The sequence below is a fragment of the Arthrobacter sp. U41 genome (assembly GCF_001750145.1).
In the GTDB taxonomy this organism is placed as follows: domain Bacteria; phylum Actinomycetota; class Actinomycetes; order Actinomycetales; family Micrococcaceae; genus Arthrobacter.
In genome coordinates, this window is sequence record NZ_CP015732.1 from 3,306,986 (window position 1) to 3,765,022 (window position 458,037).

A 458,037-nucleotide genomic window follows, 5' to 3' on the forward strand; every position below is an offset into this window, starting at 1 on the left:
AGTCAGCTTCTGCCGCAGGCCTCCGCATCCCGGAAGACCTCTCCGTGGTGGGAATGGACAACCTCGAACTCATCGCAGATGCGCTGTGGCCAGGGCTGACCACCGTTGCCCTTCCGCACTACGAGATGGGGTGCTGGGCCGTTACCCGGCTCCTGGACGACATCGAAAAGCCGGGCGCGCCGCCGGGGCAGAAAAAACTCATCTGCCCCGTCATCGAACGGGGCTCGGTGGCACCGCCACCCTGACGCAGAACACCAACCTACGCAAAACACCACGTCACAACCCCGGATTCCGAAAGATAAGGGACGCAGCCGTTACAGCGGCTGCGCCCCCAAGGACCCGGGCCAATCATCCACACCCAAAATCAGCAGAAAGATTGAGAATCATGAACAAACGATTCACACAGATCCTGGCCACCAGCATAGCTGCGGCGGCCCTCGTCGGCAGCCTGGGCGCCTGCAGCAAGGGCAGTTCCTCGTCCACAACCGAAGGCCCCAAAGAGATCACCATGTGGACGCACGCCGCCGGAAACCCGGCGGAACTGGCGGCGACCCAGTCGATCGTGGACTCCTATAACAAGAGCAGCGGTGCGAAGGCGCAGATCAAGGTGCAGGCTTTCCCGCAGGAGTCCTACAACGATTCCGTCGTTGGGGCCGCGTCAGCCGGGAAACTTCCCTGCATCGTGGATATTGACGGGCCCAACGTTCCCAACTGGGCGTGGGCCAAGTACCTGGCCCCACTCAAGCTCTCCGCGGACCTTTCCAAGAACCTTCCCAGCACGGTGGCCAAGTGGCAGGGCGAGACCTATGCGGTTGGATACGGCGACGTCGCTTTGTCCATGTTTGCCCGCAAATCTGATCTCGCTGCGGCGGGCGTCCGCGTCGCCACCATTGAGAAGCCATGGACAAAGGACGAGTTCCAGGACGCGCTGACCAAGCTCAAGGCTCTGGGCAAGTGGGATTACCCGCTGGACATGGGTACTGCCGGAACGGGTGAGTGGCTGCCCTATGCGTACTCGCCGTTCCTGCAGTCCTTCGGCGGGGACCTGATCAACCGCAAGGATTACCAGTCGGCTGACGGAGCCCTGAATGGTGACAAGGCTGTCGAATGGGCCAAGTGGTTCCGCGGTCTGGCGGACCAGGGCTTCATGGCGACGAAGAGCGGGAAAGATTCTACCCAGGACTTCCTGAACAACAAGAGCGGCCTTCTCTACACCGGTTCCTGGGCAGGGGACAAGGCCCGGGCCGCCCTGGGAGATGAGCTGGTGGTCATGCCCACGGTGGACCTGGGCAACGGTCCCAAGATCGGCGGAGCTTCCTGGCAGTGGGGCGTCACCAGCGGCTGCAACAATACGGATGCCGCGATGGACTACCTGTCCTATTCCCTGAAGCCGGAAAACGTGGCTGCCGTCATCAAGGCAACGGGAGGCATCCCCGCCACCGATGAAGCCGCGGCCCTGATTCCCGCGTTTGCCGAGGGCGGTGCCAACCGGATCTTCATGGAGTTCTCCCGCGAGTACGCGGTGTTGCGGCCTGAAACCCCGGCTTACCCGTTCATCGCCACCGAATACGGCAAGGCTGTCCAGGACATCCTGGCCGGCGCTGACCCCAAGCCGGCCCTGGATAAGGCGGTCAAGGCGATTGACGCCAACATCAAGTCCAACGGCGGCTACAAGAACTAGCCGGCGGCAGCCGAACGGAACGGCGACGGCGGTGCTCAACCGCCGCCGTCGTCGGACCTCTCGGCCCCGACTGTCAACGGAGAATCCCATGACAACCACCCATCTTCCCCCTACTCCTGGCCGCCGCGTGGCGGCCCCGGCCCCGGCCGCACCGCCCAGCAAACCCCATCGCAGGCCGCGCTACCTGCGCGAGCAGTTCAGCGGGTGGGCAATGATCGCCCCGGCTGCGGTCCTCCTGCTCGCCTTCGTGTTCCTCCCGGCGATCCTGGGCTTCGGCCTGGCATTCACCAACGCCCGCCTTGTGTCGCCGCGGCCTGTTGAGTTTGTCGGTACGGACAATTTCGTCCGGCTCTTCACGGATCCCACGTTCTGGCGGGCACTGCTGAACGTCAGCTACTTCGCGGTTGTGGTGGTGCCCGTCCAGTCCGGCCTTGCCCTGGCGATGGCGCTGCTGATCAACAAGAAGTTCCGCGGGGTGAACTTCTTCCGCACCCTGTACTTCCTTCCCGTGGTGACGTCCATGGTGGTGGTGTCCCTGCTGTGGCTGTTCATGTACCGCAAGGACGGGCTAATCAATGAGTTCCTGTCCGCGGCCAGCTTCGGCCTGATCGACGGCCCGGACTGGCTCAACGATCCCGCCACATCCATGCCGGCCATCATCATCCTGTCGATCTGGCAGGCCGCCGGCTTCCACATGATCATCTGGCTCGCCGGCCTGCAAAGCATCTCCGGGGAACTGTACGAGGCGGCCCAGCTGGACGGGGCCAGCCGCTGGCACCAGTTCCGCTACGTGACCTGGCCGGGCCTCAAGCACACCCGCACCCTGATCCTGGTGACCATCACCATCCAGGCGCTCGGGCTCTTCGACCAGGTCAGCGTCATGACCCAGGGCGGGCCGCTCGATTCCACCACCACCATCATTTTCGAGGCGGTGCGCTCCGGCTTCAAGCAGCAGGAAACATCCTACGCCTCGGCCATCTCGCTCGTATTCTTCGTCCTGGTGCTGCTGATCTCCGCAGTGCAGCGCTACCTGACCCGAGAGAAGGACTGACATGAAAGAGACACTCAAGTCCAAGAGTCTCAGCAGTGCAGGGACCATGGCGGTACGGATCCTGTTTGCCGTCGTCGCCGCCTTCCCCCTCGTGTTCATGGTGGTGTCCTCGCTGAAGCCGGACCAGCAGATCTTCGGGGACATGTCCTCGGTGGCAGCGTTCCTGCCGATCGGCAATATCTCGTTCGACAACTACGGTGCCGTGTTTGACCGTGTGCCGGCCGCCCGCTTCCTGATCAACTCCATCGGGATCTCTGCTGTGACGGTGGTGTTGGGGATCTTCATCAACAGCCTCTGCGCCTTCGCCTTGTCCCGGATGGAGGTTCGCGGCAAGCGCATAGTGTTCACCGCGATTCTGGCCACGCTGATCGTGCCCTTCCAGACGCTGGCGCTGCCGCTGGTGTGGTGGGTGAACCAGTTGCCGTACTTTGAGCTCAACGGGTTCAGTCTCGAGATCTCGAAGGGCTGGCTGGACACCTACCAGGTTCAGATCATCCCCTTCATCGCTAATGCGTTCTCCATCTACCTGTACCACCAGTACTTTGAGTCGATCCCGAAGGAGCTGGATGAGGCCGCGAGGATTGACGGCGCCGGCTGGTTCAAGATCTACCGCCTGGTGGTGATGCCCCTGGCAGGCCCAGCGACAGCCACGGTGGCGATCCTGACGTTCCTGCCCGCCTGGAACTCCTACCTGTGGCCGCTCATGGTGGTCCAGTCCGAGGAGCTCCGACCGGTCATGATCGGCATCCAGTACTTCTTCCAGCTCAACGTCTCCTGGGGCGAAGTCATGGCTTATGCCTCCCTCATCACCGTCCCGGTGGTGGTGCTGTTCATCGCATTCCAGCGCTCCTTCATCAACAGCATCGCCTCCAGCGGCGTCAAGGGCTGACCCGGCTTGCCCCTAATGCGAAAGACAAATACTCCCATGAACACAACCGCCGACCTCGACTGCCGGTACCGGCCCAAGTGGCACTACTCCGCGCAGCGCAACTGGCTCAACGACCCCAACGGGCTGGTCTACTCCAACGGCGTCTATCACCTCTTCTACCAGCACAACCCGGACGGCGACACGTGGGGGAACATGTCCTGGGGCCACGCCACCTCGGCGGACCTGCACCACTGGGCCGAGCATCCTGTTGCCATCCCGTGCGACGAGCAGGAGAGCATTTATTCCGGCTCGGCTGTTGTGGATGTCCATAACACGAGCGGTTTCGGCACCCCCGACAACCCGCCCCTCGTGGCGATCTATACGAGCGCCTACACCTCCGGCTCGCCCCTGGCCGGCCTCCAGGCCCAGTCCCTCGCCTACAGCACGGACGACGGCACTACGTGGATGAAGTACAGCGGGAATCCCGTGCTTGACAGGACCTCTGCTGACTTCCGGGATCCGAAAGTCTTTTGGTACGACGGCGACGCCGGCAGTTACTGGGTCATGGTCGCCGTCGAAGCAGCCCGACGCGAAGTCGTGCTCTACAGCTCACCGGACCTGCTGTCCTGGGAATACCTCAGCACCTTCGGCCCGGCGAACGCCACCGGAGGTGTGTGGGAGTGTCCGGACCTGTTTGAACTGCCGGTGGACGGTGACGCCTCCAACACCCGGTGGGTGTTGGTGGTGAACCTTAGCCCGGGCGGCATCGCCGGCGGCTCCGGCGGCCAGTACTTCATCGGAACGTTCGACGGCGTGACGTTCCATTCTGAAACCACCGTCACGGAAAGCGTTCAGGCTGATGACACCCGGATGGCCGACTACAGCTGGCTCGACTGGGGCCGGGACTACTACGCCGCCGTATCCTTCAACAACATCCCGGACGGACGCCGGCTCATGATCGGCTGGATGAACAACTGGCAGTACGCCGCTGCAACACCCTCCGACGGCTGGCGCAGCGCGATGTCCCTTGCCCGGGAAGTGAAGCTGGTTTCCCGCAGCGGACGTCCCGTGCTGGTACAGGAGGCAATTGACCCTTTCGAAGGCCATGGGACGGAGAATTTGACCCTGGGCCGGCAACGGCTGAACCCCGGCCTGACATGGCTTCCCGACGACGTATCCGGGGAAATACTGAGGATCGACGCCGAGTTCGAGCCCGGGCCTGCCGGAAGGGTCGGCATCGTGCTCCGGGGCGACCCGCAGCGGAAGGCTGGATCGGATGTCTCTTCCGCAGGCGCGGAGCGCACAGTCCTGGCCTATGACTCCGCGACGGGGGAACTCAGCCTGGACCGCACCGAATCCGGCAACGTCGGATTCCACAAGACATTTCCGTCAGTAGAGCGGGTTGCGGTGCCGTTGGAAGATGGCCGGATACGGCTTCGGATGTTTCTGGACCGCTGTTCAGTCGAGGTCTTCGCCCAGGACGGCACGGCGACCATCACCGATCAAATCTTTCCGGCGGACACCAGTACCGCCCTCGCCCTCCTTGCAGAAGGCGAAGGGGCCACCCTGGTGAGCTTCACCGTCGTGCACTAACGGCAGCACCAGCTAAGCCCGCTCGACGCTGTGGATTGGGCGCATTCCGAAGCCACCCGACCATCGCAGCCGTCTCCGCGACAGTCGCCCGATCCCATGGAGTGTCCAGCATCCACAGAACACGGAACCACGTCAGGCAGGCATAGCAGTACGAGCGGATCATGCGTGGGCTGTGATCTGCAGAGGCAAGATACTTCATCCAAGAGCCCACCTCATCGACCACTTGCCCGCCGGGATCAAGAAGCACATATGGCTCTTCTGTGCCTGGACCAGTATCGACCCAACCTGACCAGCTCCAGCGTCCCGTCGGACAGACCTTGCTGGACCCCGCTTCTAAACTCTTGCTCGGACATTCGGCACCGCCTTCGGCATCGGAATTAGTGATCGTCCTGCATCCCTATGCCTACTCCCACGAGTTCAACCAACGAGGGCGCCGCGCGGCAGAAAGTGCAGATAACTCACCAGATCCTCTTGCTCTCATATAGCTGGGCCGCGCACTGGATGTTCCCTGTCAAGGGGACGGTGTATCCGGCTCTACACGCCGGATACACCGTTATTTCCACAGTCCCGCCTTGACTACTGGGTTGCGTCCGCACACCACAGCGAGGTCCGTGGCTCCTACAGTAATCGGTGGCGCGACTTCCCTACGCGTCAGGGTTGGATGAGGCCAGTGGCTCATAGCAACTTCGCTTAATCTGTAGGGCGAGAATCAGGAACATCACCAATGTCTATCTCCACGATTTCCCCGGTGCGGGAAGATGGGTCCATGAGCAATTCTGGCCCCCGCGCCGGCGGCCCGACCCCTCGCAGGTCCTTCACCCCGGCACAAAAACTGGCCCATCTGGACGCCTACCAGCGGGCCTGCGACGACGGCACCGGCGGCGGGGCATACCTGCGCGCTGAGGGCCTGTATTCCTCCCAAATCACCGAGTGGCGCAAGCTCCGCGACGCCGGCATCCTGGAGGGCAAAAAGCCCGGGGATAAGATCGGCAAACCCACTGCTGAACAGTCAGAAATCGGGCGTCTACGCCGGCAGCTGGAGGTGAGCGAACGCAAGCTGGCACGGACTGAAGCTGCGTTATCGATCATGGAAAAAGCACGACTGCTTTTGGAGGATATCTCCGAAAGCGCGGAGCAGCAGCCCTGGTACAAGAAACCCTGATGGGCGCCTACACCGCCCTCACCGGCGCGGACATCCCAACCAGGGAGGCGGCCGTGATTGCCGGGGTCCCCAGGGCCACAGCGACCCGCAAACGCCGAACCCCGGCGGAAGACCCGCTGCCTGCCCCGGCACCGGCAAATAGGCTCTCAGTGGCAGAGCGCGCCCACATCCTGGCGACCGTGAACTCAACGGATTTCATCGACCTGCCACCGGTGCAGATCTATGCCCGGCTCCTGGATGAAGGCACCTATTTATGCTCAATCTCCACGTTCTACCGCGTCCTGGAGGAGAACCGGCAGGTCAAGGAACGCCGCCGACAGGCACGCCACCCGGCCCGGGCCGTCCCGGAGCTGGTCGCGACCGGCCCCGGGCAAGTTTTTACCTGTTATGCCGACGTTGTGATTATGCCGATGTTGGTCTGCGATCCCAGGTTCCAGGCGGTGGACGGGGTGAAAAGGTCGGCATAATCACGCTGTGGTGATCGGCTTGTCTTCTCAACTATTGGGCAGACAAGGAGCACACGATGACAGCGACAACACGAGCGGACCGGGTCCAGATCCACGGTCCGCTGCAGAAACACGCCGAGGGATTCAAGGCCGAACTATTGCGGCTGGGATTCACCCCGGCATCGATTGTGAATCAGTTCCATCTGCTGGCACATCTGAGCCGGTGGCTCGAGGCGGGAAGCATGCGCCTTGGCGATCTGACGGTGGTGCAGGTCGATGCATTCCTCGCCGAACGCAAAGCGACACATACCGCGTTGTTCACCCGCAAGGCGCTGCGCCCGTTGCTGGGCTGGCTGGCTGAGTCAGGGATGATCACCGCGGAGGCAGCGTCTCCACCCCGGCCGCCGGAGGATCCGGCGGTGCTGGTCCGGTTCGAGCGCTACCTTCTGACGGAGCGTCGTATCGGGGCGCGCACCACGTCAGCTTATGTGGTGCGGGTCCGGCGGTTCCTGAAGACACATTGTCCGTCCGAGGGGTTCGCCGGGTTGAGCGGTGCCGACGTCACGCGCGCGTTGCTGGAGGAGGGAGTGGGGCGGGCACCTGCGTCGGTGAAAAAGTTCGGCTATGCGCTGCGGGCCTTTCTGCGGTTCTGTTTCATCACCGGCGAGCTCGACCGTGATCTGACCGGAGCGACGCTGGTGATTCGGGAACCGTTGCCCTCCCTTCTTCCGCTGGGCGCCAGCGCGGAACAGATCGACACCCTCCTGCAGGGCTGTGACCGGACCACAGCTGCGGGGCGGCGCGAATATGCGGTAATCCTCCTGCTAGCCCGGCTCGGCCTCCGCGCCGGGGAAGTGGCCGGAATGCAGCTGGAAGACATTCACTGGCGCCACGGCGAGGTCCTCATCCGCGGCAAGGGCGCCAAACTCGAGTGCCTTCCGCTGCCAGCCGAGGTCGGCGCCGCGGTGGTGGACTATCTGATGCATGCCCGTCCGGCCGATGCGGACTTGCGGGAAGTGTTCTGCACCATCCGTGCTCCGCGACGACGGCTAAGCTCTCCGGGGGTTTGGGCGATCGTGACCCGTGCCTGCACCCGCGCGGATTTGGAGACATTCGGGCCCCACCAGCTGCGCCACAGTTTGGCCGAGGCGATGGTTGCCGCCGAAGTGCCGTTGGCCGCGATCGGGCAAGTACTCCGCCACGAGGATCCCGCGACGACGGCGAACTACGCCCGGGTGGACGTGATCCGGTTACGAGAGCTGGCCCGGCCCTGGCCGGCCGGGGGTGAACTGTCATGACCTGGAACGAGAAAGTCACCGATTATCTGCGCCTGCGCCGCCAGCTCGGCGCCCGCCTTACCTGGCCTGAACACCTGCTGCACCAGTTCGCCACACACCTCACGGCCGCGGGCATCGAGGTTATCACCGTCACCGAGGCAATCACTTGGTGCAGTCTCCCGCCGGCCGGGGTGACGGCCGCGCCGAGGACCCGGGCGTCGAGTCGGATGACCGCCGTCCGTGGGTTCGCCGACTACATGCACGCCCTGAACCCGATCCACGAGGTTCCGCCCCGCGGGATCTTCGCCGGCCCCGTGCATCGTCAGGGTCCCTACATATATTGTTCCGCTGAAATCACGGCGGTGATCCGCGCAGCCGCCACCCTGGAGGGCAGGAGTCGGGCGCAGACTTACCCGGTGTTGTTCGCGCTGCTGGCGGCCACAGGACTACGGGTCGGGGAGGCCCTCGCACTGGACAGGGACAGCGCCGATTTGGATGCCGGAGTGCTGCTGATCAGTCGGGGAAAGGGGCGCGACCCACGGCTGGTTCCGCTCCACCCGACCGCCACTGCCGCACTCGAACGCTATGCTCACTGGCGCGATGACCAGCACCACGGTCGCAGGCCAGCGTTCTTCACCGACGCAGACGGCGAACGGTTGAAATACGCAACTGTTCGCGATAACTGGGTGCACGCTTCTACTGCCGCAGGACTACGCACTGCGGCGCGGCAGCCACGGATGCACGACCTGCGGCATACGTTCGCGGTGAACACGCTGCTGGGCTGGTATCGCGACGGGGCCGATGTTGCCGCGAAGATGCCCGCCCTGTCGATCTATCTGGGCCATTCCGATCCGGCGAATACCTACTGGTATCTGAGCGCCGTTCCCGAACTGCTCGCTCACGCTGCCGCCCGCCTTGATGCCGCGAACACCCGGGAACAGGCAGAATCATGAGCAGTCTCGCCCCGCTGCTGCAAGCGTTCTTCACCGACCGGCTGGTCACCCAGCGCCAGGCCAGCGGCAACACAATCGCGGCCTACCGCGATACGTTCACGTTGCTTCTCGGCTACGTCTGCGATCTGAAAGACAAGACGCCCTCACTGGTGGAAATCAGCGATCTTGATGCCGACACCATCACCGGGTTCCTCCACTATCTGGAGGAAGTTCGGGGCAACAGCCTCCGCACCCGCAACGCCCGCCTAGCCGCGATTCACTCCTTGTTCGGTTACGCCGCATTGCGCCACCACGAGCATGCCGAAGTGATCCAACGCGTCCTGGCGATCCCGACCGCGAGAATGCACCGCAACATCGTCACCTGGCTTGACCCCAGCGAAGCCGATGCACTGCTGCGCGCCTGCGACCAAGACACCCGCACCGGCCGCCGCGACCATGCAATGTTCACCCTGGCGATCCAGACCGGACTGCGCATCAGCGAGATCATCGGGCTCACCATCGCAGACGTCCACACCGGTGTCGGCGCGCACGTCCACTGCCTCGGCAAGGGCCGCAAAGAACGCCGCACACCGCTGCTGCCAGCCACCGTCACCGTCATGAATGAATGGATCGTCGAACACAGTGGCCCCGCCGATGCCGCGCTGTTCACCACCAGCACTGGCCGACGTCTCAGCCGTGACGCGATCGAGCACCGCATCCACCACACCATCACCACGGCTGCAACGTCCTGCCCCTCGCTGGTCGGAAAACACGTGACCATGCATACGCTGCGCCACACCGCCGCGATGCGGCTGCTGCACGCCGGCGTCGATACCACCGTCATCGCTCTCTGGCTCGGCCACGAACAGATCTTCACGACAAACATCTACCTCCACGCCGACATGACCGTGAAGGAGGAAGCGATCGCGAAAGTCACCCCACCCGGCATCGCGGCTACGGTGCGCTACCAGCCCCCCGACACCGTCCTGGCCTTCCTCGCGATGCTGTGATTATGCCGACCTTTTCACCCCGTCCACCGCCTGGAACCTGGGATCGCAGACCAACATCGGCATAATCACAACGTCGGCATAACACGTCTTATGCCGACGTCGGCATAAGAGCTGGGATATTACCAAGCTCGCCGGCCCGGTCAAGGGCAAATACTACGATTGCTACGTCATGATCGACATCTATTCGCGCTACATTGTGGGCGCCTACGTCCATGCCCACGAGTCCGGGGAACTGGCGGTGGAAATGATGAAGGAAATCTTCGGTATCCACGGCATCCCGCAGATCGTCCACGCCGACCGTGGCACCTCCATGACGTCCAAAACAGTCGCCGCGCTGCTCTCGGACCTGGAGGTCACCCGGTCCCATTCCCGGCCCCGGGTCAGCAACGATAATCCGTACAGTGAGGCCTGGTTCAAATCGCTGAAGTTCGCCCCCATATTCCCCGAACGCTTCGGGTCCCTGCCTGACGCGAGGGCCTTCATAAGCTCCTTCGTCGACGGGTATAACCACACCCATTGCCACACCGGCATCGGCCTCAATACACCGGCAGACGTGCACTACGGACTGGCCGCGGGCAAAGCCCTTGAACGGGCCAAAACCCTTGCCGCCGCACGGGCAAAAACACCCGAACGATTCACCACCAACAACGACCCCAAGATCATGGCCATCCCCAACACCGCCTGGATCAACAAACCAGCCGAGAAGACCGACACAAAAGCAGCAGCCTAACTCCCACTGGCCTCATTCACCTTGACAAATTCCGCTTGGGGGCCTATGCGGGAGCAGGAGTCGGCGCGGTTGAGGGGCACCCTGGCTGGATTGACTGTCTTCGGGGCCTTCGAGGGAGGGACGTTGGGCGCTATCCGAGGTGCCTTCTCAGGACTCGGGATCACGGGGCCGAGGGGCGACGGCGGGGGACCAGTGGAGCGAGCGGGGTTGGACGGTGACCAGAGAGAACGGACACTGTCCAGTCGTACACAAAAGACGACCAAGGGGCGGCCCTCCAGGGAGGGGTCAAGGCGCGTTCTGCGCTGGCGTAGAAGCAGTTCACATCGACAAGGGCGATGCTGACCCGGCCGGTCCGGGCCCTAGACATGGTGCAGGCGGCGGGTGGCGACGCCCCAGACGACCAGGTCCGACAGGGCAGGGACCCTGATATCCGGGTAGCGGGGGTTGTCCGCCTGAAGCACGCCGCCTGAAGCAGTGAGGCGCAGCCGCTTGACTGGAGCTCGCCGTCGAGGACAGCGACGACGACGCAGCCGTCGCGGGGCTCGAGGGCCCGGTTGACGATCAGCTCGTCGCTGTCGCTGATCCCGGCGCCCTCCATGGAATCGCCGGACACCCTGACGACGTAGGTGCTGGTGATGTCCTTGATCATTCTCTGTAGATGTAACTGTTAGCCCGGAATGGCGGTTAAGTCGCAGCTTGAAATGGTGATTTTGCCGTTCCGTATGGGGAACCCTGAACGGGACAGTGCAGACGCACGTGGGATCCGGTGGTGCATCACATCTGAGAGGTGCCGTATTCTGCCGGTGCTGCTGGCTAGGCTCCCGTGCTTGTCAGTACCGCGCCCCAGAGAACCAGGAGCAAACCAAGCAAAGCTATGGCGAGGGAGATTCTGCGCCTCGTGTCAAAAGGTTCCCCCCTTCCGCGCGGCTTCCTCGCCCCATACGCGGCAGCGCTGACTCCGACGACAACACGTATGATCACCAGTATCAGGTTCATGGTTTGTAGCATTCCACAGACGTCGACGGCTTCTGTCCGAAATACTCGTCCTGTACGCCCCGATGCGGGTCACCGACTCGGACCCGTTCTACGTGCACATCGCCTGAAAGGACAAGGCTTGTGATCCAATCAGGGGCCTCCAACATCAACGCATGGAGCCACCTTGTCGACCTGGTCGTGGAACCGCCTCAACCTAAAGATCCCATCGAGGCGCTCAAAGCGGCACAAAGCGGCAAGACACCACCAACGCTCAGAGTGCCTTTGGTCTTCACCGGAATCTACGGCGGACCCATCCACCTGACGATCGAGGTCCTTGATCGCGAGCCGGAAACGGTCACCCCCGGATGGGAGGACTGAGCTGCTGCGGTGATTTCGGACAGCGGAATTAGTGGATTCTTCTACGCTGCCAAGGCTGGCTGTTGATAACCATAGTGGACTTCGTTGGGCCGCCGGTAACCCAGCGCGGAGTGACGGCGCCGGCTGTTGTAAAACCCCTCGATGTAGCGAATGACGTCGCTCCGGGCTTGTGATTTGGTCGCGTAAACGGTCCGGTAGACACGCTCGTTTTTCAGGGCGGAGAAGAACGATTCGGCCATGCTGTTATCCCAGCACACGCCGGTGCGTCCCATCGAGGAGCGCATACCGAGGCCGGCCACCAGGGCCCTGAAATCCGTCGAGGTATAGACGCTGCCCCGGTCGGAGTGCCAGATCGCGGACGGCTCGATCCGGGTTGTCGCGGCGGCGTTCCTAAGCGCATCGGTCACGAGCTCGGTGCGCATGTGATCGGCGATGGACCAGCCGACGACTTTCTTTGAGTAGCAGTCGATGACGGTGGCGAGATAGACGAACCCTTGCCAGGTGTGGATGTAGGTGATGTCGCCGACGAACTTCACTCCGGGGCGGTCGGCGGTGAAGTCCCGGTTGACGAGGTCGGGCATGCCCGCGGCTGCCTCAGCGTCAGCCTCGGTGGTGATGCGGAACGGGCGTGGCTGACAGGCCACCAGGCCCTGGTGGCGCATGATCTGCCGCACCAGCTCGGGCGAGCACTCGGTCTGTTCCGCGGCGAGATCGGCGTGGATCCGCCGGTACCCGTAGGTGCCCTCGGACTCCTCGAAGAAGTGCTGGATCCGTGCCGTCAGGGCCTGCCGGCGCCCCGAGGTGGCAGATTGCGGACGGGTGGCCCAGTGATAGAAACCGGAGGTTGAGACGGCCAGCCAGCGGCACATTTTCACCACCGAGTTTAGATTGGCGGGCTCAGCTTTTTGGGAATCGATGAATTCATACTTGCTCACTACCGCTGCTCCCGCGCGAAGTAAGCGCTGGCTTTTTTCAGGAAGGCAGTCTCCGCCCGCAGCTCTTGAACTTCACGCTCGAGCTCCTTCAGCCGGGCCCGTTCCGAGACCGTCAGATCCACCTCTGTCCCGCCGTTGGCCTCGCGGTACTTGACCAGCCAGTTGCGGAGCGTCTCGGGGCCGACACCGTACGCCGTGGCCACGTCCTTGATCGGCTTGGACGTGGTGATCACCTCGCGGCACAGCTCGTCCTTGAACTCCTGGGTAAATCGCTTACGTGATGCGGTCATGCTGATCTCTACTTTCGGTAGACCCCCATTTTAAGAGGGCCCACTGTCCGAGATCTCCGCGGCAGCCCAGACGTTGCGGACGTGTCCCTGGTCATCCCGGAAGGCAAGGTGTACTTCAACCAGCCCACTGGCGCGGACACGCACGAGGTCGGGTTCATGTCAGCGGCGGAGGCGGGCAGTTATCGGGCCCGGCTTCACGCCGTAGGCAGGGACCTGGATTACGACATCGTCGTGGAAGAGTCAAAGGAAAGGCACCTGGTGCAGTTCTGGAAGGCCCCGCCCGCGAACACGATCGTACTGGCAAACGCTTCGTCTGTGGGGAAATCTCTGCCGCGGTTTGTCGCTATGTGGCAAAGCAACCTCTGACCGGTCCAGGGACACGCAAAAAGGACCCGCAGAGAATTCCCGGGGTCCTTTTGTGCGCCGGGAGAGGCTGCTAGCGACACACGCTGAACTCCGCCTATCCGGCCCTCAACTTTTCTTGAGTTCCTCGGCGAGCATCGCGATGATGCCGCTGGGACCTCGGTCTCGCCAAGCAGGATGCTCGAACAAAGCGTAACGAAGGATCTTTTGACCTGTCTCAGTAGCAGGTCCGTTAGAGGAACCCTCTACGGCCACGATTTTGCTGGCATAACCGTTGTCATGGCCCACAACCCCGCCAAGATGAACCCCACAACCACCAGTACTATGATCCAGCCGAAGGTCCGCCAAGAGTTGTTGTCGGTGCCGTCCGTCACGTTGCCCCAATTCAGATACTTCTCTGACGCTGCTTGGTGCCTAAGCGTAGAACGTCCTGGCGATTCTCGAAGATTATTGTTGTGCAGCCACCACGCGTCCCGTTAGAGGGGCCAGCAGGAAACGGCATTTACTGCCGGCCGGTGGGGAACCTTTAGCGGACACCGCGCGGAGATTGCAGATAACTTTTGTCGAGGGTGGCGGTCGGGTATGCCTTACGACGTTCCGTATTGGGTGTGGATTACCCGCCGAGTGGGGCAATACCCCCGAATTCCACTTTGACCGGGCACCCAGCTGCCTGCGAGTACTTCCGCTCCAGGCCGGCGACGTCCGATGCGGCCCTGACTGATTCATCCAGCGTGAGGGTCAGGTGCGACCCATCAGGCGATACCGAAGTGATGTTCACAGCAGGGTCTGAGGCCAACAGCTCGCTGGCGAAATCGCTAAGTTGCTCAGGGGAACAGTCGGCGGGCTGGACTGAAATGTCGACGCTCGGAAACCGGGCCAGTAGGTCCCGCAGCTTCGCGCCCACCGGGCCGTGCCAATGAACGATAATTCGGTTCCCGTTGATCACTTCGACTGAGGCGAATTCAGCATCCCCTGCCAGCTCCCGACTCGGCGTGCTGGCAGCATGAGCGATCGCTCCGTCAGCCGGCGCAGCTTCAGGACTGACCAGTGAGCCAGTGGGCGGTTGGCTTGGCGCCGACTCATGCGTGGGCGGCTGGGGAGTTTCGCCGCCCCGACCCGCAGGCCCCGTTCCGGCGCAAGACGTAGCGAAAAGAGGAAGACTGAGCACGACGACCGTTAGGCGCCTGATCAACTTTGAACTTTCACTTGGCGTGGCCACACCTCATGCTGTTGATCGGTGCGGAAAAGGGCTACCCCGCCGCCGCGGCTGGAGCCATTTGGGGATCCTTTACCGGACCCTTTACCGGACGTTGTAAAAATGACGATCGGAAAGATCCATTATTCGACCGCTTCAAGGTGGGCCATTCATCAGCAGACTGTTTTCAGGGAGCTGTATCTGACACTGAGGTTTCTACGGCAGTCCAGGAGATGGGAGTACCCGCTGGCATCACGCCGTAATCCTTCGTGAGGACTTCGCGTTCCCCGATCAGCTGGCCCGTCTTGGGATCGATGATTATCTCTTGGCGCATAAGAGTGCCTTCTGTCCGCCCGATGGCTACGCCTGTTCGACCGTCGAGGTTCGCTTGCCCTTCCATAATTGTCACCCCGGGAATCATGGCCGCGGCTTTGTACAGTGCGGCGCGCAGATCCGCAGGGACGAGTCCCGTTCGCAGGAGATCAGCGATGAAGACCAACGCTTCTCCGTCCACTGATTGCCCTGCACCCAGGGTTCGTATGTAGATGTGGTTCAGGAGCCGATAAGGGTCTCGGGGGAAGGCAGACATATCCGTGGTGAGCGTGCCGCCTTGCTGGCCATAGAACTCTCCCTTTGGCGCCCGCAGCGTCTCCGGATGGGCTTGAATGCCCTGCTCCTGGACGTAATTTCGTGCCTTGTCGTCGAAGAACGTTGTAGGCACGCGCCCCGAACGCAGCCACACCCACTCCGAAGTCCGGTCAGCCGGGATATACATATCCATCTTTTCTGTATCCAGCCACTGGTATTTGGAACCGTCCTCGGGCCAGTCTTCCGTCGACCAAACGTTGGTGCTTCTGATCCTCAGATACTGGCCTGGATTCACGACGGGATCGGTGCTGGTAATTGCCGTTTCCGCCGCCGTATTGAGAACGTCAGCGGCTTCAGCGGTGGCACCTCCTCGCCAGCCGGCCAGCCCTACGATGTCGCCGGCAACAAGCCCAGCGAGAACGGCTGCTGCAGCTACCGAAGTAACCCACTTCCGCCTCCGCCGTTGCCGCTTAACGGACAGCGAGACGACGGTCGATGAGTGCGCCGGGCTGCCAGTCGCGAAGTATTCGTCTGAAGAGTTTGTCTCTGTGGTCCGGGGGGCTCTGAGGGAACGCTCCCTGCTCATGGCCAGTTCCTGCTCCGTGATGTGTACGGCTGGATCCGAAGCAGCCAGATGGTGCCGTATCCGCTCGTCTAAGGTTTTCTGGTTCATTGTTCTGCCCCCTCTGTTTGTAATAGGTGGGCCAGTGCTTTACGGGCTCGGTGCAGGCGCATCCGGATAGCCGTGGCGCTGGTGTTCAGTAAGTCGGATATCTCCCTGGAGCTGAAGCCGTCCCAGTACTTCAGGAGCAGAACTTCACGGTCTTCCGGGCTCAATCGATGCAGGGCTTCTCGAAGGGGATACTCCTGCGAACAGGCTTCTGCGTCGCCGTGTTGCTCAGGCGGCCGTAGTTCGCCTATGAGCTTCGCGGCGCGGATTGACGACCGGTCATGGTTGCGGAGAACGTTACGAGCAACGCCGAAAAGAACCATCACGGACAAGGATTCGCTGTCAGTCGATTTCTCCCAAGCAATCCGAAATACCTCTGCGCACAGGTCTTCGGCAGTAGCCGCATTCTCAGCTCGTCGGCGGAGATAGCGGTAGATCCGGTCGTGGGCGGCCGCATGCGCAATCAAGAAACGCTTTTCCCGTTCCAAATCCGCTCTATCCTCCCGGACTGTTTGAAAGCTCATACCCGTTAATGTCCGGCAACGTCGAAAGTGTAACGAGCATCTTTGAATAATTCTTGCCAAGCCGTCACCGACTGGTCGCTCCTTCGGCGCCGCAGCTCTCATGCCGCTGTCCGTTAGTCGGTCGTTCAGCGGCGCAAGCGCCACCCAAAATTTCCACACTATGATCGCCGTGCTTCCGGGGTTGGCCGATTCCCGTATGACCGGCCCACGAAAATGCCCGGTGACGGGGGGCTAGTCCGAAAATGAGGTGACGTTGCTGTGGTCGGGGCGTGTGGGGGCCGGGGGCGAGGACGGCCGGATGGGTGATGAAAATTGGGTGTCAGGCTGCAGTGGTGAGGGTGACGGTGTAGCCGAGGGCTTCGAGTTGGCGGACGTGGTTGCGTTTGGTGGTGTCGGGGTTGGTGCGGCGGCTGAAGTGATCGGCGCCGAGGTCACGGAACCGGGCCTCCGGATCCTGCAGCAGGTGCCAGACGATGACAAGAATGGAACGTCCGACGGCGACAATGGCTCGGGTCTTGCCCCTCCTTCGGGCGAGCCTTCGATAGCGTTCGCCCAGGAAGGTATCCGTCCTGCCGGCCACGACCGCGGCCTCGCCCAGGACCCGGGCGAGATAGCGGTTGCCGTGCCCGGTGGAACCGTTGCCCTTGCTCTTCCCGGCCGAGATGCTGATGCCCGGGGAGAACTTTGCCCAGGAACACAGGTGCCCCGCGGTCGGGAACCGCGACATGTCGACCCCGATTTCGGACAGAATGATGGCGGCGGCAACGGGGGCGACGCCCGGGATCTCATCCAGGCGTTCTGCCGCCCCCGCGAAAGGGGCCAGTTCCGCCTCGATCTGTTCATCAACCGCGGCGATGTCGGCGTCAATACCGTCGATCCTGGCCAGCAGGAACGCGTGGTGGTCATCAAAAAGGCCGGTGAACGCCTCTTCAAGTTCGGTGATCTTCGTCCGCATCCTCGAACGCGCCAGCTGCGCGAGGACGCTCGGGTCCCGTTCGCCGGCGATGAGCGCCGCCATCACCTTCCGGCCGGACACCCCGAAAATGTCCGAGGCGACAACGGAGAGTTTGATGCACGCGTCCTCGAGGAGTTTCTCTACCCTGTTCTTCTCCGCCGTTCGTATCCTAAACGGTACATTCAACCCCGGTGCAAAGGACATCGTTAACGAAGGCGGAACCAGCCCAAGCTTTCCAAAACACAGGAGGCACACCTGGTCTCCGTTCACTGGGTGGGGACGCATGCGACGGTGGAACTTGCCTAGCCCCTTAGCGTGAATTTCCGTACCGTTCCTCCTCAGACCCCAAGTCGTCTGCGCGATGACACGGGTGGTCCCGGGGCGGGCCATTTGAGGAACCCCATAGGGAAATATTGAGAATTGTTCTCGGGTGAAGGCGACGTCCGGTGCCTGCCTCGTGCGCATCTTGTCGCTGCAGTAAAAAAGACAGATGTCTTAGACGTAAAACGCATACTCCAAGCGGGAAGGCACGCCCAGAGCTAATGGGAACACATGTTCGATACTTCCAGTGTAGCCCGGCCTCTGACATTGGGTGGACGTTGCCCAATTGCGCCGTAGGCGGTGGACCGCATTCCGCACCCAGCGAGCCCTTGACCCGCAGCAACTTTCCGGCGCTTAATGCAGGAAAGTTGCGTCAGAGAGGGGCCGCGGCATGGGACTCATCCACATCGACCTGTTCACCACGCTCGACGGCGTCGCGCAGGCACCCGGCGGGCCGGACGAGGACCCTGACGACGTTTTCGCGTTTGGCGGCTGGCAGGCGCCTCTTTTGGACGAGGTGGTCGGCGAGCAGGTCGACTCCGGGATGGCGGGGATGGATGCACTACTGCTTGGGCGGCGGACGTACGATATTTTCGCCGCGTACTGGCCGCACGCGGACGGGGGCATCGCGCGGCTGTTCAACCGCCTCCCCAAATACGTGGCCTCGCGCCAGACGCCCGTCCTCGAGTGGGCCGGCTCCACACTGCTCGGCCCTGATGTCGTCGCCGCCATGCGCGAACTGCGCGACCGGCACGCGAACATCCACGTCATCGGCAGTCTCAACTTCGTGCAGACCCTGTTCGCCGAGCGGCTCTTCGATCGGCTCACGCTCTGGGTGTATCCGATCCTCCTCGGCAGTGGAAAGAAGGTCTTTGCCGACGGGGTGGTTCCGACGAACCTCAGACTCATCGAGCCGGTCGTCGCCTCACCGAAGGGTGCGGTGCTGCAGCGCTACGCCCTCGCCGAGGGCACGCCTGGCGTCGGCGATATGTCGGCCGGCAACCAGGAAGGCTAGGGCATGTCCGGGCCGGTGGTACCGATGGCCGTACCGGGCCACGCACGACCACCCGGGCCACGCACGACCACCTGGGGCACTCCGCGGGCACCGATACGCCCGCCGAGTGATGTCCGGTGAGCCGGCGTCAGCTTTTCAGTGGACTACCCGATAGCGCACGTGGGTGACGAGTGTCATGTCTCAGTACCTCGTGGACAGTTGATGTCTCAGTACCTCGTGGACGTTTCCTGTCTCAGCACTTCGTGGACGTTTGGTTGGCCATGAAGCCTCGGGGCTTGTTGTTCCCGACGTAGTTTGTGCCTATGGGCGGGGCGCGGGTGGGTGATGATTTCCGTTCCGCGCCCGTCGAAGAACATGATCGTGGCCTCGTCGTAGAGGACATGGACGGTCGCGCCGACGTGGTCTTTACCCATGCCGAAATGCATGCCGATGACGGCAACGGAACCGTTTTTCCCGACCCGTCGCTGGACGCTGCGCCTGGTGGCGGGCACGGTGATTTCAGGGTTGGGCGGCTCGGGTGGCGTGGCTTTGGCCGTTGCATACCAGGCCTCCTGCGGGGTGGTGCCTGGTGGCAGTGATTGATGCTCACGTTCGGTGTTGTAGTACCGGTCAAACTCGTCGACATAGGCCTGGAGTTCTGCCATCGTGTGTGCCGGCGGTTGTTGATTCAGATACCTGTGCAGCGTCTGGTGGAAGCGTTCGTTCTTGCCCTGGGTGGTGGGTTTGTAGGGTTTGCCGGTGATCGGCTCCACTCCGTGGGACTTCAGATATTCCACCAACGCGCCGGTCCTTCCGCGTCTGGTCGGGTTCAGCGCGGCACCGTTGTCCGAAAGAAACTTCTGCGGGACGCCGTGGCGGGCGATGGCTGCCGATACGACGCGGATGGCGGCTTCGCTGGTCTCGCCGGTGGCTACCAACGATGCCAGTGCCAGTCGCGAATGATCGTCAATGAGTTGGAAGATCGCGACTTTCGTGTTGCCGGCCAACAGCCACTCGGTCGAGTCGATCTGCCAGCACCCGTTCGGCTCGGGATATACAAACCGCTGATAGGCGCTCCGGGGCTTCTTCCTCGGCTCCGGGACGACGACCCCGGCCCGGGTGAAGATCCGGGCCAGGGTCGCCCGTGACGGTGGTTCCAGACCTTGCCGACGCAGTTTTGCGGCAACGCTCAGTGGTCCGTAGTCGTGGCCCATCCTCTTCAAGGTTTCCCGCGTGTCCAGGACCAACTCGACCATCCGCGGGGTGACTTGGGCCGGGCTGGTCCGGGGTTTCGTGGAGCGCATCTCCATGGCCTTCATCGGGCCCTGAGCGGACGCAGCGGCCTTGATCTTGTAGAACCAGGCCCGGGAGACTTTGTGCTTGCGGCAGAACGCCGTCACTGAACCCCGAGGGGCATCCTCAGGCCACGACGCTACGAGATGACGGACCTTCATATCCAGATTGCGTTCGCTCATGAGATGAGCAAAACGCCATCGAGTGTCCACGATGTCCTGAGACACACTGTCCACGATGACTTGAGACAGAAGTGTCCATTAAGTCATGAGACTCCACACACGTGGGTGACGAGGCGGGTACCGCTGACTTCCGTCGGCTCAAGCTTGAGGTTCCCGACGCCGTCCAGCAGCCGCTCGCCCGACCCCAGGAGAACGGGCGCGGTGTGGAGCCGCAGCTCGTCGATCAGCCCCGCTGAAAGGTACTGGCGGACCGTCTGCGCTCCTCCGGCAATGGCGACGTCCTTGCTGCCCGCGGCCTTCCGTGCCTGGGCCAGCGCCGATTCGATCCCGTCGGTCACGAAACTGAACGTGGTGCCGCCCTGCATCTCCAGCGGCCCGCGTGGATGATGGGTGAGTACGAACACGGGCGCGTGATAAGGAGGTTCCTCACCCCACCATCCCCGCCAATCCTCATCCCACGGCCCGGGCCCGGGCCCGGCGAACATGTTCCGTCCCATGATGTAGGCGCCGGCCGCGAGGATGCCTTCGAGCGCGGCTGCGTTGGACTCGGGTTCTTCGAACATCCACCGGCCCAGGAGCTCACCGCCCTCGCCCAGGGGGTTCGCGGGGGTTTGGTTCGGACCGGCGGCGAATCCGTCGAGGGAGATGGTCAGGTCGCACGTGACTCGGCTCATGCGCCCATCATGCCACCACCCGCCGGTCCGAGTCAGGCCTCAAAAGCGTCTTCCGGACGGCCGGCACCCGCGGCACTGAAGTTAGCTTCATCACGTAGTGCGTTTTCGTCAGATACCGGGTTGCGAAGGGCCGCATACTTGACCTGACCCCGGCGGACTTTCCCCACCGCCAGGCACGAGGAGGGTCCATGAAAACTCTGAACATCCTGAAAAGTATTGTCACGAACGAGTACTTTCCCGCGGCGGCGGTGCTGGCCGGGGTGATGCTGTTCTGGGGCCTCGGGCTCTTCGGCGGGCTGTCCCTGCTCAGCAACCACCAGACGCTGCTGACCACGCTGAGTTGGTTGCTGTTCGTCTACGCCGCTGCCGTGCTCACGCCCCTCGCGGGACTGCTTGCGGTGGTGGACCTGTCCCGCCGCTGGCTGCGCAACCGGTCCTCGGACGCCGCAGGGTCCGCCGGCGCCGCGTAGGGACGCCGGCCGGCGCTATTCGAACCGGGACGGGTCGCCCATTCCGCGCCGGACGATTTCCGCGACGCCGCTGGAGTAGTCGACCACGGTGGTCGGCTCCGCGCCGCAGTCGCCGGAGTCGATCACGGCGTCCACCACGTGTTCGAGCCGTTCCTTGATTTCCCAGCCCTGCGTCAGCGGCTCCTCCTCGTCCGGCAGCAACAGCGTGCTGGAGAGCAGCGGCTCGCCCAGTTCGGCCAGCAAGGCCTGAACCACCGCGTTGTCCGGGATTCGCACGCCTACGGTCTTCTTCTTGGGGTGCAGCAGCCGCTTCGGGACTTCCTTGGTCGCCGGCAGGATGAAGGTGTAACTGCCCGGCGTGACTGCCTTGATGCTGCGGAACACATCGTTGTCGATCTGCACAAACTGGCCCAGCTGGGCAAAGTCCTTGCAGACCAAGGTGAAGTGGTGCTTGGAATCGAGCTGGCGGATGGTTCTGATCCGGTCCAGCGCCTCCTTGTTTCCCAGCTGGGCGCCGAGCGCATAGCAGGAGTCGGTGGGGTAGGCGATCAGCCCGCCGGAGCGGAGGATGTCCACGGCCTGGCTGATGGAGCGCGCCTGCGGGTTTTCGGGGTGAACATCGAAGTATCTCGCCATGGGATGAGCTTACGCCCGACGGCGGGCCCGGCACGCACCGTGCAGCCCGCCAGACGGCCCAGGTCCCGCGGCCAGCCAGGCGAATTCCGCTTCCACCGCCGTTGGGCGAAAGGACACAGCTCACACGGCCAAGTGCGCCCGGAAACGGCCCGGGGGACGCCAATCCGGCCTGCTTTGGGGTTCCCCGCAACGCGGAAGAGCTAAAGTTGCGTTGGCCCCCGGGCATTTGTCACGGCGTCCGTAATGATCGCCGCCAAACTGGCGTCCCGGAAATGGCGGAGTCTCCCGCGCGCCGATAGAGCGCAGCGACGGGAGTTCCGCCCGCAAACAACCGGCGTAAAGCGTATGTCTCTTGCCGTCCACCCGGAATTGATATGCAACAGATGAAAGAGAGCTTATTTGTGGTGGATTTCATTTCCGGCCGGCTAAACCAGATCCTGTTCGCCGGCTGGCAGCATTTCAGTCTCGTGGCCCAGTGCCTGATCCTCGCCACCGTCCTGGCGGTGGCGATCGCCGTCCTGGTCTACCGGAATAAGCGGATGGTCTCTGCTGCGAACTCACTCTCCGCCGTCGGATTGACCATCCCTTCCTTCGCCCTTATCGGGCTTCTTGTTGCGCCCTTTGGATTCGGCGTGGTCCCGGCCGTGATGGTGGTGGCTTTCTACGCCACCCTTCCCATCCTCCGCAACGCCGTCGTCGGCCTGTCCGGCATCAGCCCGGCCGTCGTCGAGGCCGCCCGCGGGATCGGCATGAGCCGGTTCCACACGCTGCTGCGAGTGGAGCTGCCCATGGCATGGCCGGTCATCCTCGCCGGGGTGCGGGTGTCCGCCCAGATGGTGATGGGAGTGGCAGCCATCACCGCCTATGCCCTGGGTCCCGGCCTGGGCGGCTTCATCTTTTCCGGCCTCTCCCGGCTGGGAGGCGCCAATTCGTTCGAGTCGGTGGTGACCGGCGTCGTCGGCGTCGTCATTCTGGCCGTCATCCTTGATCTCCTTCTGGTCGGCCTCGGCCGGCTGGCAACTCCGCGAGGTATCCGTGTCTGAATCTGTCCCAACATCCACTCTCGAACAGCTGCGGCACGCCGAAGGAATCACAGGGGCCAGCATCCTGCTGGACAAGGTCACCAAGCGCTACCCGGGCCAGGCCAGGCCCGCGGTGGACGGCCTGACCCTGGAAATTCCGGCGGGGAAAATGGTGATGTTCGTTGGCCCGTCCGGCTGCGGGAAAACCACCACGCTGAAAATGATCAACCGGCTCATCGAGCCCACCGACGGACGGATCATTCTTAACGGTGAGGACGTCACGAAAAAGAACGGCGACGAGCTCCGGCGGAAAATCGGCTACGTCATCCAGGCCGGGGGCCTTTTCCCCCATATGACGGTGGCGACAAACATCGCCATCGTGCCGAAGATGCTGGGCTGGGACAAGGAGCGGATTGCCGCCCGCGTCGACGAGCTGCTGGAGCTGGTGTCGCTCGATCCGGGGGTCTACCGCAACCGTTTTCCCAAGGAGCTCTCGGGAGGCCAGCAGCAGCGCGTCGGAGTGGCCCGCGCGCTCGCCGCCGACCCGCCCGTGCTCCTGATGGACGAACCGTTCGGCGCGGTGGACCCGATCACCCGGCAGCTGCTGCAGGACGAATTGCTGCAGATCCAGGCCGACCTGCAAAAAACGATTGTCTGCGTGACGCATGACGTCGACGAGGCGGTCAAACTCGGTGACTGGATCGCAATCTTTGACGAGGGCGCCCGGCTGGTCCAGTACGACACGCCGGAACGGATCCTCGGGGACCCGGCCAACGAGTTTGTCGAGAACTTCATCGGCTCGGGCGCGGGGCTCAAACAGCTGACGCTGACCCGGGTCGGGGACGCGCCGCTTGCCGAAGCGGTCACGGGCAGGCCCGGTGAGGCCGCAGCTGACGTCCTTGAGCGCATCACGACGGCCGGCCACGGCCACGCCGTCATCGTCGATGCCCGCCAGCGGCCCCTGCAATGGCTTTCGCGCCGCCAGCTCGGGCGCCTGCAGACGATCAGCCCGGTCCCGGATCCGAAGCTGCCCGTGGTGGGCAGCCGGGCGACGCTCAACGATGCGCTGGACACCATGCTCGTGTCCAGCGCCGGTGCGGCCCTGGTGACAGGCCGGCGGGACGCCTTCGAGGGCGTAATCGACGTCCAGACCGTTATGGCGGCCATCACCAAGGCCCACGAGGCGGCCGCGCTGGATTCGCTGGATGCCCCGGTGGGAACAAACACCGCACCATCCGCGAAGCGGGACCCGCAGAACCGGTGGCCGCCGGCGAAGGACGGGCAGGACAATGAGGCATCCGGGGCAGCGCCCGCCGACCCCGGGCGGGCACGACGCCGGGCAGCCCGGGGCGGAGATGCCGGCCGCGCCGGATGCCGGGGCGCCCGACGCCGAGTCAGCCCGGGGTGCCGACGCCGATGCCGGCACCGCCCAGCGCTCCTGGCGCGCGCTGGGCTATCAGCTCCTGGGCATCACCGCCGTCCTCTCCCTCCTCGTTGGATGGCTGCTCCTCGCGGACCTGTCGCCCGCGGAACTGACGACCCTGGCTCCCGCCGCCCTGTGGGCCCACACCCTGGAACATCTCCAGCTGACGCTGCTGTCGGCTGCGATCGTGCTGGTCGTGGCCGTTCCCCTGGGAATTGCCCTGACCCGCCGGAAGCTGCGCTTCCTGAGCGGTCCGGTGCTGGTCCTGGCGAATATCGGCCAGGCTGCGCCTTCCATCGGGCTCGTGGTGCTCCTGGCCTTCTGGCTGGGCTTCGGTTTCTGGGCCGCCGTCATTTCCCTCGTCCTGTACGGAGTCCTGCCGGTGCTGCGGAACACCATGGTGGGGCTCCAGCACGTGGACCAGCGGCTGGTGGAAGCCGGCCGCGGAATGGGCATGACGGCTGCCTCGGTCCTGTTCAAAGTGGAGTTGCCGATGGCCGTCCCGATCATGCTCGCCGGTATCCGGACGGCGTTGGTGCTGCTGGTGGGGACCGCCGCGCTGGCAACCTTCATCAATGGAGGTGGCCTGGGGATTCTGATCACCACCGGCGTCCAGCTCAATCTGCCCGCCGTCCTGGTGGTCGGATCCTTGCTGGTTGCCGTGCTGGCGCTGTTTATCGACTGGGTGGGTCGGGTCGTCGAACACGTGGCCCGTCCGAAGGGACTGTAGATGCTGACTTTTGAATCGAACCAACCGGCAGGCGCCGGACGGACGAAGGGGCAGGAAACCACCCCCAAGGGGTCAAACACGCCGCTGCGCGCCCGCTCCGGTGCGCTGGGCATGGTGCTGGCTGCCGTGGCCCTCCTGACCGGCTGCGGCCTGGCGCCGGCCGCTTCCTACGTTCCCGACGCCGGGCCGGGCACCATCCAGCCCGTTGCGGGTGCGGCGGGAGCGGAGGTGACCGTCACCGGACGGAACAACACCGAGGGGCTGATCCTGGGCAAGATGGCGGTACTCGCCGCCAGGACCGCCGGCTTTACGGTCTCGGACCTGACAAACGTTCCCGGCAGCCAGCCCACCCGCTCCCTCATGCTCGCCGGAAAAGCGGACATCATCTGGGAGTACACGGGCACCGCCTGGCTGTCCTTCATGGGGCACCCGTCAGGCATCCCGGAGCAGGACGCACAGTGGCAGGCCGTGCATGACGAAGACCTGGGCAACGGCCTGACCTGGGGCGCCAAGGCTCCGCTGAACAACACCTACGCGCTCGCCGTGACAAACGAAACCGCCGCCGAGTACGGGCTGAGCACCTTGTCCGACCTCGCCAAGCTGCCGGTTGACCAGCGGACGTTCTGCGTTGAGCCGGAGTTCAACTCCCGGCCCGACGGCTTCGGACCGATGCTCAAGCACTACGGCCTGGACCGGGGCTCCGAGTCCGGAGTGCCGGAGCGCAACATCGGCCTGTACGACGTCGGAGCCGTCTACAGCGCCACGGACAACGGCGTGTGTACCCTCGGCGAGGTTTTTGCCACTGACGGCCGGATCGACGCGCTGGGTCTGACAGTGCTCACCGATGACAAAAAGTTCTTCCCCGCCTACAACGTGGCGCCGGTGTTCTACTCCGAGACCCTGGCTGCGCACCCGGAGCTTGAAGGAATCCTCGCGCAGATTTCCCCGCTGTGGACGGATACAACGATGCGGGGCCTCAACCTCAAGGTCGACGTCGACGGCCAGGAGCCGGCGGATGTCGCCTTCGAGTGGATGCAGGAACAGGGCTTCCTCACCGGGGCTCCCTAGGCAGGATCAGACAGCCTCCAGCCCGGCATCGCTATAGGCCTCCCGGGCCGGGGCGGCTGTCAGGAACGCAAGCAGCGGGGGCGTCGGAGGTGTTCCGGGCCGAGACGGCGACGGCGGCGGGACCCGCGCCTGGCAGATGTCCCGGTCAGCGTCCTGAGCCACCGCAACGGGTTCAAGAACCAGTCCTACTTCAGCCAGCTCTTCAAGGAGCACACGGGCCAGGCCCCTGCGGAGTACCGGGCCGCGGCGCTGTCCGGTGTCACCCCGCGAGACCCGCGAACATAACAGCCATCGAGGCCGCGGCCACCAGTTGCAGGAACGCCTCGCCGCAGCCAGTGTGACTGCTGCTGCCGCTGCCGCTGCCGCTGCCAGCGAAAGTGCGGCTCCATTGGCCGCCATCGGCGCGGAGCCGCCGGAACAGGAGTGCGCCCCACACCGCTCCTGCTGCACCGAAGGCAACCGCCAAAACGAGGGCGGGCTGGTGGCTCCAGCCCGGAAGCGAGTCCGGCAGGGGCACGGGGAGTGACAGCCCGGCCGCGGCCCCGCCGTGGTGTCCCGCGCTGCCCGGAAGCTCCGCGGTTCCGGGCTCCGCCAGCGTGCCGTGGGCGCCCCGGACGTCCATGGCCGCCAGCATGTAGGCCATCGCGGCCATGGTCAGCGCCTCGTACAGCAGACACCCGGGGCCGGCTCGCCGCGGAAGGCGACTGCGCCCCGGTCCCGGCCCCGCCGGGGCCACGGGACGCCGGGAGACGGCCCGGAGGATGAACCACCAGGCGGCCAGGCCGAAGAAAAGGATCTGGGGAAGCACGGCCCAGCTGAATCCCGGGGTGAGCATCAGCACCATGGCCGCCATCATGGCGGCGTGGAGTCCAAACCCGACCCGGGTGGCCGGCGGCGACTTGCGGCCGGCGCGGAACGCCGCGTAGAGTGCCGCTGCCAGCAGCGGTGCCGTCAGCCCCCAGCGCAGGAGATCGTTCGCGATCAACGGTGCCCGGTCAATGCTGCTCGTCGTGGTGGATGCGTTCCCCGAGCTGCCGGAGTGGTTCCCCGCTTCCGTTCCACTGCTCGGCGATGAACTCCGCGGCGATGGACACGGCCGTCTCCTCGGGGGTCCGGGCGCCCAGGTCGAGGCCCACCGGACTGTGCAGCCGAGCCAGCGCGTCCTCGCCCAGGCCCGCCTCCCGTAGCCTGGCAACCCTGTCGGCGTGCGTCCGGCGCGAACCCATGGCACCGATGAAGGCTATCGGCGGGGCCCGCAAGGCAACGTCCAGCAGCGGAATATCGAACTTCGGATCGTGCGTGAGCACGCACATGACGGTGCGTTCGTCCACCAGGCCCTCGTCCAGCTGTTCGGCGAGGTAGCGGTGCGGCCAGGCGTTGACCACCTCCGCCGCATCGGGAAAGCGTGCCGGGGTCGCAAAAACAGCCCGGGCATCACATACCGTGACGCGGTAGCCCAGGAAGGTTCCCAGCCGGGCCAGGGCCGAGGCGAAGTCGATGGCGCCGAACACCAGCATCCGCGGCGGCGGGGCGTAGCTGGCGAAGAAGACCCGCATCCCGGCGTCCAGCCGTTCCCCGTCAGGGCCGTAGCTCAGGATGCCGGAGCGGCCGGCGGCCAGCAGGCCCTGTGTGTCATCGCCCACGGCGTGGTTGGCCCGCTCGGATCCGAGGTCGCCCTCGAAGCCGTCCGGCCGCACCACCAGGTGACGGCCCAGCCAGGCGGGGTCCGGGTGTTCGATGACCGTGGCGACCCCGACGCGCCGTTCCCCGGCGATGTCCTGCATAACGGCGTCGAGTTCGGCGAAGCTGTTCCGGGACACCGGCTCGACGAAGATATCGATGATCCCGCCGCAGGTCAGTCCGACCGCGAACGCATCGTCGTCGCTGATGCCATAGCGCACCAGAACGGGAGTGCCGTCCTGCCTGACCTGCGTGGCGAGCTCGTACACGGCGCCCTCGACGCAGCCGCCGGAGACCGAGCCGACTGCTTCCCCTTCGGCGGTGACCAGCATCGACGCGCCCGGAAGCCGCGGGGCCGACTTGAAGGTGCTCACTACGGTGGCCAGGCCGGCGGTGTCACCTTTCCGCCAGCCCGGCATCATGGCCGCCAGGACATCACGCACGGTCGAGCTTCAGCCTGCCGATCGCCCGGATCATCCGGAAAGCGGACAGACGGCCCGCCCAGTAGGAGACGCACGCCACGACGGCCACGAGCGCCAGGACCTTCCCGGGGCTGGACAGCTGGTCCGCCGCGATCCCCTTCGCCAGGCTGAGGGCGTCCAGGCTGCCTGCAGGTGCAGGTGCAGGTGCAGGTCCGGATGCCGGGGCGGACGCAGGGACAGGCGCCCGGGCGGCCCCGGCCGTTGCGGGCACGGCGCTCGGCGGCAAACCAGGAAGTTCAGACGACGGTGCCGGTGCCGTCGCAGCGGCGACCTTCGCCGCAGCGGCTTCCGCCTCCGCTTCCGCGTCGAGCCCTGCCGCCACCCCGGTTGCCGAGGTCCCGGCGGCCCCCGGCGCGGTGATCATGGCCTGAAGATTGCTGGCGAACAGTGCCATCATCTGTTCGGTGACACTGCCGATCACCCCCTTGCCCATCGCGGCGGCCTTGCCGGACAGCGACAGATCGGCATTGACGGTGCCGCGGGTTGTGCCGCCGGCCTCTTCGGTCAGGAGCAGCGTCACCGTGGCCTCGGCGGTTCCCTGGCCGCGGGTTTCCTGGGCTTTGCCGCCCAGCACGGCCCGGTGTTCCTCGGCGTTGCGCTCCACAACGTTCAGCAGGCCCTTGTACTGCATGTTGACCGGGCCAAGCTTCACCGTCATCCCCACCTGGTAGGCGTCGTCCGAGAGCTTGTTCAGGATCTTGGCGCCGGGGACACAGCCGGCCACGCGTTCGAAATCCATGATGGTGTCCCAGACCGTGTCGATCGGTGCGACGACCGAAAAAGTGCTGTCTATCTGCATTAGCTGTTCCCTCTTCCCTTGAGTGATGGCCGGCCGTCGCCGCGGATTGCGGCTGCCACGTCCGCCAAAGCCGTGTAGCTGTGTCCACTGACGAAGTCATCGCAATACGGCAGGGCCGCCGCCATCCCGCCGACCAGCGGCCGGTAATCCGGAGCGCTCTTGCGCGGATTAACCCAGATGATCCGGTGCGCCAGGCGGCGCAGCCGCGCCATCTGGACCGCCACCTGTTCCGGGTCCTCCTGCGCCCAGCCGTCCGAGAAGATCACCACCACCGCGCCGCGGGCCAGGCCGCGGCGGCCGTGTTCGTCGACGAAGCGCCGGATGCTGTCTGCGATCCGGGTGCCGCCCGCCCAGTCCGGGGCCGCCACGGCCGCGCGGGCCAGGGCCTCGTCAGGATCGCGGAGCGCCAGCTGCCGGGTCAGGCGCGTCAGCCGGGTGGAAAACACGAAGGCCTCGGCCCCGGCAGTTGCCACGGCTCCCTGCAGCAGCGCCACGAAGATCCGCGCATACGGTTCCATCGACCCGGAGACATCGCACAGCATCACCAGCTTGCGGCGCTGCTCGCGGCGCCGTGCATACAGCAGCCGGGTGGTGTCGGTGCCCGAGCGCCGGGCCGCGCGGACCGTGGCGCGGACGTCCAGCCGGGCGCTGCTGTGGGCCGACTTGCGCGTCCGGCGGCCCAGGCGCCGCGGGGTGGCCAGCAGCAGCCGGGCCGCCAGCCGCCTGATCTCCTGGACTTCCTCCCCGGAGAGCAGGTCGAAGGACATCTGGTGCAGCCGCTCCTCGGGGGAGGCCATGGCCAGCACCGCCTCCCGCTCCGGGGCGTTGCGGTCCCCGCTGTCCGGACCGGCCGAGGCAATCGCCGGCGCCGTCCGTGGTTGCGCCGGCGTCTGTCCCGGGGCGCGGTCCTCGGCCGGGGAGGGCCGGGTGCGTGCCTCCTCGGCACCGCCCGGCGGTGGCGCGGCCGGGGCCACGGGACTCCGGGGCTGTGCGGCGGGGTTGAAGCCGCCGCGGAACACGGCGTCGAACACGGCGTCGAAGACCGTCAGTTGCACCCTTGTGGACACCAGCACCACCCGGGACGCCCAGTACAGCGTGTCGACATCGCGGGGCGGGACCAGGCGGAGGGCTTCGGCCAGCCGGACTGCCCGGTCCGGCGAGCAGGACAGCCCGGCCCGGCGCAGCGCGGTGACGAAGGCCGCAGCCAGGCTGGCAGCCTCCACCGTGGGGAGCGCGGCCGTGGCCTGCGTGGTCGGGGTCATCAGCAGGTTCACCCGCCCGTGCCGGCCACGAGCCAGTCGGCCCCGCGGGCGGCGACGAGTTCCAGGTCATCGCGGTTCTTGACGACCGAGCCGAGGGTCTGATCCGCCGTCGTGGCGTCTATGTGGTCGATGCCCAGCACGGCGAGCGCGGAGACCCAGTCAATGGCCTCGGAGATCCCCGGCGGTTTGGCGAGGTCCAGGGTGCGCAGCTTCGTGATCACCGCGGCGGCCTGCAAAGCCAGCGGGCCGCTGCTGGCGGGCACCCGCCGGCGCACGATTTCCGCGATCCGTTCCGGGCCGGGGTAGTCGATCCAGTGGTAGAGGCAGCGCCGGGTCAGGGCGTCGTGCAGGTCCCGCGTCCGGTTGGAGGTGAGGATGACGATCGGCGGGTGGGTGGCCCGGATCGTGCCCAGTTCCGGGATGGTGACTGCGGCCTCGGCGAGCAGTTCGAAGGTGAAGGCCTCGAACTCGGCGTCGGCGCGGTCGATTTCGTCCAGCAGCAGGACTGCGGGGCGCGGTCCGGGATGTTCGATTGCCTGCAGCAGCGGACGGCGCAGCAGGTACTCGGGGCCGAAGAGGTCGGTTTCGGTGACGGAGGCGTCCCGGACCTCCGCCAGCCGGATCCCGAGCAGCTGCCGCTGGTGGTTCCACTCGTAGAGGGCTTCGCCGGCGTCGATTCCCTCGTAGCACTGCAGACGGTACAGCGGCGTGTCCAGCAGCTCGGCCAGGGCCTTCGCCGCCTCGGTCTTGCCGACGCCCGCCTCGCCCTCCAGCAGGATCGGCTGCGGCAGCCGGACGGCCAGGAACAGGGCCGTGGCCAGCCCGACGTCGGCCAGGTAGTCGTTGCTGTCCAGCGCCGAGACCAGCGAGGCGACGTCGGGAATCCGCCGCTGGACATCCTCCTCCGCCCCGGAGCGTGCCGCCGTGCTCACAACGCGCCCTCCAGCCCGGCCAGGACCCGGCGGTAGTCCTCTTCCGTGTCGACGTCGGGCGGCACAGTCCCCGGAACGGGGAGGGCGGCGACGTCGTCCCCGCGCTGCTCCAGCAGCTTCCAGACTGCCTTGTCGCCGTGCAGGGCGGCCAGTGCGGGGAACATCCGCCGGGCGAACGCGAGGGGATGGCCGAGGCCGTCCTCGTAGCGGCAGACGGCGATGCCGGGGACGCCCCGGCCGCTGCCGGGCCCGCCGGTGAACAGGAGCTCCAGCAAGGCCCGCACGCTTTCGGCCCGGACACCCGGCTGGTCACCGAGCAGCAGGACCACGGCGTCCGTGTCCGGGTGGAGGGCCGCGAGGCCGGCGGCGATCGAGGAGGAACAGCCCTCCCCGAAGTCCGGATTGAGCACGACCCTGCAGCCGGTGGTGTCAACCGTTCGCTGCACCTCCCCGGCTGAACCTCCCAGGGCCAGCACCGTCTGGTCGAAGCCGCAGTCCCGGGCAGTGGCCAGCACCGCGTCGAGGAGGACGCCGTGGCCGTAGGGGAGCAGCTGCTTGGGCCGGCCCAGCCGCCGGGACGCCCCGGCCGCCAGGATCAGCCCCGCCGTCCGGTGTTTGGCGGGCGGACGTTCAGAGAGTGAGGGCATAGCGCTCCGGATCTTTGCGGAAGGCCGCACGGCAGCCGGGCGAGCAGAAGTACACGGTGACGCCGTTGTGCTCGAGCTGCAGGGAGGACTGCACGGCGGCGACGGTCATGCCGCAGACAGGGTCGACCGCCGTCGCCGGAGCTTCCGGCGCCGGGACAACGGCCTGCCCCTGGGCCTGTGCCGGCGCGGCGTGCCGGGACTTCGACCGCTCCTGGATGAGCTGGGCCAGGATCGAGAGCGCGATCTCGCCGGGGGTGCGGGCGCCCAGCTGCAGCCCGGCCGGGGTGAAGACGCGGGAGCGCTGCGCCTGGTCCACGTCGAGGGAATCCAGCACCGCGGCGCCCCGGGTTCCGCTGGCCACGAGCGCGACATACGGCACGCCGGCGCGCAGTGCGGCCTCGAGCGCGACCTCCTCCGCCTTGCCGTGCGAGGCCACGATCAGCGCCGCGTCGCCGGCCTGCGGCGCCGCCGATTCCCCGTCGGTGAGTTCCACGGCCAGGCCGACGCCGGCGCCGAGGGTCGCCAGGGCCTGGGCCACGGGCGTGGTTCCCACCACAAGAACCCGGGGCGCCGGGAGGCGCGGCTGGAGGAAGATCTCGATGGCCCCGCCGCTCAGGCACGGGTTGGACACCTCGACCGCGCCGTCCCCTGCGCTGCGGGACGGTTCGCCGGGGAGCACCCGCAGCAGCAGGGGTTCCTGCGAGGCCAGGACCTGCAGGCTGTACTCCCGCACCGAGGACTCGACGCAGTTCCCGCCCACGAAGCCCTGGATCTCGCCGCTCGGCAGGATCAGGGCGGTGTCCCCGGCGTGGGCGCTGGTGGGATGCTGGGCGCGGACCACCGTGGCGTGCACGAACGGCTCACGGCGGGAGGCGAGGTCATTCGCCCGGGCCGCAAGGGACTCTCCAATCGGTGTCATGTCAGATCGGCGGCCTTGCCCGGCCCTGCATGGCCGCCCAGACCCGGGCCGGTGTGCAGGGCATGTCCATGTGGACCACCCCGTAGGGGGCCAGCGCGTCGACGACGGCGTTCACGATCGCCGGCGGTGAACCGACGGTGGCGGACTCGCCGATGCCTTTCGCCCCGATGGGGTGGTGCGGGGACGGGGTGACGGTGAAGCCGGTTTCCCAGTCCGGCACTTCCATCGCGGTCGGGATCAGGTAGTCCATAAAGGACCCGCCCAGGCAGTTGCCGTCGGCGTCGAACTCGATGATCTCCATCAGGGCCATCCCGACGCCGTCGGTCAGCCCGCCGTGCACCTGGCCCTCGATGATCATCGGGTTGATCCGGGTGCCGCAGTCGTCCACCGCGATGAAGCGGCGCACCTTCACGTGCCCGGTGCCCGGGTCGATGTCCACCACACAGATGTAGGCGCCGAACGGGAACGTCAGGTTCGGCGGGTCGTAGGTGACCTCGGCATCGAGGTTGCCGTCGACCCCCTCGGGCAGCGTCATGGTGCCGTGGGCCGCCATGGCGATTTCGGCGATGGTCTTCCCGGCGCTGGGATCGCCCTTGACGAACCAGCGGCCCTTCTCCCATTCAAGGTCCTCGGGCCGCGTCTCCAGCATGGCCGCGGCGATCAGCTTCGCCTTCTCCCGCACCTTGCGGGCAACGAGGGCGACGGCGCCGCCGCTCACCGGCGTCGAGCGGCTCCCGTAGGTGCCAAGGCCGAACGGTGTCTGGTCGGTGTCGCCGTGGACGACGTCGATATCCTCGGGCGGGATGCCGAGCTCCTCGGCGACGATCTGCGCGAAGGTGGTCTCGTGGCCCTGGCCCTGGCTTTGCACCGAGAGCCGGACGACGGCCTTGCCCGTGGGATGGACCCGCAGTTCGGCGCCGTCGGCCATGCCGAGGCCGACAATGTCGAAGTGCTTGCGTGGGCCGGCGCCCACGGTCTCGGTGAAGAACGAGATGCCGATCCCCATGAGTTCACCGCGCGCCCGCTTCTCCTGCTGCTCGCGGCGCAGCTCGTCGTAGCCGGCCAGCTGCATGGACAGCCGCATCGCGGGCTCGTAGTTGCCGGAGTCGTACACCCAGCCAGTCTTGTTGGCGTACGGGAACTGTTCGGGTTTGATGAAGTTCTTCAACCGCAGTTCCGCCGGATCCATCTCCAGCTTGCGGGCCAGGATGTCCACCATCCGCTCGACCAGGTAGACGGCCTCCGTGACGCGGAACGAGCAGGCGTAGGCGACGCCGCCGGGTGCCTTGTTCGTGTAGACGCCTGTGACGCTGCAGTACGCGGCTTTTAGGTCATAGCTTCCGGTGAAGATAGAGAAAAAGCCTGCCGGGTTCTTGGTGGGCTGCGCGGTGGCGTTGAACGCGCCGTGGTCTGCGAGGACGTTGGTGCGCACCGCGAGGATCTTGCCGTCCTTGGTCGCCGCGATCTCGCCCTGCATGATGTAGTCGCGGGCGAAGGAGGTGGACATCAGGTTCTCCGAGCGGTCCTCCACCCATTTCACCGGCTTGCCGGTGACGATGGACCCGACCACCGCGAGGATGTAGCCCGGGTAGATGCCCACCTTGTTGCCGAAGCCGCCGCCGATGTCCGGGGACACCACCCGGATCTTGTGCTCGGGGATCCCCGCAACGATCGCGAACAGGGTCCGGTGCGCGTGCGGTGCCTGGGTGGTTTCGTACAGGGTGAGCTTGCCGTCGACGGCGTCGAAGTCGGCGATCGCCCCGCAGGTCTCCATCGGCGCCGGGTGCACCCGCGGGTAGACCATCTCCTGGGAGACGACAACGTCGGCGCTCGCGAAGACAGCCTCGGTTTCGGCCTTGTCGCCCATTTCCCAGTCGAAGATGTGGTTGTCCGTCTTGCCCTCGATCTCGTCGCGGATCACCGGGGCATCGACGTCGAGGGCCTTCCGGGCGTCGATGACCGGGGGCAGGACTTCGTATTCGACGTCGATCAGCTCCAGTGCGTCACGGGCGGCGTAGCGGTCCTCCGCCACGACGAACGCAACCTCCTGGCCCTGGAAGCGGACCTTGTCCGTCACCAGAACGGCCTGCACGTCCGCGGAGAGGGTGGGGGCCCACGCCAGCTTGAGGCCAATCAGGTCCTTGCCGGTGATGACGGCGAGGACCTTGGGGTGGGCCAGGGCGTTGGTGGTGTCGATGGAGACCAGCCGGGCGTGGGCTACGGGGGCGCGCAGGATCGCGCCGTGCAGCATGCCGGGCAGGACAATGTCGTCCAGGTAGTTGCCTTTGCCGCGGACAAAGCGCGGATCTTCCTTCCGCTGGATCCGGCCGTAGCCGATCGGGCGGTCCTCGTCGCCGGCCGCCGGATTGGTGGGCCGTTCGTGGATGACGGTCATGCCTTCACCTCTGCCTCTTGGGTCTCGGCTGCAATGTCCTCAACCACGGTGTCCGTGCCGTCGAGGACCTCGTCGGCCGTTGCGTCGCTGTCCCCGCCCGCCGGGTGGTCAGCCGCCCACTGCACCGAGCGGACGATCGTGGCGTAGCCGGTGCACCGGCAGATCTGGCCCGAAATGGCCTGCCGGATCTCGGTGGTGTCCGGGTGCGGGTTCTTGTCGAGCAGGGCGCGGGCGGTCAGCATCATCCCGGGAGTGCAGAAACCGCACTGCAGCCCGTGTTCCTCCATGAACCCCTGCTGGACCGGGTCTAGGGTCGCCCCGGTGGCGAGTCCCTCGACCGTCCGGATGTCATGTCCGGCTGCCATCGCCGCCAGAACGGTGCAGGACTTCACCGGCTGGCCGTCCATCAGGACCACGCAGGTCCCGCAGTTGCTGGTGTCGCATCCCCAGTGCGTACCGGTCAGGCCGAGGACCTCCCGGATGTAGTGGACCAGGAGCACACGGGGCTCAATGTCGGACGTGACTTCGTTGCCGTTGACGGTCATGCTGATCTGCATCCGCTTCAGCCTTCCTGGGTCCGGGCGGCGCGGGCACTGGCCTGTCGCAGCACCCGCCGGGTGAGTTCGTCGGCAAGGTGCCGTTTGTAGTCAATCGGGCCGCGCTGGTCGGCCACGGGGTCGCAGGCTGCCGCGGCGAGCCGTCCGGCCTCCACGAAAAGTTCCTCCCGGGGCTGCTGGCCGCGGAGCAGTTCTGCGGTCCCCGGGACGGTGTGGTCGAGCCCGAGGGCGGTGAGTCCAAGGGCGGCGTCGGCGATGGTGCCGTCCTCCGCGAGGGTCACGGATGCGCCGGCGGCGCCGACCGCCCAGTCACCCACCCGGCGCTCGACCTTCTCGTAGGCGCTGCCGGAACGGGGGCGGATCGGGAAGCGCAGCTCACACAGCAGCTCGTCCTGGCCCACCGCCGTCTCATACGGTCCGCGGTGGAAGTCGGCCATCGCCAGGATGCGCTCACCGGCCGGTCCCCGGATCACGGCGTCCGCGCCCAGCACATCGCAGACCGTGGACAGGTCCTCGGCCGGGTCGGCCTGGCAGAGTGATCCGCCGATGGTTCCGCGGTTCCGGACGACCGGGTCGGCGATTACTGCTTCGGCGTCGCGGACGATCGGGAAGAGCGCCGCGATCTCGTCCGATTCCAGGAGTGTCGTGTGCCGTGTCAGCGCCCCGATCCGCAGTTTGTCGCCGTCGCGCAGGATGAAGTCGAGTTCGTAGAGGTCGTTGATATCGATCAGCCACTCGGGCCGGGACAGCCGGAGCTTCATCATCGGCAGGAGGCTGTGGCCCCCGGCGATAACCCGTGACTCCGGGCCGTGGCGCGAGAGGAGTTCCAGGGCGTTGTCCACGGACGTGGCCCGCACATAGTCGAAAGGAGCCGGAATCTGCATAGTCCCCACCTCACCCAGGGCGCTGGCAACGTGGCGCAGCACCGATTTCAGGCCAGTCTTGCCCCGCCTGGTACGGAGTGTCAATATCGTCATAAGCGAAAGGTTATGACGCCGTGTCGATGACATTGAGCCAGCTCCGCACGTTCGCCCTCGTCGCCCGACTGGGCTCACTGCACGCTGCCGCGGAGACCCTGGGTGTCAGCGAGCCCGCGGTTTCCTCCGCCCTGGCCGCGCTCCGGCAGGACCTCGGGGACCCGCTCTTCGTGCGCGCCGCGGGAGGCATTGCGCTGACCCCGGGCGGCAGGGCGCTGGCGGACTATGCCCAGGACATCGTCGGGCTGGCGGACCAGGCCCGCTGGGAGGTCTCCAACGCCAAGAACGACGCCGGCCGGCTGAGGATCGTTTCCACCGCGCCCTTTGCCGAACACGCGGCCGGCCGGCTGCTGGACCTGTTCACCAAGCGTGTCCCCGGCGCTGCGGTGGATGTCGTGGTCGAGTCCGCCGAGGACCTTGCCTCCCTGCTGCAGGAGCGGGCGTACGACATCGCCCTGGGTGCCCGGCCGACGGCGCCGGCGGGTACCGCTGTCATTGGGCTGGGCCTGGAATGCCTTCCGTTCCTGCGCTACCAGCGGGCCCTGGTTGCGGGGGCCGGGCATCCGCTGGCGGGGCTGCACGGACCGGTGTCCGTGGCCCGCCTGCTGGACCGGCCGTGGTTTGCCGGACCGGCAGGGATCCAGGAGAACTCGGAGGAGGGCCGCTGGCTGGCGTCAACCGGGGTGGCGCCGGAGATCATCCGGCTCAGCAGTGAGACGGAAGCCCTGGCGGCGGTGCGGGCGGGGGAGGGCATCATGCTGGCGCTCGGCCACATTGTCCGGGACGAACTCCAGAGCGGGGTCCTCGTCCGGCTGCCCGTCGTGGGGACACCGGTCAGCGGACTGTGGTGGGCGAGCACCCTGGACCACCACCGGACCACCACGATGGCGCAGATGCTGCAGCGCTTCGCCGGCACCGCCGACGCGACCGCCGCGATGGTTGCCCCCGGCGGCTCCCGGGGACTGGAACGCCGCGGATCGAAGTTCCACGTCGCGTTGTGGAGCTGAGACAGGTCCCCCATTGAGATTTCCTGCGCCGGTTTGCCTGTGTCGCATTGCGGAACTCGGGTCCCGGTGCTAACCCTTGTGGGGAACACGATCCACTGACGCACCCTACGAAGAGGAATAACAATGACTTTGACCCCGGATGAAGACAGCTCGCTGCGGCACTGGAGCGCCCGCCTGATCCAGGCATTGCAGATCCTTGATCTGGAGGTGGACCACGAGAAGATCGTCCAGGTCGCGGACGAATCGCTGAAAGCCGTCGGGCCGCACGCGGATGCGATCAGCGCCTTCATCGTCGGGTACGCCGCAGGAACCGCGTCGACCGACGGCCGAAAGAGCACGCAGGAGGCCGTCCACGCTGCGTCCAACAAGGTCCTCGAGCTCTGCGAGGACGGCGAGTCCGGCGGCCCCGACGAAAAGGGCTGGGCCAAGCGGGCCCAGTAGCCGCAGCGCCGATCCACTCAACCCTCCGCGGGACATGCCCTGCCCTCGCGCGGAGGGGTGGACATGGTGGCATTATGTCCAGTGCCTGGGCCCAGGGCGGGACATGTCCGGTGGAGCGCCTAACGGGCCCCGCGGGACATGCCCTCCCGTCGCGCGCAGGGGTGGACATGGTGGCATTATGTCCAGTGCCTGAGCCTAGGGCGGGGCATGTCCCGAAGGGGTCCGCGGGGCGCAGGCCTACTGCGTCCGGGCCGCGCCGGACGCCACGTGTCCCGAACCGTCCGGGGTCTGGTCCTCGCTGGGTTCGAGCCTCACGATCACGGCCTTGGACACGGGGGTGTTGCTGCCCTCGGCCGTGTGGTTCAGCGGCACCAGCACGTTCGCTTCGGGGTAGTAGGCCGCCGCGCAGCCGCGTGCGGTCGGGTAGGAGACCACCCGGAACTTGCGGACCATACGCTCCACGCCGTCCTGGTACTCACCCCGGATATCCACGAACATGCCGTCGGCCAGGCCCAGCTCCGCGATGTCCTCCGGGTTCACGAACACAACGTGGCGGCCCTTCTTGATGCCCCGGTAACGGTCGTTGTGCCCGTAGATAGTGGTGTTGAACTGGTCATGTGAGCGCATGCTCTGCAGGATCAGCGTGCCTTCCGGCTTCTCCACGTGCTCCAGGTCGTTGACGGTCAGCACGGCCTTGCCCGTCGGTGTCGGGAAGGTGCGGGAATCCCGCGGCCCGTTCGCCAGGATAAAGCCGCCCTCGTGCCGGATCCGCTCGTTGTAGTTCTCGCAGCCGCCCACGACCTTCGAGATGTGGTCCCGGATCAGGTCGTAGTTCTTCTCGAAACCGTCCCAGTCGGCCCTGATTTTGTCCCCGACCAGCGCCTTGCCCAGCCGGCTGACGATCGCCGGCTCGGAGAGCAGATGGTGCGAGACCGGTTCAACCTTGCCCCATGACGGGTGGACGGCGCAGACGGTGTCTTCCACCGACACGAACTGCGGGCCGGACTCCTGGATGTCGATTTCGCTCCGGCCCATCGTGGGCAGGATCAGGGCTTCGGCGCCGGTCACGGTGTGGGACCGGTTGAGTTTCGTGGAGATCTGCACCGATAGTTCGGTGTTCTGCATCGCCGCTTCGGTCGCGTTGGTATCCGAGATGGCGCCGACGAAGTTGCCGCCGAGCGCCACAAAGGCCCTGATCCCGCCGTCGCGCATCTTGTTGATGGTCTCCACCGCGTCCACACCGTGTTCGCGGGGAGGATCAAAGCCGAATTCCTCGCCGAGAGAGTCCATGAAGGACTGCGGCATCTGCTCCCAGATGCCCATGGTCCGGTCGCCCTGGACGTTGCTGTGGCCCCGGATGGGGGAGGCGCCGGCGCCGGGCTTGCCGATGTTGCCGCGCAGCAGGAGCAGGTTGATGATCTCCTTGATGGTGGCCACGCCCTTCTTCTGCTGCGTGATGCCCATGGCCCAGGTGATGATGACTTTTTCGGCCTTGAGGTAGCGGGCCGCGAGTTCGTCGATTTCCTCGGTGCGCAGGCCGGTCGCTGTCAGAACCGCGTCCTCGTCCAGGAGGCTGAGGTGCTCCCGGAGCTCCTCCAGCCCCTCGCAGTGCTCGGCGAGGAACGCGTGGTCCAGCACGGTGCCCGGGTTGCGGGTCTCGGCGTCGAGCACGCGCTTGGAGATCGCCTGCAGCAGCGCCATGTCGCCGCCGATGCGGATATGCAGGAACTGGTCCGCGATCTCCGTGCCGCGGCCGACGATGCCCTTGACCTTCTGCGGGTTCTTGTACCGGCGCAGGCCGGTCTCCGGCAGGGGATTGACGGCGACGATCTCACCGCCGTTTTCCTTGCACGCTTCCAGCTCGGTCAGCATGCGCGGGTGGTTGGTGCCCGGGTTCTGGCCCATGACGATGATCAGGTCCGCTTTGGCAAAATCATCAAAGCTGACGGTGGCCTTGCCGATGCCGATGGTCTGGCCCATCGCCCAGCCCGAGGATTCGTGGCACATGTTGGAGCAGTCCGGCAGGTTGTTGGTGCCGTAGCCGCGGACCATCAGCTGGTAGAGGAAGGCGGCCTCATTGGAGGTGCGGCCGCTGGTGTAGAAAGCGGCCTCGTCGGGCGAGTCCAGACTCTTGAGCTTGTCCGCGATGATCCTGATCGCTTCGGGCCAGGTGACGGGCTTGTAGTGGTCCTCGCCGGCCGGCTTGTGGACCGGTTCGGTGAGCCGGCCCTGCATCCCCAGCCAGTATTCGGAGTGGGTCCGCAGTTCGCTGACGGAATGCTCCGCCCAGAAGGCGCGGTCGATCACCACCGGCGTCGCCTCCCACGTGACGGCTTTAGCGCCGTTTTCACAGAACTCGAAAGTCTTGCGGTGGTTTGGATCCGGCCATGCGCAGCTCGGGCAGTCGAAGCCATCCTTCTGGTTCATCGCCAGAACGGTCTTGCGCGTTCGGTTCAAGCCCATGTGTTCGATCGCGGGCTTCATGGAGTGCAGCACACCGGGGATTCCGGCGGCCCAGTCCTTCGGACCGCCTCCGACCTCGAGGTTTTTTTCGTCGTTTTCCTCGACCTGGGGATTCTTGCGGGTCACGTGAACTTCCCTTCTGCAACCACCGCCTGTTCAGGCTGGCGCGTCTCTACTACCAAGCACCCTACCTTTTGGCCTGTATCAGGCCTATCAGTTGGCCCGGAGCGCCGCAAGGGATTTGCCGTCGACGGCGGCGCCCGCGTTCCGTAGCATGTGCGGTACGCGGGGCGGCGGGACCAGAGGAGCAGAGATGAAACTGATGACAGTGGTGTGGACGGCGGGCGCGACCGCCGCAACCGCAGCGGCCGGCGGAATAGCGACGGATCCGGACAGCAGCTGGTACCGGCGGCTGCGCAAACCGGACTGGCAGCCGCCCGCCATCGCCTTTCCCGTGGTCTGGACGGCACTCTATGCCGACCTCGCCGTGAGTCCCGCCGTCGCTGTGGACAGCCAGGATGCCGGGGAAACGCCCGGCCGCGAAACCCGGCGGCAGGAGATTTCCGCGTACAAAATTGCCCTGGCCGCCAACCTCGTCCTCAACGCGAAGTGGAGTTGGCTTTTTTGGCGCGCCCGCCGGCCGTGGCTGGCCGCGGCGGAGTGCGCGGTGCTGGCGGTGAGCAGCGCCGACCTGGTGCGGCGCACGTACCGCCTGAACCGCACTGCCGGAGTGTCCCTTGCCCCCTACGCCCTGTGGTGCGGGTTCGCCACCGTCCTGTCGACGGCCATCGCGCGGCTCAATCCCGGAGCGGGAAGGCGGTAGCCCGCCGGCTCAGCGCCCCGCCACGAGGGTGTCGCGGATCTCGCGGCGCAGGACCTTGCCGATGAGGGAGCGGGGGAGCGAATCGAGCACGACCACCCGGCGCGGCACCTTGTAGGCGGTCAGGTGCTCCCGGGCAAAGGCCAGGAGCGCGTCCGGATCGATAGTGGTGCCCGGGATCGGCACGACGGCGGCGACCACGTCTTCGCCCCCGCCCGGGCGGGGCAGCCCGACCACCGAGACTTCCGTGATGCCCGGGAACGTGGCGAGGACGTCCTCCACCTCGCTGGGCGAGACGTTGAAGCCGCCGGTAATAATCAGTTCCTTGATCCGGTCCCGGATCGTGACGAAGTAGTCATTGTCCACCGAAACGATGTCTCCGGTGCGGAACCAGCCGCCCTCGAGCAGGGCCTCCTCGGTCTCCTCCGGCCGGTTCCAGTAGCCCGAGAACACCTGCGGGCCGCGGATCAGGAGTTCCCCCTCCTCGCCGGGGCCACGGTCCAGCGCCACGTTTTTGGGGTCCACCACCCGGATGTCGGTGAGCGGGAAAGGAACTCCCACGGTTCCCGGCTTGCGGGTGGGGCCAAAGGGGTTTCCGATCGCGATCGGGGAGGTTTCGGTCAGCCCGTAGCCCTCAATCAGGTAGCCGCCGGTCGCTTTCTCCCAGGTGTCCACCGTCGCCGTCGGCAGGTTCATGGCACCGGAGATGGAGAAGCGGATGCTTTCCAGCCCGACGCCGCGTTCCGCCGCCGCGGCGGCGATCCGGTCGTAGATCGGCGGCACGGCCGGCAGGAAGGTCGCCGGTGACTTCTTCAGCGCCTTCAGCACCAGGTCGACGTCGAACTTAGGGAAGAGGACCAGTTTCGCGCCGATGCTCAAGGCGAAGGTCATGCACAGCGTCAGCCCGTAGGCGTGGAACATCGGCAGCACCGCGTACACCGTTTCCCGGCCGTCCTTGAGCCCCGGCACCCAGGCCCGGCCCTGCGCGGCGTTCGCCCCCAGGTTGGCGTGGCTGAGCATGGCGGCCTTGGGCAATCCCGTGGTGCCGGACGTGTACTGAAGGACGGCGAGATCCTGGGCCGAAGGGCGCGGATGTTTCTTCTTCAACTCTCCGGCATCCAGGAGTTCGCGCCACGGCAGCACGGGCCGCAGGGCGGGCGCCGGCCGGCTCTTCGGCTGCGACTTGCCCACCGTCAGGGCAGCGCGTGCCGTCCGGGCCGCGGCAACCGGAAGCCGCAGCGCCAGCCGCTGCAGCAGCGGCATCGCGGGGATCAGTTCCACCGAGACAATACTGCGGAGCCCGACGTCGGCCGGTAGCTGGCGGACCCGCTGCACCGATTTGTCCCAGACGATCGCGACGGCGGCCCCGTGGTCCTCGAACTGGTGGCGCAGCTCCCGGTCCGTGTAAAGGGGATTGTGCTCGACCACGACGGCGCCCAGGCGCAGCACGGCGTGGAAGGCAATGATGTGCTGGGGGCAGTTCGGCATCACCAGGGCGACCCTGTCGCCGGCCTTGACGCCCAGTTTCGCCAGGCCGGCGGCCGCCCGGCTGATCAGGGTGCCGAGCTCACGGTAGCTCGTGCGGGCACCGAAGAATTCCAGGGCGGTCTTCGAGCCGTAGCGGCGCACGGAGCTGTCCATGAGGTCCACGAGCGAACCCTCAGGGAGCACCAGGTCCGCCGGAACACCCGGACCGTAAAACCGGGTCCACGGGCGGTCGCGCCAGGGCTGCGCCTGCTGTGCCGTGCCCGGGGGCGCCGTCCGCAGGAATTTCTTCTTCATCATCAGTCCTTGCCACTGGATTCCGTCGGGTGTCCGCGGGCCAAAAAGCCTGCCGGGAAAATCCTACCGGTGCCGGGGGACCGGCCCGCGCGGACGCGGAGCGTTGTGACCTTTGGCCCTAGGGGCGGGTGCGGCGCGGGCGGAAGCTGGGGATACATCGCCTCACCGGGTCAGCCCTGCCCCTTCGCGTCGATGCAGGTCATGCCATGCGGGAACGGGAGCACCATGAAGCACCAGCAGCCCACCCTCCGTTTCCTCGGAGCAACCGACACCGTCACCGGCTCCAGGTATTTGCTCGAGGCCGGCGGCAAACGGGTGCTGGTCGACTGCGGGCTGTTCCAGGGCTACAAACGCAGCCGTGAACGCAACCGCGTGCCTTTCCCGGTGCGGCCGTCCTCGATCGACGCCGTGGTCCTGACCCACGCGCACCTGGACCACACCGGCTACGTTCCCGCCCTGGTGCGGGACGGCTTCACCGGTCCGGTCATCGCCACCGACGGCACCACGGACCTGTGCAAGCTGATCCTGCCCGACAGCGGCTACCTGCAGGAGGAGGAGGCCCGCTACGCCACCCACCGGCGATCATCCAGTCACAGTCCGGCGCTGCCGCTCTACACCGCGGCGGAGGCGGTCAAGTCCCTCAACAGCTTCAAAATCCACGGTTTCGACGATCCCCTGGACCTTGGCGGGGGGATGGAAATGACGTTCCTGCCCGCCGGCCACATCCTGGGCGCCGCCCAGGTCCATGTGCGGATCGGCTCCCGTTCGGTGCACTTCACCGGGGACCTGGGCCGGACGGACGATCCGCTGATGTACCCGCCCCGTCCGCTGGTGGCGTCCGACATCCTGGTCACGGAATCGACCTACGGGAACCGGATCCACTCCACCGTGGATCCCGAAAAGCAACTGGCGGATATCGTCAACCGGGTCGCGAAGCGCGGCGGCGTCGTGCTCTTCGCCGCGTTCGCCGTCGGCCGGGCCGAAACCCTGATGCTGTACCTGTCCCGCCTGCGCAGCAAGAACCTGATCCCGGACATCCCGGTGTACCTCAACAGCCCGATGGCCATAGATGCATCCGACATGTACCAGCGGCACCCCGAGGAACACCGGCTCAAGGAGCAGGAGTACCTGAACATGTACAAAGTGGCAAAACTCACCCGATCCGTTGACGAATCCAAGCTGCTGAATCTCCGCGGCGGTCCGATGATCATCATCTCCGCCAGCGGAATGCTCACCGGCGGAAGGATCCTGCACCACCTGGCCGCCTACGGGCCGGATCCGAAGAACGCCGTGATACTCAGCGGCTACCAGGCCGGCGGCACCCGGGGCGCCACCCTGGCGGCCGGCGATCGCGAGCTCCGGATCTACGGCGAAGACGTCAAGGTCCGGGCCGAGGTGATCCAGATGGAAAGCCTGTCGGCGCATGCGGACGCCGACGGAATCATCGCCTGGATGAGAACCGCGCAACGGGAACCCCGGATGACCTACATCACGCACGGCGAACCCGACGCGTCGGATGCCCTGCGCATCAGGATCAAGCGTGAGCTCGGCTGGCGCGCGCGGGTTCCCGAACATCTTGAACAGATCTCTATTGAGGAGCCCCGATGACTTCCGGTGTCGCCAAATCCTCCGTCCTGGCCGAAATCCACTCACTGGCCCGGCCGCTGAAGACTGACCGGGACCTCAACGGGCTGGTCCGCCGCGCGGCGGACTGCCGCTTCGTCGCGATCGGCGAAGCCTCCCACGGCACCCACGAGTTCTACACCTGGCGGGACACCCTCAGCAGGCGCCTGATCGAAGAGGAAGGCTACAACTGGATCGGGGTGGAGGGCGACTGGCCCGATTGCTGGCGGATCAACCGCTGGGTGCGGGGCGAAGCCGGGCAGGACCAGGGCGTCCACGCGCTGCTCGGCGGTTTTGAACGCTGGCCCACGTGGATGTGGGCGAACGAGGAAATTGCCGCGTTCCTGGACTGGCTCCGCGGCTGGAATCTCAGCCGGCCGATCAGCCAGCGGGTCGGTTTCTATGGGCTGGACGTGTACTCGCTGTGGGATTCGCTCCGGGAGATCATCGGCTGGCTCGAGGACAACGTTCCAGACGCCGTCCCGGCCGCCATGCGCGCCTGGCAGTGCTTCCTGCCGCACCACGAGGACCCGCACAAGTACGCCTGGAGCACGCGGCTGGTCCCGCAGTCCTGCGAGGCTGACGTCATTGCACTCCTCACCGAGGTCAGGAACCGGGTGTCCAGCCCGGGAGACCACGGCGAGGGCGCCTTCGACGCGGTGCAGAACGCCGAGGTGGCAGCGAACGCCGAGCACTACTACCGCATCATGGTCCGTGGCGACCGCCAGTCCTGGAACATCCGGGACCACCACATGGCCGACACCATCGACCGGCTCAGCAAGCACCTGGGCCCCGGATCCAAAGGCCTCATCTGGGAGCACAACACCCATGTGGGGGACGCCCGGGCGACCGACATGGCCCAGGACGGACTCGTCAACGTGGGCCAGCTCCTGCGCGAAAGGCATGCCGCGGACGGTGTGATGCTGGTGGGTCTCGCCTCCCACCGCGGCGAGGTGATCGCCGCGGACGCCTGGGGGAACCCGGAGCGGATCCTGCCGGTTCCGCCGGCGCGCCCGGGAAGCCACGAGGACTTCCTGCACGAGGCCCTGGGGGTGCCGTCGGTGCTGGAGTTCGGCGAGGACAGGTCCGGTCCGTGGCTATCCACCTGGCTTGGCCACCGGGCGATCGGTGTCGTCTACCACCCGGAGCGCGAGCTCGGCAACTACGTCCCGACCCGGATGGGCGAGCGCTACGACGCGCTGATCTGGTTCGAGCACACGGCAGCGCTGCGCCCGGTCCATCATGAAGGACCGCCCCGGGAGCCGGAATTCGAGACCGAACCGACCGGCTTCTAGTCCGCTGTCCCCGCAGGGACGCCGGCCGGCCGCACGTGCAGCAGGCGGGCCATCACCAGGCCGCTGATCAGGGCGGCGGTGGCAGCCATGAGGATCCCGGCGCCCGTCCCGATGCCGAGCGCCACCGCCGGGGGCTGGCCGGCTTCCCAGAGCGGCGGTGCCACTGCGAAAAAGACCGCAAGTCCGCCGCACCAGGCGGCGGCGCTGCCGGGGATCCACCAGCCGCTGCGGGGGATGTGCCGCCGCAGTTCCGGCCATTGTGCGAGGCCCAGCGAACAGAGCAGGAGCAGCGCGGCGGCTACGCCGGCCAGGAACTGGACGGCGGCCGGCCACGCAAGCCACACCTCGGCGTACTGTCCGGCGGACATCCCGATCAGCCAGGCGACGGGCGCCGCCACGGCCGTCCGGACCGTCCAGCCCGGAACCGAGAGGCCCGGCAGGCGGCGTTTCAGCACCCGTGCCTGCGCGAAACCCAGGACAGCGCCCTCCACCACTCCCGCGGCGCCCAGTGACACCAGCGACAGCTCGGGATGGGGCAGCGCCACGGCCACCCCGACGGCGGCCGGAGCAAGGAATCCGATACTTTCCGCCAGCGTCACCAACAGCCACCAGCGCAGCAGGAAGCCGGTGCGGTGGATTCCGGGCGCCTGCTGTTCAGGCACGGGACCGCGCGACGCCGGCAGGCGGGGTGGTTCCGGCAGCCGGCAGCCCTGGACCGGCGGCGAGGATCCGCACCGCGCTGAGAGTCACGAATTCGTTCGGCCCGGTCCTGCCCCAGTCCGTCACGTCGCTCTGGCTCTTGGCCCCCGGCGGGTACCACCAGGCACCCTCGACCGGCCAGCGTCCGTCCGGCAGCATCTTGCCCCGCAGCAGCCCGGCGGCTTCACCGGCCCGGGGATCTGCGGTCAGCCCCATCCGGGACAGGAGCAGCAGGGCCGGAAGGATGCCGTAGTGCCAGAACTCCGGATACCGGAGCTTGAGCCAGCGAGGGTCGATCGGACGCCCCGTCGAGGAGGATTTGAAGAGCCGGTGTGCCAGCAGGAGCTCTGCCGCCCGTTCCGCGGCGGCCCGGGCCGCGGGATCGCCGCCGGCCATCCAGTACGCGTGGAGTCCCTTGGCCGCGGGCAGCGTCTCATGGAAGGAGGACCGGCGGCCGCTCGCCTCGACGTCGCAGTTCCAGCCGCCGTCGGGCCACTGCCAGCGGACCAAGTCACGGGCCAGTTGGGACACCCGGGGATCTGCTGCCATCCCCAGCCGGCTGCAAACGTACAGGGCGTTGCCTTCCTGCGATGCGCAGCGGCGGGTGAGTCCGCCGATGCTGCGGATCTGGCTCCGGTGCTGGTCGCTGTGCAGCCATTCGAGCACCGTATCGGCGGCTCCCGGCAGGGACGGGGCGTCCGCTGCCGTCACGCCGAGGTCAACGAGCGAGACGAGCCGCCAGTGCGCACCGGTCCATTTCCGGTACGGGTGAACACCGAAGCTGCCGTCGGCCTGTTGGCCGGACAGCAGCGAGGAGACGATCCTCCCGTTAGCAACGGAGCCTTCGGACCAGGGAATGCCGAGGAATTCCAGCTGCGCCGCGCGGCGCACGGCAGGTTCCTCGGACGCCGCCAGCCATGCAATGGCGGGCAGCAACGCGTCCTGCTCCATGGCTCGACGCTACGCGCGGGGGCACAGGGCAGTGAGGGGCTTAAGGCCCTAACCGGTACCAGCCCCGGCGCGCACACTGAAGAGTCAGCGGACTCGTGGCGCTGCCGCCCGGTTCATGCGATGCAGAAATGACCGCGCCATGGAAAAGAGCAGGATTCAGAATGAATAAACCAATTGTCGTCGGTATCAACGGATCAGACGGAAGCGAGGCCGCACTGGCCTGGGCGACTGAACGGGCGGCGCGGGACAAGCTTCCGGTAACCGTCATTCACGCCGTGGACGACCGCTGGATGTCTCCGGATTTCGAGTACCACGATCTCATCAGGCAGTCGGCCATGGAACTGCTCCAGAAGGCACAGGCCAGCGCCGCCGAGCAGGCCCCCGGCGTGAAGGTGGATATCCAGCTCCGTCACGGCAGCATCGGTTCGGTTCTGCGGGAGGTGTCCAAGGAAGCATCCATGGTGGTTGTCGGCGAGCATGACAAGCACTGGTTGGACGGCGGTCCGATGACGGACCGGGCCCTGCAGGTCGTCTCCGCCGCGGAAATTGCCGCAGCCGTGATTCCGGTCAAGCGCGGGTCCGGGAACAGCGGCGTCGTGGTCGGTGTGGACGGCTCGGAAGAGTCCCTGCAGGCCGTTAATATTGCCGCTGCGGAAGCAGACCGGGGCGGCGACGAGTTGACCGTGGTGCTCGCCTTCCGCCGGCCGGCCCGCTGGATCGAAAACCAGTTGCCGAAAAGCGGGCTGGCGGAATCGATCCTCGAGGAGGACCGGATTGTCCTGGCTGAGTCGGTGGCCGGGCTGGCTGACAAATACCCGGACCTCGTCGTCCACAAGCGGCTGGAGACCGACACCGACCCTGCCAAGGCTCTGGTCGAAGCCGCCAAGGACGCCCGGCTCCTCGTAATCGGCAGCCGCGGCCGTGGCGGGTTCTCCAGGATGGTCCTCGGCTCCACGGCCCACGCCGTCCTGCTGCACCTGCCCTGCCCGACCATCGTCACCCGGCTGCACAAGGTCAAGCACGAGGACTGAGCGCCGGAACAGCAGACATGAGGAAAGCCCCCTCGATTGAGGGGGCTCTCCTTGTCATTGGTGGATCTGGCGCTGCGGCTCAGATCCATTTCGGTGCGGTCGGAACCGCCGCGGGCGAAGCTGCGGCGTCGACGGCGGTCACGCCGTCCTTGCCGCGGCCGGCCGCCCATTCGACAATGCCCGCCAGCGGGCCGGAGACGACCGTTGCTGACTCGGCCGCGGTGTCCCCGACTGTCAGGTCGCGGTCAGTCACCCTGACCACGAGACCCGCGTCGGTGCCCCGGGTCTTCCAGGCGCCGGTGATGTCCTTGAGCAGCCGGTCCAGCACGGGAACCGGGATGTCCTGGAAGCGGGCGCCATTGTCGAGGTCGACGGCGTGCATCCAGACTTCGCGGCTGCGCATCCAGACGGTTTCGGTTGCCGGGACCTCGCGGCCTTGGACGGTCCGCACTTTGTGGTGCCAGGCGTCCTCGGGCAGGTCCCGCCATTCGACGTTCAGGTGCACGGCGGAGTGGTCGAAGAGGTGCCGCAGTGCGATCGGGCTCAGCGTGGCGCCGAAGTTGATCTCGTGGTCACGGACGTCGGTGGAGGCGTACATCGGGGTTTCCACCCCGGTGGCCGCCCACTCGATGAGCCGGGCGATGGCCCGGGCGTTGTAGCCGATGTGTGCCGTGATGTGGCGGCGGGTCCAGCCCGGCAGCAGCGTATCTCCGTCGAGCTCCGCGTCGGAGAGTTCGTTGAGCTTGCGGGCGAAGAACGCCGTGCCCCGGCGCGCCTGCAGCAGTGCCGCTAGCAGCTCCGGGTCCGTCGTCTGGTCGTGGCGGGCAACCATCAGGCTTCCTTGATGACGCGGTTCTTCAGTTCTCCGAGGCCCTCGATGGTGGTGACCAGGAGCTGGCCTTCCTGCAGGTAGCGCTTCGGATCCTGGGCATGGCCGACGCCGCCGGGGGTGCCGGTGGCGATGACGTCGCCGGGGTTCAGCGTGATGATGGTGGAGATGTAGGAGACCAGGAACTCCGGGGTGAAGACGACGTCGTTGGTGGGCGTCTGCTGCTGGATTTCGCCGTCGACCGCGGTGGTCATCAGGCCGCCGCTGAACTCGTCCTTGGTGACCAGGGCGGGGCCGAACGGGGTGGACTTCTCCCAGGTCTTGCCCTGCAGCCACTGGATGGTGCGGAACTGGTAGTCGCGCATGGACACGTCGTTCAGGACGGCGTAGCCGGCAATGTGGTCCGCGGCGTCTGCTTCGGAAATCCGGCGGCCCTTCTTGCCGATCACGACGGCGAGCTCGGATTCCCAGTCGACCGTGGACGATTCCTGCGGGAGGGCCAGGTCATCGTTCGGGCCGATCAGGGATTCCTGGTACTTGGCGAACAGGGTCGGGAACTCGGGGACTTCCCGGCCCATTTCCTTGATGTGGTTGCGGTAGTTGTGGCCCACGCAGATGATCTTGCCCGGGGAGGGGACAACGGCGTCGAGGTCCGCGCCCTCGAGGGGGTGCTTGGCGCCGTTGGCGGCCTTTGCGGTGGCTTCCCAGTCCGGGGAGCGCAGCAGCTCTCCGACGTCGGCGAAGCCGTCGATCTCGGTCAGGGTGTCGCCGTCCTGGCGGACAGCCTTGGTACCGGCCTCTGTGCGGAGGGTGAGGAGTCTCATTTGTTGTTGCGTCCTTCGATGTAGGTGCGGTTGAAGTTCAGCCGTTCGAAAATGGGGGCGTCGCTGAAGCGGAAGAGATCAAACGAAGTTTGAGAGCCGGTCTCCGCCTGCAGCGACCAGGCTGCCCAGGACGGGACGACGAACAGGTCGCCCTTCTCCAGGGTCCGGGTTTCGCCGTTGAGGACCACGGAGCCGGTCCCTTCGAAGACCTGCCAGACGCTGGAGCCGACCTCATGGACGGTCCCGGTGGAGGCGCCGGCGCGGAGGCGGTGGAATTCGGCCCGGATGGTCGGCATCACGTCCCCGCCGGTGGTGGGGTTGGTGTAGCGGACCGCGGCGTGGCCCTGGGACACGGTGGCCGGGTGGCCCTCGTCCTCGAGCAGCAGCTGCTCGCGCAGGGCCCGGTCCGTGTACTCCCAGCGGTAGGCGGCGATCGGGGAGCTCGTGGTGTCGTCCAGGCCGGAGAGCGGGCGCAGCCCCGGGTGGGCCCAGAGCCGCTCGGAGCGGGAGATGTCCGGGGTGGCCTCGTCGGTGACGCGCTCGGTGCCGAACTCAAAGAAGCCGGCGTCGGCGTAGTGCACGAACGGGATGTCCAGGCCGTCGATCCAGGCCATCGGCTCATCGGTGTCGTTGTGGTGGCCGTGGAAGTTCCAGCCCGGAGTCAGCAGGAAATCGCCGCGGGACATCCGGACCGGGTCCCCGTTCACGACCGTCCAGACGCCCTCGCCCTCGACGACGAAGCGGAACGCGTTCTGCGAGTGGCGGTGCTCCGGCGCGGTCTCGCGGGCGCCGAGGTACTGGATCGCTGCCCACAGCGTCGGAGTGGCGTACGGGGTCCCGGCCAGGCCCGGGTTGGCCAGGGCGATGGCGCGGCGTTCCCCGCCCCGGCCCACCGGGACCAGGTCCCCGGCGCGGGCGGCCAGCGGGTACAGGTCGCTCCACCGCCAGACGTGGGGCACCGCCTTGGGGGTCGGGACCATCGGCATCAGGTCCGCGATCTCGGTCCAGAGCGGGATCAGGTTCTCCCGGTCAAAATCGCGGTACAGCTCTTTCAGCTGGGCAGCCTCTTCGGGCGTCGGCTCCGGAGCAGTGTGCGCTGCGGCAACTGACTCATGAGTCGTGTTCTCGGCGCTGATGGACACGTGGGCCTCCTCGGTAGGGCAGAACAGTTTTTTGGCGTAGCCCAACTCTACGGATCCGCCCATGTGACCCCCAACATATTCTGCTGGTCAGAATTATGCGGCCCCAGCTTGCGGGCTGCTAGTCCGGCTCGGCCGGATTGGCCGCGATGTCGATCTCCAGCTGCCGGCAGCTGTCCCGCAGCAGGGGGACAAGCCCGGCGTCGAAGACCCTGCGGAAGCGGGTCGCCGGGGTGGCGACGCTGAGCGCCCCGACGACGTGCCCGTGCCGGTTGTGCAGGGCGATCCCCAGGGCGCTCACACCGTCCTCCGTTCCTTCGAAGTTGGCCGCGAAGCCGTTGCTGCGGACGGACTCCAGCTCGCGCAGGAACGCCGGGTATTCACCGTCCGGGATGGTGTCGCCCCCGATTTCGGCGTTGTGGCTGCGGAAGAGCTGGGCAATCATCTGGGGCTCGAGTTCGGCCAGCATGGCCTTGCCCCCCGAGGTTTTGTTGGCCGGCATGACCGTTCCCTGCCGGTCACCCACCCGCAACACATTGTTTCCTTCCACCGTGGCGAGGAAACGGACTTTTGTGCCTACCCGCACCATAAGGTTCACTGTTTCGTTGAGTTGCGCGGAGAGCAGCTCCATGTGGGGCTGGGCAAGGGAGCGGAGCAGCCGGGTCCAGCTCAGCCCGGCCGGCCCGACACCCATTGCCGGGCCCGGCAGATAGCGGCGGGTTTCATCCTGGACGGCGAATCCCCGGTAGACGAGCATTGCCAACAGGCGGTGGGCTGTGGACGGGGCAACCCCCAGCTCGGCGGCAGCGTCCTTGAGCCGCAGCGCCCCGCCGTCGCGCAGCAGCTGGAGGAGCTGCAGGGCGTTGTCCACGGCCTCAACGGAGTAGCTCGGGCGTTTCTGCACTGGCTTCCGCGGCTTGGTGGACCCTGGCTTGTAGGTTGGTTCGTTCTGCACATCAGAATTGTATTGTGGTTCATCTGCCATGGCGACGACGCTAGTGGGATGAATCACACACTTTCCGCTGCAACGCCGCAACGGTCCTCGCCGGGGGGCCCCGCTCCCACTACTGCTGACGGGCCCGCATCACGGTTCTCCAAAGGTTCGGCAGCTGCCGTCCTCGTCTGCTGGCTCCTGGTGGTTTTCGATGGTTACGACCTCATCGTCTACGGCACCGTCCAGTCCTCCCTGATCACCGAAACCGGGTGGGGCCTGACGAAGGCAACCGCCGGAACCATCGGTTCCATGGCCTTCCTTGGCATGATGATCGGAGCCATCTTCGCCGGCCGCATGGCCGACTCCTGGGGGCGCCGCCGCACCATCCTCGGCTGCGCCATCATCTTCTCGATCTTCACCATCCTCTGCGCCTTCGCCCCCAACGCCGCTGTTTTTGGCGCCCTGCGGCTCCTCGCCGGCATCGGGCTCGGCGGCCTGGTACCTTCCGCCAACGCCCTCGTTGCTGAACTGGTCCCCACCAAATGGCGGTCCACCGTCGCCACCCTGATGATGTCCGGCGTCCCGATCGGCGGATCCATCGCCGCCCTCGTGGGCATCCAGCTGATCCCCGCTTTCGGCTGGCAGTCGATGTTCCTCGTGGCCGTGCTCGCCCTGGTGATTGTGGTCCCGCTGGGACTGAAATACATCCCCGAGACCCTGGCGCCGGTCAGCGCAGCCGAGAAGGCCGCCCGCAAGGCCGGCGTCAAGGGCAGCCTGAACAGGGAGCCCTCCGGCTTTTCCTCCCTGCTCCGCGCCCCGTACCTGGGGGTCAGCGTGCTGTTCGCCCTGGCGACGATCGGTACCCTGTTCGCCTGGTACGGGCTGGGCACCTGGCTGCCTAACCTCATGCAGCTGGCCGGCTACAATCTGGGTTCCGCCCTGACCTTCGCCCTCGCCCTGAACCTGGGCGCGGTGGCAGGCTCGGTCATTACGGCCTGGGCCGGCACGCGGTTTGGGCCGGTGCCGACCGCCGTCGCCGCCGCCGCCGTCGCCGCCGGAGCGCTGGTGGTCCTCGTGACCGGACCGTCGGTCACCGTCGTCTACCTCATGCTGGTCCTCGCCGGCGTCGGAACCCACGGCACCCAGTGCCTCATCATCGCCGCCGTCGCGAGCCACTATCCCGGACACCTCCGGGGGACCGCACTGGGCTGGGCACTGGGGACGGGCCGCATTGGCGCCGTCGCCGCACCCCAGGTGGGTGGCCTCCTGCTGGCCGCGGGTCTGGGCGTCAATTCCAATTTCCTCGCCTTCGCCGGTGCAGCCGCCATCGCCGCGGTCCTGCTGGCCGCCGTCGGCATCAAAATCAAGTCAAAACTCGCAATCTCACCATCACCAACAGGAGCAATTAATGTCTGAGCACGCCACGTCCACTGATGTCCTCGTCATCGGAGGGGGAATGGCCGGACTGGCCGGAGCCCTCGCGCTGCGTGAAAACGGCGCCAACGTCACCCTCGTGGAGCGGGCACCGGAATTCGGTGAGGTCGGTGCGGGGCTGCAGATGGCCCCCAACGCCTCCCGCGTCCTGGCCCGCTGGGGCCTGCTGGAAAAGGCGCTGGAGATCGGTGTCCAGCCGAAGCACCTGGTCTTCCGCGACGCCGTCACCGGCGAGGAGCTCACCCGCCAGACGCTCGGCGGGGAATTCGAGCAACGCTACGGCGCGCCGTATGTCGTGATCCACCGCAGCGACCTGCACCGGGTCCTCCTCGAAGGCTGCGAGGCGGCCGGCGTCAAGCTCGTCAACGACGTCATGGTCGAGAGTGTCGAAACCGTGAACGGCCGCGGCGTGGCCCACACCGCAGCCGGTGTGGACTACGAGGCCGACGTCGTGATCGGCGCCGACGGACTCCGGTCCACCCTGCGTCCGCTCGTGACCAACGACGAGCCGGTCCCCTCGGCCTACGTCGCCTACCGCGGCACCGTGCCAATCACCGAAAACACCCCCAAGGCCGACCTTGAGGACGTCATCGTCTACCTCGGCCCGGACTGCCACCTCGTGCAGTACCCGCTGCGCAAGGGCGAGCTGCTGAATACCGTTGCCGTCTTCAAGTCCGCCTCCTTCGAACGCGGCGAAGAGCAGTACGGCGGCGTCGACGAGCTCGAGGCTGCCTACAAGGACTGCGTCCCGGCCGTCCAGGAAGCGCTCAAGAACCTGGCCACCGGAATCCGCTGGCCGATGTACGACCGCGACCCGATCGAGAACTGGGTCGCCGGCCGGATGATGTTGATGGGCGACGCCGCGCACCCGATGCTCCAGTACCTTGCCCAGGGCGCCTGCCAGGCCCTCGAGGACGCCGCCGTGCTCCAGGACGTCAGCAACGGGACCGTCTTCACCGCGGACGGCATCCACCCGGAAGCCTGGGACGGTGCCATCCGGGAGTTCAACGACCTCCGCGCAGGCCGGACCGCCCGGGTCCAGCGCACCGCGCGCGTCTGGGGCGAATCGTGGCACGTCTCCGGACTGGCCCGGACGCTGCGCAACCTGCTCTTCAAGAGCCGGAAGGACAACGACTTCCAGTACAACGACTGGCTGTACGGCCAGAGCGGCGACGGCGTCCCCTCACCGGAGCGCTCGGCAGGACACGCGAAGCTTCCCGCCTGACAAACCCCCGCGCCCACCGGCATTTTGAACGCCGGGCACCGAACCGGTGCCCGGCGTTTGCCGTCTCCTGCGTTTGTTTTGCCTTGTTGCCTTTCGCCCGTGCGCTTTAAGCCGTCAAGCTATTTGCTGAACGCCGCACGTCCTCCCGGTGAACACCGGATGAATGTTGCCGGCAACGGGGAAATGAGACCGCTGACCGTCGACTCTGAAGATTGGGCAACAGGTGGAAATCACCATCATGGTGGCGCTAGTCATATCGCTGGCGCTTTTTTGACTTCACCAACGGATGTCATGACACCGCCAACGCGATGGCCACCCCCATCGCCACCGGTGCAATCAAACCCAAAACGGCAGTCGCCCTCGCGGCGGTGCTGAACCTGGTGGGGGCTTTCCTTTCCACGGAAGTGGCCAAGACGGTGTCCGGCGGCATCATCAAAGAGGGGTCGGACGGCATCCAGATCACCCCCGAGATCATATTCGCGGGCCTGATGGGGGCCATCCTCTGGAACATGATCACCTGGCTCAAGGGCCTGCCGTCAAGTTCCTCGCACGCGCTCTTCGGCGGCCTGATCGGCGCTGCCATCGCGGGCATCGGAATCCACTCGATTAACTTCGAGAGCCTGATGCAGAAAGTCATCCTCCCCGCGATCTTTGCGCCGATCATCGCCGGCGTTGTGGCGTACCTGTGCACGAAGCTGGCTTACGCGCTGACCTCCCGCCACGACCCGGAGTCCGGCAGCAAGCTCACGCAGAAGCGCGGGGGCTTCCGCACCGGCCAGATCTTCACCTCCAGCCTTGTGGCCCTCGCGCACGGCACCAACGACGCGCAGAAGACCATGGGCATCATCACCCTCGTGCTGATAGCCGCCGGCACCCAGCAGCCCGGCTCCGGACCGCAGTTCTGGGTCATTGCCTCCTGCGCTTTCGCCATCGCGATCGGCACCTACTCCGGTGGCTGGAGGATCATCCGGACCATGGGATCCGGACTCACAGACGTCAAGCCCGCCCAGGGTTTCGCGGCCAGAAGCAGCACGGCCTCAGCCATTCTTGCCTCCTCGCACCTGGGGTTCGCGCTGTCCACCACCCAGGTGGCCTCCGGCTCCGTCATCGGATCGGGCATGGGCCGCCGGGGCACCACCGTCCGGTGGGGAACGGCCGGAAAGATTGCGCTCGGCTGGCTCTTTACCCTCCCGGCCGCCGGGGTCATGGGGGCCCTGACCGCCCTGCTGGTGCAGACCGGCGTCGCCGGCGTGGTTATCGCCGCCGTGGCCGGCATCGCTGCCGTGTTCTACATGTTCCTGCACTCGAAGAAGTCGCATGTCGGGCACCATAACGCCGTCGAAGTCGAGGAAGCCGGCCAGGCCGTGCGGTTCCGCCAGAAGAAGAAAGCGGTTGCTGTCAGCCGCGCCAAGGACGAGCAGAAGGACGGGCTGTCATGAAGTGGCTGGAACTGGTTCAAGTGGCGGGCGCGACGCTCGTCGCGGCGGTGACCGTGGTGGTGCTGTATTCCCTGGGCGTCCGTCTGACCGCGATTGCCGGTGACGTCAGTGAAAGGAAGCCCGCCTGGGTGCGGCCGCTCGCCATTGTGTGCTTCTGCCTGTGCGGCCTCGCCGTGCTGTTCGGGCTGTACCTGATCATTCCCTACTTCAGCAAGTAACCGGCCCGCTGCACGAAGGATGGGCACCCGCGGCCGGAATGGCTAGGCTGGGGACATGTCTGGTTTCCAGTATTTCGTGGCGTCCTCGCTGGACGGATTCATCGCCACCGCCGATGACGACCTGGACTGGTTGCTCCAGTTCGACGGCTTCGCCGGGGGCAAGGAAAGCTACGACGCTTTTATGTCGGACGTTGGCTGCATCGTGATGGGGGGAGAGACCTACGCCTGGCTGAGGAAGCATGAGCCGGGCAGCTGGCCGTACCCGGATACACCGTGCTGGGTGTTCACCCACCACGAATTCTCGGCTCCCAACGGCGCGGACGTGACCTTTGTCCGCGGACCCGTTGCCGAATTTGTCGAGGACCTTAAGGCCGCAGCGGGCGGCCGCAACGTCTGGATTGTCGGCGGAGGCGTCCTCGCCGCCCAGTTCGCCGACGTCTCCGTGCTGGACGAGATCATCATCTCGATCATTCCCGTGGTGCTCGGAAGCGGCAAGGCGGTCCTGCCCCTCTCGGGCCCGACGGCGCCGCTGGAGTTGGTCTCCTCGCACACCATGGGCCGGGGGATCGTGGAGCTGCACTACCGCTTCGGGAGGAGCCCGGCCTAGTGCCTGCCCGGCCTGGTGCCTGCCCGGCGTCGGGGCTACCCCGCGATGTCGCGGATCAGGTTGGTGATCCGGGCCGTGGAGAGCCGGTGGCCGCTCTCGTCCGTCATGACGATCTCGTGCGTGGTCAGCGTGCGCCCGAGGTGGATTGCCGTGCACGTCCCTGTCACGGTGCCCGTCGTAACGGCCCGGTGATGCGTCGCGCTGACGTCGATTCCCAGCGCCTGCCGCTTCGGCCCGGCATGCATTCCGGCGGCAAAGGAACCGAGGGTCTCGGCCAGGACCACATGGGCGCCGCCGTGCAGAATTCCGGCCACCTGGGTGTTGCCTTCCACCGGCATGGTGCCCACCGTGCGCTCGGGACTCATCTCCAGGAAATGGATCCCCATCTTCACCACCAGGGCACCCACGCCGTATTGCCCCAGCCAGTCGTACAGTTCCTCGGGAATCCCGGCAGCCGCCAGCTCGGCCGCGTAGGGCCCCGGCGTGAAATTGTCCATCATGGGAACTAGGCTGGCATCTGTGAGCGAAACTACCAAACCGGCCCTTGCCCCCTCTGCAGCAGACATCCTCCCGGCAACTGAGACTGCATCAGTGATCACGGCCAAGCCCGCCCGGAAAGCGAGCCGGGCCGCGGAGTCGGTTTCCGCCACTGAGGCCCCCGTGATTCCCATCACGGACCAACCGCGACTCCTCGTCCTGGATGGACACTCCATGGCCTTCCGGGCGTTCTTCGCCCTGCCCGCGGACAAGTTCTCCACCGCCACGGGGCAGCACACCAACGCGATCCACGGGTTTACCTCCATGCTCATCAACCTGATCAAGGCGCAGAAGCCCACGCACATTGCCGTTGCCTTCGACGTCTCGGACGAGACCACCCACCGCAAGGTGGAGTACAGCGAGTACAAGGGCGGACGCAACGAGACGCCCCGGGAGATGAGCGGCCAGATCGACCTCATCGACAAGGTCATGGGCGCGTGGGGAATCAAGACCATCAAGATGCCCGGCTATGAAGCTGATGACATCCTGGCGACTCTCGCCGCCATGGGTGAAAAGGCAGGCTTCGAGGTACTGCTCGTCTCGGGCGACCGCGATGCGTTCCAGCTGATTACGGACAACGTTTTTGTGCTGTACCCCAGGAAGGGCGTCAGCGACATTCCCCGGATGGATGCCGAGGCCATCCAGGAAAAGTACTTTGTCAGCCCCGCCCAGTATTCGGACCTCGCCGCCCTGGTGGGGGAGACCGCGGACAACCTCCCTGGCGTTCCCGGCGTCGGGCCCAAAACGGCCGCCAAATGGATCAACCTGTACGGCGGGCTCGAGGGGGTTCTGGAACACCTCGACGCGATCGGCGGCAAGGTGGGGGACGCCCTCCGGGAAAATGTGGAGCTCGTCAAGCGCAACAGGCGGCTGAACCGGCTTCATCCGGACCTTGACCTCCCGGTAACGCTGGACGAGCTCGCCGACCCGCGGCCGGACCAGGCCGCCCTCGAGGAGCTGTTCGACGCCCTCGAATTCAAGACCATCCGCACCCGGCTCTTTGCCCTCTACGGCGCCGACCTTCCTGAAGCGGAGCGGGTAAGCCTCGAAACCCCGGACTTCGTGATCCCCTCGGACGCTGCCGAGCTGGCTGCCTTCTTCGAGGCGGGGGCCGGCAAGCGTTCAGCAGTCGCCGTCGACCTCGTGCCCGGCCGGATTGGTGAGGATGCGACCGCCCTGGCCGTTGTCCATGACGGGGCGGCCGCTTACATCGACCTCGCCGGCCAGGACGCCGTTGCCGAGAACGTCCTGGCCGGGTGGCTCAGGGACGCCGGCGCGCCCAAAATCCTGCATGGCTACAAGGCGGCACTCAAAGCGCTCACCAACCGGGGCCTGGGCCTGGAAGGCGTGGTGGATGACACCTCAATATCCGGGTACCTCATCCAGCCTGACCGCCGCAGCTACGAACTCGCCGAGCTTGCCCAGCACCACCTCAACATCAGCGTCTCAACCGAGGCCGCCAAGGCAGGGCAGCTTGAACTGGCGTTCGACGGCGACGACGCCGCCGCAGCCGGCGCGCTTGTCCAGGTGGCCGCCGTCGTCCAGGCCCTGAGCCGGTACTTCGAATCGGAGCTCAAGGAACGCAAAGCCCAGGACCTGCTGACCACGCTCGAGCTGCCGGTCAGCCGGGTTCTTGCCGACATGGAACTCGCGGGAATCGCCATCGACATGCCGCGCATGGACGAGCAGCTTGCGGATCTCGCAAAGGTGATCGACAACGCCCAGAGCCTTGCCTTCGAAGCCATCGGCCATGACGTGAACCTGGGTTCACCGAAGCAGCTGCAGACGGTGCTGTTCGAGGAACTGGGGCTGCCGAAGACCAAGAAGATCAAGTCCGGCTACACCACGGACGCCGCGTCGCTCAAGAACCTGCTGGAAAAGACCGGGCACGAATTCCTGGTCCAGCTCATGGCGCACCGCGAGTCGTCGAAGCTGCGGCAGATGCTGGAGTCGCTGAAGAAGTCCGTCACCGACGACGGCCGGATCCACACCACCTACGCCCAGAACGTGGCCGCCACGGGCCGGATTTCCTCCAACAACCCCAACCTGCAGAACATCCCCATCCGCAGCGAGGAAGGCCGGCGCGTGCGGAGCATTTTCGTGGTGAGCGAAGGCTACGACTGCCTGCTCTCGGCGGATTACTCGCAGATCGAAATGCGGATCATGGCGCACCTCTCGGGGGATCCCGGGCTGATCCAGGCCTACAAGGACGGCGAAGACCTGCACCGTTTCGTGGGCTCCAACATCTTCCATGTGCCCACGGACCAGGTGACCAGCGCGATGCGGTCCAAGGTCAAGGCGATGTCCTATGGCCTGGCCTACGGCCTGACCTCCTTCGGTCTCTCCAAGCAGCTCGAGATTTCGGTCGACGAGGCGCGGACCCTGATGAAGGAATACTTCGACCGGTTCGGCGCTGTCCGCGACTACCTCCGCGGCGTGGTGGACCAGGCCAGGATCGACGGCTACACCGCCACCATCGAGGGGCGCCGCCGTTACCTGCCGGACCTCACCAGCACCGACCGCCAGCTGCGCGAGAACGCGGAGCGCATTGCGCTGAACTCGCCGATCCAGGGATCGGCGGCGGATATCATCAAACGCGCCATGCTGGGCGTCTCCGGCGCCCTCGCGGAACAGGGCCTGAAATCGCGCATGCTGCTGCAGGTCCATGATGAACTGGTCCTCGAAGTGGCGCACGGCGAGCGTGAGGCCGTGCAGCAGCTGGTGACGGAACAGATGGGCTCGGCAGCCAGGCTGACCGTTCCGCTCGACGTCCAGATCGGCATCGGCTCCAGCTGGTACGAGGCCGGTCACTGACGCCGTTTCGTTCGAGCATTCGGCAGGATTCCTAGGGGGAGAACGACGTGGCAGAGCAGTATGAAATCCGGCGGTTCCGCGCGGCCGAAAAATCCGATCCGGAGTACGCGCTGGGGGAAGCCTGGCTGCGCGGCGTCGGCGTCGGCTTTTACGACGAGCGGCACAAGGAAGAGTTCGTCGACAAGGTCATGGCCATGTACCGGGTCGACAACCGCGAGATGACGGGGGTCTACCAGACCGGGGCCGTGGCCGACCGCTCCCTGGCGGCAGAGATCCCGGTCGCGACCTTCGCGACCCTGCGCAAGCACCTCAACACCGGCTACGGGCGGCAGCTCGAAGCCCAGCTGATCACCGCCGTGACCGTCCGCGGAACGCACCGCCGCCGGGGGATCCTGCGCCGGATGATGACCGAGGACCTCGCCGCGTCCAAAGCCGACGGTCTGGCCATCGCGGCTCTGACAGCCTCGGAGGCTTCCATCTACGGCCGGTTCGGCTTCGGCGTCGCAACCTTCGAGCGCGGCATCACGGTGGACACCGGACCGCGGTTCCGGGTGCGGCACACACCGGCCGGTTCGGTGGAAATTGCCGACCGGAAAGTGCTGCTGGATTTGGCTCCGCGCGTGTTCGAACGCGTCCACCGCGTCACCCCGGGTTCGATCGTGCGGCAGGACGCGTACCGGCAGCGCAGCTCGGGAACCCTCGGCCAGGACGGCACGGAGGACGACTCGATCAGGTGCGCCCTGCACTACGACGCCGCCGGGGCCGTGGACGGCTATGTCGCCTACAAATTCTCCGGATGGGACACCAAGCCGCACACCATGGAAGTCATTGACCTGGTGGCGGCAACGGATTCCGGCTACCTGGAGCTGTGGCAGTTCCTTGGCAGCCTCGACATGATCCAGCGGGTCACCTGGGCCGAAGCGCCCGTGGACGACCCGCTGACGTGGGCCCTCGAAGACCCGCGCTGCATCCAGTCCTCCGAGAACCGCGACATGCTGTGGCTCCGGATTCTCAACACCGTCGCGGCGCTGCGCGCCAGGCAGTACTCATCCGAGGGCAGCCTGGTCCTGCGCGTCACCGATGCGCTGGGCCTTGCCGGCGGCACATTCACCCTGACCGTCAGGGGCGGCGTGGCGACCGTTGGGGCTGCCCCGGACGGCGACGCACCGGAGCTTTCCCTGGACGTGGCGGAACTCGGATCCATCTATCTTGGCGCTGTCTGCCCGGTCACGCTGGCAGCCGCCGGGCGGATTGCCGAGCACTCGCCGGGGGCCGCGTTGAGAGCGAGACTCATGTTCGCCGTCGAACGCGCACCGCACTGCCTGACGCATTTCTAGCCGGGTCCCAGCCGGGCCGTTGCGCTTTGACCCGCGTTCCCGTATACGACTAGACTAAACGGGCGTGTACTACGTGCGCGCATCTACAATCCACAAATCAGGATGACCCGGCGATGTGCCGTGTTCTGTGCCCGTGTCGCCGACGCGGGCGCAGCGGTTTGCCTGACCGACTAACTATCCACAACGGAGCCCCTACTACATGACCATCACCTCCACCGAGAAGCCCGGTACACCCGTAGTCGCAATTAACGACATCGGTACCGCTGAGGACTTCCTCGCAGCAGTCGACGCCACCATCAAGTACTTCAACGACGGAGACCTCGTCGAAGGTACCGTCGTGAAGGTCGACCGCGACGAAGTTCTGCTCGACATCGGTTACAAGACCGAAGGTGTCATTCCCTCCCGCGAGCTGTCCATCAAGCACGACGTTGATCCCGGAGACGTCGTCTCCGTTGGCGATCTCGTCGAAGCCCTGGTGCTCACCAAGGAAGACAAAGAAGGCCGCCTGATCCTCTCCAAGAAGCGCGCTCAGTACGAGCGTGCCTGGGGCGACATCGAGAAGGTCAAGGAAGAAGACGGTGTCGTCACCGGTACCGTCATCGAGGTTGTCAAGGGTGGTCTTATCCTCGACATCGGTCTGCGCGGCTTCCTGCCCGCATCCCTCGTCGAGATGCGCCGTGTGCGCGACCTCGCTCCGTACATCGGTCAGAAGATCGAAGCCAAAATCATCGAGCTGGACAAGAACCGCAACAACGTTGTGCTGTCCCGCCGTGCATGGCTCGAGCAGACCCAGTCCGAGGTCCGCTCCACGTTCCTCAACAAGCTGGAAAAGGGCCAGGTCCGTCCCGGCGTCGTTTCCTCCATCGTCAACTTCGGTGCCTTCGTGGACCTGGGCGGCGTAGACGGCCTGGTTCACGTTTCCGAGCTGTCCTGGAAGCACATCGACCACCCGTCCGAGGTTGTCGAAGTTGGCCAGGAAGTCACCGTCGAGGTTCTCGAGGTCGACCTGGACCGCGAGCGTGTGTCACTGTCGCTCAAGGCTACGCAGGAAGATCCGTGGCAGACCTTCGCCCGCACGCACGCCCTCGGGCAGGTTGTGCCGGGTAAGGTCACCAAGCTGGTTCCGTTCGGCGCGTTCGTTCGTGTTGAAGACGGCATCGAAGGCCTGGTCCACATCTCCGAGCTCGCCGTGCGCCACGTTGAGCTGGCCGAGCAGGTTGTCTCCGTTGGTGACGAGCTGTTCGTCAAGGTCATCGACATCGACCTCGAGCGCCGCCGCATCTCGCTGTCCCTCAAGCAGGCCAACGAGGGCGTCGACGCCGAGTCCACCGAATTCGATCCGGCTCTCTACGGCATGGCCGCTGAGTACGACGAAGAGGGCAACTACAAGTACCCGGAGGGCTTCGATCCGGAGTCCAACGAGTGGCTTGAAGGCTACGAGACGCAGCGCGCCGCCTGGGAGCAGCAGTACGCTGACGCCCAGACCCGCTGGGAAGCCCACAAGAAGCAGGTTGTCCAGCACGCTGCCGACGACGCTGCAGCTGCAACGTCCGGCGAGAGCGACTCCGGCACGACCAGCTACTCCTCCGAGCCGGCTGCAGCCGAGACCAACGCCGGTGGCGGCACGCTCGCTTCGGACGAGGCTCTTGCAGCACTGCGCGAGAAGCTGACCGGCAACTAATTGCCCATGTACCCAGGGACTCCGCTCCCTGGGGCCAGGCAGTTGGTAGCTTGAAGTAGCACCGTAAAGGTGGCCGTCCCTGCGGGGGCGGCCACCTTTCGTTTGAGCTTTTGATCCCTGGTCACCGGTGCGTCAGCGGAGGACTGGGCATGCTCCAGCGTCCGGGTCCGGTACGCCCGGGCGGCCCAGTGGGACATGCCCAGTCCTAGGTTCGGCCCGGGGACATATGGGCACTATGTCCAGCCCTGAGCACGAAGTCGGGGCATGCCCGGAGCCCGGGACTCCGAGCATGTTTGCCCGCCCTGTCAGCGAAGCCCAGAACGATGACCGGATGAAATCAGCCCGTGCCGTTGGCCCGCCTGTGGAGCAATCTCAGCCCCGGATCTCTAGCTGGCCGGTTTCAGTGCAGTCCGCCATGCGCCTACCGCTTTGGCCGTGCTGAAGGTCCAGGCGGCAGTGCCGCTGGCGCCCGCGGTTGCCTGGACCCGGTCCGCCTGTTCGGCGATCTGGCCGCCGGCCGCCTCCCAGCGCTCCGTCCATCCGGTGGGCGGGGTCGCTGCCGGGTTGGAGCTGTCAAACCCGAGCCCGCCGATCAGCATGGCACCGTTGGTGGCGGTCGTGACACTGCCGACGGCGATGCTGCTGGCGCGGTACGTCGTGTCGACCGCTGTGGCCAGGGAGCTGTCCAGCGGTGTTGTGTTGTTGACCCCTGCGTACGCGGTCATGCCGCCGCCCCACTTCACGGCGGTGCTCAGCGTCCAGGTGTATGTTGCCGGGTCAGATGGGCCGACAACCCGGTAGTACGCGAATACGCGCGCCCCGGCCGAGGACGAGCTGTTGATGCTCAACCCGTTGACGATCGCTATCCAGCCCGCCGGGACAGCCACCGTCGGATTCCAGTCCGCCGTGAACGACGCGATCAGGACGTCACCGGCCGTTCTGCCCGCGGGCGCGGCCAGTGCCACCGTAGTGGTCGCCGTGGCAGTACTGGTTGTTGTCGAGCCGCGCACGGTGATGCCCGGTGATGTGCCGGCCGGGTTCACCGTGATGGTCCGGGTGCTGGACGTGGAGCCGCCGGTATTGGTGGCGGTCAGCCGCGCCGTGTAGGTCCCCGCAATGGAGTAAGTGTGGGCCGGATTTTGGGTCGTGGCCGTGCCACCGTCACCGAAATCCCACGCCCACGAGGTCGGTGACCCGGTGGACGTGTCGGTGAAGTTCACGGTCAGCGGAACCGTGCCGGACGTGGGGGTGGCGGTGAACGAGGTCACGGGGGCGCCCGGCACCGCCGGGTTCACCGTGATGGTCCGGGTGCTGGACGTGGAGCCGCCGGCGTTGGTGGCGGTCAGCCGCGCCGTGTAGGTCCCCGCAATGGAGTAAGTGTGGGCCGGATTTTGGGTCGTGGCCGTGCCACTGTCACCGAAATCCCACGCCCACGCTGTCGGCGGGCCGGTCGAAGTGTCGGTGAAATTCACCGTCAGGGGAACGGTGCCGGAAGTGGGGGTGGCGGTGAAAGAGGCCGCGGGAGGTGGGTTCGTCCCGGCCGGCGCGATGCTGAACGCGTCCGTGAAGCCTCCGTCCGTAGCCACGAACGCGGCATTCAGTGACGTCGAAGTGAACCGCAGGTCCAGGAGGCCATGGCTGGGGTTGGCGTTCAATCCGGAGTAGGCCGCAAAATAGGGCGCTTCCGCGTCCGCGGCATTGACGTTGCGCAGCTCCATACCGCCGGTGCCCACAGTGGAAATGACTGAGCCCGCCCCTTTGTCGAGGGTGTTGTCCGAGTCCCGAACGCAGGACGGGTTGTAGGCGGCGGGCTGCAGTCCAATACACCCGGCAGCCGTGGCCAACTGCTTGCTCCGCTGGTATTGGTGCTCGTGGCCGTTGAGGATCAGGTCCACTTTCTTACTGAGGAGCAGATTCGTAATGGGGGTTCCGGCTTCGCAGCCATAAATACCCATCGAGATGCAGGGCGTGTGCATGCCCGCGACCACCCACGGGATGGAGGCCGCGCGGGCACCGTCGATTGCGGCTGCCGTCCAGTTGTACCGGGCACTGCCCGCGGAATAGTCCCAGACACCATCGGAGAACGGCAGCCCGGGCGAGATGAAGACGAAGCGAACCAGCGGGTTCACTTCCGGAACGTCAACGTAATACTGCCTGCCATAAGACCCGATCGCCCCCGGCAACTGATTGGGCAGGCAGGCTGAAAAATCGTTGATGTTGCCGTTCAGCCCGTTGCTTTCATGGTTGCCGGCAACCAACTCGAAAGGAAAGCCGGAGCCGGTGCGCGACGTCACAAAATCGCACCATGCCTGTTCCGCCCCGGTGGCCCCGTACGAGAGATCACCGAGCGCCAGGTGCAGGTCGGGCGCAATGGCGCCAACCCTCGTCAGAACCCCAGCCGCCGCAGCATTTCCCGAGTAGTCGCTGGCCGCCGTGACACGCAACTGGCCCGGCACTGCGGGGATGGCCGCGGTTGCGACCGCACCGACGGCGGCGTCCGCGCGCAGCGCGCTGGGACCGGCAATCGCGGGGCTGAGCGCCACCGCCCCTCCCAAAACCAGGGCGGCACTGGCAAAGGTCACAGTCAGGAATCTTCCAACGTTCATGGCATGCTCCCACAACCCGAAGTTCCGGATCGCTGATCCGGGGCCAAAGCCCGGGACGGGCAGAGCCACCTGCTGTCCACGGGCAACGGACTGAGTCGGGGGGGAGACCTCACATGGCGTCAGCCACATGCTAAAATCCGCCCCTTGTGGATACCTTGAGTTTCGCTTTGGCTTTCAAATGGGTGGTGGCTGGACTGGTGCCTGTCTGGGAGGATGGCTGCCAGTCCTGCTGAACGTGGCCCGGACCCACCAGCGTGGCAGCCGCCAAGGCGGGCTCCCGGATGCAGTTCGCCATCGACACCGACGCCGCCGACGTCGACCTGGAGAACCCCGGCGTCGAGCTCCTCAGCTGTCAGTAGGACCGGCAGTTCGGGATGCGAACGGAGTTTTTACGCGACTGCGGCGGCCACACCTGGGATATTACAGCGGGGTCGAGTAGCCAGAATGGGGCATGCCCAGGCTGGGGCCGGGCGGATGAGCACAATGGGATTATGTCCAGCGGCCGCCGCCAAGGTGGGGCATGTCCAGTGGCGGCCCCGGGGCCAGCTGGGGACATGTCCCGTGGGAGCGGTCAGCGCAGCGGGATCCGGGCCCTGACCGGAACCGTGGCGTCGCCGGAGGCTTCGGCCTCCTCGAGCTCGGCCCCGGACGAGCGCAGGAGGACCAGCGCCGCGGCATTCCCGGCCGTCGTGGTGGCCTCCAGCACCGCGGCGCCGGAGGCACCCGCCCGGGCGATCACGAGCCGAAGGGCTTCCCGCGCGATTCCGTGGCCGCGGAAACTGCGGCCCAGCCAGATTCCCGTTTCCAGGGTGTCCGCCCCGATGCGCTTGAGCCGGATGGATCCCGCCAGTTCCCCGTCGGCGCTGATCGCCCAGCTTTTCTGCTGCGCGGGCCCGTCGAGCCCCGCCGCGGCGTGGTGGTATTCGCGGAACCAGCTGATCCGTTCCGAGTTCCAGCCGCCGGCGCTGCCCAGGGGCGGCGTCACCTCGTCCGCGTCGGCGTCCTGGATGGCCACGGTCAGGAGCTGATCCAGTACCGCATCGGAGACGTCGAGTAGCCGGACGGCGGCGGGGACAGACTCAGCCGAGGGGGACATCGATCCACTCCGTTTCTCCCGGCAGCAATTCCGCGGTTCCAGCTGACAGTGCGGCAAGCCGTTCACCCGCCCGGGCCAGGCCCGCCCGGTCATCGGGCAGGGGGAGCCTCAGTACAGTAGTCTGCGCCCCGTAACTGGTTTCGCCCATCACATATCCCGCGGCGCGCAGCTCGTTCTCGAGCCGTCCTGCCGCCGTATGGGGGACCGCCACCGTGCAGATCCGCAGCCGGCGGCGTTGCACCAGCGGGGCCCGGTTCAGGGCGGCGGACACGGACTCGGAGTAAGCCCGGACGAGGCCGCCGGCGCCGAGCAGGATTCCGCCAAAGTAGCGGACCACGACGGCGGTGACATCGCTGAGGTCCGTCACGCCGGGAGCGGTCTCGCGTTTCAGCAGCGCGTCCAGCATCGGGTTGCCCGCGGTGCCGGACGGCTCGCCGTCGTCGTTGGAGCGCTGCACGTCGCGGTCCGGGCCGAGGACAAAGGCGGAGCAGTGGTGCCGTGCATCCTGGAATTCCCTGCGCAGCCCGGCCACGACGGCCCGGGCGCCCTCCTCATCCTCGGTGCGGTGCAGCACGGTAATGAAGCGGGAGCGTTTCACTTCGATCTCGTGGCGGAACTGCGGGCCTGCCGCCAGCGTGGTGTAGACGGTGGCCCTGCTCTCCGGGAAAACCGCATCATCAGCCACCGGATCAGTTTAGTCTGGTGGGGTGCTGAAAATCGGGTTGACGGGCGGCATCGCCTCAGGGAAGTCAGTGGCTGCCTCGCGCCTGCGCGAACTTGGCGCGGTGGTGATCGACGCCGATGCCCTGGCCCGCGAGGTTGTGGAACCCGGAACGCCCGGACTTGCCAGGGTGGTCGAGGCTTTCAGCAACGCCGTCCTGACTCCCGACGGCGGACTGGACCGGCCCAAGCTTGGCGGCCTCGTCTTCGGCAACCCGGAACGCCTCGCGGTGCTCAACGGCATCATCCATCCGCTCGTGCGGGAGCGTGCCGCTGCGCTGGCCGCCGCCGCCGCGAAGGGCGCCGTGGTGGTCCAGGACATCCCGCTGCTGGTCGAGACCGGACAGGGCGCCAACTTCCATCTCGTGGTGGTGGTGGACGCCCCCGACGGCGTCCGGGTGCAGCGCATGGTGCAGCACCGGCACCTGAGCGCCCCGGACGCCCGGGCCCGGATGGCCGCCCAGGCCAGCAGGGAGGCCCGGCTGGCGGCGGCCGATGTCGTCCTGGACAACTCGGGTTCAAAGGCAGAACTTCAGGACGCGGTGGACCGGCTCTGGAAGTTCCGGCTGGCACCGTTCGCGGAGAACCTGGCCAGGCACCGCCTCGCGCCGCGTACCGGCGGGCCGGTGCTCACCCCCGCCAACCCGGAGTGGCCCGCGCAGGCCGGCCGGCTCATCGCGCGCCTGCGGGCCGCCGCCCCGCAGGAGATTCTGACCCTGGATCATGTCGGTTCCACCGCCGTCCCCGGACTCCCCGCGAAGGACATCCTGGACCTCCAGCTCGGCGTCGAGGACATGGCCGCCGCGGAGCGGATCGCGCCGCTGCTCGCCGACGCCGGTTTCCCGGGCTGGCCCGGCATCACCTCCGACAACCCCAAGCCCTCCCACCCGGATCCGGCGGCCTGGCCGAAGCGGCTGCACGGCAATGCGGACCCCGGGCGGGCGGTCAACCTCCACCTCCGTGCCGTGGGGTCCCCGGGCTGGCGTTTTGCGCTGTGCTTCCGCGACTGGCTGCGGGACGACGCGGCCGCCCGGGCCGACTACCTCGCCGAGAAACGGCGCGTCGCAAAATTGCACGGTGTGGACAAATCCACCGCCGGCTACGCCGCCGACAAGGAAGGCTGGTTCGCTGACTACGCGTCGCCGCGGATGGCAGCGTGGGCACAACGCACCGGGTGGCAGCCGCCGTCGTACACCGCCGCAGGGCTGGAAGCGGCACCGCGGACGGCACCGCGGACGGCGCCGCCGCCGGGTCCGGCCCGGACCGGCCCCGGTACCGCCCAAAGCTGAATCAGGGCATCCTGTCGGAGCGCGGCGGTAGATTAGATGTATGAGTCTTGCCCAGCAGATCAACCGTGTCGTGGCGCCCTTCGAGGTCATCAGCGAGTTCAAGCCGGCGGGCGACCAGCCGGCCGCGATCGCTGAACTGACCGAACGCATCAAGAACGGCGAGAAGGATGTGGTGCTGCTCGGTGCCACCGGTACCGGCAAGAGCGCGACGACGGCGTGGCTGATCGAACAGGTCCAGCGCCCCACCCTGGTGATGGTGCAGAACAAGACCCTCGCCGCGCAGCTGGTCAACGAGTTCCGCGAGCTTCTCCCGAACAACGCTGTCGAGTACTTCGTCTCCTACTATGACTACTACCAGCCCGAAGCGTACGTGGCGCAGACGGACACCTTCATCGAGAAGGACTCCTCCGTCAATGAGGAAGTCGAACGGCTCCGTCACTCCGCCACCAACGCCCTGCTGACCCGCCGGGACGTCATCGTGGTCGCCACCGTGTCCTGCATCTACGGCCTGGGCACGCCGGAAGAGTACATCGCCGGCATGGTGACGCTCCGGAGGGGCGCCCAGATGAACCGCGATGACCTGCTCAGGAAATTCGTTTCCATGCAATACACCCGCAACGACATGGACTTCCACCGCGGCACGTTCCGGGTCCGCGGCGACACCGTGGAAATCATCCCGATGTACGAGGAGCTGGCGATCCGGATCGAGTTCTTCGGCGACGAGATCGAGAACATCTACACCCTGCACCCGTTCACCGGGGAGATCATCCGGGAGGAGACCGAGATGTATGTCTTCCCGGCCTCGCACTACGTGGCCGGCCCGGAGCGCATGGGCCGGGCGATCAAGCGGATCGAGGACGAGCTGGCCGAGCGGCTCCAGGTCCTGGAGAGCCAGAACAAGCTCGTGGAGGCGCAGCGCCTGAGGATGCGCACCACCTACGATCTGGAAATGATGCAGCAGATGGGCTTCTGCAACGGCATCGAGAACTACTCCGGGCACATCGACGGCCGCGCCCGCGGAACCGCGCCGCACTGCCTCATCGACTACTTCCCCGACGACTTCCTCCTCGTGATCGACGAGTCCCACGTCACCGTGCCGCAGATCGGCGCCATGTACGAGGGCGACATGTCCCGCAAGCGGAACCTCGTGGACCATGGCTTCCGGCTGCCCTCGGCGATGGACAACCGGCCGCTGAAGTGGGACGAGTTCCAGGAGCGCGTTGGCCAGACGGTGTATCTCTCCGCAACCCCGGGCAAATACGAGCTCGGCAAGGCGGACGGCTACGTCCAGCAGATCATCAGGCCCACCGGGCTCATTGACCCCGAGATCGTTGTCAAGCCGACCAAGGGCCAGATCGATGATCTTCTGGGCGAGATCAGGACCCGCACGGCAAAGAACGAGCGTGTGCTGGTCACCACCCTGACGAAGCGGATGGCCGAGGACCTCACAGATTACCTGCTGGGCCACGGCGTGAAGGTCGAATACCTGCACTCGGACGTGGACACGCTCCGCCGGGTGGAGTTGCTCCGTGAGCTCCGGATGGGCGTCTTCGACGTGCTGGTCGGCATCAACCTGCTCCGTGAAGGCCTGGACCTGCCCGAGGTATCGCTGGTGAGCATCCTGGATGCGGACAAGGAAGGGTTCCTGCGCTCGTCCACCTCGCTGATCCAGACCATCGGCCGTGCCGCCCGTAACGTCTCCGGGCAGGTGCACATGTATGCGGACCGGATCACCGATTCGATGGCCCACGCCATCGATGAGACCAACCGACGCCGTGCGATCCAGGTGGCGTACAACACCGAAAAGGGAATCGACCCGCAGCCGCTGCGGAAGAAGATCGCCGACATCACGGACCAGATCGCCAAGGAGGACGCCGACACCCGCGAGCTCCTTGCCAAGGCGGGCAAGGCCCGCGGCAAGGGCAAGGGCGCGACGAAGGTACGGGCCGACGGCCTGGCGGCGGCACCCGCCGAGGACCTCGTGGGCCTGATCGAGCAACTCACCGAACAGATGCATTCCGCCGCCGGGGAGCTGCAGTTTGAGCTCGCCGCGCGGCTCCGTGACGAGGTGGGGGAGCTGAAGAAGGAGCTGCGCCAGATGCAGGCTGCCGGGCACGCCTAGGGTATTGTTGGTCCGACGTAGGGGAGTATCCTAAGCGCTACGATCGTCAACACGCACGGCACAGATGCCCTGCCGGGCGTAGCGGGCAGCCATGCAGTACCAGGTACCCAGTACCGGACATTCAGGCCAGTCGGAGAGACTTACACCGCACCGTCACACCCTGCGAAAGGTATCTTCGTGCCCGAACTTCCCGTCTGGTTCGAGATCGGCTCCTTCGTCGCTCTCGGCATCATCCTGGCCATTGACCTGTTGCTGGTCCTCAAACGTCCGCACGAGCCTTCCATGAAGGAAGCCGGCCTGTGGGTGTCCTTTTACATTGCCCTCGCACTCGTCTTCGCCGGAGCCATGTTCGCCTTCACCGGCCCGGAGTACGGCGGGCAGTTCATCGCCGGCTGGGTGACGGAATACAGCCTCAGCATTGACAACCTGTTCGTCTTCATCATCATCATGGCGCGCTTCTCGGTACCCCGTAAGTACCAGCAGGAGGTGCTCATGGTCGGCATCATCATCGCGCTGATACTCCGCGGCATCTTCATCCTGCTCGGCGCCATCGTGATCGAACAGTTCAGCTGGGTCTTCTACATCTTCGGTGTCTTCCTGCTGTGGACCGCCTGGAAGCAGGCCCAGGATGACGGTGAGGACGAGGAGGACAAGGAAAACCCGCTCATCGCCCGGATCCGCAAGGTCCTGCCGATGTCGGAGAAGTTCGACGGCGGCAAGCTCCGCACGGTCGTCGACGGCAAGAAGGTTTTCACCCCCATGCTGATCGTCTTCGTGACCATCGGACTGACCGACCTGCTCTTCGCGGTGGACTCCATCCCCGCCATCTTCGGCCTGACCCAGAGCGCCTTCATCGTTTTCACCGCCAACATCTTCGCCCTGATGGGCCTGCGGCAGCTGTACTTCCTGCTCGGCGGCCTGATGACGCGACTGATCTACCTCAAGCACGCACTCTCGGTGATCCTCGCGTTCATCGGCGTGAAGCTGGTGCTGCATGCCATGCACGTCAACGAACTGCCCTTCATCAACGGCGGCGAGCACATCGAGTGGGCCCCCGAGATCCCGACGTACGTTTCCCTCGGGGTCATCATCGGCACCATCATCATCGCGGTCATCGCCAGCCTGGTCAGCTCCAAGGCCACGCAGTCGAAGATCGACGCCCGGCTGGAAGAGGATGCCCGCAAGAGCCTGACCGACGCGGAGTAATCCCTACGGTTCGGCTAGGCTCGGACCGTGAAAATCTTTGACACTGCAGTAAACGGTACGGCGCTGGACCCGCAACGGGTCCAGCGCCGTACCGTTTGGGTGTTAAGCACCGCCCAGCTCCTCAGCGGGGTGGGCAGTGGCGCCAGCCTGTCCGTCGGGTCCCTGCTGGCGGTCCAGCTCTCCGGCTCCAACGCCTGGGCCGGCTCAGTCACCACCACCATGACCCTCGGTGCCGCGGCGGCCGCCCTGCCCCTCGCCGGACTGGCCGGCCGGCGCGGCCGGCGTGCGTCCCTCGTCACGGGTCTGCTCGCCGCCATGGCCGGGGCCCTGCTGGTGATTGTCTCCACGGTAACGGGAAGCTTCCCGGTGCTGCTGCTGGCCGCGGCGCTGCTGGGACTCGGCACGGCCGCCAATCTGCAGGCCCGGTTCGCCGCTGTCGACCTCGCCGATCCGGAACACCGCGGCCGTTCCCTGGCGATCGTGGTGTGGGCCGTGACCATCGGCGCCGTCGCCGGTCCCAACCTGATCCGTCCCGGGGCCCTCGTGGGGGAGGCCCTCGGCCTGCCGGCACTGGCGGGACCATTTGTGTTCTCCACGGCCGGGCTGGCGCTGGCAGCGGTGCTGCTGATCATCGGCCTGCGTCCGGATCCGCTGCTGTTGGCTGCCCGGCTCCGTGCCGCCGGGCAGCCGTCCCCCGCCACCGGAACCACCCCCGGCACCGCCGGCGTCCGACGCCGCCAGGGGCTGCGTCACGGCCTGCGCGCCGTCCGGGCCTCGCCCCGGGCCGGGCTGGCCCTCCTCGCCGTGATTGCGGCGCACGGGTGCATGGCCGCGGTGATGTCGATGACGCCCCTGCACCTGCAGCTGCTGACCGAGGGTCCACTGGCAGGCCTGCCGGCCGGCCCCGCCCACACCGCCAGCACGGACGTGCTGGTCCTGATCGGATTCACCATTTCGCTGCACATCGCCGGGATGTATGCGCTCTCGCCGGTTATGGGCTGGCTGACTGACAAGGCGGGCCGGCTCCCGGTCATCCTGCTGGGCCACGGCCTGATCCTGCTCGCCGTCCTGGTGGCAGGTTTCGGCCAGGCCCAGCCGGTCCTCGTGACGGCCGGCCTGGTGCTGCTCGGGCTGGGCTGGTCCGCGGCCACCATCGCCGGTTCCACCCTGCTCGCCGAAAGCGTCGGCGCCGACGACCGCGTCCTCGTCCAGGGTGTCTCGGACACCATGATGGGGGTCGCCGGCGCGGTCGGGGCAGGGTTCTCCGGACTGGTGATGAGCGGCGTCGGCTATCAGGGCCTCAACCTGGCGGCCGCCGCCGTCGCCGCGGCGGTGTTCGCCGTCGCCTTCCACGCTGCAGCGCGTGCCCGCAACGTGGACGGCGCGGCCTAGATGATGCTGGTTCGTCAGGCGGTCGAGCGGTCCCTGGTCACGGGGCTTCGCATGCCGATGTAGGCTGTCACGACGCCGGCGAGGAAGACGGCGACCGCGAGGTAAATCAGGCCCAGGTGCCCGAGTGTCGCCAGACCCCACGGGTAGTGGGCGGGAAGTGCCACTGCGAGTCCGACAACGGGCACGATGACCGCAGTGACAAAGGCCCAGCGTTCACCTTTTCGCACTCCAAACCAGGACAGGCTTGCGACGGCCAGCCCTGTCGCGGCGATGAAGCCGCTGACGGCGATGTGCAGATGGCTGATGTAGTGGTAGAGCTGCGGGCTGAATTCTTCGATCTCCGCCTTCCCCTTGTCTACTTGCTCGGGGCCGATACCCAGTTCCAGGAACGAGTCCGTGAAGTTGAGCATGAAGAAGATTGCGGCGTAGCCCACGAAGGCCAGACCGGCCAACGTCATGAGTGCGGCCCCTGTTCGGACACGGGACTGCTGCCCCTTGGGGGCGTGGATGGTGGCCATTGCCACCACCCCCTTTCATAGTGCGTAGATAAGTTGAACTTGACCCTTGGCGACATTCTTGTCAAGGGTTTTCCGCATGAAAGGTCAGCCCTCGAGGTGAGCCCCGTGGGCGGTCCCGGTTTCGGGTGTAACAGCTCGCGGCGTGCGCTTTCCGCGCTCCCTGCGATGGACGATTACGTCCTTCCGGGCGACCATCCGGCTCAAGGAACCAGGAGACACGCCCTAGCCGCGGATCGGACCGCGTCCGCTCAGTCCCGGACGGAGCGGGTCAGGCCCAGCAGCCGGGCGAAGATACCCTCGCCGTCGTCCGCGATGCCGTCGTGGTGGAAGTCCGCCGACTCCCAGACCTGCAGTCCGCGGACGGCCGCGGCGGTTTCGAGCGAGAGATCGCGGTCGACATAGATGTCGCCGGTGTACACCGCAGCGGCCACCGGCACGGTGTTATCCGCGAGCCGTTCGGCATCGTAGAGCGCCGGCCAGTCGTCCTTTTCGGCGAGGAGCCGGGCCACGTTCCACAGCGGCCGGAGTGCGGGATCCTGCTCGAAGTACCAGGGGTAGACCATTTCGCCGGTGAGCAGCGGCTCGGGGGCCTCGGGGGAGAACTCCGGGAAATCCTGCAGCACCCGCCAGGCGGCCCAGTCCGTGGACTCGCCCTGGCCGTAGATGGATTCGTGCATCAGCGCATACAGCGGGTTCCCGGACCGGGACACGAGCCCGCGGACCTGGTCAAGGAAGGCGTCCGACAGGCGGTCGCCGCCGGGGGTGCCGATGAAGGCATCCTCCAGCAGGTGGTGCAGGGCATCCAGCCTGGTGTTGCCGCCCAGAAAGGAACCCACCATCTGGAAACGTTCCACGGTGAGCCGTTCGCCGTCGGGCAGGAATTCCTCCGTGTCCCGAAGGTGCCGCGCGATCCGCGTGACCGCTTCCCGGTCCTCGGGATACCGTGTGAAGTATTCGGCGTTGCGCGCCGCCACCCGGCGGAAAGTGGACCGGTAGACGCGGTCCGCGGGCCCCGCGAGCGGCCCGAGCCCCCCGGTGATCAGGGCTTCACGCAGGCCTTCGGGAGCGAAGGAGAGATAGCTGAGGGCACAGAACCCGCCGTAGCTCTGGCCGTAGATTGTCCACGGCCCGGACCCGAGGGCCTGCCGGATGGCCTCGGCGTCGGCGACAATCGAATCCGCCCGGAAGTGCGCGAGGTACTCCGCCTGGTCAGCGTCGTTCCCGCGCAACGGCAGCGACTTGCGGTCGATCGGGGACGACAGCCCGGTGCCTCGCTGGTCGAGCATGAGGATGCGGAAGTCCCTGGCGGCGGCCTTGCTCCAGCCGCCGAGCGCCGGGAAGCGGTTGCCGCGCCCGCCCGGGCCGCCCTGGAGGTAGAGCAGCCACGGAAGCTGGGCGGCGTCTTCCTCACTGTGGTCAGTGGCGACGTATTCGCGGGCGAAGACGGTGATGGTCTCGCCGGCGGTCCGGCCGGCGCCGGAGTGGTCCAGGGGCACTTCGAAGTAGTGTTCGGCGGTGCGCATGCCGCGGTATTCGTGCCGCGCCCTGATGGTGTGGGGGACCGGCGGCCGCGCGTCCTCAAGCAGGTCCGCGGCAACTGACCCGGTCATGGGCAGGTCGGTTATGGCTAGACCGGACACGGGCCGGCCGGCAGCCGGCCGGTCAGCCACGGGCCCTGGCCTCGCGGGCGGCGCCAAAGGCCTCCAGCGCCTCGCCGGTAAGCCGGAAGGTGGACCACCCGTCCTGCGGGGCGGCGCCGAGCTTTTTGTAGAAATTGATGGAGGGCTCGTTCCAGTCGAGCACGCTCCATTCGACGCGCGCATAGCCGCGTTCGACGGCGGTCGCGGCCAGGTGCTGCAGGAGCGCCTTGCCGTGGCCTTCACCGCGGGCCTCGGGCCGCACGTAAAGGTCCTCGAGGTAAATGCCGTGGACGCCTTCCCAGGTGGAGTAGTTCAGGAACCAGAGGGCGAAGCCGCGGACCTCCCCGGCCTCATTCTCCGCCATCGCGGCGAACACCCGCGGGTTCTCGCCAAACAGGACCTCGGTGAGCATCCCGGGGGTGTTCCGGACGGCGTCCGGCTCCTTCTCGTAGACTGCCAGATCGTGGATCATCTGCAGGATTGCGGGGACATCGTTCGCCGTCGCGGGCCGGATTACACTCATCATCCGAGTTTACTAGGGCCGGACCGCAGCTGCCTGATCCGGGCCCCCGGAGGGCCTAGAGCCGGTTCACGTCCGTCACCTTCACGACTGCGGTGCCGGTCTCATCCGATGCCGCAAGATCCACCTCCGCGGAGATGCCCCAGTCGTGGTTGCCGGCCGGGTCCTCGAAGATCTGCCGGACCTTCCACACCCCCGGTTCCTCGGTGATCATCAGCAGTCCCGGGCCCCGGGCATCCGGGCCCGTGCCGATGTCGTCGTGCTCATCAAAGTAATCATCCAGCACGTCCTCCCAGCGCTCGGCATCCCAGCCGGAAGCGGAATCGAGCTCGCCAAGGGCGGTGGCGTTTTCGTCCGCGAAGAGCTCCACCCGGCGGAACATCTCGTTGCGGACCATCACCCGGAAGGCGCGGACGTTGGAGGTCAGCGAGGGCGGCGGCGGCGGCGGTGCGTCGTGCGGCGTCGGCGCCTTACCGGAGGTGAGCTCCTCCCACTCATCGAGCAGGCTGGAGTCCACCTGCCGGACCAGTTCGCCGAGCCACGCGATGAGGTCCTCGAGGTCCTCGCGGAGGGCGTCCTGCGGAACGGTCTGCCGCAGCGCCTTGAAGCCGTCGGCGAGGTAGCGCAGCACGATGCCCTCGGAGCGGGCCAGTCCGTAGAACTGGACAAACTCGCCGAAGTTCATCGCGCGTTCGTACATGTCCCGGACCACGGACTTGGGCGCGAGCTCAAAATCGCCGATCCACGGAGCGGCCCGGCGGTAGACGTCGAAGGCCTCGCCGAGGAGTTCCGCGAGCGGCTGCGGGTAGGTGACCTCCTCCAGCATGGCCATGCGCTGGTCGTAGTCGATGCCGTCGGCCTTCATCGCGGCGATCGCCTCGCCGCGCGCCTTCTTTTGCTGCGCGGAGAGGATCTGCCGGGGCTTTTCCAGTGTCGACTCGATCACGGACACCACGTCCAGGGCGTACGACGGCGACTCCGGATCCAGCAGTTCCAGCGCCGCGAGCGCGAAGGGGGACAACGGCTGGTTCAGGGCGAAGTTGGCCTGCAGGTGGACCGTCAGGCGGACGGTCCTGCCGTCTGCGCCCTGCTCCTCAGGCGGGATGCGCTCCACCACGCCGGCGGCGAGGAGTTCACGGTAGATTCCGAGGGCCTTTTTCATCAGCTGCAGCTGGGAGGAGCGCGGCTCGTGGTTTTCGGTGAGCAGCCGGCGCGCGGCCTTGAACGGATCGCCCGGCCGTTCCATCAGGTTCATCAGCATCGCGTGGGTCACGGAGAAGCTGGACGTCAGCGGATCCGGGACGGACTCCACCAGGCGCTTGTAGGTCGGTTCGCCCCAGGACACGAAACCCTCCGGCGGCTTCTTCTTGACCACCTGGCGGAGCTTCTTCTGGTCGTCGCCGAACTTGGCCGTGGCCTTGGCCATCGCCTTGACGTTCTCCGTGACGTGCTCCGGGGCCTGCACGACGACGGTCCCGGCGGTGTCGTAACCGGCCCGTCCGGCCCGTCCCGCGATCTGGTGGAATTCGCGGGAATTCAGCAGGCGGGTGCGGACGCCGTCGTACTTGCTCAGCGCGGTGAGCAGCACGGTGCGGATGGGGACGTTGATGCCCACGCCCAGCGTGTCGGTGCCGCAGATGACCTTGAGCAGCCCGGCCTGGGCGAGCTGTTCCACCAGCCGGCGGTACTTGGGCAGCATGCCCGCGTGGTGGACGCCGATGCCGTGCCGGACCAGCCGGTTGAGGGTCTTGCCGAAACCGGCGGCGAAGCGGAAACCGGCGATCAGCTCGGCGATCTTGTCCTTCTCCTCACGGGTGCAGACATTGACGCTCATCAGGTTCTGGGCCCTGTCGATCGCCTCCACCTGGCTGAAGTGCACGACGTAGACGGGCACCTGCTTCGTGGCGAGGAGTTCCTCCAGCGTCTCGTGCACCGGTGTCTGCTCGTAGTAATAGTGCAGCGGGATGGGCCGCTCCAGCGAACTGACGGTCGTCGTCGGGCGGCCGGTCAGCCCGGTGATCCCGGCTTCGAAGCGGCTGACGTCGCCCAGCGTGGCGGACATCAGCAGGAACTGAGCCTGGGGGATTTCCAGCAGCGGGACCTGCCAGGCCCAGCCCCGTTGCGGGTCGGAGTAGAAGTGGAACTCGTCCATAATGACGGCGCCGAGCTCGGCGGCGGCGCCCTCGCGGAGGGCGATGTTGGCCAGGATCTCCGCGGTGCAGCAAATGATCGGGGCGTCCTGGTTGACGCCGGAGTCTCCGGTGATCATGCCGACGTTCTCGGCGCCGAAGATCTCGCACAGGGCGAAGAACTTCTCCGAGACGAGGGCCTTGATGGGCGCGGTGTAGTAACTGCGCTGTCCGCGGGCCATCGCCTGGAAGTGCAGGGCGATGGCAACCAGGGATTTCCCGGAGCCGGTGGGGGTCGCCAGGATCACGTTCGCGCCCGAGGCGAGTTCCATGATGGCCTCGTCCTGGGCGGTGTACAGGGCCAGTCCCCGGGTTTCCGTCCACTCGACAAAGCGGGTGTAGAGCTCGTCCGGGTCCAGGCCGGCACGGCTGGTGACTCGTCGGGCCGGGGCGGGGAGCTGATCAACAAGTTTCATTGCTCACCAGCTTAGTGGCCGGCGCGGGGGCGCCAGCGTCGGCGGCGTCGGGGGCGCGGTAGGGGCGGGCGGCCCCTGTGCCGCCGTTCGGTCCGGGGATAGGCTTCGTACTTCGCATTGTTTGCGGTGACTGGAGGACAACAGTGAAATGGGATCCCGCCAAGTACGTGCAGTTCGGAGATTACCGGGACAGGCCCTACTTTGACCTGACTGCCCGGGTCCACGCGGACGCTCCCCGGCGCGTGGTCGACCTCGGCTGCGGCCCCGGGAACCTGACGGCAACCCTCGCGGAGCGCTGGCCCATGGCTGAGGTGACGGGCCTGGATTCCTCGGCGGAGATGCTGGCCCAATCCGTTGTCCACACCCGGCAGCTGCCCAATCTCTCCTTCGACCTGGCCGACATCGCCGGCTGGACGCCCCCGGCTGAGACCGACGTCGTTGTCACGAATGCAGCCTTGCAGTGGGTTCCCGGCCACCGGGAAATGCTGGCCGGCTGGCTCGCGGCACTCAAGCCCGGTGCCTGGTTCGCCCTGCAGGTGCCCGGGAACTTCAACTCGCCCTCGCACACGCTGATGCGCGGGCTGGCGGAATCCGCGGAGTGGGCGGGCCGGCTCGCCGGAGTGCTCCGCCACGACGACGTGGTGGGCGAGCCGGATGACTACCTGAACATCATGCTCGACGCCGGCTGCGATGCGGACGCGTGGGAGACCACCTATTTCCAGCTCCTCCCCGGCAGGAACCCCGTACTGGAGTGGGTCCGCGGCACGGGACTGCGGCCGGTGCTCGCCGCCCTGTCGGCCGGGGAGGCCAGTGATTTTGAAGCCGAATACTCCGCGAGGCTGGCCGAGGCTTACCCGACCGGCCCGCACGGAACGGTGTTTCCGTTCCGCCGGGTCTTCGCCGTGGCCCGCAAAAGACAATGACCCCCGGACGGCTTTTCCGGACCACGACCGGCCGGACACCGCGTGGCAACGAAGCACTCTGTGATCGTGCTTACAATGACGAGGCAGCGTGGGGGCGGCTGTCGGTGACGAATCTGGATCTGTGCCCTGGTCCAGCGATGGAGGTTTGGTGCTTATTGGCCTGATGGGCCGGCTGCTGGCCGCCCACAAAGGGACCGTACTGGCCATCGTTGTCCTGCAGCTCGTGCAGACGGTGGCCAACCTCCTCCTCCCCACCCTGAACGCGGCCATCATCGATGACGGGATCGTCACCGGCAATGTCCCGGCGATCCTGAGCCTGGGGTCCTGGATGGCCGCAATCGCCGTGGTGCAGGTCGCCGCGGCGGCCGCCGCCGGTTACCTGGGCGCGGTCGTGGCGATGGAGCTGGGCCGGCAACTGCGCGAGGAGCTGTTCGCCAAGGTGCAGTTGATGTCCTCGCAGGAAGTCGGTGTGTTCGGCGCCGCCAGCCTGGTCACCAGGGCCACCAACGACGTCGCCCAGATCCAGAACCTTGCGGTCCTCGTGTTCACGATGCTCGTCGCCGCGCCCGCCATCTTCATCGGCGGCATCGTGCTGGCCGTGCACCAGGACGTCGCACTGTCCGGAATCGTCGTCGCGGTGATTCCGGTGCTCGCGGTCATCATGTTCCTGATCGTTCGCCGCCTCGTTCCGCTCTACCGGCAGGGCCAGGAACTTATCGACCGGATCAGCCGGGTGCTGCGTGAGCAGATCATCGGCGCCAACGTCATCCGCGGCTTTGTCCGCCAGGGCCACGAGATCCGCCGCTTCGCCGTGGCCAACAGGGCCCTGACGCAGAACAACCTGCGTTCCGCACTGCTGGTCGCCGGAATGATGCCGGTCATCATGCTCGTCGTTAATCTCTCCTCGGTCGCTGTGGTCTGGTTCGGCGGGCACCGGATCCAGTCCGGCGAAATGCGGCTGGGAGCGCTGACGGCGTTTATCGCCTACATCCTGCAGATCCTGATCGCGATCATGATGGCGATGTACGTCTTTATGACGGCGCCGCGAGCGGCCGCCTGCGCGGAACGGGTCCAGGCGGTCCTCGACACGGCGCCCGCGATCACGGACGGTCCGGGCGCCGCCGCACCCGCGGGCAACGCCGTAGAGTTCCGAAACGTCTCCTTCGCGTACCCGGGCGCCGAGGCTCCGGTCCTCGACAACATCACATTCACTGCCGTTCCCGGGACCGTGACGGCAGTCATCGGCGCTACCGGCAGCGGCAAGACCACCCTGCTGAACCTGCTGCCGCGGTTCCTGGCGGCCACCGGCGGCGGGATCAGCATCGGCGGTTGCGATGTGCGGGACCTGCCCCTGGACACCCTGCGGAGCCTGGTCGCCGTTGTCCCCCAGCATGCCTATTTGTTCTCCGGAACCCTCGCCGGGAACCTGAGGATGGCTGCCCCGGCGGCGACAGACGGGGAGCTCTGGCGGGTACTCGAAGCCGTTCAGGCCGAGGATTTTGTCCGGAAACTGCCGCAGGGGCTGGAATCGCCGGTAAGCCAGGGCGGAACCAACTTTTCCGGCGGACAGCGACAGCGCCTGTGCATCGCGCGCGCCCTGCTCCGCGAGGCGCCCGTGTACCTGTTCGACGACAGTTTCTCGGCGCTGGACTACGGCACCGACCTCCGGCTCCGGGAGGCGATCGGGCCGCTGCTGAGCACAGCAACCGTACTGATCGTCGCCGAACGGATCGCCACCATTGTGGACGCCGGGCTGATCCTGGTCCTCGAAGACGGCCGCCTCGTGGCACAGGGGACACACCACGACCTGATGGATTCCTCGCCGAGCTACCAGGAGATCGCCGCCTCCCAGCTCGTGCTGGAGGAGACCCTGTGACCCCCGAACCGTCGCTCGACGCGGGGACCGACGCCCCCGCTGCCCGCGAGGCCAGGGACCAGCCGCTGGTGGACACCCCGTCCGGCGGCCGCAGTGAATCCCTCCCGGGCGTGACTCCCGAGGTGACCACGAAGGGCGGGCGGATCCGCTGGCGGACCGCCGGACGGCTCCTCGGGCTGCTGCGGCCATCGAAGTGGCGGATGGCCGGCGTCCTCGCCGCCACGTGCGCCTTCGTGATGCTCAACGTGGCGGCGCCGAAAGTCCTCGGCGACGCCACCGACGTCGTGGTTGAGGGTGTGATCGGGGGATCTTTCAACCAGGAAAAACTGGCAGCGCTGCTGGCCGCTGTTGCCGTCATGTACCTGGGGGCCTCCGTCTTCAGCTGGATCCAGGGTGCCCTGACAGCCGTTGCCGTGCAGCGCCTGAGCTACGGGCTGCGGGCCTCGGTGGAGGAGAAGCTGCACGTCCTGCCGTCCAGCCATTTTGACGAGCAGCACCGCGGGGATGTGCTGAGCAGGGCCACCAACGACGTCGATAACATCGCCCAGGCGCTCAACCAGCTGCTCAACCAGCTGATCCTGTCCCTGCTCATGCTCTCCGGAGCGCTGGCCATGATGCTGTGGCTCTCCCCGGTCCTGGCCGTGATCGCACTGGTTACCGTCCCGGTGTCCACGCTCATCACCGTCCTGGTGGCCCGGAAATCCCAGGCCCACTTCACCGAGCAGTGGGGGAGCACGGGCGAGCTGAACGCGCAGCTGGAGGAGTTCTTCACCGGCCACGAAGTCCTCAAGGCGTTCGGCCGGCAGGAAGCGGCCGCAGCCAGTTTCAAGGACGGCAACGACAAACTGTGCCGGGCCAGTGCCAGCGCACAGTACGTGTCCGGCTTTGTGCAGCCGCTGATGGTTTTTGTGTCCAATCTCAACTACACCGCCGTTGCCGTCGTCGGCGCGCTCCAGGTCCTGGCAGGCGCCATGACCATCGGCGGTCTCCAAGCCTTCATCCAGTTCAGCCGGCTCTTCAGCCAGCCAATGGGGCAGATCGGCGGCATGCTGACCCTCATACAGTCCTGCCTCGTCTCGGCCGGGCGGGTCTTCGAGCTCCTGGACGCGCCGGAGATCCCGCCGGAGCCTGCCCGGGTTCCGGCCGCGGTCCCCGCCGGTCCCGCCGCGACCGTTGCGGGACCGGCCACGGCACCTGCCGCGTGGAAATCCAGTGCCATACCGTCGGACGCCGCCGGCCGGGTCACCTTTGAGCACGTCACCTTCGGCTACAAGCCGGGCTCGCCCGTGGTCCAGGACCTTTCCTTCGCCGTGGAACCCGGGCAGACCGTGGCGATCGTGGGGCAGACCGGTGCCGGCAAAACCACCGTGGTGAACCTCCTGATGCGCTTCTACGAACTGGACTCCGGCCGGATCACAGTCGACGGCGCCGACATCACGGCGCTGACGCGGGATGAACTGCGGGCCAATTTCGGCACGGTGCTGCAGGACACCTGGCTGTTCACCGGCAGCATCCGGGACAACATCGAGTACGGCCGCCCCGGAGCCGGCGACGCCGAGATCGCCGCCGCGGCGCAGGCCAGCCACGTCGACCAGTTCGTCCGGGCCCTGCCCGGGGGCTACGCCACGATGCTCGGCAACGACGGTGATTCGCTGAGCCGCGGCCAGCGCCAGCTCATCTCGATCGCCAGAGCTCAACTGGCCGCACGCAACATCCTGGTCCTCGACGAGGCCACCAGCTCGGTGGACAGCCGCACCGAAGTGCAGATCCGGCAGGCCATGCAGCGGCTTCGCGAGGGACGCACCAGCTTCGTCATTGCCCACCGCTTGTCCACCGTCCGGGACGCTGATCTAATTCTGGTCATGGATCAAGGACGGATCGTTGAACAGGGGACCCACCGGCAACTGATGGGCAGGGGCGGCCTGTACCTGAAACTGTACGAGGCGCAGTTCGCCCGCCGCGAACAAGCCAAGCGAGCCCAGGAGCCCGGACAGTGACCCCCACCGAAACATCAGCCCCGCCGTTTCCCGGTCCCTGGCGGCCCAATCCGGCCAGTTCCGTCCCCCTCTTTGAACAGCTGCGCCTCAACATCATCGAACGGGCCGACAACGGGACCCTGGCGCCCGGGACCAAACTTCCTGCCGTCCGGAGCCTCGCCGGTGAACTGGGCGTCGCGCCGCATACGGTGGCCCGCGCCTACAAGGAACTGGAGGCCGCCGGCGTCGTGGTGACCCGGGGCCGGAACGGGACCGTGGTGTGCGCCCGGGACGAGGCCTGGAGCTCCCTCTCCGCCGCCGCCGCCGAGTTCGCCGCCGCCGCAAAGGCCCAAGGCGCCAGCTTCGCCGAGTCCGTGCAGCTGCTCGCCGCCGCGTACGACCGCGAGTAGCATTCCGCTAACACACAGGGCCGCTTTCCCGGGCCCGGGACACAGCCGGGAATGGATATTCGAAGAAGTTTTCGATTAGCATTGGTAGCGTGCCTAAAGCCGTAGCTGAAGATCCAGCCGTTGATTCCCAGACCTCCATTCCGATGGGCTCAGTTCCGACCGGTCCGGCAAAACCGGGCCGCGGGGACGACTCCAGCCCCGCGGTGAAACGTCCGGACATGTCCCGGCTCGTCGTCAAGGGAGCGCGCGAACACAACCTGCGCAACGTGGACCTGGACCTGCCCCGCGACTCCATCATCGTCTTCACCGGACTCTCCGGCTCGGGTAAGTCCTCCCTGGCGTTCGACACGATCTTTGCCGAGGGGCAGCGCCGCTACGTCGAATCGCTGTCCGCCTACGCGCGGCAATTCCTGGGCCAGGTGGACAAACCGGACGTCGACTTCATCGAGGGGCTCTCGCCCGCGGTGTCCATCGACCAGAAGTCCACCAGCAAGAACCCGCGCTCCACCGTGGGCACCATCACCGAGATCTACGACTACCTGCGCCTTTTGTGGGCGCGCGTTGGACGCCCGCACTGCCCCATCTGCGGGGAGCCCGTGGCGAAGCAGACGCCGCAGCAGATCGTCGACCAGCTGCTGGAGCTGCCCGAGGGCACCCGATTCCAGGTCCTGGCCCCCGTGGTCCGCGGCCGCAAAGGCGAATTCGTCGAGCTGTTCAAGGAACTCACCGCCAAGGGCTACTCGCGGGCGCGGGTCGATGACAAGCTGATACAGCTGAGCGATCCGCCCAAGCTGGGCAAACAGTTCAAGCACACCATCGAAGTGGTCGTGGACCGACTCGTGGTCAAGGAGGGCATCCGCCAGCGGCTCACCGATTCGGTGGAGACCGCCCTGGGCCTGGCCGAAGGGCGGATTCTCGCCGAATTCGTCGACCTTGAGGCTGAGGACCCGGAACGGATCAGGGCGTTCTCCGAACACCTCGCCTGCCCGAACGAGCACCCGCTCGCGATCGACGAGATCGAACCGCGCTCCTTCTCCTTCAACAATCCCTTCGGCGCCTGCTCCGCCTGCAGCGGCATCGGCACGAAGCTGGAGGTCGATGAGGAACTCATCATTCCGAACGGGGAACTGTCCCTCTCGGAAGGAGCGATCGCACCCTGGTCCCTCGGCACCGCGACGACGGAGTACTGGAACCGCCTGCTCGGCGGACTCGCCGAGGAACTCGGCTTCTCGATGAAGACACCCTGGGACAAGCTCTCCGAGGACACCCGCCAGACCGTGCTGCACGGCAAGGACCACAAGGTCGTGGTGCAGTACCGCAACCGCTTCGGCCGGGAACGCAAGTACAGCACAGGCTTCGAAGGCGTCATCCAGTACGTCCACCGCAAACACCTTGAAACGGACTCGGACTCCGCCCGGGACCGCTACGAGGAGTACATGCGGCAGATCCCGTGCCCCGCCTGCAACGGCGCGCGCCTGAACCCGGCCTCGCTCTCGGTACTGATAAACGGAAAGTCCATCGCGGACGTCGCCGGCCTGCCGATGCGCGAATGCGCCCACTTCCTGGACAACCTCGTACTCACCGGGCGCGAGGCCCAGATCGCCAACCAGGTCCTCAAGGAGATCCAGGCCCGACTGACCTTCCTGCTCGACGTCGGGCTGGATTACCTCAACCTGGAACGTCCCTCCGGCACCCTGTCCGGCGGTGAGGCCCAGCGCATCCGGCTGGCCACCCAGATCGGCTCCGGCCTGGTAGGCGTGCTTTACGTCCTGGACGAGCCGTCCATCGGTCTGCACCAGCGCGATAACCGCCGCCTGATCGCGACCCTCACCCGGCTGCGGGACCTCGGCAACACCCTGATCGTGGTCGAACACGACGAGGACACCATCCAGGAAGCCGACTGGGTAGTTGACATCGGACCCGGCGCCGGCGAACACGGCGGCAAGGTGGTGCACTCGGGTTCCTACCAGGACCTGCTCAAGAACACCGAATCGCTCACCGGCGACTACCTCTCCGGCCGGAAACAGATCGAGATCCCCAAGAAGCGGCGCAAATACGACAAGAAGCGCGAACTCAAGGTTGTCGGCGCCCGGGAGAACAATCTCCTGAACGTGGATGCCACCTTCCCGCTGGGCCTGTTCACCGCGGTGACCGGCGTCAGCGGCTCCGGGAAGTCCACCCTGGTCAACGAAATCCTCTACAAGGTGCTGGCCAACAAGCTCAACGGCGCCAAACAAGTGGCGGGGCGGCACAAATCCATCCAGGGACTGGAGCACCTCGACAAGGTGGTCCACGTCGACCAGAGCCCCATCGGCCGGACCCCGCGGTCCAACCCGGCGACCTACACGGGCGTCTTCGACAACATCCGCAAGCTGTTCGCCGACACCACCGAGGCGAAGGTCCGCGGCTACCTCCCGGGCCGGTTCTCGTTCAACGTCAAGGGCGGCCGCTGCGAGGCCTGCTCGGGTGACGGCACGCTAAAGATCGAAATGAACTTCCTGCCGGACGTCTACGTGCCCTGCGAGGTGTGCCACGGCGCCCGGTACAACCGCGAAACCCTGGAAGTCCACTACAAGGGCAAGACGATCGCCGATGTGCTGAACATGCCGATCGAGGAAGGCGCCGAGTTCTTCGCCGCGTTCTCGCCGATCGCCCGGCACCTCGTGACCCTCGTCGACGTCGGTCTCGGCTACGTCCGGCTGGGCCAGCCGGCCACGACCCTTTCCGGCGGCGAGGCGCAGCGGGTGAAGCTCGCTGCGGAGCTGCAGAAACGCTCCGCCGGCCGCAGCATCTACGTGCTGGACGAGCCCACCACCGGCCTGCACTTCGAGGACATCCGGAAGCTGCTGTTGGTGCTCCAGGGCCTCGTGGACAAGGGCAACACGGTCATCACGATCGAGCACAACCTCGACGTCATCAAGAGCGCGGACTGGATCGTGGACCTGGGCCCCGATGGCGGCTCGGGCGGTGGCCGCATTGTCGCCTCGGGAACGCCGGAACAGGTGGCCAAATCGACGGAAAGCCACACGGCAGCCTTCCTGGCCGATATCCTGGCCTGAGGCTTGCCCGTCACCGGGGCATCCGCTGCAGTACCGGCGGGTGCCCCGGCCGCGAACTCCCGGATATATTCCCTGTCTGGTATGCGAGTTTCTGGCATCGGTTCAGTCGTGAGAAACTAGGCCGGTGACCCAAACAACAGTGCCCGTGATCTTCGACCTGGACGGCACTCTTGTCGATCCGGCCGGGGGGATAGCGGACGGAATCGCAGCGGCCCTCACGGAGCTCGGACTCGGCATTCCCGGCAAGGCCCGGATGGACGCCATGATCGGCCCGAAGCTCAGCCATTCCCTCACGGACATCGCCGGGGTCCCGGCCGAACAACTCGGTGCCGCCATCCGGATCTACCGCGCGCATTACCTCGCCACGGGCATCGCCCAAAGCCGGCTGTACCCGGGGATCCGTGCCCTGCTGGAATCTTTCGTCGCGGCCGGCCGGCCCATCGCAGTCGCCACCCAGAAGCCCGAGGGCATCGCCCGGACCGTCCTGGAGCACCACGGCATAGCTGCCCTGTTCCACACCATCCGCGGCTCGGCGGCGGACGAGGCCGCAGCAGCGGGCGCGCCGTCCGGGAAGGCGGAGATCGTCGCCGCGGCCCTCGCCGACCTTGCCACCCGACACGGCCTGGACACGCAACATGCCGTAATGGTGGGGGACCGCGCGCAGGACGTAGCCGGAGCGGCTGCCAACGGACTGGACTGCATCGGCGTAGGCTGGGGCTTTGCTCCGCACGGTGAACTGGACGCGGCAGGTTCCGTGGAGATTGTGCACAGCAGCACAGCCCTGCATGAGGCCGTCGCCCGCCGGGATACGCTGCGCGCCGCCGCCGTTGCCACCACAGTGAATCCTGACTTTAAGACCGATGCCCAAGACGAGGTGCACACCGATGGCAATGTTTGACGCAATCCGCTGGACCACGCGGGGCCTGGTTACTTCGACCTGCCGGCCCACGGTCATCGGACTCGAAAACGTGCCCAAGGAGGGCCCGTTCATTGTGGCCCCCAACCACCTCTCATTCCTGGACAGCGTGATCGTCCAGGCACTCATGCCCCGACCCGTGGCATTCTTCGCCAAAGCGGAATATTTCACCACCGGCGGCATCAAGGGCAAGGCGATGAAGTCCTTCTTCGAGGCGGTCGGCTCCATCCCCGTGGAACGCGGCGAACAGGCCGCCAGCGTCCAGGCGCTCAAAACCCTGCTGGAAATCCTCGACTCCGGCAAGGGCGTCGGCATCTACCCGGAAGGGACCCGGTCCCGCGACGGCATCCTCTACCGCGGCCGCACCGGCGTAGGCTGGCTTGCCCTCACCACTGGCGCCCCCGTCATCCCGGTCGGACTGATCGGCACGGAGAACCTGCAGCCCGCGGACAGCAAGTCGGTCAAACCTCAACACTTCACCATGAAGGTCGGCAAACCGCTGTACTTCGAAAAGACCGGACCGGACCACTCCCTGCCCGCCCGCCGCCAGGCCACCGACCGCATCATGGACGCGATCGCCGAACTCAGCGGCCAGGAACGCTCCACTAGTTACAACCAGAGCAAGACCATCGAATAGACGGTCGAACAGACCGTCGCCCGGATAGACCGTCGACCAGGGCGAATCTGCTGATTTTCTTGAGCCGGATGGTGACGATGCGGGGGACCACGTACGGTCCGGGGCAGTCCCCGCAGTGCCCCGGACGGGCAAGCTGTCCAGCGGAAGTCTTGCAGGCCTGCTTGGCGCAAACGTGGTGGAATTACCGGGGTGAACCGCTACGCAACTAATTGGTCACAGTCCGGGAATGGGTCTTCGGGCAGTTCCTGTTCCTGTTCTGGATCCGGGCCGGGGTCCGGGGGCAGGCCCGTATCGAAGTCCAAGTCCGGGTCCACGACCGTACGCGGATCCATGTCCATACCTGTGTCCATGCCCGTAGGCGGACCCGCGTCCATACATGTGTCCATGCTCGTGTCCGGGTCCATGCCCATGCATGCGCCCAAGTCCGTGCCTGTGGCCGTGCCTGTGTCTGACTCTGTTCCCGAATTCAGGATGCCGTCCGGCCAGTGGGGTGGTTCCCAGTCCTGCTGTTCGCTGGGGTAGTGCCGTCCGGTCGGGGAGGTCCAGCCGGGCGGGGCGGTTTTGCTGGCCCCGGCCGGTGTCCAGGCTGAGCTGTGTTTGAGCTTGTGGTGTTTGCGGCAGGGCTGCCCGAGGTTGGTGATCCCGGTGGTGCCTCCGTCGGCCCAGGCCAGGAGGTGGTCCGCTTCGTTGTCCAGGGAGTGGTTGTTGCACCCCGGGAACGGGCATCTCCCGTCACGGAGCATCAGCCAGTGCCTCTGGGCTTTGGTGAGGCGGTAGCTGGTCCGGCCGATTTCCAGCGGCGCCCCGTCCCGCGGATCCACCAGGACCCGGTGGAAGGACCCGGCGCCGTCGGTGACCAGGCGGCGGGCCATCGAGGGCGGGATCGGCCCGTACCCGTCCAGCATCGCCGGTTCCTCCCCGGCGCCGAGCAGGGACAGGACCGGGACGGTGATCAGGACCTGCGCCCGCGGCGACGGCACACCCCCGCCCGCACCCTCCCCACCAGCGCCTGCGGTGCCGGTGGTGCCGGTGGTGCCTGTGGTGAGGAGCCAGGTGGCGGCGATGTCGGCCCGCAGCTGGGTGAGGGTGCGTTCCTCCTCCGGGCCCTGCAGGGCACGGGCGGCCGCGGTGGTCCGTTCCCAGATCCCCGCGGCGGTATCGGCCGGCAGGTAGGCGGAGAACCAGGCCATCCCGTCACTGTCCGGGCGGAACTCGACCCGCCGGTCCGCGGCGCACCTGGCATGGCGCTGTTCGATGCTCTCCCGGTGGTGGCGTTCACGCCAGGTGCGGGCCTTGGCCCGGAACCTGCCCGGGACCAGTTCCCCGGCCGGGCACCCCCGGGCCGGGTTCGGGGCGGCCGGGTCCAGGAAGTGCGCCTCCAACGCCGCCGCCCCGGCCGGGTCCAGGCTGGTGGTTTCGTCCACCATGATCCGGGCGTGCGCCCAGGAAATCGTGCCCGCCGTCAGCGCGGCGAGGGTCAGCGGCAACGTCTTCGTCAGGGCCAGGCAGTCGCCCAGGAACGCCCCGGCGGTCTGCTCGCTCACGGTCAGGGCACACGCGACCTCCGCCGTCACCGCCATCTCCTGGCCCATGTTGTCGTGCAGCGCCACCGCCGGCGGCGCCAAAGCGTCGGTAGCCTGCAGATAGGCCGCGGCCAGCCGCACCTTCAACGCAGCGGCCTGCGCCTCCCACCGCGCCATGACGGCCAGGCCATCCAGGCAACCATCCGCCAGATCCCGCAACGGATCCTCCCACAGCGGATCAGCGCCGGATGGACCATCGTGACCAGAGTCGGACGGAGCAGTGCCAGCACCCGACGGACCCGTCTGAACAGCACCCGACAGACCAGCCGGATCAGCGTCAGCGCCGGCCGCGGCGACGGAATCCAGCGCCGCAGTCCACGCCGCAACAGCCGCCAGCGCCGCACTGCCCTCCGCACACCAGTCCGTGCCTTCCATAAACCCAGAATCTCAGATGGCACCGACATAATAGGGGTCTCTGCGGAAGTGCATCGGACTCAGGATCCAGGGGCCCGGGTCCCCGCCGTCCCGGGCACGGCTGCAGGCTCAGTAGACTTGGACTGTGGCAGATCCAGCGAGTTACCGACCCCAGACGGGTGAGATTCCGACCAATCCGGGCGTGTACCGCTTCCGCGACCCGCACGGCCGGGTCATCTATGTCGGCAAGGCCAAGAACCTCCGGTCGCGGCTGAACTCGTACTTCGCCAATCCCTCGGGACTGCTCCCCAAAACGTATGCCATGGTCCATACGGCCAGCAGTGTGGAGTGGACCGTCGTCGGAAGCGAACTCGAGTCGCTGCAGCTCGAATACACTTGGATCAAGGAATTCAAGCCCCGGTTCAATGTGATGTTCCGGGATGACAAAAGTTACCCGTACCTCGCCGTCTCAATGGGGGAGAAGTACCCCCGAGTCCAGGTCCTGCGGGGAGAGCGCCGCAAGGGCACCCGCTACTTTGGCCCCTACACGGCCGGGGCCATCCGGGACACCATGGACACCCTGCTGCGCGTTTTCCCCGTCCGCAGCTGCAGCGCCGGCGTCCTGAAACGGGCCGAAGCGAGCCGCAGGCCCTGCCTGCTCGGCTACATCGACAAATGCGCGGCGCCCTGCGTCGGCCGCATCTCGGCCGAGGACCACCGGGCCCTGGCCGAGGACTTCTGCACCTTCATGGGTGGCGAGGCCAAACCGTTCGTCACGCGGCTGGAAAAGGACATGGCCGCCGCCGTGGCGGAACTGGACTACGAGCGCGCAGCGCGGATCCGTGATGACATCGTCGCGCTCAAAAAAGTCTTCGAACGCAACGCTGTTGTCCTGGCCGAGGGCACCGACGCCGACGTTTTCGCCCTGCACGAGGATGAACTCGAAGCCGCCGTGCAGGTCTTTCACGTCCGCGGCGGCCGGATCCGCGGCCAGCGCGGCTGGGTCGTCGAAAAAGTCGAAGACGCCACCACCCCGGACCTCGTTGAGCACCTGCTCCAGCAGGTCTACGGCGAGGAAGCCGGCCTGCAGGGCAGGCTGCCCCGCGAGGTCCTGGTGCCGACCGAGCCCAGCAACGCCGCGGAGCTGGCCCAATGGCTCGGCGGCCTGCGCGGGGCCAGGGTGGACATCCGCGTGCCCCAACGCGGCGACAAGGCCGCACTGCTCTCCACCGTCCGGGACAACGCCGAGCACGCCCTCAAGCTCCACAAATCCCGGCGCGCCGGCGACCTGACCCTGCGCTCCCAGGCGCTGCAGGAACTGCAGGAAGCCCTCGAGCTGCCCATCGCGCTGATGCGGATCGAATGCTTCGACATCTCGCACGTCCAGGGCACCAACGTCGTCGGTTCCATGGTCGTGGTCGAGGACGGCCTGCCGAAAAAGTCGGACTACCGGAAGTTCTCCGTCACCGGCGCCGCCGCAACGGACGACACGGCAGCCATGCATGACGTGCTGACACGGCGTTTCCGGAACTACCTGCAGGAGAAGGCGGTCCAGGCCGACGCCGCCCGGCAGCCGGGCCATCAGGCCATGCTCAACGCCGTGGCCGACGCCGCCGTCGGCCCTTCTTCCTCCGTCGCTGTCGCCGATACCACGACCCCGGCTCCGCGGACCAAGTTCGCCTACCCGCCCAACCTCGTGGTGGTTGATGGGGGCAAGCCCCAGGTCAACGCGGCCGCACGGGCCCTCGCCGAACTGGGGATCGACGATGTCTACGTCGTCGGGCTCGCCAAACGGCTCGAGGAGGTCTGGCTGCCGGACAGCGACTTCCCGGTGATCCTGCCGCGCGCCTCGGCCGGGCTGTACCTGCTGCAGCGCATCCGTGATGAGGCGCACCGCTTCGCGATCTCCTTCCACCGGCAGAAGCGCGGCAAGGCAATGACCGTCTCAGCGCTCGACGGCGTGCCCGGCCTCGGCGAATCCAAGCGCAAGGCCCTGCTGGCCCAGTTCGGCTCGGTCAAGAGCATCCGGACGGCCAGCGTCGAGGAGCTCACCGGCGCCAAGGGGATCGGCCCGTCCCTGGCTGCGGCGATCGTCCGGCACTTCGCCGACGGGGACGCGGCCACTGTCCCCGCCATCAACATGACCACCGGCGAAATCCTGGAGACTTAGCTAGCACCAGCAATCTTAGCTAGGGTAAGGACTTGGGAAACGGCACGCACGGCAACTGAACCGCGCCGCGGGCTCCACCCATCAGAGATCGAAAACAACAGCACAGCAGAACGGGGCTTCACTGATGGCAGAGTCGACGGCAGGATCCGGGACGGAGTCGGACGGCATGACGCCGGTCAAACCCGTCGAGGCCGAACTGCTCGTAGTGACGGGCATGTCGGGAGCCGGCCGGAGCACTGCGTCGGACGCCCTGGAGGACCACGGCTGGTACGTCGTGGAAAACCTCCCCCCGCAGATGCTCGGCACCCTCGCGGAAATCGTGTCCCACGCCCCGGGCTCCATCTCCAAGCTCGCCGTCGTCATGGACGTCCGCAGCAAGGAACTATTCGCTGACATCCGCACCTCGCTGCGCAACCTGGAGGCCAGCGGCGTCGGGTTCCGGGTGCTGTTCCTGGACGCCAACGACGACGTCCTGGTCCGCCGATTCGAGCAGGGCCGGCGTCCCCACCCGCTGCAGGGCGGCGGCAGGATCCTCGACGGCATCGCCGCCGAACGCGAACTGCTGACCGAACTCCGCACCTCCGCCGACATCGTGCTGGACACCTCGGCGCTGAACGTCCACGGCCTCGCCACCGCAATCACGGAGCTGTTCAGCGAGACCGGTCCCGTGGCGCTCCGCCTCAATGTGATGAGCTTCGGCTTCAAATACGGGCTCCCGGTCGATGCCAACTTCGTCGCCGACGCCCGCTTCATCCCCAACCCGCACTGGGTCCCCGCGCTCCGCCCGCACACCGGTCTGGACAAGGACGTCAGCAACTATGTGCTGGAGGCGCAGGGCGTCAGCAGCTTTGTGGAACGCTACGTGCTGGCTCTCGAGCCGGTCCTGGACGGTTACCGGCGGGAGAACAAGCACTACGCCACCATCGCCGTCGGTTGCACCGGCGGCAAGCACCGCTCGGTTGCCGTCGCCGTCGAACTGTCCCGCCGGCTCGCGCAGTACCCGCGCGTCACCGTGACCACCACGCACCGGGACCTGGGCCGCGAATAATGGCGCTGCTCACCGGCCCCCTGCCTCTCGTCCCCCCGGCCAGCGCGGCCTTCGCCAGCCAGCAGGACAAAGGCCCGTCCGTCGTCGCGCTGGGCGGCGGCCACGGACTCGCCGCGTCACTATCGGCGCTGCGCCTGCTCACCTCCGAACTGACCGCCATCGTCACCGTCGCGGACGACGGCGGGTCCTCGGGACGGCTGCGCGAGGAGTACGGCGTACTGCCGCCCGGCGACCTCCGGATGGCGCTCTCCGCGCTCTGTGACGACACCGACTGGGGCCGCACCTGGCGCGATGTGATGCAGCACCGCTTCGCACCCGGCAAGGGCCGCGGCGGCTCCCTCGACGAGCACGCCATGGGCAACCTGCTGATCGTGACGCTCTGGGAACTCCTGGGCGACACCGTGGCGGGCCTCAAATGGGCCGGCGCGCTGCTGGGTGCCCGCGGCGAGGTCCTGCCGATGTCCAGCGTTCCGCTGACCATCGAGGGCCAGGTCCGGGTCACCGCTCCCGACGGCACCACGGCGCTGCAGACCCTGATCGGACAGGCAAAATGCGCTGTCGCCGGCTCGCTGGAACACGTCCGGCTGCTGCCGGAGAATGCCCCCGCCTGCGTTGAGGCGCTCACCGCGATCGAACTGGCCGACTGGGTCATCCTTGGCCCCGGATCCTGGTACACCTCGGTGCTCCCGCACCTGCTGCTGCCGGAAATGCGCGAGGCGCTCTGCAACACGGCCGCCCGCCGCTGCCTCACGATGAACCTGGCCACGGACACCAAGGAGACCCTCGGAATGTCCGCCGCGGACCATCTGCGGGTGCTCCGGGAGTACGCGCCGGACTTCACGGTCGACGTCGTCCTGGCCGATCCGGCATCCGTGACCGACCGCGCGGACTTCGAACAGGCGGCCGGGATGCTCGGCGCCGAGGTGGTGTTGGGTAAAGTGGGTGCGTCGAGCCGCCGGCCGATCCACGACCCGCTGCGTCTGGCAACGGCGTACCACGACATTTTCGGGAACAGGTAGGAAAAGTGCCATGGCACTGACAGCATCAGTCAAGGAAGAACTTTCCCGGCTGGACATCAAGAAGTCCTCGGTCCGCAAGGCTGAAGTGTCCGCCATGCTTCGCTTCGCCGGGGGACTGCACATCATTTCCGGCCGGATCGTGATCGAGGCCGAAGTCGACCTCGCCTCGACCGCGCGGCGGCTGCGGGCCGCCATCGCCGAGGTTTACGGGCACCAAAGCGAAATCATCGTTGTGTCCGGCGGCGGTCTGCGCCGCGGCAGCCGCTACGTCGTCCGCGTGGTGCGCGACGGCGAAGCCCTCGCCCGCCAGACCGGCCTGCTGGACGCCCGGGGACGCCCGGTCCGCGGCCTGCCCTCTGCGGTGGTGAACGGATCCGCCGCCGACGCCGAGGCCGTCTGGCGCGGCGCCTTCCTCGCCCACGGTTCCCTCACCGAGCCCGGCCGGTCCTCCGCCATGGAGGTCACCTGCCCCGGCCCCGAGTCCGCCCTCGCGCTCGTCGGCGCGGCCCGCAGGCTCGGGATCCAGGCCAAGGCCCGCGAGGTCCGGGGAGTGGACCGTGTGGTCATCCGCGACGGCGACACGATTGCCGCGCTGCTGACCCGGATGGGCGCCCACGATGCGCTGATGGTCTGGGAGGAGCGGCGGATGCGTAAGGAAGTCCGGGCCACCGCCAACCGGCTGGCCAACTTCGACGACGCCAACCTGCGGCGATCCGCGCAGGCCGCCGTCGCTGCCGGCGCCCGCGTGGACCGTGCCCTGGAAATCCTCGGCGACGACGTCCCCGACCACCTGAAGTACGCCGGCGAGTTGCGGGTCGCGCACAAACAGGCCAGCCTCGACGAGCTCGGCCGCCTGGCGGACCCCGTCATGACCAAGGACGCGATCGCGGGGCGGATCCGCCGCCTGCTGGCCATGGCGGACAAACGCGCCCAGGACCTGGGCATCCCCGGCACGGAGGCCAATGTGACGCCGGAAATGCTGGACGAGTAGCCCCGGCCTGGAAAGAACTGCAGAATCGGAGCGGGCCGGTGGGAATACCTCAGGGGGAACGGAGGCTATGCCCACTGGATTCCGATCCAGAAACTTCCGGGTGCCACAACATCCGGATGCACAATCCGAGAGTTACCCAACGGACAACCAGTCCACGACATTGGAGGATTTTGTGACCGAGTACGTACTGCCGCAGCTCAGCTATGACTACGCAGCGCTGGAGCCCCACATTTCCGCGCGGATCATGGAGCTGCACCACAGCAAGCACCACGCCGCCTACGTGGCCGGCGCCAACAACGCCCTGGCCCAGCTGGCCGAAGCACGCGAAAAGGGCGACTTCGCCAACATCAACCGGCTCTCCAAGGACCTCGCGTTCCACACCGGCGGACACATCAACCACTCGGTGTTCTGGAACAACCTTTCCCCGGACGGCGGCGACAAGCCCGAAGGTGAGCTGGCAGCCGCCATCGACGATGCGTTCGGCTCCTTCGACGCTTTCCGTGCCCACTTCACCGCGGCGGCCATGGGCCTTCAGGGTTCCGGCTGGGCTTTCCTGGCCTACGAGCCCATCGGCGGCAACCTCGTGATCGAGCAGCTCTACGATCAGCAGGGCAACGTCGCCGTCGGCACCACCCCGCTGCTGATGCTGGACATGTGGGAGCACGCCTTCTACCTGGACTACGTCAACGTCAAGGCCGACTACGTCAAGGCCTTCTGGAACATCGTGAACTGGGCCGACGTCGCCAAGCGCTTCGACGCCGCCCGCAAGAACGCCACCGGCCTTATCACGCTGTAACACCGCCATAGCGGTTTCCGCGCAAGAACGTTCATGCGCGTGTAACAAAGCTCACAATTAAGCCCGTTCGGCTCAAATCGTGGACGGTCTGCCCCCGCACTTGCGGGGGCAGACCAAGTTAAACGTAAGATAGGTCACGGAAGGCGGTTAGCCTTCAGCAATGTGGCTGGTCGCCCTCCGATCTGTTAATCATCTCTGCCCAATGGCGTGCGGGATCTGTTAGTTGGCTTGAGCGCCTTCTCAACTAATCGTGCTTGAAAAAGCACCAAGGAGACTGAAAACGTGACCACCCGTATTGGTATTAACGGCTTCGGCCGTATTGGCCGCAACTACTTCCGCGCCGCACTCGCCCAGGGCGCTGACCTCGAGATCGTTGCCGTCAACGACCTCACCAGCCCGGAAGCCCTGGCCCACCTCTTCAAGTACGACTCCGTGGGCGGACGCCTGAAGGAGAGCATCGAGGTCAAGGACGGCAACATCGTCGTCGACGGCAAGACCGTCAAGGTCCTCGCCGAGCGCGATCCTGCCAAGCTGCCCTGGGGCGAGCTCGGCGTTGACATCGTGATCGAATCCACCGGCTTCTTCACCAAGGCCGCCGACGCTCAGAAGCACATCGATGCCGGTGCCAAGAAGGTCTTGATCTCAGCCCCCGCCTCCGACGAGGACATCACGATTGTGATGGGCGTCAACGACAAGCTCTACGACCCCGCCGCGCACCACATCATCTCCAACGCCTCCTGCACCACCAACTGCCTCGGCCCGCTGGCCAAGGTTGTCAACGACGCCTTCGGCATCGAGCGCGGCCTGATGACCACCATCCACGCCTACACCGCCGACCAGAACCTGCAGGACGGCCCGCACAAGGATCTCCGCCGCGCCCGCGCCGCCGCCATCAACATGGTCCCCACCTCCACGGGTGCGGCCAAGGCAATCGGCCTGGTCCTGCCCGAACTCAAGGGCAAGCTCGACGGCTACGCCATCCGCGTGCCGGTGCCCACCGGCTCCGCGACGGACCTGACCGTCGTCGTCTCCCGCGAGACCACCGTCGAGGAAGTGAACGCCGCCCTCAAGGCCGCGTCCGAGTCTGCCGAGCTCAAGGGCCTGCTGACCTACACCGATGAGCCGATCGTCTCCTCGGACATCGTCGGTGACCCGGCATCGTCCATCTTCGACTCCGGCCTGACCAAGGTGATCGGCAACCAGGTCAAGGTTGTTTCCTGGTATGACAACGAATGGGGCTACTCCAACCGCCTCGTGGACCTCACGGAGCTCGTCGCAGCCAAGCTGGGCTAGGGTAAGACTCATGACATTCCACACCCTCGACGAACTGATCGCTGATGGTGTCCGCGGGCGGTACGTTCTGGTCAGAAGTGACCTGAACGTGCCGCTCGACGGCTCTTCAGTGACTGACGACGGCCGCATCAAGGCCTCCCTGCCAGTGCTGGCGAAGCTCGCGGATGCCGGTGCCCGTGTGCTGGTCACAGCACACCTGGGCCGCCCCAAGGGCGCCCCGGACGAAAAGTACTCGCTCAAGCCCGCCGCGGCGCGGCTGGCCGAACTGGCCCCGTTCAAGGTCTCCCTCGCGGAAGACACCGTCGGGGATTCGGCCAGGGCCTCAGCCGCCGCTCTGCAGGACGGCGAAGCGCTCGTCCTTGAGAACGTGCGCTTCGACGCCCGCGAGACCTCCAAGGACGACGCCGAGCGCGGCGCGTTCGCGGATGAACTCGTCGCCCTCACCGGCTCCAACGGGGCCTTCGTGGACGACGCCTTCGGCGCCGTCCACCGCAAGCATGCCAGCGTGTACGACGTCGCCACCCGGCTGCCGTCCTACCAGGGCGACCTGGTGCGCACCGAGGTCGAGGTGCTGCGCAAGCTCACCGCCGACACGCAGCGGCCCTACGTTGTTGTGCTGGGCGGATCCAAGGTCTCGGACAAACTCGCCGTGATCGACAACCTCATCGGCAAGGCAGACACCATCCTGGTCGGTGGCGGCATGTTGTTCACCTTCCTCGCCGCCGAGGGCCACAAGGTGGCCGGCAGCCTGCTGGAAGAGGACCAGATCCCGGTCGTCCAGGACTACCTCAAGCGCGCCGCGGACGCCGGGACCGAATTCGTGGTTCCCACCGACGTGGTGGTGGCCAGCAGGTTCGCCGCCGACGCGGAGCACGAAACGGTGCGCGCCGAGGCGATTGAAGACAGCAGCTTCGGCGCCCAGGGCATCGGCCTGGACATCGGACCGGAATCCGCCGCAGCCTTCGCGGAACGGATCAAGGGCGCCAGGACAGTGTTCTGGAACGGTCCCATGGGCGTGTTCGAATTCGCAGCGTTCGCCGGCGGCACCCGGGCCATCGCCCAGGCGCTGACCGAGACGCAGGCCTTCACCGTTGTTGGCGGCGGCGACTCCGCCGCCGCGGTCCGGACGCTCGGCTTTGCCGATGACCAGTTCGGGCATATCTCCACCGGCGGCGGCGCCAGCCTCGAGTACCTTGAAGGCAAGGAACTCCCCGGCCTGAGCATCCTGGACCGCTAGACCCCACCAGCCGGCATGGCGCCTGTCCCAGGACGGGCGCCCTGCCGGCTGTTCCACTGCTAAGAACATTTGGAGACCACGTGACCACGTCAACCAACGGCAAATTCGACCGCACGCCCTTCATCGCAGGAAACTGGAAGATGAACATGGACCACGTCCAGGGCATCACCCTCCTGCAGAAACTGGCCTGGACCCTGTCCGACGCCAAGCACGACTACAGCCGGGTGGAGGTCGCCGTCTTCCCGCCGTTCACCGATCTCCGCGGCGTCCAGACGCTGGTTCAGGGCGATGAACTCAAGGTCGTCTACGGCGGCCAGGATCTCTCCCCGTACGACTCCGGCGCCTACACCGGCGACATTTCCGGCCAGTTCCTCGCCAAGCTCGGCTGCACGTACGTCCTCGTTGGCCACAGCGAACGCCGCACCATCCACCACGAGACCGACCAGGTGCTGAACGCCAAGACCAAGGCAGCTTTCCGGCACGGCATCACGCCCGTGCTCTGCGTCGGCGAAGGCCTGGAAATTCGGCAGGCCGGGACGCACGTCGATCACACGCTTACGCAGCTTCGCGCCGGAGTCGAGGGCCTCACCCCGGAGCAGGCCGCCGAACTCGTCGTCGCCTATGAGCCGGTCTGGGCCATCGGGACCGGCGAGGTTGCCGGTCCCGAAGACGCCCAGGAAATGTGCGCCGCACTCCGTGCCGAGCTCGCCACCCTCTTCGGCGCGGACGTCGCCGCCAAGACCCGGCTGCTCTACGGCGGCTCGGTCAAGGCCAACAACGCCGCCTCGATCCTCAAGGAACGCGACGTGGACGGATTGCTGGTCGGCGGTGCCAGCCTGGATGCCGCCGAGTTTGCTAATATTGTCAGGTTCGAGAGTCACCTGCTGACGGATTAGTCCGGACACTGTTGTGGCCCCCGCAATCCAAATCTTCTGAAAGGCCGTCGTGGACGTTCTTCATGTCATTCTGCAGGTTCTCCTGGGTATCACCAGCCTCCTGCTGACCTTGCTCATCCTGCTCCACAAGGGTCGCGGTGGCGGTCTGTCCGACATGTTCGGCGGCGGGATGAGTTCGGGCCTCAGTTCCTCCGGTGTGGCCGAACGAAACCTGAACCGCTTCACGGTTATCCTCGGCGTCACCTGGGGCGTCGTCATCGTCGCACTGGGCCTGATCATGCGGTTCAGCGGCGGCGGCGACTCCTAGGACCCGCTCCGAAAAACTTCATAAGGGGTCCTTGTGGCCCTCCCCGGCATCGGGAACTCCGATTTACACTGTGGCTGATTGCATTCGCATTCCATCCGCCGAGTAGCCAGGAGTTCCCGATGCTGCATTCCGCCTCCGGATTCCGGGGCATCCGCGTAGGAGCCACCGAAGGGGCCACACCCCGCCACGAACCGCCCGACGGCACCGCGGGCCGCACCCCGCGCATCCGCGTCAGTTACCGCTGCGCCAAAGGCCACGAGACGCCGCTGGTCTTCGCGCAGCTGCCCGATGACCAGATCCCCGGCGTCTGGGACTGCCGCCGCTGCGGCGGAACGGCCACCCGCGACGAGGCACAGTTCGCGCTCGAGGACGTGCCGGTGGAAGGCTACAAGAGCCACCTGGAATACGTTAAAGAACGGCGCTCCAGCCAGGATGCCGAAGACGTGCTGGCCGGAGCGCTCGAGAGACTTCGCGCCCGAGGGGCCCTCCCGGAGGGAAAACACTGAGGGAGAACACTCAGGGAGAACACTGAGGGAGAAGGCTGCGGAATAGCCCGTCGGCGCTAGCCCTTGCGGACCAGCTGCCGGGGAACCCGGGACGCCGCGTTTTCGTCGATCAGCCACAGAGTTTCGTTCCGGCCCCGCGGACCGGCCGCCGGAACCTGCACCGGGTTGGCGCCCGCGAGTGCCAGCCCCACGGCCCCCGCCTTGTCCTCGCCGGCCACAACCATCCAGATTTCAGACGCCGTGTTGATGGCGGGCAGCGTCAGCGAAACCCGCTGCGGCGGCGGCTTGGGGGAGGTGCGGACACCCACCACTGTGAGTTCCTTCTCGCGGATGCCGGCCTGTTCGGGGAAGAGCGATGCGACGTGCGCGTCCGGTCCCACGCCAAGGAGGACGATGTCGAAGCGGGGCAGCGCGGCCGGATGTTCGGGCCGGTCATCGGACATGTCCGCTGCGTGTTCCGCGGCAGCGGCCTCTTTCAGCCGGCGGGCGTAGTCCGCGGCCGCCTCCTCAGGAGTGCCGAAGTCCCCGGTGGACCCGGGGACGTGGATCCGCGCCGGGTCCGCATCGATCCGGGAAAGCAGCGCCTCGTGGGCCTGGCAGGCGTTGCGCTCCGGGTCCTCGGCGGCGATGAATCGTTCGTCGCCCCACCAGAAGTTGACCTTGGACCACTCGACAGCCGGGGACGCCGGCGACTCGGCCACGGCCTTGAGCGAGCCGATGCCCATCGACCCGCCGGTAAGCACCACCGTCGCCTCGCCGTGTTTGTCCTGGATGTCCACCAGTTTGGTGATCAGGCGGGCCGCGATGGCAGCCATCAGGACGGTCGAGTCGGGATGGATGCTTACTCTGGGGTCAGCGCTCACTGGGACGGACACTCCTTAGATTGGTACGTGGCAGTCCAATAGTAATCACTTCACCGAACACTTCGTCCGGATCGAGGCGGCGCAGTTCCTCGGCGAGGCAGTCCTTCAGGCTGCGGCGCGGGAGGGAGATGCGCTGCACCGGCTGACCGGGCTGGCTTAGTTCCGCCACGGTGAGTCCGGGCCGGAACAGCTGCACGTCGCCGCCGGAGCGGGTGAGCCGCACGCGCCGGATCCCGGTGCCGGCCGGATCCGCGACGATCGTGACCGGCGCGTCCAGGGCCAAGGTGAGCCAGGCCGCGAGCAGGATCGTGCTGGGGGAGTCGGAGGCGCCTTCGACGGCGACGGCCGTGACCGGGGAGCCGTCCACCTGGTCCAGGACGGCGGCGAGCTGGATCCGCCAGTTGGTCAGGCGGGTCCAGGCCAGGTCCGTGTCGCCGGCTTTGTAGGTCCGGCGGATGTTGTCCAGCGCGCGCTGCGGATCGGCCTCGTTGGCCGAGTCCGTGATCCGCCGGTGCGCGATCCGCCCGATCGAGGTCTCACACGCGTTCTTCGGGGCGCCGTGCGGCCACCAGGCCACGATCGGCGCATCCGGCAGCAGCAGGGCCGCGACGAGGGATTCGCTTTCCTCCGCCAGTTCGCCGTAGCCGCGGAGCACGATGACCTCGGAGGCCCCGGCGTCGCCGCCCACCCGGATCTGCGCATCGAGCCGGGTCGGCGCCTTGGCGCCGGCGTCGGCGAGGACGATGATCCGGCAGGGGTGTTCCCGGCTGGCCTCGTTCGCGGCCTCGATCGCGTCCTCTTCCAGCCCGGACCGGGTGACGACCACCAGGGTCAGCACCCGGCCCAGCGCGATCACGCCGCCCTGCTCGCGCAGGGCCATGATCTTCTTGGAAATCTTGGAGGTGGTGGTGTCGGGAAGATCTACGATCATGGCCTTCTCCAGGTTCGTCCGTCACGGGCAAGGAGCTCGTCGGCGGAGGCGGGGCCCCAGCTGCCGGGGGCGTAGGGTTCGGGCTGTTCGTCCAGGGACTCCCAGTAATGCTCGAACGGATCGAGGATTTTCCAGGACAGCTCGACTTCCGCGTGGCGGGGGAACAGCGGCGGCTCGCCGAGGAGCACGTCGAGGATGAGCCGCTCGTAGGCCTCCGGGCTGGACTCCGTGAAGGAGTGGCCGTAACCAAAGTCCATCGTGACGTCCCGGACTTCCATCTGCGTGCCGGGAACCTTGGAACCGAAGCGGATCGTGGCTCCCTCGTCGGGCTGGACCCGGATCACGACGGCGTTCTGGCCGAAGTCGTCCTCGCCGTGGTCGGTGAACAGCAGGTTGGGGGCGCGTTTGAGCACGACGGCGATCTCGGTCACCCGGCGGCCCAGCCGCTTGCCGGCGCGCAGGTAGAACGGCACCCCGGCCCAGCGGCGGGTGTTGATGTCCACCCGGATCGCGGCGAACGTCTCCGTCTTGGAGTCAGCGGGGATGCCGTCCTCCTCGAGGTAGCCGACCACCTTTTCGCCGCCCTGCCAGCCGCCGGTGAACTGCCCGCGGGCCGAGTGGGTGGACAGGTCCTCGGGGAGCCGGACGGCGCCGAGGACCTTTTCCTTCTCGGCGCGGAGGTCATCGGCGTTGAAGGAGATCGGTTCCTCCATCGCGGTCAGCGCCAGGAGCTGGAGCAGGTGGTTCTGGATCACATCGCGCGCGGCGCCGACGCCGTCGTAGTAGCCCGCCCGGCCGCCGGTGCCGATGTCCTCGGCCATGGTGATCTGGACGTGGTCCACGTAGTTCGCGTTCCAGAGCGGCTCGAAGAGCTGGTTGGCGAAGCGCAGCGCCAGGATGTTCTGCACCGTCTCCTTGCCCAGGTAGTGGTCGATCCGGAAGACAGCGTCCTGCGGGAAGACCGACTCAACGATGTCGTTGAGCTGCCGGGCCGATTCGAGGTCGTGGCCGAACGGCTTCTCGATCACGACGCGGCGCCACTTGTCACCCTCGGCCTGCGCCAGTCCGTGCTTGGACAGCTGCCGGCAGACCAGTTCGAAGGCGTTCGGCGGAATGGACAGGTAGAACGCGTGGTTGCCGCGTGTGCCCCGCTGCTCATCGAGTTCATCGATGGTTTCGCTGAGCCGCTTGAAGGCATCATCGTCGTCGAACTCGCCCTGCACGAAGCGGATGCCCTCGGAAAGCTGCTTCCACACCGTTTCATCGAACGGAGTGCGGGCGTAGGCCTTGACCGCTTCCTTCACCTCGGCGGCGAAGTCCTCGTTTTCCCAGTTCCGCCGCGCAAAGCCCACCAGGGCAAAGCTCGGCGGCAGCAGCCCCCGGTTGGCCAGGTCGTACACGGCCGGCATGAGCTTCTTCCGGGCGAGGTCCCCCGTGACCCCGAACAGGACCAGCGACGCCGGCCCCGCAATACGATTCAGGCGCCGGTCCCGCGGATCCCGGAGCGGATTACGCCCCCGGGCCGCGGATTTCCGGCTGCCGTTGTGATTTTCTGGCATGGTTGCTTGGGTGCCTTAGCTTTCGGTGGAGGGGACTGCCTGGCCGGCCAGCGCGGCGATGATGTCCTGCAGCTGGCGGACGCCGGCAGCGCGGTCCGTCAGATGCAGACGGAGGACCGGGCGGCCGTGTTCGGAGAGGACCTGGGCATCGCCGGCGGCCTGGGCCGAGATCAGTTCGCCGAAGCTGAACGGACGGTCCGGGATCGCCAGATCGGTGGCGGACGCCGCCGTCACCTGCAAGAAGACGCCGATCGCGGGTCCGCCCTTGTGGAACTGGCCGGTGGAGTGCAGGAAGCGCGGGCCCCAGCCGAAGGTCACGGGCCGGCCGCTGAGCGCTGCCAGCTGGTCCCGGACACCCTCGAACGGCGCGTAGGCGAGCCGGTCGAAGTAGGCCTGGACACTCAAGTAGCTGTCCGGACGCAGTTCGCCCAGCAGGGCGCTCACAGCGCCTGCTGCGGTGCTGGCGCCGGCCAGCCACTCCCCGCCGCGGACCTCGATGGCGCCGTCGGTGAAGGCGGCCGGTGTCGGTTCCGGCTGTGCGTCCAGCAGTCCGCGGGCGGCCACCTTGGCGGCTTCGACGTCGGGCTGGTCATAGGGGTTGATGCCGAGCAGGCGCCCGGCCACCGCGGTGGCGAACTCCCAGGCCATCATCTGCGTGGGCAGGCCGCCGGCGATCGCGACCTCGTTCTCGCCAAGTTCGACGTCGGCGTCCGCCGCAACGAGGCGGATCACCAGGACGTCGGGGGCGCCGAGGGTGGCCTCCGGGGAGGACGGCCCGGCGACGACCGGCAGCACACCGGTGCCGAGCTTACCGGTGGATTCGGCGATGAGCTGTTCGGCCCAGTCCGCGAAGCCCTTGATGCCGGAGCCGTCCTCGGCGATGACGATCTTGTTGCGCAGCGGGTTGGTGCCGCCCAGCGCCGCACCGAGGGCGAGTCCGATGTTTTCCTCGCCGTCCTCGTTGAGGACCTCCGCGGCCTCCTCCGCTTCGTCCAGGAAGGCCTGGATGTCCACGCCGGCCAGCCCGCACGGCACCATCCCGAATGCGGTCAGCGCCGAGTAGCGCCCGCCAACGGTGGGGTCAGCGTTGAACACGGCCCGGTAGCCGGCCTCGCGGGAGGTCTTGTCCAGCGGGGACCCCGGGTCGGTGACGATGATGATCCGGGACTTCGCGTCGAGTCCGGCCTCGGTGAAGGCGTGCTCGAAGACCCGGCGCTGGGAGTCCGTCTCCAGGGTGGAGCCGGACTTTGAGGACACCACGATCGCGGATTCGGCCAGCCGGTCCGCGAGGGCTGCGGCGACCTGTTCCGGATCGGTGCTGTCCAGCACGGTCAGCTCGACACCGGCGGTCCCGGCGATGACCTCGGGGGCCAGGGATGACCCGCCCATGCCACACAGGACGATCCGGCTGACGCCCTCGGCGCGCAGGGCGTCACGAAGGGCCAGGATGTCCGCCACGAGCTGCTGGGAGACGGTGGCCGCCTCGACCCAGCCGAGCCGGACGGCCGCCTCGGCTTCAGCGTCGGGACCCCACAAGGTGGCGTCCTTGGCGAAGATCCGGGTGGCGACCTTGTCTGCAAGCAGGGCGGGCAGGTGCTGTTCGTGGGCCAGGCGGGCGGCGCCCGTCGCGTCGTAGCTGAGAGTCGTCATGGGGCTATGCGTCCTTCCGGGCGGCGGCGAGGGCGGCCTCGACGTCGGCGAGGAGTTCCTTCCAGCTGGCCACGAACTTGTCGAGGCCTTCGGACTCGAGCACCGCGACGACCTCGTTGTAGGAGATGCCGAGGGCATCGAGGGCGTTCAGGGTGGCGTTGGCGTCGTCATAGCCCCGGGTGATGGTGTTCCCAGTGACCGTGCCGTGGTCGAAGGTGGCGTCGAGGGTCTTTTCCGGCATGGTGTTCACGACGCCGGGGGCGACGAGTTCCGTGACGTAGAGGGTGTCCGGGTAGGCCGGGTCCTTGACGCCGGTGGAGGCCCACAGCGGACGCTGGGGGAGGGCTCCGGCGTCGGCCAGGAGGGCCCAGCGTTCGGTCGAGAAGAGCTCCTCGTAGACCTGGTAGGCCAGACGGGCGTTCGCCACACCGGCTTTGCCCTTGAGGGCGCGTGCCTCGTCGGTGCCGATCGCGTCGAGGCGCTTGTCGATTTCGGAGTCGACGCGGGAGACGAAGAACGACGCGACCGAGTGGATCCTGGAGAGGTCGTGGCCGTTTTCCTTGGCCTGCTCCAGACCGGACTGGAAGGCGTTGATGACGGCGCGGTAGCGCTCCAGCGAGAAGATCAGCGTGACATTGACGCTGATGCCGGCCGCCACGGTGGCGGTGATGGCTTCCAGCCCCTCGAGGGTGGCGGGGATCTTGATCAGGACGTTGTCCTTGTTGACCTGGGCGTGGAGTTCCTTGGCCTCGGTGATGGTGCCGGCGGTGTCCCAGGCCAGGCGGGGGTCGACTTCGATGGAGACGCGCCCGTCGACGCCCCTGGTGGCTGCTGCCACCGGGGCGAAGAGGTCGCAGGCGTCGGCGACGTCGGTCGTGGTGATCGCGAAGACGGTCTCCTCGACGCCGGCGCCGGCGGCGGCCTTGGCGGCGATGATGCCGTCGTAGTCGTGGCCGGTGGTGATGGCCGCGTGGAAGATCGACGGGTTCGTGGTGACACCGACAACGTTCTTCTCTTCGATCAGCTTGCGCAGCGTGCCGGTGGCGAGGCGTCCGCGGGAGAGGTCATCGAGCCAGATGGAGACGCCGGCGTCGGAGAGCTGCTGCGTCGGGGTGGAGAGGGGGGTGCTGGTCATGTGTGACTCCTGAAGTCTGGGGCCGCCGCCGGGGTTGGGGCGGCGGCCCGGGAAACGTGAGGTTGGGCTCAGGCCGGGAGGCCGGCGAGGGAATCCTTGGCTGCGGCGGCCACGGCCTCCGCGGTGATGCCGAACTCCTGGAACAGACGTTTGTAGTCCGCCGAGGCGCCGAAGTGCTCGAGGGAGACGGAACGGCCGGCGTCGCCGACGAATTCCCGCCAGCCCAGGGCAAGCCCGGCTTCGACGGAAACCCGTGCCTTGACGGCAGCCGGGAGCACCGCTTCGCGGTAGGCGGGGTCCTGCTTGTTGAACCACTCCACGCACGGCATGGAAACGACCCGGGTGGGGATGCCTTCGGCCTGGAGGGCCTCGCGGGCCTGCACGGCCAACTGGACCTCGGAGCCGGTGCCGATCAGGATGACCTGTGCCTCGGCGGTCCGGCCACCCCGGGATGCCTCGGCCAGGACGTAGCCGCCCCTGGCGACGCCGGCGGTGGAACCGAAGGTGTCACCTTCGGCGTCGGAGATTCCGCGGGCGTAGGTGGGAATGTTCTGCCGGGTCAGCACGATGCCGGCCGGGTTCTCGTGGTTTTCGAGCATGACCTTCCAGGCCGCCGCGACCTCGTTCGCGTCGCCCGGGCGGACGACGTCCAGGCCCGGGATGGCACGGAGCGAGGCGAGCTGCTCCACTGGCTGGTGGGTCGGTCCGTCTTCGCCGAGGCCGATCGAGTCGTGCGTCCAGACATACAGCGACGGGACGCCCATCAGGGCGCCGAGGCGGATGGCGGGGCGCTGGTAGTCGCTGAAGATCAGGAAGGTGCCCGAGAACGCGCGGGTGCGGCCGTGCAGGGAAATACCGTTCACGATCGACGCTGCGGCGTGCTCACGGATGCCGAAGTGCAGCACCCGGCCGTAGGGGTTGCCCTTCCAGGCGGCGGTGGAGCGCGAGGCCGGGATAAACGACGGCGAGCCCTCGATCGTGGTGTTGTTGGATTCGGCGAGGTCGGCCGAGCCGCCCCACAGTTCCGGCATGACCGGGCCGATCGCGTTCAGGACCTTGCCGGAGGCGGCACGGGTCGAGACGTCCTTGCCGGCTTCGAAGACCGGCAGCGCGGCGTCGAGTTCGGCCGGGAGCTTGCGGGCTTCAATGCGCTCCAGCAGGGCCGCGCCCTCCGGATTGCCGGACTGCCAGGCCTCGAAGGCTTCCTGCCATGCGGTCCGGGCGGCAGCACCGCGGTCCACGACTTCCCGGGCGTGCGCCAGGACGTCGTCGTCGACCTGGAAGGAACGCTCCGGATCGAACCCGAGGACCTTCTTCAGGCCCGCGACTTCCTCGGCGCCGAGGGCGGAGCCGTGGATCTTGCCGGTGTTCTGCTTTTTCGGTGCGGGGTAGCCGATGATGGTGCGCAGCGAGATGATGGAGGGCTTGCCCGTTTCGGCCTTGGCGGCCAGGAGGGCGGCGTGCAGTTCGGCCACGTCCTCCTTGTACTCCCCGGTCCGGGTCCAGTCCACGCGCTGGGTGTGCCAGCCGTAGGCCTCGTAGCGGGCCAGGACATCCTCGGTGAAGGCGATGTCGGTGTCGTCCTCGATCGAGATGTGGTTCTCGTCGTAAATCACCACGAGGTTGCCGAGCTCCTGGTGTCCGGCGAGCGAGGAGGCCTCGGACGTGACGCCTTCCTGGAGGTCGCCGTCGGAGGCGATGACCCAGGTGGTGTGGTCGAACGGGCTGGTAGCGGGAGCGGCGTCGGCGTCGAACAGTCCGCGCATGCGGCGCTGGGAGTAGGCGAAGCCGACGGCGGAGGCCAGGCCCTGGCCCAGCGGGCCGGTGGTGATCTCGACGCCGGCGGTGTGCTTGTACTCAGGGTGGCCCGGGGTCAGCGAACCCCAGGTGCGCAGCGCCTGAAGGTCCTTCAGCTCCAGGCCGTAGCCGGAAAGGAACAGCTGGATGTACAGCGTCAGGGAAGTGTGGCCGGGGGAGAGGACGAACCGGTCCCGTCCCAGCCAGTCCGGATTCTTAGGGTCGTGCCGCATCAGCTTCTGGAAGAGCAGGTAGGCGGCCGGAGCCAGGCTCATCGCGGTGCCGGGGTGGCCGTTACCGACCTTCTCCACAGCGTCGGCGGCGAGCACACGGACGGTGTCCACGGCGCGCTGGTCCAAGCTGGTCCATGACAGTTCTTGCTCTTCCAAATGTGGCACGAAAACCGGGCCCCTCTCTGTGCTGACGGCGGGTGGTATGGTCAGTCCCGTCCGGGGCACAGTTCGGTGCCCGCTGCGGTACGTACCAGCCGTTCACCATCGAAACGTTGATCTATCATTCAGTCGCGTATGCAAATGAACGCCTGCAGTTTGCAGACAGCCACTGCAGACCATCGGACGGCCGTTTTGGCCGTGGCCCGTGCGCGCTGATCTGCAGACAGCTTAGCCCTATTCCGGCTGCCGGGTGCGGTATATCTCACCAAATGGACCGGATTTCCGCTTATGTGAATCACCGGCGTCCGCGGCGGCCGTGAGCCCGCGTTAACCTGTTCGAATTATGCGCTGCCGGGGGCCGCCGTCACCGGGCCGGGCCGCCCGCCCCCAGACGGTATGATGGTGGGTGGCTACCAACGGGGGCGGGGACACGCCTGTGCGCTGCGCGCGGACCCCTCCGATATGCACCCGCGTTGCGGAACCAGCCGGACTGAACAGCCAGACAGAACAGAGTGACTGCCACCGTGAGCACAACAGATACGCCGCTGACCGCCTCCCCCGTTCGCGGAAGGATCGGGTTCGCCCGCAAAGCCAAGGCCTATCTGGCGCTCACGAAACCCCGCGTCATCGAACTGCTGCTGGTCAGCACCCTGCCGACGATGATCTACGCCGAACGCGGCTTCCCGTCGGTGGGTCTGATCCTGGCCACCCTCGTCGGCGGTGCCTTTGCCGCCGGCAGCGCCGGCGCCTTCAACTGCTACTTCGACCGCGACATCGACAAGCTGATGCACCGCACCGAGAACCGCCCCCTGGTCACGGGCGAGGTCACACCGCGCGAGGCGCTGGTGTTCTCCTGGCTCCTCGGCGCGGCGGCGATCGCGATCCTCTGGTTCGGGGCCAACCCGCTGGCGGCCTGGCTGGGGGTCGGCGCGATCGTCTTCTACGTGGTCATCTACACCATGATCCTCAAGCGCCGCACGGCGCAGAACATCGTCTGGGGCGGGGCTGCCGGCTGCTTCCCCGTGCTGATTGCCTGGGCCGCGGTGACCAACACGGTGGAGTGGCCCGCCATCGTGCTGTTTATGGTCATCTTCCTGTGGACCCCGCCGCACTACTGGCCGCTGTCCATGCGCTACGGCGAGGACTACCGCAACGCCAATGTGCCCATGCTCGGTGCGATTGCCGGTGCCAAGGTCGTCTCGGTCCAGGTGGTCCTGTACGCGTGGGCCATGGTGGCCTGCTCGCTGCTGCTGGTTCCGGCCGGCGGCGCCGGCTGGGTCTACACGGCCACCGCCGTGCTCGCCGGCGCGTGGTTCCTCTACGAATCGCATGCGCTGTTCAACCGGGCGCAGGCCGGCGACGTCTCCAACAAGGGCGCCATGAAGGTCTTCCACGGCTCGATCAGCTACCTGACGCTGCTCTTCATCGCCCTCGCCGTCGATCCGTTCGTCGGTTCCCCCATCATGGGCGGCTAAGGCACCCTCGCTCACACAGCCGCCCACCCCCGCACCCCCACGCAACAACAACGCGGGGTCACTTACGGCCCATTCCGGGCGTCCGGATGGGCGGTAAGTGACCCCGCGTTGTTTGTGGCGCGTTGTTTGTGGGGCCCGCCGCGGCTACTTGAATGGGCTGCTGCGGGCCAGGTCGGCGGCGTTGGTGGCCGCGCTCATCAGCAGCGCAGCGCCCAGCATGTGCGCGGCGACCAGGAGCGCCGGGATGCCGTTGTAGTACTGGGTGAAGCCGATAACGGCCTGCAACACCGTGACGCCCAGCAGCATAACGACGGCGGTGCGGAAGGAGCCTGGGATCCGGCCGCTGATGACGAGGTACAGCGCGAACAGCGCCCCGGCGGTCACCAGGTAGGCCGGTACGGCGTGGATGTGCGAGAACAGGTCCCAGTCCAGGTCGTTGCGCGGGGCGTCGGCATCACCCGCGTGCGGGCCGGCGCCGGTGACCACCACGCCCAGGCACACGGCCAGTGCGGAGAACAGCGCGACGGCGGTCATCAGCGGGCGCGCCACGCCCGGCAGGGCGGCCAGTTCGGCCACCCGGAACTGCCCGGTCCGCCCGTGGGCGCGGTTGACCAGCAGGGTCGCCACGACGACCAGGGCCATCGAGACCAGGAAGTGCAGGCCGACCACCCAGGGGTTCAGCTGGGTCAGCACGGTGATGCCGCCGATGACGGCCTGCGCCGGGATGCTGGCGAGCAGGCCCAGGGCCAGCAGGAAAAGGTCGCGGCGTTCCCGGCGGAGATTCCAGAGGTACACCAGCATCGCGACGGCAACGGCGGCCAGCGCGAAGGTCAGCATCCGGTTGCCGAATTCAATGATGCCGTGGATGCCCATTTCCGGGGTGTTTACGAGGGAGGAGTCCGTGCAGCGCGGCCACGTGGGGCAGCCCAGCCCGGAGGAGGTGAGGCGGACAGCTCCGCCGGTGACGATCAGGACGGTCTGGCCGATCAGGGACAGCACCGCCAGCCGCTTCACTGTCTTGTCGACAGTGACGGGCAGCCAGGGGATGTTCCGGGACGCGGTCCGGGGAGGGCGGGAGGCCGTGCTCACAGTGTTCTCAATTCCATTTGAACCAACGGGTTGCTGCAAAGCCGGCGATCGCCGTCCAGAGCAGCAGGACAAGGACGGAGACAAGGTTCACCCTGCCGTCCAGGAATGCTTCCCTCATGGCCTGTCCCAGGGCGCCCGAGGGGAGGAACTGCACGATCGCCTGCAGCACGGCGGGCAGCCGTTCGGCCGGAATGACGATCCCGCCGAGGGCTCCCAGCAGGATCCACAGCAGGTTGGTGATCGCGAGGGTCGCTTCCGGCCGGACAGTGCCCGCGACCAGCAGGCCCAGCGCGGTGAAGGCCGCAGCGCCCAGGACCAGCAGGGCCAGCCCGGGGGCCCAGCCCAGCGGGTCCGGCCGCCAGCCCAGCAACAGGGCGACGGCGCTGACCACCAGCACCTGCAGGGCCAACACCGCGAGCACCGCGAGCACCTTCCCGGCGATCAGTCCGGTGCGGCCCAGGGGGGTGGTGGAGAGGAAGCGCAGGACACCGTAGCGGCGGTCAAACCCCGTGGAGATGCCCTGGCCGGTGAACGCGGTGGACATGGCACACAGCGCCAGGATGCCGGGCACGGCCACGTTGATCCGGCTCGCACCGAACCCGTCCAGCAGGGGCATTACGGTCAGGCCCACCATGGCCAGCAGCGGCAGCACGATCGCCAGGATCAGCTGTTCGCCGTTCCGGAGCATGGTGACGGTCTCATACTTGCCCTGCAGCATGATGCGCCGCAGCAGCGGCGCCGGCGCGCTCCCAAGCGGGCGGGGCCGCGGGGCGCTGCCCGGCGGCGCGCTCCCCAGTGCGGCACTGTGGCGGGTCATCGGATCTCCCTTCCGGAGATGTCGAGGAAGACGTCCTCCAGGCTGCGGGCCTCGAGGCTCAGCGAGCGTGGCATGATTCCCCGGGCGGCCCACCAGGCGGTGACCGCGGCGAGATCCGCTGCGGTGAGCGCGCCGGTGGCGGCGTAGCTGCCGGCCCGCGCTTCGGTGACGTTGACGCCGTCGGGCAGCACCCCGGTGAAATCCAGTCCGGGGTCGGTCTCGAACAGCAGGGTGCGGATGTGCTGCTCCCCGGCGCCGGGCGGCAGGGGGTGCTGCAGGAGCTGCGCGACCGTCCCCTCGGCGACGTTGCGGCCGGCGTCGATGATATAGACGTAATCGGCGAGGCGCTGAGCGTCATCCATGAGGTGTGTGGTCAGGATGATCCCCGTTCCGCGGTTCCGCAGTTCGGAGATGAGCTCGAAGACGAGTTGGCGTGACTGCGGGTCCAGTCCGGCGCTCGGCTCGTCCAGGAAGAGCACCTCGGGGTTGCCCACGAGTGCGGCAGCCAGCGCGAGCCGCTGCTTCTGGCCGCCGGAAAGGCGCCGCACGGAGCTCCGGCTGAAAGCGTCGATGCCGAGGCGTTCGATGAGTTCCCCGACCGGCCACGGGTCCTCGTACATGCCGGCAATATGCTTGAGCAGGGGGATGGGGCGGGCCGACGGCGGCAGCCCGCCGTCCTGCAGCATCACCCCGACGCGGGCGCGCAGGGCGGCCCCCGCGGTGTCCGGGTCCTCGCCCAGCAGGCTGATGCTGCCATGGGTGCGTTTCTGCAGTCCCTGGGCGCATTCGATGGTGGTGGTCTTGCCGGCGCCGTTGGCTCCCAGCAGGGCCGTGACCTGTCCGGGTTCGGCGACGAGGGAAAGGCCGCTGACCACCCGCAGCATTTTGCCGTCGAGGGTGGGCAGTGGCCCAACATCCTTGACTAGCCCGCTGATGGACAGGACGGGGGATTCGGGGGATCGCACCACAGCATTCTACGGGAAGTAGTAGGTCCGCTTCCGGCCGGCGTCCGCCCGCGGCCGGGTGCTGAGCGCGGCGGCCATTTCCGCGGGCTTCCGGAGGATAGCCATGCCTTACTGGTCCAGCGGAGTAAATTACGACATGATTGTGTTGTGTATTCCATGAGACCCGCTACTTCTGTCGCCCGCGCCGGGCGCGGCCGACCGCGCACGGCGCCTTCCGCCGCGTCCGGGACGGTGGGATCCGTCGCCGCGCCGGCAGCAGCAACTGTCGCATCGGTCGACGCTGAAGAGCGCACCCGGGACCGCGTGCTGCACGCAGTTCTGGAACATGGCCCCATCAGCGCCGCGGAACTGGGCGATCTGCTCGGGTTCACGCCTGCCGCAGTCCGCCGCCATCTGGACCACCTCTCGCGCAACGGGGTCATTGAGGTCAAGCGGGCGGCCCGTGCCGGCGCCGGTGCAGGGCGCCCCGCCCGCCGCTATGTCCTCAGCTCGCAGGGGCAGTCCCGGCTCGGAAACGACTATCTGGACATCGCCACCCTGGCGCTGCAGCGCCTCGGTGAAATGGCCGGCCCCGAAGCCGTGCGGCAGTTCGCCGTCGAACGCTTCGGCGAGATGGAACGCCGCTACGCCCCGGAGATCGACGCGGCCGGGCCGGATATCACCGCCCGGGCGCAGGCGCTCTCCGAGGCGCTGAGCCGCGACGGCTTCGTGGCCTCCACGACGTCGATCGAGGCCAGGGCGCCCCTGCCGGCCGCGCTCTCCAGTGTCCAGCTGTGCCAGGGGCACTGCCCGATCCAGCAACTGGCGGCGCAGTTTCCGGTGTTCTGCGACGTCGAGACCGACGTGTTCTCCCGGCTCGTCGGCGTCGACGTCCGCCGCCTCTCCACGCTGGCGCGCGGCGGCCATGTTTGCACCACCCACATACCTACAGGCCGTCCGGCGGCCGGGGGGCTTCACCGCCCCGCAACAACCCCGGGCAGCCTGGACGAAGTATCCAACCATCTGCAAGAAAGGCCGTGATGACGGACCAACTATCAGAGAAGAAGGTTGCTGAATCCACTGTGATTTCGGAGATTCTGGAAAAGAACCCCGAGCTCCACGGAATCGGCACCTATGAGTACGGCTGGTCCGACAAGAACGACGTCGGAGCCAACGCCCGCCGTGGCATCAATGAGGACGTCGTCCGCGACATTTCGGCGAAGAAGAACGAGCCGGAGTGGATGCTGGACCTGCGCCTCAAGGGTCTGAAGTACTTCGACCGCAAGCCCATGCCGACCTGGGGCGCTGACCTCTCCGGCATCGACTTCGACAACATCAAGTATTTCGTGCGCTCCACGGAAAAGCAGGCCAACACCTGGGAAGACCTCCCCGAGGACATCCGGAACACCTACGAGAAGCTGGGCATCCCGGAAGCGGAGCGCAGCCGCCTCGTTTCCGGTGTCGCCGCCCAGTACGAGTCCGAGGTGGTCTACCACCAGATCCGCGAGGACCTGGAACAGCAGGGCGTCATCTTCCTGGACACGGACACCGCACTGCGCGAGCACCCGGAGATCTTCCAGGAGTACTTCGGCACCATCATCCCGGTGGGCGACAACAAATTCGCTTCCCTGAACACCTCCGTCTGGTCCGGCGGCTCCTTCGTGTACGTGCCCAAGGGCGTGCACGTGGACATCCCGCTGCAGGCCTACTTCCGCATCAACACGGAAAACATGGGCCAGTTCGAGCGCACGCTGATCATCGCGGACGAGGACTCCTACGTCCACTACATCGAGGGCTGCACCGCGCCGATCTACACCTCGGACTCGCTGCACTCCGCCGTGGTGGAGATCATCGTGAAGAAGGGCGCCCGCGTCCGCTACACGACCATCCAGAACTGGTCCACCAACGTGTACAACCTGGTCACCAAGCGCGCCATCTGCGAAGAGGGCGCCACGATGGAGTGGATCGATGGCAACATCGGCTCCAAGGTCACCATGAAGTACCCCGCCGTGTACCTCGTTGGTGAGGGCGCCAAGGGCGAGACCCTGTCCATCGCGTTCGCCGGCGAAGGCCAGCACCAGGACACCGGCTCCAAGATGGTCCACATCGCGCCGAATACCAAGAGCTCGATCGTGTCCAAGTCCGTGGCCCGCGGCGGCGGCCGCGCCGCCTACCGCGGCCTGGTCCAGGTCCGCGAAGGCGCCAAGCACTCCGCCAACACGGTCCGCTGCGACGCGCTCCTGGTGGACACCATCAGCCGTTCGGACACCTACCCGTACATCGACATCCGCGAGGATGACGTCACCATGGGGCACGAGGCCACGGTCTCCCGCGTCAGCGAAGAGCAGCTGTTCTACCTGATGTCCCGCGGCATGCGCGAAGACGAGGCCATGGCGATGATCGTCCGCGGCTTTATCGAGCCGATTGCCCGTGAGCTGCCGATGGAATACGCCCTCGAGCTGAACCGACTGATTGAACTGCAGATGGAAGGATCGGTCGGTTAATGACTGACATCACTACTGAAAAGGCCCGCATCGGCGCGCCCTCAGCCCAGCCGTTCATCAACGGCTTCACCGAGGAAGGCGAAAGCCTCTCACCGGTCAACGCGGCTGCGTCCAAGGCCCCGCTGGCCGGCGAGGCCGTCAAGCGGCACTCGCACGGCGGCGGCGTCGGCATCCCGGACAGCTCACGCGCCGGGCGCCTGACGTCCTACAAACTGGCGGACTTCAAGCCGCTGACCGGCATGGAGGAGGACTGGCGGTTCACGCCGCTCAAGCGCCTCCGCGGCCTGCACACCGATGTCCTCAACGGCGCCGCCCCGTCCGTGAGCGTCACCGCTCCGGACAGCGTCACCGTGCAGACCGTCGGCCGTGAGGACCGCCGGATCGGTTCGGCCGCAATCCCCGAGGACCGCGTCTCCGCGAACGCCTGGGAGAACTTCACCGAGGCAACCGTCATCACGGTCCCCGCCGAGGTCCAGGTTGACGGTGAGGTCAGCGTCCTGCTGACCGGCCAGGGCACCGGGGCCTCCGCGCTGCACGTTGTGATCGTCGCGGAAAAGTTCTCCAAGGCCGTTGTTGTCCTGGACCACCAGGGCACCGCCGTCGTGTCGGAAAACATCGAGATCCTCGTTGAGGACGGCGCGCAGCTGACCGTCATCTCGCTCCAGGAATGGAACGACGACGCCGTGCATGCCTCCTCCCAGCAGGCGAAGCTTGGCCGCGACGCCAAGTTCAAGCACATTGTCGTCAGCCTCGGCGGCGACCTCGTCCGCGTCACCCCGTCGGCGCGCTTCACCGCTCCGGGCGCCGAAGTGGAACTGTTCGGCCTGTACTTCGCCGACGCCGGCCAGCACCTCGAGCAGCGCCTGTTCGTCGACCACGCCGTCGCCAACTGCAAGTCCAACGTCCTGTACAAGGGCGCCCTGCAGGGCCGCAACGCGCACACCGTCTGGGTGGGTGACGTTCTGATCCGCAAGGAGGCAGAAGGCACCGACACCTATGAGGCCAACCGCAACCTGGTCCTCACCGACGGGGCCCGCGCGGACTCGGTGCCGAACCTGGAAATCGAGACCGGCCTGATCGCCGGCGCCGGCCATGCCAGCGCCACCGGCCGCTTCGACGACCAGCACCTGTTCTACCTGATGGCCCGCGGCATTCCGGAAGAAGTGGCCCGCCGACTGGTGGTCCGCGGATTCCTGAACGAGATCATCCAGCAGATCAAGGTTCCGGCCATCGAAGAGCGCCTCACGGCCGCTGTCGAGCGCGAACTCGCGGCAACGAACCACTAGTGCGTAGCACTAGAGAACACAGCACCAGAGAACACGGAAACCATCAATGACTGAACAGCCAAAGGGCGAGCTGGTCTGTAACGCCAGCGAGATCCAACCCAAGCAGGCACTGCGGATCCTGATCGACGACTACCCCGTCGCGATCGTGAAGGACTCGATGGGCGAAATCCACGCCATCGGCGACACCTGCTCCCACGCGGACATCTCCCTTTCCGAAGGAGAGGTTGAAGGCTGCAAGATCGAGTGCTGGGGCCACGGTTCCCAGTTCGACCTGCGCAGCGGCCAGCCGTTGCAGCTGCCCGCCTATGACCCTGTTCCCGTCTTTGCGGTGACCGTCCTGGATGACGAGGTCTACGTGGACTTCACCAACGTCCTGAACGGCGCCGAGGCTCCAACCTTCAGCTGACCGCGCGTGCACCACAGCGGCCAGCCCTAGAAAACTTATCGACCAGAAACCGCACCGTGCCGGAGGGCACGGTGCAGAGGAGAACAGGACACATGTCTACTCTTGAGATCAAGGACCTGCACGTCAGCATTGACACCGAGCAGGGCACCAAGGAAATCCTGAAGGGCGTCAGCCTGACCATCAGGACCGGCGAGACCCACGCGATCATGGGCCCGAACGGTTCCGGCAAGTCCACCCTGGCGTCCACCATCGCCGGGCACCCCCGCTACAAGGTCACCTCCGGCACGATCACCTTGGACGGCGAGGACGTCCTCGCCATGACCGTCGACGAGCGCGCCCGCGCCGGCCTGTTCCTCGCCATGCAGTACCCGGTCGAGGTCCCCGGCGTCAGCATGACGAACTTCCTGCGGACCGCCAAGACGGCCATCGACGGCGAAGCACCCAAGCTGCGTACCTGGACCAAGGACGTCAAGGCCGCCATGGCCCAGCTGCGCATCGACGCCGACTTCACCCAGCGCAACGTCAACGAGGGCTTCTCCGGCGGCGAGAAGAAGCGCGTCGAGATCCTCCAGCTGGAGCTCTTCAAGCCCAAGTTCGCCATCCTGGACGAAACCGACTCGGGCCTGGACGTCGACGCACTCAAGGTTGTCTCCGAGGGCGTCAACCGCGCCCACGCCGAAGGCAAAATGGGCACCCTGCTCATCACGCACTACACCCGGATCCTGCGCTACATCAAGCCGGAATTCGTACATGTGTTCGTTGATGGCCAGATCGCCGAAGAGGGCGGCCCGGAGCTCGCCGACCGCCTTGAAGAAGAAGGCTACGACCGCTACGCCACCGGCGCCGGGGCAGCCACCATTGCTGCTGCTACCGCCGCAGCACAGGCCTAGTTAGGACATCACCATGACCGAACTCAATGTGGCCCGCACGAGCCTCGAGGATGTCGAAGAGGCACTCAAGGATGTGATCGACCCCGAACTGGGCGTGAACATCGTTGACCTGGGACTGCTGTACGGACTGAAGTACTCCGACGACGACGGCGCCCTGCTGATCGACATGACGCTCACCACGGCCGCCTGCCCGCTCACCGATGTGATCGAGGAGCAGGTCGGCAAGTCCCTCGACGGGGTAGTCGACGAATGGCGCCTCAATTGGGTGTGGATGCCGCCGTGGGGTCCGGAACGGATCACCGAGGACGGCCGCGACCAGATGCGCGCGCTCGGCTTCAACATCTAGGACCCACCGCTACGACGACGGCGGCCGGTCACCTTCCGTGGAAGGTGACCGGCCGCCGTCGTCGTTCCATCGGTTGCTCCGCAGCGGCCCTTTAGGGGTGCCATAATGGCAGTTACGGAGCAGCGGACGGGGTTATGGGGTTACGGGGTGGCGACGCCGAAGGTGTCGCACTGGTTGATGTCCCCGGTCGTGTAGCCCTGGTAGAACCACTTCTGTCGCTGCTCGCTGGAACCGTGGGTCCAGGACTCGGGCGAAACCCGGCCGGTCGCGGCCTTCTGTATCCGGTCATCGCCCACGGCCGAGGCAGCGGAGAGGGCATCCTGCAGATCCTGCTCCTTCAGCGGGTCCAGGAACGGCAGACCGGTCTTCGGATCCTCCTGGGTGGTGGCGTAACGGACCCAGAGACCGGCGTAGCAGTCAGCCTGGAGTTCCACCCGGACGGCCCCCGATTCCGGGCCCTGGGGATCCTGCTGGGCCCGGTCCAGGTTCCCGAGGACGTTCTGGACATGGTGGCCGAACTCGTGGGCCACCACATACTCCTGGGCCAGCGGTCCACCGGACGATCCGAAGCGGTCCACGAGTTCCTGGAAGAATCCCGGGTCGAAGTACGCGGTGGTGTCCGCGGGGCAGTAGAACGGTCCCACTTCGGACGTCGCGGCGCCGCAGCCGGTGTTCGTGCCGCCCGAGAAGATCACTGTTTCCGGCTGCGGGTATTGCCTGTCGTACTGGGCCAGGTAGGCCGGCCAGAACGCGTTCAGGCTGTTCACCGTGCCGACGATCCGGCAGTCCAGCCGGGCGTCCGCGTCGGCGCCGCTGACGCAGGCCGGGTCCGTGGTCTGGCTCTGCACGCCGGGGTCCTGCGTGGTGCCGCCCAGGCCTTCGAGCAGGCTCGGGTTGATGCCGAGGAGGGCCGCGATCAGCAGGATGATTCCGCCGCCGATCCCGCCGCCGACTTTGACGCCGCGGCCCATGCCGCGCCGGTCCTGGACCTGGGATGGGTCCAGTTGGACATTGTCATTGAAACTCATGCTGTCACAATATCGCTTGCCGGCTTCGGGGCGGCTCCCTGCCGGTAAAGTTGATCTGATGCCTTTTCTCAACAGACTCCAGCGCTGGGCCGGTGACCGCCCCGACGGGACCGCCGTCGTCGTGGCCGGGCAGCGCCTGAGCTGGGAGGAACTGCGGGACGCGGCCGCCGCGCTGGTGCCCGGTTCGCCCGCCGTGACCGTGCTGTCTGAGGGGAATTCGCTGCACTTCGCCGTGGCGTTCGCAGCCGCCGTTGCCGGGGAGCGGCAGTGCGCCGTGCTGGACCCGTCGTGGCCCCAGCAGCTGCAGGACGGGATCCGGGACCGGATCCGGGAGGCAGCCCCGGCCGGCGCCCCGGCCGCCACGGAACTCGCCGACGGACCGCCCGGGACTCCGTTCCTGATCGGCCTGACATCCGGCACCACCTCCGTCCCCAAGGCGTTCACCCGCTCCCGCCGGTCGTGGCGGCAGTCCTTCGACGCGTCCGTCGAGTTCTTTGGCCTCGTGCCGGAAGACAGGACGCTGGCGCCCGGGCCCCTCGCGGCCAGCCTGAACCTCTATGCCCTGGCCGAATGCCTGCACGCCGGTTCGGAGTTCCACACCCTGGCCCGGTTCGATGTCGGCGACGCCCACGCCGCGGTCAGCCATGACGGGATCACCCGGCTGGTCCTCGTGCCCACGATGCTCCGGCTCCTCAGCGAACGGGGACTGAGCGGAGGCGTCGACGCCTCCGGCGTCCGCAGCATCATCTGCGCCGGCTCAAAACTGGACGCCCGGACCCTGGAAGCTGCTCGCCGCTGGGCACCCAACGCGACCATCTTCGAGTACTACGGCGCCTCGGAGCTCAGTTTCGTCTCGGGCGCGGGGCTCCCGCCCGGGCAGCAGCCGGAACCGCACGGAACCGGGATCGGGACGCCGTTTCCCGGCGTGGAGATCCGCATCCTCGACGACGACGGGGTCCAGCTGCCGGACGGCACCGACGGCAACGTCTGCGTCCGCAGCGGAATGGTCAGCGACGGCTACCTCTGGGGCGACGACGGCCAGGCCCTGCAAAGCTTCGGCGGCTGGCACACGGTGGGGGACCAGGGCTACCTCGACGGACCGACCCTGCATATGCTGGGCCGCCGCTCGGACATGATCATCACCGCGGGCACCAACGTCTACCCGCATGAGGTCGAACTTGCCCTGGCCTCCGTTCCCGGTGTGGCCGCTGCCGTAGCGGCCGGCGTCGCCGACGATCTCCGCGGCCAGAAGGTCGTCGCCGGTATTGTGCCCTCCCACGGCGGCGTGACTGCCACCCAGCTGAGGGCGGGCATCGAGGACGTGCTGGCCCGCAACAAGCGGCCACTGGAATATTTTGCCCTCACCGGGCTTCCCCTGACGGACCGCGGCAAGCTCAGCAGGGAACTCCTGCTCGACTGGATCGCCGGCCACGACCCCCGGATCCGGCGCCTTGGCTGAGCGCCGGCCGCGGAGTCTTCCCGATGACCGGCAGCCGGTCATCATCGCCGCCCGCCGGACCCCGATCTGCCGCGCCAACGGCGCGCTCAAGTCCCTGCCCGCGCACGAACTCCTCGCCCCGGTGCTCCGCGGGCTGCTCAGCGGCGCCGGCGTGCCCCCGGCGTCCGTGACCGACGTGGTAATCGGCAACGCCGTCGGAGGCGGCGGTAACGTGGCCCGGCTCGCTGCCCTCGAGGCCGGACTGCCCGTCAGCGTCCCCGGCCTCACCGTGGACCGCCAGTGCGGTTCCGGACTGGACGCGATCGTGCTGGCTTCCAGGCTTGTGGCCGCCGGCGGGAGCGGCCTGTACCTCGCCGGCGGGGTGGAGAGCATCAGTACGGCGCCGCTCCGGGCCCGCCGCGCCGCCGGCGGCGCCCCGGAATTCTTCACCCGGGCGCAGTTCTCACCCCGGGCCCTGGGGGATCCGGACATGGGGGTCGCCGCCGAAAATGTGGCCGCCCGCTTCGGTATCAGCCGGGAGCGGCAGGACGCGCTGGCGCTGCGCAGCCACCGCCGCGCGCTGGCTTCCGCCGCGGCGGGCCTGTTCGACGCCGAGACCGTCCAGCCCGCCGGCGCCCCCGGACCGGGCGGTTTCCGCGCGGACCGTTCCGACGACGGGCCCCGCCGCGGCCTCACCGCGGCCGTGCTGGCGCGCTTCCCGGCGGCGTTTGCCGCCGGCGGCACGGTGACGGCGGGGAACTCCTGCTTTGACGCGGACGGTGCTGCCGCCGTTGTGATCACTTCGGTGGAACGCGCCCGCGAGCTGGGTGCCGGGGACGGCCTCCTGGTGCGGGACACGGACACCGCCGGGGTGGACCCGCAGCTGCTGGGCATCGGGGCGGCAGTGGCGGCGGAACGCCTGCTGGAACGGTGCGGCCTTACTGCCGCCGAGGTGGGGCTGGTGGAGTTTAACGAGGCGTTCGCCTCGCAGACCCTTGCGTGCCTGGACCGGCTGGGCATCCCCGCGGAACGCGCCAACCTCGACGGCGGGGCCCTGGCCCTGGGGCATGCGTATGGGGCGTCCGGCGCCGTGCTCGTCACCCGGCTGCTGGCCCAGGCCCGCCGCACCCCGATCGAGGGGCAACTGGCGCTGGCACTGATCAGCATCGCCGGCGGAATGGGAACCGCCGCGCTCCTGGAGTACCGGAGCCTGTCCTAGCCCCTAGCCCCTAGCCTTCGGCCACCGCCCCCGCCACCGGGGGACATGCCCAGTCCTGGGCACACCCGGTGGACATAGTGGGAAAATGTTCCGTGCTGCGCGTCAGGGGAGGGCATGGCCCGCGGGATCGGCGGGGTCCGTTGGCTGGGCATGCTCCCCGGTCTCGGCCTCACCCAGGCCGCGCGCGGCGAGGGCGTCGCCGGTCTGCCGGGCGAAGGCCACGGTGGTGATGAAGACCGGGAGGATCAGGGCCCTGGGGTTGCGCTCCAGACCGCGGGCCCGCGCGGAGTCCCTGACGTCGCCGTATGCACCTGCGATGAACGGGATGCTGCGGAGCATGATGGCGATCGTGAGCGCGAAGCGCTCCGGATCCGCGCCGAAGCGCCGGAACGGCCCGGCAAGGGACACCACCCCGTCCAGCAGCCGCTGCACCGGGGTGGTGGCGGTGAGGATCGACGCGGCAACAATACAGACCAGCACGTTCAGGACGATCCGGGCCGCGGTGGGGCCGCCGAGCTGCCACCACTGGAACAGCCCGACCATCGCAAGCACCGGCAGCACGGGCCGGACCGCCCGGAAGAGCCGGAGCGGACCCGCGCCGCTGAGCAGGAACAGGGTGCACATCACGGCCAGGGCCGCGGCGGCCACGGCCCAGTCCACGATCAGGAAGGACGCCATCCCGCAGCCCAGGACCAGCAGGAACTTCAGCCAGAGCGGCGCGCGGTGCAGCAGCGAGGTGCCCGGCACATAGTTGGCCAGCAGGAATCCGTGGCCGCTCACGGCCGCTCCGGACCCGGCTGGTGCTGTCGAGGCCGTTCCGGTCCGGCGCCGCAGGGGGAAAGCCCGGCAGCGCAGAGCGCACGGTAGTGTTCGACGGCGGCGGCCGGCCCGCCGTCGAACACCACCGTGCCGGCGTCGACCACGAGGACCCGGTCCATATCCAGCGCGAGCTCGAGGTCGTGGGTGGAGAGGATGACCTGCTGGCTGAGTCCCGCCAGGGTCCGGCGCAGCAGTTCCCTGTTGCGCAGATCCAGCAGGGTGGACGGCTCGTCCAGGACCAGCACCTCCGGGTGCACGGCGAGGACCGCGGCGAGGGCCAGGAGCTGGCGTTCACCGCCGGACAGCTCGTAGATGCTTTGGTCGGCCAGCGGCAGCAGCCCGAAACGGTCCAGCGTTGCCTCCGCCTGCCGGCTGCGTTCGCCGGAGTTCCGGACCGACCGCCGGAGGGACAGTTCCACGTCCTCCCGCCCGGTCGGCATCACCAGCTGGGAGAGCGGATCCGTGAAGACGAAGCCGACCCGCCGTCGGACCTCCCGGACCGACCGCACGGTGTCCCATTTGCCCACCGTGACCGTGCCGCTGCTTGGCGCCACGAGTCCGTTAAGCAGCCGCAGCAGGGTGGACTTGCCGGAACCGTTCGCGCCGATGACGCCGATCCGCTGCTCCGTGAGCCGCAGGGTCAGCTCCTCGAGCAGGGTTTTGGGTGCGGGGCGGCCGTCGACCGCCACCCGCACCGCAGCCCGGTCCAGCTCGATGGTGCTCACGGCCGGTGATCCACCTTGGCGCCGGCAGTGCGCGGGGCGGCCGCCGGGGTGACAGCACCTCCGGTGCGGGTCCGGCGGATCAGCAGATCCGGAAATGCCTTGTGCAGCGCCAGCGCGATCGTCACGGCGAGTGCGTTCTTGATCACATCTCCGGGGTAAAAGACGAGGTCTGCGAGGAACGCCTTGGAGAAGTCCAGCTTCGCGTTAACCATCATTCCGAGGATGCCGAGGCCGTGAACGAAGATGATGCTGCTCACCATCGCGGCGGTGAACAACAGAACCGCGCGGAGCCTGCCGGGACGGCCCGCCGTGCGGCGGAACACCATGACGGCCAGCCACCCCGCGGCCGTTGCCGCAAACACGAAGCCGATGATGTAGCCGGCCGAGGGGCCGGCCAGGACCCCGAGTCCGCTGCGTCCGCCGCTGAAGATCGGCAGCCCGGCGAGTCCGAGCAGAACGTAGAGCCCGACGGCGGCGAACGCCCTGCCGGGGCCCAGGGCAAGGCCGGTGAGCATCACGGCGAGCGTCTGCACGGTGATGGGGACACCCATACCGGCGACCGGAATAGCCGCAATCAGGGCGGAGGCGGCCACGAGCGCGGCGAAGACGGCGATCAGTCCCAGGTCGGTGGCGTTCCAGCCGTTCCGGTGCCGGGTGGTGGTGCCAGCAGCGGTGCTGTCGGTCTGCGTCATGGGAGTTCCTATCGGGTGGGAATCGGTTCTTGCAACTGATTTTGACTTTACGAGCATGCCGGGACGGGTTTTTTGTAGGTCCTCCACTAACCAGGGGGCCGGCAGCTGGAGGGCCGCACCAAAGGCTCCAACGTGGCTTCCGGCAGCGTCCGGCCGGCACCGCCGTCGACCGTCCTGGCCGGGCGGGGGAGGGCTCTTGTCATCGGACCGGGGCTGGGCCGGTAGACTTGAAGAGGCCGTGCTCTCGGCCGCCCTGCCCCGGCCCCCTCCAGCTTCCACCGTTGTGCCGCGGCATTCCCTGTTGTGAAAGGCCTTAGCTGCATTGATTACCGTCCAGGATCTCGAACTGCGCGCCGGCGCCCGCCTCCTTATGGACCAGGTGAGCTTCCGGATCGACAAGGGAGACAAGATCGGCCTTGTGGGCCGTAACGGTGCAGGCAAGACCACGCTCACCCGGGTGCTCGCGGGCGAAGGCCAGCCCGCCGGCGGCAAAGTCACCCGCAGCGGCGAGATCGGCTACCTGCCGCAGGATCCGCGGACCCCGGACATGGAACAGCTGGCCCGCGACCGCATCCTGTCCGCCCGCGGCCTGGACATCGCCGTCGGCAAACTCCGGCAGACACACGAGGACATGGCCAGCGAGGACGCCGAGGTCCAGCGCAAGGCGATGAACCGCTATGACCGGCTGGAATCCGAGTTCCTGGCCGCCGGCGGCTACGCGGCCGAGGCCGAGGCCGCCGCGATCTGCTCCAACCTGGCCCTCCCGGACCGGCTGCTGAACCAGCCGCTCAAGACGCTCTCCGGCGGCCAGCGCCGCCGTGTCGAGCTCGCCCGGATCCTGTACTCCGACGCCGAGACGATGCTCCTCGATGAGCCCACAAACCACCTCGACGCGGATTCCATCACTTGGCTGCGGGAGTTCCTGAAGAACCACCAGGGCGGCCTGATCGTGATCAGCCACGACACCGAGCTGCTTGAGGCCACCGTCAACAAGGTGTTCCTGCTGGATCCCAACCGCGCCAAGGTCGACTTCTACAACATGGACTGGAAGCGCTACCTGCAGCAGCGCGAAACGGACGAGCGGGCCCGCAAGCGGGAGCGCGCCAACGCGGAGAAGAAGGCCCAGGTCCTCTTTGACCAGGCCAACAAGATGCGCGCCAAGGCCACCAAGGCCGTCGCCGCGCAGAACATGGCCAAGCGGGCCGAGCGCCTGCTGGGCGGCCTCGAAGCCGTGCGCGCAACCGACCGCGTGGCAGCATTGCGTTTCCCGGATCCGTCACCCTGCGGCAAGACCCCGCTCACGGCGGATGGCCTCAGCAAGTCCTTTGGCTCACTGGAGATCTTCACCGACGTGGACCTGGCCATCGACCGCGGCTCCAAGGTGGTCATCCTGGGCCTCAACGGCGCCGGTAAAACCACCCTCCTGCGCATGCTGGCCGGCGTCGACAAACCGGACACCGGCGAAGTCGTGGCGGGCCATGGCCTGAAGGTGGGCTACTACGCCCAGGAGCACGAGACGCTCGACGTGGACCGCACCGTGCTGCAGAACATGCGCTCCTCCGCCCCGGACATGAATGACGCGGAAGTCCGCAACATCCTGGGTTCGTTCCTGTTTTCCGGCGACGACGTCGACAAGCCTGCCGGCGTGCTGTCAGGCGGCGAGAAGACCCGGCTGGCCCTGGCGACCATCGTGGCCTCCAGCGCGAACGTGCTGCTCCTCGACGAGCCCACAAACAACCTCGACCCGGCCAGCCGCGCCGAAATCCTCGGGGCCCTGAGCAACTACACGGGCGCCGTAGTGCTCGTGAGCCACGATGAAGGGGCCGTTGCGGCCCTGAACCCCGAGCGCGTCGTGCTGCTGCCCGACGGCATCGAGGACCACTGGAACGAAGATTACCTGGACCTGATTACGCTCGCGTAAGCGGCTCCGGGAGCCTTAGCCTTGTCCCACCGATCCGTCTGGGCTGATGAGCTGAATCCGGTTTCGGCTCGTTGTGCGGGCAGCGGGCATGCTGGGGTGCCGGGCCTCGCTGCCCTTGGGTGTTCCACTGGTGGTTTCCGGTTGCGCCGTGTGGCTGGGTTGACGGTGGTTCAGGCGGGTTGCTGTGGCGGGTAGAGGTGGTCGAATAGGGCCTGCCATGGTGTTTGCCAGGGCCAGGATTCGGGCAGATGAAGACGGATGCGCCGGGCGCTGGTGGCGATCCTGGCCGGGACGTGGATGAGTTTGCGGCGGATCGTTCCGGTCCGGGCCTTCCCGAAATGCCCTGCGGCGAGGAGCCCGGCGGCGCGGGTGAGGTTGTAGGCCATGACCGCGGCGACCAGCCAGGCCGAGTTCGCCGCGAAAACACCCGAGGGCATGTGGGCCAGGGCGCTGTCTTTCAGATCGGCATTGACCTGCTCAATAATGGCGTGTTTCCGGTGGGTTTTGTCCGCCCCGACGGTGTCCAGGACCGTTGCGTCCACGGTGGTGAAGAACGCGTGGTGCCGGTGGGTCTGGAAGAGGGTTTCCTGTCCGTTGGCGGTTTTCGGGTTCAGTTCCGGGATGCGGCGCACGACGAGGCGGCCGGTGATCTGCTCGTCCTTTTTGCGGGAGCTGAACGCGGTGAACACGGTTTCGGCGACCTCGGCCTTCGAGACCCAGATGTTGGTGGTCTCATCGAAGACCGCGTCGGTGTATTCGATGGTTTTCCACGCCGCTTCAGGGATCCCGGTGATGGCGCGTTTGACGGCCGGGTCCATACGCACCGTCACGGAGACTTCCGCCCCGCCGGCCAGGGCCGCGGAAACCGCGGCATGGCCGTAGTAGGCCGAATCGAACCGGCAGAGCACCCGCCTGCCGGTCTGGACACGCCTGAGCGTGGACAGGGCGTCGGTGATCAGGCGTTTGGCTCCGCGGGCCGAGTTCGCCGCCCCTTTGCGCAGCCGCTGGGCCAGGATGACCGGGGCATTGTCCTTCGCGGAGACCGTGGCCAGCAGGGCGTTCAGGCCGCGGACCCCGGAATACCCGTAGCCGGAGCCCTGCTTGGCATAGCCGTGGACCTCGATGATCGTGTCGTCAACATCGACGAAGACGAAGTCCGCCGCCCCTGGGCTCCCGAGCAGCGGCGCCAGAGTCCCCAGGTTGGCCAGGAAACGGGAGGCGACAGCATCCAACTGCCGCACGTGCCCAAACGTGAAGGACCGCAGGAACGAGCCCAGGGTCGAGGGTGCATAACCGGCGGTGAAGAGCCGCTTCATCCCGCCGTGGCGCAGCAGGGCCATGTCATCGATGCTGTCCGCGCCGGCGACCATCCCGGCCACCAGCGCGGCGACTTTCAGCCCGGCGTTGGCGCCCTTGTCCGTCGGCACCGACAGCCACTCATCGGCCAGTTCCTGCAGCCCGGCGTCCCGGGCCAAGGTCATCACCGGCAGCAACCCGGCCACCGACACGAGATTCGGCTCGTCAAAGGAAACTGACACGGAGGCGCGCTTATGGGAAACTTGCATCTACGAGATGCCCTCTTTTCGGTGGTTAATGTGCTCTAGACAAGCTCCATTTTCCTTGAAAAGACGGGCATTCTCGGTTTAAACCGCCGTCGGCGCCCCGACCATCATCGGTGGATCAAGGCTTAGCCTTGTCCCACCGATCCGCGGTTTGTCCTGACTGGTTGTCGGGGGTGCCGCGGTTTTGGTTGCGGGCATGGGCGCGGATCAGCTAGCCGGCACCGGCACTGCGCCTGGTGCGCCCCGTCGTCCACAGCCGGACTGAGTGCACCAGGCATAGGGCCACCGTTCCGGACAGGATGATGCAGACCATGGCCGATGCCCCGTGCAGCCACGCGGCATCCAGCGTCGTGCCGAACGCCGAGAGGCCTAGGTGTATTACCCACTGAGGTTAGTGACGCGGCTTGCTGGTGGCTGACCCTTGAGTGAGGTGTGGCCTCGATGATGATTGTAGTCATGGAGCCAGGCCGGGAAAGCGGCAACGCGCTCGGCCTCTGAGGTGTAGGGGCGGGCGTAGGCCCATTCCTCGAGCATGGTGCGGTTGAAGCGCTCGACTTTGCCGTTGGTCTGGGGGCGGTAGGGCCGGGTTCGTTTGTGCGTGATGTCCGGGCCCAGGGCGTCTTTGAAGGCGTGGGAGCGGTAGCAGGAGCCGTTGTCTGTCAGGACGCGCTTCACGGTGATGCCGGCGGCGTTGAAGGCCTCGTTGGCGCGTTCCCAGAAGCCGGCGGCGGTCTCTTTCTTCTCGTCTTCGAGGATCTCGGTGTAGGCGAAGCGGGAGTGGTCATCCACGGCGTTGTGCAGGTAGGCGTAGCCGGGGCGCCGGTTCGCTTCGGTTCCGGTCTTGTTCCTCTTGCCCGCTGCCCTGTCCATGACGCGGTGCCCGCCGCCGTCGGGGATGCGTCCGAGTTTCTTGATGTCGACGTGGATCATGTCGCCGGGCTTCTCGTGCTCGTAGCGGCGGATCACCCGGCCCGTGGCACGGTCCAGCCAGGACAGTTTCGCCAGCCCGAACCGGGACAGGACCTTGTGCACGGTGGATGGGTGGATGCCCAGCAGATACCCGATCCGGGCCGGCCCCCACCGCCGGTTCACGCGCAGGGCGATGATCCGCCGCTCCCGCCGCTGCGGGGTCCGCGAGGGACACCTCAGTGGGCGGCTGGAGCGGTCCTCCATCCCGTCCTCGCCGTGTTCACGGTAACGGCCGGCCCAGCGTGCCGCTGTCGGCACGGACACCTGGAACCGCTCCGCAGCCCGACGCAACGGCCACCCGTCATCGACGACGCACTTGGCCAGCTGCAGCCGTCCCCGGGGAGCGAGAAAAGCATTAGGGTGGGACATGAAGACCTCCGTTTGTGGAACTGGACTCTAGACAAGCCCACTCCACCCGGAGGTCTTCTTTTTGTCACCTAACCACGCCGCCTGTCACCAACGTCCGTGGTTAATACACCTAGGCTCATGGTGCCGATGGGGAAGGTAAAGCTCCACCAGCCCAGGCCGAAGGCCATTCCCCGCCGCAGCGCCCGGACGGTAATCCACAGCGCCACCCCGGCAGCGGCCGTTCCCAGTGACAGGGCCAGGGTGCTGTAGGCGACGGTTAGCATCAGCATAGTTCCCTGAGCGGCTGAGGAGAGGGCGAGCTCGGCCGGCGCCAGGAAGAAGTTGGCGGCCGCCGTGGACTGCCCCGCGATTCCCACGGGGACCCAAAACGACGGCGAAGCCGGTAGTGGCACCGGGCCACCGCGGACTAGATGGCCGTAGGCGAGGACTAGCATAACGACACTCAGGGACAGTGTCAGCATGAACAGGCATCCGCTGGCCAGCAGCAGTGTGTACGCCCCCTCTGGTGGTAACGCGTCCGCCAGGACGGCCCCGCCGGCGGCCGCCACCATGGGTGGGACCACGGGAAGGACCCATACAGGCGCGGCACCCCTCGCTCAGCGGACCCGGCGGCGAGCAGCCTTACCGGGAACGCCACGGCGGACACTACCCCGATCAGTGTGCCGGCCGACCATAGCACCCAAGCCAGCACCCTCGCCGTCACGGGCAGATGAGCCTCCGCCACGGTCAGGGTCGCCCCGCCTGTGGCGAGCAGGCCCATGGCCACGGCCCCGTAGAACGGCAGGATGCCCAAGTCCTCGATGCTCGCCCGGAACCGGGCGGGGTGCCGCACGGCATGGCTGGCAAACGCTGCTGCCACGGCGGCGAGCACGCACCACGTGAGGGCGAGCAGACCGAGGGCCGCCGCGTGTAGCCCGGGGTTGAAGAGGGCGAGCCGCTCCGTGCACGTAGCAAGGATGCCGGTTCCCATCACTGCGGCAAACCACTGCGGCCCCACGTGATTGGCGGGCAGCCACGGCCAGCGGCGCCAGGGCAAACCGATGGGGCGCCCGGTGGCGCGGTCGTCCACAGGATCGGATGTTGTCAGCTTCAGGGAACCCACCTCTTCGCCCCTCATTATGGAGCAAAAGTTTCGTCGAGACGGTAGCCAGCAGCGCGTTCAGCCCCCGGACTCCGGAGTAGCCGCAGCCGGAGCACTGCTTTGCTCAGCCATGGACCTCGATGATCTTGTCATCGGCACCCACGAACACGAAGTCCACCGCTCCGGGGCTTCCGAGCAGCGGCGCCCCAATTTTCCCTGAAAAGACGGGCATTTCGTGTATAAAACGCCGAACAGGATCTCACTCCCACCGGTGAATCAACGCTTCGTCAGCGGACGGGCATCTCTTTGGCGGCTGTGATCCTGAGTAGCTGTTCGTAGGTGATGGAGAACATCGAGTGATGGTCTCCCGCGCCTGCCCAGAGCACGGGGTGGGCCGCAAGGGACTCGTCCAGCAGCGTTTTGATTTTCTCCGGATGCCCGACCGGGGCCACACCGCCGACTTCCTGGCCGGTGTGTTCCAGGACGAACTCGGGGGAGGCCCGGCGGATCCTGCCGGCGTCCAGCTGCGCGGCGACCTTGCCGACATCGACCCTGGCGGCGCCGCTGGCCAGAATCAGCAGCGGCGCGCCCTCGAGGTCGAACACAAGGCTGTTCGTGACCGCGGCGACGTCGCAACCCAGCGCGGCGGCCGCCGCAGCCGCCGTCGGGACTTTCGAATCGAAGACCGTCACGGTGTCCTCGGCGCCAAGGGCCGATAACGCCTGCTTCACGCGGACCACGGGCTCCGGTAGCAACCCCGCCACTGCTCAGAACCCCTGGGCGTCGAGGATGGCGTCTTCCTCTTGCTCCGCCGTCGCGTTCTTCCGCTTGCGGGAGGCCGTTCGACGGCGGACCACCGGGCCGCTGGAGTGCATCGGGGTGCCGTCCCCGCCTGCATCCCGGGCTTCAGCGTCCTCCGCGTCAATGGCAGCGTTTCGTGCCTGCTGACGGGCCGCGTACCCGAAGCCGATGAACATCAGCACGCCGAAGGCGAACCACTGCAGCGAGTAGGACAGGTGAGTGCCCTCCTGTGTGGACGGTTTGGGGAAGGGGAAGGGCATGTCCGCCGCTGACGGGCTCTCTGACGCCAATTGCCCGTACGCGCCGGTCAGCAGGGGGTAGCCCAGCTGCTGAGAATAGGCAGTGAGGTCGATCGAGGCCAGCTGGCCGTCCGGGGCGCCGCGCTGGAGTTCGGGCTCGGCCGGTTTGAGCCGGGCGACGACAGTTACCGGGCCCTGAGGGGGAGCGGGCACCGAGTCGGGGCGGCCGGGGTTGTTGTTGCCGATGGGCAGCCATCCGCGGTCGATCACGACTGTCTCGCCGGTTTCCACCCGGAAGGGCACCACGACCTCGTAGCCGGGCTGGCCGTTGAGCGGCCGGTTGCGAACGATATGCTGCCCGGCGACGTCGTAACTGCCCTTGAGTTCCACCTGGGTCCACTCGCGGTCAGCCGCCAGCGAGCTGAACTGGTCCTTGATGTCAGAAAAAGGGACGGGCGTGGCGGAGTAGTTGGACGTGACGCGGTTGATCTCGGCGAGCGTCTCGGCGCGGCGGTCCATCTGCCAGCGGCCCAGACCGACGCACGCGGCCGCAAAGATGGCGGCCAGCAGCAGGTACCCCAGCCACTTACTGGAGAAAAGAAAACGGTACATTCAGCTTGCCCTGCCTGCCGGGTCCAACGCCACGGTGGCCTTCCAGAGCCCGCGGGTCTGCAAGTAGTCCTCGAGCCAGGCCCGGTGTTCTCCACAGGCCAGCCAGATCTTGCGCCGTTCCGGGGCGTGGATCTTTGGGTTGTTCCAGAGCAGCTGCCATTCGGCCCCGCCCCGGCACGCCTTGCGGGAGCAGACGGCTTCCGCCGGTCCGGCTGCCCCGGCGTTCCCGGTCAAATCAAATAGGTTCATGATGCTGCCCGTCCGTGGTCGCCGTCGTCACCGGTGTGCCCGCCGGGCACGCCGCGCCCCTCCTTCGGGACGTCCTCATCATCGACGATTTCGCCCTGCAGCAACGTCAACGACGGGTCGTCCGGGACCAGGTCACCCGGATCACGCGGCCCGGCCGGCCCGGATGAAGCTGCGGCGGGCGCATCCAGCTGGGCCAACGGTGCGTAATCCAGCAACGAGTCGGAGTGGACCTCCGCCTTGTCGTCGCCGTTGGCGATGATCACGGCAAACCAGGGGAGGAACACGGCTCCGATGACCGGGAGAATCTTCAGCCAGCCGTCCACCACAAAAATCAGGATCAGGCACACCATGCGGATCCCCATCGCCACGGCGTACTTGATCATCCGCTGGCGCATCTCTTCAGAGTGTGCCGCGGAGGCGTCCGTAATGCTGTGAACCTCGGAATCACCGGATGGTACTGCCGGGTTCCCGGGCACAGGTACACCGGGTCTGTTTTTGAGTGTCAAGGCTGTCAGATCACGCTCCCAAGGCTTAAAGCAATTCTCTCACCAACGGCAGAGCCGCCCAAACGCGGCGGCACCGGGCGCTAAGATCGGAGGCAGGAAAATCCCGTCCCCAGCGCGGCGCCGTCGCGCCGCAGAATTCCGGAGCCCCACCATGTCTGAAACAGCAACCGCCGGCCGCAGTGTCCTGATCACCGGAGGAAACCGTGGAATCGGCCTCGCAATCGCCGAAGCCTTCCTCGCCAACGGCGACAAGGTGGCCGTCACGTACCGCAGCGAATCGACGCTCCCCGCCGGCATCCTCGGCGTCAAGGCCGACGTCACGGACGAAGCGTCAGTGGACGCAGCCTTCGCTGAAGTGGAATCCGCCCACGGCCCCGTCGAGGTGCTGGTGGCCAACGCCGGCATCACCAAGGACACCCTCCTCATGCGCATGAGCGAGGACGATTTCACCTCGGTCATCGACACCAACCTCACCGGCGCCTTCCGCGTGATCAAGCGTGCGTCCAAGGGCATGATCCGGGCCCGCAAGGGCCGCGTGGTCCTGATTTCCTCCGTCTCCGGTCTCTACGGGGCCCCCGGCCAGGTCAACTACTCGGCGTCCAAAGCCGGACTCGTCGGCATGGCCCGCTCGTTGACCCGCGAGTTGGGCGCCCGCGGCATCACGGCGAACGTGGTTGCCCCCGGATTCATCAACACGGACATGACGGCAGAATTGCCCGAAGCAACCCTGAAGGACTACCTGTCCAAGGTTCCCGCCGCCCGCTTCGCCGAAGCCTCGGAGGTCGCTAAAGTCGTCCGATGGATCGCCAGCGACGAGGCCGCCTACATCTCCGGCGCCGTAATCCCCGTCGACGGCGGCCTCGGCATGGGCCACTAAAGAAATTTCGCTGTCTTCCTTGGCCCAGATACTGGTGGCGTGGAGGACGGCCCGCCGGGTAATCAGGGCGAATTATCGTGGCGGGTGGCGGGTGGCGAAGCCTCGCCGTGGCCTTTGTCCGCCAAAGCCGGGTCCGGGGGACCGGCCCCAAAATGTCAATCAGACTCGTTGGAACCTTAAGCGTTCCGGGGAGGGATCGACGAGGGACTCCAGCCAGTCCAGGTCTTCGGTGTCTGCAGGGAACGGGTGCCCTGCCGTGGACAGCTACCAGTCGGGGAGGGGGTCCGCGGGCAGTTCCTGTTCCTGTTCTGGATTCGGGCCGGGGTCCGGGGGCAGGCCCGTATCGAAGTCCAAGTCGACGTTCGTGTCCACCCCCGGTGGCGGATCCATGCCCGTACCTGTGTCCGAGTCCATGCCCATGCCTGCGTCCATGTCCATGTATGCGCCCAAGTCCGTGCGCGTGGCTGTGCCTGTGTCTGATTCTGTTCCCGAATCCGGGATGCCGTCCGGCCAGTGGGGTGGTTCCCAGTCCTGCTGTTCGCTGGGGTAGTGCCGTCCGGTCGGGGAGGTCCAGCCGGGCGGGGCGGTTTTGCTGGCCCCGGCCGGTGTCCAGGCTGAGTTGTGTTTGAGCTTGTGGTGTTTGCGGCAGGGCTGCCCGAGGTTGGTGATCCCGGTGGTGCCTCCGTCGGCCCAGGCCAGGAGGTGGTCCGCTTCGTTGTCCAGGGAGTGGTTGTTGCACCCCGGGAACGGGCATCTCCCGTCTCGGAGCATCAGCCAGTGCCGCTGGGCTTTGGTGAGGCGGTAGCTGGTCCGGCCGATTTCCAGCGGCGCCCCGTCCCGCGGGTCAACCAGGACCCGGTGGAAGGACCCGGCGCCGTCGGTGATCAGGCGGCGGGCCATCGAGGGCGGGATCGGCCCGTACCCGTCCAGCATCGCCGGTTCCTCCCCGGCGCCGAGCAGGGACAGGACCGGGACGGTGATCAGGACCTGCGCCCGCGGCGAGGGCACACCCCCGCCCGCCCCGGCGCACATGCCGTCGGCCGCGCCGGCGCCGGTGCCGCGGCAGGATCCGCAGCTTCCGCCGCCGGCCACGCCGGTACCGCCCGTTCTGCCGCCATCCGCTGTTCCGCCGGTGGTGAGCAGCCAGGTGGCGGCGATGTCGGCGCGGAGCTGGGTCAGGGTGCGTTCCTCGTCCGGGCCCTGCAGGGCGCGGGCGGCCGCGGTGGTCCGTTCCCAGATCCCCGCGGCGGTATCGGCCGGCAGGTACGCGGAGAACCAGGCCATCCCGTCACTGTCCGGGCGGAACTCGACCCGCCGGTCCGCCGCGCACCTGGCATGGCGCTGTTCGATGCTCTCCCGGTGATGGCGCTCACGCCAGAGTCCGGGCCTTGGCCCGGAACCTGCCCGGGACCAGCTCCCCGGCCGGGCACCCCCGGGCCGGATTCGGGGCGGCCGGGTCCAGGAAGTGCGCCTCCAACGCCGCCGCCCCGGCCGGATCCAGGCTGGTCGTTTCGTCCACCATGATCCGGGCGTGCGCCCAGGAAATCGTGCCCGCCGTCAGCGCCGCGAGGGTCAGCGGCAACGTCTTCGTCAGCGCCAGGCAGTCGCCCAGGAACGCCCCCGCGGTCCCCTCGCTCACGGTCAGGGCACACGCGACCTCCGCCCGCACCGCCATCTCCTGGCCCATGTTGTCGTGCAGCGCCACCGCCGGCGGCGCCAAAGCGTCGGCGGCCTGCACGTAGTCCGCGGCCGCGCAGACCTTCAACGCCGCAAGCTGGGCCTCCATCCCTCCAATCAGGGCGAGGCGGTCCAGGGAATCATCCACCAGATCGTGCAACGGATCATCCCACAACGGATCACTACCGTCACCGCCAGCCAAGTCAGTGAAGTCAGCGCCGAACGGATCAGCGCGGCGCGCGGCAGCCCCCTTAAGGCCCACCAGCGCCGCATAGGACGCCCCGACAGCCGCCACGGCCGCCCTGCCCTCCACACTCCAGCCTGTGGTGTTCTCCATAAACCCAGAATCTCAGACGGCACCGACAATTTAGCGAGATCGGGTGTGTGGCCGCGTGACCTGACACGGGCTGCCTGGGTGGTCGACGCTACGGACTACAGGTGCCGCGGCCGACTGCTTCCCAGTCCCCCGTGGGTAACCTCCGATGGGGCGCGCCGGTTTAGCCACGTTAGGACTTTTTGCCCTTAGCGCCAGGGGCCCCCGGGTGTGTAATGGGGCTACAGCCCCTGACCACACCAAGGCAGGGGCATGGATCCAGGAGGACAATCATGGCTGAACTTAACAAGTGGGTGCCGTCGGACGTGCTGGAGCCGATCAAGCGTTTCCTCGACGGGGACCTGGCAATGGCACCGTCCATCAAGGTCGAGCAGTTTGTGGACGGCACCACGCTGGTGGTGCGCGCTGAGGTTCCGGGGATCGATCCGGACAAGGATGTCGACGTCTCCGTCAGCGAAGGCATGCTGCACATCAGGGCGGAACGCGAGGAGAAATCCGAGCACAAGAGCAAGGACGGCTACCGCTCGGAGTTCCGCTACGGCTCTTTTTCGCGCAGTGTTGCGTTGCCGCCGGGCGCCAGGGAAGAGGACATCACCGCCACGTACACGGACGGAGTTCTTGAGGTGCGGGCCCCTGCCCCGGCGACACCACCGGACACGACGGCCAAGAAGATCAGGATCGACCACCCGTAGCCGCAGGAATTGTGGCGGGACGCGGGCGGGGACTGGATCAGCCCGCCCGCGTCCCTGTTCGGCCAGGCTTACCCGGCGCCGGATCCCCAGGGTTGCTGCGCTAGCCGGCGTTGTCCTTCGCTTCCCGCAGCCAGTCCAGGACCTCAGCGTCGAGTTCGTCCGCCGTGTGCAGTTCCAGGTGGTGCATCCACACTCCCGGCGATGGATTCACCACCTCCTTGAACCGCTCGGGCTCAACGCGCCGCGGCAAGGCGATCGACAGCACTGCGGGCACCTCGGACTTCAGGTAGCGTCCGGGCCACCATAGGTACGCGAAGCCGCGTTTCCCCCGGAAGGCCACCTGGCTTTTTGTTGCCCGCACGGCGGGCGGGTCGGGCGCGGCCAGCATCCGCTCCACCGCACGGAACAGTTCCAGGCCGCGGGGGGAACCACTGAAAACCTGCTCCGGCGTCGATTCCTCCCTCACGCCCCGCGACACTGGGTCCCGCGGATGTCCAGCCTCGCGGCGACTGCCTCCCGGAGGTTTCATACGGGCGAGCCTACGCCCGCTGGCGGGGCCGTCACTAGCGAGCTGCAGCTTCTTTGTGGAACTCGAACAACCGAAAACTCCTGCGCCGCTGGCATGATGGACTGCAGACTCACCGTTTTTGGACGTTTGGAACAAAAGGAGCTCGTATGGGACTGCTGGACAACAAGACCGCAATCGTGACCGGTTCATCAAGGGGCATCGGCGCTGAAGTCGCCAAGTTCCTCGCCGCCGAGGGCGCCGCCGTCGTGATCAACTACCGCCAGAAGGCACCACGCGCCAACAAAGTCGTTGCGGAGATCGAGGCGGCAGGCGGCCGTGCCGTTGCCGTCGGCGCCGACCTCACCACCCAGGAAGGCGTTCAGGCCCTGGCCAGCGCCGCGATGGAAAACTTCGGCTCGCTCGACGTCCTGGTCCTCAACGCCTCCGGCGGGATGGAATCCGGCATGGAGCCGGACTACGCGCTCAAGCTCAACCGCGACGCCCAGGTCAACATGCTCAACGCCGCCGTCCCGCTGATGCCCGAGGGTTCCCGGGTGGTCTTCGTGACGAGCCACCAGGCCCACTTCATCAACACCGTGCCCACCATGCCGACCTACGAGCCCGTGGCACGCAGCAAGCGCGCCGGCGAGGATGCACTCCGCGAACTCGTTCCGAGCCTGGCCGAGAAGGGCATCTCCCTCGCCGTAGTCTCCGGCGACATGATCGAGGGCACCGTCACGGCCACCCTGCTGGACCGCTCCAACCCGGGCGCCATCGAGGCCCGCCGGGCCGAGGCCGGACGGCTGTACTCGGTCAAGGAATTCGCCGCGGAGGTCGCCAAGATGGTCACGGCCGACGTCGAGAGCGGGCACACCGAGTACGTCGGCGGGGCCGACTACTTCGACAAGGGAAACAACTAAGCCTCAGCCCTAGGGGCGGAGCACACTGAAGGCCGGGGCAAGCGCCCCGGCCTTCAGTATGTCCGGTTCAGCCTCAGACGCCGGCGATGTGCCGGACGGCGTCGAGGTAGGGCAGGTTCACCGCGGCATCCGCGACCGCGCGGACCGCCGGTTTGGCGTTGAACGCCACCCCGATCCCCGCGGCGCCGAGCATGTCCAGATCGTTGGCGCCGTCGCCCACAGCAATCGTGTGTTCCATCGGGATGCCTTCCTTGGCGGCCCACTCGCGCAGGTACTTCTCCTTCGCCGCCCGGTCAATGACCTCGCCGATGACCTTTCCGGTCAGTGCCCCGTCGACGATTTCCAGTTCATTCGCGACCCAGTAGTCGAGCCCCAGGCCCTCGGCGATCGGCCGCAGGATCTGGTTGAAACCGCCGGAGACCACGGCCACCACGTGCCCGGCGGCCTGGAAGGCGGCCACGAGCTCCGCCGCCCCGAGGCTCAGTTTCACCTCGGCACGGACGGAGTCGACGACGTCGGCCGGCAGCCCGGCGAGCACCGCGACCCGCGCATGCAGGCTCTGGGCGAAGTCCAGCTCCCCGCGCATGGCAGCCTCGGTCACTGCCGTCACTTCTTCCCGCTTGCCGGCATAGGCGGCCAGGAGCTCGATCACTTCCTGTTGGATCAACGTCGAATCCACGTCCATGATGAGCAGCTTCCGCCGCGCGCTGCGCAGGGCGGCCGGGACAATGGCTGTGTCCACACCTGCCGGACCATTGTCCGCCGCGGTCCGGCGGAGTTCGGCCAGCGCCGCCCCCTGGTCCGGTCCGGAGGCCAGGGCAATGCTTCCGTCCGCCGTATAGACCTCGAAGCGGGCGTCTCCGGTGCGGGTTTCCGCATCCAGCTCCAGCCCTGCTCCGGCGAGCAGCGACCGGAGCTGCTGCACCTCGGGACGGGTCAGTTTCGGGGCATAGCTCACTGCGGTCAGGTTCAGGCTCATGGCTGCAATCCTAGCGATCGGGCGGAGGGGGACCCGAATTCGTTGCGCTCAGGTGACGCCGGGCCGCGCCGGGGACAGCCCCGGCAGGACCGGCAGCCAGGCAGCCGTGCAGCGCGCACCCGGCGCGCACCCGGCACGGGCCCGGCACACCGGTTATCAGTCGCCCGCTGTTTTGTCCTAGTGTCTACTCCTATGAGTGATGTTCTTGAAATGGCCGCCGTCAGCGTTGTACGTGGGGCCAAGACCCTGCTGGACAAGGTCGACTGGCAGGTCAAGGAAGGCGAGCGTTGGGTGATCCTGGGCCCCAACGGCGCCGGCAAGACCACTCTGCTGCAGCTCGCGGCCGCGCGGATCCATCCCACCAGCGGTATGGCGGGCATTTTGGAGGAGATCCTGGGCGCCGTCGACGTCTTTGAACTCCGGCCCCGGATAGGCCTGTCCTCGGCCGCGCTGGCCAACCAGATCCCGGAGCACGAGAAGGTGCTCAACGTGGTTGTGACAGCCGCTTACGGTGTTACCGGACGGTGGCGCGAGGGCTATGAGAAGGACGACGAACGTCGCGCCTTCGCCCTGCTTAACGAGTGGGGCATGGGGCCGCTGCTCAACCGTCCGTTCGCCTCGCTCTCCGAGGGGGAGCGTAAACGCGTCCAGATCGCCCGGGCCCTGATGACGGATCCCGAACTGCTGCTCCTCGACGAACCCGCTGCCGGCCTCGACCTGGCCGGCCGCGAGGATCTCGTGTACCGGCTCAGTGAACTGGCCCGCGACGACGCCGCCCCGGCCATCGTCCTGGTCACCCACCACCTCGAAGAGGTGCCGCCGGGCTTCACCCACGCCATGCTGCTGCGCGACGGCGGGGTAGTGGCCCAGGGCCCGATCACAGGCGTCCTCACGGCCGACAATCTCAGCGAGACTTTCGGGCTGCCGCTGGACGTCAGCGTCAGCGCCGGGCGGTACACGGCCACCGCGCGCCGCTGAAAGGGCCGCTGACCGCGCGTGGAGTTCCTCAACAGTGTCTTCATTTTCTTCGCCGGGCTCTGGGCCGGCACCATCAACAGTGTGGTCGGTTCCGGCACCCTGGTGACCTTCCCGGTGCTGATCGCCCTCGGCTACGCGCCGGTCACGGCGTCCATCAGCAACGCGATGGGCCTGGTGTCCGGAAGCGCCGCCGGCGCCTGGGGCTACCGCAAGGAACTGACGGGACGCGGCAGGCAACTGCTCAAGCTTCTGCCCGCCTCGCTTCTGGGCGGCATCACCGGCGCCTATCTCCTGCTGCACCTGCCCGAGAAGGTCTTCCACTACGCAGCCCCCGCCCTGATTGTGCTCGCCCTGCTGATGGTGGTCTTCCAGCCCCGGCTGCAGCAGTGGGTCCGGAACCGCGAACAGAACCCCGAACACGCCATCCGGGACCGCCGCCACGGCGTCACCCTCGTGGTCCTGGTCTACCTGGCGGGCATCTACGGCGGATACTTCGTCGCGGCGCAGGGCATCCTGCTGGTCGGGATCCTCGGGATCTTCATGACCGGGACCATCCAGAACGCCAACGCCATGAAGAACATCCTGGTGCTTGCCGTCAACGTCGTGGCGGGGGTCTCCTACCTGCTCTTCGCTTTCGGCCGGATCGACTGGGCCGTTGTTGGCTTGATTGCGGTGAGCTCGCTGATCGGCGGCGTGGTCGGCGCCAAGGTCGGCCGCCGGCTGTCCCCGGTGGTCCTGCGCGGTGTCATCATCGTCCTGGGGCTCGTTGCCCTGGGGTTCATGATCGCCAACCTGTTCAAATGACCAGATCCGTGACCCCTGGCCGCTTCCGCTGAAATGACCCGCCTGTGACCTTCCACCGCCTTGACTCCGCCGACGACCCCCGGGTCTCGGACTACACGCAGCTGACGGATGTTCATCTGCGCAAGCTCCGGGAACCCGCCGAGGGCATGTACATCGCCGAGTCCTCCCGGGTGCTCCGCCGGGCCCTCGCGGCGGGGCACCAGCCGCGTTCCTTCTTCCTCGCCGAGAAATGGCTGGAGGACCTCTCGGACATCTTTGCGCAGTACCCGGACGTCCCCGTGTACATCGGTTCCGCCGCGCTCCTCGAGGAGATCACCGGCTTCCATCTGCACCGCGGTGCGATGGCGGCCATGCAGCGCCCGGAACCCGTGCCGTTGACCGGGCTTCTCGCCGGAGCCCGCCGGGTCGCCGTGCTGGAGGACATCGTGGACCACACCAACGTCGGCGCGATCTTCCGCTCCGCAGCGGCCCTGGGCATCGACGCCGTCCTGGTCTCGCCGCGCTGCGGGGATCCGCTGTACCGCCGCAGCGTCCGGGTCAGCATGGGCACGGTGTTCCAGGTGCCCTGGGCCCGGCTGGAGGACTGGCCGGGGGACCTGGAGGTGCTCCGCGGGCTGGGCTTCACCGTCGCCGCCCTGGAGCTCACGGACGACGCCGTGGACCTCGATGCGCTGGCCGCCCGCCAGCCCGAGAAACTCGCCCTGGTGCTGGGCACCGAGGGTGCGGGGATGAGCGCGGGAACCCTCGCCGCCGTCGACCTGGCCGTGAAGATTCCCATGCGCGCAGGCGTTGACTCGCTCAACGTCGCGGCGGCGTCCGCCGTCGCCTTCTGGGAGCTCCGTCCGCGCAACTGAAACAGCGCCGCTGGCCAGGCGGCGGAGGCGCTGACTTTCCGCTATGATTGATAGCTGGCCGTCCGGTCCATTCCGCCGGCCATCCCACTCATACCTGGCAGCTGGCAAAATCCAGTTGTGCGAACAAAGGTCCAATTATGAAGTCTGATACTCACCCGAAGTACGAAGCTGTTGTTTTCAACGACCTGGCTTCCGGCGTCAAGTTCCTGACCAAGTCCACCGTGTCTTCCAAGAAGACCATCGAGTGGGAAGACGGAAACACCTACCCGGTTATTGACGTCGAAATCTCCTCCGAGTCCCACCCGTTCTACACGGGCAAGCAGCGCATCATGGACTCTGCAGGCCGCGTCGAGCGCTTCAACGCTCGCTTCAAGGGCTTCGGCGGCAAGAAGTAACTTCTTCCCCCAAGGTCTTCTGGAAAAGCCCGCACCGGTGACGGTGCGGGCTTTTTGCGTCCCGGCCGGGCACTGCCGCGGCGTTGCGCCGTGCGGGCGGCCGCCGCGTGGCAGGATTAATGCCATGACATCCCTTCTCCCGGCCCCCGGTTCCAGCAGCGCCGACGACGGCGGTGCCCGCCGCCACGGGGAGTACAAGGTTCCCGGCGGAAAACTCGTGGTGGCCGACGTCGAGGTGGTTGACGGCGTGCTTGCGAACGTCTCGCTCAGCGGGGACTTCTTCCTGGAGCCGGACGAGGCACTGCTCGAGATCAACCGGGCGCTCACCGGCCTTCCGGCCGATGCCGCCGCGGCGGACATCTCGGCCGCGGTGGCAGCGGCCCTGCCCGCAGACGCCGTCCTGTTCGGCTTTTCCACGGATGCCGTGGCGGTCACCGTCCGGCGCGCCCTCGCGAAGGCCACCGGCTGGGCGGACCACCACTGGAACATCATCGCGCCCGCCGTGCTGCCCACCCACCTCAACGTCGCCCTGGACGAGGTCCTGACCGAAGAGGTCGGCGCGGGGCGCCGCAACCCCACCCTGCGCTTCTGGGACTGGGAGGAACCGTCCGTGGTGATCGGCAGCTTCCAGTCCGTCCGCAACGAACTGGACCCCGCCGGCGTCGAACGCCACGGCATCAGCGTCGTCCGCCGGATCAGCGGCGGGGGAGCGATGTTCATGGAGGCCGGCAACTGCATCACCTACTCGCTGTACCTGCCGCAGACCCTGGTGGACGGCATCAGCTTCGCCGACTCCTACACCTTCCTCGACGCCTGGGTGATGGCAGCCCTGGAGAAGATGGGGATCAGCGCCTTCTACGTGCCGCTCAATGACATCGCCACCGAGCACGGCAAGATTGGCGGCGCCGCGCAGAAGCGGCTCGCGAACGGCGGCATGCTGCACCACGTGACCATGAGCTACGACATCGACGCCGACAAGATGGTCGAGGTGCTGCGGATCGGCAAAGAGAAGCTCTCCGACAAGGGCACGCGGAGCGCCAAGAAGCGGGTGGATCCGCTCCGGCGGCAGACCGGACTGGCCCGGGCCGAGATCGTCGCGGCCATGATGGAGGTCTTCGCCGAACGCTATGCGGCGACGCCTTCGGAGCTGACCGAGGCTGAGCTGGCCGCGGCGCAGCACCGGGTGGAGGCAAAATTCGGCACTCCGGAGTGGCTGCACCGGGTCCCCTGAGACCCTTAGCCCCGTCCACACCGCTACACCCCGTCGATTGCTCCGTAGCTGCCCTTTAGAGCGGCCAAAAGGGCGGTTACGGAGCAGCCGATGGTGGGTTCGCCGTCAGGGCCTGGGCCTTCAGGGCACGGAGCAGGTGGCTGCGCTGTTCGATGACGATGCGCCGCAGCGCCCGCGGGGCCTCCGGGTGCCCGGCAAGCCAGTCATCCGTCCGGACGATCACGGGATGTGTCTCCGGACTCCCGCCGTCCAGGTCCTGCCCGGCAGGGTAGAGCCCGCGGACAATCCGGCCGGCGATTTCGATGCTGCGGCCGGCCCACACTTCCTCCAGGAACTCAAAATAGCGGTCAATGAATCCCCGCAGCAGCGGCGCGGGGCCCGTGTTGAAACCGCCGATCGTGGCGCTCAGCAGCTGGTTGGACAGCGAGGTGCCGTGCACCGCCTCCTGCCAGGCTGCTTCCTTGACGGCCGTATCGGGGCGGGCCGCGAGGGCGGTGGCATGGCCGGACTTGCCGGCGGCGGTGTTGTCCCGGGCCAGCTCCCCGTCGAGCTCCGCGGCGGTGGCCTTCCCGTTGGCGGCCAGGGCATGCCAGAGGTTCCAGCGGAGCTCGGCATCCACGGACAGGCCCGCAATGACGGTGCTGCCGTCCAGGATGCCGCGGAGCAGGTCCAGCCGGCTGCCGTCGAAGCGGCTGCCCGCGGCGACCGTGCGCGCCCACGCCAGCTGCTGGTCAGAGCCACGCGCGGCCCGCTGGAGTTCATCGGCGGCCACGGACAGGAAGCCCTGGCGGACGGCGGCCCTCCCGGCTTCGGGGACGTAGCGTTCGATCGCCGTGGACGCATTGCCCAGGACGTTCAGCAGCACTCCAATGCCGGTCTCGGCGGGTCCGAAGCGCTGCACGGCCTCGACGTAGAGGTTCGACGGCGTGACGGCGTCGCGGGCCGAATCCCAGAGCGCGGTCCAGCACAGGGCGCGCGCCATCGGATCCCTGAGCGCGCTCAGGGAGGCCCGCGCGGTGGCTTCGGAGCGCGGGTCCAGCCGGACCTTGGCGTAGCTGAGGTCATCGTCGTTGACCAGCATCAGGGCAGGCCGGGCCTTGCCGGCCAGGCCGGCCACCACGGTCCGGGCGCCGCTGATGTCGGTCTCGACGCTGTCGGTGCGGACCAGGGCGCCGTCGTTGTCCTGCTCGTACAGGCCGATCCGCAGCCGGTGCGGCCGCGGCTCCTGCCGGCCCGTCGTCGGGTCCTCGGCGTCCTGGATGATGGCCACCGTGCCGAGGACGCCGTTGTGCTCCTCGATCTCGCTGGTGAGGGTGGAAATGCCTGAGGTCTGCAGCCACTGGCGGGCCCAGTCCGCGAGGTCCCGGCCCGAGGCGGCGCTGAGCGCGGCCAGCAGGTCAGCGAGGGTGGTGTTGCCGTAGGCGTGGTCCTTGAAGTACTGGCGCGAGCCGGCAACGAAGGCCTCGAAGCCCACATAGGCGACGAGTTGCTTCAGGACCGAGGCGCCCTTGGCGTACGTGATGCCGTCGAAGTTCTGTTTGGCTGCCTCAAGGTCGGGGATGTCGGCGACGATCGGGTGCGTGGTCGGCAGCTGGTCCTGCACGTAGGCCCAGGCCTTGCGGTTGTTGGCGAAGTTCACCCATGCCGTGGGCCAGTCCGTGGTGCGGTCCACGCCGAGGGTCCCCATGTAATCCGCGAAGGATTCCTTGAGCCACAGATCGTCCCACCACTGCATCGTGACGAGGTCGCCGAACCACATGTGGGCCATCTCGTGCAGCAGGGTGTTGGCGCGGGCCTGGTACTGCGAATCGGCTGCCCGCGAGGTGAACACGTAGCTCTCCGTGAAGGTCACCAACCCGGGGTTCTCCATGGCGCCAAGGTTGTACTCGGGCACGAAGGCCTGCTCGTACTTTCCCCACGGGTACGGGAAGTCGAAGAGTTCGTTGAAGAAGTCGAGGCCGTTTTTGGTGAGGGTGAACAGCGCCTCGGGGTCGAAGGAGGCCGCCATCGAGGCACGGCAGTAGAGGGCCAGCGGAACCTCGAGGCGGGTGCCGTCGTCGAACGTCCCGCTCCAGGAGTCCTCGGCCCTGAAGTACGGGCCGGCCAGCACAGTCGTGATGTAGGTGGAGATCGCCTTGGTGGGGGCGAAGTCCCAGCGGCTCGTGTCCGGATTGCCGGTAAGCAGCGTGCGCCGGGCTTCGATGCCGTTGGAGGACACCTGCCAGGCCGAGGGCGCCGTCACGTGGAAGGTGAATTCGGCCTTGAGGTCGGGCTGTTCGAAGTTGGCGAAGACCCGGCGGGCGTCGGCGGGCTCGTACTGGGTGTAGAGGTAGCACTGGCCGTCGGCCGGGTCGAAGAAACGGTGCATGCCTTCCCCGGACGTGCTGTACAGCGCGGTGCCCGTGACGGTGACCTGGTTCTCTGCCTGGAGCTTGTCGAGCCGGATCCGGGAACCCTCCACAACATCCTCGACGGCAAGTTCCTTGCCGTTGAGGATGACGCTGTGCACCTCGCTGCCGATGAAGTCCAGGAATGTCGAGGACCCGGGTTCGCCGGCGGAGAAGTTGATGACGCTGCGGCTCGGGTAACCGGCGACCTCCGGATCCGCGGCCTGCCGGACGTCCAGGGAGACGTCGTAGCTGTGGGTGGTGATCAGGGCTGAGCGGGTTGCGGCTTCATCGCGGCGCAGGTTCTGGTTCGGCACTCCGCTATCTAATCATGAGGTATGCGGCACCGAGCCCCAGCGCGGCAATCAGCAGCCAGGACACCAGCGCGGCCAGCAGGGCGCGTGTCCCGGTGTGCAGCAGCTGGCCCACCCGGACCGCCGAGCCGAGGCCGAACAGCGCCATCCCCAGCAGGATGTCCTGCAGCGCCGCGGCGGCGTCGAGGACGGCGGGGGAGAGCCAGCCCGCCGTGCGAAGGGCGGCCAGCGCAACGAAGCCGAGGACGAACAGCGGGACGATGGGCGGCCGCTGCAGACCGTCGCCGGTACCGGCGCTGCTGCGGTGGTGCAGCCCGGCCGCGGCGACGATCGGCGCCAGCAGGATCACCCGGGTGAGTTTTACGACGACGGCGACCGCCAGCGCCGACGCCCCGGCGGTCTGCGCGGTGGCCACCACCTGCCCGACGTCGTGCACCGATGCCCCGGTCCAGGCGCCAAAGACTTCGGGGCTCAGTCCCAGCGGCTGGATCAGCAGCGGCAGCACGCCGATGGCGAGCGTCCCGCACAGGGTCACAAGGGCCACCGGGAGCACGGTGTCGTGCTGCCGGATCCGGCGCACCGCGGCCATCGCCCCGATGGCCGAGGCCCCGCAGATGGAAAAACCGGTGGCGATCAGCAGGGATACCGGCGGCGGCAGCCGGAAGAGCCTGCTGATGGCGTAGGTTCCGGCGAAGGCGGCCAGGACCACCGCCGTGATCAGCAGCAGCGCAGCCCAGCCGAGGCCCAGCACATCCATCAGACTGACCTTCAGCCCCAGAACCACAATCCCGGCGCGCATCAGGTGCTTGCCGGCGAAATCCAGCCCCGGCCGGCCCGGTCCTGCGGTCCAGCCGGACAGCCCCGGGACATTCGCGGCGAGGAGCCCGGCTGCCACCGCCAGCGTCATTGCCGGGAGCACGGGCACGAGGGAGTGCACGGCCAGGGCCAGCACGACGGCGGCCGCGGCGGCCAGCAGGCCCGGCGGCAGGTCCGGCAGCGGCCTGGCCCGGCGGCGCGGCGGTTTGAGAGTAAACGGGGGCACGCCACTACTTTGCCGCAACCGTCCGGAAAAGCCGTCACCGCCGCGGGGGCCGCCGGCGGCAGCCCCGGGCCCGGCGCCCTCCCCGGGTCGGCAGCCCCGGGCCCGGCAACCCGGGCAGCGGCCCGCGGAACGTTGCCTCCGGCCGGCCGCCGCCACGCTCCTGCGGGCTTGGAAATGATTTCGCAACAAAAAGGTGGTTGTCTAGTGAGCATGTCTGACCTATTCCAGGATTACTCCGTGGCCGCCGAACGCTCGGGCGCCTACGACGAGATGTTCACCCCGGGGCAACAGGCCCGGAAGTCCTACGGGCAGGTTGCCGGGGCATTGAGTGAACTTTCGCTTGCTGATGTCACCGCCCGCGCCGATTCCATGGCCCGGACCTTCCTGGACCGCGGCGTCACCTTCGACTTCGCGGGGGAGGAGCGGCCCTTCCCGCTCGACATCGTGCCCCGGGTCATCCCGGCCGATGAGTGGACCGTGTTGGAAAAGGGCGTGGCCCAGCGCGTCCGGGCCCTCGAGGCGTTCCTCAACGACGTCTACGACAAGATGACCGTGGTGGCGGACGGGGTCATCCCGCGCCAGCTCGTCACGACCAGCGCCCATTTCCACCGCCAGGTGCACGGCTTCGAGCCGGCCGGCGGCGTCCGCGTCCACATCTCCGGAATCGACGTCGTCCGGGACGCCGCAGGGACTTTCCGGGTCCTGGAGGACAACGTCCGTGTCCCCTCCGGCGTCAGCTACGTCCTGGAGAACCGCCGTGCGATGGCCAAGGGCCTGCCAGAGGCCTTTGGCCAGCAGCTCATCCGGCCGGTCGAGGAATACCCCCGACGGCTGCTGTCCGCCCTGCGCAAGACAGCACCCACCGGCGTCGACGACCCCACCGTGGTGGTCCTGACCCCCGGGGTCTTCAACAGTGCCTACTTTGAGCACACCCTCCTCGCCGGACTGATGGGCGTGGAACTCGTCGAGGGCCGGGACCTCATCTGCCGCGGCAACCGCGTCTACATGCGCACCACGGCCGGCGAACAGCGCGTGGACGTGATCTACAAGCGCATCGACGACGAGTTCCTGGATCCGCTGCAGTTCCGGGCCGACTCCATGCTCGGCTGCCCCGGCCTGGTCAACGCGGCCCGGGCCGGCGGCGTCACCATCGCGAATGCCGTGGGCAACGGCGTCGCCGACGACAAGCTCGTCTACAGCTACGTGCCGGACCTGATCCGCTACTACCTCAATGAGGAACCCGTGATCGCCAACGTGGACACCTTCCGGCTGGAGGAAAAAGAGGCCCGGGAAGAGGTCCTGGACCGCCTCGCCGAACTCGTGGTCAAGCCCGTGGACGGCTCCGGCGGCAAGGGCCTGGTGATCGGCCCCGATGCCTCCAAGGACGAACTCGAAGCCCTGCGCAAGCGCGTCATCGCGGACCCCCGCGGCTGGATCGCACAGCCGGTCCTGCAGCTCTCCACCGTCCCCACGCTCAGCGGCGACAAGTTCGGCCCAAGGCACGTGGACCTGCGCCCCTTCGCCGTCAACGACGGCGACGACGTCTGGGTCCTGCCCGGAGGCCTGACCCGGGTGGCGCTCAAGGAAGGCTCACTGATTGTGAACTCCAGCCAGGGCGGCGGCTCGAAGGACACCTGGGTCCTTGCGGACTCCCCGGAAGTCCCGGTGGAAACCGTTCCGCGGCCCGCCATCACCGTCCGCGAACGGGTCTCGGTCTGGCCCGTGGAAAGCAACTGGCGCGACAGCCAGAAGGAGCAGCAGCAATGACCCCCGGCACGACGTTCTTCACTTTTCCGCTGACCTGCTCTTCTCAGATTTCCCTTGCGCTGGAGGTAACCGCGAATGCTTAGCCGTATCGCCGAGTCACTGTTTTGGATCGGCCGCTATGTGGAGCGGGCCGACGGCACCGCCCGGATCCTCGACGTCCACCTGGAGCGGCTCAACCACCTGCCGATGGAGGAACAGCGCAGCGTGGCGCAGGAGCTGCTCGCCGTCATGGGCGCCCGGGCGCAGAGCGAGGACTTCGGTCTGCCCGAACTCCTGAATGCGCTGGCCTATGACAAGCACAGTGCCACCTCCATTGCCGGTTCCCTCGGCGCAGCCCGGGAGAACGCCCGCCGCGCCCGTGAAACGGTGTCCTCCGGACTCTGGGAAAGCCTGAACACCACCTACTACGGACTGAACCAGCACCGCAAGGACGTTGTGGGCACCTACCGTTTCTGCAACTGGGTGCTGGAACGCACCGCGATGGTCAGTGGCCTCGCGGACACCACGGTGAGCCATGACGAGAGCTGGCAGTTCCTGGTCCTGGGCCGCTCGCTGGAGCGCGCCGACATGACCGCGCGGATGCTCTCCACCCGTGATGTGCTCTCCGCCGGCATGTCCTGGGTGAACATGCTCCGCTGCGCGGGCGCCTACGAATCGTTCCTCCGGACCCGGCGCGCCGCTTTCGGCGACCAGCACGCGGCCGAGTTCCTGCTGCTGGACCGGTTGTTCCCCCGCTCCATCGTGTACGCGCTGCGTGACGCCGACGAGTGCCTGGCCATGCTGGACCCCTCGGCCCAGCGGGTCGGCTTCATCAACGACGCCCGCCGGATCGTGGGCCAGGCCCGCACCTTCCTCGAGTTCCACCGCACCGATGACCTGATGTCCGAACTTCCGGAGCACATGGAGCGCGTGCAGAAAGCCGTCTCGCAGGCCTCCGACGCCATTTCCCGTAAGTACTTCAACCAGGCGGACGAACTGGCCTGGGTGGGAGAAGTTTCATGACCCGGCTGAGCATCATTCACAAGACCGCGTACAAGTACAACAAACGCGTCACGCTCTCCTACAACGAGGCCCGTATGACCCCGCTGTCGGATCCCCAGCAGGTGGTGCTGGAATCCTCGCTGAAGGTCTCGCCGTCCCAGGCTGCCCTGAGCAGCTACCGCGACTACTGGGGCACCCGCGTCACCGCCTTCGACATGCAGATGCCGCACGAGCATCTTGAGGTCCTGTCCACCACCACCGTCGAGGTGCACCGGGCGGAACGGATCCCGGCGGAGGCGGACATCGTCGGCTGGGAGGTCCTCGACGCCCCGGAAATCCTCAACCGGTTCAGCGACTGGATTCCGCAGTCGCAGCTCACCGGGCCGGGCGCCGAGGTGCTGGGGATCATTCCCGGCGTCGTGGAGGGCCGTAACCCGTACGAGGCCGCCATGGCGGTCTTCGAATGGATGCGCGGGGAAATGACCTACATGAAGGGCTCCACGGGCGTCACTACCAGCGCCGAGGAAGCCTGGAACCAGCGCCAGGGCGTCTGCCAGGACCTGGCCCACCTCGCCATCGGCGCGCTGCGCAGCCGGGGCATTCCGGCCCGTTACGTGTCCGGTTACCTGCACCCGCGCTCGACGGCGGAGCTCGGTGAGACGGTCGCCGGGCAGTCACATGCCTGGCTGGAATGGTGGGACGGTGAATGGCGCAGCTGGGACCCTACCAACCACAAGCCGGCCGGCGACTTCCACGTCACCGTGGCCAGGGGCCGTGACTACCGCGATGTGCCCCCGCTTAAGGGCATCCTGTCCGGCGGCGGAGGCTCCGCCCTCAGCGTGAGCGTGGAGATCACCCGCCTGGCCTGACCCGCGGCGTCAGCCGCGCCGATGCGCTATCACCGGGAGCTGCTCTGAAGCCTCAGAACCGTCCTGTCCGATAGCGCATCGGTGCTGTCCGGGGCTTATTCAAGTCCGGAGCGGGTGGCATCGTCCAGGGGTGTCCACCAGGTCAGCGGCGGAACCACCTTGAACCGGCGCCCGGTAATGGTGTCCGGAGTGATCCTGACGAAGTGCTCCTTTTTGCCCGCCTGCCAGGGGAACAGCAGGAGCCCCACGGTGTCGAGGACCTCCTGCTGGTTCTTCACCGGTGCGGCCTGCCCCTTGATCACCACACTCCATGCGATGCCGGTGTCAGCGTCGACGCCGTCGGCCTCCACGGCCACGGCGGTGTCGCCCGTGGCCGCCTGGAGCTTGGTGCCGTCCGCTGTACGGAATACCAGCGAACCGTGGTCCACCTTGTAATTGATCGGGAAGATGTCGGGGTGGTCGTCCACCCATACCGCGAGCCTGCCCACGGTGACGCTGCGGAGCAGCCGCCAGCATTCGTGGTGGTCAAGGTTCTCAACTTCATGTGCCGGCTGGTTTTTTTTCAGGTGTGCGCCCGGGTTGGGATCAGTACTCATGGGGCCGAGCCTACGCCAAGCCGGCGACGGCGGGGTAGGGGACAAGGTCACAATCCAAGGCAATCTGAGCCGACGTCTAGGGTGTTTGTTGCCGCTTGGGGGTATTCTGGCATCACCATCGTCAGCGCCGACGATCGTTGTGTTCGTTGTATCGAATTGGGGCCAATAAGCATGCATTCAATGCGGGAACGTCCGGACCAGACCACCGATGATCCACAGCCTAAGATCGACAGTGTGCTCAAGGGATTCGTTTCCAGGGCAGAAGAACTGCTCCAGTCCCAGGAGCGAATGGCCGGGCTGCTGGAAGCAGTCGTCGCAGTGGCCGAAGATCTCAGCCTCGACGCGGTGCTGGAACGCGTTGTGCAGTCCGCCTGCCGCCTGCTCCATGCCCGCTATGGCGCCCTCGGCGTCATCGGTGACGACCGCTCACTCAGCCACTTCATCACTGTCGGCATTGACGAACAACTGGCTCACCGGATCGGGCCGCTGCCAACCGGCCACGGGGTCCTGGGCCTGCTGATTACCGAGCCGCGCCCCCTTCGGCTCCACGATCTGCGCCAGCATCCGGAATCCTTCGGCTTCCCGGCGAACCATCCACCGATGGAATCCTTCCTCGGCGTCCCCGTGCGCGTCCGGGACGTGGTCTTTGGCAACCTCTACCTGACCGAGAAGGAAGACGGCAGCGACTTCACCGCCGAGGACGAGGGACTGGCCGTTGCACTCGCCGCCGCCGCCGGGGTCGCCATTGAAAACGCCCGCCTCTACGACGACGCCCGGCGCCGGGCCCGCTGGCTGGAAGCCTGCATGGACGTCTCCGGGCTGATGCTCAGCAGCGACCGCGACTACACCGCCAGCGGACTGGACCCCATCGCCAACCGGGCACTGCAGGAGTCCGGCTCACAGCTGGCCCTGCTGGTGGCGCCCGCCGGGGACGGTCCCGGCCACATTGTCGCCGGCGTCGCGGGCAAGCGCAGTCCAGAGTTCACCGGCCGGTCGCTGACGCTGGATTCGCCGCTGCTGCAAGGTGTCCTCGACGGCGGGGAACCCGTGGTGCTCGACGACGCGTCCGCCCTGTTCGGGGAGGTCGGTGACGGGATCACCGGCCCGCTGCTGGCCGTGGCGCTGAGCACCCAGGGCGCCCACCACGGCCTGCTGCTGCTGGTCCGGGACCCGGGCGCTCTCCCGTACGCCCGCACGGACATCGAGATGGGGGCCGTCTTCGGTTCCCACGTGGCGCTTGCCCTGGAACTGGCCCGGGTCCACCGGCTCCGCGAGGAGCTGCTGGTTTTCACCGACCGCGACAGGATCGCCCGCGACCTGCACGACCTCGTGATCCAGCGGCTGTTCGCCGCCGGGCTGAGCGTTCAGAGCCTGACCCGCTTCACCAAGGATGAGCTGGCCACCGAACGGATCCGTAACATCACCGGCGAACTCGATGAGGCGATCCGCTCCCTGCGGGACACCATCTACTCACTCAAAAGCAGCAGCGGCGAAACGGAGCTGCTCAGCGGACGGATCCGGCGGGTGACCCGCAGCTCCGCGAAGTCCATGCCATTCACCCCGCGTTTGATCATCACGGGACCGGTGGACGCCGTCACTCCGGACAAGGCGGACAACGTCGTCGCCGTGGTCTCAGAGGGACTCAGCAACGCCATCAGGCATTCCGGGGCCGACGCCATCTCCGTGTCGGTGGGCGTCGTGAAGGGCAAGGTGACGGTGGTCATCACGGACAACGGCGCCGGCTTCGCCGAACCGGAAAAACGCAGGGGACTCGCCAACCTCGAGGACCGGGCCCGGATGCTGGACGGTGAGTGCACCATCACCAGCGCCCCGGACGCCGGGACAAGCCTGGAGTGGTCGGTGCCGCTGTAGCGGCAGGCAGCAGCGGCGCGGCCGGCTAGCGGACGCTGTGCGTCCGGTTGCCGTCGGAATGGCCACCGGGCGCCACCGGCGACGAGGGGCCGGCGATGAAGACAGCGGCCTGGGTTCGCCGTTCGAAACCCAGCTTGGCGAGCAGCGAGGAGACATAGTTCTTCACAGTCTTCTCCGCGAGGAACATTTCCGCGGCAATCTGGCGGTTGGTCAGACCGCCGCCCACCAGCTCCAGCACCCGGCGCTCCTGGGGCGTGAGGGAGGATGTCCGGGGATCGACTTCTTCGGCTTCCACCAGGCTGTTCACGATGCCGGCGGCGACGCCCTCCGCGAAGAGCGACTCACCCGTGGCCGCGCGGCGCAGCGCCCCGATCAGATCCGTACCGCCGATTTCCTTCAGGACGTATCCGCTCGCACCCGCCAGGACAGCGCCGCGCAGGGCCTGTTCATCGTCGAAACTGGTCAGGATGATGCAGTTCAGCGAGGGGTCCACCGAACGTACGTCGCGGCAGACTTCAATCCCGGTACCGTCCGGCAACCGGGCATCCAGGACACACACATCCGGATGAAGGGCCGGGATGCGGCGGGTCGCCTCGACGGCGGAACCCGAACTTCCCACCACCAGGAAGCCCTCGCCCTCGAGAAGCTCCTGAAGGCCGCGCCGGACAAGTTCGTGGTCATCCAGGATGAAAACACGGATGACGGCTGGCGTCCCCTCGGGTGCAGTGAGACCTGCGTCTGCCCAGGCAATCATGATTCTCCTGTCCGGCGGCTTGCGCTGCCCTGTGTGGTCCGGTGCTCCCCAGCCTGATCAACAGATCTTGCCAGCGGGTCCTGCGTGCTGGATCCATTGTTATCCATTGTCGCTGACGCAACTGGCTCCGTCGCCGTCGCGCCTGATTCCGTGGTCCCATGGTCCCGCCACTTGGCCCGTTCAGCAGCCGGTTCAGCAGCCGGTCGCGTTCCCGACGACTGTAATACTCCTCCTGTCCCGCAACCCCCGGCAAGGGTCCTTGGTCCTGCCGGAACGAAGCCGGTACACCGTCCCCGTGCCTTTTGGCCCTAGCCGCTCGGGGGTCCACAGCGGCACTGTAGGCTGGACGCGCCAGCCGTACGACGAAGGGATCTGCCATGACCGAAGCCAGGGACATCCGGACCATTGTGGTGGGGGTTGATGGTTCCGACGCGTCGGTGGAGGCGCTGCGCGAGGCCCAAAGCCTCGCCGTACCGCTCGCGGCGAAGCTGGTGGCGCTGGCCAGCTGGGACGTCCCTCCGGTCTACGACGGATATGTCGCCATGGGCATCGACGACTTCGACGTCCGCGCCGGCGAAATCCTGCAGGAGACGGTGGAGAAGGCGTTCGGCGCCGACACCCCGGCCAACGTCGAGTCCCGCCTCGTGCAGGGACACCCGCGGCACACCCTCATCGAAGCCAGCCGCGACGCCGACATGGTCGTGGTGGGACGCCGCGGACACGGAGGCTTCGGCGGAATGCTGATCGGGTCCGTGAGCTCGGCCCTCGTCGCCCACGCCCATTGCCCCGTCCTCGTCGTCCATGCACCGGCGGTCCAGGCGGCGAAGTAGGGGCACCCTGATCCCCGGGCGGACCGCCCGGGGAAGAACGCCTATTCGAACGATGCCCGTCGGGGATCGGAGAGCCGGGTGTTCCAGAGGTTCGGTCTGTTGACCTTGAACCCCCGCCCGGTCAGTGCCTTGGGGGAGAGCCGCACGTAGTAGTCCTTCTCACCCGGCTGCCACGGTTCGAGCAGCAGGGCGTCGACGGCGTCCTTCTCCTGCTGGTTCTCAATCAGCTCCGCCTCGCCGCGGGCAACAACACTCCAGGCCCGCTGCTCATGGGTGTCGTAGCCGTCGATTTCGAAGGCGATGGGTTTGGCCGTCATGGCGGCCCACAGTTTGGTCCCGCCGGAGGTGCGGAAGACAATCGAGCGGCGCTCCAGGGCGAAGTTCACCGGAAAAATTTCCGGATGCCCGTCCACGATCAGGGCGATCCGTCCCACGACCTCTGTGTCCAGCAGCACCCAGCACTGGTCAAGGGACAGTCCGAAATCGGGCGCAGGCGTCGTCTCTGTATTCATGTGGACCCACGTTACGTACTGTGCCGGTCCCTCATTAGGGCCATAAGGCCCGTAGCCCGCAACGGAACGCTCTGCTAGCGGCAGGGAACTACCAGGGGCTCGGCTTGTAGTCCTTCAGGAAGACGCCGAACTGGTCCTCGCCTGACTCGCCCATCACGATCGGGTCGTAGACCCGGGCGGCTCCGTCAACGAGGTCCAGGGGAGCATGGAAGCCCTCCTCCATCAGGCGCACCTTCGTGTAGTGCGGGCGCTCATCGGTGATCCAGCCGGTGTCAACAGCGGTCATCAGGATGCCGTCGGCGTCGAGCATCTCCTGGGCGCTGGTCCTGGTCATCATATTCAGCGCCGCTTTGGCCATATTGGTGTGCGGGTGGCCGGGGCCCTTGTAGGCGCGGGAGAACTGGCCTTCCATGGCGCTGACGTTGACGATGTACTTGCGCCGCGCGGTGGAGCGTTTCATCGCCGCGCGGAGCCGGCTGACCAACAGGAAAGGCGCGGTGACGTTGCACAACTGCACTTCGAGCATTTCGAGGGGATCCACCTCGTCCACCACCTGGGTCCAGCTGTTGATGCTGGCCACGTCCGGAACCAGGCCGCCGGCGTCGATCGCGGTGCCGGACGCGATGCGCTCCAGCGAAGCGGAGCCCGTGGACAGCGCCAGCGAGGTGATCGCGTCTCCGGCCAGCACCGGATGCTCCAGGACGGTGCTGGCCAGGGCCAGCGGGTGCTTGTCGTGGGCGTGGCCGAAGGTCACGAGTTCCGGCCCGCCGTTGGCGGCCAGAAGGGCAGCGGGGAGGGGCTCGTCCTCGGCGTCGACCAGCGGCTTGTACGCGTTGCCGGAGCGGCGCACGGTCTGGGCGGCGTTGTTGATGATGATGTCGAGCGGCCCCGCGGCGTCCAGCGAATCGGTGAGTGCCATCACCTGGGACGGATCGCGCAGGTCGATGCCGACGATCCGCAGCCGGTGCAGCCATTCGCCGCTGTCCTCCATGGCGGCGAACCGCCGCGCGGCGTCCTTGGGGAAGCGGGTGGTGATGGTGGTGTGGGCACCGTCGCGGAGCAGCCGCAGCGCGATGTACATGCCGATCTTGGCCCGGCCGCCGGTGAGGAGGGCGCGGCGTCCATTCAGGTCCGTCCTCGCATCCCGTTTGCTGTGGCTGAAGGCGGCACATTCAGGGCACAGCTGGTGGTAGAACGCGTCCACCTGGGTGTAGTGCTGCTTGCAGATATAGCAGGGCCTGGACTTGATCAGGTGCCCGGCGATGCTCCCGGTCGTGGAGGGGGCGAGCTTGTTGCCGCGGGTTTCGTCGTCGATCCGGTCCGGGGCCGCCGTCGCGGTCTGGGCGAGTACGGCGCGGTCTGCGTCGGCGATCAGGTCCCGTTTGCTGACCCGGCGGTGGCGCTTGACGGCTTTGAACATCTTGCCGGTGGCGCGGCGGACCAGGACGTAGTCCGGGTGTTCCTCGTCGTAGACGTGGATGCTGTTCAGGACCTTCAGGCAGGCCTGGATTTCCTCGGGGGTCAGATCGGACGGCAGATCGGGGGAGCTCATTGCCCCAATTTTACAGCCTGCAGGGAGTCCGGCCCGCCGCCGGTGCCGGACTCCCGCTGCGGCGGAAGATGCTCAGGGGGCGTTGGCCGGCCGGTGGGCCGTGACGCCCACGGCGGCGGCCTGGACTTCCGCCACCTTGTCCACGGATTCCCGGAGGGCGGGCCAGTTCTCCGTGGCGGCCTTGACCGCGTCCGGCACCAGGATCAGGTTGGCCGCTGACAGGGCGCGCTCAGAGTCGCCCGGTTCGGGGACGAGCTGGCCCTTGGACAGGACGGTGATGCCCGAGTCGGTGACCTTGAAGCCGCGGGCCCGGTCCAGTTCGGGGTCGAGGCCGATTGCGGCGCCCGCCGGGACCTTGACGTTCTTGTCGATGATGGCGCGCTTGACGACGGCGCCCGGACCGATGTTGACCTTGTCCATCAGCACGGAGTCGAGCACCCGGCTGGAGGTGCCGACGTAGACGTCGTTGGAGAGCACGGAGCCTTCCACGATGCCGCCGGAGATGACGGTGCCGCTGGCAACGATCGAATCCAGTGCCGTACCAACCGTGTTCTTCTCGCCGCGGACGAACTTGGCCGGCGGGGAGATGCTCTGCCGCGTGTAGATCGGCCATTCCGAGTTGTAGAGGTTGAACACCGGCACGGGCGAGATGAGGTCCATGTGGGCATCGTAGAACGAGTCAATGGTGCCCACGTCGCGCCAGTAGGTGCGGTCGCGTTCGGTGGAGCCGGGGATCTGGTTCAGGGTGAAGTCGTAGACACCGGCCTCGCCCTTGTCGACGAAGTAGGGAATGATGTCCCCGCCCATGTCGTGCTTGGTGTCCAGCCGTTCGGCGTCGACGTGCAGGGCCTCGACCAGCGCATCGGCGTCGAAGACGTAGTTGCCCATGGAGGCGAGGAACTGCGTGGGGTCGGCGGCCAGTCCCGGCGTGGAGGACGGCTTCTCAACGAAGGCCGCGATCTTTTCCGGGTTGTCCTGGTCCACTTCGATGACACCGAACTGGTCGGCCATGTGCAGCGGCTGGCGGACGGCCGCAACAGTCGCCTTGGCGCCGCTGGCGACGTGCTGGTCAACCATCTGGGCGAAGTCCATCCGGTAGACGTGGTCTGCGCCCACGACGACGACGATGTCCGGGTTGGCGTCATGGATGAGGTTCAGCGACTGGTAAATGGCGTTGGCGCTGCCGAGGAACCAGCTCTTGCCCACGCGCTGCTGCGCGGGGACCGAGGCGATGTAGTTGCCCAGCTGGGTGGACATCCGCCAGGTTTCGGAAATATGGCGGTCAAGGCTGTGGGACTTGTACTGCGTCAGGACAACGATCTGCAGATAGCGGGAATTGACCAGGTTGGACAACGCAAAGTCAATGAGCCGGTAACTTCCAGCGAACGGCACACCGGGTTTAGCCCGGTCCGCCGTCAGCGGCATGAGCCGGTTTCCCTCGCCGCCTGCGAGGACAATGGCCAAAACTTTCTTAGTCGGCATGGTGATCGCTCCTGAACGCCTTTGTACTTCCCCAAAACAGTCCGGCACGCCCGAACGTCTTCACACTAGATCAGTTCCACCGTAACGACTACCTTGGGGTTTGTGCGTATAGACATTGTGACCAAAGAATTCCCGCCCGAAATCTATGGCGGCGCCGGGGTCCACGTGGCCGAGCTCAGCAGGGTGCTGGCCCAACACGTGGATCTGCAGGTGCGCGCCTTCGGCGCGCCCCGTGAGCCGGAGTATCACGGTGCGACGGTGACGTCCTACGCCGTGCCCGAGGACCTTGGCGGGGCGAACGCCGCGCTGCAGACCCTGGGGGTTGATCTGCGGATCGTCCCGGACATCGCCGGCGCGGACCTGGTGCATTCACACACCTGGTACGCCAACATGGCGGGGCACATCGCCTCGCTCCTGCACGGGATTCCCCACGTGCTCAGCGCCCACAGCCTGGAGCCGCTGCGCCCGTGGAAGGCCGAGCAGCTCGGCGGCGGCTATGCCCTGTCCTCCTGGGTGGAAAAAACAGCGTACGAAGCGGCGGCCGCGATCATCGCCGTCTCGGAGGGAATGCGCCAGGACATCCTCCGCAGCTACCCCGACGTGGACCCGGCCAAGGTCAAGGTGGTGCATAACGGCATCGACGTGAGCCTTTGGAACCGGGACGAGGGCGAGGACGTCGTCCGTGCCCTCGGGATTGACCCGGAGCTTCCGAGTGTGGTCTTCGTGGGCCGCAACACGCGCCAGAAGGGCGTTCCCTACCTGCTGCGGGCCGCCGCCAAGCTGCCCGCCGATGTGCAGCTGGTGCTGTGCCTCGGTGCCGCCGACACCCCCGAGCTGGCGGCTGAAACTGCCCGCCTGATCGAGCAGCTGCAGACCCAGCGCAGTGGTGTGATCGTGGTGGAGCGGATGCTGCCGCGCAACGAACTGATCCAGGTCCTCAGCCACGCGACGGCGTTTGCGTGCCCGTCGATCTACGAGCCGCTCGGCATCGTGAATCTGGAGGCCATGGCCTGCGGCGCCGCCGTCGTGGCCAGCGCCACCGGCGGGATCCCGGAGGTTGTCCAGCATGGTGAGACCGGTCTGCTGGTGGACATCGAGCAGGTCACGGACGGGACCGGCACCCCGCTGGATCCGGAGAAGTTCGTCACCGAATTCGCCGCCGCCCTGACCGAGGTCGTTTCCGATCCTGCCCGGGCCCGTGCCATGGGCCAGGCCGGCCGCCGCCGGGCCGAGGAGCACTTCTCCTGGGAATCCATCACGGAGACCACCCTCGAGGTGTACCGCTCGGTGCTCCCCAAGGGTTCCTGACCCGCCGCACTGAAGACCCTCCGCACTGAAGAGCAGACGACGACGCCGCCGCCCCGGCCAGGGGCGGCGCCGTCGTTGTGTACGCCGTCGTCGAATTACAGCCGGGTCAGGCGCCGGATGCCCTGGTCCCGTGGCTCTTGCGGGCCAGCAGGATTTTCTCGTCCACCGGGGCATCGCCGCTGGCACGCTGGGTGCGGAAATACCCGCGGGCCTCGTCCTGGCGGAGTTTCTCGGCGCCGGTGGCGATCTCGGCGCGCAGGTGTTCCGGGCCGAAGCCGAAAGCGTCGACCAGGTCCAGGGCGTGCGGGCGGATCTTCACGAGCAGGCGGTTGATGTAGCCGCCCACGGTCCGGGCGCGCTGCATGGAGAGCCGGCCGTTCATCAGGTACCAGGACAGGTTGTCCTCGATCAGTGACAGCCCGAAGAGGTCGCGCAGCCAGGTCAGGACCTTCCTGGTGCCCGGGTCCGTGACCTTGCCCAGCGCGTCGGTGAAGGCCTCCCACTGCAGCAGCTCGGCGTGCGCCTGGGCGGCTTCGATCAGTTCGTTCTGGTGGCTGTTGAACAGGGCGGCCCCCTGCTGCTGCGGCAGCTTGTTGGCGCCCTTGAGGGCCGAGCCGACTTCGGCGACCATGGTCTGCACCCGGTCGGTCAGCAGCGCGCGCTGGCTCGCCTCGTCCTTGATCGCGATGGCCGCCTTCTGCACCGACCCGGAATCGGCCATGAACTGGGCGACACCGCGCAGCCCGGTGCGGTGGATGGCGGCGCCGGCGGCCTGGCCGACCACGTAGCGGGCCAGCACCCCGAAGTCCACGTTCCGGAATTCCTTGGCGTAGTCGGCCAGCAGCCGCTTGGCGACCAGCTGCAGCAGGACCGTGTTGTCCCCCTCGAAGGTGGCGTACACGTCGAGGTCGGCCCGCAGCGAGGCGAAGCGGTTCTCGATCAGGAAGCCGGCGCCGCCGCAGGCCTCGCGGCATTCCTGCAGGGTGTCGAGGGCATGCCAGGTGCTGAGCGGCTTGAGCGCCGCCGCGAGGGTTTCCAGGTCCTGGCGGTCCTCGTCCGTGTCAGCGCGGCCGGAGAAGACGTCGTCGAACTTCTGCAGCAGCTGTTCGCTGGCGAAACCCGCGGCGTACGTTGTGGCGAGGCGGGTGAACAGGCGGCGCTGGTGCCGCTGGTAGTCGAGCAGCACTTCCTCGTCGGTCTGGGAGGAGGCGTTGAACTGGCGGCGTTCCGTGGCGTACTGGATCGCCGTCTTCAAGGCGAGCTTGGACGCGGTGACGGCGGCGCCGTCGAGCGAGACGCGGCCCTGGACCAGGGTGCCGAGCATGGTGAAAAAGCGGCGCCCCGGGCTGGCGATGGGGGAGCTGTAGCTGCCGTCGGCGTCGACGTTGCCGTAGCGGTTCAGCAGGTTGGTGCGGGGGATCCGGACGTGCGTGAAGTGCAGCCGGCCGTTGTCGATGCCGTTCAGGCCGCCCTTGACACCGTCGTCCTCGCCGCCTATGCCCGGGAGGAATTCCTTGGTGCCGGGATCGCGGAGGTCCAGGTAGAAGGCATGGACGCCGTGGTTCACGCCCCGCGTCACCAGCTGCGCGAAGACGACGGCGGCGAGTCCGTCCACGGCGGCGTTCCCGATGTAGTCCTTCCACGCGGCCCGGAACGGGGTGTGCAGCACGAATTCTTCGGTGGCGGGGTCGTAGGTGGCGGTGGTGGCGATGCTGGCGACGTCCGAGCCGTGTCCGGTCTCCGTCATGGCAAAGCAGCCGGGAATGTCCAGGTTCATGATGCCGGGCAGCCACTTTTGGTGGTGCTCCCCGGTGCCGAGGTGGTTCACGGCGGAACCGAACAGGCCCCACTGGACGCCGGCCTTGATCTGCAGGGAAGGGTCGGCGATGACAAGCTCCTGGAAGCCGGCCACGTTGCCGCCGTGCTCGTCGTTGCCTCCGACGGACGCCGGGAAGGCGCGGTGCACGGCTCCGTTCTCCACCAGGACCTTGAGCTGGCCGAAGGCGCGCCGGCGGTGTTCGGTGTGGGTCAGGCCCTCGGTCTTGTGCAGCTCCGGCTGGCCCGCCAGTGCCCGTGCGGTACGGCGGGTGTCGGCCCACTTTCCAAGGAGCAGCTCGCCCAGGGCGGCGACGTCGACCACGGGGACCGCCGCTTTGGCTGACGCTGACGGGGCAGTGGTGTTCCTGGTGGCGCCCGCGTGGCGGTCGGCTAGTTCTGTCATGTCGTTTCCTTCTTTGGTTCTGACAAGGTCGGTGGTGCGGCCGGCGCGGGCGCCGTGCGGAGTTCGGGGGCAATGCCGACGCAGAGCCAGTCGGTAATCTGGCGCGCCATCGCCTCCTGGTCGGGCTTGGAAGTTGACGCGGGGCTGGCGAGCCATTGTTCGCCGGCGTTCCGGACCAGGCCGATCGCCGCGTTCGGCCAGTAACCGATCACAGCCTCGCGCCCGGCGGAGTCCCCGAGGTGGTTGCGCATGGGCCCGTCGATCATGTCGCTGATCGCCGCAAAAAAATGTCCCAGGGCACCCGCGGTGGCCATGGTTCCGTTCGTGGCTTCCGCTTCCCCGGGGGTGTACCGCGTGACGAAGGTGTACACGTTGGGGCTGGTTTCAGCCATCTGCAGGTAGGCGGAGACCATAGCGAACAACCCCTCCCGCGGCGTCTGGGCACTCTGCGCGGCTTCCTGGATGCGCCGCTGCATCTGGCTCAGCACCACTTCGCCCACGGCCTGCTGCAGCCCGGCCTTGTCGCCGAAATACCGGTAGAACACGGATTTCGAGGTGCCCGCCGCCGCAGCGATGTCCTCCATGGAAGCATCACTGCCGAGCGCATGCACGGCCCTGCGGGCGGATTTGATCAGCTCACGGCGCCGCTCCTCCCGGTGCGACTGCCAGCGCGAGGCGCGGCCGTCCACACCGCCGGCGCCGGCAGCAGGGGAGCCGGACGGGCTTCCACCGGGAAGATCAGTCTGGGGGATGTTCACGATACCCAGCGTATCAGGTACGCTGGGTATCAGTAACCGCTTTGATCAAAGGAGACAGCCCATGTCCGTCAACGGACAGTCCGCACCCGGACCAAAGGAATCCACCGGCCCGGTGCGAAACCCCGCAAAAAGCGCCGCAGCTCCGGCAGCAGCTCCAGCCGCAGCTCCGGCAGCAGCTCCGGCCGCAGGACCGGCCGCAGGACCGGCCGCAGGACCGGCTACAGCATCGGCCGCGCCGCAGCTCCGCAGGGCGGTCATCGTGGGCGGCAACCGCATTCCCTTTGCCCGGACCGGGGGCGCCTACACCAAGTCCTCCAACCAGGACATGCTGACCGCGGCCCTGGACGGGCTGATCGCCCGTTTCGGCCTGCAGGACGAGCGCATCGGCGAAGTGGGCGCCGGCGCCGTGCTCAAGCACTCCCGTGATTTCAACCTGACGCGTGAAGCCGTGCTCGGCTCCGCGCTGTCCGCGGAGACCCCGGCCTACGACCTGCAGCAGGCCTGCGCCACCGGGCTGGAGACGGTCCTCGGCCTTGCCAACAAGATCAAGCTCGGGCAGATTGAGTCGGCCATCGCCGGCGGCGTCGATTCCGCCTCGGACGCGCCCATCGCGGTCAGTGAGGGCCTGCGTGAAGTGCTGCTGGACCTGAACCGCGCCAGGACGCTGCCGCAGCGGCTTCAGGTCCTCAGCCGCCTCCGGCCCCGGGACCTCACCCCGGATGCTCCCAACACCGGGGAACCGCGTACCGGCCTGTCCATGGGAGAGCATCAGGCGCTCACCACGGCCCAGTGGAAGATCACCCGTGAGGCGCAGGATGAGCTGGCCTTCAACAGCCACCGCAACCTTGCCGCAGCCTACGACGCCGGCTTCTTCGATGACCTGCTCACCCCGTACCGCGGGCTCACCCGGGACTCCAACCTGCGCGCAGACACCAGCCTTGAGAAGCTGGCCACACTTAAGCCCGTTTTCGGCAAGAACCTGGGCTCGGCGGCGACCATGACGGCCGGCAACTCCACCCCGCTGACCGACGGCGCCTCAACGGTGCTGCTCGCCTCCGAGGAGTGGGCCGATGCCCACGACCTGCCCAAGCTGGCCACTGTCGTTGACGGGGAGGCGGCGGCCGTGGACTTCGTCCACGGCAAGGATGGGCTCCTCATGGCACCGGCGTTCGCGGTGCCGCGGCTGCTCGCCCGCAACGGGCTCAGCCTGGATGACATCGATTTCTTCGAAATCCATGAAGCATTCGCCGGCACCGTGCTGAGCACCCTGGCCGCGTGGGAGGACGAGGAATTCGGCCGCACCCGGCTGGGCCTGGACGGAGCCTTCGGCAGCATCGACCGGTCAAAGCTGAACGTGAACGGGTCCTCCCTCGCCGCCGGCCACCCCTTCGCGGCCACCGGCGGGCGGATCGTCGCCTCGCTCGCGAAAATGCTGCACGCCAGGGGCCACGTCGACGGCCGCCCGGCCCGCGGCCTGATCTCCATCTGCGCCGCCGGCGGCCAGGGCGTCGTCGCGATTCTTGAAGCACACTAGGGGAACCCGATGACCGACAAGTACACGCAGATGGTGAGCAAGGGCTTCGGCCGGGACATCGCCAAAAAACTCGGGCTGCCGCAACCGGTGGTGCTGCGGCGCCACCAGCCGGGCCAGCCGCTAATCACCGGGCCCGTCCTGGTCCAGGGCACCGGCAGCGGCGCGGATGAGCTGGCCTCGATCCTCCTGTCCTGGGACCTCGATGTGCGCCGTCATGCGGTGCCCAAGGAAAAACTCGGCGCCATCATCCTCGTGCTGGACGAACTGGTGCATCCGCAGGACCTGGCCAAGCCGGTGCTCACGGCCGCCGCTTCCCTCCGGGATCTGGCCCCCAATTCCCGCGTCATCACGGTCTCCCGCACGGCCGCTGACGCCGCGGACCCGGCGGCCGCGGCCGCCCGGCAGGGCGTGGACGGCCTGCTCCGGTCACTGGCCAAGGAACTCCGCGCGGGCGCCACCGCCAACGGCATCCTGCTCGCCGGCGGCGCCCTGACAACGAGCACCAGCACCCTCGGCGCGCTCCGGTTCTTCCTCTCCGGCCGCTCGGCCTTCGTCGACGGGCAGTTCCTCACCGTCAGTTCCGCCGAGGGGCAGCTGCCGGCCGACGCCGAGAAGCCGCTGGCGGGCAAAGTCGCCGTCGTGACCGGTGCGGCTCGCGGAATCGGCGCAGCGATAGCCCGCACCCTGTACCGCGACGGCGCCACGCTCGTCCTGGTTGACATCCCGGCGGCCGGGGACCACCTGGCGGCGGTGGCCAACGAAGTGCACGGCACGGCGCTGCAGCTGGACATCAGCCGTGCGGACGCCGGGCTGCGGATCATCGACCACGCCGTGGAACGCCACGGGCGCCTGGACATCGTGATCCACAATGCCGGCATCACCCGGGACAAGCTGCTGGCCAACATGGACGAAGGGCGATGGAACTCGGTGATCGCGGTCAACATCGCCGCGCAGCTGCGGATCAACGAGGCCCTGCTGGCGTCCGGGCACTTCCGAAGCAGCCCGCGGATCGTGTCCGTCGCCTCCACCAGCGGCATCGCCGGCAACCGCGGCCAGACCAACTATGCCGCCTCCAAGGGCGGCGTGATGGGCATGGTCCAGGCCACGGCACCGCTGATCGGCAGGCACGGCGGATCCATCAACGCCGTCGCCCCGGGCTTTATCGAGACCGAGATGACCGCGAAGATCCCGTTCGCCACCCGGGAGGTCGCGCGCAGGCTGAACTCCCTGCAGCAGGGCGGCCAGCCCGGCGACGTCGCCGAGGCGATCGCGTTCCTGGCCAGTGACGCGGCCGGCGGCATCTCCGGCGAGGTGCTCCGGGTCTGCGGGCAGAACCTGGTGGGAGCATGACCCCTCCGCAGGCCGTCATCCTGGGCGAGATGCCGTCGCTGTCGAAGCTTTACCTCAACGCGGCGGCCACCGCCGCCCGACGCAGGGTTTTTTTGGGGGCCCATGCCTGCACCGGTCTCCCGGAGACCCGGCACGAGGTCCGCGACGTGAAGGCGTCGGTGGAGAACCTCACGGCGTACCAGCACCTGATCGGCGAGACCGCGAGCGATGTCCTGCCGGCCGGTTTTATCCATGCGCTGGCGTTCCCCCTGGCCATGAGCGTGATGAACCGGGACGATTTCCCGCTGCCGCTGCTTGGCATGATCCACCTGGAGAACCGGGTGGTGCAGTCCGAACCCATCCGCTTCACCGAGGCCCTGGACCTCCGGGCCTGGACGGAGAACCTGCGCGGGCACCGGTCCGGGAGCCGGCTGGACCTCGTCACTGAAGTGCGCGGTGCGGGGGAGCAGGACGTGCGCTGGCGCGGTGTCTCCAGCTATCTGGCCAAGGGCGTGTTCCTGCCGGGAATCGACAAGCCCACAGCCGCTCCGGTTCCGGCGGGTTTTTCCGCGCCGGACCCAACCGCGCTGTGGCAGCTGGGCGTGGACACGGGGCGCGCCTACGCCGCCGTGTCCGGCGACTTCAACCCGATCCACCTGAGCGTCCTCTCGGCCAAGGCCCTGGGCCTGCGACGGTCGATAGCGCACGGCATGTATCTGGCATCGAGGGCCCTGGCGGACGTGGGTGCCGCCAAGGGCGATGCTTTCAGCTGGGACGTGGCCTTCGAGGCGCCGGTGTTCCTGCCGGCCCGCGTGGCCCTGGACATCAGTACGGTCAAGGACGCTGACGGGGCGTGGCAGCGCTCGGACTATGTCGCCTGGAACTCGCGTTCAGGGCGCAAGCACTTCAGCGGATCGGTGGCCGCACTCCAGTAGTGCCCGCAGCAAGAGGCGACGGCGGTGTCCGCCCCGGAGAGGGGCGGACACCGCCGTCGCCGCCTAATCTCTTATCTGCGCCTGCGCGCTACATGCTGTCCGCGGAGGACTTCGCCACGCGCAGCATCCGGTGCAGGCTCAGCAGGATCGATTCGACGGCGCTCGGGGCGTCGGTTGCGGCTTCCTCGGCACCGACGCGTGCCGTCAGGGCCTTGACAGCGGCGTCGGCTGCTTCGCTCAGCTCCGACTGCCGGTCCGGGCTCTCCTCCTGCAGTGAGCGCAGGACGTCGCCCACCGCAGACATGGCGTCGGCGAGCGGGGCGGCGTATTCATCGGGCACGACAAAGGGGGTGTCCTTGGCCCAGATGACATCCGAGAGCACCTGGGTCACATCCTGGACGTGGAAGGTCACCCGTTCCAGGTCGCGCAGGTTGCGGTAGTCCAGGTCGATGTCCCGCGGATGGAGCCTGCGGCGCGGGTTCGCGCGCCGGCTGGCGTCAGCCTTCTCCACGGCCAGGCGCACGGAGCGGGCGGACGCTTCAAGCGCGTCGGACCGCCTGGACCAGTCTTCGTGTTCCGGCGGCCAGCTCTCCTTCAGCGCCTTGGCCATGTCCCAGAGCTGCTGGGCGAGGGCCAGGCGCAGTTCGGCGATGCTGAGCTCGGCCGCGCGGAAGTGCAGCGGCGGAAAGACCAGCAGGTTCACAAGGATGCCCACCGTGACTCCGGCACCCATCTGGAGGAGATAGCCGAAGGAGAACTGGTCAGGGTTGTGGCCGCCCACCAGCAGGACCAGCAGTGCCGCCGTCGGGATCCAGTCCCGGCCGGCGCCGATCTTCGGGAGTCCGGCCAGAATCACGCCGAAGGCCATCACAACGCCGACCGTCAGCGGCGTCGGACTGCCGAGGATGAACAGCACAAAGGCCAGCCCCACCCCGATCGCCAGCCCCGCAAGCGTCTGCACACCCTGCCGCATCGACCCGGCAACATTCTCGTACATCGCCACCAGGGCGCCCAGCGGCGCGTAATAAGGGTAGTCGGCCGCGGAGCCGGGCATGAACGGGGCGATCGCGAACGCAATTCCCGCGGCCAGTCCGGCCTTCATCGCCAGCTGCAGCCGTGGCCAGAGCAGCGCCGACGTGACGTTGCCGGCCACGATCCGCCAGAACCGCCGAAACAGTGACGGGCCCCCGGTGTGTGTTGCCTCGTCTGTAGTAGTCATCCCGGCTCACCCTAGGGCGGGGATGTTGCTGCGACAAGTGGACGAACCCCTGCCGGGCACCGCCCGGTTCAGACCGCCCCGTGCCCCGGGGCCACTTCTTCCCCGGCCCGGACCGGGCCGGGCGGTGTTCCGTCGCCGAACGGGCGTCCGCCGAGGGCTTCCCGGCCGTGCGCCGTCAGCCAGTTCCCGAGTCCGGGCCCCGCCGGAACGATCACGGTGGGGTTGATGTCCTCGTGGACGATGTAGTAGTGCTGCTTGATCTGCACGAAGTCCGTGGTGTCGCCAAACCCGGGGGTCTGGAACAGGTCGCGGGCGTAGGCCCACAGTGCAGGCATCTCGCTGAGTTTCTGCCGGTTGCACTTGAAGTGTCCGTGGTAGACGGCGTCGAACCGTGCCAGCGTTGTGAAGAGGCGGACGTCGGCCTCGGTGATCGTGTCTCCTACCAGGTAGCGCTGGCCGGTGAGGCGTTCCTCCAGCCAGTCCAGGGCAGTCCAGAGCCGGTCATAAGCGGCGTCGTACGCTTCCTGGGAGCCGGCGAAGCCACAGCGGTACACACCGTTGTTCACCTCGGTGAACACCCTCTTGTTGACGGCGTCGATCTCCCCGCGCAGGGCCTCCGGGTACAGCTCCGGCGCACCGGGCCGGTGGTAGGCGGCCCACTCGGTGGAGAAATCCAGGGTGATCTGGGGGAAGTTGTTGGTCACCACCTGGCCGGAGGCCACGTCCACGATGGCCGGGACAGTGATGCCGCGGGGATAGTCCGGGAAGCGGCGGAAGTACGCCTCCTGGATCCGCTCCATCCCGAGCACCGGGTCCTTGCCGCCGGGATCAAGGTCAAACGTCCAGGAGCGCGCATCGTGGGTGGGCCCGGGCTGGCCGAGGGATATGACGTCCTCAAGGCCAAGGAGCCGCCGCACGATCACGGTCCGGTTGGCCCACGGGCACGCGCGGGCCGCGATCAACCGGTAGCGTCCCGGCTCCACCGGCCAGCCGGGCTCGCCATTCCGGCCCGGGGCGCCGTCGCGGGTGATCCGGTCCTCGATGTAGTTGGTGTCCCGGGTGAACTCCTCGCCGCCGGTGACGTAGGAACCCTTCGTGCTGAATCCGGGGTCGTCCGTGTGTGTTTGGCTCATGGTCCAAGCCTATGCCCGGAGGTCAGCCGGCCCGGGCAACCGTGCGCCCGGCAGTGCTGCGAACACCTCGGACATCGGCTGCCAGGCCACCCACCAGGCGGCACCGACCACGGCGGCGAACAGCACAATCCACACGGCTGCGGGGATGCGGGTGGACCGGGAGAGCAGATAGGCGTCCGATGTCGCCAGCCGGTCCCGGCGCCGCAGGTGCACGTTGCCGAGCTTGCCGAGGTCCCGGACGGCGGCAACCAGCAGGGCCAGGCCGAGCACGATCATGACATGGCTGTTGAATTCCGGCGGGACGAAGAGCACGAGCAGGACCGCGGCCAACACCGCACCGGCGGTGATCAGCAGCCCGATGCCGTTGCGGATGAACAGCAGTGAGGCCAGCAGGATGAGGGTTCCGATCGACATCGCCGCCGGGCCCCAGCCGCTGAAGCCGCTCCAGACCATGGCCGAGCCGACGACCGCCGGCACCGGGTAGCCCCAGAAGGTGGACCAGACGGCAGCCAGGGGCCGCCTGCTGTAGGTGGTGGTCGTGCCCGAATGGTCCAGGCCCAGGCGGATGCCGCCGAGGCGCTGCCCGGTCATAAGCGCGGCGAAGGCGTGGCCGAGTTCGTGGGTTACGGTGGCCAGCAGCCCGAAGTACCGCCAGGTCACCCGCGGCAGGGAAAGCGCGACGGCGATCAGGATCACCAGGGCAAGTTCGGTGCCGGTGACGTGGGGCACGGGGGACTGGGTGAATCCGGCCACGATCCGGCCCCACCAGGTTTCAGCAGCATCGGTCATGCTGATGTTCGTGCCGTGGTGCCCGCGGGGCCCGCACTGTGCCGGATGCAATACGGTGTCCAGGGCCTGGCTTCGAGCCGGCCTTCCGCAATCTCTTCCCCACAGACTTCACAGCTGCCATAGCTGCCGGCGTCGATCCTCGCCAGGGCCGCCTCGACCTGCGCCAGACCCTGGCGGCTCTGCTCCAGCAGGGCCGACGCCTGGGAGAGCTCAAACGCAATCGTCACGCCCTCGGGATCGTGCTCGTCGTCGACATTCGAATCCTGCCGGGCGGCGTTAACCGAGGCGATGTCCCGGCGAAGGGCGGGAAGGAGGGCAAGTTTCCGGTCGCGCTCCACGAGCAGGAGAATCCGGAACCGTTCGACGTCAACCATAGGCTGCAAGGCTAGCGCGGACGTCGTCGCCGCGTCTAAAGGCGCCGCCGGAAACCGCGGCGTGCGGCCGCAGCCCGGGGTGGGCCGAAAGGCCCGGTGCCCGGGCGGGTCCCCGCCGTACAGTGGGGAGGAGAGCCTGCATGCCGGCAACCGGCGTGCCCCCATGAAGCAGACCGGGAGACGTTATGGACCAGCCAGCGGCCAACACCCTGAACAAAAACCCTGACGAGGAATCCGGAGCCCTGGCGGCCGTGGAGCAGCACCACGCGAGCATGCTCAAGCGCCTCAACGCGCTCACCGCGACGCTTACCCGTGCCGTACAGACCGGGGACACCGTGGCGGAGCACGACGCCCACGAGGTCCTGGTGGAATGGTGCGAGACCGAACTCGTCCCGCATGCGCTCGCTGAGGAGGGTCCGCTGTACGGCGGGCCAAGGAACATGCCAGAGGGCCGGCTGCTCGTGGAGGGGATGCTCGCCGAGCACCAGGTGATCGTGGGTCTGGTCGAGGAACTGCGGGGATCGACCGGGGTGCCGGCCGCCGTGGCCGCCGGCTCCATCCGGAACATCTTCGCCCTGCACCTGGACAAGGAAAACAGGCTCCTGATGCCATTCATCGTTGCGTCCCCCGGACTGTCCCTGGCACGCGCCGTCGAGGGCCTGCACGAACTGGTCGGTGAGACCCCGGTCCATCAACACGGCACGAAGCACGGGGACAGCGTCTAGAGTTGCCCCCATGGCGGATGGCATTGACAACGAAAACGACCACGGGCCGGGCGCGGCCGAACTGCTGCGGGAACTCGCGGCGACCCACGGTGTAGGAACCTCCTACCGGGGCTGGGACGGCGCTGAACGTTCCGTCACGGACAGTACACTTCGCGGTGTCCTCGCCGCGCTGGGGGTCCCGGCCGGGGGAGCGGATGAGATGGAACGGTCCCTGGCTGAAGCCAGACTCGCACCCTGGCGGCGCCTCCTGCCGCCGGTCGCCGTTGCCCGTGAAGGGCAGGAGCTTCTTGTCAATGTCCACGTACCGCACGGAAGCGCCGTCAGCGTGTGGATCGCTGCCGAGGACGGCGGCAGGTACGAAGCAACACAGCGGGAGAACTGGGACGCGCCGGTCGACGTCGACGGCGTCCTCACCGGCCGGGCCACCTTCGCCGTCCCGGACCATGTGCCCCTCGGCTGGCACACCCTGCTGGCAGAGCACGAAGGCACGGTATCCCAGTGCCCGCTCGTCGTCACACCGCAAAGGCTCCAGACGACCGAGGCGCTCGCCGGGCGGCGGAACTGGGGACTGACCGCTCAACTCTATTCCGTGCGGTCTTCACGGTCCTGGGGCATCGGTGACTTCGCGGACCTCGCGGACCTGGCGACCATCACGGGGGAGGAGGGCGCTGGTTTCCTGCTGGTCAACCCTTTGCACGCAGCCGAACCACGGCCGCCGGTCGAAGACTCGCCCTATTTGCCCACCACCAGGCGGTACTTCAACCCGCTCTACCTCCGGGTGGAAGAGATCCCGGAATACGGCTACCTCGACCCGGCAGGCCGGGCCGAGGTGGAGCGGCTGGCCAATCAGCTGCACGCCGCGAACCACTCCACCGGGCTGCTGGACCGGAACTCCAGTTACGGGGCAAAACTGACCGCCCTTGAGCTGGTCTTCGGGGTCCCGCGCGACCCGGCCCGCGCACGCGCATTTGCGGACTTCTGCACCGAACAGGGGCAGGGACTCGACGACTTCGCCCTCTGGTGCGCCCTGGCCGAGAAGCTGGGCCCGGGGGCCCCCCAGTGGGCCGGGGCGGCTTCCGCGCCGGACACCGCCTACTGCAAGGAACAAGGGGCGCTGCTCGCCCGCCGGATCGAATTCCACCGCTGGCTGCAGTGGCTCTGCGACCAGCAGCTTGAAACCGCGCAGCGCTCGGCCCGGCGGTCGGGCATGGAAATCGGCGTGGTCCACGATCTTGCGGTGGGCGTGAAACAGGGCGGGGCGGACGACTGGTCTCTTGCCGGCGTCCTGGCCCGGGGCGTCACGGTCGGCGCCCCGCCGGACATGTTCAACCAGCAGGGCCAGAACTGGACCCAACCGCCGTGGCACCCGGCACGGCTCGCTGAGTCGGGTTACACCGCCTACCGGGACATGCTCCGTACCGTGCTGCGCCATGCCGGCGGGATCCGCGTGGACCACATTCTGGGCTTGTTCCGTTTGTGGTGGATTCCGGAGGGGGCAGGACCGGGGGAGGGCACGTACGTCTACTACGACCATGAGGCGCTGATCGGAATCCTGGCGCTGGAGGCGCAGCGGGCCGGAGCGGTCGTGATCGGTGAGGACCTGGGGGTGTTCGAGCCGTGGGTGCGGGACTACCTGGCCGGGCGCGGGATCTTCGGCACCTCGATCCTCTGGTTCGAGCACGACGCCGACGGCCCGATTCCGCCGGAGCGGTACCGGCAGCAGTGCCTGACCAGCGTCAATACCCATGACCTGCCGCCGACGGCCGGCTACCTGGCCGGCGAGCACGTGACGCTCCGCGAATCCCTGGGACTGCTGCAACGGCCGGTGGAAGAGGAACGCGCTGAAGCCGCTGCGGAGCAGGAGGCGGTGCTCGGACTCCTGCGGAAGCGCAGCCTCCTGCCCGGGCCGGGACACCAGGATGTGCAGGACACTGTCGAAGCGCTGTACGCCTTCACCGCGCTGACCCCCTCGTCCCTGCTGGGGGTCGCGCTGGTTGATGCGGTGGGCGAAACCCGGACCCAAAACCAGCCCGGAACCAGCACGCAGTACCCCAACTGGCGCATACCGCTGGCAGGACCGCGGGGACCCGTCCTGCTCGACGCGCTGCAGGACGATCCAAGGTACCGGTCACTCGTCGGCACGATAAAAACCGCGCTGCATCACGGTGTGTAGCGGCGGCGTGTGTGCCGGCGCCCCGGAGGATACCGGTCTCTGGCAGGGCATGCCCGGCCCGGCTAGCATGTAGCGATGAGGCGCGCCGGCGAAGGCTCCCTGGCCATATTCCTTGCCCTGCTTCTGGCCGGGTGCACTTCTCCTGGGCCGACACCCTCCCCGGCGCCGCCGCCGTCGTCGTCGGGTGCTGCATCGTCCTCCCCGCCGGCGACGCGGGCACCGTCACCGTCCGGATCGGCGCGGCAGGGCACGATCGATCATGTCGTCATCATCGTGATGGAGAACAAGGCCGCCAGCCGGATTCTGGGAGCCGGTGATGCGCCCTACCTGAACCGCCTGGCGAAGGAGTATGCGCTGGCAGCCAACTATCACGCGATCACCCGGCCCAGCCTGCCGAACTACCTTGCCCTGACCAGCGGAACCACTGCCGGGATCAGGAGCAACTGCGACCCCGCGGACAGTGACTGCCAGGCACGGGTCCGCACCATTGCCGACGAGATCAGTGAGTCCGGGAGGCAATGGCGGATGTACGCGGAGGGGATGCCCGAACCCTGCCAGGCCCATGATTCGGGCCGATACGCGGTGAAGCACAACCCGTTTATGTACTACCCCTCGGTGACCGGCGACCGGGAGTTGTGCACCGACCGCGTGGTGCCCTTCAGCTGGCTGGACGACGACCTGAAGACGGACCACAGCCTGCCGGACTACGTCTTTATCACCCCCGACATGTGCAGCGACACCCATGACTGCCCGGTTCAGTCCGGCGACGACTGGCTGGCCCGGGAAGTTCCCAAAATCCTCGCCGCACCGGCGTTCAGCACGAAGAACTCGTTGCTAGTGGTCACCTATGACGAGGGAAGCGGATCCAGCAACCGGGTCGTCACGGTCTTCGCCGGACCCGCGGCGCGGAAGGGCTACGTCTCGGAAACCCTATACACGCACTATTCCTTGCTGCGAACGATCGAAGACGCCTGGGGCCTTGATCCTTTGACCGACAATGACCGGAAGGCCGCGGGCATGACCGAACTGCTCAAATGATGCACCGACCGGACGGGTCCTGTGAGCACGCCGGTCCCTGTAACGTCGTGGCAACGACAGTACGCCGCAGCAGGGCTACGACGCGGGGCAGACCGTGGTTGCCGAGATCCAGACGGCTGCGGGCAATTAGCACCATCGGTGAGATCACCCGCCGATACGGCTACGAGGCGCCGACAATCGACGGCCTGGAAAGCTGGTCTGCCGAAGACCGCATCCGAGACCTTGGCGGGCTCACTCCGGACAAGCAAGTTATTGTTTTTGGCGTCGCCCTGGGTCCGGCAGGTCAGTGGCTATCCTTGAGGTTCCAGGATCCTTCAAAAGACACTAGCGGCACCTTCGAAGAACGGCTCCGGCCGCCGGAAGGCTCACAGTGGCAGATGAACACGCAGGCGTTGAGTTAATGATTGCGGTTCTTTGGTCCCGCGGATGATTCCCCAAACGGGACGGAGGCGACGTATCAGACAAGCGAGGCCGTCACCAACCGCCGCGCGTCGGCGTATGTCCCTTTCGGGCATCGTCGGGCATTGCCATTTCGGCGCGCAGGCCCAGGAGCCGGATCGGCCGGCCCGCTTCGATTCCGGCTGCAAGGTCCAAGGCCCGCGCGAGGATTTCGTCCCGGTCGAATGTCTCGGGAATCTTCCTCGCATGGGTTTTGGTGAAGAACGGCGCGTACCGAACCTTGAGGGTCAGCCCAACCACGGGCCGACCCTCGGCGGCAACATCCTCAAGGACACGCGCTGTCAGCTCCCTCACGGCGTCGTCCACCTGGGCGGGCTCGGTCAGGTCCCGCTGGAAGGTCGTCTCCCGGCTGTGCCCGCGGGCAACCCACGGGGTGGCGTCCACAACGCTGGCGCCGTCCCCGCGTCCAAGCTCCGCGTACCAGGGCCCCATCCTGGGGCCGAACTCCGGGACTAGGTCTTGGGGGTCGGACGCGGCGAGCTCGGCGACCGTGTTGATGCCGAGTTTGGCCAGCCGGCCCGACACTTTGCTTCCGACGCCCCACAGGTCCTTGGTGGGCCGGCTGCCCATGACGTCAAGCCAGTTCCCGGCAGTGAGACGGAAGACGCCAGCCGGCTTGCCGAAACCGGTGGCGACCTTGGCTCGGACCAGGGTGTCGCCGATGCCCACGCTGCAATGCAGCTGCGTTCGCTCCAGGACAGCGGCCTGCACCTGCCGGGCGTACGCCTCCGGATTCTCTGTCTCGGTGCCGATAAAGGCCTCATCCCAACCCCGCACCTGCACGGTGGCGTCGGGCTGCGCGCGCAGGGTGGCCATCACCGTTTCAGACGCCGCGAGGTAAGCCTCGTGATCGACGGGCAGGATCACCGCGTCGGGCACTTTCCGGGCCGCAATGCGTAAGGGCATTCCGGAACCCACGCCGAACGCCCTGGCCTCGTAAGATGCGGTCGACACCACGGCTCGTTCCGTGGGATCGCCCCGACCCCCGACAATGATCGGCTTGCCCGCAAGCTCCGGGCGCCGGAGCACTTCGACCGCCGCGATGAACTGGTCAAGGTCGACGTGCAGCACCCACCGGATTCCGCTCACGCCACCAGTCTGCCCTAAACATCCCTGGCAGGCATCGGCTCTCCACCGTGCTTGGCCGCTGAGCCTGCGGACTGCGCGCCCGAGCCGGTGAGACGGACCAGGGTCGGAGACGAGTGCACGAATCTGAGATTCCCACGTCGAGCAAGTTCAGAAATCTTCTCTACAAAAGATAATGTCTGCCTCTGGCACCAACGTGATCTTCGCGCGAAGTTTTCTGCCAGCCCGTCGGATCCGGAGCAAGGCGTTCGCAGCAAAGTGAGAGTCGGCGCTGAGAGGCCGCCGGGACAAGGAGCCACAGGATGACGCGATACCTCATTTCGTTCGATGACGGCGCAATGACCGTCCCCGAGGAGGCGAGCCTGGTGGCCACCGACGGTACGGTCACCGACAACCCGTATCCGGAGAGCAAGGAGCGACTGGGCGGATTCTCCGTCGTTGACGTGGCCTCCCGCGACGAGGCGTTGAAGTGGGCTGCCAAGATCGCCGTCGCCTGCCGCTGCGCGCAAGAGGTCCGGGAGTTCGTGCCCGACCCGACCGTCTGACCGCGGAGGGCACACCACGGCCATGCCTGCCGCTACTCCCGAACAGGCGCCGCCCAGTGGCTACTGTCCGCGGTGGGTCGTCCCGGCGGCAAGTTCCCTGACCCAGTCCGGGGTGGCCAGGCCGAGGCGCCGATCAGTGACGAGACGCAGCCGCGCGGCGGCGCCTTGAACAACGCGGTCCCGGGAGGATGCCTTGCTCCCGGGGACTGCCGCTTCCGACGGCGGGACGATGGTCGGCTGGGCCGGCGCGGTTTGCAGCGGTTCCTGCCACGCGACGGTGATGATCTCGAGTTCCTCAGGACTGGCCAGATCGCTCTCGGCCAGGACCGCCATAATCCCCAGGCCCAGTTCGGCCTGCCCCGGGTCTGCGGAGAGCGAGCTGTCGAGGGCCCACTGGGTCCGGCGCCACCATTCGCTCCGGTTGTCTGCCTCCCGTTGCTGGACCAGGGCCGCCGTGTCAGCAGTGGTGCGCTGCTTCAGCATGCGCAGGCTGATGACGGCACCGATGACGGCCGCGATCAGCACTGCCAATGGACCCAGGGCGGCAAGGACCTGCCACCACTCGGCCGGGCCGGACCGGACCAAGACTTCGAGGGGATCTGCAGACGGTGTCACGGAAACAGCCTATAACCGTGCCGGGCAACGGACACCGACCATGTCGTGGCGCAGGCGGGATGCCGCACAGTGGGCGCCATGGTGGACTATGAGGACCCGTACCGAACTAGATCTGGAGGAGAACCCGTGACCGACGAAACCCCGGAAACGACAACCGGAGGAGAACCCCTGATCCACGGAACCCTGGAAACGATCGAGGGTCGCCCGGCGCTGCGCTTCGAGCGCAGCCTGACCCACCCTGTGGACCGCGTGTGGCGGGCTGTCAGCGTGCCGGCGGAGCTTGGGAGCTGGTTTCCGGCAGTCGTCGAGTGGACACCGGCGGTGGGTGAGACTTTCGACGCCTCAGGCGCGACGCTCGAGGTAACGGAGGTCGATCCGCCCCGTCGCCTGGCTTGGATCTACGCCGGCCAGCCGCAAAGCTTCGAGCTCGTTGCCGAGGCGGGCGGTTGCCGGCTGATCTTCACTCACGTCCTCGACGACCATGTTCTCGCTGCGCAAACGGCAACCGGCTGGGAGATCTATCTCTCCCGGCTGGACCCGCATCTTGGCGGCGAGCACCTCTCCGAAGAGGTGGCACATGAGCAGTGGGCGGAGATCCACGAACGATACGCCGCGCTCTTCGGAGTCGACCCGACGCCGGGACGACAGTTCGCGGCAGCTCTGCGTACCGGTCAATGATGATCAACCAAATCCGGATTTGACGCCCTTAAGGACTGATGTTGGCCACAGTCAGTCCTTGTCGAGTTCGTCGAGCAGCGACTTCGCTGCTTTGGCGACGTCGGCGTGGTCGTACTGGGCGGCCCGGCTCTCAATGGCAAGGATCGCGCAGCGGTGCAGCCGCCGGAAATCCCCGAAGGGAAAGCTGTAGCGTCCCTTCATATCGTGCGTCTTCTCGCTGTCAATGCCGAGGTGCCACTTCCCGTATTCGGCGTACCCGTGCTTGTCGACGAACGCGTTTTCCTGGTCGGCGTCAGGAGCGTGTTCGCTCCAGTCATCGCGCGTGTCTCGGGCGATTTTTGCGTCCTTGATCAGCTGCCGGGCATGACCCAGAGCCGCGTTGTTGACCTTGATTGTCATGGGCTTTCCTCCGGTCTGTCGTGTGTTTCCTTGTCCGGTCCGACGCGGGGCCTGAGAAATGGGCCAGGCCCGCGGTATCGGGGGAGTGCGACGTTCTGGAATCAGTTAATCAGCATGCTTATGGTGCTGCAATTCCCGCCGATCAAAGCAGTGGCTATGCCGACGAAGCGCCACTCTTGAGGCTTTCTGGCTCATCGCAATCTCTCCGGCGGCAGGTACGGTCAACCCATGACGGTTCGTATCCGCTGGGCCGACGGGGCATGGGCACTGCTCGTCCTGCTTGCTGCCGTGCTAACGGCCTGCGGGCTGGCCATGACCTTCAGCATCATTGTCCGCTCACCCACGGATGCGGAAGGCCACGGGCTGATTTTCCTTGGATCCGTCGCGTTCGCGGGGTCCGCTGTATGGGCGAAGCTGACAGGACGACCACTCTGGGTTTCGATACTGACGGCGCTGCCCGCGCTGGTCGTAGGAGGCCTGTCCGTGGAAATGCCTGACGGGCTCTATGCCCATCTGGCAGCCCTCGGCCTGATACCAGCAGCGCTGAGCGCGATGCTGGCGGACCTCCTGTCCCCATCGACCGGTGATGAACCCTGAGAGCCCCGGGCCTCGCATAGCCTTCTCCCACCCTGCCAGTCAGCGCATTCCTCTGAGTCCTTCTTGTGCCACTCGCGCAGTCTGGTAACCGGGTCGATCCACCTACCCGTAGAAGGTGACAGATCCGTCTTTGCGTTTCCCGTCTTCGATGTAAACCACCTGCGCGACGGCGGGCAGCTAACCCCGCCAACCCCCAACCCCGCTGACCCCGGAACCCGGGGTGCCTGCGGACACAAAAAGGCCCCGGAATCCATCGGATTCCAGGGCCTTTTCCTGTTGTGCGCGGAGGGGGACTTGAACCCCCACCCCCTTTCGAGGACTAGCACCTCAAGCTAGCGCGTCTGCCATTCCGCCACCCGCGCAGGTGGTATTCGGTGAACCTTTTCGCCTTTCAGCGTTTCGGTTTTCTCCGAAGCAGCGAGAAAGACTCTAGCATGAAGTTTCCCGAAACAAATAATCGGGGCCCGACCGGGCAGGTGGGTAGGCTGAAGCAAACAAGAAGGCCGACCCCACGAGGAGTGAAACATGACTGAAATCAGGCCCGAGGACGAAGTCGTCAGAATCTGCCAGGAACTGATTCGGATCGATACTTCCAACTACGGGGACGGTTCCGGCCCGGGGGAGCGGGCGGCCGCCGAATACACCGCGGGGCTGATGACGGAAGTGGGGCTGGACGCCGAAATCTTCGAGGCCGCCCCGGGCCGCGCCAGCGTGGTGACCCGGCTCGCCGGGGAAGACCCGTCCGCCAGCGCCCTCGTCGTCCACGGGCACTTGGATGTTGTCCCCGCACTCCGCGAGCAGTGGTCGGTGGATCCCTTTGGTGCGGAGCTCAAAGACGGCATGATCTGGGGCCGCGGCGCCGTGGACATGAAGGACATGGACGCCATGATCCTCTCCGTCCTGCGCAATTTTGCCCGCACCGGACGCAAACCCAAGCGGGACCTGATCTTCGCGTTCTTTGCGGACGAGGAGGCCGGCGGCACCTACGGCGCCCGCTACGCGATCGAGAAGCGGCCCGAACTCTTTGACGGCGCCACCGAGGCGATCTCCGAAGTCGGGGGGTTTTCCGCCACAATCGGCGGCCAACGCACCTACCTGCTCCAGACCGCGGAGAAGGGCCTCTCCTGGCTCCGCCTCGTCGCCCACGGCCGCGCGGGCCACGGTTCCCAGATCAACACGGACAACGCCGTCACGCGGCTGGCCAGTGCCGTGTCCCGGATCGGGGAATACCGGTGGCCGGTAGAGCTCACCCCCACCACCCGGCAGTTCCTCGACGGCGTGACCGAACTCACGGGCGTGGAATTCGACCCGGACGATCCGGACAAGATCCTGCAGGAGCTCGGCACCGTGGCCCGCTTCGTCGGCGCCACCCTGCAGAACACCACCAACCCGACCCTGCTCAAGGGCGGCTACAAGCACAACGTGATCCCGGAATCGGCCGAGGCCCTCATCGACTGCCGCACCCTGCCCGGCCAGGAAGAACACGTCCTCGAAGTCGTCCGCGAACTTGCCGGCAAGGGCGTGGACGTGAGCTACGTCCACAACGACGTCTCCCTCGAGGTTCCGTTCGCCGGAAACCTCGTGGACTCCATGATCGACGCGCTGCACTCCGAGGACCCTGGGGCCAAGGTCCTGCCCTACACCCTCTCCGGCGGCACGGACAACAAGTCCCTGAGCCGGCTGGGCATCACCGGCTACGGGTTCGCCCCGCTCCAGCTTCCGGACGAACTGGACTTCACCGGGATGTTCCATGGGGTGGACGAACGCGTCCCCACCGACTCCCTGAAATTCGGCGCACGGGTGCTGGACACCCTGCTTACGAACTACTGACAGCTGAAAGTCACCCCGCCCATGAGCCCTGAAGACGTCCTGCCCGATGCCCTGCTGGAACGGATCCGCGGCCGCGCCGCCGGCTACGACCGCGAGAACGCCTTCTTTCACGAGGATCTGGCGGAGCTGGCCGCGGCGGGTTACCTGCAGATCTTCGTTCCGGCGTCCGACGGCGGACTGGGACTCGGGCTTGCCGCGGCGGCGCAGCTGCAGCGGCGATTGGCGACGGCGGCCCCGGCCACCGCGCTGGCCATCAACATGCATCTGGTGTGGACCGGCGTCGCGCATGTCCTGGCCGCCCGGGGCGATTCCTCGCTCGACTTTGTCCTCCGGGAGGCCGCGCAGGGCGAGATCTTCGCGTTCGGGAACTCGGAGGCGGGGAATGACTCGGTGCTCTTCGACTCCCGCACCGCGGCCGTCCCCCAGCCCGGCGGCGGCTACGCCTTCACCGGCCGCAAGATCTTCACCAGCCTCTCCCCGGCGTGGACCCGGCTGGGGATCTTCGGGAAGGACGCCTCGGCCGGAAACGGCGAAGGGCAGCTGGTCCACGGGTTCATTACCCGGGACACTCCGGGGTACGAAATCCTCGCGGATTGGGACACCCTGGGCATGCGGGCCAGTCAGTCGAACACCACGGTCCTGGACGGTGCAGTGGTGCCGGCGGAGCGGATCTTCCGGAAGCTGCCGGTGGGACCGAACGCGGACCCGCTGATCTTCGCCATCTTCGCCTGCTTCGAGACGCTGCTCGCGGCGGTCTATACGGGCATCGGCGAACGGGCCCTTGCCCTGGGGGTTGATGTCGTGAAGCGGCGCACATCGTTCAAGAACGGCGGGCGCAGCTATGCCCAGGATCCCGACAGCCGGTGGAAGGTGGCAGCCGCGGCGATGGCGATGGACGCACTGTACCCCCACCTGTCCGGCGTGGCCGGCGACGTCGACGCGCTGGCCGATCACGGCGGCCAGTGGTTCCCGAAGCTGGTCGGCCTGAAAGTGAACGCCACCGAGACAGCCCGCACGGTCGTGGACCTGGCCATCAGGGTCTCCGGGGGATCCAGCTACTTCCGCGGTTCCGAACTGGAACGGCTGTACCGCGACGTGTTAGCCGGAATGTTCCACCCTTCAGATGACGAATCCGCGCATAACACGGTGGCCAACGCCTGGCTGGGACCGCTCGAGACAAACTGAACGGTCCGCTGGATCCCGGATCCCGGATCCCCTAAACGGTCCGCTGGACCTGGGTGACCCGGCGGCGGAGCCAGAAGCGGCGGCCGCCGCCCAAATACAGCACGCTGCGCTCCAGTTCCCACTTCCCGTACTCGGAGTGCTCTATCAGGCGGCGGCGTGCTTCCGGCAGGGAATCGTCGGGACTTACCGTCAGTACGAGGTACTCGTACTGCCTCAAATAGTCCCGTTCCCGCCGGACCGAACTGCTGAGAAAATGTTCCTTCATTGCTCTCCATTTTCTACTTTTTCCGGCTAACGTGAAGTCATGAGCATCGATCCGCGTGTCGCGCTTCAATCCCTGACGGCTGCCCTGGAAGAACATCTCGTCGCCGTGTCGGCCCGCCGTGGAGCCGGGGACCCTGCGGTCGAGGCTGCGTTTTTTGCCGTTGCTGATGCCTTTGAAGTCTACGACGACTCGCTCTATGAAGCGTATGGCGAAGTGACGCCGCTCCAGGTGATGGAGGACGACAGCGATGAGGAAGAGGACGTCGACGACGAGGAAGACCTCGAAATCCTCCAGGACTAATTCCGGCTCTTACGCCGGAGCACAGACTCCGCTTACGCGGGGTTGGACACATCCTCCAGCGCCTGGGCAATCTGCGGCGGAAGCGGTGCAAGGGTGGAATCCAGGATTTCCTTGAGCTGCACGGGCGTGCGTGCTCCCACAATCGCCGTCGCCACACCATGCCGGGACAGCAGCCAGCTCAGCGAGACGTCCAGGGCTGTCCGCCCCAAACCCTTCGCAGCCATCGCAACTGCCTCCACCACACTGGACGCGGCACCCTCAAGGTACGGCTCCACGTACCCGGCGAGCCGCGAATGCGCCGCCCGGGAATCCGCGGGAATGTGCCCGCGGTACTTGCCGCTCAACACCCCGCGCCCCACCGGACCCCACGCCATCAGGCCCATTCCCGCGTCCTCAACGGCGGGAATGAGTTCAGCCTCGGGGGAGCGGTGCAGCAGGGAGTACTCCGACTGGTTCGCGATCAGCGGGAAACCCGCGACCGCGGCCGCTTTCGCCGTCTGCCACCCGTTGAAGTTTGAGACCCCTGCGTAGCGGGCGCGGCCCGAGCGCACGGCGAACTCGAGCGCGGACAGGGTCTCCTCCAGCGGGACGTTGGGGTCCCAGGCCTGGGCGAACCAGAGGTCCACATAGTCGGTGCCCAGCCGGGCCAGGCTGGCGTCCAGCCCGGAGAGCAGTCCGTTCCGGGAGGTGTCGACGCTGCGCCGGCCATCCGACGTCGTAAGTCCGGCCTTGGTGGAGATCACCACTTCGGAGCGGGCAACCACATCGCCCAGCATTCCGCCCAGCATCGCCTCAGCCTGGCCGTCCCCGTAGGAGGCGGCCGTGTCGATCAGGGTCCCGCCGCCGTCCACGAACGTGCGGAGCAGCGCCGAGGCATCCTGCTCATCAGTTTCCCGGGCCCAGGACATGGTGCCGAGGGAAAGGGAGGACACACGCAATCCACTGTTGCCGACATAACGCTGCTGCATGTCAGCAAGCTTACGGGGATTGCGCCTGCTTCATGACGTAGGGTCTATAAACGTGAACTGGTTTGAAGCGGCCTTTTTGGGCCTTGTGCAGGGATTGACCGAATTTCTCCCGATTTCCTCAAGCGCCCATCTGCGGATCGTGGGATCGTTCCTGCCCAACGCTTCCGATCCGGGGGCAGCGTTCACGGCAATCACCCAGCTCGGCACGGAAACCGCCGTGATTGTGTACTTCTGGCGCGACATCGTCAGGATCGTCAAAGCGTGGGCAGGTTCCCTGAGCGGTAAAGTCTCCCGGCAGCACCCGGATGCCAAGATGGGCTGGCTGGTTATCCTGGGCAGCCTGCCGATCATCGTCCTCGGACTGCTGTTCCAGGACCAGATCGAGTCCGTGCTCCGCAGCCTGTGGATCGTCGCCACCATGCTGATCGTCTTCGGCATGATCCTGGCCGTTGCCGACGCCATCGGACGCCAGGAACGGGAACTGACCCAGCTGGGCTACAAGCACGGCATCATCTTTGGCCTCGCCCAGGCCATGGCCCTGATTCCCGGGGTCTCCCGCTCCGGCGGCACGATCACCGCCGGCCTGCTGATGGGCTACACCCGGGAAGCGGCGGCCCGCTACTCCTTCCTGCTGGCCATCCCGGCCGTGTTCGGCAGCGGCCTGTACCAGCTCTACAAGGTGGTCTCCAAGGACGGCATCACCGGCCCCTACAGCCTCCCGGAAACGGCCCTTGCGACGGCTGTGGCGTTTGTGGTGGGATACATCATCATCGGCTGGTTCCTGAAGTACGTCTCCACGCACACCTACCGGCTCTTCGTCTGGTACCGGATTCTCCTGGGCCTGGCGCTGTACCTGCTGCTCGGTTTCAACGTCATCAGCGCCTAGCACTAGGCTTGGGCTGTGAAGTCTTGGATCTCCCGCCCCGTTCCCCAGCTCCCCGGCAGCATGGCTGCCCTCCGCCTCTTCGACACCGTCAAAGGCGGCGTCGTCACCCTCGGGGCAGCAGGCGAACAGTCAATGTATGTCTGCGGAATCACCCCGTATGACGCAACCCATATGGGGCATGCGGCCAGCTACGTCGCGTTCGACCTGCTCAACCGCGCCTGGCGGGACGGCCGCCAACAGGTCGCCTACGTGCAGAACGTCACTGACGTCGACGACCCCCTGCTGGAGCGCGCGACGGCGACCGGCGTGGACTGGCGCGACCTCGCCGCCAGCCAGATCGAGCTCTTCCAGACAGATATGGAAGCGCTCAACGTGCTCGCCCCGGACCACTATGTGGGCGCCGTTGAAGCCATTCCCCTGATCGTGCCTGCCATCGAGCGGCTGGTGCAGCGGGGTCTGGCCTACCGGGTGGCCGGCACTGCCGGCGAGCCGGACGGAGATGTCTATTACGACGTCGAAGCGGCCGGCAAGCACTCCGCCGATGCCACGGACGCCTGGACCCTCGGCGCCATCTCCGGGCTGTCCGACGCCGAGATGCTGGAGCTTTTTGCCGAGCGCGGCGGCGACCCCGGGCGGGCCGGCAAACGGCAGGCGCTGGACCCGCTGCTGTGGCGGGTCGCCCGCGAGGGCGAACCGAGCTGGCCCGGCGGCGCGCTCGGGGAGGGCCGGCCGGGCTGGCACATCGAATGCACCGTCATCGCCCAGAAGTACCTGCCCGCCCCGTTCACGGTGCAGGGCGGCGGCTCGGACCTGATCTTCCCGCACCACGAAATGGGTGCCGGGCATGCCTACTCCCTCTCCGGGGTGCCGCTGGCCCGCCACTTCGCGCACGCCGGCATGGTGGGACTCGACGGCGAGAAGATGAGCAAGTCCAAGGGAAACCTCGTCCTGGTGTCCAAACTCCGCGCCGACGGCGAGGAGCCGGCCGCGATCCGGCTGGCCATCCTGGCCCACCACTACCGCAGCGACTGGTCCTGGACCGAAGCCGGGTTCGCCGCCGCCAAGGAACGGCTCCGCACCTGGCGGGCCGCCCTCGCCACGGCCCCCGAAGGCTCAGCCGCCGGGCTGGTGTCCCGGCTCCGGGCCGAACTCTCCAACGACCTGAACGCCCCCGGCGCCCTGGCCGCCGTGGATGACTGGGCCAGGGCCGCGCTCGAGGATGGCCGCGCGGGATCCCCGTTGGACGCCGCACTGGTCAGCGACGCCGTCAACGCGCTGCTCGGCGTCGAGGTCTAGGGACCGGCCTCCGGAGCCGGGGCCCAAACGTGTCATTGCGCTAGGGCTTGTCCTTGCCGCGGCGCTTGAGGTAGCGCTCGAATTCCCGGGCGATCGACTCGCCGCTGGCCTCGGGAAGGTCGGCGGTGTCCTTCGCTTCTTCGAGCTGGCGGACGTACACCGCGATTTCGGGGTCTTCGGTGGCCAGTTCGTCAACGCCGCGCTCCCAGGCGTCGGATTCCTCAACGAGGTCCTGGGTGTCGAGCGGCACCTGCAGTAGCTCCTCAATCCGGTGCAGCAGCGCGAGCTGGGCCTTGGGGGACGGCGCCTGCGCCACATAGTGCGGCACGGCCGCCCAGAGTGAGACCGTGGGCAGCCCGGCCAGCAGCGCAACCTCGGCGAGGACCCCGACGATGCCGACCGGACCCTCGTACTGCGAGGCCTCGAGGCCCAACCGTTCACGCAGCGCAGGGTCATCCGTGGACGCGCTCACCGGGATCGGCCGGCTGTGCGGCACATCGGCGAGGAGGGCGCCGACCAGGATCACGTAGTCCACGTGCAGCGCCTCGGCATGAACCAGCAGCTCGGCGGTGTAGGCCCGCCACTTGTAGGACGGCTCCGTGCCCTGGACGAAGATGACGTCCACGTTGGTGCCGGGGACGCTGGCCTTGAAGATGCGGGTGGACGGCCACTTGATCTTCCGCTCCCCGGATGCTGTGCGGCGGATCGTGGGCCGGGTGAACTGGAAGTCGTAGTATTCGTCGGCGTCGACCGTGCCGACCTTCTTGCCGGCCCAGAGCTTGTTGAGGTAGCGCAGGGCATCGCTGGCAGCCTCCCCGGCATCGTTCCAGCCTTCGAAGGCGGCGAGCATCACCGTGATGCGCTGGCCCTCGGGAACGGGCTGCAGCAGCCGTTCCGGCTCGGGCACGTCGCCCGTTTCCGCGGGGTCAACCTCGAAGCTATTCATCTCCTCACCCTACGTCCAAGGACCCGGCCGCCGCATGGAATGAAGCGCCGGAAATCGCGGACGCGCGGGCGATATTCGCCGTAGGCGTAGTATCAGGACCCTCACAGGGCCGCACCGTAGACTTGAAGGCATGCAATTCTCAGCCCCCCAGCCCCTCCTCAAAGCCGCGCTTTGGGACATGGATGGCACCATCGTTGACACCGAGCCGTACTGGATTGAGGCCGAACACGCCCTCGTTGCCGCGCACGGCGGGCAGTGGTCCCATGAGAAGGCCATGCAGCTGGTGGGCCAGTCCCTGGTTTTCTCCGCGGGCATCCTGCAGGACGCCGGCGTCAGGCTGGAGCGCCGGGAAATCATCGACATCCTGACGGCCCACGTCATCAGCCAGGTCCGCACCTCCGTGCCCTGGCGGCCCGGCGCCCGTGAACTGCTGGAGGGGCTCCACACTGCCGGCGTCCGCTGCGCCCTCGTGACCATGTCAGAGGCCCCGCTGGCCCGGGAGATTGTGGCCAGCCTGCCCAAGCCCTACTTCGATTTCCTGGTCACCGGCGATACCGTCACGCAGGGCAAGCCGCACCCCGAGGCCTACCTCAAGGCCGTCGAACTGCTGCAGGAGCAGGACCCGGAACTGGGCCTGCAGCACTGCATCGCGCTGGAGGACTCCCAGCCGGGAGTCGCCGCCGCTCTCGCCTCCGGCGTCCTGACCGTCGCCATCCCGCACATCATGCCCCTGCAGCACGATCCGCGCCACGCCATGTGGGACACCCTGGCGGGGCGCACCGTGGCCGACCTCGAAGAGCTCGTCGCGCTGCGCCACGAATTCCCGGACGCGACCTTCGGCAGCGAGGCCGGCAGCGGTCCCGTAAGCCGGCGGGAACGCGGCGCGGCCCTGGTGCCGGCCCATGACTGACACCGACATCCGCGGCCGCAGCGGCCAGGATCCGCAGAACCAAGGCCGCAAAGAGGGCATCCCGCTGGGACGCATCGCCGGCGTCCCGGTCATCCTTGCTTACTCGTGGTTCGTCATTGCGGCGTTCACCGTGATCGTCTACGGCCCGGTGCTGCAGGCCAACAACCCGTACCTGGGCGTCGGCGCGTACTTCGTCGCGTTCGCCTATGCGGTGCTGCTGCTGATCTCGGTCCTGGTGCATGAGCTCGCGCACGCGCTGACCGCCAGGATCTACGGCTGGCCCAGCGAAAAGATCGTCCTGAATCTCTGGGGCGGGCACACCCAGTTCGAGAGCTTCACTGCGACGCCGGGCCGTTCCGTCCTGGTCGCGATGGCAGGTCCGGCGGCAAACTTGGTCCTTGCCGGCGCGGGCTGGCTGGTGCTGACCGCCGGCGAGCTCACCGGCGTCGCCGGCATCCTGGCCAACATCTTCGTCTGGGCCAACCTGCTGATCGGCATCTTCAACGTCCTGCCCGGGCTGCCGCTGGACGGCGGCCGGCTCGTCGAGTCGGCCGTCTGGAAGCTGACCGGCAGCCAGGAAAAGGGGACCGTGGCCGCCGGCTGGGGCGGCCGGATCATCGTGATTGCCCTCGTGGCGTGGTTTGTGGCCCTGCCCCTGCTCAGCGGCGGCCGGCCTGACACCTCACTGATGCTCATCACGCTCCTCGTCTGCAGCTTCCTCTGGATGGGCGCCGGCGCCTCCATCAGGCAGGCGCAGCTGCGCGGCCGGCTGCCGCTGGTGGAGGCCGGAGCCCTGGCCGAACCTGCGGTGGGCCTCCCGGAATTTGCCACCGTCGCGGACGTGCTGGCGCTGCACCGGGACCGTGCCACCGGGGCCGCTCCCGCCGTCGTGCTCTACGGCCCGGACGGGCGTCCCACCGCCGTGGTCGACGGCGGCGCCCTCGCTACGGTTCCCGCGGCCGCCGCCGCGGCAACACCCGTCACGGCGGTGTCGTACGCCCTTGGCGCCGGCGCCTACGTGCCGGAGTGGTCCAAGGGACAGGAACTGATCCAGTACCTGGCCCAGCTCGACGGCCTGGAGTACGCCGTTGTGGACCGCGACGGAACCGTCACCGGGCTGCTGCGGCAATCCACCGTCCTGGGGACCCTCACGGGCAAGGGTGCCGGGGCCGGCAAGCGGATGTTCGGCCAGAACCGGTAGAGTTACCTGCCGGTCGTGTATTTCCGGCCCCGGGCTGAAGTCCCTGGGCACAAGCAGCCGGACCGCCGGCAACGTCCGCGGCCACCCAGCTTTACAGGAGCGAGGAACATCTTCATGAGCAGCGACACCGCCGCCAGCACCAGCACGGACGACGCCGGAACAGCCGGCCGCGCAGCACCCCATACCGCCGCCCCGGCGGGCAGCACCGCAGGCACGGCCGCCGCCCCCGTCGGCGCAGCCCGCCGTCGTGGACCGTTCCGGGAAGGTGAGCGCGTGCAGCTCACTGACGAGCGCGGCCGGATGAACACGATCAGCCTCGAGGCCGGCGGCGCATTCCACACGCACCGCGGCTTCCTGAACCATGACGAGATCATTGGCAAGCCGGACGGCTCCGTCGTGGTCAACAACGTCGGCCAGCAGTACCAGACACTGCGCCCCCTGCTCTCGGACTTCGTTCTCTCGATGCCCCGCGGCGCAGCCGTCGTGTACCCCAAGGACGCCGGCCAGATCGTCACCATGGCGGACATCTTCCCCGGTGCACGCGTTGTCGAAGCCGGGGTCGGCTCAGGTGCCCTGTCCATCTCGCTGCTCCGCGCCGTGGGCGACAACGGCTACCTGCATTCCTTTGAGCGCCGCGAAGAATTCGCAGACATTGCCCGCGGCAATGTCGAGACGATCTTCGGCGGACCGCACCCGGCCTGGCAGATCTCGATCGGGGATTTCCAGGAGGAAGTGGTCCGCACCGAGGAACCGGGCTCGGTGGACCGCGTGGTCCTGGACATGCTCGCCCCGTGGGAGTGCCTCGACGCTGTCGCCACCGTCCTGGCACCGGGCGGCGTGTGGATCAACTACGTCGCCACAGTGACGCAGCTGTCCCGGACCGCGGAGGCCATCCGGTCCGACGGCCGCTTCACCGAACCCGACGCCTGGGAATCCATGGTCCGCGGCTGGCACCTCGAGGGCCTTGCGGTGCGTCCGGACCATAGAATGGTCGCGCACACCGGGTTCCTGCTCGTCACCCGCAGGCTGGCCGACGGCGTCACCGGCATCTCGGTGAAGCGCCGCCCGTCCAAGACCGGCTTCAACGAGGAGGACGTCAACGCCTGGACGCCGGGCGCCGTGGGGGAGCGCGCCGTCTCGGACAAGAAGCTCCGCCGGGCCGCCCGGGACGCCATTGCCGGAACCAACGTCAAGGACGATCCGGATATTACGAAGTAGCCCGTATTTCGGAAGTCTTCAGCAGCGTCTGCCTTCTTGGGGCTAATGTCTTAATAGAAGCGCAGGAAGGGGCTGATGCACGATGGAGACTCCGAACACTGATCCGGGCCTGACACCGGCAGAGGACGCGGCAGCTGCCGCGGGACAGGCGCACGCCACCGACGGTGACCGCTACGCCGCCAGCGAATTTTCCGTGGCCGAGCGGCAGGTCAATATCCTCCGGGACAAACTCAGGCATATTGACCGCCAGCTCGCCGCCGCCACGCAGAACAACTCCAAGCTCGTGGGCATGCTGGAAACCGCCAAGGCGGAAATCCTCCGGCTCAAGAACGCCCTCGACCAGGAAGGCCAGCCGCCGTACAGCTTCGGCACGGTGCTGCAGCTGAACCCCAAACGGCAGCCCTCCGCCGGCAACGGCGGGCAGGCCGCCACCGAGGAATCGGTGGACATCTTCAACGCCGGCCGCAAGATGCGGGTGGGGATCAGTCCGCTGGTCAACATGAACCAGCTCGCGGTCGGCCAGGAAGTGCTCCTGAACGAAGCGCTGATGGTGGTTGCCGGGCTGGGGTACGAGCGGGCCGGAGACCTTGTCACGCTCAAGGAAATGCTGGGCGCGGACCGTGCCTTGGTGGTCGGCCGGGCTGACGAGGAACGCGTGGTCCGGCTCTCCGGCGCCCTGCTCGCGCAGAAGCTCCGGGTCGGCGACGCCCTCTCGATTGATTCGCGCACCGGTTACGCCCTCGAGAAGATCCCCCGCTCCGAGGTGGAGAACCTGGTCCTGGAAGAGGTCCCGGACATCACCTACCAGGACATCGGCGGGCTGGGACCGCAGATCGAGCAGATCCGCGACGCCGTAGAACTGCCGTTCCTGCATCCGGACCTCTACCGCGAGCACGGGCTCAAGGCCCCCAAGGGGATCCTGCTGTACGGCCCGCCGGGCTGCGGCAAGACTCTGATTGCCAAGGCCGTCGCAAATTCCCTCGCGGCCCGCGCGGCGGAACGCACCGGCAAAACGGACATGAAGAGCTACTTCCTGAACATCAAGGGCCCGGAGCTGCTGGACAAGTACGTCGGCGAGACCGAACGGCACATCCGGCTGATCTTCGCCCGCGCCCGGGAGAAGGCGTCCGAGGGCAGCCCCGTGGTGGTGTTCTTCGACGAAATGGACTCGCTGTTCCGCACCCGCGGCACCGGCATCTCCTCCGACGTGGAAACGACCATCGTCCCGCAGCTGCTCAGCGAGATCGACGGCGTGGAGCGGCTCGACAACGTGATCGTCATCGGCGCGTCCAACCGCGAGGACATGATCGACCCCGCGATCCTGCGGCCGGGCCGGCTGGACGTCAAGGTCAAGATCCACCGCCCCGACGCGGAGGCCGCGGCGGACATCTTTAACAAATACATCACCGCAGACCTTCCCTTCCACGAGTCCGACCTCGCCGAGCACCACGGTGATGTTCAGGCCACCGTGGATGCGATGGTCCAGCGCACCGTGGAGGCCATGTACTCCACCGACAAGTCCAACGAATACCTCGAGGTCACCTACGCCAACGGCGACACGGAGATGCTCTACTTCAAGGACTTCAACTCCGGCGCCGTTGTCCAGAACGTCGTGGACCGGGCCAAGAAGTACGCCATCAAGGACCTGCTCACCGTGGGCCAGAAGGGCATCCGGATCGACCACCTGCTGCGCGCCGTGGTGGACGAGTTCCGCGAGCACGAGGACATGCCCAACACCACGAATCCCGACGACTGGGCGCGGATTTCGGGCAAGAAGGGCGAACGCATCACGTACATCCGCACCATCGTCCAGGGCAAGGCGGGGCAGGAACCCGGCAAGTCCATCGAGACGATGCCCAACACGGGCCAGTACCTGTGACCTCGGCGGTGCCCGGCAGACCGGCCGGCGCCTCCGGCGCGCTGCCGGCGGGCGGAGCCATGCGGGTGATGGGTTCGGAGACCGAATACGGCATCCACGCGCCCTCCGCCCCGGGCGCCAACGCCACGATGATGTCCGCCCGCGTGATCCAGGCGTACGCCCAGGTGACACGGCAGCGCGCCGCCGGCGGCGCCGAGACCCGCTGGGACTACACCGACGAGGAACCGCTCCATGACGCCCGCGGCTGGACGCTGGAGCGCAGCCAGGCGGAACCGGCCCAGCTGACCGACCAGCCGCCCGTGCTCGACGCCGAGGCCGTCGCCCTCGCTTACGGGCGGCAGGAACTGGAGTCCGACGGCGAGGACGAGTCCGGAACGCTGCTGATGAACATGGTCCTGGGCAACGGCGCCCGGCTGTACGTGGACCATGCCCACCCCGAGTACTCCAGCCCGGAAGTGACCAACCCGCGCGCCGCCGTGGCCTGGGATGCCGCCGGGGACCTCGTGGCGCTTGCGGCGGTGCGGCGGCTGGCGGCCGACCCTGAGCTGCCGCCGGTCAACCTGTACAAGAACAACACCGACAACAAGTCGGTCTCCTACGGATCCCACGAGAATTACCTCATGCCCCGCTCGGTGCCGTTCGGGGACATTGTCCGCGGCCTGACGCCGTTCTTCGTCACCCGCCAGATCATCTGCGGCGCCGGCCGGGTCGGCATGAAACAGGACGGCTCCCGCCCCGGCTACCAGATCAGCCAGCGGGCAGACTTTTTCGAGACCGAAGTCGGCCTCGAGACCACGATCCGCCGCCCGATCATCAACACCCGCGATGAACCCCACGCGACCGCGGACAAGTACCGGCGGCTGCACGTCATCATCGGTGACGCCAACCTCAGCCAGGCCTCCAATTTCCTCAAATTCGGCACCACGGCGATGGTGCTGAGCCTGATCGAGGCCGGTCTGGCGCCCAGGCTCGAGGTCCACGAGCCGGTCGCCGCCCTGCAGGCCGTCAGCCATGACACCTCGCTCACGGCCACCGTGCGGCTCCTCGACGGCCGGCGGATCACCGCCCTGGACCTGCAGTGGATCTACTACGAAGCCGCCGCAAAACATGCCCAGGACACCGGAGTTGCCGACGCCGTGGACGGGGACGGGCATACCCATGAGGTGCTGGAACGCTGGTCGGCGACGCTGACCGAACTGGCCGGCGACCGGGCGGCGGCCGCGACGTCCGTGGAATGGCTCGCGAAGCTTTCCCTGCTGGACGGCTACCGGGAACGCGACGGGCTGGACTGGGGCCACGCGCGGTTGGGCCTCGTGGACCTGCAGTGGGCTGACATCCGGCCCGAAAAAGGCCTGTACTACCGTCTGCTGGCACGGGACCGCATGCAGCGGATCGTGGACGACGCAGTGATCCAGCGGGCGGTCACCGAACCGCCGTCGGACACCCGGGCCTTCTTCCGGGGCCGTTGCGTGAGCCGTTTCGGGGCCGACGTTGTCGGTGCCAGCTGGGACTCCGTGATCTTCGACGTGCCCGGCCGCGGCAGGCTTCAGCGGGTCCCCACCAGGGAACCGCTGCGCGGCACCGAGGCCCTCACCGGCGGACTGTTCGCGCGGCACCGGGAAGCCGGGCCGTTCCTCGCCGAACTGCTGGGACTCCCACCCGGTTCCTAGCGAAAAGCGCCCCGCCGGGGCCCCCGGCGTGGCAATATGGCTTACAGGATGTCCCTTGCGAATAAGGGGACGGACAGAAGGAGAAAACCATGGCAGGCCAGGAGCAGCAGCAGCCGCAGTCGCGGGACACCGAAGTCGACGAAGACGTCCCCGCGGCCCCTCCCGCTCCCGCGGAGGGACAGGCGTCAGCCGCCACCCAGGGCGTCGACGATCTGCTCGATGAGATCGACGGTGTGCTGGAGTCCAACGCCGAAGAGTTCGTCCGCGCGTTCGTCCAAAAGGGCGGCCAATAGCGCGGCCGGACCGCGGCGGCCCGGCGTTGCGCCGCCACAGGGCTGAGGGCCAAGTCGTTGATTCACTACGTTGAGGGAGTGCACCAGTGCAGGAAACCACCGCCAACCAGGTAGCAGCCAACGCCACATCCTCCTTCACTGAACATCTGCAGCGCCAACGCCCCGACTTACTGCCGTTCGGCCAACTGGCTTTCGGCCAGGGCCAGCAGCTTCCGGCGGGCCACCCCGTCACACCCCTGCAGGCGCCGCACGGGACAACGATCGTGGCCCTGACCTACGCCGGCGGGGTGCTGATGGCGGGGGACCGGCGCGCCACGATGGGCAACGTCATCGCCAGCCGGCACATCGAGAAAGTGTTCCCGGCGGACCAGTATTCCGTGCTCGGCATCGCCGGGACTGCGGGCATCGCGCTCGACATCACCCGGCTCTTCCAGGTCGAACTCGAACACTACGAGAAGATCGAAGGGACCCTCCTGAGCCTCGACGGCAAAGCCAACCGGCTCGGGGCCATGATCCGCAGCAACCTGCCGATGGCGATGCAGGGCCTCGCCGTGGTCCCGCTGTTTGCCGGCTTCGACCGTCCCGCCGGCCTTGGCCGGCTCTTCTCCTATGACGTCACCGGCGGACGGTACGAGGAGCAGGAGCACCACTCGGTCGGGTCGGGCTCGATGTTTGCCCGCGGCGCGCTCAAGAAACTCTGGCGGCCCAACCTCCCCGAGCAGGAGGCCGTCGCAGTCGCCGTCGAGGCGCTCTACGACGCCGCCGACGACGACTCCGCCACCGGCGGCCCGGACCCCGTCCGGCAGCTCTGGCCCGTGGTCTACATCGTCAACCGCACCGGGGCCTTCCGGGTTCCGGAACGCGAGCTCGCGGCCATGGCCGGCACCATCATAGAATCCAGGGCCGTGGCCCAGCGGGAGGCCTGAGATGACCCAGCAGTTCTACGTATCGCCCGAACAACTGATGAAGGACCGCGCGGATTTCGCGCGGAAAGGCATCGCCCGCGGGCGCTCCGTGGTGGTCATCAGCTGCCGCGACGGGATCGCCCTCGTGGCCGAGAACCCCTCCCCGTCACTGCACAAAATCGGCGAAATCTACGACAAGATCGCCTTTGCCGCCGTGGGCAAATACAACGAATTCGAAAGCCTCCGCCAGGCGGGCGTGCGCTACGCCGACGTGCGCGGCTACTCCTACGACCGGGAGGACGTCACGGCCAGGGGGCTCGCGAGCGTCTACGCCCAAAGCCTGGGGGCCGTGTTCACCGCGGAGCAGAAACCCTTCGAGGTCGAGCTGGCCGTGGCCGAGGTGGGGTCCTCCCCGGAAGAGGACCACCTCTACCGGCTGACCTTCGACGGGTCGATCGCCGACGAGAACGGCTTCATCGTAATGGGCGGCCAGGCGGACAAGGTATCCGAGGCCGTCGCCGCGGGCTGGCAGGGCGAACTCGACTTCGCCGGCGCCATCAGGCTTGCCCTGTCCGGACTCGTGGCGGACAAGGAGAGCACCACTCTGCCGGCGTCGGCCGTGGAGGTGGCGGTGCTGGACCGGGATTCGGAGAGCCGCCGCGGCACCCGCCGTGCCTTCCGCCGGCTCGAAGACGCAGACGTCACCGCACTGCTGGTTGAGGAGAACTGAGATGGACAAGCGCATTTTCGGCATCGAGACCGAGTTCGGGATTTCCTACTCAAGCCCGGAGTCCCGCCCGCTGGCCCCCGAGGAGGTGGCCCGCTACCTGTTCCGCAAGGTGGTCAGCTGGGGCAGGTCCTCCAATGTGTTCCTGACCAACGGGTCCAGGCTGTATCTCGACGTCGGATCCCACCCGGAGTATGCCACCGCCGAATGCGACGACCTCGCCCAGCTGATCGCACACGACAAAGCCGGGGAACTGATCCTCGACGACCTGGTCGACGAGGCGCAGGACCGGCTCGCGGCGGAGGGCTTCAACGGCACGGTCTACCTGTTCAAGAACAACACCGACTCCGCCGGGAACTCCTACGGCAGCCACGAGAACTACCTCATCCCGCGGCGCGGCGAATTCTCCCGGCTGGCCGAGATCCTGATTCCGTTCCTCGTGACCCGGCAGCTGATCGCCGGCGCCGGCAAGATCCTGAAGACCCCGCACGGGGCCACGTTCGCCTTTTCCCAGCGCGCCGACCACATCTGGGAGGGCGTCTCCTCCGCCACAACGAGGTCACGGCCGATCATCAACACCCGCGATGAGCCGCATGCCGACGCCGAGTTCTACCGCCGGCTGCACGTGATCGTGGGCGACTCCAACATGTCCGAGACCACGGCGCTGCTCAAGGTCGGAACCGTTGACCTGATCCTGCGGATGATCGAGGCAGGGGTGATCATGCGCGACATGCGGATGGAGAACCCGATCCGCAGCATCCGGGAAATCTCCCACGACCTCAGCGGCCGCGCCCTCGTCCGGCTCGCCAACGGCCGGCAGCTCACGGCCCTGGAGATCCAGCGCGAATACCTGGGCAAGGTCACCGCCTTCGTCGCAGAGCAGGGCGCCCACAATCCCCACGTCCCGCTGATCCTGGACCTCTGGGAACGCACCCTCGAGGCGATCGAAAGCGGCGACACCAGCCGGATCGACACCGAAGTGGACTGGGCGATCAAGAAGAAGCTCATGGACAACTACCGCGAACGGCACAACCTGGGCCTCGACGCGCCCCGGATCGCCCAGCTGGACCTGACCTACCACGACATCTCGCGCACCCGCGGGCTCTATTACCTGCTCCAGTCCCGCGGGGCTGTGCGCCGCGTGGTGGAGGACCCCGCGGTCAAGGACGCCGTGGACGCCCCGCCGCAGACCACCCGTGCCAAGCTCCGCGGCGACTTCGTCCGGCGGGCGCAGGAGCTGGGCCGGGACTACACCGTGGACTGGGTGCACCTGAAGCTCAATGACCGCGCCCACCAGACCCTCCTGTGCAAAGACCCGTTCCGCAGTGTGGACGAACGGGTGGATGCGTTGCTGGACTCTATGGGCTGACACCCAGCTTTCCGCGTTATTCTGAAGGGGTGCCGTTCGCGGCCAACGCTTGCCTTGCCGCGGGCAACTGCCCGGCGAGGCGTCCATCCTGCCCCGACGAAAGTTCTTAAGTGCGCCGACTACTAGCAATTCTTCTTCCCGGACTGCTGCTGCTGACTGCCTGCGGCGGCGGCGAACCAGCCGCCCCGGAGCCCACCAGCCAGTCCGCCGGCGAGACCGCCAAGCTGGACTCCCTCAAGCTGACGGAGAACGGCGACAAGAAGGCCCCCGGTGTCGAATTCACCCAGCCCCTCGAGGTCAAGGAACCCACCGTCAAGGTGGTCAAGGAGGGAGACGGCGAGCGGGTCAAGGATAACCAGGTCGCTTCCATCTCCATCGTTGCCCTCAGCGGCAAGGACGGCTCCACCCTCGAGGACACCTTCCCGAAGGATCCGGAGGAGCTCGAACTCACCGAGGAGCTCAAGACCGAAAGCCCCGTCATCTACAACGCCTTCGTAGGCGCGAAGGTCGGCACCCATCTGGCACTGGCCGTTCCCGGCGCCGCAGCCGCTGAGGGCGCCGAAGCGCAGCCCACGCAGCTCCTCGTCGTCAAGGTGCTCTCCGCCAGGGACGCACCCAAGGTCCTGGACAAGCCCGAGGGCGAAACTGTCACCCCTCCGGCCGGCCTGCCGACCGTGAAGGACAACGACAAGGGCATCCCGGAGATCTCCGTCGAGGGCGTCGCCGCCCCGACCGCCCTGGTGTCCCAGGACCTCATCAAGGGCACTGGCCCCGAGGTCAAGGAAACCGACACCCTCACCGTGAACTACGTCGGCGTTACGCTGGCCGGCGGCACGGTCTTCGACTCCAGCTTTGAACGCGGCGAGAAGGCCACCTTCCCGCTGACCGGTGTCATCAAGGGCTGGACCCAGGGCCTGGCCGGCAAGACGGTCGGCTCCCGTGTCCTCCTGGTCATCCCCAAGGACCTGGCCTACCCCGACGCCACTGCTGCCAGCGGCCAGCCTGAAGGCGACCTCGTCTTCGTCGTGGACATCCTCGGCACCAAGTAACCACCACACCCGCACCACCCCAACGTTAGAAGGAGCAACCATGTCATTTGGACAGCGCAAGCTTGACCGCGAGAAGCCGGAAATTGACTTCCCCCAGGGCGACGTTCCCACCGAGCTGGTCATCACCGATCTGATCGAGGGCGACGGCGCGGAGGCCAAGACCGGCGACACCGTCTCCGCCCACTACGTCGGCGTAGCCTGGTCCACCGGCGAAGAGTTTGACGCCTCCTGGGGCCGCGGCGCACCGCTCGACTTCCGCGTCGGCGTCGGCCAGGTCATCCAGGGCTGGGACCAGGGCCTGCTGGGCATGAAGGTCGGCGGCCGCCGCCGTCTGGAAATCCCCTCCGAGCTGGCCTACGGCTCGCGCGGCGCCGGCGGAGCGATCGGCCCCAACGAGGCCCTGATCTTCGTCGTCGACCTCGTCGGCGTCCGCTAGTCACTCAGCGGCTGTCACTGCCGGCCGTCCCCACCGGGCGCCGGCATGATCCACAAGGCGCGGTAACAATCGGAAAAGTTCTTCCGGCTGTTGCCGCGCTTTTGTCAGTTTCGGGCAGGGACTTTAGTACCCTTGCGGGGTGTCAGCCTCACGTGCAGAACGCCTCCTGAACCTGCTCATCGCCCTGCTCAACACCACGTACGGCCTGCGCCGCAGTGAGCTGCGCGACAAGGTGTACCACGACACCACCAGCACCGACGTCGCCTTCGGCCGGAGGTTCGAACGCGACAAGGGCGAGCTGCGGCGCTTCGGTTTCGACGTCGAGACGGTCACGGATTTGGGCTGGGGATCCGATGACCCGGCAACCACCCGCTACCGGATCGGCAAGGAATCCAACCGCCTTCCGGACGTCAGCCTGACCCCGGCGGAATGTACCGTGCTGATCCTCGCGGCCCAGCTGTGGGAACACGCCGCCCTGGGCTCAGCGGCCGTCAATGCCGTGCGCAAACTGCAGGCCTCCGGCGGCCTCGTCGACGCCGAGCTCCCCGCCGGGGTCCAGCCGCGGATCCGGCCCGCCGGCCAGGCTTTCGAGGACCTCGTCGCCGCCATGCACGCCCAGCACCCGGTCAGCTTCCGCTACCTCGCCGGCAGCACGGGCAAGGAGGAAGAGCGGTTCGTGGAGCCCTGGGGCCTCGGCAGCCGATTCGGCCAGTGGTACCTCGTTGCCCGGGACAGGACCCGCGGGGAAAAGCGCTTCTTCCGCCTCTCCCGCCTCACGTCCGCCGTGACCGTCCTGGACAAAGAGCGCTTCACCCCGCCGGCGGACTTCAATGTGCGCGCCGAACTGGCCGGGCTGCCGGAGCTGCCGGTCCGGACCGCCGTCGTCGACGTCCAGGCCGGCCGGCTGCACGGCCTGCGCAAACGGGCCCTCGCCGGCCCCGTCGATCCGGAACCCGGCACGGCACTGCCCGCCGCCGGCCGGGACCGGCTCAGCGTGCCCTACCGGGACGCCGAGGTCCTCGCCGAGGAACTCGCCTCCTACGGGCCCCGGGTCCTCGTGGTGTCCCCGCCCGGACTCGTTGACTCCGTGCGGCGCCGGCTGGCGTCCGCAGCCGGGTTCGCCGCCGCACCCGTCCCGCCGATCGCGTTCCCTCCGGCCGCACCGCGCCACGGCCGCAAACGCACCTCCGAGGACCAGCTGACCCGGATGCTGCAGCTCGTGCCGTTCCTGGTGCACCATCAGGGCCTGCACATCAGCGAAGTGGCGGCCAACTTCGGCATCACCCGCGAGGAGCTGGAAGCGGACCTGCGGATCCTGATCTGCTCCGGCCTGCCCGAGGGCTACCCTGACGACCTGCTGGACATCCAGTGGGACGACGACCATGTCACCATCACCCAGGACCTGGACCTGAACCGGCCCGTCCGGTTCACCGTGGAAGAGGCGTGTGCCCTGCTGACCGGCCTGGAAACGCTCAATGGCCTGCCGGAGCTGGCCGAAGGCGGCGCGCTGGAATCCGTCACGCTCAAACTCATGGCTGCGGCAGGGGAGGAAGGGCTCAAGGCGGCCGCGTTGTCCGGCCCCGAGGTGGGACCAGGCAACTCCGCAGCCCTGGAAACGGCACGTGAGGCCATCCGGACCGGCGAACAGCTGCGGCTGCGCTATTTCTCGCCCCTCCGGGATACCGTCTCCGAACGGGACATTGATCCGCTGCGGCTCTACTCGCTGGACAACACCTGGTACCTCGAGGCCTACTGCCATTCGGCGCACGGCCTGCGCAACTTCCGGCTGGACCGGATCGAAGCCCTGGAAACCACCGGCCGGCCCGCCTCGGAGACGGCCCGGCCCGGCGGCAGCTTCCCGGTCAAACTCTTCACCGCCAACGACGACGACACGATGGTGGTGGTGGAACTGACCCGGCGCGGCATCGGCCTCGCCGATGAGTATTACGCGGAGCGTACGGCGGAACTGCCCGACGGCGGGCTGCTGGCCGAAATCCGCTTCGGCAGCACCGACTGGCTGCCGATGTTGGTGGCCCAGCACGGCGGGACGGCCCGGATCCTGCAGCCCGAAGAGCTCGCGGACGCTTCCCGCGAGTGGCTTGCCGCGGCCCTGGCCCAATATGAAGACTAGCCGGTGCGGCGGCTAGACTACTCAGCATGCCTTGGTGGACCTGGATCGTGATCTGGATAGCGCTCGTAGCGCTGTCGCTGCTGTTTTTCGTTGTGCTCGGCGTCCGGTTGTTCCGGAAGTTCATGGCCACGGTCAAGGAACTCGGGGAAGCGGGGGAACGGTTCTCCACGATCCCGTCCGGCCCGGTTACCTCCGGTTCAGCCGATGTTCATGTGGGCCGCGTAGGCTCGGACGGCGACGAGGCCGGGGACGGCTCCGGCCCGCGCGCCGCGCCCGGTTCGGCCGTGTTTGCCTCGCCCGCGCAGACGGGTCATGACTACCGTGCAGCCAAGTCCGCCCGCCGGGAAGTCCGCCGTATGCGGCGCGTCCAGCGCAAGCTGGACCGCGGCCAGCCCCAGCGGCTGCACGACATCGAATTCAGTTAGACATAGGATGTATTCAAACGAAAGGACCTCCCGTCATGAGGCTTGAAGGCTGGCATCTCATCATCATCATCGTCCTGGCACTGGTGCTTTTCGCTGCACCGAAGCTGCCCGGCATGGCCCGGAGCCTTGGCCAGTCGATGCGCATCTTTAAGTCGGAAGTCCGCGAGATGAAGAAGGACGGCTCCACGGACTCCACGGACGGCTCCGAGCCGGTTGAGGGCCGGGTCGTGAACCACCCGAAGTCCAACGGCACGGAAACGCGCACCGGAGACGGAACCGACGTTCCGCCGCCGAACCGCGCCTAACACCGCGTGGCAGTAACCATGGGCCGCCGGTCGAACCCCGAGGGGAGGATGGCGCTCCTCGATCACCTCAAAGAACTGCGGAACCGCCTCTTCAAGTCCGCGATCGCCGTCATCCTGGGCACCGTCGCCGGATTCCTCGTCTACCAGCCCATGCTCGCGGCGCTGATCAAACCCATCAGCGACCTCAACGTGCGTGAAGGCCGGCAGGCGACGCTCAATTTTGATGGCGTGGCCAGTTCTTTTGACCTGATGATCCAGGTCTCGGTCTTCCTGGGCCTGATCGTCGCCAGCCCGGTCTGGCTCTACCAGCTGTGGGCCTTCATCGTCCCCGGCCTGCACAAGAAGGAACGCCGGCTCGCGCTGTCCTTCGTGGCTGCCGCCGTCCCGCTGTTTGTCGGCGGCGTCCTGCTGGCGTGGCTGGTTCTTCCGAACGCGGTCCGGGTGCTGACCGACTTCACCCCCTCCGGCGGCTCCAACTTCATCAGCGCCCAGGTGTATCTGTCGTTCGTGCTCCGGCTCCTGCTGGCCTTCGGCATCGCCTTCCTGCTCCCGGTCATCCTCGTCGGGCTGAACCTGGCGGGGATCATCAAGGGCAAGCAGCTCGTCAAGAGCTGGCGCATCACCGTCTTCCTGGTCTGCCTCTTCGCCGCCATGGCCGCGCCGGGCGCGGACGCGATGAGCATGTTCTACCTCGCCGGCCCCATGCTGCTGCTCTTCTTTGCCGCCATCGGACTGTGTCTGCTCAACGACCGCCGCCGCGAACGCCGCGCGGTCAAAAGGGCCGCCGAGACGGAAGCGACCGCAGACCAGGGGACTTCCAGCTCCGAGCTGGAGAATCTCTAGCCCTTGGCGCACTAGGCTGGAAGCATGTCCTCACTACCCGGGCCGGAATCGCCGTCTGAACGCTACCGAGCCAGTGCCGAGCGGGCCGCAGAAGCCAAAACCTATCTGGGCGGCTTCATCCGTTCGCTCGCTTTCGAACTTGATGATTTCCAGCGCGACGCGTGCCTGTCCCTGCAGGCCGGCCGGGGCGTCCTGGTGGCCGCCCCCACGGGCGCCGGCAAGACGATCGTCGGGGAGTTCGCCATCTACCTGGCACTCCAGCGCGGCCTCAAGGCCTTCTACACGACCCCGATCAAGGCCCTGAGCAACCAGAAGTACTCCGAACTCGCCGACAAGTACGGTGCCGACCGGGTGGGTCTCCTGACCGGCGACACCAGCATCAACGGCGATGCCCCCGTTGTGGTGATGACCACCGAGGTGCTGCGCAATATGCTCTACGCGGACTCCAGCACCCTGGCCGATCTCGGCTACGTCGTGATGGACGAGGTGCACTACCTTGCGGACCGGTTCCGGGGCGCCGTCTGGGAAGAGGTCATCATCCACCTGCCCAGCGAAGTCCAGGTCGCCTCGCTCAGCGCGACCGTATCCAATGCCGAAGAATTCGGCGCGTGGCTGGATACCGTGCGCGGCCAGACCGACGTGATCGTCTCCGAGCACCGGCCGGTCCCGCTCTGGCAGCACGTGATGGTGGGCCGGAAAATCGTGGACCTCTTCGCCGGAGACACCAGCTTCGACGAGATCGCCCCGGCCGGAGAGGCCGCCGTGTCCGCCGTGTCCGCCACCACGGAAACCGCGGACCTGACCACCCGCCCGGGCTTCGAAGTGAACCCCGAACTCCTCTCGATGGCACGCGCCGAGAGCCAGATGAACTTCCGCGGCCGCTTCGGCCAGGGCGGCCGCAACGTCCGGCGCCAGCGGAACCAGCGCGACGACGCCTCCCAGGGCGGGACGCGCAGCCCGGTCCGGAAGGCCAGCCGCCCCCAGGTCATCGCCAGCCTGGACCGGCAGGACCTGCTGCCGGCCATCACCTTCATCTTCTCCCGCGCCGGCTGTGACGCCGCCGTGGCGCAGTGCGTCGCCGCCGGGCTGTGGCTGACCACCGAACAGGAACAGCTCATCATTGCCCGGCGCGTCGACGAGGCGGCGCAGGACATCCCCCCGGACGACCTGGACGTCCTGGGCTTCTGGAGCTGGCGGGACGGCCTGCTCCGCGGGCTGGCGGCCCACCACGCCGGCATGCTGCCCACGTTCAAGGAGGTGGTGGAGAAACTCTTCGTCGACGGGCTGGTCAAGGCCGTATTCGCGACCGAAACCCTGGCGCTTGGCGTCAACATGCCGGCACGCTCCGTCGTGCTGGAGAAGCTCGACAAGTTCAACGGCGAGGCGCACGTGAACATCACCGCGGGGGAGTACACCCAGCTGACCGGCCGCGCGGGCCGGCGCGGGATCGACGTCGAGGGCCACGCCGTGGTCCTGTGGCAGCCCGGCACGGATCCGGCCTCCGTCGCCGGCCTCGCCTCCCGCCGCACGTATCCGCTGAACTCCAGCTTCCGGCCCACGTACAACATGTCCATCAACCTGCTCGCCCAGTTCGGCCGGCCCCGGGCCCGGGAGATCCTCGAGTCCTCCTTCGCCCAGTTCCAGGCCGACCGCTCCGTCGTCGGGCTGGCCAAACAGGTCCGCAGCCGCGAGGAATCCCTGGCCGGCTTCAGCAAAGCGATGAGCTGCCACCTCGGCGACTTCACCGAGTACTCCCGGATCCGGCGGGCACTCTCCGACGCGGAAAAAAACGCCTCCCAGACCAGCTCCCGCGCCAGGAAATCCGTGACCGAGGATTCCCTGAGCCGCCTGCTCCCCGGGGATGTGGTGGATCTGCCCGCCGGCCGGGCGCCCGGCCTCGCCGTCGTCCTCAGCTCCGACCACCACTCCCGCGAACCGCGGCCCGCCGTGATGACCCTGGACAACCAGCTGCGGCGGATCGGCACCCAGGATGTGGAGGGGCCGCTTGCCCCGATCACCCGGGTCCGGATTCCGAAATCCTTCAACGCCAAGGTCCCCAAGTCGCGCCGGGACCTGGCGTCCTCGGTCCGCAACGCGCTCCGGGAGAACCGGCCCCCTGCGCCGCCGAACCGGAACGACGACTTTGGCCGCGCTGCCGCCCTGCCGGACCAGGAAAAGAGGATCGCGGAGCTGCGCCGCGAACTCCGCGCCCACCCGTGCCATGGCTGCAGTGAGCGCGAGGACCATGCGCGCTGGTCCGAGCGCTACTGGAAGCTCCGCCAGGAGACAGACGGACTGGTGCGCCAGATCCAGGGCCGCACCAACACCATCGCCAAGACCTTCGACCGGGTGTGCGGCGTCCTGTCCGGCTACGGCTACCTGGAAACCTCCGACGCGGGGGTGCTGACCATCAGCCCTGACGGGCAGCGGCTGCGCCGGATCTACGGTGAGAAGGACCTGCTGATTTCCCAGTCCCTGCGGCTGGGCGCCTTCAGTGATCTTGACGCCGCCGAGGTCGCCGCCCTCGCCAGCGTCCTGGTGTACCAGGCCAAACGGGAGGACCGCGGCCTCCGGCCCAAGATGCCGAGTGTGTCCCTGGAATCCGCGGTGGACATCGTGGTGCGTGAGTGGTCCGCCCTGGAGGACGTCGAGGAAGCCAGCAAGCTCCCGCTCACCGGCGAACCCGAGCTCGGCCTGGTCTGGCCCATTTTCAAGTGGGCCAAGGGCCGGCACCTGCAGGACGTCCTCAGCGGCACGGACCTTGCCGCGGGCGACTTCGTCCGCTGGGTGAAGCAGGTCATCGACCTGCTGGACCAGCTGGCAAAAATCCCGTCCCTGGACCCGCGGGTTGCCCGGCTGTGCGGTGAAGCGATCAAACTCATCAAGCGCGGCGTCGTCGCGTATTCCTCCGTGGCCTGACCGCCGCGGCCGGCCGTCCCGCCGGAACCTGCCACCGTCGTCGAACCCGCCCGGCCCGCGCCGGACACCAGCCCCAAAGGAGCCCCCCCCCCATGACCGATTCACCAGCCACCCCCGCGCCGAACAAGGTGACGCTGTACCGGAACGGTTCCGTCTACACCGCCGCCGACCCGTTCGCGTCGGCAATGCTGGTCGACGGCGACACCGTCGCCTGGGTTGGCTCCGAACAGGCGGCCACCTCGATTGCCGACTCCTCCATGGAGGTCATCGATTTGCACGGTGCGCTCCTGGCTCCCGGCTTCGTCGATTCCCACGTCCATCTCACCGAAACCGGAATCGCCCTGGACTCCCTGCAGCTGGGGGAGGTGCGTTCGGCCCGGGAACTGCTTGACGCCGTCGCAGGCTTCTGCGGCTCCGCTGCCACCGCGGGCGACACCGTGCTGGGCCACGGCTGGGACGAGACCCAGTGGCCGGATTCCACCCTGCCGTCCCGGGAGGAACTGGAACGCGCCGCCGGCGGGCGGAAGGTCTACCTCTCCCGCGTCGATGTGCACTCGGCACTGGTGTCCTCCTCGCTGGCAGTCTCCGCCGGCGTGGACGGGATCGAGGGCGCCGGTGCAGGCAGCCAGGTCACCCGCGCCGCGCACACCGCCGCACGGCTGGCTGCGCGCCGGCTGCCCGCCGCCGCGATCCGCGGCTACCAGCAGCTGGCCCTGGCCGAGGCGGCAGCCAACGGCTATGTGGCTCTGGCTGAAATGGCGGCACCGCACATTGGCAGCGTCGAGGACCTCCAGCTGGCCGCGGCCTGGAACAGCGGGCCGGACGCGGTTCCGGAAATCCTGCCCTACTGGGGCGAGCTGGCCCGCTCAGCGGAGCACGCCCGGTCCACCCTGGACGGCCTGGGCGTTTCCGTGCTCGGACTGGGCGGGGACCTGAACCTTGACGGCTCGATCGGGTCGCGCACCGCGGCACTGCGGGCGGACTACAGCGACGCCCCGGGGGAACGCGGCAGCCTGTACCTCTCGGTCGCGGAGGCGGCGGCCCACCTGGCGGCGTGCTCGCTGCTCGGCGTCCAGGCGGGCTTTCATGTGATCGGCGACGCCGGCCTGGATGCGGCGCTGGACGCCCTGGACCAGGCGGCGGCGGAAGTCGGCGAGCAGAAGGTCCGTGCCGCCGGCCACCGCTTCGAACACGTCGAGCTCGCGGACGCTGCCGCCATCAGCCGGCTGGCCAAGTACGCCGTTACAGTCAGCGCGCAGCCCGGGTTCGACGCTGCCTGGGGCGGAGGGGGCAGCCTCTACCAGCAGCGGCTGGGCTCCCGGAGCGGCGGCATGAACCCCTTTGCCTCGTTCTACGCCGCCGGCGTCCCGATCTGCTTTGGCAGTGACAGCCCGGTTACGCCGCTGCGTCCCTGGGCGAGCGTGCGTGCCTGCCTGCAGCACCACAACCCGGCGGAACAGATCTCTGCCCGTGCGGCGTTCCTCGGACACACGCGCGCGGGCTGGCGGGCTGCCCGGTACCGGAACCCGATGGCGGGCCAGCTGGTGCCGGGCGCTCCCGCCAGCTTCGCCGTGTGGGAGGTCGAGGAACTGATGGTCCAGGTGGCCGACGGCCGGGTCCAGTCCTGGAGCACGGACCCCCGTGCCCGGACGCCGCTCCTGCCGGCGCTGGACACAGGCTCCGAGCCCGTCTGCCTGCAGACGGTCAGGGACGGCCGGGAACTGTACTCCGGCGGTTCGCTCCGGGGCTGACCGCCGGTCCTGGAACCGCAGGTCCGCCCCGTCCGCCCGGAAACTTCTCCCGCCGCAAGGTGCTCCTGACCTGCGGCGATGAATGAATCGGCAGGTCACGGAGCGGTTGACAGATCAGTGCCGGCCCGTAGCATTGAGGGTCAACGGGGGCTTGCGCAGACGGCGGCCTCCGGACATCCCCGGCCAGCCCCAGGTTGCCGCACGCGCGGCGGCTTCCGTGGTCGTGGCCATGGGTAGTCCCAGGGGCGGGTCCACTTCGCAGCAGAAAACGGTTCCGGCGGCGTATGTCAAAGCCTGCCGCTACTGGCCCGAAGCGGGTGGACCTGCCCGGCGGACCGGAATGGGCCGGGACGGCGCGGCTATTGCCTATAATGGAGAGTTGCGCCTGGTGTCAGCTACCACAGACCGCCCGGCACCTGACCGCCCCTCCAAGGAAAGGCCTCGCTGTGCGTGTCCTCACGATCATCCCGACCTACAACGAGCTGGAATCGTTGCCCAGGACCCTCGAGCGCCTGCGCAAGGCTGTGCCGGGCTCCGATGTCCTGGTTGTCGACGACAACAGCCCCGACGGAACCGGGCAGCTGGCGGACCGCTTCGCGGCAGAGGACAGTCAGGTCCATGTAATGCACCGTTCGGGCAAAGCCGGACTCGGAGCGGCCTACATCGCCGGCTTCAAGTGGGGGCTCGACGCCGGATACGACGTCCTCGTCGAAATGGACGCCGATGGCTCCCACCAGCCCGAGCAGCTTCCGCAGCTCCTTGAGGCCGTGGAACAGGGCGCCGACCTTGCCATGGGGTCCCGCTGGGTACCCGGCGGCAGCGTCGTGAACTGGCCGTTGTACCGGCAGGCGATCTCCCGGGTGGGCAGCACCTACGCGCGGATCATGCTGGGCCTGGACATCAAGGATGTCACCGGAGGCTTCCGCGCGTTCCGCCGGAGCACCCTGGAGAAACTGAACCTGGACACCGTCGACTCAGTCGGCTACGGCTTCCAGGTGGACCTGGCCTGGCGCGTGGCCAAGCTCGGGCTGAAAATTGTGGAACGCCCCATCACTTTTGTCGAGCGCGAACTGGGCGACTCGAAGATGAGCGGAAACATCGTGGTCGAAGCCATGATCAATGTCACCCGGTGGGGACTGACCGCCCGCTGGAACACACTCGCCGGGAAGCTCACCGGCAAGTAGGCCCGATAACAAAGCAACGCGAGGTCACTTCCAGCCCATCCGATGCGTCAGGATGGGCCGGAAGTGACCCCGCGTTGCGTAAAACGGCGGGTGCGCGGAGTGACTAGGCTGAGCGCCGTTCGCCGCGGCGTTCGCGCAGAATCGTCAGACGGTCGGCGAGGATCTGCTCGAGTTCAGGCAGCGAGCGACGTTCCAAGAGCATGTCCCAGTGCGTGCGGACTGCCTTCTCGTTGAGGTTCACGGGGCGTTCGCCATTGACGAGCAAGGCTTCCTTGCCGGTCTTCGACACCCATACCGGGGGGATCTCCGCTTCGGAGGAGAAGGTCACGAATACCTGCTCGCCGTCCGCGCAGCGGTACTCAACCCGCTGGCGCGGAGCCGGCTCGACACCGGATTCGGTCTCCATGCTCTGTGCGCCGAGGCGCATACCCCGCAGGCTGCGATCGCTCATCTTTTCTCCCTCTATTCGGTTCGCAGGGTCATGCCCTGCGTCAGCCGGGGGCCCTGGGGCCGCGCCGGACTCTTATTTGCATTGCGCTGTCTCGCTGGACATGCCGGACAAATCATCACTGGATTAAACGCTTTGCGAAGCTGAATTGTTCCGCCGGACTGAACCGGCCGGACAAATATTTAAGTATACGGGAACAGTCCGGCCCCGGTAAAGCCTGCGGCGTCTTGTTCTGCGGTGACTGGTTGTGCGCATCCGCGTGCACGGTCCCGCGCAACGGAACGGGGAGGCACCCGCCGCGCGGCTGCCTCCCCCTTCGCTGCGGCGCTCAGGCCTCCGGCTGTCCCGGCAAGCCTGCGGCTCCGGTGGCGGAGGCTGCCGGCGCGGTGGCGGGCGCAGCCGGACGGGTGGCTGCGGGCTCCGCCGCGGCGTCAGATCCGGGGCCGAACAGCCCGTCATTGAACTGGCCGTCCTTGCTGCCGCCCAGCGCGTTGCCGATGCCTTTGAGGGCTTCGCCGACCTCGCTCGGGATGATCCAGAGCTTGTTCGCTGATCCCTCGGCGATCTTAGGGAGGGTCTGCAGGTACTGGTAGGCGAGGAGTTTCTGGTCCGGGTTGCCCTTGTGGATCGCGTCAAACACCTTCTGGATCGCCTGCGCCTCGCCGTCGGCCCGGAGGATCGCCGCCTTCGCGTCACCTTCGGCTTTCAGGATCGAGGACTGCCGCTGCCCCTCAGCGGTGAGGATGGCGGACTGCTTGGTGCCTTCCGCGGTCAGGATGGCGGCGCGGCGGTCACGCTCGGCCCGCATCTGCTTCTCCATCGAGTCCTGGATGGAGTGGGGCGGGTCGATCGCCTTGAGCTCCACCCGGGAGACCCGGATGCCCCAGCGGCCGGTCGCCTCGTCCAGCACGCCGCGGAGCTGCCCGTTGATCTGGTCACGCGAGGTCAGGGCCTCTTCGAGGTTCAGGCCGCCGACGACGTTGCGCAGCGTCGTGGTGGTGAGCTGTTCGACCGCCTGGATGTAGTTGGCGATCTCGTACGTCGCCGCACGGGCGTCGGTGACCTGGAAGTAGACGACCGTGTCAATCGAGACAACGAGGTTGTCCTCGGTGATCACCGGCTGCGGTGGGAAGGAGACCACCTGTTCACGCAGGTCAAGCAGCGGCAGCAGCCGGTCCACGAACGGGATCAGGATCGTGAGGCCGGGGTTCAGCGTCCGCTGGTACTTGCCCAGCCGTTCGACGACGCCGGCACGGGCCTGCGGGACAATCCGCACCGCCCGGACGAGCACGATTATTACGAACGCAACGAGAACCAGCAGCACGATTGCGACTGCGATATCCATACATCACCTATTCCCCAGATTGGTCTTGCTGTGGTGTGCGGCGGTGTCCTGCCGCGTGCCCGGTGCCGGTGGCGGCCGCCGGAATCCTTGCGGGTGCTACTGGGTGACGGTTTCCGGCTGCGGGGCAACGACGGCGGTGGCGCCGTCGATCGCGCTGACGATCGCGTGCTGGCCCGGGGCCAGGACTCCGGTCTCGGAACGGGCGCTCCAGACGTCCCCGCCGATCTTGACCAGGCCGCCGCTTGCGCTGACCGGCTCCATCACGAGGGCCGATTCGCCGATCAGCCGCTCGACGTTGCTCCGGCGGTCCGCCGGACCCTTGTGGAGGTGCTTGAGCGCGACGGGCCGGACGAAGCCGATCATCAGGAGGGAAACCACGCAGAAGGCCACAACCTGCAGCCCAAGGTCGGCGCCGGCGAACGCTGCCACCAGACCGGCCAGGGCCCCGCCGCCGAGCATGATGAAGAACAGGTCGAGGGTGAGCATCTCCACCACGGCAAACACCAGGAAGACCGTGAGCCACAGGGCCCACCAGTTTTCGGGTAGCCATTCAAACATCGTTTCCCCCTTCGCCCCGGGGGCTGCAGGCGCAGACCCTCCGTAACTGTGATTCCATCCTAAGCCGAAGGTCAACGCCTGCCGAGGGCCCCGGAAGACCGCCGGCGAAAGTGGCCAAGTCGTTACCTGGGCGTGCACCGGGACTACCCGCGCGGCGTGAAAACACTGATCCGGAACCGGGCCGACACGGACGTCAGCGGCGGGAGCACGGCCGCGAGGGACGCCAGCGCGCCGGGGTCAAGGTGGTGCCCGGCCGGGCCCATAAGGGCCAGCCTGGCGACGTCATCCGGGGCCAGCAGGAGCGGTACGTCCAGGGTGTCGGCGGAGAGCGTCGAAAAGTGTCCCTCGAGTGAGGCCGCGAGCCGCTCGTCCTTGGCCGGGTCGATTCCGAGCATACCGGCGCGCCCCGCGACTTCCTCGAGATGGCCCGGGCGGGGGGTCACCACAACGAGACGGCCGCCGGGACGGAGCACCCGGGCAAACTCGCCCGCGTTGCGCGGCGCGAAGACCACGGTGACGACGTCGACTGCGGCATCAGCGACCGGCAGCGGCTGCCACACGTCGCAGACGAGGTTAACGGCCTCCGGGTTCACCCTGGCGGCGCGGCGGAGCGCGAACTTCGAAATATCCAGCCCCACGGCCGCTGCAGGCGTCCGGTTCAGGGCCATCCGGTCCAGCACGGCCCGGAGGTAGTGGCCGGTCCCGGTTCCGGCGTCCAGCACGGAAGCGGGATTTTGCACGGTACCGCCGGAAAGGGCCGGGGCGGCGAGTTCCGCGACGGCTCCTGCGAGTGGACGGTAGTGGCCGGCGGAGAGGAAATCGAAGCGTGCCGCGACCATGGCGGCCGTGTCCGCTTCAAACACGGTGCCTTTGCCAACCAGGAAGTTGAAGTAGCCCTGTTTCGCCGCGTCGAAGCTGTGGCCGGCCGGACATACCAGGCTGCGGCCGGCGCCGTCGCTGAATCCGAGGAGGTCCCGGCATACCGGACACAGCAGGGAGGCGGCGGAGGGAGCGGGCATACTGTCCATCCTAGGGGTGCTGCGCCGGGCCCGGGCGGCCGCGGCCGCGCCACCACGGGCCGGGACCCGCCGGGGTGAGCCATTTCACAGCACGGGAAACTGGGGCTAGGCTCGCACAGGTGAAATCAGAACACTTGACGCTGATCTATTCCGTTTCCGCTCCTGCCATCCATCCGGACGGCGCGCGTGCTGTGGTGTCCGTGCTCCGGCCCGACTTCGACGCCGATGCCTACGTCGGCCAGCTCTGGGCGGTGCCGCTGGACGCGGGCCAGCCCCCGCGCCGCCTGACCCGCGGATTCCGCGACACGGCCCCGGATTTCTCCCCGGACGGGCAGGCGCTGGCGTTCCTGCGCGCCGCCGCCGGCGGCAAACCCCAGCTGCATATCGTGGAGGCCGGCGGCGGGGAGCCGCAGCCCGTCACCGGCGCGCCGCTGGGAGTGTCGGCGTTCGCGTGGTCGCCAGACTCGCGGCGCATCGTCTACAGTGCCCGCACTCCGGAGGATGGCCGCTACGGCACCACCGAGGGGGTCTCCGCCGGATCCGAGGACGCGCGGCTGATCACCGACTACCAGTACCGGATGAACGGCATCGGGTACACCGCGGACAAACCGGTACAGCTCTTTCTCGTCGAGCTTCCCGAACTTGGAGCGGAACCCGGTGTGGCACCCCAGGGCAGGGCCCTGAAAACCCGCGAGGCAGCTGATGCCGCCAGCGGCACCTCCGGCGGCCTGCTGCCGGAGGTGCGGCAGCTGACCCGCGCGGCCACCGACCACACCGGGGCCAGCTTCGGCACCGACGGCAACACCATCTACTTCACGGCCGCGCTGCATGAGGGCAGCGACGCCGATCTCGCCAGCGGCATCTACCGCATCACGGTTGGGGAAGGCTCCGGGGGAGAGGAGCCGGTACCCGTTGCCCCCGCCAACACCGGCCGTCAGAGCGTCCACGCTGTCCGCCAGTCGGGGGACGGGCAGTGGCTGTTCTTCCTCGCCCAGGACCTCGGCGGATCGGGACAGGATTTCGTGGCACGCAACACCGCGCTCTACGTGGTGCCGTCCGGCGGCGGCGACGCCACCCTGCTGAGCGACGCCGAGACGATGGACCTCGGCTGCAACGGCAGGATCGAACTGTCCGGGCCCGACTCGGCGCTGCTGCTGAACAATGCCCGGGGAACGGTCGAGCTGCTCGAGTTCACGGTCTCCGGGAACCACCGGCCGCTGGTCCACGGCCAGCGTGTGGTCACCGGCGCCGCGGCCCGCGGAGGGTCGCTGGTTCTCAGCTTCGCCGACGCGGCGACCGCGGGGGATGTGGCGGTGTCCGAGGGCGGGCAGCTGCGTGTCCTGACTGATTTCTCCGCGCCCCTGCGTTCGGGCGCCGGAATCATCGAACCGCTAGAGCTCACGGTCCCGTCCGCGGACGGCTACCCTGTCCACGGCTGGCTCGTGAAACCTCCAGGCCAGGGACCACACCCGGTCCTGCTGAACATCCACGGCGGTCCCTTTGCCCAGTTCACCGGCGCGCTTTTCGATGAGGCCCAGGTCTACGCCGCGGCAGGCTACGCGGTCCTGATGTGCAACCCGCGAGGTTCCGCCGGCTACGGCCAGGCCCACGGTCGGGCCATCAAGGAGAGGATGGGCACCCTGGACATGCAGGACGTCCTGGCCTTCCTCGACGGCGCGCTCGGCAAGTTCGCGGAGCTCGACGGCGGGGCGCTCGGCATCATGGGAGGCTCCTATGGCGGCTACCTGAGCGCCTGGACGATCAGCCACGACCACCGCTTCAAGGCCGCCATCGTGGAACGCGGATTCCTCGATCCCGTGAGTTTTACCGGCTCCTCCGACATTGGCTGGTTTTTCGGCGGGGAGTACACCGGCCCTTCGGCCGATCAGATGGCGGCGCAGAGCCCGATGGCCCGGGTGGAGCAGGTGCGCACGCCGGCCCTGGTCATCCACAGCGAGGAGGATCTCCGGTGCCCGGTGGAACAGGGCCAGCGGTATTTCACGGCGCTTAAACAGCTCGGGGTGGAGGCCGCGTTCCTGGTCTTCCCGGGAGAGAACCATGAGCTGTCCCGCTCCGGGACACCGCACCACCGCAAGCAGCGCTTCGACCAGATCCTGCGGTGGTGGGCCCGCTACCTTCCGACGACGGCGAACCCGGCCGCCGCCGGCGACTGAGGGAATCCGGCGACTGCGGTGTCCAGCAGCTCAGGGACTGCAGCACCGGAGGACTCCGCGGACGGACAGGTCCGGGTGGCGCAGGTGCCTCAGCCTCAGTCCCCTGCCAGGAACCCGAGTTCCCGCCGGGCGAGGCTGATATCCGGTTGTGACCACCGGGCGGCGTATTCGGCGTTGGTGGTGAGGGAACGCAGCTCGGCGCGGTCCAGATAGAGGATGCCGTGCAGATGGTCGGTTTCGTGCTGGACGATCCGGGCCTGCCAGCCGCTGAACACCCGTTCCTGCCTGCTACCGTCCGGGAGCAGGAAGTCGAGCCGCACCGACCCGGGACGGGATACAGCGGCCTGCAGTCCGTTCACCGAGAGGCATCCTTCGTAGAACGCCGGGGTGTTTCCGGGCAGCGGCTGGTAGCTCGGGTTCAGCATGGCGAAGAACGGCAGCGGCTCACGTCCGCGGACGGCGGCTACCTCCGGATCTACCTCGAACTGGTCCTCGAGCACCGCGAGCTGCAGCGGAATGCCCAGCTGCGGCGCCGCCAGGCCAACGCCCGGCGCCTTGTGCATAACACTGCGCATCAGGTCGATCAGCTGGCCGAGTTCGGCGTCGCCCAGCTGGCCGTTGAACGGCGCGGCGACCTGCCGCAGTACCGGATCTCCCGCCTGGACAATGGTGGGCAGCACCCCGGCGGCCAGTATTTGCTGGACGGTTTCATGGATGCGGGCGGGGCTGAAGTCAGTCGGCTTAGCGTCAGGGGACATGGCACCAGACTACTGGCGTCCGCAAGCAGCGGTAATGAATTCGTGAATGCGTCCTCGCAGCGGCGCTCCGGCGTCAACTTTCAGGATGCCCTCCCGTCCGCCCGCGGACACTCTGAGCGGCAACAGCGTCCCCACTTTGTCGTCCGCCAGGGCGTGCGGATCGCAGCGTGCGGGCCGGATCCCCAGCCGGAGTTGCTGGCTTGCACCGCCGGCGTTGACCGAGACCGAGCGCGGCCACGGGGCGGACGGGTCCTCTTCGAGCAGGATGGTCCGGTCGATCCGGTTGATTGTCAGGGATCCCGTTGAGCCCGGATTGACGGCGCCGGGGGTGCTTCGCGGCACGATGGTGAGTCTCATCACCGCGCTCTGCCCGTCGGCAGACACTTCGAGTTCGGGTTCCAGCCGGATTCCGGCGACCGCGGCGGCCGCCTGGGCGAGGCACATCTCCGCGTTGTTCCGGGACAGTACCCCGTAGGGATCCGTGGCGCGCAACGTCGCGGCGGACTCGGGTCCCGGGCCAACAGCCAGGCGAAGGGCCAGCGCCGGCCCCTCGGCCACCGGTCCTGTCTGGAGTCCGCATTCCGCGGCGGGCAGTTGTGCCGGCAGGATCTTGGTCAGGCCCGGCGGCAGTACGATCCCGCCGGGCGTTCCCGGCCACTCGATAGTGCCGGCAAACAGCGGGCTGGCCACGCTGGCACCGTGGACGGTGACCGGGCCGGAAGTGGTGTTGGTCAGCTGGATGGCAATGATTTGCTGGCTGTAGTGGTCGCGGAGCTGGTTGATCTCGGCGGTGACGGGGCCGGCCGACGCCTCTGCCGTGGGCGTGGCCGGCGGGCTGCCCGCAGCGGACGTGCCCGTTTCGGACATGCCCGCCCCGCAGGAGGCCGTCAGGGCGAGGGCAGCCACGGCGGCCGCCATTACACCCGCCGAAGAGTGTCGAGTTCCGCCGTCCGGGCGCCGGAGCGGCCGGGGGAAGCAGCCCATGGGGCCAGTGTATTTCCCCGCGCCGGCCCGTGTAACCCGGTGGGCGGGCGCGTTCGGCTATTCTCGTTCCATGACTTCTCTGGCCCCCTTGGACTGCGTCCTCAGCCTGCTGCCCGCCATCGAGGCCGGCGGCGGAGCGGAGGACATTTCGCCCTACCTGGCCGAGGACTACACCCTGAGCGAGGCGCCCCATCTGCTGGCCCCGGCCGGAGCAACCCGGAACCGCGAGCAGGCCCTGGCGGGGGCAGCCGCCGCCCATGAGGTCGTCTCGGGGCAGCGCTTCGAGGTGCGGCGCACGACCTGTGAGGGCACCCGTGTGGTACTGGAAGCCGAGTGGACGGCCACGCTGCTGATGGATCTGCCGCACTGGGATACCGGCGAGGTCATCCGCGCCAGGGTCGCGGCCGTCTTTGAGGTCCGGGACGGCAGGATTGTCAGCCAGGACAGCTACGACTGCTATTTCACACCCGACTGAATCACCCTGCGCCTGCGGCCCGGCGTTCGGGCCGGGCGTTCACTGCATGGTGAAACGGCGGGCCACGAATCCGTTGACGGCTGGCATGGCGGCCGCCGCCGCGATGGCGCGGTTCCGCACTGTCCACGGTCCTGCCGGCAGGGGCCGCCCCAGCGCCATGTTTATTTCGGACTGGCGGGCCGCCCGGGCTGCTGCCGCCGTGCGGGTGAGCTCGAAGTTGCGGAGTTCCACCCCCACGTCCGCGCCCCGCAGCGACGCGAGAATCACCGGGGCGAGGGCGGCGGCGTCGAGCCAGCCCAGGTTCATGCCCTGGCCTCCGATCGGGCTGATCTCGTGGGCGGCGTCGCCGATCAGCACCGTCCTGCCGGCCACCATCCGGCGCACCAGCCGTGAGCGTACGCCAAAGCGGCTCAGCATGCTGTTGCTTGCGGCATCGACGTCGATCCCGGTGCGTTCCCCGATCCGTTGCACGAGCCAGCGGGCGTCCCCGCCGCTGCCGGTTTCCGCAAGGCGCACCACCCAGCGGCGCTGCTTCCCTGGCAGCGGAAAGGACTCCACGATTCCCCCGGCTTCCAGGAACAGGGCCGCGTCCGGACCGAATCCGGTGCTGTCGGCGAAGTCGCCCATAAGGTAGCTGTCCGGGTAGTCCTTCGCCCGGACAGCGGTGCCCAGCAGGGAGCGGACGGTGGAACGGACGCCGTCGGCTGCAACCACAAGGGCCGCCGTGTGGCGGACCGTCCGGCCGGCCGAGTGCGCTTCCGCGGTGACGTGGCCGGCGTCGGACTGCAGCCGGGTGACCCGGACACCGCGGTGCAGGGCCACGGGGTCGAGTTGCCGGACGTGTTCCTCCAGCACCGCCTCCGTCCGGGACTGCGGCAAGGCGAGGACGAACGGGAAACGGTCGGAGACGCCGGCGAAGGACATCTCGGCGAGCCGGGTGCCACCGCCGAGGGCGATGCCGCGCCGGATCGGGATCCCTTCGGCCACAAGGTCCGGTGCCACGCCGATTGACTGGAGTGCCTCCAGTGACGGCGGATGGATGCCGATCGCCCGGGAGCGCGGCTCGGCGCCGGTCCGCTGCTCCAGGACCCGCACGCTCACGCCGTGTTGCAGCAGCAGGGCGGCCATGAACAATCCCACCGGCCCGCCGCCGATCACCAGCACGTCAAGCATGGGCCCGGCCCTTGTCCAGGATCAGCAGGTTACGGAAAGGGGCGTGGCGGAGGACGGCCCAGCCCGGGGGAGCGGCCGCCCGGAGTTCGGCCGTGGTGTAGCTGCGGCGGATCGAGGTCAGGCCGTCCTGGCGGATGTAGGAGCCGGTGAAAGGCCAGGAGGAGGCGAAGAAGAGGCGGTAGGCGGCCGGGCTGCGCCGGAGGTCGTTGTGGATGACCAGGCCGCGGCAGAGTCCGGCGGACTCGGTCAGGAACGCCGGAAGGTCGTCCTCCGCCAGATGGTGCAGCACATGGTTGGAGACCACCAGGTCGAAGCTCAGCCCTTCGCTGGCCAGTTCCGCTGCCGTGGCCTGACGGAACGTCACGCCGGTGGCCGCGTGCCGTTCCGCGGCGAAGCGGCTGGCGCGGGGATCCGGATCGATGGCTGTGATCCCGAGGCGCAGTCCGTCCAAGGCGGCCCAGCGGGCGAGCATCACCGGCACGTCGCCGCCGCCGCAGCCGATGTCCAGCAGGGTGGCCGGGGTGCGCTGGCTGAGTCGAGGCCTGAGCTGGCGCAGGTAGATGCCCCGCCAGCCGGCGACGGCCCGGTTGACCAGGGCAAATTGGGCGTAGGTACGGTCCAGCCGCACCGGATCGCAGCCGGGAAGGTCCATTTCCTCGACGGCATGAGCCGCGCGATCCCGCAGTAGTTGCACGCTCGGGTTCTCAGGCCAGGGCCGATTCGGGCCGGGTTGCGGCGTCCCCCGACGATGCCGTTTGCCCGCCGCTGCGGGGGCTGCTGATCTTGGTGAAAAGCGCCGTCTCCACGGTCAGTCCGGGCCCGAATGCCATGGAGCAGATCCGTTCGCCGCCGTCGGCGTCCACTGCCGCCGGCGGCAGGTCAAGGATGTGGCGGAGCACGAACAGCACGGTGGCGCTGCTCATGTTCCCGTAGTTGCGCAGGGTCTCCCGGGCCGGGACCAGCTGCTCGTCGCTGAGCTCCAGCCGGGACTGGACCTTGTCCAGGATGCTGCGGCCGCCCGGGTGGATGGCCCAGTGCCGGATATCGCGGTAGGGGAGTCCCTGCAGGGAAGATTCCCGGGAGAGGAGCGGCTCCAGGGCTCCGATGATGTGGTCATCGATAATGTGCGGGACGTAGTTGCCCAGGACCATCTCAAAGCCCTCGTCGCCGATGTTCCACGCCATCGATTCCTCGCCGACCGGGGTCAGGACCGTCTCGAAATGGTCCAGCTGCAGCAGTGCGGGTTCGTCCGGGACCTCCCGGGCGGTGACGATTGCCGCTGCCGCGCCGTCGGCAAACAGGGCCGACCCCATGATGGTGTCCGGATCGTTGGAGGTCCGGACGTGCAGCGAGCAGAGCTCGGCGCAGACCACGAGGACGACGGCGTTCGGGTCCGCCTCGCAGAAGGACTTGGCGGCCCGCAGCGCCGGGAACGCCGCGTAACAGCCCATAAATCCAAGGTGGTAGCGCTGGACGGCTGGGTTCAGGCCGAGGGCCCGGACGATTTTGTAGTCCGGGCCGGGGTTGAAAAAACCGGTGCAGGACACCGTGACGAGATGAGTTATGTCAGGTGAAGTGATTCCGCGGCAAGCGTCGAGGGCCTTTTGTGCCGCCTCGATGAACAGTTTGGTGGCCTCGGTGGCGAAGATGTCGTTGCGCACCTTTGTGCTGGGGCTGAGCAGCAGGCCGGTGCCGGCGTCGAAAAACCGCGGATTCTCCGCCCGGTGGTCCCTGGTCATTTCGTCCACAGCCGTGTAGCGGGTGTCGATGGCGGCGGAATCGAAGCAGGTGCTGACCAGCCGGGTGCCCAGCCGGGTGAGACCCGGCTGGGCCGCGAATACGTCCCGGGCCTCCGTCTGGATCAACACGGTTGGCGGGACAGCAGTTTCGAGGGACCTCAGGTAGACCGTCATGGTTCATTCTCAGTGAGGGTGGAGCAGAAGACAATGGACCCGGCCGCAGACGCGGGCCCGAAGCTGGTTGGATGGAGCCAGATGACTCCGACGGAGAGCGCGACCGTGGCCCCGCCCTGGAGATGGAGACCATGAGCAGGGCGGGCCGCAGTGGTGCTAGGACTGGTTGCCGCCTGATTCTGCAGTGGCCTTGATGCCTGCAAGGAGTTCGGCCTGGCCGCGCTCGGAGATCTTGATGACGAGCGAATCGACCGCGGCCTCCGCCCAGTTGGCCGGGACGACGTCGGATCGCATCCTGAGCCGGGTCCCGCCGTCGTTCGGCTCCAGTGTCACGTTGAAGACGGGACCCAGTGCCGCCTTTGACGTGAAGTGTTCATTCGGAACGAACTCGGTGTACTCGTGGGTCGTCTTGAGCGGGATGCCAAGGACCTTCCACGCGGCCTCGAATGTTGTCCCGACGCCCTGGGGCGTGGTCCTGAGATTGGTGACCTGGACGTCCGGCCCCAGCCATACGGACGGATCTTTCACAAGATCAAACACGCGCTGCACCGGGGCGGCGATGGTGATTTCGTCGGACCATGTCAGCGTATGGGGGAGCTTCGCCTTCTTCTCGGTTTCGGTGACCGTCTTCTCGCCGCTCTCCACCATGCTCTTGATGTTGGCCACCAGGGCCTCGATGTCGTCCTCGGCCCACCGGGCGAAGATCGCCTGGACCGGCACCCGGACGAACGGCGCCTGGATGTCGAAGCTCTGTTCGACGTTCAACTCTGTGCCGACGTCGACCGGTTCGAGGGAGAACGTGAGCACCGGACCCACCGAGGCCTTGGACACGATGCGCTTTCCGGGAATCACCTCTCGGTACTCGTGGGTCACGGACATGTTGATGCCGAGCATCTTGGCCGACCAGCGGGCGGAGGTGCCGACTCCGTCTGGCTTGATGTTGACCCCGGTGACCTCGCTGTCACCGGGGAACGCGGACATCCAGTGTGTCGGATCACTTAGGAAGGAGAACACTTTCTCCACCGGCGCATGGATCGTAATGCTCTGAACCAGGTTCTTAGTCATCGTTAAATCTCCTCTCGGACAGAAACGGCATCCGGACACGTGCCGGTTCCAGTGCAGTCCAAAGCCGCGTGCTCACCCAGAGGAAAAGGTCCCTGCATCCTGGATTGCTGGGCATCGCATCCGCTGCAACCTCGGTTGCTCAAACGCCGATAATCAACATTATGTCAACTCATGGCGATTTGACGATCTGGTCAGGGGCGTCATGCATGTCCGGTCTCAGTGTCCTTTCTCAATTTAGTTGGCCATTTTCGCAACTTACCTGGCCACCTACGGATTTCTGGGGTTTGTCTCAGTTAATCTGGCCACCATGGATGCTGTTCAGCCGCTGAGGTCGCTGCCTTCGAACATGACGGACGAGACCCGTGTGCTGGCGCGCCTGGACGGGCGTATGGCGAATACGCCGCTTTCTGGGGCTCTTGCATCGCTCGGGCTTGAGTCGGCGCTTCCCGTGCGGGCGTTCTTCTCGTGGACGGGCAAGCGGAACTACGAGGGCAGGTGGTGGTCCAGCACGGTCCGGTCCCATGTTGGGTTCGAGAGCCTGCTGGAGCGCGACTTCATACTCTCGGCGGACCATAACCGGGATGTCGTTGGGGTCGCGTCCCAGCCGTTCGCGTTCCTGTGGCCGCGCGGGACCGAGGGTTCCCGGGGGCACGTGCCCGACTTCTTCGTCCGGCTGCGGGATGGCACGGGCAGGGTCGTCGACGTTAAGCCTGCAGGCCGTGTCCGGTCCGCGGAGCGCCAGTTCGGCCTGACCCGCGAAGCCTGCGCGGCGGCCGGATGGGAGTACGAGGTCTTCACCGGTCTGGCCGAGCCGCTGGCGTCGAATCTGCGGTGGCTCGCCGGCTACCGCCAGGACCGCTTCGCCCCCGACGGCACCGCAGCGGCCGTGCTGGTCGACTCGTTTAACCCGGAGGCCTCTTTGACCGGGGGCGTGCGGCGGGCAGCCAAGGCGCTGGGCATCGACGAGGGCATCGTCCGCGCGCAGGTGCTCCACCTGCTGTTCACGGGGGTGCTGGCCGTCGACCTCGACGCCCTGCTCACGCAAAACACGCGGGTGTCCCTGGGTGTCGCACCGAAGGCGGGCTCCGCCTGGGACGCTAGGTCGCGGGAGGCCGCGTCGTGAAGTCTGTGCGCCTGTTCGACTTCATCCAGTTCGATGGCGCCTCCTGGCAGGTGGCGGCCCACGACGGCGCCGAGCTGGCTTTGAAGAATCTCTCCACCGGCCGCATCCGCCGGGTGCCGGTCGCCGAGCTGCTTGCCGACGACTCGTACCTGCCTGACGCGCCCGCTCCCCTGCCGTCCCTGGCCGGTGTCGCGCTGCTCGAAACGCTCGAGCCCGGTGCCCGGGCGCAGGCTGAGCTGCTGCACCGTCACGTCTACGAGCTCGTCAACGGGACCCCGCCGGACGCCGCCCCCGGGACGGCGCCCAAGCCGGAGTACGACCTGGCCAACCCGCTGCTGCGCCGCATCGAGGCCAAGGCGGCCGAGCTCGCCGCCGCGGGCACGCCGATCGCGGCCCGTACGTTGCGCCGCCACGTCGCCGCCTACCGCAAGCAAGGCATCGCCGGACTTGCCGACGGGCGCAACACACGTCAGAGCACCCTGGCTGGCTGGGCCGACCCGGAGCTCGTGGCGCTGCTTGAGGCCGAGATCGCAGGGCAGACCAACACCTCCACCGGGACACGGTCCCGCGCCGTCACCCGAGTCCGTGCCCTCGCCGAGCGGCAGGGCCTGGGGGTCCCGTCCCCCGCCACTCTCTACCGGATTCTGGCCAAACTGGAGAAGTCCCGGCACCCGTTCGGCAACGCCACGACCCGCAGGACCCAGGCCAGCCGGCCCGACCGGACATGGGGCCGGCAGGCGCCCGTGCGGCCTGGGGAACTCGTGGAGATCGACTCCAGCCCTTTGGACCTGATGCTCATCTACCCTGACGGGTCCACGGGCAAGGCCGACCTGACCGTCGCGTTGGACATCGCGACCCGGACGCCGCTGGCGGCGGTCCTGCGCCCCGAGGCGACCAAGGCAGTCGACGCCGCGGTCTTGCTGGCCAGGGCCATGACCCCCTTGCCGCTGCAGCCCGGCTGGGACGCAGCCCTGGGCTACTCCCGATCGGTCCTGCCCCAGGGCATGATCCCTGGCGGCGCGGACGTCCGCTCCGCGATCGCTGCCAAGCCCGTCATCGTGCCAGAGTCGATCACCGTGGACCGGGGCAAGGTCTACATCGGCGCCACGTTCACCGCCGCGTGCGAACGCCTCCAGATCAGCCTGACCAAGGCCGCACCGCGGACCGGGACCGACAAGCCGCACATCGAGCGGTTCTTCGCCGCGGTCAACTCGGGCTTCACGCAGTACCTCGCCGGCTACACCGGACCGAACGTCGTCCGCCGCGGCAAGGACCCCGCCGCCGAGGCACGGTTCGGCCTCGCCGATGTCCAGAGCCTGCTTGACTGGTGGCTCGTCGCCGTCTGGCAGAACCGCCCGCACCCGGGCCTGCGCCATCCGGCCATGCCGAAGAAGGACCTGACCCCGAACGAGGCCTTCGCCGCGCTCTCGGGCGTCGCCCCGCAGATTCCGGTCACGCTCACCCGCGAGGACTACATCGCCCTGCTGCCCCTGGACTGGCGCACCATCCAGCCGTACGGGATCAACTTCCACAACCTCCACTACGACAATCCCGCCCTGCACGAATACCGGGGCGTGCCCTCGGGGCTGCCCGCCCCCGCGAACGGACGCTGGGAGATCCGTTACGACCCCTACCGGCTGCAGTCCATCCATGTCCGAGACCACCGCAAGGGCGTCTGGATCGAAGCCGAATGGACCATGGCACGCCAGCTCGCCGGCCCGTTCTCCCTCGACGTCCTCGCCGCCGCGAAAAAGGCCCTGGACAGACGCTCCGGCAGCATCCCCGGCGCGGACCTGCTCGCAGAGGTCAATCGCATCATGACCGCCCCGTCAGGTCGGGCGGAGGCCCGGGCCGCCAGACGCGCCAGTGCCTCGCCGTCGAGCGTTCCGGATCCGGCTCCGCTGCGGCTTCTGGCCCCTGTCTCTGAAGGAGAACCTAAGCCCGAACCGGGCGCCGCTGCCCCGTCCGCGGCGACTGCGACCGCACCTGCGGGTCCGCGTCCGCGTCGTCATGCCCGCCGCATCGACCTTCTGGAGGACTGAGCCATCGCGACCCCCGACTCCCTGACCGCCTGGCGCCAGTTCGTCGACCACGCCCCGATCGAGCCGGAGCGGCTCTCCCGCAAGGAGCTCAAAGCCCTCTCACCCGAGGAGAAGGATGCCTACGACCGGGAACGCTTCGGCTGGCTGGCGGCCGACACCGTGCTGGAGACCACGGACACGCATGCCCTTACCCGGCAGACCAGAATCATCCTCTCGCGCAACGCGGCCACCACCGCCACGGCGCGGCGAGGGCTCGCGATCTCCGGGGCGGCCGGGATGGGCAAGTCCACGGCCGCGCTGCTGATCGGCAAGCGCCATGAGAAAGCCGAGCGCAGGCGCCTCGAACGTATCGATGACGTGTCCTTCGCCCCGGTGGTCTATGCCGTGGTCCCCCCAGCGACCACACCGAGGATGCTCATGCAGGCCTTCGCCAGCTGGCTCGGCCTACCGGTGCCCCAGCGGTCCACCGCGCAGTTGGTCACCGAGCACGTCGTGGGTGTGCTGCGCACCTTGGGGACATCGCTGGTGGTCGTCGACGAAGTTCACAACCTGACGACGAACAGGCAGGCCGGCGCCGAGGCGGCCAGCACCCTCAAACAGTTCGCCGACCGGCTGGACGCGACCTTCCTCTACGCCGGCATCGACCTGCCCACCACGGACCTGTTCGCCGGGGACATGGGGAGGCAGATCAAGGCCAGGATGATCATGCATCAGATGCGCCCCTACGGGAACGGATCCAAGACAGACCGCGAGGCCTGGACCGAGCTCGTCCTCGGCGTCGAGGACCTCCTCCCGCTTGCCGAGCACGAACCCGAGTCCCTCGCCGAGGAAGCCGCATACCTGTGGGACCGCACCGGCGGGAGCATCGGCGGCCTCCGCGCCCTCCTGTCGGACGCGGCCATCGGAGCGATCATCGACGGCACCGAAAAGATCGACCGTCGCCGCCTCCAGGCCACAGCCACGGACTACGCCGCCGAAGAACACCACCACACACGTGCAGCCATGTCCGCCGGCAGCCACAAACGCGGGCTGCAGCGGGCCCAGTGACGATCCAGCCGCTCCCCGTCCCCACCAGGATCTTCGGCGGCGAGGGCTTGATCAGCTACGCCTCCCGCCACGCCGCCCGCAACGGCACGACCGTCGAGAAGATCGAACGCTCGCTCTCCGAAGCGGGATCCATCCCCAAGCCCAGCCACCGCCGGACCCCGGAAAGGCTGCAGGCCTGGCGCAGCCTCGGCGCGCTTCACGAGAACGCCTTCGCAACGCCCGCCGTGATCGACGGCGCCGATGTCATCGACCGCATGCTCTGCCTGCGCTGCACCCAAGGATCAGGCGGAACCGGGCGGCTGCCGCGCATCGGGTGGGTCTGCGCCGGACACCGGCGCTGGCTCGGCACGCCACAGCACGACATCCGGTCCCTGCCCGAACTCGTCGCCGCCGAACGCCACTACCGCCGGGTCCTTGCCCCACGCGGCGTCCTCGTCCGATCCCCCATCATGCAATGGGCGCGCGAATGCGCGATCACCGGGATCGCTCAATCCGAGATGGCCGAGCGGAATCGTCGAGTCGCCACCTCCAACCCCAACCTGCTCACCTACCCCGAAACCGTCAGAATCGCCCGACTTGTCACGGACCCGGGATTCAACACAGGGATGCTCCAACCCGGGTTCCGTGCCCGTGAACGCCACGCCGTGAGCGTCAAAGCCAGTACGGGGATGTTCCCCCAGGCCGAGGACAACGAATCATGGCGCGTAGCCCACCGGATCACCGTCATGTTCAACGCAATCGCCGGAGAGATCGAGAGGAATCCCTCCCGTACGGCAGGCACTACGCCATACAGCACGACACTGGCTCAAGCCTGGAGAATCTGGGGAAGATAGCCCACCGGCCACGGCACCCCACTCAGCGACACCGGGCCTCAGCCCCGCGGGACAAGGACGCCGAGCGTTCCATACGGAATGGCCAACTAAATTGAGACGGTTCCTACCCCATCCGTCTCAATTTATCTGGCCTTTTCCCACGTCAAGGTGGCCAACTAAATTGAGAAAGGACACTCAGTTTTGTTGGCAAGAATCTCAATAGACATGGCGAGCTACGGGATTTCGTCCTGTCTCACTCGAGTTGGCAACGCGGATCGGCGGCTCCCATGGAGCCTGCGGGCCGATCGGCTGGATTCTAGTGCCGAGAGGACTTGGAAGCAGAGAAACATAAGCCTACTTATAATTCAAGCCTTCTACGTTCTCGCGGCGCATGGTAGTCCTACAGAGTGGAATCGGACAGGCAGAATGCGGGCACCTGGTAGTGCCCCGGAGCGGGACCTACTCCTCGTGCCCCTGGTCAGCGCTCATCTGATCCTCCGCGGGCGGAGTTTCGCCCGGCGGCACACCGCCTCCGGGTTCGAGCCCGGTGATGTTCCCCTTCAGCGGATCCGGGTTCGGCGACGACGCCGGGTCCGAGGGTGTTTCGTCGGCCGGGCCGGCGCTTTCAGCGGAGGCCGCCCGCTCCCTGCCCTTCTCCGCGTTGCCGCCTAGGCCGTTCGTTTTCATCGGACCCAACTCCTCGCACCGGTTGACTATGGACTATTGGTAAGCCTGCTGATAATTCTGGTTCTGTCAAGACCGGACACCCGAGAGGGAACGTAGCGAAGGAGCAAGCTGATGGGAATCGGAGACAACATCCGGAGGTCGGCCGAGGACGCCCTCCGGGATTTGGCCGGGCTATCGGAACCGACCGATGACGCCCACGCACCAGAGCCAGGCGACCCTGACGAGGGAATCAAGGTCCACTCCTCAATCAGCGAAGGATCCAACGCCGGGGACGTGCGCGACGGCAACCCGGGCCGCGCCCCTGAATCTGCGCAGGCGCAAGCGCCAGGCCAAGGGACCTCCGGGAATATCCTCCGCGGGGACGGGGGGGACGGGAACGATTCGGGCGCCGGGTCGACTCAAGCCCGAGAAGCGGATGCGCCTCCCCCGCGCGACGTTCCCGACCCCGGCGGCCTTCGCGCGGACCCCTCCGAGGGGGAAAGTGATCCTTCGTCGTCCATGGGTCGCGGCTGACCGGGCCACCCCGGCGAATGGTGAGCCTCTGGCCGGGCGGCACATCGACGGATATAGTAAGCACACTGATGAATTATTCGCCTCGTCAGTTTCCCCAAAATCCAGTCATAAGGAGACATCGTGAGCACCAGGGTGGAAAATCGGGTTCTGGTCAATGTTCCCGTGAGTGTGGCCTACAACCAGTGGACGCAGTTCGAGGAATTTCCCCATTTCATGGGTGGGGTCAAGAGCGTCAAACAGCTCAGCGACGACCGGCTCGAGTGGGTTGCCGAGATCGCCGGGGTACGCAGGCAATGGGAGGCCAAAATCCTTGAGCAGGTACCGGACCGGAAAGTCTCATGGGCTGCCACGGAAGGTGCCACGAACGCAGGATCGGTGACGTTCGAAGACCTGGGCGGCGGGCAGACGTCGGTGCAGTTGTCACTCGAATATGAGCCGGAAGGCCTCGTGGAAAAGGTGGGCGACAAGCTGAATATCGTGGAGAAACAGGCCGAGAACGATCTCAACCGGTTCAAGGCCTTCATCGAGGACGAAGGCTACGCGACAGGCGCCTGGCGCGGAACAGTTGGAAGCGGCACCTCGGCAGGTACTCCGGGCGTTGAGGCCGCGGCGGGATCACGCGGAGACAGCGGGAAAACCGGCGTTTCCGGCAAGGTGATAGCCGGCGTGGGACTCGCGGCTGCAGCAGCCGCAGGTGTTGCCGCCGCCACGGGACAAAAGAGTGACGAGCCTGCCTCCCCAACCCGCGAGGGTGTTGCCCCGCGCACCATGCCACCGACCGGGACGGCGGGAAGCGTTTTCCCGGGTGAAGGAATACCCCAGGACCCGACTCTTACCGAGGATGAGGCCGCCGACCGGACCATTGGGAAGCCCTTCGACCAGACAAATGGGCTTGTTGATGTCGAGGGCGATTCGGACGGGACCGCCTTGAGCGACACAAAGAGCGCCGCCCAGCGGAGTGCCGGCACCGACGACCGGACAGGACCTGTTCCGCCGGCCGGAGGCAGCCTGGGACAGCACTGAGCGATTCCCGCGGCATGCGAGCAGTTATTTGCATGCCGCGGGATGCGCGGCGCGCCGTCAGCCGCAGGGACAGGTCGAGGAAAACTGGCGGGGCCCGCGTTGCCGTGCTGACTAACATCGCCGGCATGGACTGTCCGGCGGGACGTTTGCAGCCCCGGACGGACGGGCCCCGCCGACGCCAAACGAGAACCCGATGAAATCATTTCTCAGCTTCTTCGTTGCCGCACTTGTACTGGCTGCGGGCCTCCTGTTGCCGTCGGCGGCAGGAAGCGCCGCGGCGGGCGGCCCGTCGCTCGTGACGGCAGCGGTCAGTCCCGCTTCAGCGAGGCCACCCCAACGGGCACCACGACCCCTCCCGGTCCTGTGCATCCGGGCACCGGAGAGACGCCGGCGGCGAAGGACACGCGTGTGGACTACGCACCGTACGTCATCGGCGCAGCCCTGGTCCGCCATCGCCGCCGTTGCTCTGGTCTGGCGTCGCGGACGGGGCGGCCCGTCGTCCAGGTCGCTCCGCCGGGCCGACCAATCGACCGACAATCAGGCAGCCCAGATGATCGCGGTACTGGTCGTTGACATGCAGAACGCCTTTTTGAAGATCCGGCGCTGGGCGCCAGCCAGGCGAAGCTGACGTCGGCGTGCAACCAAGTGATCGCCACGGCGCAGGAGAACGGCACAAAGTCCTGCTGGTGCGCACCGAACATGAGGAGGACAAATCAACCTGGACGGTCAACATGCTCGACGACGATCAGGGTTTCATTTTCCGGGGTACCACCCCCGCTGAATTCGTTTCCGGGCTCACGACTGCGGGTTTGCCGCAGCTGGTGAAGACCCGGGACAGCGCGTTCCTCGGAACAGATTTGCTCCTGCGGCTACGTAACTGGGATGCCGACACGATCGTGCTCGCCGGCGTCTCCACGCACAACTGCGTCGCCCAGACCGCCGCCGATGCGTTCGGCCACAACATCCGTGTGATGTATGCCGCCGAGGCAACGGCTTCCGAAAACGCCGAGGCTGCCGCTGCCGTGCAGGACATCCTCTGCCAGGAGTATCGCCAAAGGATTCTCACCACCACGCAGATCGCGGAGATTCTTGCTGCGGCCGCCAAGGATAGGACAGGACAGGACGGGAGATCATGACTTCACTCTGGCTGGACGGAGACCGGGCTATTCCGGTCGACGATTTTGTACCGGATGCCTCCTACGACACGGTTGTCGTGGGGGCCGGCATTACCGGACTGGCAACTGCCCTGCTGCTCGCACGGTCCGGTATGACCGTCGCAGTCCTGGAGGCCAGATCCGTGGGGGCGGGGACCACAGGCAACACCACCGCGAAGCTGAGCCTCCTTCAGGGCACCGTGCTGTCCACCCTGCGTGGGCAGTACTCCCAAAAGACCGTCAACGCCTATGTGGAAGCCAACAAGGAAGGCCAGGCCTGGCTGCTCCGGCTTTTAGAGGAGAGGGCGGTGCCGTTCCAGCGCCGGGACGCTTACACCTTTGCGGTGACCGACGCAGGGACAGACCGCATCCGGGCCGAGCTGGCAGTCGGCAAGGCTGCGGGGCTGGCAGTGGAGGAGGCCGCCGGGGATGCTGGGCTGCCGTTCAGTACCCGCAGCGCCATCCGACTACCGGACCAGGCCCAGTTCAACCCGATGGACGTCCTTGAGGCCCTCGCGTCCGACTTCCGCGCCCACGGCGGTGTCCTCGTCGAAGGCGTCCGGGTCCGGGGTATCAGCACGGGCAGGGACGGTGCCGTCAGGACCGATGCCGGGGATGTTCACGCCCGGCGGACAGTGCTGGCCACGGGCATCCCGATCCTGGACCGGGGCCTGTACTTCGCCAAGCTGAAGGCCTCCCAGTCCTATGCCGCGGCGTTCCGGGTGCCGGCCTCGACCTCCATCCCTTTGGGGATGTACCTCTCTGCGGAGACGCCCGGCCGCTCGCTCCGTACGCACCCAAACGGCCGCGAGGAGCTGCTCATCGCCGGCGGCAACGGTCATCAGGTCGGCAGGGAGCCCTCACCCAAGGCCCGCCTCGAAGAGTTGCTGAACTGGACGCGACATAACTTTCCCGGGGCGGAACCGACCAACACGTGGTCGGGCGAGGACTACCAGGCCACGAACCTTATGCCGTTTTTCGGAAAAATGCCCCGCGGCGGCGGCAAGGTATTCTTCGCCACCGGCTACAACAAGTGGGGCATGAGCAACAGCATCGCAGCTTCGCTGGCCATCACCGCCGAGATCCTGGGCGGCGACCTCCCGTGGGCGAACGTCCTCCACCACAGGATCACGTCACCTGCCGGGGCCGCCGCCGCAGTCGCGCTCAATGCCGACACCGTCAAGGCCATGGCAGAAGGGTGGGCGAAGGCTGAAACGGCCGAACCCGAAACCGAAACAAGGACTGTCCCCGGCGAGGGTGCAGGCACGATAGTCCGGCGGGGGCGCAAGCCCGTCGCCGTGTCCACCGTGGACGGGGTCACCTGCCGGGTATCGGCGGTCTGCACCCACCTGCGCGGAATTCTGAGTTGGAACGACGCCGAAAAAACCTGGGACTGCCCACTCCACGGCTCCCGCTTCACCCCCGCCGGTGAGGTCCTCCAAGGTCCCACCACCGAGAGGCTCCCGGCCGCGGACTGACAGAGCCAGGCATCAGGCAGACTCCCCGATCACCGGCGCGCTGCGGATGGTTGGGAGAACCGGTTGTTGAGCCGCATGCCGGGCACGGGCAAAATGGTTAATAGCCGGTGGCGCGTGGCGGTTGCAGGTAGCTACCAAATTGGGGAAGCCGCCGCCGCGCCCCGTTCGGACTTCGTTGCTACTACACACTTCCCCGTTGGAACTTCCGGTTGGAGGAACAGTGAGCGCATCAATTGTAGAAAACCTGTGGAACAAGTTGGATCCACAGACCCAGGAATGGATCCGGGCCAATCCCGGCACCGTCATCCTGCCAAGGAGTGTGACGGAAGCCCTCATCCGGGCGAGGGGTTCGCACGAAGAACTGGAGGGAGTGGATCGAAACGGCCAATTCCCCCTCTCCCCGCAGGATCAGTCCTTCATCAAAGGCGTGGCGGCGTCCTCGCCGGTAGGCCACCCGGTGCCGCCGGTCGGGCCGTACCACTGAGGGGGCGCGGCTCTCCCCGGGCAACCCACCGGCCCGCCGCTCCTGCGGCGGGCCGGTTGCGGTTCGGCCCGAATGCTTGACAGGGGCAGCGTGGTGCTCACATACTCCCAAGACGCCACCCATGACGATGATCGTCACGGATACGCCAAGGGAGCGAGCAATGCCCAACCACGCCCGACCTGCAGGGCTGTCGCTCGCGTTCGCCGCCCTGTTGATCCCGGGGTTGTTCGGTTGCAGTCCGTCGCCAGCCCCGGCGCCCACCGCCACCTCACCGGCGCCCAGTGTCGGGGTAACTCCCGCACCCAGCCAGCACTCCGCTCCTCCGCTGGCTGAACCCAGCGCGCTACCTGTCTTCGAGACCGAGGGGTTCTCGGGTTCGGGCGACATTTCTGATGACTCGGCGATTTGGGTGGACCGCGCGTCCCCGGCCAACAGCCTGGTGCTGGCTGACAACAAGTCGAGCTCGGGAGGAGGTATCGGCGTCTTCGACATGACAGGCAAACTCCTCGAGTTCAGGCCGGACGGGATGATCGGCAACGTTGACCTGCGGTCCGGTTTCCCGTCGTCGGGGACGCCGATCGTCCTGGTGGGAGGAAACAACCGGTCCAACAACACGCTTTCGCTGTGGTCCCTGGACACCGAAGCCAGGACGCTCTCACCGGTCGCGGCCCGGAGCATCGGGACCCAGGCACCTAACTACGGGTTTTGCATGTACCGCAGCAGGGCCAGCGGTAAGTTCTACGCCTTTGTGACTCCCAACGGCCCGGGCTCGGTCCAGCAGTTCGAACTGCTCGACGACGGGGCCGGCAAGGTGGACGCCAGCCTTGTCAGGACACTGCCGGTCAGCAGCATCACCGAGAGTTGCGTAGCCGACGATGAGCTCGGCCACTTGTACGTCGCCCAGGAGGGCCTCGGCGTCTGGAAGTACGAGGCGGAACCGGACGCCGGAACCGACCGCAGCTCGGTGGACAAGGTCGGGGCGGGTCGGCTGGAGGCAGACGTCGAGGGGATGAGCATCGCCTACGGCGAGGACGGGGCAGGGTACCTTTTCGTCTCCAGCCAGGGCAGCTCAACCATCGCCATCTACGACCGGGCCGGAAACAATCCGTTCCTTAAGAGCTTTAAGGTCACCGAAAACGGGTCAGTCGACGCGGTAACGGGAACCGACGGCCTGGATGTCACCACTGCGAATGTCGGGCCGCCGTTCGAGCGGGGGCTGCTGGTAGTCCACGACGAATCCAACTCCGGTGGCGACACGTCAAACCTGAAGTACGTTCCGCTGGACTCTGTTCTCAAATGACAACGCGTCCCAAGGTGCGGGCCCACAATCTCAAAGCGGTGGCCGACACCGACGTCTCCATGTCCTCCGCCACCAGCAACTTCGGCAGGGCTGGTGGTCCACGATGACACCAACACCGTCTGCAGCACGTCGAATCCGAAATACTTGCCCCTCAGCTCTGTCTTGAAGTGGGGGCAGCCGGCGCTCTTGCCAGCGTTTCGGGAGGTGTTCAGTCTTTCGTCGCCGCCCGGGCAGCGGCCGCGGGCACGGGTTCGTGCCGCAGGTAACTCCGGCCGAAGCGGCCGCTTCCCGAGGTCAGGGCACGCAGCTCGATCGCGTACCGCAGGAGCTCCTGGTCCGGAACTTCGGCAGTGATTTCGGTCAGGTCTCCCCCCGTCGACGTCGTACCGGTCAGGCGCGCCCGGCGCGACGAGAGGTCGCTCATCACCGCGCCCACGTGCTCGTCCGAAACGCTGATGGTCACTGCCGAGACGGGCTCCAGCAGTTGTATACGCCCGGCTGCCGCTGCGTCCCGCAGTGCCAGTGCGCCGGCAGCCTGGAAGGCCGCGTCAGAAGAGTCCACGCTGTGGGCCTTGCCGCCGAGCAAGTTCACCCGGATATCCACCACCGGGAAGCCGGCGGAAACACCCTTCTGCATCTGTGCCCGCACGCCCTTCTCGACCGAACTGATGAAGGGCCCCGGGATGACTCCCCCCACGGTCTTGTCGACAAATTCAAACCCGCTGCCGCGTTCCAGCGGTTCAACCTCGATGTCGCAGACGGCATACTGACCGTGGCCTCCCGATTGTTTGACATGCCGGCCGTGGCCCGCCGCCGGCGCGGCAAACGTCTCCCGCAGCGGCGTCACCACCTCGACCGTCTGCAGCTTGACGCCCTGCTCGCGCAGCCTGCCAAGGACGACGTCCGCGTGGGCCTCGCCCATACACCAGAGGATCAGCTGATGGGTTTCGGCGTTCCGTTCCACCCGGAGCGTCGGGTCCCCGGCCGCGACCTTTCCCAGGCTCCGGGCCAGGACATCCTCGTCGCCGTGCGAGGCCGCCTCGATCGCAACAGGCAGCAGCGGATCAGGCATCTCCCACGGCTGGATCAGCAGCGGCAGCTCCCGGGCCGAAATTGTGTCGCCGGTCTCCGCCGGCCCGAGTTTCGTGAGCGCGCAGATGTCCCCGGCCACGCTGTAGGGCACGGGCCGCAAGCTGGCCCCCAGCGGGGAATACAGGTGGGTGACGCGCTCATCACTGTCGTGGTCGGCGTGTCCCCGGTCCGCCAGGCCGCGACCGGCCACATGAACAGAAGTGTCCTCCCGCAACGTGCCGGAAAAGAGCCGGACCAGGCAGACCCGGCCCAGGAACGGGTCGATCGTGGTGCGCACCACTTCGCCGAGTAACGGCCCCCCGGGATCTCCGTCCGGGATCACGGCAGGGGTTCCGTCGAGTCGTGAGGCCGCCGGCTGCCGGCACTCCTTGGGAGCCGGGAAAGCTCGGGTCACCATTTCCAGGAGTTCCGCCAGCCCCACGCCGGTCTCGGCGGAGGTGGCGATCACCGGGTGGAAGGATCCGCGGGCGACCGCCGTCTCCAAATCGCCGGCCAGGACCTCGGGAGGGATCTCCTCGCCTTCGAGGTAGCGCTCCATCAGAGTTTCGTCCTCGCTCTCGGCGATGATGCCTTCGATGAGAGCACCCCGCGCCGTCTCCGAGGAGGCGCGTTCGACGTCGTCGGCGTCCCGGTGCGCGGGCAGCCCGTCACCCGCGGGCTGTACCGAAACGGTGCCCGAGAGCAGCCCCAGCATTCCGGTGATCTCCGCCCCCTTGCGGACCGGCAAGCAGAGCGGCAGCACCGTGTCGCCGAAAGCCCGCTGGCACCGTTCGAGGGCCGCTTCGAAGTCCGCCCGCGGATGGTCCAGCCTGCTGATGACCACCGCCCGCGGCACCCCGACCCGCTGGCATTCTGCCCAGAGGGCCGTCGTGGCAGCGTCAATATCATCGACCGCCGAGACGACAAACAGCGCCGCGTCCGCCGCACGCAGCCCGGCGCGCAGTTCACCGACGAAGTCCGGGTAGCCCGGCGTATCGAGCAGATTCACTTTGATGCCAGCAACCAGCACGGGCACCACGGAGAGTGCGACGGAGCGTTGCTGGTGGATCGCGGCCGGCTCCGAGTCACTTACGGTGGTGCCTTCGGCGATCGAGCCCTTCCGCGCAATCGCACCCGTTGCGGCCAGCAGCGCCTCGGCCAGCATCGTCTTTCCGGATCCAGAGTGACCAACCAGCGCCACGTTCCGGATTTGCTCCGGCTCTTCGGGAGGTAGCGCCTCGGTGGTATCGGCCCGCCGGAGTTCAGCCGCGCCCCGGGCGGCGGCCCTCGCCGGAACCTTTGCATCTTTCGCGGGCATGTGAACCTCCCGGTTTGCATTCGTCGGCCGGACCAATCCGCCGGCCTCCGCGCGTCGTGTGGCTGTCTCCTTGGATTGGACACCCTGGGACGAACTGTCGGCAAGATGCAAAGGACATCTTCACCACAGGCAATCCGGCCCGGTTTCCGATTCAGCTCCCGTCGCAGGCCTTCTGCAAAGCGGCGCTGTCAAGCTTCTGCATTGACAGCATTGACAGCATGGCCTGCATGGCGCGGCGGGAACCCTCCGGGCCGGGACCGCCGATCAGCTGGCCCAACACACTGAAAGTTCGCCCCTTCATTTTCAAACCGCACGGTGATCGCCTGGCCGGCCGGCTATCGGGCACGACGGCGCGCTGCCGCCGCCCGCCGGCCCCCCGCCCCCGGCTAGGCTTGGAGGCATGTCTTCTTCAACGCCGCGCGCCCCCCGCCCTTCCGCGACCGGAGCGGCGACGGCGCCCAGGCGGACCGCGGTATTGGCCGCCTGCGCCGATGCCGCACTGATCCTCACCTTTGCCGCCATCGGCCGGGACGCCCATCAGCGCGGGGACATCATCACCGGCGTACTTGCCACCGCCTGGCCGTTCCTCGCCGGGGCGGCACTGGCGTGGCTGGCCCTACGCCTGTGGCGTGCGCCCCTGGCCCTCTGGCCTGCCGGCGTCGGCGTCTGGCTCGGCACGGTCGCGGTTGGCATGGCCCTGCGGGCTGTTACCGGGCAGACTGTGGTTCTGCCGTTCGTCATCGTGGCCCTGCTCAGCCTGGGACTTTTCCTGCTCGGATACCGCCTGCTGGCCTCGGTGGTCCGGCGGCGCACCACACGCCGCCGCGGGGTCTGATGGACTAGGCTGGCAGGGAGATGGCCAAGGCCCCGGAGGCAGCATCCGGGAGCCTAAAATTGGTCGGCAACGGCGCAACAGATCCGGAAAGGTCACACGTGGTCACCGCTTTCGTCCTGATTAAGACAGACGCTTCCCGCATCCCGGAGACCGCGGAAGAGATCTCCGCCATCCAGGGCATCAGTGAGGTCTACTCCGTGACCGGCGAGTGGGATCTTATTGCGATCGCCCGCGTTCCGAAGCATGAGGATCTGGCGGACGTCATCGCGGACAAGCTTTCCAAGGTCCCAGGCGTTGTCCACACCACCACCCAGATCGCCTTCCGCGCCTATTCCCAGCACGACTTGGACGCAGCCTTCGCCCTCGGCTTCGAACAGTAGGGCCCGGCGGGTCCCGGCGGAGGAAAGCCCCGCCGGCCCGGTTTCACCGGACTGTTCAGCTGCGCGAGAGCGCGACCCACCGGTCCAGCACGGCCGCCGCCGCACCCGACTCGATGGACTCCACCGCCCGCTTCAACGCGGCGGCCATCCGCTCGTTGAACGGGCCGACGGCATCGAGATCGAAGGCCACGAGCCCGGCTGCCGCGTTCAGCAGCGCGGCATCGCGCGCGGAACCATGGCCCCCGGCGAGCACGGAACGCACGACGGCGGCATTGGCCGCAGCGTCACCGCCGCGCAGCTCCTCAAGGGTGGCCTGGCGGATCCCGAGGTCCCGCGGTTCGAACATTTCCTCGCGCACCGCCCCGTTCCGGATCTCCCACACACGGGACGGACCGGTGGTCGTCAGTTCATCGAGTCCGTCATTGCCGCGGAACACCAGTCCGCGGCTGCCGCGCTTCGCCAGCACCCCGGCCACCAGCGGGGCCATCCGCTCATTGGCGACACCCACCGCCGAGGCCTGGACATGGGCGGGGTTGATCATCGGCCCGAGGAAGTTGAAAGCCGTGGGCACGCCAAGTTCACGGCGGGCGACGGCGGCGTGCCGCATCGAGGGATGGAATACCTGGGCGAAGCAGAAGGTGATCCCGGCCTCTTCGGCGTTGAGCGCCACGCGCGGAATCGGCAGGTCCAGCCTGACCCCCAGGGCCTCCAGGACGTCGGCCGAGCCGGACGTGGAGGAAGCGGCACGGTTGCCGTGCTTAACCACCTTGGCCCCGGCACCGGCGGCAATCAGGGCGGCCATGGTGGAGATGTTGACTGTGTTCTGCTGGTCGCCGCCGGTTCCAACGATGTCCAGTTTTTGCCCTGCTATATCTATAGGGCTCGCATTCGCGATCATCGCGTCGACCAGGCCGACAAGTTCGTCCACCGTCTCGCCCTTGGACCGCAGTGCCACGAGGAAGCCGGCAACCTGGGCGGGCGATGCCTCCCCAGACATGATCGAGTTCATCGCCCACTCGGTATTTCCGGCGGTGAGATCCCTACCGTCAATGAGTGCGTTGATGAGCCGCGGCCAGGTGTTGCCTGCCGCCTGTGCAGATGCCTGAGAAGTCACGTTCCGATGCTATCGAGGTGCGCCCTGCAATGACCAATGTGAACGGCGCCGGGATCTTTTCCGCGCGAATTCGCGTCTTTGTAGAAAAAGTCCCCCGAAAACGCGGTTTGCGTTGGGCAGGAGCGAGTTTTATAGACATAATGTCTATGTGACATCTGCGACCCATGCCCCCAGTACCCCGGCGCACCCGACGCTGAATCGCCCGAACATGGTTTCTGTTGGAACCGTAGTCTGGCTGTCCAGTGAGTTGATGTTCTTCGCCGGTCTCTTTGCCATGTACTTCACACTCCGTTCGACTTCCGGACAGATGTGGGCCGAAGAGACAGCCAAGCTCAACTTTCCCTTTGCGCTCGTAAACACGATCGTCCTCGTGGCAAGTTCGTTTACTTGCCAGATGGGCGTTTTCGCCGCTGAGCGGCTTCAGCCGCGTCGAAGCGGCGGACCCCTCAGCTTCACCCGCTGGGGAATGAACGAGTGGTTCACCCTGACTTTCATCATGGGTGCCTTCTTCGTGGCCGGCCAGGCGGCTGAGTACGCCATGCTCGTTTCCGAGCATGTCTCGCTCTCCTCCAACGCTTATGGTTCGGCGTTCTACATCACCACGGGCTTCCACGGCCTGCACGTTATAGGTGGCCTGGTTGCCTTCCTCCTCATCATGGGCCGCTCCTTCGCAGCGAAGAAGTTCGGCCACTTCGAGGCAACCTCAGCGATTGTCACCTCGTACTACTGGCACTTCGTCGACGTCGTCTGGATCGGCCTCTTCCTGGTCATCTACGTCCTCAAGTAGCGAACTTGACTCTTTTTCTACAAGAGGCAGAATTTCAAGAAGTGGCTCCCGGAGCCAACGCAGGATCGAAAAAAGGAACCACCACGTGAAGGCACTCTCGCAGAAGCGACGTCACCCTCTGGCAGCAATAGCGCTGCTGCTGATGGGCCTCCTGGTCACTGGTGGGCTGTACGCCGTTGCCAGCAGCGTCAACCAGGCCAAAGCCACCACCAGCTTCAGCGCAAATGACGCAGAGGAAGGCGGCAAGCTCTTTGCCGCCAACTGCGCCACCTGCCACGGCATGGGCGCCAGCGGGTCCAAAGACGGGCCCTCCCTGGTAGGCGTCGGCGCCGCCGCCGTTGACTTCCAGGTCGGCACCGGCCGCATGCCCATGCAGATGAACGGCCCGCAGGCCTACAAGAAGCCCGCCCAGTTCAACGAGGAGCAGACCCACCAGCTGTCCGCTTACGTTGCGACGCTCGGCCCCGGCCCGTCGATCCCCGAAGCAGGTGTCCTGGACGAAAAGGGCAACGCCTCTGCCGGTGGCGAGCTGTTCCGCGTGAACTGCGCCATGTGCCACAACGCTGCCGCTGCCGGCGGTGCGCTGACCCGGGGCAAGTTCGCTCCGGCCCTGGCGGACGTCTCCGGCAAGCACATTTATGAGGCGATGGTTACCGGCCCGCAGAACATGCCGGTCTTTAGCGAAGCCAACATCTCCCCCGAAGGCAAGCGCGACATCATCACCTTCCTGAAGCAGATCGAAGCCAACGGTTCCCCCGGCGGCGCGGATCTGGGTGCCTTGGGGCCGGTGTCTGAGGGTCTGTTTGTCTGGATCGCGGGCCTGGGCGTCATTGTCGCCTTCACCATCTGGCTGACGTCCCGGACGTCCTAGGCCAACTGTTCCACCTGTAAGAGTTTTCTGCTGACCTGTCAGCAGTCTGAATTGAAAGCTAACTCGGCACTCGCCGAGACGAGAGAGGGATGAGGCGAATTATGGGCAACCATAGTGACGGCAGTCCGAACCACTCGGGCACCGTAGCTACGGCTGGTCAGAATGAGGTGGAGAAGTTCCAGGATCCTGGACTTCCTCCGCATCGTTTGCGCCTGGCTGACACGGACCCGAAGGCCGCAAAGCGAGCAGAACGGCAGGTAGCCCTTCTATTCGGGACTTCGGTCGTTGGCACCCTGATTTTCCTGGTGGCGTACTTTGCCATCGATCTGGGAGATGACAGCTCGATCGCGACCATCCGGCTACAAAACATGCTGCTGGGCCTGGGCACCGCCTTTGCCATGCTCGGCATCGGCACTGGAATCGTGCACTGGGCCAAGGCCCTCATGCCGGACCATGAAGTCTCGGAAGAGCGTCATGCAATCCGCACCGAGGATGACCGCCTGGCTGCAGTCCGGATCGTCGACGACATCGTTGAGGAGACCGGCATCAAGCGCCGCCCGCTGATCCGGAACACCCTCCTGGGCGCCGTGGCGCTGGCTCCCCTGCCGGCCCTCGCCGTCTTCGGAGACCTGGGTCCGCGTCCTGACAAAGCACTGGCGCACACATTGTGGGCACCCCAGGAGGGCAAGCTCAAGCGGCTCACCCGTGACCCTGACGGCACACCCATCAAGGCCTCCGATGTGACCATCGGTTCAGCTTTCCACGTCATTCCGGAAGGCCTGAACGAACTTCACGAAGGCAAACTGAACGAAAAGGCCAAGGCTGTCGTTCTGCTCATGCGCCTGAACCCCGAGTCGCTCAACCCTTCCGCCGGCCGCGAGGACTGGGGCTACAACGGAATCGTCGCGTACTCCAAAATCTGCACCCATGTCGGTTGCCCTGTTGCCCTGTATGAGCAGCAGACCCACCACCTGCTGTGCCCGTGCCACCAGTCAACCTTCGACCTGACCCAGGAATGCAAGGTTATCTTCGGCCCGGCCAGCCGGCCTCTCCCCCAGCTGCCTATCGCGGTTGACTCCGAGGGCTACCTGGTCGCCACAAGCGACTTCAAAGAACCTGTTGGACCTAGCTATTGGGAGCGTGATGAGCATGAGCGCAACGTCAACGCCTAATGCCCCCGCCTTCGTCGCCAAGACCAAGGGCGGCCGCATCACCAACTTCGTTGACGAGCGCGTCGGCGGCTCGGGGATTCTCCGTGAATTCGGCCGCAAGGTCTTCCCGGACCACTGGTCGTTCATGTTCGGTGAAGTTGCACTGTACTCCTTCGTCATCCTGCTGCTCTCGGGCACTTTCCTGACGTTCTTCTTTGACCCTTCGATGGCGGAGACGCATTATCAGGGTTCCTACACCCCGCTGAAGAACGTCGAAATGTCGGTGGCCTACAGCTCCTCGCTGGACATCTCCTTCGATGTCCGCGGCGGTCTGTTTATGCGCCAGGTTCACCACTGGTCCGCGCTGCTGTTCGTGGCCTCGGTCTCCGTGCACATGCTCCGGGTGTTCTTCACCGGCGCTTTCCGCAAGCCCCGCGAAATGAACTGGGTGGTGGGCGGCGTGCTGCTCATCCTCTCCATGGCTGCCGGCTTCACCGGTTACTCCCTCCCCGATGACCTGCTCTCCGGCAACGGCCTGCGCATCATTGACGGCGTGATCAAGTCCATCCCGGTGATCGGAACGTACATCTCGTTCTTCCTCTTCGGCGGAGAATTCCCCGGCACGGTCGTCATCGGCCGTCTGTACATGCTCCATATCCTGCTGGTGCCGGCGCTCATCCTCCTGATGATCGTGATGCACCTCTTTATGGTCGTCGTGCACAAGCACACCCAGTACCCCGGCCCGGGACGCAACGACGGCAACGTCGTCGGCTACCCGCTTGGCCCGGTTTACGCGGCCAAGGCCGGCGGCTTCTTCTTCATCGTGTTCGGTGTTGTGGCCCTCATGGCCGGGTTCTTCACCATCAACCCGATCTGGAACTACGGCCCCTACGACCCCTCCCCCGTCTCGGCCGGTACCCAGCCTGACTGGTACATCGGGTTCGTTGACGGCGCTCTTCGCCTGATGCCGGGCATTCTCGGTGACTGGCGGATCGAACAGGTCTGGTTCGGCCAGGTCTTCAGCTTCAACGTGCTGCTCCCGGCCCTGGTGCCTGCGGGAATCCTCTTCACCGTGATGTTCACCTACCCGTGGATCGAACGCTGGATCACCAAGGATGACCGCGAGCACCACGTCCTGGATCGTCCGCGAAACGCCCCGACGCGTACCGCCATCGGCATGGCCGGTTTCGTCTGGTACTGCGTCATGTGGGCAGCAGCAGGCTCGGACCTCATCGCCACGCACTTCCACGTGTCGCTGAACGATGTGACCTACTGGCTGCGGACACTGTTCTTCATCGGCCCTATCATCGCCTTCATTGTCACGAAGCGCATTGCCCTGGCCCTGCAGCGCAAGGACCGCGAGATTGCCCTGCACGGCCGCGAAACCGGCCGCATCGTGCGCCTGCCGCACGGCGAGTTCATCGAGGTTCACGCCCCGCTGGACGAGTACAAGCGTTACAAGCTCGTCGGCTTCGAGTCACCGTCTCCGCTTCCCGCGGAGCCGAACGAAAACGGTGTCGTCGACAGCAAGGAAAAGCGGCGTGCGAAGCTTTCCCAGCTGTTCTTCGAGGACCGGGTTGCCCCGGCAACGCCCGCTGAGCTTGCGGCGGCCCATGGCCACCACGGCGAACACGAGGCTATCGAGTCCGCCGAGGCCCAGAAGACACTGAGCCGCTAACCGGCAGCAGTGAACACCAGAAAGGCCCGGTCCGTCAGGACCGGGCCTTTCTGCATGCCAAGGGAGCAACCCGGAATCACTTCGCGCCGATGAGTGGCTCCGGATGGGCGCGGCGTGACCCCGCGCTGCTGCTAGGGCCGGTAGCCCGAGGCGTAGTTGCGGGTCGGGCGGACGCCGGGCCGCTGCAGGGGCACCCAGAGCTTGTAGCGGTCGGCACGGTAGTAGGACACCGAGTAGTCCACCATCGCCCGGGCCACGAAGGCATGGCGTTGGATTTTCAGCAGCGGCGATCCCACTTCAACATTGAGCAGGCGGGCTGTCGACGGCGAGGCAGCCGTCGCCTCGATCATGTCCTCTCCCCACTCCATCACCAGTCCGAAACGCTCGCTCAGCACGTTGTAGAGCGAGGTCGGCGGTTCGCCGTCGAGCAGTCCGGGCACCCGGTGGGCGGGGATGAAGTTCTCGTCCACGCTCATGGGCTCGTTGTCCGCCAGCAGGAGACGGCGGAACCGCACCAGGGGCGTCCCCTCCTCCAGCTGGAGTTCCCGGGCCAGGAAGGCGCTGGCCCCGATCTGCTCGAAGCTGAGGACCTTGGCGGCCGGAACCATACCGCGGCGCTGCATTTCCTCGCTGTAGGAGGTCAGCTTGACCTGCAGGTCCAGTTTGGATTTGCGGACAAAGGTGCCCAGGCCCACCACACGCTCGATGACCTCCTCGCCGACGAGCGCGTCGATGGCCTGCCGGACCGTCATCCGGGCCAGTCCGAAGCGCACGGCGAGGTCCCGCTCCGAGGGCAGCGCCGACCCCGGCGGGCAGGCACTGACAATGTGCGCCCGGAGGATTTCCCGTAGCTGGACATAGATGGGCGTGCCGTTGTTGCGGTCGATCCCGCCGGCCATGCCCGCGGCGTCAGAGGGCGCCACTGCGCTGCCTTCCGGAATGAGTCATACCTCAAGGTTAAGCCACGCCGCCCACAGGTCTAGACCAGCCCCTCGTCTTGGTTCGCCCGGAAACCCGGCCCCGGCTAGGCTTAATCCGCCGGTATGCCGCCGGCCGCATAACGCCCACAAGAGACAGGGCCGATGAGAGACAAGGGAGTCCCGTTGCCCGTTCGGAACGCAATCGTCCAGGCCGCCATTGGACTGCACGCCCGGCCCGCGGCGCTTTTTGTCCGCGCGGTCCATGACACCGGACTGCCCGTCACCATTAGCAAGGACGGCCGGCCGGGAGTCGACGCCCGTTCCCTGCTCGAAGTCATGACCGAGGACTTCCACTTCGGCTGCATGGTGGAGCTTGCCGTCAGCCCCGACGCCGTCCCGGACCGCTACAGCCCTGACGACGTCGAGAAGGCCCTGGATGGCCTCCGGGCGCTGCTGGAGTCCGCCCGGTCCCGCTGAGCCTCACACCGACCCCCGGCGGCCGTTCAGGGCATAGCCGGCGGATTCCGTGCAGGAGTCGGCCGGCAGGGCAAGCCGCCACGGACAGCCGGCACTCGCCCGCCGGCACTGAGGCCAGCAACTGCACGAACAACGACGGCGGGCCCACCATAAGGTGGGCCCGCCGTCGTTAGTGACTCAGTGTGTCCTTGCGGACGTTAGTGCGCGTGGTCTCCGCGGCTGTATTCATAGACCCAGCCGACCAGACCGACCAGTGCAAGACCGGCCGCGATGTAGACGATCCAGAATCCTACAGCCAGGCCGAGGAATCCTCCGGCGCTGGCCAGGCCGAGGATCAGCGGCCACCAGCTCCAGGGGCTGAAGTGGCCCTGCTCGCCGGCACCCTCGTGGATCTCCGCATCGCTGCGGTCCTCGGGACGCATCCCGATGCGCTTGCCGGTGAAGGCGAGGTAGGCGCCGACCATACCGGCAAGGCCAGCGACCAGCAGGAGCGCCAGGTAGCCTACCGGCTCAGTCCAGTTGGTCAGGAGACCATAGGCGATAGCGACCGGGATGAAGAAGAAGACTCCGTATCCAAAAATCCTTGCTTCGATTTTCACTGGGCTTGATCCTTCTGGTCGGCGTTACCGAGCGTTGCTGCTGCCGGGGCAGGAGATTCGACGGTGTATGACTGGGAGAGCTCTGGGTGGTGCAGGTCCAGGGCCGGACGCTCCGACCGGATCCGCGGCAGCGAGGTGAAGTTGTGGCGCGGCGGCGGGCAGGAGGTCGCCCATTCGAGGGATGCACCGAAGCCCCACGGGTCATCAACCGTGACCCGCTCGTTGCTGCGCCAGGTGATGTAGACGTTCCAGAAGAACGGGATCAGCGAGGCACCCAGCAGGAAGGACGCGTAGGTGGAGAACTGGTTCATCCAGGTGAAGTTGTCCTGCGGCATGTAGTCCGCGTAGCGGCGGGGCATCCCCTCGACGCCCAGCCAGTGCTGGATGAGGAAGGTGCCGTGGAAACCGAGGAACAGCATCCAGAAGTGGATCTTGCCAAGACGCTCGTTGAGCATCTTGCCGGTCCACTTCGGCCACCAGAAGTAGAAGCCCGCGAACATCGCGAACACCACGGTTCCAAAGACCACGTAGTGGAAGTGCGCCACCACGAAGTAGGAGTCCGAAACGTGGAAGTCCAGCGGCGGGGAAGCCAGGATGATGCCGGTCAATCCGCCAAAGAGGAACGTCGCCAGGAACCCGATGCTCCAGAGCATCGGCGTTTCAAAAGTGATGGAACCCCGCCACATGGTGCCGATCCAGTTGAAGAACTTCACCCCGGTGGGTACCGCGATCAGCATCGTCATGAAGGAGAAGAACGGCAGCAGGACCGAGCCGGTGACGTACATGTGGTGGGCCCACACGGTCACGGACAGCGCGGCGATGGAGATCGTTGCGTAGACCAGACCCTTGTAGCCGAAGATCGGTTTGCGGCTGAAGACCGGGAAGATTTCGGAGACGATGCCGAAGAACGGCAGGGCGATGATGTAGACCTCCGGGTGTCCGAAGAACCAGAACAGGTGCTGCCAGAGGACGGCGCCGCCGTTCTCCGGGTCGAAGATGTGCGCTCCGAAGCGGCGGTCCGCGCCGAGGGCGAAGAGGGCTGCAGCCAGCGGCGGGAAGGCCATCAGGACCAGGATTGACGTGACGAGGATGTTCCAGGTGAAGATCGGCATACGCCACATGGTCATGCCCGGGGCGCGCATGCAGATGATGGTGGTGATGAAGTTCACCGCACCGAGGATGGTGCCGAAGCCGGTAAGCGCCAGGCCGAAGACCCAGAGGTCACCGCCCACGCCGGGGCTGAACGTTGTGTTGGACAGCGGCGCGTACGCGAACCAGCCGAACGACGCCGCACCCTGCGGGGTGATGAAGCCGGACACGGCGATGGTGGAGCCGAAGAGGAAGAACCAGAAGGCCAGTGCATTCAGCCGCGGGAAGGCGACGTCCGGGGCGCCGATCTGCAGCGGCATCATGACGTTGGCGAAGCCGGCGAACAGCGGCGTCGCGAACATCAGCAGCATCACGGTGCCGTGCATGGTGAACAGCTGGTTGTACTGCTCCTTGGTCTGCAGGATCTGCATGCCGGGCTCGAACAGTTCGGCGCGGATCAGCAGCGCCATGACTCCGCCGAAGCAGAAGAACACAAACGACGTGATCAGGTACATGTACCCGATGGTCTTGTGGTCGGTCGTGGTCATCCAGTTGACGACGATGCGTCCCTTGGATTTGGGTACTACGGGAGCCTCAAGGATCCCGGTGGGCTGTGAATAGGTGGTTGCCACGTCGCTCCCCTTACTTGGTTTCGGTCGGGGCCGGGTTGCGGTCGTACTCTTCGCCGAGGAGGCCCGTGTTGCCGTCCTGGCGGAGCTTCTCCAGGTGGGCCTGGAACTCCGCGTCGGAAACGACCTTCACGCGGAACAGCATTTCGGAGTGGTACTCACCACAAAGTTCGGCGCACTTGCCGTCGTAGGTCCCCTCCTTGGTGGGGGTGAACCTCATGTAGTTGGTCTTTCCGGGGATCATGTCGCGCTTCTGCAGGAAGGCGGGGACCCAGAAGGAGTGGATGACGTCGCGGGCGTTCAGCTCGACGTCAACTGATTTGTTGACCGGGAGGTACAGGGTGGGCAGCTTTTCCTTGTCCACTTCCTCGCCGGTGAGGTGCGCCTGGACTCCGGCTTCGTGGACATCCTCACGGATGACGTCGCCCTTTTTGTAGTTGAAGTCCCAGGACCACTGCTTGCCGCGGACGTCAACGACGACGTCGGCGGGTTCGGCGCGGTTGTCGATCGCCTGCTGGTCACGGTCGGTGAAATAGAAGAACACCAGGACCATGAACAGCGGGATCGTCAGATAGAAGACCTCGAGCGGCAGGTTGAAACTGTTCTGCCGGGGGAACCCTACGGTGCCTTTGCGCCGCCGGTAGGCGACGATGCACCAGATCATCAGGCCCCACGTAATAATGCCCACGACCAGCGCGGCAATCCATGAGTTGACCCAGAGGTCCATGATGCGGTCAGTGTGGTTGGTGGTGCCACGCTCAGTGGGCAGCCACCCTTTCTGTACCTCTGGTGAACATCCAGTCAAAGCCAACGCGCCGGCGAGTGCCAAGCCAGTGATCGTAGTGATCTGTTTGCGTCGGCTGCCGGTTCGGTTCTGCGAACTCACAGACGGCCCTTCCTACTTGTTGCTGTCGCCCGGGCCGCAAAATGGCGGTCAAGGCACACTAAAAGTTTTACTACTCGGTGTAGAGCTTACCGCTCCCCGCGAGTTTTCGCCCACATGTCCGCGCCGTGCGTCGGGACCTTTTTACCGGGCCCGATCGTTATTGATCCTGCGGCACTAAGGCCGGGCAGATTGCCCGGCCTTAGTGGAAGGAATCACCGCAGGCGCAGGAGCCGCCGGCGTTGGGGTTGTCGATCGTGAAACCCTGCTTGGAGATGGTGTCCTCGAAGTCGATGCTGGCTCCGCTGAGGTACGGGACGCTCATCTTGTCGACAACAACTTCAACGCCGTCGTAGTCGCGGACAGCGTCTCCGTCGAGGAGCCTCTCGTCGAAGTAGAGCTGGTAGATGAGGCCGGAGCAACCACCCGGCTGCACGGCCACGCGGAGGCGCAGGTCGGTGCGGCCCTCCTGCTCGAGCAGGCTGCGGACCTTGCCCGCGGCGACGTCGGTCAGCTTTACCTCGTGCGTGGCCAGTTCCCCGCCCGCCGTGGCGGTGGTGTCGGCGCTGTTTTCATTGGTTGTAGTGCTCATGGCCTACCTTCTAACGACGGTGGTGGCGGCGCCGCTCGCGCGGCGCCCGCCCCTACTTATGCGGTACGGGCTATAGCTACATGCTACGTCGATCAGCCCGCTAGCTCTAACTCCTGGCGTAACCGTCCCGGCAGGCTGGATGTTCCCTTGGAAACGGCTCCGGCCGGGCCGTTCAGGCCAGTCCCTCCGCATTCAGCCGGGCCAGCATAAGGGCCTCGGCCACAATGGCGTTGCGGAAGTCCCCGAGATGGAGGGATTCGTTGGCGCTGTGCGCCCGCGAATCGGGATCCTCGACTCCCGTGACCAGGATCTGCACAGCCGGGTACAGCTCGGTCAGATCGGCGATGAAGGGAATCGAGCCGCCGATGCCCGTCTCCACGGCCGGGACCCCCCACGCCTCGCCGAGCGCCCACATCGCGACGCTGGCAGCCTTGGAGGAGGTGTCCGTGAGGAAGGAGTTGCCGCTCTCCCCCGGTGTGAAGACAACGTGGGCGCCGAACGGCGCATTGGCTTCCACATGCCGGCGGACGGCGTCCATGGCCTCGGCCGGATCCTGCCCGGGCGCGAGCCGGAGGCTGAACTTGGCCCGCGCGCGGGGCAGCAGGGTGTTGGAGGCGACGTCCACGGCCGGGGCATCGATGCCGATGATCGACAGTGCCGGTTTGGTCCACATCCGCGAGGCGATTGTGCCGGTGCCGGCGAGCCGGACGCCGTCGAGCAACGAGGCGTCGGCACGGTATTCCGCTTCGGAGAGGTCAACGGAGACGTCGTCCCGGCTGACCAGGCCCGCTATCGCAACGTTGCCCTCGTCGTCGTGCAGGGTGGCGATGAGCCGGGAAAGCAGGGTCGGCGCGTCCAGCACGGGACCGCCAAACATGCCGGAGTGGACGGCGTGGTCCAGGACCTTGACCTCGATGGTGCCGTCGACCAGGCCGCGCAGGCTGGTGGTCAGGGCCGGGATGCCGACTTTCCAGTTGCTGGAGTCCGCCACGACGATCACGTCGGCGCGCAGCAGCTCCCGGTGGGTTTCCAGGAAGGTGCGGAACGTCGGGGACCCGGCTTCCTCTTCACCTTCGAAGAAGAAGGTCACGCCCAGGCCAAGCTCGTCCCCCAGGACACGGGTCACGGCCGCGTAGGCGGCGATGTGGGCCAGGATCCCGGCCTTGTCGTCGGCCGCGCCGCGTCCGTAGAGACGGCCGTCGCGCTCGACGGCGGTGAACGGTTCCGTCTCCCACAGTGCCAGGTCGCCGGTGGGCTGCACATCGTGGTGCGCGTAGAGCAGGATTGTCGGTTTGCCTGCGGCGGCGGGACGGCGTGCGACGACGGCGGGGCCGCCGGGGGTCCCGTCTGCCTTGTCGCAGCGCAGGATCCGGACGTCGTGGAAGCCGTTGCCGCGCACCAGTTGCGCGACGGCGTCGGCGCTGGCATTCAGCGGGGCGGCGTCAAAACTGGGCCAGGCGATGCCCGGGATGGCGACGAGTTCTTTCAACTGGGCGATCGTGGTGTCGAACGATTCAGTGACGGCCTGGCGGAGGGCCCCGGTGTCGACGGTGACGGCACGGGCTGCAGCGGTTTGCGGGTTCCCCGCGGGTGATGGTGTCATGGCCAGAACACTACCCGTGCCGCGGATCACCTCAAACAGGGCCGCGGCGGGTTCCACCCGGTGTGGGCCGGGTCTCGGGGACGGCGCACCGGGGTATTCTGTAGGGGTGTTTGGACGTAAAAAAGAAGCGCCAACGGCGCAGGACATAGTTGACCAGCAGGCGGCCGGGGCAGCAGCCCGGGACACCGCCACCGGCAAGGGCGCGCCCACGCCCAAGCGCAGCGCGCAGGTGGCTGCCCGCAAGCGGCCGCTCGTGCCGGAGGACCGGAAGGCCTCCAAGGCCGCAGAGCGCGCAGCGGTCCAGGAGCAGCGGCTCAAAATGCGGCACGCCATGGACACCGGCGACGAGAAGTTCCTGCCGCTGCGTGACAAGGGTCCGCAGAAGCGCTTCGCCCGTGACTACGTGGACGCCCGTTTCAGCCTCGGCGAGTACCTGATGTTCGGCGCCCTGGTCTTCGTGGTCGTCTCACTCCTCGTCCCGGCCTCCAGCGACCAGATGATCTACGTCCTGGGCGGGTTCTGGGTGATGTTCCTGGCCGTCTTCGTCGACGTCTTCATCCTGTCCCGGAAGCTCAAGAAGCGCCTCACCGAGAAATTCGGTGACGTGGAGCGCGGTACGGTCTGGTACGGCTCCATGCGCTCGCTGCAGTTCCGCCGCCTCCGCCTTCCCAAGCCCCTCGTCAAGCGCGGAGAATACCCCGCCTGATTCACGCAACCACCAAGGAGCCCCCGGCAGCTGGACTGCCGGGGGCTCTGTCGTTCCACTGCACTGTGGAGGGCCCTGGGCCCCGGGATTTATCGCCGGGACGGGTGCTTCGCGAGCGTCCGGTTGATGCGGGCCGCCCAGAACGGACCTTCGTAGAGAAACGCCGTGTAACCCTGCACGAGGGTGGCGCCTGCGTCGAGCCGCTGCTGAACGTCCTGCGCGGTCTCGACACCGCCCACCGAGACCAGGGTCAGCCGGCCGCCGGTTGCCGCCTTCAGCCGCTCCAGCACTTCCAGCGACCGCTGTTTCAACGGGGCCCCGGAAAGCCCGCCGGCGCCGCAGGCGGCAACCTTGTCCGGGCTGGACGAAAGCCCGGTGCGGGCGATCGTGGTGTTGGTGGCGATGATTCCGTCGAGTTTCAGGTCCAGGGCAAGGCGCGCGACGTCGTCGATGTCGTCGTTGCTGAGGTCCGGGGCGATTTTGACCAGCAGCGGAACGTGGCGTCCGGACGCTTTGTCCGCCTCCTCCCCCACTGCCTTCAGCAGCGGGCGCAGCGTTTCAACATCCTGCAGCAGCCGCAGGCCCGGGGTGTTCGGGGAGCTGACATTGACCACGAGATAGTCGGCGGCCGGAGCCAGACTCCGGGCACTGATGAGGTAATCGGCCACCGCATCCTCAAGTTCCACAATTTTGCTCTTGCCGATGTTGACCCCGATCACCGGGCGGACACCGGGGTGGCGGCGCTGCAGGGCCGCCCGGGCGGACTTCAGACGCGGCGCCACAGCGGCAGCCCCATCGTTGTTGAAGCCCATCCGGTTGATCACCGCCCGGTCCTCAACCAGGCGGAACAGCCGCGGGGCGGGATTGCCGGGCTGGGCCTGGCCGGTGATGGTGCCGACCTCCACATGGCCGAAGCCAAGCTCGGTCAGGGCCTCGATGCCGTGGCCCTCCTTGTCGAAGCCGGCCGCCAGGCCGAACGGCGAGGGGAACGTCAGGCCGAACGCCCGGGTCTGCAGGGACGCCGCGGGCACGGTGAACTTCTGCAGCACCCGTCCGGCGCCGCAGGTGTGGATGAGCCGGATGGCCCTGAAGCCGATTTTATGGGCGCGTTCGGCGTCCATCCAAGAGAAGGCCAGCCGGAAGAAAGTGGGATATACGCGCATGGCTCTAGTTTTACGGTTCCGGCGGTCCAGACCAAACCCACCTGCCCCCGGGCGCTAGCATGAAGCCATGACCAGCGACGATGGAGCCCGAACGGCGGCGTCCCGGCGGGCTCCCGGAACCGTCCACCCGTCCCGGCCCGCTGCCCGCTCCGCCCCGGCGCAGGCCGGTTAGGCGGCTGCGATGGAATGGGTACCCGACATCCTCGGCGACGACTTCGAGGCCTGCACCTTCCCGGCTGCCGGCCCCAACGGGGTCGAGCGGACTGCCACCCTGGTCCGGCACCTTCCCGGCCCCGGCGGAGGCACCGCCGCCGGGCGCCGGCCCCGGGCCGTGCTGTTCCTGCATGGCTGGAGTGACTACTTCTTCAACGAGGAACTCGCCGAATTCTGGAGCGGGCAGGGGTTCGCGTTTTACGCCCTTGACATGCACAACCACGGGCGGAGCCTGCACGCCGGCACGCACGGCGGCTATGTGGCCGATCTGGACGACTACGACGCCGAGATCACCGCAGCAATTGGCATCATTGCCTCCCTGCATCCCGAGGCGGCACCTCCGCCATCCGTGGCGCTGATGGGGCATTCCACCGGCGGGCTGATTGCCGCGCTGTGGGCCAGCCGGCACCCGGGGGTCATCTCGCAGCTGATCCTGGACAGCCCCTGGCTGGAAATGCACGGCAGCCCCGCCCTGCGCCGGGCGGCCCGGACCATGGTGGAACCGCTCGCGCGGTTCCGGCCCGAAGCCGTCATCCGTCTCCCCGAACGCGCTTTCTACTGGCGGAGCATCAGCAGTGCCGCGGAGGGAGAGTGGACCCTGGATGACAAGTACCGCCCGCCCCGGGCGTTCCCCGTCCGGGCCGGCTGGCTCAGCGCCGTCCTCGCCGGCCAGGCGCGGGTGGCCCGGGGGCTGAACATCGACGTCCCCATCCTGGTCCTGATCTCCGGCGCCAGCGCCAACGGGATGTTCTGGAGGGAATCCATGCGGCGCACCGACGCGGTGCTGGACGTCAACACCATCGCCCTCCGCGCCCTCAGCCTGGGCCGCACCGTGACGCTGGAACGGATCGACGGGGCCCTGCATGATGTGTTCCTGTCCGCCCCGCGCGTCCGCGCCGACGCCTATGCCCGGCTGGCCCGCTGGCTCCGCGCGTATGTGCTGGACGACGGCGGCACGGGATGAGCGTTCCAGCGGTGCTGCCGCTGTGGCGCGAGGACGTGCTGGGCAGCCGCTTTGCGCGCCTGGAACTACCGCTCGCATCCGACGACGAAGGACCCGTGGTGGCGACCCTGGTGCGGCATGGCGGGTCGGGCGGAGTGCCGGCTCCGGTGACAGCGCATGCCGGCCTGCCGCCCGGGGCGGGCCCCTGGCCGCGGGTCCGGTCCGCCCTGCGCCGGTTCTTCGACCCTGACGGGCACAGGGCACCGGCGGGCCAGGCCGCGGCAGGCCAAGGTTCGCACGTCCCGGACATCCGGGCACCGGAGAAGGTGGTCCTGTACCTGCACGGCTGGGCCGACTATTTCCTGCAGGCCGAACTGGCCGATCACGTCGTTGCCAGCGGGTTCCACTTCTACGCCCTGGACCTGCGGAAGTTCGGACGCAGCCTGCGGGACTGGCAGACACCCGGCTATACGACCGACCTGGCCGTCTATGACGAGGACATCGCAGCGGCGCTGGCAGAGATCGGCTCAGACATCGCCGCGCGCACCGGCAGCACGGTGGCGCCGACCGTGCACCTGCTCGCGCATTCCCTCGGCGGCCTGGTCGCAGCGCTGTGGGCGGACCGGAATCCGGGCAGGCTGGGCACCCTGATCCTCAATGCGCCCTGGCTGGAGCTCCAGGGCAGCAGCCTGATCCGGAACATCGCAATGCACTTCGTGGAACCGTTGGCGCGCACCGACCCGCACCGGGCGCTCCTGCTGCCCGCCATGCCCGGTTACTGGGACAGCGTAAGCGGCACCGCGCACGGTGAATGGGACGTGGATCCCGTGTGGCGTCCGAAGGAGTCGTTCCCGGTCCGGCCGGGCTGGACGAAGGCGGTCATGGCCGGCCATGCGGCCGTGGCGCAGCGGCTCGACATCAAGTCCCCGGTATTGGTGATGCTTTCCGGACGCACCCGGATTCAGGCCGAATGGTCAGAGGAACTCATGGGACTCGACGCCGTGATCGATGTCGAGGAAACGGCGCGCAGTGCGCTCGGGCTGGGCCGCCGGGCGGCGGTGTTCCGCTACCCGGGGGCGCTCCACGACGTTTTCCTGTCCCGCCGCGCGGTGCGGCGGGAAGCCTACGACGATCTGGTCCTGTGGCTGAGCCTGTACCCGGGCTGACCCGGGCTGATTGACCCAGCTGATTGACCCAGCTGATTGACCGGGGCCGGGCCGGCGGGGTCAGGCCGGGCCGGCGGGGGCGGCAGGGGCTGCATCAACCGCGCCGCCGTAGCGGCGGTCCCGCTGGGCATAGATCTCCACGGCATCCCACAGCGTGCGCCGGTCCACATCGGGCCAGAGCGTGTCCATAAAGACGAATTCGGCGTAGGCCGACTGCCAGAGCATAAAGTTGGAGAGCCGCTGCTCGCCGGAGCTGCGCAGGAACAGGTCGACGTCGGGCAGGTCCGGCTCGTCCAGGTATTTCTGGATCGTTTTCTCGGTGATGGCGCCCGGCTTGAGCCTCCCGGCCGCCACCTCTTCCGCGATCGCGGACACCGCATCCGCGATTTCGGCGCGCCCCCCGTAGTTAACACACATGTTCAACGTGCACGTGCTGTTGCCCCGGGTGAAGTCCTCGGCCTCCTCCAGCTCCCGGATCACCGACCCCCACAGCCTCGGCCGCCGCCCGGACCAGCGGATCCGGACGCCCCACTCATCCAGCTGGTTGCGCTGCCGACGTAGCACATCCTTGTTAAATCCCATCAGGAAGCGGACCTCCTCGGGCGAGCGGCGCCAGTTTTCCGTGGAGAAGGCATAGACACTGAGGTGCTCGATGCCAAGCTCGATCGCGCCGGCCACCACGTCCAGCAGGGCCGGCTCCCCCGCCTTGTGCCCTTCGATCCGCGGCAGGCCGCGCTGGTTGGCCCAGCGCCCGTTGCCGTCCATCACGATCGCGACGTGCCGCGGGATGAACTCCGCCGGGATGGCCGGCGGGACGGCCCCGGAGGGATGCGGGTAGGGGCTCAGCACGGGGGTGCTGCGCTGCCGGACCGGATTCTTCTTTTTACCCAACGCCACAGCTACGTTCGCTCCACATGTTTGAGGGATTTAAGCACCCGTTCCAGATGCCACTGCAGGTAGCCGGCCACCAGGCCGGCGGCCTCACGGCGGTGCACCGGAACCGACGCGTCCGCCGTGGTCCAGTCGCCGGTCAGCAGTGCGCCGAGCAGCAGGACAGTCTCCGCGGCGGGCGCGGGCGATCCGGGCGGCCGGCAGTCGGCGCAGACCATACCGCCGAGCGGTGCCGAAAACGCAGTGTGCGGCCCGCGGGCCCCGCAGCGGGCGCAGTCGGTGAAGCTCGGCGCCCAGCCGCCGGTGGCGAGGGCGCGCAGCAGGTAGGAATCGAGGATGAGTTCAGGGGTGTGGTCGCCGCGGCTCAGCGACGCCAGGGCGCCGACGAGGAGGTTGTACTGAGCGGTGCCCGCTTCACCGTCGACGTCGGTGAGCTTCTCCGCCGTCTCCGTCATGGCGGCAGCCACGGTGTAGCTGCCGTAGTCCGCGGCGATGTTGCCGCCGTAGGCCCCCTTGGCGACAGCCTGGGTGACAATGTCCAGGGTGCGCCCGGAAATCAGCTGGAGGTCGGCGACCATAAAGGGCTCGAGCCGGGCGCCGAAGCGGCTGCTGGTGCGCCGGACGCCCTTGGCCACGGCGCGGATCTGGCCGTGGTGTTTGGTCAGGATGGTGATGATGCGGTCCGCCTCGCCCAGCTTGTGGGTACGCAGCACCACACCGTCATCACGGTAGGCGCGGGAGGCATAGGAGGATGGTTGGGCCACGGTTAATCTTCGCACTGTCTTAGAAGGAAACGCTGCCATTCGCCAAAGCAGCACTGCGCCGCCGGATGATCCGGCGGCGCAGTGGCTGACAGCTTAGGCGCGGGCGTCCCGGATGGCCCGGTTCACCGCAGAGATGACGGCCTTGAGCGAGGACGTGCTGGTGTTGGCGTCGATCCCGACGCCCCACAGCACCCGTTCCCCGACGGCGCATTCGACATAGGCCGCGGCGAGGGCGCTGCCGCCTTCGGACAGGGCATGTTCGCTGTAGTCCAGCACGCGGACGTCGACGCCGTCTTCGCGCAGGATGCTCAGCAGGGCAGCGATCGGACCGTTGCCGGTGCCGGTGCGGTGGACCGGTGTGCCGTCGACTTTGAGCGCGGCATGCAGCGTCATGGAGCCGTCCTCGTCGGTCTCGGTGCTGAACGGGCCGAGGGCGTAGCGTCCCCACTGCGCGTCGGCCGTGCCCGAGGGCAGGTATTCATCCTGGAAGGCCTGCCAGAGCTGGGCACCGCTGACTTCGCCGCCCACGGTGTCGGTCTGCTTCTGGATGACCCCGGAGAACTCGATCTGCGCGCGGCGCGGCAGGTCCAGGTTGTGCTCGTTCTTCAGCAGGTAGGCCACGCCGCCCTTGCCCGACTGGGAGTTGACCCGGATCACGGCCTCGTAGCTGCGGCCGAGGTCCTTCGGGTCGACCGGCAGGTACGGGACCTGCCAGGGGTAGTCGGCAACGGCCTTGCCGACGGCGGCTGCGTCCTTCTCGAGTGCTTCCAGGCCCTTCTTGATGGCGTCCTGGTGCGAGCCGGAGAAAGCGGTGAACACGAGGTCCCCGCCGTACGGTGCACGCTCGGCGACGGGCAGCTGGTTGCAGTACTCCACGGTGCGGCGGACCTCATCGATGTCGGAGAAGTCGATCATCGGGTCGACGCCCTGGACAAACATGTTCAGGCCCAGGGTCACCAGGTCCACGTTCCCGGTCCGCTCGCCGTTGCCGAACAGGCAGCCTTCGATCCGGTCCGCGCCGGCCAGGTAGCCCAGTTCCGCGGCCGCGACGCCGGTGCCCCGGTCATTGTGCGGGTGCAGGGACAGGATGATGCCCTCACGCGGGTGCAGGTTGCGGCTCATCCACTCGATGGAGTCGGCGTACACATTGGGGGTGGCCATTTCCACCGTGGCGGGCAGGTTGATGATGACCTGGCTGTCCGCGGAGGCCTCGAACACGTCGGCGATGGCGTTGCAGACCCGGACGGCGTACTCCAGCTCGGTCCCGGTGAAGGATTCCGGCGAGTACTCGTAGGTGATGTGGGTGTCCTGCAGGGTCTCCTCGTACTTCTTGCACAACCGCGCGCCCTGCAGGGCGATGTCCAGGATACCGTCCTCGTCCTGGTTGAACACGACCCTGCGCTGCAGGACCGACGTCGAGTTGTACAGGTGCACGATGGCCTGCCTGGCGCCGACGAGGGACTCGTAGGTCCGCTCGATCAGGTGCTCGCGCGCCTGGGTCAGGACCTGGATGGTGACGTCGTCGGGGATGTGGTTGCCCTCGATCAGCTGCCGGACAAAGTCGAAGTCCGTCTGCGAGGCGGAGGGGAAGCCGACTTCGATCTCCTTGTAGCCCATCCGGACCAGCAGCTGGAACATCTTCAGCTTGCGGGCGGGGCTCATCGGGTCGATCAGGGCCTGGTTGCCGTCTCGCAGGTCCACGGCGCACCAGCGGGGGGCCTTGGTGATGACCTTGTCCGGCCAGGTGCGATCCGGCAGTTCAACCGTGATCAGGTCCTGGAACGGGACGTAGCGGTGGACGGGCATTCCTGAGGGCTTTTGTGCGTTTCGCATTACAATCGGGGCCTTTTCTGTGATTCCTGGTGAAAGGGTGGCCGGGCAACACAAACTCCGCAGCGAGGGTGGGCCTTGCGCTAGATCGCGTCTGAGGCCTCGCCGCGGCAGCTAAGAAGAAGCAGTTCTGCGCGCACCATTTCACAGTAACACGGGTGCGTAAGATGAAGGAGCCATACCTCCGTTTCGTCCACCATGCAGACCGGGAACCCGTTACAAGTCGGTGCTGGCCTGCCTCTCAAAGGAGCATCCGTGCCACTTTCGGGGATCGACCTGTCCACCTTTGACTCCGCCGTCCGGCCGCAGGATGACCTGTACCAGCATGTGAACGGCGCCTGGCTCAAGAACACCGAGATTCCGGATGACCGGCCCCTGGAGGGGACCTTCACGGCTCTGCGGGACGGCTCGGAACTCGCGGTGCAGGAAATCATTGAGGACGCGGCCGCGCGCGGCGCGGAGTCCACCGGGATCGAGCAGAAAATCGGGGACCTTTACAACAGCTTCATGGACGAGGCCGCCGTGGAGGCCAAGGGGCTGGACCCGATCAGGCAGCGGCTCGGCGAGGTGTTCGCCACGGAGTCTGTCGCCGGGCTTGTGGCGCTGGCCGGGCGCCTGTTCCGGGCTGACGTGGGGGGCCTCTTCTACATCTATCCCGCCCCCGATGCCGGAAACCCGGACCGGATCCTGCTCTACACCGGCCAGGGCGGGCTGGGCCTGCCGGATGAGTCGTACTACCGGGACGAGAAGTTCTCCCCCGTGGTCCGCACCTACACGGATCACGTGGCGAAGGTCTTCCGCCTCGCCGGTGTCGCCGACCCGGAGGGCGCGGCCGGCCGGGTCGTGCAGCTGGAAACGGCGCTGGCCTCGCACCACTGGGACAAAGTCACGCTGCGGGATCCGCAGAAGACCTACAACCTGAAGTCCGCCGAGGAGGCGACGCAGCTGTTCCCGCTCCTAACGGCATGGTTCGACGCCGCCGCCATCGAGCCGGAGAAGCGCGCCGAGCTGGTTGTGAGTACCCCGGACTTCTTCGCCGGGGCGGCATCGCTGCTGGACTCGGAGCCGCTGCCGGTCTGGCAGGAATGGCTCGCCCTGCGCGTCGTCAGCGCCGCCGCACCGTACCTCTCCTCCGCGTTCGTTGATGCAAACTTCGCCTTCTACGGCACCACGCTCAGCGGCACGCCGCGCAACAAGGACCGGTGGAAGCGCGGGGTCGCCGTCGTCGAAGCCGCCCTCGGCGAGGCGGTCGGCCAGATCTACGTTGCCCGGCACTTCCCGGAAACCCACAAGGCCCGGATGGAGACGCTGGTCGGGAACCTGATCGAGGCCTACCGCCAGTCCATCACCGGCCTGGCCTGGATGGGCGAGGAAACCAAACGTGAGGCGCTCAAGAAGCTCGATTCGTTCCGGGCCAAGATCGGCTACCCGGACAAGTGGATCGACTATTCCGCGGTGGAAATTGACCCGTCGGACCTGCTGGGCAACGTGGAGCGCGCGCACAGCGCCGACGTCGACCGGCACCTGGATGAGGTGGGCAAGCCCGTGGACCGGGAGAAGTGGCTGATGACGCCGCAGACGGTGAATGCGTACTACCACCCCCTGCTTAACGAGATCGTCTTCCCGGCCGCCATCCTGCAGCCGCCCTTCTTCACCGCCGACGCCGACGACGCCGTCAACTACGGCGGGATCGGCGCCATCATCGGCCACGAAATCGGCCACGGCTTCGACGACCAGGGTTCCCAGTACGACGGCAGCGGGCTGCTGCGCAACTGGTGGACGGAGGACGACCGCACCGCCTTCGAGGCCCTGACCTCCCGGCTGGTGGCCCAGTTCGATGCGCTCTCCCCCACCGCGGCGCCGGGGCACAACGTGAACGGCAAACTGACCCTGGGCGAAAACATCGGTGACCTTGGCGGCCTGACGATTGCGTACAAGGCCTACGTGATCAGCCTCGACGGCCAGGAGCCGCCGGTGCTGGACGGACTCACCGGCGTGCAGCGCTTCTTTGCGTCCTGGGCCGCCGGCTGGCGGCAGGTCATGCGGAACGAGGAAGCGATCCGCAGGCTCGCCACGGATCCGCACTCACCCAATGAGTTCCGCACGAACCAGATCGCCAAGAACCTGGACGCCTTCCACGCGGCGTACGGCACGGCCGAACGGGACGGGATGTGGATGCCCGCAGCCGAGCGCGTCAGCATCTGGTAGGCGTTTGTCAGTTACGCACGGTTCGCGCGGCGGGGAAAGAGTGCTCGTCTCCGGCTGTTAGGGTTGCGGATGATCGGGCAGTTGCTCATCGAAAAGGGCAAACCGCGGGCGAATCCGCGACGCAACGCTACGGCCCCCTCGCGGGTGGCCGGGCCGCCGACCAGCAAGGGATCCCACCATGGTTTCATCCGCTCCTAGCCACGCCCAGTCCCGAGTCGAATCCGGTGATGGATCCGGAACCCGGCGCCCCCGCGTACGGCGCCGGACCGCGGTGGGGACCGCCATGGGTGCGTCGGCTCTGCTGGCATGGGCCCTCGTCGGGCAGTCTCCGGCCTACGCCGCTGACGCACCCGTGGGCCTGGGGACGGCCGGGACTTACTCCGTCCTGGGCGGAGAAACGGTCACGAACACCGGACCCACGACCCTCGCGGGAGACCTCGGAGTGAACGCGGGAAGCGCGATCACCGGCTTTCCGCCTGGCCACGCGGCCGGAGCGACCCATGCAGGCGACGCGCAGGCCGGGCTGGCCCAGTCCGATCTGGCCACCGCCTACGACGACGCGGCAGGCCGGGCCATGACCGCCGGCGTGGCCGGCGACCTGGTCGGACAGACCCTGGCTCCGGGCGTCTACAAATCCTCCGGCCCGCTGGCCGTCAGCGGCGCGCTGACCCTGGACGGACGGGGGAATCCCAACTCGGTGTTCATCTTCCAGGTGGCCTCGGACCTGACAACCGCCTCGGCCAGCAACATCGTCCTGACCAACAGCGCCCAGGCCTGCAACATCTACTGGCAGGTCGGTACCTCCGCAACGCTGGGGACAAATTCAACGTTCAACGGGAACATCCTGGCCCTGACCTCGATCACGGCCACTAACGGCACCACGGTCCACGGCAGGGCACTGGCCCGGAACGGGCAAGTAACGCTCGACACCAACGTCTTCACGATGCCCGGCTGCGCCACGGCCTCGCCGACCCCCACCGCCACAGCACCGTCAACGCCCACAGGCCCGGCAGCAGCGGCGTCGCCCACCCCTGCGCCCGCCAGTGCAGGCACGGGAACCGGCCGCGGGGTTAATATCGACACCGCGGCAGACAACCGTGCCTCACACACGGGAACAGCGCTCGGCGCGGCAGCTGCTGCGGCGGGACTGATCGGGGTTTGGATGCTGACCGGGGGTATGCGCCAGTCCCGACGGAACAAGTGACGCCAGGCAAAAGCGCGCGCGGGCGCGCACGGCGCCGACGGGAGCCTCATCCGGTGGATGAGCAGTCCGCAACCGAAGGCGCGTCGGCCACGGCCTCCGCCCGCCGGTCACGAACCATGATGATATCCGGTGGCGCCCTGGTAACAGCGGCTGCTCTTGCCGCCACAATCAGCCTGACTGCGGTCCCGGCTTCGCCTCCGCCCGCTGCCGGACCCGGTACAGTGACGACAGCCCCTGCACCGACACCGCCTGCAACGGCACCCCCCGCACCGGCTGCCGTCCCGCCGACCGCGATGTTGCACACTCCGGCACCAGGACCCGACGGATCCCCTCCGCTGCAGATCACGTATCCCGGCATCGGCATGAACCAGGGCGTCGTGCCCCTGACACCTCAGAACCAGGGACCGCAGGCAACCATCGTTCCCCCGATGACAGCAGACGCGTACTGGCTCACGCCCTACGGCCGCCCGGGTTCCACGGACACCACGTACATCATCGGCCACAGCTGGGAAGGCCGCGACTCGACTTTTAACCACCTCAGCAGCCAGGCCAAGCCCGGGGACCGGCTCACCGTGACCACAGCAGCCGGGCCGGGCACCTACACCGTCACCACGGTGTCCACGGAAAACAAAGACACGCTCAAGAACAGCCCGATCTGGGACAGGGTCCCCAACCGGCTCATCCTCGTCAGCTGCTACACCGCAGACCTCCGGGGAACCAACATCGTCGTCACCGCCGATTTGAACCCTGTGCCCTGACGGTGCCCGGCAGGGAACCAGCGCTGAAGTTCGGCCGAGGCCGGATGCCCTGGCTCCCCGCAGGGCTGCCGTCTGAACCCCGCCTGCCGGACCGGGCAGTGCCCAACGACCGTCGGCAGTACCGCTAGCGGACGATCAGTGACGGGTTGGCCTGCTGGCAGACGACGTCCCCGGCGGTCTGGTTGACAATGTCCGAGGGCAGTTCCACCGGGGCGTCCCCGCCCGGGGTGCCGCCCACACGGTCACTGCCCAGATAGACCTGGACGCCGGTGACACCGGCGGCCGGCAGCACCTGCGCCGCCGGAATCCCGAGAAGGGTGGCAACGTCGGCGGCCACATCGCCGTACCCGGCACCGTAGTACACCGCGGTCGTTGCTACCGGCCCGGCGGCCAGCTGGGCGAGCTGGGTGAACCCGCCGGCGGTGAGGGCCTGGATGATTTCCTGGGTCCGGGCCGGGGCGCCGGACCCGTTCGCCACGGTGATTGGCTGCACCGTCTTGTCGTAGGCGGTTGCTGTCTCGCTGGGCGTGGGTTCCGGACTGGGGCTGGCGCTTGCGTCAGGGGACGCGGACGGGCTCGGGGTCGCCGTCGGATCCGTGAGGTCAATGTCCTTGCGCATCGCAGCGAAGAGCTGGGAGGCCGCGGGCTCGGCCACCTGCAGGCGGTTCGGGTCGCTGACCGCGGGGACCGTCGGGACCGCGACGAACGCGACCTTCCCGACGTCGATGTTCTTCAGCCGGTTTCCGACCGTCAGCAGCGTCGGGATGGAGGCCAGGCCCTCGTCGATGGTCAGGTTCTTGGTGACGACGTCGGCGATCTCCAGCATCTTGCCGGGGTTGGACATCGTGCCGTCATCCTTCAACTTCCGCGTCAGGGAGGACAGGAAGGCCTGCTGCGCCTTGATCCTGCCGAGGTCCCCGCCGTCGACAAAGGCGTGCCGGGCGCGCAGGAACGCCAGCGCCTGCTCGCCCTGGACCGCCGAGGTTCCCTTCGGCAGCCGCAGCTGCGAATCCGGGTCATACACGGCGTCGCTGATGCAGACGTCCACACCGCCCACGGTGTTCGAGAGCTCCTTGACCGCGTTGAAGTCGGCCATCATGAAGTGGTCGATCTCCAGGCCCGTAAGTTTGTTGACCGTGTCCACGGCGCAGCCGATACCGGCCTCCGACATGGCCGCGTTGATCATAACGTTCTTCTGCGCCGGGAATTCCTGCTTGGATTCCTGGTCGGTGCATTTGGGTGTGTCCACCAGCAGGTCGCGGGGGAAACTCACCACGCTGACACGTTTGTTGTCCTCCGAGATGTCCATCAGCATCATGACGTCGGAGTGCCCGTAACCGGTGGCGTCATCGGACGTGCCGTACTGCGCGTTCTTGCCGTCGCGGGTGTCCGAGCCGAGAATCAGGATCTGCATCCGGTCCCGCGAGTCGTCGAGGGCGCCCTCTGTCTTGTCGCCGCCGGCTCCCAGTGCCGCCTTGCTGATGTTGCCCTGCAAACGGATGGCCCAGTAGGCGCCGAAGGCCAGGACACCAACAAGCAGAAGGGAGACAACGGCCGTCCCGATCTTCAGCCAGCCGGGCATGCGGTGAACGGCGCCGAAATGCCGTGCCGGTCCGGCCGCCGGATCATCCGTGTGCCGGGCAACAGAGCCTGGCCGAACCGGGGATCCGGTTCCGCCTGCACGGTCTTCACGGGGTCGAGACACGGTTGAGCCTTCTTTCATAAAAGGGGTCTGCCCATTTTAGAGGCCAAATCTGGGAATTCCCCGATGGCAGGCTCCATGGGAGCGGCGCAGGCACCGCCTGCGCCAGGGTTGGGCCTAGAAGCCGAGCTTCACAAGCTGCTTCGGGTCACGCTGCCAGTCCTTGGCGACCTTCACGTGCAGGTCGAGGTAAATGCGGGCGCCGAGCAGCGCCTCGATCCCCTTGCGGGCGTTGGTGCCGACTTCGCGGAGCCGGGCGCCGCCCTTGCCGATGATGATGGCCTTCTGCGACGAACGCTCGACGTACAGATTGACCCGGACGTCGAGGAACGGCCGGTCTTCGGGCCGGCCCTCACGCGGAACGATCTCATCGACGACGACGGCAAGGGAGTGCGGCAGTTCGTCGCGGACGCCCTCAAGGGCTGCCTCCCGGATGAGCTCGGCGATCATAACGGCTTCCGGTTCGTCCGTCAGGTGGCCGTCCGGGTACAGCGGCGGCGACAGCGGCATGTGGCCGATCAGCACGTCGGCGAGGGTTTTGACCTGGAAGCCGTCGGCGGCGGAGACCGGGACGATGTCCTTCCAGCCGTCCTCGCCGAGGACGTCACGGCCCAGGGCCGCGACGGCGAGCAGCTGCTCGGTGAGGGCCTGGCGGTCCACCGTGTCGGACTTCGTCACGATGGCAATGACCGGCTTGTTCCCGACGGCGGCGAGCTGCGCGGCGATGAACTTGTCGCCCGGGCCGATCTTTTCGTTGGCCGGCAGGCAGAAGCCGATCGCGTCAACCTCGGCGAGGGTGTCGGCGACGAGTTCGTTCAGCCGCTTCCCCAGCAGGGTCCGCGGGCGGTGCAGGCCCGGGGTGTCCACAAGGATCAGCTGGCCGTCGTCGCGGTGCACGATGCCGCGGATGGTGTGGCGCGTGGTCTGCGGCTTCGCCGAGGTGATGGCGACTTTTTGGCCGACCAGGGCGTTGGTGAGGGTGGACTTGCCCGTATTGGGCCGCCCGACCAGAACCGCGAAACCGGCCCGGTAGCTGCCGGGGGCTGCTTCGCCGTCGGACTTATTCTGCTTGCTCACGTGAGACTCCCTGTTGGATTGGTGCGGCCTCGTCGAGAAGGTCTTCAAGGTCAGTTTCTTCTTTTGGTACGGCGGCCGCAATGATGTGGCTGACGCGGTTCCGCCGGCCCTCGAGCCGGTCGGCAGTGAGGGACAGCCCGTGGACCTCGACGGTGCTGCCGACGATCGGCACCCGCCCGAGGGCCTTGGCGAGCAGGCCGCCCACGGTGTCCACTTCGTCGTCGTCGAGCTCCAGGTCGAAGAGTTCGCCGAGGTCATCGATGCTCATCCGCGCGCTGACCCGGTAGCTTCCGTCGCCGAGTTCCACCGCCTCCGCGCTCTCGGTGTCGTACTCGTCGACGATCTCGCCGACGATTTCCTCGATCAGGTCCTCGAGCGTGACGAGCCCGGCGGTGCCGCCGTATTCGTCGATCACGATCGCGACATGGGTCGATTCCTTCTGCAGTTCGCGCAGCAGTTCACTGACCGGCTTGGAGTCCGGAACATACCGCACCTCGCGGGCCAGCTCGTCAACCACCGGGGGCTCCTCGCCGGGACCGAGGTTGTGGATGACCGCGGCCACGTCCTTGAGGTAGACGATGCCGAGGACGTGGTCCGTGTTCTCACCGATAACGGGGATCCGGGAATAGCCCGAGCGCAGGAACAGCGACATCGCCCGGTGCAGGCTGGAGCCGGAGTCGATGCTGAGGATGTCGGTGCGCGGAACCATAACGGAGCGGACCAGGGTGTCGCCGAAATCGAACACCGACTGGATCAGCTCGGCCTCATTGTCCTCGATCACGTCGGACTCCGTGGCGCGGTCCACGAGCTCCCGGAATTCCTCTTCGCTGAAGAAGGCCTCGTTGTCCGCGGGCGCGCCCGGAGCCACGGCGCTGCCCAGGGTAACCAGCCAGCCGGGAATCGGTCCGAGCACCCAGCACAGCCAGCGGATCAGCGGGGCGCTGAAGCGGACCAGGCCGGCCGAGTGCACCCGGCCGATCTGCCGCGGGGACACGCCCACGATCACGAAGCCCAGCAGCGCCATGACGCCGGTCGCAATCAGCCCGGAGAGCCAGACGTTGTCGAGCAGGCTGTTCAACAACACCGTCACGGCGACCGCGGAGGCCATGTCGAACCAGATGCGCCAGAAGCGCAGGGCCCGCATGTGCGCCACGGGCTGGGCCATAATGCGCTTCAGCGCGCTGCCGCGGCTGTTCAGGATCGCAGCTTCGGCATCATGCCGGGACAGGTAGTTGAAAGCCGACTCAACCGCGGTCAGGAACGCGGCAAAACTAAGAAACACCAGCGCCATGCCGGCAAGGATCAGTGGCGTCACTGAATCGTCTCTGACGGGGCATCTTTGCCGGTGAAGGCCGAGAGAAGTTCGCGCTGGAGGCCGAACATCTCCTCCTTCTCCTCCGGCTCGGCGTGATCAAAGCCGAGCAGATGCAGGATGCCGTGGGTGGTGAGCAGCAGCATTTCGTCCTGGGTGGAGTGCCCGGCGTTCATTGCCTGGACCTCCGCGACCTGCGGGCAGATGGCGATGTCGCCGAGCATGCCCTGGGGGGTGGGCTTGTCCGGGGTGCCCGGGGTCAGCTCATCCATGGGCACCGAGAGCACGTCGGTGGAGCCCGGCTCGTCCATCAGTTCAAGGTGCAGCTTCTCCATGGCCGGCTCGTCCACGAGCAGGATCGACAGCTCGGCCTGCGGGTGGATGAAGAGCCGTTCGAAAATGAACCGCGAGAGCTGGACCAGCTGGGCCTCATCGACGGTGACGCCGGATTCGTTGTTGACCTCGATGCTCATGCGTCTTCTCCCCGCTTGTCGCGGGCCACGGAATGCTTGACCCGGTTCCGCTGGATCTCGTCCCAGACGCTGTAGGCGTTGACGATGTCGCCCACGAGGCGGTGCCGGACGACGTCGGAGGCGTCCAGGATGGTGAAGTTGACGTCATCGATGCCCTGCAGGATGTCTTCGACGATCCGCAGGCCCGACCGGGTCCCGAACGGCAGGTCCACCTGGGTGACGTCACCGGTGACCACCATCTTGGAGCCGAAGCCCAGCCGGGTGAGGAACATCTTCATCTGCTCCGGCGTGGTGTTCTGCGCCTCGTCCAGGATGATGAAGGCGTCATTGAGGGTGCGCCCGCGCATGTACGCCAGCGGCGCGACCTCGATGGTGCCGGCCGCGATCAGCCGGGGGATGGATTCGGGGTCCATCATTTCGTGCAGCGCGTCGTAGAGCGGCCGCAGGTACGGGTCGATCTTGTCGCTGAGCGTGCCGGGCAGGAACCCCAGCCGCTCCCCCGCTTCGACGGCGGGACGGGTCAGGATGATCCGCGTGACTTCCTTCTGCTGCAGCGCCTGGACGGCCTTGGCCATCGCCAGGTAGGTCTTGCCGGTACCGGCCGGGCCGATTCCGAAGATCACCGTGTTGGCGTCAATCGCGTCCACGTAGTTTTTCTGGTTCAGCGTCTTCGGCCGGATCGTCTTGCCGCGGCTGGAGAGGATGTTGTGCGTGAGCACGTCGACCGGGTTCTGCAGCGACTGGGTCCGCAGCATCGACACGAGCTGCTGCAGGACAGCGGGAGTGATGACGGTGCCCCGGGCGACGAGGCCCCGGACCTCGTTGAGCAGCCGCATGATCCGCGGCACGTCAGCGGCCGAACCGCTGATCGCGAGCTCGTTGCCGCGGACATGGAAGTCGACGGCCGGGAACTGGGTCTCGATGAAACGCAGGGCTTCGTCATGACTTCCGAGGGACTGGACCATCTGATCAGAGCTGTCGAACAGGACCACCTCCGTCCGCAGCCCTGGTAGGGAGTGGGGGAATTCACCTGCGGTGCGCTCTCCGGCGCTGATCCGGGCCTTGCCGTTCGTTGCTTCAGTCATGGTGTTGGCCCGCGGGCCTCTGGTCCCCTCCAGTTCGGAATTGGTCTGTCCGCTGATCCGGCCCGACGGCGGTGTTCGCCTTCTGGTTCCGGGTGTCAGCGGGTCCTCCCATCCTACGCCAGAGAAGGCTCCGCACGCCGCGGCCGTGACGGCCTAACGGCCCGCCATGTGACGGGATTCCCGGAATTAGGTATCAACTTCGTATCGGCCTCATATCGTTCCCGTTGCAGTTCCGGCCCGCCGGCCGAATCCACGGCTGGGCCCCGGACCCGTGTGCCATGCTGGAAATCGATCGCCGCACGGCTTCCACGGCCAGGCGCGGGGACAAGTCGGACCATCAGAAAACCAAGCTGAAAGGGCAGCAGCCATCAGGCAGCGCGGGGTTAAGCAGACAACAGCAGGCAGGCGGCGACGTCCGGGCCTGCTGCTGCTGGTGCTGCCCGCGGCTCTGGCCCTGTCCGGTTGCGTGGCCACACCCCAGCCGGGCATCACGGACGCCGCGTCCCCTTCGCAGGTCATGTCCGCCCAGGCGCCGACCACGAGCGCGCCGCTGGAAACCACGCAGGCGTCCAACAAGGCGCCGGTGTACTGGATCGGGCGGAGCAACGAGAGCATGTTCCTGTACCGGGAGTTCCGTGATGTCCCGGAACAGGACAACCCGGTCACGCGGGCGCTCCGGGTCATGATGTCCCAGAAGCCGCTGGACCCGGATTTCTTCACTCCCTGGCAAAACCCGAAAAAGCTGGCAAGCTCCATCTCGGGCAAGAACGTCATTACCGTGGACCTGTCGGCGGACGCTTTCAACAGCAATGTGGATCCCGCCATGGCCGAGCGTGCGGTCCAGCAGCTGGTTTACACCGCGACGGCGGCCGCTGCCAGTGCGGGCCTGATCGACGCGGGGCAGCAGATCCAGGTGGTGGTGCTCGTGGACGGGCATACCGATTTCGTCGCGTTCAACCACATCCGCCTCGGCGCCCCGACCGCACGCAGCGCCGGGATGGTCGCACCGGTGTGGATCATTGATCCCCAGGAAGGGACCTCCGTGGAGGACGGAGCGGTCAAGATCTCCGGCCGCAGCACCGCTCCGGGAGGCACGCTCCGTTGGGAGATTCTGCGGATCGACGGCAGCGTCACGACCACATACCTGAACGGGACGGTGACTGCCTCGGCCGAGGCCGGACAATCGGGTGCATTCAGCCTGTCGGCAAACCTGGGCCCGGGCAACTATGAGGTCCGGGTATCCCAGCTTGAGGACGGCAACCCTGCCGAGGATCTGAACGTCGACACCCGCGGGTTCACGGTCAAATAGCCGGCCGGCCCAACCCGCAGTCGCGGAGTCGTGCAGTCGCGGAGTCGTGCAGCCGCGGAGTCGCGCCGCCGGCACAGCCGCCGGCAGCGGCTACCAGCGGCCGAGGATGTCGCTGGCGAGGACCGTCGCGGCGGGACCGGCCGTGGACGAGCGGAGCACATGGTGTCCCAGCAGGGCCGTCACGGCACCGGCGTCGCAGAGCCGGGTGACTTCCCGCGGGCTGATGCCGCCTTCCGGACCGACGATCAGCAGCACCTCACACCCCCCGTCTGCTCCGTCACCGGCCGGCCGGGCGGCCTGCCAGGCCTCGAGCGCCTGCCGCAGCGGACGTACGGCATCCTCGTGCAGGATGACGGCGAGATCGGCGGCAGCCACTGCCGCCTGCAGACCGGCGCCGTCGACGGCGGACCGGACCTCCGGGATCCAGGCCCGGCGGGCCTGCTTGGCGGCCGCCGTGACGACGGACTGCCACTTGGCGTGGGCCTTGGCCGCACGTTCGGCCTTCCAGCGGACAATCGAGCGTTCGGCCTGCCAGGGGATGACGGCGTCGATTCCGAGCTCGGTCGCTGTTTCGGCGGCGAGCTCGTCCCGGTCCCCTTTGGCGAGGGCCTGGACCAGGACGAGCCGGACCTCGGGCCGGGGCTCGGCGGAGAGTCCGGAGCATTCCACCGTCAGCTCGTTGGGCGCGACGGCGGCGACGGTGCCGCTAAGCCGCTTGCCGGCGCCGTCGGCGATGTCAAGGCGCTCCCCCACGCCAAGGCGCTTCACCGTGACGGCGTGCCGGGCTTCGGGCCCGTCAAGGACGAAGACGGCCCCGGGGGCCAGCCCGTCCAGGGTTCCGGGGGGAGTGAAAAAGACCGGGTTGCTCACTGCTACAGGTTACCGAGCCTGTCCCGAAGCTTTGAGAAGACCCCGCCGCTCGCGGCGAGTTTTCCCTCGGTGAACTGTTCGCCGCGCAGCTTCGCGAGCTGGCGGAGCAGCTCCTCCTGGGCGGCGTCGAGTTTGGCGGGCGTGTCCACCTGCAGGTGGACCTTGAGGTCGCCACGGCCGTAGCCGCGCAGGTGGGTGACGCCCAGCCCGCGGAGGGTGATGACCTCGCCGGACTGGGTGCCGGCCTTGACGTCGATTTCCTGCCGGCCGTCGAAGGTGTCGAGGGTGAGCTCGGTGCCCAGGGCTGCGGCTGTCATGGGGATGTTGAGGCTGGCGTGCAGGTCATCGCCGTCGCGCACGTAGGTGGCGTCGTTGTTGACCCGGATCTCCACGTAGAGATCGCCCGCGGGTCCGCCGGCGGGTCCGGCCTCGCCCTGGCCGGAGAGCTGGATGCGGGTGCCGGTGGCGACGCCGGCGGGGACCTTGACCGTCAGGGAGCGGCGGCTGCGGATGCGGCCCTGGCCGGCGCATTCGTTGCAGGGGTCCTTGATCACGGTGCCGAAGCCCCCGCAGGAACCGCAGGGGGCGGCGGTCATGACCTGGCCGAGGATGGAGCGAACGGCGCGCTGGACCTGGCCGCTGCCGCCGCAGATGTCGCAGCGCTCCGGGTGGCTGCCTTCACGGCAGCAGGAGCCCTCACAGGTGGGGCAGGTGACGGCAGTTTCGACTTCGAGTTTTTTGTTGACGCCGAAGACGGCGTCGCGGAGCTCGATCCGGACGCTGATCATGGCGTCCTGGCCGCGGCGGACCCGGGAGGCCGGCCCGGCCTGGCCGCCGGCGCCGAAGAAGGTTTCGAAAATATCCTGGAACGCGAAGCCCTGGCCGGAGTAGCTGCCGCCGCCGAATCCGTTGTCGGTGCCGTTCTCGTTGCCCGTGGTGTCGTAGATCCTGCGCTTCTGCGGATCGGACAACACCTCGTAGGCGTGTGTGACGGCCTTGAAACGGTCCGAGGCGTCATCCCCGGGATTAACATCCGGGTGGAGGTTCCGTGCCAGTTTGCGGTAGGCCTTCTTGATCTCTTCGCCCGTGGCTTCGCGGGAGACTCCAAGAACGTCGTAGTGGCTGCTCAAAATTTGTATCTCTTCCTGGTTGTACTGCCGGTTAGTGGCAAGAAGTCTTTGGGGGTTGAACCTCCGGTGTGCCTGTTGGTGCCGGAGGCCTGGCCGCGGTCCGTCAGGGGCCGATAATCCTGGACAGATAGCGGGCGACGGCCCGGACGGCGGCCATCGTGGTCGGATAGTCCATCCGGGTGGGGCCCAGGACACCGACCTTTGCGGTGGCGTCCGGGCCGTAGCCGGTTGCCACCACCGAGGCCTCAGCGAGCCCGTCGTAGGGGTTCTCCCGGCCGATGCTGACGGTCACGCCCCGCGGGTCCGCGGCCATGTCCCCCAGCAGGCGGAGCATGACCACCTGCTCCTCGAGGGCTTCCAGGACCGGGCCGATGCTCAGCGGGAAGTCCACATTGGAGCGGGCCAGGTTGGCAGTTCCGGCCATCACCATCCGTTCCTCACGGCTGCTGGCGGCCAGCGCCTCCAGGCCGCGGGCCAGCGCCTGGGCGTCCGCCCGCCGCGCGGGCGGGCAGGTGACAATCACGGACTTCAGCGATTGCGGCAAGAGGTTCAGGGGCGTCCCGGAAAGGCTGCCGAGGAAGCGCGTCCGCAGATCGGACAGGGCCTCCTCGGGAAGGTCCTGCCCCACGTCAATGACCCGCTGTTCCACCTTGCCGGTGTCCGCGATCAGTACCGCGAGCACTTTGCGCGGCGCCAGCAGGACGAACTCGATGTGCCGCACCTTTGCCCGGCTGAGATGGGGATACTGCACGACGGCGACCTGGTGGGTCAGCTGCGACAGCAGCCGCACGGTGCGGTCCAGGACGTCGTCGAGGTCTTCAGAGCCCTCGAGCAGGGCCTGGATGGCCCGGCGTTCCGCCGGGGAGAGCTGCTTGAGCGCCGAAATCTGGTCCACGAAGAGCCGGTAGCCCTTGTCGGTGGGAATGCGCCCGGCGCTGGTATGCGGGGCCGTAATGAGGCCCTCATCCTCCAGGGCCGCCATGTCATTGCGGATCGTGGCGCTGGAGACGCCGAGGTGGTGCCGTTCGACGAGGGCCTTCGAGCCGACGGGTTCCCGTGAATGGACGTAGTCCTCCACGATGGCGCGCAGCACTTCGAGTTTGCGCGGTTCGCTCATGCTCCACCTCCATTCGACTGTGCCGCATCCGCGGCCTCCGTTTGCCGGCCGATCCGGACACAGTGTGTTAGCACTCGACATGCCTAAGTGCTAACCAGTCTAATATGAGTCGCCGCGTTGTTAGCATTGGATTCGCTCCAGGCGTTCTTCCCGGGGCTGGTGTTTTCGGGCACAGCCCGCCGCAGCAATCCGAGTGCAAAGCAGTGTGTAGCCGATGTCGTACCAGAATTGGGGTCCGCAGGACCTGTCCGCCCCCGTCAAGGCCCAGCTGCCCGAAGTGCCGGTGGAGCGCGGAATGGTGCTCGAGGACGTGCAGTCCGGCTGGGTCGGCGCCGTCACCAGGGTGGAAAAGTCCGGCGGGATGCACGTCGTCGCCCTCGAGGACCGACGCGGCAAATCGCGGTCCTTCAGGCTCGGCTTCGGCTTCCTGCTGGAGGGACAGCCGATCCGGCTGATGCCGCCGGCGCCCCGCCCCGCCGCGGCGGCCGCGGGAACGCGCACCGCCTCCGGCTCTGTCCGGGTGGAGGGCCAGCGGGCCCAGGTCGCCAAGGCAAGCCGGATCTGGGTGGAAGGCAAACACGACGCCGAACTCGTCGAAAGGGTCTGGGGCGACGATCTCCGGGTGGAAGGCATCGTTGTTGAACCGCTGCATGGCATTGACGACCTCGCCGGCGCGGTGGCCGCCTTCCGGCCCGGCCCCGGACGCCGGCTCGGCGTGCTGGTGGACCACCTGGTGCCGGACTCCAAGGAGTCCCGGATCGCCGCAGCCGTGATGGCCTCCCCCGGGGCGGCCGGGAACGTGCTGATCGTGGGCCACCCCTACGTTGACGTCTGGCAGGCGATCCGGCCCGCCGTGCTGGGGATCGAGCAGTGGCCGGTCATCCCGCGCGGTGTGGACTGGAAGACCGGCATCCTGATGGCCTTCGGCTGGCCGCACAGCACCAAGGAGGACGTCGGCCTCGGCTGGCAAAAACTGCTCGGCGCGGTCCGCAGCTATGCGGATCTGGAACCCTCCCTGCTGGGCCGGGTCGAAGAGGTCATCGACTTCCTCACCGTTCCCTGAGCCAGGCCTCCGCCGGTCCCCGCCAGCGGGCCGATCCTTGATTCCGGGCCCAAGCAAGTATTCTTGGTAAGGCGGCTGTGCACCCGGCGCAGCCCTGGCAACTCCAGGCACCAACGCACCACCGCAATCCGAAGGACGACACCGTGGCAGAGAACGCACGCGATCACACTGGCAACCAGGCCGGCCATGGCCAGCCTCCGTACCATGGCGTTCCCGCAAATGCGCTGCCGCTGACGGCAAACGAGGACCGGCAGTGGGCCACGCTGGCACACTTCGGCGGCATCCTGGGCTGCGTTCCCGCGCTGCTGATTTACCTGATCTTCAAGGACCGCGGCCCGTTCACGGCGCAGGAGTCCAAAGAAGCCCTCAACTTCACGCTGCCTCCCACGATTGCTGCCGTGTTCTGCAACCTGCTGGTGTTCGTACCGGTGGTGGGCAACATTTTCGCCGTCCTGGCCACGCTCATCTGGATTGCCGTGACCTGCTTCTCGGTGGCGGCCGGCATCCACGTCAACCGCGGCCAGCCGCACCGCTACGAGTTCAACCTCCGCTGGATCAAGTAGCGGGACAGCCCGCCTAGTCCGGCAGGATCCTGCGGACCACGGCGTCGGCGAGCAGCCGGCCCTTCAGCGTCAGGACGAGGCTGCCCCGGAAGGCTGAGACCGGGTCCACAAGTCCGTCGGCGATGAGTCCGGCCACGGCGTGCCGTCCGGTGTCCCCCAGTCCGCCCAGGCTGGCGATCTCCAGCCCGGAGTTCAGGCGCGCCTCCAGCATGACGCGCTCCACGTTGCGGGTCTCTGAATCGAGGGTTTCCCGGCCGGCGGCAGGCGAAAGCCCGGAACCCAGGCGGTTGGCATAGGCGGTGGGGTGCTTGACGTTCCACCAGCGCACGCCGCCCACGTGCGAATGCGCGCCGGGGCCGATCCCCCACCAGTCGTCCCCGCGCCAGTACGCGAGGTTATGGCGGCAGGCCTGCTCCGGGGTGCGGGACCAGTTGCTGACCTCGTACCAGGACAGCCCTGCGGCCGAGATGAGTTCGTCGGCGAGTTCATATTTGGCCGCATGGTCGTCGTCGTCGATTCCCGGGACCTCGCCGCGGCGGATCTGCGCGGCCAGCTTGGTGCCCTCCTCGACAATCAGCGCGTAGGCGCTAATGTGGTCCGGCGCGTAGGACAGCGCCGTCTCCAGCGAGTAGCGCCAATCGTCCAGCGACTCCCCCGGCGTTCCATAAATCAGGTCGAGGCTGACGGCGAGGCCGGCGTCCCGGGCCCACCGGACCGCCTGCGGCACCCGGCTGGGGGTGTGGGTCCGGTCCAGCACCTTCAGGACGTGCGGCACCGCGGACTGCATGCCAAAGGACACGCGGGTGAAGCCGGCATCGGCGAGCAGCCGCAGGGATTCGGGGGTGACGGAGTCGGGGTTCGCTTCCGTGGTGACCTCGGCGCCGGGCTCGAGGCCCCAGGCCCGGACGGCGGCGGTGAGGATGCGGGCCAGGTCTTCGGCCGGGAGCAGCGTCGGTGTTCCGCCGCCAAAGAACACCGTGCTCAGCGGCCGCGCCGGCAGGCCGCTGCTACTCAGGGCCGCGGCCGCGAAGTCGACTTCCGCGACGGCGGTGCTGGCGTAGGCGTCCTGGGACGCCCCGCCGCCGAGCTCCGTGGCGGTGTAGGTGTTGAAGTCGCAGTAACCGCAGCGGACGGCGCAGAACGGGATATGCACGTACAGCCCGAAAGCCCGGGCCGCGGCGCCATCGAGCGCCTGGCCGGGCAGCAGCCCGTCCGGCGGCGCCGGGTCGCCCAGCGGCAGGGCGCTAGGCACGGGCCCCGCCGGCCTGGGTGTGGACAGTGATCACCGGCACCGCTACTTCTTGGCCTTGTCCTTGGACTCGTCCGTGGTGAGGGCGGCGATGAAGGCTTCCTGCGGGACCTCGACGCGGCCCACCATCTTCATGCGCTTCTTGCCTTCCTTCTGCTTCTCCAGCAGTTTGCGCTTTCGGGTGATGTCACCGCCGTAGCACTTGGCGAGCACGTCCTTGCGGATGGCACGGATGCTTTCCCGGGCGATGATCCTGGAGCCAATGGCGGCCTGGATGGGCACCTCGAACTGCTGCCGCGGGATGAGTTCGCGCAGCTTTCCGGTCATCATCACGCCGTAGGCGTACGCCTTGTCACGGTGGGTGATCGCGGAGAAGGCATCAACCTGTTCGCCCTGGAGCATGATGTCGACCTTGACCAGATCGGCCACCTGGTCGCCGTCGGCCTTCCAGTCCAGCGAGCCGTAGCCGCGGGTCTTGGACTTGAGGATGTCGAAGAAGTCGAAGACGATTTCGGCCAGCGGCAGGCGGTAACGGATCTCCACCCGGTCCTCGGACAGATAGTCCATGCCGCCCATGACGCCGCGCCGGCTCTGGCACAGCTCCATGATGGCGCCGACAAACTCGTTCGGCGCCAGGATGGTGGCGGCCACCATCGGCTCGCGGACTTCCGCGATCTTGCCGCTGGGGTACTCGCTGGGGTTCGTGACGTGGACGACCTTCTTGTCCTCCAGGGTCACCTCGTACTCCACGTTGGGGGCGGTGGAGATCAGGTCCAGGTTGTATTCGCGTTCGAGCCGCTCGCGGGTGATTTCCAGGTGCAGCAGGCCCAGGAAACCCACACGGAAGCCGAAGCCCAGCGCGGCGGACGTCTCAGGCTCGTACACGAGCGCCGCGTCGTTGAGCATCAGCTTCTCGAGCGCATCGCGGAGCACCGGATAGTCCGTGCCGTCCAGCGGGTACAGGCCGGAGAAGACCATCGGCTTGGCATCCGCGTAGCCGGGCAGGGACTGGGTGGCGGGCTTGGCCAGGTTGGTGACGGTGTCGCCGACCTTGGACAGGCGGACGTCCTTCACCCCGGTGATGAGGTAGCCCACCTCGCCGACGCCCAGGCCCTTGGAGGGGGTGGGCTCCGGGGAGCTCACACCGATCTCCAGGAGTTCGTGGGTGGCGCGGGTGGACATCATCTGGATGCGTTCGCGGGGGTGCAGCATGCCGTCGACCACCCGCACGTAGGTGACCACGCCGCGGTAAGTGTCATAGACCGAGTCGAAAATCATGGCCCGGGCCGGGGCGTTGGGGTCGCCCACGGGCGCGGGAAGGTCGCGGACAATCTTGTCCAGCAGGACCTCGACGCCCACGCCCGTCTTGCCGGAGACGCGGAGCACGTCGTCGGGGTCGCCGCCGATCAGGTTGGCGAGCTCCGCGGCGTACTTCTCCGGCTGGGCTGCCGGGAGGTCGATCTTGTTCAGGACCGGGATGATCGTGAGGTTGTTTTCCATCGCCAGGTAGAGGTTGGCAAGGGTCTGGGCCTCGATGCCCTGCGCCGCGTCCACGAGCAGCACTGCGCCTTCGCAGGCCGCGAGCGAGCGGGAGACCTCGTAGGTGAAGTCAACGTGGCCGGGGGTGTCGATCATGTTCAGCGCATAGCTGACGCCCTCGAGCTCCCAGGGCATACGGACTGCCTGGGATTTGATGGTGATGCCGCGTTCGCGCTCAATGTCCATGCGGTCCAGGTACTGGGCCTTCATGTCACGGGACTTTACAACGCCGGTGTACTGGAGCATCCGGTCGGCCAGTGTGGATTTGCCGTGGTCAATGTGCGCAATGATGCAAAAGTTCCGGATGATGGCCGGATCTGTTGCGGCGGGCACCGGGGCGGTGCGGGCCATGGGAGACACGCAGGGTCCTTACTCTTGGCATTCTGTTGGCTGTGCACGGTCGGCGCTGAGGCTGGGTTCCCCACTCCGGCGTGCCGTATATCTGAACCTATAGTCTCCCACGTCCGGGCCTGTGGAACTGCATCCCTGGATTCCGAAGCGGACGCTGAATGTTCCGCTGCAGGTAGGGTGGCCCCATGGCTTGGAACTTGCGCTCGATCAGCAATGCAGTCCGCAGTACTTTGCGCTTCCTGGAGGGGCGTTCCGGCTCGGCGCCCGGCAGGTCCATTACCCGTTCCGGGACAAAGCAGTCCGGGCGGCCGGGCACGAGCGGCGGACGCCCGGCTAATGGGCAAGCCGCCGCCGGCCTGACCGGTAGCTATCCCGGCGACTTCCGGGGAACGGCGAAGGTCAGCTACGCACCCTCCCCCAACGGCCGCCCCGAGCCGGGCGAGGTCGTCTGGACGTGGGTGCCCTATGAAGAGGACCATTCCCGGGGCAAGGACCGCCCGGTGCTGCTGGTGGGCAGCAGCGGCCGTTTTCTGCTCGGGCTTATGCTGACCAGCAAGGACCACGACGGCGACGCACGCCGGGCGGATGACTACGTTGACATCGGCACCGGCCCCTGGGACCGCCAGGGGCGCCCCAGCGAAGCGAAACTGGACCGCATCCTGCAGATCAACCCGGAGGATGTCCGGCGCGAAGGCGCCATCCTTGCCACCGGAAGGTTCCGCCTCATCGCCGCCGCCCTGCAGTCCCGCCACGGCTGGCGCTGAGCGGCGACGAATAGGTCCGCGCGGGTACGCGGCACGGTGGCTCCCTATTTCTTAACGGGGTATTCGTCGTCAGCAAGCTTGTCACCCCAGACCGTTTCCGGCTCGCCGCTGTCGGCCGGGGCCTCCCGGAGGGCGAGGTGGCACATGAAGTTGTCTGCGCTCGCGCCGTGCCAGTGCCACTCGCCGGCGGGAGTGTGGACGGTATCGCCGGGGTGCAGCTCAATGATTTCGTCCCTCGTGACTGCACGTAGCCGAGGCCTGTCGTGACGTGCAGGGTCTGCCCGACGGCGCGCCTGTGCCAGGCCGTCCGGGCCCCGGGGGTGAAAGGCACAAGGTTCAGCCGGGCCCGGGAGGGTTCCTGGGCGGAATAGTAGGCGTTGAAGTAGACGTCGCCGGTAAACCACTCCTCGGGGCCCTTGACGGCGGATATCCCTCGTCAGTAAACAGCAACTACGGTTATTTCGATCGCGTAGACGGCATATACGTGGTTCAGAACTCCAACGAAGTCAACAACAGAATCGCCTCCGGCAGCGCGACCATTCTGCACACCCAAGGCAAGATCAACGAGTGCATCCTCTACTATGGCTGCTTCCAGTCGTTCTATCCTCGGGGTAGGACGACGATCTACGCAAACGGCGCCATGTCGTTCCAATACGGGGGCTAAGCATGCGCAAACTCGTACTCGCCCTTCTCGGCATCGCCCTGACCGTTGCCATCTGGTACGGGCTAAGCTGGGGCGTCTCCCCCTGGGGAGGCTCGGGACCTGGCATGTAGGTGTCATCTTCATCGTTGCTGTTATCGCCGCCGTGATGATCTGCAAGCGCGTCGGTCGCAGAATGCGAAAGGCGACTGCGGTTGGGACCACTCGGGCTCAGTAGGAGTATTTGAGAGGGGCTGCCGGTCGATGACCGGCAGCCCCTCTCGCGTTCCAGAGGCGACGTACCTCTCAGTCTGATCCGGGCTCCCCGAAGTCCTCGGGTGACAGCCCTTCCCCTTCATGGCATGCACGACTCGGGACGGAATCATGACCATCAAACGCCGTGCAAGTCCATCCCGCGCGATTGACAGATATAGAAGCATCCAAGTCGCGCTGGCATGGGTGCTTCGCAACCCTGCCGTGACCGCCCCGATTGTGGGAGCCACCAAAACCAACCACCTCACGGACGCCGCCGCAGCCCTCGACATTCGACTCACCGACGAACAAGCACACACGCTCGAAAAGGCCTACACCGCGAGCCAACCGGCTACTGACCAAAGCACCGCGTACGGGGCACCGGCAACAGGTCGTCGCACACCGCGAACTGTCCTCCTGCCTCCAGCACGACGACGCGCATCCCGCGTTCCGCCTCCCGGTCTCCGGTCCTCGGGCGGCAGGTGACGGTCTCTGCCGCCGTCTCTGCTATTATTGACAGCTGTGTGTCCGTGCAGGTCGACGGCCACAGATGGTTGGTCGCCATAGGTATCCCCACGCCGCTCAGTCAATGGCCAATCTGAAAGCCCTCTAGACCATTTTCCGCATTGAAAAAGAGAGTTCACACGTGGCTAATATCAAGTCCCAGAAGAAGCGCATCCTCACCAACGAGAAGGCTCGCCTGCGCAACAACGCAGTCAAGTCCGAGCTGAAGACGGCCATCCGCGCCGTCAACACCGCCGTTGAGTCCACCGACAAGGATGCTGCGGCCGTTGCACTGCTTTCCGCCAGCCGCAAGCTGGACAAGGCTGTCAGCAAGGGCGTTCTCCACAAGAACAACGCTGCAAACCGCAAGTCGGCCATCTCCAAGAAGGTCAACGCGCTCTAAGGTTTCCAGTTCATCTGAACTGACGATTGTGGCCGGCACCCTCGGGTGCCGGCCACTTCCAGTTAAGCCGCAAACCGCGGCACCCTCAGCGGCGCGCGGACGCCGCAATCACTGTCACGGCGTGTTCCACGGCGTAGACGGGGTCCCGGGACAGGCCCTTGACCTGGGCGTCGGCTTCCGCGGTCACCTGGATGGACCGTACGAGCCCCTCGGGAGTCCAACGCCGGACTTCCCGCTGCGCCTGCTCGACCAGCCAGGGCTGCATGCCCAACTGCTTGGCGATCTGGGACGAGGATCCCTGGGCGCCGGCGACCTTGGCGAGGGTGCGAAGTTTCGACGCAAGGGCTGCCACCAGCGGAACCGGGTCCGCCCCGGTCGCGAGGGCGTGGCGCAGGGTGGAGAGCGCCAGGGGGGCGTTCCCGGCCATCGCGGCATCGGCGACCTTGAAAGCGGTGGCTTCCACCCGGCCTCCGTAATACCGGTCCACCATGGCGGAGTCCACTGCGGTGGCGGCGTCGGCGATTAATTGGCTGCAGGCGGCGGCCAGTTCGGCCAGGTGGGCACCGACGGCGTTGACCAGGGCGTGCACGGCGTCGGGGTCGATGCGCCGGGACGCGGCCTTGAACTCGGACGCCACGAAGGCAACCTTGTCCGCGTCCTTCTTTAAGGGCTGGCAGTCCACAACCGGCCACCCGCCCGCCTTGATGGCGTCAAGCAGCTTCTTGCCGCGGACGCCTCCGCCATGGCGGAGGACCAGCACAGCGTCCGGCTCGGGCCGGTTCAGGTACTTGAGTGCGTCGGCCAGGAAAGCATCGTTCATGCCCTCCACGCCCTCCACCTCAATGAGCTTCTGCTCGCCAAAGAGGGACGGGCTGACATGCATGGCGAGGGAGCCGGGCTCATAGTTGCCGGCAACAAGTCTGATGACTTCGACGTCAGGGGCCGCGGCGCGGACCTGCGCCCGGATGCGGTCCATGGCACGGGATCCCAGGTAGTCTTCCGGCCCGCCAACCAGCACGACGGCGGCCGGCGTCACGTCGCGCCAGGTGGCGGTCCTCGATGCCGCGGGCCGGGCACGTGGAGTCTGGGCAGCGGGCACTGGGGTTTCCTCCCGGAAGTTTGGTTGCAGACTCTAAGCCTGCCACGGCCCGGGCGGAGCAACAAGCCGGGCCGGCAGCCTCCCCGCGGCGTCCGCGGGCCATCGCCGGATTGTGGCATGCGGCTGAGCAGGGTGACCGTTCGCCGGTGCGCGGCCCGTGCCAGCCCTGCCGTTTGGGCGGGGTGGAAGACAAGCCACCAGGCGGCCAGGCACACGGCGGACAAGAGCGCCATCGTGGCGGCGCCGAAAGCTCCCTCCGGCCATGGCAGGACGGCGCCGGGGAGGCCTGCGAAGAAGCGGGCGATGCCTCCAACTCCGCTGGCGCAGGCCGCGGCGATGCCCAGCGGAGCGGCGGCGAGGACCGGGGCCAGCGGCACCAGCGGGACTGCCGCGGTCCCCAGCAGTGTGACGGGGACGACGAGGGCCGCGGCGGCCATGTTGGCCGGCAGGGCATAGCTCGAGAACTGCGGTTGCAGCAACACAATCACCGGACCGCAGAAGGCCTGCGCAGACAACGGAACAGCCACCCCTGCGGCCACCCAGCGAGGCACCGCGGCCGGGAACCACTTCATAATTGGCCTCCCGGTCACAACGATGCCGAGGGTCGCCAACACGGACAGCAGGAATCCGAAGCTGACGGACAGGGCCGGCTCGGCCAGCACCAGCCCGATCACGGCAACGCACAGGAAGCTCAAGCCCCGTCCGGGCCGTCCCCCGGCCAGTGCCACCAGCCCGATGGCACCCATCACGGAGGCGCGCAGGACGCTGGCATCCGGGCCAACCATCAGAACAAACAGACCCAGCCCCAGAAGGCAGAGAGCCGCCGCGAACGCCCGGCGGAACCTCAGGCTGCGCGCGGCCAGCAGCAGCGCGCCCAGGATGAGGCTGCAGTTGGCGCCAGAGACTGTTACGAAAGGAGGTGGGTGAATTCTGTGATCACGTTTGACCGAATTGCGAGCCAGCGCCGCCGTCCAGGGCAGGCTATCAAACGTGTGCACCACCGCATGTACAACGTGTCCTGGCAGACGCTTACGGGATTCTGATGCACTCCTCCGTCGAGAACGGCTCCGGTAGACAATCACTACCGCACTCGAGGCGAACTCCGACTGGCTGGTCGCCGCGGTCATGGCCTATAATCTCACCCGCGCCGCCGGATTCCTCGCTGCAGGCCCTTCAGCAAGGCCCGGACCGGCACGATCCCCCGCAAACTCATCCACGTCCCCGCCAGGATCGCCACCAGCGACCGACGCATCCGTCTCCATCTGCCCGAAGAGTGGCCCTGCCAAACCGTCTGGGAAGAGCTCTTCACCAGAGTCCACGCCCCGCCGCAAGCGCCATAGAACCCCGCTCACCGCCGTCAAAGACCCGCAGTGCGAACCTCACACTGCGGCACCGGCCGCATGTAGCCGGGCACCTCTGCTTTCTCGAGCCGAGATTCTAGTGTAGCGTGTCGTTAATTCCTTTGGGTGTGATTGTTTGTCAGACTTGATTCATGGTTTATCTGGCAAGGGCATTGGAGTTGCGTGACGGTGACCGGGGAGCTCTGGAGGCGCTGACCCGCGGGAAGACATCCACCGCGACGGTGGCGTTGCGGGCGAGCACGGTTTTGTTGGCTGCCGACGGGATGCCGAATATCCGGATCGAGCAGATCACCGGGTTTTCGGCACCCACGGTTCTGAAGTGGCGCAACCGCTATGCCGAGGGCGGGATCGAGGCTCTGTCCGATGCCCACCGCCCGGGCCGGGAGCGGGAGATCGACGAACTCGCTCTGATCGCCGACACCTTGTCCAACGACGGGATCCCGCCGGCTGAGCTGGGGATCTCGCACTGGTCCGCCCGGATTATGGCCGAACGCCACGGGGTGTCCTTTTCGTCCGTGGCCCGGATCTGGCGCCGCTGGAAAATCCAGCCGCACCGGATCGAGACGTTCAAGTTCTCCACCGATCCCGGCCTGGAGTCCAAGCTCCGGGACGTGGTGGGCCTGTACATGTCCCCGGCGGAAAACGCGGTGGTGGTGAGCATCGATGAGAAGACCCAGATCCAGGCACTGTCCCGTACCGGCCCGGACCAGCCGCTGTCCCCGACGCACCCGCTGCAGCAGACCCACGATTACAAGCGCAACGGCACCACCACTTTGTTCGCCGCCCTGGAGGTCCTTACCGGAAAACTCAGCGCGGACGCCTTCTACCCGAAGCACACCAACATCGAGTTCGTTGATTTTCTGGGCCGGGTCGCCCACGCCCACCCCGGGATCGAGCTGCATGTCATCTGCGACAACTACGCGACCCATAAGCACCAAAATGTGAAGGACTGGCTGGCTGGAAACCCCAGGGTGACCATGCATTTCACTCCGACCAGCTGTTCCTGGCTGAACATGGTGGAGATCTTCTTCGGGATCATCACCCGCCAGTGCCTCAAACGCGGGGAATTCAGCTCGGTGAAAGAGCTGGAAGAAACCATGGACCGCTACATCGAGAACTACAACCAGGACGCTAAACCATTCACCTGGACCAAGTCAGCGGACTATCTCCTGGGCAAGATGTCTTCGTTGACCATGAGAGCAGAACCTAGCCGATGCAAACAGGCGCCGCGCACGGTTCTCCCGGGAGGGCCCGACTAGTTCGGTTAACACGTCAGTCTTCGAGTTGCCGGGATGCAGGTCCGCGGCTTTGCGCATCGCCAGCCCGGGGAGGTAGGCGACTTCGCATCCGCAGTCCCGGGACACTGCCACGGGCAGCGCACCGATGGTGTTGGGCAGGTCCACGATCACCAGCACCCGGCCGTGCTGCTGTAGGCCGGTGAAAAGCTCGCGCAGCCGGGCCTCGTCCTGCGGCGACGGCTTGTCGAAGACCCGCTCACCGGTCGCGTTCAACGCCGCGGCGTGGTGTTCGCTCTTGCCGACATCGAGTCCGCGGTAAACGTCGAATCCCTGATCCATACTGGCGCTCCTTTGCACCACTATATGGCCGCAGTCACGACGCCCGCTGCCGGCACCCACGGTACGAAGAGACCTGGACCCGTGGGTCCGGCCTTGTCCCTATCAGCGGTCAACAAGTGCCTCCGAACCCGGCGACAACACCCCCGGATCATCAATGACAGGGCAGGAAAGTCATACCGGGTCCAGCGACCATGCCCCCGGCCATAGGGGACCCAATAAATGTAACGGGGGGAAGCCAGATCCGCGGTAGATCAAGTACTGCCCGATGGTCCAGGCGCGGGCCAAGGACACGTTCCCGGGCCGCGTGAGCAGCCCGCGGGTCCTGTTCGATTGCGGTGGCCTGTTTGGCCAGGGCGTCATTGACGCCGCCGAGCATCCGCAGATCGTGGTCAGGCCGGCGGGCTGTTCGTCGGCGACCCGGACGGAGCGCAGTGGGTGGGCATGGTCCGGGCGGCTTCGCCGTTGACCCCGGCGCCTGGACGAACCCGTGGGTCAGGTGATCTGTTCCGTGGGCATGGCCAGGGTGACCCAGTCGTGCAGTCCTCCCCGGTAGTAGGCCAGTGCGGATGCCGGATACCCGGTTTCCAGCACCGCCCGGATGGCCGCCGGTGACTGCGGGCATTGCGGGCCGTTACAGAAGAAAATGCTCAGCCTCGATACCTCGAGTTGATCCCTGAATCCAATAATGCGGTCGTGCGGGATGTTCACTGCCCCTGGAATCGTAACCCCGGACCTGGAGTCAGGCACGCGGCTGTCGATCAGGACAGCGCCGCCGCTGATCTGCTCCAGGAGTTCGAGTTCGCCCAGGGTGACCACCCCGGGTGCGCACTGCAGTGGCTGCAGCTCTCCCCATGTCGTGTCCACCGCTACCAGATCCGGTTCGCCCTCCACCTCCCGGGGCACGCTGGCCGGAGCCTGAGGACGCATTCTCGACATTCGCTTTATTACCGCTGGTTCGACACCCATGCTCCCACCCTAACGCCGCCGGACGCGGCCCCGGTGGCATTCCACCCCGGCGTCGGCGGTGGCCGCCGCGCTGCACGCCTGGTTCGGCATGCGCACCATGCCCGTTGGTCGCCGGCGTGGGCGCCGGGGACCAACGGGCATCCTCCGGCCGGGCGTCGGTCGTATCGTGATCGGGTGCAGGCCTGCTGATGGACGAGGACCGAATTCCCGGTTTGAAGCCGCGGGAGCATCAAACGCCCGGCCGCGCCTCGGCCATATACCCCCATGGGTATCATGGTGTAGTCTCGAAAATGATCACCGCAGGCCGGTCAGTACCGGTTTTACGGGATAAGGAGACGGGTAATGATGGGTGGATACGGATCAGGCATGGGCTGGACGGGGATGTTCTGGCTGCTGTTGATCGTCGGGGTCCTGCTGCTTGCCGGTCTCGGGATATGGTTTCTCTCGGCCGGCAGGCGCCGCGGCGGACCCACGGGCTCTCCTGACGGCAGGGGCGCCGGGCCTGCGGGCGGCGGAGGCACACCCCGGGAGATCCTGGATGAACGCTTTGCCAGGGGCGAGCTGAGTGCGGAAGAATACCGTGAGCGGCTCAAGATCCTCGGGGATGACGCCTGATGCGGCCTCTCAGCCGCCGCAGTGCCTTGATCCTGGGAGGGGCGGGCGCTGCGGCCGCAGCGACGGGCGCGGCGGGATTGTTCTGGGACCAGGGTTCCGGGTTCCAGGCTGACGGTGGGCTGGACCTGAGTGAGCCGCAGGCCCTGCACAGTGCCGATGGCCGGCTTCAGGTGAAACTTTCAGCGGCTCTGGGCCAGGTGCGGATTGCGGGCAGGGACGCCGACGCGCTGTCCTATAACGGGTCCCTGCCCGGCCCCACCCTGTTCCTGCGGCCCGGGGACCGGGTGAATGTAACGCTGGAGAACAGGCTGGGGGATCCGACGAACCTGCACGTCCACGGGCTGCACGTCTCCCCGCAAGGCAACAGCGACAACGTGCTGGTTTCGGTCGAACCGGGTACGTCCTTTGACTATGAGTACCGGTTGCCGGCGGACCATCCGCCGGGCGTGTACTGGTACCACCCGCACCGTCATGGAAGCGTCGCCGACCAGATCTTCGGCGGACTGTACGGGGCGATCATCGTCCAGGACTCCCAGCCCGTGCCGGTGAGCCGGGAACGCGTCCTGGTCATTTCAGACATCTCCCTCACCGGGGGCGGTTCCATCGCCACCGTGTCAGCGATGGAGAAAATGATGGGCCGGGAAGGAACCCTGGTCCTGGTCAACGGGCAGCTGAACCCGGTCCTGGCCGCCCGGCCGGGCGAGCGTGAACGGTGGCGGATCATCAATGCCTGCACCTCCCGGTACCTGAAGCTCCGCCTCGACGGCCAGCACCTGCAGCTACTTGGCCTGGATTCCGGCCGCTACCAGAGTCCCAGGGACGTTGACGAGGTGCTGCTGGCCCCGGGCAACCGGGCCGACCTGCTCGTCACCACCGCCGCCGGGACTGCCGTACTACGCACCCTGCCCGTGGACAGGGGCGGCACGGGATCCATGATGGGCAGCACCGGTGGCGGACAGTCCCGGCCCGGCCCGGACGGGACCGTCCTGGCCACCCTGGCCGTTGCCGGCGAACCGGCTGCCGCGCCGGAACCGGTCCCGGCGCAGCCGGCACCGCGGGACCTGCGGGCCGCCCCGGTGACCGCCCGCCGGGACCTGGTCTTCGCTATGGGCATGGGTATGAACAGCGGCGGCATGGGCGGTGGGATGGGATCGGGGATGATGAGTTTCACCATCAACGGTAGGCCGTTCCACCCCGCCCGGATCGATACCACGGTCCCCGCCGGCGCCGTCGAGGAATGGACCCTGAGGAACACCAGCCCGATGGACCACCCCGTGCACCTGCACGTATGGCCGATGCAGATCATCGAACAGGACGGCCAGCCCGTGGATAGTCCCCTGTGGCAGGACGTGGTCAACGTCCCGGCCCGCAGCAGCGTCCGGGTCCGGATCGCCTTCGATGACTTCACCGGGAAAACCGTCTACCACTGCCACATCCTGGACCACGAGGACAGCGGCATGATGGGCCTGATCGAAGCCCGGTAGCACAGCGGCCCCACAGTCCTTTGCATGAATGAGAAAACCGATGAAGGAGCACAACAATGACCTACGCACACACCATCACCGTCGCCCTGCCCTACGCAGAAGCAGTAACCCGGACCCGGGAAGCCCTCTCGGGGCAGGGCTTCGGCGTGCTCTCCGAAATCGATGTCCGCGCCACCTTCGAGGCCAAACTCGGGTCCGACGCCGGGCAGGGCCTGGGTGACTACCTCATCCTGGGCGTCTGTAATCCTGCCCTGGCGCAGAAAGCTCTCGCCGCGGACCCGGACATGGGGCTGCTGCTGCCCTGCAACGTCGTGATCAGGCGCGGACCTGACAACTCCACCACCGTCATCCAGACCATCGACCCGCAGACCATGGTCCAGCTCAGCGACGCCCCGGCCGTCGCCGAAGTCGCCTCGGACGCCGATCACAGGCTTCTCGCAGCCCTGAAGGAACTCGAAACCGCCTAAGACCGGTTGAACGTGCAGCGACAGACCGCCTGCGGAGAGAACGAGTACGGTTGAACGCGGCGTGGCACCGGAACCCGCCGGCTACTGTGCGGGGCTGGCGGGATTATTCACACGGTGCCTGGATCAGCCGGGGCCTTGTTGGCGGCTCTCGACTGGGCGTGGCGCGGGTGTTCAGCACGGCCAAAGTTCAAGAGCCTGGAATCATCGAGATTGAAAAGAATCAACGCAGCATCAACAGCGCCGGTATCCTTGAACACGGCTCGCACTAATCGCCGGGCTGCGGGCCCTGCTCATGTTTGGGAGACCACGCTAAAGATTCGAGAGCAAGGATTCCACCCACAATGAGGGAACCAAAATGCTCAAAGACTTCACAAAGAACAATCTAGATAAGCAAGGATTTGGAAGTCTTAATGAGGACGCCAAGTCTTGCTATGCGTGGCCCCTGCGATTCACGCCGGGAGTGGGCACCGTCCTAATCGTCGTCGGATTGACTTTGCAGTCGCCCACTTTTCTTGGGATTGGGGCAATCGTTCCACTTAGCGGAGCACTATTCCCCCGCGGGATGATTCTAGATCTGGTTTACAATTTTGGCGTCCGACATCTACTTCATGGGCCAGCGCTCCCGCCCACGCCGACACCACGACGGTTTTCGTACCTGCTGTCCACCGTGCTGCTGACGGGCTCGGCCTTGTCCATCTACTACGGGTTATCAACGTTGGGAATCATCCTAGGAGGAGCGGTCGCCCTAGGGGGCTTAATGCTCACCACCACCCATTGGTGTCTCGGGTCGTGGATCTACAGATTACTTTTCCGGCATTCAGCGGCGAGGTCGTAACTACCGGAGCATCAGCGCGGCGAGGTATCTTCACCATTACCTCATCAGCGCGCACTCACCCGGCAGTGCCCGGATTCTGACCAGCATCTGGTTCACCGACGGCCGGTTCCTGGCCGGTTTTTCATTTCCGGCGCTAGCCCTGGGCTATTTTGCGCACTGTCCTCACGTTCTGCACACCCCCAGCATCCCACCGAAAAACCGCGTTTTCTGCGCGTCAGCGCCGTGGGGGATGGACGCGAAGGGCGGGCGACGGCACGTATCCACCTGTCAACTCAAGAAGCAGAACGAGGGCATGCTCCGGGTGCTGGCGATGCAGGTCAGAGCGGTGTGGTGGGTCCCTCTCTTGGTGCCAGGTCAGGGAGCCGCGCATCAGTGCTGGCAGGTCATGGACCCGGTCGATAGGGGCGTCCGGCCTGGGCGCGGCCTTACGCTCGGGCAGACCCAGCATGGTTAGGCATCGCCTCGGCCGTTCGGCCAGGGCTGCGAACCTGGCGGGGTGCGGGCAGCCGTCTCATGGACCAAGGGCCCTATTGTGCCGATCCGGAACAGGCAATAGTGGAAGCGGGGCAGCAGTCACCAACGAGTTGAAGGAGATCACACGATGTATGGATGGTATGGCGATGGGGGCATTCTCGGCTGGGTGGTGATGGCAGTGATGATGCTGCTGTTCTGGGGAGGGGTGGCGGCCGTGGTGATTGTTCTGATCCGCAGCGGACGGGCCGGCGTGGGGGGTCACTCCGGGTCCCCGCACGATGACCCGGAGCGGATCCTCAACGAACGCTTCGCCCGCGGGGAGATCGACGCGAACGAGCTCAATGAACGCCGCACGGTTCTTCGAAACAAGCTATGAAGACTCTGAGCCGCAAAACGCATTTTTTGTTCGGTGCCGCCGCAGCGCTTGTCCTGACTGCCCTGTCCATGCTGGCTGTGGTCTTCATGAGCGGCGGGACGGACCCGGGAGGCTACGCGTTTCCCGGAGCCTCCCGATGCACGGCGCCCGGCCTCCCCGGTACGGTCATCAACGTCACGGCCTCTGACATGGGAGGTGCCCTGATGGGCGGTTCCGGGATGATGCGCGGCAGCATGCTGCTGACCGCAGACAGGACCACCGTGACTGGCGGCGAGGTGTCCTTTCTCGTCACCAACGTCGGTAACATCCCTCACGAAATGATGATCATCCCGCTGGCAGGTACACAGATCGCAGGAACCCGCCCGGTTGGCCGGGACGGCAAAATCGATGAGAGCGGCAGTTTGGCTGAGGCCGCCGCCACTTGCGCCGAAGGCGAAGGCGACGGGATTCTCCCGTCTGCGGCCGGATGGATCACTCTGGATCTTGCGCCCGGAGAATATGAATTGTTCTGCAATCTGCCGGGCCACTACTGGGCCGGGATGTACACCCGACTCACCGTCACCTGAACCGGCCGGACCAGATCCGGCATCACTACCGGCGTCGGACTCCTGCGTCGCGAACTGCATCCACCATTCCTGCCTGCTGGATCCGGCGGTGTCAATCCGCCTTAGCAACGTTGTCGTTGATTAGCTTGGTAAATATTTCCCGCGGAGTGAGGAACCCGAGGACGGCGCGGGGTCTGTCGTTGAGTTCATCCGCGATGGAGTCCAGGTAGGGCTGGTCGCTGGGCCTTGACCCGTGCCGCGAGGACAGGATCCGTGTCCATCTTCCGGGCCTGGGGACGCTTGCGTTTCCGCTCCGCCGACACGTCTGCGGTGACGGGGCGGTAGCCGCGGGTCTTGCTAGGACCACACCTGTGGCCCACGTCAGAGTGGCGCCCGACGACGCCTGAACTGCACAAACGCAGTCCGTTCCGTGCCGGAGTCACGTCGGACCCCGAGAGAACCCAGACACTGAGACGGTCTGAGAGCGGGTGCTTACAGCTGCCTTCCGAGGTGCCGGCCCCAGCACGGGCACTGTCGAAGCGAAAGTGCCACAGCGTGCCGAGGCCGTCCTCGGAAGGGCCCGGGGCATTCTTATGGGACGGCTCGGCATCGGGGCCGACGCGGCCTTCGCCCTGCTCTACGTTCACAGCAAGCACACTGGCCGTCATAGCCTCCCAACTTGTCGACCTCGCCGAAGACCCCCGCGGCGCTGCCGCGCCGACTACGTTCGTCCATGACCTTCAACGCCACACAGCTCATGCCCCCTTGGGTGTGCCGGGCGAAGGTCAAGCAGCTGGCCTGCCGTGAATCGCAGGAAGGTCGTGTCTGCCGACGGTTGCTGCACTTCGCTTCAGGCGTGGACGCCCGCTTCCGGAATATCATGACCGCTGCCAGGAAGTCCGCCGGAGGTGCCGGTCGCACGCTCTCGCAGGTTGGTAAGCGTTGGGGATACTTAGAGGCTCGAGCTGTGGCATATCGACATCGGTCTGCCGATCGCGGCGACCCTCGCCGTCGTCTTCTTTGTGGTCAAGGTGGTGCGCAGGGCACGGAACAGAAACTTCGGTCACGGTCCTGGGAACGGCTCGGTCGGCTGGCGTTCCGCGGGCCGTTTTGGCTTAAGCGAAAGAACCGGCACAGATGTGGCCGGTTCTTTCTGTTTTCCCTCGGACAAAGGAAGTTCTAGGGTGCAGCGTCAATGCTGCAAAGGTTCGCCTTAGCCTTGATCCACCGATGATGGTCGGGGCACCGGCGGCGGTTTAAACCGAGAATACCCGTCTTGGGCGAATTCCAGGGGTCGATGCAACACCCAAGGTCAGCTGGCTATCAGTAAATCACGAAGTGACTCGGCCGGGGTTTTCCAGCCGAGTGTTTTGCTGGGGCGGTCGTTGAGTTCCTGGGCGACGTGTTCGAGGTCCTCGGGCCCGTAGGCGTTCAGGTTGGTGCTTTTGGGGAAGTACTGGCGCAGCAGCCCGTTGGTGTTCTCGTTGGATCCGCGCTGCCAGGGGCTGGCCGGGTCGCAGAAGTAGACGTCCATGTCGGTGGCGATGCTGAACGCCTTGTGTTTGGCCATTTCGACGCACTGGTCCCAGGTCAGGGATCCTCGCAGGTGCGCCGGCATGGTCCCCATGGTTTCTATGAGCCCGTCGCGGACCGATTCGACGGTATGGTCCACCGGAAGGTGCACCAGCATCACGTAGCGGGTGGTGCGCTCGACCAGCGTCGCAATCGCCGATTGGTTGTGTGCACTTGTGATGTAGGCCCTCCCAATGGCCCGGGATCGCGCGGTCCTGGACCTCTGCGGGGAGCTCGGAAATGTTGATCATCGGGCCCGGAAACGGCTGGTGCGTTCCTCGGGGCTTTTCTGCTTTTTGCGGCGTGTCCGTCCCGTGCGCAGGGCTTCTTTGACTTCGCGTTTGAGTCCTCCGCGGGCCTGGAAGTAGAGGGCTTGGTAGATCGTTTCGGGGCTCACGCGCATCTGCTCGTCATCAGGGAAGTCCTTGATCAGCAGCTTCGATATCCGCTCCGGAGACCAGCGGATGCGCAGCTTGTCCGTCACGGAGTCGCGCAGGGCCCCCGAGTTCTGCCAGCTTACTGTCCTTGGGCCGTGCCCGCGCCGCCGTGGCAGCCCGGTGGGCGCCGTAGGGCTGGTAGCCGAGCACCGGGTGGCTGTTGCGTTTGATCTCCCGGCTGATGGTGCCCACCGATCGGCCCAAAGCCCTGCCAACCGCCTGCATGGAGGTTCCTTGGGTGCGCAGGTCCGCAATTCTCTCCCGCTCAGGCAGGGACAGATAGCGGGCGTTGACGGGCTGCTCCAGGGCTTCCAAGACCACCGGAGCCGCCGGCAGTGGTGGCAGCGCCGGCACCAGCTCCGGCGGGGCTTCCGGTGCCGTAACAGGGGCAGGTGGTTCGGCTAAAGCAGTAATCACTTCCTGTTTATACGGTACTTCCGGGGCGTTGGAGCCAACGGCGCGGCTCTTGGCCGCACCCCGCTCGTTCTCCCACAGGTACCCGCTTTTGCGGCTCGCACCGGCGGTGGCAGCGGCCTCCATCCGGCCGACGCCCGCTTCGCGCAACCGCAGGAATTCGGCGCGTTTCCCCACCCCTGGGTGGACGGACCCGATTCCGGCATGACGGGCCCACCTGACGCCCGGGACCTCTCAAGACCAAGCTCCCGGGCGGCCACGCTGACACTGCCCACACGAGCGAGGACGGCGAAGAACTCGTCCTTCTGTTCCTGGGTGGCAGACTGCTTTGCCACCGGATTTGTGCGGGGTTTGCGGGTGACGGCGCCAGCCTTGTAGGCCCAATGGAAGCAGGTTTGGACGTTGATGCCCACCGTCTTGGCCGCGAGGCTCACGCTCCCCAACCGGTCCAGCAAGACAAAGAACCTGTCCTTCTCGGCCTGGGTGTATTTTTGGCCGGACTTCCTTCCCGAAGGTCCCGCCCAGGCATCGCAAGTACTGAGGTTGAATCCCAATTCCCGGGCGGCCAGCGGAATGCTTCCCAGACGCTCCAAGGCCACGAAGAAATCCGCCCGCTCGGACGCGTAATAGCTCCGATGAGCACGCTTCAGGGACGGTGCGGCGGACCGTCCAGATTTTTTCCTTAAGGGTGATTCTTCCTTCAAGGAAGAACTATTCATCAATGATGTTTCCAAGGCGTTGCAACTCCCGGTTTTCAGGGGGTGTTGCAACGACCGTTAGAACTCGCCTTTTCAAGGAAAATGGAGCTTGTCTAGAGCACATTGACCACCGAAAAGAGGTCATCTCGTAGATGCGAGTTTCCCGTAAGCGTGCCTCCGTGTCAGTTTCCTTTGACGAGCCGAATCTCGTGTCGGCTGCCGGGCTGCTGCCGGTGATGACCTTGGCCCGGGACGCCGGGCTACAGGAACCGGCCGATGAAGTGCTTGCGGTGCCGACGGACAAGGGCGCCAACGCCGTCCGTGGACTCAGGGCCGCGCGACCCTTCCATTGGCGAAGCTCCGGTCAAATAGCGGTTGACCGGAGCTTCGGTCCATTATGCCTTGCTGAACCTTAGGGTTGGCTGGGAGTGCGGCAGCAGGACGAACTGCTCTGGCTCCGATGGCCCTCCCGGCGGTCCGGCAAAGATATCGGCGAAGGCCACCGCGACATTCGCAACCCCCATCAGCGCTATTCTCCAGGGAAGTGTCGAGCCAGCTTCCAGTGGAGTGCACTGGGCCCGCGGCAACGTGAACTTTCAGGATACTAGGCGTTGGCGGCTGCCGAACGGCCGGCGCGCAGGTTGAAGGGCGTCATTGATGCAATGCTCTGGCCGACCTGAAGGCGCCGCGAAAGCAACGCCATGCCGCCCAACGAATTTTCGACCGTCTGGTTGATGAGCATCAGGCGGCGATCTCGTGTTCCGCGGTGCGGCAGTACGTCAAAGCCCGCGGCACCGGCTTCACCGGTGAGAGCCTCAGACGACGCATGCCGAGCCAGATGGGCGAATGCTCATGCATTGCCCAACGGTAAAACGGGCTGAATGTGGTTGGGGCCTGCAGCAGGGACATACACGTGCACACGTTGCGGATGCCCGGTGCCGGAACGGGCAGAGGTCGGGCTAGTGACCCGACGGGTGATCCGTTGTGTGGTCCACGCCCGGTACCGGCCCAGGATTTAGGTCGCCTCCGGTGCCACTGATCGCCGGGCCGATGACAAATGCGGACAGCGCGAACATTGCTGCGAAGATCAGCAGCCCGATGGCGGGCGCAACCCAGGTCCCAAAACGCCGGTATAGGCGCAGGAGCAGTGGGATTGAAGCGAGTAATCCCAGCGCGCCGAACAATGCGGTGCCGCCCGACCCTGCCACGAGTGCCGTGCCGGCGAGAATCCCGATGTGATGCAGGACATGAGGCAGGAGGCCGACCACGAAACCAATGACCGCGACGATAGAGTGCCAAAGGGCCTGCAACCGGCCACGCCATGTCCGTTGTTCCGTCGGATCGGCATGGATGCCGGAGGGCAAGACGCCAGGCTCATGCACACGATGGGAGTGATCATCGGTCATGATATCCAGTCCTTTCGTTTGTCCCCCGTGAGCTCGGAAGCCAGTCCAAGACTACTGCGTGGTAGGCTCCTGCGCTCCTATTAGACGCAGCACTCCCCTGGCAGAAGCACGGAACCGGCGGTGGCTGCTTCCTTAGCCCCCCTCCCCGACCGTGGTACGGGTCGCCTCCCGGGTGCGCCCGGCCCACTGAGGTGACACGTCGACTGAAGACGTTATCCAACTTCGAGGACTCTGGGCCTGGTTCTGACGACGAGCACGGCGCAGGCGGCATGGTGGACTACCTGCGTGGACACGGACCCGAGCAGCAGCCCGGTAAATCCTCCGTGGCCACGGGAACCAACGACCAGCAGGTCCGCGTCCTTGGAAGCATTTACAAGGACGGTTACCGTGGGCCCTTGGACGACGTCACCGATGACGTTGACGCCTTCGGTGTCCACGGCCTTCAAGGCGTCGGTCTGCATTCTCCGGGCGGCCGGCTCGAAAATGACAGGATCCCAGATCATCGCTTCCATGCCGGCCGTCACGGGCGGGTACTCCCAGGCGGTCACGGCCCGCACCTGTCCGTGGCGGAGACGGGCTTCCGTGACGGCCCATTCGAGAGCCAACCGTGATTCCGCGGAGCCGTCCACCCCGACCGCGATTCTGAATCTGTCTTCGCCGCTCATGATCTCCGCCGTCCGTTGAGGTCCTGCCTGGCTGGTTGCCATCAGTCTCCCATGCCGGGTTTCAGCGGCAAGGTACCTGATGAAGATTGCAATTAATGAAGATGCTACGCCGCCAACTGGCCTGCCGGTGACGGGTGGTGCCAGGGGGTTCCCAATCAGGGCAGCCGCGGTTCCCTACCACGGTCCGGAGCGAGACCCGCGGTTATCGGCGAATGCGTGCGGACACACCTGCGGCGCCCCGGCCGGTGTTGTCCGTGCCGGAAACGACGGCCGGAAGAAGGGTGTACCCGCCGGTGTTCATCGCCTCTGCATCACCATGCGGTTTTTTCATGACCCACCCTTCCGTGCAGCTGACGGCCAAAGTGTTCGGCCGTCCGGCCGACGGCGCCGGGGGCATTGGCCCGGAGCCGGAGCAGATGCGGCATAAGGAATATTGTCCACTCATTGGTGTGAACCACCGTTATGCCGTGACGTCCAGATCAGATAGGCGCCAAGCGCACCGCCTGCACCGAGCCCGGCCCTCATCAGCGGTTTCTCCCAGCTGCCCCAACGGTCCCTGTCCCCCGCCGCAAGTGCTCCCACCCCTCCGATTAGAGCTGCCGAGATCATGCCTGCTACCAGGCGGTTGCCGATGCGTTCAATCCGCCCGACCAGGGGTTCAAGCTCCGCGGCCCGTAAATGGACTTCCAAGCCTGTGTCGAGGCTATCCACGACCCGTCGGAGTAGGTCCGGCAGGTCCTCGGCCAGTTCCGCCGCGTCAGCACCGGCTGCGGCTATGCGCGCGGCCAACGCCTGCGGCGCAAAGCGGCGGAACATCAGCTTCCTGGCATAGGGCGCCAGCATCACGCCCAGATTAAAGCCGGGGTCCAGTTCAACTCCGATGCCTTCGGCCATGATCATCATTTTCAGGAGCTTCGCCAGTTCCTGAGGCATCTGCAGGTGGTAGGTGCGCATCAGCGCGACCGCTTGGGTGATCAGCGGCCCGATTTCGATCTGATTTAGTGGGCGGTCTTCGTAGAGGGCAATAAACAGGGTGACGTCCGCGCGCAGCCGGCTGCGGTCCACAGGCTGCCGGGTTACGGAAAGGTCCAGCAAAGCGGAGCCGACACGGCCCGGGTCGTTGCGGGCCAATGCAGTCAGTAGGACGCTGAGTTGGCTGCGGAGCTTGTCGTTCACCTCGCCGACCATGCCGAAGTCGATGAGACCTATGCGACCGTCCGGTTCGATGAACAGGTTGCCGGGATGCGGATCGGCATGGAAGAACCCGTCTTCGAAGACCATTTTTAGGGCTGTGCCTGCGGACCGGACAGCCAGCGCAGCACGGTCGATCCCTGCACGGTCCAACCCGTCGAGATCATTGACTTTCATCCCCACGATCCGCTCCAGCGTCAGCACCCGGGACGTGGTCGTCTCCCAAAAGACGCGGGGAATGTGGACGCCGGGGTCGGAGGCGAAGTTCTCGGCGAATCGCTCCGCGTTCCGGCCTTCCTGAAGATAGTCGAGTTCTGCCCTCAGCGTCTGTGCAAACTCCGCGGCTATGCCGGGGAGATTGTAGTCGGCCGCCGCATCCCACCGGTGGCTGATCTGGACCGCGAGGTTCTGCAGAATATCCAGGTCTGCCTCGATCGTGGGAATGACGTCGGGTCGCCGGACTTTTACAACGACGTGTGTTCCGTCGTGGAGAGTTGCTGCATGGGCCTGGCCGATGGAGGCACTCGCCAGGGGTTCGAGGGTGAAGTCCGCAAACACGTCGTCCGTCTCGGACCCGAGTTCTTCGCGGATCAGCTGACGGATCGTTGCCCCTGGCACAGGTGGGGCAGCGTCCTGGAGTTTAGCCAACTCCGTCTGGTACCGGGGCGGCAAGAGGTCAGGGCGGGTGGAGAGGAGCTGGCCGAGCTTGATGAACGTCGGTCCCAGCTCTTCGAGGGCCAACCGCAGGTGGTCTGGATTCGTGTAGGGCTCGGCTCTTCGTTCATGGCCCAGGAGTCCGTGGTGGAAGGGTACCCACCGCTCGAGTCCGGTGATACCCACGAGGAAGCCCAGCCCGTGCCGGGCCAGAATCTCGCTGATCTGCTGATAGCGGTGTACCCGTATGTTCGTTGTCATTGCCGGTTCTGATTTCCGTGTGATGTGGGAGGCTTCAAAGCGGCACGGCGTGCCTGGCGTTCCTGCACGGCTCGCCGTTCCATGGAGCGTGGCCGCGGTCTACTGTCCACGGGAGGTTTCGGCCCTTTGCAGAGTCGGCTGTTTCAGCGGCAGCACAAGGACGAGCATCGACACCAGAACCAGGGCCATGCCGGCCAGGGTCCAACTGCTCTGCCGTTCCCCCAGGACGACCATGGATAGCAGGATGCCGAACACCGGGACCAGGAAGGTCCATGCCGTGACCGCGTCCAGGCGGCTGTGCCGGACTTCTGTGAACCAGCCGAGAAAGGCCGCAGCGGTTCCCACGAGGGAAACATAGAGGAGAATGCCGATGAAGCGCAAGCCCCAGTTGATGGACGGCGCCCCCTCGGTAAGCCCGGCGATGACGGCAAGAATGGCGCCCCCAACCAGGAAATGCCAGGCAATCACCTGCAGGACATCGGCCTTTATCTGCCTCGAAATCAGAGTTCCGGCGGTGACCGCGAGAGCTGCGGTGATTGAGAGCCACGCACCGGTGCCGGTGCCGCTGGGCAGGGCGACTGCCAATAGCCCTGCGAAACCTGTCCCCATCGCCGCCAGCGTGCGGGCGGACACGCGCTCCTTGTATATCCACCAGGCCGGAAGCACTATGAGCAAGGGCTGTGCATTGGCCAGAACGGAGGCGGCTCCCGTCGATAGACCGGCCAGACCGCCGAACATGGCAGCGAACGCCAGTGTGACATTGACAATGCCCATCACTGCTATCAGAGCCCAGGTCCGGGCCCCGCGCGGCGTCGGTTCCCGCCGGAATCCCGCAACTGCGAGGAGCACCCCGCCGGCTATGAGTGCGCGCAACGCGGCGAACCACAGCAGCGGAGCATCCTTCAGACCGATGCTGATCGCCAGAAAGCACGAGCCCCAGGCAAAGGTTATCCACAGCATCCGCACCGGCCTGGGCCGACGCAGGTTTCCGAGCTGTCCGGCACTGACTACTGTCGGGGGCGTGCGCACAGCAGCTCCTTCGACGGCAGGATCCCGGAGAGGCCTTCGACAGACACAGCGCACGGCTGAGTGATTCTCCTGTTCATGAGGGAAGAGACACCCACCGGCGGATTCGGGCCTTCAGCGGCCGGCTCTGCCCCGTGCCGTGAGCGAGCGCGCCCTATGCTGACCAGCATATTGGCATCGCGGGCATCGCTGAAGGCTATGCCTTCCTGGTCCGGAGCCGCGATGACTGAGCCGGCGGCCTCCAAGACCGTTTTCCGGTAGTCGGGTGGCCTGCAACCCGGATACGTCAGGCGCTGTTGAACCATCAGAAATCCTCCCTTAGGGGCCTGCCCCGACTGAGGGGAGGCCGGCGGAGCCGAAATTCCAGCTTCCAGCCGCCGGGTACGGTGGACAACTTGTGCACGCACGTGCAGACCGGGCGCCTCTGGCCAGGGGATCCGGGCAGTCGGATCGGCCGGGCAATTGCAGGGCACGCCGTCGTTCACGGGCTGAGCGTCCGGCAGCAATACACTGCCGGCCTTCATAACCTGTCCTGAACGGCACCGGCAGAAGGCCTCTGGGGCCGCTGGTCCGGCGCCCTGCGTGCCCGGTCCTGGAAGTTGAGAATACGCACAGTCAGGCTCAGCGAAACGGCCAGGACGGTTCCGCTGGCGGCGGTCCATAAGCCTGTGACGGGTGCAGGGGCCGCGGCGAGGGTGCCCGTCAGCGAACCTCCGGCCAGCACGGCAGCCGTGACGAGAATCCAAAACGACCGTCGTGCCCGCCGCTCCGGCGAATATGGGGGTGCCGTTCGCATACTCACGCCCCCAGATGCTCTTTGACCGGAATGAAGAAAATCAGAACTGTGAGCGCCAGGATGCCCAGCACCAGCACAAGGCCAAGAGCGATCGAGACGGGGCGCCGTCGCCACAGCCGGTTCCGGCTTCGGTCCGCAAAGGGAACCGCGGCCAGGAGAATGAAAAACGCGACCTCGGCAAAAAGGATGGCGGGCAGACCAAACCAGTCTTCCAGTGTGTAGAGCCACCAGAAATTCCATGGGGGCCGGGTCACCTCGATGCCGGCGACCGGGGTCGAACCTACCGGGGGTGGAAGGAACACCGCCAGGATCCCAAGCGCACCTGCCAGCATCAGGCCGAACGCGCCGATTCGGCGCAGGTGATGGGTGAAGGGTTCGGTTGGTTCCGCAGCCGAAGCCTGTTCCCCGGAGGCATCGGCCGGCAGCGACGGGTGGGGAGAGATTCTGTGGCGTTTTACCAGGAGCCCGTGCAGAGTCACGAGGACCAGAATGGTTCCTGGAAGGATCACCACATGCGCGCCGTAAACTCGCACGAGGATCGAAACTTGATCCGCGAACTCGGCAGAAAACCAGAACCCGGCCCCGCCGAGCAGATCCCCGACCTCCACATTGTGCCCCAGCGCCTCAAAGCCCTCCTGATCCCACTTCAGGACTGTTCCCGTGAACAGGGCGAGGGTGATTAGAGCGAACAGTGCCACTCCGATGAGCCAGTTGCCTTCGCGCGGGCGTTTGAATGAGCCGGTAACGAATACCCTGATCAGGTGCAGTGCCGCGGTGACATACATGGCTTGGGATGCCCAGAAGTGCACGCCCCGCAGAACGCTTCCGCCCCAGACGTCGGTGACAATGCCGCGGACCGACTGGTTAGCCGTTTCCGGGGTGGGGCTGTAGAACTGGACCAGCAGAGCGCCGCTCACCACCAGGATTCCGAAGGCTACGGCCGTGACACCTCCCAGGCTCCAGGCCAGGGAGTTTGCGTGTTCCGGGACGGCGTACCCCAAGGCGCCGATGCCCAGCCGCTCATCGATCACATCCAGTAGGTGCCGGGCGCGACCGCGGCGCGGCGCCTGTGCCGGGGTTTGGCCGCCGATGGTCGTCGATTCATCATTCATCTCAGATTCACCGCTCCTTCCGGCCCGACCGCTCATGTTGCGGGGGCAGATTCTGGCGTCTGTGCTTCCAGGCCAGCAGCAATCTCAACTCCCGGACATTCTGGTGTGGACGGAACACGTATGCCAGGAACAATCCCGTGAGCACCGCCAGCATGGATACTGTCAAAAACCCCCAGTCCGCTCCCGTCAGCCCCCCACGGGGCGGGAGCGGGTCAAGGACGACTGTTGTCCCGGTCTCATCGCCGGTCGCGGGCTTCAACGTGCTCAGGGCCACCGCAACGGACTCCTGCAGCAAGGCACGTCCCTGGGCTGAATTTCCGGCCCGGATGGCAGCCTTGGCCTGCTGGAGTTCAACCACGGATACGCCCTCCTGGTCCGGCGCGGCGAGGGCCGCGTCGATTTTCTCCAGGGCCGGACCAACATTGCCCGGATCGTGGACGAGGTGCCCCAGCGCCTGTTGAACCAACAGATACGCCTCTGTCGAAGGATCTCCCTCGTGGGCGGAAGCCGGTGGGGCTGATATGACTCCGCCGACGAGGAAGAAACAGGCCAGAAGGACAGCCGCGCATGTTCTTCCGGCACAGAGCGGCACTGACCCGGAATGTCTGGTGTCGTGTCGGCCGGATCTTCCGGATCCAGATTTTGTTCGCATGGATGGCTCCTAACATGGATGGCTCCTGCATGGTGGGCCTGGCCGGCGCCGCCCGGCAGAAGCACGACTACTGAGGTTCTTGAGGGCCGGGGCCGTGAACGCGCCGTACACCGTTGTTTTTTCCGAACCGGGGGATGAAGCCTGGAACGTTGCGGGCATAGGCGAGGTACTCCTCTCCGAATTCGGCCGCCATGTTCTTCTCTTCGTATCTGGCAAGGCGGTGGTAGACGACAACCAGGATCGGGAACATGATCAGGGTCAGGAGGGTGGGCCACTGCAGCAGGAACCCGAACATGATCGTCAAGAACCCCAGGTACTGCGGGTGACGGAGCCGGGCGTAGATACCAGTGACCGCCAACCGGTGCTCCGTCTGTGCCGCATACAGGACGCGCCATGCCTGATACAGCAGGATGAAGCCGGCAGCTATGAGCACGTTGCTCAGCAGGTGCAGGGGGTTCAGATGCGGATCTCCTTGCCAGCCCATCAGGTCCTGCCACAGATGCCCTGAATTATGGGTCAGAAGACTCAGATTCGGGAACTGGCTGCCCATCCAGCCGGAGAGGAAGTAGATGGTCAGCGGAAAACCGTACATCTCCGTGAACAACGCGACGATGAACGCGGCGAACCCCCCGAAGGCCCGCCAGTCGAGTTTCGTTTTCGGTTTGACGAAGCTGAAGGCGAAAACAATGAATATGGCAGAGTTCAGAATCACCAGGAACCACAGGTTGTACCCGGAGTCATCACTTGTCATGATTTCCACCCCCGCCGCCGTGGCCTCCGTGACCGCCATGGCCTCCGTGACCGAAAAGGTGCATTCCCAGCATCCCCACCACGAAGATGTAGGGCAGCGCATCGAGCACATGAACCCAATGGCTGGTCAGGAGGTAGATCACGGCGACCGCGACGGTGAGGACGGTCAGTGTGCGGCGCAGAGTGGCTCCCCCGGAGCCGGGACCGAAGTTCAGGGGAGATCGCTTATCCATGGGTTGGCCCCCGGGGACGGGAGTCCCGGTCGGCTGGTCGGGGTGCTGGTGGTCGTGGTTCACGGCCGGCCTCCCGGCAGGACGGGACGATGCTCGGCGAGGAAGTCCTGCCTCATGCCCAGCGTGGAGTCGGTCATCGTCATCGATGTCACTGCGTCCGGGGCGGATCCTGTCAGGGCGCGGATGGCGTCGATGGTTTCGGGTATGACGATGGCCTCGTTGTAGACCTGGTAGGTCAGGTAGGCCTCGTCTCCTTCGACGGTGACCAGTTCCTCCCAGACTGCGACTTCCCACATGTCCCCGCGGGGCCGGCCGAGGTCCTTCATCAGTTCGATGGTCGAGTTCAGTGCGACGAGCCCGTCAGCCATCCGGATGAACGCTATCCGCGGTGCGGCCCGCAGTGCTGCGAGGACTTCTTCCCGCGTCGAGGGCCTGGTGAGCTGGAGCGTCCAGTAATGGTTGTGGGTCTGGGTGTGCGCGCCCTTGGCCGCAATGGTGACAACGTCGAGACCGGGCAGGACGGTCCGGGCGTCCGGGCCCTGGTGGGAGGGTATTTTTGGTTCCGGGACCATCGTGTTCATGATCCCTCCGAGGTGGGATTCCCAGGGGTCGGTGGCGCGGCGGATGAGGACTCCGCGGGCCTTGGCCAGCAGGCCCGCGTCCTGCAGGGCACCAAGTACCCGGACGATGCTGGTCGTGTTGCAGGAGACGACACGGGTCATGTCCCGGCCGAGCGCGCTGTCATAGTTGGCCTGCGCCACGAATGAATGCCCTGTGGTGTCATGGGATTCACCGCCCTGCAGGACGACTTTTACACCGGCGTCCCGGTAGCGGGGCAGATTGCCGGCCGCCACATGTTTGGGTGTCGCATCCACGACGACGTCCGCCTGGGCCAGCAGGTCGTCCAGGTCTCCGGAGATGGTCAGGCCTGCCTGGCCCATCGCGTCCCGCGCTTCGGAGGTGGATGCGAACAGCGGAAAACGTCCCGCAGCAGGGCGGATCCGCCAGTCGGTGATGATATCGGCGACGCCGATCAGTTCCATGTCCGGCTGCAACAGGACTGCGTCGGCTACCCGCTTGCCGATGACTCCGTATCCGTTGACGGCCACTCTGGTCTTACTCATTGGTTTGCCTTTCCACATGCGGTTGCGTTGTGTCGTCGTTGGCGGTTCTCAGCCCCGCTGGTTTTGCGGTCTTCGGTACCAGGGGGAAGTCCATGCTTTCCCCGCCGGCGAGCTGTGCATAGATTCCTTCGACACCTATCCGCACAGCGGGTGCACTGCAGGGCTGTAGCCGGATCCGGAGGGTTTCAACGCTTAGGGACACCTCGATGCGGTGGCCCCGGTACCGGATCTGGAACCCGGTGCTTCCGAGCCGGGCCGGGAGCCGGGGAGAAAAGGTCAGCGCGTCGGCCTCTGTCTGCAGGCCGGCGAAAGCCCGGAGGACGACATCGACCGTCCCGGACATGGCGCCCAGATGGATACCTTCCCGGGTCGTTCCGCCCTGGGTATCGTCCAAGTCGGAGACCAAGGCCTCACGGAAGACCTGCCAGGCCCGGGATTCGTCAATCCGGGCGAGTACCGAGGCATGCACCACCCGGCTGAGCGTCGATCCGTTGGCGGTCCTGGCCAGGTAGTACTCCACGGTGCGCTCCAGGTCGGGCTCCGCGAACGGATAGCCGAGCCGGTGCAGCTGCCTGATCACCCCGGCGGGCCCCAGCAGGTAGATCAGCATCAGGACGTCCGCCTGCTTAGCGAGTTTGTACCGGTTGGTGGCATCGTTTTCGGCTTCGAGGATCAAATCGAGCCGCCCGATATTGCCGTACGTGGCCCGGTAGGCCGGCCAGTCCAGTTCTGCCAGGTCTTCGTACCCATCGAACTGGCTGAGGACCCCGTCGGCATGGAACGGCACGGCGAGTCTGCGGCTGATCCGGGACCAGTGGCTGATTTCCTCCCCGGTGATCTGCAGCCGGTCACCGAGGTCATCGCCGGGATGGCCCGCGAGTTCATCCAGCACGTCGGCGGCGCGGTCGCACAGCCAGGAGAGGAGCACGTTGGTGTAGGCGTTATCGCGCAAGCCGGCCCCGGGCGTATCCGGGTACCCGTCGTGGTATTCGTCGGGCCCCATCACCCCTGAAACGTGGAACCTGTCCTTTACCGGATCATAGGTGGCCAGCGAGGCGAATGTCCGGGTCACTTCGATGATCAGTTCCCCGCCGCGGGCCGTCAGCCAGTCCCGGTCCCCCGTGGCCTGGAAGTGCTGCCAGGCGTTGTAGGCGACGGCGAGACCGACGTGCCGCTGGCGGCTGGAGTTGTCCGGCATCCACCGGGCGGACCGGGCGTTGTAGAGCTGGCGGGGCGTCTCCTCCCGTCCGTCGCTGCCACTCTGCCACGGGAACAGCGCACCCTGGAGGCCCTGCGCCCGTGCGGCGGCCCGCGCAGCATCAAGCCTGCGCCAGCGGTACTCCAGCAGGGCCCGGCTGACCTCGGGGAGGCGGAGCCCGATCACGGGAAAGACGAACAGTTCGTCCCAAAAGACGTGACCGCGGTACCCTTCCCCGTGCAGGCCCCGCGCCGGTACGCCGGCATCCAGGGCAGCGGTATGCACGGAAATGGTCTGCAGCAGGTGGAAGACGTGCAGGTTCAGTACCAGCCGGGACTGCCGGTCCCCGTCGAGGCTGATCCCGAACCACTCCCACAGGCGCCGCCAGGCAGCTTCGTGGTCCCTGAGCAGCGCGGCGAAACCCGTGCCAAGACGGGAAAGCCCGGCCAGGGCTGCGGCCTCGGGGGATGAGATGGCGCCGTCGCGGGAGGTGACCAGCGACGCGGTCCTGGCCATGGTGGACGGCTGTCCGTCGGCCAGCCGGAGGTCGAACTGCCGGAAGTGCCGTCCACCGTCGCTCCCGGCGTCCCGGGGCGTTGGTGCCGGGCCGCCGTCGAACACCGTCCGGACAGCCAGGGCGATGCGGATCCGGCTCTGGCTGGTCTGGACCGCGCAGAGGACGGTGCCGCTGTCCACTTCGGTGAATACAGGGTCGGTCAGGTGCCGCTGCCCGGTGCCGGCATAGTCGCGGACGTTGGTGTTGGCCACCCTGGCATCGATGCCCGCACGGATGCTCACGGCGCAGCTGAAGCCGCGGGCCGTCAGGGTCGTCTCGAGCGCGGCCAGGTGGGGATTGTGCATGGAGACCAGCCGCCGCTGCACGACGGTGAGCTGTTCCCCGTCCGGGCCCGCGAGGGTTGCGCGGCGGGTCAGCAGGCCCCGGCGCAGATCGAGCTCGCTTCGCTCCTCGGCGACCTGAATGTCTCCGGTTGACCACCATGGCCCGGCGCCGATGCGCACGTCCACCGGCAGCCAGTTAGGGATATTGACCAGATGCTCTTCTTCCAGGTCGCGGCCGTGAATGGTGCCCGTCGTCCGGTTGTAGACACCGGCCAGATAGGTCCCGGGATAATGCACGCCGTCGTCACTGTGCTCCGGCTGGGTGCCGCGTGTTGCCATGTATCCGTTGCCCAGGGCGGTCAGGACCTCCCGGTGGCCTTCGTGGGCAGGGTCGAACCCGTCATACACGAGCGTCCACGGATCGGTGCGTGAGGCCCCCAGGTCCAGCTCGGCGACGTCGCCGAGGACGATGTCGGCGCCGGCCGCCTCCAGCTGTTCCCGGTGCCCGGCGCGGTCAATGCCGACGACCAGTCCGAAGCCGCCGCGGCGGCCTGCCTGGACACCGGCGGCGGCGTCCTCGATCACCGCGGCATGCCGGGGTGCCACGCCGAGCCGGCGCGCTGCCTCGAGGAACATGGCCGGGTCGGGTTTACCCGGCAGGTTCTGTTCGGCGGCGGTCTGCCCGTCGATGATGACGTCGAATCCGGTATCGAGGCCGGCAGCCTTCAGCAGGGCGCGGGCGTTGCGGCTGGCCGTGACCAGGCCCATGGGGATTCCCGCTGTGCGTAGGCGGGCCAGCAGCGCCGTGGTCCCGGGGTAGGCCCGGATGCCGTCGCGGGTCACGGCTTGCAGGAACAGGGCGTTCTTGCGGGCGCCGAGTCCGTGGACGGACCAGGCCTCCGGCCCGTCGTCCGGGCTGCCGGCGGGAAGCCGGGCGCCGCGGGAGGCCAGGAAGGCGGTGACTCCGTCCTCCCGCTGCCGGCCGTCAACGTACCGCCGGTAGTCCGCGTCCTCGTCGAAGGGGTCCGCGACGCCGGCATTGAGCCTGGGGTCGGCCAGGACAGCGTCGAATAGCTTCTTCCAGGCCGCCGCATGCACGGAGGCGGTCTGTGTGACGACTCCATCCATGTCGAACAGCACCGCCTGATACGGCAGTGCTGCCGCGCCGTGCCGGGAATCACTGGATGGGTGGCTGCCGCCCGCATGGACCTGCGCCATGCTAAGCCGGCTCCTCCACAGCTTCATCGGCCGGGACATTGGCAGGACCCGGTGCGGACGCCCACTCCCAGTTCCGGATCTCCGGCATGTCCTCACCGTGGGCCCGGATGTACTGCCGGTGCTCGATGAGCTTGTTCTTGAGCTCCTCGCGGACATGCGCCGAAACGTCCTTCAATTTCGGCACCCGGTCGATGACGTCGATGGCAAGGTTGAACCGGTCGAGCTGGTTGAGCACGCACATATCGAACGGGGTCGTGGTGGTGCCTTCCTCCTTGTAGCCGCGGACATGGATGTTGCCGTGGTTCGTCCGCCGGTACGTGAGCCGGTGGATCAACCACGGGTAGCCGTGGTAGGCGAAGATCACCGGTTTGTCAGTGGTGAACAGGGCATCGAAGTCCCGCCCGGACAGGCCATGGGGATGTTCCGTGTCATCCTGCAGGCGCATAAGGTCAACAACGTTGACCACCCGGATCTTCAGATCCGGGAACCGCCCGCGGAGGATGTCGACGGCGGCCAGGGTCTCCATTGTGGGCACATCGCCGGCGCAGCCCATGACCACGTCGGGTTCCCCGACCGCATCCGAACTGGCCCAGTCCCAGATCCCGATGCCTTTGGTGCAGTGCACGATCGCCTGCTGCATGTCCAGGTACTGCAGTTGCGGCTGCTTTCCGGCGACAATGACGTTGACGTACTGGCGGCTGCGCAGGCAGTGGTCGGCCACGGACAGGAGAGTGTTGGCGTCCGGCGGCAGGTAGACGCGGATGACGTCGGTCTTCTTGTTGATCACATGGTCGATGAACCCGGGGTCCTGGTGCGAGAACCCGTTGTTGTCCTGCCGCCACACATGGGAGGTCAGCAGGTAGTTCAGGGAAGCGACCGGGCGGCGCCACGGAATGTCGTTGGTCGTTGTCAGCCACTTGGCGTGCTGGTTGAACATCGAGTCGACGATGTGGATGAACGCCTCGTAGCAGGAAAAGAATCCGTGCCGGCCCGAGAGCAGGTAGCCTTCCAGCCAGCCCTGGCAGGTGTGTTCGGAGAGGATTTCCATGACCCGACCGTCGCGGGCGAGATGGTCATCCTCTGGAACGGTCCGGGCATTCCAGGCCCGGTCGGTCGCGTCGAAGATGTCCCCCAGCCGGTTGGAGTTGTTTTCGTCCGGGGCGAAGACCCGGAAATTGTCCATGTTCGCAGCCATGATGTCCCGCAGGAAGGTGCCCAGGACCCGGGTGGATTCCACGGCCCCGGTGCCGGGATGGGCCACGGGGACGGCATAGTCGGCGAAGTCGGGCATGCGCAGGTCGCGCAGCAACAGCCCCCCGTTCGCGTGCGGGTTCGCGCTCATGCGCCGCTCCCCGACCGGATGCAACCCGCCGACCGCCGCCACCGGAGCCCCCGCGTCGTCGAAGAGTTCCTCGGGGCGGTAGCTGCGCAACCACTGCTCCAGCACGGCGCGGTGGCTGTCGTTTTCGCGGGCCTGGGTGAAGGGCACCTGGTGTGAACGCCAGCTTCCCTCCACCTTCAACCCGTCCACTTCGACCGGTCCCGTCCAACCCTTGGGAGAGCGCAGGACGATCATGGGCCAGCGCGGCCGTTCCGTCCGGCCGTCCTCACGCGCGCCGCGCTTGATCTCACGGATCTCGTCCAGGCAGGCATCCAGGGTCCGGGCGAAGTCCTGGTGCATCTGTTCCGGGTCGGAGCCGTCCACGTAATACGGTGTGTGACCGTACCCGCGCAACAGCGAGTCCAGTTCCTCATGGCTGATCCGGTCCAGGACCGTGGGGTTGGCGATTTTGTAGCCGTTCAGGTGCAGGATCGGCAGGACGGTGCCGTCCCGGTCCGGGTTCACGAATTTGTTGGAGTGCCAGCTCGCGGCCAGCGGGCCCGTCTCTGCTTCCCCGTCACCGATCACGGCCGCCACGATGAGGTCCGGGTTATCGAACGCTGCCCCGTAGGCGTGCGAGAGCGCGTAGCCGAGCTCCCCGCCCTCGTGGATGGATCCCGGTGTCTCCGGGGCCACATGGCTGGGGATGCCGCCGGGAAAAGAGAACTGGCGGAACAGCCGCCTCATCCCGGCGAGGTCCAGGGAAATATCCGGGTATGTTTCGCTGTAGGTGCCGTCCAGCCAGGCTGCCGCCACCGGGCCCGGTCCGCCGTGGCCGGGGCCCATGATGTAGATCATGTCCAGGTCCCGTTCCATGATGGCCCGGTTCAGGTGGGCGTAGATGAAATTCAGGCCCGGGGTGGTGCCCCAGTGCCCCAGCAGCCGCGGCTTGATGTGCTCGGGGCGCAGCGGTTCGCGCAGCAGAGGGTTATCCATCAGGTAGATCTGGCCGACGGAGAGGTAGTTCGCGGCCCGCCACCAGGCATGGATGCGGTCCAGCTGTTCGGGTCTGAGAACGGGTATCGGGGTTTGCGGCTGTTGATGGTCTGTCATGGCATATCCTGTCTGTCTGAGCGAGTACTTGGGTCGGTGCCGAAGGGGCTGCGTTTAGCGGACGCCGCTTGGCTCCGGGGCAGGTTCGGTCTTGATCGTGCTGCCGGTGGCCTCGCCGGGCTCCGGCAGGCGCAGGCGCTTGAGGAGCAGGGCGTTGACGGCGACAATGACGCTGGAGCCGGACATGGAGATCGCGGCTATTTCCGGGCTGAGCATGAGGCCAAACGCTGGGTAGAAGACGCCCGCGGCGATCGGCAGGGCGATGACGTTGTAGCCGATGGCCCAGCCCAGGTTCTGGCGCATCTTGCGCAACGTACCCTTGCCGATCCGGAGGGCGATGGGAACGTCCAGCGGATCTGAGCGCATCAGGACAACGTCGGCAGTTTCGATGGCCACGTCGGTGCCGGCTCCGATGGCGATGCCGAGATCGGCCTGCGCCAGTGCGGGGGCGTCGTTGACGCCGTCACCGACCATGGCGACCCGCTTGCCGGCTTTCTGCAGTTCGGCCACCTTCGCGGATTTGTCCTCGGGAAGCACCTCGGCCATGACGGTGTCGATGCCGAGCTGGGCAGCAATCCGCTTCGCGGTGGCCTCGTTGTCTCCCGTGAGCATGACGACCTCCACGCCGCTTTCATGCAGGGCGGCCACTGCGGAGGCAGCGGTCTCGCGGGCGGCGTCGGCCAGTGCGATGACACCAGCGGCCCTGCCGTCCACGGCCACCAGAACTGCCGTGCGGCCGGTCGAGGCGAGGGCCTCGCGCTGTTCGGCTACCGGCCCGATGTCAATGCCCTCGGCCACCATCAGCTTGCGGTTGCCGACGAAGACCTTCCGCCCGTTTACCGAGGCGCCAGCACCGTGGCCAGGGACGTTACGGAACGCTTCGGCATCAGCCGATGGAACGCCGCGGGCAACGGCGTAGTTGACGACGGCGGCGGCGAGAGGGTGCTCAGATTCGCGTTCGACGGCGGCCACGAGAGCCAAAAGTTCGTCCTCGTCGAATCCGTAGGCGATGAAGTCGGTGACTTCGGGTTCACCCTTGGTCAGGGTTCCGGTCTTGTCCATCACAACGGTGTCGATGTGTGCTGCGGTTTCCAGTGCTGTGGCGTTCTTGAACAGGACGCCGCGCTTGGCGCCAAGGCCGGTGCCGACCATGATCGCCGTCGGGGTTGCCAGGCCCAGAGCATCGGGGCAGGTGATGACCACGACCGTGATGGCAAAGAGGATCGCCTGCGGAACGGTTGCTCCGGCCAGCCACCAGGCGAGGAAGGTGGCGGATCCGCCGATCAGGGCAACCAGGACCAGCCAGAATGCGGCGCGGTCGGCAAGGTGTTGGCCGGGGGCTTTGGAGTTCTGGGCTTCCTGCACGAGTGCGACGATCTGCGCCAGGGCGGTGTCTGCGCCGACCTTGGTGGCGCGGACACGTAATGTTCCGGTCGTGTTGACCGTGGCGCCGATCACCTCCGAGCCCGGTGACTTGGCCACGGGCAGGCTTTCACCGGTGACCATGGACTCATCAATGTCGGAGTCGCCGTCTTCGACGGTGCCGTCCGTGGGAATTTTTGCCCCGGGGCGCACCAGCATCAAGTCACCGGGCAGGACCTCCGAGGTCGGCACCTCGACGGGCTCACCGTTTTTGATCACCAGGGCCTTGGACGGCGCCAGCTCCAGCAGTGTGCGGATGGCGTCGTTTGCGCCGCCCCTTGCACGCATTTCGACCCAATGCCCCAGCAACACGAAGGTGGCCAGGACGGTGGCTGCTTCGTAGAAGACCTCCCCACCGCCGGTCAGGGTAACAATGAGGCTGTAGAGCCAGCCCGCCCCCACGCCGACCGCGACCAGGACCATCATATCCAGTGTTCTGGCCTTCAGCGCACGGTAGGCGCCGTCAAAGAAAATCCAGGCCGAGTAGAAAATCACGGGCAGGGACACGATCAAGGCAAAGACATCGTCCCGTAATCCGAACGGGGCCGGGACGGTGAACCCGAGGACTTCGCGTCCGATCGGCGACCACAAGGTGATCGGCACGGAAAGGAGGAGCGCGATCAGGAAACGGTTCCGCATGTCCCGGATCATCGCCTCCATCGACATGCTGTGGCCCCCGTGGCCCATGACATCCTCGGCATCCCGGGGCGCATGCCGGGGCTGACCGGCAGGCACTTCGTGGCCTGCGTGCGCTTCCGGGACGAGGGCGGTGTCGCCTTCATGGGCAGAGGGGCGGTGCTCGGCTGTACCGTGCCCGGCAGCTGCCGACGGGGCGGAGCCGGTTTCGTGCATCGGATCACAGATATGCTCCGGCACTGACTGGCCGGAACAGTGGTAGCCGCAGTCCTGCACCCAGCTCCGGAGGTCGGCGATGGAGGTCTTGTCCGGGTCGAACGTGACGTTCGCGGTCTGCGAGACCGGATTCGCTTCCACGCTGAGCACTCCCGGCCGGCGGGAGAGCGTGGTTTCGGCGACGGTCTTGGACGAGGCCCAGTGGACACCTGCCACCTCCATGACCACGGTTTGTGTCTTACTACTCATGACAGAAATTCCTCTCGGGGCTCGTTAGTTAAAGATGTGTGTGCGCCCGCCGCTCTCGTGGCTCACATGCGGACCGCTGCAGCGACAGTGGCCGTGCTTGGAAATGAGGTTCGCCCCGCCACGACGGTCCAGGGCGTCACCTTGGTACAAACCCGCGCCTGGACGCAGCGGCGGGCCGTCGATGCCCCCGATCAGACTGCGGCGGAGGGCAGACTTCTCCTATACGCGGCTGATGGAAAGCCGGATGAGCGATACAGGGTGGAGGGGTGCCCCGGGAACCTCGGGCAGCGCCCCGGCTGGCTGTGCTGCTGCAGCGGCGGCCGGGGTGCTGCCGGGGGCTATTGGGTCTGATGCGACATGAACGGCTGAAGACAGCACATCAAGGCACGCTACAGACAAACCCAGGTTCATGGGGCAGTGGTCAGGAGGGGACGGGACGGGTTGTTGCCCCTGGTCCTGATCCGCAGCCACAACGGTGTCACCGGAAAAGACAAGCCGGAAGCCCACGGATTCGGAGTCTTCCGTGTAGGACGCCGTGATGGAGTGCGAAGTACCACCCGGTCCGTTTCCTTGAGCAGACGTCATCGGCAGGTCCAGAAATCCCGTTACGGCGAGGAGAAACGAAAGGACCGCGGTGATTGTAGTCAGGTTGGAAAAATCATGGTGCCATCGCATGGAATGACGCACTTTCCCCGCCCCCGAGTTCATCGCGAACAACGCTAGGTTTCGCCCTCTGCAGCGATCATACCGGGCCGGGCGCAGGGGAACCTCAAACTCTTTGTCACAAACGACCCTGCTCACCGTCGTGAGCTTTGGCATGCACTACCTTTCCCGGTTCCCGGAGGACAAGGAGAGTGTGTGAAGGAACCTCGAGGGCACCACCGGCCATCAAGCCCGTTCCCGTCACCTTTAGGGAGGTGTCGAGAACCAGCTCCCAATGGAGTGCGTAGCGGGCCGGCGGCAAGGTGAATTTCCGGGACTCGGCACTGGCATTGAAATAGAGGATGAAATCTGAGTCTGTCATCTGGCTGCCGGTGCGATCGGAGCAGCGGATGCCGCTGCCGTTCAGGTACATCCCGAGCGCCAGTGACCTCCCGTCGGTCCAGTCCAAAGGTTCCATCGGCGTGCCATCGGGCTTCAGCCAGACAATGTCGGGCACCTGGCCTCCGTCGGGTTGTCTGACCGGTCGCCCGCTGAAGAACCGGCGGCGGTGAAACGTGGGATGAGCGGCCCGCAGCCGGCTGACCGCCACAGCAAAGTCCAGAAGGTCTTTGTCCGCATCTTCCCAGTGGATCCAGCTCAGTTCCGAATCCTGAGCATAAGCATTGTTGTTGCCCTGCTGGGTCCGCCCCATTTCATCGCCATGGAGGATCATGGGTATCCCCTGGGACAGCAGCAGCGTTGCGATGAGGCTGCGCTGCCGCCTGGACCGGAGCCGAAGGATGGCCGGGTCGTCAGTGCCGCCTTCGGGTCCGCCGTTCCAGGACCTGTTGTTGTTCTCGCCGTCCGCGTTGCTCTCGCCATTGGCCTCGTTGTGTTTGCGGTTGTACGCCACGAGGTCAGCCAGCGTGAAGCCGTCGTGGGCTGTGATGAAATTGATCGAGGCCATGGGCCGCCGGCCGGAATGCTCGTACAGATCAGATGACCCGGTGAGTCGGGACGCCAATTCCCCGAGCGTGGAAGGTTCGCCGCGCCAGAAGTCCCGGAGCGTGTCTCTGTATCTGCCATTCCATTCGCTCCAGTTGGGCGGGAAATTTCCCACCTGGTATCCGCCGGGTCCCAGATCCCAGGGCTCGGCAATGAGCTTGACCCGAGAGACGATGGGATCCTGCTGGACCAGATCAAAGAAACCCGAGAGCCTGTCCACCTCGTAGAATTGGCGCGCCAGGGCAGCTGCAAGATCAAATCGGAAGCCGTCAACGTGCATTTCCGTCACCCAGTACCGCAGGGAATCCATGATGAGCTGCAGAACATGCGGGGTACGGACATTCAACGAATTTCCGGTGCCCGTGAAGTCCATATAGAACTCCGGCCGGGAGTCGTCGAGCCGATAGTATGACGCATTATCGATGCCTCGGAAGGAGATGGTGGGACCGAGATGGTTCCCCTCTCCGCTGTGGTTGTAAACGACGTCGAGGATGACTTCAATCCCGGCTTTGTGGAGGGTCCGGACCATTGTCTTGAATTCCGTGACGGCACCCGCGGCGTCAGGTGCCGATGCGTACGCGTTGTGCGGGGCAAAGAAGCCGATGGTGCTGTATCCCCAATAATTGGACAGCCCCCGCTCCCGGAGCTGGCTGTCGTGTATGAACTGCTGGACAGGCATCAGCTCGATGGCCGTGACCCCGAGATTTTGCAGGTGGGCCACGATTGATGGGTGGCCCAAGCCCGCGTATGTTCCACGCAGCAGTTCAGGGATTTCGGGGTGCAGCCTGGTCAGCCCTTTGACATGGGCCTCGTAAATCACGGTGTCATGGTACGGCGTATTGGGCCGCCGGTCGTCCTCCCAGTCGAACGCCGGGTCGATGACCACTGCGGTCATCATTCCGGGGAGGGAATCCGACTCATCGCGCCGCTGCGGGTCCTCCAGGCTGTAGGAAAGAAGAGCCTGGCCCCATTCAATGGTTCCTTCCATAGTCTTGGCATAAGGATCGAGCAGGAATTTGTCCGGGTTAAAGCGGAGCCCAGCGGCGGGCTCATAGGGGCCGTCTACGCGGTATCCGTATCGCTGACCGGGCCCTATCCCCGGCAGGTAGCCGTGCCAGATGTAACCATCAACTTCGGCCAGTGGGACACGGATCTCGGCGCCGGAGGCATCCACAAAGCATAATGTCACCGCCGTCGCTGATTCGGTAAACAGGGCGAAATTGGTGCCGCTTCCGTCAAAAGTTGCCCCCAGTGGATAGGGGGCTCCCGGCCAGACCTGCATCTTTCGTCTCCCGCTTTTAAGGACCCACGGACATGCGAACGCGCCGCACCGGACGACGGCCCGGCGGACGGGTATCGGCCTCGCCTGCACCGGGACGAATGGTACCGGCCAGTACTGCGTAGGAACAGTACTCTGTCATCTTCCAGGAGCCCAGCGGTATCTGGCAGGCCCGGACCTCGCTGCCACCTCCGATCAACAGGGGCGTGTCGGGGGGAAAGTCTCTTGGCGGCACTGCTCTTCACCCATCTGCGGTCGACCCTGCGGAAGGTGCTGAGACGTCTCCTTCAGCCCGCCTTGACGCCGGAATCCTGATGCTGTGGCCGGACGCCATACGCTCCCAAGCCGGATACTCTCCGCACAAGAGCCACGCCCACGCTACATTCCGCGGGTATCCCCATATTCGGCAGGAACTACCCTAAGTCCGGCGTGCGACGGCGCCCGATCGTCCTTATTATTATCCCTGCCAGACTCCCGCTGCTCATGATGATAAGGGCGGTGAGGCCGAGATAGTAAAGCACAGCAGCGGACTCCGGCGGGCCCGAGGAGGAATCGGCGGCCGCACCGATCGACCACCAATAGCCCGCGGTCACTGTGGTCCAGACAGCACCGGTGACGCTGACCAGCCAGGACAGCCCTGAGAACCAAGGCTTCTCCACCCGATATGAAAGAGCCGTGGCCAGTACAGCGGCGCCGGCGGTCGCGAGCACCAGGCCGCCGACGAAGTACCGCCCGGCCAGGACGCCGGCCAGGACGCAGAGGCTTCCGACCAAGACGAGCCGCCGGGGTCCGAGTGGCATCCGGGAGCCGCCGCCGGGCGTCTCCTCCTCGGGCTGATGTGGGCCACGCAGCGTTGCATTCTGGTGTGTCATGGCGTTTCGGGTCCTCTGTTGGGGTGAGCCCCCGGGTCTTCCGTTCGGATGACCGGCGTTCAAGAAGGCATCACGGCTCATTGTTCCAATGCTCAAACACTACAGAGGTGGCGGCATCGGGGTGGCCATTGCGTTCGGCACATCTGCATCCTGGACGGGACGCCCGGTCCGCCAGCCGGCCTCTCTCGTCGCTGCGCGAGAGCTAGAGGAGCCCCTCCCCGCCGATTCGCCCGTTGAGCCTTGGCAAGTACTTGATTAGATACCCCTAGGGGGTATACTATTTGGAATGTCATAAGGAGCTGCTGTGAACCACACTGTCGAAGATGCCACTGTCGCGGGTGCTGTCCCGCCTCACGGATACACCGCAGACAAAGAGGCGTATCTGCGAAGGCTCAAACGCATCGAAGGTCAGGTGCGCGGGATAGCCCGGATGGTCAGCGAGGACTCGTACTGCATCGACATCCTGACCCAGGTCGCGGCCGTCAACAAGGCCCTGCATGCGGTCAGCATCGGGCTGCTCGAGGAACACATCGGTCATTGCGTCGTCAGCGCCGCGGCCGAATCACCAGAAGCGGGGGACGCGAAAGTCAAGGAAGCAGCGGACGCGATCGCGCGTCTGCTGCGCTAGGAATTCAGGAGAAAATCATCATGAGCATCAACACCACCGTCAATATTTCCGGCATGGACTGCAGCCACTGCGTCGCTTCCGTGACCGAGGAACTTCAGGAACTCGACGGGGTCCAGGAGGTCGCCGTGGAGCTGAACAAGGACGGCATCTCCGTTGCCACCATCACCTCGGCGGCCGAGCTCGACCCGGAGAAAATCGGCGAAGCCGTCGCAGAAGCCGGCTACGTCGTCGTGGCTGCCGGGGCCTGAGTATGGACTCCGGCACCCTGACCAACACGCGCATCATTGAACTGGACATCCAGGGGATGACCTGCGCTTCGTGTGTCGCCCGGGTGGAACGGAAACTCGGAAAACTCGACGGAGTCCAGGCCAGCGTCAACCTGCCCCTTGAATCCGCCCAGGTCACGGTGCCGGATGCCATTACCGACCAGCAGATCCTCGACACGGTTGCGGCGACCGGATATACGGCCCGGCTCAAGGCCGCGCCCGATGCAGACCGTGCGGCGCGGGACGATGAGGACGCTGTTCCTGACCTGTCCGATGACGGGCCAAGTGCACCGGCCGCCTCAGCTTCCCTGCGCCCTCGACTTCTCCTGGCTGGTGCCCTCACCGTGCCGGTCGTCATCATTTCCATGATCCCGGCCGCCCAGTTCCCGCACTGGGGCTGGTGGGCCTTTGCCCTCAGCCTGCCCGTGGTCACCTGGGCGGCGTGGCCTTTCCACCGAGCCGCGGCCATCAACGCCCGGCACCTTGCCTCCACGATGGACACACTGGTCTCCATCGGGGTGGGGGCAGCTTTCCTGTTCTCCAGCTGGCAGCTGTTTACCGACCCGTCACTGACCGAACACCCTGGCATGGAGATGAGCGCCCACACCCTGTACTTCGAAGTCGCCGCCGTCGTCACCACTTTCCTGCTGCTGGGCAGGTACCTTGAAGCCAACGCCAAACAACGCGCAGGCAATGCGCTGAAAGCACTGTTGAATCTCGGAGCCAAGGAAGCCACCGTCCTCCGCGACGGCGTCGAGTCTCTGATCGCCGCCGACCGACTGCAGCCCGGGGACGTCTTCCTCGTCCGCCCGGGGGAAAAAATCGCCACCGACGGGTTCGTCGTCGAAGGGCACAGCGCAGTCGACGCCTCGCTCATCACAGGGGAGTCGCTGCCGGTGGAGGTCGGCGTTGACGACACGGTGACCGGGGCCACCATCAACACCAACGGCCGACTGCTCGTGAAGGCCACCCGTGTCGGCAGCGAAACAACACTGGCCCAGATGGGGAAACTCGTCAGCCAGGCACAAAGCGGCAAGGCGCCCATCGCCCGCCTCGCGGACCGGATCAGTGCTGTCTTCGTCCCGATCGTCCTCGCCATCGCCGCGGTCACCTTTACCGTGTGGATGCTCTCCACCACGGACCCGCAGGCCTCATTTACCGCCGCGGTCGCGGTCCTGGTCATTGCCTGCCCCTGCGCGCTGGGTTTGGCCACTCCGACGGCCCTGCTGACCGGCACCGGCAGGGGTGCCCAGCTGGGCATCCTGATCAAGGGCCCGCAGGTCCTTGAAGACACCCGGACCGTGGACACTATCGTGCTGGACAAAACCGGTACCGTGACGACCGGACGGCTGTCCGTCGCGGGTATCCACAGGTTCTCCGGGCCCGCCAAGGAGGAGCTCCTTGCCCTGGCCGGTGCCGTCGAAGCCGCGAGTGAACATCCCATCGCAAGAGCCATCGCCCGCGCGGCCAAGGGCGAAGGGCCGCTGATGCCTGTCACCGGCTTCGAGAGCGCACCCGGCGGAGGCGTCCGCGGAACGGTGGACGGACGCAGGGTGGTCGTCGGGCGGGCCGGGTGGCTTCAGGACAACGGCATCATCCTCGCAGCCGACCATCACGCGGCCCTGCAAACACAGGAAGGAACCGGCGCCACTGTCATCTGGGTCGCGGTCGATGGCCGGCCCGCGGGAATCATCAGCCTCACCGACACGGTCAAAGACGGCTCCGCCGCCGCGATCACCCGACTCAAAGCGCTGGGGCTCAGGCCCATCCTGCTGACGGGAGACAACGCCGCCGTCGCGGCGATCGTTGCCGCCGACGTGGGCATCCCGGCCCAGGATGTCCTTGCGGGGGTTCTGCCGGAAGGCAAAGTGGACGCGGTCCGGAAGCTGCAGGCTTCCGGGGCCATCGTGGCGATGGCAGGCGACGGCGTCAACGACGCCGCAGCCCTGGCGCAGGCTGACCTGGGCATTGCCATGGGCAGCGGGACGGATGTTGCGATCGCCGCGGCCGACCTGACGGTGATGGGGAACGACCTCGGCCAGGTGGCCCAGGCCATCGAGCTGTCCCGCCGGACCCTGGCCACCATCAAGACCAACCTGTTCTGGGCTTTCTTCTACAACGCCGTCGGGATCCCGGTCGCCGCGTTGGGGCTGCTGAACCCGATGATCGCCGGCGCCGCGATGGCCGCCAGCTCCGTGCTGGTTGTCAGCAACTCACTGCGCCTGCGCCGCTTCGCCGGGACGACGATCCAGGATCCGGCAGCGCACGAGCCGGCCGCCCGGCCGGTGGCCGTCCGCTAGCCCGGCGAACGAGGAGAAGTCTCAGGACCGGAAGTTCCGTCGATCAAACTGCAAGGCTCTGTTCCGGGCTCCAGGGGATCTCATGCCGTCCGGAGCCGGCTGCAGGTATTCCCGGGCCGCAAACGCGCAAGGGCCGGTGATCTGCTGCCCCCAAGGCAGCAACTCACCGGCCCTTGTGGCATGTTTCTAGGCGCCGGCGCGGACGAACGTGACGGGGCCGGTGGCGGTCAGCCACGACAGCGGATGCACGACGGTCTGGTTCTTGCCGTTCATGCCGGAGCTGAGGACCTGGCCGTTGCCGACGTAGATGCCGATGTGGCCCGGCTGGATGACCATGTCACCGGGCTGCGCATCACCGACGACCTTTCCGTAGCTCTTGAACTGCAACGGGGCCAGATCCCCGACAGGGATACCTGCAGACCCCAAGGCCTTTTCCACCAGGGCCGTGCAGTCCTGGATCGTGCCAAGCTGCGCGTAGGCGGCGGAAACCATTGCGGCGTTGACGCCGCCCGCCGCCGGAGCGGCAGCAGGGGCCGTGGCGGCCTGCGGCTGGACGGTGATGCGGGGCTGCGTCTGGACGCCCCCTCCGGCCCGGGCCGCCACCGGGGCAGGCTTCGGCGCCTGGACAGCAGGCTTCGGCGCCTCAATGACCGGCGCCGCGGTGGTGGTGACGGCGGGGCGTTCAAAGGAAATCCGGACGCTGGAGTCAGCGCTGAGCTGTGCCGGGGCCTGGCTGGACACCTCAAGAGTCGAGGCGGGGGCCGAGTCCCGCTGTGCCGGGGCCTCTGCGGCCTGGGCGGCGATCCCGCTGGTCAGAACGAGTCCCGACGCGGCGGCGATGACAGCGGCTTGGCGTCCCGCCCCGCCGGCGTTGTCGACGATGGTCTTGGAAATCGTCGCGAGGGTGCTGGTCTGGATGGTAACCGCGCGGTGGCGGCCCGGATTTTTGCGTGCGGACATGAAAGGAGCCTCTCCCAATGCCTGCGGGGTGAGCTGTCGGATTCGGATGGGAGACACCCGGCTGCGGTCTGCATAACTGCAGGGCGCGGCTTCACCCCAAGGCCTGCCCGAAGGCGAGCCAAAATGTGGTTTCCCCGTCTCTGCCGGACGATTTTGCGAAAGGATCCCGGGCAGCGGCAGAGTTAGGCAATCGGCTCGGGAGTGCCGTTTCGGAGAAATCCGGCACGGATTCGACCGTACGGTAAAACTGATGGCATGTCACATTCAGGTAACAACAGCGGGCCGGCGGCCGCCCCTTCCCGCTCCGGATGCCGTGCCGGTTCCGGGGACGGTCGAAATGAGCGCGGAATCCTGCTGCGGCCGGCGCGGATCGGCGGGGATCCAGCACATGTCCAGTGGCGCTGCCTTGTGGCGGTGCCCGCTTCCTTTGCAAGAAATACCCCTTGGGGGTATATTTGGTTTGTTGTCAGTGAAGTGGTTTGTCCAGGCCCGCGGACCCGCCGGCCGCTACAGCCGTTCATCCCCAGCATCCCCATCACGCCTTTCTGCAAAGGAACGACCTGACATGTGCACATCAGATATTCGGACCGAATTTTCCCTTTCCGCCGCGGATTCCTCTGGCCGCAGCTGTTGCGGCCCCGATGCCCGCGCACAGACGCTGGCCCCGGTCGAGGGCTTGGACTACCTGATCGAAGGACTTACTTGCGGGCACTGCGTTCAAACGGTTGAAAACGCGGTCAGGGCCGTGGACGGAGTGGAGTCGGCGACCGTCGAGCTCGTCGCCGGCGGAGTATCCCGTCTGACCGTCGCCGGAACAGTTGCCCTCACCGCGGTCCGGGATGCGGTAATCCGCGCCGGATACAGCCTCGCCAGCACCAGCTAATTCAGCGGCCGCCGAGACGGGCAACCATTAATGCGGGTGCTCAAGGAGGGTTTGCCTGCGGGGAGCGACAATTGACGAGGAGCCAGGTAACCCACAGAACTTGGGCTACCTCATCCACGCCTGCTACAACACCATCTCCGACCCCCGCCGGGGTGGTCTTCGCCAACGTCGCGTGCTCCCACTCGTCGGTGCCGTAATGATGTCAGTCCCACAATCGGCGGGGTACCGAATGCCCCGCGGCTGCACCGGATGAAACTCAGCCCTTTACCGGTTTGTTGAACCCATCAGACGCCGCGGCCCGCCCGGCCCGGTACCCTTGAACGAAGTCAACCCGCACGGAAGGAGAACCTCATGACCGACGCTTTATCCCGCCGCGTTACGTCGTTCCTCCGCCGCGCGGGCCTGCTGGCTGGTCTGCTGGCCATCATTGCCGGGATCTTCGGCATGCACATCATGACCGGCTCCCACATCATGCCGGCATCGGCCGCCGTTCCGGGCGCGGAGATGCCGCAGGTGATGCAGTCTCCGGCCACGGAACACACATCCCGTGCCCCCGGCGCCGCGCCGGCTATAGACAGTTCACCATCAGGGGGCACGACGTCCGTCCAGGGACTCTCATGCGTTGATCTTGGCGGGTGCGCGATGATGTCCGCCATGGATGCGTCGTGCATCCCGTCCCCCGGCAACGCGTCTCTGGCAGCCCCGCCACCTGGCCAAACCCCTTTTGCAGTCGTGGACGATGCCGCGCCGACCCCTGGCTCCATCTACTCCTACCTTCCGGGAAGTCCTTCACCGGGCCAGCTCTGCATCAGCCGGACGTAAGCGGCTGATCTGCGCCGTGTTCTGACCGGCGCATGAGCCCTTACCCTGACGCGCCCTGCCGGGAACTCCGGCCTGATTGTCGTGCGTGTCACCAAACGACGGCGCCCCGCGTCGGTTGATGTCTTCAAGGACCTCTTTTCATGAAAAAATTTCTGACAATCCCAGCGACCGCCCTCGTCGCTGCCATCGCGCTGGCAGGATGCTCCGCCAGCCCCAACAACTCCAGCGGCGGCAGCATGCCGGGCATGAACCACGGCAGCTCCGGAATGTCCTCAGGCTCCGCCTCGACGGTTACCGGGAACCACAACGCGGCCGACACCATGTTCGCGCAGGGAATGATCCCCCACCACACGCAGGCCGTGGAAATGAGCGACATTATGCTCAAGAAGCAGGGCATCGACCCGAAAGTGAGTGCTTTGGCCACAAAGATCAAGGCAGAGCAGGGCCCCGAGATCGACCAGCTGACCACGTGGCTCAGCGACTGGAAGGAATCCTCCCAGATATCCGGCAGCATGTCAGGCGGCGGCATGTCCGGCATGATGAGTGGCGATGACATGGCGAAACTGGACGCCGCGCAGGGGACCGATGCGGCCAAGCTCTTCCTGTCTCAGATGATCACCCACCACGACGGCGCAGTCATGATGGCCCAGACCGAAAGCACCGACGGGAAGAGCCCGGACGCCGTGCAGCTCAGCAAGAGCATCGTCACTTCCCAGGAAGCGCAATTGAAGGAAATGAAGGACCTGCTGGCCGCTCTCTAGCCGGCATCCTCAGAGGCCGGTCCCGCCCAGGGGCCGGCCCACTGCCCCTTGTTCCTTCCGATCCCTGGAGTTCCCGTGTCTTTCCCACCCACATCCGGCCGTCGCCCGGCGGCGATCCTGGCCGCAGCAGCCGCCCTGGTCCTGTCCCTGGCAGCCTGCGCCCCGCCTGCAACCCCTGCGTCCAATACCGCGTCAGCAGGTACCGCGACCGGTCGGCCCAGTTCCCACGTCCATGGGCTGAGCGTCAATGGTGAAACCGGCCAGGTACTGCTGGCAACGCACGAGGGCCTGTTCGACGTTTCCAAAAAGCTGGCCGTGAAAATCGGACCCACCAATGACCTCATGGGCTTCACGGCTGCCATGGACGACGGCGTGTTCTACGCTTCCGGACACCCCGGCGCTGGCTCAGCCCTTCCCAGTCCTCTCGGTCTGGTCAAAACCAGCGACGGCGGTAAAACGTGGGAGAAGCTCTCCCGTCAGGGTGAATCGGACTTCCATGCGCTCACCGCCACCAAATCCGGGATCGTGGCCTTCGACGGGACCCTGCGCACCAGCACCGACGGCACCACCTGGAAAACAGTCGGCGCAGGCTTCATTCCCGCAGCCCTGGCCGGAAACCCCTTCAGCGACACCGTCCTCGCCACCACCCAGGACGGCGTGCAGCGTTCGACCGACGGCGGTGCCACCTGGGCGCTGGACAAGGCCGCGCCGGTGATCCAGTTCGCCGCATTTGCCAGCGCCACGGAAGCCGTCGGCGTCGAACCCGGCGGCACCGTCCACTACTCCGCAGACGGCGGAGCAACCTGGACCAGGAAGGGCCAGATCAGCGGTGCGGTCCAGGCCGTCGCCGCGACGGAGGGCTCCGACGGGAACCCCAGGGTTTGGGCCGCCACCTCCACCGAAGTGGTGGTCTCCACGGACGGCGGGGCCACTTTCCGGCCCTCCGACGCCAGCTGAACCGATGGACATCGGCGGATACTTTGCGTCCATGGTGACTTCCGGCGCGCTGGTCATCGCCATCCCGCTGGCCATGACTGCAGGACTGGTGTCCTTCCTCTCGCCGTGCATCCTTCCTTTGGTGCCCGGCTATCTGGGCTTCGTCTCCGGGCTGACCGACCCGACCCAGCCACATAACCGCCGCCGGGTCCTGGCCGGCGTCGGGCTCTTTGTTCTGGGTTTCGCCGCGGTGTTCACCCTCTACGGGGCCGCCTTCGGCGCCATCGGGTCCTGGCTGCTGCGCTGGCAGGATGCCCTGATGCGCGGCCTCGGCATCGTGGTGATCCTGATGGGCGCAGCCCTGCTCGGGCTGGTCCCCTGGCTGCAACAGACCCGAAAGCTCACCCCCGGCCGCAAGACAGGTCTCGCGGGGGCACCCCTGCTCGGGGTCGTCTTCGGACTCGGCTGGACGCCCTGCATGGGTCCGACGCTGAGCGCTGTCCTGTCCCTGAGCGTCACCACCGGCAGTGCAGGACGCGGAGCGCTGCTGGCATTCGCCTACTGCCTGGGCCTGGGCATCCCCTTCGCCCTGACCGCCCTGGGCCTGAACTGGGTCAGCACAGCCCTGACTTTCGTCCGCCGTCACATCCGGGTCGTCAACATCGCCGGAGCCTCCATGCTCATCATCCTGGGCGTGCTCATGGTTTCCGGGGTCTGGGTGACGTGGATCTATCAGCTCCAGAACCTCTCCGGAACCTTTCTCACACCCATCTAACACCGCGGCCCGACACTGGGCCCCACCGCGAAGGACTTCACATGAACCACCACCCCGATCACCACCTGGGCCGGCGCCGCTTCCTGGGCCTGTCGGTAGCAACGGCCGCCGCGGCGGCCCTCGCCGCGTGCACCAACACCCAGGGCGCCCCAGGCCTCACGGAGAGGGTCCTGCCAACTGACCCTCTCGTTGCCGACTACGAAGCCCGCCGGGCATTCAGCGGCAAGACCGTCACCCAGAACCTGACAACCGGATCCTTGCAAGCAACTGTCGCCGGAAAGCCCGTCACCACGTGGGGCTACAACGGAGGAATCAGCGCGCCCACCATCCGCGCCACCGCAGGTGACCGGCTCCAGGTTGCGCTGGCCAACCAGCTGAAGGACCCGACGAGCATCCACTGGCACGGACTCGCCCTGCGAAACGATCAGGACGGCGTCCCCAACGTCACCCAGGACCCGGTCTCCGCCGGCACCGGGTTCACCTACGATTTCCGTCTCCCCCACCCCGGCACCTACTGGTACCACTCCCACGTCGAAATGCAGCGCGAACGCGCCCTCTACGGGGCACTGATCATCGAGGACCCGGCCGAACAACTCATCTATGACCGGGACTGGGTGATCGTCTTGGATGACTGGATGGACGGTATCACCGGGACCCCGGACGAGGTCCTCAAGGAACTTTCCGGCGGCATGTCCGGGGGATCAATGGGGATGGGCATGAAGCACATGCTCATGGGCTCCCGCAGCGACTTCCTCGGCGGCGACGCCGGCGACGTCAGCTACCCGTACCACCTGTTCAACTCAAAAGCCCCGGATGAAGCAGACACCCTTGCCGCCACGGCTGGACAGGTGATCCGGCTGCGGATCATCAACGCCGCCGGCGACACCGCGTACCGCGTCGGCATCCCCGGCCAGAAACTCACCCTCACCCACACCGACGGGTTCCCCGTCCAGCACCAGGACGTCGACGCCGTCGTACTCGGCATGGGCGAACGCATCGACGCCATCATCACCGTCAAAGACGGATTCACTCCCGTCGTGGCGCTGCCCGAGGGGAAAACCGGCCAGGCACTGGGCTTCATCAGCACCGGCACGGGCAAACAGCCTCTCCCTGCCACCCTGCCGAACAAGCTCGAAGGCACGGTAGTCGACGGCGGTCAGCTCAAGGCAGCCCCTGACGTCGTCCTGCCCGCCAAAACGCCTGACCGTACCCACGAACTGCACCTCACCGGCGGCATGGAGAAATACGACTGGGGCATCAACGGAAACCGCTTCGACATGGACAAGCCCTTCCAGAATGCCTTCGACATCAAAGCCGGCGAACGGGTCGAAGTGAAGTTCATCAACGACACCACCATGTGGCACCCCATGCACCTGCACGGACACACCTTCCAGGTCGGCGACGGTGGCGCCCGCAAAGACACCGTCATCGTCCGGCCAAAGCAGACCGTCACGGTCGTCTTCGACGCCGATAACCCGGGCCAGTGGCTGACCCACTGCCACAACGCCTACCATGCCGAACGCGGCATGATGGGCGTCTTCTCCTACATCAAATAAGGGACCCCGACCATGAACACCCCTGTCGTGACAGAACTGTTCTTCCCTTCCCCGACCGTGAGCGCCTTCGCGTTGGGGCCGCTGACCATCCGCTTCTACGCCCTCGCCATCCTGGCCGGCATCGTTGCCGGTGTCTGGCTGACTGCCCGCCGCTTGCGGTTCCGGGGCGGCAGCACTGCCCAGACCCTGGATATCGTGGCCTGGGCGGTGCCGTTCGGCATCGTCGGCGGCAGGCTCTACCATGTCATCACCGACAACCAGCTCTATTTCGGGCCGGGCAAGGACCCGTGGGGCGCGGTCCGGATCTGGGAGGGCGGCCTCGGGATCTGGGGGGCCGTCGCCCTGGGCCTTGTCGGCGCCTGGATCGGGGCGCGGCGTGCCGGGGTGCCCTTCACGGCATTTGTGGACGCGGCCGCCCCGGGCCTGCTGATCGCCCAGGGCCTGGGGAGGTGGGGGAACTGGTTCAACAACGAGCTCTACGGCGCCCCGACAGATCTGCCCTGGAAACTCCAGATCCATAACATGAACCAGGCCACCGGCCAGGCGGTAACCGGGCCCGGCGGCGCACCGGAAGTGCTGGGCTACTTCCAACCCACTTTCCTCTACGAATCGCTCTGGTGCCTGGGCGCCGCGTCGCTGTTGATGTTCCTGGACCGCAGATACAAGCTTGGTGCCGGCTCGGTGTTCGCGCTCTACGTCGTTCTTTACACCGCCGGGCGTTTCGTCTTCGAACTGATGCGCTCCGACCCCGCCAACACCATCCTGGGGCTGCGCGTGAACACCTGGGTCTCAGGCCTGCTCTTCCTCGCAGGCATAGCCCTCTTCCAGGCCCTCCGGTCTCGGTCGCGCTCAGAAGTCGGCACCCGCTCGCCCGATCCGCGCACCGATCCTGCCGAACCCATCCAAAGGACCAACACATGAGTAACGCCGGAAAGCGCCGCGCCGAGCACGAGGCCGTCCTGGCCGCCGTCCGGGCCCAGCAGAAAGCCAAGCAACGCAAATGGAACCTCCTGGTCTACGGCAGTTTCGGCCTGGTCCTGGCGATCATCATTACCGCTGTGGCCCTCGTCGTCAGCGGTTTCATACAGGAGAAGAACGCAGCCGCCGAAGCTGCAAAAAAACCCATCGACGGGGTCCAGACGTACACCGGGCTGTCCCGCAACCACGTCCAGACTGCAGTCGCCTATCCCCAGGAGCCCGGCGTCGGAGGTGACCATGCGCCGGTCTGGACGAACTGCGGAGTCTACACCGAACCGGTCAGCGAACAACGCGCCGTCCATTCCCTCGAACACGGCGCTGTGTGGCTGACCTACAAACCGGACCTGCCGGCGGCAGAGATCACCAAGCTCACCGATCTCGCCAAGGCCGAACCCTATCTCCTGCTCAGCCCGGACAACGACCAGAGCACCCCGGTCACCGCCACCGCCTGGGGCACCCGGCTGGACCTGCAGGACGCCGGGGACCCGCGGATCGCCGCTTTCATCGGCGCCTACGCCCAGTCCCCGAAGGCACCGGAACCCGGCGCCGCGTGCACCGGCGGAACCAACGGCTAAGCCCACCACGCGTCACGCAAAGGAAACCGCATGAAGAAGTTCCACAAGCCCAAAACACCGGCTGACGCCGAGTCCGGCTACCGCCGGCACAGGCGGTTCGTCCGGATCGGACAGGTTCTTATGGCCGCCGGCGCGCTGGTCGCCATCAGCCACTGGATCGCCCACCTGGCCGCTACCGGGCAGGGGCCCAGCCTCACCGAGGACATTTTCATCGGCTACCCCACCGGTGGTGTGCTGATCCTCATCGGCGCAGTTCTCGCCGGGCGCACCGAGACGAAAAAGCGCTGAGCATGCCGCCCCTGGATGTTGTCCTGACCTCCTGGACCCTGAACTGGCCGGCCCTTGCTCTGCTGGCCGCCGCAGCCCTGCTCTATGCCCGCGGCCGTGGCGCCGCCAGGCGGCGCGGGATCCGCTGGCCGTGGTGGCGGACCCTGACGTCTACGTCCTGGGCCTGGGCAGCTTCGCGCTGCTCAGCTTCGGGTTTACCGGTGTCTACAGCCACGACCTGCGTTGGGTCTTCACGCTGAAGATCACCTCATACCTGTTCATCGTCCCGCTGCTCGTCACCGCCGGCAAACCATTGACACTGGCCCGCGAGACGCTGGGACCGGACGGCGTGGAGCGGCTCGGATCATTCCTGGACCACCCGGTGATGCGGTCATTGAGCAACACCGCCGTTGCGGCGCTGCTGGGCCTGGGAATGTTCACCGTCTTCCTGACTCCGCTGTTCCTCCCCTGCGGACGGACCCGCTGTGGGACGTGGCCCTGACCGTTCTCGTTCCGCTGACAGGACTGCTGATGGTCGTACCGATCATCGAGGACGGACCGGCCAAGGCCGTCAGTGCGCTCATCATCGTCGAATTCATTTACGTGTTCATCGAACTCGTCGCCGACGCCGTGCCCGGGATCATGATGCGGATCAGTCCGCAGATCCTGGACGGGGCAACCCAGGCCCTGGCCGGGCACCCTGGCTGGCTGCCCGAGGCGTTGCGGGACCAGCAGCTCGCCGGGGACCTGCTGTGGTTCCTGGCCGAAATCGTCGACGTTCCCCTGATCATCCTGATGTTCGTCCGGTTCGCCCGCAGCGACCGGAGCGAAGCTATCTCCTTCGACAGCCTCACCGACGATCAGCTGGAAGCACTGAACCGTGAACACCTGAACGGCGCACACACACGCCCCGGCAACAGCGATGCGTAAAACCATCCCCCGCCCCGTTTGTCCGGGAGCCGCGGAAAGCCCTCTCAGATGAATGCGGCAGGATTGACCGTCCGGCCGTTGACCATAACCTCGAAATGGAGATGGCAGCCGGTGGAGTTTCCCGTCGTCCCCACACCGGCGATCAACGCGCCCCCAGCGACGACCTGCCCGACCGAGACACCGATGCTCGCCAGGTGGTTATACGTGGATTTCAAGCCGTTGCCGTGGTCCAACACGATCCTGTTTCCGCCGCCGTACTGGCTCCAACCCGCCTCGAGCACCGTCCCGGCTCCGGCGGCGAAGACGGCGGTGGAGCAGGCCCCGGTCAAGTCGATCCCGGTATGCCACTCCCCGGATGCCCCGGTCAGCGGGTTCACCCTGAGACCGAAGGGGGAACTGACATTCACGGAGGACAACGGCGCCCGCAACCCCACGCCAGGAACGGACGCCGCAGCCTGGCCAGCGCCCGGCCCGGTCGTTGCCGGAGTCCGGGCCGACTGGACGTTCGGTGCCGGTGATGCCCTCGGTGCAGGTGAGGAGCGGACGGCGGGCCGGTCAAAGGCCAGGCCGGCGCCTGCGTCGGCCGTGACCGCCGGCTGTTCAACTGCCGTTGCCGAGGCGGCGGGGCGTTCCCGGTCGGCGTCCAAGCGGTCCGGATCTGCCTGCGCCGCGGAGAGCACCGTCATGGCAATCAACCCCGTGACCGTCGCGGCCGCGCCCAGCCGCTGCCCGCGGCTTCCCCGGACGGCGGGCGTAAGGACGGCGGCCCGGCGCCGCCCCTGGGCAGGCGAAGACGTGGGAACGGCACGGCGGCGGCCGTGTATACGGTGGGAAGGCAAAACGCGTGTCCTCTCAGCGCCGGCGAAGTTAGCTGTCGGATTCGGACGAGTGGAATCTCCGGCCCGCCCCGCAAGCCGTCCCACAGGCGTGGACTCACAGGGCCGGCTTCACCCCAAGGCGCGCTATGGCGCCGTTTGAGGGTCCTCCGCCCCCGCCAAAAGACTGAAAGTTCATGGACCGCCGGCGGGGTTTGGCGAAGCGGCCTCACGCATACCCGTGCGGGGTATGTATTGCGTCAACTCTATCCAGCCTGGCCTCGAAGTTACAATTCCGTTATCAAAGGATAGCCATGCATAAACCTAGCCTCCCGACACCGTCGGACGCCGCTCCCCTGGCTCCGGAGACAATGCCGGGTTTCTCCCGGCGCCGTCTGCTGTCCTCAGCTCTTCTGGGCGTCCTGGCCGCCCCGGTTCTTGCAGGATGCGCCTCCGGCGATCCCCTCGCCCAGCAGGCCAAAGCCGGCGACAACAAGAACTACATCGCCGGGGACGGCTCCGTCACCGAATATGCCGCCGCCGAGCGGAAGCCGCCGGTGGCAGTAACGGGGGAACAGTACGACGGGACGGTCGTTAACTCCGGCGACTGGGCCGGAAAGGTGATCGTCCTGAACTTCTGGTACGCCGCAGGCGCCCCGTGCCGGCTCGAAGCGCCCCGGCTGGAAGCACTCTGGAACGAGTTCAAACCACAGAACGTCCTGTTCTACGGCTTGAACGTCCGCGACGAGGAAGCCGCTGTCGCCTTCGAACGGACCTTCGGAATCACCTACCCCAGCATGCAGGACAAAAACGGCGGCATCCTGCTGGCCATGACCCAGTACGTACCACCGCAGGCGGTCCCGTCCACCCTCGTACTCGACAAACAGGGACGGGTCGCCGCCAGGATCCTGGGCCTGGCCGATCAAAGCATCCTCAAATCCCTCATCACCGGCGCCGTAGCCGGAGGCTAGCCAGGAATCGGTTGCCCCGGATGCCCGGGGCCCAGAAGCGCATCGGCATCGGAAGGCCCTGGTGAAACTGCCCGCGCTGGCGGGCCGTTGGTGTGCAAGGGCGGCAGGGTTACTGTGGAGGCGGGCAGCCGGCGCCAGCCCGCTGCCCGCCTCACCACCAGCGACAGGAGCAACACCATGAGCCATCACATCGTTGCGATGCTTGACGCCTACCCAGGGGAGCTTGGTGGAATCGACAAGGACAAGCTCGCCGAATGCATCGCCGCATGCTTTCAATGTGCCCAGGCCTGTACGGCCTGCGCCGACGCCTGCCTGGGCGAGAGCATGGTCGCCGATCTGACCACGTGCATCCGCACGGATCTGGACTGCGCTGACATCTGTGCCGCGACCGGCAGCATTCTGTCCCGCCGGACCGGAACCAACGCCGACATCATCCGCACCGTTCTTGAGGCCTGCCGGGCTGCATGCGCCGCCTGCGCCGAGGAATGCGAGAAGCACGCCGGTATGCACGAACACTGCAGGATCTGCGCAGAGGCCTGCCGCAGGTGCCAAGCCTCCTGCACAGACCTTCTGGCAGTCCTGGCCTGATCACCAGCGATCCGCGCCGGAGTCCAAAAGCATGGCAGGCAACGGACACCGCGGGCCTGAACAATGCGCCCACGACAGATCCGGGCGGAAGTTCATCTTCAGTCCGGATAAGGTTACGTGATGCCCGGCAACGGTCCCGGCATGGCTCCTGAGGTCATTAAGGCTGGCCAGGGACCGGGTAAGGCAACGGGTACGCTCTGTGCGTCCGGCGCAGCCCCTTCAGGCACGGTGCCGCAGCCGCGTCTACTCGGGGCCTGGGCCTGGGCGCTCAGCGTTCACAGCGGGTGAAGCCGGCGCTACCTCTGCGGTGCCGCCTGCTTCTGCGGCGTCACTGAGCTGCCCGCGGTAGCGGACACGCCGGATTCGCCGCGTCATGGACACCATCAGCAGAATGACGGCGATAACCATGAAGGCCGTCATCACGAAGCCAAGAAGTCCGGGCGTAATCTGGTCAGCGGTCAGGCCAGTACGCAGCCCCCCATCGCCCGGGGCCGGAGACGGCGACGGCGAAACAGTCAGGACCGTGAGCCCGCGGACCAGAAACGCTGCCATCAAATTCGCCACCACGCCAGATTGTCGCCCGTTGCCGGGTCATGACAATGAGCAGGAGCCGGTTGGCGGCGTATGCGGGTACTTCCAGAGCCGGTGCTCATGACGGAGTGTTTCCTTGTCGGTTGTCGAGACGTGAATCAGGATCCCTGACCCGGCCCGATTTCGTCCTCCGGAGAGCCGGCGGGTTTGGACTCTGGGACTACTCAAACAATACCGGTCGGTCTGCGCTTGGCCGCTGCCGAAGCCGACGGCGCTACTTCGTTACTTCGTAACTTCATCGTAGATACGCGCCCGCGGTTTCAAAGCAGATATGTTTGCGTGTCGGGATACCGTCCGTCCCCGGCGGCGACCGCCGACCCGGAAACGATGGAATGATTCCCCCAGCATCCCTCCGGCGTGTCACCCGGCACCATCTGCCGGCCTTACGCAGACGTCCCGTAGTCTCGATCGGGTCCCCTGCTGTGAAGGTCATCAAGCATGCGTTCCATCTCCGGAGTTGTACCGGCTCCGTCCTCCGTCCCACCGCACGGCCGCCGACGGGTCCGGTTCGCCGCCCGGATCCTGGTGGCCGGTCTGCTGCTCACTGCCCTGGGCGGCACCGCGGCACAGGCGGAAAACCTGCAGGACACACAGTCGCAGCTGGAGGATCAAGCGGCACAGGTTCAAGAATCTTTGGAGTTCGTGGACTCGTCGCTCGTTACCACCGCTTCGCAGCTTGCCACCTACCAGGCCCGGATGCCGGCGGCAGAGCAGACGGTCGCCGAAGCGCAGTCCCGGGTGGCAGCCGCGGCCCGTGAAGTCGATGCATACACTCTGCGCATATCTGCCGCCGAACGGACACTGGCCGACATAGACCGCGAACTGGCTCAAAACCGGAAGGCGATGGCGGAGAGCCAGAAGATGGTGGGACAGATAGCCGCCGATGCCTACAAGCGCGGAGGCGTACCCCAGGACCTCAGCCTCTTCTTCGGCACCGGCGACCTCGCAGCAGCCGCGGACACTATCACTCACACCGAACAGGCCCTGAAGGCCCAGAATGCTGCCGCCGCCGGAACCCGGGACAAGAGAGCGGTCGACGAGAACTCTCAGAACAGGCTCGCCGCCGTGCGCCAGGAAATTACGAACCTGAAACAGCAGGCCGAGACGGCCTTGAAAGCTGAGCAGGCCGCCCGGGCCGAAGCCACCGCGGCCAAAAAAGACCTCGATCAGCTGATTATATCGACCGCGGCTACGGCACAAGATCTGGCCGCCAAGAAACCCCGGATCATGGCGGAACTGGCGTCCGTCAAAGCCCAGCAGCAGGCCATCGCGGCTCAAATTGCCGAAAATCAGCGCCGTGAACGCGAAGCCTGGCTGGCCGAGCAGGCCGCGAAGACGCAGGCCGCCGCCCGGGCCCCGGAGGGGCAGAACCCCGCCCCGCCGCAGACTCCGGCGCCAGGCGACGCTTCCTCGTTCGGGGTCAGCCGCCCATTTGGTGCGGGAGTTCCGGTTACGTCCGGCTTTGGCTGGCGCGCTACTCCCCCCGGGACGATCGATTTCCTGGGGACCGGCAGCTACCTCCACTCCGGTATAGATTTCGGGGTTGGCTGCGGCACTCCGGTCTATGCTTCGGCCGCGGGAACGGTCACAACTGCCGGCTGGACCAGCGGCGGTGGCGGATTCACCGTCATGGTTTCCCACGGCGTGGTCCGAGGTGACGCACTCACCACGATCCTCTACCACAACAGCAGCGTTACCGTATCGACCGGGCAAAGGGTGGACAAGGGCCAACTGATTGCGTACTCGGGCAGCAGCGGAAATTCCACGGGATGCCATGCTCACTTCGAAACGTGGCTCAATGGATCGCCTGTGGACCCCATGGGCCTTCTCTGACCCATCCCGGGCGGCACGCAGACGCCAGTGGTCACTCCGCCGATAAATACCGTCTCATGACGGGTTGGAGATGCCGTGCGAGTTCCCCACGCACGCGTCCTGAACTCCGAGCACGGCCCTTCTAGAACTGCCGGAGATTTTAGGTTGGAGGGGTGATACTGCCGGTATGTACAGGACGTGGTTCCTTGGCCTGAGAGCATCAAGAACTTCCGCTCCTTTCGCCGCGGGATTGAGCATGTGAGCGCGGAGATCGAAGCCGACAATTTCGGTACTGCTTTCCGGGGTTCTTCGCTCTTCGCCTCACAAATTCTCTAGTTGAATCAGGAGTTGCAGGCCATGGAATGGATCTTCACCCTTCTGGGAATCGGCATCATCGGGCTGGGTGCAAACGACGTGTTCCACACTCTCCTGCATCCCAGCGGACAGGGCCGGGTCAGCCGCCTCTGCATTGATACGGTCTGGCGCGTCGCTCACGCTCTGGGCAGCAGGTTCCTCTCGGTCGCAGGGCCCGCGGCGGTCGTCGCGGTGATTGTGCTGTGGGCGGCCTTGCAGGCGGTGGGCTGGGGGTTGATCTACTTCCCGCATGTTCCACAGGGCTTCGTATACGCCGCCGGGGTGGACGAGTCCCGCTACGGCGATTTCGCGGAAGCCCTGTATTTCTCGGTGGCTGCGCTCAGCACCGTCGGCTTTGGCGACGTGGTCGCTATCGATCCGTGGATCCGGATGGCATCTCCGCTTGAATCAGTCATTGGCTTCGGCCTATTGACCGCGGCCGTGACGTGGTTCATGCAAATTTTCCCGGCCCTCGGACGTCGTCGGGGATTGGCTATTCGTCTGTCGCTTCTGGACCGGGCAGGTTACGCCAAAAGCGTCGGCGACGCTGGCCCTGGCGCCACGACCTGGACGCTGGAGTCGTTGGCCGTCGACATTGTCCAGATCCGGGTTGACCTGTTGCAGACACCCGAGTCGTATTACTTCCGCGAAACCACACCCGCGACATCGCTCGGGGTCTGCATCGCCCAGGCCGTGGCCTTGAGCGAGGAGGCCGGACGGTCCGTGGACCCCGGCGTCCGGTTGAGCGGCAGGGTGCTCCGCGAAGCCATCGAAGACCTAGCCAATCTTCTGCGCGCCGGCTTCCGACTCTCCGGGTCCACGCCGGAGGAGGTCTTCCGCGCCTATGCGGCGGATCACAACTATGACTACACCTGACCTGATGCCCGCAGCCGTAAGCCCCACGGCACTGCACCGGCGGGATATGGTAAGTCTACTGATGACCCTCACGAAACCCATGAACCCATCCAGGCTGACGGGGTCGCCGGAGTCGACTTCACCCCCGTCCAGCCCGGTGCCACAACCGAATACCCCGCCTACGAACCCGGCCACGCAGGAACTTTCGCCTATCACACACACCAAACCGCTGAGCAGGAACCACGCTGGGCTGGTCGGGCTGATCGCCATCCTGCCCAAGTAGGTCCCTGCGAATAACAACCCGCAGGCGGACCTCGCCTTGACCCTGCAACAGTCCAACCCCGCCAACGACGACGGCAAAACCGTCAGCGAAGGCGCCGTAGCAGTACCCAAACCCGACGAGCGGGGCATGTTTCCGTTCGGTACCATTAACGGCACAACAGGAGACGCCTCCGGCGGTCCGATCAACATCAATCAGGGAGACCTGGTCCGGACCCGCCTCTACAATGCCTCCGGAATGTCCCACTCGATACACCTCCACGGGATGGACATGACACTCGTGGACATCAACGGCCACCCGACGGAACTGTGCACGGCCGGTGGATATGAAAGTCCCTGCAGCCCTTACCCCTGGTCGTGCAGCACCTCACGGGAACCCAGCATCAAGACGGACAGGCAGAACACGAGTGTCTTCGTACGCGAGCAGTTCCCACGCACTGCAGGGTTCCATCAACTGCGCCGGCCAGGACCGTGACCGGCTTCGATCGAGCAGGACTGGACGGAGCGTTTCAGAGTGTGGAGCGGGTCATTCAAGTGCGGAGGGTTGCCCCCGGTCGGCCTCGGCATCCTGATCCCTGTGACGGACGGCCCACCATTGTGCAAGAAAGATCGTCAGGGACAAGGCCGCGGCCACGGCCAGCATGAGTAGATCCTGGCCTGCCTTGACGATAATGAAGGCGGTCATAACCACAACGTCGAGGACGATAGCGACCACGGGTACCCACCTCCTGGCCCCGATGTCCTGGTGCAGATGCCGGATGATGCCAACGTGAACGGCGATGTCCATGCTGATGTACAACAGGGCCCCGAGGGACGCTATCTGGGTCAGGTCGAAGAAAACGGTGACCAGAATCGCCAGACCGGCCGTGATCAGCAAAGGCTGGTGCTTGATTTTGTCGGGGAGTCCGGGTGCCTGCTTCATCTCTTGGAGCATCGCATAGAGTCTGGAGACCGAGTAGATACTGGCCAGAAGACCCGACAACGTCGCCACAACGGCCAGGGCGATAGTCAGCCCCACACCCCACGTACCGAAGAGCGGCTCCGCGGCCCGGGCCAGGGCGTAGTCCCTGGACTCAATGATCTGCGGGACGCTCAAACTTCCGACAACAGAAACCGTCAGCAGCAGGTAAATCACCGTGCAAACGGCGAGGGAAATAGTGATCGACCTGCCGATGTTCTTCTTCGGTTCCTTGATGTCACCGCCCTGATTGGTGATGGTGGTGAACCCCTTGTAGGCAAGGATGCACAAAGTCGTGCCTGCCAGGAACCCGATGAAGCCCTGCTGCGGCGGTTCTCCCGAGCCGCCGCTGAGAGCTGTGCCCAGCGAGGACCACCCCGCGGCCAGAAGCCCAGCAATCGCCAGCGCAGCGATACCGACGATCTTGGCTACGGCCGTCACGGTCGCGGAACGCTCCACCAAAGTATTACCGAAGATATTCACCACGGCAGCCAGAGCTATCGCCGCCACACCCAAGGCCGGCACTAACAGAGCCGATCCCTGCAGGCCGAACGGACGAAGCATGTAGGTGCCAAAGGTCCGCGCCAGGAGACTTTCCGCGACCACCATCGATACGTACATAAACAGGGAAAACGACCCCGCAATCACACCCGGCCCATACGCGTCCTTGAGCAGCATGGCGATGCCACCGGAGGAGGGGTTGGCCCCGGAGTACTTCACATACGAGTATGAACTGAACGCCACCACCACAGCGCCGGCGAGGAATGCCGCCGGCACCAACCCTCCCGCGAGTCCGGCCACCTGGCCCACCAAGGCAAAAATTCCCGCACCGACCATGACCCCCGTCCCGAGGGAGACAGAACCGGCCAGAGACAACTTCGTGGAATCATCAGCCATAATGACGAGTCTAACCAAGACGCGGAAGCGCCCGCCTCCTTTAGCCTAGGCTGACATGAAAATTGCGGTGACGTCGTACCGTTGACTGGATGACCTGGCAGCTCAGCGTCGTGGAGCTGGTCTATCCTCTGTCCTTGGTGATGGCGTCCACCGCCGGGTTGGCTTCGATCCGGGCCGCGACCTCGCCCGCGTCGGTGCCCTCTTTGATCGTGACGAGGAAGAAGTTGGTGGCTCCGGGAAGCTGGAGGATGCTTTCGGCGTCTTCCTTGGTGGCGAACGCGAAGGAGAAGCTGAGGATGTATCCGCCCTCGGAATAGCCGGAGACTTTCAGCGTCCTGCCGGCGATCGGGATGGTGTCCCCGATCCGGATGTTTTCGCTGCGTCCGACCACCCGGTCGATGATGATCTCTCCCTTGTCGGGAACGGATTTGCCTTCGACCACCCGTGCGGGGGCTCCGACGTTTTTCTCCGTGTCGTCGGCGATGACGTAAAGGTTGATGTCCTTGCCGTTGTGCGCGAACGCGACGCGGCGGCCGCTGGAAGGCTTGGCGCTGGCGACCCCGGGAACGCCGGTGAGGAAATCCTGGACGGTCAGGGGCAGCACGGACGGGGTGTGGAACATGTCGGCGCGCCCGTCTGGGTGATCCAGTAGTCGGCCGGCACGGTGCGGATGTATTCGCCGATCTTGTTGCTCCAGCCCTGGTACAGCCCCTGGATGCTCATGACCAGCAGCACGCTGAACGCCACCCCGCCGACGCTGATCAGCAGCCGGGTCTTTTCCTGGACCAGGTTCTTTACCGCCAGAAACAGCATGGCCCCAGCTGCCCTGCCATTACAGGCCCTCCTGCGGCAATCAGGGCAGTGAGCAGGGCCTGCGTCCACCGCCGGGACGGCCGCCCCGGCGGGAACTTCTGCGGTTGAGGGTGACTGCTCATGCCCTGAGTATCGCCCCCGCCCGGCTAATGCAGTAGCGCCCGACGGCCCCCGCGTGGGGCGGCGGGCGGCGACGCCCTGTGGCACTGAGCCTTGCGGCAGATACCCCCAGGGGGTATAATTTTGATTGTTGTCAATGACGTGGTTTGTCCGGTCCCCAGGCCGCTACAGCCGTTCAACCACAACAGCCCTTTTATCCCTCGCTTCGAAGGAAAACTGACATGTGCGGATCAACCGAAACACGAACCCAACTCCCCCTGGCCTCCACTGAGCAGCACGGCTGCAGCTGCTGCGCCCCCGCGGCCGAAACGCAGGCTGCGGCGCCGGCCGCCGGAACGTCGGAGGCTCAGGCGTCCGGCGCGCAGTACGCCGTGGAAGGGCTGACCTGCGGACACTGCGTCCAGACCGTCGAAAAGGCCGTGTCCCGGGTATCCGGGGTCCAGTCGGCGGCCGTAGACCTGGTCGCGGGCGGCACATCGCGCCTCCGTGTCACCGGCACTGCAGACCAGGAGGCACTGGCTGAGGCCGTGCGCTCCTCCGGCTACGTCCTGACCGACGCTAAGTAGCGTTTCCGCGGTTCAATGCCACCGGTGAGCACGAATTCCCAGGTGTCCTGGAGTTAGTGGTGTTCAGTGGCCCTCGGAGTGGTCGCCTGTGTGGCCCGTAGTGGGTGCCGGGCCCAGGTTCACGTCCGCTCCGCGGCCGCTGATGGCCGGGCTGAGGTCACCGGTCACGACCGCTGCTTTCGCCGGATATGTTCCCCCTAGCGGGTCAACGGATCACTCATTCCTCGCCGGCGGTCCGGGACCGGTTCCGGACCACGAGCACCGGGCAGGGCGAGTGACGGAGGACCTGGGTGGACACGGAGCCGAGCAGCAATCCGGTAAATCCGCCGAGACCGCGGGAACCCACGACCAGCAGGTCAGCGGTCTCGGCAGCCCGCAGGAGCACGGTGGCCGCGTTTCCCTCGTAAACGTCACCGGTCACCGTCACGCCTTCGCTGTCCACGCGCTTCAGGGCCTCGTGCTGGAGCTGACGCGCGGTCTGAGGGAAGACGTCCGGGTCCCAGTCCAGGCCTTCCAGACCGAGGTTTGCGGGCGGGAACTCCCACGCGGTCACGGCCATGACCTGGCCGTTGCGCAGCCGGGCCTCCGTGACTGCCCATTCCAGGGCGAGGCGCGACGGGGCAGAACCATCCACCCCGGCCACGATACTGAATACCCCGTCGCCGCCCATGAGCGCCGCCCTCCGCCACGTCCTGCACCTGTTGCCCTTAGTGTGGCCCCGCAGGGTTTTACCCGCAAGATCGAACCTCGCGACCACGTGCACCGCGGCCAGCGACAGAAACAGCCGTCTGCCCGTCATCGGCGCCCTTCAAGGGGCCGGTACCTGTCCGCGAAGGCCGCGAGGGAGCTCTGGAGCAGCGTCATGCTGCCCAGCATGTCCACGGGCCGGGAATGGGACACTGCCCGCAGCGGGGTGACCATCCAGGCGGCGAACACGTTATGAGGAATCTTCAGGCTCATCGCCTGGTCAAAGAGGCGCAGCGCCGGTTCATGGAAGAGCCCATCTCTGAGCTGGAAGCCGGGGCAGAACGTTTCCTCACCGATGAACGCCCGGATTGCACGGCGCATGGCCTCGGGCTCACCGAGGGCTTGGCAATGGCTCTCCAGATCTGCCGCCGCCGGCAAGGTGAATTCTTCGCGGATGCTGTCCCAGATACGCTCCGGGACAGCCGGCCAGAACCGCTCAGCCATCACATTCAACGCAGTAGGCGTGACCGTCCTTCTCGCGCGCCTTCTGCGAACGGTGGCGGACCAGGAAGCAGGACCAGCAGGTGAACTCATCGTCAGCCTGCGGGATGACCTGAACGACGAGCTCTTCAGCAATGAACTCGCCACCGGGAGTGACGCCGTCGAAGGCATCAGCCTCGTCGAGCTCCTGGACGACAGCCTTGGCGTCGGGCGCTTTGGCGGACTTCAGGGCCTCCAACGACTTCTCCTGGGACTCCTTGACGTCGGTGCGGAGTTCGTCGTAATCGGTTGCCACGAAGGTGCATCTCTTTTCTGTTGATGGGTTTGTCGGCGACTGCGACGTACTAGGTGCAGCAGGAATTCCCTAAAGCGGGCAAGATGCTTTTGTCTCGATGGGCAGCCTAGGTGTATTAACCACGGACGTTAGTGACGGTCGCTGCCCAGGACGGGAAGACCAGGGAGGGCCTTCTGCTCTTCCTCCGAGGACCATCTGACAAGAACCTTTCCATCATCAACGCTCCATACGTCGTATCTGGCACCGTCGTACTCTTGATCCCGCTTGTGAAGGGAGCCCGAGAAAGCGTAGGCAAGATAACCCAGGTCAACAGTTCCCTCATGCAATTCAAGCGTCCACGGCAGAAGGAAAGTAACCGTTCTTACTTCGTCCGGCAGCGTGGCGTCGTGATCCGTTCCAATAAGTGCCATGTGCTCCGTGATCGTTTGGCATAGGAGCAGGGCGCCTGCACGCAGAATCTCGCGGATTGCTCTTTCCTCCATTTTTTCGAGGTCAGGAAAGTGGAGTCTGTGTGCGGTATGTTCCTGAATGAGGCTGAGCGCCGCAGCGACGTCAACCCAGAGATCCGAGATGTTCTTGTCCCTCGGCATCAGGGGCTGACGTTGATCGGGTACGGGGCCGAAGCGGGGAGCAACTGTTAACCGATTCGGAGCTGTCGATTTCTTGAAGAAGCGCAGCGCGGGCAGGACGTCCACAGCAAGTTTTCCCTGTGGAGCGTGCGCAGTTATGGCCATATCGGAACTCTGTTCATCCACATCGAATCTCAGGAGAATCTCCAGGACGTTGTGGGCATCAGTCAGGCGCGACTCCATGCCACGCGGGCCTTTGTCTTCGCTGGGGACACCGGTCGTGGTGTATTCACGGTGGACAACCAGTGAGTCAACCTGACGGTCGTCCTCGTCGAAGAGCAGAAGGCGAAGTTCCCGGTCCCGGTCCGAAATATCGGATGCCGGAAGCACGGTGACCCCGGCATTCTCGAACTCTCCTCCAAGTCCGCCCGGGAAGTTGGATGAACCACTCACGCCGGCCGACAACTCCATTGGGCTGCCGAACTTTCTGAAGTCTTCGATTGCAGCCGCTTGCTCGGAACCAAGCTTTGCCGTCATAACCATGTTGATCTTCAGCGGGTCCAGCTGCAGGGCCACGCGGTTCTTCACATACAGGTCCACCCGGAGGGCCAAACGGCTGTCCCCGATCAGCGTTGAAAGAACGATACCTGGTTTGACGTTAGTCAACGCTTCGCGCACATCGTCCCTGTCAGGAGTTTTTAGCTGTGGCTCAACATGAATTCCGTAGGCGTAAAAAGGGTCCTCACGGTTCAATATGGCCACCGTCTCCTTGAGCTCGTCCGCCAAGGCAGCAATGTCCCTGCTCTGTACCTCTTCTTCCCTGATGTCCTTCAGCCGCAATCCCTGGACGATCGACACCGCCATCTCTCGGATACGCTCGGCATTTCCCCGCAAGTAGTAATCAACCACGTGCGGGTACTTGCTGGCCCAGAAGTCACACTGAGTCAGGCCATCCCAGATCGGCTCGGGCAGCCCTTTCTTCGTGACATAGTCCGTCACCCACTTCTTCGTTTCCAGGGTGGCGTCCCACGGCATGACCAGATGCCACTCGTCGACCTGCAGATCCTTGAGGCGAGGGTCAGAGCACAGCCTGTCGACCGACTTCTTAATCTGCTTCGCCTGACTGGATGAAAGAGGCCCTGAAAACTTCTTCACCTGATAGACGCGAGTCTTATCGGTCTTCACAAGGACATCGATGCCACCGTCGCCCTTGGATGGGGTAATCCGTTCTGCCTCCGGATGATCACCGCTGATGAACATCGCAACAAGTGATTCGATGTCATCCCCGTTGTATCTCGTCCATTCGATACGTGACATGCAGTTACACCCCCTGGGTCGGTAAGTTCAGCAAGGTTCCATTCCTACGCGGTTCGTTGCGGGCACTGGGCGAATTCAAACGAGATGTGGATAAGATCTGATCGCCATCTGCAGGACTGTGCTTTTAATGCGGGAAAAACGCCAGCAGGACCAACAGTGCGGGGGCTACTGCGCACCTACTTCGCCCCAACTGCTGCAACCCATGCACTGCACCGTATGCGGGGCTTCCCGTCAGCGAACCAAGGTGAGCTTGGGCCGTTCGTCCACGAGGCCCAGCACTTGCCTAACCCGTTCCGGTGCCCATCTGAGTTCATTTGCCAGATCGGCCACAGAAAACCCAAACTTGTCGGCAACCTTCATAGCCTCAGTCAGCAGCATGGGGACTTCTCCCGGGTAATCTGCCACGGAGGCCTCCTGCCGGTTGCCGGATCTGAGCTTCTGGTACGCACGCCGGACAGAAACGTCTGAAGCGCCTTTGAGTTCCTGCATGCGAAACACCAGAGCCTCCGGTGACACACCCCACGTCTGGCCGATCTGCCCGAGCCTTGGAAGGTTGATGGTTGCGGGGAGAACCGGCTCTATTTCTGACCGTGGCATCAGAAATTCGGCGGCAAAGGCATCAGCCTCGCGTTCCTGGCGAGGGTCCCCTACGGCAAGTTCACGATGGAGGACGAGGTGGCCGAGCTCGTGAGCGCACGTGAACCGGTGCCGGTAGACAGAGCGGGCCCTTTCCGGGGTCACCACGACGATGGGGCGGTTGAGCGCTGCTGTCGAGAAGGCATCAACACGCGCAGTTTCGTCCTGGTCGCCACGAAGGGTCAGAACAGACACGACGATGCCGTTCAGCTCCATGAGTTCCACCAGGTTGGGAATCGGCCCTTCCGGCAATTCCCAGTAAGACCTCAGGGCTCTCGCCGCTTCTACGGGAGACATGCTGCTGTCCGCTTCATTGAACGGGACATTCACGTCCGGGAAGGCAACCCGCTTTTCCAGCGCGAAAGTCACCTCCCACACCTGTTCAACAAAGGACGTGGCCTTGAGCCTCTCCGACGCGCGCGTCGAACGAAGACTGCGGAAATGGGCTTGGGAAACGTCCAGTTTTCCAATCGGCCGACCCATCGCAAAGAAGGCGACGGGTTGGCCTAATTCCCTGGCCAGCAGGCCCACGATTTCAGGACGTGGTGTCACGCCGGCCTCATATTGGCCTATGGCCGCTCCCGAAACTCCGACCGCGTCCCCCAGTGTCTGTTTGGTAATCCCTGCCAGCCGCCGTGCCTGCGTCAACCTTGCTGGGTCAAAGGAATCCCTGACGGCCTGAGTCGACAGAAGTTCTTCGGTTGAAAACAGAGTGAGCTGCTTCGTCATGATCCGGATGCTTCCTTAGGCATCAGGTTGAGGCCACGGCGGGGCTCGGAATCGAAGCTCTTCGGCTCCGCCTTCGCGGCGGCATCCGCCGAATCCGCATGGAACAGCTCCTGGGTGTTCTGCAGGATAAGCGTGCCGTCCTCGCCCAACTGAGCGTCAGCCCACAGGGCATGATGCAGGGCCTGATGGTTGCTGGCATAGGCAACGACTACTACCGGGTGGTGCTTGAGCGACTCCGAACCGTCCAGCTCCTGCAGAGCGTCAACAAGTTCGATTTCCTCGGGCGTCAGGGAAGCGCGGGCGCCATCCCCGAGGTCAAGCATGCCCTGTGAGGGGCCCACCGGCATTGAGAAGTTGCCGATCCGGGAATCCGAAGTTCCATACTTCTGTTGGTTCAGATCTGCCGTCGCCAACCTGGAGTACCGCCAAGGAACGAGAGCAGTGCCGTTTACTACGAGCACCTTAGGCTTGCCGCGGCCAGGACGCTTAAATTCGACTCCCTCAAGTCCTGCCAGCGCCTCTTCTAGCCTCTCCTGGACGGTGTAACTCACCTGACCGTAGGACCGTTTATGCTTCGACCGGATCAGCGCCTGGCCGTCGGCATGTTCATCGTGGCAGTCCGTGAGAGTTGTCAGGATGATCTCAGGAAGGCTCTTTCCGTGGGCACTAAAGCGACGAAACGACCATTCGACGTCGACCGCGTTCTTCAAAGCAACCTCCTGTAGTTTTCTACTTGAAACCTACATCTTTACTTTAGAAATATCCAAGAACGCGACACTTTCGGCGTGTCGTCCGTCGCGGATCGCTCTGGGGCGCCAGTACTGATTCATCGTTTCATCGCGCCCGCACGTCAGTCGCGCTGGAGATATGCCAGCATCTCTGGAGTAGTCAGGAGGACGCGTGGCGAGGAAGCCTTGCTCTGGATGATGATGCCGTCAAGATCCTGACCGGAATCAAGTAATCTTGCGACCCACGATGCCCGCTGTTTGTTCACGTAGCCGATTTTCTTCGCAGGCCGCCCGGCGTGGATTGCGACGGCGTTGGCGTCGTGTCCGTTGTCGGGTTCCCGCACAGGCTGGACGCGCTGGCCGTTCCGGAACTTGATGGGCTTCTCCGGGTCTTCGTAGAAGCCCATGCCTACGACGCGGAACGCGAAGATCTGGAAGTGCCGCAGGGCCAGGATCTTGTAATCAACCAACTCCCCGTCAGGCAGCGCCAAGTCGAGACCGTTGTTGGAAGGTACCAACCTGAGCGGCGGCAAACCATCAGGACCGGCCACCAGCTGGCTCTTCGCAGTTGCCGGCGGAGCATAACCGGCACGAAAGCTTTTGACGCTTTGGCCCGCAGCGGCAGCTTTGACCTTCTCCGCTTGGTAGTTACGCACGGCCGGCGGCTCCTGAGGGCGCGCTGCGGGTTCTTCAGGCACTGGTCTCGCCGGGGCGGACGGTGCATGCGCAGGGCCCGGCGTGACTGCTGACCGATGAGGCTCCGGAACCACCACTGATTCTGCCTGCCCGCCAAAAGCTGCCTTCACTTTGTCCCATATCCCCATGCGCTGACTTTATCTGCAACGGAAGGTAACCGTGGGTTCTTCTCCGAAAACAGCATCGTCCGCAGCTGTAGGCTGCATGACACTTCATGGAAGTAGTGTTCGTTCCATGATCGTTTGGCTCAACGGCACCCACGGAGCGGGAAAGACAACGACCAGCGCCCTCTTGCAGCCAATGCTGCCCAACGCGCGCGTCCTAGATGCCGAGAAGATCGGCGAGGTGCTCATGGACATCAGCCCGGGACTTCCTGCAACGGACAACTTCCAGCACTGGGAGCCATGGCGGCCGCTCGTCGTCGAAACCGCGCGGCGCGTGCTTGAGTACACCGGAGGCACGCTCGTCATGCCGATGACTGTCCTGGTCGAGAGCTACTGGCGGGAAATCAGCGACGGTCTTACTGCCCACGGCATACCGATCCAGCATTTCGTGCTCCATGCTGACCAGGCCACGTTGCGCGACCGCATACAAAATGACACAGTTCTCGGACCGTCGACGTTCCGCTTCGCTTACCTGGAACCGTACGCCGACGCCGCCCGGACATGGCTGCACAATGAAGCCGCGGTCATCGACACCACCCACGTCACACCAGGACAAGCCGCGCAGCAGATCGCGGATTCTGTGCTCGGATGCTGAATGTTTGGACGAAGAGTCTTGGGAGGACCCCAGATGACGACCACAGGGGCCGATCGAACCGGAACTAACAGCTAGGCCTGCGTGGGCGGCCCATACTCACAGAGCTTTGCACACCACGACGAAATGTCAGCCCTTCCCCGCATACTGTGCCCATGATCGAGATACGCCGGCTCTTTCCCCGGCAGTGGGAACCCTCAGAGCCTCTCGTCGCCTACAACAATGCGGACGGGGAGATTGTCGTGGCAGCGGCCATGCAAAGGGGAAACAACTCCTACTACGACCGCTACGGGTACAAGGGCTCCAAGGAGATCGTCTGCATCGACTGCAAGGAAGACGGCCGTGAAGTCCCGGTGCAGCTCGTCGACGCCAAAACGCGGTGCAAGCATTTCCGCCATCAGGCCGGCGAGGCCCCCGACGGTCTGCGCCGCCACGGCGAGACCGCTGAGCACCTGCACGGCAAGCGCTTCATCATGGACTGGGCCCGAGACCAGCACCACATCCTTCCCTGGTCCGTCGAAGATGAGATCTGGATCCCCGGCATCCGGCTGCGCAGCGACGTCAGAGCAACAGCAACCTCCGGCCGGCATCTGGCATTCGAGGTCCAGCGCAAGCCACTGGACAGCAAAGAGTGGGACCGACGCCACGGCGGCTATCAGACAGAGGGCATTCGTGACGTGTGGCTGTGGTCTCCGGACGTTCCTGACCTGGTTCTCGATCTGCCGCTGACCAGTGTCGTCCTGGACATGGCGTACGAGTCCCTCGGTGTCCTCGTGGCTATGTACTCCGGCAGCTACCGCCACCCCACGGCTGAGCGGTACCTCGTGCCTCCCACCCATTACGCCTCCGCCCCCATGTCCGAGTGGAGCCTGTCGGACACAGGATCCCTGGTGCCTCCACCAGGGATGGCTGAGTTCATTGGGGACAAGCCGGAGCCGGCCCGGTTCGCACAGCTCAAGGCCCACCGGGAGGCGCGGGCCGGGCGGCCGCTGACGTCCAGGCCGGCGACGGCGATGGAGCGGCGGACGGACGCACTCAGGCAGTACCAGGGCCGCACCAGTTACAGCCAGGTGCTGGGAACCAGTGCAAGCGCGCCGCGTATCGACCCGGAACGGGACGCGCAACGCAAGGCAGAGGCCATCAATCAGATCATGGGCCGCAAACGCTAGATGCACTGTCGGCGGCAGCGCTTGCCTCCAGAGCAGCCCGCTTCGGGTGATCCGGGCAGAGGGTGAGTGCCGCCGCAATTTCCTTGGCTTGTGCTGAGCTGACTGAGCCCTCGAAGTAGTGTCCGGCGGTGGTCGCACACAACGCGTAAAGGTACTTGGCCGTGTCCGGCGAGGTTCCTCCGGAGGCAACACCTGCGGCCTGTTCCGCCGCGCTGTTTACGGTGCAGAGATCGAACGGCGTTGCCCAGGCTGCCCTTTAGTCGGTGACCGTGGTCCGCGAGGCGGTATTCACCGAGCAGGAGAGCGAATACTTCAGGCCCACCGGCGTGGGGGTCGGCGTGGGTGTTGCCGTGAACGTTGGCGTGGGCGTCAGGCTCGGAGAGGGTAGCGCCGTCGAAGGCGAACTGGATGAGCTGGGCGCAGCCGCCGGCGCTCCGCCACATCCGCACAAAAGAGATGCGGCGACAAGCGCGGACAGGGCAGTGGTCAGAATGCGGTTCAAGGTCCCCCAAAGAAGTGCTGTGGTCACAGGCTATACGTTCAGCTGCTGATGCAAGTCACAGACGCGCTTCTGCCGGGCGTACCGGCGCGGCTGTGAACAATCAGTGCCGGGAGGTAATTCCGCCCCGGTGCAGCCGCGTCCGGCCCTTGAAAAGCTACCTCTGCCCGCCCGCGTTTTCGGCAACGAGACGCCTCAACTCGGCGTTGGACATCTCCTTGTTCTCCCCGCCCGAGCAGAGGTTGGCCTGAGGCTGCAGCAGATCGTCCAACGCCCGGACCAGGCCCGCGGTGACCTCAGGAGTCGCCCAGTTCTTATGCGCGACCTGAAATATCCAGTCGCAAACCTGCGCGCCCGTCAGGGAACGCTCCAGGTCAACCTCGTACTGGTCGTACTCCAGTACCAAACGCACCTCGTCAAGCGTCCAGCCTCCCCAACCTGATTTCTCTGTCGACATCCCTCGAGCCCGCCTCCTTCTTCAGTTCCGTGTCCGCCGTCCTAACGTCACCACCTTAGGACAAAGGTCCAGGTTGAGTGGAGGGCAAATTGCACGCGCTCCGCTGGAGGGAGAGCGCCCCGGAGTAGGCTCGCGGTGTGAGCCTCACACAAGCCGCCCGCATCTGCCCCGGGTGCTCCCAGGACCGCTCCGGACTCGGGGAAGCGCCGTCGCCGACGCTACGACCCGCCGTCTCCGGCGCGGGCAGCGGGTACGAAGGCCCCGAAGGTTACCCGTCGGGGATCAAAATACACGCACTGAGGGTTGCTGCAATGATGAGGGGTTAGCTCGGGCGGGCGCCGCAGTCGCAGGCCTGAGCGCTGGCCTCGCCGCTGCAGATCGGCCAGGATTACGTCGCTGCCGCATAGGCTGCAGGTCCAGCGGGTGGGCCTGCCGGCTCCAGCTTCCATGACGTGAATTCTAGCCCGGACGTTTCGGGGACGGCCATGACAGGCTGCGCTCGGGGTCCCGGCTGGTCAGTGGGCCGTTTACATGTCTTCCTCGTCGACTTCGCTGAGGAGCCGAACCCCTGGCGGTAAACCAGGGTCGGGCTTCTCGTGCTTGCCCAGGCGAGGGGACGCCTCTCCAATTGTCAGGGCCTTCCACCTGAACCACCGGCGCTGAAAAATCGCCCAAGAGTCGCAGTCGACTCTCATGCGTCGGGCTGCCACCATCCTGCCGAGACGAGTGTTACTTGCACGAAACGAATCGTAGGCCGTGACCTCTATGACGCCGCCATGCTCCCGGTTCAGCGCAATGGACAACTTCATCGGCTCCGCACCGGGGTCCATGAAGGGACGGTACTGCTCAGAGCCGTCCATAAGGCGACCGTAGACGGGAGTGACCTGAATGTTCCAGAGGTTCCCGTCGCCGTAGTGGCGGATTTCCACGTCGCTCAGGGCGTACGTTTCCCGAGGCTTACCGTGTTCGAGCGTGATGTACGCGGTGCCGGCCTCGCGAATGAAGAATGCTATGCCCGCCATGGGAAAGATTTGTTCGGCCCGGAAAATCTGCCAGCCAACACCGACAGCAGCGATGGCAGAGAACACCAGCGCAGCCAGTGCCACAATCTCGGCACCCGTCAAAACTCCACCCATTTCTCCCTGGTTCTCATAAGGGAGAGCCTATCTTCCGCAGCCCACCCGCCTTCCCTCCTGTCTGTCCCACCTTTTCCCCGCCGCCCTGCGCCACTCTCAAAATTAGAAAGCAGGGGTTGAGTCGGCGGGAAGGCGGGCGGGACAGTGGAGGAATCGGTGGTCCTCAGCGCTGCTTTTCCACCCCTCTCATTTCCGAAATTCGTACCTTAGATATAGGGACGCAAAAACACCGGCTCCCGAGACCCCTACGCGAGTGCCCTCGCGACGTCATATCCGGCGGACTTTTGGAGGTTGTTCCGGGCCCGGTCGTACCTCCTGGTGGTCCGCGGATCCGCATGTCCCATGCTGTCCTGGAGGGCATGCAGTGACGTCCCGCTGTCCAGGGCGATCGTGGCGAACGTGTGCCGCAGGCTGTGCGGACTGATCTGGCCATCTATGCCGGCCTGCTGGGCCAATCGCTGCACGATGCGGAACGCCGACGTCCGGTGCAGGGGCTTTCCGGTGGCCGTGGTGAGCAGCGGCCGGCTCATGCTGTGCCCGAGCACGATGTCCGCGCCCGTGGTGGCCAGGTAGAAGTTCATCGCCACCACCGCCGGCGCCGGGACGGCGACCTTCGCGGACTTCCCGCCCTTGCGGCGGACGGTGAGCACCCGGTGGCCCGAGTCGTGGGCGTAGTCGCTGGTCCGGGCCTGAAGCGCTTCGCTGATCCGGAGGCCGGTGAACATCAGCAGGCTGACCAGCGCATTGGACCTGGGACCGTCCCTGCGGGCCGCCTCCAGCAGCGCGAGTGCCTGGTCGCGGCTGAGCCCCTGGGTGGAACTGTGGTCGGCATCGACAGCGGGACGGGAAATCGTCGCGACCGGGTTCCGGTCCACCAGTTCTTCAGCCAGTGCGTACCGGTAGAAGCTCGACAGCGCAGCGAGCGTCCTGGCCACCGTCGCCGGAGCTCCGGTGAGGGTGTGCCGGTAGCCGTCCAGATGCACCCGGCGCACCGTGAGCAGATCCAGACCGTGCCCATCGAGCCAGGTGCAGTACGTGAGCAGATTCAGGGTGTAGCCACGCAGCGTGTGCGGCGAGGACTGCGCGAGCTGCCACGCGGCAATAATACTGGCGTGTCGTTCCGCGTTTCCGGCAAGTGAGGTGCTAAAAGCGAGGTCATTTCCCATAGAAGCATCATAACTGTCATTATGTTGTGGATTTATGATGTATGGATTCACTAAAGCTTTCAGGCCCGTATTGGGCAACGCGAGGAGTTCGTATGAGCGATATCAGTCTCATGGGTCAGTCGGATGAGGATGAAGGTTTTCACTACATATCCACTGAGGACTTCGGACTACCGCAGGCATCCGTTGCCGATGACAGCGAAGCCACAGCGTTGATTCGGAAATGGCATCACGGACTAGTTGAGCTTGATGCACCGGAAGATGTTCCGTTGTCGGATATCGACGCGAGCATACAGGGGGTCCTGCGACGGGATGTCCTGGAGTTCTATATAGCCGGGCCTGAACGAACCTACGATGAGGCCCCTCATCGTGGGGTGCTCTCGGTCCCCTTGCGGTTCAGCTTCATGACGGCAGGATCGTCCTTGCCGATGGCAATCACCGGTGGGCTACGGCCCGGATCCGAGACGACAGATCATTCCGCGCGCAGTTACTCCGTCAGCGACCGAGGAAAGACCGACCGGTCACCGGAATCGGGTAGATGTAGTCCGGGTTGCGTTCGGCGTTCGGAACTCCGCTTTGTTATAGGGCTTCGCAGCGGCGATCGAAGAGTGCCCATCCTCGCTTCAAGATTTGGAATGACGCCTCGAAAGGCTGGGCGATTTCTTCCAAGGATCCTCCTGCGACGCCTGTGCTGAGCGGTTGCCCTTTTACAGGGGATTGAAATACAGCTCGCTGAGCCACAGCCCAAGTCAAGGCGTGCGCGTCTCCGCTCATTTGGCGCCACAGGAGATTTATCTCGTTCTGCAAGTCAGCGTTCGTCCCGTAGGTCACTTGGGCGGCATACGGGATTACCGCATCTGAAATATTCAGAGATTTGTCCGCACCAGCCCGTCGAGCTTCTTCCATCCGACCTGTCAGCCATTCCACCTGCGCCCGGACCCGCTGATGCTCATCACCTGTAAGGCCTGGAGATTTCAGAGTCTCTTCGTGGAACTGTCTTGAACGCTTGTACGATTCAGCAATTGCGGCCAGTCCGCGACCCCTGCGGATCTCAGCATCGTCCGGTCCCAAAATGTAGACGGCCTGGGACCCTGCCAGTAGAGCGCCACGCAGAGTGGTGTAGTGCGCTATTGGGTAAACCTCTCTTGCTTTGATTGCTGTCCAAGCGAGGCGAAGATGCTCACCGGCCGAGATCAGGCAGATGCGTGCGGCCTCGCTGATGGGATGGGACTCGAAGACAGCATCGTCCTTATGAAGCTCGCTACCCACCTGTGGATTCTCGTGCCGCCCTGCACGGATCCTCCACCCTTCAAGGTCGGGTTCACGGGACTTTAAGTGATTGTAATACGCTGCAGATTTGTCGCTCATCCGGTTACATTCCCCAGTAGGTAAATGAGCGCCAGTGGGAAAGGCCCGGTCGCTTGCTTGGGGCTTCCTCTGCTTCCCGTTTGGTCTTCACGGGGTCAACCACCGCCTATTCCGCAATCTCCAGCGCCGGAAGCCCAGCCACGACCTTGTTGGTCTCCAGTGACACCGTGACGATCCGCTTGATCAGGTCGATGATGTAGCGCGGATCGCCAACTTCGCGGCAGAAGTCGTTCGGGTCATTGACGATCTACGAGTCCTTGTGCGTCGTCACCTGGTACCGGTCGAGGATCCACTCGATGGCTGACTTCCCGTTGACCTGGTAGTCCAGCACCTCGGCCGGAATGCCTTCGAGTGTGACGTTGGAGTTGAAAATGATCCGGGAGCGGTCTTTGCGGGCACCCCAGGAAAGCTTCTGCACGCGGTAATAGTCGTACTGCGCTTCAAGGTCCGCCGGCGGCTCCGTCCGATGCACCTCGGTCAGCTCGGCAGGTGCCATAGTCTCGTAGTTCAAGTGCAGGTCTGCGAGGTCTCGGCCGGCAGCGCTGAATCCCCAGAAGTCCTTGACCTTCGGGATCCGCGGCAGCATCTTCATCAAGTCAGCCTTGTAGGTTTCCTTGTAGGTCGGAGAGTGCAGCAAACCGTAGACGTAGTAGAAGACGTCTTCCTTGGATATGGGCACGCCGTCATAGAAGCCGCGGTAGGTGTCGAGAGTTGCGTCCGTGATGTTCTCCCGCCGGCGGTAGCCGTCGACAATGACCTCACCGACGGCCGGGATCGCCAGCTCGTTTTCTGGGATTGGCTCGTAGGTGTATAGCGGGAAGACTTGTCCAGTGTGCATCGCATGCAAGTCGGGGACGAACTGACCCATCAGAGCTGCGAAGGGCTTTTGCGCGCCGGTTCCTGTTATCTGAATGTACGTGTTTGGAGTCGCGGACGACGGAAAGAGTTTCGGCACCTGATAGACCATGTCATTCATCGATGGGTCTAGGTAAACCGTCTCACGAGTAAATGGACGGTAAATCGCGGTCCGGACGGCCGACTCAATGAATGCATGTGACCTGCCCCGCAGCCTGTCAGCCAACAGCCCGCGGTTCCAACTAATCCTCTGAGGGTCAAGATCGGGTTCTTGTAGACCAATCTGATTCTCGTAGTGAGCGATCATTTGCCGCATGTTTGCTGCCATTTTTTTGCCGCTGAAGCCATAACACCAAGCGTCACGATTAGTCTTGACCCCAGCCGTGAAAATCCGGAAGATCGCGCTAGTAGCTTCTTTGCCCTTGGTTGCCTTGTCACCGATAGCCTGGTAGGAGCCATAGTCTTCGTCCCGATGGTTAATCCAATCGCCTTCACCGCTGGGGGAAACGACACTCCATGCTGTCCCTTCCAGTGACCGCTCACTAACCAAGACATCCAACTTTTGATCACTGGTCAGATAGTCTCCAATGTCGCTGTATTGCACATCGGTTTCGCCTTGGTGGCTAATGTTCTTGATCAGAACCACGATAGCTATGGGGGTTCGAACTCCTTCCGTAAACACGTTTCCCCCTTCTTGGCGTCGGAGTTCCCCTGAAAGTCGGGCGTTGCCCCTTAAGTTGTAGACGAAAACCCTGCTGAACTCGCTGCCCAGAGTTTTTCGGAATCCATCAAATGCGGGCAGGTCAATGAATGAGCCATTCGAGACGAAGGCTATGACACCGTTGTCTTTGATCCGGTTTGAGGCCCAGCGAATTCCGCGGACGTACGAGTCGTAGAGTCCGTTCTTGTTCGTTGCCACGGAGAGTTTTGCGTAGGTACCAGCAATCGACGCATCCAGTGCTGGGTATTTCTGATTTTGGTTGTTGTCGTTCGCGCTTGTCTGGCCTGTCGAGTACGGCGGATTCATGACGATGACGCGGATGTTCTGGTTCTTTTGCCGAACCACTCGTTCATGGTTCTCCGGAAAGATGCCCGTAGCCTGCAGCTGACCGTCGCCCTCGTTAAGTTGGAACGTGTCAGTCAGGGCAATGCCGTCGAATGGCACATAGCCGGCTTCGACGCCCGCTGCGGCTGCCACCTCCGAGTAGACCGTCTCAATGTTAATGGCGGCAATGTAGTAGCTGAGCAGGACGATCTCGTTGGCGAACATCTCCTGGGTGTACTTGCGGTGCAAGTCCTCCGGCTTGATGAGCCCTATCTGCAGCAAGCGGGTCAGGAATGTGCCCGTCCCGACGAAAGGCTCCAAGATGGAGACGCCCTCATCGGACAGTGACTTCCCGAACTCCAGGCGCAGGGCCGCATCGGCCGAACGCAGGATGTAGTCGACCACGGGAACTGGTGTGAAGACAATGCCCAACCTGTCAGCAACGCGGGGGAAAGCGTTGCGGAAGAAGTTGTCGTAAAGCTCTACGATGATGGCCTGCTTGGCTGCGGCGTTGTCGATCTTGGAGACGCGGGCCCGGACAGACTCATAAAACTTCTCCAGGCCTTTGCTTTCCTTCTCAAACACGGCATTGGAGCCAAGCTGGTCCAGGATAGTCTGCATCGCTCGGGATACAGGGTTGTGCTCGGTGAAGTTGGAGTCGGCAAACATGGCATCAAACACTGGCTTGGTTACCAGGTGTTGGGCGAGCATCTCGACGGCCTGGGCGTTATCGATCTCAGGATTCAGATTCTCACGGAGGCCGGCAACGAAGCCGTCGAAGGCTATCCGGTGGCTGGGGTCGGCGTCTTCGAGCAGGTCGTTGATCAGATCGATGTGCTTCGTGGCAATGGATGCAATGTCCTTGGACCAGTCCTCCCAGTACATGCGGTTGCCGCACTTGTCGACGATCTTCGCGTAGACAGAGTCCTTCCATTCCTCTACCGGAAATGTCAGCGTTTCCTGCGTTCCCGGGCCTACAGGTCCTGGCTCCGGTTCCACGTCCGGGGAAGGGCTCGGGTCAATAACCGGCGCCTTCTTCTTTGGCGCCAAGTCAATCTTGTCCACGATGATGGACTCGGGAGCCTTGTTGTTCAGCTCGATCTGATTTATCGACGAATCCATCCGTTCATCGTGGGCACGCAGTGCCTGAAGGACTTGCCAGACGACCTTGTAGCGTTGGTTGTCCTTCAGCGCCTCCGAGGTCGACATGCCTTCCGGGATGGCGATCGGCAGGATGATGTAACCGAACTTCTTTACCTCGCCGGTGTCGGCGTTCACGTGGTTGCGCATGACCCGTCCCACGGCCTGGATGACGTCGACCATGGAGTTGCGCGGGTTCATGAACAGCACCGCATCCAGGGACGGGACATCCACGCCCTCAGTGAGGCAGCGGGCGTTGGTCAGAATCCGGCAGGTCGGCTGTTCCTTCTTCGGCCACGACCCGTCCTCTTTGCGCAGGGTAGTCCGGTCGTCGACCAGGATGACGTCCGCATCGGCTTTCAGCCAGTCGAGCCGCTCCCCACGGCGGACCGCATTGAAGCCGCCGTCAATGTGCTTGACCTCCACCCGCATGTCATCGGTCGGATCGTCGTTGGTCATGTCCGTGAGGTGCAGGCGGGTGAGGTCTTGGAACTCTGATTCGATGACCTGGGAGGCCTTGATGGAGCGGTTGAACGCCACTGCACGGCGCATGGGCTGCCAGTCTTGGCCGAAGCCGTCCTGAAACTCTCCTGCCCGCCGTTTGGCCAAGCCGTTCCAGACGCCCACCAGCTTGGCAATATCGTCGATGTTCAGTTCGCTGTTGCTGTCGGCCAGCTGATCCTGAAAAGTCGTCCGCACTTGGGTCTCGTCGACTCCCAGTACCAGCACCTTGTAATCGGTCAGGAGTTTCTGCTCGACGGCCTCGCCGAATCCGATCCGGTAGAACACGGGCCCGTAGATTGATTGGTCGTCCATGGAGCACAGGACGGCGTCCTTCTCGCGGGCGGCGTCCTTGGTGTTGTCGTTGAAGATCCGTGGTGTGGCCGTCATGTAAACGCGCTTGTTGCCGGAGATCCAGTGGTTGTCGTGGATCTTCACGAAATGCGATTCGCCGTCGCCGGCCAGGGTCGCCCCGGTGGTGCGGTGTGCTTCATCGCAGATGATCAGATCGAAGTCGGGCAGGCCGGCTTGCTGCGCGGCCCGCACAGCGTCGATCGACTGGTACGTGGAGAACACGACCGTCATTCCCTCGTCCAGCGTTCGGGTGTTCATTGCCTCAATGAGCCGCGCGCCGTCTGTCGTGGCGGGGATCTGCAGATCGTGGAGCGCCACGTCGGTCAGATCGGTGTCTTTTACGCGGCCAACCTTGTTGTCCGAACATACCGCGTAGGCGTGCATGGGCTGCTCGGTTTCGTCCGACCATTCCTTCAGCGACTGGGACATCAGTGCCAGGGACGGCACCATGAACAGGATCCGGGCGTGGCCCAAGTCTTCAGCGAACCGCTCGGCCAGCTTCAGGGACATGAAAGTCTTGCCAGTGCCGCAAGCCATGATCAGCTTGCCGCGATCACTGTCCTCGAAGCCCTTCAACGCCGCCTGGACGGCCTTGTGCTGGTGTGGGCGCAGTACTTTCTTGTCGAACAACTTCGGCGTGGTGGGTGCCGTCAGGTCGTAGGTGGACCAGTCAATGTTTGAGTGCCGAAGGTCGCTCAAACCGATCCGCTGTACTGGCACGTGCCGATCGTCGAGCATCTCCAGCGCGTTGTTCGACCAGTCACCCTCGGTGGTGTCCACGACGACAGCGTTCGTGAAGGGCTTCTTCGAAGACGCCGACAGGAACGAGTCAATATCGTGCTTCTGGATCCTGTAGCCGGGCGCGTAGAACTTCACTTGGATGGCGGTCAGTCCGCCGTCGGTACGGGCCGCGACCAGGTCGATGCCGTTGTCCTTGTTGGTGAAGTTCTCCGGACGGTTCGGCCAGTCCCGCCACAGCCACACGTCTGTGTACTGAGGTGCGTGAACGCCGTCGTTCTCGAGATACTGCTCGACGAGCTGTTCGAGGTAGCTGCCTTTCATCCGTTCGGAATCCGAAAGGTCTCGGTAGGTGCCAAGCAGCTCGTCAAACGTAGTGGTCACGGTTCCCCAAAAATGGTGCGGATTTGAACAAGGAAGCCCCGAGGGGGCTTCCTCTGATTGTATGGGGCATGCACACGAAGTCGGCCCAACAGGCGCACTCCGAGGGTTGCTACGACCGCCTAGATCGTGCCGTCTATATCAGGCATGAAATGGGCCTCGGCCACCCTGGTCCTGGTCGAACATCGCCGGCCGTTGCGTAGTGGCGCGAAAGGCCAAGTACTAGCATGTCTCGTACAACCAGGAGGCAGTGATGGCCATAACCACGAGCGAGGCTCGCCGCGACCTTGTCCGTCTCATCGAGCGGGTCAACCTCGACCGCACCGAGGTGGAGATCACGTCGAAGCGTGGATCCGCGGTCTTGATGTCGAAGGATGAGTACGACGCATTGGTGGAAACAAGCTACCTGCTGAGCTCACCGGCGAACGCGCACCGCCTCATGTCGGCTCTGCAATCCGTCCGCGAGGTCGAAACCGTTGAGCACAAGCATCTAAAACCATGACCGGACACAGCTCAGCTTGGTCTGTCTGATTGCGAAACTGCCCGCACGGGCAGAGCCATCTTCGATCACCGGCGGGACTCCGCGGTGATCGTCATGGCGTCAACGACACTCGCCTACTTTTACTCCCGGGAAGTGGCCGGCCGGCTGGCTTCTGCTTTGGGATCACCACTGTGATAGCTCGGCCTGACGATCGGCGGCAGCTTCATCCCGGCCAGAGCCTTCACCGTCGGGGACGTCTCACGGTTCAACTGCTCGTCGAGGGTGACTTTCAGCCGTGCAGCGAGGATTTCGCGGCGCAGCGTGGCGAACACCTGGTCCTTGTTCGTCGGGTCATAGGTCGTGCGCTCTGACACGCCACCGACGCGTTGGTACGACCTGACGGTCGGCGGCAGATCCATCGCGGCCAGGCGCCTCACCTTCACCGAGGTGGGGCGGCCCAGTTCTTCGTCGAGGATGACCTTCAGCCGTGCGGCCTGAATCTCGCGGCGCAGCGTATTGAACACATGGCCCTTGCCGTCCTGGCGGTACTTCGTGGACTTAGTCATGTGGCTCCTCCTCGCTGCTCCCATCATGGCCCGTTGCCGCCCGACCGTCGATGCCCCCGTCGCTATGCAAAGTCGACGGCATTTCCGTGGAAGGGCTTCGCTTGATGTCACATTCAGGACCTTTTGCGAAATGTTCCGGGAGGGCGGTGGAGGGCGCCCGCTGGTGGCGAGGATGCTGCCGATGCTGATGACCGCCTGCACGATTATCACCGTGGGGTAAGGAGTTCCGATGTAGAGAGCAGCCAGCAGTAGGACCATGGCGAGGATCGTCACGTCCAGGCCTGCCGTGGGACATTGTCGCCCTCCTTGCTGCTTACTGGTTCCATGATCGACCGATACTGACGGGTCGTCCACGTCGCCGGACTCTACATCGCGAGCACATCCGTCGCTTCGTCTACAAATGAGGTCACTTTGGGCCGCACCTGCTGCTTAATATTTCCGAAGGGCCTCAGAGTGGCCCAATACCGGCCAAAACGGCTCATGAACCAGCCAGTCGGGGCCGGTACGCACGGCTTTCGCCCGTCTGAACGTCTCGGTTCTACGCCGCCACGGCGCCTCGTCTACGACCATGATTCGGTTTACTCTCACCCATGAATGCGTCGGCGTCACGACGCGCGCCGCGGCCATCCCCAGGGCTATCTTCATGTCATTGGCATCCCGCCGGAGACGGCAACCACCACGGGCATCGGTCACGCCTGCCAACAGAATCAAGCAGAAAAGATAGGAGCCCCAAGATTAAGTCAGCCGCCAGAATTCCCTATCCGCGTGACGGGGCGGAGAATGTCGCCCCCACTGACATCCGACTTCTGTTGGGCACCGGGACAGCCGGAACACCGATCAGCTGGAAGTACCAACCGGGACCAGGAAAGTTATCGGTCCAGGGCCCTGCCGGCTCAGGGAAGACGACGTTACTCACCAATTTGGTTTCGCAGGCCGCCGGGCATCTCGATGTTTACGCCTATCTCAGTGGTGCTGCCAACCCACCCTGCGGGCTCAAAGCCTACGCCGCGGACTCGCGCAGCGCGTGCGAACTCTTATTAGATGTGCGGGAGTCAATGAGGTCAGCGCTCAAACAGATTCAAGACTACGAAGATTCATTTCTCACGGAGGAACAGCGCCGCAGCCCTCTCAGACTTAACCTCTCCCCCTTGCTGGGAATCGCACCGCCTGTGTGGCCACCCATGTCCGCCATCGTGTTTCTGGACGACTTCGATGCACTTTACAGAGGCCGGACCAGGTGCGGTTCATACTTCGACCACCCGGATTGTCCCTACGCCGTTGTCGACGAATTAGCTAGGGACGGAGCCCGAGCCGGAATCAGTATCGTGGTCGCTGGCCGTTCCTTGGCTCGGAGCCCTCTAGCCAGATCCCGGGGTGTTGAAAGCCGGCTGCTACTTGGCCCCGCCACACTGGCAGAGCGGGAGGCCTTCTTGAACACTCACGTTGCCTCTCTTGGAGTCGGGGAAGGACTTGGACTTTTCGAGGAGGCCTACATGGAATCGGCCGAAGTCGTGCGCCCTATTGGCCGACAGTGGGCATTGTAAAGTCGTCAACAGTGAGGGCCTACATCAATGTCGGGAGCTGACTCTGGGCCAGTCGTTTCACGGCAGCGGGAGTCGTCCGACCCCGCTGCTCGTCCAGAGCAACCCTCAATTGCCCTGCCCGGATTCCACGGCGCAAAATGCGAGCTGCCTCTCGCCGTGACGCCGGATCGAGCTGATACTTGCCCCTTGACGACCTCAGAGCCTGCATGGGTGACGGCAGCTGCGGCGGCGTTCTCTGGGCAAGTCGTATCACCGCGGCTGGCGACTGACGTCCCCGGGCCTCGTCCAAGGCGACCCGCAATTGGGCCGCCCGGATTCCCCTCCGTATCCGTCGAAGGGTTTGTTCCCTGTAGGTGCGGGTTTCCTCATCACCAGCGGACATCTGCTCGCCCCTCCCATCACGTTTCGTCCATGATTGCAGAGTGTCCCCTAACCGCCAAGAACCTCGACGATGGCCGGCATCATCCGACGCCGGCTCACGTTCCGGTCTCGACACTGATGTCCATGCCGTCCCGACATCGCCGCACTAGCGTTCCTTGGGGGTCAGAACTTTGATGTTTGTCTTGAGTTGTAGGCAGCGTTTTTCACTCCGGGCATCGTCGATGTAGCCGTTGACGTGACGGTCGATGGTTGCCAGGGCCTGGCGTAGTGGTGGCGGTGCCGGGACTTTGTCGGCGGCCAGGAGGGGGCGCAGGAGCCGGTTGTGGACCTTGGTGTAGAACAGGGCGACACGCTGCCCCTCGGCGGTGAGGGTGTAGGTGTTGCTGTGTGGCCGGCGTTCGATGAGTCCGTTGCGGCGCAGCCGTGCGAGGTCGTAGCTCATTTGATTGGCGCTGTATCCGATGCCCAGCAGATGGTTCACCCGGGCACGCAGGCTCCTATGGGTGAATCCGAGGGCGGTAAGGCTGATACATAAGGCGCCGAGCAGGGCCATGACCCGTGGATCGCCGAACCGCAAGGCCGGGGCCCGCCTGCCATCCTCGGTGAGGGTGGACTGTGCGACCCGCTCAAAGGCTGGGCTCGCAAGGACACAGCCCTGCCCGACACGTTCAGTATCGAGCAGACGGGCGTTCGTGTCACGGGCTTTGGTTTGTAGTTCGGGTAGGTGTTCCAGGCGGCGTTTGCACCCCAGGTCGTCCGGTGAGTTCACGACGGTTTCGATCCGCAGGGCACGGCCGTCTTTGAGGTATTGCTTGATGCGGGAGTGCTTGTAGAAAGCGTTGATGGTGACGTCGGTGTCGCGGGTGACGACCTTGGTCTTGAACACGTCCTGGGTCCGGCGCAGGCGGCCGCGGCGGATCTGCCGGCCGAAAATCAACTCGAGTGTCTCGGGGCGTCCAAGGTCGAGGTTATCGACGACGAGCGCTTCGAAGAAGGCCCGGGCGCGGCGGGGTGCGTCAAAAACCAGGGTGCGGGAGATTTCGATTTGTCGCATGGACAGTTCCCACCAGTACCCGGCGTCCGCGTCGTGATCGTTGAGCGGCAACGGGAGCACGGCGAGCCAGCGTTGGAAGAAGACTTCGATGGTGCCCGGGCCGAGCCGGTCACAGATCTCCTGCAGTGCCGCCGGGTTTTGAGAACTGGCGAACCCGTTGGAGAGTGCCGTGAATTCGATCCCGGCCTGCACGGCTTGGCGTTTGGCCCACTCGTGTCCGTTGATCCAGACCTTGATCGGATATGGGAAGTACGCGCAGATCTTGATGAACGCCGGACCGAAATCGGTATCCCAGAGATAGAAGTAGAAGCACGTCACCCGCCGGTCTGCCTTATGGAAGCCAAAGCAGGGGATTCCATTGGTGCCCAGGCGTTGGGTGGAGGCGAAGACATTCTGGTATTCCTGGGCCACGCCGATCGCGGCGACCCCGGACCGGCCGGTCTTCAGGAGCAGCCCCAGCCGATGTCCCCCATGCGCTGGGCGGAGATCTTGTTGCAGGAACGGCAGCGCGTGATCGGGTCGTTGCCGTCGTTGACGTCTACCGTTGTGGCGACGAGGTCGAAACCGTGCTTGTCGAGGTGAGCGATGATCTCCTCGCGTGAATAGATGCGAGCAGGGGCCGCCTCTCCTGACATCTGGCAGGCCCATTTCGCCCAGTCGGTCCAGTGGCAGGCCCGGCAGGTCTTCTCCCCGACGGCGTTCTTGTCTAGGGTGTACTCGAACTTGTAGTGTGCCTGGACACCGCAGTCCAGGCACGTGGCGAGCCGCCATTCCTCTGGCCCGATGAACGGTTCTGCCGCTGTGAGGCCACCTTCGAGCAGGATGTCCGCGATGCAGTCCAAACACCAAGCCGGCTTGCTAAGTGTCCTATAGGCGGCTGAGTTGACGCAGCCGTCCTTTGAACACTGCTGGCCCGCTGCTGTGACCGCGGTGACCGTCACTTTCCGCTCCTAGGCTTTACAGAACCCGTTTGCCTTGATGACATCGATGATCTGCTGGGCCTCCACATCAGACACTGATGTGACCTGTCCCCCGGTGAAGCGCGTCTTGGCGCTCGTAATGAGCTTGTCGTCGGGTGACTCGCCCAGGATGCTGCTGCACTGGTTACGGGAGTTGTCAACGGACTTTTCGTTGTCGAACAGCGGATTGATCTTGGCCAGTTCGCTGCGCAGATTCGTCTCCTGCGCGGCGTCGGGCTTCGGGATTGTGCTAGCGGCAGCGGCAGTACTGGCAGGCGGCGCCTCAGCCTTCGGGGAGCTGGAGCACCCCGTTGCGAGCAGGATGGTCAGGGCAGCGAGCGAGGCGGTTAGCTTTTTCATGAGTCCCTCTGGTTCCGGTTTTCTGCCTGCCACCAAGCATGCGTAGACAGGCGATATGACCTTATCCGGAGGAATCGATCATGAAAGCCTGCGACACTCTCGTCTGACCCCACCGAGCAAGAATCGGCCCTAGGATTACCTGCAGGATCAAGCAGCGAGGAGCTACATATGGCAGGGAACCTTCAACAACGGGATCCCGCCGTCGAACATTTCGGGGAAATGATGCGGCCCGGAAAGTATGGGCACCGGTTGACGCGCGAGATGTACGCGGTCGTGAACAAGAGGCCATCGGTCCGGATGCCCGAGTACATGCTCACGGACGAGCTCCGGGCGTACCTGGCGCCGCGCTACGAGGATGAAGACCTGACAATTCTTTCGGACGACTTCTGCCGCCAGCAGCGTGAGGATGCCCTGGAGAATTTCGACCTGAACATGGCGTTCTTCTCCCAGATAGCGGAAGCGCCGTTCGAAGACGCCCTGACGGAACTAATGAGGAAGAACAACAGGTTGCGCCCGGTGACCAACCTGGCCGCCTACGACGGGGATGAAGGCGTCTACGTGATGGTTCTGGACGGATACCGGCAGGCCTACATCGGCCAGACCTCGGACATTCGTCGACGCATCAAAGCGCACTGGGCCGGGACCAAGCAGTTCGACAGACTCATCTGGGGCGACGTCGAAGACTCAGTGCTCTCTATCGATTCTTTCCGGGCACTGGATACCACACGCCTCTTTGCCGCCCGGACGATCAACCCCGACAGCCTGGAAACCCGGCTCGTGAAGACGTTCCCGCCCGACTACCTGCTGAACCGCATTGACGGCGGGGCGGTGATCGGATTACGGGGAATGTTTCTCGCCGCGGAAATGAAGCGGCGGAAGCTGAGGGCCGATGCTGGCGTGCCAGGCTCCTGACCGCCGGCGGCCGCACACCGGAGTCCTGGCCACAATCCCCGGGACACGATCAAGACTCTTCCCGCTGAGAACTGAGGCGATCGGTGTTTCCTGCCTCCAACAACGCGGTCAGGTGCTGCACCTGGGCTGAGAGCTTCTGGAGTTCTCGTTGGACCGGTTCTTCGGCGGCGTTCAGTTCGGCTTGGGTCTCTTCGGCAACAGCCTGCACCATCCAGGAGGCGACCGAGGCTGTGACGACGCCCAGAACGGCGACGCCGCCAATCATCAGGCCACCGGCGACGCACCGGCCAAGCAGTGTGACCGGGTAATGGTCCCCGTAGCCGACGGTCGTAATGGTCGTCATCGCCCACCAGATGGCATCCCCGAAGGTGGTCAGGTCCGATCCCGGCGCGTTCTCCTCGACGTCGAGGACTGCCAGGGCGCCGGCGTAAATCAGCAGCGCGGCAGCGCCGAGCACATAGGTGAGCACCCGTCCGCGTAAGGCATTGCCGCCGACGCGGTGCATAACCCGAAGCAGGGTGACCAGTCTCAGCAGTCGTAAAGGCCGCAGGGCGGGCAGCGCCACAATCGCCAGTTCGTGCAGGTTCCGGACGAACCAGCGTCCCCGCTGTGGCGCCAAGGCCAGGCTCATCAAATAATCCACGACGAACACCGCCCAGGTACCCCAGATCAGGAGTTCGACAATAAGAGCGTCCGTGTTGGCGATGACTTGGGTTGAGTAGGCTCCCAGAAATATCAGCGACGCCACCGTCAACGGCCATTCCGTACGCCTGTGCCACACTTCCTGAGTCATTGCTGAAGTCTAGAACTTCCGAAGACCAGCCGAGGACCAGACTCGGCGAAACGGGTCGCCTACCCATTTCCGGACGGAATGTACGCCTCTCAGGTGAGCAGGAATTCGCACCAAAGCGGGTAGTGATCCGAGATCCGCCATGACACCTCGTTCCGGGTCAGGCCGCGGTAGACGTGCGGGATGAAGTCGAAGGTTCCGGCCCGCTGGCCGTAGGTCAGGCCCTGCAGGAGGGACGTGCCGTCGGGTTCGGAGAACCAGGCCAGTTGGTCGTAGAAGTGCCGGGTCTTGTCATCATCGAAGATGGTCCGCGGCACGGCGTTCAGTTCCGTAGGCGGCCAGAGCCCCGTGGAGACGAACGCTTCGTAGAGCGGGTCGCCGATCCGGTCCAGGTTGAAGTCGCCGAGGACGATGAGGTTGGAGTTCCAGTCGTTGGGCCGGACCGCCCAGTCATGCATCCACCGGGCGAACGCGGTGATTTCCGGCAGGCGCGCCGCGGGGTTCTTGCCCCAGAGGATGTGGACAGAGGCGAGGGTGAACTCGACGCCGGAGCGGGAGAAGCTGGCGGTGTACGGGGAGCGGGCGAACTGGCGCTGCGGATCCTCCCCGATCGGAGGCAGCACGATCTCCCCGACCAGGCCCGAGGGCCGGACCCGGGTGCTGTCGTACAGGAAGGCAAGGCGTTCACCGTTGCCGGCGGCGCCTTCGGTGACGTCGGAGATGATGACCTGCCAGTGCGGGCCAAGGGTCGCCAGGAGTCCCTTCAGGGCCACCGGGTTCCGGCGGGACTCCTGGACGGCGACGACGTCGAACCGGGAAATCACGCTGGCCAGGCAGGCGACGGCGTGCCAGTCCCGCTTCGGTGAGTCTTTGGGCCCGGCCAGCCACTTGGCGGTCAGGTCGCCCAGGGCACGGATGTTCCAGGTCCCGACCAGAAGGTTCGACTCGGTCCGCGCCGGGATCACGGCGGCCAGTGCGGCCCTCAGCCGGTCCAGGTCTTCGATTACTGCTGCCGGCGGCTGCTCAGTCATGCCTCCATGCAAGCAGACGCGAGGCGTGACGCCAGCAGGCGCACCGTAGACCGCCCGGCATCCCCGTTCGGAACACGTCGCGGCCAAGATGCACTGCCGGGATACGGAAACGTTCGGGTTCCCAGGAAATGGCCACCATTGCGTGGTGGTCCAAACGTATAGGGCCGGCGGTCCCGTCAGGGGACGAACTGGAGTGAGCCGGGAGTTTCGAGCCAGGCGTAGAAGGAATCCTGTGTTCGCAATTCCTCATATCGACGCTGATTTCCGCCCAGGGTCAAGACGTAGTGCCAGGCCGTGGTTCGTTCAAGTTTCTTGGCCCTGACAAACATCTTGAGTAGATCCCATGTGGTCGTATAGGGGATCCCGTGCTCCACGGCAAAGCCCAAAGCCCCATTGTCATCGGTGATGAACACGGCATCCAGTCTGCGGTTCATGATGATCGACAGGCTTTCCGCCTCGCCGAGATTTGCCGCCGGACCATCACCAGGCTTGCGCAGCCTTGCCCGGAAAACCTGGGTGTCCATCTGCTCCACTCGCGTTTCCAGCTTCAACGGTTCACCGAAGATTCCTGGTGCTTCAGAAAGCTGTTCCAGGCCGCTTACCCTGGAACTCTTTTCACACTCCACCGAAACGGTGTAGCACCACGTAGAACCGCCGGCGGCCACCAGACGCAAGAGGTCCATCCGGCCAATCTCGGCAAAGTTCACGAGAACAGTATTGTCGGGCAGAAAGAACCGACCGCTCAAGCCCCTTCCGCCAGCCCCAGCTCAGCTGCCAGGTCATCAAGGTTGAGACCCGTAGGCTGCGGGGGTTGCGCGTCGATTTCGTCCGGAGATACAGCCAGCATCCAGGCCAGGGTCTCCTTGGCCACCTTCCCCACTGCGACAGCCTCCATGTGGGCGGCGATGAGAGCCTCCGGGAACCGGCGTTCGGCAGCGCGCTGGGTTCGCACGGCAACTGCCAGGGAAGAAAAGGTCTTTCCCTCCAGGGGCCGGTTCAGCACATCAAACGTCGAAAGTTCCAGAAGTTGCCAGACTTCAGGACGGGCAGGTAGCGAGAGCTTCCGTAGTCGGTTGGCGAGATACTTCGTGGACACCCCGAAGTGCCACAGGAAATTGACGACCTCGAGCCGTTTGGCGTTCTCCCAATCGATCGAGCGCATCGACACTTCCGGGAGCAGAACCTGCGCCGCAAAGTCGAAAGCCGGCCCTTCCTTCACATCAGATGCGGCCTCGTCGCGGTCATTGAAGTGGCCCAGGTAGATGTGACCGAGTTCGTGTGCGATGTCGCTGTTCTGGCGGAACCAGTTGCCGCTTCGGGGGACGACGATACAGTAGCGGCCTCCGGCGCGGAGAGAGTAGGCAGATGTGACATCCTCAACCCGGACGACGTCGATGTCCAGGACCGCCTCGACGCGGGAAGCGAAATCGCTTACGAAGTCGTCGCCGAGACGTGAGCGGATCTCATCCGGGCTGCCAACGGGCGTGGCGGCGTCGTTTCTCCCCGGGTACACCTGGCGGAAGGCGAGCTCGATATTGTCCAGTGTCTCGCCTGTGATCCCACCCTTTTCATCGACGTACCGTCCGGCATTGAAGTCGTATTGGTGACGGGCAGCGATACGCGCTTCAAACGGGTCGGCCTCGCCTGTGGCCAGCCAGTACATGGATGTGGAGAGCCGCTCGGCAAGGTGGGCAAGCTCGATGCTGGTGAACGTCCGCTTGCCATTCAAGGACCTGGAAAGGACGTCCGGGGTCATTCCCACGGAAGCCGCGATCTCCTTTTCGGGCACGCCGAGGTGCAGCTCAGAGATGCGCTGGCGGATGCGAGTTCCTACGGGTTCCATGCCCTCACACTACCCGAAATTGGGAATATCCCAATACTGTATCCGGCCTTCACAGCCGTCAGGAGGCGCTTGGCCTGGCCGGGCAACCACTGGTTCAAGCGCAGTCCCTATCCGCTTGCATATTGCCATATCCAGAAATCTGGATACGCGCCCCGCAATCCGCCGTGATGCCCGCTCTCGGACGCCGATCCGGGCTGCGGGGTTAGGCTCGCACCATGAAGCGTCGGGGGTTACTTCTTACTTTGCTGGGTGTGGTGGCCGTTGTGCTGGTCCTGGTGATGTTCAGCCGGGGACCCGGCAACACCGCCTGCCCGGCGATCGGTTACGCCGGACCCGGCAACACCGCCTGCCCGGCGATCGGTTACGCCTACGTCGGGGACGTGGAGCTGATCTTCCCACAGGAGCCTGTCTCGGTCGCGGCCTGTTTCGAGGAGGGCTGCACTCCCGCCGCCGTGACTAAAAATCCGGACGGCAAGTGGCTGGTGCCGCAGTCGAAGCCCTATCTGGTCCCGCCTGTCAGCGTTACGTCCGTCTACGTGGAAACGGAGGCCTCATCAGGTGCCCGCATCGCCCGCGCGCTGCCGATCGTGACGGAGCCGACCGGGGAATATCCGTATGGGCGCAAATGCGGAGGACCCGTCAGGTTCAAGCCTGTACAAGTGCCGCTGGGCTGAGGCAGTCATCTCGCAACTGTCTGATTGCTCATAGAATGACGCCCATGGACATCACCACCCCGGAATATGCGCGCCTCCGCGCCGCCATCATCGAGCGCCTGAACGCCCACGACCTGCTCGGCGTGATGGACCACGGTGCGCCGGAGGACGAGTGCGACCCGGAGATGGAAGACTTCGCCGCGCTGATAGCCGCTGGCACACCAATCACACCGGAGGTCGTTGCGACGGTCTGGAACAAGTGGTTCGGGGACAGTATGGGCGAGACTGCGGGCGAACCGGAGCCGCCTACGTCCGGGATGGTGGCCCTGGCCGCTGACCTGCAGTCAATTGGGAAGTAGCCGGCATGTCATCAGGTTCCATGGGACGCTCCGGCGTCATGGCCAGTTCGATGTCGGCGGTCATCCGCGATGACATGGGAAGGCATCGCTTGTCCGGCAATCGGCTGGCCGCAATGGCCGGTGTGTCCCAGAACTACATGGCGAAGCGACTGCGAGACGATGCCCCGCTCACCCTGGATGACGTCGAGGTAATCTCGGCGGCCCTGGACGTCCCGGTGCTGGCGCTTTTTAACGAGTCGGCCCAGCTGGCCGAAAAGCGCCGTGTTGTTATTATCCGGGATACTAACTGAATTCCTTTAGAACCGACTAGCCGGGGAACTACGACCAGCCGGGCCAGGCCGGCTCTCCGCGGCCTTCACATCCGGACTCAGCGGAGTGCGCCGCACTCGCCATTCAGGTCATCCTGGTCCCCGCCGTAGAGCATTGGTGCAAACGCCGCTTGAAGATCCTCGCACGCTAGCAAGTGCGCTCTGCCCTCGTCGGCGCCGGCTCCCCTTCAGGCCCCTGGCTTGGACAGGGATTCAGGGAGCAGGCCGAGCTGTCCCAGGAACTCCATCTGGTCAAAGTAGAACTTGTGCTGCGTAATCAGGCCGTCCTCGACGTGTGCGATGTCGCAACTCCTCACCCTGATGCTTTTGCCCGTGGGAGGCAGGCTCTCCCCGGACGGCAAGGCCAGCGGTCCGGTGTTCGTGCCGGTGACAAAGCCATCATCAATCGCCACATTTCCAGCCTCATACTTCTGCACATACTCATAGCCAACGTCAGGGAATGATTCCCCAAATTGCGACAAGTAGTTGCTAATGGCTTCCGGCCCGACAATCTCACCCTGATCGGGAGTAACAGCCACCGCATCAGCGGCATAACCCTATCGGCCAGACTCGTTAGAGACCGCTTCTTGAACGAGAATAGAGGCTGGAGGCAGGAGGGAAACTTCACCATGAATACATCCACACCAGCAGGGACTGGACAGCCCGTACCGGAAGAAATAGCCAGCCAGGACCAAGGATCAGCGGAGCAGGGCCCGCGTTCCAACCGGTCGGCACGCAGGACCTTTACCGCCGAGTTCAAACGCGCGATCGTCCAGGAATACGATGCGGCACCGAACGGTTCCAAGGGCGCAGTGCTACGCCGCGAACGGCTCTACGATTCCCATATCCAGGAATGGCGGGCCGCGTTCGATGCGGGCAGGCTCGCGAAGCCGGCGGCACGCCGGGGCCGGCCGAAGAACACGGACGAGCAGGCCCAGATCGCCCAGCTGACCAAGGACCTGGTCGCGGAGCGGGCCGCACACGAGCGGACCCGCGGGAAGTTGGCTTCCTCGGATGCCGCCCTGGATACCTTGGGAAAAGGAGTCGCGTTCTTGGAAGCTCTCTCATCGAAGAACGCGCAATCACCAGCACCGCACACCAGTCGTGGCAATCAGCAACCGCAACGGAACTGACCGGGCACCTCGGGGTGGTGAGGGCCTGCAGGCTGGTGGGCCGCTCCCGGGCCACCCATCACCGGCAGGCCGCGCCCAAGCCCCGGATGCACGGGCCCTGGCCCAAGGCCCAGCACCCGGCGGAGCTCTCGCCGGCCGAGCGTGCCGAGATCCTGTCGGTGCTCAACCGCCAAGACTACGCGAACCTTTCACCGACCCAGGTCTATGTCCGTGAGCTGGACGAGGGGCGGTACTGGTGTTCGCAGCGCACCATGTATCGCGTGCTGGCGGACGCGAAGATGGGCGGGGAACGCCGACGGCAAGCCACTCATCCGACCAAGGTGATTCCGGAGCTCATGGCCACAAAACCGTGCGAAGTGTGGTCCTGGGATATAACGAAGATGCGTGGCCCGGCGAAGGGAATCTGGTATCACGCCTACGTGGTGCTGGATATTTTTTCCCGTTACGTGGTGGGCTGGCGCATCGAGCGTATCGAGGACGGCCAGCTGGCCGCGGACCTCGTGCAGGAGATTGTCGCCGAGACCGGTGGTAACCCTCCGGGGTACCTGCACGCCGATGGTGGGGCGGCGATGACGTCCAAAGCCCTTGCCTCGATGCTGGTGGACATGGATATCACCAGGTCGCATTCCCGAGCCCATACATCGAATGACAATCCGTTCAGCGAGGCCCAATTCAAGACCATGAAATACACCTCTGACTACCCGGAACGGTTCGACTCCGTGAACGAGGCCAGGACCTGGATGGAAGGATTCACCGCCTACTACAACCACGAGCACAGGCATTCCGGGATCGGCTATCACACCCCGGCCAGCGTGCACTACGGCACAGCCGAGGACGTGCGTGAACAACGCCAGCACACCCTGGACCGGGCGTACGGCGCGCATCCCGAGCGGTTTGTCCGCCGTCCTGCCGCACCTCCGCTGCCGCTGAAGGCGGCGATCAACGACCCGGCAAAAAGAGCCGCGCCCTCGGTGCATTTACAACAACCACTACGTCTCATTTGATTTGACAAATTCCGTAACACGCCGCCTGCGTCTCTTGATCCTTCGCCGTCATGGCCATGGTTAAGCGGTCCATTACCTCGCGTGCCTGTCCCATTTTTCGACCTCCGTCTACGGGCGGCCTCACGGAAGGGCGGGCCGCTCCATGGCTGGGCTCCTGTTCAAACAGAAACCGATTCAAGTACACGCCCGGGCAGGAACGAGTGTCAATGGTGCCGGAGTGAGCAAGATGCAGTCCACTTCGACGGGTCCGCCTCACTGAGTCGGGAGGTGACATTGCCGGGCGTCGAGGCTCGCCAACGCGCCGGTACAAGTCGCCCGGGACATGCCGAGGTCGCGGGCCGCCTGGGTGGCCGGCGTTGATCTGGCGGCAGGCGCTCTCGATCTGGCTGTCGGGGACTGCCCCCCGGCGCCAGCCGATACCGGTGTGCTCTAGGCAAAAGGGGCGATGGGGTCTATATATCATCACGTCAGCTCAGTGCGCTGCCGGCCCTTCTGCACCGGTGCCGACAGGTAAATTCGCCCGTATCCGAGCGTTTCGACTCCGCCTGACAGCCCGCGGTTGCCGGAGCGTACCCACGACAACAAGCAGTACCAACCATAGGAGGTCAAGATGCCAGGTTTAGTTCGCAAAAACCTCGATTCGCCCGAGGAGACACGTCCCTTCGAAGGTGGCACGGGCCAACTTCAACTCGTCAACATGGAACAGGGCGGCGTGGGCCGCGCCACCTTCCTGCCCGGATGGCGCTGGTCCGAGCACGTAAAACCGATCGCCAAAACGGAGAGCTGTCAGGCCGCTCACATGGGATATTTCATCTCCGGTCGAATGAAGGTCGTTATGAACGACGGCGAAGAAATGGAATATGGGCCGGGAGACTTCGCCATCATGGCCCCCGGGCACGACGCCTGGGTATTGGGAGACGAACCCTGTGTCGTAATCGACTGGCAGGGATTCGCCGACTACGCCAAACCCTGACTCCAGGCACCCCGCACGCCAGGATTGCAGGGACCTGGCCAGCACCAGCCATCCCTGCCGCTGCGCCACAGCGGCAGGGATGGCTGGTGCGCGTGATGATGATCCCTCCAGCCTCGCCACGGTGACTTCACGGAACACTGAATCGGAGCATGGCGCTCCGCCGCCGCCGCACGCATCCACTGCCACGCCGTGGTGGCCCACGTCGATACCAGGGCCGCACACAGCTGACCCTGGCCGCCTTCAATCAAGCCCTGCCAGCCTGGCTCCGCCTCAGCGCTCCCGACGCCGGCCGGCGCCGTCCTGGTCACGACGAACAGAACGCCGGAGACCTCCGCTGCCGAGGCCTCCATGGCCGAAGTCAAGACCATGAACACGTCAGTCGCCTCGGCGATAGAAGACGCGGCTTCGCTCCCCGAACTCACGGCAGCAAAATCAAATAATTGACCTGCACGATGGCGAGAAAACTCCACCATTCAGCGGGACGAAACCGGGACAGACTCGAGTTCCCCATCAGATCCAGGCGACCTCCCACGCCGGCTTGGGATTGACGCCACTTGATGCTGCAGCGTCAACTTAGGGACGAAACAGCCATTTCCGTTGGGTCACTTCGTAACTGGAGGCACCATGACTGCTGATTTGCACGCGAGCGAGGGCTATGTCGAGGTCCGCGGCGGCCGGGTCTGGTATCAGGTGGTTGGCGATGGATTGAAAATTCCGCTGGTTACCGTCCACGGCGGCCCAGGAGCCACCCACGACTATCTGGAACCGCTGACGGCTTTGGCCGACGAGCGGCCGGTCGTGTTTTATGACCAGCTGGGTGCCGGGAAATCGGACGTCCCGGACGATGTGAGTCTTTGGACCAATGCCCGACTGGTCGAGGAGCTTGGGGCGGTCCTCGACGCAGTGGGATCACCGAAGGTCCACTTGCTCGGCCAATCGTGGGGGACAACCGTCGCCGCCGAATATGCGCTGCGTTCCCCGGAGCGGCTGGCGAGCTTGGTCCTCGCCGATCCCTGCCTGAGCATTCCTCGCTACGCCGCCGGCGCTGCAGCACTCCGCGCAGCCCTCCCGGCCGACGTGCAGGTGGTCCTTGACCGCCACGAGGCCGCCGGCACCACTGACTCCGAGGAGTACCAGGACGCAACGATGGAGTTCTATCGGCGACATGTTTGCCGATTGGATCCGTGGCCGGATTCGGTGATGCGTACATTCGGTCAGCTGAACCGCACGATTTATGAGCGAATGCAGGGTCCAAACGAATTTGTTATCACCGGCACCCACAAGGACTACGACATCACTGATCGGCTCGGAGGACTGACTGTCGCTACTTTGTTTGTTTGTGGGCGCTATGACGAGACACGGCCGGAGGACACGGAGTTCTACCAAAGCCTCGTACCCGGATCCGAACTGGTGATCTTCGAGGAGAGCAGCCACCTACCTCATCTTGAGGAGCCCGAGCGCTACGCCCAGGTGCTTCGGGGATTCCTGCACAGGTGTGAGACGTGACCCAGACCCAGCCCCGCACGGATGTCGTTCATGGCCCTGGTAGTTCTCGGACACGTAGGCGTATGCCCGGTCAAAAAGCTCGCCGGACGCGGGCAGCCCGTACCGGACCAGGACTTTGCGGATGGCAATACGGACGGCTTTATCGCCTTCCTTGGTGTTGTTCCAGCCGTCCCAGCGGACTTCCTTGACGATGGCGTCGATGTCGGCAACGACCTTGCCGACAATCACAGGCGCGTCCTCCGGCTTGTACTCCTCGAAGATCTGCGTCAGAGCGCCGACGTTCGGGTCAGGCAGCAGGTCCAGACCGAAGGCTCCGGACTCATCCTCGGCTTTCTCCGCCGTCGCAAGATCCCGGGCCAAATCCAGGAGGTCCCGGAGGAAATCCACGGAGTCGTGCGCCTTCGCCAGCTGGCGTTCCCGCAACCGTTCCAGACGCTCCGAGAGCATTTTGTATGCCGGGTGAACGCCGTTGTCGCCTTCGAGGCGTTTGCGCAGCCGGGTGGCGATGTTGTCGATCACTTCCCCGGCGGGGGTCACCGTGGTGTCACCGGTACCCTCGTCAGGGTCGATAACCCCGGCTTCGATGAGGCGCTTGATGGTGCCTTCGTCAGCAATGACGACGTCGACGCCGGTGTCGCTGACGGTCACCTCGCCGATGTGGCCGTGGACGAGCTCAAGGGTTTTGGCACCCAGGCGGTGCCAGAGAAGATCCCGGGTGTCATCGGCCGGTGCGACGGAGGCGTACACCTTGGACAGCCATTTGTAGTCGGCCCGGAGCGCTTCCAGGCGGAGGTCCGGGTAAGCAACCTCCCAGATGCCCTGCAGCATCCCGTACTGGGCAGCGAACCGCGCCATCGCCTGATCGTCCGGTATCCGGTCGTGGGCGGCCTGCAGGGTCGCAAAGCCGCTGGAGGTGCGGTCGATGCCGGCGAAGCGGTCCAGGACGTTGGCGATCTCTACTTCGAACTGCTCCAGGAGCGCGGCCGTCTCGATTTCCTTGCGGGCGTGCTCCGGGTTGGCCGGGGACATTGCCCGGGCGAAGCCGTCACCGAGCCCGATGTAGTCCACTATCAGTCCGTAGCGCTTCTCCTGGCCGGTAGCCGGGTTCTTTCCAGTTCCTGTTGGTCCGGGTGATCGTCTGGTAGAGCGTGTGGAGCTTCATCGGCTTGTCCAGATACATGACGCCCTCAATGGGTGCGTCAAAGCCGGTACCCAGCTTGGAGGTGACGACAATGAATTTCAGCGGGTCGCCGAGCTGGCGGAACCGGTTGAGGATGGCCTCTTCCTTGTCATCGGTCAGACGGAACGACTGCCAGTCGGCAGCGTCCTTGGGTATCCATTTCCGGCGTCAAGCTCAGCCTGAACATCAGTGCCTACGACGTAGAAGCCATTACTGCGGGCCATTGATTCCCGTGAGGTGACAGGCCGCTGGCCCGTCCGCACCGAAGTTACCACCCAAGCCTCCTAACGGAGCTCGCCGGGCCGACTGACCAAAAACTGGCCTAATATGGCCGGCATCACACACGCGGGCCACTTACACCCCATGAGTGGGCTGTAAGTGGGTCAATAACGGCCCCGTGCCGACCACGAGAAGCGCAGCTGACCGACAGCGGGACAAGTCTGGAGGATTGGACCGGACAGACACCAGGAACAGCCCGCTTCGGGACCACGGTGGCCGCTTTCTGGGTCACAAATGACTAACAAAATGCAGCCTGTCGGCCGCATCTTGCTGTCTCTGGATCACCGAGGAGTGGCTGCCATGTTCAGTGGTTCCCCCAATGGCCGGGATTTTCGTCGCTTTGCGGTCATTTTTCGCATTCAGTGACGGTGACGTTGGTGAATCTAGTTACGCTCGCGAATCCAGTTACGTCGTTTCGTTTCGTTCGTTTCGTTTCGTTTCGTTTCGTTTCGTTAGCGGCCTGATTATGCTGGCGACGTGAGGACCGACTGACATTTGCACAACGCCGCTCTTGTGCACATCGCCACCAGCACCAGCGCCGACAAGGACGCCACGGAGACGAAAAGCGCCCGCCGAGCCGCCCTCCGCAACCCCGTACCCCTACGGTCGAGCCAGGGGCGGCAACGAAACGGGGAAGGCCCATAGGGTTATCTCCGCCCAGCAATGAGCGGACGTTTTGCGCAGTGTTTGCCCAGCTCAGTTGGATTCTCGCCCCGGCACTCGCGGAAGGGCTCAAAATTCTCTCTCGACGCAGGACACCCGGGCAAGCGCGGATCGGCTCCAGAAGAACAAAGAGCGCGCACTTCGGCTTCAAGCTGCCTTGGCGTCCTGAACAATCAAGAATGTGACTAGCCGGTCTTCAGTCGGATGAAGGTTGTTCAGGTGGGAAGGCCGTCAGGAAAAAGCAGGGCCAAGCTCGTAGCACTTACGTAGACCTTTTTCCGAAGCGTGCTACATAAGTGCTACTCCTTGAACATTGGTTTACCAGTACTTTTCGTTGAATGTAGCACTGTAGTACTTGTAGCACTTGATTTCTCACATATATATACACGCACGCATGTAAGAGCAATCTATTTCTGGATCCGCAAGTACTACAGTGCTACGCGAGAGCCGATTCGCCTTGTAAACGAGTAAATAATGCGAAGCACTTTGCGCCAGAATGCACTACATAAGGCGCTACAAGGTGCTACAAGGTGCAGCCCACCATCTTCCGACCTGAGCTTTTCTTCCAGAAGCGCGAACACCGCATCGCCTTTCCTAGCAACCGAGCCCATCAGGTTCCGGCCTGAAGCACCGCCTTTCAAGATAGCTCGGACTCCGGCCGGTGCTGATCCGGCTGGCCTGTTGTTGAGCCGGGATTGGGTTCAACTACGCAGAATGCCTGAATGGTATGTCATAGCTTTCCGGCATTTCTTCTGTGTGCCATGTTTTGGGCCTAAATTTCGGGACTGTACTCATGACCTGGATTAGCTACTGGGTTGACCTCAGCCATGGATTCCTCACGAGCCGCTTTCCTGACCGCTCTCTGATAGGGGGTCAACGGCGCAGAAACCTTGGGCAGCTCTGGGGGTTTCAACGGGGCTTGGACAAGCTCGGGGGCGACTACCGGCCCGGAATTGGCAACAGGCTCTGCGGGCTTTGCAGACTTGCTCTGGAGCAAAGCGAGCTTGTCCGCAAAGCTTGGTTTCGCTACCGGTGGCAGTGCTGTGAAGGTTTCTACGGGCCTAATGGATTCCGGGAGGGCATTGGGCGCTTCCACGGGCTTTGAGGCCGTTACAGCTGCAATCTGGGCCATCAGGGCATCCTGGTGGCGCTCGGTCTCCAACCATGACTCAGTTTGGTCTATGCCAAGTATCACTGGCACCGGCAGTGGCACCCGCACAGCTGTAGCCGGCTGACGCCTGCGAAGTTCAATGGCTTCGTCGAGTGCGTTCATCGTGAAGCTAGTCCCCAGCGTAGAGGCGCGACGCTTGCGTCCACGCACAGGTACTCCGTCATCATCCAATGGTGCATAGCTCAGGCCACGGCCCTTCTCACCGCGTTGCCGGGCATCGACCTGGAACTGCTCACGCATCACCACGATGAAATCATCCAGTGAATCAACCTCTGAACTGTCGATCCCGTGACTAATCCGTCGCTTGAGATCGGCCTCCCAAGACACCGGCTCAGCATCTGTGAAGTCTGTACCGGCGGCAACGGCTTGCTCCTTGTTCGCCTCCCACAGAAGACGGTCCGCAGCAATCTTTCGCTCGGCGGCAGTGATGTTGTTCTCGGCATGATTCTTGAGCACAACCGTCTGATCAAAGCCTTCGACGGCAAGCACCCTGTCATGTTCGCGGGCCAGCTTTGAGTGCATCACGATCGAGGAATCCAGAGACCGGCCAGTTCGTGTGTCGAGTGAATTGATCACGATGTGATTGTGCAGGCAGCCGGTCTTACCGTCGATCTGCGTGACCACGAGAAACATACGCCCTGGAAATCTGTCGTGCGCAAGAGCAATTCCGAGCGCATGAGCGCGTTCCTGGTCGCCGGGATCCTTCGGATCCAGTTCATTCAATCCGAAGCTCTCGATGACGTGGTACGCCTGGACAAAACCAGTCTCTTTGTTGAACCTTTTGCGTGTGTCCGTGAATTGCTGTCTAGCCCGCTTCGGGATACAACCGCCCAAGCCAGACGCTGCCACATAACGCGTTCCCGGCGACTGGCCGACCTTCTCGTTCAACACGTAATTGATGAGCGCTCCAGCAGTGCGTGAGGGACTGCTGACGACGATGGCCATGGATCACCACCTCGTCGATGTTGCAGTGGCCACTGTCCGTCCAATGCTGTCCAACTTTTCATTGAGTAGCGTGAGCTGGGCCTGAGCTATCTTGATGTCGCCAGCAGCACCGCCGGAGTTAACCCGAGCAGCGATCTGGTTCACGTTCCGGCCCACTGCGCGGAGCTCCTTCTGAACGTCATTCATGCCGGTGGAAACATCTTCCAACGCACTCACAACTTCGTCAGTGAACGAGACGACGTTCTGCCTATTGGACATCTCCGTCAGCTTCTTCCCGCCGTTGCGTACCATCGTCCGAACCGCAGTAGAGAGCGTCACCTGCTTCGCGTTCGGTGCCGCTGCCTGGAGCGTGGATTGCACCCGTGCAACCACCGCCAGCTCTTCCGGTGAAAAGCGCACCGTAAGAGCACGGGTGTACAACGAGAGGCGCTTCCTTCGACCTACGGAATCCACACCGGACTGCGTCCTTGATGTGTCTTCCGTAGTCTCACTCTGGCTCATAGCTCCCTCTCGTACTGTTACCTTCCACCCTAGTTGCCTGTGCGGTGGACAACAATGCGGCGAGCAGTTTATTTGTCATACATTCGCTGCGCTCATTCCTTCCAAATAACTGTCGCCAAGGGGAGGCTACGCCATCCCCCTGGACCCCCTCCCGGCACCTCGGTCACCGTGGCCGGCGCACGGCAAAGCATCCAGACTGCACGCACGTTCCGTGGCCTTTGAGGAACGCCAAAAAGATGTCAATGAAGGTGAGACCGCCGTTGCCCGCGAACTCGCCGCCTGTTGCTGGTCCTTGGCCGCGTCTGAAGGTACGCCGTTCCATGGCCTCGAAGTGATCCCCCAGACGTGCCCGGCGCGCGCAGCCGGAACAGGGGCCCGTCTCGAGCCGACACGAGACAAGGCTATGGGTGGGTCCGAATCGGACGCCCGAATTGGACCACGATGCGCTCCAGCAAATTCATTGCCACACCGTACCCAACCTGCAGTTCTCAGTCTGACCGCGTCATCGGCCATGACCGGCCTCACCAGGCCCGACGCCACCGCCGGTGCATGAGAAGAGCGGCTCCCGGAAACTAGCTATCCGGAAGCCGCCCAGCTAAGGCGAGTGAATGTTCTTACATGTCAGTTACAGCGCGATCGCATCGGTACCGTCCTCGTCGTCGTCGCCGGCCGCTACCGCGACCGGCTGGCAACGCAAGAGTCCGGCGTAGTTGGCCTTCAGGGGATACGGCACTGCTCGATGATTTACCGCGGTTCCTGTGTACGACGTGTTTGTCCAGTCTCTGAGGTCGTACTCCACTATCAGCGGCTCCGGGCTGGACATATGGCGAGCAGGACGCATGGATTTAGTGCCCATGTGGTCCCATTTTGCAGACTTCGCGAGATGGGTCTTCAGGAAACTCGTAAGAGAGGTCTGGGAACCCGGTCGACCATCCGGATTGGTCTTAAGCGTCCACGCCTTCCACAGATCGTAGATGAAACCGAACGGCAACAAGTCCCAGACAAATTGATCCTCGAATTCCCTCCAAAACAAGATCCTCGGATCATTCACCTCCCGGAACTCATCGAGTTTGGCCTTACACAGCGCAGGCATGCTCAGCTCAGTGTGCCTCATCTGCAGCGCACGCTTGAGCACGTAGCGCAGCACATCGTCCCGTTGCAGGTAGTCGCCTTTGATGTACGTACGCTCCACTCCGGTGAAACATTTATCGAAGGGTATGAGCAGGAGACGGCGGAGGAAGGACTCAGATTTGTCCTTGATCCTGGGGAACTCATTCAAACACTGCACCATGAAGCCCCAGTAGCGGTAGGGGATGGGTTTCTTGTGCTTGCGGTTGATGGAGAAAACGTCGTTGGTAATGACAGCCTTGATGCTGGCTGCTTCGTCGATGAAGGTGCCCACGTCGTTCTCGTCGACGATGATTGCGCTGGTCGTTATGAGTGGTTCCAGCAGGAAGTCCTTGCCGAAGTCCTTGATTGACAATGACGCCGTCGAGCTCTCGCCCACCAAGTTGGCCATGAGCTGGCTGAGTGTGCCCTTCCCGTTGTTACCCATCTCGGCATAGAACCAAGCTGACTTATTCCAGCGCACGTTCGGCCGGACGATGGCACTTTGCAGCTCCCAGAGGAGCTCCACGATCTCGGGGTCGTCGGAGAGTTCAGTCATCCAGGACTCCACGTCCCACATCTTGCCGTCTGGCATCTCGATTAAAACGTTCTGCGCGGTCTCGTCGTATGCAATGCATGACGCCCTTGCCAGGAAGACATACTCAGGCGAGAACGGCTCCAGCATCTGGCTCTCATGGTTCCAGATGCCATTGGCTACGACGCTCAAGTGCGCCACGGGATTACCGTTTGAGACGGACGTTACCGGGGCCTCCCGGAGGAGCCTTTGCATAATCTCGTTGATTCCGGCCAGGTTCATGTTCGGGCTGTACCGCGCAATCACGCTTTGCAGACCCATCTCGGAGGTGTCGTAAAGCCCCTCGTAGGGGCCGTCCGTATGGTAGATCGCGAGCATAGCTTGATCACGCTCCTTCCCAGCCGCCAGCACCGCTTTAACACAGTGCAACCGCTCGACGATCTTGGCCACCTGGACATTCGCGAGGCACTGGGGAAGCGTAAGCATGATGCCCTTCGATACCTCACGGTTGGCCTTCATCGGCACGCGGAACATGTTCTCGTATTTGAACGCCGCGTGCGTACGGCTGACCAGATCGACCTCGATCTCGCCGGGAGACGGAGGACTCGACGGGTCCAGTGCGTCCAGGTACTTCGTAGTGACCTCGATGTAGATCTGCGTTTCGGTCCGCTGCATGCCCTGACTCCGGTGTTTGTCAGGAGCGGCCTCGGGCGGTGCAACAATCGTGGAATCAGGGGAAATGTCGTCTGCTGTAGACTTAACAGGAGCGCCGCCAAACGCTTTTTCTTGGGCCGCCTCGTCTCCGACGGGGCGGCTTTTTGTTTCGGTCATCCCCATGCACCGCCCAGGAGGGAAGCTAAGCGGCCTCGCTGCTGGCGCGTCAGGCCAGCCGAAGCAGCATCCAGCTGGACGAGAGCCCCAGCAACGCTGTCATCAGCGTCGCCCGGGTCCTTCCCGGCCGCTGCCCCAGCCTCTGCCAAGCGAAGCCAATGCCTACCCCGGAACTTGTGTGCGGGCAGACGCCCCTCCCTGATGTGCTCACCAAGGGAATTCGGGCTGCCATAACCCAACTCGCTGAGCCTGGGCAGCGTGAACAGGCCCAAGAGAGCCACAAAATACGCTTCATCCTGGGTAGTGAGCGGCTGCGCAGTTGCGGCATCACACTCTCCTGTGGCCTTCAGACCGTCAGGAGCAGTTGCTGCCCGGTCATCGAGGCTATCAGCGGCAGATTCAGCTGTAGCTTCGAGGCCTTCCTTCACTGGCTTAGGTGTCGTCGCGGTCAGGGGCTGGGCACCTCCCAGCATGGAGGCGAGGCGAGGGCGCTGTTCGGCGGATAACGGAGGAGCCTCGGGGGCCACGCTCTTAGCAGCAGCAGCGCTCTTTGCCGCGGCCGGTATACGAGCAGCTTCGACGTCTGCCGGCTTTGACTCAGGTGTCGTTCCCGTCATCGTGAAGCACCTCCGAGGGCAGATGCGAACGTCGATACAATCAAGTCACGCTGCTCGGGCCTCAGCGGCGGTGCAGCCGCTGCCATGCGCTCAGCCCAGGCTTTCAAGTCCTCTGTTTTCGGGACGATCACATGGGGTGCGATGGAGGCATCAAGATTCGCCTCGGTGACGAAGACCTTGCCACCGATCTTGACGGCGGGCAAGCGCCCGTCACGGATATAGCGACGAAGGGTGATGACACTGAAGCCGCTACGCTCAGCAGCAGCTTGAATGGCGATGTAAGGGGTTGTGATAGATGCGACGGCACTCATTAGAGCACCTCTTCCGCGGTGCTCTGGTGTTCCTGAGCAAGCAGCCAGGTATCGACTGCCTCGGTCCGGTACCGGGTGGTCTTGCCCAGTCGGATATACGCGGGGCCACAACCCCGCATGCGCCACTCACTGAGAGTGCGCTCGTTCACGTCGAGGCGCTCAGCGAGCCTGGCGGGAGTAAGCAGATTGCTGGAAATGGAGATGGACGTAGACATAGCTGAATCCCTTGCTGCTTTTCAGCGGCAAGAGGACCAGCTGACGAGTCGTCTCAGGCTTCTATGTCAGCTGTGCACCATACGGTGCGCATCCACTTGGCGGGAGATCATTCTCCCTTCCCCTTGTGATCGTTTTCGGGGCGTCTTACATCTCACCACGATTGTACACAGATAACCGGGCAATCACGCGTTCAAGGCGATATGCCAACTTGACCGGAATCATCCCTGCCTGCGGCGCCAGAGTGTTGATGGGCTGCACAATTTGCCGGACTGCGGCGAAGATCCACTTCTGGGTATGGGAGAGAGTTCAACGCCAAATAGGGTCAACCCGATCTCTGTTGATACCCCTTTGGCCCTTCGAGTCCGGGCCCACGCGGTTGATCCTCGGCGTCACCACGGCGCGGATGACCCTGCGTTTGTCCGCCAACTCAAGTGCGTCCCACCCCCTGAGAATGGCACCGCCCTGCACTAGTCGAAGCACCAACGGGTCCATCTCAGAAAGCTGTTCCAGCCGCTTTTGGGCTGCTTTGATCTTTGGCTGAATCCTGGCCTCTTGGTCAAGTAGGAGATCAAACCGTAGCTTCTCGGCTGCTTCCATGCGAACGTCGTCCAGATATTTCTGGTAGCCGGCGATCTTCGCCAAGACGGCCTGACGCTCGGCGTCAGTGTCTTTGCCGGGCTCCCCACCCCCGGTGAGGAAGTCTGGGCGGGCTAACCGCGCCAGCAACAACCCAGTGACCACCTCGTCCAGGTGCTCTTGCCGCATCGCCACGTGGAAGCCGGTCTTACCGGGTACACCAACGCAAACGTAGGAGTTATAGTGCGGATATGGCAGTTCATTGCCGTGTTCGTCAACGGGCTTGGGCAGGGGTTCTCCTGTCACCTTGTCTTTGCGCCGTCCGGCGTTCTGCTTCCCGATGCGCGCCGGCGCACCGCAAACGCCGCACACTGCGATGCCCGTCAGCAAGTACCTTGCTGGCCAGTCGTTCGTCCTCTTGCGCTCCGGAGGGCTCATGATCACCTGCAACTTCAACCAGGTATCAAAATCAATCAGTGCAGGCCACATCGCTTCTACATGACCGAGGATCTCACCCCGGTGCTGACGCTTCCCTGCGTAGGCTGGCATGGTCAGCATTTGCTTGACCGCTGGTGCTGTCCAGCCTAGATTCGATCGGTGTTGCTTTCTGGTCGGACGCCTCCGCTCTACACCGCGCTCGTTGAAGTCCTTTGCCACTGCATAAAACGACTGGCCCTCCAGGATGCGCCGAGCCGCCTCTTGCACGATTGGCCCCTGTTCAGGATGGGGTTCTATGCGCTCCAGCTCGCCGGTCTTTTGGTCATAGACACGGTGGTAGCCGTAGATGTTCTTCCCATGTGGGCGGCCCCCTTCAGCAGCAGCTCGAACGTCGCGCTGGATGCGTTCTGATGACTTGTCGCTCTCGTACTCGGCATCAACGGCATCTTCCAGCAGGCTACGCCGATCCCGGGCGTTAGACGGGTCATACAACCTGCCATGTGTCGTTACCCAGATGCACACGGTTCGCTCTTTGCACAGTTCAACTAGGTCCACCCACTCACCGACCCGACGGGAGCCACGACTGGACTCCCAGATTGCGAGCACGTCAGCGTCGAAAGTGTCTTCTTCAAGGTCCGTGATCAAGCGCTTGAAGTCCTCACGGCCTCTGCGTGCAAAGCGGCTAGCACTGCGGTCCGTGTCGCGGTACGGCGGGTCTGGGTGCAATAACCAGCCCTGTCGATCGAACGCATTGACGTTCTCATCGTGCTGCTGATCGGGGCTTTTGCCCGTTCCTTTGCTGTCCTTGGAGACCCGCAAGTACTCACGTACGATCAAACTTTTCATACCCACCCCCTTTGCAAACAGTAACACCGCTGACGGCAGTCAGGTGGGTCATGCCGACGGACTTCATGGCGGCGTCCAGCCCGGCATCCAGGGTGCTGGTGTCGCCGGTGACCATTCCCGGCAGGAGACCCCGGGCGTCGCCGTCGAATCGCCCGGCGGCGGCGCTGAAACGGTCGCGGAGCTCGCCCGGGCCCCGCAACCAGGGCCCGGGGACACTGAGCCTATGCGGGGCGGAGCTGGCCGAAAGGACGGCCGCTTCCGGCTGGCCCGGCTCGGGCGGCTTCAGCTTGCCGGTCGCACGGATCCGCTGGCCCGGGGCTGCATGCTCCCAGTCCGCGCCACCCAGGACCAGCAGCCTGGCCTGCGCCTGGACGCGGCGCGAATCGAAGGTCATTTCGACCAAGGTGGCCGGCACCGCCCACCGGTCCGCGAGTCCGGAACGGCCGGGGGCCTTGAGCCGCCGGGGTGCCCCCGTTATGTCCACTTCCACAGCGACGGCTGTGTGCGCGGCGGCTGCGGCGGCCACAGCACCGTCGTGCCGCCGGGAGGAGTCGGCGGCACCGTGACCGCCCGCTGCAGCGGCGAGAAGCAGGGCCACGGCCATCGTCGCGTGGAAACTTCGCCGTGCCGGTTTGCCGGTCCGGCGTGCTCCGGCCGGGAATACCACCCTGAGCAGCTGTACTCCGCCGGCCGCCACAAGGGCCAGGCACAGCGCGGCCAGCGCCGCGGGGTGCAGCTGGTGTCCCGCGGCGGCCATTGCCCACACCAGCACTGCGGCGGGGACCAGGCGTATGTCGGTCCGGCGCGGCGTTTCCTCCCGGGCCGGGGCGGGGCGCTCCGGACGGGCGAACGGCGGAAGCCGGTCACGGAGCCGCGTCCCCGGGCGTTGCTGCCAGCCAGCTGGCGGATGGTCCGGTGCGGCCTGCGCGGGCGCCGGAGAGCCAGCAGATCCGGGCAGTCGGACCACCGCGGCGTCAACATACTGCTGCCAGCGGCTCCGCTTTCCCATGCTCCCCCGTCCTCACACCCGGACCAGGGGCAGCAGCACCTCAAGCAGCTTGGGCCCGAACCCGTCCACGGCGTCCAGCTCCTCTATCCGCTGGAAGTGGCCGTGCTGCGTGCGCCACTCCACGATCCGTTGCGCCAGCACCGGACCGACGCGCGGGAGGGTTGCCAGTTCCTCGAGGCCGGCCGTGTTCAGGTTGGTCTTTCCGGTCGCAGGAGGGGTGCCGCCGGCACCCGTCGGGCTTCCCCGGGCCCCGTCGCCCGTCGGAGGAATCCCGGGCTGGACCGTTTCACCCTGCCGCGGCACCAGCACTTTTTCCCCGTCGGCGAGGACGGCCGCGAGATTGAGCTGGTCGGGGTCCGCGTCCGGAGCGCCTCCCCCCGCCGCCGCAATGGCTTCGTGCAGTCGGCTCCCCTGCGGCAATTCCACAATTCCGGAACGGACCACCGCCCCGGCCACATGCACGATGATTCGTCCGGGGGCAACGCCCCCGTTTCCGCCGTGGGAAAACTCCGCAGCGGGAGTCGGTCCGGTGTCAGGTTCGGGGGCCGGCGTTTCGTCGGCTTCGGCCGCTTCTGCAGCCTCTCCGGCGTCGTTGACAGAGCTGAGCGGGCTGACGGCCTCTGTGACGTTCGCAGCCTGCCACCAGAACCAGCCCAGGAGCGCCATGGAGGCCAGGCACAGCAGCGCGGCGGCCTGCCGTCCGGTGCGCCACCGGATGCGGGGTCCGCGGCGACCCGGCGGATCGTCCGCGGTCCCCTGTTCCTCGGCCGGTGAAACCAGCGGCGGCTCCCGGAGCAGGCCCGTTCCGTCACCCGAACGAACGGCGGAGTACAGCCTGCGGCCGGCCGGCCCCGGTTCGTCGCTGGGTGGGTTGTCGGGAACGTGGCGCGGCATGCCTCAATCGTACGAAGCTTCGGGGTCGCCGCTCAGGGCGTTCGGTTCCTATGTGGATACTGGAGGAAGCGGGGCAGAGGTGATCCGGCGCCTTAAGGCCGGCAAGTCTCCTAATGCTTGAGCCATCTCGACTGAGCCACTTCGTGAAGGACCATTCGACGATGTTTCATTGCCTGTCTGCTTCGGTATCCGGCCCTTTGATCGGCAACCACAGTAGCCAAGGGGCGGACGGTTCGCTCCCGTCGATCAGAGAGATTTGACGAGGAAGTACTCCAGGACGGATTCAGCCGGGCGATCCAGCCAATCCAAGTCGTCGGCGCGGACGTCCGGGAATGGTGCCCCGGCCGTGAATGGGTACCAGTCCGGGAAGGGATCCTTGGGCCATTCCGGTTCCGGATCCGCGTCGGGATCCGCGGGCCATGACGGTTCCGGTCCAGGATCCGGAGGTGGTTCCGGGTCCGCGTCCGCGTCGATGGCTGCGTCCATGTCCGCGGTCAGGAGTAACAACGGCCAGCCGTCCGGCCAGTGGGGTGGTTCCCAGTCCTGCTGTTCGCTGGGGTAGTGCCGTCCGGTCGGGGAGGTCCAGCCCGGCGGGGCGGTTTTGCTGGCCCCGGCCGGTGTCCAGGCTGAGTTGTGTTTGAGCTTGTGGTGTTTGCGGCAGGGCTGTCCGAGGTTGGTGATCCCGGTGGTGCCTCCGTCGGCCCAGGCCAGGAGGTGGTCCGCTTCGTTGTCCAGGGAGTGGTTGTTGCACCCCGGGAACGGGCATCTCCCGTCGCGGAGCATCAGCCAGTGCCGCTGGGCTTTGGTGAGGCGGTAGCTGGTCCGGCCGATTTCCAGCGGCGCCCCGTCCCGCGGATCCACCAGGACCCGGTGGAAGGACCCGGCGCCGTCGGTGACCAGGCGGCGGGCCATCGAGGGCGGGATCGGCCCGTACCCGTCCAGCATCGCCGGTTCCTCCCCGGCGCCGAGCAGGGACAGGACCGGGACGGTGATCAGGACCTGCGCCCGCGGCGAGGGCACACCCCCGCACACCGCACCCTCCCCACCAGCGCCTGTGGTGCCATTGTTGCCGGTAGTGCCGGTAGTGCCTGTGGTGAGCAGCCAGGTGGCGGCGATGTCGGCGCGGAGCTGGGTCAGGGTGCGTTCCTCGTCCGGGCCCTGCAGGGCGCGGGCGGCCGCGGTGGTGGTCCGTTCCCAGATCCCAGCGGCGGTATCGGCCGGAAGGTACGCGGAGAACCAGGCCATCCCGTCACTGTCCGGGCGGAACTCGACCCGCCGGTCCGCCGCGCACCTGGCATGGCGCTGTTCGATGCTCTCCCGGTGGTGGCGTTCGCGCCACAGCCGCACCTTCAACGCAGCCGCCCGCGCCTCCCACCGCGCCATGACGGCCAGGCCATCCAGGCAACCATCCGCCAAATCCCGCAACGGATCCTCCCACAGCGGATCAGCGTCGGACGGAGCAGTGCCAGCACCCGCCGGATCAGTCTGAACAGCACCGGACGGAGCCGTGCCGCCAGCGCCAGCCGGGGGGACGGAATCCAGCGCCGCCGTCCACGCCGCAACAGCCGCCAGCGCCGCCCTGCCCTCCGCACACCAGTCCGTGCTTTCCATAAACCCAGTACATCAGGGGGCTATGACACTTTGAGGAACCCCGCCAGAGCGGCCGCTGGGCCGCGGACGCCCGCCCGGACGACGCCGGGACAGGTGTTGTCCTCACGAGCACGGTTTGTCCTCAGGCGAGGAGGGTCAGGACCCTGAGTTTCTCCAACAGAGCGGCTCGTTCTACCAAGGCGCTTCGGTAAATAACGCCCGCAGCCATGCCAGCCAATCGTGGCGGCCTAGGACGAGGAGGGAGCCTTCGGGGCCGCGGGGGCGCCGCTCTCCCCCACGATCACCGCCAGCACACCCAGTCCGGCATGGGCAGCCAGCACGGCCGGCAGCGCACTGATCTGAACGGGCGGAGAGCCGGGCACCGATTCCGTCAGTTCCGCGGCGAGCTGTTCGGCCTCCGCCGGGTTGCCGAAATGGTGGACGGCGAGCCGGGCCTGGCCCGCGGGCCGGCTGGCGGCGTCGGCCACAGCGATCTCCTTGAGCCGCGCGATGGCCTTCGCAGCCGACCGGACCTTTTCCAGCGGAACCACCCGCCCGTCCTCTACCGCGAGGATGGGTTTGATCGAAAACATGGTCCCCCAGACCGAGGCCGCGGCGCCGATCCGTCCGCCGCGGCGCAGCTGTTCGAGGCTCGGCACGTAGAAGTACACCTTGGTGCGGGCCAGCTGTTCTTCCGTGGATTCGCTCACTTCCGCCGCGGTCCTGCCGTCCGCCGCGGCGACAACGGCGCTCTGGACACCCATCCCCTGCGCCATGCCGACGGTGCGGGAGTCCAGGACCTCCACGGGAATGCCCACGCGCGCGGCGGCGAGCCGGGCCGAGTCCGCAGTCCCGGACAGTTCGCCCGAAATGTGGACGGACACAACGGCCTCGAAACCACGCCTCTGCGCCGCCAGATAAGCCTGCTCGAACTGCCCGGGCGAAGGACGCGACGTCTTGACCGGTGTGCCGCTCGCAAGGGCCACGGCGATCGTATCGGCGATGTCATCCTCGCCTTCGCCGTAGATTTCCGCACCCACCATCACGGGCATCGGTACCACGGTCAGCCGCCCGTCGGCTGAGAAGGCACGGACCCAATCGGCCGGCAATGCAGCGGCCGAATCCGTGACGATGGCCGTGCGAACAGCGGGGACAGCTTCGGGCCGGCGGGCCTGACGGAGCGGGATGAGGCGCTCCTTCAGCCACAGCCACCCCGCGGGGTCGCGGTGGGGCACGCAGCACCTCCTGGTCGTTGCTCTCGTTCTCGGGACACTTCCTGATGGCCGGCCACCGGTTCACACCGGCGGCCAGCCGCGGCCGGTCAGGCCGGGACGATGTTGACCAGTTTAGGCGCCCGGACGATCACCGTACGGATCCCGCGGCCGTCGAGGGCACGCTGGACGTTTTCCGAGGCCAGGGCCAGTTCCCGCAGTTCGTCCTCGCCGATCTCTGGCGAGACTTCCAGGCGGTCCCGGACCTTGCCCTGGACCTGGACGACGGCGGTCACGGTGTCCTGCACGAGAAGGGCCGGGTCGTGCTTCGGCCAGCCGGCGTTGGCCACCGAGGCGGGATGTCCCAGCACGTTCCAGAGGTCTTCTGCCGTGTACGGCGCGAAGAGGCTCAGGATGACGGCGACGGTCTCTACGGCTTCACGGACGGCCGGATCGGCGCCGCCCGCTCCGCTGACTGCGTCAATAGTCTTGCGGGTCGCGTTGACCAGTTCCATGAGCTTGGCCACGACCACATTGAACTTGTTGTGGTCCAGCAGCGCTTCCGCGTCGGCGATGGTGCGGTGAGTGACGGTGCGAAGGGCCCGGTCCCCGGCGGCGTAGTCGACGCCGGGAGCGCTTGTGACGTCCTGGCCCAGGCGCCAGGCGCGGGCCAGGAACTTCGCGGAGCCCGACGGTGAAACGTCCGCCCAGTCGACGTCGTCCTCCGGCGGGGACGCGAAGATCATCGTGAGCCTGACGGCGTCGACGCCGTACTTGTCCAGCTGTTCGCTGAGGTCCACGCCGTTGCCCAGCGACTTGCTCATGGCTTTGCCGCCGTTGAGCACCTGCCCCTGGTTCAGCAGCGCGCTGAACGGCTCGTCGGCGTCGATCATGCCCAGATCGTGGATGACCTTGGTGAAGAACCGTGCGTAGAGCAGGTGCAGGATGGCGTGCTCCACGCCTCCCACATACTGGCCCACCGGCATCCAGTCGTTGATCTTCTGCGGATCGAACGGGCCCTCGGTGTACTGCGGGGAGACGAAGCGCAGGAAGTACCACGAGGAATCCACGAAGGTGTCCATGGTGTCCGTGTCCCGCTTGGCCGGGCCGCTGCAGTTCGGGCACGCGACGTTGACCCAGCTTTCGACGGCGGCCAGCGGCGACGTGCCCTTCGGGGACAGGTCTTCGCCGCGCAGGTCGGCCGGCAGCGTGACGGGGAGCTGGTCGTCCGGGACCGGGACTTCCCCGCAGGCGGGGCAGTGGATGATCGGGATCGGGGTGCCCCAGAATCGCTGCCGGCTGAGCAGCCAGTCCCGCAGGCGGAAGTTCACGAACTTCTCGCCCGTGCCCTGCTGCTGCAGAATTTCGATGGCGGCCGGGATGGCTTCTGCCTTGGGCAGTGCGTCCAGGGCGCCGGAGTTGATCAGGGTTCCCTCGCCGGAGGTCGCGGTGCCGCTGACTGCGGGATCTTCCTCGCCCGTGTCCAGCACGGCCCGGACCGGCAGGTCGAAGGTGCGGGCGAAGTCGAGGTCGCGCTGGTCGTGGGCCGGGACGGCCATGATGGCGCCGGTGCCGTAGTCCGCCAGCACGTAGTCGGCGGCCCAGACGGGCAGCTTCTCGCCGTTGAGCGGGTTGATGGCGTAGCGGCCGGTGAAAACGCCGGTTTTCTCGCGCTCGGTGGACTGGCGTTCGATTTCGCTGAGCGCCTTGACCTGTTCGCGGTACGCGTCCAGGGCCGCAGCGTGCTCCTCCGTGACCAGCTCGACGGCGATCGGCGCGTCCGCGGCGACGACGAAGAACGTCGCGCCGTACAGGGTGTCCGGGCGGGTGGTGAACACCGTGACGTCCTTGGCGGGCTTGCCGCCGTCGGCCTCGATCACGAAGTTGACGTGCGCGCCCTCGGACCGGCCGATCCAGTTCTTCTGCATGGCCAGGACGCGTTCTGGCCAGTGGCCACGCAGTTCGTCCATGTCATCGAGCAGCCGGTCGGCATAGTCGGTGATCTTGAAATACCACTGGTTCAGGGACTTTTTGGTGACCGGGGTGCCGCAGCGCTCACAGGCACCGTTGACGACCTGTTCATTGGCCAGCACTGTCTGGTCCGTGGGGCACCAGTTGACTGGGGAATTCTTGCGGTAGGCCAGCCCGCGCTCATGGAAACGCTTAAAGAGCCACTGGGTCCAGCGATAGTATTCCGGGTCGGAGGTGTGGATCCGGCGGGACCAGTCGGCGGAGATGGCGTAGCGCTTGAAGGACGCCGCCTGGGTCTCGATGTTGGCGTAGGTCCACTCGCTGGGGTGGGCGTTGCGCTTGATGGCGGCGTTCTCCGCCGGCAGGCCGAAGGAATCCCAGCCGATCGGGTGCAACACGTCGTAGCCCTGCTGGCGCAGGTAGCGGGCGACGACGTCGCCCATGGCGAACGCTTCGGCGTGCCCCATGTGCAGGTCACCGGACGGGTACGGGAACATGTCCAGAACGTAGCGGCGTTCCCTGGAACCGTCATCGACAGGTGCGAAGACCTTCAGGTCCTCCCAGACCTGCGGCCACCGGGCTTCCATTGCCGCAAAGCTGTAGGCACCTTCCTCAGGGCCGTCCGTCCCGACTCCTGCTGTTCCGGTTTCTGTCTCCGGCTGAACGCTCACTGCTGGCCTCTTCTGTTCTTCAAGCCTGATTACCGTCAAGTCTGTACTAGCGGGGCCCTTGGCGCTCGGCCCCTGCCCCCTGCCGCCGGCCCCGAAAGGGCCCAGACGCACAAAAGCCCCTCGACACGGAGGGGCGGCCGCTCGACAGTCCGAACTTTCCTCGGAATGCCGGCGGCTAGCTAAGCAGAAGGATCGCACGCATACAACTACTTTAGCGCCTTCGGCCGCCCGGCGGGTGGAGCCTGGCCCCTCCCTCGTTTCCCGCTGTGGCCAGAGCGACGCTGAGACGGCCCGGGTCGCAGGCGGAGAAACTGGCGGACCCGGCCTGCGCCCAGATTGTTATAAACCGGAACTTGAAAAACAGCGGTACTTACTTTTAAAACCATTTACCCCAACGGCGAGTGGCGGAAGATTATGCGCGAGTAGTTCGCACAAATCACTAGGTAGTATTTTCGGCCGTCCAAGAGGTTGATATGGGGCCCTCCACGTAGTCCCTGGACATTCGTTGAATGTGCAGTGCTTTGATCTTCCAACCCCTCCAAATGCCCGTCGTTACGGGTAATCCGGCGGTCTTGCCAAAGGCGCCGGACAGGCACACTATTCTCCCAAGATCCCTGGGGGATTTGTCAAATTGTCTCGGGTTGAGGAGCCTGCCATGTATCCCTTCCGCGTTTCAGTGCTGCACAAATTAATTCTCCCGGCGGAGCGCATCGGCGCTGCCGGCAGCCACCAGAAAATGGCCTAGCCATGTTCGGCTGGATAACCCGCTTCAGTTTGCACTTCCGTATCCTTGTTCTGGCCCTCGCCGGCGGACTGGTTGCCTTCGGCGTCGTGAACGTTCCCCGCATCGCTGTGGATACCCTGCCGGAGTTCGCACCGGCGCATGTTGAGATCCAGACCGAAGCCCTGGGCCTGTCCGCTGTTGAGGTGGAACAGCTCATCACTTCCCCGATGGAGGCCGACCTCCTCAACGGGGTGGCCTGGCTGGACGAGATCCGGTCCAAATCCGTACCGGGGCTCTCGTCGATTGAACTGGTCTTTGAGCCGGGCACCGACCTGCTCCGTGCACGGCAGTTGGTGGCGGAACGGATGACCCAGGCCCACGCCCTGCCGAACGTTTCGTCCCCGCCGCTGATCATGCAGCCGATGTCCTCCACCAGCCGCGTGCTGATGGTCCGGTTGAATTCCAGGCAACTCTCCGGCATTGAGATGTCCGTCCTGGCCCGCTGGAAGATCAAACCGCGTCTGGTCGGCATTCCCGGGGTAGCGAACGTGTCCATTTGGGGCCAGCGTGAACAGCAGCTTCAGGTCGAGGTCACTCCCACCCAGCTGCGCGACCGGGGCATCACCCTGGAACAAATCATCAAGACCGCAGGCAATGCGGTCTGGGTCTCCCCCTTGAGCTTCCTTGAGGCGTCCACTCCGGGCACCGGCGGTTTCGTGGAGTCCCCCAGCCAGCGATTGGGCATCCAGCACGTCCTTCCCATCCGCACCCCGGCGGATCTGGCCAAGGTCAGTGTGGAGGACGCGCCCCAGCCGATGTTGCTGGGCGATATAGCAAACGTCAAGGAAGACCATCAGCCGCTGATCGGCGACGCAGTCGTTGGCCAGGATGCAGGCCTGATGCTGGTGGTTGAAAAATTCCCGGGAACCAGCACGGTGGATGTGACCCGCGATGTCGAGGCAGCCCTGCAGGACATGGGTCCCGGGCTCACCGGCATCACCGTCGACACCAACGTGTTCCGTCCCGCCACTGCCGTTCAGGACACCGTGGACGGTCTCGGTGTGGCGCTGCTGCTCAGCCTTCTGATTGCGGTTGCGCTTTTCTGGCTGCTTTTCCGCTCCTGGCGCGTCGCTGTGATCGCACTGATAGCCCTCACAGTGACGGTCATGACGGCGGCCGTGGTGCTGTACTCCCAAAACGCGACGCTGAACATCACGGTGCTCGTCGGCATTCTGCTCGGCGTTTCCGTGATCGTCGGTGACGTTGTGGAGGATGTCCAGGCACAGCGCCGCCGGCCCCTGACCACGGTGGCAACTGCAACGGAGGCAACCCTGAGGCCCCGCATCACGGACTCGGCCCGGGGCATCCGCACTCCGCTCTTCCACGCCTCACTCATCATGGTCGTCGCCCTCATCCCGACGCTGTTTGTACCCGGTGTCGGCGGCTCCTTTTTCCATCCGCTCTTCTGGTCGCTGGCGCTTGCCCTCGCAGCGGGGCTCCTGGTCGGCCTCTCCGTGACGCCGGTGCTGGCACAGATGCTGCTGCCCCGCGAATCGGTGCGCCGGGCCGAGTCCGCGGCCGCCGGCCGTGCCCGGGCCCGCTACAACCAGGTCCTGGATGGTGCCCGTTCACGCCGCACCCTCAGCCTGGTGGCCGTTGCCGTCATCGGCACCCTGGGCCTCGCCGCCGGATCCCAGCTGGTGGCCAACCGGCCCGTCGTCCCGACGCTTCCGGACCGGACGCTGCTGGTGCAATGGGACACCATGGCCGGTACGTCCACCGACGAAGTCCGCCGGGTCGCTTCGAAGGCCTCGGAGGAGCTGCGGGCACTGCCGGGCGTGAGCGGGGTGGGTGGCCACATCGGCCGCGCCATCACCTCGGACCAGGTAGTCGGAAACAATTCCGCCGAGCTCTGGGTGTCCATGGCTGCAGACGCCGATTTCAGCGAAACTGAGCAAGCGGTACGGGACGTAGTCCAGGGTTACCCGGGTATCTCCAATAACGTCACGAACTACTCACAGCAGGAAGTCGGCGACATGCGCAACAGCCTGGAGCCGCGTTTCGCGGTGCGCGTCTATGGCACCGATATGCCGGTCCTGCGCGAAAAAGCCGAAGACGTCCGGAAGGCGCTGCAAAAGATCGATGGCGTGCAGAACCCGACGATCAACGCAGCGGCGATGAACCCGATCGTGGAAGTCGAAGTCAATCTCGAGGCAGCCCAGCGCGTCGGCATTAAGCCCGGTGACGCCCGGCGGGCCGCCGCGACCCTGATGCAGGGTGTCATCGTCGGCAACATGTTCGAACAACAGAAGGTGTTCGAAGTCGTGGTCCGTGGTGCGGTGAACGTCCGGGATGACCTCACCAGCATCCGGGAACTGCTCCTGGACACCCCCGACGGCGGACACGTCCAGCTCGGCGAGATCGCCGCGGTCCGGATGGTTCCCAACGAAGTGGTCATCCAGCACGACGCCACCTCCCGGCGGATCGACATCGTGGCCGACATCACCGAACGGCCCCTGGCCGACGTCCAGCGCGATATCGAAGCAGCAATAAAGCAGGTTCAGTTCCCGCTTGAGTACCACGCCGAAATCCCCGCCAAATACAGCGAGCTGCGCGCAGCTGACACTCTGGTGCTGTGGCTTGGAGCAGCAGCCCTGGTGGGAATTTTGCTTTTGCTCCAGACCGCGGTGCGGAGCTGGAAGCTTGCGCTCGCTGTCTTCGTTGCCCTGCCGGCGGCGCTGTCAGGTTCGTTCCTCGCCGCGTGGTTGGGTGCGGCCTCGATCTCCTGGCTTTCACTCACTGCCGTTGCTGCGGTGCTGGCCGTCACAGCCCGCAACGCGGTGCTGCTCTCAGCCCGGGCAGACGAGCTGTGGCGGGCAGCGCCGCAAACGCCCCGCACCGAAGCGGTGCTGTCCGCGGCCCGTGAGCGGGTGGCGCCAGTCCTCAACGCGGCCCTGATCACCGTCACGGTCCTGATACCGCCGGCTCTGCTTGGCGGCAGCGTCGGCCAGGCCCTGGTCGCCCCGATGCTGCTGATCGTGGTTGGCGGCCTCATCACCGCGACGCTGGTGGCGCTGCTGGTGTTCCCCCTCCTGGCCCTCTGGTTCGGTCCCCGGACCGCCCCGGAAGAGTGGTCGGAAGTTTACGAAGCGGAAGTCCCCGTTCAGCCCGTCATGCAGGAAAAGGTGGAAACAAAATGACCAGCCGAAAATCCCCACGGCGCATATCTTTGGCAACCGCAGTCTGTGCAGCCCTCGTGCTCTCCCTGCCGGGCTGCGCTACGCCCGCCGCCGCCCCGCCGGCCGCCAGTGAAGCGCCTGCGAAGGTGGAAAAGAACGCGGACACCGGCATCGCTAAGCTGACGCTGACCCAGCGGGGCATTGATCGGCTGGAACTGAAGACCGAGCCGGTTACGGCTGGCTCGGGAACCGAGATCAAGCTGCCCTACGGGGCGCTGATGTACGACGCCAACGGTAAGACCTGGGTTTACACCAACCCGGCACCGAGGGTCTACGAGCGCCAGGAGCTTGCCGTGAGCAGGGTGGAGGCCGGCGTGGTCACCGCCACCGCCGGACCTCCGGCGGGAACCCAGGTGGTCACGGTAGGCGCGGCTGAGCTGTTCGGCGCCGAGTTCAACACCGGCAAATGACATGCGCCGGATAGTCGCAGCCAGCCTCCGGTTCAGATCGATCATCATTGCCCTCGCCGCGGCGATGATGGTTGTCGGCGGCGGGCAACTCAGCAGTGCCTCGGTGGACGTTTTCCCCGAGTTCGCCCCGCCTAAAGTCGAGGTGCAGACTGCCTGCCTGGGACTCACCGCAGCAGAGGTCGAGGAACTGGTTTCTGTTCCGCTGGAGGAGGCCTTCAACGGCATCGACGGCCTCGACCATATGAGGTCAAAGTCGGTCCCGCAGCTGTCCTCAATCGTGATGGAATTCAAGAACGGCACGGATCTGCTGACCGCCAGGCAACTGGTGTCAGAGCGGATGGCAACCGTTATACCGACCCTCCCCACCTGGGCCGCGCCGCCGCTGATGCTGCAACCACTGTCCTCGACCAGCCGGGTCATGAAGATCGGCCTGTCCTCGGACACACGGTCCCTGATCGAAATGTCCATGGTCTCCTACTGGAACGTCAGGGCCCATCTGCTCCGCGTTCCCGGAGTGGCCAACGTGGCGATCTGGGGCGAACGCCTCCAGATGCTTCAGGTCCAGGTTGATCCCAACAAGCTGGCGGCCCACAACGTTTCGCTGGAAACGGTGATGACCTCCACCGGTGACGCACTCGACGCGGGGCTGCTGCAGTACTCCCCCGGCGCGCTCATCGGCACCGGCGGAGCTCTCGATACCCCCAGCCAGGCCTTGGGCATCCGGCACGTCCAGCCCATCACGTCCCCTGAGGAACTGGCGAAGGTCGCGGTCGAGGACCGGGAGGGCCAGACGCCGCTCCGGCTCTCTGACGTTGCCAATGTCGTGGAAGACCACCAGCAGCTCATCGGCGACGCGGTCATCAACGGCGGTCCGGGCCTGATGCTGATCGTCGAGAAGCTTCCATGGGGCAACACGCTGGAAGTCACACGCGGCGTCGAGGAAGCGATGAAGCAACTCGAACCCGGCCTCACCGGGATCACCGTGGACACCGCGATCTTCCGGCCTGCGACCTTCATTGAGGAATCCCTGGGCAACCTCGGCGTTGCGCTCTTGTTTGGAACCCTCCTGGTGATCCTGGTCCTGAGCGTGTTCCTCTTCCAGTGGCGGACCGCACTGGTCAGTGTGACAGCGATCCCGCTGTCCCTGATGGCCGCGGCCCTGGTGTTGTACTGGACCGGGGGCACGATAAATACCATGGTGCTGGCGGGCTTGGTGATTGCCGTCGGGGTGGTGGTGGACGACGCCATCATCGACGTCGAAAACATCGTCCGGCGGCTCCGCCAGCACCGGGCCGGCGGCGGTACCGAAAGCACCGCCAGGGTGGTGGTCAACGCCTCGCTCGAGGTCCGGGGACCGATCGTTTACGCCACCTTGATTATCGTGGCCGCCACGGTGCCGATCTTCTTCCTGGACGGGCTGACGGGGGCGTTCTTCAGGCCGCTGGCCACCTCGTACACTCTGGCGGTCATGGCCTCCATGCTGGTGGCTCTGACCGTCACACCGGCAATGGCGTACATCTTCCTTCGCAACGCCAAACTGGAGGATCGCGACCCGCCGGTCGTCAGGGTGCTCAAGCGCTGGTACGCCAAGGCGCTTCGGCCCCTCGTCCTGCGGCCCGTTCCGGGCTACCTTGCCCTGGGCGCGCTGGGGGTCATTGGCATCGTGGCGGCCCCGCTGTTGGGCCAGTCGCTGCTACCCTCCTTCAAGGAACGCGATTTTCTGATGCACTGGCTTACCCAGCCCGGCACCTCCAACTCGGAGGAAGTCCGGGTCAGCCAGCTGGCCTGCAAGGAACTCATGACCATCCCGGGGGTGAACAACTGCGGGGCGCACACGGGACAGGCCTTTAACGCCGACGAAGTGGTGGGCGTCTACTTTGGTGAGAACTGGATCAGCGTCGACCCCGCCGTCCCGTATGACGAAACCCTCGCGGCAGTCCAGGAAGTTGTTGACGGCTACCCCGGCATCGTCCGGGACGTTCAGACGTACCTCAAGGAGCGCATCCGCGAGGTCCTGACCGGCACCGGTTACGCCGTCGTCATCCGGGTGTACGGTGACGATCTCGATACGCTGCGCAAGGAGGCTGACAAACTCAAGACCATCCTGGGCGGCATCGAGGGCGCGGTGGGTGCGAAGGTCGCTCTCCAGGCCAAAATTCCGCAGATCAACGTGGAAGTGAACCTGGAGGCGGCGAACCGCTACGGGCTTAAGCCCGGAGACGTGCGCCGGGCCGCGGCCACCCTGGTGGCAGGCGAAGAAGTCGGCGACATCTACCGGGACGGCAAGGCCTATGACGTCCAGGTGTGGAGCGCGCCGGAGACCCGGACCAGCGTCACCAGTATTGAGAACCTTCCGCTCGATACGCCGGGCGGCCAGAAGATCCGGTTGGCCGATGTGGCCACGATCTCGGTCAAGCCCACTCCGAACGTGATCGAGCGTTCGGAGGGATCCCGGCGGATCGACGTCAGCGCCAACGTCAAGGAAGGCGACCTGGCCAGGGTGGTCCAGAAGCTCGAGTCGGAGATGAAGTCAGTTGAGTTCCCGGTCGGTTACGAAGCCGTTGTCCTCGGTGAATATGCAGAGCGCCAGGCCGCCTCGCAGCGCCTACTGCTCTACGCGGTCGGCGCTGTGATCGTTGTCTTCCTGCTGCTCCAGGCCGCATTCCGCAGCTGGCGGCTGGCGATCCTGACGATCCTGACGCTGCCGGTGGCACTTGTGGGCGGCATCATTGCGGCTCATCTGAGCGGCGGTATTCTCTCGCTGGGGTCGCTGGTTGGCTTCCTGACCCTGATGGGGATCGCAGCCCGCAACGGAATTCTGCTCATCAACCACTGCCAGCACCTGGAAAAGTACGAGGGGATGCCCTTCGGGCGGGTCCTGGTGCTGCGCGGAGCTGCCGAGCGGTTGTCCCCGATCCTGATGACAACCCTAGCCACCGCCCTGGCGCTCGTGCCGCTGGTGGTCATGGGGAACATTCCGGGTCATGAGATTGAACATCCGATGGCGGTGGTGATCCTGGGCGGGCTCGTCACCTCCACGCTGGTCAACCTGTTCATTGTCCCCTCGCTGTACCTGCGCTTTGCCAAGAAGGGACCGGCCCGCCAGCGCGGGCCGCGCCAGCCTGAACCGGTCGCGGCGGTCTAGCACAAAAAAGGAGACCTCCGGCCAGCATCTGCTGACCGGAGCTCTCCTTTGTGCCCGAAGGCCTACTTCACGTCCTCGTCGACCCAGTCCATGGACTTGGTGACGGCCTTCTTCCAGAGGCGCATCTGGCGCTCACGCTCGGCCTGGTCCATCTTCGGCTCCCAGCGCTTGTCCTCGGACCAGTTGGCGGAACATTCGCCGAGGTCCTTCCAGAAGCCGACGGCCAGTCCGGCGGCGTAGGCGGCACCCAGCGAGGTGGTCTCCACGACCTTGGGCCGGATGACCGGAACGCCGAGGATGTCCGCCTGGAACTGCATCAGCGCATCGTTGGCGACCATGCCGCCGTCGACCTTCAGTTCCGTCAGCGGCACCCCCGAGTCCGCGTTGACGGCGTCGAGCACCTCGCGGGTCTGGAAGGCGGTGGCCTCCAGCGCCGCGCGGGCGATGTGGTTCTTGTTCACGAAGCGGGTCAGGCCGACAATCGCGCCGCGGGCGTCGGAACGCCAGTACGGCGCGAACAGCCCGGAGAACGCCGGAACGATATACACGCCGCCGTTGTCCTCGACCGAGGCCGCCAGCGTCTCCACTTCCGCGGCGCTGCTGATCATGCCGAGGTTGTCCCGCAGCCACTGCACCAGCGAACCGGTGACGGCGATGGAGCCTTCCAGGGCGTAGTGCGGGGCGGCGTCGCCAAGCTTGTAGCCGACCGTGGTCAGCAGGCCGTTCTTGGAGTGAACAATTTCCTCACCGGTATTGAAGATGAGGAAGCAGCCCGTGCCGTAGGTGTTCTTGGCTTCGCCGGCGTCGAACGCGGCCTGGCCGAACGTCGCCGCCTGCTGGTCGCCGAGGATGCCGGCGACAGGGACTTCACGCAGCAGCTGGGAGGTGTGGACCGTGCCGTAGACCTCGGAGGAGGACTTGATGGCCGGCATCATGGAGGCCGGAACGCCGAAGGCGTCCAGGATCTCCTGGTCCCAGGAGAGCGTCTCGAGGTCCATGAACATGGTCCTTGAGGCGTTGGTGACATCCGTGACGTGGACACCGCCGTCGGTCCCGCCGGTCAGGTTCCAGAGCACCCAGCAGTCGGTGTTGCCGAAGACCAGGTCCCCGGCTTCAGCCTTGGCGCGGGCGCCCTCGACGTTGTCCAGGATCCATTTGATCTTGGTGCCCGAGAAGTACGTGGCCAGCGGCAGGCCGACCTTCTGTTTGAACCGCTCCGGTCCCCCGTCCTTGGCCAGTTCGTCCACGATCGGCTGGGTGCGGGTGTCCTGCCAGACGATCGCGTTGTAGATGGCCTTGCCGGTGGTCCTGTCCCAGACGACAGCGGTCTCGCGCTGGTTAGTGATGCCGACGGCGGCGATGTCGTGGCGGGTCAGGTTCGCCTTGGACAACGCGGAGGCGATGACCTCACGGGTGTTGTTCCAGATCTCGGCGGGGTCGTGCTCCACCCAGCCGGCCTGCGGGAAGATCTGCTCGTGCTCCATCTGGCCCGAGGAAACGATATTGCCGCTGTGGTCGAAGACGATGGCGCGGGTGCTGGTGGTGCCCTGGTCGATGGCGATTACGTACTGGTTCATGTTGACGTCCTTGTCTTGGGGCTGGCAGGTGAATGAGTGCGTAGTGAGCTGGGTTAGGCGGCTGCGGTGGCGATGATCGGCACGATTGCCGCCACGAGACCGGCGAGGCCTCCGCCGACCAGCGGTCCGACAACGGGAATCCAGGAGTAGCTCCAGTCCGAGGATCCCTTGCCCTTCATCGGCAGCAGGGCATGGGCGATGCGGGGGCCAAGGTCACGGGCCGGGTTGATGGCGTAGCCGGTGGGGCCACCGAGGGAGACACCGATGCCGACAACGAGGAGCGCCACGGCGAGCGGGCCAAGACCCGAAGGTGTCCCGCCGAAGGTCAGGATGACGAAGACCAGGACAAAGGTGCCGATGATCTCCGTAATCAGGTTCCACGGTGTGGAACGGATGGCCGGGCCGGTGGAGAAGACTGCCAGCTGGCTGGCGGGCTCCGGCTCGGCATCGAAGTGCTGCTTGTACGCCAGCCACATCACCACGGCGCCGAGGAAGGCACCGAGCAGTTCACCGCCGAAGTAGGTGAGCGTGGAGACGAAATCGACGGCGACGCCGGGTGCGTACTCCTTCTTGCCGTTGACCAGCAGGCCGAAGGTCACGGCGGGGTTCAAGTGTGCCCCGGACTGGGCGGCGACGTAGACGCCGGAGAAAACGGCGATGCCCCATCCCCAGGTGACCATCAGGAACCCGCCGTTGTTGCCCTTGGTGCCTTTGAGTGCAACGTTTGCCACAACGCCGCAACCCAGCAGGGTCAGCATCGCGGTACCGAATACTTCGGACAGGAAAACTATTCCAAGAGACATCTTTGACTCCCTCTATTTTCTGTTGTCAGCCCGTCGCGAGTTTGAAGGGCTGTTGGGCCGGCACCGCGTTGGCGCTGCCGGCCGGCCACTGCGCCGGTCCCCGGGGGAACCACGCAGTCCTTGCGCCCGGACGTCCCCGTCAGGCCGCGAAGTTCTATCAGGAGACCAGGCTGTGGACCTGGACGCCGTGGAATCGCTTGAGCACCTCCTGAGCGTGGCTGATCTCGGAGGACCTCGTTGCCGCGTCCCAGCCCAGCGGGCCGGAGAGGATGTCGGCAACCTCGTTCAGCAGCTCACCGGTCACCAGTCCCCGGAAGGCGAGGGAAGTGCGGCGGATCAGGACGTCGACCAGATGCCCGATCTGCTCGTTCCGGGCCATGAACTCCAGTTCACGGACGCTTAGTTCGCGGGTCGAATGCAGCGGCCGGTCCGGGGCGGAGCCCGGGGCGCCGTCGAGGAAGCTGATGACTTCCTCGGCTCGGGTGCCGTAGCGGGTCAGCAGCCCGGCGGTGCGGTCCGCGTCGCGCCCGGCCGCCATGTGCGCCTTGATCCAGCGCTGCACGCCGTCCTCGCTGTCGGGGAACCCGGCGCCGCCGCCGATGGCGAGTTTCGCCGTGGAGACCTTCCGTTCCATCCCGAGTTCGGCGAGCACATCGTTGCTCAGGTGTTCGGCGAGGGCCCGGAAGGTGGTCCACTTACCGCCGACGAGGCTGAGCACGACGGCGCCGCCGTCCTTCGCGGCGGCACCGGCACCGGCACGGCGTTCGATCCGGTAGTCGCGGCTGACGAAGCCGGGATGGGTGGCCTCGTGCCTGGGCAGCGGGCGGACTCCGGAGAAGGTGTAGACAATCTGCTCCCGGTCCACGGTGATGTCCGGGAAGACGTGCCCGATCAGGTCGAAGAAATAGTCAATCTCGGCCTCCGTGCACACGGCGTCCGCCGCCATATCGGCGTCGACGTCGGTGGTGCCCACCAGGACCCGGTCGCCCATCGGATAGATCAGCACGATCCGGCCGTCGGTGTGTTCGAAGAAGATTTCGCGGCCGTTGCAGGCGGCCAGCAAATCAGGGTGGTCCAGCACGATGTGCGACCCCTTGGTGCCGCCCATGAACGACGACGGCGCACCCATCGCCTGGTTGGTCAGGTCGACCCAGGCGCCGGTGGTGTTGACGATGATGTCCGCGGAGAAGTCGAACTGTTCACCGGTGAGCTCGTCACGCAGTTCCACGGTGCTGCCGGCGCGCCCGGCTCCAGCACCGTCCTTCACCGCAACGAGCGAGAGATAGTTGCTGGCACGGGCGTCACTGGCAGCCGCAAGACCGGCCTTCTCGCCGTCCTGCAGCACGTCAAGGGTGAGCCGCTCCGGGTTGTGGACGGAGGCGTCGAAATAGGTGGCGGCGTACTTGATGCCCGGGTGCAGGCGCGGCAGTTCCGCCAGCGCACGCTTGCGGCCGCGGAACTGGTGCCGGGGCACGGTACCGCCGTCGCGGGAGAAGAAATCGTACAGGCTCAGCCCGAGTTTGATCAGGAAGGCCCCGCGTTCTGTGGGCGCGCCCTGCTGCTTATGGGTGAGGAAACGCAGCGGGGCGGCGAGGACACCGGAGAAGGTGCTGAAAATGGGGATGGTGGTCTGCAGCGGCTTGACGTAGTGCGGCGCGATGCGCAACAGCCGGTTGCGTTCCACCACCGACTCCCGGACCAGCCGGAACTCGCCGTTTTCGAGGTAGCGGATGCCGCCGTGGATCATGTGTGAGGAGGCGCCGCTGGCCCCCTGGCAGTAGTCCCCGCGCTCCACGAGGGCGACATCCACCCCCTGCAGGGCCAGGTCCCGGAAGGTGCCCACTCCGTTGATCCCACCGCCGATGATCAGCACCTGTGCGTGGGGCCGCGACCGCAGCTTCTGCACCGATGCTCGCTCGCCGGCCGACGCCTGGTTGCGGGCTGAATACTTCTGTCCCAAGAACTGCTCCTTTGGGTTGGGGCCTGTGCGGCGCGCCACGGGGCGCGGCGCCGTTCAACACTATTCTTTGGACTAATGGAAAATGGAGTCAAGCACTATGCACAAACGTGCAGAACGGAAATGGGATGACGCCCTCACGCAGTTCCGACGCCCTTCGCGCGGCCCAGTTGTATTACCTGCAGGACCTGACCATGGACGCGATCGCCCGCGAGCTCCGCACGTCGCGGTCCACCGTGTCCCGCCTGCTTTCCTCGGCCCGGGAATCCGGGCTGGTGCAGATCCAGATCCGCAGTCCGTTGGACACGGGCCCCGAACTGGCAAGCATGATCCGCGCCGAATACAAGGTCGATGTCCACGTCGTTCCGGTCGTGGACACGCTGAATGAGGCGGAAACACTGGACCGCGTGGCCATGCAGGCCGCACGGACCATCGGCCCCCTGGTGGACTCCAATGCCATCATCGGCGTCGCCTGGGGCTCGACCCTGAGCGCCGTCAGCCGGCACCTGACCCGGAAGATCACCCACGACAGCGTGATCGTCCAGCTCAACGGTGCAGGCAACATGCAAACCACTGGCATCACCTATGCCTCGGACATCATGCGGCGCTTTGGCAGCGCCTACGGGGCGCGGGTGGAGCAGTTCCCCGTGCCCGCGTTCTTCGACCACGCCGCAACCAAAAAGGCGATGTGGAATGAGCGCAGTGTGCAACGGATCCTCGAACTGCAGGCCCGCATGAGCATCGCGATTTTCGGCGTGGGATCGGTCGACGCCGACTACCCCAGCCACGTCTACGCGGGCGGTTACCTTGATGAGGACGACCTGAACGTCCTGGCCACCTCCGACGTCGTGGGCGACGTCGCCACCGTGTTCTTCCGCGCCGATGGCTCCGCGGACGGCATCACCCTCAATGAACGTTCCACCGGCCCGGACCTGGCGCAACTGCGCCAGGTGCGCCGCCGGATCTGCGTGGTGTCCGGCGCCTCCAAGATCAACGGACTCCGCGGCGCCCTCGCCGCCGGCCTGGCCACCGACCTGATCCTCGACGAGGCCAGCGCCCGGCGCCTGGTCAGCTTCGAGGGCCTGGCCTGAGCCTGACCTGCCCGATTTCGGGCTGGCCTCGGCTGGGTCCAACTGGCCTGCGACGGCCTGCCGTGGGGAGTACCGGCGGCGGAGTCGGTAAAGTCGATGCTATGAAACCCTCGCCCCGGCTCAGCCTCAACAACGGTGTCCTGATCGACCAGTTGGGGTTCGGACTCTACAAGGTGCCTCCCGCCGATGCCGCCGGACTCGTGACCATGGCGCTCGAGGCCGGCTACCGGCACTTCGACACCGCCGCCATGTACGGAAACGAGACAGGTGTTGGCCGGGGCATTGGCTCGCTGTCGAGTTTTGTGAGTCCCGACGACGCCCGGGGCGGATCCGGCGAGGCGTCACCGTCGCTCTCACGCGAGGACCTGTTCGTCACCACCAAGCTCTGGAACGACGACCAGGGCTACGAAGCCACGCTGCGCGCGTTTGACACCTCCATGGCCAATCTCGGCCTGGAATACCTGGATTTGTACCTGATCCACTGGCCCTGTCCGCAGCGCGGGCTGTACCCCGAGAGCTACCGGGCCATGGAGACGCTGTACCGGGAAGGCAGGGCGCGCGCCATCGGGGTCTCGAATTTCCAGCCGGCCCATCTGGACCGTCTATTGCAGACCGCCGAGGTCGTCCCGGCCGTCAACCAGATCGAACTGCACCCCTGGCTTCAGCAGGAGGAGCTGCGGACCCTGCACGGAGAGCTCGGAATCACCACCGAGGCATGGAGCCCGCTGGGCCGCGGCCAGGTCCTGCAGGATCCGGTGGTGCTGGACCTCGCCGCTGCGCACGGCCGGACTTCGGCCCAGATCATCCTCCGCTGGCATGTCCAGCTCGGCAATGTCACCATTCCCAAGGCGAGCTCCTACGCCCGGATCAGGGAAAACCTGAACGTCTTCGGCTTCAGCCTCGACGATGCAGCCATGGACGCCCTGGCCGGTCTGGAACGTGGCTTCCGCACCGGCTCCGACCCGGACACCGTCAATTAGGACTCCTCGAATGGAACACGTGGCCACCGGGCCTTCCCCCACCACTCCCCTGTTCAGCGCCGGGCTTCAGGCCCGCACCCATGCCGCCGAGGTCGAGCTTGACGGCACGAAGGTGGCGTACTGGAGCTACGAACCGGTCCGCGTAACCCCGGAGACCCGGACCATCCTGGTCATCCACGGCTTCCGCGGCGACCACCACGGGCTGCTCCGGGTGGCCGACCAGCTCCCCGAAATGCGACTGATCATGCCGGACCTCCCCGGCTTCGGCAGCTCTGCCGCTTTCGCGGGTGCCGAACACAGTGTTGAACGCTACGGCCGGTTTATCGCTGACTTTATGGGGGCCCTGGGTCTGGGCCCCGACACGGTCCTGCTGGGCCACTCCTTTGGCTCCATTGTCGCGAGCCACTATGTGGCGGCCCACCCCGGCACGGTCTCGGAGCTGATCCTGATCAACCCGATCGCCGCCCCTGCCCTCGAGGGCCCCAAGGGGCTCATGACCAAGATGGCCGTCCTGTATTACGAAGCCGCCGCGCGTCTGCCCCGCCGGCTCGGACAGGGCCTGCTGCGCAGCCAACTGATCGTCCGGGTCATGAGCGAAACGATGGCGAAGACCCGGGACAAACAGCTCCGCCGTTTTGTGCACGCCCAGCACAGCGCCTATTTCTCCGCATTCGCGGACCGGGCGAGCCTGCTCGAGGCGTTTAAGGCCTCGGTCGGCAGCAACGTGGCGGAAGTGGCCCGCAGCCTGGCCCTTCCCGTGCTGCTGATTGCCGGGGAGAAGGACGAGATCGCCATGCTGCCGGACCAGCACACCCTGCTGGCCCTGCTGCCGGATGCGCATCTTGACGTTATCCCCGGCGTCGGCCATCTGATCCACTACGAAACCCCGGAACCCGCCGCCGGCTTCATCCGCCGATTCCTGAAGGACCATTCCGCGTGAAAATTCTCATCGATGCCCGCTACACCCGGCTGGACCACCATGACGGCATCAGCCGGTACGGTGCCAGCCTGATTGCGGCCACGGCCAAAATCGCCGACGTCTCCATGCTGATCAGCGACGTCCGCCAGCTGGCCCTGCTGCCGGATGTGCCGTACACCCTGATCAACAGCCCGCTGTCCCCTGCCGAGCTGTTCGTCGCCAGCAAGGTCAACAGGCTCGGCGCCGACGTGGTGGTATGTCCGATGCAGACCATGGGCAGCTGGGGCCGAAAGTACGCCCTGGTGCTGACCCTGCACGACTTGATCTATTACGAACACCCGGCACCTCCTGGCTTCCTGCCGGCCCCCGTCCGGGTCCTCTGGCGGCTGTACCACAAGGCGTTCTGGCCGCAGCGGCTGCTGCTGAACCGGGCCGACGTCGTCGCCACCATCAGCTCCACGACCGCGGCGCTGATCTCGAAGTACCGTCTGACCAAGCGTCCCGTCCGGATCGTGGGCAACGCCCCTCAGCACGGCCACACGCCGCGGGACCCCGGGGCGGGAGCGGACAAAACGCTGCTGTACATGGGTTCCTTCATGCCCTATAAGAACGTGGAGACGATGATCCGGGGCATGGCGGAACTCCCGGACATGAGCCTGCACCTGCTCAGCCGGATCACCCCTGAACGCCGGGCGGAACTCGAGGCCCTGGCACCGGCGGGCGCGGACATCGTCTTCCACAACGGTGTGACTGACGCCGAGTACGAGGCCATGCTGGGACGCACCACGGCCCTGATCAGCCTCTCCAAGGCGGAGGGCTATGGACTGCCCCTGGTCGAAGCCATGTCCCACGGCACCCCCGTGATCGCCAGCAACATTCCAATCTTCCGCGAAGTGGGCGGCGACGCCGTCAGTTACGTCCATCCCGATTCGCCGGCGGAGTTGGCCGCGGCGGTCCGGAAGCTTGCGGAGCCGGACCTGTGGAAGGCCCGTTCAATGCGCTCGGTGGAGCGCGCCGCGGAGTTCAGCTGGGCCGAGTCCGCCCGCAGGCTGTTGGACGTCGCCGAAGAGGCCGTAGCACTGCGCGCACGCCGCACGGGGCACCCGAAAAACCCGTCCCGGAAGTAGCCTGCGCGAAGAATCCACGCCGGACTCGCCGGTACGCTGCGGGGTCGCCGGTTGGCAACCCCGCAGCGTACCGGCGAATTCGGGATTATCCTGTTCAGAGCACGTCCACGCCGTCGAGCCGCAGCTGAACCGGGTCGTCCGTGCGTTTGGCGGCGGCGGCGACCTTGACCGCCCGCAGCACCCGTGTGACTTGCGTGGCCTGGCTGTACGGGATGAACAGTAACGTCCTCACGTCCTCGACGCCGGATCCCGCGGCTCCACCCTGGCCGGGGGCGCCGGTCATCACGAGGGGCGCCGGGCCGGCCGTCCGCAGCACGATTCCCTGCGGTCCAAGCTGCTGTTCGACGGCCTCGCTGAAGTGTCCGACGGCGGTCCGGCCGCCGGTGATGGAAGCGACCCGGACAGCCGGGGGGAGCTGCAGTTCCTGGCGCAGGGAAAGTTCCCGCTGGGCATAGCCGGCGGGATCCCAGCGAAGCAGGGCACCGACGCCGGCCGCGTCGTCCGCGGTGATGACCACCAAACCGCCGGCGCCCGCAGGGCGGACCAGGGCGGCGGCGTTGAACCAGCGCCGGACGGCGTCCTCCCCGGCCCGCAGGTTTTCGCGCCGCAGCAGCGAATCGCCGTCGAGCAGCAGGGCCGCCGCATAGCCGCCGTCCGCGACCGGCTCCGCGCCCACTGTGGCCACGACCAGGGCTTTCGAGTCAGGGACCGTGGCCAGCACCCGGTCCCCGGACGAGGTGACCACCGGTTTGCCCGGGAAGGCGCGGCCCAGTTCTTCGGCCGTGCGGAGGGCGCCGGTGGCTCCCCGGCGGAGCCGGACACCGTTGCACGTTCCGCAGCGCCAGTCCGGCGCCGGAGTCGAACACCAGCGGCACTGTGGAATGGCTGAGCTCCCGCTGGCCCCGGCGATGGCAAGCGGCCCGCTGCAGGCAGTACAGCGCGCCGGTTCACGGCAGTTGTCGCAGGCGAGCGATGGTGCGTAGCCGGCCCTCGCCACCTGGACCAGCACCGGGCCGCGTTCGAGTCCGTCCTTGGCGGCGCGCCAGGCGGCCCCGGGCAGCCGGGCGATCCTGGCCAGCGGATCATGCTCGAGTTCGAAGCTGTCCGCGGTGTTCAGCACCCGTGGAACGGTCCGGCGGACGACGGCGCGGTCCGCCTCCACCGGCCACGCCCAGCCGGCCTCGACGAGGCGCTGGGTTTCGGTGCTCCGGGTGTGCCCGGCGAGCAGGCAGGCGGCGCCCTCCTGTTCGGCGCGCAGCAGCAGGACTTCGCGGCTGTGGGCGTAGGGGGAACGCTGCTCGATGTGCAGATCGTCGCCGTCGTCCCAGCAGACCACGAGGCCGGGATTGCGGACGGGGGCGTAAGCGGCGGACCGGGTTCCGACGGCGACCCCGGCGGCACCGCTGAGGATCCGGAGGAAGCTGCGGTACCGCGGGGTCTGGCCATCGTCGGCGGTGAGGCGGGCGACGTCCCCGGCCGGCAGGACCCGCAGGAGCGCGGCTTCGACCCGGTCCAGGTCCCGGTAGTCGGGCACGACGACGATGGCGCCGCGGCCGGAGAGCCGGACGGCTGCGACGGCCTCGGCGATCATCCGGGGCCAGCCTCCGGGGCCGTAGCCCTGGAGCGCGCTCAGCACGGCGCGGGGCGACTCCCCCGTCCCGAGGTGCTGGAGGAAGGCCGGGCCGTTGCGGTAGGAGGACCAGCTGGAGGCCTCGAGACCTGCAGGAATTGCCGCTCCTGTCCCGTCCTCGGCCGCCCCGTCCGCGAAAAGGGACGGATCCAGGACTCCCTCCGGGGCGAGGTCCTTCTCGAGTTTCGCCATCCGCGGCGGCACGGCCACGCGCAGGACGTCGCTGACGCTGCCGGCATAACGCGCCGCGACGCGTCCGGCGAGTTCCGCGACCGGGGCGGTCAGCACCGGAACCGGAGAGATCACCTTGTGCAGCGGGACGAGGGGGTGGCCGGCGTCGGATTCCGCCACCCGGTCCATCAGGTAACCGGGGAGTTCCTGGCCGTTGAACTTTACCTTCACCCGGACACCGGGCTGTGCCGCGGCGTCGAGGCCGGCCGGCACGCTGTAGTCGAAGGGCCGGTCCAGGTGCGGAAGGGAGGACTCCAGCCGCACCCGTGCCACCGGGAGCCGGGCCGCGAGGGCCGGGCCGGGCGCTGCAGCCGCGGAGGCGGGGAAGCCCTGGAGCAGCGACAGCTGGAGCGGTTCGTCCGGCGCTGCGGCGCCATGGATCGGGCTCATCGTTCGTCCTCCCTTCAGCAAGCCAGTACCGGCCAGGTCCAGTGCCGGCCCGATAAGCGCCGGCTCAAAAAGAACAGCCAGGCCGCCGGGATCGGCGGCCTGGCTACAGCACATCACAGGGCAGTGACATTCACTGCACCGGGATGGACGTTCTCAGGCGTTGAAGAAAGCCTTCAGCGCGTCGACCCGGTCCAGTCGCTCCCAGGTGAAGTCGGGATCATCGCGGCCGAAATGGCCGTGGGCCGCGGTCTTGGCGTAGATCGGGCGTTTGAGGTCGAGCGCGTCGATGATGGCCCGGGGGCGCAGGTCGAAGATTTCGGCGATCGCGGCACTGATCCTGATGGGGTCCACGGTCTCGGTCCCGAAGGTCTCGACGTAGGTTCCCACCGGGCGGGCCTGGCCGATCGCGTAGGCGATCTGGATTTCGGCGCGCTTCGCGAGACCGGCAGCGACCACGTTCTTGGCCACCCAGCGCATCGCGTACGCTGCCGAGCGGTCCACCTTGGACGGGTCCTTGCCGGAGAAGGCGCCGCCGCCGTGGCGGGCCATGCCGCCGTAGGTGTCGACGATGATCTTGCGGCCGGTGAGGCCGGCGTCGCCGACCGGGCCGCCAATGACAAAAGCACCGGCCGGGTTCAGGATGTTCCGGGCCCGGGAGATGTCCAGGTTGGACAGCGCCATGACCGGGTCAACCACGTGGGCGGCGAGATCGGCGCGGAGCCGGTCCAGGCTGGCGCCTTCGGCGTGCTGGCTGGAGATGACAACCGTTTCGACCGACACGGGCCGGTCGCCGTCGTAGCCGACGGTGACCTGGGTCTTGCCGTCGGGACGAAGGTAGGAGAGTTCGCCGTTCTTGCGGACCTCGGTCAGCCGCTCGGAGAGGCGGTGCGCGAGCCAGATCGGAACCGGCATGTAGGAGGGGGTCTCATCGCTGGCGTAGCCGAACATCAGGCCCTGGTCCCCGGCGCCCTGGAGGTCGTAGTCGTCCTCCTGGCGTCCCTCGCGGGCTTCGAGCGAGTTGAAGACGCCCCCGGCGATGTCGTTGGACTGCTGGCCAATGGAGACCGACACGCCGCAGCGGGCACCGTCGAATCCGTTGGCCGAGGAGTCGTAGCCGATGCCCAGGATGGTTTCCCGGACGATCTGCGGGATTTCGACGTAGGCGTCGGTGGTGACTTCTCCGGCGACGTGGACCAGCCCGGTGGTGGCCAGCGTCTCCACGGCCACCCGGGACTCGGGATCCTTGGCCAGCAGGGCATCGAGGATCGCATCGCTGATCTGGTCACAGATCTTATCGGGGTGTCCTTCGGTCACCGACTCGGACGTGAAGAGCCGGAGCGAGGCGGGCGTGGACCCGTGGAAAGCAGGGATGTGCAGCGGTAAAGTCACTCAACTACCTTACTGGTTGGAATACGGACGTCCGGCGGCGCGTGTCACTGTGCTAAGGAGACGTTGCTTACGCCGGGTTCAGGCGGGCGGGACGACCCGGCTCAGCTCGGCGCTGATGCGGTCGATCACGGCAGCCGCAACGTCGGATTTTGAACCCGACGCCTCTTGGCGTTCGGAGCCGGACCGGGAAAGGATGACTACGGAGTTGGTGTCCTCGCCGAAGACCTTGTCCTCCCCCACGTGGTTGACCACGAGCAGGTCGCAGGCCTTGCGGCGCAACTTGTCCGCGGCGTAGTCCAGGACGTCGCCGTCGGCGTCGCCGGTTTCGGCCGCGAAGCCGACGATCAGCTGGCGGCGGGAGGCGGCATCCCGGATTTCGACGAGCTCGCGCAGGATGTCCGGGTTCCGGACCAGCGTGATGACGGGATCGGCGACGTCGTCGCGCTTCTTGATCTTCGTCCCGGCGACATCCGCCGGACGGAAGTCCGCGACGGCGGCGGCCATGATGATGACGTCGGAATCGGCGGCGGCGTGCAGGGCGGCCTTGCGGAGCTCCAGGGCGGTCCCCACCTTGACGACGTCCACGCCGGCCGGCGGCATGACGTCCATGTGGGCGGCCAGCAGCCGGACCCTGGCGCCGGCTTCGCGGGCGGCGGCAGCCAGCGCCACCCCCTGCTTGCCGGAGGACCGGTTTCCGAGGAACCGGACGGGGTCCAGAGGTTCGCGGGTGCCGCCGGCGCTGATCGTGACCGTGAGGCCGGCCAGCGGTCCCCTCGGCGCAGCGAGCGTGGCATCGGATGGCGGCAGCGGGACAGTCGCGGGCACCGCCGGCGCACCGGCAAGGGCCAGGGCCGCGTCGAAGATGGCATCGGGCTCGGGCAGCCGGCCCGGCCCGGAATCCGAGCCGGTCAGCCTGCCGGAAGCGGGCTCCACCACCGTGACGCCCCGGCTGCGGAGTGTCTCGACGTTGGCCTGGGTCGCCGGATGCTGCCACATCTCGGTGTGCATGGCGGGGGCCATCAACACCGGGCAGCTCCCGGCCATGAGCAGGGTGTTGCTCAGGAGGTCGTTGGCCTGGCCGGTGGCGGCGCGGGCCAGCAGGTCCGCGGTGGCGGGGGCCACCACGATCAGCTCGGCCTCGTGGCCAAGGCGGACGTGGTTGACGGTGTGCACCTCGTCGAAGACGCTGTTGCTGACCGGGTGCCCGGACAGCGCCTCCCACGTGGCGACGCCGACGAAGCGGGTCGCGGCCTCCGTGGGGATGACTGTGACGTCGTGGCCGGCTTCAGTAAAAAGCCGGAGGAGCGACGCCACCTTGTAGGCGGCTATCCCTCCCCCGACTCCGAGGACTATGCGCACGTGAGACTCCGTCTGCGTCTGCGGAACTACTCTGCAGGTTCGATCGGAGTGGAAACGAGCTTGCCTTCGTTGATTTCGCGCAGCGCGATGGAGAGCGACTTCTCGTTCAGCTTGGTGTCGACCAGCGGGCCGACGTACTCGAACAGGCCCTCGTGCAGCTGGGCGTAGTAAGCGTTGATCTGGCGGGCGCGCTTGGCGCCGAAAATCACCAGTCCGTACTTCGAATCGGCAGCCTTCAGCAGCTCGTCGATCGGCGGGTTGATGATGCCTTCAAGGTTCGTGGACACGAATTCTCCAAATTCTAACGGGCCGATACGTCCCGGCGCCTAGCGCGGGTTCGGGGTCAGCCCCATGAGTGAAACAAGCTCGTCCGCTGCCCGTCGAACGTCATCATTGATGACGGTGTGGTCAAACTCCGGTTCAGCGGCAAGTTCTAGTTTAGCGGTTTCCAGCCTCCGCTGCTGTTCTTCGGCTGTTTCCGTGCCGCGGCCCACGAGGCGGCGGACCATTTCGTCCCAGCTCGGGGGCGCGAGGAAGACAAACTGCGCCTCCGGCACCGCCTGCTTGACCTGCCGGGCGCCCTGCAGGTCAATCTCCAGCAGCACGGAACGGCCGTCGGCAATCGCAGCGTCCACGCTGCTGCGCAGCGTGCCGTAGCGGTTGCGTCCGTGGACCACGGCCCACTCCAGCAGTTCCCCGTTTTCGACCAGGGAATCAAATTCCTCGGCTGACTTGAAGAAGTAGTGGACGCCGTCGATCTCGCCGGGCCGCGGAGGGCGCGTGGTCGCCGAGACGGAAAGCCAGACGCCGGGATAGTTGTCCCGGATGTAGGTGGACACTGTGCCTTTACCAACAGCCGTCGGGCCGGCGAGGACTGTCAGTCCCGGTTTGTTGCTCACATATTCCTTCGGGCGGGGTTGGAGTCAGCCCGGTGGACCGGGCTGTTTGTCGTCTATAAAATCTACCAGCGCCCGGCGCTGGTGAATTCCCAGGCCGCGGACCCGCCGCGAGGCCGCGATCCCGAGTTGTTCCATGATCGCCGCGGCGCGCACCCGCCCGATGCCGGGCAGCGCCTCGAGCAGTTCCACGATCCGCATCCGGGCGATCGCATCGTCGGTCTGCCCGGCACTGAGCAATTCCGCGATTGTCAGGGTGCCTGACTTTAGGCGGTCCTTGGCTGCGGCCCGGGTGGTCCTGGCGGCGGCGGCCTTCGCGAGGGCGTCGGCACGCTCCTGCGGAGTGAGGGGTCGCAAACTCACTGAATGCCTCCCTGCGTTGTCGGACGGACCGCACACGGCCCGTCCGGACGGGCCGAACAGTGCCCCGGCCGGTACCGCGGACTTGTCCTGAACCTACCGTCTCGGCCTGGCAGAAATCAATGGACAAGTTCCGCTGCGCAGCCCCGTTGACGCGCGGCCCCGGCCCTGGGCGCAGCCGGATGTGCCGGCGGCGTTCACTGCGGCTTGAGTTCGCCGTAGAAGTACGATGCTGTGACGCCGCCGTCCATGAGGAAGTCGCTGCCGGTGATGAACGCGCCGTCCCTGCCTATGAGGAGCGCGCCGCAGTCCCTGCCACCCGGGGGTCTGTCCTAGGCCGCGCGCAGCTCCTCAAGGGTCCGCCGGGCGGCGTCACGCAGGTCCTGGATCCGCGGTCCGGCACCGAGGATGTCCCGGCTTGAGGTGCCCAGCACCTGGCCGTAGGCGCTGCCGAAGGTGCGGCGCAAGTCCGCTGCCGTGGCGCCCTGCGCACCGAGTCCCGGGGCGAGGATCGGGCCGCGCACCGCGGCGAGGTCCAGGTCAAGGTCCGTGAGCGCGGAGCCGACGGTCGCGCCGACGACGAGTCCGGTTGAACCCATCTCCCCCGGGTAGCGCCGGTTCTCCGCGGCTGCCGCCCGGACGATCCGGCGGGCCACGGAATCCGCGCCGCCAACGTGCTGGACGGAGGCGCCCTCAGGGTTCGAGGTCAGCGCCAGGACAAAGACGCCGCGGCCGGTCTGTGCCGCGAGGTCCAGGGCCGGCCGGAGCGATTCGAAGCCCAGGTACGGGCTCAGTGTGACCGAGTCAGCGGCCAGGGCCGAACCGTCGCGCAGCCAGGCATCGGCGTAAGCGGCCATGGTGGAGCCGATGTCGCCGCGCTTGGCGTCGGCAATGGTCAGGACCGAGGCCTCCGCCGCTGCGGCGAGGACGCGTTCCAGGACGGCTATTCCGGCCGAACCGTGCCGCTCATACAGCGCTACCTGCGGCTTGACCGCGGCAGCGAGCGGAGCCACCGCCTCCAGGACGCAGAGCGAGAAGCGCTCCAGCCCGGCGAGGTCGTCGTTCAGTCCCCAGCTCTGGAGCAGGGCCGGGTGCGGATCGATCCCGACGCACAACGGACCGCGGTCCGCCATGGCCCGGCCCAGCCGGGAGCCGAAGGACTCCCGGCCGGTGGGGTCAGTGGTGACAGTCTCAGGCATGTGCGGATGTTTTCTGCGTTTCCGCGGCCAGCGAGACGCGTTCCTGTGAGACGCGTTCCTGGGACGCAAACAGTGCCGCGGCGTGCTCCTGCAGGCTCGTGACCGACCACTCGTAGGTCCGCAGCGCCTCGATCGCCTGGACGGCGGCGTTGAACTCGGCAACCGTGGTGATGCAGGGGATGCCGATCGACGTCGCCGCGGCGCGCAGTTCGTAGCCGTCACTGCGGGCTTCGCCGCCGGAGGGGGTGTTGAAGACCATGTCGATCTCGCCGGCGATGACGAGATCTGCGATGGTCCCCTCGCCTTCGGCGCTGGAGCCGTCGGCGACCTTCCGGACCGGGGTGGCCTGGATGCCGTTGCGGCGCAGCACATCGGCGGTGCCGCCGGTGGAGACAATCTCGAAGCCCAGGTCGGAGAGCCGCTTCACGCCCATGATGACCGAGCGCTTGTCCCGGTTGGCCACGGAGACGAAGATCTTGCCCTCGGTGGGCAGCGCGTTGTTCGCGGCCGCCTGGCTCTTGGCGAAGGCCGTGTCGAAGTGCTTGTCGATGCCCATGACCTCGCCGGTGGAGCGCATTTCCGGCCCGAGCAGCGAATCCACCACCTTGCCTTCAGGGGTGCGGAAGCGGCTGAACGGCAGCACGGCCTCCTTGACCGAGACCGGGGCGTCCAGCGGCAGGGTGGAGCCGTCGCCGGTTTCCGGCAGCATCTTGTAGGCCGTGCGGAGCTGGTTGATGGTCACGCCGGTGCCGATCAGGGCCGCCGCCTTGGCCATCTGCACGCCGGTCGCCTTGGAGACGAACGGGACGGTGCGGGAGGCACGCGGGTTGGCCTCCAGGACATAGAGCACATCGGAGGCCAGGGCGAACTGGATGTTGATCAGGCCGCGGACCCCCACGCCCTCGGCGATCGCCAGCGTGGCGGTGCGGACCCGCTCCAGGACGTTGTTGCCCAGGGTGATGGGCGGCAGCACACAGGCCGAGTCGCCGGAGTGGATGCCGGCTTCCTCGATGTGCTCCATGATGCCGCCGAGGTACATTTCGGTGCCGTCGTAGAGGGCGTCGACGTCGATTTCGACGGCGTCCTCGAGGAACCGGTCGATCAGTACCGGATGGTCCGGGGTGATCTCCGTGGCGTTGGCGATGTAGCGGGAGAGATTGGGCTCGTCGTAGACGATCTCCATGCCGCGGCCGCCGAGCACGTAGGACGGCCGGACCAGGACCGGGTAGCCGATCTCGTCGGCGATCTTCTTGGCGTCCTCGAAGGAGACGGCGGTGCCGTTCTTCGGTGAGATCAGTCCGGCCCGGTCGAGCACCTGGGAGAAGGCGCCGCGGTGCTCGGCGAGGTCGATCGCTTCCGGTGAGGTGCCGAGGATCGGCACGCCGGCGTCGGCGAGCTGCTGGGCGAGCTTGAGCGGGGTCTGGCCGCCGAGCTGGACGAAGACGCCCATCACTCCGCCGGTGCGCTCCTCGGCCGCGATGACCTCGAGCACGTCCTCCAGCGTGAGCGGCTCGAAGTACAGCCGGGTGGAGACGTCGTAGTCGGTGGAGACGGTCTCGGGGTTGCAGTTGACCATCACGGTCTCGTAGCCGGCCTTGCGCAGCGCCATGGAGGCGTGGACGCAGGAGTAGTCAAACTCAATGCCCTGGCCGATCCGGTTGGGCCCGGATCCGAGGATGATGATGGACGGCTTGGCGTGCAGCGCGACCTCATCCTCCTCGTCGTAGGAGGAGTAGTGGTAGGGCGTGTACGCGGCGAACTCTGCGGCGCAGGTGTCCACGGTCTTGTAGACCGGGCGGATGCCGAGGGCCTGCCGGACGCCGCGGACGACGTCCTCGGAGTTGTGCGTCAGGGCACCGATCTGCTCGTCGGAGAAGCCGTGGCGTTTGGCCCGGGTCAGCATCTCCGGGGTCAGGGCCGCGGCCTTGCGGATCTCGATGGAGATCTCGTTGAGCAGCTGGAGCTGGTCCAGGTACCAGGGGTCGATCTTCGTCGCTTCGAAGAGCTGCTCCACGGTGGCACCGCCAAGCAGGGCGCGCTGGACCTGGTGCAGCCGGTCGGTCGTGGGCCGCTTGGACTTCTCGATCAGTTCCGGGACTTCCCATTCCGGGACGTGGCTGAAGTCCAGCTGGGAGCCCTTCTGCTCGAGGGAACGCAGCGCTTTCTGCAGTGCCTCGGTGAAGTTCCGGCCCATGGCCATGGCCTCGCCCACCGACTTCATGGTGGTGGTCAGCGTGGGGTCCGCCGCCGGGAACTTCTCGAAGGCGAAGCGCGGGACCTTCACGACGACGTAGTCCAGGGTCGGCTCGAAGGAGGCCGGGGTCTTCTGCGTGATGTCGTTCGGGATCTCGTCCAGGGTGTAGCCGAGCGAGAGTTTGGTGGCGATCTTGGCGATCGCGAAGCCGGTGGCCTTGGAGGCCAGGGCTGAGGAGCGGGAGACGCGCGGGTTCATCTCGATCACGACGACGCGGCCGGTGTCGGGCTCGATGGCGAACTGGATGTTGCAGCCGCCGGTGTCGACGCCGACCTCGCGGATGACGGCGATGGAGATGTCGCGCAGGCGCTGGTACTCGCGGTCGGTCAGGGTCAGGGCGGGGGCGACGGTGATCGAGTCGCCGGTGTGCACGCCGACCGGGTCGAAGTTCTCGATGGAGCAGACGACCACGACGTTGTCGTTCTTGTCGCGCATCATCTCGAGCTCGTATTCCTTCCAGCCCAGGATGCTCTCTTCGAGCAGCACCTCGGACGTGGGGCTGTACTGCAGTCCCTGCCCGACGATCCGGCGGAGGTCGTTCTCGTCGTAGGCGAGGCCGGAGCCAAGGCCGCCCATGGTGAAGGAGGGCCGGACGACCATCGGGTAGCCCAGGTCCTGCGCGGCGGTGAGCGCCTCGTCGATGGTGTGGATGATGTGGCTGCGGGCCGATTCGGCGCCGCAGCGCTCCACCACGCCTTTGAACTTCAGCCGGTCCTCGCCGAGTTCGATGGCGGCGATGTTGGCGCCGATCAGCTCCACGTTGTACTTCGCCAGCACGCCGTTCTTGTCCAGCGCGATGGCGGTGTTGAGCGCGGTCTGCCCGCCCAGGGTGGGCAGCAGCGCGTCCGGGCGTTCCTTGGCGATGATCTTCTCGACCACTTCGGGGGTGATCGGCTCGATGTAGGTGGCGTCGGCGAACTCCGGGTCGGTCATGATCGTGGCCGGGTTGGAGTTGACGAGGATGACGCGGAGGCCTTCCTCCTTGAGGACGCGCAGCGCCTGGGTGCCGGAGTAGTCGAATTCGGCCGCCTGGCCGATCACGATCGGGCCGGAACCGATGACCAGGACACTCTTGAGGTCAGTTCTCTTGGGCATTACTTCTTGTCCTCAGTCTTGGATTCGGTGGAAGTTTTGGAGGCTGCCTTCTTGGTGTCCGCCATCAGGTCGATGAAGCGGTCGAAAAGGTAGGCGGCGTCGTGCGGGCCGGCGGCGGCCTCGGGGTGGTACTGCACCGAGAAGGCCGGGATGTCCAGGCAGGACAGGCCTTCGACGACGTCGTCGTTGAGGCTCACATGGCTGACCTCGACGCGGCCGAAGCGCTCCTCGGGGGCCTGGGTGGCGCCGTCGAGCGGGGCGTCGACGGCGAAGCCGTGGTTCTGCGAGGTGATCTCGACCTTGCCGGTGCGGCGGTCCATCACGGGCTGGTTGATCCCGCGGTGGCCGTAGCGCAGCTTGTAGGTGCCGAAGCCCAGGGCACGGCCCAGGATCTGGTTGCCGAAACAGATGCCGAAGTAGGGAATCTTCTCGTCCAGGACCGAGCGGAGCAGCTTGACCTGGTTGTCGGCGGTCGCGGGGTCCCCCGGGCCGTTGGACATAAAGAAGCCGTCGGGGTTGACGGCCTGGACATCGGCCAGGGTCGCGGTGGCCGGCAGCACGTGCACCCGGACGCCGCGCTCGGCGAAGCGGATGGGGGTCATCCGCTTGATGCCGAGGTCGATGGCGGCAATGCTGAAGCGCGGTTCGCCGTCCCAGCCCCAGTCCTTCGGTTCCACGGTGTAGGCCTTGTCGACGCTGACTTCCTCGGCCAGGCGTGAGCCTTCCATCGGGGCGCTCGCCAGGACGGTGTCGACGAGTTCCTTGTCGGTGGCCCGGACGGCGTCGCCGGAGAAGATGCCGGCGCGCATGGTCTTGTGCTCGCGGAGGTGGCGGGTGATGGCGCGGGTGTCCACGCCCTGGATGCCGACGATGCCCTGTTCGACCAGTTCGTCGTCGAGGCTGCGTTCGGAGCGCCAGTTGGAGGGGCGGCGGGCGGCGTCGCGGACGATGTAGCCGGCCACCCAGATCCGCCGGGACTCGGCGTCGTCCTTGTTCACACCGGTGTTGCCGATGTGCGGGGCGGTCTGGACCACGAGCTGGCGGGCGTAGGAGGGGTCCGTGATGGTTTCCTGGTAGCCGGTCATGCCGGTTGCGAACACGGCCTCGCCGAGCGCGGTTCCGGTGGCGCCGTAGCTGGTGCCGCGGAAGATCCGGCCGTCCTCGAGCACGAGGGCTGCGGGCGTGGATGCTGCTGCGTTTGATGTCATCTGGTTCGGGTCCGTCACGTTGTTACTTTCCACTATCGGCATTGGCCTGAGGGGCCGCGGGGATCAAATCTTGCAGGGCGTTGAGGAGGGTGGTTTTGTCTTCGGCGTGCCGGGTGCGGAATCCGGAATCCAGTTCGCGGGTGCCGAGCATCCAGCTGAGCACCAGCAGCCCGTCCTTTTCGACGAACTTTCCGGCCATGCCGCTTTCCTGCCGCACCCCGGTGAGCCTGGCCGCGGGGATGAAGACCGGGCCGGCGCCGGAGCGGTCGAAGAGCACGCCTTCCGGGTGGACGCTCAGTTCGGCGTTGGTGCGGATGCCCAGATTGTGGACGGCGATCCGGTCCAGCCAGTCACCGGCTGTGGTGGAGGCGACGTACTGCCCGTCGGCTGCTGCCAGCGGCGCGCCCAGTTCCGCGGGGATCTCCGGCAGCGGGTCGACGTCGGCCTGGCGGCGCAGGCGGTTCCGCCAGCCGACCGCCAGCATGGCGAAAATGCCAACGGCGAGGGCCAGCATCAGCAGGAAGAAGGGAAGTTTGTCCATCAGTTGCTGCCCGCCGCCGCGGTGCCGGAAAACTCTGTGTTCTCCGGGAGCCACCGGTACGGGGTGTTGAGCTTGCCGTCGAGGACGGTGGGGTGGCCCTTGAAGAATGTCGCCACCACCTTGCCGGGAAGTTCCCGGCCGGCAAACGGAGAGTTACGGCCCATGGTTGCCATCTTAGAAGGGTCCACGGTCCAGCGCGCAGCCGGGTCCACCAGTGTGACGTTGGCGGGCTCGCCGGCGTCGAGCGGGCGGCCCTGGTCGGCCAGCCGGCCGATCGCGGCCGGAGCGGCGGAGGTGACGCGGGCGAAGTCCGCCCAGCCCATCAGCCCGGTTTCGATCATGGTGTGCTGCACCACCGACAGCGCGGTTTCCAGCCCGGTCATGCCCATGGCCGCCTGGGCCCACTCGCATTCCTTGTGCTCGCTCGGGTGCGGGGCGTGGTCGGTGCCCACGACGTCGATCGTGCCGTCGGCCAGTGCGGCGCGCAGGGCCTGGACATCGGCGTCGGTGCGCAGCGGCGGGTTGACCTTGTAGACCGGGTCGTAGCTGCGGGCAAGTTCGTCCGTGAGCCAGAGGTGGTGCGGGGTGACCTCGGCCGTGACGTTCACGCCGCGGGACTTGGCCCAGCGGATGATCTCCACGGACCCGGCGGTGGAGACGTGGCAGACGTGCAGCCGGGAGCCGACGTGCTGGGCGAGCAGCACGTCCCGGGCAATGATGCTTTCCTCGGCGACGGCGGGCCAGCCGGTGAGTCCGAGGACGGCGGAGACCTCGCCCTCGTTCATCTGCGCGCCGGCGGTGAGCCGGGGTTCCTGCGCGTGCTGGGCCACGACGCCGTCGAACGCCTTGACGTATTCCAGTGCGCGGCGCATCAGCACGGGGTCGTGGACGCAGATGCCGTCGTCGGAGAAGACCCGGACCCGGGCGCGGGAGTCTGCCATGGCGCCGAGTTCGGCGAGCTGCTCCCCCGCGAGGCCGACGGTGACCGCGCCCACCGGGCGGACGTCCACCCAGCCGGCGGTGCGGCCCAGGGTGAGGACCTGTTCGACGACGCCGGCGGTGTCCGCCACCGGCGTGCTGTTCGCCATCGCGTGCACGGCGGTGTAGCCGCCCAGGGCCGCGGCGCGGGTGCCGGTCTCGACCGTTTCGGCGTCTTCGCGGCCGGGTTCGCGCAGGTGGGTGTGGATGTCCACCATGCCGGGCAGGGCCACGAGTCCGGCGGCCTCGATGACGGTCGCGCCGTCGGCCGGGAGGTTCTTGCCGCGTTCGGCGATGATCCCGTCCCGGATCAGGAGGTCTTCAGGTGCTCCGCCGAGAATGGCGGCGCCCCGGATCAGGTAGGCGCCGGTGCCTGCGTCCTGTTGCTGTGATGCCATCAGTGGCTCTCCTTGGTGACGTTGGCGGAGTTGTTCTCTGCGGAGGTGGAATGAGTGGAGTTCGCTTGGTGCGCCGGTTCGCGGGTGTCCCCGGAGAGCAGCAGGTAGAGGGCCGCCATCCGGATGGACACGCCGTTGCGGACCTGGGCCAGGACCGTGGAGCGGGGCGAGTCCGCCGCGGCGGAGGAAATCTCCAGGCCGCGGTTCATCGGCCCGGGGTGCATGATGATGGTGTCCTTGAAGCCCAGGCTGTCCAGGGCGCGGAGCCGGTTGTCGTCAAAGCCCCAGCGGCGCGAGTATTCGCGGGTGGTGGGGAAGAAGGAGGCGTTCATCCGTTCGCCCTGCACGCGGAGCATCATCACCGCGTCCACGCCCCGGGCAAGGGTCTCGTCGAGGTTATAGCTGACGCTGCACGGCCACTTTTCCACCCCGATCGGCAGCAGCGTGGGCGGGGCCACCAGGGTGACTTCGGCGCCGAGGGTGCGTAGCAGCCAGACGTTGGAGCGGGCCACCCGGGAGTGCAGCACGTCCCCGGCGATCGCGACCCGCATGCCGGTGAGGTCCGCACCGGCGGACGCTGTGCCGGCCAGCTTCGACCAGTGCCGGCGCATCGTGAAGGCGTCCAGCAGCGCCTGGGTGGGGTGTTCGTGGGTGCCGTCGCCGGCGTTGATGACGGCGGCGTCGATCCAGTCCGTGGCGGCGAGCCGGTGCGGCGCGCCGGAGGCCCAGTGCCGGATGACGACGGCGTCGGCCCCCATCGCCGAGAGCGTCTGCGCCGTGTCCTTGAGCGATTCGCCCTTGGAGACGGAGGAGCCCTTCGCGGCGAAGTTGATCACGTCGGCGGAGAGCCGTTTGGCGGCGGCTTCGAAGGAGATGCGGGTGCGGGTGGAGTCCTCGAAGAACAGGTTCACCACGGTCCGGCCGCGCAGCGTGGGAAGCTTCTTGACCTCACGCTCCCCAACGGCCGCCATTTCCTCGGCGGTGTCGAGAATGCGGATGGCGTTGGACAGGCTCAGGTCTTCCGTGGAGAGCAGGTGCTTCACGCGGTCGCCTCGATGACCACTTCGTTGACGGGGGTGCCGTCTATTCCCCCGCCGCCGGCGGAGTCGGTTTCCTCGAGCCGGACCCGGACCTTCTCGGACGAGGAGGTGGGGAGGTTCTTGCCGACGTGGTCCGCTCGGATGGGAAGCTCCCGGTGGCCGCGGTCGATCAGCACCGCGAGGCGGACGATGCGCGGCCGGCCGAGGTCGATGATCGCGTCGAGCGCGGCGCGGATGGTCCGGCCGGAGTACAGGACGTCGTCGATCAGCACCACCACCTTGTTGTCGATGCCGGTGCGCGGCAGGACGGTGGGGTACGGCGGGCGCAAGCCCTGGTGGGAAAGGTCGTCGCGGAACATGGTCACATCGAGCTGCCCCACGATCGCGGCGGGGTCCACGGTGGGATCGGCGGCGGCAATCTTGGCGGCAAGGCGCACGGCGAGGGGGTAGCCCCTCCGCGGGATGCCCAGCAGGACCAGGTCCTGGGAGCCCTTATTGGACTCAAGAATCTCATGGGCGATACGAGTGAGTGCACGGTCGATGTCCGCCTGGTTGAGTACCACTCGGGTGAGTACAACCTTGGCCGGAACCGGTGCTTCTGGGACAGAAGTCAACGCTCGTCTCCCCTTTCCCCGCCTCACGGGACGGAATTAAAAAAGGATGGTTTGCCCTTTCAAATTACCACAGCGGGGCTGACGCCCCGGCGCCGCGGGCATGCGTTTAACCTCACACGGACATTAGGCTCGAGTCCATGACGACGAACGAGCCGCGGCCGGGGCGAGACCACCCGGGCTACTCCCCCGGCGGCCAGGGGCCGCTTCCCCAGCAGGCCAACCCGACGTGGCTGGGCCATGTCCAGCCCGAGTTCTACCGGCCGGCTCCGGCCAACGACCGCGGCCGGTTCCGGCCCGCACCCCTGCCGGCCCTTCCGGCGGTCCGGAGCCGCCGCCGTTCCGCCGGCGTTGTGGGGCTGGCGCTGGCCGGCGGTTTCCTCGCCTTCATCAGCCTGTTCATGGTCCTGCCCTTCCTGCTGGGCAGCACCGGCATCTCCGGGTTTGTTATCGGCTTTATCGCCTCGCTGGTTCCGCTGGCGACCGTGCTGCTGACGGTACGCTTCATTGACCGCTGGGAGCCCGAGCCCAAGGCGCTGCTGCTGTTCGCCTTTGTGTGGGGCTCCGTCGTGTCGGTTGCGGTGACGATGCTGGTTCAGCCGTACTTCTCGCTCGTGGCCGGGCCTGCCTCCGGCCTGGACTACACGACGTTTGCCGTGACGGTCCAGGCGCCGGTGGTCGAGGAATTCGCCAAGTCCCTGGGGCTGCTGTTGCTCCTGCTTTTCGCCCGGAAACATTTCGACGGGCCGGTGGACGGTGTGGTGTTCGCCTTCACAATCGCGGCCGGCTTCGCGTTCACCGAGAACATCCTCTACTTCGGCCGTGCCATCGCCGAATCCGGCGATCCCGGGACCGACCTCGCTGTGGTGTTCTTCCTCCGCGGGGTCATGTCACCGTTCGCCCACGCCATTTTCACCGGCACCACCGGGCTGATCATGGGCCTGGCCGCGCGCCGCTGGCACAACGGGCTGTCCGTGCTGGCGTTCGGCGTCGGACTGGTTCCCGCCATGCTGCTGCACAGCGGCTGGAACAGCATGGGCCCGAACTTCCTGGCCCAGTACGTGCTGGTACAGGTGCCGACTTTCCTGCTGGCGGTCCTGGTCATCGTGCTGCTGCGGGTCGCGGAGCGCCGGCTCACCCGCCAGCGGCTTAAGGAGTACGCGGCGGCCGGCTGGTTCACCGGGGCCGAGGTGGACATGCTGGCCACCGGTGCCGGCCGGCGTGCTGCCCTGCGCTGGGCCAGGTCCGTCGGCCGCGGCCCGCAGATGAGGACCCTGCTCCATGCCGCAACCCAGCTCGCCTTCACCCGGCAGCGGATCCTCAGCGGCCGGGACGTGCCGGCGCACCAGCTCGACGAGCGGCACCAGCTCGCCGAAATCGCCGCCCTCCGGGCCGCCGTCGTCGGCTGACAGTCGCACTTCACCGCGGCCCCGGCCCTGCACCGGGCCGAACCCCGGATGTCCGGGAACGAAAGAACCCCGCCCCGGGTGACCCGGGCGGGGTTCTTCGTTTCGGAACGAGCTGTTTCAGGCGAGCAGCGAAGGCTTCAGCTGCTGCAGCCGGCCCAGCAGGCCGTTGATGAACGACGGCGACTCGTCCGTGGAGAGGGTCTTGGCAAGCGCCACGGCCTCGCTGACGGCAACGCCGTCGGGAACGTCGTCGTTGTAGAGCAGTTCCCAGGTGCCGATCCGCAGGATGATGCGGTCCACCGAGGGCATCCGCTCCAGGGTCCAGCCCTGCGAGTAGGTTTCCAGGAATTCGTCGATCGCGCTCTGGTGCGAGACAACGCCCTCAACGATTTCGAGGGTGTACGGGTTGACGATCTGGTCCGTCTGCTCGCGGCGGGACTTCAGCACATCGAACGCCGACACGGAACGCTGTTCCGCCTCGAAGAGAACATCCAGGGCCCGGTTACGGGCCTTACCGCGTGCACTCACTAGTCGTTGACCCGCCCAAGGTAGCTGCCGTCGCGGGTGTCGACCTTGACCTTGGTGTTGTTCTCGACGAACAGGGGCACCTGGATCTCGTAGCCGGTTTCGAGGGTGGCGGGCTTGGTGCCGGCCGAGGAGCGGTCGCCCTGCAGGCCCGGCTCCGTGTAGGTGATCTCGAGCACGACGCTCGGGGGCAGCTCGATGTAGAGCGGGTTGCCCTCGTGGATGGCGATGTTCACCATCTGGTTCTCAAGCATGAAGTTGGTGGCGTCACCGACGGTTGCGCCGGGAACCGTGAGCTGGTCAAAGTCGGACGTGTCCATGAACACGAAGTCCGCGCCGTCCTGGTACAGGTACTGGTAATCGCGGCGGTCCACCGTGGCGGTCTCGATCTTGAGTCCGGCGTTGAAGGTCTTGTCAACGACCTTGCCGGACATCACGTTACGCATCTTGGTGCGCACGAACGCGCCGCCCTTGCCGGGCTTGACGTGCTGGAACTCAATGATGTTCCAGAGCTGGCCCTCAAGCTTGAGGACGGTTCCGTTCTTGATGTCGTTAGTGGTTGCCACTGTTTCCTCTGGTTTCGTTTTTGGCTGCTTCTAGCCGCCAGCCGGTTTATGCCGGGCAAGCATGCCTAGTGGCCTGCCAGCGCGTATTTATCAAAAATCCAAGTACCATTCTACCGGCTTCGGCGGTCCGCTGCCTGACATGCCCGTGCGGTGCCTCCGCGGGGGCCCCGGCTGCCGGTTCTCAGGAGGCGAGGTCGAGCACGTCCCGGGCGCGTTGCAGCGCCACGGTCGAAGCGTAGATCTGGGCCGCGTCGGCGGATCCGGCCACGCGCAGGTCCAGCGCCTTGGCAAAGTTTTCGACGGCGGCGGCAATGTTGCCGCTGGTGAAGTAGGAGCGGCCGAGCAGCTGCCGGATGTCGGCCTCGTCCGGGGTGCCGCGGGTCTCCGCCAGCAGGTGGCGGAACAGTTCGACCGCCCGGTCCAGCCGGTGGGAGACCCGCAGTACATCCGCTTCGAAGATGCGCAGGCGCAGCGAGGAGGGGTCGTTGTACCGGGCTTCGGCCAGCAGTTCCGCGGCTTCGGCGGGGTGCCCCTCGACGAGGCGCACGAAGATCAGGTCACCGGGGTCGGTCGAGGCTGCCAGCGCTGCGGCGACGGCGTCCTCGTTGACGATTTGCGGCACCAGGGTGTCCGGGTTGATCTTGATCCCGGCCAACCCTCCGTCCGGCCAGTCGCTGGTGCCGCCTGTGGGGAATGGCATCAGGAGGCGATCTCCTGGTACGCGGCGAACAGCAGCGAGGTGTCCGGGACATCGAGGATTCCGGGGCGGGCCACGCCGTCGAGCACCACGAAGCGCAACAGGTCGCCCCGGGACTTTTTGTCCCGCCGCATGCCGTCGAGCAGTGCCTGCCAGCGGTCGCGGCGGTAGGTAATGGGCAGCCCGAGGCTTTCCAGGATGCTGCGGTGCCGGTCGGCGTCCGCGTCACTGAGCCGGCCGACGCTGCGCGCCAGTTCCGCGGCGAACATCATCCCGACGGAGACGGCGGCGCCGTGGCGCCAGGAGTAGCGCTCGGCAAGTTCGATTGCGTGGCCCAGGGTGTGGCCGTAGTTGAGGATCTCGCGCTGGCCGGTTTCCTTCAGGTCTTCGGACACGACCCTGGCCTTCACCGCAATGGCGCGTTCAATGAGTTCCCGCACGGCCTCCGAGCGGGGGTCCGAGACGGCGGCCGGGTCCTTTTCGATCAGCTCCAGGATGGCCGGGTCGGCGATGAAGCCGCACTTGATGACCTCGGCCATGCCGGAGATCATCTCGTTCTTGGGCAGCGTGTCCAGGGTGTCCAGGTCTGCGAGCACACCGGCGGGCGGGTGGAACGCCCCGACGAGGTTTTTGCCTTCGGCAGTGTTGATCCCGGTCTTGCCCCCCACGGCGGCGTCCACCATGCCGAGCAGGCTCGTGGGCATGTGGATGACCTTGACCCCGCGCAGCCAGGTCGCGGCCACGAATCCGGCAAGGTCGGTCACGGCCCCGCCCCCGACGGCGACGATGGCGTCCGAACGGGTGAAGTCGTTCTGGCCGAGCACCTGCCAGCAGAAGGAGGCCACCTCGATGTGCTTGCCTTCCTCGGCGTCGGGAATTTCGGCCGTGAGTGCCGTGAACCCTGCCGTGGAAAGTTCCTCCCTGACGGTGTCGCCGGTGAGGCGCAGCGCGCGGGGGTGGACGACGAGTACCCGTTTTACCCGCTCCCCCAGTAGCCCGGGCAGGTTTGCCAGCAGGCCGCGGCCCACAACGACATCGTAGTTCTCACCGGGCGTCTGCCCGGTGACCTTGATGACTGTTGATTCAGTGATCACTTTTCAACTTCCTTTGTCGCCGCTGGCGTGGTTGCCGCCGCGGTTCCCGCGGCGGCATAACCGCGCAGGGCATTTTCAATCCTGTGTGCCAGATCAGGAACTGATCCGTCGCGCACGTCGATTACCAGGTCGGCCAGCCGTTCGTAGACCGGCCGGCGGGTGGCGAACAGCGACTTCCATCGTTCCATGGCATCGCCAGCCAGCAGGGGCCGGCCGGAATTCCTGGCAATACGTTCCGCCACAGTGTCCGCGTCGCACTCAAGGTAGACCACGGTGCAGTGCTGAAGCAGTTGCTGGGTGCCGGAGTCCAGCACGGCGCCACCGCCCAGGGAGATGACGGTGTTGCTGCCCTGCGCGTTTTCGATGGCCCGTGCGACGGCACGGGCTTCAAGCTCCCGGAAGGCTCGCTCACCGCGGCTGGCGAAGATCTCCGCGATGGACCCGTGGTTCGCGACCACCACCACATCGGTGTCCACGAACGCCGCTCCCAGCTGCTGCGAAAGCTGGTGTCCGATCGCTGATTTGCCCACCGCCATCGGCCCGATCAACGCGATCGGCCTGGCGGTCCTCCTGGCCGGCACTGCCGGCATTTCAGCCGGCACTACTGGCCGATCGAGTCCAGGGACGCCGGAATGTTGTCCAGATAACCCTTGATGTTGCGGGCGGTCTCCTGCACGGAGTCGCCGCCGAACTTTTCCGTAACGGCCTCGGCCAGGACAAGGGCCACCATGGCCTCGGCGACGACGCCGGCCGCGGGCACCGCACAGACGTCGGAACGCTGGTGATGGGCCTTGGCGGCCTCGCCGGTGCTGACGTCGACGGTCTTGAGGGCGCGGGGCACGGTGGCGATCGGCTTCATCGCGGCGCGGACACGGAGCACGTCGCCGATGCTCATGCCGCCTTCGATGCCGCCGGCGCGGTTGGACGTGCGGATGATCTTGCCGTCGGCGTCCTTGACAATCTCGTCGTGGGCGGCGGAGCCGCGGCGTGAGGCGGTGAGGAAGCCGTCGCCGACTTCGACGCCCTTGATGGCCTGGATGCCCATCAGGGCGGCCGCAAGCCGTGAATCGAGGCGGCGGTCCCAGTGGACGTAGCTTCCCAGGCCCGGCGGGAGCCCGTAGGCGAGGACCTCGACGACACCGCCGAGGGTTTCGCCTTCCTTGTGCGCGATGTCGACCTCGGCGACCATGGCGTCGGAGGTTTCGCGGTCGAAGCAGCGCAGCGGGTCGGCGTCGAGGGCCAGGACATTGTCCGGGACCGGCAGCGGCCGGCCTTCCGGGACCGCGGTGCTGGCGATCGACACCGTGTGCGAAACGAGCTCGATGCCGAGCTGTTTGAGGAAGGCGGAGGCGACGGTGCCCAGCGCCACGCGGGTGGCCGTTTCGCGGGCGCTGGCACGTTCCAGGACGGGACGCGCCTCGTCGAAGCCGTATTTCTGCATGCCGGTGAAGTCGGCGTGGCCGGGCCGCGGGCGGGTCAGCGGGGCATTGCGTGCCTGGTCAGCGAGGATCTCCGGGGCCACAGGGTCGGCAGACATGATCTGCTCCCATTTGGGCCATTCCGTGTTTCCGACCTGGATGGCCACGGGGCCGCCCTGGGTGAGGCCGTGGCGGACGCCGCCGAGGATCGTGACCACGTCCTGTTCAAACTTCATCCGCGCGCCGCGGCCGTAGCCGAGCCGGCGGCGGGCCAGCGAATCGGCGATCCGGGCGCTGGTGAGTTCCACACCGGCGGGCACGCCTTCGATAATTCCAACCAGTGCCGGGCCATGGGATTCTCCGGCGGTCAACCAACGCAACATAAAATCCATCCTGCCATGTACGGCGGTTAGAACACCCGTCGGGGCGCCCCGACTGCGTCACACATCACATCTATGACTTCAGCCGGCACGGCCTCACCGAGGCCGGTGAAGTGGCGGACCTGTTCCACGGCCTGGTAGATGAGCATCTCGAGTCCGGGGACAACGGTGCCGCCGGCTTCCTGCCAGGCAGCGGCGATCCGGCTGGGCCAGGGGTCGTAGGCGACGTCCAGCAGAACACCGGACAGGCCCGGCGCGCTCTCACGGGACGTCTCCCCGGTGCCCGGGGCGAACCGCTCTGCAAGTTCTTCGGCCAGCGGGTCAGCGGCGTGCGGCGGCAGCGTGGAGATCACGACGTCGGCGCGGGCGAGGGCGGCAGCCGCCCCGCCCAGCGGGAGGATCCGGACAGGCATGCCGAGGGCGGCGGCGGCCGCCCGTGCCTCCGCGGCGCGGCTAACGTCGCGGACAAACAGCACTGCTTCCGGCGCGCCCAGTTCCTGCAGCGCTGCGATGGCGGCGGCTGAGGTGCCGCCTCCGCCCAGGATAACGCCGTTGGGGGCGGAAACGGCGCCGGCGTGGCGCAGCGCGTTGACGATTCCGGCGACGTCCGTGTTGTAGCCGACCAGACGGGTGGAGCCGGTGCTGTCCCCCGGCGCCGGCGGCTCAAACGCGACGGTGTTCACGACCCCAAGGACGCGGGCAACCCCGCGGACCTCGTCCACCTCGCGGGCCATGCCGGCCTTCAGCGGCATGGTGACCGACAGCCCGCGCCAGCTGTCTCCCTGCCGCACGTCCTCCCGGATCCGGTCCATAAAGGCCGGCAGCGCGTCCTCGGTCACATCGATCGCCGAATAGTCCAGCTTCACACCGAGGTAGGCGTAGGCGGCCCGGTGCAGCGCGGGCGACTTCGAATGGCTGATCGGATGCCCGAGCACGGCGGCCCGGGGCGTCATACGCAGCGTCCGGGGTTGGCCTCACACCACGCGTTGTATCTGGCGACGTAGGTGTTGTGCTCCGCCAGCGTCTTGGAGAACAGGGTTTCCTTGGTGTCCAGGTTGATCGTCACCCAGTACAGGTAGTCGTTCGTCTTGGGTTTGGCGGCCGCGTCGATCGCCGTCTTGCCCGGCGAGCCGATCGGCCCCACCGGCAGGCCCTGGTTGGCGTAGGTGTTGTACGGGTTGGACTTGTCGGCCTTCTGCGCCTCGTCAATGTGGAAGCTCTTGATGCCGAGCCCGTAGGTCACCGTTGCGTCGGACTGGATCAGCCCGTTCGTCTCGATGTTGTCCGGCTTGAGCCGGTTGTAGATGGCACCCGCCACGTCGCCGTACTCCGCCTGGCCGCCTTCGGCCTGGACGATGCTGGCGACGGTGATGACGTCGTACTGTTTCTCGGGATCGGTGACGCCCTGGGACGTGAGCTCGTCCAGGGTCGTGGTCACAAGCTTCTGCAGCACGTCCTTGGCCGGGGTGCCGAGCGGGAACCGGTGCTCGCCGGGGGCGAGGAATCCTTCGAGGTTCTGGGCCCTGGCCGACACACCGAACTGCCCGGGCGAGTCGCTGAGCTCCTTGAGTTGGGCGACCGGAACGCCGGTGCCCTCAGAGATGGCCTGGAGCGATTCGCCGATCCTGAGCCCGGCGCTCAGGGCGAAGTACATGACCTTGTCCTGGTCCCGGTTCAGCAGTACGGCCACGGCGTCGGAATTCTTCATTTCAGTGCGCATGGTGAAATCACCGGGGGCCAGCGCACCGCCGGAGGCCAGGAACTCCCGGAGGAAGGTGTCCGCGTTCGCGACCACCTTCTTTTCCTGCAGTTCGGTTGCCACCGACTTCGGCCCGGAGCCCGGCGGCACGGTGATAAGGACCTCACCGGTTCCGGGGCCGGGGAAGTCGGCCAGCGTGTCGCCGCCGAGGAGGGGTTTAAGGAACTGCGCGCCGACGGAGACCGCCACCACGAAGACCAACAGGGTCAGCAACAGCGCAAAGAAGCGGCGCCGGCGGCGGACCTTCTTGGACGGGCCCTTCGTCGTGCGGATGGCTGAACCTCCGGCCAGGACAACCTGGCCGTCTTCCTCGTGGTGGTATTCGTCCGGGCGGGCATCCGCATCGGCGTAAACGTAGCGTGCTTCCCCGGAGGGGTGGACGGCGTGGCCGTCGTGAATCTCAGAGTCATGGCGGGGTTCGTAGCCGGGGACAAAGTCGGCGGCATCCGGGGCTGCGTCCTCCCGGGCCACCTCCCCCGGGTACTCGTGCAGGGGCTCGTCGTAAACGGGCTCGTGGTGCAGGGGCTCGTTGTGAGCCTGCTCGACAGGGACGGGCTCGTTGTGCACCGCCTCGTCGTGCACGGGCTGTTCGTGCAGGGGCTCGTCGTGCACGGGCGCCTGGGTGGCGCGCTCCGGCACAGGTTCCTCATGGGCTTGTTCATGGTGCACGGTCGGGGCCGACGCGGGCGGCTCAGGCGTGCCGGCGGGCTTAACCGGCGCTGCCGGGGTCTCCTCGCCGGTTTCGAAGGCCTGCGGCGGGATGGCGTCGTGTTCCTGGGTCCGCTGGATTTGCTCCCGGGCCCTGATCTCTTTACGCGTCAGCGAACGGCTGAGGCCGCCGAAAGCGTCACCGGAGGCGTCGTCACTGTTGACCGGGCTCACTGTAGCCTTCCATTTTGGGCAGAATGCGTTGTGCAGAATGTGTGTCTAGCGCCGGACGGGCTTGAGCGCCATCCGCGCTTGGCCCCGGTGCGGACTCCGCGTACACGCGGCTTCCGACCTCCGTCCCCCTGGCCTTTTGCATATCGATTGCATGTTGCAGGATACCTGCGGCCGCAACCTGATCAACAACCTTACGGTGATTTCGGCTGCTCATGCCAGCCTCGTGCAGGTTCCGGTGGGCGGTAACGGTGCTCAGCCGCTCATCGACCAGCCGTACCGGTACCTCGCAACCGCACTCCCACAGTTTACCCGCCAGTAGCTTTGCGTAGTCTGTGGCCATCCGGGCCGAGGCATGTTCCTCGCCCTTCATTGTCCGCGGCAGGCCCACAAAGATCTCGACCACGCCGAGTTCCAGGGCCAGAGCCGCAAGGATCCGAACGTCGGTGTCCTTCTTGGCGTTCCGCTCCAGGGTGCGCAAGGGTGTGGCCAGGATACCGTCACGGTCGCAGACCGCCACACCGACCCTGACGGTGCCCACGTCCACCCCGAGTTTCACGCCCTTGGGGTAGACGCCGGGCACGGCAGCTTCGTTCATGTCTCGTCCGTTATCGCCGGGTGATGGCGTCCACGACGGCTGCGAGGGCCGCGCCGACCTTGCCGGCGTCCGTGCCGCCGCCCTGGGCAACATCATCCTTGCCGCCACCGCCGCCGCCGAGGATTCCGGCGGCGAGGCGCACGAGGGCGCCGGCCTTGACGCCGGCTGCGCGGGCGGCCTCGTTAGTGGCGACCAGGATGACCGGGCGGTCATTGCTCACACCGGCGACCGCAACGGCAGCCGGCTCGGAGCCGAGGCGGGTCCGCAGGTCCAGAGCCAGGCCGCGGAGGTCGTCCGCGCCGCTGACCTGGCCCGCGTCGTGGGCGATAACCTTGACGCCGGCGGCGTCCCGGGCGGTGCCGACCAGCTGCGCGGCTGCCGCCGTGAACTGCTCCTTGCGGAGGCGCTCGAGCTCCTTCTCCGCAGTCTTGAGCTTGGTCAGGGTGGTGGCGATCCGGTCCGTGAGCAGGCCGGAGGGAACCTTGAGCATCTCGGTGAGTTCGGTGACGAGGGCGCGTTCGGCAGCGAGATGCCGGAAGGCATCCATGCCGACGAAGGCCTCAACGCGGCGGTTTCCCGATCCGACGGACTGTTCCCCGAGCAGCGACAGGCTGCCGATCAGCGAGGTGTTCTCGACGTGGGTGCCGCCGCAGAGTTCGCGGGACCAGGCGCCGTCGATCTCCACCACGCGGACCTCGTTGCCGTAGTTCTCGCCGAAGAGTGCCATGGCGCCCAGCGCCTTGGCCTCGGCGAGTCCCATGATCTTGGTCTCCACCCGGTAGTTGTTGCGGATGGCGATGTTGGAGACTTCCTCGATTTCAGAGCGGGTGGCCGGGCTCAGTCCTTCACCCCAGGCGAAGTCGAACCGCAGGTAGCCGGCCTTGTTGAAGGAGCCGCGCTGCAGCGCTTCCGGGCCCAGGATCTGGTGCAGGGCCGCGTGCACGATGTGCGTGCCGGTGTGGGCCTGCTCTGCGGCGTGCCGCCGTTCCCGGTCCACCGCCGCCTGGACGAGGGAGTCGGCACCGATTTCGCCCTCGCGGACGATTGCCTTGTGCACGCTCAGGCCCTTGATGGGGCGCTGGACGTCGAGGACCTCGACGACGAAGCCGTCGCCCGTGATCAGCCCGGTGTCGGCAGCCTGGCCGCCGGCCTCGGCATAGAACGGGGTCTCGGCCAGGACGAGTTCAATCTCGTCGCCCGTGGCGGCCTGGGAAACCTTGCGGCCGCCGGCGAGGATGCCGCGCACCTTGGACTCGCCGGTGAGTTCGGTGTAGCCGGTGAATACGGTTTCCCCGGCGGAGAGCAGCTCCTGGAAGGCGCTGAGGTCCGCGTGGGACCCCTTCTTGCCCTTGGCGTCGGCCTGCGCGCGCTGGCGCTGTTCCAGCATGAGCTTGCGGAACTCGGGCTCGTCGACCTTCAGCCCGGCCTCTTCGGCCATTTCGAGCGTGAGGTCGATCGGGAAGCCGTAGGTGTCGTGGAGGGCGAAGGCGTCGGCGCCGGAAAGCGGCCGGCCGGCGGCCTGGGACTCCTTGACGGCGTCCTCAAGGCGTGCCGTGCCGGACGCGATGGTGCGCAGGAACGCTTTCTCTTCGGCGTAGGCGATCCGGCTGATCCGGTCGAAGTCCGTCTCCACGATCGGGTACACACCCTTCATGGCGTCCCGGGAAGCCGGCAGCAGGTCCGGCAGGCAGGCCCTCTCGACCCCGAGCAGGCGCATCGAGCGCACGGCGCGGCGGATCAGGCGGCGCAGCACGTAGCCGCGGCCCTCGTTGGAGGGGGTGACGCCGTCGGCGATCAGCATGAGGGAGGAGCGGATGTGGTCGGCGACGACGCGCATCCTGACGTCGTCGGTGTGGTGCGGGTCCTGCGCGGATTCGGCGGAGGTGTACTCGCGGCCGGACAGGGCGGCGGCCTTGTCGATGACGGGGCGGACCTGGTCCGTCTCGTACATGTTTTCGACGCCCTGCAGGATCATCGCGAGGCGTTCCATGCCGAGGCCGGTGTCGATATTCTTCTTGGGGAGTTCACCGGTGATGTCGAAGTCGACCTTGGAGCGCACATTGTCGATCTGGTACTGCATGAACACGAGGTTCCAGATTTCCACGTAACGGTTCTCATCGGCGATCGGACCGCCCTCGACGCCGTAGGCCGGGCCGCGGTCGTAGTAGATCTCGGAGCAGGGCCCGGCGGGGCCGGGCTGGCCGGTGGACCAGTAGTTGTCCGCCTTGCCCATCCGCTGAATCCGCTCGGCGGGCATGCCGGTGTTCTTGAGCCAGAGCTGCTCCGCCTCGTCGTCCTCTTCGTAGACGGTGACCCAGAGGTTCTCGGGCGGCAGCCCGTAGCCGCCGTCTTCAACGCTCTTGGTGAGCAGTTCCCAGGCGAACTTGATGGCGTCTTCCTTGAAGTAGTCGCCGAAGGAGAAGTTGCCGCACATCTGGAAGAAGGTGCCGTGGCGGGCCGTCTTGCCGACTTCCTCTATGTCGCCGGTCCGGATGCACTTCTGCACGCTGGTGGCGCGCTTGTAGGGCGCTTCCTCACGGGCCGTCAGGTAAGGGATAAATGGGACCATGCCGGCCACAGTGAACAGCAGGGACGGATCGCTGGAGACCAGCGAGGCGGAGGGAACCGCCGTGTGGCCCTTGCTGACAAAAAAGTCGATCCAGCGCTTGGTGATCTCCTGCGACTTCATGAGCTGATTACATACCCTTCAATATTCACTGCGTTTGTGGTTCGCGCGCGTGCTCCGCGGAACGGTCTGGTCCCGGCCTTGGGCCGTGCCGGCGGCCCCTTAACGGGTGCCGCCCAATTCTCATTCTCTCGCGGCTAGCGCCGGACTGCATCCCGGCCCATGGGGCCCTTGGCGATGGTCTGCTCCAGGCCTGCATCAATGCCCAGGGCACTTCGGAGTTCGGTCTCCCGCTCGGTCATGCCCTCCCGGACGGCGTCGGCGAAGTCGTACAGACCGTCGGCGAGCCGGCCGACCGCACGGTTAAGGCCCTCGGGGCCCAGGTTGGACTGCGCTTCGGTGATCTTGCGGAACGCGATGACGCCGATGGCGACGCCGATTCCCATCCAGATGATTCTGTTCATGTCAGGTTCTCCAGCTGGGATTAGCGGCTGCGGCGGCCGGTGGCGGGCTTTTTGCGGGCAGAAAAGGCAGCTCGCACGCCGTAGCTGAAGGAGGCGACCTTGATCAGCGGCGAACCCACGGTGGCGGCCACGAGCGAGGACAGTGCCGAGATGTTGGCTGACGCGTCGGAGACGTTGTTCGCGATCCCGTCGACCTTCTTCAGCTGCTCATTGGTGGTCGAGACGGTGGCGGTGACTTCGTCCATGAGCGGGGTGGCACCGTCGCTGATCGAACGGATGGAGGTCCGCACTTCGTCGAACACTCCTCCGAGCTTCAGAATCGGTACCGCCAGCAGCAGGACGAGCAGTGCAAACACTCCGGCCGCGATCAGGCCGGCAATATCGCCACCAGTCATAGTCGTTCATCTCCTTGTTGCGTAGTGTCCCTGCGTGCGTCCCCGGCTTAAACAGCCGGCAACCGCAGAACTCCCCCAAGTACCTTACATACAAAGAAGCCCGCGGCGCTTGCCACGGGCTTCTTTGTAAGGTGTCGCGTTGGATCTAGCGTGCGTAGAATTCCACAACGAGCTGCTCTTCGCAGGTCACGGGGACCTCGGAGCGCTTGGGGCGACGGACCAGGCGGGCCTGCAGGGCGTCAAGCTTGACGTCCAGGTAGGCCGGAACCATCGGCAGGACGTCGCGGTGGGCGCCGGCTGCTGCAACCTGGAACGGAGGCATGGACTCACTGCGGCTGTGTACGTGGACCAGCTGGCCCTCAGCGACGCGGAAAGACGGGCGGTCAACGCGGATGCCGTCGACCAGGATGTGGCGGTGGACAACCAGCTGGCGGGCCTGGGCGATGGTGCGGGCGAAGCCTGCACGCAGCACGAGGGCGTCGAGACGCATCTCGAGCAGTTCGATCAGGTTTTCACCGGTCAGGCCCTTGGTGCGGCGTGCTTCTTCGAAGGCACGGGTCATCTGGGCTTCGCGGATGCCGTACTGGGCGCGCAGACGCTGCTTTTCGCGCAGACGTACGGCGTAGTCGGAGTCCTGCTTCTTGCGGGCACGGCCATGCTCACCGGGGCCGTACGGACGGCGCTCCATGTACTTGGCGGCCTTGGGGGTCAGAGCGATGCCGAGTGCACGCGAAAGGCGTGCGGTCCGGCGAGCACGAGTGTTGTTAGCCACTTGTGTCCTTCCAATATCTGCGGTGTGTGTGTGTTACTGGCCTCCACGATGGAGAGCATCGGCCAACCGCTGCCTTTTGCTACTGGGCACAGGGCAAACCCATCTCAACAGCATAAAATGCCGAAATAAGGTGGATTGTGCGTCCGCGCCTTGCCAGACAACGAACAACCTTACCACGTTGGCACCGGCGGACGGTCAGGTCCGGACGTGCAGACCCCGGCCACTGCGCCGTCCGAACGATGCCGCACCGAGGAATTCCACCGCCACGAACGGCGCCGGCCCCGCTACCCATTCATCGTGGCCGGGCGGAATCGCGTAGGTATCGTTGGCGCGGATCGTCAAGCGCAGCCCTTCGGAGGATTCCACTTCCATCATCCCCGAGATGCAGAACCCCAGATGGTGATGTTCGCAGCGTTCGGTCCGCTCGAAAGGTTTGATGGACTCGGACCACCGCCAGCCCGGGCCCAGGATCAGCCGGGCCACCGAGTAGTCGTCCACGGTGACCAGATCGAATTCGGCGTTCTCCGGGCATCGTCTTTTGTCCGGTACATCAAAGGACTTGACCGACAAGGCTGTGACGAAATTTACCGGCATGGGAACACGACCTAGGAACTTGGGCGAAGGAGACCGGCGTGGTGCCGGGCTACTGAGGTGCCGGCCGCCAACCTGAGGTCCGGAAAGCGTGGAGCCGGCACTGTGTGCCGCTTTGCCGTGTGTCAAGGCACGGTCCAAGCACGCACGTTCAGCAGGTCCTTGCTGACTTAAGTCCACGTTAGACCCCACGGACCGGAAGTCAACGGGCACTTTTCTGCCCCTCCGGTCACTTGCCGCGGATGATCCTGCGCAGCCGTTCCAGCCGGGTGGAGATGTCCCGTTCGGCACCGTTGGCCGTCGGCTCGTAGTAGTTCCGGCCCACCAGATCGTCCGGCGGATACTGCTGGGTGGCCACCGAGTGCGGCGCGTCGTGGGCGTATTTGTAGCCCTGCCCGTGGCCCAGCTGTTTGGATCCCGGGTAGTGGGCGTCGCGAAGGTGGGCGGGGATGCCGTTGCCGAGTCCGGCGCGGACGTCCGCGATCGCTTGGTGGATCCCCATATATGCAGCGTTGGATTTGGGCGCGGTGGCGAGGTGGACCACGGCCTGCGCCAGAATGATCCGACCCTCGGGCATGCCGATCAGCTGCACTGCCTGGGCGGCGGCGACGGCGGTCTGCAGCGCCGTCGGGTCCGCCATGCCGACGTCCTCTGCGGCGGAGATAACGATGCGCCGGGCCACGAACCGCGGGTCCTCCCCCGCTTCGAGCATCCGGGCGAGGTAATGCAGGGCGGCGTCCACGTCGGAACCCCGGATGGACTTGATGAAGGCACTGGCGACATCATAGTGCTGGTCGCCGGCGCGGTCGTAGCGCACCGCGGCGACGTCCAGGGCCCGTTCCGTGTGCTTGAGTTCGATCCTCACCGGTGCGTCCTCAGCCCCCGGGGCGGCTGCGGCGGCTTCAACTGCGCCGGCTTCAACTGCGCCGGTATTATCCGCGTCACCGAACGCGACGCCCGCGGCCGCCTCCAGCGCGGTGAGCGCCCGGCGGGCGTCCCCGCCGGAGAGCCGGACCAGGTGCGCCAGGGCTTCGGCGCTGAGGTCCACCTTGCCGCCGAATCCGCGGTGATCGGCCGCGGCCCGCAGCAGCAGCCCCTCGACGTCGGCGTCGGTCAGCGGTTTGAGGGTCAGCAGCAGGGACCGCGAGAGCAGCGGCGAGACGACGGAGAAAGAGGGATTTTCGGTGGTCGCAGCGACCAGGACCACCCAGCGGTTCTCGACGCCGGGCAGCAGGGCGTCCTGCTGGGCCTTGTTGAAGCGGTGGATCTCGTCCAGGAACAGCACGGTGGTTGTCTTGAAGAGATCCCGGGCGGTGAGGGCTTCCTCCATGACCCGGCGGACGTCCTTGACGCCGGCGGTAATGGCGGAGAGCTCCACGAACTTCCGGCCGGGGCCCTTCGCGATGACGTGCGCGAGCGTGGTCTTGCCGGTGCCGGGAGGCCCCCACAGAATCAGCGAACTGGGACCCGCGGGGCCGGTGGCGTCCGTGCCGGCGGCGAGCTGGCGCAGCGGCGAACCCTGTCCGAGGAGGTGCTGCTGGCCCACCACGTCATCGAGGGTCCGCGGCCGCATCCTGACTGCAAGCGGGCTGCGCGGCGAGGCGGCGCGGCGTTCCCCTGACTCTTCGGCGTCGCCGTCATCCTCGATAGCGCCGCCGCTGTCCCGTCCTGCGCCAAAGAGATCATCCACATAGATAGGCTACTTCTAGTTCCCGCCCGCCCCGACACCCCCACAACGGAGATCCGCGCCATGACAACCACCGAAACCCGTGTGGCGTTCGTCTCCGGTGCCCGGCTGCAGGGCTGGGTGGAGCGTTTCGCCGCGAGCCACGGCGAGCTCGTCGAGGAGGAGCTCGACGGCGGGCTGCAGCTGCGTGCCGCCGACGGGGCCGCGGCCCTGCTTCAGGCGCCGTGGCCGGTGGACGGGCGTCCCGGGCGCGGCAGCGGCGCCGTGTCCCGGCTCGCGTCCCTGGCATCCCAGCCGCGGCGCATCGGCGCTGTACTGGTCCGCCGGGGCGGCTACTCGGTGGCCGTGGTCAGCGGCGGCGCTGTCCTCGCGTCCAAGACGGGAACCCGGCATGTCCAGTCCCGGACGGCAGCGGGCGGCTGGTCCCAGCAGCGTTTTGCCCGGCGGCGGGCGAACCAGGCCGATGCCCTGGTGGAGGCCGTGGCGGACCATGCCGCCCGGATCTTCGCGGATCACCGGATCGAGTACCTGGCTCCCGGCGGCGACCGGACCCTGGCGGAGCAGGTCCTTGCCGAACCGGCGCTGAAGCAGTTCGCCGCACGGCCGCGGCTGGCGTTCCTGGACGTACCCGATCCGCGGGCAGCGGTCCTGAAGAAAGCCGCCGCGGACCTGTGTGCGGTGCGGATCCTGGTGACGGACCCGCCGGCGAACGACAGAAGTTAGTGCCCGTGGTTCGGATTTTGTCCATCTCCCTCGCGCTCTCGCGTGCCTGATTTGGTCAGTCTGCTTAGCATTTGGCTAAATTGGGACTAAAATTGGGCTATCAGCCGCCACAGCCCGGCGGCCAACTGTAGGGAGAACGCCATGGGTGTGGATGACAAGATCGGCAATACCGCCGAGAAGATCGCGGGCAAGGGCAAGGAAGCCGCGGGCGAGGCCACAGGTGATGAGAGCCTGAAGGCCGAGGGTAAGGGCCAGCAGGCCGCAGCAGATATCAAGCAGGCCGGCGAGAAGGTCAAGGACGCGTTCAAGGACTAGCCGGACCATAGAAGAGGGCGCAGCTCCCGGGGAGTTGCGCCCCTCCTGCGTCAGTACCCGCCTGCGTCAGTACCCGGCCCGCGCTCTGGACAGGCGCGCCCGGACTCCGTAGATTCAGAACAGTCCTAATTTTCCCTCCGGGGTGGGACCCTTTGCCGCCGGGTGCACGGCCGCAAAGAGAGCCGCTGTAGCCGCACGGTGGCACAACTATTGCACCCGCGGAAAAGAGCCCTCATGGCCATCTCCCACTTCGAACGATTCCTTCTCGACACCACCGTTCCGGATGAAACGCACCAGCCGCTGGGGCCGGACTGCCTCTACGGCCTGTACACAAGCTGGTGCCTGCTGCACCAGATCACTCCCGTGGAGGACATCCATTTCCGGTCCGCCATGGAACGCTGCGGGATCGATTTGCGGAACAGCCGACGACGGATGAGGGGGCCGGCGGCAACCGACTACATCCTGGCAAGTTACCCCACTACTGCCTGACCGGTCGCTGCGTCGCACCGCCGTCAGGGGCGGGACGCGGCGATGGGAGCCGGACCGCGTTGACGAACCTCTCCAGCTGTTCCTGAAAGACCTGCCAGTCTGCCACATCCATTGTTGAAGGGAAGGCGTCGATTTCCGTCTGGCGGGCGGTGGCCAGCGCCGCCCTACCCGCGGATGTCAGCTGCACGTGGAGTTCGCGTCGGTCTGCGGGATTCCGGGTCCTGGTGACGAAGCCCCCAGCTTCCAGACGGGCGATGACCCTACCCAGGGTTTGGCTTTGGACATGCACCTTTGCCGCGAGCTGCTCCTGGTTCAGCGGACGGGGAGCTATTGCTTCGAGGGCGATAACAGCGGCACGGGTCAGGTTCAGTGGTGCCAGCGCCTCGTCCTGACGGCGCCGGATCAGACGGGCCGCTGTCATGACCAAGCGGTAGGTGCCCTGAAGGTTCGGTTCAATATCGCGTGTCATTGGCGCTGCGTTCCTATGTCACATCGAGGACCTGGCAGTGGAGAAAAGAGTCAGGGCCAGAGCACCGCTCTGGCCCTGACTCTCCGCACCCCCTTGAGGTTGAGCAGATCGTCCAGGTGTTGTTAGGCGAACATCCGGTCTCCCTGGATGCGGTGTGTGCGGTAGCAACGCCCGCTGCTGGACATTGCAGTCCCCACCATAAGCATGTCTGGTAACCATTTGGCAAGCATGCTTAGTAATTTCGCTGTCCGGCTGGCGGTCCCGCGGCTACTCCTCCGGCGCCAGGGTTACAGTGGCCCCGTTGAGTTCCTGGCTGAAGCCGAGCTGGCAGGAGTGCCGCGATCCGCACTCCTGGTAGCCCTCCGCCTCGACCGGGAGTTCCAGTTCGTCCGCGCTGCGTTCGGCCAGGGTGTCGAAGATCTCCTTCTCCAGGAAGACGTGGCACGGGGCCGGAAGTCGCTCAGGCCCCCGACGGTGTCGACGGCAGCGAGGCGTCCGTTGCGGAGATAGACCGCGGAAAACCTGCCCCCGGCGGGGTCGCCGCGCACGAACACCTCATCGTCAGGGTGGCGGACACCTGCGGTCTGGAGCCGGACGCCGTGCTGCACGGTCCAGAACCAGGCAATGTCCGGGTCGGCGGCGGGCTGGCCGGGATGTGCGCTGCCACCCTGTCGGCCTGGGTGAGCGCCTTCTGGATGCATTCGAGGCGCTGGCTGGCACCGTCGATGGTGCTGGTGAAGCGCGTGACGTCGCCCGTCGCGTAGATGTCGGGAACGGAGGTCCATCCGTCCTCATCAACGAGGATCCCGTCCTGGCATTCGAGTCCGGCGTCGCCGGCCAGCTCCCGATTGGGCACCACACCGATTCCGGCGCGCACGACGTCGGCCGTGTGGACGGCGCCGTCGGCGGTGACGACCTCTTCGGCACGGTCAGAGCCCTCGACGGCGGTGACCGCGGCGCCAAAGACGAAGCGGACACCATGCTGCCCGTGCAGCTGCTCGAAGAAACGGTACACCGGTTCGGGGGTCACCCGGCTCATCACGCGGTCCCGGAATTCCAGCACCGTGGCCACACAGTTCCTGGCGGCGGCAGCCGCGATTTCGAGCCCGATGTATCCGGCGCCCGTGATGGAGACCCGCACCCCGGGAAGGCCGGCGCCGGGAACCGTCAGCGTCCTGGCGCGCGAACCCGTGGCAATGACGAGCCGATGGTAGCAGTGGCGGATGCCGTCGGACAGCTGGACGGTCCGGCGGTCCGGGTCGATGGCGTCGACGGTAAGTCCTGCCCGCCGGTCAATGCTCTTGTCGTCGTAGAACTTCGCTTTGCGCAGCACGGTGGACTCATCCGCGGCGCCGGACTTGAGGAGTTCCATGGACAGCGGAGGGCGTTCGTATGGCGTCTCCCTTTTCGGCCTCGACCAGCAGGATATCCCCGTCCCACCCGCGGGTGCGCAGTCCTGCGGCCACCGCGACGCCGGAGTGGCCGGCTCCGATGATGACGATTGGATTCAGGCGGTTTTCAGTGGGCTGCGGTTTAGGCATTCGACTCCCCCAGTTCCATGTACGGGTGCTCGGGACCGGAATTGGTCAGATTGTTTCCGCGGACGTATTCGATCGGCTTATGGGGGCGGAGCTTGAGGGAGGCCAGCTTCTCGGCGAGGAGCTGCACCGTGACCAGGACCTCCAGCCGCGCCAGCGGCGCGCCGAGGCAGCTGTGCACACCGTGGCCCAAGCCCCGGTGCCCGTCGGTGTGTTGCGGTCGATGTCGAAGGTCTCGCCGTCGGGGTATTTGTTGCTGTCGCGGTTCGCGGCGGCGGGAAGCAGCCGGACGATGGCGCCGGCGGGGATGCGCACGCCGGTAACGTCCACCTCTTCGATGGTGATGCGGCTGGCGCGCTGCACTGTTCCGCGGTACCGGGCGAGTTCCTCGACGAAGAGGTTTGCGTCCTCCGGATTCCGGCGGATCCGCTCCAGCAGTTCGGGCTGTTCGCTGAAAGCCCGGAAGGCATTGGCGAGCAGAATGGCGGTGGTGTCGTGCCCGGCGACGAAGACGAAGTCGCAGAGTTCCTTGGCTTCCTTCTTGCTGAGCAGGCCGTCCTTCCACATCCGGGCGATGTGGCCGCCCACGGAGTCGCTCCCCCCGTGGTGAAGACGCTCCGTCGTGTCCTTGGTCGCCCTAGGTGCCGTCGTCGACGACCTTGAACGATGCCATGCCTTCCGGCCAGGCGAGTTCATGGGAGTAAGGGGGCAGTCCGGCCGGCCCGGAGGGAGACGCGTCGGCGGGCATTAAGTCAGTGGTGGCAGCAGACATCGTTGTCCTTCTGTCGGAGTGCAGTGAGGTGATGTACGTCTCAACCAAGAGTGCCCAGTGAGCAGCGCTCCACCCCATAGGGCTTCCGTTCATCGGTTGTGGAAGATGCCCGACGGCGGGCGGCGCGGCGGAATCCGGGGTTGCGGGCCGCGCCGGCGCGGGTCGAGGCCTGCGGCGCGGCTTCCGACCCGGGCATCAGGGCGCAGCCGGCTGCGGTTTGGACAGACGCCTCAACCTATCGACGCGACTTGTCCGGTCAGGCGTATTGCAGCAGGAAGTGTTCCAGGATGCTGGCATCGGGTTCTTGCCGGCCAAGATCGTCCACTTTTGCGTCGGGCAATGAGTGCCCGTCCGTGAGGAGGTGCCAGTCCGAGTGAGGGTCTTCGGGCAGTTCCTGTTCCTGTTCCGGATCCAGGCCGGGGTCCGGGGGCAGGCCCGAGTCCAGGTCAATGTCCGGAGCCGGGGGCAGGCCGCGTTCCAGATCAATGTCGTCGTACAGATCCGGCGGCAGGCCGCGATCCAGATCAATGCCGTCGTACAGATCCGGTGGCAGGCCGCGATCCATTTCCGCGTCTCCGTCCGGGCCCGCATAGGCGTCCAGGATTCCGTCCGGCCAGTGGGGTGGTTCCCAGTCCTGCTGTTCGCTGGGGTAGTGCCGTCCGGTCGGGGAGGTCCAGCCGGGCGGGGCGGTTTTGCTGGCCCGGGCCGGTGTCCAGGCTGAGCTGTGTTTGAGCTTGTGGTGTTTGCGGCAGGGCTGTCCGAGGTTGGTGATCCCGGTGGTGCCTCCGTCGGCCCAGGCCAGGAGGTGGTCCGCTTCGTTGTCCAGGGAGTGGTTGTTGCACCCCGGGAACGGGCATCTCCCGTCACGGAGCATCAGCCAGTGCCGCTGGGCTTTGGTGAGGCGGTAGCTGGTCCGGCCGATTTCCAGCGGCGCCCCGTCGCGGGGGTCGATCAGGACCCGGTGGAAGGACCCGGCGCCGTCGGTGATCAGGCGGCGGGCCATCGAGGGCGGGATCGGCCCGTATCCGTCCAGCATCGCCGGTTCCTGTCCGGCGCCGAGCAGGGACAGGACCGGGACGGTGATCAGCACCTGCGCCCGCGGCGACGGCACACCCCCGCCCGCCCCGGCGCACATGCCGTCGGCCGCGCCGGCGCCGGTGCCGCGGCAGGATCCGCAGCTTCCGCCGCCGGCCACGCCGGTGCCCCCGCAGGTACCGCACGTTCTGCCGCCATCCGCTGTTCCGCCGGTGGTGAGCAGCCAGGTGGCGGCGATGTCGGCCCGCAGCTGGGTGAGGGTGCGTGCCTCGTCCGGGCCCTGCAGGGCGCGGGCGGCCGCGGTGGTCCGTTCCCAGATCCCCGCGGCGGTATCGGCCGGAAGGTACGCGGAGAACCAGGCCATCCCGTCACTGTCCGGGCGGAACTCGACCCGCCGGTCCGCGGCGCACCTGGCATGGCGCTGTTCGATGCTCTCCCGGTGGTGGCGTTCACGCCACGTGCGGGCCTTGGCCCGGAACCTGCCCGGGACCAGCTCCCCGGCCGGGCACCCCCGGGCCGGGTTCGGGGCGGCCGGGTCCAGGAAGTGCGCCTCCAGCGCAGCCGCCCCGGCCGGGTCCAGGCTGGTCGTTTCGTCCACCATGATCCGGGCGTGCGCCCAGGAAATCGTGCCCGCCGTCAGCGCCGCGAGGGTCAGCGGCAACGTCTTCGTCAGGGCCAGGCACTCGCCCAGGAACGCCCCCGCGGTCTGCTCGCTCACCGTCAGGACGCAGGCGACCTCCGCGGTCAGCGCCATCTCTTCGCAGGCGGTGTCCTGCAGCGATGCCGACGGCGCCGCCATGGCCTGCGTGTCGCGCACGCAGTCCGCGGCCAGCCGCACCTTCGCCGCTGCCGCCGCGGCCTCCAGCCGGACCATCAGGGCGAGACCGTCCAGTGAATGATCCACACGATCCCACAACGGATCAGCGCGGTCAGCGCAGGCGCCCGGAAAGGCGAAGAGCGCCGCCGTCGCCGCCCCGACCGCCGCCAAAGCCTCCCTGCTCTCCACACTCAAGGCTGAGATATCCATGCACCAAGTACATCAAGGAGCTCTGACAATAAGTTGACTCGGCAGCCGGGCAGCGGGACGGGCGCCGCACCGTCCGGCAACCTTGGAGTTGGGTCGTCTTCAAAGCTCAATCGCGTTCCCGGCCAGGACGACGTCCGGTGCCGCCGGCGCAGACCTTCCACGCCGCGGGGATCAGTTTGCCCGGGGAGCCAATAATTGCCGACGGATTCCTTCTTGCCACGGAACTCGATGCACCTGTTCTGGGAAGTCCAAAATCCTCCCGTTGACCTCACAGCCATCACGCTCTGCTGCAGGGCAGCCCTCGCCTCGCCAGAGTTCTGCCCCTTCCTTACAGCGGCTCGAGTCAGTTCAGACTCGAACTCTCGGAGCCCTCGGGGAATGCTGTCCAGGTCCGCATGGGTGAGATTGCGATTGGGACGGCGGAGACGCCGGCGAGCAGGGCCCAGATCCAGAGCACGGGTAGGACGCCTATCCATGTTGCCACGGCGCCCCCGGCAAGGCTGGCGACAGGCATGACTCCGAGGACGAAGAGCCTGTTGCTGGCCATGACCGTCCCAAGCGCGCCGGAGGACGCGATCCGCGGGATGATCCCGGCCCCCGCTACCGATATGACCACGACAAGGAAGGCCCATCCGAACGAGGAGACCCCGAGCCAGAGTTCCGGGAACCATGGGAGAACCGGGGCAAGGGGCGTCAGCGCGACAGCCGGGGCGCAGGCGACGCCGCCGAGAATCCTGGTCTTGCCAATGCCCAAAAGTGTCAGCACGGCAGGTGCTGCGAAGGAGGCCGCAAGACCGCCCAGGGCTGCGAAGGTGCTGAGGAGCGCGAATACAGCGGGGCTGAGTCCCAGAACGCTGAGGGCGTATACCGCCGTGGCGGCGCTGCCGAACATGGTGGCAGCGTTAAGAATCATTCCGGACAGGAACAGACCCCTGAGCACCGGATGGTGAATTGTGAAGGACAAGCCGGCCCGGGCCGCTCCCCAGAATGGATCGTGTTCCCGGGGCGGCTTGACGTCTTCAATGACCTTGATGCTCCTGAGGGCCAGTGCGGACAGGGTGTAGGCGATTCCGGCAGTCACCAGCGCCAACGGTGCGGCGGTGGCACTGAGCAGCGCTCCCGTCAAAGACGCGGAGCCGACGGCGACCGCGCTGGCTGCCGACTGCAGCCGGGCATGAGCGTCGCTGATCCGATCCCGGCCCACCACCGACGGGACGAAAGCACCATGTGCGGTCGTGAAAACAGCGTCGGCGACGCTGATCAACGCCACGCAAACCAGCAGGTGCCCAAGTGTCATGCCACCGGCTAAGTAAGCCGCCGGCACACTCAGGACCACCAGCGCACGAATCACGTCAGCGGTGATCATCAGCCGGCGTCGACGGAGCCGGTCCACCCAGACGCCAATCGGGAGGCCCAGGACAAGGAACGCACTCGTGCCCAGAGCATTAATGATTCCCACCTCCAGTGCGCCGGCACCGAGCATTGAGACCGCGACGATCGGGATCACGACGCGGCCTGCTTCGTCCCCGACCCCTTCGAACGCGCTGGCCATCCACAGCTTTCGGAAAGCACTCAGCCGCATCAGAGGCTCTGCGGTCGGAAGCCGGCGTTCGGCGTCGTTCCGGATCCGTAAGGTCATGCCTGACACCATGTCAGGCGTCGCCTTACGCGTCAAGTATGCTGGACATCGTCGACGTTTCATCGGAAGGAGACTGTCGTGGAACAGGAACTGTCTTTGGCCGGCCCCTTGATGTGCAGCTTCTGCGCGGCAGCGGCTGGCCCGTCGCGACGGTTGGTGGCAGGTCCCGGCGTTGCCATCTGCCAGGCCTGTGCCGCCGCGTCCTTGGAGCTTTTCCACAGCGATGAAGGAGCACGGGCAGTGGCTCCCTGGGAGCGGATGACTGATGACGAAGTCCTGGCGCACCTGCCGGAAATCGCTGCCGTCGCCTCGCAGGTCGAAGAGCGGCTGAGTGCTTGGGTGGGTACGGCGCGCGACAGAAAGATCAGCTGGGCACGCATTGGCTCGTCCCTGGGAATGACCAGGCAATCAGCCTGGGAGCGCTTTCAGCCCCGCACCGAAAGCCGGCACCGCGCGCGTGGCCGGATGCAGTAGCAATGTGACCCAGGAGCCCACCTCGCCGGTCTTGATCCAGTAACGCAAAACAGCGCCGCCCCCGGCCCCATCCTCAAGGTGCAGCCATGACGCCCTATTGTTTTCGCCGAGTCGACGTGCCGGTGAAACAACTGACCGGGCGGAGCTGCAGAAGCATCACCGCTGCCGGCTGTCACAGGCGGCGGGGACCCGGGCCCACGCCTTGAGTACACGGTCGAAGGCGCTCATCAGCCGCATGACGCGGCTGATGAGCGATTCACCCGAGGGCGATTTTGCCATGGCGCGCCCCGGCCCCTGCGTCGTCGTGAGTCATTGCTCAGTCCGTCGCCGTCAGCTGATCAGATGCCGGCGCCGAAAACGCTGACCGCCGCGGCGCCGACGGCGACCAGGCCGGGTACCGCGGTTCCCACTTCAGTGGTGACCTCGGAGCGTTCGTTGACGCCGATGCCGGCGAAGGTGCCCGGATCACCCATCTGGATCTTGGCTGCATAGAACGGTCCCTTGCCAGCCGGGGCCGGGTTCGGGTTCGGCTTGTGCTCCATATCGCCGCGGAAGTGGTTGTACAGGGTGGAGCCTCGGCCGAATTCGTGGTCGCTCAGGGCCTCATTCCCGAAGCGCTTGCCGTGGCGGTCGACGGCGACCAAGCCCCCATCATCATCCTGGGCATCGCCTAGTGGGTGCGGACGCACCTGGACGGGACCCCGGTCTTCAAAGACGCGCAGAAACAGCATCAGGTCACCCCGAAGCCGGTCAAGGAAGTACTCAAATTTCAGGGCCCCGATGTGCTGCGCGTGGTTGGAATGTCCATCATGGCTGTCATGCAGACCGTATTCACGGCATTCGGGCTGTCGGCATGGCGATGGGAAACCAGCTCGGCCTCGTCCGGGCCGGCTTCGCCCCGATGATCGCCGGTATGCTCCTGGCCCCCGGCGTCACCGGCTGGGTTCCGGTGGCCATCTTCGCCACGGTCTGCATGCTGATCGCGGCCGCCTCGGTGTGCTTCTCCCGCGAGACGTACAAAGACCCCGCTCGAGGAACCGGGCGGACCCTACCTGGCCGGAACTGCCCGGCGACGGGAGCTGCTGGCCGGGGAGACGCTCGCCGGGCCGCAGCAGCCGGCCCGGCCGGCCCGGCCGGCGGCGCAGTTTCCCTGACCCGTTCCGGAGCTCCGCCGTATCCCGGCTCAAGCCCGGCTCCTGCCGCCCCGAACCGTTCGGGTGCGGCAGGAGCCGTTTCAACAGCCGTTTCAGCAGCCGGTGAGGTGCCGCTTTGGCCGTTCCTGCCGGTAGAGGTACCGTGCCGTTTCCTGGAAACCGGCGCGGGCGTACAGTTCCCGGGCCCCGGCATTGGAGGCCATCACGAGCAGCCAGTAGCCGCTCAGGCCCCGGGCGTCCCCTTCGCGCAGCAGGGCCTGCAGGATCCGGTCGGCATAGCCGCGCCGCCGGGCGTCCGGGCGTGTCGCCATGCAGTAGAGCCCGCCCCGGCTGCCGCCCCCGCCCGGAGGGACAGCAAGGCGCCCGACGGCGGCGGGCTGGCCGCCGTCGTCCCGCACGAGGGCATAGAGCGAGGGGCAGCCTTCTAGGATCCCGCAGGCGACGGCGAGGGCAGCAGCGTCACCGCGGCCGTCGACGCTCCACCACAGCCGCAGCCACTCCGCTGAGGGTTCGGCGGAAATCTCGACAGCGCTGTCAATTTCCGGCGGGGCCGTGCCGCCGTCCCGGACCAGCACCAGGGTTTCGGACCGCCGGGTAAACCCTTCCGCGTCCAGCGCGGCGTTCAGCGGTGCGTAGCGCGGGTCCTCGAACACCTGGAGGATCAGCGGCAGCCGGCGGTTCCGGTACCAGAGGCGCGCCTCCCGGAGGGCGGCGAGCAGCCGGTGGGGATCGGCCCCGGGTTCTCGGGGCCAGACGGAGTTGGCCCGTTGGGTCACGCCGGAGGCGGCGCGGAGCACCCAGCCGCCGGATTCCTCCCGCTCGGCGGCAGGCCATGCGGCGTCCATCAGCTCCTCGAGCCTGGTCATCTGTTCAGGCTCCATCGGGCCCCTTTCCGTCGGGCACATCCTGCAGCACTTCCCGCGGCGTGGTTCCGGGACAGCAGCTCCGACAGCAAAGGCTCCCCGGTTGTCCGGAGAGCCTTTGCTGCTGGTCACATCAGGCTACTTGGTGCCGTCCGCCTTCTTGGCCTCCGGCTTGAAGTCCACGCCGGCTTCCTTGCGCTGCTGCGCCGTAATCGGCGCGGGTGCCTGGGTCAGGGGGTCGAAGCCGCCGCCGGACTTCGGGAACGCGATGACGTCGCGGATGGACTCCACGCCAGCCAGCAGCGCGACCACACGGTCCCAGCCGAACGCGATGCCGCCGTGCGGGGGCGCGCCGAACTTGAAGCCCTCGAGCAGGAAGCCGAACTTGGTCTGCGCGTCGGCCTTGTCCAGGCCCATCAGCTCGAAGACCCGTTCCTGGACGTCGCTCTGGTGGATACGGATGGAGCCGCCGCCGATTTCGTTGCCGTTGCAGACGATGTCGTAGGCGTAGGAAAGCGCGGATTCGGGATCCGTGTCGAAGCTGTCCATGAACTCCGGCTTGGGCGAGGTGAACGCGTGGTGCACGGCGGTCCACTGCCCTGCGCCGACGGCGACGTCGCCGGACGCGACGGCGGCTGCGGCCGGTTCGAACATCGGCGCGTCGACGACCCAGCAGAACGCCCAGTCGCTCGGGTTGATGAGGCCGGTGCGGTGGCCGATCTCCACGCGGGCGGCACCGAGCAGGGCGCGGGACGGTGACTTCTCGCCGGCGGCGAAGAAGATGCAGTCGCCCGGATTGGCGCCGACAGCCTCGGCCAGTCCGGCGCGCTCGGTGTCGGTGAGGTTCTTGGCCACGGGGCCGGCGAGTTCGCCGTCCTCCTTGTACAGGACATAGGCCAGGCCCTTCGCGCCGCGCTGCTTGGCCCATTCCTGCCAGGCATCGAGCGCGCGGCGGGCCTGGGAGGCTCCGCCCGGCATCACAACGGCGCCGACGTAGGGTGCCTTGAAGACTCCGAAGTTGGTGTCCTTGAAGAACTCGGTCAGCTCCGTGAGTTCCAGGCCGAAGCGCAGGTCAGGCTTGTCCGAGCCGTAGCGGGCCATCGCGTCGTGGTAGGTGATGCGCTGGATCGGCGTCGGGATCTCGACGTCGATCAGCTTCCACAGTGCCTTGACGATGCTTTCGCCGAGGCGGATGATGTCGTCCTGCTCCACGAAGCTGGCTTCGATGTCGAGCTGGGTGAACTCCGGCTGGCGGTCCGCGCGGAAGTCCTCATCGCGGTAGCAGCGGGCGATCTGGTAGTACTTCTCAAAGCCGCCGACCTGCAGGAGCTGTTTGAACAGCTGCGGGGACTGCGGAAGCGCGTACCAGGAACCCGGCGCCAGGCGGGCGGGGACGACGAAGTCGCGGGCGCCTTCCGGCGTCGAGCGCGTCAGCGTCGGGGTTTCGATCTCGACGTAGCCGTCCTGGTGGAGCAGTTCGCGGGCCACACGGTTGGCCTCGGAACGCAGGCGCATGTTGCGGGCGGGGCCGGGGCGGCGCAGGTCAAGGTAGCGGTGCTTGAGGCGGGCTTCCTCGCCGACTTCGACGTGCTCGTCGATCTGGAACGGCAGCGGCTCGGAGGTGTTGAGGATGGTGACCTTCTCCGCAATGACCTCAATCTCGCCGGTGGCCAGGGCCGGGTTCTCGTTGCCCTCGGGGCGCCGGGAGACGGTGCCGACGATCTGCAGCACGTACTCGTTGCGCAGGCCGTGGAAGACTTCCTCTTCACGGACGACCACCTGGGACACGCCGGAAGCGTCGCGCAGGTCAACGAAGGCGACACCACCGTGGTCACGACGCCGGCCGACCCAGCCGGCGAGGGTTACGGTTTGTCCAATGTGCTCGGAGCGAAGGGATCCGAGGTCATGTGTGCGCAGCACAGCACGCCTTTCTGAAGAAGACAGAGGGAAATCAAAAACTCATGTTCAATAGGATCGCTAACAGGAACGATCCCGTACGAGTTTACCCGTTGGAAAGGCACCTCCCGCCATGGCAAGCCGGCCTCAGAGCAAGCCGTCCCCCGACCAGCACAAACCCCGGCAGCTGCAGCGCCGGCTGGGCGTCCTCGATTCGACCGTGATCGGGCTCGGCTCCATGCTGGGCGCCGGAGTTTTTGTGGTCTTCGCCCCTGCGGCTGCGCTGGCCGGACCCCTCCTGGCCGTCGCCGTGGCCGTGGCCGGCGTCGTCGCCTACTGCAACGCGGTGGCCTCCGCCCAGCTGGCCGCAAGGTACCCCTCCAGCGGCGGCACCTACGTCTACGGGCGGAACCGGCTGGGTGAATGGCCCGGATTCATCGCGGGCTGGGGTTTCGTGACCGGCAAGACGGCCTCCTGCGCCGCGATGGCCCTGACGTTCGGCCATTACGTGGCGCCGGAATTCGCGACGCCGCTGGCGGTGGCCGCCGTCGTGGTCCTGACCGGGGTCAACCTGCTCGGAATCACCCGGACGGCACTGGTGACCCGCATCCTGCTGGCCGTGGTGCTCGCCACCCTCGCCTTCGTGGTGGCCGCCGCGGTTCTGGGGCCGCATGCCGCACCGGACGGTGCCGCCACTGCAGCCGCGTCCGCCTGGGGTGTTCTCCCCGCGGCGGGCCTGATGTTCTTCGCCTTCGCCGGCTACGCCCGGATCGCGACGCTGGGCGAAGAGGTCAAGGACCCCACCCGCACCATTCCGCGGGCCATTCTCGCGGCGCTGGCCGCGGCCTTCGTGATCTACCTGGGTCTGGCGCTGCTGCTGCAGTGGCACCTTCCGGCCGGGCAGCTTGCCGGTTCGACGGCGCCGCTGCTCGACGCCGTCGCCAGCTCGCGGCTCGACGCCGGTGCCCCGTTCGTCCAGGCGGGCGCGGCCGCCGCATGCCTTGGTGCCCTGCTGGCCCTGATCACCGGTGTGGGCCGGACGGCCATGGCGATGGCGCGGGAACGGGACCTGCCGTCCCCACTCGCCCGGGTCGGCGGGGCCCACACGGTTCCGTACCTTGCCGAGCTGACGGTCGCGGCCGCCGTCATCGTGCTGCTGCTGAGCACCAACGTGCTGACCGTCGTGGGCTTCTCCAGCTTCGGTGTGCTCGTCTATTATTCGGTCACGAATGCCGCGGCTTTCACCCTGTCCGCGCGTCCCTGGCATGCCCCGCGCTGGCTCAATGCGCTGGGTTTCCTGGGCTGCCTGGTTCTGGCCGTGACGCTGCCGCCGGCCTCGGTGCTGGGCATGGCGGCAGTGCTGGCCGTGGGTGTCGCCGGTCGCTTCCTTGTGCTGCGGCTCCGGAAAGCGGCCGCCTAGGCCGTGAGGACCCGGACGTGCAGGTCTTCCGCGGCCGGAGCCCAGGTGGCCGGATCGGCGTCGACCTGCTCGCCGGAGCGGATGTCCTTGACCTGGTGCTTGCCGTCGTCGTCGGTGAACCAGACGAAGGGGATGCCTCGGCGGTCGGCGAATTTGATCTGCTTGCCGAACTTCTCGGCCTTTGCCGCCACCTCGGTGGCGATCCCGCGGCTGCGCAGCTCCGCAGCGACGTCCTGCGCTGCGCCCCAGCTGTCATCGCTGTTGAGCGCCACCAGCACGGCAGTCGGCACGGACCGTGTTGCTTTGGCGAGATCCTGGCTGAGGATCCTGGAGACCAGCCGGGTCACGCCGATGGAGAGGCCGACGCCGGGGAACTTGCGGTTGCCCTTGCTCGCGAGGGCGTCGTAGCGTCCGCCGGAGCAGATCGAGCCCAGCTGTTCGTGGCCCACCAGCACGGTTTCCACCACGGTGCCCGTGTAGTAGTCCAGGCCCCGGGCGATGCTGAGATCAGCGACGACCTTGCCCGGCGCCCGCTGGACGGCGGCCGCGATGACCTGCTCCAGTTCTGTCAGGCCCTCCTCGAGCAGCTCATTGGTGACCCCCAAGGCCCGGACCCGCGCCACGAAGGAGGTGTCCTCGGTTCGGATGGCGGCCAGCTTGAGGGCGGCCTGGGCCTGCTCCTCGGTGGCACCGAGCTCGGTCTTGAGCAGCTCGGCGACCTTGGCCGCACCGATCTTTTCAAGCTTGTCGATGCTGCGCAGAACCCCGGCGGTATCGGTCAGTCCAATGCCGTTGTAGAAGCCCTCGGCCAGCTTGCGGTTGTTGATCCGCAGCAGGAAGTCCGGAATCGGCAGGGCGCCGAGGGCCTCGGCGATGACCAGCGCAATCTCGACGTCGTAGCGGAACGGCAGTTCGCCGTCGCCAACAATGTCGATATCCGCCTGGGTGAACTCGCGGGCGCGGCCTTCCTGCGGACGTTCGCCGCGCCAGACCTTCTGGATCTGGTAGCGGCGGAACGGGAAGGCGAGGTAGCCGGCGTTTTCGACGACGTACCGGGCAAAGGGCACAGTGAGGTCGAAGTGCAGGGCCAGGGCGTGCGGGTCGCTCCTGTGTGAGGCGGCGGCAGTGCCCGTTGCGGCGTTGCCGTCGTCGTCCTGCAGCCGGCTCAGACCGTAGACCTCTTTGTCGATCTCACCCTTGCGCAGCAGCTGCCCGACCGTCTCCACGGCGCGGGTCTCGATGGATGAAAAGCCATGGAGTTCGAAGACCCGGCGCAGCGTGTCCAGCACATGCAGCTCCACCAGCCGCTCCTCGGGAAGCCACTCGGGGAATCCGGACAGGGAGGCGGTGCGTGCCATGGTGGATTTTCTCCTCAGGTAAAACCGGCCGGAGTCTCCTTCGCCGCGTGCGGCCGAATCGGGGCGTCCGAAACGGGAACAGATGGGCGGCAGACAGGCCGGGCATGCATAAACTGTGTGCGGCAGTCAGTTTATGCTTTCCGCGCCCGCATCTTCTAATGCGGCCGGGTACAGCCGGATTGCCGGCAGCTTCACCGCTGAACCCGCGACGGCGCCCCGGCACTGTCCCGGTTTCGGCCCTACCCCAGGAGGACTTTTGGCGGCCAGTTCACGGAGCGCCCGCGATGCCAAGCGGCGCGTCCAGCAAATGGAGGCAAAGCGCGAGCTGCGCAAGGAGCAGGACAAACGGCGGAAGCGCGATAACGTCATCGCCGTTGGCGCCGGAACGGCGGCGCTCGTCGTTGCACTCGTGCTGCAGCTGACCGTCTTCTCCGCCAATCCCAGCGAGGACGAATACGCCGCCGCCCAGGCCGGACTGTCCACCCCCTCCGCCACGCCGTCGGCCTCCCCCAGCAATGCCGAGAACATCCCCAAGCCGGAAACGGCGGCGGGCCAGATTTTCACCGGCGAACTCAAGCTCAACAGCGGCACCCTCGGCGTCGAACTGGACGGCGCCAAGGCGCCCCAGGCAGCCGCCGTCTTCAAATCCCTCGCGGACCAGAACTTCTACGCCGGGCTCAACTGCCACCGGCTCACCACGGCCGAGACGTTCGGGGTGCTGCAGTGCGGGTCAAAGTCCGGGGACGGAAGCAGCGATCCGAGCTACACCTGGGGCCCGCTGGAAAACACTCCCCCGGACAACATGTACCCGGCCGGGACGATCGCCGTCGCCAGGAGCGGTGGAAACGCCTACGGCAACGGCACCCAGTTCTTCATTGTGTACAAGGACACTGTCATTCCGGCCGATGCCGCGGGCGGCTACTCCGTGGTGGGGAAGGTGACCTCGGGCCTGGAGGTGGTGTCCAATATTGCGGCCGCCGGACTAAAACCGGGTGATAACGCCACAGACGGCGCCCCTGCGGAACCAGTCACGATAGACTCGTTCTCTCTGAAGTAACCAGCCGTTGCCCTTGTGGCCACGGCCCCGGTATTTCCCTCCAAGCGAAAGACTTCTAGCGGTGACAGACAGTCAGAAATCCGACGAAACAGTGTCAGCAGCAGCTGCCAACGAGAGCGAGACTGAGGCTACGGTGACAGCACAAGCGACAGACACCCCCGGCACCACTGCGCCAGAGACGGCCACCGTGCCGGACGCGGAAGCAACTCCGGCCGAGGCCGCGGCTCCCGCCGAAGAGGAGGCCGCGCCCGAGGCTCCGGCTGCCGCGCGTCCCGCGCCGTCACCGGCTGCCTTCGCTGCCCGGCCCAAGGCCAAGCCATCACCGGCCGCTCCGGCCGCCGCGCCGGCGTCGTTGTCCTCCGCCGCTTCGCTCGCCGAAGCCGCACGCTGGGGCCGCGTTGAAGGCGACGGCCACGTGTTCCTGACCGTCGACGGCGAGGAACATGCAGTCGGACAGTACCCGGGCGTCAGCGATGACGAGGCCCTCGGCTACTTCGCCCGGAAGTACGACGACATCGTCGCGCAGATTCTCCTGCTGGAACAGCGCGTCAGCTCCAAGGCGCCCACCACGGACATGCAGAAGACCGTCGTCCACCTGCGCGAGCAGCTGGCCGAGCGGAACATGGTGGGCGACATTCGCTCCGCCGAGTCCCGGCTGGACACGCTTGCCACGCAGATCTCCGATCTCGAGAAGGCCGAGAAGGCCGAACACGACGCCGTCCGCGCCGCCGAGTTGGCCGCCCGTGAGGCCATCGTCGCCGAGGCGGAAGAGATCGCAGGCCACGACCCGGCCCAGATCCAGTGGAAGACCTCCAGCGCCCGGATGAACGAACTGTTCGAGAGCTGGAAGACCGCGCAGAAGAGCGGCGTCCGGCTCGGCCGCAGCAACGAGGACGCCCTCTGGAAGCGCTTCCGTGCCGCCCGTACGGTATTCGACCGCCACCGCCGCGCTTACTTCTCCCAGCTGGACAGCACCAACTCGGCAGCCAAGGCCGCCAAGGAGAAGCTGATCACCGATGCCGAAGCGCTTTCCTCGTCGACCGACTGGGGCTTTGCCGCCGGCGAATACCGCCGCCTGATGGACGAGTGGAAGGCATCCCCGCGTGCCAGCCGCAAGGACGATGACGCCCTGTGGGCCCGGTTCCGTGCCGCCCAGGACGTCTTTTTCACGCACCGCCAGGCAGCCAACGACGAGATCGACCAGGAATACGGCGCCAACCTCGTGGTCAAGGAAGCCCTGCTGGCCGAAGCCAACGAGCTGCTTCCGATCAAGGACCTCGCAGCCGCCAAGAAGGCACTCCAGTCCATCCGCGACCGCTGGGAAGAGGCCGGCAAGGTTCCCCGCGCCGACATGGGACGGGTGGAAGCCGGGCTGCGCAAGGTCGAGGACGCTGTACGCCATGCCGAGGACGAGAACTGGAAACGGTCCAACCCGGAAACGAAGGCTCGCACCAACAGCGCGCTGACGCAGCTGGAATCGGCCATCGCCGGACTCCGGGATGACCTCGCCAAGGCCGAGAAGGCCGGCGACGAGCGCAAGATCAAGGTCGCCAGGGAAGCCCTCGAGGCCCGTGAGGCCTGGCTGGAACAACTCGAGAAGTCAGCGAGCGAGCTCTCCTAGCCGTCATGCAGTAAAGCAGCAGGCTGTTTGCAGCGGGCCCCGTACCGGTTATCCACATGACCGGTGCGGGGCCTGTTGGCTTTTACCCGGACCGGACAGGATAGCCGTATGGTCATTGTCCAAGGCCCTGCAGCGCCGGACCCGCCTCCGCCCGAGCTGTACTCCCCCGGGTCACTTTTCTCCTGGCCCGAGCTTCAGGCGATGGCCTCCGACGGCGTGCTGACCCAGCTGTACCAGCGCGGCTACCTGCCTCCGGGTGCACAGCCCACTCCACAGCTCCGGGCCCGGGCGGCGTCCATCCTCATTCGTCCGGCCATCCGCCAGCGGGTTGTCGCAGGCAGGATGACGGCGGCCTGGATCTACGGCTGCGCAGCCGAACCTGACCGGCTCGCCCTGCTCGTGGACGCCAACCGGCGGATTTCCAGCCTGCGGTCTACCCGCGGCTGCACCCTCCACGAGGTGCGCCTGGGTCCGCACGATGTGGTGAGCCTGGGCGGGCTGATGGTCTCCAGCCCGCTGCGGACCTCCGTGGACATCGCCCTGCACGTGGAAACTGACCGCGCCGTGCCGGCCCTGCGGGCGCTGCTGAGCAAGCCGGAACTCGGCCTGCGGCTGCGGCTGGTCATGCTCGCTGTCGACGCAGCGCCCAGGTTGCCGCACAAGAAGGCAGCGCTGGAAAAGCTGGAACACCTGCAGGCCGGACGGGCTCCCTAGCTGAGGACGCGGCGGCCGTCCATGCTAGCTGCGGCGCCGGTTACCGGTAGTGCGGTAGACGTCGAAAACACCGTCGATGCGGCGGACGGCACTGAGGACATGACTCAGGTACTTGGGGTCGCCCATCTCGAAAGCGAACTTGGAGATGGCCACCCGGTCCGTGGACGTGTGCACACTGGCCGCCAGGATGTTGACGTGGTTCTCCGACAGGATCCGGGTCACGTCCGAGAGCAGGGATTTGCGGTCGAGCGCTTCGACCTGGATTTCGACCAGGAAGACGCTCGACTGCGTGGGTGCCCATTCGACCTCGACGATCCGGTCCGGCTGCTCCAGCAGTCCACTGACGTTGGTGCAGTCCGTCCGGTGCACGGAGACGCCGGAGCCGCGGGTGACGAAGCCCAGGATCGGGTCAGGCGGCACCGGGGTGCAACAGCGGGCGAGCTTGACCCAGACGTCGTCGACGCCGCGCACCACGACACCGGAATCGGAATACCGGGCTTTGGTGACCTGGGTCGGGATGGATACCTCGGTGAGGTCGTCCTCGGGGGTGTCGTTGCCGCCGAGACTCTCCACGAGGCGTTCCATGACGGACTGGGCGGAGGTGTGCCCGTCGCCCACACCCGCGTAGAGGCCGGAGATGTCGACGTATTTGAAGTCCTCGGCGATCGCGGCGAGGGCGTCATGCGTCATCAGGCGCTGCAGCGGGAGGTTCTGCTTGCGCATCGCCTTGGTCAGCAGTTCCTTGCCCCGGTCGATTGACTCCTCGCGGCGTTCCTTGCTAAACCACTGCCTGATTTTGTTGCGGGCACGGGCGCTCTTGACGAAGTGCTGCCAGTCCTGGCTGGGCCCGGCACCCTCCGCCTTGGAGGTGAAGATCTCCACCCAGTCGCCATGGTTCAGTTCGCTGTTCAGCGGTACCAGCTTGCCGTTGACGCGGGCACCGATGGTCCGGTGGCCCACCTCGGTGTGGACCGCGTAGGCGAAGTCCACGGGTGTGGAACCTGCGGGAAGGGCCATGACCTCGCCCTTGGGGGTGAAGACGAACACTTCCCGGGCGTTGATTTCAAAGCGCAGCGAGTCGAGGAACTCACCCGGGTCCGAAGTTTCCTGCTGCCAGTCCACCAGGGACCGCAGCCAGCCCATGTCACCATCACGCGGGCTTCCCGGCCCGGCCGCCGCGCGGTTCGGCTGGTCCTTGTATTTCCAGTGCGCGGCGACGCCGTACTCGGCGCGGCGGTGCATCTCGTGGGTGCGGATCTGGATCTCGACGGGTTTGCCGCCCGGACCGATCACCGTGGTGTGCAGCGACTGGTACATGTTGAACTTGGGCATCGCGATGTAGTCCTTGAACCGCCCCGGGAGGGGGTTCCACCGCGAGTGCATGGCCCCCAGTGCCGCGTAACAGTCCCGGACGGAGTCGACCAGGACCCGGACGCCCATCAGGTCGTTGATATCGTCGAAGTCCTTGTCCCGGACGATCATCTTTTGGTAGATCGAGTAATAGTGTTTGGGCCGGCCCGTGATGGTGGCCTTGATCTTGGCCTCGCGCAGGTCCTCGGTGATCTGGTCGCGGATGACGGCGAGGTTCTTTTCGCGCTCGGGGGTCCGGTCCCCCACCATGCGCACGATTTCCTCGTAGACCTTGGGATAGAGGGCCGCAAACGAGAGGTCTTCCAGTTCCCACTTGATCGTGTTCATCCCGAGCCGGTGCGCCAGCGGGGCGAAGATTTCCAGGGTTTCCCGGGCCTTGCGCGCTGAGGACTCGGCGGAGACGAAGCGCCACGTCCTGGCGTTGTGCAGCCGGTCAGCCAGCTTGATCATCAGGACCCGGATGTCCTTGGCCATGGCCACAACCATCTTGCGCACGGTCTCGGACTGCGCGGCCTCGCCGAAGCTGACCTTGTCCAGCTTCGTGACACCGTCAACCAGCATGGCGACTTCCGCCCCGAACTCGGCCTTCAGGTCATCCAGGGTGTAGGAGGTGTCCTCGACGGTGTCGTGCAGGAGCGCCGCTGCCAGGGTGGTCCCGCTGAGCCCCAGCTCCGCCAGGATGGTGGCCACCGCCACCGGGTGCGTGATGTAGGGATCGCCGCTCTTGCGCTTCTGCCCGCGGTGGCAGGTCTCCGCCACGACGAAGGCGCGCTGGATGAGGTCGAAGTCCTCTTTGGGGTTGTTGGCGCGGACGGTGCGCAGCAGCGGCTCGAGAATAGGCGAATACGCGGGGGCGCCGCGCCCGGTCAGCCGGGCCAGCCGGGAGCGGGTGCGTTCACGCCGCCCCGGGAAGGTGGGGCGTGCGCCCGAGCTGTCCACGGGGACCGGCGGTTCGGCGCGTCCGGGAGCCACCACACCAGTCTGTGACGCCTGGCCGGGAGCCTTATCCGCCGGTGCTGATGGCACCGGCGTCGAACGTTCTTCCAATGGAGCACCTCTCCGAACCCGTTAATTCTTCAAGTCTATTCCCGCAGCAGGATACTTCGATAACCGGCGCCGCTACGGCGACGGGCCGGAGAGCGTCAGGAATGACGTTCTCCGGCCCGTTGGGACCGCCGGGCAGCATCCCGGCGGCGACCGGGTCCGGCAGGACCGCTGCGGCTACGCCGTGGCGGGCGACGCCGCAGCGTCGGTCTTGGCGGCTGACTGGGCGCGGCGCTGGTGCACGCGCTCGGCCTGCTTCACCAGCTCCGGTTCGCCCTGGCGCAGCCAGGCGTACAGCGGCGCAGCAATGAAGATGGTGGCCGCGGTGCCGATGAAAATCCCCACAAACAGGGCCAGCGAGAGATCCCGCAGCGTTCCGGCGCCCAACAGGCCGGCGCCGATGAAGAGGATGGCACCGACCGGAAGGATGGCCACCATCATGGTGTTGATGGAACGCACCAGGGTCTGGTTGACGGCGAGGTTGACTTCCTCGCCGAACGTCCGCCGCGTGGAGGCCTGCAGGTTAGAGGTGTTCTCGCGGATCTTGTCGAAGACCACCACCGTGTCGTACAGCGAGTAGCTCAGCACGGTCAGGAACCCGATGACGGCCGACGGCGTGACCTCGAAATCGCTGAGGGCGTACACACCGGCGGTGATGAACATCGTCACGAGCATGCCCGCGATCGCGGAGAGCGACATTTTCCAGGTCCGGAAATACAGCGCCATCAGCACGGCGGCGAGTGCGACGAAGATCAGCAGGCCCAGCAGCGCCTGCTTGGTGACGTCAGCACCCCAGGTGGGACCAATGAAGGTGGATGTCACCTCGTTGTCCGTCACGCCGTAGGCCTCGGTGAGGCCCGCCTTGATCTGGAGGGTCTCATCTTCCGTGAGCTTGTCCGTCTGGATCCGCATCGTGTTGCCCGCAACGTTGGCCACCCGCGGGACGCTGCCGGAGACAACGTCCTCGACAGCCTTCTCCCCGATGGCGGCGTCCGTGGTTTTGACGTTGGAGACGGTGAACTCCGAACCGCCGCGGAATTCGATGCCGAGGTTGAAACCGCCCTTGACCACCGGCAGCAGGATCGAGAGCGCAACGAGGACGGCTGCGATCAGGAACCAGATTTTCTTGGAATCGACGAAGTCGTACGATCGTTTGCCCGTGTAGAGCTCATTACCGAATTTGGCGAAGCTGGTGGCCATTTACTTGCCCTCCTTGGACGTGCTCTTGGAGGAACCAGCAAGCTGTTCCTGTCGTTCCGCGAGGCGTCGTTCTGCAATGGTCATCCGGCGTTCGGCCTCAGCCGTGGCGCCGGTGTTCTTGGCGCGGAGCGCGGCAGCAGCGGCCGGCTTCTCCGCCGGGGTGCGGAACCGGCCCGCGCCCCGGTACAAGGGACCGGCGCCGAGGCTCTTGGGGTCCAGCCCGGACAGCGGGTGGCCTTCACCAAAGAACTTGGTGCGGGCCAGCAGCTGCAGGGTCGGGTGGGTGAACATAAAGACGACGATGAGGTCGGCGATGGCCGTCAGTCCGAGGGTGAAAGCAAAGCCTCGGACGTTGCCCACCGCCACGAAGTACAGCACCAGGGCAGCCAGCAGGTTCACGGCCTTGGACGCCAGGACGGTGCGCTTGGCACGCTTCCAGCCGTTCTCGACGGCCGAGACGAGGCCGCGTCCTTCCCGGAGCTCGTCACGGATACGTTCGAAGTAGACGATGAACGAGTCCGCGGTCTGGCCGATCGCCACGATGATGCCTGCGACGCCGGCGAGGGACAGCCGGTAGTTCTCGGTCCAGCCGAGGATCGCGATGGCCAGGTACGTCAGTGCGCCGGCCACCACGAGGGAGGCAACGGTGACCAGGCCCAGCGCCCGGTACTGGAACAGCGAATACACCACCACCAGCAGCAGGCCGACCAGGCCGGCGAGCATACCCATCCGGAGCTGTTCACCACCGAGGGTTGCCGAGATCTGCTGCTCGCTCTGGATCTCGAAGCTGATCGGCAGGGCGCCGAAACGAAGCTGGTCGGAGAGGGCCTTGGCCGACTCCTCGGTGAATCCGCCGGTAATCTGCGGACGGCCATCCGTGATGACGGCAAGGGACCGCGGGGCGGAGATGACCTGGTCGTCGAGGACGATCGCGAACTGGGCCTTCGGATCCGAACCGCTCTGGCCGCCGCCGGCGATGTAGAACTGGTACAGCCGCTCGGTGACTTCCTTGAACTTGGCGGTGCCCTCCTCGTCGAACTGGATGTTCACAGCCCACTCGTTGGTCACGGCGCCCTGGGCACCGCGCTGCAGCTGGAAGGAGGAACCGGAAATGTTTGAGCCCTTGACCTCGACCGGGCCAAGGATGTATTTGATCGCCGGGGAGTTGGCGGAGGCCGGTTCGCAGGTGACCAGCGGCTTGGTCGGGTCGGAGCGTTCCTGCTTGTCCTGCGACGGGTTGTCACAGTCGAGCGTCTCGAACTTCTGGTAGAGCTCGGGGGTAACCCAGTTCACGTCGCTGCCGTTGGTGGGCTCCGCGGTGGGTGTCGGCAGCTGCTCTACCGGGGTCAGCGACTCCGCGGGGACGGCCGCGCCGGGGCCGGCCTGCAGCACGGGCCGGAAGTTCATGTCGGCGGACGCCTGGATCAGTGCTCGGGTTTCCCTTGACGGTGTGCCCGGGAGGCTGACGACGACGTTCCGGCCGGACTGCGTGCTGATTTCAGCTTCCGCCACACCCGAGCCGTCCACGCGCTGGCGGATGATCGCCACGGCCTGGTTGAGCTGGTCTTCGTTGATCTCCGAACCGCCCTCAACCTTGGGCGCCAGGATCATCTGGGTGCCGCCTTCCAGGTCCAGGGCGAGCTTGGGAGCCCAGCTCGCCTGGCCGGCCATCGTGCCGCCTGCCAGGACGGCGGTCAGGACGGCGAGGATAACGCCGAGCCAGACCAGCACCCTGAGGGCTGAGTTTTTGGGGCCAGTTCGTGCCATTGTCGATCTTTCTCTTAATTACGGAGGAACCGCCGGGCGGCCCAGACGGGTCCGCACCGGCGGTTGCCCGCAGCCGTTACTTCGCGGGATAGCTCAAAGAGGCAGACTAGCTGTCTTTTTTGCCTTCGTTGTTGAGGCGGCGCAGGGTTTCTTCCGGGGTCTCCTCGCGCGGGGCTTCGCTGACCGGAGCGGGGCTGTCGGTCTCGTGCGTGGTCAGCGAGGATGCGTCGTTGGGAACGACCGCGGGCTCCTCGTCAGCGACAACCGGCTCGACAATCTTCGTGACGGCCTGGCGGTGCACGGTGGCGGTGTTGCCCGGGGAGAGTTCCAGCAGGACCTTGTTCTCTTCCTCGTCGATCTCGACGATGCGGCCGTACAGGCCGAAGCTCGTCATGACCTCGACACCAGGGGCAAACTTCGACTGGAGCTGCGCCTGCTGCTGCTGCGTCTTCTTGTTGCGGCGGAACATCATGAAGACGAAGACGCCGAGCATGGCGAACAGCAGGATGGTCATGATGTCGATGCCGCCGCCGGCCTGCGGCTGGGTCTGGGCAGAAATAAGTCCGAACACAGGAATAGTTCCGTTCTGTACTTGCGTAGCTGGTTTTACAGCAACGTCCGCTTCGCTTCGGGCGGCTGGCAGGGAATCAGGCCGAGCCGACGGCGGCCAGGTGCTGGCCGCCCACAGAAACAAAGACCCGAACGTGCCGAGCGTCATTCCAGTCTAGAGGGAAAAGGTTACGGAGCGGTGCTATTGACTATTACGGATCCATTCCGGATCAGCGCCCTGGCCGGGCCCGTCATCTGGATCCGCGGCCTCGTCCTCCGCCCGGAAGAGCTCCAGCGGGTCCTGCGCGAAGATTCCCGGCGGCACCGCGAAACCGAGGTGCGTCCAGGCCGGCGCGAGTGCGATCCTCCCCCGCGGGGTGCGCCCCAGGAGTCCCTCGCGGACGAGGTACGGCTCGGCGACGGTTTCCACGGTTTCGGTCTCTTCACCGACCGCGATGGCCAGCGTGGACAGGCCCACGGGCCCTCCGCCGAATTTGGTGATGAGGGCTTCGAGGACGGCCCGGTCGAGCCGGTCCAGGCCACGCTTGTCCACTTCATACATGTCCAGCGCCGCGGAGGCGGCCCGGGCATCGATCTGCTCGATTCCGTGCACCAGCGCCCAGTCGCGGACCCGGCGCAGGAGCCGGTTGGCGATGCGGGGCGTGCCGCGGGACCGCCCCGCGATTTCGCTGAAGCCGGCGGAATTGACCTTGAGGTCCAGGAGACCGGCGGATCGCCGGAGCACCAGTTCCAGTTCGGCCACGGAGTAGAACTCCAGGTGGCCGGTGAAGCCGAAGCGGTCCCGGAGCGGCCCGGGAAGCAGGCCCGCCCGGGTGGTGGCACCTACCAGGGTGAACGGC

Annotated in this window: 406 protein-coding genes, 1 tRNA gene, 15 pseudogenes and 2 riboswitches (2 of these 424 only partly in view); of the genes and pseudogenes, 199 read left to right on the forward strand and 223 right to left on the reverse strand. The window is 66.3% G+C overall.

What is annotated here, in order from left to right; genetic code table 11:
• From ASPU41_RS15065 to ASPU41_RS15115, 11 genes and pseudogenes are all read left to right on the forward strand, one after another.
• Positions 1-245, forward strand: the 3' portion of a protein-coding gene (locus tag ASPU41_RS15065) for a LacI family DNA-binding transcriptional regulator (RefSeq protein WP_069951599.1). The gene continues 775 nt to the left of window position 1, outside the view; the window shows 245 of its 1,020 coding nt (coding positions 776-1,020); its start codon lies off the left edge, out of view; its stop codon occupies positions 243-245.
• Positions 246-385: 140 nt separating this feature from the next.
• Positions 386-1,681, forward strand: coding sequence for a sugar ABC transporter substrate-binding protein (locus tag ASPU41_RS15070; RefSeq protein WP_069951600.1), 1,296 nt, complete (start codon positions 386-388; stop codon positions 1,679-1,681).
• Between the two features lie 88 nt (positions 1,682-1,769).
• The gene (locus ASPU41_RS15075) at positions 1,770-2,732 is read left to right on the forward strand and encodes a carbohydrate ABC transporter permease (protein ID WP_069951601.1); all 963 of its coding nucleotides are present in this window, start codon (positions 1,770-1,772) and stop codon (positions 2,730-2,732) included.
• 1 nt (position 2,733) lies between these two features.
• A complete protein-coding gene (locus tag ASPU41_RS15080; protein ID WP_069951602.1) occupies positions 2,734-3,621 on the forward strand; it encodes a carbohydrate ABC transporter permease in 888 nt (295 codons plus the stop codon).
• A gap of 36 nt (positions 3,622-3,657) precedes the next feature.
• Positions 3,658-5,193, forward strand: coding sequence for a glycoside hydrolase family 32 protein (locus tag ASPU41_RS15085; RefSeq protein ID WP_069951603.1), 1,536 nt, complete (start codon positions 3,658-3,660; stop codon positions 5,191-5,193).
• Positions 5,194-5,959: 766 nt separating this feature from the next.
• Positions 5,960-6,355, forward strand: a complete 396-nt coding sequence (locus ASPU41_RS15090; protein ID WP_069952730.1) for a transposase — start codon at positions 5,960-5,962, stop codon at positions 6,353-6,355.
• Positions 6,355-6,822 (forward strand): helix-turn-helix domain-containing protein, encoded by a 468-nt coding sequence (locus ASPU41_RS15095; RefSeq protein ID WP_069951604.1) that lies wholly within the window; start codon positions 6,355-6,357, stop codon positions 6,820-6,822. The genes ASPU41_RS15090 and ASPU41_RS15095 overlap by 1 nt, the downstream gene beginning before the upstream one ends.
• A gap of 56 nt (positions 6,823-6,878) precedes the next feature.
• A complete protein-coding gene (locus ASPU41_RS15100; RefSeq protein WP_069950602.1) occupies positions 6,879-8,099 on the forward strand; it encodes a tyrosine-type recombinase/integrase in 1,221 nt (406 codons plus the stop codon).
• On the forward strand, positions 8,096-9,031 hold the full coding sequence (locus ASPU41_RS15105; protein ID WP_069950601.1) for a tyrosine-type recombinase/integrase: 936 nt from the start codon (positions 8,096-8,098) through the stop codon (positions 9,029-9,031). Before ASPU41_RS15100 ends, ASPU41_RS15105 begins: the two co-directional genes overlap by 4 nt.
• Complete coding sequence (locus tag ASPU41_RS15110; protein ID WP_069950600.1) at positions 9,028-10,020, forward strand: tyrosine-type recombinase/integrase; 993 nt, start codon at positions 9,028-9,030, stop codon at positions 10,018-10,020. Before ASPU41_RS15105 ends, ASPU41_RS15110 begins: the two co-directional genes overlap by 4 nt.
• Positions 10,021-10,129: 109 nt before the next feature.
• Positions 10,130-10,750: pseudogene (locus ASPU41_RS15115) on the forward strand (transposase); the annotation flags it as partial.
• Between the two features lie 359 nt (positions 10,751-11,109).
• Here the strand turns inward: ASPU41_RS15115 and ASPU41_RS15120 are convergent.
• A pseudogene (locus tag ASPU41_RS15120) lies at positions 11,110-11,399 on the reverse strand (LexA family protein); the annotation flags it as partial.
• 467 nt (positions 11,400-11,866) lie between these two features.
• Between ASPU41_RS15120 and ASPU41_RS22725 the strand changes: the two are divergent.
• Positions 11,867-12,103 carry a hypothetical protein gene (locus ASPU41_RS22725; RefSeq protein WP_157357017.1) on the forward strand — a complete coding sequence of 79 codons (237 nt, stop codon included), beginning with the start codon at positions 11,867-11,869 and terminating at the stop codon, positions 12,101-12,103.
• A gap of 41 nt (positions 12,104-12,144) precedes the next feature.
• On the opposite strand, the gene ASPU41_RS15125 is transcribed toward ASPU41_RS22725, so the two are convergent.
• A protein-coding gene (locus tag ASPU41_RS15125) for an IS3 family transposase (RefSeq protein ID WP_157357018.1) occupies positions 12,145-13,328 on the reverse strand; the annotation gives its coding sequence in 2 pieces (ribosomal slippage) (positions 12,145-13,067 and positions 13,067-13,328; 1,185 coding nt in all).
• An 81-nt stretch (positions 13,329-13,409) separates the two neighbouring features.
• On the opposite strand from ASPU41_RS15125, the gene ASPU41_RS15135 reads away from it, so the two are divergent.
• Complete coding sequence (locus ASPU41_RS15135; protein WP_069951605.1) at positions 13,410-13,694, forward strand: hypothetical protein; 285 nt, start codon at positions 13,410-13,412, stop codon at positions 13,692-13,694.
• Between the two features lie 1,379 nt (positions 13,695-15,073).
• Here the strand turns inward: ASPU41_RS15135 and ASPU41_RS15145 are convergent.
• The 3 genes from ASPU41_RS15145 to ASPU41_RS15155 all read right to left on the reverse strand — a co-directional run bounded on the left by ASPU41_RS15145 (position 15,074) and on the right by ASPU41_RS15155 (position 17,809).
• The gene (locus ASPU41_RS15145; protein WP_157357019.1) at positions 15,074-16,147 is read right to left on the reverse strand and encodes a CU044_5270 family protein; all 1,074 of its coding nucleotides are present in this window, start codon (positions 16,145-16,147) and stop codon (positions 15,074-15,076) included.
• Positions 16,144-16,632: an RNA polymerase sigma factor gene (locus ASPU41_RS15150; protein WP_197515676.1), complete on the reverse strand. Its 489-nt coding sequence runs from the start codon at positions 16,630-16,632 to the stop codon at positions 16,144-16,146. Before ASPU41_RS15150 ends, ASPU41_RS15145 begins: the two co-directional genes overlap by 4 nt.
• A 355-nt stretch (positions 16,633-16,987) precedes the next feature.
• A complete protein-coding gene (locus ASPU41_RS15155) occupies positions 16,988-17,809 on the reverse strand; it encodes a transposase (protein ID WP_231941094.1) in 822 nt (273 codons plus the stop codon).
• 526 nt (positions 17,810-18,335) lie between these two features.
• Here ASPU41_RS15155 and ASPU41_RS15160 point away from each other — a divergent pair.
• Entirely contained in the window at positions 18,336-18,959 is a 624-nt protein-coding gene (locus tag ASPU41_RS15160) for a dihydrofolate reductase family protein (RefSeq protein ID WP_069951609.1), read from the forward strand.
• 206 nt (positions 18,960-19,165) lie between these two features.
• Here the strand turns inward: ASPU41_RS15160 and ASPU41_RS15165 are convergent, their stop codons facing one another.
• Together ASPU41_RS15165 and ASPU41_RS15170 are read right to left on the reverse strand one after the other, a co-directional pair.
• Positions 19,166-20,413, reverse strand: coding sequence for a DDE-type integrase/transposase/recombinase (locus ASPU41_RS15165; protein WP_197515677.1), 1,248 nt, complete (start codon positions 20,411-20,413; stop codon positions 19,166-19,168).
• Positions 20,414-20,496: 83 nt separating this feature from the next.
• The gene (locus ASPU41_RS15170) at positions 20,497-21,087 is read right to left on the reverse strand and encodes a dihydrofolate reductase family protein (RefSeq protein ID WP_069951611.1); all 591 of its coding nucleotides are present in this window, start codon (positions 21,085-21,087) and stop codon (positions 20,497-20,499) included.
• Positions 21,088-21,275: 188 nt separating this feature from the next.
• On the opposite strand from ASPU41_RS15170, the gene ASPU41_RS15175 reads away from it, so the two are divergent.
• Entirely contained in the window at positions 21,276-21,557 is a 282-nt protein-coding gene (locus tag ASPU41_RS15175) for a hypothetical protein (RefSeq protein WP_069951612.1), read from the forward strand.
• Between the two features lie 15 nt (positions 21,558-21,572).
• On the opposite strand, the gene ASPU41_RS15180 is transcribed toward ASPU41_RS15175, so the two are convergent.
• Positions 21,573-22,193, reverse strand: a complete 621-nt coding sequence (locus ASPU41_RS15180) for an L-threonylcarbamoyladenylate synthase (protein WP_069951613.1) — start codon at positions 22,191-22,193, stop codon at positions 21,573-21,575.
• Between the two features lie 383 nt (positions 22,194-22,576).
• Between ASPU41_RS15180 and ASPU41_RS15185 the strand changes: the two genes are divergently transcribed.
• The 5 genes and pseudogenes from ASPU41_RS15185 to ASPU41_RS24080 all read left to right on the forward strand — a co-directional run bounded on the left by ASPU41_RS15185 (position 22,577) and on the right by ASPU41_RS24080 (position 26,721).
• Positions 22,577-23,236, forward strand: a complete 660-nt coding sequence (locus ASPU41_RS15185; RefSeq protein ID WP_442856200.1) for an ABC transporter permease — start codon at positions 22,577-22,579, stop codon at positions 23,234-23,236.
• Positions 23,229-24,467: pseudogene (locus ASPU41_RS22170) on the forward strand (ATP-binding cassette domain-containing protein); the annotation flags it as partial. The gene ASPU41_RS15185 and the pseudogene ASPU41_RS22170, both read left to right, overlap by 8 nt.
• Positions 24,468-24,570: 103 nt before the next feature.
• Positions 24,571-25,368 (forward strand): ABC transporter permease, encoded by a 798-nt coding sequence (locus ASPU41_RS15195; protein WP_083266698.1) that lies wholly within the window; start codon positions 24,571-24,573, stop codon positions 25,366-25,368.
• A complete protein-coding gene (locus tag ASPU41_RS15200) occupies positions 25,369-26,436 on the forward strand; it encodes a glycine betaine ABC transporter substrate-binding protein (protein WP_083266545.1) in 1,068 nt (355 codons plus the stop codon).
• Between the two features lie 153 nt (positions 26,437-26,589).
• The gene (locus ASPU41_RS24080; RefSeq protein ID WP_442856253.1) at positions 26,590-26,721 is read left to right on the forward strand and encodes an AraC family transcriptional regulator; all 132 of its coding nucleotides are present in this window, start codon (positions 26,590-26,592) and stop codon (positions 26,719-26,721) included.
• Here ASPU41_RS24080 and ASPU41_RS15205 read toward each other — a convergent pair.
• From ASPU41_RS15205 to ASPU41_RS15250, 10 genes are read right to left on the reverse strand one after another with little or no spacing between them, the layout of a single operon-like run.
• Entirely contained in the window at positions 26,696-27,421 is a 726-nt protein-coding gene (locus tag ASPU41_RS15205) for a DUF5134 domain-containing protein (protein WP_069951615.1), read from the reverse strand. The two genes, ASPU41_RS24080 and ASPU41_RS15205, sit on opposite strands and share 26 nt — an antisense overlap.
• A gap of 10 nt (positions 27,422-27,431) precedes the next feature.
• Positions 27,432-28,559: an XdhC family protein gene (locus ASPU41_RS15210; protein WP_069951616.1), complete on the reverse strand. Its 1,128-nt coding sequence runs from the start codon at positions 28,557-28,559 to the stop codon at positions 27,432-27,434.
• Positions 28,552-29,397, reverse strand: coding sequence for an SRPBCC family protein (locus ASPU41_RS15215; RefSeq protein WP_069951617.1), 846 nt, complete (start codon positions 29,395-29,397; stop codon positions 28,552-28,554). The genes ASPU41_RS15210 and ASPU41_RS15215 overlap by 8 nt, the downstream gene beginning before the upstream one ends.
• Positions 29,397-30,659, reverse strand: coding sequence for a vWA domain-containing protein (locus ASPU41_RS15220; protein ID WP_083266699.1), 1,263 nt, complete (start codon positions 30,657-30,659; stop codon positions 29,397-29,399). The genes ASPU41_RS15215 and ASPU41_RS15220 overlap by 1 nt, the downstream gene beginning before the upstream one ends.
• A gap of 8 nt (positions 30,660-30,667) precedes the next feature.
• Complete coding sequence (locus ASPU41_RS15225) at positions 30,668-31,591, reverse strand: AAA family ATPase (protein ID WP_157357020.1); 924 nt, start codon at positions 31,589-31,591, stop codon at positions 30,668-30,670.
• A complete protein-coding gene (locus tag ASPU41_RS15230) occupies positions 31,588-32,238 on the reverse strand; it encodes a nucleotidyltransferase family protein (protein WP_069951618.1) in 651 nt (216 codons plus the stop codon). Before ASPU41_RS15230 ends, ASPU41_RS15225 begins: the two co-directional genes overlap by 4 nt.
• The gene (locus tag ASPU41_RS15235; protein WP_069951619.1) at positions 32,222-33,157 is read right to left on the reverse strand and encodes an XdhC family protein; all 936 of its coding nucleotides are present in this window, start codon (positions 33,155-33,157) and stop codon (positions 32,222-32,224) included. Before ASPU41_RS15235 ends, ASPU41_RS15230 begins: the two co-directional genes overlap by 17 nt.
• Position 33,158: 1 nt before the next feature.
• A complete protein-coding gene (locus ASPU41_RS15240) occupies positions 33,159-35,552 on the reverse strand; it encodes an aerobic carbon-monoxide dehydrogenase large subunit (protein WP_069951620.1) in 2,394 nt (797 codons plus the stop codon).
• A complete protein-coding gene (locus ASPU41_RS15245) occupies positions 35,549-36,109 on the reverse strand; it encodes a (2Fe-2S)-binding protein (RefSeq protein ID WP_069951621.1) in 561 nt (186 codons plus the stop codon). Before ASPU41_RS15245 ends, ASPU41_RS15240 begins: the two co-directional genes overlap by 4 nt.
• Positions 36,110-36,114: 5 nt before the next feature.
• Positions 36,115-36,993, reverse strand: a complete 879-nt coding sequence (locus ASPU41_RS15250) for an FAD binding domain-containing protein (RefSeq protein WP_069952737.1) — start codon at positions 36,991-36,993, stop codon at positions 36,115-36,117.
• Between the two features lie 119 nt (positions 36,994-37,112).
• Between ASPU41_RS15250 and ASPU41_RS15255 the strand changes: the two genes are divergently transcribed.
• Complete coding sequence (locus ASPU41_RS15255) at positions 37,113-38,093, forward strand: LysR family transcriptional regulator (protein ID WP_069951622.1); 981 nt, start codon at positions 37,113-37,115, stop codon at positions 38,091-38,093.
• A gap of 123 nt (positions 38,094-38,216) precedes the next feature.
• On the forward strand, positions 38,217-38,534 hold the full coding sequence (locus ASPU41_RS15260; protein WP_069951623.1) for a DUF6457 domain-containing protein: 318 nt from the start codon (positions 38,217-38,219) through the stop codon (positions 38,532-38,534).
• Between the two features lie 237 nt (positions 38,535-38,771).
• Here the strand turns inward: ASPU41_RS15260 and ASPU41_RS15265 are convergent, their stop codons facing one another.
• A complete protein-coding gene (locus ASPU41_RS15265) occupies positions 38,772-41,123 on the reverse strand; it encodes an FdhF/YdeP family oxidoreductase (RefSeq protein ID WP_069951624.1) in 2,352 nt (783 codons plus the stop codon).
• Positions 41,124-41,310: 187 nt separating this feature from the next.
• Here ASPU41_RS15265 and ASPU41_RS15270 point away from each other — a divergent pair, with 187 nt between their 5' ends.
• A complete protein-coding gene (locus ASPU41_RS15270; RefSeq protein ID WP_069951625.1) occupies positions 41,311-41,820 on the forward strand; it encodes a TspO/MBR family protein in 510 nt (169 codons plus the stop codon).
• A gap of 9 nt (positions 41,821-41,829) precedes the next feature.
• On the opposite strand, the gene ASPU41_RS15275 is transcribed toward ASPU41_RS15270, so the two are convergent.
• On the reverse strand, positions 41,830-43,602 hold the full coding sequence (locus tag ASPU41_RS15275) for a long-chain-fatty-acid--CoA ligase (protein ID WP_442856201.1): 1,773 nt from the start codon (positions 43,600-43,602) through the stop codon (positions 41,830-41,832).
• Between the two features lie 222 nt (positions 43,603-43,824).
• Here ASPU41_RS15275 and ASPU41_RS15280 point away from each other — a divergent pair, with 222 nt between their 5' ends.
• On the forward strand, positions 43,825-45,207 hold the full coding sequence (locus ASPU41_RS15280; RefSeq protein WP_069951626.1) for an MBL fold metallo-hydrolase RNA specificity domain-containing protein: 1,383 nt from the start codon (positions 43,825-43,827) through the stop codon (positions 45,205-45,207).
• Positions 45,204-46,517 carry an erythromycin esterase family protein gene (locus tag ASPU41_RS15285; RefSeq protein ID WP_069951627.1) on the forward strand — a complete coding sequence of 438 codons (1,314 nt, stop codon included), beginning with the start codon at positions 45,204-45,206 and terminating at the stop codon, positions 46,515-46,517. The genes ASPU41_RS15280 and ASPU41_RS15285 overlap by 4 nt, the downstream gene beginning before the upstream one ends.
• Here ASPU41_RS15285 and ASPU41_RS15290 read toward each other — a convergent pair.
• Complete coding sequence (locus tag ASPU41_RS15290; protein WP_197515678.1) at positions 46,514-47,179, reverse strand: hypothetical protein; 666 nt, start codon at positions 47,177-47,179, stop codon at positions 46,514-46,516. The two genes, ASPU41_RS15285 and ASPU41_RS15290, sit on opposite strands and share 4 nt — an antisense overlap.
• Positions 47,172-48,167: a hypothetical protein gene (locus tag ASPU41_RS15295; protein ID WP_069951628.1), complete on the reverse strand. Its 996-nt coding sequence runs from the start codon at positions 48,165-48,167 to the stop codon at positions 47,172-47,174. Before ASPU41_RS15295 ends, ASPU41_RS15290 begins: the two co-directional genes overlap by 8 nt.
• A 161-nt stretch (positions 48,168-48,328) precedes the next feature.
• Here ASPU41_RS15295 and ASPU41_RS15300 point away from each other — a divergent pair, with 161 nt between their 5' ends.
• Positions 48,329-49,198 carry a universal stress protein gene (locus ASPU41_RS15300; protein WP_069951629.1) on the forward strand — a complete coding sequence of 290 codons (870 nt, stop codon included), beginning with the start codon at positions 48,329-48,331 and terminating at the stop codon, positions 49,196-49,198.
• A gap of 79 nt (positions 49,199-49,277) precedes the next feature.
• On the opposite strand, the gene ASPU41_RS15305 is transcribed toward ASPU41_RS15300, so the two are convergent.
• The 4 genes from ASPU41_RS15305 to ASPU41_RS15320 all read right to left on the reverse strand — a co-directional run bounded on the left by ASPU41_RS15305 (position 49,278) and on the right by ASPU41_RS15320 (position 52,945).
• Positions 49,278-50,030, reverse strand: coding sequence for a maleylpyruvate isomerase family mycothiol-dependent enzyme (locus tag ASPU41_RS15305; protein ID WP_069951630.1), 753 nt, complete (start codon positions 50,028-50,030; stop codon positions 49,278-49,280).
• Positions 50,030-50,851, reverse strand: a complete 822-nt coding sequence (locus tag ASPU41_RS15310) for a fumarylacetoacetate hydrolase family protein (RefSeq protein ID WP_069951631.1) — start codon at positions 50,849-50,851, stop codon at positions 50,030-50,032. Before ASPU41_RS15310 ends, ASPU41_RS15305 begins: the two co-directional genes overlap by 1 nt.
• Positions 50,848-51,993 (reverse strand): cupin domain-containing protein, encoded by a 1,146-nt coding sequence (locus tag ASPU41_RS15315; RefSeq protein WP_069952740.1) that lies wholly within the window; start codon positions 51,991-51,993, stop codon positions 50,848-50,850. Before ASPU41_RS15315 ends, ASPU41_RS15310 begins: the two co-directional genes overlap by 4 nt.
• Positions 51,994-52,111: 118 nt before the next feature.
• A complete protein-coding gene (locus ASPU41_RS15320) occupies positions 52,112-52,945 on the reverse strand; it encodes an IclR family transcriptional regulator (RefSeq protein ID WP_069951632.1) in 834 nt (277 codons plus the stop codon).
• A gap of 48 nt (positions 52,946-52,993) precedes the next feature.
• On the opposite strand from ASPU41_RS15320, the gene ASPU41_RS15325 reads away from it, so the two are divergent.
• From ASPU41_RS15325 to ASPU41_RS15345, 5 genes and pseudogenes are all read left to right on the forward strand, one after another.
• Entirely contained in the window at positions 52,994-54,340 is a 1,347-nt protein-coding gene (locus ASPU41_RS15325; protein WP_069951633.1) for an MFS transporter, read from the forward strand.
• Positions 54,333-55,583 carry an FAD-dependent oxidoreductase gene (locus ASPU41_RS15330; RefSeq protein WP_069951634.1) on the forward strand — a complete coding sequence of 417 codons (1,251 nt, stop codon included), beginning with the start codon at positions 54,333-54,335 and terminating at the stop codon, positions 55,581-55,583. The genes ASPU41_RS15325 and ASPU41_RS15330 overlap by 8 nt, the downstream gene beginning before the upstream one ends.
• A gap of 223 nt (positions 55,584-55,806) precedes the next feature.
• Positions 55,807-57,022 (forward strand): annotated as a pseudogene (locus ASPU41_RS15335) (anion permease).
• Positions 57,019-57,240 (forward strand): hypothetical protein, encoded by a 222-nt coding sequence (locus ASPU41_RS15340; protein WP_069951635.1) that lies wholly within the window; start codon positions 57,019-57,021, stop codon positions 57,238-57,240. The pseudogene ASPU41_RS15335 and the gene ASPU41_RS15340 overlap by 4 nt, the downstream one beginning before the upstream one ends.
• 55 nt (positions 57,241-57,295) lie before the next feature.
• A complete protein-coding gene (locus tag ASPU41_RS15345; protein ID WP_069951636.1) occupies positions 57,296-57,847 on the forward strand; it encodes a dihydrofolate reductase family protein in 552 nt (183 codons plus the stop codon).
• A 35-nt stretch (positions 57,848-57,882) separates the two neighbouring features.
• Here ASPU41_RS15345 and ASPU41_RS15350 read toward each other — a convergent pair whose 3' ends face one another.
• A complete protein-coding gene (locus tag ASPU41_RS15350) occupies positions 57,883-58,347 on the reverse strand; it encodes a hotdog fold thioesterase (protein WP_083266546.1) in 465 nt (154 codons plus the stop codon).
• A 211-nt stretch (positions 58,348-58,558) separates the two neighbouring features.
• Here ASPU41_RS15350 and polA point away from each other — a divergent pair, with 211 nt between their 5' ends.
• The 3 genes from polA (at position 58,559) to rpsA (ending at position 64,216) form a co-directional block, all read left to right on the forward strand.
• A complete protein-coding gene (polA, locus tag ASPU41_RS15355; RefSeq protein ID WP_069952741.1) occupies positions 58,559-61,198 on the forward strand; it encodes a DNA polymerase I in 2,640 nt (879 codons plus the stop codon).
• A 47-nt stretch (positions 61,199-61,245) separates the two neighbouring features.
• A complete protein-coding gene (locus ASPU41_RS15360; protein ID WP_069951638.1) occupies positions 61,246-62,535 on the forward strand; it encodes a GNAT family N-acetyltransferase in 1,290 nt (429 codons plus the stop codon).
• A 199-nt stretch (positions 62,536-62,734) separates the two neighbouring features.
• Positions 62,735-64,216, forward strand: coding sequence for a 30S ribosomal protein S1 (gene rpsA, locus ASPU41_RS15365; RefSeq protein WP_069951639.1), 1,482 nt, complete (start codon positions 62,735-62,737; stop codon positions 64,214-64,216).
• A 386-nt stretch (positions 64,217-64,602) separates the two neighbouring features.
• On the opposite strand, the gene ASPU41_RS23080 is transcribed toward rpsA, so the two are convergent.
• The 3 genes from ASPU41_RS23080 to ASPU41_RS15380 all read right to left on the reverse strand — a co-directional run bounded on the left by ASPU41_RS23080 (position 64,603) and on the right by ASPU41_RS15380 (position 68,603).
• Positions 64,603-66,822, reverse strand: coding sequence for a PKD domain-containing protein (locus ASPU41_RS23080; protein WP_197515679.1), 2,220 nt, complete (start codon positions 66,820-66,822; stop codon positions 64,603-64,605).
• A gap of 571 nt (positions 66,823-67,393) precedes the next feature.
• Positions 67,394-67,918: a GNAT family N-acetyltransferase gene (locus ASPU41_RS15375; RefSeq protein ID WP_069951641.1), complete on the reverse strand. Its 525-nt coding sequence runs from the start codon at positions 67,916-67,918 to the stop codon at positions 67,394-67,396.
• Positions 67,902-68,603, reverse strand: a complete 702-nt coding sequence (locus ASPU41_RS15380; RefSeq protein WP_069951642.1) for an IMPACT family protein — start codon at positions 68,601-68,603, stop codon at positions 67,902-67,904. Before ASPU41_RS15380 ends, ASPU41_RS15375 begins: the two co-directional genes overlap by 17 nt.
• A 22-nt stretch (positions 68,604-68,625) precedes the next feature.
• On the opposite strand from ASPU41_RS15380, the gene coaE reads away from it, so the two are divergent.
• The 4 genes from coaE (at position 68,626) to ASPU41_RS15400 (ending at position 74,647) form a co-directional block, all read left to right on the forward strand.
• A complete protein-coding gene (gene coaE, locus ASPU41_RS15385; protein ID WP_083266548.1) occupies positions 68,626-69,927 on the forward strand; it encodes a dephospho-CoA kinase in 1,302 nt (433 codons plus the stop codon).
• Between the two features lie 40 nt (positions 69,928-69,967).
• Positions 69,968-72,049 (forward strand): excinuclease ABC subunit UvrB, encoded by a 2,082-nt coding sequence (gene uvrB, locus ASPU41_RS15390; RefSeq protein WP_069951643.1) that lies wholly within the window; start codon positions 69,968-69,970, stop codon positions 72,047-72,049.
• Positions 72,050-72,226: 177 nt separating this feature from the next.
• Positions 72,227-73,255: a TerC family protein gene (locus tag ASPU41_RS15395; protein ID WP_069951644.1), complete on the forward strand. Its 1,029-nt coding sequence runs from the start codon at positions 72,227-72,229 to the stop codon at positions 73,253-73,255.
• 27 nt (positions 73,256-73,282) lie between these two features.
• Complete coding sequence (locus tag ASPU41_RS15400) at positions 73,283-74,647, forward strand: MFS transporter (protein ID WP_231941096.1); 1,365 nt, start codon at positions 73,283-73,285, stop codon at positions 74,645-74,647.
• 14 nt (positions 74,648-74,661) lie between these two features.
• Here the strand turns inward: ASPU41_RS15400 and ASPU41_RS15405 are convergent, their stop codons facing one another.
• The 4 genes from ASPU41_RS15405 to ASPU41_RS15420 all read right to left on the reverse strand — a co-directional run bounded on the left by ASPU41_RS15405 (position 74,662) and on the right by ASPU41_RS15420 (position 79,930).
• Positions 74,662-75,165, reverse strand: a complete 504-nt coding sequence (locus tag ASPU41_RS15405; protein ID WP_069951645.1) for a hypothetical protein — start codon at positions 75,163-75,165, stop codon at positions 74,662-74,664.
• 248 nt (positions 75,166-75,413) lie between these two features.
• Positions 75,414-76,775: an alpha/beta fold hydrolase gene (locus tag ASPU41_RS15410; protein WP_069952744.1), complete on the reverse strand. Its 1,362-nt coding sequence runs from the start codon at positions 76,773-76,775 to the stop codon at positions 75,414-75,416.
• 52 nt (positions 76,776-76,827) lie between these two features.
• Positions 76,828-77,328: a GNAT family N-acetyltransferase gene (locus ASPU41_RS15415; RefSeq protein ID WP_069952745.1), complete on the reverse strand. Its 501-nt coding sequence runs from the start codon at positions 77,326-77,328 to the stop codon at positions 76,828-76,830.
• Between the two features lie 55 nt (positions 77,329-77,383).
• Positions 77,384-79,930: a DEAD/DEAH box helicase gene (locus ASPU41_RS15420; RefSeq protein ID WP_069951646.1), complete on the reverse strand. Its 2,547-nt coding sequence runs from the start codon at positions 79,928-79,930 to the stop codon at positions 77,384-77,386.
• A 143-nt stretch (positions 79,931-80,073) separates the two neighbouring features.
• On the opposite strand from ASPU41_RS15420, the gene ASPU41_RS15425 reads away from it, so the two are divergent.
• From ASPU41_RS15425 to ASPU41_RS15455, 7 genes are all read left to right on the forward strand, one after another.
• Positions 80,074-80,853 carry a trans-aconitate 2-methyltransferase gene (locus tag ASPU41_RS15425; protein ID WP_069951647.1) on the forward strand — a complete coding sequence of 260 codons (780 nt, stop codon included), beginning with the start codon at positions 80,074-80,076 and terminating at the stop codon, positions 80,851-80,853.
• 163 nt (positions 80,854-81,016) lie between these two features.
• A complete protein-coding gene (locus ASPU41_RS15430) occupies positions 81,017-82,729 on the forward strand; it encodes an ABC transporter ATP-binding protein (RefSeq protein ID WP_083266549.1) in 1,713 nt (570 codons plus the stop codon).
• 200 nt (positions 82,730-82,929) lie between these two features.
• Entirely contained in the window at positions 82,930-84,726 is a 1,797-nt protein-coding gene (locus ASPU41_RS15435) for an ABC transporter ATP-binding protein (RefSeq protein WP_083266701.1), read from the forward strand.
• Entirely contained in the window at positions 84,723-85,115 is a 393-nt protein-coding gene (locus ASPU41_RS15440; protein ID WP_069951648.1) for a GntR family transcriptional regulator, read from the forward strand. The genes ASPU41_RS15435 and ASPU41_RS15440 overlap by 4 nt, the downstream gene beginning before the upstream one ends.
• Positions 85,116-85,204: 89 nt before the next feature.
• A complete protein-coding gene (uvrA, locus tag ASPU41_RS15445) occupies positions 85,205-88,174 on the forward strand; it encodes an excinuclease ABC subunit UvrA (protein ID WP_069951649.1) in 2,970 nt (989 codons plus the stop codon).
• A 124-nt stretch (positions 88,175-88,298) separates the two neighbouring features.
• On the forward strand, positions 88,299-89,072 hold the full coding sequence (locus ASPU41_RS15450; protein ID WP_069951650.1) for an HAD hydrolase-like protein: 774 nt from the start codon (positions 88,299-88,301) through the stop codon (positions 89,070-89,072).
• Positions 89,059-89,727, forward strand: a complete 669-nt coding sequence (locus tag ASPU41_RS15455) for a lysophospholipid acyltransferase family protein (protein ID WP_069951651.1) — start codon at positions 89,059-89,061, stop codon at positions 89,725-89,727. The genes ASPU41_RS15450 and ASPU41_RS15455 overlap by 14 nt, the downstream gene beginning before the upstream one ends.
• 197 nt (positions 89,728-89,924) lie before the next feature.
• Here ASPU41_RS15455 and ASPU41_RS15460 read toward each other — a convergent pair whose 3' ends face one another.
• A complete protein-coding gene (locus tag ASPU41_RS15460) occupies positions 89,925-91,685 on the reverse strand; it encodes an HNH endonuclease signature motif containing protein (RefSeq protein WP_083266550.1) in 1,761 nt (586 codons plus the stop codon).
• 124 nt (positions 91,686-91,809) lie between these two features.
• Between ASPU41_RS15460 and uvrC the strand changes: the two genes are divergently transcribed.
• The 10 genes from uvrC to ASPU41_RS15510 all read left to right on the forward strand — a co-directional run bounded on the left by uvrC (position 91,810) and on the right by ASPU41_RS15510 (position 101,927).
• A complete protein-coding gene (gene uvrC / locus ASPU41_RS15465) occupies positions 91,810-93,834 on the forward strand; it encodes an excinuclease ABC subunit UvrC (protein WP_069951652.1) in 2,025 nt (674 codons plus the stop codon).
• A gap of 124 nt (positions 93,835-93,958) precedes the next feature.
• Positions 93,959-94,882: an RNase adapter RapZ gene (rapZ, locus tag ASPU41_RS15470; RefSeq protein WP_069951653.1), complete on the forward strand. Its 924-nt coding sequence runs from the start codon at positions 93,959-93,961 to the stop codon at positions 94,880-94,882.
• Positions 94,882-95,901 (forward strand): gluconeogenesis factor YvcK family protein, encoded by a 1,020-nt coding sequence (locus tag ASPU41_RS15475; RefSeq protein ID WP_069951654.1) that lies wholly within the window; start codon positions 94,882-94,884, stop codon positions 95,899-95,901. Before rapZ ends, ASPU41_RS15475 begins: the two co-directional genes overlap by 1 nt.
• A gap of 10 nt (positions 95,902-95,911) precedes the next feature.
• Positions 95,912-96,892, forward strand: coding sequence for a DNA-binding protein WhiA (gene whiA / locus ASPU41_RS15480; RefSeq protein ID WP_069951655.1), 981 nt, complete (start codon positions 95,912-95,914; stop codon positions 96,890-96,892).
• Positions 96,893-97,064: 172 nt separating this feature from the next.
• Positions 97,065-97,688, forward strand: coding sequence for a superoxide dismutase (locus tag ASPU41_RS15485; RefSeq protein ID WP_069951656.1), 624 nt, complete (start codon positions 97,065-97,067; stop codon positions 97,686-97,688).
• A gap of 282 nt (positions 97,689-97,970) precedes the next feature.
• Positions 97,971-98,981, forward strand: coding sequence for a type I glyceraldehyde-3-phosphate dehydrogenase (gap, locus tag ASPU41_RS15490; RefSeq protein ID WP_069951657.1), 1,011 nt, complete (start codon positions 97,971-97,973; stop codon positions 98,979-98,981).
• Between the two features lie 10 nt (positions 98,982-98,991).
• Positions 98,992-100,218 carry a phosphoglycerate kinase gene (locus ASPU41_RS15495; protein ID WP_069951658.1) on the forward strand — a complete coding sequence of 409 codons (1,227 nt, stop codon included), beginning with the start codon at positions 98,992-98,994 and terminating at the stop codon, positions 100,216-100,218.
• A gap of 80 nt (positions 100,219-100,298) precedes the next feature.
• Entirely contained in the window at positions 100,299-101,114 is an 816-nt protein-coding gene (tpiA, locus tag ASPU41_RS15500) for a triose-phosphate isomerase (RefSeq protein ID WP_069951659.1), read from the forward strand.
• Between the two features lie 49 nt (positions 101,115-101,163).
• Positions 101,164-101,421, forward strand: coding sequence for a preprotein translocase subunit SecG (secG, locus tag ASPU41_RS15505; RefSeq protein WP_069951660.1), 258 nt, complete (start codon positions 101,164-101,166; stop codon positions 101,419-101,421).
• Positions 101,422-101,540: 119 nt separating this feature from the next.
• Entirely contained in the window at positions 101,541-101,927 is a 387-nt protein-coding gene (locus ASPU41_RS15510; protein WP_069951661.1) for an RNA polymerase-binding protein RbpA, read from the forward strand.
• 56 nt (positions 101,928-101,983) lie between these two features.
• Here the strand turns inward: ASPU41_RS15510 and pgl are convergent, their stop codons facing one another.
• The 6 genes from pgl to tkt form a co-directional block, all read right to left on the reverse strand.
• The gene (pgl, locus tag ASPU41_RS15515) at positions 101,984-102,790 is read right to left on the reverse strand and encodes a 6-phosphogluconolactonase (protein ID WP_069951662.1); all 807 of its coding nucleotides are present in this window, start codon (positions 102,788-102,790) and stop codon (positions 101,984-101,986) included.
• Complete coding sequence (locus tag ASPU41_RS15520) at positions 102,780-103,721, reverse strand: glucose-6-phosphate dehydrogenase assembly protein OpcA (protein WP_069951663.1); 942 nt, start codon at positions 103,719-103,721, stop codon at positions 102,780-102,782. The genes pgl and ASPU41_RS15520 overlap by 11 nt, the downstream gene beginning before the upstream one ends.
• Entirely contained in the window at positions 103,718-105,280 is a 1,563-nt protein-coding gene (gene zwf / locus ASPU41_RS15525) for a glucose-6-phosphate dehydrogenase (protein WP_069951664.1), read from the reverse strand. The genes ASPU41_RS15520 and zwf overlap by 4 nt, the downstream gene beginning before the upstream one ends.
• Before the next feature lie 15 nt (positions 105,281-105,295).
• On the reverse strand, positions 105,296-106,930 hold the full coding sequence (locus tag ASPU41_RS15530; protein WP_069951665.1) for a hypothetical protein: 1,635 nt from the start codon (positions 106,928-106,930) through the stop codon (positions 105,296-105,298).
• Positions 106,931-106,934: 4 nt separating this feature from the next.
• Positions 106,935-108,065, reverse strand: a complete 1,131-nt coding sequence (tal, locus tag ASPU41_RS15535) for a transaldolase (RefSeq protein WP_069951666.1) — start codon at positions 108,063-108,065, stop codon at positions 106,935-106,937.
• Between the two features lie 68 nt (positions 108,066-108,133).
• Complete coding sequence (tkt, locus tag ASPU41_RS15540; protein WP_069951667.1) at positions 108,134-110,251, reverse strand: transketolase; 2,118 nt, start codon at positions 110,249-110,251, stop codon at positions 108,134-108,136.
• A 515-nt stretch (positions 110,252-110,766) separates the two neighbouring features.
• On the opposite strand from tkt, the gene ASPU41_RS15545 reads away from it, so the two are divergent.
• Positions 110,767-111,729 (forward strand): heme o synthase, encoded by a 963-nt coding sequence (locus ASPU41_RS15545; RefSeq protein ID WP_069951668.1) that lies wholly within the window; start codon positions 110,767-110,769, stop codon positions 111,727-111,729.
• Between the two features lie 144 nt (positions 111,730-111,873).
• Here ASPU41_RS15545 and ASPU41_RS15550 read toward each other — a convergent pair whose 3' ends face one another.
• From ASPU41_RS15550 to ASPU41_RS15560, 3 genes are all read right to left on the reverse strand, one after another.
• Positions 111,874-112,818, reverse strand: coding sequence for a COX15/CtaA family protein (locus ASPU41_RS15550; RefSeq protein ID WP_069951669.1), 945 nt, complete (start codon positions 112,816-112,818; stop codon positions 111,874-111,876).
• 7 nt (positions 112,819-112,825) lie between these two features.
• Positions 112,826-113,536: an ABC transporter permease gene (locus ASPU41_RS15555; protein ID WP_069952749.1), complete on the reverse strand. Its 711-nt coding sequence runs from the start codon at positions 113,534-113,536 to the stop codon at positions 112,826-112,828.
• Between the two features lie 95 nt (positions 113,537-113,631).
• On the reverse strand, positions 113,632-114,600 hold the full coding sequence (locus tag ASPU41_RS15560) for an ABC transporter ATP-binding protein (RefSeq protein WP_069952748.1): 969 nt from the start codon (positions 114,598-114,600) through the stop codon (positions 113,632-113,634).
• Between the two features lie 156 nt (positions 114,601-114,756).
• Between ASPU41_RS15560 and ASPU41_RS15565 the strand changes: the two genes are divergently transcribed.
• The 6 genes from ASPU41_RS15565 (at position 114,757) to ASPU41_RS15590 (ending at position 120,011) form a co-directional block, all read left to right on the forward strand.
• Positions 114,757-115,620, forward strand: coding sequence for a helix-turn-helix transcriptional regulator (locus ASPU41_RS15565; RefSeq protein ID WP_069952750.1), 864 nt, complete (start codon positions 114,757-114,759; stop codon positions 115,618-115,620).
• Positions 115,620-117,083 (forward strand): Fe-S cluster assembly protein SufB, encoded by a 1,464-nt coding sequence (gene sufB, locus ASPU41_RS15570; RefSeq protein ID WP_024365474.1) that lies wholly within the window; start codon positions 115,620-115,622, stop codon positions 117,081-117,083. Before ASPU41_RS15565 ends, sufB begins: the two co-directional genes overlap by 1 nt.
• The gene (sufD, locus tag ASPU41_RS15575) at positions 117,083-118,369 is read left to right on the forward strand and encodes a Fe-S cluster assembly protein SufD (protein WP_069951670.1); all 1,287 of its coding nucleotides are present in this window, start codon (positions 117,083-117,085) and stop codon (positions 118,367-118,369) included. The genes sufB and sufD overlap by 1 nt, the downstream gene beginning before the upstream one ends.
• 46 nt (positions 118,370-118,415) lie before the next feature.
• On the forward strand, positions 118,416-118,775 hold the full coding sequence (locus tag ASPU41_RS15580) for a non-heme iron oxygenase ferredoxin subunit (protein WP_069951671.1): 360 nt from the start codon (positions 118,416-118,418) through the stop codon (positions 118,773-118,775).
• 92 nt (positions 118,776-118,867) lie between these two features.
• Complete coding sequence (gene sufC, locus ASPU41_RS15585; protein WP_069951672.1) at positions 118,868-119,665, forward strand: Fe-S cluster assembly ATPase SufC; 798 nt, start codon at positions 118,868-118,870, stop codon at positions 119,663-119,665.
• 13 nt (positions 119,666-119,678) lie between these two features.
• The gene (locus ASPU41_RS15590; protein WP_069951673.1) at positions 119,679-120,011 is read left to right on the forward strand and encodes a metal-sulfur cluster assembly factor; all 333 of its coding nucleotides are present in this window, start codon (positions 119,679-119,681) and stop codon (positions 120,009-120,011) included.
• Positions 120,012-120,151: 140 nt separating this feature from the next.
• Here ASPU41_RS15590 and ypfJ read toward each other — a convergent pair whose 3' ends face one another.
• On the reverse strand, positions 120,152-121,039 hold the full coding sequence (ypfJ, locus tag ASPU41_RS15595; RefSeq protein ID WP_069951674.1) for a KPN_02809 family neutral zinc metallopeptidase: 888 nt from the start codon (positions 121,037-121,039) through the stop codon (positions 120,152-120,154).
• Between the two features lie 58 nt (positions 121,040-121,097).
• Between ypfJ and ASPU41_RS15600 the strand changes: the two genes are divergently transcribed.
• A complete protein-coding gene (locus tag ASPU41_RS15600) occupies positions 121,098-122,498 on the forward strand; it encodes an AMP-binding protein (RefSeq protein ID WP_069951675.1) in 1,401 nt (466 codons plus the stop codon).
• Complete coding sequence (locus tag ASPU41_RS15605) at positions 122,491-123,696, forward strand: thiolase family protein (protein ID WP_069951676.1); 1,206 nt, start codon at positions 122,491-122,493, stop codon at positions 123,694-123,696. Before ASPU41_RS15600 ends, ASPU41_RS15605 begins: the two co-directional genes overlap by 8 nt.
• Before the next feature lie 102 nt (positions 123,697-123,798).
• Here the strand turns inward: ASPU41_RS15605 and ASPU41_RS15610 are convergent, their stop codons facing one another.
• From ASPU41_RS15610 to ASPU41_RS15620, 3 genes and pseudogenes are all read right to left on the reverse strand, one after another.
• Positions 123,799-124,476 (reverse strand): energy-coupling factor transporter transmembrane component T family protein, encoded by a 678-nt coding sequence (locus ASPU41_RS15610; RefSeq protein WP_069951677.1) that lies wholly within the window; start codon positions 124,474-124,476, stop codon positions 123,799-123,801.
• A pseudogene (locus ASPU41_RS15615) lies at positions 124,473-125,138 on the reverse strand (energy-coupling factor ABC transporter ATP-binding protein); the annotation flags it as partial. The gene ASPU41_RS15610 and the pseudogene ASPU41_RS15615, both read right to left, overlap by 4 nt.
• 98 nt (positions 125,139-125,236) lie before the next feature.
• The gene (locus ASPU41_RS15620) at positions 125,237-125,932 is read right to left on the reverse strand and encodes a biotin transporter BioY (RefSeq protein ID WP_069951679.1); all 696 of its coding nucleotides are present in this window, start codon (positions 125,930-125,932) and stop codon (positions 125,237-125,239) included.
• A 322-nt stretch (positions 125,933-126,254) separates the two neighbouring features.
• Here ASPU41_RS15620 and ASPU41_RS15625 point away from each other — a divergent pair, with 322 nt between their 5' ends.
• Positions 126,255-127,853, forward strand: coding sequence for an ABC-F family ATP-binding cassette domain-containing protein (locus ASPU41_RS15625; protein ID WP_069951680.1), 1,599 nt, complete (start codon positions 126,255-126,257; stop codon positions 127,851-127,853).
• A 170-nt stretch (positions 127,854-128,023) separates the two neighbouring features.
• Here the strand turns inward: ASPU41_RS15625 and ASPU41_RS15630 are convergent, their stop codons facing one another.
• The 9 genes and pseudogenes from ASPU41_RS15630 to ASPU41_RS15665 all read right to left on the reverse strand — a co-directional run bounded on the left by ASPU41_RS15630 (position 128,024) and on the right by ASPU41_RS15665 (position 134,241).
• Positions 128,024-129,418 (reverse strand): IS1380 family transposase, encoded by a 1,395-nt coding sequence (locus ASPU41_RS15630; RefSeq protein ID WP_083266552.1) that lies wholly within the window; start codon positions 129,416-129,418, stop codon positions 128,024-128,026.
• A 375-nt stretch (positions 129,419-129,793) separates the two neighbouring features.
• Positions 129,794-130,753, reverse strand: coding sequence for an IS481 family transposase (locus tag ASPU41_RS15635; protein ID WP_069949745.1), 960 nt, complete (start codon positions 130,751-130,753; stop codon positions 129,794-129,796).
• Positions 130,754-130,821: 68 nt separating this feature from the next.
• On the reverse strand, positions 130,822-131,304 hold the full coding sequence (locus tag ASPU41_RS23755; RefSeq protein WP_083266553.1) for a hypothetical protein: 483 nt from the start codon (positions 131,302-131,304) through the stop codon (positions 130,822-130,824).
• Positions 131,208-131,870 carry a hypothetical protein gene (locus ASPU41_RS23760; RefSeq protein ID WP_069951682.1) on the reverse strand — a complete coding sequence of 221 codons (663 nt, stop codon included), beginning with the start codon at positions 131,868-131,870 and terminating at the stop codon, positions 131,208-131,210. Before ASPU41_RS23760 ends, ASPU41_RS23755 begins: the two co-directional genes overlap by 97 nt.
• Positions 131,809-132,006, reverse strand: a pseudogene (locus ASPU41_RS24085) (hypothetical protein); the annotation flags it as partial. The gene ASPU41_RS23760 and the pseudogene ASPU41_RS24085, both read right to left, overlap by 62 nt.
• 115 nt (positions 132,007-132,121) lie before the next feature.
• Positions 132,122-132,574, reverse strand: coding sequence for a YbaK/EbsC family protein (locus ASPU41_RS15650; protein ID WP_157357136.1), 453 nt, complete (start codon positions 132,572-132,574; stop codon positions 132,122-132,124).
• Between the two features lie 27 nt (positions 132,575-132,601).
• Positions 132,602-133,486, reverse strand: a complete 885-nt coding sequence (locus ASPU41_RS15655; RefSeq protein ID WP_069951684.1) for an SURF1 family cytochrome oxidase biogenesis protein — start codon at positions 133,484-133,486, stop codon at positions 132,602-132,604.
• On the reverse strand, positions 133,487-133,735 hold the full coding sequence (locus ASPU41_RS15660; protein ID WP_069951685.1) for a hypothetical protein: 249 nt from the start codon (positions 133,733-133,735) through the stop codon (positions 133,487-133,489). It abuts the gene before it with no gap.
• Complete coding sequence (locus tag ASPU41_RS15665) at positions 133,732-134,241, reverse strand: DUF3099 domain-containing protein (RefSeq protein WP_069951686.1); 510 nt, start codon at positions 134,239-134,241, stop codon at positions 133,732-133,734. Before ASPU41_RS15665 ends, ASPU41_RS15660 begins: the two co-directional genes overlap by 4 nt.
• Positions 134,242-134,392: 151 nt before the next feature.
• Here ASPU41_RS15665 and fabG point away from each other — a divergent pair, with 151 nt between their 5' ends.
• On the forward strand, positions 134,393-135,118 hold the full coding sequence (fabG, locus tag ASPU41_RS15670; protein WP_069951687.1) for a 3-oxoacyl-ACP reductase FabG: 726 nt from the start codon (positions 134,393-134,395) through the stop codon (positions 135,116-135,118).
• 264 nt (positions 135,119-135,382) lie between these two features.
• On the opposite strand, the pseudogene ASPU41_RS22180 reads toward fabG, so the two are convergent.
• Positions 135,383-137,132 (reverse strand): annotated as a pseudogene (locus ASPU41_RS22180) (DUF222 domain-containing protein).
• 269 nt (positions 137,133-137,401) lie between these two features.
• Here ASPU41_RS22180 and ASPU41_RS15685 point away from each other — a divergent pair.
• Positions 137,402-137,821 (forward strand): Hsp20/alpha crystallin family protein, encoded by a 420-nt coding sequence (locus ASPU41_RS15685; protein ID WP_069951689.1) that lies wholly within the window; start codon positions 137,402-137,404, stop codon positions 137,819-137,821.
• Positions 137,822-137,921: 100 nt separating this feature from the next.
• Here ASPU41_RS15685 and ASPU41_RS15690 read toward each other — a convergent pair whose 3' ends face one another.
• Positions 137,922-138,287, reverse strand: coding sequence for a DUF5655 domain-containing protein (locus ASPU41_RS15690; protein ID WP_069951690.1), 366 nt, complete (start codon positions 138,285-138,287; stop codon positions 137,922-137,924).
• 209 nt (positions 138,288-138,496) lie between these two features.
• On the opposite strand from ASPU41_RS15690, the gene ASPU41_RS15695 reads away from it, so the two are divergent.
• The gene (locus ASPU41_RS15695; protein WP_069951691.1) at positions 138,497-139,249 is read left to right on the forward strand and encodes an SDR family oxidoreductase; all 753 of its coding nucleotides are present in this window, start codon (positions 138,497-138,499) and stop codon (positions 139,247-139,249) included.
• A 73-nt stretch (positions 139,250-139,322) separates the two neighbouring features.
• Here the strand turns inward: ASPU41_RS15695 and serB are convergent, their stop codons facing one another.
• Complete coding sequence (gene serB, locus ASPU41_RS15700) at positions 139,323-140,228, reverse strand: phosphoserine phosphatase SerB (protein ID WP_069951692.1); 906 nt, start codon at positions 140,226-140,228, stop codon at positions 139,323-139,325.
• A gap of 192 nt (positions 140,229-140,420) precedes the next feature.
• Between serB and ASPU41_RS15705 the strand changes: the two genes are divergently transcribed.
• The 5 genes from ASPU41_RS15705 (at position 140,421) to ASPU41_RS15725 (ending at position 144,490) form a co-directional block, all read left to right on the forward strand.
• Entirely contained in the window at positions 140,421-141,206 is a 786-nt protein-coding gene (locus tag ASPU41_RS15705; protein ID WP_069951693.1) for an ABC transporter ATP-binding protein, read from the forward strand.
• Positions 141,207-141,224: 18 nt separating this feature from the next.
• Positions 141,225-142,010 (forward strand): sulfite exporter TauE/SafE family protein, encoded by a 786-nt coding sequence (locus ASPU41_RS15710; protein ID WP_069951694.1) that lies wholly within the window; start codon positions 141,225-141,227, stop codon positions 142,008-142,010.
• Positions 142,011-142,054: 44 nt separating this feature from the next.
• Positions 142,055-142,864 carry a TrmH family RNA methyltransferase gene (locus tag ASPU41_RS15715; protein ID WP_069951695.1) on the forward strand — a complete coding sequence of 270 codons (810 nt, stop codon included), beginning with the start codon at positions 142,055-142,057 and terminating at the stop codon, positions 142,862-142,864.
• Positions 142,865-143,001: 137 nt separating this feature from the next.
• Positions 143,002-143,259 carry a type B 50S ribosomal protein L31 gene (locus ASPU41_RS15720; RefSeq protein WP_024365679.1) on the forward strand — a complete coding sequence of 86 codons (258 nt, stop codon included), beginning with the start codon at positions 143,002-143,004 and terminating at the stop codon, positions 143,257-143,259.
• Positions 143,260-143,383: 124 nt separating this feature from the next.
• Positions 143,384-144,490 carry a lipoate--protein ligase family protein gene (locus tag ASPU41_RS15725; protein WP_069951696.1) on the forward strand — a complete coding sequence of 369 codons (1,107 nt, stop codon included), beginning with the start codon at positions 143,384-143,386 and terminating at the stop codon, positions 144,488-144,490.
• 76 nt (positions 144,491-144,566) lie between these two features.
• On the opposite strand, the gene pepN is transcribed toward ASPU41_RS15725, so the two are convergent.
• Both pepN and ASPU41_RS15735 read right to left on the reverse strand, forming a co-directional pair.
• Positions 144,567-147,194 carry an aminopeptidase N gene (pepN, locus tag ASPU41_RS15730; RefSeq protein ID WP_069951697.1) on the reverse strand — a complete coding sequence of 876 codons (2,628 nt, stop codon included), beginning with the start codon at positions 147,192-147,194 and terminating at the stop codon, positions 144,567-144,569.
• A 4-nt stretch (positions 147,195-147,198) separates the two neighbouring features.
• Positions 147,199-148,233 (reverse strand): YeiH family protein, encoded by a 1,035-nt coding sequence (locus ASPU41_RS15735; RefSeq protein WP_083266555.1) that lies wholly within the window; start codon positions 148,231-148,233, stop codon positions 147,199-147,201.
• Positions 148,234-148,443: 210 nt separating this feature from the next.
• Here ASPU41_RS15735 and ASPU41_RS15740 point away from each other — a divergent pair, with 210 nt between their 5' ends.
• From ASPU41_RS15740 to ASPU41_RS15750, 3 genes are all read left to right on the forward strand, one after another.
• Positions 148,444-150,000, forward strand: coding sequence for a circularly permuted type 2 ATP-grasp protein (locus ASPU41_RS15740; protein ID WP_069952753.1), 1,557 nt, complete (start codon positions 148,444-148,446; stop codon positions 149,998-150,000).
• Positions 150,001-150,075: 75 nt separating this feature from the next.
• Complete coding sequence (locus tag ASPU41_RS15745) at positions 150,076-151,002, forward strand: alpha-E domain-containing protein (protein ID WP_069951698.1); 927 nt, start codon at positions 150,076-150,078, stop codon at positions 151,000-151,002.
• Entirely contained in the window at positions 150,999-151,850 is an 852-nt protein-coding gene (locus ASPU41_RS15750) for a transglutaminase family protein (RefSeq protein ID WP_069951699.1), read from the forward strand. The genes ASPU41_RS15745 and ASPU41_RS15750 overlap by 4 nt, the downstream gene beginning before the upstream one ends.
• Positions 151,851-151,945: 95 nt before the next feature.
• On the opposite strand, the gene ASPU41_RS15755 is transcribed toward ASPU41_RS15750, so the two are convergent.
• Entirely contained in the window at positions 151,946-152,446 is a 501-nt protein-coding gene (locus ASPU41_RS15755) for a pyridoxamine 5'-phosphate oxidase family protein (protein ID WP_069951700.1), read from the reverse strand.
• A gap of 180 nt (positions 152,447-152,626) precedes the next feature.
• Here ASPU41_RS15755 and ASPU41_RS15760 point away from each other — a divergent pair, with 180 nt between their 5' ends.
• Positions 152,627-154,318, forward strand: a complete 1,692-nt coding sequence (locus tag ASPU41_RS15760) for a GAF domain-containing sensor histidine kinase (protein ID WP_069951701.1) — start codon at positions 152,627-152,629, stop codon at positions 154,316-154,318.
• Positions 154,319-154,343: 25 nt separating this feature from the next.
• Here ASPU41_RS15760 and ASPU41_RS15765 read toward each other — a convergent pair whose 3' ends face one another.
• Positions 154,344-155,072 (reverse strand): response regulator, encoded by a 729-nt coding sequence (locus ASPU41_RS15765; RefSeq protein ID WP_069951702.1) that lies wholly within the window; start codon positions 155,070-155,072, stop codon positions 154,344-154,346.
• Between the two features lie 377 nt (positions 155,073-155,449).
• On the opposite strand from ASPU41_RS15765, the gene ASPU41_RS15770 reads away from it, so the two are divergent.
• Positions 155,450-155,902 (forward strand): universal stress protein, encoded by a 453-nt coding sequence (locus ASPU41_RS15770; RefSeq protein ID WP_069951703.1) that lies wholly within the window; start codon positions 155,450-155,452, stop codon positions 155,900-155,902.
• A gap of 41 nt (positions 155,903-155,943) precedes the next feature.
• On the opposite strand, the gene ASPU41_RS15775 is transcribed toward ASPU41_RS15770, so the two are convergent.
• The 3 genes from ASPU41_RS15775 to glgC all read right to left on the reverse strand — a co-directional run bounded on the left by ASPU41_RS15775 (position 155,944) and on the right by glgC (position 159,454).
• On the reverse strand, positions 155,944-156,414 hold the full coding sequence (locus ASPU41_RS15775) for a pyridoxamine 5'-phosphate oxidase family protein (RefSeq protein ID WP_069951704.1): 471 nt from the start codon (positions 156,412-156,414) through the stop codon (positions 155,944-155,946).
• Between the two features lie 88 nt (positions 156,415-156,502).
• Entirely contained in the window at positions 156,503-157,966 is a 1,464-nt protein-coding gene (locus tag ASPU41_RS15780) for an SDR family NAD(P)-dependent oxidoreductase (protein WP_069951705.1), read from the reverse strand.
• A gap of 72 nt (positions 157,967-158,038) precedes the next feature.
• Positions 158,039-159,454, reverse strand: coding sequence for a glucose-1-phosphate adenylyltransferase (glgC, locus tag ASPU41_RS15785; RefSeq protein WP_197515858.1), 1,416 nt, complete (start codon positions 159,452-159,454; stop codon positions 158,039-158,041).
• 96 nt (positions 159,455-159,550) lie between these two features.
• Here glgC and glgA point away from each other — a divergent pair, with 96 nt between their 5' ends.
• Entirely contained in the window at positions 159,551-160,756 is a 1,206-nt protein-coding gene (gene glgA / locus ASPU41_RS15790) for a glycogen synthase (RefSeq protein ID WP_069951707.1), read from the forward strand.
• Positions 160,757-160,862: 106 nt separating this feature from the next.
• Here glgA and ASPU41_RS15795 read toward each other — a convergent pair whose 3' ends face one another.
• Positions 160,863-162,977: an acyl-CoA dehydrogenase family protein gene (locus ASPU41_RS15795; protein ID WP_069951708.1), complete on the reverse strand. Its 2,115-nt coding sequence runs from the start codon at positions 162,975-162,977 to the stop codon at positions 160,863-160,865.
• Positions 162,974-163,735: a TetR/AcrR family transcriptional regulator gene (locus tag ASPU41_RS15800; protein WP_442856202.1), complete on the reverse strand. Its 762-nt coding sequence runs from the start codon at positions 163,733-163,735 to the stop codon at positions 162,974-162,976. The genes ASPU41_RS15795 and ASPU41_RS15800 overlap by 4 nt, the downstream gene beginning before the upstream one ends.
• A gap of 61 nt (positions 163,736-163,796) precedes the next feature.
• Between ASPU41_RS15800 and ASPU41_RS15805 the strand changes: the two genes are divergently transcribed.
• Genes ASPU41_RS15805 through ASPU41_RS15815 form a run of 3 tightly spaced genes read left to right on the forward strand, consistent with a single transcriptional unit; the run spans position 163,797 to position 167,533 of the window.
• Positions 163,797-165,269, forward strand: coding sequence for an acetyl-CoA C-acetyltransferase (locus ASPU41_RS15805; RefSeq protein WP_083266557.1), 1,473 nt, complete (start codon positions 163,797-163,799; stop codon positions 165,267-165,269).
• A 9-nt stretch (positions 165,270-165,278) separates the two neighbouring features.
• Positions 165,279-166,619, forward strand: a complete 1,341-nt coding sequence (locus ASPU41_RS15810) for a 3-oxoacyl-ACP reductase (RefSeq protein ID WP_069951709.1) — start codon at positions 165,279-165,281, stop codon at positions 166,617-166,619.
• Positions 166,616-167,533, forward strand: a complete 918-nt coding sequence (locus ASPU41_RS15815; protein WP_069951710.1) for a MaoC family dehydratase — start codon at positions 166,616-166,618, stop codon at positions 167,531-167,533. Before ASPU41_RS15810 ends, ASPU41_RS15815 begins: the two co-directional genes overlap by 4 nt.
• Positions 167,534-167,621: 88 nt before the next feature.
• On the opposite strand, the gene ASPU41_RS15820 is transcribed toward ASPU41_RS15815, so the two are convergent.
• The 4 genes from ASPU41_RS15820 to ASPU41_RS15835 all read right to left on the reverse strand — a co-directional run bounded on the left by ASPU41_RS15820 (position 167,622) and on the right by ASPU41_RS15835 (position 171,048).
• Positions 167,622-168,752 (reverse strand): aromatic acid exporter family protein, encoded by a 1,131-nt coding sequence (locus tag ASPU41_RS15820; protein ID WP_083266558.1) that lies wholly within the window; start codon positions 168,750-168,752, stop codon positions 167,622-167,624.
• Between the two features lie 68 nt (positions 168,753-168,820).
• Positions 168,821-169,885, reverse strand: a complete 1,065-nt coding sequence (locus ASPU41_RS15825; protein WP_069951712.1) for a glutathione S-transferase family protein — start codon at positions 169,883-169,885, stop codon at positions 168,821-168,823.
• 9 nt (positions 169,886-169,894) lie between these two features.
• On the reverse strand, positions 169,895-170,674 hold the full coding sequence (locus ASPU41_RS15830) for a M50 family metallopeptidase (protein ID WP_069951713.1): 780 nt from the start codon (positions 170,672-170,674) through the stop codon (positions 169,895-169,897).
• On the reverse strand, positions 170,671-171,048 hold the full coding sequence (locus ASPU41_RS15835) for a TraR/DksA family transcriptional regulator (protein ID WP_069951714.1): 378 nt from the start codon (positions 171,046-171,048) through the stop codon (positions 170,671-170,673). The genes ASPU41_RS15830 and ASPU41_RS15835 overlap by 4 nt, the downstream gene beginning before the upstream one ends.
• 185 nt (positions 171,049-171,233) lie before the next feature.
• Between ASPU41_RS15835 and ASPU41_RS15840 the strand changes: the two genes are divergently transcribed.
• The 3 genes from ASPU41_RS15840 (at position 171,234) to ASPU41_RS15850 (ending at position 174,984) form a co-directional block, all read left to right on the forward strand.
• Positions 171,234-171,773 carry a hemerythrin domain-containing protein gene (locus ASPU41_RS15840; protein ID WP_069951715.1) on the forward strand — a complete coding sequence of 180 codons (540 nt, stop codon included), beginning with the start codon at positions 171,234-171,236 and terminating at the stop codon, positions 171,771-171,773.
• A gap of 10 nt (positions 171,774-171,783) precedes the next feature.
• The gene (gene malQ, locus ASPU41_RS15845; RefSeq protein ID WP_069951716.1) at positions 171,784-173,946 is read left to right on the forward strand and encodes a 4-alpha-glucanotransferase; all 2,163 of its coding nucleotides are present in this window, start codon (positions 171,784-171,786) and stop codon (positions 173,944-173,946) included.
• Positions 173,947-174,021: 75 nt separating this feature from the next.
• Positions 174,022-174,984 (forward strand): alkaline phosphatase family protein, encoded by a 963-nt coding sequence (locus ASPU41_RS15850; RefSeq protein ID WP_083266559.1) that lies wholly within the window; start codon positions 174,022-174,024, stop codon positions 174,982-174,984.
• A gap of 474 nt (positions 174,985-175,458) precedes the next feature.
• Here ASPU41_RS15850 and ASPU41_RS15855 read toward each other — a convergent pair whose 3' ends face one another.
• Positions 175,459-176,532, reverse strand: coding sequence for a DNA polymerase IV (locus ASPU41_RS15855; protein WP_442856203.1), 1,074 nt, complete (start codon positions 176,530-176,532; stop codon positions 175,459-175,461).
• Positions 176,533-176,831: 299 nt separating this feature from the next.
• Here ASPU41_RS15855 and ASPU41_RS15860 point away from each other — a divergent pair, with 299 nt between their 5' ends.
• Positions 176,832-177,074 carry a YciI family protein gene (locus ASPU41_RS15860; protein ID WP_069951718.1) on the forward strand — a complete coding sequence of 81 codons (243 nt, stop codon included), beginning with the start codon at positions 176,832-176,834 and terminating at the stop codon, positions 177,072-177,074.
• A gap of 60 nt (positions 177,075-177,134) precedes the next feature.
• On the opposite strand, the gene ASPU41_RS15865 is transcribed toward ASPU41_RS15860, so the two are convergent.
• Positions 177,135-177,689 carry a hypothetical protein gene (locus ASPU41_RS15865; protein WP_157357022.1) on the reverse strand — a complete coding sequence of 185 codons (555 nt, stop codon included), beginning with the start codon at positions 177,687-177,689 and terminating at the stop codon, positions 177,135-177,137.
• A gap of 126 nt (positions 177,690-177,815) precedes the next feature.
• Here ASPU41_RS15865 and ASPU41_RS15870 point away from each other — a divergent pair, with 126 nt between their 5' ends.
• Entirely contained in the window at positions 177,816-178,367 is a 552-nt protein-coding gene (locus tag ASPU41_RS15870) for an SRPBCC domain-containing protein (RefSeq protein ID WP_197515682.1), read from the forward strand.
• Between the two features lie 51 nt (positions 178,368-178,418).
• On the opposite strand, the gene ASPU41_RS15875 is transcribed toward ASPU41_RS15870, so the two are convergent.
• On the reverse strand, positions 178,419-178,766 hold the full coding sequence (locus ASPU41_RS15875) for a hypothetical protein (RefSeq protein WP_069951720.1): 348 nt from the start codon (positions 178,764-178,766) through the stop codon (positions 178,419-178,421).
• Between the two features lie 228 nt (positions 178,767-178,994).
• Here ASPU41_RS15875 and ASPU41_RS15880 point away from each other — a divergent pair, with 228 nt between their 5' ends.
• Entirely contained in the window at positions 178,995-179,363 is a 369-nt protein-coding gene (locus tag ASPU41_RS15880; RefSeq protein WP_069951721.1) for a hypothetical protein, read from the forward strand.
• A 279-nt stretch (positions 179,364-179,642) separates the two neighbouring features.
• On the opposite strand, the gene ASPU41_RS15885 is transcribed toward ASPU41_RS15880, so the two are convergent.
• Positions 179,643-179,725 (reverse strand) — tRNA-Leu (locus ASPU41_RS15885).
• A gap of 163 nt (positions 179,726-179,888) precedes the next feature.
• Here ASPU41_RS15885 and ASPU41_RS15890 point away from each other — a divergent pair.
• Together ASPU41_RS15890 and ASPU41_RS15895 are read left to right on the forward strand one after the other, a co-directional pair.
• A complete protein-coding gene (locus ASPU41_RS15890; protein WP_069951722.1) occupies positions 179,889-181,193 on the forward strand; it encodes a M20/M25/M40 family metallo-hydrolase in 1,305 nt (434 codons plus the stop codon).
• A gap of 21 nt (positions 181,194-181,214) precedes the next feature.
• Positions 181,215-182,378: an acyl-CoA dehydrogenase family protein gene (locus ASPU41_RS15895; RefSeq protein WP_069951723.1), complete on the forward strand. Its 1,164-nt coding sequence runs from the start codon at positions 181,215-181,217 to the stop codon at positions 182,376-182,378.
• A gap of 31 nt (positions 182,379-182,409) precedes the next feature.
• Here ASPU41_RS15895 and ASPU41_RS15900 read toward each other — a convergent pair whose 3' ends face one another.
• Positions 182,410-182,643, reverse strand: coding sequence for a DUF5703 family protein (locus ASPU41_RS15900; RefSeq protein ID WP_069951724.1), 234 nt, complete (start codon positions 182,641-182,643; stop codon positions 182,410-182,412).
• Positions 182,644-182,682: 39 nt separating this feature from the next.
• Between ASPU41_RS15900 and ASPU41_RS15905 the strand changes: the two genes are divergently transcribed.
• Positions 182,683-182,943, forward strand: coding sequence for a hypothetical protein (locus ASPU41_RS15905; protein WP_069951725.1), 261 nt, complete (start codon positions 182,683-182,685; stop codon positions 182,941-182,943).
• A gap of 32 nt (positions 182,944-182,975) precedes the next feature.
• On the opposite strand, the gene ASPU41_RS15910 is transcribed toward ASPU41_RS15905, so the two are convergent.
• Entirely contained in the window at positions 182,976-183,911 is a 936-nt protein-coding gene (locus ASPU41_RS15910) for an aldo/keto reductase (protein ID WP_069951726.1), read from the reverse strand.
• Between the two features lie 52 nt (positions 183,912-183,963).
• On the opposite strand from ASPU41_RS15910, the gene ASPU41_RS15915 reads away from it, so the two are divergent.
• Together ASPU41_RS15915 and mshC are read left to right on the forward strand one after the other, a co-directional pair.
• Positions 183,964-184,797 carry an undecaprenyl-diphosphate phosphatase gene (locus tag ASPU41_RS15915; RefSeq protein WP_069951727.1) on the forward strand — a complete coding sequence of 278 codons (834 nt, stop codon included), beginning with the start codon at positions 183,964-183,966 and terminating at the stop codon, positions 184,795-184,797.
• Positions 184,798-184,812: 15 nt separating this feature from the next.
• Entirely contained in the window at positions 184,813-186,093 is a 1,281-nt protein-coding gene (gene mshC / locus ASPU41_RS15920) for a cysteine--1-D-myo-inosityl 2-amino-2-deoxy-alpha-D-glucopyranoside ligase (protein ID WP_069951728.1), read from the forward strand.
• Positions 186,094-186,133: 40 nt separating this feature from the next.
• Here the strand turns inward: mshC and ASPU41_RS15925 are convergent, their stop codons facing one another.
• Positions 186,134-187,039: a PAC2 family protein gene (locus ASPU41_RS15925; protein WP_069951729.1), complete on the reverse strand. Its 906-nt coding sequence runs from the start codon at positions 187,037-187,039 to the stop codon at positions 186,134-186,136.
• 130 nt (positions 187,040-187,169) lie between these two features.
• Between ASPU41_RS15925 and ASPU41_RS15930 the strand changes: the two genes are divergently transcribed.
• The 18 genes from ASPU41_RS15930 to ASPU41_RS16015 all read left to right on the forward strand — a co-directional run bounded on the left by ASPU41_RS15930 (position 187,170) and on the right by ASPU41_RS16015 (position 208,254).
• Complete coding sequence (locus ASPU41_RS15930) at positions 187,170-187,949, forward strand: HAD family hydrolase (protein ID WP_083266561.1); 780 nt, start codon at positions 187,170-187,172, stop codon at positions 187,947-187,949.
• Positions 187,942-189,150 (forward strand): site-2 protease family protein, encoded by a 1,209-nt coding sequence (locus ASPU41_RS15935; RefSeq protein WP_069951730.1) that lies wholly within the window; start codon positions 187,942-187,944, stop codon positions 189,148-189,150. Before ASPU41_RS15930 ends, ASPU41_RS15935 begins: the two co-directional genes overlap by 8 nt.
• 114 nt (positions 189,151-189,264) lie before the next feature.
• A complete protein-coding gene (locus tag ASPU41_RS15940) occupies positions 189,265-190,368 on the forward strand; it encodes a tRNA (adenine-N1)-methyltransferase (protein WP_069951731.1) in 1,104 nt (367 codons plus the stop codon).
• An 82-nt stretch (positions 190,369-190,450) separates the two neighbouring features.
• Entirely contained in the window at positions 190,451-192,247 is a 1,797-nt protein-coding gene (arc, locus tag ASPU41_RS15945) for a proteasome ATPase (RefSeq protein WP_069951732.1), read from the forward strand.
• Positions 192,248-192,306: 59 nt separating this feature from the next.
• Complete coding sequence (dop, locus tag ASPU41_RS15950) at positions 192,307-193,917, forward strand: depupylase/deamidase Dop (RefSeq protein WP_157357137.1); 1,611 nt, start codon at positions 192,307-192,309, stop codon at positions 193,915-193,917.
• Positions 193,918-194,006: 89 nt separating this feature from the next.
• Positions 194,007-194,210: a ubiquitin-like protein Pup gene (locus tag ASPU41_RS15955; RefSeq protein WP_024365265.1), complete on the forward strand. Its 204-nt coding sequence runs from the start codon at positions 194,007-194,009 to the stop codon at positions 194,208-194,210.
• A gap of 86 nt (positions 194,211-194,296) precedes the next feature.
• A complete protein-coding gene (gene prcB, locus ASPU41_RS15960) occupies positions 194,297-195,136 on the forward strand; it encodes a proteasome subunit beta (protein WP_069951734.1) in 840 nt (279 codons plus the stop codon).
• Between the two features lies 1 nt (position 195,137).
• A complete protein-coding gene (prcA, locus tag ASPU41_RS15965; protein WP_069951735.1) occupies positions 195,138-195,845 on the forward strand; it encodes a proteasome subunit alpha in 708 nt (235 codons plus the stop codon).
• Between the two features lies 1 nt (position 195,846).
• Complete coding sequence (gene pafA, locus ASPU41_RS15970) at positions 195,847-197,211, forward strand: Pup--protein ligase (RefSeq protein ID WP_069951736.1); 1,365 nt, start codon at positions 195,847-195,849, stop codon at positions 197,209-197,211.
• Between the two features lie 110 nt (positions 197,212-197,321).
• Complete coding sequence (locus ASPU41_RS15975; protein WP_069951737.1) at positions 197,322-198,260, forward strand: FKBP-type peptidyl-prolyl cis-trans isomerase; 939 nt, start codon at positions 197,322-197,324, stop codon at positions 198,258-198,260.
• 40 nt (positions 198,261-198,300) lie between these two features.
• Entirely contained in the window at positions 198,301-198,696 is a 396-nt protein-coding gene (locus ASPU41_RS15980) for an FKBP-type peptidyl-prolyl cis-trans isomerase (RefSeq protein ID WP_069951738.1), read from the forward strand.
• Positions 198,697-198,835: 139 nt separating this feature from the next.
• Complete coding sequence (locus ASPU41_RS15985; RefSeq protein WP_069951739.1) at positions 198,836-200,827, forward strand: helix-turn-helix transcriptional regulator; 1,992 nt, start codon at positions 198,836-198,838, stop codon at positions 200,825-200,827.
• Between the two features lie 26 nt (positions 200,828-200,853).
• The gene (locus ASPU41_RS15990; protein WP_069951740.1) at positions 200,854-201,252 is read left to right on the forward strand and encodes a hypothetical protein; all 399 of its coding nucleotides are present in this window, start codon (positions 200,854-200,856) and stop codon (positions 201,250-201,252) included.
• 35 nt (positions 201,253-201,287) lie between these two features.
• The gene (gene tatA / locus ASPU41_RS15995) at positions 201,288-201,557 is read left to right on the forward strand and encodes a Sec-independent protein translocase subunit TatA (protein WP_069951741.1); all 270 of its coding nucleotides are present in this window, start codon (positions 201,288-201,290) and stop codon (positions 201,555-201,557) included.
• A 48-nt stretch (positions 201,558-201,605) separates the two neighbouring features.
• Positions 201,606-202,400 (forward strand): twin-arginine translocase subunit TatC, encoded by a 795-nt coding sequence (tatC, locus tag ASPU41_RS16000; protein ID WP_069952759.1) that lies wholly within the window; start codon positions 201,606-201,608, stop codon positions 202,398-202,400.
• A 24-nt stretch (positions 202,401-202,424) separates the two neighbouring features.
• Complete coding sequence (locus ASPU41_RS16005) at positions 202,425-205,319, forward strand: DEAD/DEAH box helicase (RefSeq protein WP_069951742.1); 2,895 nt, start codon at positions 202,425-202,427, stop codon at positions 205,317-205,319.
• Between the two features lie 92 nt (positions 205,320-205,411).
• A complete protein-coding gene (locus ASPU41_RS16010; RefSeq protein WP_069951743.1) occupies positions 205,412-207,070 on the forward strand; it encodes an amidohydrolase in 1,659 nt (552 codons plus the stop codon).
• Positions 207,071-207,516: 446 nt separating this feature from the next.
• Positions 207,517-208,254, forward strand: coding sequence for a polyprenol monophosphomannose synthase (locus ASPU41_RS16015; protein WP_069951744.1), 738 nt, complete (start codon positions 207,517-207,519; stop codon positions 208,252-208,254).
• A 103-nt stretch (positions 208,255-208,357) separates the two neighbouring features.
• Here the strand turns inward: ASPU41_RS16015 and ASPU41_RS16020 are convergent, their stop codons facing one another.
• The 4 genes from ASPU41_RS16020 to ASPU41_RS16035 form a co-directional block, all read right to left on the reverse strand.
• Positions 208,358-208,705 (reverse strand): RNA polymerase-binding protein RbpA, encoded by a 348-nt coding sequence (locus ASPU41_RS16020; RefSeq protein ID WP_069951745.1) that lies wholly within the window; start codon positions 208,703-208,705, stop codon positions 208,358-208,360.
• Positions 208,706-209,030: 325 nt separating this feature from the next.
• The gene (locus tag ASPU41_RS16025) at positions 209,031-210,047 is read right to left on the reverse strand and encodes an SPFH domain-containing protein (protein WP_231941097.1); all 1,017 of its coding nucleotides are present in this window, start codon (positions 210,045-210,047) and stop codon (positions 209,031-209,033) included.
• A 96-nt stretch (positions 210,048-210,143) separates the two neighbouring features.
• Positions 210,144-210,605, reverse strand: coding sequence for an NfeD family protein (locus ASPU41_RS16030; RefSeq protein ID WP_069951746.1), 462 nt, complete (start codon positions 210,603-210,605; stop codon positions 210,144-210,146).
• 143 nt (positions 210,606-210,748) lie between these two features.
• On the reverse strand, positions 210,749-211,624 hold the full coding sequence (locus tag ASPU41_RS16035) for a methyltransferase domain-containing protein (RefSeq protein ID WP_069951747.1): 876 nt from the start codon (positions 211,622-211,624) through the stop codon (positions 210,749-210,751).
• A 119-nt stretch (positions 211,625-211,743) separates the two neighbouring features.
• Between ASPU41_RS16035 and ASPU41_RS16040 the strand changes: the two genes are divergently transcribed.
• Positions 211,744-213,798, forward strand: coding sequence for a S9 family peptidase (locus ASPU41_RS16040; RefSeq protein ID WP_069951748.1), 2,055 nt, complete (start codon positions 211,744-211,746; stop codon positions 213,796-213,798).
• Between the two features lie 95 nt (positions 213,799-213,893).
• Here the strand turns inward: ASPU41_RS16040 and ASPU41_RS16045 are convergent, their stop codons facing one another.
• A complete protein-coding gene (locus ASPU41_RS16045) occupies positions 213,894-214,556 on the reverse strand; it encodes a peptide deformylase (RefSeq protein WP_069951749.1) in 663 nt (220 codons plus the stop codon).
• Between the two features lie 9 nt (positions 214,557-214,565).
• Complete coding sequence (locus ASPU41_RS16050; RefSeq protein ID WP_231941098.1) at positions 214,566-215,474, reverse strand: hypothetical protein; 909 nt, start codon at positions 215,472-215,474, stop codon at positions 214,566-214,568.
• 136 nt (positions 215,475-215,610) lie between these two features.
• Here ASPU41_RS16050 and ASPU41_RS16055 point away from each other — a divergent pair, with 136 nt between their 5' ends.
• Positions 215,611-216,015, forward strand: coding sequence for a nuclear transport factor 2 family protein (locus ASPU41_RS16055; RefSeq protein ID WP_069951750.1), 405 nt, complete (start codon positions 215,611-215,613; stop codon positions 216,013-216,015).
• 39 nt (positions 216,016-216,054) lie between these two features.
• Here ASPU41_RS16055 and ASPU41_RS16060 read toward each other — a convergent pair whose 3' ends face one another.
• The 4 genes from ASPU41_RS16060 to ASPU41_RS16075 all read right to left on the reverse strand — a co-directional run bounded on the left by ASPU41_RS16060 (position 216,055) and on the right by ASPU41_RS16075 (position 220,166).
• Positions 216,055-217,188: an FAD-dependent oxidoreductase gene (locus ASPU41_RS16060; RefSeq protein ID WP_069951751.1), complete on the reverse strand. Its 1,134-nt coding sequence runs from the start codon at positions 217,186-217,188 to the stop codon at positions 216,055-216,057.
• A complete protein-coding gene (locus ASPU41_RS16065) occupies positions 217,181-217,840 on the reverse strand; it encodes a class I SAM-dependent methyltransferase (protein WP_069951752.1) in 660 nt (219 codons plus the stop codon). Before ASPU41_RS16065 ends, ASPU41_RS16060 begins: the two co-directional genes overlap by 8 nt.
• A 52-nt stretch (positions 217,841-217,892) precedes the next feature.
• Positions 217,893-219,101 carry a type III polyketide synthase gene (locus ASPU41_RS16070; protein ID WP_069951753.1) on the reverse strand — a complete coding sequence of 403 codons (1,209 nt, stop codon included), beginning with the start codon at positions 219,099-219,101 and terminating at the stop codon, positions 217,893-217,895.
• A gap of 156 nt (positions 219,102-219,257) precedes the next feature.
• Complete coding sequence (locus tag ASPU41_RS16075) at positions 219,258-220,166, reverse strand: SRPBCC family protein (RefSeq protein WP_069951754.1); 909 nt, start codon at positions 220,164-220,166, stop codon at positions 219,258-219,260.
• Between the two features lie 307 nt (positions 220,167-220,473).
• Between ASPU41_RS16075 and ASPU41_RS16080 the strand changes: the two genes are divergently transcribed.
• The 4 genes from ASPU41_RS16080 to ASPU41_RS16095 all read left to right on the forward strand — a co-directional run bounded on the left by ASPU41_RS16080 (position 220,474) and on the right by ASPU41_RS16095 (position 225,211).
• Complete coding sequence (locus tag ASPU41_RS16080; RefSeq protein WP_083266564.1) at positions 220,474-221,289, forward strand: TnsA-like heteromeric transposase endonuclease subunit; 816 nt, start codon at positions 220,474-220,476, stop codon at positions 221,287-221,289.
• Positions 221,286-223,331, forward strand: coding sequence for a Mu transposase C-terminal domain-containing protein (locus ASPU41_RS16085; protein WP_069951755.1), 2,046 nt, complete (start codon positions 221,286-221,288; stop codon positions 223,329-223,331). Before ASPU41_RS16080 ends, ASPU41_RS16085 begins: the two co-directional genes overlap by 4 nt.
• 159 nt (positions 223,332-223,490) lie before the next feature.
• Complete coding sequence (locus tag ASPU41_RS16090) at positions 223,491-224,378, forward strand: ATP-binding protein (RefSeq protein WP_231941099.1); 888 nt, start codon at positions 223,491-223,493, stop codon at positions 224,376-224,378.
• A complete protein-coding gene (locus ASPU41_RS16095) occupies positions 224,375-225,211 on the forward strand; it encodes a hypothetical protein (protein ID WP_069951757.1) in 837 nt (278 codons plus the stop codon). The genes ASPU41_RS16090 and ASPU41_RS16095 overlap by 4 nt, the downstream gene beginning before the upstream one ends.
• Positions 225,212-225,649: 438 nt before the next feature.
• Here ASPU41_RS16095 and ASPU41_RS16100 read toward each other — a convergent pair whose 3' ends face one another.
• The gene (locus ASPU41_RS16100; RefSeq protein WP_069951758.1) at positions 225,650-225,877 is read right to left on the reverse strand and encodes a DUF6480 family protein; all 228 of its coding nucleotides are present in this window, start codon (positions 225,875-225,877) and stop codon (positions 225,650-225,652) included.
• A gap of 633 nt (positions 225,878-226,510) precedes the next feature.
• Between ASPU41_RS16100 and ASPU41_RS16110 the strand changes: the two genes are divergently transcribed.
• The 5 genes from ASPU41_RS16110 (at position 226,511) to ASPU41_RS16130 (ending at position 231,829) form a co-directional block, all read left to right on the forward strand.
• Positions 226,511-227,413: an SRPBCC family protein gene (locus tag ASPU41_RS16110; protein WP_069951760.1), complete on the forward strand. Its 903-nt coding sequence runs from the start codon at positions 226,511-226,513 to the stop codon at positions 227,411-227,413.
• Positions 227,414-228,048: 635 nt separating this feature from the next.
• Positions 228,049-228,549, forward strand: coding sequence for a cysteine hydrolase family protein (locus ASPU41_RS16115; RefSeq protein WP_231941100.1), 501 nt, complete (start codon positions 228,049-228,051; stop codon positions 228,547-228,549).
• Positions 228,546-230,045 (forward strand): FAD-dependent oxidoreductase, encoded by a 1,500-nt coding sequence (locus ASPU41_RS16120; protein WP_069951761.1) that lies wholly within the window; start codon positions 228,546-228,548, stop codon positions 230,043-230,045. Before ASPU41_RS16115 ends, ASPU41_RS16120 begins: the two co-directional genes overlap by 4 nt.
• Positions 230,046-230,265: 220 nt before the next feature.
• Positions 230,266-230,529: a hypothetical protein gene (locus ASPU41_RS16125; protein ID WP_069951762.1), complete on the forward strand. Its 264-nt coding sequence runs from the start codon at positions 230,266-230,268 to the stop codon at positions 230,527-230,529.
• 121 nt (positions 230,530-230,650) lie between these two features.
• The gene (locus ASPU41_RS16130; RefSeq protein ID WP_083266566.1) at positions 230,651-231,829 is read left to right on the forward strand and encodes a phytase; all 1,179 of its coding nucleotides are present in this window, start codon (positions 230,651-230,653) and stop codon (positions 231,827-231,829) included.
• 208 nt (positions 231,830-232,037) lie between these two features.
• On the opposite strand, the gene ASPU41_RS16135 is transcribed toward ASPU41_RS16130, so the two are convergent.
• Positions 232,038-234,218 carry an elongation factor G-like protein EF-G2 gene (locus tag ASPU41_RS16135; RefSeq protein WP_083266567.1) on the reverse strand — a complete coding sequence of 727 codons (2,181 nt, stop codon included), beginning with the start codon at positions 234,216-234,218 and terminating at the stop codon, positions 232,038-232,040.
• 400 nt (positions 234,219-234,618) lie between these two features.
• Between ASPU41_RS16135 and ASPU41_RS16140 the strand changes: the two genes are divergently transcribed.
• Together ASPU41_RS16140 and ASPU41_RS16145 are read left to right on the forward strand one after the other, a co-directional pair.
• Positions 234,619-235,053, forward strand: coding sequence for a DUF3054 domain-containing protein (locus ASPU41_RS16140; RefSeq protein WP_069951765.1), 435 nt, complete (start codon positions 234,619-234,621; stop codon positions 235,051-235,053).
• A 98-nt stretch (positions 235,054-235,151) separates the two neighbouring features.
• Positions 235,152-235,433, forward strand: a complete 282-nt coding sequence (locus tag ASPU41_RS16145) for an Lrp/AsnC family transcriptional regulator (protein WP_024368097.1) — start codon at positions 235,152-235,154, stop codon at positions 235,431-235,433.
• 55 nt (positions 235,434-235,488) lie between these two features.
• Here the strand turns inward: ASPU41_RS16145 and trpD are convergent, their stop codons facing one another.
• The gene (gene trpD / locus ASPU41_RS16150) at positions 235,489-236,547 is read right to left on the reverse strand and encodes an anthranilate phosphoribosyltransferase (protein ID WP_069951766.1); all 1,059 of its coding nucleotides are present in this window, start codon (positions 236,545-236,547) and stop codon (positions 235,489-235,491) included.
• Positions 236,548-236,659: 112 nt separating this feature from the next.
• Here trpD and ctaE point away from each other — a divergent pair, with 112 nt between their 5' ends.
• The 4 genes from ctaE (at position 236,660) to qcrB (ending at position 241,034) form a co-directional block, all read left to right on the forward strand.
• Entirely contained in the window at positions 236,660-237,334 is a 675-nt protein-coding gene (ctaE, locus tag ASPU41_RS16155) for an aa3-type cytochrome oxidase subunit III (protein WP_442856204.1), read from the forward strand.
• Between the two features lie 85 nt (positions 237,335-237,419).
• Positions 237,420-238,205, forward strand: a complete 786-nt coding sequence (qcrC, locus tag ASPU41_RS16160) for a cytochrome bc1 complex diheme cytochrome c subunit (RefSeq protein ID WP_069951768.1) — start codon at positions 237,420-237,422, stop codon at positions 238,203-238,205.
• A gap of 101 nt (positions 238,206-238,306) precedes the next feature.
• On the forward strand, positions 238,307-239,377 hold the full coding sequence (gene qcrA / locus ASPU41_RS16165) for a cytochrome bc1 complex Rieske iron-sulfur subunit (RefSeq protein WP_069951769.1): 1,071 nt from the start codon (positions 238,307-238,309) through the stop codon (positions 239,375-239,377).
• Positions 239,355-241,034, forward strand: coding sequence for a cytochrome bc1 complex cytochrome b subunit (gene qcrB, locus ASPU41_RS16170; RefSeq protein WP_069951770.1), 1,680 nt, complete (start codon positions 239,355-239,357; stop codon positions 241,032-241,034). The genes qcrA and qcrB overlap by 23 nt, the downstream gene beginning before the upstream one ends.
• Positions 241,035-241,165: 131 nt before the next feature.
• Here qcrB and ASPU41_RS16175 read toward each other — a convergent pair whose 3' ends face one another.
• Positions 241,166-241,933: a GntR family transcriptional regulator gene (locus tag ASPU41_RS16175; protein WP_197515860.1), complete on the reverse strand. Its 768-nt coding sequence runs from the start codon at positions 241,931-241,933 to the stop codon at positions 241,166-241,168.
• Between the two features lie 204 nt (positions 241,934-242,137).
• Between ASPU41_RS16175 and ASPU41_RS16180 the strand changes: the two genes are divergently transcribed.
• Positions 242,138-242,431 (forward strand): HPr family phosphocarrier protein, encoded by a 294-nt coding sequence (locus ASPU41_RS16180; RefSeq protein ID WP_069951772.1) that lies wholly within the window; start codon positions 242,138-242,140, stop codon positions 242,429-242,431.
• Between the two features lie 197 nt (positions 242,432-242,628).
• Here the strand turns inward: ASPU41_RS16180 and ASPU41_RS16185 are convergent, their stop codons facing one another.
• The 5 genes from ASPU41_RS16185 to ASPU41_RS16205 form a co-directional block, all read right to left on the reverse strand.
• Positions 242,629-243,030 carry a cytochrome c oxidase subunit 4 gene (locus ASPU41_RS16185; protein ID WP_069951773.1) on the reverse strand — a complete coding sequence of 134 codons (402 nt, stop codon included), beginning with the start codon at positions 243,028-243,030 and terminating at the stop codon, positions 242,629-242,631.
• Positions 243,027-244,751 carry an aa3-type cytochrome oxidase subunit I gene (ctaD, locus tag ASPU41_RS16190; RefSeq protein ID WP_069951774.1) on the reverse strand — a complete coding sequence of 575 codons (1,725 nt, stop codon included), beginning with the start codon at positions 244,749-244,751 and terminating at the stop codon, positions 243,027-243,029. The genes ASPU41_RS16185 and ctaD overlap by 4 nt, the downstream gene beginning before the upstream one ends.
• A gap of 10 nt (positions 244,752-244,761) precedes the next feature.
• On the reverse strand, positions 244,762-245,634 hold the full coding sequence (ctaC, locus tag ASPU41_RS16195) for an aa3-type cytochrome oxidase subunit II (protein WP_069951775.1): 873 nt from the start codon (positions 245,632-245,634) through the stop codon (positions 244,762-244,764).
• A 199-nt stretch (positions 245,635-245,833) separates the two neighbouring features.
• Positions 245,834-246,223 carry a HesB/IscA family protein gene (locus tag ASPU41_RS16200; RefSeq protein WP_069951776.1) on the reverse strand — a complete coding sequence of 130 codons (390 nt, stop codon included), beginning with the start codon at positions 246,221-246,223 and terminating at the stop codon, positions 245,834-245,836.
• A 172-nt stretch (positions 246,224-246,395) separates the two neighbouring features.
• Complete coding sequence (locus ASPU41_RS16205) at positions 246,396-247,826, reverse strand: dipeptidase (RefSeq protein WP_069952762.1); 1,431 nt, start codon at positions 247,824-247,826, stop codon at positions 246,396-246,398.
• A 106-nt stretch (positions 247,827-247,932) separates the two neighbouring features.
• Between ASPU41_RS16205 and ASPU41_RS16210 the strand changes: the two genes are divergently transcribed.
• Positions 247,933-248,532 carry a DUF3043 domain-containing protein gene (locus tag ASPU41_RS16210; RefSeq protein ID WP_069951777.1) on the forward strand — a complete coding sequence of 200 codons (600 nt, stop codon included), beginning with the start codon at positions 247,933-247,935 and terminating at the stop codon, positions 248,530-248,532.
• Between the two features lie 89 nt (positions 248,533-248,621).
• Here the strand turns inward: ASPU41_RS16210 and ASPU41_RS16215 are convergent, their stop codons facing one another.
• Complete coding sequence (locus tag ASPU41_RS16215; protein ID WP_069951778.1) at positions 248,622-249,695, reverse strand: quinone-dependent dihydroorotate dehydrogenase; 1,074 nt, start codon at positions 249,693-249,695, stop codon at positions 248,622-248,624.
• Between the two features lie 181 nt (positions 249,696-249,876).
• On the opposite strand from ASPU41_RS16215, the gene ASPU41_RS16220 reads away from it, so the two are divergent.
• On the forward strand, positions 249,877-250,872 hold the full coding sequence (locus tag ASPU41_RS16220; RefSeq protein ID WP_069951779.1) for an alpha/beta hydrolase: 996 nt from the start codon (positions 249,877-249,879) through the stop codon (positions 250,870-250,872).
• Positions 250,869-252,017 (forward strand): alpha/beta hydrolase, encoded by a 1,149-nt coding sequence (locus ASPU41_RS16225; protein WP_069951780.1) that lies wholly within the window; start codon positions 250,869-250,871, stop codon positions 252,015-252,017. Before ASPU41_RS16220 ends, ASPU41_RS16225 begins: the two co-directional genes overlap by 4 nt.
• A gap of 60 nt (positions 252,018-252,077) precedes the next feature.
• Here ASPU41_RS16225 and ASPU41_RS16230 read toward each other — a convergent pair whose 3' ends face one another.
• From ASPU41_RS16230 to leuA, 3 genes are read right to left on the reverse strand one after another with little or no spacing between them, the layout of a single operon-like run.
• Complete coding sequence (locus ASPU41_RS16230; RefSeq protein ID WP_069951781.1) at positions 252,078-252,914, reverse strand: isoprenyl transferase; 837 nt, start codon at positions 252,912-252,914, stop codon at positions 252,078-252,080.
• Positions 252,915-252,916: 2 nt separating this feature from the next.
• Positions 252,917-253,711, reverse strand: coding sequence for a DNA repair protein RecO (recO, locus tag ASPU41_RS16235; RefSeq protein ID WP_442856205.1), 795 nt, complete (start codon positions 253,709-253,711; stop codon positions 252,917-252,919).
• Between the two features lie 54 nt (positions 253,712-253,765).
• A complete protein-coding gene (gene leuA, locus ASPU41_RS16240; RefSeq protein WP_069951783.1) occupies positions 253,766-255,505 on the reverse strand; it encodes a 2-isopropylmalate synthase in 1,740 nt (579 codons plus the stop codon).
• A 252-nt stretch (positions 255,506-255,757) separates the two neighbouring features.
• Between leuA and ASPU41_RS16245 the strand changes: the two genes are divergently transcribed.
• The 3 genes from ASPU41_RS16245 to ASPU41_RS16255 all read left to right on the forward strand — a co-directional run bounded on the left by ASPU41_RS16245 (position 255,758) and on the right by ASPU41_RS16255 (position 259,672).
• Positions 255,758-257,710, forward strand: coding sequence for a M13 family metallopeptidase (locus tag ASPU41_RS16245; protein ID WP_069951784.1), 1,953 nt, complete (start codon positions 255,758-255,760; stop codon positions 257,708-257,710).
• Positions 257,711-257,888: 178 nt separating this feature from the next.
• Entirely contained in the window at positions 257,889-258,914 is a 1,026-nt protein-coding gene (locus tag ASPU41_RS16250; RefSeq protein WP_083266569.1) for an ice-binding family protein, read from the forward strand.
• Between the two features lie 293 nt (positions 258,915-259,207).
• Positions 259,208-259,672, forward strand: a complete 465-nt coding sequence (locus ASPU41_RS16255) for a class F sortase (RefSeq protein WP_231941101.1) — start codon at positions 259,208-259,210, stop codon at positions 259,670-259,672.
• A 124-nt stretch (positions 259,673-259,796) separates the two neighbouring features.
• Here ASPU41_RS16255 and ASPU41_RS16260 read toward each other — a convergent pair whose 3' ends face one another.
• The 5 genes from ASPU41_RS16260 to ASPU41_RS16280 form a co-directional block, all read right to left on the reverse strand.
• Positions 259,797-261,377, reverse strand: a complete 1,581-nt coding sequence (locus tag ASPU41_RS16260; RefSeq protein WP_442856206.1) for an LCP family protein — start codon at positions 261,375-261,377, stop codon at positions 259,797-259,799.
• A gap of 114 nt (positions 261,378-261,491) precedes the next feature.
• Positions 261,492-262,451: a GTPase Era gene (era, locus tag ASPU41_RS16265; protein WP_069951788.1), complete on the reverse strand. Its 960-nt coding sequence runs from the start codon at positions 262,449-262,451 to the stop codon at positions 261,492-261,494.
• Positions 262,435-263,766 carry a hemolysin family protein gene (locus ASPU41_RS16270; protein WP_069951789.1) on the reverse strand — a complete coding sequence of 444 codons (1,332 nt, stop codon included), beginning with the start codon at positions 263,764-263,766 and terminating at the stop codon, positions 262,435-262,437. Before ASPU41_RS16270 ends, era begins: the two co-directional genes overlap by 17 nt.
• On the reverse strand, positions 263,763-264,236 hold the full coding sequence (gene ybeY / locus ASPU41_RS16275) for an rRNA maturation RNase YbeY (protein ID WP_069951790.1): 474 nt from the start codon (positions 264,234-264,236) through the stop codon (positions 263,763-263,765). The genes ASPU41_RS16270 and ybeY overlap by 4 nt, the downstream gene beginning before the upstream one ends.
• Positions 264,233-265,321 (reverse strand): PhoH family protein, encoded by a 1,089-nt coding sequence (locus ASPU41_RS16280; RefSeq protein ID WP_069951791.1) that lies wholly within the window; start codon positions 265,319-265,321, stop codon positions 264,233-264,235. Before ASPU41_RS16280 ends, ybeY begins: the two co-directional genes overlap by 4 nt.
• Positions 265,322-265,787: 466 nt before the next feature.
• On the opposite strand from ASPU41_RS16280, the gene ASPU41_RS16285 reads away from it, so the two are divergent.
• Complete coding sequence (locus ASPU41_RS16285; RefSeq protein WP_442856207.1) at positions 265,788-266,630, forward strand: GerMN domain-containing protein; 843 nt, start codon at positions 265,788-265,790, stop codon at positions 266,628-266,630.
• 90 nt (positions 266,631-266,720) lie between these two features.
• Here ASPU41_RS16285 and ASPU41_RS16290 read toward each other — a convergent pair whose 3' ends face one another.
• The 3 genes from ASPU41_RS16290 to hrcA all read right to left on the reverse strand — a co-directional run bounded on the left by ASPU41_RS16290 (position 266,721) and on the right by hrcA (position 269,747).
• Positions 266,721-267,500, reverse strand: coding sequence for a 16S rRNA (uracil(1498)-N(3))-methyltransferase (locus ASPU41_RS16290; protein ID WP_069951792.1), 780 nt, complete (start codon positions 267,498-267,500; stop codon positions 266,721-266,723).
• A 2-nt stretch (positions 267,501-267,502) separates the two neighbouring features.
• Complete coding sequence (gene dnaJ / locus ASPU41_RS16295; RefSeq protein WP_069951793.1) at positions 267,503-268,630, reverse strand: molecular chaperone DnaJ; 1,128 nt, start codon at positions 268,628-268,630, stop codon at positions 267,503-267,505.
• 103 nt (positions 268,631-268,733) lie between these two features.
• On the reverse strand, positions 268,734-269,747 hold the full coding sequence (hrcA, locus tag ASPU41_RS16300) for a heat-inducible transcriptional repressor HrcA (protein ID WP_069951794.1): 1,014 nt from the start codon (positions 269,745-269,747) through the stop codon (positions 268,734-268,736).
• Positions 269,748-269,961: 214 nt separating this feature from the next.
• Between hrcA and ASPU41_RS16305 the strand changes: the two genes are divergently transcribed.
• Together ASPU41_RS16305 and ASPU41_RS16310 are read left to right on the forward strand one after the other, a co-directional pair.
• Positions 269,962-270,810: a DUF3097 domain-containing protein gene (locus tag ASPU41_RS16305; protein WP_069951795.1), complete on the forward strand. Its 849-nt coding sequence runs from the start codon at positions 269,962-269,964 to the stop codon at positions 270,808-270,810.
• Positions 270,811-270,953: 143 nt separating this feature from the next.
• Positions 270,954-271,373, forward strand: a complete 420-nt coding sequence (locus ASPU41_RS16310) for a DUF4870 domain-containing protein (RefSeq protein WP_069952764.1) — start codon at positions 270,954-270,956, stop codon at positions 271,371-271,373.
• Positions 271,374-271,386: 13 nt separating this feature from the next.
• Here the strand turns inward: ASPU41_RS16310 and hemW are convergent, their stop codons facing one another.
• Positions 271,387-272,625, reverse strand: coding sequence for a radical SAM family heme chaperone HemW (gene hemW / locus ASPU41_RS16315; protein WP_069951796.1), 1,239 nt, complete (start codon positions 272,623-272,625; stop codon positions 271,387-271,389).
• A 42-nt stretch (positions 272,626-272,667) separates the two neighbouring features.
• A complete protein-coding gene (gene lepA / locus ASPU41_RS16320; RefSeq protein WP_197515685.1) occupies positions 272,668-274,521 on the reverse strand; it encodes a translation elongation factor 4 in 1,854 nt (617 codons plus the stop codon).
• Between the two features lie 176 nt (positions 274,522-274,697).
• Here lepA and ASPU41_RS16325 point away from each other — a divergent pair, with 176 nt between their 5' ends.
• The 3 genes from ASPU41_RS16325 (at position 274,698) to rpsT (ending at position 277,075) form a co-directional block, all read left to right on the forward strand.
• Positions 274,698-275,276, forward strand: coding sequence for a type II toxin-antitoxin system PemK/MazF family toxin (locus ASPU41_RS16325; RefSeq protein ID WP_069951798.1), 579 nt, complete (start codon positions 274,698-274,700; stop codon positions 275,274-275,276).
• A gap of 1,024 nt (positions 275,277-276,300) precedes the next feature.
• Positions 276,301-276,654: an aldo/keto reductase gene (locus tag ASPU41_RS22190; RefSeq protein ID WP_231941102.1), complete on the forward strand. Its 354-nt coding sequence runs from the start codon at positions 276,301-276,303 to the stop codon at positions 276,652-276,654.
• Between the two features lie 160 nt (positions 276,655-276,814).
• Positions 276,815-277,075: a 30S ribosomal protein S20 gene (rpsT, locus tag ASPU41_RS16335; RefSeq protein ID WP_018773112.1), complete on the forward strand. Its 261-nt coding sequence runs from the start codon at positions 276,815-276,817 to the stop codon at positions 277,073-277,075.
• Positions 277,076-277,160: 85 nt separating this feature from the next.
• On the opposite strand, the gene holA is transcribed toward rpsT, so the two are convergent.
• Both holA and ASPU41_RS16345 read right to left on the reverse strand, forming a co-directional pair.
• Positions 277,161-278,174, reverse strand: a complete 1,014-nt coding sequence (gene holA / locus ASPU41_RS16340) for a DNA polymerase III subunit delta (RefSeq protein ID WP_069951800.1) — start codon at positions 278,172-278,174, stop codon at positions 277,161-277,163.
• On the reverse strand, positions 278,108-279,301 hold the full coding sequence (locus ASPU41_RS16345) for a ComEC/Rec2 family competence protein (RefSeq protein ID WP_083266570.1): 1,194 nt from the start codon (positions 279,299-279,301) through the stop codon (positions 278,108-278,110). The genes holA and ASPU41_RS16345 overlap by 67 nt, the downstream gene beginning before the upstream one ends.
• On the opposite strand from ASPU41_RS16345, the pseudogene ASPU41_RS22735 reads away from it, so the two are divergent.
• Both ASPU41_RS22735 and ASPU41_RS16350 read left to right on the forward strand, forming a co-directional pair.
• Positions 279,270-279,514: pseudogene (locus ASPU41_RS22735) on the forward strand (transposase); the annotation flags it as partial. The gene ASPU41_RS16345 and the pseudogene ASPU41_RS22735 overlap by 32 nt on opposite strands.
• Before the next feature lie 152 nt (positions 279,515-279,666).
• Positions 279,667-280,794, forward strand: a complete 1,128-nt coding sequence (locus ASPU41_RS16350; RefSeq protein ID WP_069951802.1) for an IS630 family transposase — start codon at positions 279,667-279,669, stop codon at positions 280,792-280,794.
• 12 nt (positions 280,795-280,806) lie between these two features.
• Here ASPU41_RS16350 and ASPU41_RS22195 read toward each other — a convergent pair.
• From ASPU41_RS22195 to ASPU41_RS16360, 3 genes and pseudogenes are all read right to left on the reverse strand, one after another.
• Positions 280,807-281,112: pseudogene (locus ASPU41_RS22195) on the reverse strand (IS110 family transposase); the annotation flags it as partial.
• Between the two features lie 247 nt (positions 281,113-281,359).
• Positions 281,360-281,585 (reverse strand): annotated as a pseudogene (locus ASPU41_RS23510) (IS110 family transposase); the annotation flags it as partial.
• A gap of 19 nt (positions 281,586-281,604) precedes the next feature.
• Positions 281,605-282,039: a rhodanese-like domain-containing protein gene (locus ASPU41_RS16360; RefSeq protein ID WP_083266571.1), complete on the reverse strand. Its 435-nt coding sequence runs from the start codon at positions 282,037-282,039 to the stop codon at positions 281,605-281,607.
• Between the two features lie 381 nt (positions 282,040-282,420).
• On the opposite strand from ASPU41_RS16360, the gene ASPU41_RS16365 reads away from it, so the two are divergent.
• The 6 genes from ASPU41_RS16365 to ASPU41_RS16390 all read left to right on the forward strand — a co-directional run bounded on the left by ASPU41_RS16365 (position 282,421) and on the right by ASPU41_RS16390 (position 286,895).
• Entirely contained in the window at positions 282,421-282,693 is a 273-nt protein-coding gene (locus ASPU41_RS16365; RefSeq protein WP_069951805.1) for an SHOCT domain-containing protein, read from the forward strand.
• Positions 282,693-284,177 carry a multicopper oxidase family protein gene (locus tag ASPU41_RS16370; RefSeq protein WP_069951806.1) on the forward strand — a complete coding sequence of 495 codons (1,485 nt, stop codon included), beginning with the start codon at positions 282,693-282,695 and terminating at the stop codon, positions 284,175-284,177. Before ASPU41_RS16365 ends, ASPU41_RS16370 begins: the two co-directional genes overlap by 1 nt.
• A gap of 56 nt (positions 284,178-284,233) precedes the next feature.
• The gene (locus ASPU41_RS16375) at positions 284,234-284,644 is read left to right on the forward strand and encodes a DUF302 domain-containing protein (protein ID WP_069951807.1); all 411 of its coding nucleotides are present in this window, start codon (positions 284,234-284,236) and stop codon (positions 284,642-284,644) included.
• Between the two features lie 355 nt (positions 284,645-284,999).
• Positions 285,000-285,479: a DUF4395 family protein gene (locus ASPU41_RS24090; RefSeq protein ID WP_083266572.1), complete on the forward strand. Its 480-nt coding sequence runs from the start codon at positions 285,000-285,002 to the stop codon at positions 285,477-285,479.
• A 601-nt stretch (positions 285,480-286,080) separates the two neighbouring features.
• Positions 286,081-286,329: an SHOCT domain-containing protein gene (locus ASPU41_RS16385; protein WP_069951809.1), complete on the forward strand. Its 249-nt coding sequence runs from the start codon at positions 286,081-286,083 to the stop codon at positions 286,327-286,329.
• Complete coding sequence (locus ASPU41_RS16390; RefSeq protein WP_069951810.1) at positions 286,326-286,895, forward strand: sulfocyanin-like copper-binding protein; 570 nt, start codon at positions 286,326-286,328, stop codon at positions 286,893-286,895. Before ASPU41_RS16385 ends, ASPU41_RS16390 begins: the two co-directional genes overlap by 4 nt.
• Before the next feature lie 91 nt (positions 286,896-286,986).
• Here the strand turns inward: ASPU41_RS16390 and ASPU41_RS24095 are convergent.
• Positions 286,987-287,118: pseudogene (locus ASPU41_RS24095) on the reverse strand (IS30 family transposase); the annotation flags it as partial.
• A gap of 349 nt (positions 287,119-287,467) precedes the next feature.
• Between ASPU41_RS24095 and ASPU41_RS24100 the strand changes: the two are divergent.
• Positions 287,468-287,611, forward strand: coding sequence for a hypothetical protein (locus ASPU41_RS24100; RefSeq protein ID WP_197515686.1), 144 nt, complete (start codon positions 287,468-287,470; stop codon positions 287,609-287,611).
• A gap of 575 nt (positions 287,612-288,186) precedes the next feature.
• Here ASPU41_RS24100 and ASPU41_RS16395 read toward each other — a convergent pair.
• The 16 genes and pseudogenes from ASPU41_RS16395 to ASPU41_RS16465 form a co-directional block, all read right to left on the reverse strand.
• Positions 288,187-289,423, reverse strand: a pseudogene (locus ASPU41_RS16395) (IS30 family transposase).
• A gap of 1,176 nt (positions 289,424-290,599) precedes the next feature.
• The gene (locus tag ASPU41_RS22745; protein WP_157357025.1) at positions 290,600-290,737 is read right to left on the reverse strand and encodes a hypothetical protein; all 138 of its coding nucleotides are present in this window, start codon (positions 290,735-290,737) and stop codon (positions 290,600-290,602) included.
• A gap of 217 nt (positions 290,738-290,954) precedes the next feature.
• Positions 290,955-291,401, reverse strand: a complete 447-nt coding sequence (locus tag ASPU41_RS16400; RefSeq protein WP_069951811.1) for a hypothetical protein — start codon at positions 291,399-291,401, stop codon at positions 290,955-290,957.
• Positions 291,402-291,613: 212 nt separating this feature from the next.
• Entirely contained in the window at positions 291,614-292,108 is a 495-nt protein-coding gene (locus ASPU41_RS16405) for a universal stress protein (protein WP_231941103.1), read from the reverse strand.
• A gap of 399 nt (positions 292,109-292,507) precedes the next feature.
• The gene (locus ASPU41_RS16410) at positions 292,508-294,172 is read right to left on the reverse strand and encodes an ABC1 kinase family protein (RefSeq protein WP_069951813.1); all 1,665 of its coding nucleotides are present in this window, start codon (positions 294,170-294,172) and stop codon (positions 292,508-292,510) included.
• A gap of 99 nt (positions 294,173-294,271) precedes the next feature.
• Positions 294,272-295,132, reverse strand: a complete 861-nt coding sequence (locus ASPU41_RS16415; RefSeq protein WP_069951814.1) for a DMT family transporter — start codon at positions 295,130-295,132, stop codon at positions 294,272-294,274.
• A gap of 864 nt (positions 295,133-295,996) precedes the next feature.
• Positions 295,997-297,106, reverse strand: coding sequence for a cytochrome b N-terminal domain-containing protein (locus tag ASPU41_RS16425; protein WP_083266574.1), 1,110 nt, complete (start codon positions 297,104-297,106; stop codon positions 295,997-295,999).
• A gap of 7 nt (positions 297,107-297,113) precedes the next feature.
• Complete coding sequence (locus ASPU41_RS16430; RefSeq protein WP_069951816.1) at positions 297,114-297,572, reverse strand: hypothetical protein; 459 nt, start codon at positions 297,570-297,572, stop codon at positions 297,114-297,116.
• Between the two features lie 253 nt (positions 297,573-297,825).
• On the reverse strand, positions 297,826-298,509 hold the full coding sequence (locus ASPU41_RS16435; protein ID WP_069952766.1) for a methyltransferase family protein: 684 nt from the start codon (positions 298,507-298,509) through the stop codon (positions 297,826-297,828).
• Positions 298,499-298,741 (reverse strand): DUF2933 domain-containing protein, encoded by a 243-nt coding sequence (locus ASPU41_RS22210; protein WP_083266704.1) that lies wholly within the window; start codon positions 298,739-298,741, stop codon positions 298,499-298,501. The genes ASPU41_RS16435 and ASPU41_RS22210 overlap by 11 nt, the downstream gene beginning before the upstream one ends.
• Before the next feature lie 59 nt (positions 298,742-298,800).
• Complete coding sequence (locus tag ASPU41_RS16440; RefSeq protein WP_069951817.1) at positions 298,801-299,865, reverse strand: type II glyceraldehyde-3-phosphate dehydrogenase; 1,065 nt, start codon at positions 299,863-299,865, stop codon at positions 298,801-298,803.
• Complete coding sequence (locus ASPU41_RS16445; RefSeq protein WP_069951818.1) at positions 299,858-303,121, reverse strand: beta-phosphoglucomutase family hydrolase; 3,264 nt, start codon at positions 303,119-303,121, stop codon at positions 299,858-299,860. Before ASPU41_RS16445 ends, ASPU41_RS16440 begins: the two co-directional genes overlap by 8 nt.
• Before the next feature lies 1 nt (position 303,122).
• Entirely contained in the window at positions 303,123-305,555 is a 2,433-nt protein-coding gene (locus tag ASPU41_RS16450) for a phosphoketolase family protein (RefSeq protein ID WP_069951819.1), read from the reverse strand.
• Positions 305,556-305,609: 54 nt separating this feature from the next.
• A complete protein-coding gene (locus tag ASPU41_RS16455) occupies positions 305,610-308,078 on the reverse strand; it encodes a heavy metal translocating P-type ATPase (protein WP_069951820.1) in 2,469 nt (822 codons plus the stop codon).
• Positions 308,079-308,859: 781 nt separating this feature from the next.
• Positions 308,860-311,007 carry a glycogen debranching protein GlgX gene (gene glgX / locus ASPU41_RS16460; RefSeq protein ID WP_069951821.1) on the reverse strand — a complete coding sequence of 716 codons (2,148 nt, stop codon included), beginning with the start codon at positions 311,005-311,007 and terminating at the stop codon, positions 308,860-308,862.
• A 410-nt stretch (positions 311,008-311,417) separates the two neighbouring features.
• On the reverse strand, positions 311,418-311,876 hold the full coding sequence (locus ASPU41_RS16465; protein ID WP_231941104.1) for a hypothetical protein: 459 nt from the start codon (positions 311,874-311,876) through the stop codon (positions 311,418-311,420).
• A gap of 304 nt (positions 311,877-312,180) precedes the next feature.
• Between ASPU41_RS16465 and ASPU41_RS16470 the strand changes: the two genes are divergently transcribed.
• The 3 genes from ASPU41_RS16470 to ASPU41_RS16480 are packed head-to-tail and all read left to right on the forward strand — an operon-like array spanning position 312,181 to position 315,070.
• Complete coding sequence (locus ASPU41_RS16470; protein ID WP_069951822.1) at positions 312,181-312,504, forward strand: metal-sensitive transcriptional regulator; 324 nt, start codon at positions 312,181-312,183, stop codon at positions 312,502-312,504.
• Positions 312,505-312,524: 20 nt separating this feature from the next.
• On the forward strand, positions 312,525-312,752 hold the full coding sequence (locus tag ASPU41_RS16475) for a heavy-metal-associated domain-containing protein (protein WP_069951823.1): 228 nt from the start codon (positions 312,525-312,527) through the stop codon (positions 312,750-312,752).
• A gap of 2 nt (positions 312,753-312,754) precedes the next feature.
• A complete protein-coding gene (locus ASPU41_RS16480) occupies positions 312,755-315,070 on the forward strand; it encodes a heavy metal translocating P-type ATPase (protein WP_083266575.1) in 2,316 nt (771 codons plus the stop codon).
• Between the two features lie 186 nt (positions 315,071-315,256).
• On the opposite strand, the gene ASPU41_RS16485 is transcribed toward ASPU41_RS16480, so the two are convergent.
• Positions 315,257-316,030 carry an NlpC/P60 family protein gene (locus ASPU41_RS16485; RefSeq protein WP_069951824.1) on the reverse strand — a complete coding sequence of 258 codons (774 nt, stop codon included), beginning with the start codon at positions 316,028-316,030 and terminating at the stop codon, positions 315,257-315,259.
• A 4-nt stretch (positions 316,031-316,034) separates the two neighbouring features.
• Positions 316,035-316,213: riboswitch (cyclic di-AMP (ydaO/yuaA leader) on the reverse strand.
• A gap of 382 nt (positions 316,214-316,595) precedes the next feature.
• Between ASPU41_RS16485 and ASPU41_RS23090 the strand changes: the two genes are divergently transcribed.
• From ASPU41_RS23090 to ASPU41_RS23770, 11 genes are all read left to right on the forward strand, one after another.
• Positions 316,596-316,913: a heavy-metal-associated domain-containing protein gene (locus tag ASPU41_RS23090; protein WP_069951825.1), complete on the forward strand. Its 318-nt coding sequence runs from the start codon at positions 316,596-316,598 to the stop codon at positions 316,911-316,913.
• A gap of 351 nt (positions 316,914-317,264) precedes the next feature.
• The gene (locus ASPU41_RS16495; protein ID WP_069951826.1) at positions 317,265-317,735 is read left to right on the forward strand and encodes a hypothetical protein; all 471 of its coding nucleotides are present in this window, start codon (positions 317,265-317,267) and stop codon (positions 317,733-317,735) included.
• A 140-nt stretch (positions 317,736-317,875) separates the two neighbouring features.
• Positions 317,876-318,496, forward strand: a complete 621-nt coding sequence (locus ASPU41_RS16500) for a DUF305 domain-containing protein (RefSeq protein WP_069951827.1) — start codon at positions 317,876-317,878, stop codon at positions 318,494-318,496.
• A gap of 75 nt (positions 318,497-318,571) precedes the next feature.
• Positions 318,572-319,453, forward strand: a complete 882-nt coding sequence (locus ASPU41_RS16505; protein ID WP_069951828.1) for a F510_1955 family glycosylhydrolase — start codon at positions 318,572-318,574, stop codon at positions 319,451-319,453.
• Between the two features lie 4 nt (positions 319,454-319,457).
• Positions 319,458-320,207, forward strand: coding sequence for a cytochrome c biogenesis CcdA family protein (locus ASPU41_RS16510; protein WP_069951829.1), 750 nt, complete (start codon positions 319,458-319,460; stop codon positions 320,205-320,207).
• Between the two features lie 41 nt (positions 320,208-320,248).
• A complete protein-coding gene (locus tag ASPU41_RS16515; RefSeq protein WP_069951830.1) occupies positions 320,249-321,763 on the forward strand; it encodes a multicopper oxidase family protein in 1,515 nt (504 codons plus the stop codon).
• A gap of 12 nt (positions 321,764-321,775) precedes the next feature.
• Positions 321,776-322,684 (forward strand): prolipoprotein diacylglyceryl transferase, encoded by a 909-nt coding sequence (gene lgt / locus ASPU41_RS16520; RefSeq protein ID WP_069951831.1) that lies wholly within the window; start codon positions 321,776-321,778, stop codon positions 322,682-322,684.
• Positions 322,681-323,316, forward strand: a complete 636-nt coding sequence (locus ASPU41_RS16525) for a DUF3105 domain-containing protein (protein WP_069951832.1) — start codon at positions 322,681-322,683, stop codon at positions 323,314-323,316. The genes lgt and ASPU41_RS16525 overlap by 4 nt, the downstream gene beginning before the upstream one ends.
• 30 nt (positions 323,317-323,346) lie before the next feature.
• Positions 323,347-323,604, forward strand: coding sequence for a hypothetical protein (locus ASPU41_RS16530; RefSeq protein ID WP_069951833.1), 258 nt, complete (start codon positions 323,347-323,349; stop codon positions 323,602-323,604).
• A 130-nt stretch (positions 323,605-323,734) separates the two neighbouring features.
• Entirely contained in the window at positions 323,735-324,085 is a 351-nt protein-coding gene (locus ASPU41_RS23765; RefSeq protein ID WP_269450053.1) for a cytochrome c oxidase assembly protein, read from the forward strand.
• Positions 324,076-324,513, forward strand: a complete 438-nt coding sequence (locus ASPU41_RS23770) for a cytochrome c oxidase assembly protein (RefSeq protein ID WP_269450054.1) — start codon at positions 324,076-324,078, stop codon at positions 324,511-324,513. The genes ASPU41_RS23765 and ASPU41_RS23770 overlap by 10 nt, the downstream gene beginning before the upstream one ends.
• Before the next feature lie 44 nt (positions 324,514-324,557).
• Here ASPU41_RS23770 and ASPU41_RS16540 read toward each other — a convergent pair whose 3' ends face one another.
• On the reverse strand, positions 324,558-325,352 hold the full coding sequence (locus ASPU41_RS16540) for a M23 family metallopeptidase (protein ID WP_069951834.1): 795 nt from the start codon (positions 325,350-325,352) through the stop codon (positions 324,558-324,560).
• Positions 325,353-325,360: 8 nt separating this feature from the next.
• A riboswitch (cyclic di-AMP (ydaO/yuaA leader) is annotated at positions 325,361-325,549 on the reverse strand.
• Positions 325,550-325,642: 93 nt separating this feature from the next.
• Between ASPU41_RS16540 and ASPU41_RS16545 the strand changes: the two genes are divergently transcribed.
• The 6 genes from ASPU41_RS16545 to ASPU41_RS16570 all read left to right on the forward strand — a co-directional run bounded on the left by ASPU41_RS16545 (position 325,643) and on the right by ASPU41_RS16570 (position 331,253).
• On the forward strand, positions 325,643-326,299 hold the full coding sequence (locus ASPU41_RS16545; protein WP_442856208.1) for a TlpA family protein disulfide reductase: 657 nt from the start codon (positions 325,643-325,645) through the stop codon (positions 326,297-326,299).
• 177 nt (positions 326,300-326,476) lie between these two features.
• Positions 326,477-326,887, forward strand: coding sequence for a four-helix bundle copper-binding protein (locus ASPU41_RS16550; RefSeq protein WP_069952768.1), 411 nt, complete (start codon positions 326,477-326,479; stop codon positions 326,885-326,887).
• A gap of 1,029 nt (positions 326,888-327,916) precedes the next feature.
• Positions 327,917-329,311 carry a M23 family metallopeptidase gene (locus ASPU41_RS16560; RefSeq protein ID WP_069951837.1) on the forward strand — a complete coding sequence of 465 codons (1,395 nt, stop codon included), beginning with the start codon at positions 327,917-327,919 and terminating at the stop codon, positions 329,309-329,311.
• Positions 329,312-329,647: 336 nt separating this feature from the next.
• Positions 329,648-330,520, forward strand: coding sequence for a potassium channel family protein (locus tag ASPU41_RS16565; RefSeq protein ID WP_069951838.1), 873 nt, complete (start codon positions 329,648-329,650; stop codon positions 330,518-330,520).
• An 87-nt stretch (positions 330,521-330,607) separates the two neighbouring features.
• Entirely contained in the window at positions 330,608-330,796 is a 189-nt protein-coding gene (locus ASPU41_RS24105; RefSeq protein ID WP_083266706.1) for a multicopper oxidase domain-containing protein, read from the forward strand.
• 22 nt (positions 330,797-330,818) lie between these two features.
• The gene (locus ASPU41_RS16570) at positions 330,819-331,253 is read left to right on the forward strand and encodes a multicopper oxidase domain-containing protein (protein ID WP_069951839.1); all 435 of its coding nucleotides are present in this window, start codon (positions 330,819-330,821) and stop codon (positions 331,251-331,253) included.
• A 51-nt stretch (positions 331,254-331,304) separates the two neighbouring features.
• Here the strand turns inward: ASPU41_RS16570 and ASPU41_RS16575 are convergent, their stop codons facing one another.
• The 3 genes from ASPU41_RS16575 to ASPU41_RS16585 form a co-directional block, all read right to left on the reverse strand.
• Positions 331,305-332,573 carry an APC family permease gene (locus ASPU41_RS16575; RefSeq protein WP_231941105.1) on the reverse strand — a complete coding sequence of 423 codons (1,269 nt, stop codon included), beginning with the start codon at positions 332,571-332,573 and terminating at the stop codon, positions 331,305-331,307.
• 181 nt (positions 332,574-332,754) lie between these two features.
• Positions 332,755-333,255 carry a hypothetical protein gene (locus tag ASPU41_RS16580; protein ID WP_069951840.1) on the reverse strand — a complete coding sequence of 167 codons (501 nt, stop codon included), beginning with the start codon at positions 333,253-333,255 and terminating at the stop codon, positions 332,755-332,757.
• Positions 333,225-333,446: a hypothetical protein gene (locus ASPU41_RS16585; protein ID WP_069951841.1), complete on the reverse strand. Its 222-nt coding sequence runs from the start codon at positions 333,444-333,446 to the stop codon at positions 333,225-333,227. Before ASPU41_RS16585 ends, ASPU41_RS16580 begins: the two co-directional genes overlap by 31 nt.
• Before the next feature lie 341 nt (positions 333,447-333,787).
• On the opposite strand from ASPU41_RS16585, the gene ASPU41_RS16590 reads away from it, so the two are divergent.
• Positions 333,788-334,132: a heavy-metal-associated domain-containing protein gene (locus ASPU41_RS16590; RefSeq protein WP_069951842.1), complete on the forward strand. Its 345-nt coding sequence runs from the start codon at positions 333,788-333,790 to the stop codon at positions 334,130-334,132.
• Between the two features lie 217 nt (positions 334,133-334,349).
• Here ASPU41_RS16590 and ASPU41_RS16595 read toward each other — a convergent pair whose 3' ends face one another.
• From ASPU41_RS16595 to ASPU41_RS16625, 7 genes are all read right to left on the reverse strand, one after another.
• Positions 334,350-334,931, reverse strand: a complete 582-nt coding sequence (locus tag ASPU41_RS16595) for a universal stress protein (RefSeq protein WP_331712762.1) — start codon at positions 334,929-334,931, stop codon at positions 334,350-334,352.
• Positions 334,928-335,323 carry a hypothetical protein gene (locus ASPU41_RS16600; protein WP_069951844.1) on the reverse strand — a complete coding sequence of 132 codons (396 nt, stop codon included), beginning with the start codon at positions 335,321-335,323 and terminating at the stop codon, positions 334,928-334,930. The genes ASPU41_RS16595 and ASPU41_RS16600 overlap by 4 nt, the downstream gene beginning before the upstream one ends.
• A complete protein-coding gene (locus ASPU41_RS16605) occupies positions 335,316-335,615 on the reverse strand; it encodes a DUF4193 domain-containing protein (protein WP_069951845.1) in 300 nt (99 codons plus the stop codon). Before ASPU41_RS16605 ends, ASPU41_RS16600 begins: the two co-directional genes overlap by 8 nt.
• A gap of 128 nt (positions 335,616-335,743) precedes the next feature.
• Positions 335,744-337,501 carry a hypothetical protein gene (locus tag ASPU41_RS16610; protein WP_069951846.1) on the reverse strand — a complete coding sequence of 586 codons (1,758 nt, stop codon included), beginning with the start codon at positions 337,499-337,501 and terminating at the stop codon, positions 335,744-335,746.
• A gap of 231 nt (positions 337,502-337,732) precedes the next feature.
• Entirely contained in the window at positions 337,733-338,866 is a 1,134-nt protein-coding gene (locus tag ASPU41_RS16615; RefSeq protein ID WP_069951847.1) for an ImmA/IrrE family metallo-endopeptidase, read from the reverse strand.
• Positions 338,863-339,576: a hypothetical protein gene (locus ASPU41_RS16620; RefSeq protein WP_069951848.1), complete on the reverse strand. Its 714-nt coding sequence runs from the start codon at positions 339,574-339,576 to the stop codon at positions 338,863-338,865. The genes ASPU41_RS16615 and ASPU41_RS16620 overlap by 4 nt, the downstream gene beginning before the upstream one ends.
• A 140-nt stretch (positions 339,577-339,716) precedes the next feature.
• Entirely contained in the window at positions 339,717-340,292 is a 576-nt protein-coding gene (locus ASPU41_RS16625; RefSeq protein ID WP_157357026.1) for an HIRAN domain-containing protein, read from the reverse strand.
• Positions 340,293-340,524: 232 nt separating this feature from the next.
• Here ASPU41_RS16625 and ASPU41_RS16630 point away from each other — a divergent pair, with 232 nt between their 5' ends.
• From ASPU41_RS16630 to ASPU41_RS22750, 3 genes are all read left to right on the forward strand, one after another.
• Positions 340,525-341,049, forward strand: a complete 525-nt coding sequence (locus ASPU41_RS16630) for an AAA family ATPase (RefSeq protein WP_069951850.1) — start codon at positions 340,525-340,527, stop codon at positions 341,047-341,049.
• 152 nt (positions 341,050-341,201) lie between these two features.
• Positions 341,202-342,215, forward strand: coding sequence for a competence protein CoiA (locus tag ASPU41_RS16635; protein WP_069951851.1), 1,014 nt, complete (start codon positions 341,202-341,204; stop codon positions 342,213-342,215).
• A 269-nt stretch (positions 342,216-342,484) separates the two neighbouring features.
• The gene (locus ASPU41_RS22750; protein ID WP_157357027.1) at positions 342,485-342,766 is read left to right on the forward strand and encodes a hypothetical protein; all 282 of its coding nucleotides are present in this window, start codon (positions 342,485-342,487) and stop codon (positions 342,764-342,766) included.
• A gap of 105 nt (positions 342,767-342,871) precedes the next feature.
• Here ASPU41_RS22750 and ASPU41_RS16645 read toward each other — a convergent pair whose 3' ends face one another.
• The 5 genes from ASPU41_RS16645 to ASPU41_RS16660 form a co-directional block, all read right to left on the reverse strand.
• Entirely contained in the window at positions 342,872-343,171 is a 300-nt protein-coding gene (locus tag ASPU41_RS16645) for a hypothetical protein (protein ID WP_069951853.1), read from the reverse strand.
• 527 nt (positions 343,172-343,698) lie between these two features.
• Positions 343,699-344,295, reverse strand: coding sequence for a hypothetical protein (locus tag ASPU41_RS16650; protein ID WP_157357028.1), 597 nt, complete (start codon positions 344,293-344,295; stop codon positions 343,699-343,701).
• Positions 344,296-344,552: 257 nt separating this feature from the next.
• A complete protein-coding gene (locus ASPU41_RS16655) occupies positions 344,553-345,473 on the reverse strand; it encodes a tyrosine-type recombinase/integrase (RefSeq protein WP_069951855.1) in 921 nt (306 codons plus the stop codon).
• A 576-nt stretch (positions 345,474-346,049) separates the two neighbouring features.
• Entirely contained in the window at positions 346,050-346,739 is a 690-nt protein-coding gene (locus ASPU41_RS22755) for a hypothetical protein (RefSeq protein ID WP_157357029.1), read from the reverse strand.
• Positions 346,740-347,085: 346 nt separating this feature from the next.
• Entirely contained in the window at positions 347,086-351,855 is a 4,770-nt protein-coding gene (locus ASPU41_RS16660) for a DEAD/DEAH box helicase (protein WP_231941106.1), read from the reverse strand.
• Positions 351,856-352,105: 250 nt separating this feature from the next.
• Here ASPU41_RS16660 and ASPU41_RS16665 point away from each other — a divergent pair, with 250 nt between their 5' ends.
• Positions 352,106-352,354, forward strand: a complete 249-nt coding sequence (locus tag ASPU41_RS16665) for a type II toxin-antitoxin system Phd/YefM family antitoxin (protein ID WP_069951856.1) — start codon at positions 352,106-352,108, stop codon at positions 352,352-352,354.
• 119 nt (positions 352,355-352,473) lie between these two features.
• Here the strand turns inward: ASPU41_RS16665 and ASPU41_RS16670 are convergent, their stop codons facing one another.
• From ASPU41_RS16670 to ASPU41_RS16685, 4 genes are all read right to left on the reverse strand, one after another.
• Positions 352,474-352,899 carry a hypothetical protein gene (locus ASPU41_RS16670; RefSeq protein WP_069951857.1) on the reverse strand — a complete coding sequence of 142 codons (426 nt, stop codon included), beginning with the start codon at positions 352,897-352,899 and terminating at the stop codon, positions 352,474-352,476.
• Positions 352,900-354,969: 2,070 nt separating this feature from the next.
• Positions 354,970-356,289, reverse strand: coding sequence for a hypothetical protein (locus ASPU41_RS16680; RefSeq protein WP_197515688.1), 1,320 nt, complete (start codon positions 356,287-356,289; stop codon positions 354,970-354,972).
• A gap of 32 nt (positions 356,290-356,321) precedes the next feature.
• On the reverse strand, positions 356,322-356,819 hold the full coding sequence (locus tag ASPU41_RS23095) for a hypothetical protein (RefSeq protein ID WP_197515689.1): 498 nt from the start codon (positions 356,817-356,819) through the stop codon (positions 356,322-356,324).
• Positions 356,820-356,828: 9 nt separating this feature from the next.
• Positions 356,829-357,197 carry a hypothetical protein gene (locus tag ASPU41_RS16685; RefSeq protein WP_069951859.1) on the reverse strand — a complete coding sequence of 123 codons (369 nt, stop codon included), beginning with the start codon at positions 357,195-357,197 and terminating at the stop codon, positions 356,829-356,831.
• 168 nt (positions 357,198-357,365) lie between these two features.
• Here ASPU41_RS16685 and ASPU41_RS16690 point away from each other — a divergent pair, with 168 nt between their 5' ends.
• Positions 357,366-358,109, forward strand: a complete 744-nt coding sequence (locus tag ASPU41_RS16690) for a GIY-YIG nuclease family protein (protein ID WP_069951860.1) — start codon at positions 357,366-357,368, stop codon at positions 358,107-358,109.
• Positions 358,110-358,158: 49 nt separating this feature from the next.
• Here ASPU41_RS16690 and ASPU41_RS16695 read toward each other — a convergent pair whose 3' ends face one another.
• The 4 genes from ASPU41_RS16695 to ASPU41_RS16710 form a co-directional block, all read right to left on the reverse strand.
• On the reverse strand, positions 358,159-358,902 hold the full coding sequence (locus ASPU41_RS16695; protein ID WP_069951861.1) for a potassium channel family protein: 744 nt from the start codon (positions 358,900-358,902) through the stop codon (positions 358,159-358,161).
• 89 nt (positions 358,903-358,991) lie between these two features.
• A complete protein-coding gene (locus ASPU41_RS16700) occupies positions 358,992-359,930 on the reverse strand; it encodes an endonuclease/exonuclease/phosphatase family protein (RefSeq protein WP_069951862.1) in 939 nt (312 codons plus the stop codon).
• Positions 359,931-360,106: 176 nt separating this feature from the next.
• On the reverse strand, positions 360,107-360,637 hold the full coding sequence (locus tag ASPU41_RS16705) for a hypothetical protein (RefSeq protein ID WP_157357030.1): 531 nt from the start codon (positions 360,635-360,637) through the stop codon (positions 360,107-360,109).
• A 35-nt stretch (positions 360,638-360,672) separates the two neighbouring features.
• Positions 360,673-361,773 (reverse strand): helix-turn-helix domain-containing protein, encoded by a 1,101-nt coding sequence (locus tag ASPU41_RS16710; RefSeq protein WP_069951863.1) that lies wholly within the window; start codon positions 361,771-361,773, stop codon positions 360,673-360,675.
• A gap of 215 nt (positions 361,774-361,988) precedes the next feature.
• Here ASPU41_RS16710 and ASPU41_RS16715 point away from each other — a divergent pair, with 215 nt between their 5' ends.
• From ASPU41_RS16715 to ASPU41_RS16725, 3 genes are read left to right on the forward strand one after another with little or no spacing between them, the layout of a single operon-like run.
• Positions 361,989-362,447: a hypothetical protein gene (locus ASPU41_RS16715; protein ID WP_157357031.1), complete on the forward strand. Its 459-nt coding sequence runs from the start codon at positions 361,989-361,991 to the stop codon at positions 362,445-362,447.
• Positions 362,448-362,491: 44 nt separating this feature from the next.
• The gene (locus ASPU41_RS16720; RefSeq protein WP_069951865.1) at positions 362,492-362,785 is read left to right on the forward strand and encodes a hypothetical protein; all 294 of its coding nucleotides are present in this window, start codon (positions 362,492-362,494) and stop codon (positions 362,783-362,785) included.
• Between the two features lie 5 nt (positions 362,786-362,790).
• Positions 362,791-363,075 carry a helix-turn-helix domain-containing protein gene (locus ASPU41_RS16725; protein WP_157357032.1) on the forward strand — a complete coding sequence of 95 codons (285 nt, stop codon included), beginning with the start codon at positions 362,791-362,793 and terminating at the stop codon, positions 363,073-363,075.
• 206 nt (positions 363,076-363,281) lie between these two features.
• Here ASPU41_RS16725 and ASPU41_RS16730 read toward each other — a convergent pair.
• Positions 363,282-363,635: pseudogene (locus ASPU41_RS16730) on the reverse strand (ester cyclase); the annotation flags it as partial.
• 87 nt (positions 363,636-363,722) lie between these two features.
• On the opposite strand from ASPU41_RS16730, the gene ASPU41_RS23100 reads away from it, so the two are divergent.
• The 4 genes from ASPU41_RS23100 (at position 363,723) to ASPU41_RS16750 (ending at position 367,709) form a co-directional block, all read left to right on the forward strand.
• Entirely contained in the window at positions 363,723-364,226 is a 504-nt protein-coding gene (locus tag ASPU41_RS23100) for a transposase (protein WP_197515666.1), read from the forward strand.
• Between the two features lie 17 nt (positions 364,227-364,243).
• On the forward strand, positions 364,244-365,230 hold the full coding sequence (locus ASPU41_RS16740; RefSeq protein WP_231941082.1) for an IS3 family transposase: 987 nt from the start codon (positions 364,244-364,246) through the stop codon (positions 365,228-365,230).
• A gap of 610 nt (positions 365,231-365,840) precedes the next feature.
• Positions 365,841-366,203, forward strand: a complete 363-nt coding sequence (locus ASPU41_RS16745) for a cupin domain-containing protein (RefSeq protein WP_069951867.1) — start codon at positions 365,841-365,843, stop codon at positions 366,201-366,203.
• Positions 366,204-366,827: 624 nt separating this feature from the next.
• Positions 366,828-367,709: a proline iminopeptidase-family hydrolase gene (locus ASPU41_RS16750; protein ID WP_069951868.1), complete on the forward strand. Its 882-nt coding sequence runs from the start codon at positions 366,828-366,830 to the stop codon at positions 367,707-367,709.
• Here ASPU41_RS16750 and ASPU41_RS16755 read toward each other — a convergent pair.
• From ASPU41_RS16755 to leuS, 13 genes and pseudogenes are all read right to left on the reverse strand, one after another.
• The gene (locus tag ASPU41_RS16755) at positions 367,638-368,777 is read right to left on the reverse strand and encodes a hypothetical protein (RefSeq protein WP_069951869.1); all 1,140 of its coding nucleotides are present in this window, start codon (positions 368,775-368,777) and stop codon (positions 367,638-367,640) included. The two genes, ASPU41_RS16750 and ASPU41_RS16755, sit on opposite strands and share 72 nt — an antisense overlap.
• On the reverse strand, positions 368,755-369,045 hold the full coding sequence (locus ASPU41_RS24110) for a type I restriction enzyme subunit R domain-containing protein (RefSeq protein WP_442856254.1): 291 nt from the start codon (positions 369,043-369,045) through the stop codon (positions 368,755-368,757). The genes ASPU41_RS16755 and ASPU41_RS24110 overlap by 23 nt, the downstream gene beginning before the upstream one ends.
• 1,558 nt (positions 369,046-370,603) lie before the next feature.
• The gene (locus tag ASPU41_RS16760) at positions 370,604-371,947 is read right to left on the reverse strand and encodes a relaxase/mobilization nuclease domain-containing protein (protein WP_069951870.1); all 1,344 of its coding nucleotides are present in this window, start codon (positions 371,945-371,947) and stop codon (positions 370,604-370,606) included.
• 3 nt (positions 371,948-371,950) lie between these two features.
• Positions 371,951-372,367, reverse strand: a complete 417-nt coding sequence (gene mobC, locus ASPU41_RS16765) for a plasmid mobilization relaxosome protein MobC (protein ID WP_197515690.1) — start codon at positions 372,365-372,367, stop codon at positions 371,951-371,953.
• A 706-nt stretch (positions 372,368-373,073) separates the two neighbouring features.
• Positions 373,074-374,921, reverse strand: a complete 1,848-nt coding sequence (locus ASPU41_RS16770) for a DNA primase family protein (protein ID WP_197515691.1) — start codon at positions 374,919-374,921, stop codon at positions 373,074-373,076.
• Between the two features lie 613 nt (positions 374,922-375,534).
• Positions 375,535-375,849 (reverse strand): helix-turn-helix domain-containing protein, encoded by a 315-nt coding sequence (locus tag ASPU41_RS16780; RefSeq protein WP_069951874.1) that lies wholly within the window; start codon positions 375,847-375,849, stop codon positions 375,535-375,537.
• Positions 375,849-376,064, reverse strand: a complete 216-nt coding sequence (locus ASPU41_RS16785; protein ID WP_069951875.1) for a helix-turn-helix transcriptional regulator — start codon at positions 376,062-376,064, stop codon at positions 375,849-375,851. The genes ASPU41_RS16780 and ASPU41_RS16785 overlap by 1 nt, the downstream gene beginning before the upstream one ends.
• A 307-nt stretch (positions 376,065-376,371) precedes the next feature.
• A complete protein-coding gene (locus ASPU41_RS16790; protein ID WP_083266583.1) occupies positions 376,372-377,925 on the reverse strand; it encodes a recombinase family protein in 1,554 nt (517 codons plus the stop codon).
• The gene (locus ASPU41_RS16795; RefSeq protein ID WP_069951877.1) at positions 377,903-378,934 is read right to left on the reverse strand and encodes a DUF4131 domain-containing protein; all 1,032 of its coding nucleotides are present in this window, start codon (positions 378,932-378,934) and stop codon (positions 377,903-377,905) included. The genes ASPU41_RS16790 and ASPU41_RS16795 overlap by 23 nt, the downstream gene beginning before the upstream one ends.
• 12 nt (positions 378,935-378,946) lie before the next feature.
• Positions 378,947-379,828, reverse strand: coding sequence for a ComEA family DNA-binding protein (locus ASPU41_RS16800; RefSeq protein WP_231941107.1), 882 nt, complete (start codon positions 379,826-379,828; stop codon positions 378,947-378,949).
• Positions 379,829-380,074: 246 nt separating this feature from the next.
• Positions 380,075-381,241 (reverse strand): annotated as a pseudogene (locus tag ASPU41_RS22230) (DUF222 domain-containing protein); the annotation flags it as partial.
• A 425-nt stretch (positions 381,242-381,666) separates the two neighbouring features.
• Positions 381,667-382,653 (reverse strand): DegV family protein, encoded by a 987-nt coding sequence (locus ASPU41_RS16810; RefSeq protein WP_069951878.1) that lies wholly within the window; start codon positions 382,651-382,653, stop codon positions 381,667-381,669.
• An 86-nt stretch (positions 382,654-382,739) separates the two neighbouring features.
• A complete protein-coding gene (gene leuS, locus ASPU41_RS16815) occupies positions 382,740-385,271 on the reverse strand; it encodes a leucine--tRNA ligase (RefSeq protein WP_069951879.1) in 2,532 nt (843 codons plus the stop codon).
• Between the two features lie 747 nt (positions 385,272-386,018).
• Between leuS and ASPU41_RS16820 the strand changes: the two genes are divergently transcribed.
• The 3 genes from ASPU41_RS16820 to ASPU41_RS16830 are packed head-to-tail and all read left to right on the forward strand — an operon-like array spanning position 386,019 to position 392,789.
• Entirely contained in the window at positions 386,019-389,195 is a 3,177-nt protein-coding gene (locus tag ASPU41_RS16820; protein WP_069951880.1) for an efflux RND transporter permease subunit, read from the forward strand.
• Positions 389,196-389,224: 29 nt separating this feature from the next.
• Positions 389,225-389,644, forward strand: coding sequence for a hypothetical protein (locus ASPU41_RS16825; RefSeq protein WP_083266585.1), 420 nt, complete (start codon positions 389,225-389,227; stop codon positions 389,642-389,644).
• Between the two features lies 1 nt (position 389,645).
• A complete protein-coding gene (locus ASPU41_RS16830) occupies positions 389,646-392,789 on the forward strand; it encodes an efflux RND transporter permease subunit (protein ID WP_069951882.1) in 3,144 nt (1,047 codons plus the stop codon).
• A 62-nt stretch (positions 392,790-392,851) separates the two neighbouring features.
• On the opposite strand, the gene glpK is transcribed toward ASPU41_RS16830, so the two are convergent.
• From glpK to ASPU41_RS16845, 3 genes are all read right to left on the reverse strand, one after another.
• Entirely contained in the window at positions 392,852-394,366 is a 1,515-nt protein-coding gene (gene glpK, locus ASPU41_RS16835) for a glycerol kinase GlpK (protein ID WP_069951883.1), read from the reverse strand.
• A gap of 53 nt (positions 394,367-394,419) precedes the next feature.
• On the reverse strand, positions 394,420-395,169 hold the full coding sequence (locus tag ASPU41_RS16840) for an MIP/aquaporin family protein (protein ID WP_069951884.1): 750 nt from the start codon (positions 395,167-395,169) through the stop codon (positions 394,420-394,422).
• Between the two features lie 157 nt (positions 395,170-395,326).
• Positions 395,327-397,129, reverse strand: a complete 1,803-nt coding sequence (locus tag ASPU41_RS16845) for a glycerol-3-phosphate dehydrogenase/oxidase (protein ID WP_069951885.1) — start codon at positions 397,127-397,129, stop codon at positions 395,327-395,329.
• Positions 397,130-397,254: 125 nt separating this feature from the next.
• On the opposite strand from ASPU41_RS16845, the gene ASPU41_RS16850 reads away from it, so the two are divergent.
• The 4 genes from ASPU41_RS16850 to ASPU41_RS16865 all read left to right on the forward strand — a co-directional run bounded on the left by ASPU41_RS16850 (position 397,255) and on the right by ASPU41_RS16865 (position 401,243).
• On the forward strand, positions 397,255-398,217 hold the full coding sequence (locus ASPU41_RS16850; protein ID WP_069951886.1) for a sugar-binding transcriptional regulator: 963 nt from the start codon (positions 397,255-397,257) through the stop codon (positions 398,215-398,217).
• A gap of 101 nt (positions 398,218-398,318) precedes the next feature.
• Positions 398,319-399,197 (forward strand): aldo/keto reductase, encoded by an 879-nt coding sequence (locus ASPU41_RS16855; RefSeq protein ID WP_069951887.1) that lies wholly within the window; start codon positions 398,319-398,321, stop codon positions 399,195-399,197.
• A 10-nt stretch (positions 399,198-399,207) separates the two neighbouring features.
• Positions 399,208-400,137 carry an alpha/beta fold hydrolase gene (locus tag ASPU41_RS16860; protein WP_069951888.1) on the forward strand — a complete coding sequence of 310 codons (930 nt, stop codon included), beginning with the start codon at positions 399,208-399,210 and terminating at the stop codon, positions 400,135-400,137.
• Positions 400,134-401,243 carry a glycosyltransferase family 4 protein gene (locus ASPU41_RS16865; RefSeq protein WP_069951889.1) on the forward strand — a complete coding sequence of 370 codons (1,110 nt, stop codon included), beginning with the start codon at positions 400,134-400,136 and terminating at the stop codon, positions 401,241-401,243. The genes ASPU41_RS16860 and ASPU41_RS16865 overlap by 4 nt, the downstream gene beginning before the upstream one ends.
• Positions 401,244-401,337: 94 nt before the next feature.
• Here the strand turns inward: ASPU41_RS16865 and ASPU41_RS16870 are convergent, their stop codons facing one another.
• The 13 genes from ASPU41_RS16870 to pyrR all read right to left on the reverse strand — a co-directional run bounded on the left by ASPU41_RS16870 (position 401,338) and on the right by pyrR (position 416,825).
• Positions 401,338-403,494, reverse strand: coding sequence for a primosomal protein N' (locus tag ASPU41_RS16870; RefSeq protein WP_069951890.1), 2,157 nt, complete (start codon positions 403,492-403,494; stop codon positions 401,338-401,340).
• A 153-nt stretch (positions 403,495-403,647) separates the two neighbouring features.
• On the reverse strand, positions 403,648-404,883 hold the full coding sequence (metK, locus tag ASPU41_RS16875) for a methionine adenosyltransferase (RefSeq protein WP_069951891.1): 1,236 nt from the start codon (positions 404,881-404,883) through the stop codon (positions 403,648-403,650).
• Positions 404,884-404,961: 78 nt separating this feature from the next.
• Positions 404,962-406,242, reverse strand: coding sequence for a bifunctional phosphopantothenoylcysteine decarboxylase/phosphopantothenate synthase (locus tag ASPU41_RS16880; protein WP_069951892.1), 1,281 nt, complete (start codon positions 406,240-406,242; stop codon positions 404,962-404,964).
• 26 nt (positions 406,243-406,268) lie between these two features.
• Entirely contained in the window at positions 406,269-406,529 is a 261-nt protein-coding gene (gene rpoZ / locus ASPU41_RS16885; protein WP_011692102.1) for a DNA-directed RNA polymerase subunit omega, read from the reverse strand.
• Between the two features lie 39 nt (positions 406,530-406,568).
• On the reverse strand, positions 406,569-407,141 hold the full coding sequence (gene gmk, locus ASPU41_RS16890; protein ID WP_069951893.1) for a guanylate kinase: 573 nt from the start codon (positions 407,139-407,141) through the stop codon (positions 406,569-406,571).
• Positions 407,142-407,165: 24 nt separating this feature from the next.
• The gene (gene mihF / locus ASPU41_RS16895; RefSeq protein WP_069951894.1) at positions 407,166-407,501 is read right to left on the reverse strand and encodes an integration host factor, actinobacterial type; all 336 of its coding nucleotides are present in this window, start codon (positions 407,499-407,501) and stop codon (positions 407,166-407,168) included.
• 329 nt (positions 407,502-407,830) lie between these two features.
• Positions 407,831-408,697, reverse strand: a complete 867-nt coding sequence (gene pyrF, locus ASPU41_RS16900; RefSeq protein ID WP_069951895.1) for an orotidine-5'-phosphate decarboxylase — start codon at positions 408,695-408,697, stop codon at positions 407,831-407,833.
• The gene (gene carB / locus ASPU41_RS16905) at positions 408,690-412,046 is read right to left on the reverse strand and encodes a carbamoyl-phosphate synthase large subunit (RefSeq protein WP_069951896.1); all 3,357 of its coding nucleotides are present in this window, start codon (positions 412,044-412,046) and stop codon (positions 408,690-408,692) included. Before carB ends, pyrF begins: the two co-directional genes overlap by 8 nt.
• On the reverse strand, positions 412,046-413,296 hold the full coding sequence (gene carA / locus ASPU41_RS16910) for a glutamine-hydrolyzing carbamoyl-phosphate synthase small subunit (protein WP_069951897.1): 1,251 nt from the start codon (positions 413,294-413,296) through the stop codon (positions 412,046-412,048). The genes carB and carA overlap by 1 nt, the downstream gene beginning before the upstream one ends.
• Positions 413,277-413,795 (reverse strand): PH-like domain-containing protein, encoded by a 519-nt coding sequence (locus ASPU41_RS16915; RefSeq protein WP_069951898.1) that lies wholly within the window; start codon positions 413,793-413,795, stop codon positions 413,277-413,279. The genes carA and ASPU41_RS16915 overlap by 20 nt, the downstream gene beginning before the upstream one ends.
• Positions 413,795-415,171 carry a dihydroorotase gene (locus tag ASPU41_RS16920; protein WP_069951899.1) on the reverse strand — a complete coding sequence of 459 codons (1,377 nt, stop codon included), beginning with the start codon at positions 415,169-415,171 and terminating at the stop codon, positions 413,795-413,797. The genes ASPU41_RS16915 and ASPU41_RS16920 overlap by 1 nt, the downstream gene beginning before the upstream one ends.
• Positions 415,171-416,214, reverse strand: a complete 1,044-nt coding sequence (locus ASPU41_RS16925; protein WP_069951900.1) for an aspartate carbamoyltransferase catalytic subunit — start codon at positions 416,212-416,214, stop codon at positions 415,171-415,173. The genes ASPU41_RS16920 and ASPU41_RS16925 overlap by 1 nt, the downstream gene beginning before the upstream one ends.
• Entirely contained in the window at positions 416,211-416,825 is a 615-nt protein-coding gene (gene pyrR, locus ASPU41_RS16930; protein WP_069951901.1) for a bifunctional pyr operon transcriptional regulator/uracil phosphoribosyltransferase PyrR, read from the reverse strand. The genes ASPU41_RS16925 and pyrR overlap by 4 nt, the downstream gene beginning before the upstream one ends.
• Positions 416,826-416,962: 137 nt before the next feature.
• Between pyrR and ASPU41_RS16935 the strand changes: the two genes are divergently transcribed.
• Entirely contained in the window at positions 416,963-418,231 is a 1,269-nt protein-coding gene (locus tag ASPU41_RS16935) for a PrsW family intramembrane metalloprotease (protein ID WP_069951902.1), read from the forward strand.
• Positions 418,232-418,348: 117 nt separating this feature from the next.
• Here the strand turns inward: ASPU41_RS16935 and nusB are convergent, their stop codons facing one another.
• The 15 genes from nusB to ASPU41_RS17010 all read right to left on the reverse strand — a co-directional run bounded on the left by nusB (position 418,349) and on the right by ASPU41_RS17010 (position 432,685).
• On the reverse strand, positions 418,349-418,759 hold the full coding sequence (gene nusB / locus ASPU41_RS16940; RefSeq protein ID WP_069951903.1) for a transcription antitermination factor NusB: 411 nt from the start codon (positions 418,757-418,759) through the stop codon (positions 418,349-418,351).
• Positions 418,759-419,322, reverse strand: coding sequence for an elongation factor P (gene efp / locus ASPU41_RS16945; protein WP_024368580.1), 564 nt, complete (start codon positions 419,320-419,322; stop codon positions 418,759-418,761). The genes nusB and efp overlap by 1 nt, the downstream gene beginning before the upstream one ends.
• Positions 419,323-419,503: 181 nt before the next feature.
• Complete coding sequence (locus tag ASPU41_RS16950; protein WP_069951904.1) at positions 419,504-420,022, reverse strand: tetratricopeptide repeat protein; 519 nt, start codon at positions 420,020-420,022, stop codon at positions 419,504-419,506.
• Complete coding sequence (gene aroB, locus ASPU41_RS16955; RefSeq protein WP_069951905.1) at positions 420,022-421,113, reverse strand: 3-dehydroquinate synthase; 1,092 nt, start codon at positions 421,111-421,113, stop codon at positions 420,022-420,024. The genes ASPU41_RS16950 and aroB overlap by 1 nt, the downstream gene beginning before the upstream one ends.
• Positions 421,110-421,703, reverse strand: a complete 594-nt coding sequence (locus ASPU41_RS16960) for a shikimate kinase (RefSeq protein WP_069952772.1) — start codon at positions 421,701-421,703, stop codon at positions 421,110-421,112. The genes aroB and ASPU41_RS16960 overlap by 4 nt, the downstream gene beginning before the upstream one ends.
• A gap of 11 nt (positions 421,704-421,714) precedes the next feature.
• Positions 421,715-422,914 carry a chorismate synthase gene (gene aroC, locus ASPU41_RS16965; protein ID WP_069951906.1) on the reverse strand — a complete coding sequence of 400 codons (1,200 nt, stop codon included), beginning with the start codon at positions 422,912-422,914 and terminating at the stop codon, positions 421,715-421,717.
• A 26-nt stretch (positions 422,915-422,940) separates the two neighbouring features.
• Positions 422,941-423,864, reverse strand: a complete 924-nt coding sequence (locus tag ASPU41_RS16970; protein ID WP_069951907.1) for a shikimate dehydrogenase — start codon at positions 423,862-423,864, stop codon at positions 422,941-422,943.
• Positions 423,861-425,552, reverse strand: a complete 1,692-nt coding sequence (gene mltG / locus ASPU41_RS16975) for an endolytic transglycosylase MltG (protein ID WP_069951908.1) — start codon at positions 425,550-425,552, stop codon at positions 423,861-423,863. The genes ASPU41_RS16970 and mltG overlap by 4 nt, the downstream gene beginning before the upstream one ends.
• On the reverse strand, positions 425,533-426,147 hold the full coding sequence (gene ruvX, locus ASPU41_RS16980) for a Holliday junction resolvase RuvX (protein ID WP_069951909.1): 615 nt from the start codon (positions 426,145-426,147) through the stop codon (positions 425,533-425,535). The genes mltG and ruvX overlap by 20 nt, the downstream gene beginning before the upstream one ends.
• A gap of 10 nt (positions 426,148-426,157) precedes the next feature.
• Positions 426,158-428,836, reverse strand: a complete 2,679-nt coding sequence (gene alaS, locus ASPU41_RS16985; protein ID WP_069951910.1) for an alanine--tRNA ligase — start codon at positions 428,834-428,836, stop codon at positions 426,158-426,160.
• A 134-nt stretch (positions 428,837-428,970) separates the two neighbouring features.
• On the reverse strand, positions 428,971-429,237 hold the full coding sequence (locus tag ASPU41_RS16990) for a DUF6167 family protein (RefSeq protein WP_442856209.1): 267 nt from the start codon (positions 429,235-429,237) through the stop codon (positions 428,971-428,973).
• A 20-nt stretch (positions 429,238-429,257) separates the two neighbouring features.
• On the reverse strand, positions 429,258-429,632 hold the full coding sequence (locus ASPU41_RS16995) for a DUF948 domain-containing protein (RefSeq protein WP_069951911.1): 375 nt from the start codon (positions 429,630-429,632) through the stop codon (positions 429,258-429,260).
• 145 nt (positions 429,633-429,777) lie between these two features.
• Positions 429,778-430,404, reverse strand: a complete 627-nt coding sequence (gene rpsD, locus ASPU41_RS17000; protein ID WP_069951912.1) for a 30S ribosomal protein S4 — start codon at positions 430,402-430,404, stop codon at positions 429,778-429,780.
• A gap of 195 nt (positions 430,405-430,599) precedes the next feature.
• Positions 430,600-430,998, reverse strand: coding sequence for a cupin (locus tag ASPU41_RS17005; protein WP_069951913.1), 399 nt, complete (start codon positions 430,996-430,998; stop codon positions 430,600-430,602).
• A 226-nt stretch (positions 430,999-431,224) separates the two neighbouring features.
• Positions 431,225-432,685, reverse strand: coding sequence for a replication-associated recombination protein A (locus ASPU41_RS17010; protein WP_069951914.1), 1,461 nt, complete (start codon positions 432,683-432,685; stop codon positions 431,225-431,227).
• A 60-nt stretch (positions 432,686-432,745) separates the two neighbouring features.
• On the opposite strand from ASPU41_RS17010, the gene ASPU41_RS17015 reads away from it, so the two are divergent.
• The 3 genes from ASPU41_RS17015 to ASPU41_RS17025 all read left to right on the forward strand — a co-directional run bounded on the left by ASPU41_RS17015 (position 432,746) and on the right by ASPU41_RS17025 (position 434,209).
• The gene (locus ASPU41_RS17015) at positions 432,746-433,405 is read left to right on the forward strand and encodes an acVLRF1 family peptidyl-tRNA hydrolase (RefSeq protein WP_069951915.1); all 660 of its coding nucleotides are present in this window, start codon (positions 432,746-432,748) and stop codon (positions 433,403-433,405) included.
• 141 nt (positions 433,406-433,546) lie between these two features.
• On the forward strand, positions 433,547-433,720 hold the full coding sequence (locus tag ASPU41_RS17020; protein WP_069951916.1) for a CsbD family protein: 174 nt from the start codon (positions 433,547-433,549) through the stop codon (positions 433,718-433,720).
• Between the two features lie 234 nt (positions 433,721-433,954).
• Complete coding sequence (locus tag ASPU41_RS17025; protein ID WP_069951917.1) at positions 433,955-434,209, forward strand: hypothetical protein; 255 nt, start codon at positions 433,955-433,957, stop codon at positions 434,207-434,209.
• Here the strand turns inward: ASPU41_RS17025 and ASPU41_RS17030 are convergent.
• The 8 genes and pseudogenes from ASPU41_RS17030 to ASPU41_RS17050 all read right to left on the reverse strand — a co-directional run bounded on the left by ASPU41_RS17030 (position 434,199) and on the right by ASPU41_RS17050 (position 440,689).
• A complete protein-coding gene (locus tag ASPU41_RS17030) occupies positions 434,199-434,678 on the reverse strand; it encodes a MarR family winged helix-turn-helix transcriptional regulator (RefSeq protein WP_069951918.1) in 480 nt (159 codons plus the stop codon). The two genes, ASPU41_RS17025 and ASPU41_RS17030, sit on opposite strands and share 11 nt — an antisense overlap.
• Positions 434,679-434,965: 287 nt before the next feature.
• Entirely contained in the window at positions 434,966-435,463 is a 498-nt protein-coding gene (locus ASPU41_RS24115; RefSeq protein ID WP_083266707.1) for an oxidoreductase C-terminal domain-containing protein, read from the reverse strand.
• A pseudogene (locus ASPU41_RS17035) lies at positions 435,412-436,050 on the reverse strand (NAD(P)/FAD-dependent oxidoreductase); the annotation flags it as partial. The gene ASPU41_RS24115 and the pseudogene ASPU41_RS17035, both read right to left, overlap by 52 nt.
• The gene (locus ASPU41_RS23105) at positions 436,019-436,219 is read right to left on the reverse strand and encodes a hypothetical protein (RefSeq protein WP_197515692.1); all 201 of its coding nucleotides are present in this window, start codon (positions 436,217-436,219) and stop codon (positions 436,019-436,021) included. The pseudogene ASPU41_RS17035 and the gene ASPU41_RS23105, both read right to left, overlap by 32 nt.
• 45 nt (positions 436,220-436,264) lie before the next feature.
• On the reverse strand, positions 436,265-436,804 hold the full coding sequence (locus ASPU41_RS17040) for a cytochrome P450 (RefSeq protein ID WP_069951920.1): 540 nt from the start codon (positions 436,802-436,804) through the stop codon (positions 436,265-436,267).
• Between the two features lie 49 nt (positions 436,805-436,853).
• Entirely contained in the window at positions 436,854-436,988 is a 135-nt protein-coding gene (locus ASPU41_RS23775; protein ID WP_269450055.1) for a hypothetical protein, read from the reverse strand.
• 256 nt (positions 436,989-437,244) lie between these two features.
• Positions 437,245-439,050, reverse strand: a complete 1,806-nt coding sequence (locus ASPU41_RS22245; RefSeq protein WP_083266586.1) for an HNH endonuclease signature motif containing protein — start codon at positions 439,048-439,050, stop codon at positions 437,245-437,247.
• 343 nt (positions 439,051-439,393) lie between these two features.
• Complete coding sequence (locus ASPU41_RS17050; RefSeq protein WP_197515693.1) at positions 439,394-440,689, reverse strand: MFS transporter; 1,296 nt, start codon at positions 440,687-440,689, stop codon at positions 439,394-439,396.
• A gap of 78 nt (positions 440,690-440,767) precedes the next feature.
• Here ASPU41_RS17050 and ASPU41_RS17055 point away from each other — a divergent pair, with 78 nt between their 5' ends.
• Positions 440,768-441,163, forward strand: a complete 396-nt coding sequence (locus ASPU41_RS17055) for a ClpX C4-type zinc finger protein (RefSeq protein ID WP_083266588.1) — start codon at positions 440,768-440,770, stop codon at positions 441,161-441,163.
• A 156-nt stretch (positions 441,164-441,319) separates the two neighbouring features.
• On the opposite strand, the gene ASPU41_RS23780 is transcribed toward ASPU41_RS17055, so the two are convergent.
• The 4 genes from ASPU41_RS23780 to aspS all read right to left on the reverse strand — a co-directional run bounded on the left by ASPU41_RS23780 (position 441,320) and on the right by aspS (position 445,100).
• Entirely contained in the window at positions 441,320-441,442 is a 123-nt protein-coding gene (locus tag ASPU41_RS23780; RefSeq protein ID WP_269450056.1) for a hypothetical protein, read from the reverse strand.
• A 59-nt stretch (positions 441,443-441,501) separates the two neighbouring features.
• Positions 441,502-441,807, reverse strand: coding sequence for an FAD-binding protein (locus ASPU41_RS17060; protein WP_069951922.1), 306 nt, complete (start codon positions 441,805-441,807; stop codon positions 441,502-441,504).
• A gap of 602 nt (positions 441,808-442,409) precedes the next feature.
• Positions 442,410-443,198: a GNAT family N-acetyltransferase gene (locus ASPU41_RS17070; protein WP_069951924.1), complete on the reverse strand. Its 789-nt coding sequence runs from the start codon at positions 443,196-443,198 to the stop codon at positions 442,410-442,412.
• Between the two features lie 120 nt (positions 443,199-443,318).
• Positions 443,319-445,100 (reverse strand): aspartate--tRNA ligase, encoded by a 1,782-nt coding sequence (aspS, locus tag ASPU41_RS17075; RefSeq protein WP_069951925.1) that lies wholly within the window; start codon positions 445,098-445,100, stop codon positions 443,319-443,321.
• Positions 445,101-445,209: 109 nt separating this feature from the next.
• Here aspS and ASPU41_RS17080 point away from each other — a divergent pair, with 109 nt between their 5' ends.
• Positions 445,210-446,496 (forward strand): APC family permease, encoded by a 1,287-nt coding sequence (locus ASPU41_RS17080; RefSeq protein ID WP_069951926.1) that lies wholly within the window; start codon positions 445,210-445,212, stop codon positions 446,494-446,496.
• Here the strand turns inward: ASPU41_RS17080 and hisS are convergent.
• Positions 446,493-447,854, reverse strand: a complete 1,362-nt coding sequence (gene hisS / locus ASPU41_RS17085) for a histidine--tRNA ligase (RefSeq protein WP_069951927.1) — start codon at positions 447,852-447,854, stop codon at positions 446,493-446,495. The two genes, ASPU41_RS17080 and hisS, sit on opposite strands and share 4 nt — an antisense overlap.
• Positions 447,855-448,110: 256 nt before the next feature.
• Between hisS and ASPU41_RS17090 the strand changes: the two genes are divergently transcribed.
• The 3 genes from ASPU41_RS17090 to ASPU41_RS17100 all read left to right on the forward strand — a co-directional run bounded on the left by ASPU41_RS17090 (position 448,111) and on the right by ASPU41_RS17100 (position 451,246).
• Positions 448,111-448,911, forward strand: a complete 801-nt coding sequence (locus tag ASPU41_RS17090) for a peptidylprolyl isomerase (protein ID WP_069951928.1) — start codon at positions 448,111-448,113, stop codon at positions 448,909-448,911.
• Between the two features lie 61 nt (positions 448,912-448,972).
• The gene (locus ASPU41_RS17095) at positions 448,973-450,532 is read left to right on the forward strand and encodes a DUF349 domain-containing protein (protein WP_069951929.1); all 1,560 of its coding nucleotides are present in this window, start codon (positions 448,973-448,975) and stop codon (positions 450,530-450,532) included.
• Between the two features lie 108 nt (positions 450,533-450,640).
• Positions 450,641-451,246: a hypothetical protein gene (locus tag ASPU41_RS17100; protein WP_069951930.1), complete on the forward strand. Its 606-nt coding sequence runs from the start codon at positions 450,641-450,643 to the stop codon at positions 451,244-451,246.
• A gap of 24 nt (positions 451,247-451,270) precedes the next feature.
• Here ASPU41_RS17100 and ASPU41_RS17105 read toward each other — a convergent pair whose 3' ends face one another.
• The 5 genes from ASPU41_RS17105 to ruvB all read right to left on the reverse strand — a co-directional run.
• A complete protein-coding gene (locus tag ASPU41_RS17105; protein ID WP_069951931.1) occupies positions 451,271-453,664 on the reverse strand; it encodes a RelA/SpoT family protein in 2,394 nt (797 codons plus the stop codon).
• 174 nt (positions 453,665-453,838) lie between these two features.
• The gene (gene secF / locus ASPU41_RS17110) at positions 453,839-454,861 is read right to left on the reverse strand and encodes a protein translocase subunit SecF (protein ID WP_069951932.1); all 1,023 of its coding nucleotides are present in this window, start codon (positions 454,859-454,861) and stop codon (positions 453,839-453,841) included.
• Entirely contained in the window at positions 454,862-456,628 is a 1,767-nt protein-coding gene (gene secD, locus ASPU41_RS17115) for a protein translocase subunit SecD (RefSeq protein WP_069951933.1), read from the reverse strand.
• A gap of 106 nt (positions 456,629-456,734) precedes the next feature.
• Entirely contained in the window at positions 456,735-457,142 is a 408-nt protein-coding gene (gene yajC, locus ASPU41_RS17120; RefSeq protein ID WP_069952775.1) for a preprotein translocase subunit YajC, read from the reverse strand.
• A 237-nt stretch (positions 457,143-457,379) separates the two neighbouring features.
• Positions 457,380-458,037 carry the 3' portion of a Holliday junction branch migration DNA helicase RuvB gene (ruvB, locus tag ASPU41_RS17125; RefSeq protein ID WP_069951934.1) on the reverse strand. Its footprint extends 455 nt past the window's final position, so only the last 658 of its 1,113 coding nucleotides appear in the window; the start codon falls outside the window, past its right edge; it ends in the stop codon at positions 457,380-457,382.

Excerpts from the sequence above, each read along its gene's own strand:
- ASPU41_RS16725 (WP_157357032.1), top strand. The coding sequence starts at position 362,791 with ATGTCATCAGGTTCCATGGGACGCTCCGGCGTCATGGCCAGTTCGATG.
- ASPU41_RS16635 (WP_069951851.1), top strand. The coding sequence starts at position 341,202 with ATGATCGAGATACGCCGGCTCTTTCCCCGGCAGTGGGAACCCTCAGAG.
- ASPU41_RS15655 (WP_069951684.1), bottom strand. The coding sequence starts at position 133,486 with ATGTACCGTTTTCTTTTCTCCAGTAAGTGGCTGGGGTACCTGCTGCTG.
- ASPU41_RS16065 (WP_069951752.1), bottom strand. The coding sequence starts at position 217,840 with ATGGACCTTCCCGGCTGCGATCCGGTGCGGCTGGACCGTACCTACGCC.
- ASPU41_RS16390 (WP_069951810.1), top strand. The coding sequence starts at position 286,326 with ATGAAGACTCTGAGCCGCAAAACGCATTTTTTGTTCGGTGCCGCCGCA.
- ASPU41_RS15760 (WP_069951701.1), top strand. The coding sequence starts at position 152,627 with ATGCGGGAACGTCCGGACCAGACCACCGATGATCCACAGCCTAAGATC.
- ASPU41_RS15910 (WP_069951726.1), bottom strand. The coding sequence starts at position 183,911 with ATGCAGCAGCGTTATGTCGGCAACAGTGGATTGCGTGTGTCCTCCCTT.
- ASPU41_RS15460 (WP_083266550.1), bottom strand. The coding sequence starts at position 91,685 with ATGGAAGGCACGGACTGGTGTGCGGAGGGCAGTGCGGCGCTGGCGGCT.
- ASPU41_RS15415 (WP_069952745.1), bottom strand. The coding sequence starts at position 77,328 with ATGAGTGTAATCCGGCCCGCGACGGCGAACGATGTCCCCGCAATCCTG.
- ASPU41_RS16405 (WP_231941103.1), bottom strand. The coding sequence starts at position 292,108 with ATGGCAACCAGCCAGGCAGGACCTCAACGGACGGCGGAGATCATGAGC.
- tatA (WP_069951741.1), top strand. The coding sequence starts at position 201,288 with ATGAGGCTTGAAGGCTGGCATCTCATCATCATCATCGTCCTGGCACTG.
- ASPU41_RS15075 (WP_069951601.1), top strand. The coding sequence starts at position 1,770 with ATGACAACCACCCATCTTCCCCCTACTCCTGGCCGCCGCGTGGCGGCC.
- aroC (WP_069951906.1), bottom strand. The coding sequence starts at position 422,914 with ATGTTGCGTTGGTTGACCGCCGGAGAATCCCATGGCCCGGCACTGGTT.
- ASPU41_RS16425 (WP_083266574.1), bottom strand. The coding sequence starts at position 297,106 with ATGAATGATGAATCGACGACCATCGGCGGCCAAACCCCGGCACAGGCG.
- ASPU41_RS16655 (WP_069951855.1), bottom strand. The coding sequence starts at position 345,473 with ATGGGAAATGACCTCGCTTTTAGCACCTCACTTGCCGGAAACGCGGAA.
- ASPU41_RS15220 (WP_083266699.1), bottom strand. The coding sequence starts at position 30,659 with ATGACCCCGACCACGCAGGCCACGGCCGCGCTCCCCACGGTGGAGGCT.
- ruvX (WP_069951909.1), bottom strand. The coding sequence starts at position 426,147 with ATGAACGAAGCTGCCGTGCCCGGCGTCTACCCCAAGGGCGTGAAACTC.
- ASPU41_RS15195 (WP_083266698.1), top strand. The coding sequence starts at position 24,571 with ATGCCGGCCGCGCCGGATGCCGGGGCGCCCGACGCCGAGTCAGCCCGG.
- ASPU41_RS24115 (WP_083266707.1), bottom strand. The coding sequence starts at position 435,463 with ATGGACCTCCGTTCCCGACATCTACGCGACGGGCGACGTCACGCGCTT.
- ASPU41_RS15530 (WP_069951665.1), bottom strand. The coding sequence starts at position 106,930 with ATGACGACTCTCAGCTACGACGCGACGGGCGCCGCCCGCCTGGCCCAC.
- ASPU41_RS17080 (WP_069951926.1), top strand. The coding sequence starts at position 445,210 with ATGGCAAGCCGGCCTCAGAGCAAGCCGTCCCCCGACCAGCACAAACCC.
- ASPU41_RS15375 (WP_069951641.1), bottom strand. The coding sequence starts at position 67,918 with ATGTCCCCCTCGGCTGAGTCTGTCCCCGCCGCCGTCCGGCTACTCGAC.
- ASPU41_RS15565 (WP_069952750.1), top strand. The coding sequence starts at position 114,757 with ATGAGACCCGCTACTTCTGTCGCCCGCGCCGGGCGCGGCCGACCGCGC.
- ASPU41_RS16745 (WP_069951867.1), top strand. The coding sequence starts at position 365,841 with ATGCCAGGTTTAGTTCGCAAAAACCTCGATTCGCCCGAGGAGACACGT.
- ASPU41_RS15340 (WP_069951635.1), top strand. The coding sequence starts at position 57,019 with ATGAAGTGGCTGGAACTGGTTCAAGTGGCGGGCGCGACGCTCGTCGCG.
- ASPU41_RS16710 (WP_069951863.1), bottom strand. The coding sequence starts at position 361,773 with ATGGAACCCGTAGGAACTCGCATCCGCCAGCGCATCTCTGAGCTGCAC.
- sufD (WP_069951670.1), top strand. The coding sequence starts at position 117,083 with ATGACTGACATCACTACTGAAAAGGCCCGCATCGGCGCGCCCTCAGCC.
- carB (WP_069951896.1), bottom strand. The coding sequence starts at position 412,046 with ATGCCCAAGAGAACTGACCTCAAGAGTGTCCTGGTCATCGGTTCCGGC.
- ASPU41_RS16440 (WP_069951817.1), bottom strand. The coding sequence starts at position 299,865 with ATGAGTAAGACCAGAGTGGCCGTCAACGGATACGGAGTCATCGGCAAG.
- ASPU41_RS16220 (WP_069951779.1), top strand. The coding sequence starts at position 249,877 with ATGGAATGGGTACCCGACATCCTCGGCGACGACTTCGAGGCCTGCACC.
- malQ (WP_069951716.1), top strand. The coding sequence starts at position 171,784 with ATGGCGGATGGCATTGACAACGAAAACGACCACGGGCCGGGCGCGGCC.
- ASPU41_RS16445 (WP_069951818.1), bottom strand. The coding sequence starts at position 303,121 with ATGGCGCAGGTCCATGCGGGCGGCAGCCACCCATCCAGTGATTCCCGG.
- ASPU41_RS16345 (WP_083266570.1), bottom strand. The coding sequence starts at position 279,301 with ATGACCGCGGCGACCAGCCAGTCGGAGTTCGCCTCGAGTGCGGTAGTG.
- ASPU41_RS16820 (WP_069951880.1), top strand. The coding sequence starts at position 386,019 with ATGTTCGGCTGGATAACCCGCTTCAGTTTGCACTTCCGTATCCTTGTT.
- ASPU41_RS15200 (WP_083266545.1), top strand. The coding sequence starts at position 25,369 with ATGCTGACTTTTGAATCGAACCAACCGGCAGGCGCCGGACGGACGAAG.
- ASPU41_RS16080 (WP_083266564.1), top strand. The coding sequence starts at position 220,474 with ATGGATGCTGTTCAGCCGCTGAGGTCGCTGCCTTCGAACATGACGGAC.
- ASPU41_RS23780 (WP_269450056.1), bottom strand. The coding sequence starts at position 441,442 with ATGGCAAAATCGCCCTCGGGTGAATCGCTCATCAGCCGCGTCATGCGG.
- ASPU41_RS15300 (WP_069951629.1), top strand. The coding sequence starts at position 48,329 with ATGAATAAACCAATTGTCGTCGGTATCAACGGATCAGACGGAAGCGAG.
- ASPU41_RS15840 (WP_069951715.1), top strand. The coding sequence starts at position 171,234 with ATGGACCAGCCAGCGGCCAACACCCTGAACAAAAACCCTGACGAGGAA.
- ASPU41_RS16760 (WP_069951870.1), bottom strand. The coding sequence starts at position 371,947 with ATGGCCATCGTCGTCAGCAGTCCCTCACGCACTGCTGGAGCGCTCATC.
- arc (WP_069951732.1), top strand. The coding sequence starts at position 190,451 with ATGGAGACTCCGAACACTGATCCGGGCCTGACACCGGCAGAGGACGCG.
- ASPU41_RS16525 (WP_069951832.1), top strand. The coding sequence starts at position 322,681 with ATGAGTAACGCCGGAAAGCGCCGCGCCGAGCACGAGGCCGTCCTGGCC.
- ASPU41_RS15600 (WP_069951675.1), top strand. The coding sequence starts at position 121,098 with ATGCCTTTTCTCAACAGACTCCAGCGCTGGGCCGGTGACCGCCCCGAC.
- ASPU41_RS15820 (WP_083266558.1), bottom strand. The coding sequence starts at position 168,752 with ATGACTACTACAGACGAGGCAACACACACCGGGGGCCCGTCACTGTTT.
- ASPU41_RS15100 (WP_069950602.1), top strand. The coding sequence starts at position 6,879 with ATGACAGCGACAACACGAGCGGACCGGGTCCAGATCCACGGTCCGCTG.
- ASPU41_RS15495 (WP_069951658.1), top strand. The coding sequence starts at position 98,992 with ATGACATTCCACACCCTCGACGAACTGATCGCTGATGGTGTCCGCGGG.
- ASPU41_RS15875 (WP_069951720.1), bottom strand. The coding sequence starts at position 178,766 with ATGACAATCAAGGTCAACAACGCGGCTCTGGGTCATGCCCGGCAGCTG.
- ASPU41_RS17015 (WP_069951915.1), top strand. The coding sequence starts at position 432,746 with ATGACAACCACCGAAACCCGTGTGGCGTTCGTCTCCGGTGCCCGGCTG.
- ASPU41_RS15780 (WP_069951705.1), bottom strand. The coding sequence starts at position 157,966 with ATGAGCTCCCCCGATCTGCCGTCCGATCTGACCCCCGAGGAAATCCAG.
- ASPU41_RS16645 (WP_069951853.1), bottom strand. The coding sequence starts at position 343,171 with ATGTCGACAGAGAAATCAGGTTGGGGAGGCTGGACGCTTGACGAGGTG.
- ASPU41_RS16695 (WP_069951861.1), bottom strand. The coding sequence starts at position 358,902 with ATGACTCAGGAAGTGTGGCACAGGCGTACGGAATGGCCGTTGACGGTG.
- ASPU41_RS15890 (WP_069951722.1), top strand. The coding sequence starts at position 179,889 with ATGACTGAAATCAGGCCCGAGGACGAAGTCGTCAGAATCTGCCAGGAA.
- ASPU41_RS16665 (WP_069951856.1), top strand. The coding sequence starts at position 352,106 with ATGGCCATAACCACGAGCGAGGCTCGCCGCGACCTTGTCCGTCTCATC.
- ASPU41_RS15940 (WP_069951731.1), top strand. The coding sequence starts at position 189,265 with ATGAGCAGCGACACCGCCGCCAGCACCAGCACGGACGACGCCGGAACA.
- ASPU41_RS16100 (WP_069951758.1), bottom strand. The coding sequence starts at position 225,877 with ATGAAAACGAACGGCCTAGGCGGCAACGCGGAGAAGGGCAGGGAGCGG.
- ASPU41_RS15740 (WP_069952753.1), top strand. The coding sequence starts at position 148,444 with ATGTCTGACCTATTCCAGGATTACTCCGTGGCCGCCGAACGCTCGGGC.
- ASPU41_RS17100 (WP_069951930.1), top strand. The coding sequence starts at position 450,641 with ATGGTCATTGTCCAAGGCCCTGCAGCGCCGGACCCGCCTCCGCCCGAG.
- ASPU41_RS15860 (WP_069951718.1), top strand. The coding sequence starts at position 176,832 with ATGACGCGATACCTCATTTCGTTCGATGACGGCGCAATGACCGTCCCC.
- qcrB (WP_069951770.1), top strand. The coding sequence starts at position 239,355 with ATGAGCGCAACGTCAACGCCTAATGCCCCCGCCTTCGTCGCCAAGACC.
- ASPU41_RS16630 (WP_069951850.1), top strand. The coding sequence starts at position 340,525 with ATGATCGTTTGGCTCAACGGCACCCACGGAGCGGGAAAGACAACGACC.
- ASPU41_RS16120 (WP_069951761.1), top strand. The coding sequence starts at position 228,546 with ATGACTTCACTCTGGCTGGACGGAGACCGGGCTATTCCGGTCGACGAT.
- ASPU41_RS16385 (WP_069951809.1), top strand. The coding sequence starts at position 286,081 with ATGTATGGATGGTATGGCGATGGGGGCATTCTCGGCTGGGTGGTGATG.
- ASPU41_RS16360 (WP_083266571.1), bottom strand. The coding sequence starts at position 282,039 with ATGCGTCCTCAGGCTCCGGCCAGCGTGCCCCGGGAGGTGGAGGGCGAA.
- ASPU41_RS15935 (WP_069951730.1), top strand. The coding sequence starts at position 187,942 with ATGACTGACACCGACATCCGCGGCCGCAGCGGCCAGGATCCGCAGAAC.
- ASPU41_RS15215 (WP_069951617.1), bottom strand. The coding sequence starts at position 29,397 with ATGCAGATAGACAGCACTTTTTCGGTCGTCGCACCGATCGACACGGTC.
- ASPU41_RS15990 (WP_069951740.1), top strand. The coding sequence starts at position 200,854 with ATGCCTTGGTGGACCTGGATCGTGATCTGGATAGCGCTCGTAGCGCTG.
- ASPU41_RS16280 (WP_069951791.1), bottom strand. The coding sequence starts at position 265,321 with ATGACTGAAGCAACGAACGGCAAGGCCCGGATCAGCGCCGGAGAGCGC.
- ASPU41_RS16365 (WP_069951805.1), top strand. The coding sequence starts at position 282,421 with ATGATGGGTGGATACGGATCAGGCATGGGCTGGACGGGGATGTTCTGG.
- ASPU41_RS16325 (WP_069951798.1), top strand. The coding sequence starts at position 274,698 with ATGGCTTGGAACTTGCGCTCGATCAGCAATGCAGTCCGCAGTACTTTG.
- recO (WP_442856205.1), bottom strand. The coding sequence starts at position 253,711 with ATGGCAGCGTTTCCTTCTAAGACAGTGCGAAGATTAACCGTGGCCCAA.
- ASPU41_RS15725 (WP_069951696.1), top strand. The coding sequence starts at position 143,384 with ATGACATCCCTTCTCCCGGCCCCCGGTTCCAGCAGCGCCGACGACGGC.
- ASPU41_RS15905 (WP_069951725.1), top strand. The coding sequence starts at position 182,683 with ATGAGCATCGATCCGCGTGTCGCGCTTCAATCCCTGACGGCTGCCCTG.
- ASPU41_RS15815 (WP_069951710.1), top strand. The coding sequence starts at position 166,616 with ATGACCCCTCCGCAGGCCGTCATCCTGGGCGAGATGCCGTCGCTGTCG.
- ASPU41_RS15330 (WP_069951634.1), top strand. The coding sequence starts at position 54,333 with ATGTCTGAGCACGCCACGTCCACTGATGTCCTCGTCATCGGAGGGGGA.
- ASPU41_RS16720 (WP_069951865.1), top strand. The coding sequence starts at position 362,492 with ATGGACATCACCACCCCGGAATATGCGCGCCTCCGCGCCGCCATCATC.
- ASPU41_RS16685 (WP_069951859.1), bottom strand. The coding sequence starts at position 357,197 with ATGAAAAAGCTAACCGCCTCGCTCGCTGCCCTGACCATCCTGCTCGCA.
- ASPU41_RS15270 (WP_069951625.1), top strand. The coding sequence starts at position 41,311 with ATGAAACTGATGACAGTGGTGTGGACGGCGGGCGCGACCGCCGCAACC.
- ASPU41_RS15310 (WP_069951631.1), bottom strand. The coding sequence starts at position 50,851 with ATGAGACTCCTCACCCTCCGCACAGAGGCCGGTACCAAGGCTGTCCGC.
- ASPU41_RS15745 (WP_069951698.1), top strand. The coding sequence starts at position 150,076 with ATGCTTAGCCGTATCGCCGAGTCACTGTTTTGGATCGGCCGCTATGTG.
- ASPU41_RS22745 (WP_157357025.1), bottom strand. The coding sequence starts at position 290,737 with ATGCTCATCAACCAGACGGTCGAAAATTCGTTGGGCGGCATGGCGTTG.
- ASPU41_RS16050 (WP_231941098.1), bottom strand. The coding sequence starts at position 215,474 with ATGGCGGCCGCCGTGGCTGCCCTCGCCCTGACGGCCTCCTGCGGGGCG.
- ASPU41_RS16450 (WP_069951819.1), bottom strand. The coding sequence starts at position 305,555 with ATGACAGACCATCAACAGCCGCAAACCCCGATACCCGTTCTCAGACCC.
- ASPU41_RS15245 (WP_069951621.1), bottom strand. The coding sequence starts at position 36,109 with ATGCAGATCAGCATGACCGTCAACGGCAACGAAGTCACGTCCGACATT.
- hisS (WP_069951927.1), bottom strand. The coding sequence starts at position 447,854 with ATGGCACGCACCGCCTCCCTGTCCGGATTCCCCGAGTGGCTTCCCGAG.
- ASPU41_RS16455 (WP_069951820.1), bottom strand. The coding sequence starts at position 308,078 with ATGAGTAGTAAGACACAAACCGTGGTCATGGAGGTGGCAGGTGTCCAC.
- ASPU41_RS16175 (WP_197515860.1), bottom strand. The coding sequence starts at position 241,933 with ATGGCCGGCGGGATCGACCGCAACAACGGCACGCCCATCTATGTCCAG.
- ASPU41_RS16375 (WP_069951807.1), top strand. The coding sequence starts at position 284,234 with ATGACCTACGCACACACCATCACCGTCGCCCTGCCCTACGCAGAAGCA.
- ASPU41_RS16970 (WP_069951907.1), bottom strand. The coding sequence starts at position 423,864 with ATGACGCCCCGGGCCGCCGTGCTCGGGCATCCGATCAGCCATTCGAAG.
- ASPU41_RS16020 (WP_069951745.1), bottom strand. The coding sequence starts at position 208,705 with ATGAGCGATCGCAGCCTGCGGGGTATGCGCCTCGGCGCACAGAGCATG.
- ASPU41_RS15510 (WP_069951661.1), top strand. The coding sequence starts at position 101,541 with ATGCTGCATTCCGCCTCCGGATTCCGGGGCATCCGCGTAGGAGCCACC.
- ASPU41_RS15280 (WP_069951626.1), top strand. The coding sequence starts at position 43,825 with ATGAAGCACCAGCAGCCCACCCTCCGTTTCCTCGGAGCAACCGACACC.
- ASPU41_RS15260 (WP_069951623.1), top strand. The coding sequence starts at position 38,217 with ATGACTTTGACCCCGGATGAAGACAGCTCGCTGCGGCACTGGAGCGCC.
- ASPU41_RS16750 (WP_069951868.1), top strand. The coding sequence starts at position 366,828 with ATGACTGCTGATTTGCACGCGAGCGAGGGCTATGTCGAGGTCCGCGGC.
- ASPU41_RS16060 (WP_069951751.1), bottom strand. The coding sequence starts at position 217,188 with ATGCTTGACGTGCTGGTGATCGGCGGCGGGCCGGTGGGATTGTTCATG.
- ASPU41_RS16515 (WP_069951830.1), top strand. The coding sequence starts at position 320,249 with ATGAACCACCACCCCGATCACCACCTGGGCCGGCGCCGCTTCCTGGGC.
- ASPU41_RS15230 (WP_069951618.1), bottom strand. The coding sequence starts at position 32,238 with ATGCCCTCACTCTCTGAACGTCCGCCCGCCAAACACCGGACGGCGGGG.
- dop (WP_157357137.1), top strand. The coding sequence starts at position 192,307 with ATGCGGGTGATGGGTTCGGAGACCGAATACGGCATCCACGCGCCCTCC.
- ybeY (WP_069951790.1), bottom strand. The coding sequence starts at position 264,236 with ATGAGCATCGAGGTCAACAACGAATCCGGCGTCACCGTCGATGAGGCC.
- ASPU41_RS15695 (WP_069951691.1), top strand. The coding sequence starts at position 138,497 with ATGGGACTGCTGGACAACAAGACCGCAATCGTGACCGGTTCATCAAGG.
- ASPU41_RS17070 (WP_069951924.1), bottom strand. The coding sequence starts at position 443,198 with ATGGAGCCTGAACAGATGACCAGGCTCGAGGAGCTGATGGACGCCGCA.
- ASPU41_RS17025 (WP_069951917.1), top strand. The coding sequence starts at position 433,955 with ATGGCCATCTCCCACTTCGAACGATTCCTTCTCGACACCACCGTTCCG.
- ASPU41_RS15305 (WP_069951630.1), bottom strand. The coding sequence starts at position 50,030 with ATGGTTGCCCGCCACGACCAGACGACGGACCCGGAGCTGCTAGCGGCA.
- ASPU41_RS15430 (WP_083266549.1), top strand. The coding sequence starts at position 81,017 with ATGGGCCGGCTGCTGGCCGCCCACAAAGGGACCGTACTGGCCATCGTT.
- ASPU41_RS16135 (WP_083266567.1), bottom strand. The coding sequence starts at position 234,218 with ATGCCCGCGAAAGATGCAAAGGTTCCGGCGAGGGCCGCCGCCCGGGGC.
- ASPU41_RS15590 (WP_069951673.1), top strand. The coding sequence starts at position 119,679 with ATGACCGAACTCAATGTGGCCCGCACGAGCCTCGAGGATGTCGAAGAG.
- ASPU41_RS15705 (WP_069951693.1), top strand. The coding sequence starts at position 140,421 with ATGAGTGATGTTCTTGAAATGGCCGCCGTCAGCGTTGTACGTGGGGCC.
- ASPU41_RS15185 (WP_442856200.1), top strand. The coding sequence starts at position 22,577 with ATGAAAGAGAGCTTATTTGTGGTGGATTTCATTTCCGGCCGGCTAAAC.
- ASPU41_RS15775 (WP_069951704.1), bottom strand. The coding sequence starts at position 156,414 with ATGAATACAGAGACGACGCCTGCGCCCGATTTCGGACTGTCCCTTGAC.
- ASPU41_RS16070 (WP_069951753.1), bottom strand. The coding sequence starts at position 219,101 with ATGACGGTCTACCTGAGGTCCCTCGAAACTGCTGTCCCGCCAACCGTG.
- secF (WP_069951932.1), bottom strand. The coding sequence starts at position 454,861 with ATGGCCACCAGCTTCGCCAAATTCGGTAATGAGCTCTACACGGGCAAA.
- ASPU41_RS15720 (WP_024365679.1), top strand. The coding sequence starts at position 143,002 with ATGAAGTCTGATACTCACCCGAAGTACGAAGCTGTTGTTTTCAACGAC.
- ASPU41_RS16255 (WP_231941101.1), top strand. The coding sequence starts at position 259,208 with ATGTTGCACACTCCGGCACCAGGACCCGACGGATCCCCTCCGCTGCAG.
- ASPU41_RS16475 (WP_069951823.1), top strand. The coding sequence starts at position 312,525 with ATGAGCATCAACACCACCGTCAATATTTCCGGCATGGACTGCAGCCAC.
- ASPU41_RS16075 (WP_069951754.1), bottom strand. The coding sequence starts at position 220,166 with ATGACTAAGAACCTGGTTCAGAGCATTACGATCCATGCGCCGGTGGAG.
- ASPU41_RS17020 (WP_069951916.1), top strand. The coding sequence starts at position 433,547 with ATGGGTGTGGATGACAAGATCGGCAATACCGCCGAGAAGATCGCGGGC.
- ASPU41_RS16045 (WP_069951749.1), bottom strand. The coding sequence starts at position 214,556 with ATGTCCCCTGACGCTAAGCCGACTGACTTCAGCCCCGCCCGCATCCAT.
- lgt (WP_069951831.1), top strand. The coding sequence starts at position 321,776 with ATGAACACCCCTGTCGTGACAGAACTGTTCTTCCCTTCCCCGACCGTG.
- ASPU41_RS16670 (WP_069951857.1), bottom strand. The coding sequence starts at position 352,899 with ATGACTAAGTCCACGAAGTACCGCCAGGACGGCAAGGGCCATGTGTTC.
- ASPU41_RS16140 (WP_069951765.1), top strand. The coding sequence starts at position 234,619 with ATGTCTTCTTCAACGCCGCGCGCCCCCCGCCCTTCCGCGACCGGAGCG.
- ASPU41_RS16250 (WP_083266569.1), top strand. The coding sequence starts at position 257,889 with ATGGTTTCATCCGCTCCTAGCCACGCCCAGTCCCGAGTCGAATCCGGT.
- ASPU41_RS16350 (WP_069951802.1), top strand. The coding sequence starts at position 279,667 with ATGGTTTATCTGGCAAGGGCATTGGAGTTGCGTGACGGTGACCGGGGA.
- ASPU41_RS16935 (WP_069951902.1), top strand. The coding sequence starts at position 416,963 with ATGACGACGAACGAGCCGCGGCCGGGGCGAGACCACCCGGGCTACTCC.
- ASPU41_RS16715 (WP_157357031.1), top strand. The coding sequence starts at position 361,989 with ATGAAGCGTCGGGGGTTACTTCTTACTTTGCTGGGTGTGGTGGCCGTT.
- ASPU41_RS16400 (WP_069951811.1), bottom strand. The coding sequence starts at position 291,401 with ATGACCGATGATCACTCCCATCGTGTGCATGAGCCTGGCGTCTTGCCC.
- ASPU41_RS16055 (WP_069951750.1), top strand. The coding sequence starts at position 215,611 with ATGACTTCTCTGGCCCCCTTGGACTGCGTCCTCAGCCTGCTGCCCGCC.
- ASPU41_RS15880 (WP_069951721.1), top strand. The coding sequence starts at position 178,995 with ATGACGGTTCGTATCCGCTGGGCCGACGGGGCATGGGCACTGCTCGTC.
- polA (WP_069952741.1), top strand. The coding sequence starts at position 58,559 with ATGGCCTTCCGGGCGTTCTTCGCCCTGCCCGCGGACAAGTTCTCCACC.
- tal (WP_069951666.1), bottom strand. The coding sequence starts at position 108,065 with ATGACCAGCACCCCCCTCTCCACCCCGACGCAGCAGCTCTCCGACGCC.
- ASPU41_RS15750 (WP_069951699.1), top strand. The coding sequence starts at position 150,999 with ATGACCCGGCTGAGCATCATTCACAAGACCGCGTACAAGTACAACAAA.
- ASPU41_RS16035 (WP_069951747.1), bottom strand. The coding sequence starts at position 211,624 with ATGCCCGCTCCCTCCGCCGCCTCCCTGCTGTGTCCGGTATGCCGGGAC.
- ASPU41_RS15895 (WP_069951723.1), top strand. The coding sequence starts at position 181,215 with ATGAGCCCTGAAGACGTCCTGCCCGATGCCCTGCTGGAACGGATCCGC.
- ASPU41_RS15770 (WP_069951703.1), top strand. The coding sequence starts at position 155,450 with ATGACCGAAGCCAGGGACATCCGGACCATTGTGGTGGGGGTTGATGGT.
- ASPU41_RS16030 (WP_069951746.1), bottom strand. The coding sequence starts at position 210,605 with ATGTTTGAATGGCTACCCGAAAACTGGTGGGCCCTGTGGCTCACGGTC.
- ASPU41_RS15250 (WP_069952737.1), bottom strand. The coding sequence starts at position 36,993 with ATGCAGATTCCGGCTCCTTTCGACTATGTGCGGGCCACGTCCGTGGAC.
- ASPU41_RS15660 (WP_069951685.1), bottom strand. The coding sequence starts at position 133,735 with ATGAACCTATTTGATTTGACCGGGAACGCCGGGGCAGCCGGACCGGCG.
- ASPU41_RS16500 (WP_069951827.1), top strand. The coding sequence starts at position 317,876 with ATGAAAAAATTTCTGACAATCCCAGCGACCGCCCTCGTCGCTGCCATC.
- ASPU41_RS15255 (WP_069951622.1), top strand. The coding sequence starts at position 37,113 with ATGACATTGAGCCAGCTCCGCACGTTCGCCCTCGTCGCCCGACTGGGC.
- ASPU41_RS16870 (WP_069951890.1), bottom strand. The coding sequence starts at position 403,494 with ATGAGCCCGATCCATGGCGCCGCAGCGCCGGACGAACCGCTCCAGCTG.
- ASPU41_RS15175 (WP_069951612.1), top strand. The coding sequence starts at position 21,276 with ATGAAAACTCTGAACATCCTGAAAAGTATTGTCACGAACGAGTACTTT.
- ASPU41_RS23090 (WP_069951825.1), top strand. The coding sequence starts at position 316,596 with ATGTGCACATCAGATATTCGGACCGAATTTTCCCTTTCCGCCGCGGAT.
- alaS (WP_069951910.1), bottom strand. The coding sequence starts at position 428,836 with ATGAAGTCGCAGGAGATCACCAAGCGCTGGATCGACTTTTTTGTCAGC.
- ASPU41_RS17005 (WP_069951913.1), bottom strand. The coding sequence starts at position 430,998 with ATGCCGGTAAATTTCGTCACAGCCTTGTCGGTCAAGTCCTTTGATGTA.
- ASPU41_RS15105 (WP_069950601.1), top strand. The coding sequence starts at position 8,096 with ATGACCTGGAACGAGAAAGTCACCGATTATCTGCGCCTGCGCCGCCAG.
- ypfJ (WP_069951674.1), bottom strand. The coding sequence starts at position 121,039 with ATGAGTTTCAATGACAATGTCCAACTGGACCCATCCCAGGTCCAGGAC.
- ASPU41_RS15930 (WP_083266561.1), top strand. The coding sequence starts at position 187,170 with ATGCAATTCTCAGCCCCCCAGCCCCTCCTCAAAGCCGCGCTTTGGGAC.
- ASPU41_RS15435 (WP_083266701.1), top strand. The coding sequence starts at position 82,930 with ATGGCCGGCGTCCTCGCCGCCACGTGCGCCTTCGTGATGCTCAACGTG.
- ASPU41_RS24100 (WP_197515686.1), top strand. The coding sequence starts at position 287,468 with ATGGGACGGCTCGGCATCGGGGCCGACGCGGCCTTCGCCCTGCTCTAC.
- ASPU41_RS16780 (WP_069951874.1), bottom strand. The coding sequence starts at position 375,849 with ATGAGTGCCGTCGCATCTATCACAACCCCTTACATCGCCATTCAAGCT.
- tatC (WP_069952759.1), top strand. The coding sequence starts at position 201,606 with ATGGCGCTCCTCGATCACCTCAAAGAACTGCGGAACCGCCTCTTCAAG.
- ASPU41_RS16530 (WP_069951833.1), top strand. The coding sequence starts at position 323,347 with ATGAAGAAGTTCCACAAGCCCAAAACACCGGCTGACGCCGAGTCCGGC.
- pyrF (WP_069951895.1), bottom strand. The coding sequence starts at position 408,697 with ATGCCTGAGACTGTCACCACTGACCCCACCGGCCGGGAGTCCTTCGGC.
- rapZ (WP_069951653.1), top strand. The coding sequence starts at position 93,959 with ATGGCAGAGTCGACGGCAGGATCCGGGACGGAGTCGGACGGCATGACG.
- leuA (WP_069951783.1), bottom strand. The coding sequence starts at position 255,505 with ATGCGAAACGCACAAAAGCCCTCAGGAATGCCCGTCCACCGCTACGTC.
- ASPU41_RS16795 (WP_069951877.1), bottom strand. The coding sequence starts at position 378,934 with ATGGGAAAGCGGAGCCGCTGGCAGCAGTATGTTGACGCCGCGGTGGTC.
- ASPU41_RS17050 (WP_197515693.1), bottom strand. The coding sequence starts at position 440,689 with ATGACCTTACGGATCCGGAACGACGCCGAACGCCGGCTTCCGACCGCA.
- ASPU41_RS15630 (WP_083266552.1), bottom strand. The coding sequence starts at position 129,418 with ATGCAAGTTTCCCATAAGCGCGCCTCCGTGTCAGTTTCCTTTGACGAG.
- ASPU41_RS16920 (WP_069951899.1), bottom strand. The coding sequence starts at position 415,171 with ATGGCATCACAGCAACAGGACGCAGGCACCGGCGCCTACCTGATCCGG.
- ASPU41_RS15850 (WP_083266559.1), top strand. The coding sequence starts at position 174,022 with ATGAGGCGCGCCGGCGAAGGCTCCCTGGCCATATTCCTTGCCCTGCTT.
- ASPU41_RS15455 (WP_069951651.1), top strand. The coding sequence starts at position 89,059 with ATGGCAATGTTTGACGCAATCCGCTGGACCACGCGGGGCCTGGTTACT.
- carA (WP_069951897.1), bottom strand. The coding sequence starts at position 413,296 with ATGCCGATAGTGGAAAGTAACAACGTGACGGACCCGAACCAGATGACA.
- ASPU41_RS23755 (WP_083266553.1), bottom strand. The coding sequence starts at position 131,304 with ATGGTGGCGGCCGCCGGCGGGGCCGTCCTGGCGGACGCGTTACCACCA.
- ASPU41_RS16480 (WP_083266575.1), top strand. The coding sequence starts at position 312,755 with ATGGACTCCGGCACCCTGACCAACACGCGCATCATTGAACTGGACATC.
- whiA (WP_069951655.1), top strand. The coding sequence starts at position 95,912 with ATGGCACTGACAGCATCAGTCAAGGAAGAACTTTCCCGGCTGGACATC.
- ASPU41_RS15095 (WP_069951604.1), top strand. The coding sequence starts at position 6,355 with ATGGGCGCCTACACCGCCCTCACCGGCGCGGACATCCCAACCAGGGAG.
- ASPU41_RS16585 (WP_069951841.1), bottom strand. The coding sequence starts at position 333,446 with ATGCTGTTTCTGGCGGTAAAGAACCTGGTCCAGGAAAAGACCCGGCTG.
- ASPU41_RS16790 (WP_083266583.1), bottom strand. The coding sequence starts at position 377,925 with ATGAAAAGTTTGATCGTACGTGAGTACTTGCGGGTCTCCAAGGACAGC.
- ASPU41_RS16950 (WP_069951904.1), bottom strand. The coding sequence starts at position 420,022 with ATGCCATTCCCCACAGGCGGCACCAGCGACTGGCCGGACGGAGGGTTG.
- ASPU41_RS16860 (WP_069951888.1), top strand. The coding sequence starts at position 399,208 with ATGGAACACGTGGCCACCGGGCCTTCCCCCACCACTCCCCTGTTCAGC.
- ASPU41_RS15070 (WP_069951600.1), top strand. The coding sequence starts at position 386 with ATGAACAAACGATTCACACAGATCCTGGCCACCAGCATAGCTGCGGCG.
- sufB (WP_024365474.1), top strand. The coding sequence starts at position 115,620 with ATGACGGACCAACTATCAGAGAAGAAGGTTGCTGAATCCACTGTGATT.
- ASPU41_RS15085 (WP_069951603.1), top strand. The coding sequence starts at position 3,658 with ATGAACACAACCGCCGACCTCGACTGCCGGTACCGGCCCAAGTGGCAC.
- ASPU41_RS15795 (WP_069951708.1), bottom strand. The coding sequence starts at position 162,977 with ATGACAGAACTAGCCGACCGCCACGCGGGCGCCACCAGGAACACCACT.
- ASPU41_RS17030 (WP_069951918.1), bottom strand. The coding sequence starts at position 434,678 with ATGACACGCGATATTGAACCGAACCTTCAGGGCACCTACCGCTTGGTC.
- ASPU41_RS15805 (WP_083266557.1), top strand. The coding sequence starts at position 163,797 with ATGTCCGTCAACGGACAGTCCGCACCCGGACCAAAGGAATCCACCGGC.
- ASPU41_RS16615 (WP_069951847.1), bottom strand. The coding sequence starts at position 338,866 with ATGACGAAGCAGCTCACTCTGTTTTCAACCGAAGAACTTCTGTCGACT.
- ASPU41_RS15835 (WP_069951714.1), bottom strand. The coding sequence starts at position 171,048 with ATGGTTGACGTCGAACGGTTCCGGATTCTCCTGCTCGTGGAGCGCGAC.
- ASPU41_RS15405 (WP_069951645.1), bottom strand. The coding sequence starts at position 75,165 with ATGGCCACCATCCACGCCCCCAAGGGGCAGCAGTCCCGTGTCCGAACA.
- ASPU41_RS15170 (WP_069951611.1), bottom strand. The coding sequence starts at position 21,087 with ATGAGCCGAGTCACGTGCGACCTGACCATCTCCCTCGACGGATTCGCC.
- ASPU41_RS16840 (WP_069951884.1), bottom strand. The coding sequence starts at position 395,169 with ATGTCTCTTGGAATAGTTTTCCTGTCCGAAGTATTCGGTACCGCGATG.
- ASPU41_RS16580 (WP_069951840.1), bottom strand. The coding sequence starts at position 333,255 with ATGTTCCACACCCCGTCCGTGCTGCCCCTGACCGTCCAGGATTTCCTC.
- yajC (WP_069952775.1), bottom strand. The coding sequence starts at position 457,142 with ATGACCATCCTGCTGTTCGCCATGCTCGGCGTCTTCGTCTTCATGATG.
- ASPU41_RS16435 (WP_069952766.1), bottom strand. The coding sequence starts at position 298,509 with ATGACAAGTGATGACTCCGGGTACAACCTGTGGTTCCTGGTGATTCTG.
- ASPU41_RS16990 (WP_442856209.1), bottom strand. The coding sequence starts at position 429,237 with ATGAACAGAATCATCTGGATGGGAATCGGCGTCGCCATCGGCGTCATC.
- ASPU41_RS23105 (WP_197515692.1), bottom strand. The coding sequence starts at position 436,219 with ATGCCTAAACCGCAGCCCACTGAAAACCGCCTGAATCCAATCGTCATC.
- ASPU41_RS23775 (WP_269450055.1), bottom strand. The coding sequence starts at position 436,988 with ATGTCTGCTGCCACCACTGACTTAATGCCCGCCGACGCGTCTCCCTCC.
- glpK (WP_069951883.1), bottom strand. The coding sequence starts at position 394,366 with ATGAACCAGTACGTAATCGCCATCGACCAGGGCACCACCAGCACCCGC.
- ASPU41_RS15165 (WP_197515677.1), bottom strand. The coding sequence starts at position 20,413 with ATGAGCGAACGCAATCTGGATATGAAGGTCCGTCATCTCGTAGCGTCG.
- glgX (WP_069951821.1), bottom strand. The coding sequence starts at position 311,007 with ATGCAGGTCTGGCCGGGAGCCCCCTATCCACTGGGGGCAACTTTTGAC.
- ASPU41_RS16200 (WP_069951776.1), bottom strand. The coding sequence starts at position 246,223 with ATGAGCACTACAACCAATGAAAACAGCGCCGACACCACCGCCACGGCG.
- ASPU41_RS16960 (WP_069952772.1), bottom strand. The coding sequence starts at position 421,703 with ATGCCGGCAGTGCCGGCCAGGAGGACCGCCAGGCCGATCGCGTTGATC.
- ASPU41_RS16590 (WP_069951842.1), top strand. The coding sequence starts at position 333,788 with ATGTGCGGATCAACCGAAACACGAACCCAACTCCCCCTGGCCTCCACT.
- ASPU41_RS23760 (WP_069951682.1), bottom strand. The coding sequence starts at position 131,870 with ATGAGGGGCGAAGAGGTGGGTTCCCTGAAGCTGACAACATCCGATCCT.
- qcrA (WP_069951769.1), top strand. The coding sequence starts at position 238,307 with ATGGGCAACCATAGTGACGGCAGTCCGAACCACTCGGGCACCGTAGCT.
- ASPU41_RS22190 (WP_231941102.1), top strand. The coding sequence starts at position 276,301 with ATGACCATCAAACGCCGTGCAAGTCCATCCCGCGCGATTGACAGATAT.
- ASPU41_RS15420 (WP_069951646.1), bottom strand. The coding sequence starts at position 79,930 with ATGAAACTTGTTGATCAGCTCCCCGCCCCGGCCCGACGAGTCACCAGC.
- ASPU41_RS16855 (WP_069951887.1), top strand. The coding sequence starts at position 398,319 with ATGAAACCCTCGCCCCGGCTCAGCCTCAACAACGGTGTCCTGATCGAC.
- fabG (WP_069951687.1), top strand. The coding sequence starts at position 134,393 with ATGTCTGAAACAGCAACCGCCGGCCGCAGTGTCCTGATCACCGGAGGA.
- ASPU41_RS15685 (WP_069951689.1), top strand. The coding sequence starts at position 137,402 with ATGGCTGAACTTAACAAGTGGGTGCCGTCGGACGTGCTGGAGCCGATC.
- ASPU41_RS16025 (WP_231941097.1), bottom strand. The coding sequence starts at position 210,047 with ATGGATATCGCAGTCGCAATCGTGCTGCTGGTTCTCGTTGCGTTCGTA.
- ASPU41_RS15980 (WP_069951738.1), top strand. The coding sequence starts at position 198,301 with ATGTCATTTGGACAGCGCAAGCTTGACCGCGAGAAGCCGGAAATTGAC.
- ASPU41_RS15955 (WP_024365265.1), top strand. The coding sequence starts at position 194,007 with ATGGCAGGCCAGGAGCAGCAGCAGCCGCAGTCGCGGGACACCGAAGTC.
- ASPU41_RS15110 (WP_069950600.1), top strand. The coding sequence starts at position 9,028 with ATGAGCAGTCTCGCCCCGCTGCTGCAAGCGTTCTTCACCGACCGGCTG.
- ASPU41_RS16010 (WP_069951743.1), top strand. The coding sequence starts at position 205,412 with ATGACCGATTCACCAGCCACCCCCGCGCCGAACAAGGTGACGCTGTAC.
- ASPU41_RS16545 (WP_442856208.1), top strand. The coding sequence starts at position 325,643 with ATGCATAAACCTAGCCTCCCGACACCGTCGGACGCCGCTCCCCTGGCT.
- ASPU41_RS15090 (WP_069952730.1), top strand. The coding sequence starts at position 5,960 with ATGAGCAATTCTGGCCCCCGCGCCGGCGGCCCGACCCCTCGCAGGTCC.
- ASPU41_RS16215 (WP_069951778.1), bottom strand. The coding sequence starts at position 249,695 with ATGCGCGTATATCCCACTTTCTTCCGGCTGGCCTTCTCTTGGATGGAC.
- ASPU41_RS15180 (WP_069951613.1), bottom strand. The coding sequence starts at position 22,193 with ATGGCGAGATACTTCGATGTTCACCCCGAAAACCCGCAGGCGCGCTCC.
- uvrB (WP_069951643.1), top strand. The coding sequence starts at position 69,968 with ATGAGTCTTGCCCAGCAGATCAACCGTGTCGTGGCGCCCTTCGAGGTC.
- ASPU41_RS16600 (WP_069951844.1), bottom strand. The coding sequence starts at position 335,323 with ATGGCTGAGCGGTTCTGGCCGGCTGTCCCGGAGCGTATCTGGGACAGC.
- ASPU41_RS16410 (WP_069951813.1), bottom strand. The coding sequence starts at position 294,172 with ATGACAACGAACATACGGGTACACCGCTATCAGCAGATCAGCGAGATT.
- ASPU41_RS15240 (WP_069951620.1), bottom strand. The coding sequence starts at position 35,552 with ATGACCGTCATCCACGAACGGCCCACCAATCCGGCGGCCGGCGACGAG.
- ASPU41_RS16770 (WP_197515691.1), bottom strand. The coding sequence starts at position 374,921 with ATGACCGAAACAAAAAGCCGCCCCGTCGGAGACGAGGCGGCCCAAGAA.
- ASPU41_RS15925 (WP_069951729.1), bottom strand. The coding sequence starts at position 187,039 with ATGAATAGCTTCGAGGTTGACCCCGCGGAAACGGGCGACGTGCCCGAG.
- ASPU41_RS16550 (WP_069952768.1), top strand. The coding sequence starts at position 326,477 with ATGAGCCATCACATCGTTGCGATGCTTGACGCCTACCCAGGGGAGCTT.
- ASPU41_RS16305 (WP_069951795.1), top strand. The coding sequence starts at position 269,962 with ATGTCGTACCAGAATTGGGGTCCGCAGGACCTGTCCGCCCCCGTCAAG.
- ASPU41_RS16485 (WP_069951824.1), bottom strand. The coding sequence starts at position 316,030 with ATGTCCGCACGCAAAAATCCGGGCCGCCACCGCGCGGTTACCATCCAG.
- ASPU41_RS15145 (WP_157357019.1), bottom strand. The coding sequence starts at position 16,147 with ATGAACCAGAAAACCTTAGACGAGCGGATACGGCACCATCTGGCTGCT.
- ASPU41_RS16130 (WP_083266566.1), top strand. The coding sequence starts at position 230,651 with ATGACGATGATCGTCACGGATACGCCAAGGGAGCGAGCAATGCCCAAC.
- ASPU41_RS16595 (WP_331712762.1), bottom strand. The coding sequence starts at position 334,931 with ATGACGGGCAGACGGCTGTTTCTGTCGCTGGCCGCGGTGCACGTGGTC.
- ASPU41_RS16465 (WP_231941104.1), bottom strand. The coding sequence starts at position 311,876 with ATGACACACCAGAATGCAACGCTGCGTGGCCCACATCAGCCCGAGGAG.
- ASPU41_RS16225 (WP_069951780.1), top strand. The coding sequence starts at position 250,869 with ATGAGCGTTCCAGCGGTGCTGCCGCTGTGGCGCGAGGACGTGCTGGGC.
- ASPU41_RS15235 (WP_069951619.1), bottom strand. The coding sequence starts at position 33,157 with ATGACACCGATTGGAGAGTCCCTTGCGGCCCGGGCGAATGACCTCGCC.
- ASPU41_RS23100 (WP_197515666.1), top strand. The coding sequence starts at position 363,723 with ATGAATACATCCACACCAGCAGGGACTGGACAGCCCGTACCGGAAGAA.
- ASPU41_RS15555 (WP_069952749.1), bottom strand. The coding sequence starts at position 113,536 with ATGCTGCAGGGCAAGTATGAGACCGTCACCATGCTCCGGAACGGCGAA.
- ASPU41_RS15345 (WP_069951636.1), top strand. The coding sequence starts at position 57,296 with ATGTCTGGTTTCCAGTATTTCGTGGCGTCCTCGCTGGACGGATTCATC.
- ASPU41_RS15325 (WP_069951633.1), top strand. The coding sequence starts at position 52,994 with ATGAATCACACACTTTCCGCTGCAACGCCGCAACGGTCCTCGCCGGGG.
- pafA (WP_069951736.1), top strand. The coding sequence starts at position 195,847 with ATGGACAAGCGCATTTTCGGCATCGAGACCGAGTTCGGGATTTCCTAC.
- ASPU41_RS16830 (WP_069951882.1), top strand. The coding sequence starts at position 389,646 with ATGCGCCGGATAGTCGCAGCCAGCCTCCGGTTCAGATCGATCATCATT.
- rpsA (WP_069951639.1), top strand. The coding sequence starts at position 62,735 with ATGACCATCACCTCCACCGAGAAGCCCGGTACACCCGTAGTCGCAATT.
- ASPU41_RS16560 (WP_069951837.1), top strand. The coding sequence starts at position 327,917 with ATGCGTTCCATCTCCGGAGTTGTACCGGCTCCGTCCTCCGTCCCACCG.
- ASPU41_RS16700 (WP_069951862.1), bottom strand. The coding sequence starts at position 359,930 with ATGACTGAGCAGCCGCCGGCAGCAGTAATCGAAGACCTGGACCGGCTG.
- ASPU41_RS16565 (WP_069951838.1), top strand. The coding sequence starts at position 329,648 with ATGGAATGGATCTTCACCCTTCTGGGAATCGGCATCATCGGGCTGGGT.
- ASPU41_RS15410 (WP_069952744.1), bottom strand. The coding sequence starts at position 76,775 with ATGACCGGGTCAGTTGCCGCGGACCTGCTTGAGGACGCGCGGCCGCCG.
- serB (WP_069951692.1), bottom strand. The coding sequence starts at position 140,228 with ATGAGCCTGAACCTGACCGCAGTGAGCTATGCCCCGAAACTGACCCGT.
- ASPU41_RS15580 (WP_069951671.1), top strand. The coding sequence starts at position 118,416 with ATGACTGAACAGCCAAAGGGCGAGCTGGTCTGTAACGCCAGCGAGATC.
- ASPU41_RS16850 (WP_069951886.1), top strand. The coding sequence starts at position 397,255 with ATGACGCCCTCACGCAGTTCCGACGCCCTTCGCGCGGCCCAGTTGTAT.
- ASPU41_RS15755 (WP_069951700.1), bottom strand. The coding sequence starts at position 152,446 with ATGAGTACTGATCCCAACCCGGGCGCACACCTGAAAAAAAACCAGCCG.
- ASPU41_RS22210 (WP_083266704.1), bottom strand. The coding sequence starts at position 298,741 with ATGGATAAGCGATCTCCCCTGAACTTCGGTCCCGGCTCCGGGGGAGCC.
- ASPU41_RS16510 (WP_069951829.1), top strand. The coding sequence starts at position 319,458 with ATGGACATCGGCGGATACTTTGCGTCCATGGTGACTTCCGGCGCGCTG.
- ASPU41_RS22245 (WP_083266586.1), bottom strand. The coding sequence starts at position 439,050 with ATGGATATCTCAGCCTTGAGTGTGGAGAGCAGGGAGGCTTTGGCGGCG.
- ASPU41_RS16415 (WP_069951814.1), bottom strand. The coding sequence starts at position 295,132 with ATGCTGTGGATAACCTTTGCCTGGGGCTCGTGCTTTCTGGCGATCAGC.
- ASPU41_RS15475 (WP_069951654.1), top strand. The coding sequence starts at position 94,882 with ATGGCGCTGCTCACCGGCCCCCTGCCTCTCGTCCCCCCGGCCAGCGCG.
- ASPU41_RS16995 (WP_069951911.1), bottom strand. The coding sequence starts at position 429,632 with ATGACTGGTGGCGATATTGCCGGCCTGATCGCGGCCGGAGTGTTTGCA.
- ASPU41_RS23080 (WP_197515679.1), bottom strand. The coding sequence starts at position 66,822 with ATGAACGTTGGAAGATTCCTGACTGTGACCTTTGCCAGTGCCGCCCTG.
- ASPU41_RS15275 (WP_442856201.1), bottom strand. The coding sequence starts at position 43,602 with ATGATGAAGAAGAAATTCCTGCGGACGGCGCCCCCGGGCACGGCACAG.
- ASPU41_RS16915 (WP_069951898.1), bottom strand. The coding sequence starts at position 413,795 with ATGGACAAACTTCCCTTCTTCCTGCTGATGCTGGCCCTCGCCGTTGGC.
- ASPU41_RS15080 (WP_069951602.1), top strand. The coding sequence starts at position 2,734 with ATGAAAGAGACACTCAAGTCCAAGAGTCTCAGCAGTGCAGGGACCATG.
- ASPU41_RS16205 (WP_069952762.1), bottom strand. The coding sequence starts at position 247,826 with ATGACACCATCACCCGCGGGGAACCCGCAAACCGCTGCAGCCCGTGCC.
- ASPU41_RS15830 (WP_069951713.1), bottom strand. The coding sequence starts at position 170,674 with ATGACCGATGCTGCTGAAACCTGGTGGGGCCGGATCGTGGCCGGATTC.
- ASPU41_RS16785 (WP_069951875.1), bottom strand. The coding sequence starts at position 376,064 with ATGTCTACGTCCATCTCCATTTCCAGCAATCTGCTTACTCCCGCCAGG.
- ASPU41_RS16690 (WP_069951860.1), top strand. The coding sequence starts at position 357,366 with ATGGCAGGGAACCTTCAACAACGGGATCCCGCCGTCGAACATTTCGGG.
- ASPU41_RS15620 (WP_069951679.1), bottom strand. The coding sequence starts at position 125,932 with ATGACGCAGACCGACAGCACCGCTGCTGGCACCACCACCCGGCACCGG.
- ASPU41_RS15350 (WP_083266546.1), bottom strand. The coding sequence starts at position 58,347 with ATGATGGACAATTTCACGCCGGGGCCCTACGCGGCCGAGCTGGCGGCT.
- ASPU41_RS15765 (WP_069951702.1), bottom strand. The coding sequence starts at position 155,072 with ATGATTGCCTGGGCAGACGCAGGTCTCACTGCACCCGAGGGGACGCCA.
- ASPU41_RS15810 (WP_069951709.1), top strand. The coding sequence starts at position 165,279 with ATGACCGACAAGTACACGCAGATGGTGAGCAAGGGCTTCGGCCGGGAC.
- ASPU41_RS16575 (WP_231941105.1), bottom strand. The coding sequence starts at position 332,573 with ATGGTCGGTGCGGGAATTTTTGCCTTGGTGGGCCAGGTGGCCGGACTC.
- ASPU41_RS16005 (WP_069951742.1), top strand. The coding sequence starts at position 202,425 with ATGTCCTCACTACCCGGGCCGGAATCGCCGTCTGAACGCTACCGAGCC.
- ASPU41_RS15520 (WP_069951663.1), bottom strand. The coding sequence starts at position 103,721 with ATGATCGTAGATCTTCCCGACACCACCACCTCCAAGATTTCCAAGAAG.
- ASPU41_RS15825 (WP_069951712.1), bottom strand. The coding sequence starts at position 169,885 with ATGAGCCAAACACACACGGACGACCCCGGATTCAGCACGAAGGGTTCC.
- ASPU41_RS15635 (WP_069949745.1), bottom strand. The coding sequence starts at position 130,753 with ATGTCCCACCCTAATGCTTTTCTCGCTCCCCGGGGACGGCTGCAGCTG.
- ASPU41_RS15295 (WP_069951628.1), bottom strand. The coding sequence starts at position 48,167 with ATGGAGCAGGACGCGTTGCTGCCCGCCATTGCATGGCTGGCGGCGTCC.
- ASPU41_RS16370 (WP_069951806.1), top strand. The coding sequence starts at position 282,693 with ATGCGGCCTCTCAGCCGCCGCAGTGCCTTGATCCTGGGAGGGGCGGGC.
- sufC (WP_069951672.1), top strand. The coding sequence starts at position 118,868 with ATGTCTACTCTTGAGATCAAGGACCTGCACGTCAGCATTGACACCGAG.
- ASPU41_RS16800 (WP_231941107.1), bottom strand. The coding sequence starts at position 379,828 with ATGCCGCGCCACGTTCCCGACAACCCACCCAGCGACGAACCGGGGCCG.
- hrcA (WP_069951794.1), bottom strand. The coding sequence starts at position 269,747 with ATGAGCGAACCGCGCAAACTCGAAGTGCTGCGCGCCATCGTGGAGGAC.
- ASPU41_RS15900 (WP_069951724.1), bottom strand. The coding sequence starts at position 182,643 with ATGAAGGAACATTTTCTCAGCAGTTCGGTCCGGCGGGAACGGGACTAT.
- prcA (WP_069951735.1), top strand. The coding sequence starts at position 195,138 with ATGACCCAGCAGTTCTACGTATCGCCCGAACAACTGATGAAGGACCGC.
- ASPU41_RS16495 (WP_069951826.1), top strand. The coding sequence starts at position 317,265 with ATGACCGACGCTTTATCCCGCCGCGTTACGTCGTTCCTCCGCCGCGCG.
- secD (WP_069951933.1), bottom strand. The coding sequence starts at position 456,628 with ATGGCACGAACTGGCCCCAAAAACTCAGCCCTCAGGGTGCTGGTCTGG.
- ASPU41_RS24090 (WP_083266572.1), top strand. The coding sequence starts at position 285,000 with ATGCTCAAAGACTTCACAAAGAACAATCTAGATAAGCAAGGATTTGGA.
- zwf (WP_069951664.1), bottom strand. The coding sequence starts at position 105,280 with ATGCCAGAAAATCACAACGGCAGCCGGAAATCCGCGGCCCGGGGGCGT.
- ASPU41_RS16610 (WP_069951846.1), bottom strand. The coding sequence starts at position 337,501 with ATGTCACGTATCGAATGGACGAGATACAACGGGGATGACATCGAATCA.
- ASPU41_RS15160 (WP_069951609.1), top strand. The coding sequence starts at position 18,336 with ATGGGACTCATCCACATCGACCTGTTCACCACGCTCGACGGCGTCGCG.
- ASPU41_RS15285 (WP_069951627.1), top strand. The coding sequence starts at position 45,204 with ATGACTTCCGGTGTCGCCAAATCCTCCGTCCTGGCCGAAATCCACTCA.